Source organism: Xanthobacter sp. SG618 (genome assembly GCF_012932745.1).
GTDB lineage: Bacteria > Pseudomonadota > Alphaproteobacteria > Rhizobiales > Xanthobacteraceae > Xanthobacter > Xanthobacter flavus.
The window spans coordinates 112825-536971 of sequence record NZ_JABBHL010000004.1 but is presented as its reverse complement, the minus strand read 5'-3'; the positions used below and the strand labels follow the sequence as shown (position 1 = coordinate 536971).

Here is a 424147-nt window from a genome sequence, read left to right as displayed (position 1 = left end):
GATCTTCGCCGCAATCGACACGATCGCCTGCCAGCGCGAAGGGTGTTCAGCCTCGTGATCCAGCACCATCCGCACCGCCCGGGCACGCACCTCAGCCGAGAACTTGTTCGTCGTCTTGCTCGTCATAGCCCCATCCTCTCAGGAGTTGGGGCCTCCGGAAAAGCCAGGGCGGTTCAGCCGGCCGATCGCGCCTGTTCACGATCGGGCTCCACGGAGTGTGGACACCGGAACGCGCGCGCCAGGAAGCCAAGGCGCAGTTGGGCCGGATCGCGCAAGGCGAAGGTCCGGCGGATGAGCGGCAGCTCGATCGCAAGGCCCTCACGGTTAAGAAGCTCTGCGACCTCTACCTCGCCGATCTGCAAGCGGGTCTCATCCTCGGAAAGGGTGGCCGACCCAAGAAGCCGGGCACGATCGTTTCCGATCTCGGCCGCATTCACCGTCATATCGTTCCCCTCCTCGGCTCGCGTCGCGTCAGGGACCTGACGAAAGCCGACATCACCAAGGCCATGAAGGATATCATGGCGGGGAAGACCCGCGTCACCGTCAAGACCAAAAACCTGCGCGGCAAGTCCATCGTGCGGGGCGGCGCCGGCACCGCGACGCGGACAACTGGGCTGCTCGGCGGCATCCTCATTTATGCGGTCGAGGCCGGGATCATCGAGACGAACCCCGCGCACGGTGTGCGGCGACCGAAGGACAATGTCCGAGCCCGGCGGCTGAGCGAAGCCGAATATCGCGTCCTCGGCGATCTCCTCAAGGCAGCGGCCGAGAAAGAGAGCTACCGGATGTCGGTCGAGATCATCCGCCAGATCGCGCTCACCGGATGCCGCCGCATGGAGATGATATCGCTGCAATGGGATGAAGCCGATACGGCTTGCAGTTGCCTGCGCCTGAAGGATAGCAAGGAGGGGAGCTCCGTCCGACCCATTGGGCTACCCGTAGTGGAATTTCTGGAGAAGCGTCGGAAAGAGGCGATCGGAGATTACGTCTTCCCCGGCCGAGACGGCGAGAATGCGTTCGGTGGCTTCCCCAATCATTGGAGGAAGATCTTCGCCAACTCGCCCTTAGCCGATGTCACCCCTCACATCCTGCGCCACAGCTTCGCCAGCGTTGCGAACGATCTCGGTTTCACCGAGGTCACCATCGCCGCCCTGGTCGGCCATGCGAAGGGATCGGTCACCAGCAACTACATCCATACGCTCGACACAGCTCTGATCATGGCCGCCGATACCATCTCCGGCTACATCCAGGGTCTGCTCGACGGCGTGGAGTTCAAGCAGACCGCCTATGCCCTGGATCGCGGCTCCCGGAAAGCGGCACTGGCCCGGCTTCTACAAAAGGCAGCCGGCGATGAGGGTGCGGAACGGGAACAGTGTGAGCCCCTTGCCGCATGAGTCGGACCGCCTTCCCAGAGCATCTTGCGCCCCGGGAACGAGGTGCCATACCACCATGGATTCTCCTACCCTAGTGGTCGGCTTCAATTTTCTGACAGGCTGCCTCTTGTTCCGCGGGAAGGACTGAGGTGGCCCCTGAAATCCGGACAGGGAGCTAAGCTTGGTTCGCCCTGCTGAGAGGACGAACCCGATGACGGGAAAGAGGAAGCGGCATTCGGCCGAGTTCAAGGCCAAGGTGGCGCTGGACGCGATCCGCGGCGAGCAGACGATCGCGCAGTTGGCCGCCAAGCACGGTGTCCACCAGACGATGATCAACGCCTGGAAGAAGCGAGCGATCGAGGGCATGTCCGGCGTGTTCTCGGGCAAGGCTGAAGCCGCCGAGGCGGCACGCGAGGGCGAAATCGATCAGCTTCACGCGAAGATCGGCCAGTTGGTGGTGGAACGCGATTTTTTGCGGCGGGCCTCCGGTCGATGAGCGTCGGACGGAGGCGGGAGATGATCGAGCCCAACCACCCGACGCTGCCGATCACGCGCCAGTGCGCTTTGGTCGACATCAGCCGCTCGGCGTTCTACGGCGGCCCTCGCATCGAGAGCGCCGAGACCTTGGCGCTGATGCGGGCCGTCGATGCGCAGTTCATGGAGACACCATGGTATGGCTCGCGGCAGATGGCCCGCCATCTTCGCCGCCAGGGCCATGCGGGTGGCCGCAAGCGTGTGCGCCATCTGATGGCGGGGATGTGTTTGGCGGCGATTTATGAGCGCCCGAAGACGACGGTACGCCATCCCCAGCATCGGGTCTGGCCTTACCTGCTGCGAGGTCTCGTCGTTGACCGCCCTGATCAAGTCTGGTGCGCCGATATCACCTACATCCCGATGCGGCGCGGCTTCCTCTACCTTGTCGCCATCATGGACTGGTTCAGCCGCAGGGTACTGGCCTGGCGGCTGTCGAACACCATGGACGCGGACTCCTGCTCGACGCCCTGCAGGAAGCGACAGCGTGCTTCGGGCGGTCGGCGATCTTCAACACCGACCAGGGCAGCCAGTTCACCAGCCCGCGCTTCGCCGAGGTCCTGGTGGAGGCCGGCGTCCGCATCTCCATGGACGGACGCTGGCGCTGGCTCGACGATGTGTTCATCGAACGGCTCTGGCGCTCGCTCAAATACGAGTGCATCTACCTCAACGCATTCGAGACCGGCTCGGAGGCACGGACGTTGCCCCTCCTGGCGAATCCAGATTGAAGTTCGTTCTGGCCCATTGCGAGGACCAGAACATGAGGCGCAGCCGCTTCACGGAAGAGATGGGGTATTCGGTCCTGATCTCTTGAGCCGTTTGCGGCGTTCGGCGGCGAAGAGGACGATCGGGGCCTGAACCCAGCGCCGGGAGGTCCCCATGGTGTACGTCGGCCTTGATGTCTCTTTGAACTCCGTAGCCGTCTGTGTCATCGACCGGGAAGGTCAAATCCTGAAGGAGGCGAGCGTGGCGTCGGAGGCGCCCGCCATCTCGCAGTGTCCCCAGCCCTGGCGGGATCGGATTGCGAAGATTGGGCTTGAGGCAGGGCCGATGTCGGAATGGCTGAGTGCGGGCTTGGCGGAGCTTAGGTTTCCCGCCATCAGTCTGGAGGCGCGGCAGGTGAAGGCGGCGTTGTCGGCAATGCCCGTCAAGACCGATCGGAACGACGCGCGCGGCATCGCCCAGGTGGTCAGGGCTGGCTGGTACAAGGTCGTGCACGTGAAGAGCATCGGCAGCCAGCATGCCCGAACGCTGGTGGCGGCACGCAAGCATCTGATCCGCTCCATCGCCGCGTCAGAGCAGACACTTCGCGGATTGCTCCGTGCCTTCGGCTTGAAGGTCGGCATCGTGTCGCGTGCCGGATTTGCCTCCCGTGTCCGAGATCTGGTTGGAAACAACGCCATCCTGGCTGAAGTGATGGCTCTCCTATTGGCAGCCCGGGACGCACTGATGCAGGAGTACCAGCGCCTTCACCGCCTGATCGTCCAGCCTGTCCGGAATGATCCGGTCTGCCGCCTGTTGATGACCATGCCCGGGATCGGGCCGGTTTCCGCTCTGACATTCAGAGCAACGATCGATGCGCCCGAGCGTTTCGCCCGTTCCCGGTCCGTCGGGGCTTATCTCGGGCTCACACCTCGGCGGTATCAATCGGGCGAGATCGATCGGACCGGACGGATCACCAAAGTGGGAGACGGGGAGACGCGAACTGCGCTGTTCGAGGCCGCCAACGTCATCCTGCGACCGAGCACATGCTGGTCACCGATGAAGGCCTGGGCGGTGCGCATCGCTCAGCGTCAGGGAAGCAAGCGGGCGAAGGTCGCTCTGGCTCGCAAGATGGCGGTCGTTCTTCACAGCATGTGGCGGAACGGCACGGAGTTCCGATGGACTGCGGCCGCGGCGTGATCGACCCGGCTGTGGTTCCCTGAACGCCCGTCGCGGGGCGTGGGATGATTGAGTTCGCATGATCTGTCGTCGCAGCCGCTGACGCGGCCGAGCGCGCCGAAGAGCTTGAACCGGGTCATTCCATCGAACACCATTATGTGGCGATCCTCGACCACGGACAGAAGCAAAGAACCCGCGGCGTGCCATCATCGGGGTTGACGACACCGGACCGAATACAGAAGCAGATCATCGGCATCCTGAAGGAGCACGAGGCCGGGGTGCCGGTCTCGGACCTGTGTCGCAAGCACGGGGTCAGTAACGCCAGCATCTACAAATGGAATGCCTGTTTCGGCGGGATGGACGTGCCGGAGGCCAAACGGCTGCGGGCGCTCGAGGACGAGAACGCCAAGCTGAAGCGCATGCTCGCCGATGCCATGCTGGACAACGTCGCGCTGACACCCGCAGGCCGCAGCCATAGGCGATGCTGAGCGCGGCCCGGTACTTGAGGTTCGGCGCACGGGCGAGCAGCAGCGCCACCTCCTCGGTGCTCAGCACCACCGGCAGGCGTTCGGGCGTCGGGATGCGGGCCATGCGATCACCGAAGCCGGCCCGCCCCAGCGTGATGTGGAAGAAGAAGCGCAAGGCCGTGCAGGCAAGGTTCATGCGGCATAGCTGGCACTGAAGCTCGCCAGATGAAGCTGGTAGCGCCGCAGATCCTCGGGCTCCGCCTGGTCCGGCGCCCGGCCGAGGAAGGCGGTGAACTCGGCGACCTGGCGGACATAATCGCGCTGGGTGTGCTCGCCGAACCAGCGGATGGTCATGTCCTCGATCATCCGCTGCCGCAGCGGGCTGACGGCCGGCCGTGTGCTGGTGGGGTGCTCCTGATGTTCCAATGGGGCTCTCCTGTCCCAAGAAACCCCGTGATGGTCCGCCCGCCTATGCCAGGCGCCCCATCGAAAACATCCGCACAACCCTTATGCAGGGCGGTTACCGCGGCAGCGATTTAGTCCATTGGCGGTGCGCGAGCTTCGGCTGGTTTGCCTAACATAGTTGCCGGAGCAACTAAATCGGGACTATCCAACCCGCCACGTTAAGCCAGACAGCGCCGGCTTCTGGCAGTTGTGTTGGAACAATCTCACGGACCGCATCATCGCCGCAGCCCTTCGGACCCTCTCCTTCGCATTATATTTGTCAGCCACCTCGAAACGGCCACCAACAGCCCACCCGGCCCACGCCAATACACCTGCCGGGCCTTCCGATCCGGCAGGTGCGATTCGTGACTGGCGCGTAGCCAACCGCTACGGAGAAAGCTCCTCCAGCACCCGGCCCTTCGTCTCGATGGCGAAGAGCATGGTGACGAGGGCGCCGACGATCAGGATGCCGGCGAAGGCAGCGAAGACGTACTGAATCCCTGCAGCGCCCATGATGGTGCCGACCACGATAGGGCCGGCCGAGGAGCCGAGGCGCAGCCATGCGCTGCCGAGGCCGGTGCCGATGGCCCGGAGTCGCGTCGGGTAGAGTTCCGCCGAATAGAGGTAGAGCGAGAAGGTGATGGTCTGCACGATCGCATAGGCGAGACCGGCGAGGATCAGAACCTCGGTCGGGGAGGTCGCCCCCATCCAAGCCAAGGCCAACAGCGGGATCGGCGCCGCGAGGAAGGCGAAGGTATACCAGCGCTTGCGGCCCACCTTGTCGATCAGGAGCGCGCAGGCCACCGAGGCCACCACGCCGGCCACCGAGGTCAGGAGCCCATAGAGCAGTGCCGTTTCCAGCGGCAGGTTGAAGGTCTGCCGGTAAAGGGTCGGCAGCCAGGCGATCATGCCATTTGCCACGAGGTAGGAGCAGAACCACATGGACCAGATGGTCAGCGTTCGCCGGCGATAGATGCCGGAGAACAGCTCCCGGACACCCGAGCGTTCGACCGTCTTCATGGGCACCGGCTTGGGCTCCGGCAGCACATGGCCCCGCGCCGTGGCGCTGCGCTCCAGATCCGAGACGATCCTGTCGGCCTCGGCGTAGCGCCCCTTGGCGGCGAGCCAGCGCGGCGATTCCTTCATGAAGAAGCGCAAGGGAATGAGGATGGCGGCGGGCACGAGACCGACGATGAACATGGCCTGCCAGCCATAAACAGGCACGAGCGCGCGGGCGATGAGGCCGGCCCCCACGAGGCCGAACAGGAACATCACTTCGTACAGCAGGAAGAAGCGGCCACGCCCCTTCGAACCGATGTACTCGTTGATGTAGGCGCTCGCCACCGGCACCTCGCCGCCGGTGCCGATGCCCTGGATGAAGCGGAACGCCATCATTGAGGCAGCGCCCCAGGCGAACAGGCAGGCGATGTCCATGCTGACGAACAGGAGGATGGTGAACAGCAGCACGGAGAGCCGGCCGATGCGTTCGGCCAGCCAGCCGAAGAAGACCGCGCCGATGAGCTGCCCGAGGTAGCCCATGGAGAGGATCAGGCCCGTCTGCTCAGGCTTGAGACCCCACTCCCGCACCAGCACCGGCATCGCATAGGCGATGGCGATGACGGTATAGCCGTCGAAAAAGGTGGCGGCGCCGATGATGTTCCGGGTCCAGAACACGCGTCGGGTAATCGGGAGCCGTTCCAGGCGGGCGCTGATGTCGGCTTGCCGCTCGGCATCACTGCGCAAATCGGATGTCCCGCCAGCAGCAAGGTGCGGCGGCGTCTGCATGAGCATTGGCGTTTCCTCCAGGGATGATCTTGATTTTTCTTTTTGCCGGAGGCCAGAGGCGCACCCGGAGATAGGGCGCGTCCCGGCCTGATGCCGGCACGCGCTTCTCACCCGAAAGGGCGCGGAGGCGGCAGGAGCCGCCTCCGGGAGGGTCGTGATCAGGCTGCGAGGGCGTCGGCGACCGCGGTGAGGCCGGAGGCCTTCACCGCCGCTCGGATCTCGGCGTCGGCCGCTTCGCCGAGGGGCTTCAGGGGCTCGCGAATGTTCACGTTGTCGATGAGGCCGCGGGCGCGCAGCGCATGCTTGAGGGCAACCGTGCCCTCCATGTGCGAGCCGCGGTGGTAGACGGCGCGGGTCACGGGCAGGAGCTGCTCGTGATACTTGCGGGCGAGGGTGTAGTCCTGCGCCTTGCCGGCCTTGAGGTATTCGATGAGCAGCTCAGGCGCCATGTTGCCGTAGCCGACGAGCAGGCCGTCCACGTCGAACATGGTGGGCAGCAGCCACTCGTCATGGCAGGACATGATGGCGAGGTTCGGGAAGGCCTTCTTGAGGGCGGGGATCTCGTTGTACCAGCGCTTCATGTCGCGCACGCCGTTCTTGGTGGCGGTCACGCCCGGAATGGCGGCGATCTCGAGCTGGGTGTCGAGGTCGTAATTGGCCTTGGTCACGGCCGGGTACTGGAACAGGATGCACTCAAGGCCGGACTGGGCGATGGCCTTGTAGCGGTCCTGCGGGGCGCCCTTCTGGTAGCCGAAGCGCAGCCAGCCGTGGTTGGGATATACGAGCGCGCCGCTCGCGCCGGCGTCAAACTTTTTCTTGGCCTCGATCTCGGCGACCTTGGTGCCTTCACCGGTGATGCCGGCGATGACCGGCAGGGGAGTGGCATCCTTGTAGACGCGGATCAGCTCGATCTGCTCCTCGAAGGTCAGGAAGGTGCCCTCGCCGGCATGGCCGAGGATGACAAGGCTCTTCACGCCGGGGATGGCGGCCAGCCACTTGGCGAGGCGCGCGTTGCCGTCGAAATCGACGTCGCCATTGTCCTTGAAGAGGGTGACGGGGGCGGGGTTCAGGCCCTTCCAGTCGATAGCCATGGTTCCAGTTCCTTCCTTGGGATCGTTCAGACCGAAATTCGGTCCCGCTTCCTCCGACCCGCAGTCTCTTTAGGATCGTTAGCGGGAACGTTCCCATAATTGCCCTTGTGTCTGGCGTCTGTCAATCGCTAACGTGTCGCCGGGCCCCAGATCGAAGGACACACGCCGTTGAACGATGACGAACCGCAGGAGCGGCAGGGGCGCGTGACCATCCTGGATGTCGCGGCCGCCGCGGGCGTCTCCAAGTCCACCGTCTCGCGCATCCTCGACGAGCGCCTGCCGCGTTCGGAGAATGCGACCGCCCGGCGCGTGCGACAGGTGGCGGAAAGCCTCGGCTATGTGCGCGACGTGTCTGCCGCGAGCTTGCGCCGCGGCCAGACCAATACCATCGGCGTCATTGTCCCGCGGTTGACGGACACCGTAATGGCCATGCTCTACGAGGCCCTCGCCCGGGCCTGCGCGCGAACCGGACAGTTCGCCATCGTCGCTACCACCGACGACGAACCGCGCGCCGACCGCAAGGCGGCGCAGACGCTCCTGCAGCGGGGCGTGGACGGCCTCGTGCTCTCCACTGCCCGTCAGGGAGACGACTTCGCCCAGGAACTGGCGGAGCGCGGTGTGCCCTATGTGCTCGCCCTGCGCAGTGACGGGCGCAGTCTTGCATCCGTGGGCGACGACCGGCTGGGCGGATATCTCGCCACGCGACACCTGATCGATCTCGGCCATCGCCGCATCGGCCTCATTGCCGGCCCCTCTTATGCCTCCAGCAGCCGGGGGCGGGTCGAGGGCTACCGGCAGGCGCTCATGGAGGCTCACATTGTTGAGGACCCGGCGCTCGTGGTCCAATCCACCTTCGACATCGATTCCGGAGCGGATGCAGCCGAGCGGCTGATGCGCCTTCCTCAGCCGCCCACTGCGCTCTTCGCGGTCAACGACAATACCGCCATCGGCGCCCTTTCCACGCTCGCCCGGCTCGGGCTCTCGGTCCCGGGCGACGTCTCCCTGGTGGGTTACAACGACATCCCCATCGTCAGCCGCCTACCGACCCCGCTCACCTCGGTGCGTGTGCCGTTCGACCAGATCGCCGCGGACGCGCTGGATCTCCTGACTCGGGGCGCCGCAACGCGCGCCGACCACCTGCGGATCGCAGCGCCGACCCTCATCCCCCGTCAGTCAACGGCGGTTCCGGGTCCAACGCTCGGCAGAGCTGAAAAGGCCAGACACCGAGGGCGGGAACGCCACTAATTAACAGGCCCGGTGCCGACGGTTCATTTCCAAGTCTGATGAATTGGCGCCGGTTACTGGCCAAAGCCAATCGCAATACTGAACTGATGTTGAACTTCGAGCACGCTCGGCGTGCGGCGTACCCTCCGGTCGCCGTGATCGACAGTCAGTCGGCGAAGGCACCCAATGCCGGAGCATGGGGTTACGATGCCGGCAAAAAGATCGTCGGACGCAAGCGCCATATAAGGCGGGAGAACGAATGGCTGCGGTTGCAGCGCGGCGTAAAATAGAGCTGGGCCACCTTCGGAGCGCTCACCGATGAAGGGGCTCCCATGATACGCACAGCCAAAGGGGCTATGACCGATGGGTGAACTCGTAGGGGGCGTGTGGCAGCGCGGCGGTATCGGTACCGCCATAAAAGGCGGGCAACTGCGGCGCCCTCCGTCCCTGTTTCGTAACTGGATCGTCGACAGCGATGGGCCAGCTGCGTTTCCCGCTGAACCTGGGCGATATCACCTCTACGTGTCGCTCGCTTGCCCCTGGGCGCACCGCACTCTCATCATGCGACGGCTGAAAGGCCTCGAAGGGCTGATCGGCCTTTCGGTCGTGCACTGGCTGATGGGAGAGGATGGCTGGTCATTTCAGCCGGGTGTCGGCGTCGTGCCGGACACGGTAAACAGCACGCAATGGCTTCATCAGCTTTATACCCTGAGCGAACCGCACTGCACGTCGCGGGTGACCGTGCCGGTGTTGTGGGACAAGGTGACCCGGAAAATCGTCTCCAACGAATCCGCGGACATCATTCGCATGTTCAATACCGCCTTCGATCGCGTGGGCGCGACCGAGGACGATTACTATCCGTTGGCGCTCCGCAACGATATCGACGCCATCAACACGCGGATTTATGACACTCTCAACAATGGTGTCTATCGCGCCGGCTTCGCGACCACCCAGTCCGCCTACGAGAATGCCGTGGCGGATGTCTTCGCGACGATGGACTGGCTGGACGAGCACTTGGCGCAGCGGCGGTTCCTCGTCGGCGAGCGGCTGACCGAAGCCGACATCCGGCTGTTCACCACGCTCGTGCGGTTCGATCCGGTGTATTTCGGCCACTTCAAATGCAATCGGCGGGCGCTCGTCGACTATCCAGCGCTCTGGCGCTACACGCGCGCGCTCTACCAACACCCCGCCATCCGTCCGACTGTCGATTTCGAGCACATCAAGCGGCACTACTACGCCAGCCATTCCTGGCTCAATCCGAGCGGCATCGTCCCCGTCGGACCTGACCTCGACTTCGAAACGCCGGTCACTTGACGTTGCCCTCACGTTTCGCTCAGGCCTTGTAGAAATCGAGGAACATGGCAACGCCGCTATCGATCAGCTGATTGGCATCACGGGCGCGCGGGGGTGGAAAGGCGAGCGCGCCTGCGAGTTTTGCATCTTCTGCGACGAGTGCGAGAAACTGGTGCGCAGCCAGGTCGGGATCGGGGATGCGCACGCGCGCGGTGTCGTTGAGCGCAGCCAGATAGGTTGCGATCTGGCGGATCGATGCGCCCGGGCCCTCGTCGTAAAACACTTCCGCTAGACGCGGAAACCGGGGCGCGACCGGAATCAGAATGCGGAAGATGTCCAGCCCTTCGCGCTGGGCGAAGATGCGCCGGTAATTGATTGCGACCTTTCGCAACTCCCACTCGACAGAACCGTTCTGAGGGTCCGGCACATAGAGGTTCGCATTGACCGCGCGGCATTCGACACGGATCAGCTCCTCGAAGAGGGCGGCTTTGCTGGAGAAGTGCGCATAGAGCGTTGCCTTGGAAAGCGCGCCGACGCGGGCGATCGCGTCCATCGTCGCGCCGTCGTAACCCGCTTCGAGGAACACCGCGCGGGCGGCCTTCAACGCCTCCCGAGCTTTGGGTCTCAGGCTGCTGGAGGCTTGCGGCACAAGGGTTGATGCGTTGCATTCCGACATGCCTTCAACTTAATCGAACTGTACGGTTCAGTCCATATTGACTCTCGATTTATCTGGCCCTAGTCGTTTGTCGAACTGAACGGTTCGGTTCAGATCGGCTGTATGCGGGTGCCTTTGATATGCGAGACCTGTCTGCCCTCTCCCGGCTCGCCCCCCGCCTCAAGGGGGGCGTCGTCGCCGCTTCCCTGCTGCTCGTGAGCGGCTGCATGGTGGGGCCGGATTTCGAGGCGCCCGATGCACCGCGCGTCAGCGGCTACCTGCCCGAAGGCACGCCCCGTCCCACGACCTCAGCGGACGTCCATGGCGGGCGCAGCCAGGTCTTTCTTCGAGGCCGTGATCTACCCGGCGAGTGGTGGCGGGTCTTCCGCAACAAGCAGATCGACGCCTTCGTGGCGGAGGCGATCCGCAATCATCCGGACATCGCCGCCGCCCAGGCTGCGCTTCGGGCGGCGCGCGAAAACGCGCTGGCGGGAGAGGGCAGCCTGTTTCCGCAGGTGTCGGCAAACGGCAGCGCCACGAGGCAGGTCACCTCGCTGGCGAGCCAGGGCGAGAGCGGCAACACCAGCCCCTACAATCTCTACAATGCCTCGGTCAGCGTCAGCTATGTGCTCGACGTGTGGGGCGGCACCCGCCGGAATGTCGAGGCGCTGGAGGCGCAGGCGGACTACCAGCGCTTTCAGCTGGAAGCGACCTATCTCAGCCTCACCGCGAATGTGGTGACGGCGGCCATCACCGATGCCTCCCTGCGCGCGCAGATCGAGGCGACCAACGACATCATCAAGTCGGAGCAGGAGCAGCTCAAGCTTGTCCAGCGTCAGTTCGAGCTGGGCGCGGTGGCCCAATCCGACGTGCTCTCGCAGCAGTCGAACCTCGCCCAGACCCAGGCCACGCTTCCGCCGCTGCAGAAGCAGCTCGCCCAGCAGCGCAACCAGCTGATGGCCTATCTCGGCCGGCTGCCGAGCGAGGATCGCGGCGAGCACGTGACCCTCGCCAGCCTCACCTTGCCGCGCGATCTTCCCGTCAGCGTGCCGTCCGCCCTCGTGCGGCAGCGGCCCGATATCGGCGCGGCGGAGGCGAGCCTGCACAAGGCGACCGCCACGGTGGGCGTCAACGTGGCCAACATGCTGCCGCAGGTTCAGCTCACCGGCAGCTACGGCAGGGCCGGCCTCACCCCCGACAGCCTGTTCTCGCCGGGCACCGCCGCCTGGAGCATCGCGGGCAGCGTCGCACAGACGGTGTTCGACGGCGGGACGCTCTACCATGACAAGGAATCCGCCATCGCGAGCAACGAGCAGGCGTTGGCGCAATACAAAAGCACGGTCATCACCGCCTTCCGCGACGTGGCGGATTCGCTGCGCGCCATCGAGGCCGATGCCAGCACGCTGAAGGCCCAACTCGCCTACGAGAAGGCAGCGCAGGAGAGCGTGAAGATCTCCCGCACCCAGTATCTCGCCGGGGCGGTGACCTATCCCTCCGTGCTCACCGCCGAGCAGAACTTCCAGCAGGCGGTGGTGGCGCGGGTGAAGGCGCAGGCCGCCCGCTTCACCGATACCGCGGCGCTGTTCCAGGCCCTGGGGGGCGGCTGGTGGAACCGGGTGGACCAGACGGCGCAGGCCGAGCCCCGCACCAACGCCGGCTATTTCCAGGACCACTGAGAGGGCTGCAACGCCCCTCGCGAGCGCGCCCTCAAAACGACCCCTGCGCCGCAGCCGCAAGAAGAGACGTCAGATGAAGAAACGAATGATCATCATGCTGGCCGCCGTCGCCCTGGTTTTCGGGGCGCTGTACGGCTTCCAGCTCTTCAAGGCGAGCATGATCAAGCAGGCGCTGGCCTCGCTGCGCGACCCGCCACAGACCGTCGCCACCACGGTAGCTGCCCTCTCGCCCTGGCAGTCCACCGTCAAGGCGGTGGGCAGCGTGCGCGCCGAGGCGGGCGCAGATCTGGCGCTTGAGAGCTCCGGCACGGTCGCGAAGATCAATTTCAAGTCCGGTGACGAAGTGCGCGAGGGGCAGGTCCTGCTCCAACTACGCGACGAGCAGGAGGTGGCCAATCTCGCCGCCCTGAAGGCGACTGCGGATGTCAGCGCCATCATCCTCAATCGCGACCAGGAGCAGTTGAAGATCCACGCGGTCAGCCAGGCGACCATCGACAGCGACACCGCCAACCTCAAGAAGGCGCTGGCCCAGGTGGCCGAGCAGCAGGCTGTGGTGGACAAGAAGACGCTGAAGGCGCCCTTTTCCGGCCGCCTCGGCATTCGCTCCGTCGATCTCGGCCAGTATGTGAGCGCGGGCACGACGGTGGTGACGCTCCAGTCCCTCAACCCCATCTTTATCGACTTCTACCTGCCGCAGCAGGCCCTCGCCGAGGTGAAGGCCGGGCAGACGGTGAAGGCCACGGTGGACACCTATCCCGGCCAGGCATTCGAGGGCACGGTGACGGCCATCAGCCCCAAGGTGGACGTCACCTCGCGCAACGTGCAACTGCGCGCCGAATTCAGGAACGACGACCACCGCCTCACCCCCGGCATGTTCGCGACCGTCGAGGTCGCTGTAGGAACACCGGACGCGTTCGTCACCGTGCCGCAGACGGCCATCATGGCAAATCCCTACGGCGACATCGTCTTCGTCGTGGAGAAGAAGGAGGGTTCAGCCACGGGCCTCGCCGCGCGTCAGGTGTTCGTGAAGACGGGCGCGACGCGTGGCGACCAGATCGCCGTCCTCTCGGGCATCAAGGCGGGCGACCAGATCGTCGCCGCGGGGCAGATGAAGCTGCACAACGGGTCCTTGGTCAGCGTGAACAATGCGGTGCTGCCGGCCAACGATGCCGCTCCCTCCATCGTCGATCGCTGAACGGAGGCGCCCGTGTCATCCTTCACCGACATCTTCATCCGCCGGCCGGTGCTGGCGATCGTGGTCAGCCTGATGATCCTGGTGCTGGGCCTGCGCGCCATGAGCTCCATGCCCATCCTGCAATATCCGCGCACGCAGAACGCCATCGTGACCGTCTCGACCACCTATCCCGGCGCCGATCCGGACGTGGTGGCGGGCTTCATCACGACGCCGCTGGAAAATGCCATCGCCCAGGCGAACGGCATCGACTACATGACCTCCACCAGCACCACCGGCACCAGTACCATCACCGCCAACCTGCGGCTCAACTACGATACCGGCAAGACGCTGACCGAGATCAACACCAAGGTCAATTCGGTACTTAACCAGCTGCCCTCCGGTACTCAGCAGCCGGTGCTGACGGTCAAAGTGGGGCAGACCATAGATGCCATGTATATCGGCTTCCGAAGCGACGCCATTGCCGGCAACCAGATCACCGATTACCTGATCCGCGTGGTGCAACCGAAGCTGCAGGCGGTGCAGGGGGTGCAGACGGCGGAACTGCTCGGCAGCAAGACTTTCGCCATGCGCGCCTGGCTCGATCCCATCCGCCTCGCGGCCTATGGCGTGACCGCCTCGGAGGTCTCCACCGCGCTCACCCGCAACGACTACATTGCGAGCCTCGGCAACACCAAGGGCCAGATGGTGCAGGTGAACCTCACTGCGTCCACCAGCCTGCACAACGTGGAGGAGTTCAGGAACCTCATCGTCAAGGAGGCGAACGGCGCCATCGTGCGTCTGAAGGACGTGGCCAACGTCACCCTCGGCGCCGACGACTATGATTCCGCCACCATGTTCGATGGGCGGGAGTCGGTCTATATCGGCATCCAGATCGCTCCCACCGCCAATCTGCTCGATGTCATCAAGGGCGTGCGCACGGTGCTGCCGGACATCGAGAGCCAACTGCCCACCGGCCTTTCCATGGGCGTGATCTACGATTCCTCCGCCTTCGTGAATTCCTCCATCGAAGAGGTGATCCACACGCTGGTGGAGGCGCTCGCTATCGTGACCCTGGTGGTGTTCGCCTTCCTCGGCTCTTGGCGCTCGGTGCTCATTCCCGTCATCGCGATTCCGCTGTCACTGATCGGCACCTTCCTGATGATGCTGGCCTTCGGCTTCAGTATCAATCTGCTCACGCTGCTGGCCCTGGTGCTCGCCATCGGCCTCGTGGTGGACGACGCCATCATCGTGGTGGAGAGCGTCAACCACCACATGGAAGAGGGGATGAGCGCGCTGCAGGCCGCCTTCGCCTCGGCCCGGCAGCTCGCCAATCCGATCATCGCCATGACCGTGGTGCTGATCGCGGTCTATGTGCCCATCGGCTTCCAGGGCGGGCTTACGGGTGCGCTGTTCACGGAATTCGCCTTCACACTGGTGGGGGCGGTAACGATCTCGGCCGTGGTGGCGCTGACGCTAACGCCGATGATGTCCGCCTACATGCTGAAGCCGGTGGACCATGCGGGCGGGGATCTGGAATCCCGCATGGTGCTGGCAGTGGACCGGGTGATGGGCGCTGTCACCGCTGCCTATTCCCGCTCGCTCGGGGGCGCGCTCAATTACATGCCTGTCACTGCCGTGTTCGCCGGCCTCGTGCTGTGCAGCGTCTACTGGCTGTATGGCACAGCGCAGAGCGAGCTGGCGCCCGAGGAGGATCAGGGCATCATCCTCGCGCAGAGCATTTCCGCCCCCAATGCGACACTGCAGCAGAAGTTGCTCTACAATCGGCAGACTTACGAGACCTTCGCCAAGCATCCCGAGACCGAGACGGTCTTCCAGGTGGAGGGCACCGGCACCAGCATCGCCGGCTGGGTGCTGAAGCCCTGGGACGAACGCAAGGCGACCACCAAGACCCTCCAGCCGATGATCCAGCAGGAGCTGAACGCCATCGCCGGCCAGAAGATCGTTGCGTTCCAGACCTCGCCTCTGCCCGGCTCCAATGGCTTGCCCATGCAGATCGTGATCGGCACATCGGATGGGTTCGACAAGCTCAACGAGGTGGCCGCGAAGTTCATGCAAGAGGCGCTGGACACCGGCCTGTTCATCTTCCTCAACAACGATCTCAAGATCGACCAGCCGCAGGCCTCCATCGTCATCGACCGGGAGAAGACCTCCCTCCTCGGTCTCTCCATGAGCGACGTGGGCGGCGCCCTCTCCTCGCTGCTGGGCGGCGGATATGTGAACTATTTCAGCCTGGACGGGCGGTCCTACAAGGTCATCCCGCAGGTGAAGCAGGAGGCCCGGCTCAATACGGACCAGGTGCTCGACTATTACATGCGCATGAGCGACGGGACCATGATCCCGCTGTCGACGGTGGCGCGCATCGAGACCAAGACCGTGCCGGAATCCCTCAACCACTTCCAGCAGGTGAACGCCGCCACCATCGCCGGCGTCGTCGCGCCCGGGGTGACCACGGGTGATGCCATCACGGTGCTGAAGGATCTCGCCACGCGCACCCTGCCCACGGGCTATACGCTCGATTTCGGCGGCGCCTCGCGGCAATATGTGCAGGAGAGCGGCGGCTTCGTCACCACGTTCGCGTTTGCGCTGATCGTGATCTTCCTGTCGCTGGCCGCACTGTTCAACAGCTTTCGGGACCCGGCGGTGATCCTGCTGTCGGTGCCTATGTCGCTCGCCGGCGCGCTGCTGTTCATCAGCGTCGGCATCGGCGGGGCGAGCATCAACATCTATACCCAGGTGGGGCTCACCACACTCATGGGGCTCATCAGCAAGCACGGCATTCTGATGCTGGAGGTGGCGAACGAGTTGCAGCTCGACGGCAAATCCAAGCGCGAAGCCATCATCGAGGCCGCCACGCTCCGCCTGCGGCCCATCCTGATGACGACGGCGGCTATGGTGCTCGGCGTCGTACCGCTGATCTTCGCGTCGGGCGCGGGCGCCGCCTCGCGCTACAATCTCGGGCTCGTCATCGCCACAGGCCTCGCCATCGGCACGCTGTTCACGCTCTATGTGGTGCCCACCGCCTATGTGCTGATGGGGCAGACCCACCGCCGCGAGGAAGGCGAAGGCGCGGCGGTTCCGGCTGCCGCCCAATAGGCCCGACGGGAGCGCTCGAGTGATATCGGCCCGGCATCCCGTCGAGCGGGTGCTGGAAAATCCTGTACGCCGGGAGCTTGGCCGGCCAATCCGCAGGCATGGGGACGCCAACAATGGTCTCGAGCCAGGGCCTGTCGTTCCAGGGGAGCGCGGTGTTGTCCGGGCTCGGGCCCTTTTCCACCCGCCGCCAGTACTGGCTGTTCGGCATGGGGATGCGGTGGAATCCGCAGACCTGGCGGAGTTGCAACTCGGAAAGGCCGAGCCGCTCCGCGGCCTCAGCACGCGGCGAACTCCAAACGAGGTCGTAAACGTCCTGGCGGGTCAGGTTGTCGGGCATAGCTTACACCTCGCTCGATTTGCCACCGCCCTACCTGCCGCTCCGCCTCCTGAGCCCATCGACCGCCCGAAGGATCGCCTTCGCCTCCGTCTTGGCGTCGAACGGCACTGCATCTCCGCCCGGCCCGTAGAGCCGCGCGTCGAGGCGCGCAGTCTCTTGCCCGCTCACTGGCAGTCCGAGTGCGCGCCACCGGCACAGGTAGCGCTCCACCGCGCGGCGGAGCGCGAATGGCTCGCCGGACCGCACCGCTCGCCGCACGGCGATGCGGGTGGGGTCCACCAGCGAGAACCTCCTGAGCGCCCTCAGCACGTCGCCCCGCCAGCGCGGCCCGTGGCCTGAGAGGACCAGTACAAATGCCGCCATCAGTCCGCCCGTGACGGCCAGCGCCGCGACCCGCATCTGCCCAGCGGGCAGATGCCCCGCACCGCCGACCCCGGCATAGATGCTGGCATACCCGAAGGGAATCGCCGGGATCTCCGCCGTGCGCATCTGTCGTGTTTCGGTGTCAAACCAGGGGATGGCGATGGCCGGAAGCACGGCGGGATCGCCGGTGCTCGGCCGCAGGTGCCATTCCCATGTCACCGTCGTCACCGGCCCGTCAGGCGTCAGGCGCTGCGTGCGCGCCTCCGGCGCCGCAAAACTGATGAGCCAGGGCGCGCGCACAATGGGGCGCGGCGGCACCAGATGCGACGGCGCTCCCTGCGCCTCGATAGTGACCCGGCGGACGAGGGTTTCTCCGTCCTTCAGCTTGCCAGGCTCGGTCGACAACGCGTCGGTGACGGTGAGGCCCTGGGCCGCCAGCGTTGACCCCTCGGCCGGGAACGGCGCCACCGCCACCGTCACGGGCTCCGCCGTGACCGGCAGTTCCTCCCGCGGCGCATCCGCGCCCACCACGGTCAGACGGTGCGTCACCGGTCCGATGACGAGCGGACCGGCGTGGCGGGGGAACACCGCGATGCGGCGCTCGAACACGCGGACGGCTCGCCCGTCCACCTGCTCCGTCCGCCACTGGTCGCGGGCAAGCTGCATCCAGTCATAGTCGGGAGAATCGGGAAAGCTCAGCTTTTCCAGCGTGATTTGCCGCTCGTATTCGCCGCGCACGGTGATGAGGATCATCTCGCCCGTCACCGGCCGCATCTCAGGGATGACCAGTCGCAGGCTCTCGGCGTGGGCGCCGTCGGCCTGGGACAGAAGGAATAGGAGGCAAAGCGCACGGCGGATCGTCATGGTGCGTCTCCATCCCGCCCGATCAGGCCCAGAGCCGAACGGCGCTCGAACTCCTTGCGCAGGCGCAGGCGCAGGTACGCGCCGGGGTCGTCAGCTATGGTGTCGAGCCAGGCATCAGAGGCGACGATGCCGCGCGCGTCGATGGGCTTCTTCAACTCCGGGGCGGGGGTGGCCATCACGCCGTCGCCCTTGTTCGCGGATGCAGTTCCCACAGAAGTCGGGATGCGGCCGCGGACTATGCTAGCGCCCACCGTCTTGGGCGCCAGCGCGTCGATGATACCGCGCAGCCGGCGCGCCTCGGCGTCCGCCGGGTCCACGAACAGCACGGCGTCGAGATAGGCGACGGACAGCGCGTAGCGGCCGGTCGCCGCGAGGGTCAGGGCGCGGTTGAATGTCTCGGTGCGGCCGGCCTCCGCGAAGGCCGCGTCCGCGGCGGGATAATCGCCCTCCCGGTAGAAGGCGATGCCCCGTGCGGCGGCATCGTCCTGCCAGCGTGCAGTCCCCGGCGCCCCGGCCCAGAAGGCGAGCCGCGCCCAGGAGGACGGCCCCGCGAGCGTGAGGCAGGCGAGGCCCGTCGCCGCCATGAGGAGGATGCGCCGCGCTGGGGTGAAGCCGCTCATGCGCGCCTCCGGAACAGGGCGAGAAACGGGACGAGCGCGAGCGCCGCGACCAGCGGGCCGAGATCCTCGAACGTAAGCCCCGCCGCCCGCCCGTCGCGCGCGAGTGCCACCGAGCCGGACAGGCGGTCGATGACCGGAAGTGGCGCGCGGGCGGGAGCGGACGCGACGCCCAGCGCCTCCAGCGAGGCCCGTCCGTCACTCCCCGCGCCCAGTGCGAGGGTGAAGAGGCGGATGCCGCCCCTCCCGAGCCCCGCCGCCTCGGTTCGCGTCGCGGCATCGATGCCGCTGCCGTCCGAGATCAGCACGAGATCGGCGTCCGGCGTCCTCTCCAGCATGCGGCGGGCGAGCCGCAGCGCGGCGGCCGGCCGCGCGCCGCTGCTCGGCATGGTGTCGGGGCCGAGCACGGCGATCAGGCTCTCCAGCACCGCGGGATCGCCGGTGGGCGCCGCCACGTCATAGGCCTCGTCGGAATAAAGGATGAGGCCCACCGGCCGGCCTGCCGCGGCAGCCATGACGCTGGCAGCGGCGGCCTGCGCATCCGCCAACGCAGCTCCGGCGACGCCGGGAGACAGGCCGATGGCCACCAGCACGGCCCCGGACCCGGCGAATTGCGGGGCGTCCGCGCGCGGGATCGCGGGTCCCGCGAGGCCGAGCCCGACCAGCGCTGCCGCCACCACAGGCATCAGGCTGGCGCCGGCATCGTCGCGGCGCAGATGGCCGAGGGCACGCATGGCCGCCAGCATGGCGGGCGTCATCACCTGCCCCCACCCCCCGGCCATAGGGCCGCGCCGCCACAGCCAGAAGGCCAGCGCGGCGAGCAGCGGCAAGGCGGCGAGCCACCAGGGGCGGAGCAAGACGAAGCCGCTCATGCACACCTCCCCATGGCCGGCAGGAGGGCAAGAAGCGCGGCGAGGATGAGTGCCGCCGCCGCGGGCCACATCCAGAGGGAGCGCCAGTACAGGGCCGGGAGGCGGCGCATGGGGTTCGGCTCCAGCCGGTCGAGGGTCGCGGCCACGTCCACCAGATCGTCGAGGGTGCGCACCCGGAAGCTCGCTCCGCCGCCGGCCGCGGCAGTGGCCCTGAGACCGGCGACATCCACCGCATCGCTGGCGTCTGGCTGGCTCTCCAGATCCTCTGGCCCGAGGGCGATGGTGTGCACGCGGATGCCGTGGCGCGCCGCAAGCTGCGCCGCGTCGCTCGCCAGCACCTTGCCCGAGGTGTCGATCCCGTCCGACAGGAGGATCACAGCCTTGGACTTGGCATCGCTGCGGGAGAGGCGGCGGACCGCTAGGCCGAGCCCGTCGGAAATCGCCGTGGAAAGGCCGGAGATGCCGATCTGCAGCGTATCTACGGCGCGGGCCGTGGAGGCCACGTCGAAGGTGGGCGGCTGCGCCACATAGGCCCGGTCGCCGAAGATGACGAGGCCGACCCTGTCGCCCTGCCGGCCGGCAATGAAGCGCGCCGCGACCGCCTTGACCGCGTCAAGCCGCGACAGGGGGCGGCCGTCGAGCACGAAATCCCTCTTCGCCATGCTCCCCGACAGGTCGAGGGCGAGAATGATTTCCCGGCCGGAAGCGGTGGCGAGGCTCATGGGAGTGGGGACGCGCGGTCCGGCTAGCGCCAGGACCAAGGCGAACCACGCGCCTGCGCGCAGCAGGGCCGAGGCGGGGTCGTGGCGCAGGCCGGACGGCGCGGCTGCGGCGAAGGCGGCGGCATCGACGGCGAGCGAGGCCATCGCCGGCGCCCGCGCAGGGAGAAAGTGCCGCACCAGCCACGGCAAGGGGAGGAGCAGCAGCACGGCGGGAAAGGCGAGGCTCATCGGCGCGCGCGCCTCGCCTTCAGCGCGATGCGCTCGATGTCCTCCGCGCCGGGCGGCGGGGCGGCGCCGTAGGCGGCGGCGCGCAGTTCGTCAGGCAGGCGGCCGAGGATGCGGGCAATGGCGAGCAGCCGCGCCTCGGGCTCAAGAGAACGCAGCGCCCGGATCCGCGCCCCAAGCGGGACGGGCCGCGCGAGGAGCGGCAGCACGAGGGCGCAGCATAACGCGCCGAGGAGCAGGCCGCCCCCGAATAGGGCGAGAAGGTCGGTCGCATGGAGCGCCATCAGGGAGGGCGGCAGGCGCCCCTCCGGCAAGGCGGCGATCAGCTCAGCCTGCGTCATCCGGGAGCACCTCGATGCTGACATTCAGGCCGGCCATGCGGGCGGCCAGCGGCGCGAAATCGAACGGGCAGAGCCGCGCCAGCCGCCTCTCTGGACCGGCATGGATCGGCAGGGGAACGGTGGGCGGTGCCATGTCAAGCGGATCGAGCGGAAGCAGCACGCGCACCCGCCGTTGCCGCGCGAGCCGCGCCAGCACCACATCGTCGCCCGGCCGGATGCCGTCCGGACCGGTGGCGATGAGCACCTCCGCGCCCGACGGGACCATGGCCACCGCCCGCGCCAGCACCTCGCGCAGGGATGCCGACCCGCTTTCGGCCATCCCTTGGCTGGTGGCCAAGGCGCGGTCGTGGCTGTCGGCCAGCATGCGGCTGATGTGGCCCATCTGCGCGACTCCAGCGCCCACGGCAGCCACGGCGACGCCCGACGCATCGAGACTGATGGCGGCGAGGACGGCGTGGCGCGCCGCCGCCTCCCAGCCGCGCCGTACAAGGGCGCGGGCGCCGCGCACCGAGCGCAGGCTGTGCCCGGTGCCCCATAGCATCGCCGGCCGGAAATCAGCGATCAGCAGCATCGTGTCGTCGCGATCCTCGTGGAAGCTGCGGATGTGCGGCGTGCCGGTGCGGGCGGTGGCGGCGGGATCGATCCGCCGGAAATCGTCGCCCTCGGCAAAGGCGCGAATCTCCCGAAGGTCCATTCCGGAGCCGGCTGGGCGCGCCTGCACGGCGCCGGGGCGCCGCGTCACCGGGCGATGGCGGGCACGGGGCAGGCGCGTGTCGCGCAGCGCCAGCAGTTCCGCGGCGACGAGCCGGATACCGGGCACATTGAGCACCGCCGTCACCATGGCTCCACCGCCTTCAGGATGTCGGCGACAAGGCTGCGGCCGGTGCGCCCCTCGCCGACGGCAGCCCAGGTCGGCACCAGCCGGTGGGCCAGCGCGTCCGGCGCGAGGGCGATGACATCCTCCGGCAGGCCGTAGTCGCGCCCCTTCAGCCAGGCTAGGGCCTGCGCCGCGGCGGCCAGCGCCAGCGTGCCGCGGGGCGAGACGGGGTGTTCCACCCATTCGGCCACCGCGCCGCCGGGCCGCGAGGCCATCACCAGCCTGACGATAAAATCCTTAAGGGCCGGGGCAAGATGGACCTGCGCTACCTCCGCAGTAGCGCTCGCCAGCGTGTCCGGCGACAGCACGGCCTCCGCCTGCGCCGGACCCGCGATCCGCTCCGCGGCGACGAGGTCGAGAATCGCCCGTTCCTGCTCGGCGTGCGGCAGCCCTAATGACAGGTGGAGCAGGAAGCGGTCCATCTGGGCTTCGGGAAGGGGAAAGGTGCCCTCGTGCTCGATGGGGTTCTGGGTCGCCACCACCATGAAGGGCTGCGGCAACGGCCGAGTGACGCCCGAGGATGTCACCTGCCCTTCTGCCATGGCTTCCAGCAGTGCCGACTGCACCTTGGGCGGCGCCCGGTTGATCTCGTCGACCAGAACGAGCGCATGGAACAGCGGGCCGGCGACGAAATCGAAGCGTCCGGTCTCCGGTCGAAACACCTGGGTGCCCGTCAGGTCCGATGGAAGCAGGTCCGGCGTGCACTGGATACGGGCATGGCTTCCCGGCAGGCGGGCGGCGAGGCGCTTGACGGCGCGGGTCTTGGCGATGCCCGGTGGCCCCTCGATGAGCACATGCCCGCCGACCAGCAGGGCAATCATCAGCCGCTCAACTAGCGCCTCGTGGCCGATCAGCCCGGCGGCGACGGCGCTGCCGAGGCGCGTGATCGGATGGCTCATGTCGTTCATGCCCGGCGTCTCCCGATGGTGGGGGAGAATGCCGGTGCCCAGCGCCGCGCCGCCAGAGAGCCCTTCCCGGCCGGCTCGGGAAGATCACCCGGATCAGCTGGGAAGTAGTGCCATCGCCCGCATGCCGCCAGCCGACGGCAGCAGCGCGAAGCTGCCGCCCAGCGCATCGACCCGCTCGCGGATGCCGAGCAAACCGTAGCCGTCGCCCGCCCGGCTGTCGGGCGGCGCGGCGCCGTCGTCCTCGACGGTCAGGGTGATCGTCTCGGCGACCTCCAGCGTCAGCACCACGCTGCCGGGGCCGCCATGCCGGACCGCATTGGTGAGGCACTCCTGAGCGATGCGATAGAGGCTGAGGGCGAGGGTGTCCGGCACCGCCTCCATGTCACCCTTCAGCTCCAGCGCGAAGCGGATGGCAGGCACGCGGCTGCGCCAGTCGGCGACGAGGCGCTCCAGCGCATGGCACAGGCCGAGGTCGTCGAGGTCGGGCGGGCGCAGGCGGGACAACTCGGCGCGCAAGCTGTCCATCATCTGGCCGCTGATCTCGGCGATCCGCGCGCCGTCCTCGGCGGTGGTTTCCTTCGACTGCGCGATGGCCGTGGCGAGGGCACGGGTGGCGGTGAGGCATTGGCCGAACTCGTCATGCAACTCGCGGGCGAGCGCCCGCCGCTCGCTCTCCTGCATGGTGAACAGGCGACGCGTCAGCTCGGTGCGCATGGCCTGCGCCTCCTTGAGCGTCTCCGCCGTATGGTTCAAGGCGGTGCTCAGGCGATCGAACTCGGCGACGTGGAGCGGCGGCAGCCCGGCCGAGAAGTCGCGTCGCTGGAGGCGCTCGATGCCGCTCAGGATGATGCGGAACGGGGCGAGAAGCCGGACCATCAAAAGGCCGGTCAGGATGGAGCCTCCGAGCGCCATGCCCACCGCCACCCGCATCAGGTCGCCGGTCCGCGTCCAAGCACGGCTCATGACGACGCCGGTGTCCGCCGAAGCGGTGACATAGGCATCGGTAAGGTAGCGCGTGCGCACCGGCACGGACATGGGGTCAGGCATCAGGCCGAGGTGCCCCGCTAGCCAGACGAACCAGCCCGGCGGCGCCACATCGGCGGCGACATAGGGGCCGCAACGCCGGTGCAGCGGATTTTCCCGCGCGCCGAGTTCGACGCAGATCCCCGGTGCGATGAGGGTCCATGCGGGAAAGGCCTGCCAGTCACGGAACACCGGCACCGGCGCGACGCCGCCGAAGGCGAGCCCCTCAAAGCTCGGGCGGGCAGCGATGGCGTCGGCGACGCGGACAGCAGTGGTCGCCACATCCTGCCGCGCCGCCTCGGCGGTATCCCAGAGGACCCAGCCGGCGGCGACCACCACGGTGACGAGCCCCGCCGCCAGCACCCGCAGTACCAGCTGGGGCAGGAGCCGGCGCATCAGATGGCCGGGACGAGGCCGGACCTCTGTGCCTTCAGCACCAGGTCGGCGTCGCCGGAGGCCCCGAGCTTGGCCCGGATCAGCGAGAGGTTGTTCTGCACGGTCTTGGAGGAAAGCCCGAGGCTGCGGGCGATCGAGCGGCCGTTCATGCCGCGCACGACGAGAAGAAGTATCTCCTGTTCCCGCGGCGTAAGGTTGGCGAGGTCGTCGGTGCCGAGTGTGGTGCGTGCGAGCTCCTGCGCCATGTCCGACGATAACGCCCGCCGCCCCGCCGCCACTGCCGTGATGGCCTTGACCAACTCCTCCGGGGGGCTGCTCTTGGACACAAAGCCCCGCGCGCCCGCTGCCACCGCCTTCTGGGCGAAGATCGCCCCTTGGTGCATGGACACCACGATGATGCGCGCTCCCGGATCGCGGGCCACCATGGCCTCCACCGCCGCGAAGCCGCCGCCGCCGGGCATGGAAAGGTCCATCAGCACGATGTCCGGCGCATGGGCGGCGAAGGCGGCGAGCGCCGCGCCCCCGTCACCGGCCTCGGCCACGACCGAAAAGCCGGGCTGCCGGTCGAGCAGCCGACGGTAGCCCTCGCGCACGATCGGATGGTCGTCCACCAGCAGAATGCGGATCATGTCCATGGGGCGAGGATATCGCTCCGCGCCGCCGGCACAATGGGCGCCTGCCCAGGTCAGGATTCCGCCGGCGTCTTCGGCCGGCCGGGCCGCAGCCCCCCCGGGCCGGGCGATCTCCGCCAGGGCCACGGCGACGCGACCGAAGGCGCAGCCGAGAAACACGTTCTCCACCCGCTCCGCGGCGATGCCGCTGCCCATCCGGCGAAGGCGGCGGAAGGCGCGATGAAGAAGCAACGCGCGCCGAAGCCGATCACGTATCGCGAGAAGGCGATGAGGGTGAGCACAGCCGCGAGCACGCTGAAGGAGCTGAAGGAATAGCCGACCTCGCTCACCGGGAGCGCTAGCCCCCACGAGGAGCCCGAACGGCGCACCGACTAGCGCGTCCACGGCGCGCAGCTTCAGCTTGCCGGTAGAGGCGGAAACATCGCCCACCACCACGCTCTCGGCCTGTGGGGTTGGCAGGAATAGTACTCGCAACACTGAGCTACATGAGCCGCCTGTTGGTCCGCGCGGCGCCACCCTCAGGATAAGGAGGCTCTTGAGCGGGATTCTCAACTGCGTGGGGAACCTAAAGGTGGTGTCGGATATTTCCCCGCCCAACTGATGTCGGTGTGATCTTCGTGGCGGAGAACGGCGAACGGCCGGGGGTGAGTCTGAGGAAGGCCACTCAAGAGGATCACGCCTGACCCATGCCTTTAGAACGCTCACCGTCCTACGTCATTCGCTGAGAAGGTGGTGCCGCCTATGCCACTCCTCAAGGGTTTCGCTAGGCCAGGTGCCGCTTCGGTCATGATCGGGCCCGCTCGGCACATCCACCCAGTATGGTGCATAATCTAAGCCTGCTTCCACCACCTCGGGCGGCTTCGGCAGCGGCGTATCGATGGCCGAGGCGTGCGGGTGAATAAGTTCCGGCCATCTTGGATCCCAAAGCCACAAGGCGCTGCCACATTCCCCGCAAAAGTGACGTTCGGCTGGCGATCGCATTGCCCGCCGGCCAGGTTCGCGAAGAAGCGCATGGAATGCCTTCACATGCTTACGCCCGCGAACCTTCAGGCTCTCGACCTTCGCCCCGAGATTTATTGCGTAGCCGCCGCTCCCGGCAGTCTTTCTGCAGATGGAGCAATGGCAGTGCATGAAGGGTACCGGACAGTGCGCCTCCACGGTGAACCGGACGGCGCGGCAGTGGCACGAACCCTCAAGACGCATGGCTTTCTCCCATAAACAGCGAGAAAAACGCTCGGGACGGGATTGTGTTGCAGGGGTAGCTGATGCTGAGAGCCTCCCGCCCGACGTCGGTCCACTCAAGCGCCGATCATGTCCCGCGAGACGACAGCATCAGACTGCGCCGACTCTTCCCTGCCAGCCGCGCTGCTGGAGTTCGCCCTCGCCCCGCAGCTGCTTCAGGTGCTTGGGCGGCCCAATGTCCGTTGAGCGGGTGCTGGCCAGCAGGGTTCGTCAATGGAAATCTGAGCGTGCTGGTCTGGCCCATCTTTCCCTTGTCCTGATGCTCGTCTTCAAGGGCGACGCATTGCGCCTCATGCGCGCAGGCCATGGCGGGCGCGCTGCGCGAGCTTAAGGCGGCCTAAAGCAAGGCGGCCGGCGTCGGAGGGACGCCCGCGTCGATGATCTTAAAAAGCGCGCGGCGTGCCATCGCAGCACTGTCCGAATCCGGCACGATGACCGTGACCGCTGGCGTCGGAGTCGCACGACCAGTACGCCCGGATCCACCACCTGCCCGTTGTCCACGTCGCAAACTTAGCTCACATCGAATTTGGTGACCCCGGAACTATGTCTCGTCGGAGGCAAGGCTATCACTGTGCCGGGGCGCAGTCTCGACGCCCATGGGCGAACCTTGGTATTGATGAAAAAGCAGCGCTGCTCCGGCGCCCAGGGTCAGAATAAAGATCAGCATTATTAGGGCACTGAGGACCCGCTCATGCCGCCCCATTCGTCCGGATTCTAGCCACCGCATTTGGGCGGACGCTCCTGCTCTTGACCCGCCCATTCTTCATTTCTCTGCGTTTGGCAACCGACGCATACAACCACTTCAACCGATTGAATATGCCACCTTTCGTTATTACCCCTCGGAAGTCTTTCGGATTTTGGAAGGAAATGGGAGTGGCCGCGGTAAAAGGATGCGCTCGCCCCCATCATCGCCCTGACAGGGGCGGACGGGAGTCGGACGGTTGGCATCAGATCGTGCGGCCCTCTCTCATTTGAGGGTATCCGACTGCCAGGCTGTTGCTAAAAGCAGACGTCTGTTCTGACGTTGCGATCAGCCAGACGAAAAATCCAGGCGACCTCCCCACAAGGCGCTCGGTTGCCGCCCTCATACACCGCCGATGCACTCGCCGATCTCCGGCCTGATTGCGGTTGCGCGGCATCGTCGAAGCGATAGAAATGCGGCTCCGAGGAGCGAGCGACCGTGTCCCCTGAAGGCCACATCCTGATTGTCGACGATGACGCCGAGATCCGTCGGCTCGCCGGTAAGTTCCTGCGTGAGCACGGGCACAAGGTGACGTCGGCGCAGGATGCCCGCGAAATGCGGGAGGCGATGGCCGCCGGCCCCGTGGACCTCATCATTCTCGACATCATGCTGCCGGGCGTCAGCGGCCTCGATCTGTGCCGGGATCTGCGCCGTAGCTCCAACGTCCCCATCATCATGCTCACCGCGCGCGGGAGCGACGTGGACCGGATCGTCGGGCTGGAGCTGGGCGCCGACGACTACCTCGCGAAGCCGTTCAACCCGCGCGAGCTGCTCGCCCGGATCCACGCCGTCCTGCGGCGGACGCGGCCCTCGGACGCCGTTCCGACCGAGGGTGGTTCGAGCCTGAAGTTCTCCGGCTGGACGCTCGACACCCGCCGGCGGGAACTGACCAATCCAGAAGGCGCGGTGGTGGACCTTTCCACCGGGGAATACGACCTGCTGCTGACCTTCCTCGAGCACCCCCAGCGGGTGCTGAACCGCGATCAGCTGATGGACGCCGCCAAGAACCGCACCGCCACGGGCTTCGATCGTGCCATCGACATCCAGGTGAGCCGGCTGCGCAAGAAGCTCGAGTCCCACGGGAGCCCGGAGATGGTGAAGACGGTGCGCGGCGCGGGCTATTTCTTCGCTCCGGAGGTGGAGCGCTCGTGATCCGCGCCCTCGACAGCCTCGCCATGCGCACCGCCGTGGTCGCGGTGTTAGGCATCGTCGTGGTGCATGTGCTCAGCCTGTGGACCTACGAGCACGCCATGGAGCGCCAGCGCCACGCCGCCCACGCGGTGCGCCTCGCGGACCAACTGGTCTCCCTGCGCCGGTCGCTTGCGGCCGTGGCGCCGGAAAGCCGCGAGGATGTGGCCCACGATCTGTCCGGCGGTGCCATCGACGCGCATTGGAGCCGGGAGGCGATGGCTGCGGCTGGCGCCCGCGCGACCGAAGCCGCCCAGCGCCTCGCCGAGGAAGTTCGCGCCTTGGCGCCGGAGCTGCAGGCCGGCGACGTGCTGGTGAGTGCCTGGGCCGATCCGCATCTCAGCCTTGTGGCGGTGCGCCTGCCGGACGGCAGCTGGCTCAACGCCCGCCTGTTCGCCTCCGCCCCGCAGGCGCCGGGGGCGCATGGATCCCTGCTCTCCACCACGCTCATGGCGGCGGGCGTGCTGCTGCTCTCGCTCGCCATCGCCGCGTGGCTCACCCGCCCGCTCCGGGCCATGGCGCGCACGGTTGCGGCCCTGCCGCCCGCCGCCCCCCTCGTGCGTCTGCCCGAGACCGGCCCCAAGGAAGTTCGCGAGCTGGCCCATGCGTTCAACGGCATGCAGGCGCGCATCGCCGGGCTGGTGGAACGGCGCACGCAGGCCCTGGCCGCCGTCTCCCACGATCTGCGCACGCCCATGACGCGGCTGCGCTTCCGCCTGGAGGATGTGAACGATCCGGCGTTGCGCCACGCCATGGCCGAGGACATCGCGGAAATGGAGCAGATGGTGGATGCCACCCTCTCCTACCTGCGCGGCGAGGCCAGCGACGAGCCGGTGCGGCCGCTCGATCTGGTGGCGCTGGTAGAGACCATCGTGGACGGAGCGCGGGACCGGGGCCTTTGCGCCGATCTCTCCGCTCCGCCGCGCTTCGTGGTGGCGGGACGGCTCGTCAGCCTGAAGCGGATGGTGTCCAACCTCGTCGAGAATGCCCTCACCTATGGCGGCTCCGCCCATGTGACGCTCACGGACGAGGGCGTCGCAGCGTTGCTGGCGGTGCGCGACCACGGCCCCGGCATTCCCGAGGACCAACTGGCCGCCGTGCTAGAGCCGTTTGTCCGGCTCGAGGCCTCGCGCAGCCGCGCGACCGGCGGCGTCGGGCTCGGCCTCACCATCGCGCGCACCGTGGCCGAGGCGCACGGCGGCACGCTGACCCTCGCCAACGCTCCCGATGGCGGCCTCATCGCGACGGTGCGCCTGCCCAAGGCCCAGGCTGAAACAAACTGATACAGAAGCGATACGCGGCGTGACGCGCCGCACGCTATCGCTCACCCGTACCGGCATCACGAGCGGACGGGTTGAGGCATGGGGCGCCATTTCTTGCGGAACGTCATGTTCGGCCTGTGCGGGCTCCTCGCCTGCGCGGCGCTGTCCGGCTCCGCTGCGGCCCACGAAGGCCACGACCATGGGGGGCCACCGCCCCCTCAGGTGACGACGCTCGCCCCCCGTGTCGAGGCCGCCTCCTCCGATTTCGAACTGGTAGCGGTGCTGCGCGACGGCATCCTGACGATCTATCTCGACCGCTTCGCCGACAATGCTCCGGTGGAGGGCGTCACCGTCGAGGTGGACACGCCCCAAGGCTCGCAGCCCGCAAAGTCCTCCGGACCGGGGACCTATGTGTTGCCCGCGCCGTTCGCGACGACGCCGGGCGCGCACGATATCGCCTTCACCGTCACGGCAGGCGACACGGTGGACGTGCTTGCCGGCACCCTGACCATTGGGCCGGCAGTACCTTCATCCGATGCGAGGCCGCCCGCACCGGCGACGCTGGCGCTGATCGGCGGGGCACCGTCCGGCGCGCTCGCGGGCGTTGCGGCGGGCCTCCTCATCGGTTTCCTCGCCGGGGCGCTTGTCGTGTCGCGGCGGCGGGTGGGGGCGCTCCTGGTCCTTGGGGCGGTCGGCCTCGCGCTTGCCGGAGCACGTGACGCCCGGGCGGACGCGCCGAAGCCCGCTCCGCGCGACATGGCACAGCGCCTCCCCGACGGCTCGGTGATCGTGCCCAAACCGACCCAGCGCATTCTCGGCGTGCGAACGCTCGTCACGGCTTCTGGCGCCTTCGCCGGCACGGTGGAATTGCCCGGCCGCGTGGTGCCGGACGCCAATGCGAGCGGCCTCGTGCAGAGCGCGGTGGGCGGCCGCCTCGCGCCACCCGAGGGCGGCTTCAAGCCACTCGGAACCAAGGTCGCTGCGGGCGAAATCCTCGCCTACGTGCATCCGCCCATCGGCGCCTCCGACCTCAAGGACCTGGAGCAGCAGGGCTACGAGCTGGACCAGCAGATCGCTCTCGTGAAGCGCCGCTACGAGCGGCTTTCCGCGATTCCCAACGCCGTCACCCGCCGCGAGGTGGAGGAGGCGGAAATCGAGCTGAACGGCCTCAAGACCCGCCGGACCAAGCTGGAGCGGGTACAGCGCGAGCCGGAAGCCCTCCGCGCGCCGGTCGCCGGAGTCATCGCTGCCGCCGATGCCGTGGCGGGACAGATGGCGGACCCGAACACCGTGGTGTTCCGCATCGTCGATCCCGACCGGCTGTGGGTGGAGGCCCTCGGCTTCTCGCCGGATGCGGGCCGATCGGGCGCCACCGGCCGCCTGCCGAACGGACGCACCGTGGACCTCACCTTTCTGGGGGCGGGACTACCCGAACGCGCGCAGGCGCTCCCCATCCTGTTCTCGGTCGCCTCGGATACCGGGGAGCTGCGCCCAGGCCAGTTCCTGACGGTATTCGCCGAGGCCGGCGCCCCGCGCATTGGCATCGCGATCCCCCGCTCTGCGGTGGTGCGCGGGGCGAACGGCCAATCCATCGTCTATGCGCACGTCAGTGCCGAGCGCTTCGTCTCTCTGGAGGTGAAGACCCAGCCCCTCGATGCCACCCGCGTGCTGGTTCTGGCAGGCCTCGCCCCCGGCCAGCGCGTGGTCACCGACGGCGCCGAGCTCATCGATCAGATCCGCTGAGGCCGGCCGATGTTCACCGTCCTCGTCACCCAATCGCTGCGCAATCGACTGCTGGTGCTGGCGCTGGCTCTCGTGCTGGTGGTCTACGGCGCCTATGCGGTCACGCGGCTGCCGGTGGACGTGCTGCCAGACCTCAACCGCCCCACCGTCACCATCATGACCGAGGCCGAGGGCCTGGCGCCGGCAGAGGTGGAACAGCTCGTCACCTTCCCGCTGGAGACCACGGTGAACGGCCTACCGGGCCTCATCCGCCTGCGCTCGGTGTCCAGCGTGGGCCTTTCCGTCGTCTATGCGGAGTTCGACTTCGGCACGGATATCTTCCGCAATCGCCAGCAGATCGCGGAACGCCTCGCCCTCGTGCGCGACCGGCTTCCCGCGAACGTCGCTCCACAGATGGGGCCCATCAGCTCCATCATGGGGCAGATCCTGATGTTCGCTCTCACCAGCGACACCGCCTCGCCCATGGCGATGCGGGAGGCGGCGGATTTCGTCATCCGCCCGCGCCTTCTCGCCATTCCCGGTGTTGCGCAGGTTATCCCCATGGGCGGCGAGGTGCGGCAGTTCCGCGTCGCGCCGGACCTTGCTGCGATGCGCGCCCATGGCATCACCCTCGATGCCCTGGAAAAGGCGCTCCAGCAATTCGGCACCAATTCGGGCGGCGGCTTCACCGACCAAAACGGGCGTGAGTTCCTGATCCGGAACATCGCGCGCACGCTCGGCCTCGATGACCTGAAAAACCTCGTGCTGCCCCGCCCGGCGGGAGGCAACGTCTTCCTCCACCAGATCGCGCAGGTGGACTATGCCGCGCGGCTGAAGCGCGGCGATGCCGGCTATATGGGGCGCCCGGCAGTGATCCTCTCGGTGGAAAAACAGCCGGAGGCCGACACCCTCGCCTTGACCCGCGCGGTGGAGGAGGCGGTGGCCGATCTCAACCGCACGCTACCCGACGGCATCCGCATCTCCCCGCCCGTGTTCCGGCAGGCCGACTTCATCGCCGCCTCCATCGGCAACGTCGAGAAGGTGCTGATGGAAGCCATGGCGGTGGTTGCGGTGGTGCTGTTCGCCTTCCTTCTCAACTGGCGCACCACCGTGATCTCGCTCACCGCCATCCCGGTGTCGATCCTCGCCACGGCCATCGTGTTCCACGCCTTCGGCCTCTCCATCAACACCATGACGCTGGGCGGCCTCGCCATCGCCATCGGCGAGCTGGTGGACGATGCCGTGGTGGACGTGGAGAACATCTTCCGGCGTTTACGCGAGAATGCCGCCGCCCCGGCGCCCCGCCCCGTGTTCGACGTGGTGGTGGCGGCGAGCCGGGAGGTGCGCTCCGGCATCGTCTACGCGACGCTCATCATCGTGCTGGTGTTCGTGCCCCTTTTTGCGCTGCCTGGCATCGAGGGACGGCTGTTCGCTCCGCTGGGGCAGGCCTACATCGTCTCCATCCTCGCCAGCCTCGCCACCTCCATCACGCTAACGCCGGTGCTCGCCTTCTATCTGCTGCCGGCACTCAGCCGCCATGCGGAGCGAGACGGCGCGCTCGTCCGCATGCTGAAGCGCGGCTACGCAGCCCTCCTCTCCACAGCCTTCCGCCACCAGCGCCTGGTGATGGGCACGACGGCTCTCCTCTTCGTCGCCGCGCTGGGCGCCACCGCCGGCCTGCCGCGCGCCTTCCTGCCGCCGTTCAACGAGGGCTCGCTGACCATCTCCATGTCGTTCCGGCCCGGCCTTTCGCTGGCCGAGAGTCATCGCATGGGGCTCATGGCCGAAAAGATCATCCTTGAGGTGCCGGAGGTGAAGGCGGTGGGCCGACGCACCGGCCGGGCCGAACTGGACGAGCATGCGGAGGGCGTGCACGCCTCGGAGATCGAGGTCGACCTTCAGCCCTCCGTCCGCAGCCGCGCGGAGATCACCGCCGATATCCGCGACCGGCTGTCCGTCCTGCCAGCCTCCTTCAATGTGGGCCAGCCCATCTCCCACCGGCTGGATCACATGCTCTCCGGCGTCAGGGCCGAGATCGCCTTGAAGCTGTTCGGCGACGACCTCGACACCCTGCGCGCCACGGCCGAAACCCTGCGCCAGCGTCTGGCCGCCATTCCCGGCCTCGCGGACCTGCAGGTGGAGCGGCAGGTCCGCGTGCCTGAAGTCACGGTGCAGGTGGATTATGGCCGCGCCGCCCTTTACGGCCTCCAGCCCGCCCAGGCGACGGACGCGCTGGCGCGGCTCTCGAACGGTCGCGTGGTCTCGACCCTCGTAGACGGCAACCGCCGATTCGACCTGATCGTCCGCCTCCCCGACGCAACGCGGAGCGCCGAGGGCCTGGGCCGCCTCCTCATCGAGACCCCCTCCGGCTGGGTTCCCCTCTCGCAGGTGGCCGACGTGAAGGAGACGGACGGGCCGAACCAGATCCTCCGCGAGGGTGGGCGCCGGCGCATCGTGGTGCTGGCCAATACCTCCGGAGGCCGCGACACGGCGGCCATCATCGCCGACATGCGCCGCGTCATCGCCGCGACAGACCTGCCGCCCGGCATCTCTGCAAGTCTTGAGGGCACATTCGCGGCGCAGGAAGACTCCATGCGCACCATCGGCGGCCTCGCCGCGGTGTCGCTGCTGCTGGTCTTCGCCATCCTCTACAGCCGCTATCGTTCTGCGCTGTTCGCGCTCGTCATCATGGGCAGCGTGCCACTGGCACTCATCGGCGCTGTTACGGCGCTGTGGCTCGCCGGGCAGCCGCTCTCGGTGGCCAGCATGATCGGCTTCATCACGCTCACCGGCATCGCCGCGCGCAACGGCATCCTGAAGATCAGCCACATCATCAATCTCGCCATATCCGAGGGCCTGCCCTTCGGCCCGGCCCTCGTCATGCGCGGGAGCCTTGAGCGGCTGACCCCGGTGCTGATGACCGCCACGTCCGCCGGCATCGCCCTGCTGCCGCTCATGAGCGGGGCGGAAGTGCCGGGCAAGGAGATCCTCCACCCCGTCGCGATCACGATTTTCGGCGGCCTCGTCAGCGCCACGCTGCTCGACGCCGTGCTCACCCCCGTCCTCGTCCTCGGCTTCGGCCGCCGCCCGCTGGAGCGGCTGGTGGCCGCGGCCGGCGAGGCTTCTTCCCTTGCCGGCGCCGCCCGCGCGGACGCCTTCTGACGGAGCCTGCCATGATTTTCCGCCGCCTCGTTCCGGCCCTCCTCGCTATCACCCTCTCGGCCACGCCGTTGCTCGCGCACGAGCCCGGCACCGGCGCCAATGGCGGTGTGCGGGTGGATGCCGGCCACTATCACGCCGAGCTGGTGGCCGACGGCACGCCCGCCGTCGCGCTCTATCTCAGCGACGGATCCGACAAGCCCGTTCCGGCCGAGGGCTTCAAGGCGAATGCGATCCTCGTGGTGGAGGGCAAGGCCCAGCGATTTCCCCTGTCTCCTGCTGGAGGCAACCGGCTTGCCGGCACCGCCGCCGTGGCCATTCCCAAGGGGGTGAAGGGCGCCGTCCAGATCACGGCTCCGGATGGCTCCTCCGCCCAGGCCAAATACTGAAAACCCACATGATGCCCGCCTCGCCTCGTCTGCCCGGCGATGCCTCCGAGAGGCCCACCATGACCCGACCAATGCCAATACCCAGCCTCTCCCGCCGCGCCTTCCTCGCGGGCGGTGCCGCCGCGAGCGCGCTCGCCGTTTCCGGCGGGTGGAACCGCGCCTTCGCAGCCCCGCTCCTCACCGTCGAGAGCCTTATCCTCGATGTGAACGGCAAGGCCGCCAAGGTTTTCGCGGTGAAGGGCCCGGCGGGCGAGGGCATCTTCGCCAAAGAGGGCGACCGCCTCACCGGCGCCGTGCTCAACGCCTCCGACACCCCTGCGGTGATGCACTGGCACGGCCAGATCTTCGCCCCGCCGGACCAGGACCGGGCGCGACCCGACGGCGGCGAACTGGCGCCCGGCGGGACGGACCAGGTGGATTTCCCGCTCACCCCCGGCACCCACTGGATGCATTCCCACACCCTGAGCGAGCAGCAGTTGCTCGCCGCTCCCCTCGTCACCCGCGAGGCCGACGCCGGCGACGCGCAGGACGTGGTGGTGATGCTGCACGACTTCTCCTTCCGCAGCCCGCAGGAGATCCTCGCCGGACTCGGCGGGAGCAGCACCCACGGCAGCCACGGCATGGGCGGGACCATGCAGGGCATGCCGGGGATGGCCATGCCGGGAATGAACCATTCCGGGCATGGCATGAGCGGCATGGGCGGCGGGATGATGACCCACGCCAATGATGTGGACTACGACGCCTTCCTCGCCAACCGTCGCACCCTCGGCGATCCCGACGTGGTGCGGGTGGAGAAGGGCGGACGGGTGCGGCTGCGCATCATCAATGGCGGTACCGCCACCGCCTTCTTCATCTCGGCACCGGGCCTCTCGCCGCGCTGCATCGCGGTCGATGGCGTGCCCTGCGCGCCTCTTCTGGCGGAAGCCTTTCCGCTGGCGCAGGGCCAGCGCATAGACTTGATGGTGGAAATACCCGCCGGTGGCGGCGCCTTCCCCGTGCTGGCGCAGGTTGAGGCCTCGCCGCGCCGCACCGGCCTCGTCCTCGCGACCGCCGGCGCGTCCGTCCCGCGCATCCCCGAGGCCGCCGAGCGTCCACAGGGGCTGCTCGACCTCGACTTCGAGGCGCGTCTTTCCGCCGGCAAGCCGCTGCCGCGGCGCAGGGCCGACAAGGTCTTCCCGATCATGCTCGGGGAGGAGGCCGGCTACCGCTGGACCATCAACGGGCGGACCCATGCCGAGGCCGAGCCCTTCGTGGTGAGCCCAGGAGAGCGGGTGGAGATGACCTTCATGAACCCCACCGGCATGAGCCATCCCATGCACCTGCACGGCCATCATTTCCAGGTGGTCGGCATCGGCGGGAGACGCTTCTCCGGGGCGGTGCGCGACACGGTGATGGTGCCCCCGCACATGCCCGTCACCATCGCCTTCGACGCCGGACCGAAGGGCGAATGGTTCCTCCATTGCCACCACCTCTATCACATGGCCACCGGCATGATGGCGGTGCTGAAGGTGGCCTGATCCCGCAGAGGAGAGACCGTCATCCAGTACGATCAGATGATGAGCGGCGGCATGTGGGGAATGTGGCTCTTCGGCCTCCTCATCCTGCCCTTGTCGTGCTCGGCATCGCCGCGCTCATCAAGTATCTCAGGCGCTGAGGCGAAGCACTGCCCGGACAGGATAGGGGCGCCTCGTGAAGCTCGGTATCGTCTTTGCCCTCATCTCGGCTGGACTGTTCGGCGCGAGCACGCCGCTCGCCAAGCTGCTTCTCGGCGCCATCGACCCTTGGATGATGGCCGGCCTGCTCTATCTCGGGGCAGGCGCGGGCCTCGCCGCCATCCACCTGTCCCGGGCCGCGCTCCGGCTGCCGGCGGTGGAGGCGCCACTGCGGCGGACTGATGTATCCTGGCTCGCGCTGGTGATCCTCACAGGCGGCGTCCTCGGCCCGCTGCTGCTCATGTTCGGCCTCGCCCGAACCGATGGCGCGAGCGCATCCCTTCTGCTCAATCTGGAAGGTGTTGCGACCATGGCCATCGCCTGGGTCGCCTTCCGCGAGAATGTGGACAGGCACCTCCTTCTGGGCGCGCTCGCCATCCTCGCCGGCGCGGCGCTGCTGTCATGGCAGGGTCGGGCGACGTTCGACCTCGGCGCCGTACTAATCGCCAGCGCCTGCCTGTGCTGGGGCATCGACAACAACCTCACCCGAAAGCTCTCCTCTGCCGACCCCGTGCAGATCGCTATGCTGAAGGGCCTGATCGCCGGAACCATCAACCTGGTGATCGCGCTCGGCCACGGGGCGGCCTTCCCTTCTGCCGGGGCCGTGGCCGCGCCTGCCGTGGTCGGCTTCTTCGGCTATGGCGTCCGCCTCGTCCTGTTCGTGCTCGCACTGCGCCATCTCGGCACAGCGCGCACCGGCGCCTATTTCTCGCTCGCGCCATCCGTGGGGGCCGTGCGGCGGCCTGAAGGTGATCGTGGTATCCTCGCACGGCGGCATCTTCACCTCGGGCTCGCCTTATGCCGCCTTTGACCATCAGGAAGGCCACCTCACCGCCTTCTTCAGCTTCCTCAGCGTGAAGGATGTGCACTTCGTGCGCGCCGAGGACCTGGCGCTGGGCGGAGAGATGCAGAAGCGCGCCCTGGAAGCGGCGCAGGCGCAAATCCAGACCCTGGCCGCGTGAGCGCCGGAGGCGGAAACATGACCCTGAAGATCTCGCCCCCCATTCCGCTCGGGCGCAGGATTCACACGCCCCTGTTTTCGGTCAGCGGCATTGATCTGCTTGACGTCGCCGGAGCGGCCGGCTGCCGGTCCAGAGATGCGATGGCGTCCGCCAGCGTCACGCAGTGCGCTCCGACATCACAGCCCCCACGATGCGTAGCGAAAAGCAAGCCGCAACGCTTGCTACCGCCCCAGATCGGGCCGCACGTACCGCGTGAGGCGTAGTTGTAGAATGTGCGGACCACAAACCGCATCAGGCGCCACCCGCCGCATCGCAACGGGGCGAGCGCTCCGGGAGCACGATCCTCACCTCGCCGTAGCGCAGCTGGGTGGCGATCTCATCGCCTTCCAGCAGGAAGCGCCCGGCGCCATCGACGGGAGAGACGATGACATAGCCACGCTCCTCGTCTGCAAGGCGGCAGTGCTGAACCTCGCGTCCGTCGAGGTAGATCTTAGCGTTCCGGACCTCCCACGCGTGGAAGTCGGGAGAGGAACTGTCGGCGGAAAGGCGCATGGTCAGCCCAGCCTCGCTCGCACGAGGCAGTCCTTCGCCTCCAGCAGCTTGCGCAGGCCTGCGGACTTCTCGGCGCCGTCCGGCAGCGCCTCGTCCATCTGGCGCGCGAGTTCGCCGATGGGCTTGCTCACCTCCTGCAGGTGGGCCGGCAGGTGCTCGTAGGCGAAGTGCTTCATGATCGGGGATGCCATCGGTCTCTCCTAAAGGTTCGGTGCGGCTCGACCACGCGCTGCCCACCCCGGTTTGGATCCGTGCCTGGTGGTCCGAGCGGCGCGCCGGTAGCGCCCCCGCCCCCCCCTCCCACCGCCGTCATCTCCACACGGGCCAAAGCCTTGTCCGTCGGCCGCACCGAATTCTGATTGCCAGCCGTGCCTCCGCCCGCGTTGTCCCGTGTCTCCTGCCACCCGTAGGGGAGGATTGACCGCTCTCCCGAGCTGCCGGCGCGTCCCTGCTCTCCACGCTGGCGTGAGGAGGTCAAATAGGTTGCCACTGTTCCCGTCGAGCACACCAAACAATGCAAAGGCACGATTCCAAGATGTAATTCGAAATCGGATAAAGCGCACCAAACGTTACAGCAACATTACGACAGTGCTGGCTGCCCGAGGGCGCCGTCCTGCGGTGGGGTAAGGGGCATTCTCCGCATGATTCCGCTTGGCCTGGTGGCGCTCCCCGAGGAATTGTCGCGCTTCTAGCCCTCTGTGGAGGCGCCGTGCGCGCCGGCTTCTCGTTTCGGTCGCGTGCCCGACAGATCGGAAAACAGGCAATGACCTAGCCGGGCCTCCCCCGGCGCTGGAAATGTCGGCGCCCTACGGCACCACGACGGACCTGTTCGAGTCCAACATCGCCCGCACAGTCGCCAAGAAGGCGCTGCCTGTGTCGGAGCCACCGAGCCCGCCGACCCAGAATTCCTGCTCGCAGCCGGTTTCGTCTGGCTGTGCCGCTGTATCCGGTGCCAGTTATCCGCCGCGCTTGTCAGCGCTAAAGTCGCGCTGAGCGTTTCGCTCGCTTCCAGTCGATCGGAGCTCTGGCAGTTCCGGGCGCAGGGCCCGCTCAGCCATCAGGGAATGGAAAGGTTCGCGAGGAGGCAAGCTGCGGATCCAGGTGATCGAATGAGAACCATGGGGCCAGACGCGCGAGCAGCCATTGCATCAGGCGATTCCGATGGCGGAAGCGAATGGTTGAGGGGACCAGCCGGCTGCCGAAGCGCAGCTTGGAGGCGTAGGCGGTCTGCCCGGTCTGCAGCTCACCTATGGCACGCTCCAGGCAGAACCGCACGTTCGCCATCCAGCTGACTGCATAGACGTTGTGGTTGCGCGCCAGCGGGTAGCGCATACCCAGGAACTTGTCGATCACGCGGTCGGGTTCAACGAGCAGCAGGTTGAAGGCCGCGAGCGTATCGCCGACGAAGTAGAGGACAAAGACGGCCCGTTCCCCTAGCGCCTCGGCGACGGCCGCGAAATAGCCCGGCGGCAGGACTTCAAGTTCGCCGTAATCGAGGCCGCTACGGTCACGCGTCGCTTCGTAAAGGGCTTCGATCTGCCCCTCCAGCCCGACGACGCCGACGCGGTGCTCGATGCGCACCGCCCCGGCCTTCGCGAGCTTGCGGCGGATGTCCTTGCGCGTTGCCCCGGAGAGCGAGGCAAGGTAGCCCTCTGCATCGGCGAAGGGCAGGTCCAGCGTCGCGACCGGTAGGCTGCCGAGACTCGCGAAACCAGCACACCGGAGCATTGGCGCCAGCTCAGCATCCTCCCGAGGGGCGAGATCCTTGAATGCGACGAGATGCGCGGCACGTGCCCGCGCCTCGTCCTCCAGAGCAGTCAGTAGGACCTGCATCGCCTCGGCGCGGGCCGCCGCATCGAGGCGCGCGGCGAAGCCGAGGTGGCAGCGCTCCGCATAGGGTGAGCCGACGCACAGCACCCGGAGCGCCGCGAGGCCGGGCACCAGCCGGAAGGCCGCTTCCGCCCACCGCCGCGCACGCCCCTGCAACGGCGTATCCAACCGGTAGGTGAAGAGAAAGACCGGTGCCACGGCGACGACGCCGACCGAATCCGTGACGACCACCGCCCCGCAGCGCAAGCCGACACCGGAGGCGGCGGCCGCGCCGTCGCAGGCGCTGAAATAGGCATGGCATTCCGCCTCGCCCGGCAGGCAGGCGTCCCAGTCCGCCGCTTCGATCTCGGCGATGCTACCGACAACCCGCCCCGCGACCATCTTCATTGCGCGGCGACCACGCGCGCACGGCCGGGCCGCGCGGAGCCGCCCGCGGCCGCGAGGCGGTCCGCGAGGTCGAGCGTGCGGTCCACCACGATACCGCGCTGCTGGTCGATGGTGACGAGGTGATAGCAATCGTCGAGGATCACCGCGTCGACGAGGCCGCCGAGGCGATGCTGGATCTCGAAGGCATTGGAAAGCCCGGCGATATCGTCCTCGCGCGCATGCACGAGCAACGCCGGGCAGGTGACGGCGGGCATCCGCGCGCGCGTCGCCGCGACAAGCTGCCAGAGCTGCTGGAGCGCCCGCGCGGGCGTGCCCTCCAGTCCGGCCAAAGCAGCGTCGCCAGAGGCCATCGCCTCCATGATCGTCTGGCGGGTGCGCCTGTGCTTAATGCCGTAGGGCTCGCGCTCGGAAAAGCTGTAGCGGCGGCCCAGCGGCGTGTTGATCAGCCATTTCAGCAGGAAGGCGTAGCGTGGGATCGACCATCCGTCGTAGCGCAGGGTCGGCGCGTAGAGCGCGAGGCCATCCACCTGGGTCGGCCGTTCGGCGGCGACATGGATGGCGAGCACCGCGCCCATGGAGAGCCCGCCGACGATCACCCGGTCGCATTCGGCATGGAGCGAGGCCAGCGCATCGAGCGCGCTCTGTGCCCAGTCGCGCCAGCCGGTGGCGAGCAGGTCTCCCTCGCTGCCGCAATGGCCGACGAGCTGCGGGCAATGCACCGTGTGACCGGCCATGTTGAGCGCCCGCGCTATCAGCTTCAGCTCCACCGGCGTGCCCCCGAGGCCATGGAGCAGTAGGAAGCCGGTTCGCCCGCCGGCCAGCCTTATGCCGTGGTCGGTGCCGGCGAACCCGGGCGCGGGGCCGGCCTGTTTCCGCAACAGGTGCGCGTTCCGCGAACTCATGACAGCACCCGGTCAAAGAGGTCCATGAGTTCGGCATTCACCCGCGCATTGACGGCGAGGTCGGCGGCGTTGGGGCGCTCCAGCGGCGGATGGTCGAACCTTGCGAGGGCCGCGCGGAACGGGTCGGAGAAGCGCGACTCCGACCAGTCGCCGCAGACATCTACGCCGGCGATCCATCGCGTGCCGGAGAGGCGCTCGACGGCCGCCAGCAGATGGCCGAGGGGCAGGGCCCCCTGGTCCCAGTTGGTCAACGCCTCGCCGCGCGCGAGCACGTCCTTGTCGATGGTGATCCACACAGCACGGGTCGGAATTTCCTCGATGAGTTCGTCTAGGAAATCAGTCCAGCTTTCCTCGGCGAGATTGCGCCAGTGCAGATGGTCGCCCTCCTGCCGGTAACACCGGGTGTGGCCGTAGCGGCCCCAGACGCGCGACGGGGGATGCCGCCAGGGATAGAGCGCGATGCGCCCATCCCTCACCGCAGCCAGGTTCGCGAGCTGCAATTCCGGCCGCACCAGATCGCCGCTGCACGGGCCGATGGTGACCACTTTGTACACATGCCGGAGGCTTAGCGCCCGGTTGACCCAGGCGCCGCAATTGTGTGTGTCGGGGAACCGCACCCAGTCGGGGTGATTGTCGAAATGGACGATGGTTACAGGCTCGTCGAGCGCCGCCACCAGCCCAGTCGTGAGGTGGTGAAAGTCGCCCGAGCCGTAGAAGGTGACGGTCGCGCCCGCCATGCCCTGCGCCGGTGGCAGCCGGGCGGCGAGGCGGCGCAGCGCCCTGCGGCTCGCGACGATGCGCAGGCGGCCGGCGAGGTCGACGGCATCGATGCGGGTGGCCGTCCCCGCATCTATGCGCCGGCGCAGCGGCTCCTGCGCGGGCAGGCTGCCGTCCAGATCGATCACATGAAATCGAGCCATGGCCCCGCGCCTTTTCAAGCCGCCGCGACGCGGGCGAGCAACTGGTCGAGCAGTGCGATGGCGAGATCGATCTCGGCATAGCTCATGGTCAGCGCCGGCGCGAGGGTGATGACGTTCTTGTGGTAGCCGCCGATGTCAAGCACCAGCCCATAGCGGCGGCCGGCGACCTCGAGATCGGCCTTCATTCCCTCGTCGCACATGAGGTCCACGAGGCGCTTGGCCGGCGTATAGCTGTCGTGCGCCTCGCATATCTCCATGCGCAGCGCCATGCCGAGCCCATCCACGTCGCCGACGATCCTGTGGCGACGCTGCAAGTCCCTGAGACCCTCCAGGAAATACGCGCCCTTGGCCATGACCATGGGCTCGTACTGTTCCTCGGCCATCATCTTCATGGCCTCCAGCGCGACGGCGGTGCCGAGCGGATTGGCGTTGAAGGTGGAATGGGTGGAACCGGCCGGGAAGACAGTGGGGTTGATGAGCGCCTCCTTCGCCCAGACGCCGGACAGCGGATTGAGGCCGTTGGTGACCGCCTTGCCGAACACGATCACGTCCGGCTGCACGCCGAAATGCTCGATCGACCAGAGTCTTCCCGTCCGGTAGAAGCCCATCTGGATCTCGTCGACGACCAGCAGGATGCCGTGGTCATCGAGCACTTTCTTCAGTCCCTGGAAGAAGTTTGGCGGGGGAATGACGTATCCGCCCGTGCCCTGCAATGGCTCCACATAGAAGGCCGCGTATTCCGCCTGGCCGAGCTTGGGGTCCCAGACGCCGTTATACTCGCTCTCGAACAGTCGGGCGAACTGTGCGACGCAATGTTCGCCATACTCCTCCTTGCTCATCCCCTTCGGCCCGCGGAAATGGTAGGGAAAGGGGATGAATTGCGCGCGCTCGCCGAAATGGCCGAAGCGCCGGCGATAACGATAGGACGAGGTGATCGCGGACGCCCCGAGCGTGCGGCCGTGATAGCCGCCCTCGAAGGCGAACATCAGGCTCTTTCCGTTGCTGGCGTTGCGCACGATCTTGAGGGAATCCTCCACCGCCTGGGCACCGCCGACATTGAAATGCACCCTCCCCTTGGCCCCGAACTTGGCCTCGGCATCCTTCGCGATCATCGCCGCCAACTCGATCTTCTCGCGATGGAGATACTGGCTGGCGACCTGCGGTAGCGTGTCGATCTGGCGCTTCAGCGCAGCGTTGAGGCGTGGGTTGGCATAGCCGAAATTAACGGCCGAGTACCACATCTGCAGGTCGAGGAAGCGGTTTCCCGCCGCATCCAGCATGAAGGAACCTTCGCAGCCCGAGAAGATCTTCGGGAACTGCGTGTAATGCACCGTGTCGCCATGGGAGCAATACTCGGCTTCAAGGGCCAGGAGGCGTGCCTCCTCGGCGGCGAGGCCGGCGCGCGTCGCCGCGCTGGCGCCGGTCGAGCGGTCGTGCTGGAGAACGACGTTATCCATTGATCTTGTCCTCGCGTTGACGGGATGCGGCCGGCAGAGTCGCGCCGGCCAGAACGGCTTCGAGATGCGCGCTTGCGTCGGCGAAATCCGCGATGGGGTGATGGGGGATGCCCGCCTGCACGCAGTGTGCGACGAGGCTGGCCTTGGCGAAGACGAGGTCGGCTTCGCCCGCGATGCAGAAGTCCGAGCGCCCGTCGCCCACAAGCAGGTTCAGTGGCCGCGCCAGCTGCGCGGCGACGCGGCACTTGCAGGTGCCGCTGGCGCAGGCCCCGCCGGTCGCCGCATGCGGCGACAGCAGCCGCCAGCGGTCGCCGCCCCTCCACCGCAGCTCGTTGGCGACCACCGGGATAGGGCCGAGGCCGGCGCGCGCCATGACCGTGCGGATCGTCCTGTCGAGGCCGTCGGAAACGATGGTGAGGGGAATGGCGTGGCGCCGGCAAAGGCGGGCGAAGTCCGGGAAGCCGGGATCGATCTCCAGTGTGGCGGCGAAGGTGTCGAGCGCGTCGGGCGAAACGCGCAACAGATCGACCTGTCGGGCCATGCAGGCGCGCGAGCCGATCAGGCCGGCGTGCCATTCGGCCTCGATCTCCTCCCAGCCCGGCGCAGCGAAGCGTTCCAGGACGCGGTCGGTGGTGTCCTCCCGGGAGATCGTGCCATCGAAATCGACGATGGCCTGCCAGAGGGACGGCGGCGAGGATGGCGCAGGGGGCAAGGCGGACCTCACAGGGGCGCGAGCGGGAGCGCCTCGACGATCAGCGCGGCATTGACGCCGCCGAACGCGAAGCTGTTGCTGAGGCCGATCGCACCGGCGATGAGCTGGTTCTGGTCGCTGATGGCCAGCGGATATTCGGCCTGCGCCGCCTCGAAACCGAGGGTGCCCGGCGCGGTGCGGGACTGGAGAGCGAGGATCGTCGCGGCAAGCTCGATGGCGCCGGAGGCTCCCAGGGTGTGGCCATGGACCGGCTTGGTCGCGGAGAGTGGAATGCGCGACGCATCGGCGCCCAATACAGCCTGAAGGGCCTCGGCCTCGGCGGCGTCGTTCAGCCGTGTGCCGGTGCCGTGGGCGTTCACATGGCTGATCTCGTGCGGCGCGAGCCCGGCATCGTCCAGGGCGGCGCGGATGGCCGCCGCCGCGCCGCTGGCATCCGGGCGCACCAGATCACCCGCGTCGGAAGTCGTGCCGTAGCCGCGCAGGCGGGCGACGACCGGCGCGCCCCGGTGCGCCGCCGCCGCATCACTTTCCAGCACGAACACGGCCGCGCCCTCACCCAGCGCCATGCCGTCGCGATCCGTGCAGAAAGGCCGGCAGCGGGTCGAGGTCAAGACGCGCATCGCCTGCCAGCTCTCAAGGGCCGACGGCGTGAGCGAGGCCTCGGTTCCCCCCGCGAGTACGCGATCGGCAAGGCCCGCTCTGATGAAGCTCATGCCGAGCCCGATGGCCTGCGCGCCTGAGGCGCAAGCGCTTGATATGGCGAGGACGGTTCCGCGGCAGCCCCAGCGGCGGCTGAGCAGCGCGGGGGCCGCATGGGCCATCAGCCTGGGAATGGTGAGGGGATCGGGCCGGCGCTTCTCCACATAGAGCCCGTGGTGGCTGTCGTCGATGGAGGTTGCACCACCGATGCCGGTTCCCAGCAGCACCGAGGTCCGGTCCCCAGCCAGATCCTCCGTGTCGAGCCCGGCCGCCGCAACCGCTTCCTCCGCTGCCAGAAAGGCCAGCACGCTGAAGCGGTCATAGGCGCGCCGGTCGCCGGCCGTCTCCGCCGCGTTGCCGGGAAGATCGACGATCTGCGCGGCCCGGAAGGCACGGCGCCCGAAGGCCCGCGGCAGCACGACCGCGCCGATGGCGCTGCGCCCTTCGAACAGCGCGCGGGCGAAGGCGCGCCGGTCGGATCCTGCGGCCGACACGACACCGAACCCGGTGATCGCGACACTGCTCATGACTGCAGCGCAGGCGTCGCGCGCTTGACCGAATCCGCTAGCAAAGCCACGAGCTCGCCGAGATTGCGCGCCTCGCCCCAGCGCAGCCCGCTTCCGATCTCGATGTCGAAGGCCTGCTCGATGGCGTTGATCACCATGACCGCCTCGATCGAGTCGAAATCCAGCTCGTCGAGGGTAGCGGCGGGCTTCATCGCGGTGCGGTCCAGCATGCCTTCCTTTGCGATCAGGTCCACGAGGCGCGCGACCAGCTCGGGCTCGACGGAAGAAGGCCAGGCGTCAGAGGGCCGAGCGTCGTCGGGCAGATTGGCTGACAAAGGGGATCTCCGATCCGATTGCTTCTGACGAGATCGATGCGGCCAACGGATTACGCGGGCATTACGCGCGATTGCTGCACTTCATCTTCACGGACTGTGAAAGCGCACATAGACGCGCTGGCCGATGAGGAAGATCTCCGGCCGGTCGATTTCGAGGATGCCGTCCGCCACCCGCACGTCGGCGCGCTCGGTCGGCCCCTCGCCCGCGCGGCGGTTGTCGAGGAAGGCACCGACCCTCAGAACATGGCCGGGAGCGCTCGTGCGCTCGTCGCTCTCCGCGACAATCTCGGCAGTCATGCCCGGCTTCACCAGCCGCACGAAATTTTCCTGGATCTCGGCCCGCACGATCAGCGGCGCATCGGGGATGACGATGAACATCTCCGTCGCCGCGCTGGCGGACACGATGTCACCCGGTTTCACCGAGCGGCGCGCAACACGCCCGGCGAGCGGGGCACGTACGTCGCGGCGCTCGCGCTCATAGAGGGCGCTATCGCGGCGGGCGAGCGCGAGCGCGGACGCGGCCTCCGCGCCCTTCAGCTCGCCGGTCAGCGCAGCCATCGCCCCCTCGGCCTCGTCGAGGGCCTGCGCCGAGAGTGCCTGCTCCTTCGCCGCGCGGCGGGTGCGCTCGAGGCCGCGCTGCTGCAGGGCGCGCCGCCGCTCCAGCGCCGCCTGCCGGGCCTTCGCCTCGTCGAGCGCGGCCTCTGCGGCGGCGAGGGCGAAGGTGGCCTCGCGCGCCGCGAGCCGCGCCAGGACCGTGCCGACCTCCACGCGCTGCCCCTCGGCCACCAGCACGTCCTGAACCTCGCCGTCCCGCGTGGCCACGATGCGCGAGAGGCCACCCTCCACCTCCACGCGCCCGCGAGCCGCGGCGATCACCGACGCGCCGTCCGGCTGCGGCTCGGCATCCACCCGGCTGCTGTTGGTGACCATGACGATGCCGGCGGTGACGCAGACGGCGAGCGCCAGCACCACCGGGGCGATGGTGGCGAAACGCGAGAGCTTCATGGACAGGTCTCCGTGGCGCCGGATCTCGAAGCGCCGCGACTGTCGCGGCGGAGCCGGCCGTCCTCCATCTCGATGACGCGGTCGGCGCGGGCGATCAGGCGGGGGTCGTGGGAGACGCAGACGACGATGGTGCCGCTGCGGTGGGCGATCTCCCGCAAGAGGTCGGTAACGATGGCGCCGTTCACGCTGTCGAGGGCGCTGGTGGGCTCGTCGGCGAACAGCAGGCGGGGGCGCTTGACGATGGCCCGCGCGATCGCCACCCGCTGTTTCTCGCCGCCCGACAGCTCGGCCGGGCGCAGATGCTGCCTCCGGCCGAGCCCCACCATGTCGAGCACCCGGGCGGCCGCCCGCCGGCCCACTTCATGCGGGATGCCGCAATAGTCGAGTACGAGCTGTACCTGCTCCAGCGCGTCGAGCGCCGGAAACAGGTTGTAGCCCTGGAAGATGAAGCCGCAATGGACGAGCCGGAAAGCGTCCCGCGCGGCATCGTCGAGCGCGCAGAGATCCGTCCCGAACGCGCGCACCTCGCCGCGATCGGGACGCGACAGCCCGCTCAGCAGCGACAGCAGCGTGCTCTTGCCGCAGCCCGACGGGCCGCTGATGAGGGAAAGTTCGCCCGGATGCAGCGCGAGGGAGACCTCGCTCAGGGCCTGCGTCCGGATGGACTGGACGACGTAGGACTTCTCCAGCCCCCACGCGCGCAGCGAGACGTCCGCCGTCATCGCAGCAGCGCCGCAGGATCGGCATGGCGCAGTCGGCGCAGCGCGAGCACGCCCGCCAGTAGCGCGACCGACAGTACGAGCCCGCCGGACAGCGCCATGATGCCGGCCCCGAGCGCAAAGGGAATGCCGTTGACACAGGCCAGCGCGGCCGCGAGCAGGCTGCCGGCGAGGCCCAGCGCCAGACCGGCGGCGCCGACCCACGCCGCCTGCTCCACCACGATGCGGCGCAGCTTGGGGAACGGCACGCCGATCGCCCGCAGCGTGGCGTATTGCGGCGTCGAGGCCGCGACGGCGGCCGTCAGGGTCTGACTGGTGATGAGGGTGCCCACCAGAAGCGCGACGATGGTCGCGAAGATGAAGCCGACGCCGGCGCCCGATTCCAGCAGCCAGTAGCGCACCGAGCGGCCGGCCAGATCCTCCGCTGTCCAGACCTCGAAGCGCTTTCGCGTCTCGGGTTGGGAGAAGCGGGCCTTCACCGCCCGCGCCGCGCCGGGGGAGCGCAGCGCCGCGAGATAGTAAGTGACGTCGCCGGCCGCTGCGAGCGACCGGTCGAGCGTCCTGACGGTGGCGATGGAGGCGACCACGTTGACGCCGCCCATGGCGCGCATACCGTCCGTGGTGCCCACCACGCGCACCCGCTGCCCGTTGATCTCGGCGGCGCCACCGATGGCGGTTCCGAGCTTGTCGAGGTCCGCCACGTCCACCAGCACGGTCGCCGGCTCCGTCAGCAATGCGCGCCCGGAGCGTGGCATCGCCTTGGCGAGCCCCAACCCATCCGGCCGCGTGTCGATGCCGATGAGGGTGACGCTGACGCCGCCGCCGCCGCGCGGGCCGCGCCAGTCCCCGGAGCCCAGAAGGAGGGGCTCGACGCGCAGGACGCGCGGATCGACCAGCAGCTCGGCGGCGGCGCCGGCATCGATGCTGCGGCCGAGATCGGCGCTCTGCGTTCCGGGAAAGCCGACCCACAGATCGGCGTGCGACTGCGTGACCGGCAGCGCATTGGTGCCGACGATGCCGAGCAGCAGCGCGCCCTGCACGATGATGAGGACGCCGGAAAAGCCCACCGACATCACCGCCGGCAGGAAGCGACGCCATTCGTGAACCAGCGTCTTGCGGGCGAGCGCCACCGCCATCAGCCCCGCGCCTCCTGCGCCGAAGCAGGCGCGGCTGCGCCCAGCGCCTTGTAGAGCGCGACGGTCGCCAGCCCCTCGGCCTCCCGCGCCGCTGCCAGCCGGCGCTGCGCCTGGATCAGGCCGGCGTCTGCGTCCGCGCGACCGCCCGCATCCGCGAGCCCCTCCCGGTATAGTATGCCGAGCCGGCGGGCCTGCCGCTGCTCGGCCTCGATCACCGCCGAGAGGCGCGTCGTCGCCGCGCGCGCGGCGCGCCAGTTCGCAAGCGCCCCGTCCGCCTCCTGATAGGCGGTGAGGATGGCCTGACGATAGGCGGCCAGCGCCTCCTCCAGCAGCGCGCGTCGGGCATCGACCGCCGCTTCCCGCCGGCCATGGTCGAACAGGGGAATCTGGAGGGATGGCCCGCCGGCGAGGCCCAGCGGCGAGCCGGGAGACGGGAGGCCGACGCCGATCGTGCCGCCGAGCCGCAGCTTCGGATAGAGATCCGCCTTCGCGATCCCCACGTCGGCGGCGGCCTTCAGCACCCGCTGCTCGGCCGCCCGCACATCCGGCCGCGCCCGCAGGAGATCGGCCGGCCGCCCGGCCTCGGGACCATCGGGCGGAAGCGGCTGGCGCCCGGAGGCGCACAGCCCAGCGTCGGTCAGCGTCGTGCCGAGCAGCGTCGCGATCTGCTGGCGGAGTGCCCCCGCGCGGGCATTGAGCCGGGCGAGCTCGGACTGCGTCTCGGCGACAGCGGCGCCGTCGGCATCCGCGCCCGGCGGCGCGAGGCCGCTCCGCGCCCGGCTGCGCGCGAGGCCCCTGCGCCGCTCCTGCGTGGCGAGAAGAGCAGCCAACAGCTCCCGCTGCCGCGTCGTGGAGCACAGGGAGATGTAGGCCGCCGTGACCTCCGCGGTCACCGCGATGCGGACCGCCTCCAGCTCGTCGCCGGCGATGGCGGCCGAGGCAGCCGCAGCCTGCTGGCTGCTCTCCGACAGGCCGAACAGGCCCACGTCCCAGCTCGCGTCGAACCCCGCGACGACCGGCTGCCGCAGGGGATCCTCGAACGGCTCCTCCGAGGTGCCGGCCAGCGCCTGCCCGCTGCTGCCCACGCTCGGAAGGAACAAGGCGGATGCGGCGCCCGCCTGGCTGCGCCCGGCCGCGAGCCGCGCCCGCGCCTGCGCGATGGAGAGGTTCTGGCGGGCGGCCTGCGCCACGAGCCGGTCCAGCGCCGGATCGCGGAAGCGGCGCCACCAGCCGTCGATATCCCGCCGTGGCCCCGGCGGGACCTCCTGGGCATAACGCGACGGCAACGTCGGCGCATCGGCGGCGACGGGCTCCAGCAGCGAGCAGCCCGCCAGCAGCCAGGCACACGCGAGCGCGAATGCCACGGGCGGGCCGGACGGCCGACCGGCCGGCGCACGACCATCGCGAGGCAGGGGAGAAGGGGGCAGAGGCATCGTCCGTTATGTGGCGCGGCGGCCTCCTCGCCAGCGGCCGGGCCATCGGCGCGAGGCGGGCCGGGGACCCGGAAGCGAGGAAGCCGGCGGTGTTGCGGTCTAGTGCGTGACGGCATCTTGCGCGGCGCGATTACGCGAGCATTACGCCCCATGGACCGCGAGAGGCGCCGCCGCGGCACCGGCCACGCGCGCGCCGCCGCTTTCGGTGGCGGTCACGCGCCCGCGCGCCATGTGGACGATGCGGTCGGCCGCGTCGAAATAGCGGTCGTCATGCGACACCGCAATCACGGTCCTGCCGGCCTGCCGCAGCTCCGGCAGGAGCTTGCGGTAGAACAGGGCCCGGAAGTCCGGATCCTGGTCAGCCGCCCATTCGTCGAACATCAGAATCGGGCGATCCTCCAGCACGGCGTGGATGAAGGCCAGCCGCTTGCGCTGCCCGGTGGAGAGATCGGTGGTGGCGAGGCGCCCTGCTTCGGCCGCCACCACCCCGGCAAGATCGAGCCGCTGCAGCCAGGCATTGACCCGTAGCGCGCCGCCCGGCCCGGCCAGGATCTCGTCGAACAGGTGGTAGTCAGCGAACACGCCGGAGAACAATTGCCGGTAGCCCTCCAGCCCGGCCGCCGACACCGGCCGCCCATCCAGCAGCACGTCGCCGGAGCACGGCCGGTACAGCCCGAGCAGAATCTTGATGAGGGTCGTCTTGCCGCTGCCATTGCCGCCGACGATGAAGGTGATCTCGCCCTGCCGGATGGTTAGTTGCGGAATGTCGAGCGCGAAACCGCTCGCGCGATCCTCGCCCGCAAAGCTGTGGCGCACGCCCCTAAGGGCGAGGCTGTCGCGGAAGGGCGGCGCCGAGTGCCTGCCCACGCCATCCGGAACCTCCTCGGCAAGGCCGGCAGTCAGGGCGCTGATGCGGCGCAGGGCGATCTGCGCCTGGCTGAACACCGGCAGCGCGCTGGCCAGCTCCTCGATGGGTCCCTTGGCGAACAGCATCACGATGATGAAGCCCGTGATGACCTCGCTGTCGATGCCGAGATGGGGCCGCAGCACCAGGACGATGCAGACGAACACGAAGATCAGCGCGATGCTAATGGTGTCGACGGCCCAGAACAGGGCGTAGGCCCGGCCGTTGACGGCGGCGATGCGGTTGGTGAGGGCGCCGATGCCCTGCCGCTCTACGCGCAGCCGGCGCGGACGGTTGAGGCGCAGTTCCTTGGCGCCTTCGATGATGCCGCGATACTGCTTCTGCAACTGGTCCTCGAGACCGCGCGCCTCGTCGAACCGGACTAGCCAGGCCCGCATGGCCACTGAGTTGAGCACCCCGCCCAGCACCACCAGCCCCAACCCGAAGCACAGCATCGGCACCGACAGCACGAACAGATAGGCGAGGCAGCCCAGAACCATCGCCAGCGCGGTGGTGTAGCCCGCGAAATGGTTGCCGAACTCGGCGATCTTCTCCACGTCGCCGTTGAGCACCGCCATGAGCCGCGGGCTCTTCATCCGCTCGATCTCGGCGAGCGGCGCATCGAGGATGCGGTGGCACACCTCCTGCCGCAGCCGCGCGACGATGCGCTGCCCCAGAAGGCTGTTGCCGATGCCGGCGATGAGCTGGCCGGCGAGGCTGAGGAGGCACAGCGCGGCAAGGCCCATCAGCATCCCCGCGGAGGCGGCGGAGGCGAGCGCGCCGTTGATGAGCGAGAGCGCCCAGGCCATGGCCAGTCCGCCCGCGCCGCCCGCGAGGCTCGCCAGCAGGATGAGCTGCCAGAAGGGGCGCAGAAGGCGCAGCACCTCGCGCAGAAGGTGGGGGGGCGGTTTGGCGGGAGAGGAGGTCATCGCAGGGTCGCAATCAGGTCTGGAACGGGAGATTTCGGCGCGCGGCGGGGCGGGGCCGGATCAGTGGCCCCAGTCGCCATCGTCACCGGGCTCCTCGTCGAAATCCTCGTCCCAGCCGTCCCGATGGAAATCCGGATGGTAGATCCCGATGGGCGGGGGCTGCGGCACGGGACGGGTCCAGCCGGGATAGGGGCCGTAGACATAGACCTGAGGCGGCGGCGCGGCGAAGACCGATCCGGCCCATGCACCGGCGGCAGCGCCCGCGATGGCGCCGGCGATGAGATCGTCACTGTCCGCGGCCGCGGGATAGACGCTCAGGGCGCTCGCGACGGCAGCACCGAGAAGAAGCGTGGCGATGGTCCGCATGATGAATCCTAGAAGAATGGAATACATGTGCCATTCTCGCCCCCAGGATTACCGACGCATTACACGGCGGGCCGGCGGAACATCATTGAGGAAAGCTCAAGGTCACCGTCGTGCCACCGCCCGGCGTTTCCTCCATGGAGAGGCCGGCGCCATGCAGCGCCGCGACCTGCGCAACGATGGCGAGACCGAGGCCCGTGCCGGCGGAATCCTGCTTGCCGCGCGCGAACGGCTCCATGACCGTGCGCCCGCCATAGGCTGTGCTGATGCCGGGGCCGAAATCGATTACCGAGACCCGTCGGGACGCGGCCACCTCGACCACCACCCGGCCTCCGCTGCCGCCGTGTTGGATCGCGTTGCGTACGAGATTGGACAGGCCGATGCCGATGGCCTGCGCCGAGCCGGAGACCATCACCGGCCCCTCGCCGCGTAGCTCGATGTCCACGCCGCTCGCCAGCGCCGTCGGCACCTCGCGGGCCGTTGCCTCGCGGACCACTGAGACGAGATCTATGGGCTGCATTTCCGTGGGCTGGGAGGTGAGCCGCGCGAGCTGCAGCAGCATGGTCACCGTCGCCGACAGCGATTGCAGCTCCCCCACCAGCTCCGCCTTGATCTCGCGATCCTCGACGCGCTCAAGGCGCGTGCGCAGGCGGGTCAGCGGCGTGCGCAGCTCATGGGCGGCGTTCGACAGGAAGCGCCGCTGCTCCGCCGTGGCGGCGTCGATCCGGTCGAGCGCGCGATTGAAGGCGAGGGCCAGCGGCTTCAACTCCGCTGGCTGCTGATCGACCGGCAGCCGCACGCCCTCCCGGGCACCAATCTCCTCGGCGGCGGCCGCCGCCCGGCGGACCGGCCGGACGATCAGTGCGGGCACCACGAGGATGGTTGTGAGGATGATGATGGTCATCACCGCAGCCAGGAGCGTCGAGGGCATGTCCGGCTCCCGCAGGAGCGATACGATGACTTCCGTGCTGGTGTAGACGGCCCCGCCGAGGGCGATGAGCATGGCCGGGTCGTCCTCGGCGCGCGTCGAGCCGAGGAGCTGCATCTCGGGACCGCTGGCGTCATAAACGGACCGAGCCTGCGACGCATCCGGCAGGCCAAGGCTCCCGCGCACGCGCGGGGGCACCTCGCCAAAGGAAAGGTTGCCGTGGGGCGTGCTGACCACATACCAGAGCTGCGGAAACTGCCGCTGAAACGCGAGCAGCCTCCCCGTCGGCGTCAGCAGGGGGCGGCCCGCCTCGTCGAGCCGGACCGAGCGCTTGATCTCGGTGGCGACATCGGATTGCGCGACGTCGCCGTCATCCCCGTAGAAGGCGATGAAGCCGATGAAGAGGCAGCACAGGAGGGCCGAGATCAGGCCTCCAAGCAGCATCGCGGCTGACGAGGCGATGGATCTCTTCAGCAGTATCCTCATTCGACCATCAGGTAACCGATTCCGCGCAGAGCCTTGATTTCCGCACGGCAGCCGGCCTCCCGCAAGCGCTTGCGCAAGCGCGACAGATGGGCGTCGATGGCATTTGACTGGATCTCGTCGTCGAAGCCGTAGACCGCATTGTCCAGGGATTCGCGCAGCACCACCTGCCCCGCCCGGCGCATCAGCGCCTCCAGCAAGGCGAGCTCCCGGCGCGGCAGGATCAGCGGCTGGTCGTCTACATAGGCGGTGCGCGCGAAGGTGTCGAAGCGCAGGTTCGACACGCTGGTGACGCCCTTCTGGTCGAGCTGGTTCCGCCTCAGCACCGCCCGCGCCCGCGCGATCAGCTCCACCGGCTCGAAGGGCTTGGCGAGATAGTCGTCGGCGCCGGCATCGAGCGCCCGCGCGATCTCGTTGGGATCGTCCAACGCGGTAAGCACCAGGATGCTCGGGCGCGGGCTGAGCATCCGCATTTTCGCGATCAGCGACACCGCGTCGCCGTCCGGTAGCCGGCGGTCCATCACCACCAGATCGAAGGGGCGCACCTTCAGGGCGGTCTCTGCCTCGTCGAGCGTCGCCACGCGATCGGCCCCGCCTAGCGCGGCCTCCAGCGCATCCCGCAGCCAGGGGCCGAGATCGGTATCGTCCTCTATGACGAGTATGCGCACGGATGAATGCCCTCTTCGTGTGGCGCCGCTTTCTGGGCGCCCGCTTCTTGGCCGCCATCGTTACATGAAGATTACACGTGCGCCGAGGCGGGGCCGCGCCGGTCGTCAAGGGAGTGTAATGTCCACGCAATGCAGCCCCGATTCATGGACGGGGCGCGGCCCGCCCCGCGTACGCGATGGCTTCGGGTGTGCGGGGGATCAATCGTGTCCGCAGAGCGGACACGATGCCATCCGAAGCCATCACGCCCTCTTGCGACGCCGGCATGTTGCCGGATCCAGCAGCGGGCCGAAGGCCGGCGACCGCGCCGCATCCCCCCAAACCCTGTGCCCGGACCGGGCCTTCAGCCGGATCATGATCTTGGATCACGATATTATGACGCTCGAGCCTGTGGCCCCCGCCGACCTGCCGCGCTACCGGCAGGATCTGCGGGAGGCCTTCGCCGTTGCCGCCGTGGCGGAATTCGGCGCGCTGGCGGAGGCCGCCATTCCACCGGACGAGACCATCATGGAATCCTGCGAGGCACCGGGCGCCGAGGTTCTTCACATCGTGCGGGATGGACAGAGGGTCGGCGGCGCCGTCGTGGTCATCGACAGGCTGACCGGGAAGAACGCGCTCGACCTGTTCTTCGTGGCCGTGGGCCATGAAGGCCAGGGCATCGGCAGGAGCGCCTGGAATGCGATCGAAGCCCGCTATCCGCAAACGAGGGTGTGGACGACCCACACCCCCTATTTCGAGAGGCGGAACATCCACTTCTACGTCAACACATGCGGTTTCACGATCGTCGCCTATTATCACGCCGGCCACCCCGATCCCCACCGAGACGATCAGCCCGCTCTGCCGGGCGGCGGCGGCATGTTCAGGTTCGAGAAGGTCATGGCCGGTCGGGACTAGACCAGCCCGCCAGGCTCGGGACGCCACCACACGGAACAGGAAAAGAGTCATGCCTCAATCGCTGCACGCCGGAGAGGGCGTCGTCTACCCGCGCTCCATGCGCATCCTTCATTGGGTGCGGGCTGTGCTGATCCTCGCGCTGATCGCAGCCGGCTGGCACATGACCCGCCTCGCCGAAGACGATCCGACCGCTGGATTCTTCTACGTGAACCACAAGCAGTTCGGCATCCTGGTCTGGCTCGTCGCGCTGGTGCAGCTGACCTTGCGCTGGCGCTACAGCGCCGTGATTCCCGGCCTGCCTCCGGCGCTGCGGAGCTGGGAGAAGATGCTGTCGCACGCCATCCACCGCCTGATGATCGCGCTCACCGTGCTCATCCCCCTGCTGGGCTACGCCATGTCGAGCAGCTTCACCCAGAGCGACGGCGTGCCCTTTTTCTTCCTGCCGCACCTGCCGGAGCTCCTGCCGAAGAACGACGCGGCCTTCGCGGTGTTTCAGGCGCTCCACAAATATGCCGCCTATCTGCTCCTCGCCTGCGTCGTCCTGCATGTGGCGGGCACGCTGAAGCACCGTTTCGAGGACAGGAACGGCCCCACCGACGTTCTGCCGCGCATGTGGCGCAGCCGCGCCTGACGCCCTAACCCGGCCCGGCCGGGCCGGTCAAAGGCTCAGCCGCCGCGCCGCGCCCGACCCGCCCGGCCAGCCGCTCCGCCAGCCTCGTCACCACGACGAAGAACACCGGCACGAAGAGGACCGCGAGGATGGTGGCGCTGATCATGCCGCCGAAGACGCCCGTGCCGATGGACTGCTGGGTCTCGCTGCCCGCCCCGGAGGCGACCATCAGCGGCACGATGCCGAGCGTGAAGGCGAGGCTCGTCATCACGATCGGCCGCAGCCGCAGCCGCGCCGCCTCCACCGCCGCCTGCGCCGGATCGAGCCCCCGCGCGCGGGCGGCCCGGGCGAACTCGACGATCAGGATGGCGTTCTTGGCCGAAAGCCCGATGATGGTGACCAGCCCCACGGTGAACAGCACGTCGTTCGGCATGTCCCGCAGCATCACGGCGGCCACCGCGCCGATCAGGCCCAGCGGCACCACCAGCATGACGGCGAGCGGCACCGACCAGCTTCCATAGAGCGCGGCGAGTACCAGGAACACAACCAGCATGGAGAGGGTGAGCAGCAGCGGCGCCTGCGCGCCGGCCTCCTGCTCCTGCAGGGACTGGCCGGTCCACGTGACGGTGAAACCCGGCGGCAACTGGCGAGCCAGCATCTCCAATTCCCGCATGGCCTCTCCGCTGGAGCGGCCCGGCGCGGCGGCGCCGGTGATCCGCGCCGCCGGATAGCCGTTGTACCGCACGAGCTGGAGCGGGCCGCTCTCCCACGCCGGCGTGGCGAGTTCTGACAACTGCACGGAACGGCCGGCGGCGTTGCGCACCTCGAGCCTCAGAATATCGTCGAGCGTCATCCGCGCCGCCGCGTCGGCCTGCACGATCACCTGCTGCACGCGGCCGAGATTGGTGAAGTCGTTGACATAGGAAGAGCCCATCGCCGCGCTGAGCGTGTCCGCAATGTCGGCGAAGGAGACGCCGAGGATGTGCGCCTTCAGCCGGTCGATGTGAAGCCGGATGCGATTTCCGGGCGGCAGGCCCTCCTCATAGACGCCGGTGAGCACGGGGCTCGCGGCGGCCGCCGCCATCAGCCGGTCCTTCGCCGCAGCGAGCGCGACCGGGCCGCGGCCGGCCCGATCCTCCAGCCGCAGCGCGAGGCCGGAGGTCGTGCCGAGCCCGTCGATGGCCGGCGGCAGCATGCTGACGACACTGCCCTCGCGGATCGACCGGACGGCCGCGTTGGCCTGCGCCACTTCGTCGGCGGCGCTCACGCCGTGGCGTGCGTTCCAGTCCGTCAGCATGGTGTAGATCATGGCCGCGTTCGGGCCGGAGCCCGAGAAGCCGAACCCCATGATGCTCTCGGTGTGCCGGACGGCCGGCCGCGTGGCGTTGTGCCGTTCCATGGTCTCCACCGCCTCGCGCGTGCGGCTCGCGGTCGCGTCCGGCGGCAGCTGGATGGAGGTGAGGAAATAGCCCTGGTCCTCCTCCGGCAGGAAGGCCGAGGGTAGCCGCGTGAAGGCGAGGCCGAGCAGCGCCACGATCACCGCGAAGCCCGCCATCACCCGCCAGGGCCGCCCCACCAGCCGGGCGACGCCGCGCGCATAGCCGCGCGTCAGCCCCGCGAAGCCCCGCTCGAACCAGCCGAAGACGCCCCGCTTCTCCCCATGCTCCCGCACGGGCTTCAGCATGGTCGCGCAGAGCGCCGGCGTGAGCGTCAGGGCAAGGAAGGCCGACAGCAGGATCGACACCGCCATCGTGAGCACGAACTGCCGATAGATGACGCCGACCGAGCCCCCCGCCAGCGCCATCGGCACAAACACGGCCGAGAGCACCAGCGTGATGCCGACCACCGCCCCGCTCATCTCGCCCATCGCCCGCAGCGTCGCCTCGCGCGGGGCGAGCCCCTCCTGCGCCATCAGCCGCTCGACAGTCTCGACCACGACGATGGCATCGTCGACGATGATGCCGATGGCCAGCACCATGCCGAACATGGTCAGCACGTTGATGGAATAGCCCGCCGCCAGCATCACCGCGAAGGTGCCGAGCAGCGCGATGGGCGCCACGATCGCCGGGATCAGCGTGCAGCGGACGTTCTGTAGGAACACGAACATCACCAGGAAGACCAGCGCCATGGCCTCGAGCAGGGTGACCAGCACCTTCTCGATGGAGATGCGCACGAAGGGGGCCGTGTCGAAGGGGATCGAGAACCCCATGCCCTCGGGCATCGCCTTGGCCAGCTCCGTCATCCGCGCGGCGATGGCCGAGGAGGTCGTCACGGCGTTAGCGCCGGGGGCGAGCTGGACCGCGAGCGTCGCCACCGGCTTGCCGTTGGAGCGGGTCGCGAAGGCGTAGGATTGCGCGCCCAGCTCCACCCGCGCGACCGCGCCGAGGGTGAGGCTCGATCCGTCCGGATGGGCGCGCAGCACGATGGCGCGGAACTCCTCGGGCGTCCGCAGGCGTCCATCGACCTCCAGCGGCACGGTGACCCGCTGGCCGGCGGTGGTCGGCTCGGCCCCGAGGGCGCCCGGCGCGATCTGCACGTTCTGCTGCGCGATGGCGGTGGTGACATCGCCGAATGTGGTTCCGTGGGCCGACAGTTTGACCGGATCGATCCAGATCCGCATCGCGCGCTCCGTCGCAAAGAGCTGGACACGTCCGACACCCGGCACGCGCTTGAGCTCGTCAGCGACGTTGCGCACGGCATAGTCGCCGAGGGTCACCTCGTCATACGCCCCGCCGGGGGCGATGATATCCACCAGCAGCAGGAAGCCGGAGGCCACCGCCTCGACCGTCAGGCCAAGCTGCCGGACCGCCTGCGGCAGGCGCGCCTCCACCGTCTTCAGGCGGTTCTGCACGTCCACCTGCGCGAGTTCCGGGCTGGTGCCGGGCTTGAACGTCGCGGTGATCGTCGCAGTGCCCGACATGTCCGTCGCGCTCTCGAAATACAGGAGATTGCGCACGCTCGACAGTTCACGCTCGATTAGGCTGACGACCCCGTCGCTCATCGCCTGCGGCGAGGCGCCGGGGTAAGTCGCATAGATACTGATGCTTGGCGGCGCGATGGCCGGATAGCGCTCGGTGGGAAGCTGTGGGATCGCGATGGCCCCCGCGAGCGCGATGACGATCGCGATGACCCAGGCGAAGACCGGCCGGTCGATGAAGAAGACGGCCATCAGCGATGCGGCTCCGCATCCGCCAGGCGCTCGCGCTGCCACGGCAAGGCGGTCACCTGGGCGCCCGGCTGGACATGGTCCTGCCCCTCCACGATCACCCGCTCGCCGGCGCGCAGCCCGCGCTCGACGACGATGCGCCCGTCGATCTGGGCACCGGTCACGATCTCGCGCCGCGCCACCCGGCCGGGGTCCTCGACGATGCTGACGTGTTCCATGCCGTTGCCGTCGCGCTGCACCGCCTGCAGCGGCACCAGCAGGGCCTCGGGTCGCTTCTCCCGCAGCAGCCGCGCCCGCACGAACATGCCCGGCAGCAGCAGGCGCCCGGGATTTTCTGCCTCGACGCGTAGGATCACCTCGCCCGTGCCGGGGTCCACGCTGACCCCCGAGAAAAGGAGTTTTGCGGCGACCGGATACGTATTGCCCTCCGCCGACAGGATGTCCACCGGGCCCGCATCCGGGCCGCCGGGCCCTGCCAGCCGCCGCAAGGCGTCGAGGCTGCGGGCCGGCTGGCGGAGATCGACATAGACCCGGTCGATCTGCTGCACGATGGCGAGTGGTGCGGGGCCGCCGGGCGTCGCCAGCGCGCCCTCGCTCGCCAGCGCATGGTCGACCCGGCCAGCGATGGGAGCGCGGAGGGTGGCGAAGCCGAGATCGAGCGTCCGCCGCTCCAGCGCAGCCCGGCTGTGGGCGACATCGGCGGCGGCCTGAGCGCGCGCGGCGATGGCATCCTCATGCGCCTGCTGGGTGGCGGTGTTGGTCTTGAGAAGCGCCTCGACGCGCCTCACCTGCGCCTCGGCCCGGTCGAGCACCGCCTCGGCCCGGCGCAGGACCGCAGCCGCCATGTCGACTTCCGCGGCGAACGCGGCCGGGTCGATCTGGAACAGTGGCTGGCCCGCCGCGACCTCGCTCCCCTCCCGGAACAGCCGGTGCTGGACGATGCCGCCCACCTGCGGCCGGATTTCCGCGACGCGATAAGCCGCGACCCGGCCCGGCAGCACGTCGTGAATCGTAACGGCCTCGGGCCTCAGCTGCACGACCGAGACATTGACGGGTTCGTGGGGTGCCGCAGGCTGGCTCTCCCCGCAGGCCGCCAAGGCGAGCGCCCCTGCAACAATCATGGGGTAGCACCGGGACCACACAAGGCCTCGGCGAGGAAGATCGGTTTTCATGGGCTGGGCTATTACGCAGCGTCATTGCCTAAAGATTACGATAGACAGAGAATTGCTGAAATCAGCGCCAAGATCGGCGGCGCGGTCTAGACGCTCAACGAATGGGCCATCGCTAGCTTGCCGTACCGTTTCCTCCACTCGTAGAGCGAGTACTTGCTGATCCCCAGCCGGGCCGCCACCTCCGCAACCGGATAGCGCCGTGCGGTGATCTGAACGACCGCGTCGCCCTTGAAGTTCTCGGTGAAGTTCGCTTTGCCCATCGGGGCCTCCTTGCCTCAAAATTTAGGGAAGAAGGCGGCCAAGAATCTAGAGGCGGTTCAGGCCGACCGATACTGAAGGACGTAGCTTCGCTTTCCGGATGTGAAAACCCGGAGGCCAAAGCCAGGGAGCTCGTCGTCCCAGATCACATAATCCTTGGCGCCGGCTTCTGCTGCGTCGACGGCTCTTTTGGTGAGCTTAGCCATGGTGTTCCGCCGACCTTACCGCCCCGTCTCGCGTAAGCGCCACGTAAGCAGCTGGGCGAAAATCGTAGCGAGCAGAAGGATAGACTCGGCTAAGATGCGTCTCAAAATTTTTTTTATTCGCAGTATGATAGAGATTTATTTAGCGCTCCATCGTAAATTCGACGGAGCTACTAGTACTCCCTCCGAAGGCAAAGGCCGCACGTTCGAATCGTGCCGGGTGCGCCATTTCAGTACAGAACCGCGAACCCCAAAAGCCGCCGATTGCCCGCTCGAAGCGGCGACGAGGCTTTGAAGCAGATTCGATTTCGTCCCCATGATGCGAACCTCATCGTTTGCGACCTCAACGCGTTGGGCAAACGCGCGCAGGTGATCCCGCCGATAGCCGCATCCTTCGATCCGCGGGCTGCTGCGCGCGGCTTGCGAAAGCGCGTCGATCATCTCCGGCGTAACGGCTCGGTCGCCGGAGCCGTCGAGTGTCGCCCGTATCCGCCCGGCGTCGGCCGTGGCCTGATCGCGGATCGCCTCAAGCACGGGCGACCCAACCGCGAAAGGTCAGCGCGGCATAGAACAGCTGCGGATCGGTGAAACCGGCCTTGCGCAGAATATCGACCTCCTCCTCCGGAGACAGGATGGGCAAACGCGCACCGACAACGCGCGCGCCTCCGCTCCGAGGGTCAAAAGCCACGCCATTGCCCGCGGCGAACGCGCCGAAGCGGTCGAACCACAGGTCCCGCGCCGGCCCGTCCGGCGCGCTGTGATGCGCTAACACGAACTGCGCGCCCGGCTTCAGCCTGCGTCGGATTTCCGTCAGGGTGGAAAGCCGGTCCTCGAGCGGGACGAAATGCAAGGTCAGAAGGCAGCACGCCGCATCGAATGGTCCTGTCGGCGCTGAGGCAATATAGCCTTCGTGCAGGTCTACCCGTTCGGCGAATGGCCCAAGCGTGCGGGTCGCCAGCTTCAGCATCTCGGCGGATGGATCAATGCCGACGAAACTCCAGCCAGGTTGCGCCTCGGCGAACGCCCGCAGCTCAAGCCCCCCGCCGGCGCCGACTACGAGAATGCGACCATCGGCCGATGCAGTTTCCGCCATGAGGAGGCGCGTCATACGCTGCAGGTCGCCAAAGCCCGGCACAAGGCGCGGCGGGTTTTCGGCGTAGCGCGCGACGGCAGCCGCATCGTCGAAACCATTCATGGCCGATCCAGCCCGCCGTTCGCCGAGTCCATAACCAGAGCCCGGTGCGCGGCTACGCCGGCCATGACGCCAGCGGCCGATGCCAGGGTGGCGTTATACATTTCGGTTGCCGCATCGCCGGCGGCAAACACCCCAGGCACACTGGTCTGCTGCTGGGGATCGACCTTGATATAGGGGCCGGTCATGCCCTCTGCGAAAGCGCAACCAAGCTGCTCTGCCAGCGGACTGGCCATCTGCGTGCGGGGTGCGGTGAATACGGCCTCGGCCGGGACCTCTCGGCCGTCGGCCAAGATCAGGCAGCAAATGTTGGACCCCTCTCCGACGAGCTCAACGACCGGTGTGCGTTCGATCTCGACGCCACGCGCGCCGAGCAGCGCTGCTTCCTCCGCGGTCGGTTCGAATACCCCCTGCGTATAGAAGGTCGTCGGGCCCCAGTCGGGCAGGATCATCGCTTGGTGCACCGCGCCCGCGGCGTTGGCGATGGCGGCGAGGCGACGGCCCCGCACCTCGTAGCCGTGGCAGTAGGGACAATGCAGAACGCTCACGCCCCAGCGGCCGATCATCGATCGCAGCGGCAGCGTGTCCTGGACTCCGGTGGCCAGGATGAGCTTGCGGCTCGCGACCTGCACGCCGTCAGACAGGGCCAGTGTGAACCTGTCGTCATGGACCTCGGCGGCCAGGGCCTCGGCATGGTGGAACGCGACGGTCGTGTATCGCGCCAATTGATCGCGTCCCTGACGCATGATCTCCGCCGGTGCGACTCCGTCCTGTCCGAGGAAGCCGTGGGAGGCCGCCGCGAAGCGGTTTCTGGGGCGCCCCGCGTCCACGAGCAGTACGCGGCGCTGCGCGCGGGCCAGCTGCATCGCGGCGGAAAGGCCGGCGAAACTGCCCCCGACCACAACGACATCGTATTGATCCATGACTCGTACTCGCAACTTTTAATGTTGCGTGAAGCATATAGGGCGGATCTCGACATGCAACTTATATTGTTAAGAATGATTCTGCTCTAGGATCGCGCCATGCCTGCCGACACCCGCCTGTCCCGAATGCTGCACGTATTGATCCACATGGATCATATCGGCGGCCCCGTGACCTCCGAGGTCATCAGCAGAATGCTCGACACAAACCCGGTTGTGGTGAGGAGGACCATGGGCTGCCTGCGCGCGGCGGGGTACTTGACCTCCGTCAAAGGTCACGGCGGCGGCTGGGCGCTGGCGCGGCCGCTCGACACGGTCAGCCTGCGAGACATCCACGAGGCGCTGGGCAGCCCCAAGATGCTGGCGATCGGCCTCGCCGACGACAATCCCAAGTGTCTGATCGAACAGGCCGTCAACGAAGCGCTGAAGGACGCCATGGCAGAGGCTGAGCACCTTTTGCTCACCCGCTTTGGCGAGGTGACGATTGGCGCCTTGTCGCGCAAGATCGCTCTGCCTCTCAGCAAATGAGGGGCCGGACCCTACGGATGGTCGGCGCGTCCAACTGTCTTACCGACTGCTGCAGTCATTAGATTCGCGGTGGGCGTGCGGCGCGGCAGGATTGGCTCAGAGTCATGCCGCCGTACTTCGCCTTCCACTTGCAGAGCGTGGCGCTCAAGATCCCGTGCGTGCGGCACACATCGACGGTCTTGATCCCCGGTTCGCGCTCCTTCAACATCGAGATGATCTGCTTCTGTATTTGGACCGGTTGTCGTCAATCCCGAGCATGGAGCGTCGCGGGTTCTTTGCTTCTGTCCGTGGTCGAGGGTCGCCACATGATGGTGTTCTATGGAATGACCGGTTCAACGACCGAAGCCCCGCAGGAGATGACGGCAGGCGGGCGCCTGCGCTCAACCAAACTCCGCGAGGCAGGTGCCGCCGCTGCGCCGCGCGGGGCTCCGGAGCCCGACCATGCGGTGGCGGGCGAGCTCCGGAGGGGTAGACGGACTGGTTTGCGCTTCTTGCCTCAGCTCAGCTTGCCCGTGGCTTCCTCCAGGAGGTCCCACGCCTTGTCGCCGAACTTCGCCCGCCAGTCGGCATAGAAGCCGGACTTGCTGAGCGCGTCGCGGAAGGGCAGGGGATCCACGGTGTTGAAGATCAGCCCCTTTTCCATCAGCACGGTGCGCAGGTTTTCATTCTGCTTGGCCACTTCTTCGCGCTCGTTCATGCACCAGGTGTTGATGGTCTTGGCCACCTTCTCCTGCATGTCCGGCGGCAGCTGGCCCCAGGCGCGACGGTTGATGAGGAACCACCAGCCGTCCCACATGTGGTTGGTTATGGAGCAGTATTTCTGCACTTCGTAAAGCTTCGCGGCCGAGATGATGGCCGGCGGATTTTCCTGTCCGTCCACGACCTTGGTCTGGAGCGCCGAATAGACCTCCGAAAAGTTGATGCCGGTGGGCGAAGCACCCAGCGACTTGAACAGCGAGGTCCACAAAGCGCTCACCGGCACGCGGATCTTCATGCCCTGCAGGTCGGCGGGGACGACGATGGGCTTGGTGGAGGTGGTGATCTGGCGGAAGCCGTTGTCCCAGATCTTCTCCATCACCACGATGCCGCCCTTGTTGATCTCGCCGCGCAGGTGCGCGCCGAGCTTGCCATCCATGGCGCTCCAGAGCGTCGGATAATCCTTGAAGGCGAAGCCGATGCCGGAGATCGCCGCGGACGGGATCATCGTCGACAGCACATTCACGCCGGAATTCAGGAAGCACTCCAGCGCGCCCGAGCGCAGCTGGGAGAGCATGTCGGAATCGCCGCCAAGCTGGTTGTTGGCGAACAGCTGGAGATCGAAGCGGCCATCCGTGGTCGTCTTCAGCTCTTCTGAAGCCTTGCGGATGTTGACGTTGAGGGGGTGGGACTCGGGCACGTTGGTCCCGACTTTGAAGACGAATTCCGCCGCCCGAGCCCGGCGGATCGGTACGGCGGCGCTGACGGCGGCCCCGGCGGCGAGGGTGGCGAACTGGCGGCGTGAAAGGGTGACGGACATTGTTTCCTCCTTGATCTGCTTTTGGTTTTGATCTGTCGCGACGTGCACGGCTCAGACCGGCGGCGCCACCTTGTCGGTGCCGAACATGAGGCCGGCGGTGCGGAAGCCGCCGTCTACATTGAGGGTGTGGCCGTGCACGTAGCGGCTCTCGTCGGAGCACAGGAACACCGCCGCGTCGGCGATCTCCTCGGGCGTGCCGTAGCGCGTCATGGGGATGAGGTAATTGTAAGCGGCGCGGGTCGCGGCATCGTGGGCAAACTTGGCCATCTCAGTCTCGATGGCGCCCGGGGCAATGTTGTTCACGTTGATGCCGTAGGGGGCGAGTTCCACCGCCATCACTTTGGTGAGAAGCTCCAGGCCGGCCTTGGCGGAGCCGTAGGCGGCGCGCCCGTTTCCGCCGCGCTGGCCGGACAGCGAGGCGATGTTGACGATCTTGCCGCCGCCGCCCTTCACCATTTCCCGCGCGCAGGCCTGCGCCACCAGGAAGGCGCCGGTGAGGTTGATGGAGATGATGCGGTTCCAGTCCTCGAGCTTGGTGTCGAGGAAGGGCGTGTTGCCGCCCACGCCGGCATTGTTCACGAGGATGTCGATGCGGCCGTACGCGCCAAGGGTGGCCTCGACCATGCCGGCGACGGAGGCCGGGTCGGCGACGTCCACCGCAACTGCCATGGCGAGTCCGCCGGCGGCAACGAGCTTCCCGGTGGAGGCCCTGGCGCCATCGACATTCACGTCCGCGATCACGATGGTGGCGCCCTCGCGCGACAGGGCCTGCGAGATGGCGAAGCCGATGCCCCGCGCGCCACCGGTGACGATGGCGATCTTACCTTCCAGCCTCATAAAGCCTCCCGTTGATTTTGGTTCGTTGCGTCAGGCGCGCCCGGCCCGGGCGGCGCAGAAGAAGTCGGGGCCGCCCACCTGCCCGCCCTTGAGCGCGAGCTCCAGCCCGTCCAGCGCCGGGTCGGTGGAATGGGCCCGGCAGAGCGGCGAGCCGGGGGCGAGCGGGGCGATGGCGGTGAGCGCGTCGATGCCCAGCAGCGATGCGGCATTGCCCGAGGTATCGCCGCCGGAGATGACTGCCCGGCTGAGGCGCGCGGTACGCACCACCCGCTCCAGCACGCGGCCAAGCCCGGCGCCGATGCGGTCGTTCACGGTTTCCGCCGGCACGCCGGATGCCACCACCGCCGCGCGCAGCGCGGCAACGGCCGTGTCGTCCGGCCCGCAGGCGCTGTAGACGAGGGGATCGTGGCCTTCGCCCAGCACGGCCAGGGCCTCTTCGGCCGCCCGGCCGGTCTCGTTCGCCCAGGCGTCCTCGTCGACCGCCCTGGCCGCATCGAGGCGGATGCCCGAAAAGCCGTGCGCCAGCGCGTGGGTGATCTGCCCCGCCGTGACCGGCGAGACCGATCCGGAGACGCACGCGATCCTTGCCGCCGCGCCGGGCCCGGCGGCGACGGGCCGCGCCGGAATCAGCCCGGCATTCCGCCAATACGCCACCAGCGCGGATTCCAGCCCCTGCGATCCGGCGGTGAACTGCTGTGCGCCGCCATGCTCCCATATAAGGCGGCCCGTCTCGGCCAGCGTCTCGGCGTCCAGTACATCGAAGGACACGATCTCCGCGCCGCCCGCCAGCGCCTCGGCGAGCTGCGCGTGGGCGCGCCCGCGCTTCATGGCCACGAAGTCCACGAGGCCGATGCGCTTCTCCGTCTGCTTCGCCAGATGCAGGGCGAGGTCGGCCTCGTCCATGGGCGTCACCGGGTGGCGCGACATGGTGGGATGGCGGTCGAGGCGATGGCCCCTGCCGTCCGCCGCATTGGCGAAGAGATGGCCGAACGCCTGGAACCGGCCCATGCCAGCATCGCCCACCACCAGCGGCACCCAGCCGCCGAAGATTGCGGCGCCGATGTCGATGGCGCGGCCGATGGACCCCACGTGAGGCGCAGAATCGAAGGTGGAGCAGACCTTGTAGTGCGTCACCGGCGCGCCGAGCGATTTCAGCAGCGAGAAGACGGGCGGCAGGTTCGCGTCCATCCAGGCTGGCGCCCTGGAGCGGGCGACGCCGGCGATGCCGATGCCGCGGCAGCCGGCGAAGGCGGCGAGGCGCTCGGGCGTCGGCGTCGCGAGGAAGAGAACCGTTTCCAGCCCGGCAAACGCGAGGGCCTCCATTGAGGCGGACGAGCCGGTGAAGTCGTCGCCGTAGAAGGTGACGAGCGGTCCCTCGGGCAGGGGGCGCGGCGCGTTCACGCCGCCACCTCCAGCGCGCGGCCGAGTTCGGGATGGGCGCGCGCGTGCTCTTCCAGCGAGATGCCGGCGACGGTCGCCGCCCATGCCTCCTTGAGGGCGGTGACGCCCGCCGCAGGGCCGTCCGGATGGCCCATGATGCCGCCGCCCGCGGTGACGATGAGATCGGTGGAGCCGAGGCCCGCATAGGTCGCCGGGGCCTGGCGCGCCGATTGGCCGGAGGAGAAGACCGGCATGACGATGCAGGGCTTTTCCGGGAACAGGGGGGTGAGGCAGGTGCGGGCGGAATCCATCACGCTGGCGTCGCTCTCGAAGAACTTGTTCTGCAGTCCGTTGACATGCATGTGGTCAGCGCCGGCCAGCCGCCAAATTTTCTGCCACGCGACGTAGGACCAGCCGAGCATGGGGTGCCGGGCCAGATAGCCCCAGCCGTTGCGATGCGCGTGAATGGGCAGGGTGCTGAAGCGGGCAAGCTCGATCATGCCCACGAGGCCCACCGAATTGAGGCTGGCCATCAGGCAGGTGGCGCCGCTCTCGACGAGGTGGTCGTGGCGGCGGCGCATCTGGTCGAGGTCACCGGTGAGGTTGAAGGCGTACATGGTCTTCTTGCCAGTGCGGTCGGCCTCGGCCTCGATCACCCGCATCACCGCCTTCACCCGGTCGGCGAAGGGGCAGGCGGGGCCATCGGCCTGCAATTCGTCGTCCTTGATGAAGTCGATCCCGGCCTCGCACAGCTTGCGCACGAGGCTCGCTGTCTCCTCGGCGCTGAAGCCGACGCTGGGCTTGACGATGGTGCCGATCATCGCCCGTTTGTCGACACCGGCGAGCCGTCGTGTCCCGGCAATGCCGAACTGCGGGCCGCGATAGGCTGCCGCGAATGCGGACGGCATTCGGATATCGAGCAGGCGCAGCCCGCTGACCGCCTTCAGCTCGAACAAATTTCCCGCCACCGTGGCCACGAGGTTCGGCAGCGACGGGCCGAGGGTCTCCAGCGGCCAGGACAGGGTGACGAGGGCACGCCGGAAGCGCCCGTCGGCCGCCGGCGAAGCGCCGGGCAGCGCGGGGCTTGCGGCATCCTCGTCGAGGATGTCCAGCCGGATGACGCGGGCGGCGGAGCGGGCCTTCAGCTCGGGCGTCTCCCCGGGCACCGGCACGAAGGTGCCGCTCGACTGCTCCCCCGCGATGATCTCGGCTGCGACGCGCGGATCGATTGGGGTTTCCAGCAGGTAATCGGCTTCAATACGGTCGCCGGACATCAGCGCGCTCCGAAATAGAAAGGTGAAGGCCCGACGCGATCAGCTGGCGCGGCAGGAGAGGCCCCCATCCACCGGCAGGCTGACGCCGGTGATGTAGCCGGCCTCGTCCGAGGCGAGGAAAAGGGCTGCGTTGGCGATGTCCCAAGCGGTGCCCATCTTGCCCGTGGGGCAGGCGGCGTCGCGCGCCGCGACCATCGCATCGGCGTCGGCGTACTGGCCGGAAATCTGCTGGAATATCAGCGGGGTATTCATGAGGCCGGGCATGATCGCGTTCACGCGGATGCCGTCCTTGGCGTACTGGAGGGCGAGGCCCATGGTGAAGTTGTTCACCGCCGCCTTGGCCGCGTAGTAGGCGATATAAGGATAGCCAGTGTAGCGCACCGCCGCGATCGACGAGACGTTGACGATGGCTCCGGAGCGCCGTGCCAGCATATGCGGCAGCACGTGCTTGCAGGTGAGGAAGCAGCCGGTGACGTTGAGGTCGATGGTCCGATGCCAGGCGGCCTCGTCGAGCTCGATGGGGCCGCCCATCGTCGCGTAGCCGACGTTGTTGTGCAGCACGTCGATGCGCCCGTGGGCGGCCGCCACGCGCGCCACCACCTCGGCGACGGCATCGGAGTTGGTGACGTCGCAGGCGAAGGCGGAGGCGGCGCCGCCCTCCGCGGCGATGATCTCTACGGTGGCTTCGGCCGCCGCCGGGTGCACGTCCACGCACACCACGTGGGCGCCATTGCGGGCGAAGGTCACCGCCGTCGCCTTGCCGTTGCCCCAGCCGGGCCCGACGGACCCGGCGCCGAATACGATCGCGATCTTGCCTTCAAGGCGCTTGTTCATCTTGAAAGTCCTGGAATGATTTGCCGAGGTGCGATGCGCCGCAGCGGCGCTCGCGTCGAATGCTCTAGAGGAAACCCGTCGAGATCCACGGCACGGCGATGACCAGCGCCAGCCCGACGACAAGGGCCACCATGTAGCCAATGATGGGCTTCATGCCCGCGTCGGGATGGATGCGGCTGATGGCGCAGGCGGCGTAATACCCAACCCCGAAGGGCGGCGAGAACAGCCCGATGCCCATGGCGAGGATGACGACCATCGCATAATGCACCTCATGCACGCCCACCTGATGGGCGATGGGGAACATCAGCGGGCCGAACAGCACGATGGCGGGGATGCCCTCCAGCACCGAGCCGAGGATGATGAAGGCGATGGCCGAGACAATGAGGAACACCGGCGCACCGCCCGGCAGGCTCTTCATGGCCGCCGCCAGCGTGCTTGAGAAGCCGGACTGGGTGAGCGACCACGCCATGCCGGTCGCCGCGCCGATGATGAGCAGGATGGCCCCGGAGAGCGCGGCCGTCATGACCAGCATGGGGAACAGGCGCCGCAGCGGGAATTGGCGATAGATCAGGACGCCGGCGATGATCGAGTAGATGATGCCGATGGTGGAGACCTCCGTGGCGGTGGCGACGCCTTCCACCACCGCGGCGCGGATCACGAACGGCAGCAGCAGCGCCGGAAAGGCGATCACCAGCGCGCGCAGGATCGACTTGCCCGAGGGGCGGGGAACGGCGCTGAGATCCTCCTTGCGGTAGCGCCACCAGACCAGCCCGCATAGCGTGGCGCCCAGCACAGCCCCTGGCAGCAGGCCGCCGGTGAAGAGGGCCGAGATGGACACGCCCGTGACCGAGCCGATGGTGATGAGCACGATGGAGGGGGGAATGGTCTCGGTCTGAGCGCCGGTGGCGGAGAGCAGCGCCACGAGGTCCCCCTCCGAGGCGCCGCGTGCCTTCATCTCCGGAAACAGCACGGGCGCGACGGCAGCCATGTCGGCGGCCTTCGATCCTGAAATGCCGGAGACGAGATACATGGCTCCCACGAGCACATAGGAGAGGCCGCCGCGCACATGGCCGAGCAGGCTCGCGAGAAAGCCGACCATCGCCCGCGCCATGCCGGTCATCTCGATCAAAAGGCCGAGGAAGACGAACAGCGGCACCGCCAGGAGGATGATATGGCTCATGCCCTCGTCCATGCGCCCCACCACGACGATGGTGGGCAGGCGCGTGGTCAGCGCGAGATAGGCGAAGGTGGCGAGGCCGAAGGAGAAGGCGATGGGCACGCCGGCGAACACCATCACGCCAACGAGGCCAACGAAGAAGATCAACAAGTTGTAGTTGCCGAGCGGCTTAAGCAGCGGGCCGGCGAAATAGAGCCCCACTCCCATGGCAACCACCACGGCCACCGCCGTCGCCGCCGCCATGCGGTCTGGCAGTTCCAGGAGGCGCAGCAGCCCGAACAGGATCATCAGGCCGATGCCGATGGGCAGGGCCGAGGCGCGCCACGCATTGGAAATCTCCAGCGCAGGCGTGGTGATGATCTGTTCCTCGATGGCAAATTCCAGCGCCGGATGGAACAGGAGCAGGAGGAAGGCGAGGCATACGACGAGCGCGAGCGCATCGAACCAGTTGCGGGCCTTCGGTGGTAGCATGGCGACAAGCGCGGTCATGCGCATGTGCTCTACCTTGCGGAAGGCGATGACCGCTCCAAGCATGGCGAGCCACAGGAACAGCGCCGCCGCCAGCTCGTCCGACCAGATGAGCGGGCGATGGAAGACATAGCGCGCGAGCACGCCTGAAAAGAGGACGACGATCTCGGCCACCACCAACAGGGCCGCCGGGATCTCGATCAGCGCCCCGATGGCCTGATCGATACGCCGCAGCGACGACCCGGCCGGCGAAGCGTCCGCCGCCACTGGCGGATCGGGCGACGCATGCACGTAGTCGGACATGTCCTCTTCTCCTTTGGGCTTCTTGTTCCGATGGGCCGGACGTGCGGGCGCACGTTTCCCTTGCCCGTCGAGGGACGACGGGCTGTCGGCTGCGCGGCTACGCGAGGCGCGTCAGCGACGTGTGATGCAGGGAAAGTGTGCCGCGCGGGGAATCAGGTCCGGCCTCGGCGCGCGACGCGAGAGTGGCGATGGCCGCACGCGGCCGGCGCAAAACGAGCGATCAAGCATTTCCAACCTACCCAAGCTTCTTGCTTGTACTTGTTGCGGGGACCCTAGCCGCCTCCCACAGAACGCAACAGTGGATTTCGCCTCAGGCAGCTGTGAGAATTGCTCACAGCTGTATCGATTGACGGATCACGTGAGATGGCTCTGCCCCGCCTTCCTCTCAATGCGCTAAGGGCTTTCGAGGCCACGGCCCGCCTGCGCAGCATGTCGGCCGCCGCGAGCGAACTCGGGGTCACGCACGGCGCGATCAGCCGTCATATCCGAATGCTTGAGAGCCAGTACGGGCTCGCGCTGCTGCGGCGGCTGGCGAAATCGGTGGAGCCGACGCCCGCCGGGGCCCAGCTCGCCGCCAAGCTCGGCGAGGCGTTTGAGATGATGCACCTCGGCGTATCGCAGCTGACCCCTGGGCCGCTCACCCTGTCGTGCTCCGCGACCATCATGATGTACTGGCTCATCCCTCGTCTCGGCACCTTCAAGCGTGCCAATCCCGAGCTTGAGATCCGGCTGAACGTGAATTACGGCGAGGTCGATTTCGTGCGCGACGAGATCAGCATCGCGATCCGCAACAGTATGTTCCGCTCACCCGAGGACGTGGTCATCAAGACCCTGACGCCTGAGGAGATCGGCCCCATCTGCCATCCCGACTACGTGGCCCGCGCCGGCCTCAACACACCGGATGATCTCACTGGCGCTCACATCCTCTCCACCGCCACGCGGCCGACGGCCTGGCAGGAGTGGGCGGCGGCCGTTGGGCGCCAGGATATCTGCCTGGAGACGCACGAGAACTATGATCACTTCTACCTCGTGATCCAGGCCGCCGCCTGCGGGCTGGGCGTTGCCGTCGCGCCGCGACTTCTGGTGGAGAACGAGATTCGCAGCGGTCACCTCGCGGCGCCGTTCGGCTTCGCTGAGGGCCCCCACACGCTCAACCTGTGGATCGCCCCGCACATGCGCGCCCGTCCCGAGGTGCGCAAGGTGGCCGAATGGATCCAGAGCGAGATGGCGCTCTCGGCGCAGGGCGGTCCCGAGGTCGTCCCGGCGTGAGGCCTGCACCCCGTCGGCTGGCGTGGTCTCAGTGCTCAACGAATCGCCCATCGAGTCCTGGACGCCTTCTTCCCTGAATTTGAGGCAAGGAGGCGCCGATGGGCCAGGCGAACGTCGCCGAGGCCTGCAAGCGTGATGCCGTCATTCAGATCAGCGAGCGGGGCTATCCGGTTGCGGAAGGGGGCTGGAGGCCGTCTGGCGACGCGGGCCGACGGGCCGTGTGCTGGTGCATTCGGACCAGGGGAGCCGGTTCACGAGCATGGAGTGGCTGCGTTTCCGAAATACCACGATCTGCAGCCCTCGATGAGCTGCCGCTGACGTGCGCCCCTGAATCCGGAGAAGTGCCTGTTCCTGCTTGCGAAATCTCGGCGGGCCTGATGGCTCGGCAGTCGGTGTCTCGCCTTGACCCTACGTAATATGCTACGAACCGACATAGGCCGGTTCCATCCCGACAAACCCGGCGTGGCGAGACCGCGAGGGAGCGGCGATGATGAGAAACCTGTTGCTTCTGCTCGGGGAAAGCCCCGCCGGCACGGTTGCCAACGCGTATGCGAGAGCGCTTGCCCGGCGCGGCGAGGTTTCCCTGACTGCACTTAGCGGGATCGATCTTTCCTACATTGAAGCCCCCATGCTGGGGACCATTGGGGCCGCCGCCTATCATGCGCGCATGGAAAGCGGCCTCCAGACCGAGGCCGAGCGTGCCAGCAACACCCTGACCGAGGCGTTCGCGCGGGATTGCGCGCGCGAAGGCATCCCCGCCGCCCAGCTTGCGTTCAAGGGAGACCCCTTCGAGCAGGTCACAGCCGCAAGCGCGCTCTGCGATCTCGTCGTCACCGGCCACGACGTGACGTTCCGCGGCACCGGCAGCGAGCGCAATTCGGATACGCTGAGCCAGCTTCTCCACGCCGCGCCACGGCCCGTGCTGGTCTGCCCGGACGCGGCGCCGGCCGGAGGCGACGTGCTGGTGGCCTATGACGGCAGCCTTCCCGCCATGCGCGCGCTCCAGCTCTTCGTGCTGCTGGGGTGCTGGGCGGACCGCAGGATCACCGTCGTCTCGGTCGATACGCAGGGCGAGACGGCGGAACGCCTCGCGGCGGATGCTCAGACCTATCTCAGCCGACATGGCTACGAGGTGTCGATCAGGCCGATCACCTCAGGCGCCCATCCCTCCGAGGTCATCGATAGGCATGTGGTGGACGGGTTCGAGCTCCTGGTGATGGGCGCCTACGGGCGCCGCGGCCTCAGGGAGTTCATCTTCGGCTCCACCACGCAGACCGTGGTGGGCCTGCCGAAAACCTGTGTGTTCCTGTATCACTGAGGCGGGGGCGGTCACCTCCGCCGCGGGCACGTCCCGGCGGCTCCGCGGGGGCTTCGGCCTCTTCCACCTGACATCCCGCAGGCGAGACGAGACCTCGACCGCATGACACTCCTTCTCGTTGTTCTCGTGCCGTTTTTCGGCGCGCTGCTGCCGCCGCTGATGATCCGCTCGGGCCGCAACACCTGTGCGATGGCGACGGGGGCCGTCACGCTGCTGGCTCTCGCACTGCTGATGAGCCACGCGCCGGCCGTGTTCTCCGGCGAGGTTCCGAAAGCGGAAATACCATGGGTACCGGCCATTGGCCTGTCTTTCTCGGTGTTCGCGGACGGACTCGGCTTCTTCTTCGCCGCGATGATCCTCACCATCGGCCTCCTGGTCATCATCTATGCGCGCTACTACCTGTCGCGCGAGGATCCCATGGGCCGCTTCTTCGCCTATCTGCTCCTGTTCCAGGGGGCGATGGTGGGGGTGGTGCTGTCGGACAACGTCATCGCGCTGCTCGTCTTCTGGGAGATGACGAGCCTCACCTCCTTCCTGCTCATCGGCTTCTGGCGCAAGCGCGCCGACGCGCGGCAGGGCGCGCGCATGGCTCTGGTGGTGACAGGCGGCGGCGGCCTCGCGCTCATCGCCGGGTTGCTGCTGGTGGCGGAAGCCGCAGGCTCCTACCAGTTGTCGGAAATCCTGGTGCGGGGCGACATCGTGCGCGCCTCCCCGCTCTACCTGCCGGCGCTGCTGCTGGTGCTCCTGGGGGCCTTCACCAAGTCGGCCCAGTTCCCGTTCCATTTCTGGCTGCCCCACGCCATGGCGGCGCCGACCCCGGTCTCGGCCTATCTGCACTCCGCCACCATGGTGAAGGCAGGCGTGTTCCTGCTCGCGCGCCTTTGGCCGGTGCTCGCCGGCACGGATGCCTGGTTCCTGATCGTTGCGCCGGTGGGCCTTGCCACCATGCTGATCGGTGCGGTGATCGCCCTGTTCAAGGATGATCTGAAGGCGCTGCTGGCCTTCTCCACGGTGAGCCATCTGGGCCTCATGACCATGCTGCTCGGCTTCGGCACGCCCATGGCAGCGGTGGCGGCGGTGTTCCACATCGTCAACCACGCCACCTTCAAGGCCGCCTTGTTCATGAGCGCCGGCATCGTGGATCACGAGACGGGCACGCGCGACATCCGGCGCCTCGGTGGGCTCGTGTGGCTGATGCCCGTCACGGGCACGCTGGCGCTGCTGGCGTCCGCCTCCATGGCTGGCGTGCCGCTGTTCAACGGCTTCCTGTCCAAGGAGATGATGCTGGAGGAGGCCGCCCACACCGCCTATCTCGGCCTCGACTTCCTGTTCCCCATGCTGGCGACGGTGGCCGCGCTGTTCTCGGTGGCCTATTCGGCGCGCTTCGCCATCGGCACCTTCCTGGGCAAGGCGCGGCACGACTATCCCCACCAGCCCCACGATCCGCCGGCCGGCATGTGGCTGCCCGTGGCCGTGCTGGTGGTGCCGGTCATCGCCATCGGCATCCTGCCCGGCGCCGTCGCGGGCCCGCTGGTGGCGCTGACCGCCGGCGCGGTAATCGGCGGCCCGCTGCCGGATTATCATCTCGCTTTGTGGCACGGCATCACGCCCGCTTTGGTCATGAGCCTCGCCGCTTTCGCCGGCGCCGCCCTGCTCCTGCTCGGCTTCGGCCGCGCCGATGCGCTGCGCCTCCGCCTGCCGCGCCCGGATGCCAAGGCCATGTTCGAGACGGCCAGCGCCGGGCTGGTCGTCGCCAGCCGCCGCGCCGTGGCGGCGGTCCATGACGGATCGCTGCCGCGCTATGCCGGGGTGGTCCTCGCCACGCTGGTGGCGGTCGGCGGCTACGGCTTCTGGAGCGCGACGCATGCGTCCGGAACCCGGCCGCTGCTGCCGGTGAGCCTGCCGGCCGCGACCGCCTTCCTTGCCCTGCTCCTCGCCAGCGGAATGGTTTTGCTGCGCCATGGCGACCGGCTCACCGCGCTGATCCTCACCGGTGTTGTGGGCGTCATCGTCGCCCTCGCCTTCCTCCAGTTTTCCGCGCCAGACCTCGCTTTGACGCAGATTTCCGTGGATGTGGTGACGACCATCCTGATGCTGCTTGCCCTCAACCTGCTGCCGAAGACGACGCCGCCTGAGGAACGCCGTGCCGTGCGGTGGCGCGATGGTCTCCTGGCCGGGCTCGCGGGCCTCGGCGTCGCCGCTCTCGCCTATGGCGTGATGACCCGGGACGGCACCTCCATCTCGGACTATTACCTCGCCGAATCCAAACCCGGCGGCGGCGGCACGAACGTCGTCAACGTGATCCTGGTGGACTTCCGCGGCTACGATACCTTTGCCGAAATCATCGTGCTCGGTATCGCCGCCCTCGCCATCTATGCGCTGCTGGACCCGGCCCTGAAAGGCGCCGCCGTGCGCCGGATCAAGGCGATGCTGCCGCACGAGGAGGCGATGGACGCCCATCCCCTGCTCCTCGTCATGGCGACCCGCGTGCTGCTGCCGCTGTCGCTGGTGGTGGGCACCTACATCTTCCTGCGCGGTCACAACGAGCCGGGCGGCGGCTTCATCGCCGGCCTCGTGGTGGCCATCGCCCTGATCATGCAATACATCGCCTCCGGCTACGGCTGGGCGGCGGAGCGCATGCGGGTGGATGCGCAATCCTACATCGGCGCGGGCGTCGCCATCGCCGGCCTCACGGGCGTGGCGGCCTTCCTGTTCGGGCGGCCCTTCCTCACCTCCACCTTCGGCTATCTGACGTGGCCTGTGGTGGGCAAGTTCGAGGTCGCCTCCGCCATGGCGTTCGATCTCGGCGTGTTCCTCACCGTGGTGGGCGTGATGGTGCTGTCGCTGGCCCAGCTCTCCCGCGTCGCACGGCGGATCGATCCCGCCCCGGACAATCCGGAGCCCATGGATGTCCGGCTGGAGCCGGCCGCCTCCCGGGCGCGGGAGGGCTGAGCCATGGAGCTGCTTCTCGCCGCCGGCATCGGCATCCTCACCGCCGTCGGGCTCTATCTGGTGCTCCGGGCGCACACATTCCCGGTGATCCTCGGCCTCACCTTCCTGTCCTACGCGGTGAACCTCTTCCTGTTCGCCATGGGCCGGCTCGCCATCGATCGGCCGCCGGTGATCGTGCCCGATGCGGCCGCCTACACCGACCCGCTGCCGCAGGCGCTGGTGCTCACCGCCATCGTCATCTCCTTCGGCATGACCGCGTTGATCGTCGTCCTGGCGCTGCGCGGCTTCCTGGAGACCGGCTCCGACAGCTCCCACCTCGACGCGCCGCGCGGCGACAAGGGAGATGCGCCGTGACGCCCGCCATCTCCGCCGTCGACCACGCCATCATCCTGCCGGTGCTGCTGCCCGCGCTCACCGCCGCCTTTCTCGTGCTCGCGCTGCGCCACCACCTGCGGCGCCAGCGCATCGTCTCTCTCGCGGCGACCGGGCTGCTGCTTGCCCTCGCAATAGTCCTGTTCGCGCTCGCCTCCGATGGGACGGTCCGCGCCTATCGGCTCGGCGACTGGCCGGCGCCCTACGGGATCACCCTGGTGCTGGACCGGCTCTCGGCGACGATGCTGCTCCTCACCGTCGTTCTCGCCGCCTGCGTGCTGATCTATGCATCCGACGGGGTGGACGGGCGCGGACGGCATTTCCACCCGCTGTTCCAGTTCCAGCTCATGGGCATCAACGGCGCCTTCCTCACCGGCGACGTGTTCAACCTGTTCGTCTTCTTCGAGGTGATGCTGATCGCCTCATACGGCCTGATGCTGCACGGCGGCGGCCCGGGACGGCTGAGGGCGGGATTCCAGTATGTCGCGATCAACCTGCTCGCTTCCGCCGTCTTCCTGGTGGGCGTCGGCCTGATCTATGCCGTCACCGGCACGCTCAACATGGCCGACCTCGCAGTGAAGGTGCCGCAGGTTCCGCCGGCCGATGCCGCCTTGCTGAAGACGGGCGCGCTGCTGCTTTTCCTCGTCTTCGCCACCAAGGCCGCACTGGTGCCGCTGCACTGGTGGCTGCCGGCCACCTATGCCGGCACGTTCGCGCCAGCCGCCGCCTTGTTCATGATCATGACCAAGGTCGGAGCCTACGCCATCATCCGCGTCTATGGCCTGGTCTTCGGGGCCGGTGCCGGGCCCCTTGCGCTGGCGGCGGCCCCTTTTGTGATGCCCGCCGCGCTGGCGACGCTGGTGGTGGGGACGATCGGGCTCGTGGGGAGCCGGACGCTGCGCGATCTCAGCGCCTTCGCGGTCATCGCATCCATGGGCACGCTGCTGATCGCCGTCGGCTTGTTCGATGTCGAGGGTCTGTCGGCCGGCCTCTATTATCTCGTCCACTCGACACTGGCCGGGGCGGCGCTCTTCCTCATCGCCGGCATCGTGCAGGAGCAGCGCGGTGCCGCCAGCGACCGGCTGATCCCGGCCCCCGCCATGGGCGGGGAGACGCTGCTCGGCGGGCTCTTCTTCCTCGCCGCCATCGCCATCGTGGGCCTGCCGCCGCTGTCCGGTTTCATCGGCAAGGTGATGATCCTCCAAGCCGTGCGCACCTCCGCCATCTGGCCCTGGATCTGGGCCGCCATCCTCGGCGCAAGCCTCTTGACGACCTTCGGGTTTGCGCGGGCGGGCTCGGTGCTGTTCTGGGCCAGCGGGCCGGTCTCGGAGCGAAAGCCCCTGCCAGCGCTGCCGGGGCTTGCGGCGGTGATGCTCCTGCTCGCGGCCATCGTCGGATGGGCGCTCGCGGCAGGGCCGGCCACGCAGGCGCTCAGCCTTGCCGCCCGGCAGGCCCTCGACCGCAATTCCTACATCGAGGCCGTGCTGCCACCCGGCGCGCCCGCCGCACCGGAGAAGTGACATGCGCGCGCGGCTTCTCCCCCATCCCTTGCTGACGTTGCTCCTCATCCTCGTCTTCATCTTCCTGATGAACGAAGCGACGCCGGGCGTGGTGGTGCTCGGCATCGTCCTCGGCATCGTCATCCCGCTCCTCACCGCGCCGTTCTGGCCCGGCCGGCCCAGGCTGAAGGCGCCGCTGACGATCGCGAGCTACGTGCTGATCGTGCTGTGGGACATCGTTCGATCCAACATTGAGGTCGCCGGGATCATCCTGTTCCGGCCGGCCGACAGGCTGCGCACCCGCTATGTGACCGTGCCCCTCGACATCGTGACGCCGGAGGCCATCGCCGTCCTCGCCGGCACCATCACCATGACACCGGGCACCGTGAGCGCCGACCTCAGTGCGGACGGCAGGGCCCTTCTGGTGCACTGCCTCGACGCAGGCGACCCCGAAGGCTCCGTCGCCGCCATAAAGGCGCGCTACGAAAGCCGGCTGAAGAGGATCTTCGAATGATCACCATCGCCATCGCCATCGCGACGGGGGCCATCTGCGTCGCCCTCGGCCTCACCCTGTACCGGCTGGTGATCGGTCCCGATGCCACCGACCGGGTGCTGGCGCTGGACACGCTGGTGATCGAGGCCATCGCGCTCATCGTGCTGATCGGCATCGCCTACGGCACAGGCATGTATTTCGAGGCGGCGCTGCTTTTCGCCATGGTCGGCTTCGTCACCACCGTGGCCTTCTGCAAGTTCCTACTGCGCGGCAACGTGATCGAATAGGAGGGGCGCATGAACCCGGTCATCGAGGCTGTCGTCGCCGCGCTCATTCTGGTCGGCGCTTTCTTTCTGCTCGTGGGCGCACTCGGCCTCGCCCGCCTGCCGAACATGATGTCCCGCCTGCACGGGCCGACCAAGGCGACCACGCTGGGCATCGGCTCCCTGCTGATCGCCTCCATCGTCTATTTCACCGCGACACGGGGCAGCTTCTCCGTTCACGAGCTGCTCATCACCCTGTTTCTCTTCCTCACCGCTCCCGTCAGCGCGCAGATGCTGGCGAAGGCCCATCTCCTGCGCAGTCGCGAGGAGCAGAGCCGGCTTCCCGCAACCGGCCGGCCGGCGGATTGGGCGACGCTCGCAAAAGGTACCGACGACGCCTTGTAGGGGCGGGCTCTGTATGTCCGTCACACCGCTGCTGGGAAGTCTCCCTCCACGCTGGTCGGCATAAGGGGCGCAGCGTCTGCTTCCGGCCGTGCGCCGAACGTCCCCTTTCTGGCGCATTTCAACCTGTCGATGGCCTCGGAGCATCGCGGGCCTCACTATGCCGGCGCGCGAAGGTGGTGAATGCCTTGAACGCGGCGGTCGGATTGCGCCGGCTCGGATAGTAGAGGCTCAAGGGCGGCAGAGTGGGCGTCCAATCTTCAAGCACGGGCACAAGGCGGCCCGCCTCGATGTCGTCTCGCACGTCGGACTCCATCGCCAGGGTGAGACCGGCGGAGGCGAGGGCCGCGGTGCGTGCGAGGCTCGCCTCGTCGAGGGTGAGGGCGCCCTCGACGTCGATATGGACCGATTGTCCATCCTTCTCGAACGGCCAGCGGTAGATTGCGCCATCGGGAAGCCGGACGCGCAGACAGGAATGCCCGGCGAGATCCTGGGGGATCATGGGCGTCCCGTGCGCTTTCAAATAACTCGGTGTCCCCACGACAACATTGCGCCGCGCGCCCCCCAAGGGGAGGGCGATCATGTCGACTGGCACAAGGTCTGAGCTACGGACGCCGAGGTCGAAGCCGCCCGCGACAATGTCCACCAGGCGCCCCTCTGTGACGATGTCGATGTGGACCCGAGGGTGCACGCGCAGAAACGGCAGAATGAGCCAGGAGAAGATTTCCCGTGCCGCTGTCGGAAAGGCATTGATGCGCAGTGTTCCCGAAGGCGTGGCTTGTTGAGAGCGCGCGATTTCCATCGCCTCATGAATGTCCTGCACCGCCGGAGCGATCTGCGCGACGAACTTCTGGCCTGCCTCTGTGAGGGAGACGCTTCGGGTCGTGCGGTTGAAAAGCCGTATGCCCAGCGTGCGCTCCAGCTTTCCGACCGCATTGCTGAGCGCGGTCGTTGAAACCCCGAGCTCAAGCGCAGCCGTGCGGAACTTGCCCCGGCGGGCGACCATGAGAACGGCGTCCAATTCCGTCAGGCTGCTCTGCGCCATTATCCCGACTTTCGTGATGAAACATCCCAAACTGTCCTGATTATCGCATTGTCTGTCTATCTCTACCTTGCCTGGCAAGCGCACTTGCGGCCGCCGCGGCTGCGACCGCACAAGCAGGACACAGAACCATGACGCTCGAACTTCCATTCCCCATCGCCGCCTATGTGGCCGCGAACGCCCGCCTGGACGTTGACGGCATGCTGACGCCCTTCGCGGCCGACGCCGTCCTTCGCGATAACGGCGCCGCTTTTCGGGGACACGTCGAAATCAGGCGCTTGTTCGAAGAGGCGGTGGTCTCCGTAAAGGCGATCTTCACGCCGGATACTGCCCGGCACGAGGAGGGGCAGGTCGTCGTCGAAGGCCCCGCTTATGGCGATTTCAGGGGCAGCCCGATCCGATTCACCTACCGCTTCACGCTCGAAGACGATGCCATCAAGGCCCTGGAGATCACGGCATGACCATCAATGCTGATCCAGCCGCGTTCACGGCCAAGACCGACTGTCAGTGCTGGAACGAAGTGCGCGCGTGAAGGCTCTCTCATCCCGAATTCCGAGATGAATAACGACGGCGACGAGCGCTGCATTATAATGAATAGGTCTCATGAGTGCGTTTTGCCGAAAATAGTGCTCTTCCCAGATGGTGGTATCCGCAGTGCAGATATTTTTGAATTTCCGATAAAATCCAATGTCGAAAGGAGTGTATTTTTGGAATATTGGCATTGGACTTAAGATATAAAAGACTGTGGCAAACCATTCTGGGGCCTTCAAGGCCGAAGGGCGCAACGAAACTCCCGCTGCTCAACTCCCGCTCCACCAGGAGGCGGCTTTCGAGGCACACGCCGCGCCTGACCTGAGACCCTAATCCTCCTCCAGATTTAGGTAGAGTCCGTCGATCATGGAGACGGGCGATGCGAGCCTCACGGTTCACAGAGGAACAGATCATTGGGATGCTGAAGAAGCTGCTGGCCGAGCAGATGCTCGACAACGCCTTCTGAAGGATGTCAGCGCAAAAAAATGGTAACGCCCGATGCAAGGCGCAAAGCCGTGGCTCATGCCTGTGCCTCGCACGGGGTGAGCCAGCGTCGGGCTTGCCAGGCGCTGGGCGTCGATCGTACCAGCGTGCGCTACCGGAGTGTACGTCCCGATGACGACAACCTGCGGGAAGCCATGCGGGCCGTGGCCGGTGAGCGCGGTCGCTTCGGCTACCGGCGCATCCATACCATGCTAAGGCGCCAGGGCATCGTCATGAACCAGAAGAAGCTCCGCCGGCTGTATCGGGAAGAGAAGCTTCAGGTCCGTCGGCGCGGAGGGCGTAAGCGCGCGCTTGGCACCCGGCGTCCCATCCTGGTCCCGGATCGGGTCAACGTCCGCTGGAGCCTTGATTTCGTATCGGATGCCTTCACTGACGGTCGGCGTTTCTGGGGGCTGGCCGTCGTCGACGACTTCAGCCGGGAGTGCCTAGCGCTGGTGGCTGACACCTCACTTTCGGGCCTTCGGGTGACGCGTGAGCTCGACGCGCTCCTCGCCATCCGGGGCAGGCCCTCGGCCATCGTTTCCGACAACGGCACGGAGCTGACCTCGATGGCCGTTCTCAAATGGTGCCAGCAGAGCGGCGTCGAATGGCACTACATCGCTCCCGGCAAGCCGATGCAGAACGGCTTTGTCGAGAGCTTCAACGGTCGCTTCCGGGACGAGTGCCTAAACGAGACCCTATTCTCGAGCCTGGGCCGGGCCCGTTCCGCAATCGCCTCATGGAAGGAGGACTACAACCTGAACCGCCCTCATTCAGCTCTCGGCAATCGATCCCCCGCCGAGTTCGCCGCAACAATCCCACTGGAAACCCAGGCCGCCTGAGGCCACAATCAACCCTCGGACTCTCTTTAAAACCGGAGGAGAAAACGGTCTCAGGTCAGCCCCATCCTTTTCATTATCGCCGCCGCGACGGCCGTCGCATGGTGCCTTACGCAGTCCGGCTTCTCCCGTGCTCTTGCCCTCGCCATGGCGAGCCTTCCGGGCGGCGCGCCGGTTTTCCTGATGGTTTCGATCCTGACGTTCCTCGTCCTCGGAAGCGTGCTGGAGGGTATTCCGGCCATCGTGCTGTTTGCCCCTCTCGTTTTTCCCATCGCGAAGAGCCTAGGCCTCCACGAAGTGCACTATGCGATGGTCATCATTCTCTCCATGGGCGTCGGACTGTTCATGCCATCTTTCGGCGTCGGCTATTACGCTGCATGCGCCATCGGCAGGGTGGATCCGACCAAGGGCATCAAACCACTCTGGGGCTATATGGGCGCGCTTCTTCTGGGGCTCGCGCTGGTGGCTGCGATCCCTTGGATATCCATCGGGTTTTTGTAACCAGTTTATGAGCCCGACGAACCGGCGGCAGTGCTCACGGGAGTTGACCGGTGGCGGAGGCACGTTGAGCGCCTCACCCCGGGCCGCGAATGTCCGCTCTGTGTTGACCGGATTCCAGCTCTTTCCTGAGTTGCTGCAGCGCGCGGGACGCGGCGACCGTCAGCAAGCTGTTCGCACGGCAATAGATTGAGAAGCTACGGCTCGATTGCAGCTGCGCCTGCCTCACGTCGAGCGCGATGAACGGCGCGGCATCGCCTTCGAACAGCATCGGCGGAAGCCAGGTCAGGAAGCCGGCCCGCTCCACCAGGGCCTTCATGGCCAGCAAGGACTGCGTTTCGACGCGAACGACAGGTTCGGGCGAGCCATTTCGGGCGAATACTTCGGTCACCTGCGCGCGCACCGAGGTGCCTACGGGCGGGAGGACCCAGTTTTCCTTGCGGATGTCCTCAAGGGAGAGGTCCGCCCGGGCCGCCAGCACGTGGGCCCGGCTGGAGACGAAGCAGCAGCCATCGTGGGATGGACCGCTGACGAGGCATTGAATGTCCTGTCCCTCCGGCAGGTGAAAGGCGACCGCCAGATCGAGTTCGCCGTGGACGAGGCGCACGGCCAACTCATCCTCCAGCCCGACCGTGACGGAAAATACGGTCTCTGGAAAGGTCGCCGCCATCCGGGCGATCACCGGAGGAAGAAGAACCTCGGCCGCGCTGGACACGATGCCGAGCCGGACGCTGCCCTGGCCGATTCCGCGCAGCGCCCGGATTTCCGAGATCGTGGTCTGTGTCTCGCTTTCGAGAATGCGCGCCCGCCGCAGAAGCACCTCTCCGTACGCGGTCAGCGTCATCCCAGCGGGATGGCGCTCGAAGAGCGGCGCGCCCACCTGGGCCTCCAGGCGCTTGATCGTCCGGGTCAATGCCGGCTGGGTGAGGTTGAGCACCTGCGCGGCCCGGCTGAGAGAGCCTTGCTCGGCCACCGCGAGAAACGCCGTCACCAGTCTGGAATCCAGGGGCATGATTTTTGGTTATATCTCCGGCTCACACGGCATTGGATTTTGCGGGATGCGTGCTGCAGCTTCACCCGGCCTCAATACGGCCGGACGAGATGATAGGGAGCATCCTGCCTCATGAACAACGATAAAATGCTGCAGTCTCTGCAGCGTCGCGCGACCTTAAGGAACCGGGTCAGCGACGTGGAGTGGGCGGCGCGCGTGGAGTTGGCCGCCTGCTACCATCTGTGCGCCCACTATGGGATGACGGATATGATCTACAATCATATCTCCCTGCGCATCCCCGGAGAGAGCGAGCATTTCCTCATCAATGCCTTCGGGCTGCTTTATGAGGAGGTGAACGCCTCCAACCTGGTGAAGGTAGATATCGACGGCAACCAACTTGACGATGACCCGCTTGATGTCAGCCCCGCCGGCTTCGTCATCCATTCGGCGATCCACCGTGCACGGCCGGATGCGCGATGCATCTTTCACACCCACACGGCCGCCGGCGTCGCCGTGTCTGCGCAGAAGGAGGGGCTCCTGCCCATCTCCCAGCACGCTTTGCGCTTCTTCGAGCGGGTAGGCTACCATCCCTTCGAGGGCATCGCCCTCGATCTCGAAGAGCAGACGCGCCTTGTGCTGGATATCGGCGCGCACAATGCCCTCATTCTCGAAAATCATGGGCTCCTGACGTGCGGGAAGACTGTCCGCGATGCCTTCGAGCTCATGTATTATCTGGAGACGGCCTGCAAGATCCAGGTCGCAGCGCAGTCTGCCGGAGCATCGCTCATCTTCCCGTCCGAGGCGGTGGCCCACCGGACGGCAAAGCAATTCGAGGATATCGACCCCTTCATCGACGAGCGTGACTGGAAGGCGCTCCTCCGCCTGCTGGAGCGCCGGCAGTCCAAATACGCGGCGTGAAGGTTAAGAACGACAAGACAGGATTGGGGGAAACACCATGAGCTCCGAGACCGCCGCCACATTCAGCAGGGACCTGAGTGACGACGATAGCCGCCTGTTTGCCAGAATAAGCTGGAAGTTCATTCCATTCATAATGCTCTGCTACCTCTTCGCCTACATTGACCGGGTGAATGTGTCGTTCGCCAAAATGTCGATGGCGAAAGATCTTCAGTTCAGCGATTCAGTGTATGGGTTTGGGGCAAGCATCTTCTTCATCGGATACTTTTTTCTCGAAGTGCCGAGCAATCTCATTCTCGATCGCGTCGGCGCCCGGCTCTGGCTGTCCCGCATCATGATCAGCTGGGGGGCCATCAGCTGCGCGACCTTGTTCGTGCAGGGCGAGACCTCGTTCTACATCCTGAGATTTCTGCTCGGGGTGGCGGAAGCCGGCTTCTTCCCCGGCATCATCTACTTTCTGACCATCTGGTATCCGAGCAAGCTTCGCGGGCGTATCATGGCGGCCCTGATCTGCGCCATTCCCATCTCCGGACTGATCGGCGGCCCCGTCTCCGGGTGGCTTCTCGACGCGCTCCACCAGGTGGGGGGACTGACCGGATGGCAGTGGCTTTTCCTCGTCGAAGGCTTTCCGTCCATTCTCCTGGGGATTGCCTGCTTCTTCGTCCTGCGCGACACGCCTGAGCAAGCCGAGTGGCTGTCGCCGGCCGACCGCATGCGGCTGCGGCAAATCAAGGCGGAAGAGTTCCCGGAGGTGCCCGGACATTCCTTTCGCCACGCGCTGACATCCCCGTCCCTCTGGAAACTGACCTTCGTATATTTCTCGCTGGGAGCCGGCTTTCTTGGAATTGCGTTCTGGATGCCGACCTTGCTGAAGGAGGCCGGCGCGGGGTCGAATACGTCCATCGGTCTCCTCTCCGCCATCCCCCACCTGTTCTCCATCGTCGTCATCATGGCTGCGGGCTGGTCGTCGGATCGCTTCCGGGAGCGACGTCTTCATCTCGTCGTGCCGATCCTGATGGGAGCCCTCGGGATCGTCCTGGCGGTCAAGTCCGGCGGCGATCTTCACAGGGTGCTGGTCGGACTGACCCTGGGCGTGGCCGGAATCAGCACGGCGGTCGCGACGTTCTGGACGCTGCCGGGCCTCGTTCTCGGACCTCAGGCCCTGGCGGGCGGGCTCGCCCTCATCAATTCCGCTCTCGCCCTGGGCGGGTTCGCGGCGCCGTTCGCCATCGGGTGGCTGCGCGATCACGTCGTGGATGGTGGCAGTGTCGCCCTCTACAGCCTTGCGGGCATCCTCGTGCTCGGAGCTGCGATGGTGTTGACGTTCCGCAGCGGCGCGGTGAACCGGTAGTTCGGCAACGGCGGCTCGGTCCCGCGCTGCGGTTTCGACCCGGCGCGAGTCTGAAGCCGCCGCGCCGCGGAAGCAGTATCAAGACGTGGGAAACTGCGGAGACAGGAGGTCCGTCTTGGTGCCGAAGTGGCGTAGATGGTCCGCAGCACGGTCTTTTCAGGCCGGCTCGGCTGCGCTCCGTCCTTTGGTGCTCATGTGGGGCTAGAGCGAACGTCACACTGGATCAAGGACGACTTCGGCAATTCCCGAATTAGTCGGCTGGCCGGATTTTCCCGGCCTCGGCTGTTCGCTCGTACCAGCCCTTGGAGCGGTTCACGATCCAGACCACCGAGAGCATCACGGGCACCTCGATCAGCACGCCCACCACCGTGGCGAGCGCCGCTCCGGAGGTGAAGCCGAACAGCGAGATGGCCGCGGCCACGGCCAGCTCGAAGAAGTTCGACGCCCCGATCAGTGCAGAGGGCCCGGCGACGCAGTGCGCCTCGCCTGTGGCGCGGTTCAGCAAATAGGCGAGGCCGGCGTTGAAATAGACCTGGATCAGGATCGGCACCGCCAGCAGTGCGATGACCAGCGGCTGGGCGATGATCGCCTCGCCCTGGAAGCCGAAGAGCAGCACCAGCGTCGCCAGAAGTGCCACGAGTGAGAGCGGTCCGAGACGGGCCAGCAGGCCGTCCAGCGCCGCCTGCCCGCCGTGCGCCAGCAGCCGGCGGCGCAGCAGTTGCGCGACGATGACTGGAATGACGATGTAGAGCACCACGGACAGCACCAGCGTGCCCCATGGCACCGTGATGGCGGAGAGGCCCAGCAGCAGGGCGACGATGGGCGCGAAGGCGACCACCATGATGGCGTCGTTCAGCGCCACCTGCGACAGTGTGAAATGCGGCTCGCCCTTGGTGAGGTTCGACCACACGAAAACCATGGCGGTACAGGGCGCGGCGGCGAGGATGATGAGGCCGGCGATGTAGCTGTCGATCTGGTCTGCCGGAAGCAGAGGCCGGAACAGCCAGCCGATGAACAGCCAGCCGAGCAGGGCCATGGAGAAGGGTTTCACCGCCCAGTTGACGAACAGTGTCACGCCGATGCCGCGCCAGTGCCGGCCCACCTCGCCGAGGGCGGCGAAATCGATCTTCAGCAGCATGGGCACGATCATCAGCCAGATCAGCACGGCCACCGGCAGGTTCACCTGCGCGATCTCCACGGCCCCGATGGCGTGGAAGACCGACGGCGCCAGATGGCCGAGCAGCACGCCCGCGACGATGCACAATCCGACCCACACGGTGAGATACCGCTCAAACAGGGACATTGCTGATCTCCATACTCAGCCGGCGATGCGCCGGCCGGCCTCGTCCACCACGCGCTCGCCATCCTCCTTGGTTAAGGCGCCCTGCTGCTGCGGCAGCAGATCGAGCACCCGTTCGGACGGACGGCACAGGCGCACACCCAAAGGCGAGACCACGAAAGGACGGTTGATGAGGATGGGATGGGCCATCATGGCGTCGAGCAGGGCGTCGTCGGAAAGGGCGGGATCGCCCAGTCCGAGTTCCGCATACGGCGTGCCCTTCTCGCGCAGCGTCTCGCGAACGGAAAGACCGGCGCGACTGATGAGATCCTCGAGCCGCGCGCGGGTTGGCGGCGTCTTCAGGTACTGGATTACATGCGGCTCGATCCCGGCATTCCGGATCATCGCCAGCGTGTTGCGCGAGGTGCCGCAATCCGGGTTGTGATAGATGATGACGTCCATAGCTCAGGCCACGTCGGAGCGCGGATCGGTGCCACCTTCGAGGCGGCCGATCTCGCGCAGCTTGGTACCGAGGGCGAGGCGGTCGAGCTTGGTGATCGGCAACGCCGTGAACACCGAGATGCGGTTCTTGAGATAGCGGAAGGCGGCGTTGAAGGCCGCTTCCCGGACGATGTCGCTGCCCTCCACCGCGGCGGGGTCCTCGATGCCCCAATGGGCCGTCATCGGTTGCCCCGGCCAGATGGGGCAGGCTTCGCCGGCGGCGTTGTCACAGACGGTGAAGACGAAATCCATCACCGGCGCGTTCGGCTCGGCGAATTCGAGCCAGCTCTTGGAGCGAAAGCCATAGGTCGGGTAGCCGAAGGCATTCAGCGTCCGGATGGCGATCGGGTTCACCTCGCCCTTGGGGGCGCTCCCGGCCGAGAAGGCGCGGAACCGGCCGGCCCCGTCCTTCGAGAGGATGCTTTCCGCGAGGATCGAGCGGGCGGAATTGCCGGTGCACAGGAACAGCACGTTGAACACGTGATCGGAGCTCGTGTCAGGCATGGGTGTCCTCAGTCTTGGGTTCGCAGGCGCAGGACAAGGCAGCAACGGCGGGGGCGCAGACCTCGGGATGCCCGTTGCAGCAATCGCGCATCAGGAAGGCCACGAGATCGGAAAGGGCAGGGTAGACGGCGCTGTAGATGATGGATCGCCCTTCCCGCCGCGAGCGCACCAGTCCGGCCTGCTCCAGATGGTTCAGGTGAAAGGACATGCGGGAGGAGGAAGCGCCATCCATGGCCTCGCCGATGGCGCCAGCAGGCAGCCCCTCCGGACCGGCCTGCACCAGAAGGCGCACCACGCGGAGACGGGTTTCCTGAGACAGCGCAGCGAAGGAGGCGAGGGCACTCGATTCATCCATGAGTCAACATCTCAAGATTTATTGAGATGTTAAGTACGCCATTCCGCGGAAAACGACAAGCCCCGGGCACGGCGGATCTGGCCCGTTCAAGGGCACATTGCCGGATGGGAGCGTCAGGACTTGGTGGAACGGCCAGTGCCGGCCTATGGCGGGGTGGCGCCCATCAATCGTCCATCGATTGTGATGCCCACACGAGGTATTCACCGATGGACGTATGCGCCTCGGTGAAGGCCCGCACCTTTGCGCTTGGCGGGGGAGGGCGCGTAAGAGGCAGATGCGCGCCGCCGAGCGGCAAGCGCGCAAGCCTGCGGGCCCTCCTCACATCCGTACCCGTGACCCAGCGCGACAGACATGCGTCGCTACGGGCGGGGGCGATTGCTCCGAAAGCCAGGAATGGGCCGGAGCAGAACGGCTCCGGCCCCCTTGGTACTGTCGCCCTACATCTTCTTAACCAGCGGGCATTCGCTTTCGGCGAGGGGGCGGAAGGCCCGGTCGCCGGGAACGGTCGCCGCGAGCTTGTAATAGTCCCACGGCGCCTTGGACTCCGCTGGAGTCTTCACCTGGAACAGGTACATGTCGCGAATGACACGGCCGTCCTCGCGCACCTTGCCGTCCTTCGTCATGAAATCGTTGACGGGCGTGTCCTTCATCTTCGCCATCACCGGGCCCGCGGCATCGGTCTTCGCCGCCTTCACGGCCTTCAGATAATGGGTCACCGCGCCATAGACCCCCGCTTGATAGAAGGTGGGCATGGCCTTGCGCTTCTCGTAGAAGCGCAAGGCGAAGGCGCGGGTGCCGTCATTCATGTCCCAGTAGAAGGGGGCGGTGAGGCGGATGCCCTGCGTGGCCTTGAGGCCGAGGGCGTGCACCTCTGTATCGGCGAGGAGCAGGGCCGCAATGGTCTTGCCTGATTCCGCAAGGCCGAACTCCGCGGCCTGCTTGATGGCGTTCTGCGTATCGAGGCCGGCCGTCGCGAGGGCGACGACCTCGGCCTTCGAACTCTGGGCCTGCAGCAGGAAGGATGAGAAATCCGGCGCATTGGCCGGCATCCGTACCGAACCATAGACCTTGCCCCCCGCCGTCTGGACCACAGCTCCGGTGTCACGCTCCAGCGCATGGCCGAAGGCATAGTCGGAGGTCAGGAAGAACCAGTTCTTCAGGCCGGAGGCCACCACCGCATCGCCAGTCACGTGGGCGAGTGCGTAGGTGTCATAGGTCCAGTGGATGCCGTTCGGAGAGCAGGCCTTGCCGGTGAGGTCCGAGGAGGCGGGCGAAGAGAAGATGGCAATGCGGTCCTTCTCCCGCGTGATCTGCTGCACGGCCAGCGCCACGGCGGAGTTGGGCACGTCCATGATGGCGTCCACGCCATCCACCTCGTACCATTTGCGTGCGGTCGCGGCGCCGATGTCGGCCTTGTTCTGGTGGTCGGCGGAGATGATCTCCACCTTCGCGCCCTCGATGGGGCCGAAGTCCGCCACCGCCATTTCCGCCGCAAGGATGGACCCGGCGCCGGTGGAATCGGACAGCTGGCCGGACAGGTCGGTCAGGATGCCGATCTTCACCACCCCGTCCGAATAGGACTGGGCCCGGGCGCCGGCGAGCGGCAGGGCGATGGCCACCGCGCATGCGGCCGCCAGCATCGTCTTTTTCATTGTTGTCCTCCCTCTTATATCTGGTTCAGAGCGCCGTCTTCAGGCGCGGCGCGTATTTGGCCGCGGCGTTGAGGCCGGCGAGGCGGCCGAACACGGCGCCGCGCAGCACGGAGGTCGAGCCCGTATAGACCTGGTGATAGAGGCCCACCGTCTCGCCGGCGGCGTAAAGGCCGGGAATGACCTTGCCATCGCCGTCCAGCACCTGGGCCGAGGCATTCACCTTCACGCCGCCGAAGGTGAAGCAGGCGGTGGAGATGATCGGATAGGCGCGGAACGGCGCCGTCTCGATCCGCCGGCACCAGTGCGACTTGCGGGGCTCAAGGCCCGTGGTCGCCCGGTGGTCGATGGCGAAGGGCGTGAAGTCGCCGCTCTCGTCCGGACAGGCGGCGTTGAAGGCGGCGAGGGTGGCGAGGGTCTCGGCCGGCAGCCCCAGCTTTTCCACCAGCGCTTCCAGCGTGGGCGCCTCCACCGCCGGAACATCCGAGCGGATGGAGGTGCGCCAGCGCGGGATGTTCTCCACCTTGGCGTCGAAGATGACCCAGGAGATGCCGCCCGGCTGGTCGGCGATGGCCCGGCCGATATTGTCGTAGTGGGCATCCACCGTGCCGGGCGCCTCGTCGAGGAAGCGCCGGCCGTCGCGGTTCACGAGCACGCCGTAGGGATAGATGAACACCACCGCCTCGGCCTGGAGCGAGCGGGGATCCACCGGTTCGGCGTGGTAGGAGCCGAACTCCCCGGCGGGGGCCGCGCCGGCCTCCAGCATCATGCGAATGCCCTCGCCGCGATTGTAGTAGCCGCCCCGGGCCACGGGCCGGATGTTGGCCGCCTTCTGGCCGATATAGCGGGTCATCATCTCCGGATTGCCCTGGAAGCCGCCCGAGGCGAACACGGTTCCGCCCGCGCGGAGCTCCTCCCGCCGCCCGTCCGGACCGGTGACGGCGACACCCGCGACGCGCCCGTCGGCATCGCGCAGCAAGGCGGTCGCGGTGGTGCGGAAGCGCACCTCGGCGCCAAGCCGCTTCGCCTCGGCCATCAATCGCTCGATGAGCGCGAGGCCACCGCCCTGCGCGGCGATGCGCGTGGTGTTCTGGGTGAGGAGATAGATGGGCTGGGGGCCGAACTTCAGGCCGAAGCCCTTCAGCCAGGCGATGGTCGGCGGCACCTCGGCGGCAAAGGTGGAGATGACCTCGGGGTCCGGAAAGGGATGGGCCTTCACCACCGCCGGCCAGTCCGCATAGGGGCGGGCTACTTCGGTCAGGACGTTGGGATCGAGATTGGGGCCGGCATTGGCGGCGAAATGCTCCTCGAAATCGTCGGAGATCTCGCTGTCGTTCTTCATGCGCATATAGGCTTCGGTCCAGCGCGTGTTGCCGCCGAACTCCTCTTCCGGCGCGCGCTCGAGCAGCGTCACCGAAAGCCCGCCCTCGAGGGCGGACACGGCCGCGCTGAGCCCGGCGATGCCGCAGCCCACTACGAGCAGGTCCGGGCCTTTTGCTGTCACTGGCATGTTCTCCTCCCGGAGTTTGATTGTCTTTGTTCGGCTTCAGCGGGACGCGGCGGTGCCCATGGCGACGACGCCTTCCCGCGCCAGCGCGGCGATGGTGTCCGGCGCATAGCCGAGGGCTTCGAGGACGTCGGCCGTATCGGCTCCCACCTCCGGCGGGTCGCTGCGCAGCGAGAGGTCCGCCTCGCCCATGTGGATGGGCAGGCGTGGCAGGCGCGTTTCCACGCCGTTGGGCAGGCGCGTCGGCATCAGGCCGCCGGTGGCGGCGAGGTGGGGATCGTGGAACAGGTCCTCCGGCCGGGCGATGGGCGCGAAGGGAATGCGGGCCTTCTCGCAGAGCGCCACGGCCTCGTCCTGCGTCAGCGACCCGAACAGGCAGGCGAAGCAGGGCAGGATGCGTCCGCGCGCGGCGACGCGGCCGTTATTGGTGGCAAGGCTGGCATCGGCGAGCATGTCCTGCCAGCCGACCAGCGCGCAGAAGCGCTGCCAGTGCCCGTCGGTGGTGATGCCGACGAAGATCTGGCGCCCGTCCCTGAGCGCGAAAGGCTCGTAGACCGCCCAGGCCGAGACGCGCTCGGGCATGGGCGGAATGGGCTCGTTGGTCTGCGCCGCATAGGCGAGGTGCTGCCCCATGAGGAAGACGGTGGTCTCGAACAGCGCGGCCTCCACCACCTGTCCCTCGCCGGTCGCCTCGCGCTCGCGCAGCGCGGCGAGGATGGCGATGACGGCGAACATGCCGCCCGCAATATCCACCACCGATGTCCCCGCCCGCAGGGGCCGGCCGCTCGGCCCGGTCATGTAGGCGAGGCCGGACATCATCTGCACGACCTCGTCGAGGGCGAGGCGGTGGGCATAGGGGCCATCGAGGAACCCCTTCAGGCTGGCATAGACGAGCCGGGGATTGAGGGTGGTGGCGGTCTCCGCATCGAGCCCGAGGCGACCCATGGTGCCGGGGGCGAAGTTCTCCACCAGCACGTCGGCGCCCTTGATGAGGCGGCGGGCGATCTCGCGGCCCGCATCGCTCTTCAGATCCACCGCCAGGGAGCGCTTGTTGCGGTTGAAATAACCGAAATAGCCCATGCCAAAGCCCTGGAGCTGGCGGGTGGGGTCACCGCCCGGAGCCGGCTCGATCTTCAGCACGTCGGCGCCGAGATCGGCGAGGATCATGGCGCAGGACGGGCCCATGACCGTATGCCCGAAGTCGAGCACGCGGATGCCGGCAAGGGGCAGGTGCTTCTCACGGATCATGGCGTGGTCCCTCCCGCCTTGGTGGTCGTGCGGGGGAGGGCACGCGGCCCCGCGCCGTCGTAGGCGTAGGGCACCGCAGGCGGCATCGGCCCCTTGATGCGGCCGCCCTGCGCCTTCTGCTCCATGGCGTGGGCGAGGATGCCCACCGATCGGGAGAGGATGAACAGCCCGCGGCCCTCCTCCGGCGCGAAGCCGAGCTCGGACAGGACGACGGCGGTTGCACCGTCGATATTCATGGGCAGGCGCTTGCCCTTGGCCGTCGCGAGCGCATCTTCCACCGCGCGGCCGATGGCGGCGAAACGGCCCGTGACAGCGCCCCGCGCCACCGCTTCGTCCACCAGCGCGAGCAGCCGCCCCGCTCGCGGGTCCACCGGATGAAAGCGGTGGCCGAAACCCGGCACATGCTCGCGCCGCAGCAGGCGGGCACCGATCTCCGCACCGGCGGCGGCATCGAGGGCGATGCCGTGTCCGGCCCGGCCATCGACGGCGGCATACAGCTCCATGCATTGCTGGCCGGCGCCGCCATGGACATCGCCGAGTGCATTCACGGCCGATGCCATGGCGTTGTTCACCCCCACACCGCAGGTCATGGCCATGCGGGCGATGGCGATGGAGGGCGCCTGTGGACCGTGATCCACCGCCGCCACCAGCACCGCGCCAAGCAGCGCCGCTTGATCGGCGCTCGGCAGGTCGCCGCGCAACATCAGCCAGATCATCTCCGGAAAGGAGACAAAGCCGATGAGGTCCTCGATTGCATAGCCCCGGACGCGGATGGCGCCGGGCGCGATGTCGATGATGGCGGTGCGCCACCACTGGCCAGGATCGGGAGAGGATGTCACGGCGCCCTCTCAGCCCAGGATGAAGGGGTTGGAGCGGTTGGGCTTGGTGGTGATCCACACGCTCTTGGTCTGCAGATATTCCTTGATCGCCTCCACGCCGCCCTCGCGACCAAGGCCCGAGCGCTTGTAGCCGCCGAAGGGGGTGGCGAAGCTGGTGGAGCGATAGTTGTTCACCCAGACCGTGCCGGCCTTCAGGCGATCGACGCACCACAGGGCGCGATGCAGGTCCTTGGTCCACACGCCGGCGGCGAGGCCGAAGGGCACGTCGTTGGCGATGGCCAATGCCTCGTCCTCGTCCTTGAACTTCAGCACGCAGACCACAGGGCCGAACACTTCCTGCTGGGCGATGCGCATGTCGTTGCGCACGCCGGTGAAGATGGTGGGTGCCACGAACTGCCCCTGGCCGTAGCCCGGGCCGGACAGGGCATGGCCGCCGAGCGCGAGGGTGGCGCCGTCCTCCTTGCCCATGTCGATCATGCGCAGGATCTTCTCGAACTGGGCGCGGGTGGCGATGGGCCCCACCTGCGTCTCCATGAGCGCGGGATCGCCGATCTTCGCGTCCTTCACCACCTCGATCAGGCGGGCGAGGAAGGCATCGTGGATGCTCTCCTGCAGCAGCAGGCGGGAGCCCGCCATGCAGGTCTGGCCGGAGGCGCCGAACACGCCAGCCACCGCCCCCTTCACCGCCTGCTCAAGGTCGGCATCGTCGAACACGATGTTCGGCGACTTGCCGCCGAGTTCGAGCGTCACCTTCTTGAGGCCGGGGGCGGCCGCCTCGTTCACCTTCTGCCCGCCGATGTCGCCGCCGGTGAAGGCCACCTTGGCGGTGAGCGGGTGGCGGACCAGAGGCTCGCCGACTTCGGGGCCGAAGCCGGTCACCACGTTCACGACGCCCTTCGGAAAGCCTGCCTTTTCCGCGAGCTTGGCCAGCTCCAGCAGCGAGGCGGAGGTGTATTCCGAGGGCTTGATGACGATGGTGTTTCCGGCCGCCAGCGCGGGCGCCATCTTCCAGGTCGTAAGCGCCAGGGGCGAGTTCCACGGGGTGATGGCCACCACCACGCCCAGCGGCTCCAGCTTCGTATAGTTGAAGACGTCCGCCTTGTTGATCGGCACCACGTCGCCGCCGACCTTGTCGGCGAGCCCCGCATAATAGTGGAACCACTGTGCGACGTTGCGGACCTGGCCCGCGACCTCGGCCATGAGCTTGCCGTTGTCGCGCTGCTCGATCCTGCCGAGCAGGTCCACATTCTCCTCGATCAGGCCCGCGAGCTTGCGCAGCAGCGCGCCGCGCTGGGTGGCGGTGAGCGAGGACCATTCCGGCGAGAGGAAGGCGCGGTGGGCGGCCTCGACGGCGCGGTCGGCATCGGCGGCGGTGCCGCGCGGGATCAGCGCCCACGCCTCTCCCGAGAAGGGCTCGCTGGTCTCGAACCACGCGCCCGATGCCGGATCGCACCACGTGCCGTCGATAAAGAGCTGGTAGCGCTCCACTCTTTCCTCCCCAAAATTCTGCTAGACAGAACTAGTTTCTTTCTAGTAGAACTATCGTCGCGGGTCAGGCGTGTCAACCGCCGTGGAGGCGTGCGTCGGCATGAACGGGGGCGGGATGTCTTCAGACGTGGAGAAGGACGCGAAGTCCGCAGGCGGGGTGGAGGCGGTGGACCGCGCCTTCCGCATCCTCGGTGCATTTCGGGATGGCGACACGGCCCTCAGCCTTCACGAGCTGTCCGAGCGGACGGGCTTCTACAAGAGCACTCTCCTGCGCCTTGCGGTCTCGCTGGAGCGCGCCGGATGCCTGGTGCGAATGCCGGACAAGACCTACGCACTGGGCTTCGAGGTGATGCGGCTCGGCAGCCTCTACCAGCGCAGTTTCAGGCTCGACCGGCACGTCCGCCCCATCCTGCGCGAGCTGGTGCGGGAGACCGGGGAGAGCGCTTCGTTCTTCCATCGCGACGGGCCGGTGCGGGTCTGCCTGTTCCGGGAAGATTCCAATCAGCCCATCCGCGACCATATCCGCGAGGGCGACGTGCTTGCCCTCGACAAGGGCGCCGCCGGGCACGTGCTGACGGCCTTCTCGCGGACCCGGGACATGGCGGAGCGTCGGACGCTGCTCGCGAATCTGCCCTTGGTGTCTCAAGGGGAGCGGGACACGGAAACAGCGGCCATCTCGGTGCCGGTTTTTTCCGGCGGCATCGCCCTTGCGGGCGCGCTGACGATCTCCGGCCCGCGCACCCGCTTCACGCCCTCTCAGATCGCCATCATGTCCCCCGTGCTCGTGGCCGCCGGCCAGGAGCTCACGGCCATCCTCGGCGGGCAATGGCGTTAGGGGATTTGCTGTCGCGTTGAAGCGCGAAGGAGTTCCAACTCCGTTCATGCAGGCGGCCGTTCCGCGATCTGCCGGACGGCGGCCTCCGGCATCGGCATGGCCTTTTTCCGATCGGCACGTCCCCGGACAAAATGGTGCGGCGCAGGTCGTGGCAGCGACGGGCTCGATCAGCCGGCCACGCGCGCCCGCGCCGGCTCGTCCATCATGGCGCCGTCCACGGCGGTGGCTCTTGCCCGACAGGGACCCCCAAGGTCTGCAGTCAGCAATTAATTGCTTCTAAAGCGGGGCCGGGACGCGCTCGATGGCTGCATCCTCAGACTGCAGAAGAGAGACCGGGCCATGCAGCATTTCAAGTTCTGCAGCGTTATTGCCGCCGCGATATTCTTGACGCCCGTCTCCAGCCTGGGAGCGGTAGAACTTCTGAAAGCCCGCCTCGCGCAGAATCTGGCGCCCATCTCGGCCCTCACCATCGTCGCCAAGGCGCAGGGGCTGTTCGAGAAGGAAGGCCTCGACATCTCGGTGAGCAACTTCACCAGTGGCAAGCAGGCCCTCGACACGGTGATCGGGGGCGGCGCCGATATCGCCACCACGGCAGAAGCACCGGTCACGGCGGCCGCCATGGCCGGCCAGCCCATCGCATTCGTGACGGGCATGGAATATTCGGACATCAAGACCCTGACGGCGAAGAAGGCATCCATCAAGTCGTTCGCCGATCTCAAGGGCAAGAAGATCGCCTACACCGCCGGGACCGGCAGCGAGGTCTACACGACCGAATTGCTGAAGAAAGCGGGCCTCACCAGCAAGGACGTCACGCTGGTCAATCTGAAGCCCCAGGAGATGCTGCCCGCGCTGTCGGCCGGAAGCATCGATGCCTACGACACCTGGGAGCCGCACATCGCCAACGGCAGGAAGGCGCTCGGCGACGATGTCGCGCTGCTCGATACCAAGGGCGTCTATTCCGAGACCTTCAACATCGTGGTGATGCAGGACTACCTGAAGGCCAATCCGCAGATCGTTTCCAAATTCCTCGCAGCGCTCATTGCCGCCGAAGCCTGGGTGAAGGCGCATCCCGAAGAGGCGATCGAGGTCGTCTCGAAGGCCGTGGGCATGAAGCCGGAGGATCTGAAGCCGATTTGGAGCGACTATGTCTATCAGGTCGGGATCGGGGCGAAGCAGATCGATGCCCTCAAGGCCCATGCCCAGTGGCGTCTCGATACAAAGAACCATCCGCCCGGCGTGACCGGCGTGCCGGACTTCGCCGTGGTTCTCTTTCCCGAACCCCTGCGTGCGCTGGATGCCGCCCGCGTCACCTACAAGCTCAACTGAAGCGCCGGCATCATGGCTGACATCTCCACCCCGGTGGCGCTCTCCCCACGCGGGGCAGGCGCGCTCCCCGCCGCGGGGGCGAAGCGGCGGCGCAGTGCCCGGCTGAGCCAGCGGATCAACATGGCGGTGGGGCTCGTCTCCATCCCGCTTTTCCTGATGGTCTGGCAACTGATCGCGCAGGCGAGGATCGTCAATCCCATCCTCTTTCCCGCGCCCACCGAAGTTGCGCGCGCGGCGATGGAATGGGTCACGAGCGGCTTGTTCGTCGAGGACGCGGTGGCGAGCCTGAAGCGCGTGGCGACCGGCTATTTCGTCGGGTCCGTCGTCGGCGTGGGATGCGGCCTGCTCACGGGTCGCTCCGCCTTCTTCTCCGGGCTGCTCGGCCCGCTGTTTCAGGTGCTGCGGCCTATCCCGCCCATCGCCTTCGTCTCCATCGTCATCCTGTGGTTCGGGCTGTCGGAGGGCGGGAAGGTCTTCCTGATCGTCTGGGGCGTGTTCTTCACCGTTTGGCTGTCCACCCATCTCGGCGTCCAGAAGGTGGATCAGGGGCTGGTGCGCGCCGCCCAGATGCTGGGCACGCCACGCCGCAGACTGGTGGGCGAGGTGGTGTTGCTGAGCGCGCTGCCCTTCATCGTCGTGGGCCTGCGCACGGCGGTGGGCATTTCCTTCTACACGCTGGTGGCGGCGGAGCTGGCGGGCGCCTTCGCCGGTATCTTCTATCGCATCCAGCTGGCCCAGCAGAACATGCAGACCGGCCTCGTCTTCGCCGGCCTCGCGGCGCTGGGCCTCATCTCCTTCATCGCCGATCGCTGTTTCGCGATGCTGGCGCAGCGCCTGGTGTGGTGGCGATGAGCATCATTTCCATGATCCGCAAGCCCGTGCCTGTCCCGTTGAGGGAGGCCGGCGAGGTCGAGATCGACGTGCGCGATGTCACCATCGCGTTTGAGCGGGATGGCGGCGAACTCGTTCCCGCCGTCGACCGGGTGTCCTTTCAGGTGCGCCGCGGCGAGTTCATCTGCCTGCTGGGGCCGTCCGGCTGCGGAAAGTCCACCCTCCTCAATGCCGTTGCCGGCTTCGAGACGCCCTATGAGGGCGAGGTGGTGGTGGGCACGAAGGTCGTCACGGGGCCGGGGCCGGATCGCGGCGTCGTGTTCCAGCAGCCCCGGCTGTTCCCCTGGAAGTCGGTGCGGGCGAACGTGGCGCATGGCCCGCGCATGGCCGGAAAATCGCGCGCCGACGCCGGCGCCATCGCCGACGAGCTGATCGAGATGGTCGGCCTTTCGCGGTCCGCCAAGGCCCTTCCGCACACGCTCTCGGGCGGTATGCAGCAGCGCGTCGCCATCGCCCGCGCGCTCGCCAACCGGCCGAACATCCTGTTGATGGATGAGCCGTTCGGCGCGCTGGATGCCCAGACCCGCACGGTGATGCAGGAGGGCCTGCTCCGGCTGTGGGCGCAACTGGACACCACGATCCTCTTCGTTACGCACGATATCGACGAGGCCGTGCTGCTGGCGGACCGGGTGCTCGTCATGTCGGCGGGGCCGGGGCGTATCGTCCGCGACCTTGCCGTGGACCTTCCGCGTCCGCGCACCATTGAAACAACACTGGGTGCCCGCTTCCAGGCACTTCGCCGGGAGTGTCTCGACCTCATCCGACAGCAGAGCCAGAAGGCCTTCGAAGGGACCCACGATGCTTGACAAGGTTGCCCCCACCGTCCGCCCTCCGCGCAGCGGCTTCGCGACCGCCCGTGCCGCTCTCGCCGATGGCGCCGATCCGGTGGCGCTGGTGCTTGATGCGGCGGATCGCGCCCAGGCGGCCGCAGGGGATGGCATTTTCACCGCTTTGGTCCCCCGTGCAGAGGTGGAGAGGAATGCGGCTGCCGCCGCTGCCCGCGCGCGGGCCGGCGAGGCGCTCCCGCTGCTCGGCCTCACCTTCGCGGTGAAGGACAATCTGCACGTGGCGGGGATGGCGACGACGCTCAACTGCCCCGTGGTCGCCATGGCGCCGGAGGAAAGCGCGCTGGCCATCAGCCGCCTGGAGGCCGCCGGGGCGGTGCTCATCGGCAAGAACACCATGGACCAGTTCGCGACGGGCCTGAACGGCACGCGCAGCCCCGATCCCCTGTGCCGCAATGCGCTCGACCCCGATTTCATCCCCGGCGGGTCCAGCTCCGGCTCCGGCGTCGCCGTGGCGGCCGGCATCGTTTCCTTCTCGCTGGGCAGCGACACCGGCGGCTCGGGACGTGTTCCCGCGGCCTGCAACGGCATCGTTGGGCTGAAGCCCTCGCTCGGGCTCGTGAGCACGCGCGGCGCCGTCTACAACAGCCGCCTGCTGGACTGCATCCCCATCTTCGCGGCCAATGTGGACGACGCGAGCGAAGTCCTCGGCCTGATCGCCGGCTATGACCCGCTCGATCCCTGGAGCCGCCGCGATGCGGACACCATCGGGACCGCGCCCATGCCGGCGCCTTCCACGCGCCTCGCCATTCCGCGCCGGGACCAGATGCGCTTCTTCGGCGACGCGGCCGCCGAGGCCGCGTTCGACACCAATCTCGATCGCCTGCGCGGGCTCGGCTACGCGCTGGAGGAGATCGATTATTCCCCCTTCGAGGAGGCCGGGCGGCTGGTGTTCCAGTCGGCGCTCGTGGCTGAACGGCTCGTCGAGTATGACGAGGTCATCACGGCCCATCGCGAAGCGATCCACCCCGCGGCGCTCGCCGCCATCGAGCCGGGGCGGGACTATTCCGCCAAGCAGGCCTTCGAGACGATCTACCGGATGCGGGAGCTGAAGCGCGCCGCGGAAATCGCGCTCGCCGACTATGCCGCGTTCGTGGTGCCGACAGTGCCGACCATCTACACCATCGACGAGATGCTGGCGGACCCCATGGTGCGCAACGCAACGATGGGCACCTACACCTATTTCGTGAACCCCATGGACCTGTGCGCCGTCGCGGCGCCCGGCGTCCCGGCCCGGGCGGGGCTGCCCTCTTCGCTCAGCTTCATCTCTCTTGCGGGACGCGATGGTGTGGTGGCGGGCCTTGCCCGGCAGTTTCAGGCAGAGGACTGAGAGGGTCGAGGCTCGCAGACACCGTATAGCCCCTCCGCCGAACACCAGCGTGCGAAGGCGGGGGCTACGAGCGAGCGTGCGACGGGGCCGGGGCAATCGCATCCCGTCCCCTCAGGCGATCACGACAGCGCCGTGGCGTTCTGCTGGTGGGCGAACGCCTTCAGCGTCTCCGACCGGATATGCGCGAAACATTCCCGCTTGATGGCGAGGAACGTCTCCGAGAACTGCACCTCCGGCGTGCGAGGGCGCGGAATGTCCACGCGGATGTCGGCGACGATGCGACCGGGATTGGCGCTCATCACCACCACGCGGTCGCCGAGGAAGATGGCTTCCTCGATGTCGTGGGTGATGAACAGCACGGTGGTGCGGAACTCCGCCCAGATGTTCAGGAGCGCTTCCTGCATCATCGCCCGCGTCTGGGCATCCAGCGCGCCGAACGGCTCGTCCATGAGCAGCACGCGGGGATAGTTGGCGAGCGCCCGCGCGATGCCGACCCGCTGCTGCATGCCGCCCGACAGCTCGGACGGATAGTGCTTCTCGAAGGATGCCAGCCCCACCAGGGACAGGAAGGTCCGTGCCGTCTGCTCGGCCGTCGAGGTGCTTCCGGTGGACATGAGGGGGCCGAAGGCGACGTTCTCCAGCACGCTTTTCCAGGGGAACAGCGTCGCCTGCTGAAACACCATGCCCCGGTCTGCGCCGGGGCCCTGGATGGTCTCGCCATCCACCTCCAGAAGCCCGCGCGCGGCGGTCACGAAGCCCGCCACCGCATTGAGCACCGTGGACTTGCCGCAGCCGGACGGGCCGAGCACGCAGACGAATTCGCCCGGCTCCACGTCAAGGTTGAAGCGCTCCACCACCGTGCGCCGCGCCGCGCCGTCTCCATAGGCGATGGACACATCCTTCAGCTGCAGCCGCCCGCGCCCCGGCGTCGGGGCGAGGTGCGTGGGCACGGGAAGAGGAGGGGACATCGACATCGCATCCCGGACGGCGCTCATTTGCCGAGCGCCTTCGCGAGGAAGGACGGATCGATGAAGGCCGCGTAGCCCGCCCGGTCCATCACCGAGGGGAGCCGCCCCTGGTCCTTCAGGAAGGTCGCGGTGGCGAGCACCGTGTCGGCGAACTGGCCGATCTGGCCGGGCGTGCCGAGATAGTCCTTCGTGATCTGTTCGGGGCAGGGCACCATGGTGGTGCCCTTCATCATGCGCTCGGCGTCCTCGGGCGGCAGGGACAATTCCTTGGCGATGATGTCCACCGTCTCCTTCGGGTGCTTCAGCCAGTAGTCGATGCCCTCGCATTCCGCCTTCACATAGGCGACCACCTGCTCGGGATACTTGGCGGCGAAGTCGTTCATCACCACCCCCACGTCCCAGGTGGGGTAGCCGCGCTTCGCCATCTCGCCGCTGGTGAGGAAAATCTCGCCGCCGTTCTTCACGATCTTGTCGAGGTTGGGCTCCCAGATCCAGGCCGCGTCGATGTCCTTGCGCAGCCAGGCGGCGACGGCATCGGAGGGCGACAGGTCGATGAGCTTCACGTCGGTGGGGTTCACCCCCGCCTCCTTCAGGGCGGCGATGAACAGATAGTGGGTGGTGGAGCCGAAGGGGGCGGCCGCCGTCTTGCCGGCGAGGTCCTTCAGGGACTTGATGTTCTTGTCCGAGCGCACGGCGAGGGATTCCACCGGGCCGAGCATGTTCAGCACGAAGATGCCCTTGTAGGGCAAGGCGCGGGTGGCGCCGATGGTGAAGGGCGGATTGCCGACGCCGCCGAAATCCACCTGGTTCGCGGCCACGGCGCGATTCATGTCGCCGCCCGAGCCGAACTTGACCCACTTGATGGGCACGCCGGATTTCTCGTGCAGGCCCAGTGCCTTGGTGACGAGCTGGGCATTGACGAGGTTGAGATAGCCGATGGTGATCCCCTCCGGCTTCTGCTGCGCCTGCGCGCCCGCCGAAAGGCCGAAAGAGAAAGCGGCGGCGAGCAGAAAAGAGGCCGTGCGTCGAAGCGATTTCATCTCAGTCTCCAGTCGGCGGGATAAGGATCAGCGGAAGCGCCAGGGCGTGAGCGCCCGTTCGGCGAGGCGGATGAGGAAGTCGAGCGCCATGCCGGTGAAGGCGAGGACGAACAGGCCCATGATGACGATGTCGCCGAGCAGGAACTTGCTTGCGTCCCAGATCATCCAGCCGAGGCCGGCAGTGGCGGCGACGATCTCGGCGGCCACCAGGACCGTGTAGGTGAAGCCGAGCGAGATGCGCATGCCGGTGCAGATGCCCGGCATGCAGGCGGGCAGGAAGACGTGCCGGAACAGCTGGCGCGAGTTGGCGCCGAGGCTCTTGGCCGCCTTCACATAGCGCGGATCGACGCTCGCCGCCGCGTGCATGGAGCTGATGGTCAGCGGCGGCAAGGCGGCCAGGAACAGGATGGCGACCTTGGAGGCGTCCCCAATGCCGAGCCACATGACGATAAGGGTGTAGAGCGCCAGCGGCGGCAGCGGCCGGTAGAATTCGATCACCGGATCGAACACCGCCTTCACGTCCCGGCTGAGGCCCATGACGATGCCCAGCGGAATGCCCACGAGGCAGGCGAGCGCATAGCCCGCCAGCACGCGGTAAAGGCTGGCAATGAGATGCTCGTGCAGCAGGCTGCCCTGGTAGCCCACGGTCGCGGTGCGAACGAAGGCGTCCCACACCGCCTTCGGCGAAGGCAGGAACAGGGGGTTCACCCACGCATAATGGGCTGCGAGCCACCAGAGAGCGAAGAGCGAGCCCGCGGTGAGGGTGGTGAGGAGACGTGCGCGGGGCAGGGCGGCCCGCAGCCGCGCCGGCAGCAGCTTCGGCCGTGCCGCCCTTTGCGCGCGCTCGGAAGCGGTCTCCACGGCGGTCATTCCTCGACTCCCAGAAGGTCCATGACGGTGAGGGCGAGGATGCGGGTTGCCGCGACCGCCTTGCCGATGTGGATGCTCTCGTTCACCGGCGCCCAGCCGTCTTCACCGGGGCCGAAGGTGACCGCCTTGAAGCCGCGCTCGGAGAAGCGGATCGTGTCGTTGAAGGCGTTCTTGCGGTAGAGCTTCGGCTCGCCGGAGAGCACCTCGCCATAGGCCTTGCGCAGGGAGCGGACGGGCTCGGCATCCGCCTCCTGTTCGCCGGTGCCGTCCACGAACAGCGCGCCGGGGAAAGGCCGGGCCTCGGCCTTCAAGGTCGGGTCGGCGGCAAGCGCACCGGCGATCACGCGGTTGATGTCCGCCATCACGCTGTCCCGCGTCATGCCCGGCAGGATGCCCACGACGCCCAGCACCGCCTTGCAGCTGTCCGGCGTGAACTGCATCTCACGCGGCACGCCCCCGGCGATGCGCAGCACCGTGACCATGGGCGGCGTGCCGCCCGCGTGCGGGGCGGGGGTGTGGGCGAAGCTCATCTTTTCGAGCTGCGGCAGCAGCTCCATCATCTTGGTGATGGCGTTGATGCCGGTATCGGGCCGCCACAGATGAGTCTTGATGCCGGAGGTCTCCACCTCCACGAGGAAGTTGCCGCAATTGGCGATGGCGATGCCCATGCCCCAGCCGCCATCGGGCGCGGTCCAGGCCGTGGGCTCGCAGACGATGGTGTAGTCGGCGGCAAGTCCGCATTCGTCGAGGAGGAAGATGGAGCCGTCCGGCCCGTTCTTCTCCTCGTCCGCCGTGTAGACGCATTTCAGCGTGCCCTTGAGGCGCACGCCGGCGGCCCGGATCGCTTCCACCGCAAGCAGCGTGCAGGCGAGGTTGCCGCGGGTGTCGGATGTGCCACGGGCATAGAGCAGGTCGCCGTGGCGCGTGGGCCTGAACGGATGACCGCCGGTCATGGTCCAGGCCGCCCAGTCGCCGGCGGGATAGGTGTCGAGGTGATCGTTGAGGATGAGGGATGGCCCCTCACTCGCGCCGGGAAGGTCGGCGATGACGTTGAGCCGGTGGGGTGTGCGAGCCTTCAGGTCCACCGTGAAGCCGAGGGCTGTGAGCTTGTCGGCGAGGAGCAGCGCGATGCCCTCTTCCTTCCCGCCCGGCAGGTCCGGGTCGAGCGGATTTTCCGCCTCGGGCTGGCCGGCCGGGATCAGCTCGCAGGCGAGATCGAGCCAGGCCTTTTCGGTGATGAAGGACAAAACCGCGTCGCGCAGGGGCAGGGCGGCGGGCTGGGAAGACAGTGCGACGGTCATGGCATCCTCGAAAGCGCAACAGAGCTCAGCAAGCGGGATGCCACTTGCCGGAATGCGGGTTATCCGATTGGAAGTTCGATGGATTTCGCCATTGCAAAGGAATTGCCTTTGAACGGCGTCCGCTCATTTTCGCGGCCGGGTTCGGGGCGGACATTAGTCAGTCGGCCATATATTTATCAAATCGATAATTTTGATATAAAAGCAATTCGTTGCTTGCGAGCCCACGTGCTGCGGTCAGCGCTCGCCGGCATGTTCCAGCTGCGCGGCGAGCGCTTCGGGCTTCAGGATGACCATCAGGCCGCGGCGGTTGGTGAGGATGCCCTCCTGCTGCATCCGGCCGAGCTGCACCGTCACCCATTGCCGGGTTGCCCCGATGAGCGCTGCCAGATCGGCATGGGTGAAGGCGGCGGCGATCAGAATGCCGCGCTCGTCCTTTACGCCATAGGTCTGGGCGAGGTGCTGGAGCAGTTGCACGAGCCGCTGCGCGACGGATCGCGTCCCCAGCATCTGCGCGAAGGCGGAGTAGCAGCGCGCCTTGAAGACGAGGGCGTCGATGATCCCGATGGCGAGGTCCGGCACCTGTCGCGCGAGCTGCCGCAGGCCTGCGCCGGGCAGGAACATCAGCCGGCTCGGCCGCATGGCGGTCGCGGCCCACATATGCGTGCCGCCGCCGAAGACATCCGGCCCGCCGACGAAGTGGCCCTTGGACCAATAGGCCAGCGTGATTTCGCGTCCCGAGGGCGCCACATAGAAGCTGCGGATCTGCCCGTCCTCGATCACCACGATGCCATCGTGGCGCTCTCCCTGGCGAAACAGGGGCTCGCCGGTTGCAAGGCGCATCTCGTGCCCATGCTGCCGGACGATGGCTTGATCGACCTCCGAGAGCCGTTCGATCAGGCTGGCCTCGCGGCGCAGAGGCATCTCCCATTCCGCCAGCAGAATAGGGGCGTCGAGACCCTCTCCCTCGACGTCATCTTTCGCCATTCGCCCTCGTCAGATGCTCTTTGCGCGCGTCCAGGTGCGCGAAGGTAGCGTGAAGGGCGGGGGATGACAGCCGCATCATCCCGAAAAAGTTCGGCATCCCATGGTGGATCGACGCTGGGCATTCCGTTTCGCCGGCGGGCGGGATATGAGCGGTCCCAACCTCACTCCACCACGAAGCGCTCATGTCCGATATGTCCACCTCCTTGGAACCCCGGGTTGCTCTTGTCACGGGCGCTGCGCGCGGCATTGGCCTTGCCGTGGCGCGCAAGTTCCTCGCCGATGGCTGGCGGGTGGCGCTGCTCGATATCGAGGCCCAGCTTCTGCAGGAGGCGGTCGCCGCTCTGGCCGAGCCGGAGCGCACGCTTGCTCTGGTCTGCGACGTGGCGGATGCGGCGGCGGTGGCGGAAGCGGTGCAGGCGATCGAGGCCCGGTTCGGCCGGCTCGACGCGCTGGTCAACAATGCCGGCATTGCCGTGTTCAAACCGATTCTCGAGACCACGGACGCGGAGTGGAGCCGCGTGCTCGACGTCAATTTGTCCGGCCCGTTCCACTGCACCAAGGCCGCCGCGCCGCTGATTGCGCGGCAGGGCGGCGGGGCCGTCGTCAACATCACCTCCATCTCCGGGCTGCGGGCCTCGACCCTGCGGGCCGCCTACGGCACCAGCAAGGCTGCTCTGGCCCACCTCACCAAGCAGCTCGCGGTGGAGCTCGCGGGCATCGGCATCCGCGTCAACGCCGTGGCGCCGGGGCCTGTGGACACCGCCATGGCGAAGGAGGTGCATTCGCCCGCGATCCGCGCCGACTATCACGACGCCATCCCGCTCGCCCGCTACGGTCTGGAAGAAGAGCTTGCCGAGGCGGTGCTCTTCCTGTGCGGCGACAAGGCGAGCTACATCACCGGCCAGGAACTCGCCGTGGACGGCGGGTTCGACGCTGCGGGCATCGGACTGCCGACCCTGCGCGGTGCCGCACGCAGAGGATGACCTCTCGGTCTCGACGGACCGCTATCGGCGTCCGGTGAAAAGGGGGAGGGCGTCTGGCGAGGAGCTTCACCCCCATTCGGCCCGTTGGGCCGCCGCCTGTCTGGTCTTCAGTCGTCGCCGCGTGATTGCAGGCTGAACGACGGCCCCCGGTCCAGATAGAGCTGAATACCGGGCGCCGCGCAGTGCGTCAGGAGCCGACTCACGCCGTCAGGTGCGTCGGGTCGGCTTGCCCTTGGGCTTTCCTTTGGGCCTTCCCTCGAACGTATTCGGACGCGGGCCTTTCGGCGGGCGTTCGCCCTTGCCTTGACCCGCCGGCCGCGCCTCGCGCGGCTTCTCGTACGCGGTTTTGCCGCGCTCCGCCCTGCCATCGGCAGGTTTGCCCGGCGCGGGTCCATTGCGAAAATTCCGGCCGCGTGCGGGCTTTTCGGATGGTGGCAGGCCGCCCGAGGGCCGCCCGCGGCCGGGACGCTTCGATTGTTCTGCGGGCTGGCCGGGCATCGGCTCGATGATGACGTCGTCGCCGTCCGCCTTGCGGGCCCCCTTGATGAAGCGGTCGGCGGCGGCGAGGCTCACCTCGAAGGCGGTCTCCTCGTCGAAGATGCGGATGACGCCGATCTCCTTGCGCGTCACGTTCCCGCGCCGGCAGATCAGCGGCAGCAGCCATTTGGGATCGGCATTGTTGCGGCGCCCGACATTCAGGCGGAACCAGACACTGCCGGCGCCCGATCCGCCGTCGAAATCCCGGCCGGCCGCCCGGTCGCGCGCGGCGCGGGGCTCGCCCGGGTCGGCGACCTCCTCCGGGGCCGGCAGGCCAGCCCGGTAAAGGCGCGCCAGCGCGGCGGCGAGATGCTCGGGCGAATGGGCGGCGAGCAGCGCAAGGCCGGCGCTGGCATCCTCTTCGCTCGGCTCGTCGGTGATGAGCGCATCGCTTAGCATGCGCTCGTGGTCGAGCTTACGAATGTCCTCGGAGGTGGGCGGGCCGGACCATGACGGCCGGATGCCGATCGCCCGCATGAGATCCTCGGCCCGGCGCCGGCGAAACGGCGGCACCAGAAGCACGCTCACGCCCTTGCGCCCCGCCCGGCCCGTGCGGCCGCTGCGGTGCTGCAGGCTTTCGCCATCGTTCGGCAGATCGGCATGGATGACGAGGCCGAGGTTCGGCAGGTCAATCCCGCGCGCCGCGACGTCGGTCGCGACACAGACCCGCGCCCGCCCGTCCCGCAGTGCCTGCAAGGCGTGGTTGCGCTCGTTCTGGCTCAGTTCGCCGGACAGCGCGACGGCTGAGAACTGCCGCTCCTGAAGCATGGCGTGCAGCCGCCGCACGGTTTCGCGCGTGTTGCAGAAGACGATGGCGCTGGGGGTATCATAATAGCGCAGCACATTGACGACTGCGTGCTCGACCTCGGTCGGCGCGACGCGCATGGTGCGGTATTCGATGTCCGCGTGTCCGCCTTCGGCTCCCGCCACCTCGATGCGCAAGGCATCGCGTTGATAGCGCTTGGCGAGCGCGATGATCCCGCGCGGCATGGTCGCGGAGAACAAGAGGCTGCGCCGCTCCGGCGGGGTGGCGTCGAGAATGAATTCGAGATCCTCGCGAAAGCCGAGATCGAGCATCTCGTCGGCCTCGTCGAGCACGGCCACGCGCAGCGCCGAGAGATCGAGCCGTCCGCGTTCCAGATGATCGCGCAGGCGTCCGGGCGTGCCGACGACGATGTGGGCGCCCCGCGCCAGCAGGCGTTGCTCCTGCCGCGGGTCCATGCCGCCGACGCAGGAGACGATGCGGGCTCCGGTCGCCGCATAGAGCCAGGCGAACTCGCGCTGGACCTGCAGCGCCAGTTCCCGCGTGGGCGCCACAACAAGCGCCTGCGGCACGCTCGCGAACTCGAAGCGCTCCTCGGCGCCCAGCAGGGTCTCGGCCATGGCGAGGCCATAGGCGACGGTCTTGCCGGACCCCGTCTGGGCCGACACCAGAAGGTCGCGACCCGACGCCTCGGGCGCCAGCACGGCGAGCTGCACCGGCGTTGGGTTGTCGTAGTCCCGTTCGGCCAAAGCGTGCGCGAGCGCTGGATTCGTCGTCAGGAAGGGCACGGCTGGTTCCGCCTATCTCGCAATATCGTCAGGCGTCGAAGGGGAGCCGTCGGAAAGCATCTGGAACGCCTTCCTAATAGGCCGGGAGTTCATATGCCACCGCCGCCAGGGTGCGCTTATAAGGCGCATGGCGGCATTCTCATAAAGCTGCCGCCAAAGATCGTCGACGGCAAGAGCCGGTCGCGGGCCTCATTCCGGACGCGCCGGCGGTAGTCGGCAGGGCTATTCGGCAGCCCCCGCTTGCAATTGCGCAGATACCTCACGCGCAATGGCGGCAGCCGTGCCCTGCAACGCCTCGGAATGTGCCGAAAGGGCATCGTCCAGGGAAAGCGCCGATCGGATCCAGATCATCGATACAACCGCCTCCACGCGGTCGCCGATCATGACGGGAGCCGCAATGCTGGAGGTCTTCGGCCGGAATTCGCCGCCATCGCGCACCGCAACGGCGCGCCGGCGCGTATCCTCGACCATGCGTTTCAGCCAGGTCTCATCGAGGAAAGGGCGGTCCTCGGGATCGTCGATGCGGCGCAGGTGATCGAGGATCATCGCCCGCTCCTCCGGCCTGCAGAAGGCAAGATAGGCCCGGCCCGCCGAGGTGCGCAGCATGGGCAGGCGATAGCCGATCATGCCCCGGTCGATGGAGAGGGGGCTGCGCGTGTGGGTGGTCTCGTGGATCACCATGGCGGCGTTCTCGTAGACCGTCAGGTCGAGCGGCCAGACGAGACGGGGCCCGTGCTCGCCGAACACCGGCCCCGCCGCCTGGCACACGCGGGAATGGGCGGCGTAGCCGTCGCCGAGGCTGGCGGAGAGGCGCGTGACCCTCACCTGCGACGAGGAGGCGGAGAAGGCCACATAGCCCTCTTCCTCCAGTGTCTGCAGCAGGCGGTAAACGGTGGGGCGGGGGATATCGAGGGCGCGGGCGATGGCGGCGGCACTGGTGCTGCCCACCGCATTGATGTGGCGGAGCACGGCGAGGCCACGGCGCAATGCGCGCACGCTGTCGGTGCGGTCCTGCGTCCCCGCGCCGTCGTCAGCCGGTCGCTGTCCCATGGTCCGGCCCCATCCTCGGCGCTCCCCCTCGGCCGGACGAACCGGTCGTCCCGCCATGCTACACGCGATGGGCGGGCGCTGCCCAGCCTGCGCCGGCCCGGGTGGCCCGGGCCGGCCGGGTTTGGCCTCAGGCCTTCTCGGCGACGACGGGGTTGCGCAGCACGCCGATGCCGCTGACTTCCACCTCCACCACATCGCCGTCCTTCATGAACAGCTTGGGCGTGCGCCGCGCGCCGACCCCGCCGGGCGTGCCGGAGACGATCACGTCGCCGGGCAGCAAAGGCAGGATGGTGGAGGTGTAGGCGATCAGCGTGGGGATGGGCGTGATCATCAGGTCCACGGTGGTGCGCTGCACCTCGGCGCCGTTGAGGCGGGTGGCGAGGGTGAGGCGGGTGGGATCGCCGATCTCGTCGGCGCTCACCATCCATGGGCCGAAGCCGCCGGTGGCGGCAAAGGTCTTGCCGGGCATGAACTGCGAGGTGTGGCGCTGCCAGTCGCGCACGCTGGCGTCGTTGTAGCAGGCATAGCCCGCCACATGGGACAGTGCATCGGCCTCCGAGATGCGCCGGCCGCCCTTGCCGATGATGACGGCAAGCTCGCCCTCATAGTCGAACTCGTCGGATTCCAGCGGCTTCACCAGCGCTTCGCCGTCGCCCACCTGGCTGCCCGCATAGCGCGCGAAGAGCATGGGATTGGGGGTCACCGTGCGGCCCGTCTCCACCACGTGGTCGTGATAGTTGAGGCCGACGCACACGATCTTGTCCGGGTCGGGAATGACCGGCGCCAGCGTTACGTCGGCGAGGGCGAAGTCCGCCGGCGCGCCGACCAGAGCGGCGGCGCGGTCGAGACCGCCGGCGATGAAGGTGCGCAGCGTCGGCGCGTCGGGGAAGCGGCGGGCGAGATCGACGATCCCGCCCTCGGTCACGAGGCCGTATCCGGCCTTGCCGGCATGGGTGAAGGACGCGAACTTCATGGGGGCAAACCTTTTCCTGGAACGTTTCGGGATGTGAGAGAGGTCAGGCGGCGGAGGCCTGTGCGGGGTCGGCGGGTGCCAGCGCATCGGCCATGGCGGCAAGGTCCGCCTCGTCGGCCGCGCTTCCGGCCACGTAGCGGTCGGGGCGGACGAGCACCGCCGCCGCGCCGGCCGCGTCCAGCAGCGGGCCGAGGTCGGGACAGTCGGCGACGGCGACGACGGCGATGCCGGACGCCTCGAAGCGCTGGCGCACCCGCTCGGCGGCAGCGCGCCAGAGCTGGTCGCGGCACAGCAAGACGAAGCCGAAGCCCACGGCGTCGTCCAGCCGGCGCCCGTCGGCGAGGCGGGGCTGGGCGAAGCGGCTGCCGGCGATGTCCACGCGGCCGATGGCGACGCCCGGTCCCAGCTGGGGCACCCGGCTGCGCAGGCGCACCACGCCGTCCGCATCGCGGAAGGCGGCGTTGAGGGCCGCCTCGGTGCCGCAGGTGTTGATGAGGCCGCCGAGCCGCACCGCGGTCTCGATATAGGCATGGGCGTCGGGCGCCCGCTCGCTCTGGTAGGTGTCGAGCAGGCTGTCCTGCGCCCGCCCCTTCACCACCGCCTCGAGCTTCCAGGCGAGGTTCGCCACGTCGCGGACGCCGGAGCACATGCCCTGGCCCATGAAGGGCGGGGTCTGGTGGGCGGCGTCGCCCGCCAGCAGCAGACGGCCAGCGCGCCAGCGCTGCGCCACCGCCGAATGGAAGGTATAGACCGCCGCCCGCTCCAACTCCGCCTCGTCGGGCCTGAGCCACGGCGCCAGCAGCGACCAGACCTTCTCGGGATGCACCATGACGCGGCCGTCCTCGTCGGGCAGGACGGTGATCTCCCAGCGGCGGCGGTCGCCGGGGCCGCGCACATAGGTGGCGGGGCGCGCGGGGTCGCAATACTGGATGGTGTGATCGCCCAACTCGGGCTTCGGCCGCCTGAGCACCGCGTCCACCACCAGCCAGCGCTCGTGGAAGCCCAGGTCGTCCATGGACGAGCCGATGAAGCGGCGGACCAGCGAGCGGGCGCCGTCGCAGCCCACCACGTAGCGGGCGCGTGCCTGCTGCAGGCGGCCGGTGGCGAGGTCCTCATAGCGGACCGTCACCCCCTCGCCATCCTGCTCGAAGGCGAAGGCGTCGCAGCGCGTGCGCACCTGCACGCTGGGGAAGCGCCGGAGGCCGTCGCGCAGGGTCCGCTCGAGGTCCGGCTGGTGGAAGCGGTAGCTGGCGTGCCAGCCGAATTCGCTCACCTCCTGCGGGCGCGGCCAGTCCATCAGCAGCGCGCCTGTCGCGTCGACGAAGCGCATGCCGGGATTGACCCGCAAAGACGGGATGATCTCGTCCGCAAGGCCGATGGTCTGGAACACGCGCATCACCTCGTCGTCGAAGTGCACGGCGCGCGGCAGGTGATAGGCCTCGGTCTCGCGTTCGAGTACGAGGGTGGAGACGCCCTGAAGGCCGAGCAGGTTGGCGAGGGTCGCGCCAACGGGCCCGAGGCCGATGATGACGACGTCGAAACGATCCGGCGTGCTGCCGTTTGCCTCGGGCATGGTTTTCCCCGTGTTTGGGCCGGACTGATCCCAGAGCGGGTCTCAGCCGGCAATGAAGCCGGCCCCGGCGTCCGCCTGGCGGACATCGGTGCGGTAATGAGGGCCCGCGGGAGGGCGGAAGCGGGGTCCCGCGGGGGCTTGGATGGGAAGGGCGGCGGTCAGCCCGCCAGCCGGCTGTAGAGCCAGGGGCAGTCCACCACGTCCGGCGACCTCAGGCCGTTCGCGGCCGCCGCGAGGCGCATGTTGCGCAGGCGGGCGCGCGGCTCCTCGGGCAGATAGAGGCGCTCGTGCCCCCAGAAGCTCGGGCCGGCGAAGGTCTCGTGCGGCTCCCATGTGGCCGGATCGATCACCCGCCCGCCCCAGCCGTTCTCCACGAAGAAGCCGGAGGGCGAGTTGGCGTAGAAGGAGGTCATGAAATCGTTGGTGTGGCGCCCCAGCGTGTAGGCGAGGCGCCCCTCCTGTAGTTCGGCGAGGTCGTAGCCCTGGCCCACGTCGTCGAGATTGTTGAACTCGATCATGAAGTGGTGAAAGCCGGTCTGCCCCGAGCCCACCATGGCGAGGCTGTGGTGGCGCCCGTTCACGTGGAAGAAATAGAGCGGGTAAGGGGTGAGCCCGTAGTCGCTGATGTGGAAGTCCAGCAGGTCGCGATAGAAGGGCAGGAGCGCGTCGATGCGCACCGCGTGCAGCACGGCGTGCCCCATGCCGAAGGGGCCGGTGCGAAAGCCCGAGATGGGGCGGCCGGGCACGAAGGGATCGCTCGCCCGCATGGGGTTGAAGAACAGCTCGACACTGTTGCCGTCGGGATCGGCGAAGGTGATGAGATCCTCGACGAAGCGCCGGTCCGCCAGCGACCGCGCGCCCCGCGTCACCGCGACGCCGGCGGCCTCGAGGCGCGCGGCGAAGTGGTCGAGGTCCGCCTTCTCCTCCACCTCCCAGCCGATGGCGGCGATCACCGCGCCCGGCTCGTTCACCACGAACAGCCGCTGGCGCTGGTCGTCCATGCGGAAGGTCGTCTGGGCGCGGGTCGCGTCCACCGCCTGCATGGCGAGGAGGCCCGAGGCGAAGGCGTTCCAGTCGTCCATCCTGTCCGAGCGGATGCCGAGATAACCGAGCGCGATGACGCCCATGACGGTGGTCCTCCGGGTGGGGGTGGGTCTTGGCGGCGGGGCGCGGCGTCAGGCCGGCGGCTGCGCCGAGGCCGAACGGGCGGGGATGAGGAAGCTGCACCAGAAGGTCAGCGCCGCGGACGCCGCGATGTAGAGCGCGGGGGCCGAATTCATCCCGGTCTGGGCGATGAGCGCGGTTGCGGCCAGCGGCGCGAAGCCGGACAGCAACGTGACGCTCACGTTGTAGGACAGAGCGATGCCGGTGAAGCGCACCTGCGTCGGGAAGAGCCCGGCGAGGATGCTCGGCCAGATGCCGCTCGCCAGCGAGAACACCAGCGAAAGCAGGCTCAGCACCAGGACGATGCTGGCGCCGTGGTTCGCCATCAGCGCGAACAGCGGAACCACCACCACCACCATGCCCAGCGATCCGGCCCGCAGGATGAGGCGTCCGGGCACGAAATCCCCGGCCCAGCCGGCGAGGATGAGGCCGACGGAGCTGACCACCAGCGCCACCGTCATGGCCAGGGCCACGTCGGGGGCGGGATAATGCAGCGTCTTCACCAGGAAGGCGGGCACGAAGCCGTAGAGCATGCCGTTGAAGCCGGCGATGATGGCGGCAACGCCCGCCGCCACCAGCACCGAGCGGCCGTGATGGCGCATCAGCTCCCGCAGGGGGTGCCGCGTGGCCTTGCCGTGGAGGTTCACGAACTCCGGCGACTCTTCGAGCTTGCGGCGCAGCGCGAAGCTCACGAGACCGATGACGCCGCCGAGCAGGAAGGCGATGCGCCAGCCATAGTCCGCCACATCCTGCGGCGGCAGGGCGTACTGGATGCCGAGATTGACCAGCGTCGCGATGAGCACGCCCACATTGACGCAGAAGATGATGAAGCCGCAGGCCAGGCCCGCGCGGGCCGGTGCCGCCTCCACCGCATAGGTCACCGCGCCCGGCAGCTCGCCGCCGAGGCAGATGCCCTGCACCAGGCGGAAGGCCACCAGCAGCAGAGGTGCCGCGATGCCCCAGGACTGGTAGTTCGGCAGCAGGCCGATGGCGATGGTGGCGAGCGTGGTGAGGCCCAGCGAGCCGATGAAGACCGGCCGGCGGCCATAGCGGTCGCCCAGAATGCCCAGCACCGCGCCGCCGAACGGCCGGGCGAGGAAGCCGAGGGCCAGCACCGAGAAGGAGAGGATCAGCGAGACGTAGGGATCATTCGCCGGGAAGAACTGTGCGGAGATATACTGGACGAAGATGCCATAGATGATGAAATCATAGAATTCGAGCGAGCCGCCGAGGCTCGCGAGGAAGATGATCCGCCACTGCGCCTTGTTGAGGCTGGGCGTGGCTTGCCCGGAAAGGGGATAGGTGGCGTGCGTCATGGATCCTTGGGGCCTCCATATTATCTATGGGCTGTGTTTGTGCTACGAGACATGCGCGGCGCCGTTGGCCCTCGCCGCTTCTGTGCAGGCGAATGCCGACGCCGCCTGACCGGAGCCAGGGTGCGATCTTTGGGAAGTCTCGATAGAGGGCGCGTGCGCCCGTGGCGTCCTTAGGTTCCGAACCTGCGCTGCATTTCGGAACATGGCAGCTTGGCGCGGCCACCAGTCATGTCGTCCTCCCCGTGTTCTTTTTCTTGTCTTGGGTTAGGACGCCGGGCGATCTGGCAACAGCGTATTATCTCGAGTGTCCGCGTGGCGGACACGCCGCGTCGCGGCGACGGTGTGAGCTGCGCCCCTGACGCTACCTGAGGTGTTGCCGGTGCAATCCCGGCTTCCAGACCCAACGGGACAAGCGGCGCGAAGGCCGGCCTATCGCAGCGCGCGCATGGCGCGGACGATCCAGTCGATCTGCGGCGCGTAGTGCGAGCGCACATCCTGGCTGCGGCAGGCGAGGTGGTAGGAGAAGATGCCGGGCACCGAGAGGTCGAACAGGCGGACCAGTTCACCCGTCCGCAGATAGTCCCGCACCACGAGGGAGCGCGCCATGGCGATGCCCTGGCCGGCGAGCGCGCCGCGGATGGTGAGGGCGATGTCGTCCAGCAGCGTCGACTGGGTGGGGTAGACGATGGGCAGGTTGGCCTTTTCCAGCCACAGGTTCCACGTCACCTGCGAATGCAGCAGCAGCGGCACCTCGGGCATGCGCTCCAGCGACAGGTCCGGGTAGCGGGCGAGGAAAGCGGGGCTGCAGACCGGAAACACCTCCTCGTCCGCGATCTTCTCCACGATCATGCCGGGCACGTCGCCGGTGCCGTAGACCAGCGCGATGTCGGTGTCATCCGGGCATTTCTCGTCGAGGTCCGCGAGGCTGGTCATGCGCAGCACGACGGGGCCGAGCACCTGCTTGAACTCATTGAGGCGCGGCAGCAGGAAATGCTCGGCCAGCGCCACTTGGAGCGACAGGTTCAGCATCTGCGGCCGCGGCACCGCCTGGGCATGGGCCACCGCATAGGCCTGGCTGAGATAGTCGAGCGCGCGCCGGGTCTCGGCCGCGAGCGTCCGCCCGGCGACAGTCAGCGCCATGCGGTTGCCCTGCCGCGTGAACAGCGGTTGGCCGACGGCCTCCTCCATGGCGCGGATCTGGTGGCTCACGGCGCTGTGGGTGATGCACATCTCCTCGGCCGCCGACGTGAAGCTGCCGAGGCGCGCCGCCGCCTCGAAGCAGCGCAGCGTCTGGAGCGAGGGCAGGGAGCGATAGAGTTGAGACATTCCAGTTTCACACGCGGCCACGGACAAATGCCCTTGAGGCATGGGGCTCCGCCGCGTGCATGTCAATTCCGCTCACATCCCGCTTGAAAATTGACCAATTGCGGCCCGCTCCCGCCATTCCTATCAAGGTCCAAAGCCCTGTCCGCCAAGGCATTTCGTGGCCGAGGCGGAAAGGCCCGCGCCAGGGCGCGGCAAGCAATAATCGTGGAGGAATACCGATGAGCCTCGATGTCTCCGGCAGCCGCCCCGCGGCCGCCGGCACACGCTGGTATGTGGGCGCCACCAAGGCCCAATGGCAGTCGTTCTGGTCCGCCTATCTCGGCTGGGCCCTCGACATCATGGACCTGCTGCTGTTCGCGATGCTGATCAGCCACATCAGCGCGGACCTCGGCATGGAGCGCTCCACGGCCGGCATGATCGCCTCGGCGAGCCTCGTGGCCACAGCCTTCGGCGGCCTGGTCTTCGGCTTCCTCGCCGACCGCATTGGCCGTACCCGGTCCATGGTGCTCTCCATCCTCTGCTATTCGGTGGGTACGCTGCTGTGCGGCTTCTCCCAGAGCATCGCGCAGCTGTTGCTGTTCCGCATGGTGGTCGGCCTCGGCGTCGGCGGCGAATGGTCGGCGGGTGCCGCGCTCATCACCGAGACCTGGCCCGCCCAGCATCGCGGCAAGGTGATGGCCTGGGTGCAGAGCGCGTTCGCCTCGGGCTATGCGCTGGCGGCCATCGTCGCGGCGGTGCTGCTGCCGACGATCGGCTGGCGCGGCGTGTTCTTCTTCGGCATCGCGCCGGCACTGCTCGCTTTCTGGATCCGCCGCCACACGCCGGAGCCGGAGATCTGGAAGCAGCAGACCCGCCGCCTGACCTTCGTGGAGACGGTCAAGATGCTGAGCGGGGAGCATGGACGCAGCACGCTGGTGTGCTTCGCGTTCACGGCGGCGGCCATGTGCGGCTACTGGGGCCTGTTCACCTGGATTCCCACCTGGCTCGCGACCCCCGTGGCCAATGGCGGCCCCGGCCTCGACCTCGTGAAGTCCACCACCTGGATCGTGGTGATGCAGGTGGGCGCGGCGCTCGGCTTCATCTCCTTCGGCTATGTGGCGGATTCGCTGGGCCGCAAGGTGGCCTTCATCGTCTATTTCGTGCTGTCGGCCATCGCGGTGCCGGCCTACACGATGATTTCGAGCCCCACGGTGCTGCTGGCCTTCGGCCCGGTGGTCGCCTTCTTCGGCACCGGCTTCTATTCCGGCTTCGCCCCCACCTTCGCCGAGCTCTTCCCCACCAACGTGCGGGCCACGGCGCAGGGCTTCATCTACAACGCGGGACGCGCGGTGAGCGCCCTCGCCCCCATGATGGTGGGCTTCCTCTCGGCGGGCTACGGCCTCTCCGGTGCGCTCGCCTTCACCGCCGGCTTCTTCCTGCTCGCCGGCCTCATCGTCCTCATCTTCCTGCCCGAGACGAAGGGAGCCAAGCTCCAATGAATGCCGTTACTCCCGCGCCGTCCCGCAGCTTCGATTTCGAGGATTGGCTCAAGGCCGCGCAGGCCGCCCGCCGGATCGACCTCAGCCACCCGATGCAGAAGGGCATGCCCATTCACCCGGCGCATCCGCCCTTCCACATCACCCTCAACAACCGGCACGGCGACGTGCTGCGCTCCTGCGGACACTCCTCATCCAACGAGCTGATGGTGACGAGCACCCACTCGTCCACCCACATCGATGCCCTGTGCCACGTCTCCGAGCACGGCGCGCTCTACGGCAAGTATGATGCGGGCCGCGAGCAGCAGGGCACCGGCCTGTTCAAGGTGCACGGGGCGGAGACCATCGCCCCCATCTTCCGGCGCGGCGTGCTGCTCGATGTGGCGCGCGCGCTGGGCGTGGAAGCTCTTGATCCGGCCCATGAAATCACCGTCGCGGAACTGGAGGCGGCCGAGGCCGCGTCCGGCACGCGGGTCGGGGAGGGGGACGTGGTGCTGGTGCGCACCGGCTGGGCGGCTTACTGGCAGGATTCGCCCAAATATCTCGGCCTCGATTCCGCCGGCGCCCCCGGCCCGGGCGTCGAGGGCGGGCGATGGCTGGCGGCGCGCAAGCCGTTCTCCGTGGGCTCCGATACGTCGGCGTTCGAGGTGATGAACCACCACAACATCACGTTGGAGGTGCACATGATCCTCATCGCCCAGAACGGCATCCACATCATCGAGAATCTCACGCTCGACGAGCTGGGCGCGGCGGGGCAGGGCTCCTTTGCCTTCGTCGCCCAGCCGCTGCGGATCACCGGCGCCACGGGCTCGCCGGTCCGTCCCCTCGCCCTTCTGTGACCACGAGCCGGAACACGCATCCATGATGACCGAAGAGGAGCGCCGCCTCGGCGCTGAATCGATTCTCAAGGCCGAGCGCGAGGGCAAGCCCGTCGTCCAGCTCAGCCGCACCTTCCCCCACATGGAGATCGAGGACGCTTATCGCGTGCAGGATCTGTGGGCCGAGGCACGCATCGCCAACGGCGCCCGCGTGGCCGGCCACAAGATCGGCCTCACCTCCCGCGCCATGCAGATGGCCTCGAAGATGACCGAGCCGGACTATGGCCGCATCCTCGACGACGCGCTGTTCAATGACGGCGCCCAGATCCCCGCCGCGCGCTTCATCAAGCCGCGCCTCGAGGTGGAACTGGCCTTCGTGATGGGCGAGGACCTCGAAGGCCCGGGCGTGCGCATCTATGACGTGATGCGCGCCACCGAGTTCGTCGTGCCCGCTCTGGAGATCATCGACTATCGCACCGAGGTGCCGCGCGCCATCGTGGACACCATCGCCGACAACGCCGCCTTCGCCGCCATCGTGGTGGGCGGCCGCGTCATCCGCCCCATGGACATCGACATCCGCTGGGTGGGCGCGACGCTGAGCAAGAACGGCATCATCGAGGAGAGCGGCGTCTCGGCCGCCATCATGGGCCATCCGGCCGCCGGCATCGCCTGGCTGGTGAACAAGCTCTCCGCCGTGGGCGCGAAGCTCCAGAAGGGGCAGATCGTGCTGGCGGGGTCCTTCACCCGGCCCGTGGACATCGCCGCCGGCGACGTGATAACGGCCGATTATGGACCGGTGGGCGCCATCAGCGTCTCCTTCACCTGAGGCTTTCACCCGAGGCTTTCCCATGGACCTGCCCCGCAATGCCTTCAAGGCGGCCCTGATCGAGGGCCGCCAGCAGCTCGGCCTCTGGTGCACCCTCTCCAGCGCCTATGCCACCGAAGTGGTGGCCGGCGCCGGCTACGACTGGCTGCTGCTCGACACGGAGCATTCCCCGGCCGAGTTGACGACGGTCCTCGCCCAGCTGCAGGCCGTATCGGCCTATCCGGTCTCCCCCGTGGTGCGGCCGGCCGCCAATGACACCGTGCTCATCAAGCGCCTGCTCGACATCGGCGCCCAGAGCCTGCTCATCCCCTACGTGCAGAATGCCGAGGAGGCCCGTGCGGCCGTGGCCGCCACGCGCTATCCGCCCGATGGCATAAGGGGCGTGTCCGCGCTGACCCGCGCCACCCGCTTCGGCCGCGTGAAGAACTATGCGCGCGAGGCCGCGCGCGAACTGTGCCTGCTGGTGCAGGTGGAGACGCAGGAAGCGCTGGACCAGATCGACGCTATCGCCGCGGTAGAGGGCGTGGACGGCATCTTCATCGGCCCCGGCGATCTCGCCGCGAGCCTCGGGCATGTGGGCGACCTTAAGAACGCCCGCGTCGTGGACGCCGTGGAAAATGCCGTCGCCCGCATCCGCGCCGCCGGCAAGCCCGCGGGCATCCTCACGGGCGACCCGGCCTTCGCCAAGCGCTGCATCGAGCTGGGCACCACGTTCACCGCCATCGGCGTCGATGCCGGCATCCTCGCGCGCCAGTCGGAGCAGGCGCTCGCGGCCTTCCGCTAGACGGGGCCGAAGCCCATCGCGGCGAGCGCGCCGCGATGTCGGCGTCGGGCATAGGGACGATCAGTAGAACCGGGGAATGGGCCCGACCTGCGGCGTCTGGTCGGGCAGGTCCACCTCGACCTCGTCGATGTAGCACCAGCCCCATCCCTCCGGCGGATCATAGCCCTCGATGATGGGGTGCCCGGTGGCCCGGAAATGCGCCCGGGCGTGACGATGGGGAGAATCGTCGCAGCAGCCCACATGGCCGCAGGTCCGGCACAGCCGCAGGTGGACCCAGGCACTGCCGATCCTCAGGCATTCCTCGCACCCTTTGGCGCTGGGCGTGACCTCGTGAATGGCTTTTGCGTGCGTGCACGACATCAGGCCGTCTCCCTGCTGGCTTCCTCGGCGAACATGGCATGGATCTGGGCGACCACCGCGGCGCCCTCGCCCACGGCTGCGGCCACGCGCTTGGTGGAGCCGGCGCGCACATCGCCGATGGCGAACACGCCGGGCGTGCTCGTTTCCAGCGCGCGGGCACCCGCCCCGGTGATGATGAAGCCCTTGCCGTCGGTCTTCACGCAGGACGCCGCCCATGCGGCGTTCGGGTCGGCGCCGATGAACAGGAACATGTGCCGAAGCTCGCGCCGGTGCAGCGTGCCGTCGCGCCGGTCGCGGAACGTTGCGGCAGTGAGGCCTGTGGTCCGGTTCCCCTCCAGGCTCGCGACCTCGCTGCCCACATGCAGTTCCACATTAGGCAGCGCATCGATGCGGTCGATCAGGTAGCGCGACATGGTGTCGGCGAGCGGACGGCGCACCACCACGTGCAGCTTCTTCACCTGAGGGGCGAGGTACACGATGGCCTGCCCGGCGGAATTGCCGCCGCCGACGAGGGCCACCTCTTCGCCCGCGCACAGGCGCGCCTCCACCGCCGAGACCCAGTAGGAAATGCCGGAGCCCTCGAACGTGGCGAGGTCGGGAACGTCCGGGCGGCGATAGCGGGCGCCGGAGGCGATCACCACCGCGCGCGCCCGGATATGGCGGTCCCCGGCGCAGGCGAGTTTCAGCTCGCCGCCCGCGCAGTCCAGCCGCTCCACCGCCACCGGAATGGCGATCTCGGCGCCGAACTTCAGGGCCTGGTTGAAGGCCCGCCCGGCCAATGCCTGGCCGGAAATGCCGGTTGGAAAGCCGAGATAGTTCTCGATCCGGGCCGAGGCGCCCGCCTGACCGCCCGAGGCGCGGGCATCGAGGACGATGACGGACAGGCCTTCCGAAGCCCCGTAGACGGCGGCCGCGAGGCCCGCCGGGCCGGCGCCGACGATGGCGACATCGTAGAGCTTGGCGGGATCCAGCGCCGGAACGAGACCGAGGCAGCCGGCCATCTCCTCGACGCTGGGGCGTCGCAGGATCGGCCCGGTGGGGCAGACGATCAGCGGCAGGTCATCGGGCGGAACACCCATGCGGGCGACCAGAGCGCGCCCCTCCTCGTCGCTGCGCACATCGAGGACGAGGTTCGGCAGACCCGCGCGGTTCAGGAACACCTGCAGGTCCAGGATTTCCGGGCTGTCCGGCACGCCGATGAGGATCGTCCCCGACCCGCCCTCGGCGATCAGGTTCACGCGGCGCAGGATCAAAGCGCGCATGATGGTCTCGCCGATTTCGGCGGAGCCGATGACGAGCGCGCGCAGGTGGGTCGCGTCGAAGGGCAGGGCGGTGCAGCCGTCGGGTCCGGCCCTGCCGGCGGCAATGGCGGGGCGGCCGTCCAACTGGTTGACCTCGCCCGAGAACTGCCCCGCATGGTGGACCGTGACCGGCGCCTCGCCGGACAGTCCATCGCGCCGGACCACCTCGATGGTGCCCTCGATCACCAGCCAGGTCGGCGCGCCCACGGCGCCGATGTCATAGAGGGTCTCGCCCGGCTCGAAGCGCTGCTCGGGCCCGTCCGCAAAGCGCCGCGCGGTGGCGACCTGCTCTGCGGTGAAGGTGGGATACATCTGGTGTTCGCGCGAGTTCGACGGCGTCACGGCATCCTCCAGTCGATCGCGCAGGCACACGACAGCCTGCGGGGGTCCAATGCTTGAGGACTTATCGCCGGCCCTATCGTTGGCGTCATCTATACGCAGGTGTGTATGGTGTTCCGATCGGCTGCGCCCGTACCTTTGGCATCGAGCCGCGCAGGGTATCGCGGTTACGGGCCGGGCGCGAAAAGCCAATGCTGGCGCCAATGTCCAAGCCCGCCACCGCATCCCGCAGGCAATCTCACTCAAGGGTCACAAGGAGGCTTTGCCAATGGCACGGAAGGTAGCGGATCTGGTCGTCGACGTGCTGGCCGAGGCCGGGGTCGAGCGCATTTACGGCGTGGTGGGCGACAGCCTGAACGGCATCACCGAGTCCCTCAGGCGCCATGGCGGCATCGAATGGTTCCACGTCCGTCACGAGGAGGCGGCGGCTTTCGCGGCGGCGGGTGAAGCGCAGATCACCGGCAAGCTCGCGGTTTGCGCCGGCTCGTGCGGGCCGGGAAACCTCCACCTTATCAACGGCCTGTTCGATGCCAACCGCAGCCGGACGCCGGTGCTGGCCATCGCCGCGCAGATCCCCTCGGCGGAGATTGGCGGGGGCTATTTCCAGGAGACGCATCCGCAGTCGCTGTTCGCGGAGTGCAGCGTCTATTGCGAGCTGGTCTCCGATCCCCGCCAGATGCCCTATGTGCTGGAGAATGCCATCCGCGCGGCGGTGGGCAAGCGTGGCGTTGCGGTGGTGGTGATCCCCGGCGACGTGGCGCTGCGCCCGGCGCCCGAGCGCGGCCCGTCCGCGGCCGGCGGCCTTCTGCCCCCGGCGCCTGTCGTGACCCCCGCCGCGGCGGAACTCGACGCGCTGGCGGACCTTTTGAACGGGGCGCAGCGCGTCACGCTGTTCTGCGGCCGGGGCTGTGCCGGCGCGCATGCTGAGCTCATGGCCTTCGCCGAGGCCGTGAAGAGCCCCATCGTCCACGCCCTCGGCGGCAAGGAATGGGTCGAGTACGACAATCCCTATGACGTCGGCATGACCGGCTTCATCGGCTTCCGGTCCGGCTACGACGCCATGCATTCCTGCGATCTGCTGGTGATGCTCGGCACGGATTTTCCCTACAAGCAGTTCCTGCCCACCGACACGCGGATCGCCCAGATCGACATTCGCCCCGAACAGCTCGGCCGGCGCTGCAAGCTTGACCTCGGCGTGGTCGGCGATGTGGGCGCGACGCTCAAGGCCCTGCTGCCGCGCCTGACGGTCAAGGACGACCGCAGCCATCTCGACAAGGCGCTCGACACCTACAAGACTTCCCGCGAGGGCCTCGACAGCCTCGCCACCGGCACGCCCGGCAAGAAGCCGATCCATCCGCAATATCTGGCCAAGCTTCTCAGCGACAAGGCGGACGAGGATGCCGTGTTCACCTTCGACGTGGGCACGCCGACCATCTGGGCCGCGCGATACCTCAGGATGAACGGCCTGCGGCGGCTGGTCGGCTCTCTCGTCCACGGATCCATGGCCAATGCCTTGCCGCAGGCCATGGGTATCCAGGCGTCCCAGCCGGGACGGCAGGTGATCTCCTTCTCCGGCGACGGCGGCCTGACCATGCTGATGGGCGAGCTGGTCACGCTTGTGCAGACGAAAACCCCCGTGAAGGTGGTGGTGGTCAATAACGGCGTGCTCGGCTTCGTGGCGCTGGAGATGAAGGTCGGCGGCTATCTGGAGACAGGCGTCGATCTGGAAAATCCCGACTTCGCGGCCACCGCCCGTGCCATGGGCATCCACGCGATCCGCGTCGAGGATCCCGGCGACCTGCCGGGCGCGCTGGACGACATCCTCTCCCATGACGGTCCGGCCTTGCTCGACGTGGTGACCGCGCGGCAGGAACTCTCCATGCCGCCCACCATCGAGGCCGAAGAGGTGAAGGGGTTCAGCCTCTGGCTGATCCGCGCCGTGATGAGCGGGCGCGGCGACGAGGTGATCGACCTCGCCAAGACCAACCTGCTGCCCCGCTGAGTTCCGCCCCCGCCCGGTTTGGCCGGGCTTCAACTGGCGGGCGGTGCGCCGCCCGCTCGCCGGCGTCCCCTTCCGGGGCGCCGGCGCGTTCATTTCGACGAAAAACTTGCCCCCTCGTCTCGCTCGTCCGGCGCGAAAGACGCCCGATGCGCGCTACGATCAGAAATCCCTGGAGACCGCCCATGCCAACCTTGTTCGATCCCATCCAGCTGGGCGCCATCGCGGCGCCGAACCGCATGTTCATGGCGCCCCTGACCCGCGGTCGCGGCACGCACGAGCATGTGCCCACCGCGCTCATGGCGGAATATTACGCCCAGCGCGCCAGCGCCGGGCTCATCATCTCCGAGGCCACCGGCATCAGCCGTCAGGGCCTCGGCTGGCCCTTCGCGCCGGGCATCTGGAGCGACGAGCAGGTCGCCGCCTGGCGGCCGGTCACCGATGCGGTGAAGCGCGCGGGCGGGCGCATCGTCTGCCAGCTCTGGCACATGGGGCGCATCGTGCATCCGAGCTTCCTCGACGGCGCGAAGGGGGTGTCCGCCTCGGCCACCACGGCGCCGGCCTATGCCCACACCTATGACGGCAAGCAGCCCCACGCCGAGGCCCGCGCCCTCGACGCTGGCGAGATTCCCGGCCTGCTGCTCGACTATCGCCGGGCGGCCCGCAACGCCCTTCTCGCCGGCTTTGATGGCGTGGAGATCCACGCCGCGAACGGCTATCTCATCGACCAGTTCCTGCGGGCCTCGGCCAATCACCGCACGGATGCCTATGGCGGTTCCATCGAGAACCGCGCCCGGCTGCTGCGCGAGGTGACGGAGGCGGTGGCCGGCGAGATCGGCGCCGACCGGACCGGCGTGCGGCTGTCGCCCAACGGGGAAAGCCAAGGCGTCAACGATCCCGATCCGGTGCCCCTGTTCCGGTATGCCGCGAAGCTCCTGTCGGACATCGGCATCGCCTTCCTCGAACTGCGCGAGCCGCCCCCGGAGGGCACCCGCGGCAAGCCCGACCACCCGGCTGTTCATCCCGAGATCCGGGCCGTGTTCGACGGGCCGCTGGTGCTGAACTCGGACTTCGACGGCGCCCGCGCCATGGCCACGCTGGAGAAGGGCGAGGCGGACGCCATCGCCTTCGGTCGCGGCTTCCTCGCCAATCCCGATCTGCCCTCCCGCATCCAGCACGCGATCCCGCTCGCGCCGGACCACATGGAGACCTGGTACACACAGGGACCGGAGGGCTACACCGACTATCCCACCGCAGACGTGGCGCTGCTCGACGAGGCGCTGGAGGAGACGTTCCCGGCCTCCGACCCCATCGCCACCGGCGATTTCCGATAGCTCTGGAGAGGATCACGTTGCGGGCGGCGGGCGACATGGTGATGTCGCCCCGCCGCCCCCACGGGTTTCGCCGGCCCCGACCACCGCTCCGGCGGTGATCGCAGCCCGGCGAGGGGGTATGCCGCGCTCACTTCACCAGCGGGCAGCCGCCTTCATTGAGTGGGCGGAACGCCTGCGCTGCCGGGATGGTGGCAAGGGTCTCGTAGACGTCCCATTCCCCCTTCGACTGGGCGGGGGTCTTCACCCGGAACAGGAACATGTCGTGCACGGCGCGGCCGTCGATGCGCACCTCGCCCTTGCCGAACAGGGGATCATCGATGGGCATGGCGCGCATCTTGGCGAGCACGGTGTTGGTGTCCTTGGTGCCGGCGGCCTCCACGGCCTTCAGATAGTGCATGATGGAGGAATAGACGCCGGCATGGACCTGCGTCGGCATCTTCCCCTTGTGAACGGCGGCGAAGCGCTTGGCGAAAGCGCGGCTCGCATCGTCGCGATCCCAGTAGAACGCCTCGGTCAGCACAAGCCCCTGCGCCAGCTTCAGGCCGAGCGCGTGGATGTCGGTGATGAAGGTGAACAGGCCGGCGATGGATTGCCCGCCCTGCACGATGCCGAATTCGGATGCCTGCTTGATGGCGTTGATCATGTCTTCGCCGCCGCTGGCGAGCCCCACCACCTTCGCGCCGGAGGATTGCGCCCGGACGAGGTAGGAGGAGAAATCGCTCGTTCCCAGCGGATGCTTGACCGAGCCCAGCACCTGCCCGCCGGCGGCCTTCACCACCGCCACCGTATCGCGTTCCATGGCGTGGCCGGAGGCCTGGTCCACGGCGATGAAGAACCAGCTGTTGCCACCCTGGCGCACCATGGCGCTGCCGGTGCCGTTGGCATTGGCCCAGGTGTCGTAGGTCCAGTGAATGGTGTTGGGCGTGCACTTGGAGCCGGTCAGGTCGGCCGTCGCCGCGCCGGCATTGAGCTGGATCTTGTCCTTGTCCTTGACGATCTGGCTGACCGCCAGCGCGACCGGCGAGCCGGTGACGTCGCCGATGACGTCCACGCCTTCCTGATCGATCCATGAGCGGGCGATGACGGAGCCGATGTCCGCCTTGTTCTGGTGGTTGCCCGAGACGATCTCGACCTCGATGCCCTTGTCCTTCCCCTTGAAGTCCTCCACCGCGAGGCGGGCGGCGGCAACCGAGCCCGGACCGGCAAGGTCCGAGTATGGTCCACTCATGTCGCTCAGGATTCCAATCTTGATCCGGGTGTCGGCCATCGCCGGCACCAGGCCCATGGCGATCCCCGACAAAAGCGCGTATATGCTGATATAATGACGCATGGCGTATCCTCCCTGGCGCTTTATCGAGCTGTCTTGTTTGGCGCCTATTTATGTCAATCACATTCCATATATTGTGTAAATATATTTGCCAATTTACGCGCCTGCGCTACGGTGCTCTCCCGCGCCAGTCGCGGGATATTCCGAGCGGAAAGGGCAGGGGGATGCAGGACTTCCATGTGAAGCCGGGAGATACGGCGGTCTTCACCAAGACGGTGGGTGAGAGCGACGTGTACCTGTTTGCCGGGATCACCGGCGACTTCGCTCCGAACCACGTCAACCTGGCCTACATGCAGCGCTCGCGCTTCGGCCGGTTGCAGGCCCATGGCGCGCTGCTGGTGGGCTTCATGTCCACGGTGGCTGGGATGATCGCGGCCCGGACGCCGCCCGAGGCGAACGAGATCGCCGTCGCGCTCGGCTATGACCGCATCCGTTTCATCAAGCCGGTCTTCCTCGGCGATACGGTGACGACGCTCTATCGCGTCGCGACGGTGGATGCGGCGCGCCGGCGAGCCAGCGCCGACATCGAGGTCACGAACCAGGACGGCACGCTGGTGGCGGTCGCCTCCCACACGCTCGCCTGGCTGGCGAACCCGCCGGCTGCCGGATAGCGGCCCTCACGCCTCGCGCAGGTGCGCGAAGCGCCCCAGCAGCGCGGCGCGGATGTGCTCGGGGACTGGGATTTGCTGTAGCTCGCCCTCCCGCACGAACACCGCCACGAAGCCGGCGACGAAGCAGGTCCGCTCCTCCTGTACGCCCGTCACACGAAACATGATGGAGGTCGTGCCGAGCCGCGCCGGCTCCACATGGCAGAACAGCGGGGCGCGCGGCGTGATGGGGGCCTTGAAGTCCATCTCCATGTGGACGAAGGGGCATCCGATGCCCAGGTCCACATTCATCCGGAACCAGTTGGTGCCATCCAGCAGGTCCTCCCAGAAGGCGTCGATGGCCTCGAGGGCGAAGTCGGGAATCTTGCCGGTATAGGCGATGCGCGCGGGGTCGCAGTCGCCGAAGCCGACCCGCCGCCGCCAGATGAATGCGTCCTCGCCCATGGGCCCTCGTCACATGTTGGGATAGTTCGGCCCGTCGCCGCCCTGCGGCATCGTCCAGGTGATGTTCTGCAAGGGATCCTTGATATCGCACGTCTTGCAGTGGACGCAGTTCTGGAAGTTGACCACGAAGCGCAGATCGCTGCCGTCCGCCTCCACCACCTCGTAGACACCGGCAGGGCAATAACGCTGGGCGGGTTCGGCGAACCTCGGCAGATTGACCGCCACGGGCAAAGCGGGATCGGCGAGCTTCAGGTGGGGTGGCTGGCTTTCCTCGTGGTTGGTGAAGCTGAACGCCACGTTGGTCAGCCGGTCGAAGGAGAGAATGCCGTCAGGCCTGGGATAGGCGATGGGCGCGAAATCCCTGGCCTCTCCGGTTGATGCGGCATCGCTCTTGCCGTGCTTCAGGGTGCCGAGCAGGCTCCGCCCGAAAAGGTCGTTGGTCCACATGTCGAGGCCGCCGAGCATCAGGGATGCGGCGAGGCCGTATCGCGACCAGAGCGGCTTCACGTTGCGCACCTTCTTGAGATCCTTGCCGATGGCGCCGTTGCGGACCTCCGCCTCATAGGCGGTGAGCGTATCGCCGGCGCGGCCGGCGGCGATGGCGGCGTGGGCCGCCTCGGCCGCCGCCTTGCCCGAGAGCATGGCATTGTGATTGCCCTTGATGCGCGGCACGTTCACGAGGCCGGCCGCGCAGCCAAGCAGCGCCACGCCGGGCGCCACCAGCGTGGGGATGGATTGCCACCCGCCTTCCGAAATGGCCCGGGCGCCGTAGGCCACGCGCTTTCCCCCCGCCAGCAGCTCCGCGACCATCGGGTGATGCTTGAAGCGCTGGAACTCCATGTAGGGCGACAGATACGGATTGGCATAGTTCAGGTGGACGACGAAGCCGACATAGACCTGATTGTTGTCAATGTGATAGATGAACGATCCGCCGCCCGCGCTGGAGCCGAGCGGCCAGCCCATGGTGTGGGTGACCGTGCCTTCGCGGTGCTTGGCGGGGTCGATCTCCCAGATCTCCTTCATGCCGATGCCGAACTTCTGCGGGCAGTGCCCCCGGCCGAGGTCGAACCGGGAGATGACCTCCTTCGTCAGCGATCCGCGCACGCCCTCGCCAAGCAGGACGTACTTGCCGTGGAGTTCCATGCCCGGTTCGTAGGAGGGCCCAGGCGTGCCGTCGGCGAGGCGGCCGAACTCGCCCGCCACCACGCCCTTCACCTCGCCTTGATCGCCGTAGACGAGCGATGAGCAGGCCATGCCGGGGAAGATTTCGACGCCCAGTTCCTCGGCCTGCCCGGCCATCCAGCGGCACACATTGCCCATGGAGACGATGTAGGCGCCATGGTTCGACATGAGCCGCGGCATGGGCCAGTTGGGGATGCGGACGCTGCCGGCTTCGGTGAGGAAGTGGAAGTTGTCCTCGCGCACCGGCACGGTGATGGGCGCACCGCGCTCCCGCCAGTCGGGGATGAGCGCATCGAGGCCGCAAGGGTCGAGCACGGCACCGGAGAGAATGTGGGCGCCCACCTCGGAGCCTTTCTCCAGCACCACCACCGACAGGTCAGGATCGAGCTGCTTCAGCCGGATCGCGGCGGAAAGTCCGGCGGGGCCTGCGCCGACGATGACCACGTCATAGGCCATGGCCTCCCTTTGAATGTCGGTCATGTCGTCCTCTCAGGCAGGGTCGTTCGGCCGGCGGCGGGTTCCGGTCTTTGGCCGGCGGGTGATGGGTTCCACGGGACGCCAAGCCTGCGTCACGCGCGCTTCAGATCCTCCGGGCCGAGCCCGTCACGCACCGCGCGGCGCAGGAGGTCAGGCACGCCCCAGGACAGCTTGTCCTGCGCCTCGAATGTCTCGATCCGGCGCAGGATCTCCGGGAAGCCGAGACGGCCGGCATAGTGCATGGGGCCGCCGCGCCAGCGCGGGAACGCGTAGCCATGGATCATCACGAGGTCGATGTCGGCCGGATTTGCCGCGATGCCTTCCTCAAGAATGCGGAAGCCTTCCTCGACCATGGCGGTCACGGCACGGGCGACAATCTCCTCATCCGGGAAGCTCCTGCGGGTGATGCCGGCGCGCTCGGATTCCTCCGCGACGATGGCGTCGATCTGCGCGGAGGGGGACGCCTTGCCGCCCTCGTAGTCGTACCAGCCCGCCGACGTCTTGCGGCCGAGCCGGCCGGTCTCCTCGACGATCCGGTCGGCGATGGGGATGTAGCGGAAGCCGTCCTTCGTGCGCCAGCCGAGCCTCTTGCGGTTGGCGTAGGCGATGTCGAGGCCGGAGAGGTCCTGCACCTCGTAGGGCCCCATGGCCATGCCGAAGCCGCGCAGCGCCTGGTCCACCTGGGCCGGCAGGGCGCCTTCCAACAGCATGATGTCGCAGGTCTGGCGATAGCGGGTGAGGATGCGGTTGCCGATGAAGCCGTCGCACACGCCGGCCAGCACCGGGATCTTCCTGAGCCGCGCGGCGAGGCGCAGGGCCGTTGCCAGTGTTTCCGCGGAGGTGGTGCGCGCCCGGATCACCTCCAGAAGCTTCATCACATGGGCGGGGCTGAAGAAATGGAGGCCGAGGAACCGCCCGGGATGGCGCAGGCCCTCCGCAATCCGGTTCACATCGAGATAGGAGGTGTTGGTGGCGAGGATGGTTGTCTCCGGAAGCGCCTGATCAAGCGCGGAGAAGACCTGCCGCTTGACCTCCATGTCCTCGAACACTGCCTCTATGGCGAAGTCCGCCGGTGGCAGCGCGCCATAGCCTTCGTGGAACGAGAGGCGCGTCGCCTGCTCGGCGGCGGCAGCCTCGGCCGTGGTCTTGCCCCGCTTGACCGCATCCGCATAAAGCCGCTCCACATTGGCCCGCGCCCGCTCGACGCCGGCCGGGTCGTTTTCCACCAGCGTCACGGAAATGCCGAGCCCGGCCAGCGCATAGGCGATGCCCGCGCCCATGTTGCCGCCACCCACGACGACGGCAGAGGCGATGTCCCGCCCACCCGCTTTGCCCTGCGCCATGGCGGTCCGTTCGGCGAAGAAGACATGGCGCAGGGCCGCCGCCTGATCGGAGGTCTTCAGGTCGAGAAAGGTTTCGCGCTCCAGCACCAGCCCTTCGTCGAGGGGCAGGCGGGTGGCGGCCTCGATGAGATCGATGGCCTTCAGCGGCGCGATCTGGCCGGGGCTGCGCTTGGTCGCCTGCTGCCGCGCCGCCTTGATCGCATCCGCATCGGGCTGGGGCGCGGGGAGCGCGCCGGTCGCCGGCCGCGCCGGGATCGGGATGGTGCGGGCCGACGCCACCGGATCCGTGGCGATGGCGTCCACCAGCCCGATCGCCTCCGCTTCCTGCGCCTGGATGATCCGGCCCTCGCCGATTAACGAGAGCGCAGGCCCAAGGCCGACGAGCCGGGGCAGATGCTGCGTGCCACCGGCACCGGGGACGATGCCGAGCGTCACCTCCGGCAGGCCGAGCGTCGCGCCTGGTGCAGCGATGCGCGCCCGGCAGGCGAGCGCGATCTCCAGCCCCCCGCCGAGGGCCGCGCCATTGATGGCCGCGACCACCGGAACCGGGAAGGTCTCGATCCGGCGGATGATATCCGGCAAATGCGGTTCCACGGGCGCGGCGGCGAACTCCCTGGCGTCGGCACCGGCGATGAAGGTCTTGCCGGCGCCCGTCAGCACCACCCGGCTCACCCCCGCGGCCTCGGCAGCATCGAGCGCGGCGGCGAGGCCCTGCCGCACCGCGTGGGACGTCACGTTCACCGGCGGATTGTCGATGGTGACGCGCGCGACGCCGTCGGCGACGGCGAAATGAACAGGTCCGCTCATGTCGGTCTCACCTGATGCCGAACGGCGATGACGAGCAGTCACGGCCGTGACTGCTCGTATTCCTCGCGCAGCAGGGTGCGCAGGGCGAACTTCTGGATCTTGCCGGAGGCGGTGGAGGGCAGTTGCTCGCGCACTTCCATCCGCTCGGGAAAGTACTGCTTGGCGAGGTGCTGGCTTTCGAGGAAGGCGATCATCTCGTCGAAGCTGAAGGTCTTGCCTGCCTTCGGCACGACGAAGGCGCAGGCCCGCTCGCCCAGGCGCTCGTCGGGATAGGCGACGATGGCCACCTGCTGGATGCTCGGATGCTTGTAGAGCACCGACTCGATCTCGACCACGGGCAGGTTCTCGGCGCCGCGGATGATGACGTCCTTGGTGCGCCCGCAGATGCGGATGTAGCCCTTCTCGTCGATGCGGGCGATGTCGCCGGTGTCGAACCAGCCCTCGGCATCGGTGGCGTTCCACTGCGGCCGCTTGAGGTAGCCGCCGAAATTGGAGCAGCCCCGCACGAACAGCGCGCCTTCCTGACCGACCGGGAGCGCCGCGCCGTCGGCACCCCGGATCTGCAATTCCATGCCCGGCAGCACGAAGCCATCGGTATTGATGGAGCGCTCGTCGGGGTCCGAGGGGGAGACGACCGTCACCGCCCCGTTTTCCGTCATGCCCCAGGCGGAGATGATCTTGGTGCCCAGAACCTTCCGCGCCCGCTCCACCAGCACGCCGGGAATGGCGGTGCCGGCGCACAGGAAGATGCGGAGCGAGGAGGAATCGGTGCCCAGTTCCTCGACCGTGTTGGTGATGTCCATGAGGAAGGGCGTCGAGGCCATGGTGAAGGTGACGCCCTCCTGCGCGATGAGCCGCGCCGCCAGCGCCTTGTCCCAGCTGTCCATCAGCACCATGCGGGCCTTGAGCATGAACGGCATCAGCAGGCCGTACATGAAGCCGGTCTGGTGGGCCATGGGAGACGCCATCAGCACCACGTCCGCATCGCCCAGCCCGAGCCGTCCCGCATAGGCGATCAGGTTGGAATACATGGTGTTGGCGGTGTGCATCACCCCCTTGGGCTCGCCGGTGGTGCCGGAGGTGTAGATGAGCTGGCACACCGCGTTGGCGTCGCTGCGGTCCCGGGCGCTGATCTCCCGGATGGCGGGCACCTCCGCATCCAGTGCGGGGTCGAGGAGGGAGGCTTCGAAAGCGTCCGGTCCCACGCCGCCCGCCACGACGAGGTGGCGCAGGTCGGGCAGGTCCGCCTGCAGCCGGTGTGCCATCGCCTCATGGTCGAAGCCGCGGAAGATGCGGGGCACGGCGAACACCTTGGTCTCGCCGTGGCGGAGCATGAAGGACAGCTCATGCTCGCGGAAGATGGGCATCACCGGGTTGAAGACGATGCCCAGCCGGAGGCAGGCGATGTAGAGCACCACGAATTCCCAGCCGTTCGGCAGCTGGCAGGACAGCACATCGTCCTTGCCGAGGCCGAGGCGGCGCAGTCCTGCGGCGGCGCGCCAGGCGAGGCGGTCGAGCTCGGCATAGGTCAGTTCGCGCCGCGCGCCCGTGCCGGTCAGCACGGTGAGCACGGCCACGGCGTCCGGCTTCTCGGCGAGGCAGATCTCGAAATAGTCGAGCAGGGTCTTGCCCTGCCAGAAGCCTTCGGCCTCCATCCGGGCGCGGCGGGGCGCGATGAGCACGGCGTCGAATTGCATGGTTTCCTCCCCTGTCTCCGGATCAGCCGTTGACCGCGACCCGACCCGCCCGTTCGCGGGCGATGATGTTCTTCATGATGTGCGCGGTGCCGTCGCCGATCTGGAGGCCCAGCACGTCGCGCAGCCGCTGCTCGAATGGCAGCTCGGTGGAATAGGCGGCATGGCCGTGGATCAGCAGGCAGGCATGGATCGCCTCATAGGCGAGCAGCGGCGGCCACCACTTGGCCATCGCCGCCTCCGCCACATGCGGCAGGCCGTTGTCCTTCAGCCACAGCGCGTTGTAGCTCAGCAGCCGGGCACCCTCGACGCGGGTGTCGAAGTCGGCGAGCTGGTGGGTGATGCCCTGGAAGGACGCCAGCGGCTTGCCGAAGGCGCGCCGCTCGCCAATGTAGGCCCATGCCTCGGCAAGGGACTGGCGGGCCGTTCCAAGGCATTGCAGGCCGATGAGCGAGCGGGAGAAGTCGAAGCCCTGCATCACCTGCACGAAGCCCTTGTTCTCCGCCCCGAGCAGGTGATCGGCAGGCACCCGCACATTGTCGAAGAAGATCGAGCCGCGGCCGATGGCGTGCTGGCCGAGGTCGGTGAAGCGGGTCGTCGAGATGCCGGGAGTGTCCATGGGCACGAAGATGGCGGACACGCCGTGCGCCTTGTCCTCGGGCCGTCCGGTGCGGGCGAAGACGACGGCGGCGGCGGCCTGGTCGGCGGCCGATATGGAGGTCTTCTCGCCGTTGATGACGTAATGCTCGCCGTCGCGCTCCATCCGCAGGCCGAGATTGGCCGCGTCCGAGCCGCCGCGCGGCTCGGTCAGGGCGATGGCCAGCAGGATCTCGCCGGCGGTCAGCTTCGGCAGCCAGTGGCGCTTGATCTCCGGATTGGCGAAGTTCGCGAGGATCTGGCCGTTGAGCGATGCGAGGACGTTCACATAGCCGAAGTTGAAGTCACCCCGCGCGATCTCCTCGATGATGACGCCGGAATAGATGGAGCCGGCGCCGCTGCCGCCGAATTCCTCGGGCAGCTCGGGCGCGATCAGGCCGAGGCTGCCCATCTCGCGCACCAGATCCTTGCCGAACGAGCCGGTGTGCTCGCGCGCCTTGTAGCCGGGCGCGAGCTTGTCGGCGGCAAATTTTGCGGCGAGATCGCGCAGGGCGACGAGGTCTTCGGTGTCGAAAACCGTTGGATAGGCCGTGGGAGTCATGGCTTGCCTGCCTTGGTTTCCTGGGTGCTTTTTCTTGCTGCCTGAGGGCTTCCGCGCCGGGCTCGGCCTGGCGTGCCGTGCGTCCGCCATGCCGCCGCCCTGACGGACGACATGGCGGCGCCGTCCTGTCCCTTGCGCCCCCTTGGCGGGACAGGACCGGACGACGGAGACGGCGCCCTACTTGCCGAACTTGCGGAAGTCGGGCTTGCGCTTCTCGCGGAATGCGACGCCGCCTTCCTTGCTCTCGTCGGTGTCGTAATAGAGGCTCAGCGCCCGCATCCCGAGGGCGGAGATGCCGCGGATGCTCTCGCTGTCGGCATTGAAAGACACCTTGGCGAGGGCGAGCGCCGTGGGCGAGCGCTCCATCAGCTCGGCGACCCAGCGGTCCACCTCGGCGTCGAGGTCTTCGTGCGGAACGACCGTGTTGACGAGGCCCATGGCCAGCGCCTCGGCGGCGCTGTAGCGCTTGTTGAGGTACCAAATCTCGCGCGCCTTCTTCTCCCCCACCACGCGGGCGAGATAGGCGGTGCCGAAGCCCGGATCCACCGAGCCCACCTTGGGGCCGACCTGCCCGAACTGGGCCTTGTCGGACGCAATGGTAAGGTCGCAGATGGTGGCGAGCACGTTGCCGCCGCCGATGGCGAAGCCGTTGACGCGGGCGATGACCGGCTTCGGCACGTCGCGGATGAGGCTCTGCAGTTCGTCGATGGGCAGGCCGATGACGCCGCGCCCGTCATACTGCCCGTCATGGGCCGACTGGTCGCCGCCGGTGCAGAACGCCTTGTCGCCGGCTCCGGTGAGCACGATCACGCCCACCTTGCGATCCCAGCCGGCGGTCTGGAAGGCGTGGATCAGCTCGTCCACGGTGTGGCCGCGGAAGGCGTTGTACTTGTCCGGCCGGTTGATGGTGATCCAGGCGGCGCCGCCGCGGATTTCGTAGAGGATATCCGTATAGCTCATGATTGATCCTCAGCCGTGCATGGTCAGGCCGCCGGAGACCGAAATCACCTGGCCGGTGATGAAGGCGGCGTCGTCGCTGGACAGGAACAGGATGGCGCCGGGCAGGTCCTCCGGATTGCCGAGGCGGCCGAGCGGCACGGCGCGGGTGAAGGCAGTGCGCAGCTTTTCCTTGTCGCCGGCCGCTTCCATGAAGCTTTCCAGCATCGCCGTCTCGGTCACCCCGGGGCAGACGGTGTTGAAGGTGATGCCGTGGCGGGCGTTTTCCCGCGCCAGCGTCTTCATGAAGGCGATCACGCCGGCCTTGCAGGCGGCATAGACCGCCTCGCCGGACGAACCGACCCGCCCGGCGTCCGAGCCGATGGACACGATGCGCCCGCCCTGTCCGCGTGCGACCATGGAGGCCAGCACCGGCTTGGTGATGTTCAGCACGGCGCGCAGGTTGATATCGATGATCTTCGACCAGAAGTCGGGCTCCGACTTCAGGAAGGGGACGAACAGGTCCCAGCCCGCATTGTTCACCAGGACGTCGATGGGGCCGAAGTCGGCTTCCACCGTGGCGATCGCCTTGGCCACGGCGGCGTAGTCGGTGAGATCGACCACCAGGGCAATGGCCTCGCCCCCGCCGGCCTTGATCTCCTCCACCACCGTCTCGGCCGCGGCAGCGCTGATATCCGCCACGATGACGCGCGCGCCATCCTCGGCAAAGCGCCGGCAGGTCGCCGACCCGATGCCGCCGCCACCGCCAGTTACAACAACGACTTTCCCTTTCAAACCCCGCACGACGGCATTCCTTCCCAAATCGCGATCCGGGGATGAAGTGTCCATAACCGCCACATTGCGTCATATCGTGGGATTACGGCGTCCCGGAACGGCAACCAACTCCGTGACATGAAACTACGGCCATCGCGGATTTTATGTCAATATATTTCCATTACTGCACCGCACGCGCGTCCCTTGACCGCGCGGTGCGGCGCGGTCAGAGTGCAGGAATGACAAAGGATGGCGGCGGTTCGCGGGGCATTTCGCCGGGCTTGAGCAACAGGCTCTTCTTCCGGCTCTATCAATGCGCCAACATGTTGCACAAAACAGGGACCCGGGCCCTGGATGACTACGAGATCACCACCCAGCAATGGGCGGTGCTCGGCGCGCTGACCCGCCCGGCCTTCGCGGAGGGCGTGGCGGTGGGCGACCTTGCCGCCTTCCTGCTGGTCACGCGGCAGAATCTGGCCGGCGTGCTGCAGCGGCTGGAGGCCATGGACTATGTGGAGCGCACGGTCGATGCCAATGACAACCGCTCGCGACTCATCCGCCTGACGCCCAAGGGGCGCAGCCTGTGGGACGCCAACATGCGTCCCGTGATCGCGGACTATTACGACGCGGCGCTCGCCGGCTTCTCCACTGAGGACCGGATCCACATGATCCATTACCTCGACAAGATGCTGACGAACTTCAAGGCTCTCGACCCGGAAGCCTCCGCCCGCCACGAGGAGGAGGTGCGGGCAGCCGCGCCCGCACCGGCGCCTAGAGTCCGGCGCGTGCCTTCGCCTCGGCGGTGAGGGCCTTGGCGATGATGATCTGCTGGATCTGGGTCGTGCCTTCGTAGATCCGGAACAGGCGCGCGTCGCGATAGAGCTGCTCGGCCCGATATTCGCGGATATAGCCGTTGCCGCCGTGGACCTGCACGTTGCGGTCGGCGATGCGTCCCACCGCCTCGGAGGCGAACATCTTGGCGCAGGAGGCTTCCACGCTCACATCCTCGCCCGCATCCCGCTTTCGGGCCGCATCCAGAACCATGCAGCGCGCCGCGTAGGCGTCCGCCTTTGAATCGGCGAACATGGCCTGAAGCAGCTGGAAGTCCGCCAGCGGCCGGCCGAACTGCCGCCGCCCGACCGCATAGGCGAGCATGTCGTCGAGGATGCGCTCGGACAGGCCGACGCAGGCGGCCGCGATATGCAGGCGGCCCTTGTCGAGCACCTTCATGGCGGTCTTGAAGCCCTGCCCCTCGACCCCGCCGATCAGCGCGGAGGCCGGCACCCGGCAATCCTCGAAGATCACGTCGCATACATGGGCGCCCTGCTGGCCCATCTTCTTCTCCACCTTGCCGGTGGAAAGCCCCGGCGTGCCGCGCTCCACGGCGAAGGCCGAAACGCCGGCCGCGCCCTTCTGGGCCGGATCGGTGCGCGCCATGACGGTGAACAGGCTGGCGTGCGGGGCATTGGTGATGAAGCGCTTGGTGCCGTTCAGCACATAGGTGTCGCCCTCGCGCCGCGCCGTGGTCCTCACCGATCCCGCGTCAGACCCCACCTCCGGTTCGGTGAGGGCGAATGAGCCGATGATGTCGCCGGAGGCGAGGCCGGGCAGATATTTCGCCTTCTGTTCGGGCGTGCCGTCGATGGCGATGCCCTGCATGCCGATGCCGACATTGGTGGCGAACATGGAGCGGAAGGCGGGGGCGGCGCGGCCCAGCTCGAACACCGCGAGCACCTCCTCCTCCATGGTGAGGCCGAGGCCGCCATAGTCCTCGGGCGCGGTGAGGCCGAACAGGCCGAGGTCGCGCATTCCGGCAACGATCTCGTCCGGAATGGCATCGCTCTCGGCCACCTCTGTCTCGGCGGGGATCAGCCGCTCATCGACGAAGCGGCGGATCGTGCCGATGAGCTGGGACAGGGTCCCGGGATCCAGAGCCATGACGTCCTCCCCATTATATGGAAATATATTTGCATATATAATCGACAACGGGGACCGTGCAAGCGTGGAGTTGGATGTCAATTGATAGCCCGGTGGCTGACATCGCGGCGTCTTGCCTGATGCGCAAGTATGACAATATATTTTCTGAAATTCGGGAGGAAAAGCCGTGAAGGCCATTGTTCTGACGAAACGCGGCGTCGATGGCGTCGTGCTGCAAGACATGCCTGAGCCTGCCGTGCCGAGCGGATGGGCGAAGGTGCGCATGCGTGCGGCCTCCATCAATCGCGTGGATCTCTACATGCGCGACTCCGGCGCGGGCATCACCCATGAGCTGCCCCTCATCATGGGGGTGGATGGGGCGGGCGAGGTGGTGGAAGTCCCGGACGGGTCGGGCTTCTCTCCGGGCGACAAGGTGGTTCTCTACCCCTATGAGTTTTGCGGCACCTGCCGGCCCTGCCTTGCGGGCGACCAGCCGCTCTGCCATTCCGCCCGCATCCTCGGTGAGCATCGCCACGGAACCTTCGCGGAATATGTCGCGCTGCCGACGCGCGCCCTGGTCAAGCTTCCCGATGACGTGGACATGGACCAGGCGGCGGTGCTGGGCGTCGCCTATCTCACGGCGTGGCGGATGGTGTTCGGCAAGGCGCCCGCAGGTCCCGGCTGCGTCGTGCTGATCCAGGGCGCCGGCGGCGGCGTCTCTTATGCCGCCATGCAGCTGGCGCGCATGGCCGGCGCACGCGTCATCGTTACGACCACGGGCGAAGACAAGATCGCCCATTTCCGCGATCTCGGCATCGCCACCATCGACTATCGCACCGAGGACGTGCCCAAGGCGGTGCAGGCTCTCACACGGGGCGAGGGCGCGGACCTCGTCATCGACAATGTGGGCGAGCGCACCTGGAGCAGTTCGCTCAAGTCTCTCGCCCGGGGCGGTCATCTCGTCACCTGCGGCGCGACCACCGGGGGCCATCCCTCGGCCGACATCCAGCGCCTGTTCGTGCGGCAGCTGTCCGTGCACGGCTCCACCATGGGCTCCATGGAGGAGTTCCGGCGGCTCATGCTCGCCTTTGTCGGCGGCGGTCTCGCGCCGCCCATTGACAGCGTGTTCCCGCTGGCCGAGGTGCCCGCGGCCTTTGCACGGCTTGAGGAGCCGGCGCGGCTCGGCAAGATCCTGATCCATATTTCGTGAGCGACTTATGACCTACGAAAGCATCCTCACTGCCACGGACGGCGCCGTCGGCATCATCACCCTCAACCGCCCGGAGGCGCTGAACGCACTGAACAGCCGGATCACCGCCGAGCTGTCGCAGGCCGCAGCCGCCTTCGATGCCGACCCGGCCATCGGCGCCATCGTCGTCACCGGCTCGGAGAGGGCGTTCGCGGCCGGTGCGGACATCAAGGAGATCAAGGACAAGACCTTTGCCGAGGTCTACGAGGAGCAGCTCATCACCGCCACCTGGGAAGGGCTCTCGCGGGTTCGCAAGCCCACCATCGCAGCGGTCTCGGGCCACGCTATCGGCGGAGGCTGCGAGGTCGCCCTGATGTGCGACATCATCATCGCATCGGAGACGGCGCGGTTCGCTCTGCCGGAAACCACCATCGGCATCATCCCCGGCGCGGGCGGCACCCAGCGGCTCACCCGCATCGTCGGCAAGGCCGTGGCGATGGACATGATCCTCACTGGTCGGGCACTTTCCGCCCAGGAGGCGCTTGCCATGGGCCTCGTCAGCCGCGTCGTGCCCGCGGGCACCCACGTCGCCGAGGCTGTCGCGATCGCGGCCCGGATTTCCGCCTCGTCCGGTCCGGTGGTGCGCCTCGCCAAGGAGGCCGTGAACCAGGCCTACGAGACGCATCTTCAGGAGGGGCTCTATGTGGAGCGCCGGCTCCTTTACGCGACCTTCGCCCTGGAGGACCGGCGCGAGGGCATGAATGCCTTCGCCGAGAAGCGCAAGCCGATCTTCCGCGGCCTCTAGCGGGGCCGGCCCCATCGGGTTGCGCCGCGCAATATCCCTGCATCGAAAGCGGCCCTGCGTCGTTCATACTCCGTGCTTCGAGGAGTCGGCAGATGGACAGGCGAAGGCTATTCGAGGTCGGCGGCGGTTCGCGTGCCGTCGACGCAGCACCGGGAACCGCCGCAGCCATGGCGCCCACTGGTGCCCGGCCGTGAAGATCGCGACCTTCAACGTCAATGGCATCAACGGTCGGCTGCCGGTTCTCCTGCGCTGGCTCGCCGAGGCCGCGCCGGATGTGGTCTGCCTTCAGGAGCTCAAGGCACCCGACGAACGGTTTCCCATCGGGGCCATCGAGAAGGCCGGCTATGGCGCCATCTGGCACGGCCAGAAGAGCTGGAACGGCGTGGCGATCCTCTGCCGTGAGGCGGCCCCCATCGAGACCCGCCGGGGCCTGCCGGGCGACCTGGACGATGCCCAGAGCCGCTACATCGAGGCGGCGGTGAACGGCATCCTTGTCGGCTGCCTCTACCTGCCCAACGGCAATCCGGCGCCGGGCCCGAAATTCGACTACAAGCTCGCCTGGTTCCGGCGCCTGACCGCCTACGCTGCGGGGCTCCTCGACCTCAAGGTGCCCGTGCTCCTCGCCGGCGATTTCAACGTCATGCCGACCGACCTCGACGTCTACAATCCCACGCGGTGGCAGGAGGATGCGCTGTTTCGGCCGGAGGTGCGGAGCGCGTTCCACGCGCTCGTCGGCCAGGGCTGGACGGATGCGCTGCGGGCGCTGCATCCGGACGAGCGCATCTACACCTTCTGGGACTATTTCAGGAATGCCTGGGGGCGCGACGCCGGGCTGCGGATCGACCACTTCCTTTTGAGCCCGGAACTCGCGCCGCGGCTCGCCGCAGCGGACGTGGACCGGGCGGTCCGTGGGTGGGAGAAAGCGAGCGACCATGCGCCGGAGTGGATCGAGCTTGCCGAGCCGGGGCCCAAGGCTGGCCGGCGATAGGGGCGGGGGCTGCCTTCCCCCTCAGCCCATCCCGTATTGCCTGATCTTGGCGTAGAGGCTGCTGCGCGACAGGCCGAGGCGCGCGGCGGCCTCGCGCTTGTTGCCGCCCGCCTGCGCCAGCGCATCGGCCATCATGGTGCGCTCCAGCCGAGCTACGGCGGACGCGAGGTCGAGGTTCGGTGTGGCTTCCAGCGCGGCTTCGGGCGGGGCGGGGAGGACGTCCGCGACGTGGCTCGCCTCGATCCGCGCGCCGTCGCTGCGCACATAGATTTGCTCGATGACATTGGCGAGCTCGCGCACATTGCCCGGCCAGTCATGGCGCTCCAGCCGCGCCACGGCGGCCGCCGTCAGCGGACGCACGGCGACGCCGAAGGCGGCGGCGGTCTGCTCGCTGAAGCGGGTGGCCAGCAGCTCCACGTCTCCCGCCCGCTCGCGCAAGGGCGGCAGGTGGATGGGCAGCACGTTGAGCCGGTAATAGAGATCCTGCCGGAACGTGCCCGCGCGCACCATGTCGGCGAGGGGGCGGCTGGTGGCGGCGATGATCCGCACGTCCACCCGCGACGGCTGGTTGGAGCCCACGGGCTCCACCTCCCCATCCTGCAGGGTGCGCAGCAGCTTCGCCTGCAGGGCCAGCGGCATGTCGCCGATCTCATCGAGGAACAACGTGCCCTCGTGGGCGATCTGGAATTTGCCGGGGCGCGGCTGGCGGGCCGCGCCGGTGAAGGCGCCCGGCGCCACGCCGAAAAACTCCGCCTCCAGCAGGTTTTCCGGCACCGCCGCGACATTGATGGCCACGAACGGCCGGCTCATGCGCTTGGAGGCGGCATGGATGGCATGCGCGGCCATTTCCTTGCCCGTGCCGGTCTCGCCGAGGAGCAGCACGGCAGACCCGACCTCGCCGGCCCGGCGCAGCAGGCGCGCCAGCTGCCGCATGGTGGGGCTCGCGCCGAGGATGTGCTCGGCGGTGAAACGCACGGCCCGCTTGGCGGAGAAAGCCTGCTCCATCCGGCTGAGGCGCGACTGCATCTGGTGGAGCCGCTCGGCAATGGGGCGCAGGTAGGGAATGCTGTCCTTGAGGGCGAAGGCGATGGCGCCGATGATCGCGCCGGTCTCGTCCCGCAGCGGAAGCCGCGTCACCAGCAGCCAGCGATCGCCATACTGGATGATGTCGAGGGGATGGGGATGGCCGGTCTCCACCACCTCGCGCATCCGGCTATGGGGGATGACGCGCTCGATCTCCTGCCCCACGAGCTCGGCAAGGTCCGTCTTGCCGAGCAGTGCCAGCTGGCCCTCGCTGAACCAGACGACCCGGGACTCCCGATCGACGAGGGTCGCCCCGTCGATCATGCCCTCCACCATGCCCAGAAGCGCCCTGGCGGCGGCGAAGCGTTCGTCGGCGATGGTGGTCATAGGGCCAATCCGGATGGATGGGTGTCCAAATTCTAGACAAGTGTGTCGGTGACCTGGACAGCAGGCGCGCCGGCCGTTGTCAATGCACAAATCGAGCCCTTCGCGGACAGGTCTCGGTAAGGTCGAGGCGCCTCAGTCCGGAATGCTGGACACATCCGCCACCGAGCTTGGCCGGACCTTCCGCGCAATCCCTTGATTCTGCTGGTTCGGCACGGCGCCTCCGCCGCTGGCACGCGCCTTGCGCAGGGAAAAGGCAAAACAGGTCGCCCCTGACGGCGGGCGCGCAAGACATCGGGACGAAATGCAGCCGAAGAGGATCGCCGTCATTGGCGCCGGCCTGATGGGCCATGGCATTGCGCAGGCTTTCGCCGGCGCCGGACTTGCTGTTTCTATTCACGACGCGGACCCGGCGCGCCGCACCGGCGTTCCCGGCCGCATCCGCGAGAGCCTCGAGCAGCTGGGTGCCGATCCGGCCGCCGCAGACCGGGTGACGCCCGTCGACACGCTCGCCGCAGCGGTTGCCGGCGCCGACGTGGTGATCGAGGCGGTGCCAGAAGATCTTGAGCTGAAGAAAAGGGTGTTCGCGGAGATCGAGGCCGCCGCCCCACCGTCCGCGCTGCTCGCCAGCAACACCTCGGTCATTCCCATCACGCAGATCATGGCCGGCCTTGCCCACCGGCGGCGGGCCATGGGCACGCACTGGTGGAACCCGCCGCACCAGATCCCCCTCGTGGAGGTGGTGCAGGCCGAGGGCACCGGCGACGCCGAAATCGAGGCCATGATGGCGCTTCTCGCCGGCATCGGAAAGAAACCGGTGCATGTGCGCCGGGACGTGCCGGGCTTCATCGGCAACCGGCTGCAGCATGCCATGTGGCGCGAGGCCATCGCGCTGGTTCAGGCCGGCGTCTGCGATGCCGCGACCGTGGACGAGGTGGTGAAGGAGAGCTTCGGCCGGCGCCTCGCGGTGCTGGGGCCGCTGGAGAATGCCGACCTTGTCGGCACGGACCTGACGCTGATGGTCCACCGCTATGTCCTGCACGACCTCGACCGCACGCCCGGCCCCCTGCCGCTGCTGGAAGATCTGGTCGCCGCCGGCCGCCTCGGCATGAAGACCGGCGGGGGTTTCCGGGACTGGACCGAGGCGGAGGCGCAGGCGGTGCGCGCGCGCCTCGCGGACCATCTGCGCCGGTTCGACGTTCACGACACATGAGAGAGACCAAGACATGAAAGGCCGCAACGCCATCGTCACCGGCTCCACCTCGGGCATCGGCCTCGCCATCGCGCGAGCGCTGGCGAGGGAGGGCTGCAACGTGATGCTCAACGGTCTCGGCGACGCGAACGAGATCGAGGCTGTCCGCGCCGATCTCGCCGCGGCCGCCGGTACGAAGATCGCCTATAACGGCGCCGACGTGAGCCGCCCGGCCGAGGTCCGCGCGCTCGTCGCGGCGGCGCGCGCGGACCTCGGTCCGGTGGACATCCTCGTGAACAATGCCGGCATCCAGCATGTCTCGGCGCTGGCGGATTTTCCGGACGAGCAGTGGGACCGCCTCGTCGCGGTGAACCTCTCTGCCGCCTTCCACGCCAGCAAGGCGGTCATCGCTTCCATGACCGAGCGGCGCTTCGGCCGCATCGTCAACATCGCCTCCGTGCTCGGGCTCGTCGGCGCGCCGCACAAGGCGGCTTATGTGGCCACAAAGCACGGCCTCGTGGGGCTCACCAAATCCATCGCCATCGAGGTGGCGGAGACCGGCGTCACCTGTAACGCCGTCTGCCCGGGCATGGTGATGACGCCGATCATCGAGATGCAGGTGGCCGACCAGGCGAAGGTCACGGGCCTGTCGCCCGAGGACGTGGTGAAGGAGGTGTTCCTCCAGAACCAGCCCATCCGCCGGCCGGTGACTGCGGAGGAGATCGCCGGGGCCGTCGTGTTCCTGTGTTCGCCGGCCGGCTCCGGTGTCACCGGTACGACGCTGGCGGTGGATGGCGGCTACGTCGCCCGCTGAGGGCGCGCAAGGCGCGTGACGCGTTCAGGTGCGGATCAGACAAGCAAAAGATCAGGCAAACATAAAGCAGGGAGGATACGCATGAAGGGTCTCATGGTTGCCGCGGCGCTCGGCACGGCTGTCGCCGGGCTCGCAGGACCGGCCTTCGCCCAGATGTCGGACGGCAAGATCAAGATCGGGCTTCTGTCCGATCTCGCCGGCGTCTATTCCGACATCAACGGCGAGGGCTCGGCCCAGGCGGCGCGGCTCGCGGCGGAAGAGTTCGGCAATGCCATAAACGGCGTGCCGGTGGAGATCATCGTCGGCGATCACCAGAACAAGGCGGACGTTGCGGCGAGCCTCGCCCGCAAGTGGATCGACACCGAGCAGGTGGACGTGATCGCGGACGTGCCCAATTCCGCCGCCGCGCTGGCTGTGCAGGCCATCACCAAGGAGCGCAAGCGCATCTTCCTCATGTCCGGCCCCGGCTCGGTGGACCTCACCGGCAAGGCGTGCAGCCCGTATGGCTTCATGTGGACGTGGGACACCCACTCGGTCTCCTCGGCCACCGCCCGCGCGCTGGTGAACAAGGGCGACAAGAGCTGGTTCTTCATCACCGCCGATTATGCCTTCGGCCATTCGCTGGAGGAGGAGGCGTCCAAGACGGTGAAGGCCATGGGCGGCACCGTGAAGGGCGGCGTGCGCGTACCCCTCGCGACGTCCGACTTCTCCTCCTTCCTGCTGCAGGCGCAGGCCTCCGGCGCCAAGGTGGTAGCCCTCGCCAATGCCGGCGGCGACACCATCAATTCGGTGAAGCAGGCGACCGAGTTCGGCCTGCCGCAGGGCGGTCAGACGCTCGCCGGCCTGCTCCTCAACATCAACGACATCCACGCGCTGACCCTGCCGGTGGCGAAGGGCCTGATCCTGTCCAACTCGTTCTACTGGGACATGAACGACGAGACCCGCGCGTGGTCGAAGAAGTTCGAGGAGAAGACCGGCCGCAAGCCCTCCATGAACCAGGCGGGCGTCTATTCCGCGGTCCGGCACTATCTCCAGGCGGTAAAGGACCTTGGCACGGATGACACCGACAAGGTGGCCGCCAAGATGCGCGCCACACCCGTGACCGACATGATGATGAAGGATGCGAAGATCGGCGAGAACGGGCGCGTGTTCAACAACATGTACCTGTTCGAGGTGAAGAAGCCGGCCGAGTCCAAGGGCCCGTGGGACTATCTCACCCTGCTCCAGACCGTGCCCGGCGCCGAGGCCTATATCCCGGTCAAGGACAGCGGCTGCCCGCTGGTGAAGTAGCAGGCGGCGCTCCGCCGCAGGAAAAGGGCCGCGCCATGCGGGCGCGGCCCTTCGCTCAGTTCGCCTTCTTCTCGCCGCGCGCGGCGATGATGGCCGGGCAGGTGCTTTCGGAGAGCGGGCGGAAGGCCTCGTCGCCGGGCAGGGTGGCGACCAGCTTGTAGAGATCCCACTCGCCCTTGGAGGCTTCGGGGGACTTGACCTCGAAGACGTAGAAATCGTGGACCATGCGTCCGTCGGGCCGGAGCTTGGCGTTGCGCACGACATCGTCCTTGATGGGCAGCTCGCCCATCTTCTTCACCACGGTCTCCGCGTCATCGCTCTTCGTCGCCGCCACCGACTTCAGATAGTGGAGGACGGAGGAATAGACGCCGGCATGGATGGCGGATGGGATCTTGCCGTTCTGCGCCTTGAACCGCTCGGAGAAGGCGCGGGTGCCGTCGTCGAGATCCCAGTAGAAGCCTTCCGAAAGCAGCGTGCCCTGCGCCACCGGCAGGCCCACGCTCTTCACGTCCAGCGCGGTGAGGAAGAAGGCGACGAGCTTCTGCTTCGAGGTGGTGATGCCGAATTCGCGGGCGGTCTTGATGCCCGTCACCGTGTCGTTGCCGGCATTGGCGAGGGCTATGATGTCCGCGCCGGAGCCCTGCGCGGTGAGCAGGGGCGAGGACAGGTCCACCGCCGGGAAGGGATGGCGCACGGAGCCGAGCACCTTGCCGCCCTTCTTGCCCACTACGGTCTTGGCGTCCGCCTCCAGCTGCTGGCCGAGGGCATAGTCCGCCGTCACGAGATACCAGGAGGTGCCGGGCTGGGTGAGGCGGTTGGCGATGCCGGCCACCTGCACGTAGGTGTCCCACATCCACTGCACCACATGGCCGGGCTGGCAGGCATCGCCGGTGAGGCGCGCGGTGCCGCCCGGGAAGAGCGCGACGCGGTTCTTCTCCTTCACCAGCGGCGCGATGGCGAGCTGGATGGAGGCGTTGGACATGTCGGCGAGAACGTCCACGCCGTCCTGATCGATCCACTTGCGGGCGGTGGCGGAGGCGATGTCCGCCTTGTTCTGGTGGTCGGCGGAGATCATCTCGATCTTCATGCCGGCGCATTCCGCCTTCAGGCAGTCGTCGATGGCCATCTGGGCGGCGATCACCGAGCCCTTGCCGGTGATGTCGGAGTAGACGCCGGACATGTCGGTGAGCACGCCCACCTTCACCGTGCCGCCGGAGATTTCCGCCGCTGCCGGGGCTGCGGCAAGTCCCGCTGCCAGGGCCAAGGCGAGGGGGCCGAGTTTCGCTGTCATGGATGTCCTCCCGTTCGTTCTTTTCATTGGTCGGCCGTCACCAGTGGACCATGGGCAGGCCCGCCACCGGTGAACGGAAGAAGGGAATGCGGGTGCCGCGGAGGCTGCCCACATAGACGGTCCGAAGGTCCGGCCCGCCGAAGGTGACGCTGGCGAACCAGGGGGCGATGGTGCCGCCGCAGGCGAGCATCAGCTCCGGCGTCACGGCGTCGTTCTCCAGCGCCGCCATCAGCGCCTTGCCGGCGGCGCTGCCGCGGTCGTCGTCGAGGATGATGCGCAGGTCGCCGTCCGGGGTGATGGCGAAGATGCGGTCCGTCATCACATGGGTGCCCCAGAGGTTGCCATGGGCGTCGAAGGCGATGCCATCGATGAAGGCGCCGTGGTCGGAGGGGCCGAACGTCTCGCGGTCCACCAGATCGCCATTGGCCAGGGCCCGCAGGCGCGTCACCCGCTTGCCGCCGGTCTCCACCACGTAGAGCCATTCCTCGTTGGCGTCGAAGCGGATCTCGTTGGTGAAGCAGAAGCCGTCCGCGACGATGCGCAGGTGGCCGTTCTCGTAGAGCGCCACGTAGCCGTCCCGCACGCTCGGGCTCATCGCCTGCATCCAGTTCTTGATGCGGGTGGAGATGGTGAGCCAGATGCGGTCGCGGCTGTCGCGCAGCACGAAATTGACCTTGCCGATGGGCGTGCCGTCGATGGTGTCGGCGAGCACGCGGGAGCGGCCATCGCGGGTCATCACCTCCAGCCGGTCGGTGCCGAAATTGGAGATGAGGATGTCGCCGTTGCGGGCGAAGGCGAGGCCGTTGGGCAGCGTGCCGGAGACGAAGCGCGTCTCCTCGTCGGTGGCGGAGGCGAAATGCGTCGCCTCGCTCTGCGCGATCAGCGTCTGCGTGCCGTCCGGGCGGATGTGGACGACACCGCCGCGCGCGTCGGCGCTCCACAGGGAGCCGTCGCGCTCGGCGAGGATGCATTCGGGACGCTGCAGGCCCTCGCCCACATAGGCGATGGCGGCGGGGTCTACCGTAAAGCCGTCGATGGGGTTGGGCGATGCCATGGCGTTCCTCAGGTTTTCAGAAGCTCACCTTGTCGGCGCCCTTGAGGCCGAGGGTGGCGCGGGCCTCGTCCGGGGTGGCGATTTCGTGGCCGAGTTCTTCCAGGATCCGGCGGATCTTCGCGACCTGCTCGGCATTCGAGGTCGCGAGCTTGCCGCGGCCGATGAACAGGCTGTCCTCCAGCCCCACCCGCACATTGCCGCCCATCATGGCCGCCTGCGTCGCGAACGGCATCTGGTGTCGGCCGGCGGCGAGCACGGACCAGTGATAGTCCTTGCCGAACAGCTTGTCCGCCGTGCGCTTCATGAACATCAGATTGTCCATGTCCGGCCCGATGCCGCCGAGAATGCCGAAGATCAGCTGCAGGAACACCGGCGGACGGAACCAGCCCTGGTCGAGGCAATGGGCGAGATTGTAGAGGTGGCCCACATCGTAGCACTCATGCTCGAACTTGGTGCCGTGCTCCTCGCCGAGCATCTTGTAGATGCGCTCGATGTCGCCGAACGTGTTGCGGAAGATGAAGTCCTTCGTGCCGGTGAGGTAGGGCTCCTCCCACTCGTATTTCCAGTTGGAATAGCGCTTCGCGAGGGGATGCAGCGCGAAGTTCATGGAGCCCATGTTCAGCGAGCACATTTCCGGCGCGGCCTTCAACGGCGCGGCGAGGCGATCCTCCACCGTCATGTTCAGGCCGCCGCCGGTGGTGATGTTGATCACCGCATCGGTCGCCTGCTTGATGCGCGGCAGGAATTCCATGAACACGGCGGGATCGGGCGTGGGCCGCCCGTCCTTGGGATCGCGGGCGTGCAGGTGCAGGATGGCGGCGCCGGCTTCCGCCGCGGCGATGGCCTGCTCGGCGATCTCGTTGGGCGTGATGGGCAGTGCGTCGGACATTGTGGGCGTGTGAATGCCGCCCGTCACCGCGCAGGTGATGATGACCTTGCTCAAGACATGTCTCCGCGAAAATGCGTTCAATCGGGAAGGATGGCGACGGCCCGCGTCCAGCCGGCGGAGGCGGCGCGCACCTTCACCGGGAAGCAGCTGATGGTGAAGCCGGTGGCGGGCAGCGCCTCGAGATTGTGGAGCTTCTCGATCTGGCAGTAGCCCTTCTCGCGCCCGGCCTTGTGGCCCTCCCAGATGAGCGAGGCATCGCCCGTCTCGGCGAAGCGGCGGGCGGTGAAGGAGAAGGGTGCATCCCAGCTCCAGCCGTCCGTTCCCACCACGCGCACGCCCTGGTTCACGAGGTGGAGCGTGGCATCGCGGCCGAAGCCGCAGCCTTTGTCGATATAGTCTGCCCGGCCATAGGCGGTGCCGGCGGCGGTGTTCGCCACCACGATGTCGAGGGGGCTCAGCGTGTGGCCGATGCGGGCGAGTTCCGCGTCGATCTCGGCGGGCGTCACCACATGGCCGTCGGGCAGGTGGCGGAAGTCCAGCTTCACGCCGGGGCGGAAGCACCAGTCGAGGGGAATCTCGTCGATGGTGATCGCGCGGGCACCGCCGTCCATGGTGGGGTGATAGTGCCAGGGGGCGTCCACATGGGTGCCGTTGTGGGTGGAGATATGCGCCGTCTCCACGGCCCAGCCCATGCCGTCCGGGAGCTGCTCGGGCTTCAATCCGGGGAAGGCGGCGCAGAGAGTGGCGGCGGTTTCCGTGTGGACGGAATAGTCGATGCGAACCCGCTGGAAGGGCGGGTCGGCGGGCACGTCGTTTTCCAGCGGAATGGAGATGTCGACGAATCTTGGCACGGCGTCTCGTCCTCCCGGCCCGTAGCGCGGGCATTGATATTGTGGTCTTCGTTTTGTACAGTCGTACAGGTTATTGTACGTATGTACAAGATGGTGCGCGCAGCTCCCCGCAGGCCATTGTCGCCGAGCGTGACACCGCGGCTGGTGCGGATGCAACAGCGACGCTAGAAAAGGCTCATGGAGACGACAAAGAAGACATCTTCCGCCAGGCGCTCCCCCTCGCCGTCCGGACGCGGGAAGGGCGCGCGCCGCTCGGCGGTGGCGCCCGGCGACCCGCAGCGGCCCGACCGCCGGCAGGACATTCTCGCCAGCGCGGAATTTCTCTTTGCCGAACGGGGCTATGCCGCGGTCTCGGTGCGCGACATCGCCGCCCGCGCCGGCGTGCCGGTGGCGCTGGTGGGCTATTATTTCGGCCGTAAGCAGGAATTGCTCGCCACGGTCTTCGCCCACCGCCAGGCCAATCTCGACGAGCGTATCTCCCGCATCCGCGAGATCGGGGCACGCGGCCCCGGGGAAGGGCGGGTCGCGGAGATCGTCACCGCCTGGGCGGAGCCGGTGGTGCGGCTGTACGGCTCGGCGAGCGGCGACAGCTTCTCCCTGCTGGTCGCCCGCACGGCCTGGGACCCCGGCCCGGAAGCCACCGAGACCATCGAGCGCTTCTATGATCCGCTGGTCCGCGCCTTCCTGGAGGCCATGGCCGTCGCGCTTCCCGGTTGCCCGGACGACCGGCTGCTCTGGGCCTATGAATATGCCGTGGGCGCCCTGCTGATGTACGTGGCCGACAAGCGCATTGAACGACTGTCCGGAGGCCGGGCGACGGCGGGCGATCCGGCGCTGTTCGAGGATTTCGTGCGGTTCGTCACCGCCGGCCTCAATGCCATGTGCGGCTGCACGCCACCGCGATAGAGGCGCGGCCGGGTGGCGGGAGCAGCAGCAACGTGCCTGCCCCTTCGCGCTGCGCCGGACGCATCAACGTCACCGCGCCTGCATCCTCAGGCCGGCATCCAGCCGGAGGACGGAGCCGTTGATCATGGGGTTGGCGATGATGCTGAGGACCATGCGGGCGAATTCGTCCGGCCGGCCGGGACGCTTTGGAAACGGGATGACCTCGAAGACGCGGTCCTGCACCTCCTGCGTCATCGCCTCCACCATGGGGGTGCCGAACAGGCCGGGCGCGATGGCGGCGACGCGGATGCCGTGGCGCGCCAGTTCGCGGGCGGCCGGCAGGGTCAGGGACGCCACGCCGCCCTTTGCCGCCGCATAGGCCGTCTGGCCGATCTGGCCCTCATAGGCGGCGACGGATGCCGTGTTGATGATGACGCCGCGCTGGCCCTCGTCATCCGGCGCGTTCTCCACCATGGCGGCAGCGGCGAGACGGAGCCAGTTGTAGGTGCCCGTGAGATTGACGCGGACGATGCGCTCGAACTCGCTGAGGGAGCCCGGCCCCTCCTTCTCCACGATCCGGGCCCCGGGGGCGATGCCGGCGCAGTTCACCAGCAGGTGGGGACGACCGCGTTCCGAAAGGATCCGGGCGAAGGCGGCCTCGGACGCCGCGCCGTCGGCCACATCGCAGGCGAGGGCGAGCGCCCCGGTCTCTTGCGCGAGGGCAGACATGCCTGCCGCCTGCAAGTCCACCAAGGCAAGGCGGGCGCCGAGGCCGGCGAGGCGGCGCGCGGTGGCATTGCCGAGGCCGGAGGCGGCGCCGGTGACGATGGCAACCTTGTCCTTCAGATCCATGATGACCCCATTCATGTGACGGGCGCAGGTGACACGCGCAGGCGATCGCCCCGCGGCAGCGGGACGGACGAAACGATCGGGGATGAAATTGCGCGTGCGGCTCAGGCGATGGCGTCGACGAAACGCACGAAGCGCTCCAAGGGCTCACGTACCGTGGTGAAGGTATTCTCCGGGGCCTCGGGATCGGCGAAGCCAAGCGCCATGCTGCAGACGATCATCTGCGTGTCGGGAATGGCGAGGCGCTGCGCGATGACCGCGCCATAGGCGTTGAAGGCCGCCTGCGGGCAGGTGTGGAGGCCGAAGGCCCGCGCGGCGATCATGATGTTCTGGAGGAACATGCCGTAGTCGAGCCAGGAGCCCCGCTCCATGTCCCGGTCCATGGTGAAGATCAGGCCCACCGGGGCATCGAAGAAGAGGAAGTTGCGGGCGAGCTGCTGGCGCATCCGCTCGGTGTCACCCTTGGCGATGCCGAGCGTTCCATAGAGATCCCACCCCACCTTGCGGCGGCGGGAGAGATAGGGCTCGCGCCATTGCCGCGGGTAATAGGCAAATTCCTCCGTGCCGGGATCGCCGGCGAGGGAGAGGGCGTGGAGTTCGCCCGTCAGCGCCGCGAGCGGTTCACCCCTGAGCACCAGCACCTGCCACGGTTGGATGTTGGTGCCGGAGGGCGCGCGGGCCGCAAGCTCCAGTATGGCCCCAACGGTCTCGTCGCCGACCGGCGTCGGCAGGAAGGCTCGGATGGAGCGGCGCGAGCGGATGGCCTCCTCGGCGGAGATGGCGTCGGAGGTGACAGCAGCGGGGGAGGGAGCGGGCGCACTCATTTTTCGGGCATATCCACGGGCGTGGCCATGTCGAGATTGGCAAGTTCGTAGCCGCGCTTGAAGTCCAGGATGTGCTTCTCCATCCAGTCCCGCGCGCGCTTCTCATCGTGATCGCGGACCGCCGCGAAGATCGCTTCATGGGCCACCAGCAGGCGCTCGCCGGCATTGAGGCGCGACATCACCTTCAGGAAGGGCGGATAGAACAGCTCGGAAATGGGCAACCGCGCCATCTGGATGGCCCGGTTGCGGGTGGCGCGGGCGACCAAATCGTGGAACTCGATGTCGAGGGCGGTGAGGCTGGTGGAATCCTTCAACGCCTTGCGCGTCTCCTCGAGATTGCGCTCCAGGTCCTCGAGGTCGGCCGCATCGCTGCGCTGGGCGGCGGAGGCTGCGGCGGCAGGCTCGATGGCGTACATCGCCTCCCACAATTCCTCGAACGTCACCTGGTGCAGCACCATCGCCGCCGTGAGCCGGCGGGAAATGTCGCCGGACTGGGGGATGGAGGCATAGAGCTTCTTCCGGCCCGCCTCGCGCCTGACAAAGCCGTTCTGCTCCAGCACGCGGATGGCTTCGCGGATGGTGGAGCGGTTCACGCCCAGCTTCTCGGCCAGCCCCGCCTCTGAGGGCAATAGATCCCCCGGCGCGATTTCGCCGGCCAGGATCTTGTCCTCGATGGTGCGGGCGACGAGACGGAAGGCAGGCTCCACCTGCACCGGATCAAGCGCGAGCGACATCAGGGACCATCCTCTCGGCGGCGCGGGCCTTCTCCAGGTCGCGCAGCACCTTGCGTTGCACTTTCCCGGTCATGGTCTTCGGCAGCTCGCCGAGAAACTCGATGGCGCGGGGATATTTATAGGGAGCGGTGACACGCTTCACGTGATCCTGCAAGGCGCTGGCGAGGGCGTCGTCGCCGGTGAGCCCCGCGCGCAGCACCACGAAGGCCTTCACGATCTCGCCGCGCTCGGGATGGGGCGCCGCCACCGCCGCGCATTCCTGCACCGCAGGATGGTCGAGCAGGGCGTTCTCCACCTCGGAGGGGCCGATGCGGTAGCCGGCGGAATTGATGACGTCGTCATTGCGACCACGATGGTAGAAATAGCCGTCCGCATCCACCATTCCGAGGTCGCCGGTGACGAACCACCGCCCCTCCGGCCCTTCCACATGGGCGCTGGCGGTGCGCTCGGGCTCGTCGAGATAGCCGAGCATCATCTGCGGGTTGGGGGTGAGAAGGGCGATGTCGCCCTCCACGCCGGGCGGCAGGCGGTTGCCCGCGCCGTCGATGACGGCGAGATCGAGGCCCGGCAGGGGCTTGCCCATGGAGCCCTCGCGCGGGGCGACGCAGGGATAATTGAGCAGCGTCATCAGCGTCTCGGTCTGGCCGTAGGCTTCGAGGATGGGAACGCCGGTCGCCGTCTGCCAGCGTGCCGCGACCGCGGGGTTCAGCGTCTCGCCGGAGGAGACAGTGTGGCGCAGGCGCGAGAGGTCGTGCTCGGCGACGCCGGCATCCACCACCCGGAACAGCTCGGTGCCCGGCGCGCAATAGACGGTGATGCCGTAGCGCTCCAGCAGCCGCAGGCGCTCCTTGGGGTCGAACGGGCCGTCGTAGAAGAAGCTCGCGGCCCCGCAGCTCCACGGGCCGAAGAGGATGGAGGTGCCGGCCTTGCTCCAGCCGGTGTCGGCCGTGCACCAGATGGTGTCGCCGGGACGAAGATCCAGCCAGCAGATGGCCGAACCACGCCACGCATAGAGCCCGCGGGAGGCGTGGAGCACGCCCTTCGGCTGGCCGGTGGAGCCGGAGGTGTAATAGAGCACGGCCGGGTCGTCGGCCCTGACGGTCACCGGCGCAAAGGCCTCGTCACCGGAGGCCAGCGCCTCTTCCAGCGGCTCGAAGCCGGGGGCGCCGCCAAGGGGGCCTGTCAGCGCGAGGCGCACCGGCACCTCCCCCATCACGTTGGCGAACTTCGGTGCGTGTTCGGCCCGGGCCACCACGGCCCGCACGCCGGCATGGCGCACACGATATTCGATGTCCTTGGGGGTGAGCATCTCGATGGACGGGATGGGCACGGCGCCGAGCTTCAGGCAGCCCACCATGGCCACCTGCCATTCCGGGATGCGCGGCAGCATGACCAGCACCCGGTCCCCCTTCCGGATGCCGCGCGCTGCCAGCGCCGAGGCGAAGCGGCTGGTCAGGCGGGCCATGTCCGAGAAGGAGAAGCGCCGCTCCTCGCCCGCCGCATTGGCCCAGATGAGGGCCGGCCCGTCCGCGGTGCGGGCGAAATGATCCACCACGTCGGCGCCGAAATTGAACGTCTCCGGCACCTGCCATCGGAAGGTGCGGACCATCTCGGCATAGTCGGTCATGTTGGGCGCCATTTTGGTCGGCGCCATCTGGCTGCGGGCCATGGTTTCCTCCCGGAGCATTGTGCTCTCTTGGTGCTCTCTTGCGCGTATTGCCTCAGATGGCCCGGCTGGCCTTGAGCACGGCGATCTCCTCGGGCGCATAGCCGAGGCCCGCCAGCACCTCGCCATTGTGCTCGCCGAGCAGGGGCGGCGGCGAACGCAGCGTGCAGGGCGTCCCGGAATATTTCACCGGAAAGCCGAGCTGGGGAATGGTGCCCTCCACCGGATGCTCCATGGACATCAGCATCTGCCGGTGGCGGGCATGGGGATCGGCGAACGCCTCCTCCATGGAGAAGACGGGGCCGAAGGGAATGTCGGCGGCTTCAAGCTCGGCCACCCATTCATCGCGCGTCTTGCGGGCGAACAGCTCGGCGAGGGTGGCCTTCTGCGCCACTTCCCGCTCGCCCTCCGGCCACTGCTCGTCCTTCAGCGCGGGAAGGCCCACGGCGTCGCAGAAGCGGTGCCAGAAATGCGTCTCGATAAGGCCCAGCGCGACGTGCTTCCCGTCGGCGCAGGCATAGACGTTGTAGCAGGGCGCCTGCCCGATGAAGGGCCGCTCGCCGCCCTTCGGCTCGATACCGGCGAAGAGATGATCGGCGCCGTGCAGGGACAGCCAGGACATGGCACCGTCATGCATGGAAACATCCACGAACTGCCCGCGCCCGGTGGTCGCCCGCGCCAGCAGCGCGGCGAGGATTCCCGTGGAGGCCATGAGCGAGCCGCCGCCCACATCGGCGATGGAGAGCCCCGGCACGATGGGGCCTTCGCCCGCCTTGCCGAACAGCTGCAGCGCGCCGGCTTCGGCGAGGTAATTGAGGTCGTGCCCCGGCTTGAGCCGACTCGGCCCGTCCTGCCCATAACCGGAGATGGCGCAATAGACGAGGCGCGGATTGATCTCGGCGAGGGCGTCGTAGCCGAGGCCGAGGCGGTCCATGACGCCGGGGCGGAAGCCCTCCAGCAGCACGTCCGCATCCTTCACCAGCTTGAGGAGGATGGCCCGGCCGTCTTCCGACTTGAGGTTCAGCGTCAGGCTCTTCTTGTTGCGGTTGAGCAGCAGGAAGGAGCCGGATTCCGCCCGGTTCAGCGGCGGGAAGGTGCGGTTGTAGTCGCCGCCCTCCGGCTGCTCGATCTTGAGCACGTCGGCGCCGAGGTCGGCCAGCATCAGCGAGCAGAAGGCGCCCGGCAGCAAGCGGGTGAGGTCCAGCACCTTGAGGCCGGCGAGGGCCAAGGGTGTGGAGCGCGGCGTGGATGTGGGCGTGAGGGCGTTCATCTCTGGTCTTTCGGATCAGGCGGCGGTCCAGCCGCCGTCCACCGCCAGCGAGGCGCCGGTGATGTAGGAGGCCGCGGGCGAGGCGAGGAACAGGCAGGCGCCGACCAGCTCCTGCGGATGGCCGAAGCGGCCCATGGGGGTGCGTCCCGTGACACGCTCGGCGAGCTTGGGGTTCTGGCGCATGCCCTCGGTCAGCTCGGTTTCGAAATAGCCGGGGCCGACGGCATTCACCCGCACGCCCTTCTTGGCCCATTCGAGCGCGAGCTGGCGGGTCATCAGCTCCACTCCGCCCTTGGCGGCGCAATAGGCGGTGGTGCGCGCCAGCCCCACCCGGCCGGCGACGGAGGTGATGTTGACGATGGCGCCTTCGCCTTGGGCCAGCATCACCCGGCCCGCCGCGCGGGCGGCGAGGAATACGCCGGTGAGGTTGGTGTCCACCACCTGCCGCCACTCGGCGAGGCTCGTGTCCTCGGCGGTCTTGTACCAGGGGTTGATGCCGGCATTGTTGACGAGCACGTCGATGCGGCCATGACGCTCCGCCACCGTGCGGGCCAGCGCCTCGACATCCGTCTCGCTGGCCACGTCGGCGGCGATGCCTTCGGCCGATCCGCCCTGCGCGGCGATCGCTGCGGCGGCCTCGGCCAGCGTCTCGGCGCTGCGGCCGGTGAGCACCACATGGGCGCCGGCGGCGGCAAAGCCCTCCGCTACGGCGCGGCCGAGGCCCCGCCCGCCGCCGGTGACGATGACGACCTTGCCGGCAAGGCCGGGCATGGGCGCAGGCTGGGGCAGGGGAAGGGAGAGGCCCATCACGCCGCCCTCCCTTCGGGCAGGGCCTTCACGGCAGCGCCACGGACGAGCCGGCGCGCGATGTTCCAGCGGTGGACCTCGGACGGGCCGTCATAGATGCGGAAACCGCGCACATCGCGGAAGATGCGCTCCACCTCCGTGTCGCGCGTCATGCCGAGGCCGCCCAGCACCTGGAGCGATCGGTCCACGATGCGGAAGATGGCTTCGGAGGCGAACACCTTCACCATGGAGCTTTCCACGTTCGCCTTTTCGCCCTTGTCCAGCAGCCACGCGGCGTGGCGGATGGCGAGGCGGGTGGTGTGGAGATCGATCTCGTTGTCGGCCAGCATGAAGCCGACGCCCTCATGGGACAGGAGCGTGCCGCCGAACGCCTCGCGCCGGCTCGCATATTCGGTGGCGATGTCGTGGGCGCGGCGCGCGGCGCCGAGCCAGCGCATGCAGTGGGTGAGCCGCGCCGGCACGAGTCGCGCCTGCGCGTAGCGGAAGCCCTCGCCCACGGCGCCGAGCACGTCGGACGCGGGAACGCGCAGATTCTCCAGCGCCACTTCCGCATGGCCCCCGGTGAAGGAGCTGTCCAGCGTGTCGAGCGCCCGCACGATGCGCACGCCTTCCGCCGGCAGATCGGCGAGGAACATGGTGGCGCCTACGTCCCGTCCGTCCACGAGGGTCCGTGCCATGATGATGGCGAAGGCAGCTCCTTCTGCCCCGGTGATGAGCCATTTGAGGCCGTTGATGACGAAGTGGTCGCCGTCCTTCACCGCCGTTGTCTTGAGCAAGGACGGGTCCGCTCCGGCGCCGGGATGCGGCTCGGTCATCAGGAAGCAGGAGCGCGTCTCGCCCGCCGCCATGGGGGCGAGGTAGCGGGCCTTCTGCGCTTCGCTCGCCACTTCGGCGAGGAGATGCATGTTGCCCTCGTCCGGCGCGGCGATGGCGAGCGCGATGGGGCCGAGCATGGAATAGCCCGCCGCCTCGAACACCACGGCCTTGCCGAGGTGGGAGAGGCCGAGCCCGCCCCACGCCTTCGGCACGTGCGGGCTCAGCAGCCCGGCCGCGCGGGCCTTCGCCACCAGATCACGGCGCAAATCGTCGGTGGGGCCGTGGGCGGTGCGGCGCGGGTCGGTCTCGAAGGGCAGAACCTCGTCGCGCACGAAGGCCGCGGTGCGGGCCTCCAGCGCGGCGAGATCGGGGGGGAGCGCGAAATCCATGGGCCTCGCCTTCAGAAGGTCTTGTCGTTGATGATGTCGAGGGTGAAATCGAACAGCGCTTCGGCGAGCGTGCCGAAGCCGGCATAGCGCGGGTCCGCCGTCTCGCCGGCGAGGTGCCGCGCGTGGAGCTGGTGGAACACCACGCCGAGCTTCAGCATGGTGAGCACGCGGTAGACCTTGAGCTGGGACAGGTCCCGGCCGGTGGCGCGGGCATAGGCGCCCGCCGCTTCGGCTCGCGTCAGGAAGCCGGGGCGGGCCGTGGGCATCTGCGCCAGCTCGTGCATGCACGGCGGGTCGCCGGCCTCGGTCCAGTAGCTGAGCAGCGTCGCGAGGTCGAACAGCGGGTCGCCACGGGTGCCCATGTCCCAGTCCACCACGGCGACGGGGGCGCGGGTGGCGGGATCCAGCAGCACGTTGTCGAGCTTGAAATCGTTATGGAGAAGGGTCGGCTCCGATGCGTCCTGCACCTCTGCTGCGGCGAGCCAGCCGGCGACGGCGCGGGCGGCCGGGGAGAGCGCGCCCTGCGCCACCCGCTCGGCGCGGCCGATCCAGCCCGCGGCGGTGCGGGCGAAGAAGCCGGCGGGGCGGCCGAGATCGGACAGGCCGATCCGGGTCGGGTCCACCGCGTGGATGGCAGCCAACGTCTCTACCAGCTTGTGCGAGAGGTCCGCGCCGGTGGCGGCGGTTGCCGGGAAGGGCGTCAGGCTGTCGCCGCGCAGGGCGATGCCGGCGCGAAACTCCATCAGCTGGAACGGCGCGCCGGCGACGCTGGCGTCGGCACACAGATGCAGGCTGCGGGGGGCGAGCGGCAGCTCCCGCCCGAGATTTGAAAGGATGCGGTGCTCGCGCGCCATGTCGTGCGCGCCCGGGGGCAGGGGGCCGTCGGGCGGCCGCCGCAGCACCGCCCAGCCGTCCGACACGCGCAGGAGAAAGTTCAGGTTGGCGAGGCCGCCCGTGAACTGACGGGGCACGAAGGCGGGATCGAGGCTGATGCCGTGGCCAGCCAGATGACGACCGATCGCCGGCCAGTCGAGCGCCCGGCTCTCGGCCACGCTGCGCAGGGCGACACCGGCCGGCGGCGCCGGGCCCAGCACGGACGCGCCGACTTCCCCCTCTGCGGTGCCTCCGCCTTCCAGCACGTGAACAGCCTCGACCATGGACGCGTTGCCCCGTTTTTGTCGGACTAAAATTGTCCGACTGAAATCATGGGGTCAAGCGGAAATTTTCCGTCAGGCACCCATCGTGAGCGGCGGATGTGACGGAATTTCGTATGATATTCAGTGAATTGCCTGGAGAATTCGTCGTCTCCATCCGGAGATTGACGGCACGGCGATTTTGGATTTATGGTCCGATCATCAGATAAAGATGCCGGACCAGAATTCCGGCCTGGAGGATGACGCCATGCCTCAATGCTTCAGCCCGCGGCGCCGGAAGTCCGTCGCGCCCGCCTGTCTCCTTGCCTTCGTCGCGACGCTCGGTTGCGCTGCGCCGGCCGCCGCCCAGACGGCGGCACCCGCCGCTACGGGCGGTGCCGCGATGGAGCAGTTCGTGCCCATCGCCATCTATCGCACCGGCCCCTACGCACCGGGCGGCTCGGGCATCTACGGTGCCTATGCGGACTATCTCGCGCTGGTGAACGCCCGCGACGGCGGCGTGAACGGCGTGAAGCTCGTCTATGAGGAGTGCGAGACCGGCTACCAGCCCGACCGCATGATCGAATGCTACGAGCGCCAGAAGGCGAAGGGGCCGACCGGCGCCGCAGCCTTCACGCCCTCCGGCACGGGCGGCGTCTATGCCCTCATCGACCGCATGACGGCAGACAAGATCCCCTCCGTCACCATCGGCTACGGGCGGACCGATTCCTCCGATGGCCGGGTCTTCCCCTATTTCTTCCCGCTCATCTCCAATTACTGGAGCGAGAACACCGCCACCATCCGCTACATCGCAGAGCGCGAGGGCGGGCTGGAGAAGCTGAAGGGCAAGAAGATCGCCAATGTGGTGATGGACTTCGCCGCCGGCCGTGAGACCCAGGCCATCCTCGACGCCCAGGCCAAGCGCTACGGCTTCGAGGTGACGACCTTCCCCATCACGCCGCCCGGCCTCGACCAGCGCGCCGTGTGGCTTCAGGTGCGCCAGTATCGGCCGGACTGGGTGCTGTTCCGCGGCTGGGGCGCTGCCACCCCCACCGGCATCAAGGAAGCCGCCCGCGCCGGCATCGCCCGCGACCGCATCATCGGCTGGTGGTGGTCCGGCTCGGAGGAAGATGTAACGCCGGCGGGCGATGCGGCCAAGGGCTTCATCACCGCCCAGTTCCACGCCACGGGGCCCAACTATCCGGTGTTCGAGGACATCAAGAAGTACGTCTACGCCAAGGGCCAGGGTAATGTGGAGGAGAACCGCATCGGCTCGGTCTACTATGTCCGCGGCGTGCTCCACGGCGTGGCGGTGACGGAAGCCATGCGCACCGCCATGAAGAAGTTCGGCAATCGTCCCCTCACCGGTGACGAGGTGCGCTGGGGGCTCGAGCATCTGGTGATGACCAGCGAGCGCATCAAGCAGCTCGGCCTCGAGGGCCTGATGCCGGAAATCAAGGTCACCTGCGCCGACCACGAGGGCGATGGTGCCATCCGCTTCCAGCAATGGGACGGCGCCAAGTGGGTGATGATCTCCGACTGGATCAAGTCCGACCAGTCCATGGTCCGGCCGCTCATCGAGGCGTCCGCCGCCCAGTTCGCCAAGGAAAAGGGCATCACGCCCCGCGACTGTGCCGGCGAGACGAACTGACCTCGCAGGCCCCGTTCAGCCCTGATCCGTGACCTGCTGCGCGCCGGGGCGTTCTGCCCCCGGTGCCGGAGCCACCCCTTGGGAGAAGCACGCCATGAGCGCGCAAGGCCCCTTGCTGTCCGTCGCCGGCATCGAGGTGATGTATTCCCGTCTGGCCCTCGTGCTGCGCGGCCTCACGCTCAGCGTGCCCCGGGGCGGCATCGTCGCCCTGCTGGGCGCCAACGGGGCGGGCAAGACCACCACCATGAAGGCCATCGCCAATCTGCTGCGATCCGAGCGCGGCGAGGTGACGAAGGGCGCCATCCACTATGACGGCGCGCGCATCGACGGGCTCGACCCGTCCGACCTCGCCCGCCGTGGCCTCTCTCTGGTGATGGAGGGCCGCCATGCCTTCCCCACCCTGTCGGTCGAGGACAATCTGAAGGTCGGCGCCTATTCCCGCAGCGACGGCGCGGTCGCCGAGAGTCTCGAACGCGTCTACAGCACCTTTCCCCGCCTGAAGGAGCGGCGGCATCAGCCGGCCGGCCTCCTCTCCGGCGGCGAGCAGCAGATGTGCGTCATCGGCCGCGCCCTCATGGCCCGGCCGCGCATGATCCTGCTCGACGAGCCCTCCATGGGCCTCGCACCGCTTCTGGTGGAGGAGATCTTCTCCATCATGCAGCGGCTGAATGCCGAAGCCGGGGTGACCTTCCTCCTCGCCGAGCAGAACGCCGCCGTGGCGCTGCGCTACGCCACATACGGCTATCTCGTGGAGGGAGGCCGGGTGGTGCGCGAGGGGCCGGCGCGCGCCCTCGCCGCCGATCCCGAAATCCGCGCCTCCTATCTCGGGCTCGATGCCTCCGCCGAGGCGGACGGGGCGAGCCTTGCCGCCCGCCGTCGCCCGCGCTGGCTCTCCTGACCTCCATGGACGAAGGGATTCCTCCTGCCATGAACCGCGCCTTCGACCATGCCTCCGGCGCCGCGGAACGGGCCGATCCTTGCCCCGCAAACACGCTGCCCGGTGCCCTGATCGCCGCCGCCCGGCGCCATGCCGCGCGCCCGGCCTTGCGCCACAAGGTCGGCGGCATCTGGCGCACCTGGACGTTCGCCGATTATCTCGCCCGCACCGCCGCCATGACCCGGCTTCTTGATGGCGCAGGCTTCACCGGCGAAGGCCTGCTCGTGACTGTCGGCGAGAACCGGCCGGAGCTCTACGCCGCAGCCCTCGCCGCGCAAGGCCTCGGCGCTGCGGTGATGCCGGTGGGCCCGGAATTCCTGCGCCGCTTCGGTGCGCTGGCGGCCGATCCCGCCCTCGTCCTCTGCGAGAATGAGGAGGCCGCCCGCGCGTGGCGGGCTGCCAGTCGCTCGCCCGCCATCGTGCTGCGTCTCGACGAATGCGCGCCATCGCCGGAGGCCGCCCAGGACGAGGCCGTGGCCTGGTACGCCTGGCGGGCCGCCACGGCTGAGGGAAGCCGAACCGCCCTCATTCTCCACACCGCCGGTGTGGACGGGCCGCCCCGCCCGGTGGCGCTTACTCACCGGCGCCTCTTCGACGCCGGCACGGCGGTCATCTCCCGGCTGCAGCTGTCTCCCTCCGACCGGCTCATGGCATTTCTGCCCGTCTCGGGCATTGCCGACGCCGCCGGCAGCCTGGTGCAACCGCTTCTCTCGGGCTGTTCTGTCCATTGCGTGGAGGGGCCGGCGAGTTTCCCCAACGATCTGAAGGAGGTGGCGCCCACCGTGCTGGCCGCGCCGGCGCGCGTGTTCGAGCTTCTGGTGAGGGACGCCGGCGTTCGCTTGTCCGCCGGCGGGCCACTGGTGCGTGCCCTCGCGCGGGCGAGCGAGAAGAGGCTGCCGGGCACGGGTCTCGCCTTCGGGGCGCCGCTGCGCAACACCCTTGGCCTCGGCGCCTGCCGTCTGGCCTTTGTCACCTCCGGCATCCTGGATCCGACCACCGCCCGCCGCCTCGCGTCCTACGGGGTGCCGCTCGACGCGGATCTTGCCCTCGCCGATGACGGCAGCCTCCGTTCCCACGCCGTCGCCGCGGCCGACGACCCCCATCTGCTCCGGTCCGTCGAAGCCGCGCTCCGGAGCGAGGCCGTCATTGATCGCGCCCGCGTCACGCGCGTCCCCGGCGGCCTCAGTGCCCGGATCGCGCTCGCGCCGTCCGCCGCGGACGCGGAGGACACCGCGACGGCCCAGAGCCATGCATCGGCGGCGGTGGAGCGGGTGAATGCACGGCTGGCCGGGGAATTCCCCGGAACGTCTCTAGCCATTCGGACCTTCGACCTCGCCGCCGACGGCTTCGGTCCGCAGGAGCTGACGCTGGACGGCGAGGTGCGCGACGCTCCGTTCGCCCCGGCCGGCCGCGAGACGCAGGCACGGCCGACCGAGCGCTCAGCCCGCTCGCGCGGATCCGTGCTCATGCAGGTCAGCGGCGTCGCCGTCGCCTTCGGCGGGGTGAAGGCGCTCACCGACGTGTCCCTCGCCATCCATGAGGGGGAGATCCTCTCCATCATCGGGCCGAACGGGGCGGGGAAGACCTCGCTGCTGAACGTCATCAACGGCGTCTACCACCCGCGCTCGGGAACCATCACCTTCGCTGGCAAGGCGCGGGCCCGCATGCGCCCGGCCTTTGCCGCACGCTCGGGCATCGGCCGCACCTTCCAGCACGTCTCCCTGTTCAAGGGCATGAACGTGATCGACAACGTTCTGGTGGGCCGCGCCGCGCGCTTCGAGGGCTCGCTACTTGGCAAGCTACTGCGCCTGCCTTCCACGTCGGCGGAAGAGCGGCGCGAGCGGGAGGCGGCGGAGCGCATTCTCGCCTTCCTGGAGCTGGAGCATCTGCGCAAGGCGCCGGTGGCCAGCCTGCCCTACGGCATCCAGAAGCGGGTGGAACTGGCCCGCGCGCTCGCCACCGAGCCGAGGCTGCTGCTGCTGGACGAGCCCATGGCCGGCATGACCCACGAGGAGAAGCGCGACATGTGCGGCTTCATCCGTCGGGTCAATGAGAGCTTCGGCACCACCATCCTCATCATCGAGCATGACATCGGCGTGGTGATGGGTCTGTCCGATCGCGTCGCGGTCCTCAATTACGGCCGCAAGATCGCCGATGGCACGCCCGATGTGGTTCGTGCCGATCCCCAAGTCATCGCCGCCTATCTCGGCTCCGCCGCCCTCGGCGAAGCCGCCTGAGGGAGAACACCATGGGCGACTTTTCCTTCTTTCTCGAAGTGGTGGTGGGCGGCCTCCTGTCCGGCGTGATGTACACGCTGGTGGCCTTGGGCTTCGTGCTCATCTTCAAGGCCTCGGGCGTGTTCAACTTCGCCCAGGGCGCCATGGTGCTGTTCGCCGCGCTCACCTTCGTCGGCTTCCTGGAATTCGGCCTGCCCATGTGGGCCGCCTTCCTCCTCGCGCTCGCCGCCATGCTGGTGCTGGCGGTGGCCATCGAGCGCACGGTGCTGCGCCCCCTCGTCGGGCAGGACCACATGATCCTGTTCATGGCCACCATCGGCCTCTCCATCTTCCTCGAAGGCTTCGCCCAGCTCATCTGGGGCACCAAGGTGCGCGGGCTCGACCTCGGCATCTCCGACGAGCCGATCGAGATCGGCGGCATCCTCATCTCGCAGTTCGACCTTTCCGCGGCGGCCATGGCCGCGGTGCTGGTGGCGGTGCTTTCCGCATTCTTCTCCTACACCAAGGTGGGGCGCGCGCTGCGGGCAGTGGCCGACGACACCCAGGCGGCGCAGGTGGCGGGCGTGCCGCTCGGCTTCATCTGGGCCGTGGTGTGGGGCGCCGCGGGCTTCATTGCGCTTGTCGCGGGTCTGGTCTGGGGCGCGCGGCTCGGCGTGCAGTTCGCGCTGACGCTGGTGGCGCTCAAGGCGCTGCCGGTGATGATCCTCGGCGGGTTCAACTCCATCGCCGGCGCCATCGTGGCAGGGCTCGTGATCGGGGTCAGCGAGAAGCTCGCCGAGATCTATCTCGGGCCTTTCGTCGGAGGCGGCATCGAGAACTGGTTTCCGTACGCACTCGCCATCGCCGTCCTGCTCATCCGCCCCGCCGGCCTGTTCGGCGCGGCGCGCATCGCGAGGGTCTGACCCATGTTCCACCGTGACGCCGGCGCGCTGAAGACGTCCTATGGCGAGGAGCAGGCCATCTTCCCCGTGGCCCTCGACCGCTGGGCGGTGGTGGCCCTCGTGGCCGTGGGCGCGCTCGTGGTGCCGTTCGTGGCCGGGCCGTACTGGCTCGGCTCCATCCTCCTGCCATGCCTCATCCTGTCGCTCGCGGCGATCGGGCTCAACATTCTCACCGGCTATGCGGGCCAGCTCTCGCTTGGCTCGGGCGCGTTCATGGCGGTGGGGGCCTATGCGGCGGTGAACCTCGTCATCCGCCTGCCTTGGCTGCCGTTCCCGGTCTCCTTCGTGCTGGCGGGGATGGTGGCGGGCGCCGTGGGGCTCGCCTTCGGTCTCTTGAGCCTGCGCATCCGCGGCTTCTACGTGGCGGTGGCGACGCTCGCCGCCCAGTTCTTCATCGAATGGATCTGCACCCACATTCCGTGGCTGGTGCTGAACACCCCCTCCGGCGTCGTCTCCACCCCGACGCTCTTTTTATTCGGTTTCGGCTTCTCGTCCGTGCCGTCCCGCTACCTCGTCGCCTTCGTGACGGTCGTCGCCCTGGCCTTCGTGGCGAAGAACCTCATTCGCTCCTCCGCCGGCCGCGCTCTGATGGCGGTGCGGGACCACGAGACGGCCGCGGAACTGACGGGGGTCGACACCACCCGGGCCAAGCTCACCGCCTTCGCGGTCTCCGGCTTCTATTGCGGGGTGGCCGGTGCGCTGTGGGCGTTCCTCTATCTCGGGAACGTGGAGATCGAGGCCTTCTCGTTGCATCGATCGTTCCAGATCCTATTCATGGTCATCATCGGCGGCCTCGGCTCCATCCTCGGCTCCTTCCTCGGGGCTGCCTTCATCGTGCTCTTGCCGGTGGCCATCGCCAACGCCGCGACCCTGTTCGGCGAGGCCCTGAAGCCCGACGTCCTGGCCAATCTGGAGCTGATGATCTTCGGCGCGCTCATCGTCGCCTTCCTCATCATCGAGCCGAGCGGCCTCGCCCGTCTCGCCGTGAAGGCGAAGGATCGCCTGCGCCGCTGGCCGCTGCCCTACTGAAATCCGCCCCGCGGATGAACGACGCGCACCAACGCGCGCAAAGACTGGAGGAATACGCCCATGACCAAGACTGTCGGCCGCCTTCTCGGGGCGGCGATGATGACGCTCGCCCCCCTCGCCGCGCTTCCCGCCGTCGCCACGGCGGACGAGATGAGGCTCGTGTTCGACATCCCGACCAATCATCCGCGCGTGCCCTACTTCACGGCCATGGCGGAGGAGGTGGCCAAGACGACCTCGGGCCGGCTGACGATCGCCGCCAATCCAGGCGGCACCATCTATCCAGGGTTCGCCTCCATCGAGGCGTTGAAGGCCGGGAAGGCGGAACTCACCTTCGTCAATGCGGCCAATCTGGAGCGCCTCGATCCGTGCTTCGGCTTCATCAATCTGCCCTTCGCGCTCGACGACGCCGCCATGGCCCAGCCGGCCGCGCGTCGTGGCGTGGTGGACCTCCTCGATACGCTCGCGCAGAAGCAGGACCTGCGGGTGATCGGCCTGATGCGCGGCGCCGACCAGCTCTTCGTCTTCCGCGACAAGCGCGTCGCGACCCCGGCGGACCTCAAGGGGCTGAAGATCCGCGTGGCCGGGTCCGGCACCTACGAGGACATCATGCGCCGCCTCTCGGCGGACCCGGTGGTGCTGCCCATCCCCGAGATGAAGCCCGCCTTCGAGCGCGGCGCCCTCGACGGGGTTTTCACCTCTCCCGGTGCCTGGACCTCGCAGCTCGGCATGGCCGCCCCCAAGGCCACCCACGCGCCGGGGCTGATGATGATCACCTATGTGCTGGTGGCGCGGAAGGACGCGATCGATCGCCTCTCCACCGCCGATCGCGATGCGCTGCTCGCGGCCGCCCGCACCAACATCACCGAAGGCTGGGGGCGCATGGAGGCGGACGACGCGGCGATCCTCAAGGACATGGCCGCCAAAGGCGCCGCCATCGTCACCGTGACCGATCTCAAGCCCTGGCGCGAAGCCGTCTCGCCAGTAGCCGCCAGCTTCTCCGAGCGCTTCCCCGACACCTGGCGGGACTTCCGCGCGCAGATCGGGGCGGAGCGCAAGTGATGGAAAAACCGATGGGATACGACTTCATTCAGACCCGTGTCGCCGGCCGGGTGGGCTGGATCACGCTGGACCGGCCGGAGGCGCTCAATGCCCTGAATGCGGCGATGGTGGGCGAGATCGTGCGCGCCCTCGCCGGGTTCGGCGCCGATCCCGACATCGGCTGCGTGGTCCTCACCGGGTCGGACCGCGCGTTCGCCGCCGGAGCGGATATCAAGGAGGCGGCGGGGCGCAGCTACCCGGAGACGTTTCTCGAGGACTTCCTCGCCTCCTGGGATGCCATCGCGCACCTGCGCAAGCCTCTCGTCGCCGCGGTGGCGGGCTATGCCCTCGGCGGGGGCTGCGAGATCATGATGATGTGCGATGTCATCATCGCCGCTGAAACGGCGCGGTTCGCCCTGCCGGAGGTGAAGATCGGCGTGATGCCCGGCGCGGGCGGCACCCAGCGCCTCGCGCGGGCCATCGGCAAGGCAAAGACCATGGATCTCTGCCTGACCGGCCGGATGATGGATGCCGCGGAGGCGGAACGTCTGGGCCTTGTTTCACGGGTCGTCCCGGCATCGGAACTGCTCGCTGAGACACAGGCCGTAGCGGAGGGGATCGCCACCAAGTCCCGCATCAGCACGATGGCGATCAAGGAGGCCGTCAACCGTGCCTTCGAGATTTCGCTGTCCGAGGGGCTCCTGTTCGAGCGTCGGACCTTTCACGCCCTCTTCGCGACGCAGGACCAGAAGGAGGGCATGGCCGCCTTCGTGGAGAAGCGCGCGCCGCAGTTTCGCGACATGTGAACCGGCAGGACCGGCTTGAGGATGGACATCGGGTGATGATCCTCCCGCCCCGATCCCGTGGGGCGGGAGGAGATGATCGTGCCCGGCGACGACCCCGCGTCTCCCTCACATGCGAGGCGTGGGCAAATCGAGTTCCTGCGTGATCCAGGTGGCGAACATGCGCACCGCCCGCCGCGCCTTTGCAGCACGGGGGAAGACGAGGTAGTGCCCTACATAGGTCACGTCGTTGGCCCTGCCGGCCAGCGGCGCCACCAATTGGCCGCGGGCGATCTCGCGTTCGGCGAGGCGGGTGGATTCCAGCGCGATCCCGAGCCCGTCCACCGCCGCGGCGATGGCCATGAAGGAGCGGTCGAAGCGCGAGCCGCGCGGGCCGGGCGGGGCGACGCCGTTGGATTCGAACCAGTGGTTCCAGCGCACCCGCTTGTTGTCGCTCTCGATCAGATCGTGGTCGAGCAGGTCGAGGGGGCCTGAAATGCGCGCGGCCATTTCCGGCGCGCACAGGGGCGTCACCGTCTCCTCGCCGAGGGGAACGACGATCAGCCCCTCCTGCCGCGGCGGGCCGTAGCAGATGTCGGCGTCGAACTCGTCGTGCTCGAAGCGCGGGTAGTCGACGCCGGCCGCGAGCCGCACCTCCAGCCCCGGCTGCTTGGCGAGCAGCGTGCGCAGCCGTGGCAGCAGCCATTGGGCGGCCAGTGAAGGCGCGCAGTGGAGCCGCAGGAGGTTCACCGAGCGGGCGCCCACCATCTCGATGCCCTGCCGCATCTCATCGAACCCCGCCGCCACATGGCGCATCAGCGCCTCGCCCGCCGGGTTGAGCCGCACCGCGCGGCCCTCCCGCTCGAACAGCGCCGCGCCCATCAGGTCCTCCAGCTTGCGCACGGCGTGGCTGATGGCGCTCGGCGAGATGCCCAGCTCCTCGCCGGCGACGCGGAAGGAGCCACGGCGCGCGGCGGACTCGAAGGCCTGGAGGGCGGAGAGGGGAAGGCGCTTCATGTGAGCTCTCATGAAGGGGGCCGCAAGGGAACGGCGGGCAATTCAGGGCTTTAGATGAACATGATTCATCCATTAGCGCAATTTTTGCGTTTTTCAGCCGGGAAAAGGGGAGCCAGTATCACCCTTACAAAAAGAGGCCCCTCGTGGAGGAAACCATGTTGCTTCAGAACAAGACCGCCGCCATCTCGGGGGCGGCCAGCGCCCGCGGCATTGGTCTTGCCACGGCGAAGCTGTTCGCCGCCCATGGCGCGCGCATCGCCATTCTCGACATCGACGAGGCCGCCGCCAAGGCCGCTGCCGCCGAGCTCGGCCCGCAGCACATCGGCGTCGGCTGCGACGTCGCCAACAAGGCCTCGTGCCAGGCTGCCGCGGATGAAGTGATCAAGGCGTTCGGACACGTCGACATCCTCGTCAACAATGCCGGCGTGACCCAGCCGGTGAAGACCCTCGACATCGACGAGGCGAGCTGGGACCGCATCCAGGACATCAACTGCAAGGGCGTCCTGTTCCTCAGCCAAGTGTTCATCCCGCACATGCGCGAGCGCAAGTCCGGCTCCATCGCCTGCATGTCGTCGGTGTCCGCACAGCGCGGCGGCGGCATCTTCGGCGGCCCGCATTATTCCTCCGCCAAGGCCGGCGTGCTCGGCCTCGCAAAGGCGATGGCCCGCGAGTTCGGCGTGGACGGCATCCGCGTGAACTGCGTCACCCCCGGCCTGATCCAGACCGACATCACCGGCGGCAAGCTGACCGACGAGATGCGCAAGGACATCCTGAAGGGCATTCCGCTCAACCGCCTCGGCGATGCGAGCGACGTGGCCGGCATCTATCTGTTCCTCGCCAGCGACCTGTCCGCCTACGTCACCGGCGCTGTCATCGACGTCAATGGCGGCATGCTGATTCACTAATCCCGGTCCGCCACGGTGCGCGCGGGATGGCTGGTCGCATGGCGGCCGGACCCGTCCCGGCGCGGGCGCTCCTCGACAGGAACAGGGACATGACCATTTCACCTTCCAACGTCTCGCTGGAGCGGCGCGCCTGGAACATCCGCCGGCATGCGATCCGCATGGGCGAGGTTCAGGGGCAGGGCTATATCGCCCAGGCGCTCGACATCGCCGATGTGCTGGCGACCGCCTATTTCCATGCCATGCGCTATGAGCCCCAGAACCCCGAATGGGAGGGGCGCGACCGCTTCCTGCTTTCCAACGGCCATTATGCGATCGCGCTCTATGCGGCGCTGATCGAGGCCGGCATCGTCCCCGAGGACGAGCTGGAGACCTACGGCTTTGACGACAGCCGCCTGCCCATGTCGGGCATGGCCAGCTACACCCCGGGCATGGAGATGTCCGGCGGTTCGCTCGGCCTCGGCCTGTCCATCGCGGTGGGCAAGTGCCTCGGCCTCAAGCGCAAGGGCTCGGACAGCCGGGTCTACACCCTGTTCTCCGATGGCGAGCTGGACGAGGGCTCGGTCTGGGAGGCCATCATGTCGGCCGCTCACTACAAGCTCGACAACCTCATCGCCATCGTCGACGTGAACAACCAGCAGGCGGACGGCCCCTCCACCTCCATGCTCGGCTTCGAGCCGCTGGCGGAGAAGCTCGCGGCGTTCAACTGGTTCGTGCAGCGGGTGGACGGCAACGACCTCGACGCCGTGCGCAAGGCCTTCGACGCGGCCAAGGACGCCAATGGCGGCCGGCCCAGCATGATCATCGCCGACACGCTCATGGGCAAAGGCATCCCCTTCCTCGAGGCGCGCGACAAGAACCATTTCATCCGTGTGGATGCCCATGAGTGGCAGCTGGCCCTGGCCGCCCTCGACGAGAGGAAGCCCGCATGAAACCCGCCACGGCTCATCCCGCTCCCGCAGCCAAGGGCGCCGACGCCCCCGCCAAACCGCGCCTGACCACCTCCGCCATGATCGCGTCCATCGCGGGTGAGGGCCAGCGCACCAAGCCGGCTCCCTTCGGCCACGCCCTGGTGGAATGCGCGAAGACCGATCCCTCCATCGTCGGCATGACGGCGGACCTCGGCAAATATACGGACCTGCACATCTTCCAGCAGGCGTTCCCGGATCGCTACTACCAGATGGGCATGGCCGAGCAGCTGCTGTTCGGCGCCGCCTCGGGCCTCGCGGCCGAGGGCTTCACGCCCTTCGCCACCACCTATGCGGTGTTCGCCTCGCGCCGGGCCTATGACTTCATCCACCAGACGATCGCGGAAGAAGACCGCAACGTGAAGATCGTCTGCGCCCTGCCGGGCCTCACCTCCGGCTACGGCCCCTCGCACCAGGCGGCCGAGGATCTGGCGCTCATGCGCGCCATCCCGAACATGACGGTGATCGATCCGTGCGACGCGCACGAGATCGAGCAGGCGGTGCCGGCCATCGTCGCCCACAAGGGCCCGGTCTATATGCGCCTGCTGCGCGGCCAGGTGCCGCTCGTGCTCGACGAGTACGGCTACACCTTCGAGCTGGGCAAGGCGAAGATGCTGCGCGACGGCTATGAGGTGCTGCTCATCTCGTCCGGCATCATGACCATGCGCGCGCTGGAGGCCGCCAAGGCCCTCGAGGCGGATCGCGTGGACGTGGGCGTGCTGCATGTGCCCACCATCAAGCCGCTCGACACCGCGACCCTTCTGGAGGCCTGTGCCAAGCCCGGCCGCCTCGTCGTGGTGGTGGAGAATCACACCGTCATCGGCGGCCTCGGCGAGGCGGTGGCGGGGCTGCTGATGCGCGAGGGCGTCCACCCCGCCTTCCGCATGATCGGCCTGCCCGACGAATTCCTTGCGGCGGGCGCGCTGCCGACCTTGCACGATCGCTACGGCATCTCCACCGACGCGCTCTGCGCGCAGGTGAAGGGCTGGCTGAAATAGATCCATACGGCCCCAGCCTCCGGCAAGAGAGGCGGGCCGAGCGGGAGGACAAGATGAAGAAGATCGGCTTTGTGGGGCTCGGCTCCATGGGCCTGCCCATGGCCGGCAACCTCGCCCGCGCGGGGTTCGCCGTGACGGGCTTCGACCTGCGCCCCGAGGCCGGGGCGAAGCTCGCCGCCGCCGGGGGCGTGGCCGCAGCCAGCCTTACGGACGCCTTCGCCGGCCAGGATGCCGCGGTGCTGATGGTGGTGAACGCCACCCAGGCCGAGGACATCCTGTTCGGCGCGGGCGCATTGGCGCATCTGCCCGAAGGCGGCGCGGTGATCCTGATGGCCACCTGCCCGCCGGCCGCCGTCGCAGCCCTTGCCAGACGTGTGGAGGCCGAAGGCCGCCGCCTCGTGGACGCCCCGGTCTCCGGCGGTGTGGTCGGGGCCGAGGCGGGCAGCCTCACCATCATGGTGGCGGCCCCGTCCGACCTGTTCGCGCAGGTGAAACCGGTGCTGGACGCCATGGGCTCCAAGGTGGTGCTGCTGGGCGAGAAGGCCGGGCAGGGCGCTACTGCCAAGGCGGTGAACCAGCTTCTGTGCGGCGTCCATCTGGCGGTCGCCGGCGAGGCGCTGTCGCTGGCCGAGACGCTCGGCCTCGACATGGACGCCATGCTCGACATCGTCTCCGGCTCGGCGGCGTCCAGCTGGATGCTGAGGGACCGCGGCCCGCGCATGCTGGAGAGCAAGCCGCGCGTGACCAGCGCGGTGGACATCTTCGTGAAGGACCTCGGCATCGTGCTGGAAGCCGGCGCCGGCGCGAAGACCGCGCTGCCCCTCGCCGCAACCGCCCACCAGATGTTCCTCGCCGTCTCCGGACAGGGCAAGGGCGCAAAGGACGACAGCAAGGTCATCGACGCATACCGAGCCCTACAGGGCCGGGCCTAGTCCCCTCTTTCCAAACGACCAAGCCGCCTAAAGCGGCACACTAGGGAGAAGACACCATGAAACCGACCAAGACCGGCCTGACCCGCCGTCATGTGCTGGCCGCCGGCGCCGCGCTGCCCCTGTTCAGCATCCTCACCCGCCGGGGCGAGGCCGCCGAGTTCACCTACAAGTATGCCACCGGGCAGGATCCCACCCACCCGGTGAACAAGCGCGCGCAGGAAGCCCTCGACCGCATCCGCGAGGCCACCTCCGGCCGCGTCGAGATCAAGCTGTTCCCGGCCAACCAGCTCGGCTCGGACACCGACCTTCTCGCCCAGGTGCGCTCGGGCGGCGTCGAGTTCTTCAACCTCTCCACCTCGATCCTCGCGACGCTGGTTCCGGTGTCCGGCATCGTCAACACCGGCTTCGCCTTCCCCGATTATGCGACGGTGTGGAAGGCGGTCGACGGCGACCTCGGCAAGTACATCCGCACGCAGATCGAGAAGACCGGCCTCGTCGCTCCCGCCAAGTTCTGGGACAACGGCTTCCGCCAGATCACCTCGTCCACCCGCGAGATCCGCACGCCGCAGGACCTGAACGGCTTCAAGATCCGTGTCCCGCCCGCGCCCATGCTGACCTCGGTGTTCAAGTCGCTGAACGCCGGCGCCACGCCCATCAACTTCAATGAGCTTTACTCCGCGCTCCAGACCAAGGTGGTCGAGGGCCAGGAGAACCCGCTCGCCATCATCGCCTCCACCCGCCTTTACGAGGTGCAGAAGTCCTGCTCCATGACCGGCCACGTGTGGGACGGCTACGTCATCCTCGGTAACCGCCGCGCCTGGGGCACGCTGCCGGAGGACGTCCGCGCCGTCGTCACCCGCGAGCTGGACAAGTCGGCCGTGGACCAGCGCGCCGACATCGCCTCGCTCAACCAGAGCCTGCGCGCCGACCTCACCGCCAAGGGCATCACCTTCATCGACGTGGACCGCGAGCTGTTCCGCAAGGCGCTGGCCTCGACCCCCTTCTACGGCGAGTGGAAGGCGAAGTACGGCGATGAGGCGTGGGGCCTGCTCGAAGCCGCCGTCGGCAAGCTGGGGGGGTGAGCATGTCGCAGCACGTATCGCATTCCATGCCGCCGCCCGGGCACGCGCTGGATGAAACCCACGCGCTGCACGAAGCCTACGCCACCGAGGAGGCGCCGACCCAGGCGCTTCCCACCGGCTGGCGCCGCGCCGTCTTCGGTGTGGAGACGGCCCTCTGCCGGGTGGTGGAATATCTCGCCGCCGCCCTCGTGCTGGCCGAGATCACCGTGCTCTTCGTCGGCGTGGTGAAGCGCTATGCGCTGCACAGTCCCATCGTGTGGTCGGACGAACTCGCCTCGGTCCTGTTCATCTGGCTCGCCATGTTCGGCGCGGTGCTGGCCCTCCAGCGCGACAGCCACATGCGCATGACGGCCCTCGTCAGCATGGCCTCGCCGCGCGTGAGGTCGGTGCTGGAGACGCTGGCCCTCGCCGCGCCCCTCGTCTTCCTCATGGCGGTGCTGCACCCGGCCATCGAGTATGCCGAGGACGAAATGTTCGTCACGCTGCCGGCCCTCGACGTGCCCAACACGTGGAAGGCGGCCGCGCTGCCCATCGGCATCGGCCTCATGGCCCTCGTGAGCTTCCTGAAGCTGCTGCGCGCGGCCAATCCGAAGCAGGTGGCCGTGGTGTGCGTCTGCCTCGTCCTGGCGGTCGCCCTCGGCCATGTGGCCTCGCCCTGGCTGAAGACGCTGGGCAACTACAACCTGCTCATCTTCCTCGTCGGCCTCGTGGCGGCGTCGGTGTTCGCCGGGGTGCCCATCGCCTTCTCCTTCGGCCTCGCGACGGTGGGCTATCTCACCTTCACGACCACGACCCCCCTCGCGGTGGTGGTGGGGCGCATGGATGAGGGCATGAGCCACCTCATCCTTCTGTCGGTGCCGCTGTTCGTGTTCCTCGGCCTTCTCATCGAGATGACCGGCATGGCGCGGGCGCTGGTGGGCTTCCTCGCCAGCCTTCTCGGGCATGTGCGCGGCGGCCTCTCCTACGTGCTGATCGGCGCCATGTATCTCGTCTCGGGCATCTCCGGCTCGAAGGCGGCGGACATGGCGGCGGTGACGCCGGTGCTGTTCCCGGAAATGGTGAAGCGCGGCGCCAAGAAGGGCGATCTTGTGGCCCTGCTCGCCGCCACCGGCGCGCAGACGGAGACGATCCCGCCCTCCCTCGTGCTGCTCACCATAGGTTCGGTCACGGGCGTGTCCATCGCGGCGTTGTTCACCGGCGGACTTCTGCCCGCCCTGGTGCTCGGCCTCGCCCTGTGCCTCCTCGTGCGCTACCGCTACCGCAACGACGACCTCTCCAACGTCAAGCGCGTCTCGGCGCGGGACATCCTGTGGTCGGCGGGCATCGCGCTTCCGGCCATCGCCCTGCCGTTCGTCATCCGCGGCGCGGTGATGGAGGGCATCGCCACGGCGACGGAAGTCTCCACCATCGGCATCATCTACTCGGTGGTGGTGGGTCTTCTCGTCTACCGGCAGTTCGAGTGGAGCCGCGTGGTGCCAATGATGATCAGCACGGCCGCGCTCTCCGGTGCGATCCTGCTCATCATCGGTGCGGCGACGGGCATGGCCTGGGCGCTCACCCAGTCCGGCTTCTCGCAGAACCTCGCCAACGTGATGTCCGGCCTGCCGGGCGGCGCGGCGACGTTCATGGTGGTTTCCATCCTCGCCTTCATCATCCTTGGCTCGGTGCTGGAGGGCATCCCGTCCATCGTGCTGTTCGGGCCGCTCCTGTTCCCGATCGCGCGGCAGATGGGCATCCACGAGGTCCACTATGCGATGGTGGTGATCCTCGCCATGGGCATCGGCCTCTTCGCGCCGCCCTTCGGCGTCGGCTATTACTGCGCGACGGCCATCGGCGACGTGAACCCGGACGAGGGCATGAAACCCATCGTCGGCTACATGCTGGTGCTGCTGATCGCGCTGGCGGTGGTGGCCGCGGTTCCGTGGATCTCTATCGGCTTCCTGCCCTGAGGAGGGCGCCCGGCGCAGACCGGGCCCCGCTTCCCGTCTAAAAAGCTCCCTAGCCTGAAGGCCCGCCGGTTCGCCGGTGGGCCTTTTTTTGTGCCGGAGGGCGCCAGGGGCAAACGAAAACGCCGGCCGGAAGGGGATCCGGCCGGCGTTCTGCCAACACTGAAATGGTGCGAGCCGCCTCAGTCGGGCGAGACCACGTTCGTGGGGCTACCGGCGACGAAGTTCTCGACATTGTCGATGAGCTGGTCGGCCAGCGCCTGCTGGGCCTCCAGCGAGGCCCAGGCGATGTGCGGCGTGCAGATGACATTGCGCCGCCGTGCGAGCCGCATGAAGGCGCTGTCGGGCGCGGGCGGCTCCGGGAGGGTCACGTCGAGGCCGGCGGCGCTCACCAGCCCTTCGTCGAGGGCGACCTCCAGGTCTTCCTCCACGATCAGCCCACCGCGGGCGGTGTTGATGAGGATGGGCCGGTTCTTCATGCGCCGGAAGGCGGTCATGTCGAACATGCCGCGCGTCTCGTCGGTCAGCGGGCAGTGCAGGGTGATGGCGTGGGAGGTCTCGATCAGTTCGTCGAGGCTGACGACGCCCGCCGTGCCCGGCTTCGCCATGGGATCGTAGAACACCACGTCCATGCCGAAGGCCCGCGCGATGCCCGCCACCTGCGAGCCCAGCACGCCGGCGCCGACGATGCCGAGCCGGCGGCCGGCGAGGTCCACGATGGGGTTCGTGAAGAAGCAGAACTGCTGCGCCGCCTGCCACGCGCCCTCCAGCACCTCCTGCCGGTAGGGCACGATGGAGCGGGCGAGGGAGAGCAGCAGCGCGAAGGTGTGCTCCGGCACGGTGGCCTTGGCATAGCCGCGGATGTTCACCGTCGGCACGCCCTGCGCGGCCGCTGCCGTCTTGTTCACGCAATCGGTGCCGGTGGCGGCGATGGCGATGAGCTTCAGCTGCGGCAGCTGGGCCAGCGTGTCGGCGCGCAGGTCCACCTTGTTGTTGATGATGATGGTGGCGTCCTTGGCCCGGGCGACCACCTCGCTCGGGCTGGTGCGCGCATATTCCACCCATTCATGGGCAAAGGAGGGGCGGCGGACCTGGACCGCCGGCGCGATGGTGTCGCGGTCGAGAACGACGATCTTGTGCATGGTCTTGTTCTTTCCGATTGTCGCGACAGGCTCAGAGCCGCACGCGCGCGGCCTCGGCCACGGCCTCGGCGGTGATGCCGAAGTGCCGGTACAACGCATCGGCCGGGCCGGAGGCTCCAAAGCCCGTCATGCCGACGAAGCCGCCATCCTCGCCGATCCAGCGCTCCCAGCCGAACTTCACCGCTGCTTCCACCGCGACGCGCACGGTGCCCGTGCCCAGCACCGCCTTGCGGTAGGCGGCATCCTGCGCCTCGAACAGGCTCCAGCACGGCATGGAGACGACGGCAGTGGGAATGCCGGCCGCCTGGAGCTGCGCGCGGGCCTCCACGGCGATCTGCACTTCCGAGCCGGTGGAAATGAGGGTGACGCGGCGCGGGCCGCCCTCGGCCTCCTGGAGCACATAGGCGCCGCGCGCCGAGCGGTTCTCCGCGCCGCCATCGCGCCGCAAGGCCGGCAGGGACTGGCGCGCGAAGATCATCGCCACCGGGCCGGTGCGATGCTCCAGCGCGATCTCCCAGGCCTCCGCCGCCTCGATGGCATCGCACGGGCGCAGCACCATCATGTTCGGCATGGCGCGGAGCGAGGCGATGATCTCCACCGGCTGGTGGGTGGGGCCATTCTTGCCGATGCCGATGGAATCGTGACTGAACACGAACTTCACCGGCAGCCCCATGAGCGCCGCCATGCGCAGGGCAGGGCGCTCGTAATCCGAGAAGGGCAGGTAAGTGACGGCGAGCGGGATGACGCCGCCATGGGCGGCCATACCGTTGGCCAGCGAGCCCATGGCATGCTCGCGCACGCCGCAATGGATGTAGCGGCCGGCCCGGTCCTTGGCTGTGAAGGCGGAGAGCTGGCGCTTGTGGTTGGTGGGCGCTTCAAGGTCCGCGCAGGCGGTCATGATGTCGGGCAGCACCTCGTAGAGCGCCGCCGCGATGTCGCCGGAGGTGGCGATGGAGAAGTCCGCCTTCTCCTCGGCCGCCATCTTCGCCTTGTAGGCGTGGATGGCCTCGCGCCAGCCGGCGGCAAGCGTGCCGGAGACGGTGCGGTGAAATTCGTCCTGCACCGCATTGCCGGTGGCCGCCAGACGGTTGCGCCAGGCCGCGCGGGTTTCCGCACCCACCGCACCGGTGGCGCGCCAGGCGGCGCCGATGTCGGCGGGGATGTCGAAGCTGCCGGCTGACCAGCCGAAGCGCGCGGCCATCTGGCTGCGATCCTCGGGGAACAGCTTGCCGGAATGGCCGCCGCGCTGGCCTTCGAGGCGGGGGATGCCGCGGGCGATGGTCGTCTTGCAGGCGATCATGGAGGGGCGGGGATCCGCCTTGGCGGCGGTGATGGCCGCGTCCACGGCCTCGATGTCGTGGCCGTCGATCTCCACCACGTGCCAGCCGGCCACGCGGAAGCGATCGGCCACGTTCTCGGAGATGGACAGCTCGGTGGAGCCATCGTCGGTGATGGCGTTGTCATCCCAGAAGAAGGTGAGCTTGCCGAGCTTGAGGTGGCCGGCGAGCTGGATCACCTCCTGCCCCACGCCCTCCTGCAGGCAGCCGTCGCCGACGAAGGCCCAGGTGCGGTGATCGATGAGGTCGTCGCCGAAGCGCGCGTTGAGGTGGGCTTCGGCGATGGCCATGCCCAGCGCGTTGGCGATGCCCTGCCCGAGCGGGCCGGTGGTGGTCTCGATGCCGGCGGCGGGCTCGTATTCCGGATGGCCGGCGCAAGGTGAGGCGAGTTCACGGAAGCTCTTCACCGCGTCCAGCGAGATGTGGTGATAGCCGGTGAGGTGCAGCAGCGAATAGAGCAGGGTGGAGCCGTGCCCATTGGAGAGCACCACCCGGTCGCGGTCCGGCCAGGTCGGGTCGGCGGGATCGAACTTGAGGTGACGGCTGTAGAGCACCGTTGCGATCTCGGCCATGCCGAGGGGAACGCCCTGATGGCCTTCGCCGGCGGCGAGAATGGCGTCCACCGCCAGGAAGCGGATGGCGTGCGCCAAAGGCTGGAGCGCCTCGGCGAGGGGCGCGCCGGACGTGGTGGAAATAACAGGATTGCCAGTCTTGGCAGCGGCTTGGCCGGTCAAGGGTCGTCTCCTCATCGTGCCTTGGTCTTTTAGGGGCGCGATGATGCCGAAAGCCGCCGAAGGCCGGTAACGCGAAAAACACACCGATTGGTGAAGCTGGTTCATGGATGCGCCCGGCCCGCCGCGGATTTGCCGAGCCTTGTGTTCATCGCGGATGAATTTGGGGCCACTTAAGCGGGTGCGCGAAGGTCACTCCTGATCTCGCGAAGGCTCGCCTCGTGGGCGGGAAGGACGGCATCGAGGCGCTCGGCGCCTACCATCACCTCGCGAAGGGTCGCGGCGCATTCTTCCCGCGCGTGGTCGGCCGCAACGGCCACCCAATCCCGGATCTCCCGCTCCAAAGCGGCGTGGAGGCGTGTGGCGTCCGTCCCGGCGGACTGGAGGCCACCGTCCACCTCGATCATGATCTCCTCGAAGCCGATGTCCGTGGCGGGCTCGAACGGAGCAGGTTGCGCATCGCGGCCGAGGCGAAAGTCGCGGAAGTGTGCGTCCCGTGCCTCGCCCCACGCCGATTGCAGGGCGCGCGATACGTTGCGGCGGACGCCCTCCGCATCCCGCTCAGGGGCGTGGGCATCGAGCAGGTCCGGGAGACGGGGGACGACGGCGCGCCACACATCCTCCTGGACCTGCGCGCTCCGATGTTCGAGCTGGCCCGCCACGTCGTTCAGCGCGGCCTTCAGCTGCTCCAGCGCGGGCCGCAGCAGAGCTTGCAGGCCGCCGAGGACGGTTTCGTCCAGATGGCGCAGCCGCACCTCGGCCGGTTTGCGGCGCCGATAGGCCAGCGCCGGCGAAACGAGGGACTGCAGGGCGGCATAGAGACGATCCATGCCCGCCGCCGCCATGGCAGCGGGGCTCTCTCCCTCCGCCCGGGCCATATGGACGGAGACCGATACGGGCGGCCGCAGTTGCGCCACGTCCAGCCCTAGCGCAGCGAGCTTTTCGCGCGCACGCTCCGCCACATCAGCCTCCTGCCCGCTGCGGTCGGCCATCGGCTTGTTGCGCATGAGCTTCACCAGCGCGCCGTCGATCTCGTCTTCTTCATAGCGGTCGCTGCGGGTGATGACCGGCAGCAGGGGCTTGGCGCGGCGCAATTCGCTGGCAAGCTCGTCCAATTCCTGCACCTGCCCCGGCGTCGAGGAACTGGTGAGCCACAGCACCGCATCGGCGCAGTCGGCGAAGCGGCGGGTGAGCGCCGCGTGCTCGCCGGTGGCGGAATGGAGGCCGGGCGTGTCGAGCAGCACCAGCCGTTGGCCCAGCCGGATGCCCTGAATGCGCGATGTGGTCTCCGTCGCACCTTCCGTAAAGCGGTTGCAGGGCTCCAGGCGCCCGTCGGCATCGAGTTGAAAAAACGCGACTTCCGCGCCGTGCGCGGCGAAGCGGTCGGCCATGAGATTGCAGAGCGAACTCTTGCCCGCATTGAACTTGCCGAACACCAGCAGGACAACGGCCTGGTCCAGGCTCCGCGCCAGCGCCTCGACTGGGCGCAACGCGTCGCGTTGCCGGGGCTCATCCGAGACGCAAGCATCAACAGCGGCATTCGTCGCCGCGATGCGCCGGGCGATCTCGCTGTCCTCCCGCGATGCTGCGATGGAGAGGCGGGCGCTGGCAAGGCCCGTGCCCAGACCTGAAAGCCACCCGTCCAGACGGGCGAGCACGGGTCCAAGGTCTTCCGAGCCGAGCGCGGCCGCCTCGGCCTCGGCCTCGGCCATGAAAAGCTGTTCCTCGGACAGAGCCGCGCGTGTTGACGGCTCATTGCGTGCCGGCGAGGGGCCACCGCGGTCCATCGTCTCCGCCCTCATGGCGCGGCGTCCGGCGGCAGGGCGGCGAGGGCACGGTCGGCCGCATCCAGCGCGGCGGCGGTCTCGGTGATCCTGTCCCGCAGCACCGCTTGCGACCGCGACAGCTCGAAATAGTGCGCGAAGGCCGCCTGCAGCCGCGCCCGCCCCGACGCCTCGCAGAACATCCGGCGCAGGTCCGCCCGGAATTTTACCGAGACGCCCATGACCGCCACCATGACCGTGTTGAGGCTCCCGGCAGCGGTCTGCTGCTCCTGCGGCAAGCTGGAGACACCGTGACCCGCGAGGAACCCATCGAGGCGGATGCACGCCCTCGAATAGGCCACCTGGATGCGCGCGCGCTCCAGCTTCGCGGCGGTCGTGGCATAGCGATCGCGGCCCGTGTCGGCCACCAGCGCGAGGTCGGGGCCGGGGAGTGCCACGACCTCCTCCATGTCCTGGCCGATTGCCGCAAGCAGGGCCTTGAGCCCGTCGTCGAAGGCGTGCCGCTGGGCTTCCTGCTGCTGCCGAAGGGACGCGAGCGTCTCAGCCGCGGCACGCCGAACACTTCCAAGTTCCGCGCGCATCTCGCCCAGCAACAGGCGCGTCTCGTGAGCCCGCGCGGCCGGCACCCGCGCGAGCGCGTCCGCCAGAGCGCGCTCCAGCTCGGGAATCCCGCTGCGCTGGATCAGCAGGGTTTTGCCGTCCTCCAGTCCCCGGCGATGCCGGGTGGAGGAGACGACGTGAAGGCCTGCGCCCGGTACCTGATCCGCGATGGCCGACACCACGCGGCCGAGGGCGTCGTCGTCTTCCATCTGGTCCGCTTGCGTGACCACGATCAGCGTCTCGCGACCGGTGCGCTGGCTGTCGGCGCGCAGCGTCTCGATAAGCGCCCGTTCCGCCGCGTCCAGCTCGCCTTCGCGCGCGGCATGGACGAACAGGCGAATGTCGGATGACAGCCAGACGGCCCGGAGCGCATGCCGGTCGTCCTCCCCGGCCACGTCCGCATCCAGCCCGGGCGCATCGAGCCAGCGCACGCCGGCGTGCCGGCACTCGGCCAGCTGGACGGTCTGGCGCCGGTCGGCCACGGCGAAGGCGTCCCGCCGCATCAGCTCGTTGAGGAGCCGGCTCTTGCCGTGATTGTACTTGCCGATGACGGTGACGACGGGGGCATCCGCCGCCGCCAGTTCATCGAGGCGCGCGAGGTCGCCTTCCCGATGCGACAGGACGCAGAGCACGTCGCGCCACCGCGCCGGGTGGGCGCGTGTGGCGGGCTGTCTAAGAGAGCCGTCGGGCATCGTGGCTTCCCGTGCGTGTCCGGCGGCAGCATTCGCGCTGCCGCCGGTTTTCGCTCAGGCCGCGGCGCGGGCGCGCTCGACGATCTGGTTGTCCTTGCCGGCGACCTTCGGGGTCAGTTCGATGTTGAACTCGATATCCCGATAGCCGTCCTCCTCGAAGCCGACCGCCTGGCCGCCGGTGCGCTCCACCACGTGGGGGATGAGACCCTCGCGGGTGGCGAAGGCGAAGTCGTCCCAGATCAGCGGATCGCCCTCGATGTTGAACTGCGTCGTCAGCTTGCGGAAGCTGTCCGTGGTGACGAAGAAGTGCACGTGGGCCGGGCGGTTGCCGTGGCGGTTGAGCTGGTTCAGCAGGGTCTGCGTGGCGCCGGAGGGCGGGCAGCCATAGGAGGCCGGCATCCGGGTGAGCACCTCATAGCGCCCGTCGGCGCCGGTGCGGATCGCGCCGCGCAGGTTGAACTCGCTCTGCCGGCCCGTGGGGTCGAAATGCGAGTAGAAGCCCTTGGAATCCGAATGCCAGACTTCCACCAGGGCATCCGCCACCGGAGCGCCGTCCGGACCGGTGACGCGGCCGTGGATGCGCAGGGGGCCGGCGTCGGGATCGGGATTCTTGTCGAGGCGCGCCTTGCCCTTCTGCTCGGGGGCGCCGGCCACGTAGAGAGGTCCCTCGATGGTGCGCGGCGTGCCGCCGGTGATGCCGAGCTCGGCATCCTCGGCATCGAGGCGCATGTCGATGTAGTGTTCAAGGCCGATACCGGCCGCCAGCAGCGCCGCCTCGCCCTCCGAGCCGAGCTTGTTGAGATAGTTGATGCCGAGCCAGACCTCATCCGGGGTCAGGTCGAAATCCTCGATGGTCTTGAACAGATCGGAGACGATGCGGTGCACCACCTGCTTGGCCCGCTCGTTGCCGCCGGCACCGTCCAGATTAGCGATGATCCGCAGGAAGTCCTGCACGTCCTTGCCGTTGAAAATCTTCACGCCCATCCTCGTGTCCTCCATTTCGCTTTCTGGTGGCGCGGGCTTCAATTCGCCCATTGCGCCGGTGATCTTGTTCAGGTGTCCTCGTGCCCGATCGAGGCGGGGCCACTCCCTAGGCCGTCGCGACTGCGGTGACTGTCGCGGTGCGGCGCGCGGCGTTCACCGCGAACACCAGCATGGCGAGGGCCGAGAGCGCCGCGGGCACCGCGAAGATCAGGAAGTTCTGCTGCAGCGGCAGCTCCTGGGCCAGCAGCACGCCCCCCAGCGTCGGCCCGACGATGGCGCCGATGCGGCCCACGCCCGAGGCCCAGCCCAGGCCGGTGGACCGGATCGACAGGTTGTAGAGCTGCGCCACGCTGGCATAGAGCAGGATCTGCGTGCCGATGGTGGTGGCGCCCGCGATGAAGACCATCACGAACAGCAGGGGCGCCGGAAGGCCGAAGCCGATGAGCGCGATGGACACGGCGGCGGCGGTGAAGAAGCCGACCACCACCCGCGGCAGGCCGAAGCGGTCGCCGAGCCGTCCGCCGAGGATGGCCCCCAGCATGCCGCCGAAATTGAGCGAGAAGAGGCTCAGGAGGCTGGCGGTCTCGGCATAGCCGACTTCCTGCAGGACCTTGGGCAGCCAGGACGACAGCAGGTAAACCAGCAGCAGGCAGCAGAAGAAGGCGGCCCACAGCATCACGGTGCTCACCGCCCGCTGGTCGCGGAACAGCTCGATGACCGAGGCGGACGCGCTCTTGCTCTCGGTGAACACCAGCCTGTCGGAGGCCTCGAGCCGGGCGGAGGGGGCGACCTTCGCCCAGATCGCGCGGGCCTCGGCCTCCTTGCCCTGGCGGAGGAGGAAGCCGAGGGATTCCGGCAGCTTCCACAGCACCAGCGGCAGCAGGAGCAGGGGTACGGCGGCGATGAAGAACATGGGCTTCCAGCCGAATTGCGGGATGAGCCCGATGCCGAAACCGGCCGCCACCATGCCGCCCACCGAATAGCCGGAGAACATGACGGCCACCATGGTGCTGCGCAGGCGCTTCGGCGCATATTCGTTCATCAGCGCGACCGCATTCGGCATCAGGCCGCCGCAGCCGAGACCGGCGATGAACCGGAAGATGCCGAACTGGGTCGGCGAATTGGCAAAGCCGGCAAGCAGGGTGGATGTGGTGAAAAGGAGGAAGCAGATGGCGATGCCCTTCTTGCGGCCGATCCTGTCCGCGAGGGGACCGAAGACGAGCGCGCCGAACATCATGCCGAACAGCGCCCAGGCCTGAAGCGTGCCGGCCTGCGGCTTGCTGAGGCCCCACTCTTTCATCAGGGCGGGCAGCACCGTGCCGGCGACGAAGACGTCATAGCCATCCACCACCAGGAGCAGCCCGCAGAGCGCGGCCACCATCCATTGGAAGCGCCCGAACGGCGCCTTGTCGATGGCATCCGTGATATCGATGTTTCGCATGTGTTTCCTCCCCGGAGTGCTTTTGCACGTTGATCTTGTTCGCTGGCGCGAGCCCTAGGCGCTCTCCTTTAGCGGCGCGTTGGGCGTGAATTTCTCGTAGTGGAAGCAGTTGGGTGTCACGCCCGTCGCCTCGAAATGACGGCGCACCGCGTCGACCATGGGCGGGGGGCCGCACAGATAGACGCCCGGCGCCGCGCGGAGCATGTCGTCGGGCATATGCTGGGTGACCCATCCCTTGCGCGGATGGGCCGAAGCCTCGTCGGCCACCACGGTGGTGAAGCTGAAGCCCGGCAGGCGCGGTGTGTAGGCTTCGAGCGCGTCCACCAGCACGAGATCAAGATCGCGGGTCACGCCGTAGACGAGATGGATCTGCTGCTGCGAGCCGGCGCGGGCGAGCACTTCCAGCATGGAGAGGAAGGGCGCGAGGCCCGTGCCCCCGGCGAGGAAGAGCAGCGGCGCGCTTGTGTCGCGCAGATAGAAGCTGCCCAGCGGGCCGCTGAGCGTGAGCCTCTCGCCCGGCTTTGCCCGTGCCAGCCAGGAGCTCATGAGCCCGCCGGGAATCCTCTTGATGAGGAAGGAGATGCGCGTCTCGCCTGGTGCGGAGGAGAAGGAGTAGGCGCGGGTGAGGCACGTGCCGGGCACGTCGATGTTGACGTACTGGCCCGGCAGGAAGGCGGGCGCCGGGCCGTCCACGTCCAGTTCCAGGATGACCGCTGCGTCGTTGTGAAGGCTCACCTGCGCCACCGTCGCGGCGAACTTCTGTAGCCCTGTCTTGCAGGAGAGCGAGCTGACGGGCACGGCGATGATGCAGTCGCTGGACGGCACCATCTGGCAGGTCAGCACCAGCCCCTGCGCCGCCTCGTCGGCGGTCAGGGCGTCCTCGATATAGTCTTCGCCTAAATCATACGCGCCGCTTTCGGCGCGGCACTTGCAGGTTCCGCAAACCCCGTCGGAGCAGTCCATGGGCAGGTTGATCTTGTTGCGGAACGCCGCGTCGAGCAGCTTTTCGCCGGCCTTGCAATCGATGATGCGCGTGACGCCATCCTCGAAATTGAGCGCAATGGTATGGCTGGACATGGAACCCTCCCTGGGCCGGCTATCGATGCCTGTCAGACGTGATAGACGTCAATGACCTGGCGGATGTAGTCGTTCTTCAGAACGATCTTCTTGGCCGAGATGATGATCTGCCCCTGATCCTCGCGCAGGGTGACGAACATCGTTCCGAAGAACTGGTCCGTGACCTTGTAGCGGTGGCTGAGGGTGTGGAAATTGTACCGGAGGTCGACCTCGCTTGGCCGCGTGGCCAGGAGTTCGACATTGGTCACGTTGTGGCTGGTGCGCGGCTCCGGCGTGGAGGCGCCGGAGCGTTCGGTCTTGATGCGGAAGACGCGGTCTTCCAGCCCGTCGCGATCGGCATAGTAGATCAGCGAGATCTGCGACTGCGGATCTTCGGTGAGCCGGTCGTCGTCATCCCAGGCGGGCATCCAGTAGGTGACATCGGGCGCATAGCAGGTGAGCCATTCGTCCCACGCGCGGTCGTCCAAGAGGCGCGCCTCGCGATAGAGGAAGGCGCGGGCGGCTTCGAGGGAGATGCTCATGCCGCAACTCCCGTCTCGCGGGGCGACACGGCCTCGCGCATCACCTTCGCCCAGTATTCGTGCTGGCGCACGAACAGGCCTTCGTCCTCGCTGCGCTCGCCGGACAAGAGCGGGCGAATGCCCAGGCGCCTGGCGTTCTCGTCGGGACCTTCGATCCACAGGGGCGCGCCACGGGACAGGTCGTTCCACAGGGCGGAGATGCCGGCATAGCCCACCTGACAGGCGCGGAATTCTTCGAGGTCGTCCGACGTTCCCATGCCGGAGACGTTGAAGAAGTCCTCATACTGGCGGATGCGCAGCGCCCGGTCCTCCGCGCTTTCGCCCTTGGGGGCGAAGCAGAAGATGCTGATCTCCGTCTTGTCCACGCTGATGGGCCGCGCAACGCGGATCTGCGTGCTGAACTGGTCCATCAGGAACACGTTGGGATAGAGGCACAGATTGCGGGTCTGGTTGACGATGAGGTCCGCACGCTCCTGGCCGACACGGGCGGCGATCTCCTCGCGGTGGCCGTAGACCGGGCGCACCTCGGGGTTCATCGTGTTGGTCCACAGCAGGATGTGGCCGTTGTCGAAGCCGTAGACGCCGGCGACGGAACGGCTCCAGCCGTTGGCGTCGACCGCTTTGGTGCCTTCCACCTTGCGGCGGCCCATGGTCGCCGCATAGTTCCAGTGAACGGAGCTGACGTGATAGCCGTCGCAGCCGTTCTCCATCTGCAGCTTCCAGTTCCCGTCATAGATGTAGGACGAGTTCCCCCGCAGCACTTCGAGGCCGTTGGGCGCCTGATCGACGATCAGGTCGATGATAGCCCTGGTCTCGCCGAGATAGTCGGCGAGTGGCGCCACGTCCTCGTTCAGGCTGCCGAACAGGAAGCCGCGATAGCTCTCGAAGCGCGGCACGCGCTTCAAATCGTGGGAGCCGTTCTTGGCGAACTGGGGCGGGTACTGGGTGGTCTTCTCGTCCTTCACCTTGAGCAGCTTGCCGGTGTTGGAGAAGGTCCAGCCGTGGAAGGGGCAGGTGAAGCTGCCCTTGTTGCCGTGCTTGCGCCGGCACAGGAGCGCGCCGCGATGGGCGCAGGCATTGATGACGGCGTGAAGCTCGCCCGCCTTGTCCCGCGTCACCACCACCGGCTGGCGGCCGATGGAGGTGGTGTAATAGTCGTTGTTCTCCGGTATCTGGCTCTCATGGGCCAGATACACCCAGTTGCTCTCGAAGATATGCTTCATCTCCAGCTCGAAGAGATCTTCGTTGGTGAAGATGTCGCGGCGGCAGCGGAAGACGCCGGCCTCCTTGTCGTCCACCACGGCAGTGGCGAGCAGGCGGTCGAGATCGCGGGTCCTTTCGGCGGTCGCTGACATGGCTATCCTCCCTCGAGATGCTGCGCTTCGCCGGCGTCGGGGCGGAGATCGCCCGGGGCCGGCTGCGCGTTCGTGCAAATTGTTGAACCTATCCGGCGCGCCCTACACGGCGACGCTCGTAGTCTTGCGGGGCCGGCCCCGGGTGAAGAAGTCCACGCGATCCTCGTCGAGCGCGATGCCGAGGCCCGGTCCCGCAGGCACGGTCAGCTCGAAGTCCGCGTAGGTGAGGGGCGTGGCGAGAATTTCTTCGGTCAGCAGCAGCGGTCCGAACAGCTCGGTGCCCCACTGGAGATTGACGAACGTGGAGAACAGCTGGGCCGAGGCGATGGTGCCCACCGCGCCCTCCAGCATGGTGCCGCCATAGAGGCCGATTCCGGCCGCATCGGCGATGGCGGCGACACGCTGGGCCTGGAACAGGCCGCCGCTCTGCTCGATCTTGATGGCGAACACGTCGGCGCCGGCATGTCTCGCGATCTCGAAGGCGCTCTCCGGCCCCTGTAGCGACTCGTCCGCCATCAGCGCCACCGGGAAGCGGCGCACCAGCCGCGCCAGTCCGGCGGCGGTGGCGACGGGCTGCTCGACCAGCTCGCAGCCGGCATCGGCGAGTGCGGCCATGCCGTAGGCCGCCTCGGTCTCGCTCCAGGCCATGTTGACGTCCACCCGCACCGCGCCGCGGTCTCCGAGCGCGCGCTTGATGGCCGCGACATGGGCGACGTCGGCGGCCGGCGTCCGCGCGCCGATCTTCAGCTTGAAGATGCGGTGGCGCCGCAGTTCCAGCATCTTCTCCGCCTCGGCGATGTCCTTTGCGGTGTCGCCCGATGCGAGGGTCCACGCCACCGGCAGGCGGGAGCGCAGGCGACCGCCCAGGAGTTCGCTCACCGGCTGTCCCAGCCGCTTGCCCTGCGCGTCGAGAAGGGCGGTCTCGACGGCGCTCTTCGCGAAGCGGTTGTCCTTCACCATCTTGCCGATGCGCAGCATCATCGCGCGCACGGCGGTGGCGTCCTGGCCCACCATCAGGGGCGCGAAATAGGTATCGACCGCGAGCTTCATGCTCTCCGGGCTCTCGCCGCCATAGGCGAGGCCGCCGATGGTGGTTCCCTCGCCGATGCCCACCACCCCGTCGCTACACAGAACGCGCACCAGCATCAGCGTCTGGCCGTTCATGGTCGCGACCGAAAGCTTGTGCGGCCGGATGGTCGGAAGGTCGATCAGCGCCGTCTCCACCCGCTCGATGACGGCGCGGGCAGGAGCTGAGGTCGGGACGGGATGTGCAAAGGTCGCGTTCATGGCGACACCTTGCGGATGACGGGCCCCGCCGTCCAAAACCTTTTGTGTTTACAATTATACTCAGTGGGTATTATGTCGGAAAAAATGTAATGGAACGGCAGCTTGCCGCACCGCAGCATACCGTAAACGACCATAAAAATTGTGCCCGCGGAGGGGGCGTGGGATGGATCTTCGCCAGCTTCGGTATTTCGTTGGGGTTGCGCGGGAGCGCAATTTCACCCGTGCCGCCCAGCAGCTCAACATCGCCCAGCCCCCTCTGAGTCGCCAAATCCAGGCGCTGGAGGACGAACTGGGCGTCGCGCTCCTCATCCGCAACAGCCGTCCGGTGCGGCTGACGGAGGCGGGCCGGCTGTTCTACGAGCAGGCCTTGCAGGTGCTGGGACGGGTCGACCAGATGCGCGCGGCGACGCGGCGCGTGGGCCTGAACCAGAACAGCGTGCTGTCCATCGGCTTCGTGGCGTCCACCCTCTATGGCGGGCTGCCCTCGCTGGTGCGCAAGCTGCGGCACCGGGCGCCGGATATCGAGATTCAGGTGCTGGAGATGATGTCCATTCAGCAGATTCCGGCGCTGAAGGAGGGGCGCATCGACATCGGCTTCGGGCGCCTGCACCACAGCGATTCCGGCGTGGTGGAAATCGTGCTGCGCGAGGAGCGCCTGACCGTCGCCATTCCCCGGGACACGCCGCTGGCGCAGGACAGCGCGCCCCTGCCCATCGGCGCGCTGACCGGCCAGAAGCTCATCGTCTATCCCAAGGAGCCGCGCCCCGGCTATGCGGACCAGGTGCTGAATCTGCTGCACGGGCATGATGTCCGGCCGGCGGAGGTGCATGAGGTGCGCGAAATCCAGACCGCGCTCGGCCTCGTCGCCGCCGAAACCGGTCTGTGCGTCATTCCCTCATCGGCGCGGCAGATGCGCAGCGATGTGCACTACCGGCTGCTCGAAGGGGAACGCGCCACCTCTCCCGTCATCCTCTATCACCGGGTGGGCGATACGTCGCCCTACATCGATCTGGTGAAGGAGGTGATCAAGGAGATGTATGCGGAGAACCCCTCCTGGCTCAGCGCCGAGCACAATCTGCCGACGCGGCCGTCCTTCGCCGAATAGGCCCGGCCCTGCCGCCTGTCAGCCCTGGTCGCCGCCGCCCGCGGGCAGCACGGTTCCCGTGATGTAGGACGCATCATCGGAGGCCAGGAAGAGGATCGCGGCGGCGATCTCCGCAAGCTCGCCATAACGGCCGAGATGGGTCGCGCGCAGGGTCTGGTCGACCACCTCCTGCATCCACGCCTTGTCCTGCTCGGAGATGGGATCCGTGCCGCGCGGCACGCGGCGGGGGGGCGCCGAAACCCCGCCTGGCGCGACGGCATTCACCCGGATGCCCGTGCTGGCGAGCTCAAAGGAGAGGGAGGCGGTGAGGGCGTTCACGCCGCCTTTCGCAGCCGAATAGGGGATGCGGTTGATGCCCTTGGTGGCGATGGACGACACGTTCACGATCGCCCCGCGCCCCTCGCGCAGCATGTAGGGCAAAGCGGTGCGGCAGCCCCACAGGGTGGGAAACAGGGAGCGGCTGATCTCCGCCGTGATCTGGCGTTCGTCGAACTCCTGGAAGGGCCGCATCCAGATGGCGCCGCCCACATTGGTCACCAGAACGTCGATCTTGCCGAAGGCGGCGTCGGCCTGCGCCATCACCCGATCGTTGCCGGCGTAGGTCTCGAGATCCTCCACCATCGCCACGGCGCGCCCCGCGCCATGGGCCGCCTCGATCTCGGCGGCGACCTCTGCGACGATGGGCGAGCGGTCCACCACCAGCACGCGGCCTCCCTCGGCGGCGGCGTCCAGCGCAACCTGCTTGCCGACGCCCTGGGCTGCGCCGGTGACGACAAGGCTCTTGCCTGCGAAGCGTTGAGGGCGGGCGGTCTGGTCCGACACGGGTTTTCCCCTTCTGTGCGGCTGGATCTAAGACGGGCTTTGGCCTGCGGGGCCGCTGGAGGCCCCGCAGGCGCGCACTCAATGCGAGGCAACCGGCACGGCGGCGCCGTCGCTGGACGTCCTGCGCACCGTGAGAGTGGCGAACGCGGCCAGCGCGAGGGGGATCGCCAGCGCCATGAAATATCCCGAAGGACCGGCGCCGGACAGGAGCTGACCGCCGACCGCCGAGCCGACGATGGCGCCCGAACGGCCGATGCCGATGCCCCAGCCGGTGGCCGTGGCCCGCAGCTGCGTGGGATAGGCGTTGGCGATCAGGTAGTTCAGCACGAGCTGCTGGCCGCCGATGCCGAAGCCGGCAAGGGCAATCAGCGTGAAGACCACCGGCCACCGGTCGCCCGCAAGGCCGAGGCCGATCGCCACGGCAATGCCGACCATGAACATCAGCGTCAGGAGCTTGCGCGGATCAACCTTGGGGAGGAGCGCCGACAGCGGCAAAGCCATGGCGATGAACGCGGCATTGACCGTGACCGTGCCATACGCCGCCTGCGCCTTCTCGAGGCCCAGCGTGGTCAGTGCGGTGGGCAGCCACTGCAGCAGCAGGAACCAGGCGATCCAGTTAAACAGGTAGATCGCGGAAATCGCCAGCGTGACACCGCGATAGCGCGCCTCGAACAGTCCGGCGATGGACGCGCCCTTCTCCACCTGGACGGGGCTGATGATCTGCACATCGGCGGGCACGATCTGGCCGGTCATGCGGCCGAGGAGGCGCCGCGCCAGATCCTGGTCGCCGGCCTTGTTGCGGGACACGAGAAAGGCGGGAGATTCCGGCAGGAGGGCGTAGATGACAACCAGCAAGGCGAGCGGAAGCGCGCCGCCGAGCAGGAAGATGCCCCGCCAGCCGAGCACGGGCAGCCAGCTGGCCGCGATGAGGCCGCCCAGCATGGCGCCGGCGGGCAGGCCGAGCAGCACGGCGGTAATCATCAACCCGCGCTTGGGCGCCGTGCTGTACTCGCCGGTCAGCGCGAGCACGGAGGGCGTGGCGCCGCCCATGCCGAGGCCGATCAGGAAGCGCAGCACGATGATCTGCGTGGGCGAGGTCGCGTAGGCGCCCGCCAGCGAGAAGGCGCCGAACAAAGCGATCGCGATCATGATGGCCTTGCGGCGCCCGAAGCGGTCGCCGAAGCTGCCGAGCCCGATGGCGCCGATCGCCATGCCGATGATGCTTGCCGTGATGACCCAGGTCATGTCGGCAGGATTCATCTTGAAGTCCTGCGCGATGGCCGGCCCGATGAAGGCAATCGACTGGGTGTCGAATCCGTCGAGCAGGGCGATGACGAAACACAGTCCGACCACGGCCCACCGGCCAGCGGTCATCGATCCGGCGTCGATGATCTCCTTGACATCCCGCGTGAGCGGAAGGCGGTTTGGCATCGGGCTTTCCTCAATGGTTTTGCTTGTTGCTGATCGCTGCGACCTCGTCCGAGGGACGCCGTCAGCGACAGGTTGACCCCCGATGCCCACCTGTCGGTTGCCCTGCCGAGGCGGGAACAGACATGCGGGCCGGGTTCAGGCGAGGTGCCGCCATGGTGTTCCGGTTTGGAGGGGAGCGCTTCCAGTCCGGGTATGGCCGCAGCGTGAAGCTATACGCGCCGGCGCGCATTCTCTAAGATCAACTGGGTATTTTTCGATACTTATTGAGTATACAGCGGGCGCGACACCGCATGGTTGTCTTGCCTGTAACACTCAATATTGCGCTGCAATATTTTGGCTTAGGTGCCGGTTGTTCGGTGCTTTCCGCCGAAGCAATCTCACGCGATTTGTGCTGCGGCATCAGCCGCGCCTCAGCCTGCCCTACTTGGCGCACGAAGGGCATGGCGTGGTCCTGCGCGGTGGTGGTGGTGGGTTGGCTGAAGTCGGTCGCGGCGCGCGGGAAAGGCTTCGTCCGGGCGCACGCACTTGACCAATCCCCCGCCCCATACGGGCGGGGGCACCATTCTCATGTCGGACGGATTCGCGGCCTAATGGGTCTCGGCGATATCGTCGAGCGCGCTCCACTGGGGCACGTCGCCGAAGCCGGTGGGGATGCGCAGGGCCTTCACATAGGTGAATTCGTTCAGCGTCATCGCTGCCCGCTCGCGCCCGTAGCCGCTGGACTTGGTGCCGCCAAAAGGGGTGCCGTTGCCGCCGCGGTTGTAATTGTTGATGAAGACGATCCCCGCCTCCACCCCCCGGGCCACCCGGTTCGCCCGGGCCTGATCGCGTGAATAGATGCCGGCCACCAGCGCGAAGTCGGTGGAATTGGCGATGGCGATGGCCTCCTCCTCGGTGCGGAAGGCCATCAGCGCGGTGACGGGGCCGAAGATCTCCTCCTGCGCGATCCGCATGTGGGGCGCGACGCCGGTGAAGACGGTGGGCTGGACGAAATAGCCGTTCCGCAGCCGCTCCTCCTGCGGCATCGGAGCCTGCGCGAGGATGGTAGCGCCTTCCTCCAGGCCGATCCGGATATAGTCCAGGACTTTCTGCTGCTGGGGTTTGGAGATCAGCGGGCCGACATGGACCTTCGGGTCCGTTCCCTCGCCCAGCCGGAGCCGGCGGACGAATGCGGCAAAGCGCTCGGCGAAGGCGTCGTGGATGTCGGCGTGGACGAGGATGCGCGAGCCGGCAGTGCAGGCCTCGCCCTTGTTGAAGAAGGCCGCATCGACCGCATCGCGCACGGCGCGGTCGAGATCGGCATCCTCGAACACGATGAAGGGGTTCTTGCCCCCGAGTTCCAACAGCACCGGCACGTGCCGCTCCGCCGCCGCCTTCAGCACCGCCGTGCCGGTGGAGGGAGCCCCTGTGAAGGAGATCTTGCGGATCAGCGGATGCGCCGTGAGCGCCCGGCCGGTGGCGCCGGGGCCGGGCACCACGTGCACGAGATCGGGCGGCAGCACCGCGTTGATGATCTCGACGATGCGCATGATGGTGAGCGGCGCCTGCTCGCCCGGCTTCAGGACGATGGTGTTTCCGGCGGCGAGCGCCGGCGCGATCTTCGCGCCGGTGTGGATGGGCGGCCAGTTGAAGGGGATGATGCCGGCCACGACGCCATAGGGCTCGCGCACCGTGACCGAATAGACGTTGCCCATGTCCAGCGTCTCGCCGCTCATCTTGTCGGCGAGGCTGCCGAAATAGGCGAAGGCGTGGATCAGGGCGGAGACGTCGAAGGCCTTGGCGTCACGAACGGGTTTGCCGTTCTCGCGGCAGAGCAGCTCGGAAAGTTCGTCGGCATGTTCGGCGAGCTTGCGGCTGGCCTGGAGAAGGGCAAGCCCGCGCTCGCGCGCAGGCACCCGCCGCCAGCCGAGAAAGGCCGCGTGGGCCGACCTCACCGCCGCGTCCACTTCCGTCGCCCCCCCGCCCTGCACCATGGCGAAGACGTCGCCGGTGGCCGGATTGTCGACGGGAAAGCGGTCCTCGGCGTTCGTCGAGGACCAGCGGGTGGTGACGAGATCGAGCGATGCTGTTCCCATGGCGGGCCTTCCTCATCGGTGGCCATGCCCGAAGGAAGCCGGACACGGCAGTGCACCGGCCAGCCCCATCACGGGCTGGCCGGCGCCGGTTTCAGCGGGAGATGTCTTCGAGCGACCGGTTGGTGGTCTCGATGGCCAGCGCCGAGACCACGATGCCTGCGATGATCGCGGCTGCCGCGAAGACGAGAAACACCATGCCGATGCCATCGGCCACGAAGAAGCCCACGATCAGCGGGCCAACCATGGAGGCCAGCCGCAGCCAGGCGGTGCCGAGGGCGGTGCCGATGGCCCGGGCGCGGGTGGGGTAGATCTCCGGCGTGTAGAGATAGATGCCGAGCACCGACAGGCCCGCGAAGTAATAGGCGATGCCGCTGAGCACCACGAACTGGGGCACCGACGTGAGGCCCACGAACCAGATGGAGAGGAGCGCCGCCGCGGCCCCGAACAGGGCGACCATGAACAGCCTGCGCCGGCCGATCCGGTCGATAACGAAGCCCGCCGTCAGTCCGCCGGCCAGCTGCATCAGGCTGCCGATGGTGCCGAAGCGCAGCGCGGTGTCGAGCGGCAGGTTGAACACGCTGCGGTACAGGGTCGGCAGCCAGGTGCCGAGACCGTAGGTGATGAGGAAGGTGGAGAACCAGATCACCCACACGACCACGGTGCGCCTGATGTAGTCGGGACCGACCAGGTCACGCCAGGACGATCGACGCGGGTCCGCGGGCACCCATTCGGTGGGCGGCGCGAGCTTCTGGCCGGTGGAGGCCTCGATCTCGCTCTCGATGCGCGCCATGGCGGCCTGTGCATCCGCCACACGGTTGCGGCTCGCGAGCCAGCGGGGCGATTCCGGCAGCAGGAAGCCGAGGCTCACGCCGATGATGATCGGCAGGACGCCGATGAAGAACATGGCCTGCCAACCGAGGTGCGGCACCACGAAGGAGCCGATCAGGCCGGAGGCGAACAGCCCGAAGGTGAAGACGCATTCGTAGAGGATGAAGAAGCGTCCGCGCTTGTGCGCCTTGGCGATCTCGCTGATGTACACCGCCGCGATCGGCACCTGTGCGCCGAGGCCCAGGCCCTGGATGGTGCGGAAGACGAGCAGCGTCTCGTAGTCGGAGGCGAACGCGCAGGCGAGGCTCATCACCGACATGATGCAGATGGCGCCGATCATGGTCGGCAGGCGGCCGAAGCGCTCGGCGCACATGCCGGCCACCAGCGCGCCGACAAGCTGGCCGAGATAGCCGGTCGAGATCAGGAAGCCGACCTGCGGCCCGCTGAGCTTCCAGAGCGGCCGCAGCACCGGCAGCACCTGGGCGATGGTGAGCGCGTCGAACGCGTCAAAAAAGGTGGCCGTCCCGATCAGGATGCGGGCCTTCAGGTGCCAGCGCGAGAACGGCAGGCGCTCGATGCGCGCGGCGACGTCGCGGATCACCTCCGCATGCGCGCTGTCGGCCTTGCCCATACTGATGTTCTTCATCCAATCACCTCCCCGGCATTGCTTTGATCTGTGTTCTTGATGAGGGAGCGCGCCGATCGCCGGCACGCGTCCTCGCTGCGGCCGGTCTTCACGCCAGCTTCAGCAGCCTCTTGGCGTTGCCGCCGAAAATCTTCGCCTTGTCGGCGTCGCCCAGCTCGAACTTCCGCAGCCAGTCCACGCCCGGCGCGTTCTCCACGAAGGGCCAGTCGATGGAGAACAGGATGCGCTCCACGCCCATCTCCGCGATGCAGCAGGCAAGCGCGGGGTCGGAGAAGAAGCCGCTCGTCGTCACGTGGAAATGGTCGGTGAACAGCTTGCGGAAGGCCTTCGTCGGCGTGTCGCGGCTCAGGGCCTCGTCGATGCGGGCCATGAGGAACGGGATCCCCTCGCCGAGGTGCCCGAGAATGAGCTGGAGACGGGGAAACGCCTCCAGCGCGCCCGACAGGACGAGGCGCATGGCATGGGTGCCGGTCTCGATGGTGAAGCCCCACGCGGCCGTGGCGAAGGTCGGGTGGGTCTCGGCATATTTCCCCATGTAGGCCTGCCGCACCGCAGCCATCGGCAGGGCCGGATGGATGTAGAGCGGCACATCCAGCGCCTCGGCCCGCTCGAGGATCGGCCAGAAGCGCGCGTCGTCCAGAAAGAGCCCGTCCGTCGTCCCGTGAATCATGGCGCCCTTGAAGCCCAGCTCCCGCACCGTGCGTTCCAGTTCCTGCGCCGCCTGATCGGGCACGGACGTGGGCAGCGAGGCGAAGGCCGCGAAGCGGGACGGGTGCGCGGCCACCACCTCGGCGAGCCGGTCGTTGGCGCGTCGGGCGACGTCCGCCGCCGAAGCCGCCGGAACCCGTTGAAGCCCGGGCGGCGCATGGGAGAGCACCTGGATGTCGACGCCCGCCTCGTCCATCTCACGCAGGCGCCGAGCACCGAGATCGCGCATGCGGGTGGCGAGGCTGCCGCCGGCGCCGCCAGCGATGGCATACACCTCCGCATCGAGATAATGCTCCTCGATGGCAACGACCGGCCCTGGCGCAGCCATGGCGCGCCTCCTGCTGCTCGGATGCGTGTCGAAAGCTCTGGCCCGCCATCCCCCGCGCCAGCGGTGCCGGCGCGGGGGCGTGACTCAGGCACACAGAGCGGCGAGTTCGGCGTGGGTGGTCAGACGCGCCAGCGCCTCGTAGCGGCGGGCGAGGCGCAGCGACTCGATCAGCTCGATGATCCCGTAGGGGCGGCCGAACACGTGCGCGTGCACGGTGATGTCCAGGCAGCAGGGGCGCTTGGGGGCATCCGGCCACTGCGAGAGCAGGCGCTCCAGGATCTGGGTGAAGGCGCGCGGCTCGTTGCCGTAGCGGATGTAGAGCGGCATGTCGTTCACCTCCATGGTGAACGGGACGCCGACGACGCTGCCGCGCAGGGTTTCCAGCTTGTAGGGCACGTCCGTGTCGAAGATGTCGGAATGCCAGGCGAAACCCTGCTCCGCCAGCAAAGCGGAGGTGACGGCGCTGGGGGTGCAGCGCGGGCTGATCCAGCCCGCCGGGCGGCGGCCCGAGGTCGCCTCGAGGGTGGAGATGCAGCGCAGGAGGTCGGCGCGCTCCTCGGCCTCGGTCTGGTAGGCCGGCACGATGTTCTGCGCCCAGGCATGGGCGGCGATGTCATGCCCGGCCGCGACGATGGCCTTCATCAGGTCCGGGTAGCGCTCGGCGAGGATGCCGCTGACGTAGAACACCGCCTTCACGTCGGCAGCGGCGAGCGCGTCGAGGATGCGCCAGGTGCCAACCTTGGGGCCATAGTCCGCCCAGGAGCGGCCCTGCAGGTCGAGCACGCCAGCCTTGAGCGGGTTGCCCATGGGGCCGATGCCCGGCGCGGAATCGTCGCTCCAGGCTTCGAGCATCACGCTGACCGAAAGGGCGAGCGGACGATCCAGGGGCCAGGCGACGGGGGTGGAGGTTGCTGCGGTCATGCGGCGCGCCCTTTCAAGTGTCGCGGTTCGTTCAGCCGATACGATTCTGGAGCGTGCCGATGCCCTCGATATGGCAGGTCACGAGGTCACCCCGCTGAAGCGGGTGGGGCGGCGTCATGGCATAGCCGACGCCGGAGGGCGTGCCGGTGGCGATGATGTCGCCGGCTTCCAGCGTCATTCCGCGGGACAGATCCTCGACGATGCGCGGCAGGTCGAAGATCATCTGGGAGGTGTTGGCGGACTGGCGGCGCTCGCCGTTCACTTCCAGCCACAGGTCCAGCTTCTGCGGATCGGCGATGGCGTCGTCGGTTACGATGCAGGGGCCGATGGGGCAGCTGCCGTCGAGGCCCTTGCCCTTGAACCACTGGTCGTGGCGCCGCTGCAGGTCGCGGCCGGTGATGTCGTTGAGCACGGTGTAGCCGAACACGTATTTCCGCCAGTCGGCAGCCGAAATATCGCGGCCGTCGCGGCCGATCACGATGGCGAGCTCGATCTCGTAGTCGAGCAGGTTGGTGATGCCCTCGTGCAGCGGGATGGTGTCGCCGGTGGCGATGACGGTCGTCGGCGGCTTGGAGAAGAACTGGGGAAACTCCGGCAGCTTCAGGTCCAGCCCGCGCGCCTTGTAGCCCTCGGTGACGTGATCGATGTAGTTGCGGCCGACGCAGAAGATGTTCTTGGCCGGGCGCGGGATCGGCGCCAGCAGCGTGACGTCTTCCAGCGGGACGAGGCCCGGCGCCCCGCGGGCCGCCTCAGCCAGAGCCTTCGCGGCATCGACGGCGCCGGCACGGATCAGCGAGAGCATGCTCTCAAATTCAGGCTTGCCGGTCGCCGTGAGGTCGAACACGGCGTCATCGAGCACCACACCCAGGTGCTGATCGGCGGACGGCTTGCGAACAAAAGTGACCAGTTTCATCGGCAGTTCTCCTGGCCGCCAAAAAATATCGATTTTCTGAGTCCGTCAATAAAAATATCGATTTTTTGATTGTGCATCGCAATATTATCGATCATTTAGGCTTTACGAAGCGGCTGTGATCATCCAAGCTTCGCAGGCGAAGAACGGAGCGCGGCACTGTTGATGACGAAGAGCGCAACCCTGGCCAGCGAGGCCTATGGACGGCTGCGGAGCGATATCATCAACGGGGCGATCAAGCCGGGCGCCAAGCTCAAGATCCGCACCATCTGCGATCAATATGGCATCGGCGCCAGCCCGGTCCGCGAGGCGCTCAACCGGCTCGCCAGCGAGGGGCTGCTGGATCATCGCGACCAGCGCGGGTTCCGGGTCCACTCGGTCACCCTCCAGGACCTCGACGAACTGATCCTGGCGCGGTGCTGGGCCAACGAGGTCGGGCTGCGCAATTCGATCCGCAGCGGGGGCCTCGCCTGGGAAGAGGGGGTGACCGCGGCCCTTCAGCGGCTGGAAGCCATCCCGCGCTATCTCTCCGACGACACGACCGAGCGCAATCCCGCCTGGGAGCAGGCCCACGGCGCCTTCCATGCGGCGCTGGTGGCGGCGTCGGGATCGTCCTGGATCAATGATTTCTGTACGCAGCTGTATGTCGCGGCGGAACGCTACCGCCATGCGGCGCGAACCGTCCCGCGTGCCGGCCGCAACGAGCAGGACGAGCACCGGGCCATCGCGCAGGCCGCCATCGCGCGGCGCGAGAACGAGGCCGTGGAGCTGCTCATGGAGCATTTCCGGCTGACCGCGCGGCTGGTCCGCGCGGCCCTGCGCCAGGACGGCATGTGACGTGTGAAGTCGGGCCCTAGCGGGCGGGCCCGGTCCACACCGTCTTGGTGTTGGTGAACTCGCGGATGCCGTAGGACCCGAGTTCCCGGCCGTATCCCGAACGCTTGATACCGCCGAACGGCAGGCGCGGGTCCGAGGCCACCATGCCGTTGATGAAGACCGCGCCGGCATCGAGCTGGCGTGCGTAAACCGCGGCCTTCGCCACATCCCGCGTCCAGATCGCCGCGCCGAGGCCGAACTCGGTGTCGTTGGCGTACGCGATCGCATCCTCGGCAGACTTCACGCGGATGATTGCCGCGACGGGGCCGAACGTTTCCTCGTTGAAGGCCGGCATCTCGGGCGTGACGTGGTCGAGGATGGTCGGCTCATAGGTGAAGCCGGGACCTTCCACCGCCTTGCCCCCCGCGCGCAGCACGGCACCGGCAGCAACCGAACGCTCGACCTGATCGTGCAGCGTCGCGCGAAGGTCGGCGCGGGCCATGGGGCCGATATTGGTGTCGGCGGCCATGGGATCGCCGATCTTCAGGCGGGCGACGGCCGCGCAGAACGCCTCGACGAAGGCGTCCGCGATGCTCTCCTCGACGATGAAGCGCTTCGCGTTCACACAGCTTTGGCCGACATTGATGAAACGCGCCTTCACCGCGACTTCGGCTGCGGCTGACACATCGGCGTCGGCGAGGACGATGAAGGGATCGGACCCTCCGAGTTCGAGTACCTGCTTCTTCAGCGCCTTGCCGGCCTGCGCCGCGACGATGGCGCCGACGCCGGTGGAGCCGGTGAGCGTGACCGCCGCGATGCGATCATCCGCGATCAGGCGCTCGACCTTGGACGGGGGAATGAGCAGGGTCTGGTGCAGTCCGGCCGGGGCGCCGGCTTCCGCGACGATTTCGGCGATGGCCTTGGCGCACTGGGGCACATTGTTCGCGTGCTTTAGGACCGCTCCGTTACCGGCCATGAAGGCGGGCGCCGCAAAGCGGAAATACTGCCAGAAGGGATAGTTCCACGGCATGATGGCGAACACGACGCCGAGCGGATCGAACACCACGCGGCTGTCCGAGGCATTGGTCGCGATGACCTCGTCTTCCAGGAACCGGGGGGCATTCTCTGCGTAGAAGTCGCAGTTCAGCGCGCACTTCTCCACTTCCGCCACGGCCTCGGCGATGGGCTTGCCCATCTCCAGCGATATCATCTTTCCGTACTCGGACTTGTTCGCCCGCAGCACTTTCGCCATCGACACCAGCAGCTTGGAACGCTCGGCGAACGACGTCTTGCGCCAGGCGCGCTGGGCCGCCACCGCCTCGGCGAGCGCCTGCTCGATCTGCGCATCCGAGTGCTCCTCGAAACGGGCGATTTCCTGAGCGGTATAGGGATTGACGGAAACGATCATGGTTATGGCTTCATCGCAGGAGAAGGACGAGGTGGCGGGGACGCCCCGCCACCTGTAGAGGCGTGGTCTCGCTCAGGTGTGCGAGTACATCTTCTTGCCCGCGACCGGCATTTCGACCTTGAGGATCGTTCCGGTATCGGCCTCGGTGATGAACAGCGTCTTGTTGTCCTTGCCGCCATAGGCGACGTTGGTCAGATGATGTCCCACGCGGCCGGTGATGAGGTGCGTCGGCATGCCGTCGGAATCGAAGCGCCACACGCCGACACCGAGCTGGCACACGATCAGCGCGTCTTCCTCGTCGAGCGCCATGCCGTCCGGGCCGCCGTGGCCGCCGGAAAGCTGGATGTAGGTGCCGACCTTGGACATGGTGCCATCCGTCATGATGGGGCAACGCCACACGGCGTTCTGACGGGTGACGGCGAGGTAGAGGCGGTTTTCCTTCATGTTGAGCACGAGGCCGTTGGGGCTCGGCACGTTGCCCAGCAGCATGTCGAGCTTGCCATTGGGGTCGAGCCGGTAGACGCGCCCGGTCGGGTCGTGCATGCCGGTCTGGCCCTGGTCGGTGAAGTAGAGCGTGCCGTCGGCGGCGAACACCAGATCGTTCAGGCCCTTCCAGGCCTCGCTGTTGCGCGACGCCAGGAACGGCTCGATGACGCCGGTCTTGGGATCGAGGAGCAGCAGGCCCGCCTTGTAGTCGCAGATGAAGATGCGGCCGTCCTTGTGGATCTTCAGGCCATTCGGCCAGCCGTCATACTGGCAGACCAGATCGCAGTCGCCGCCGGGCGTCAGCCGGAAGACGCGGCCATAGGGGATGTCCACGAAGAAGAGGTTTCCGTCGCGGTCGAACGAAGGGCCTTCGAGGAAGCTGTCCACTTCGGCATTGGCCCGGTTCGGATCAGACCAGGCGGTGCGGCTCTTCTTCCGCCACTTCTCGGGAAGCTGGTAGTGAACTTCGGCGACAAGACGCTCAACTGGATTGGGGAACAGCATCGAAAGACTCCATTCGAAAGACCGTCGGTGGACGGGCCTCGAAGAAAGACCTATTCCTGATGGGGGCGCGCTGTTAAATACAATTTCGGCATGGCTCGCCATGCCGCTCCAGGAGGGGACCGCCTTGGACTTCAGGGCCTTGAACTATTTCGCGAAAATCGCCGAGCTCGGGAGCATTACGCGGGCCGCGCAGCATCTCAACGTGGCGCAGCCGGCGCTCAGCCGTCAGGTCCGGCAGCTCGAAGATGAACTCGGCGCGCAACTTCTGATCCGGGAAAGCCGCGGTATTCATCTCACCGATCAGGGGCGCGAACTGTTCGAGCACGCCAAGACGATTCTGCGCGAGGTTCAGCGGGCCAAGGACGAGGTGCGCGGCTCGGCCGGAAGCCCCGGCGGCACCTGCGCGCTCGGGCTCGTGCCGACCATCTGTCCGCGTGTGGCGCCGGACCTCGTCTCGATCATCCGGTCGGACTATTCGCGCATCGACCTCACCATCAGCGAGGCCTACAGCCAGCCTTTGATGGATTGGCTGGACGAGGGGCGTCTCGATCTGGCGGTGCTCACCGAGCCCGCCCCCACGCGGCGGATGATCATCGAGCATCTGGTCTCGGAGGAGATGATGTTCGTCGCCGTGCGCGGATCGCGGAAGGCGGGGCCGATTTCGCTCGACGAGCTGGCCACCACGCCTCTGGTCATGTCCCAGGGCATCCGGACCATCATCGACAACCTGCTCGGCCACAAGGGGCCGCTGGTGACGGTGATGCTCGAACTCAATTCTATCGAGACGATCCGCCTGATGGTGCGCCAGGGAATCGCGACGACGATCCTGCCGCGCTCGATCCTCTACGAGGAAGCCCGGAGCGGGGAGGTCACGCTCCATCCCATTGGCCCGAAAGGGATCTTCCGTCGCCTCGCGCTCGGCTATTCGCGCACGCGACGGCTGTCGCGCTCCTCGCAGATCATCAAGGATTCGGTGATGAAGATCGTCGCCGACCTCGATGCGAAGCACACGTTCCGCAGCGAGGCCGACGTCTGAGGCGGGGGGCACCCCCTCAGGTGCCCCTATCGCGGGACAGGCACCTGATAGGTGCGCAGCGCATCCTCGTCGATGGTCACGCCCAGGCCCGGCCCTTGCGGCACGGCGACCGTGCCATCCGCCAGACGCAGGGGATCCAGCACCGGGTCGTGCTCCAGATAGACGTGGGTGAGGCTCAAGCCCCATCCGAAATCCCTGATCCCGGCGGCCACATGCGACGCCGCTGCGGAGGCAAGGCTCGATTCCGCTACCTTCGCGGCGACGTTGATGGAGAGGTTGAGGTCGGTTGCCCGCGCTGCGCAGTCGAGGGTCGCGATCATGCCGCCCAGCTTGATTAGCTTCAGCGAGATGCCGGCCGCGGCGCCCCGCTGGGCGTGGGTCTCGATATCCGCTCGCGAATGGATGCCCTCGTCGATGCCGATGGGCACTGTGCCGAGGCGATTGAGCTCTGCCAGCTCGTCGATGCATTCGGCAGGCAGCGGCTGTTCCAGGTAGAGCAGTCGGGCGGGACCGGCTTCCGCGATCAGGCGGCGTGCGGCGTCGAGCGAAAGGCCGCCATTGGCGTCCGCGCACAGTTTCGCGTCGGGGCCGATGGCCTCGCGGACCCGGGCCGCAGAGATGATGTCGTTCTCGATGGTCTTGGTGCCGACCTTCAGCTTGAAGAAGCTGTAGCCCATCGCAGACTTGGCGCGCGCCTCGTCCACATCCTCCTTCGGCGTCGCGTTGCCCAGCATCCACATGGGTTCGAGCCGGTCGCGGAAGCGGCTTCCCAGAATGTCGCCGGCGCCGATGCCGAGCTTGCGGCCGAGAAGGTCCAGCAGCGCCATCTCGATGGCGGATTTCACGCTGGTATTGCCATAGACAGCGCTCTGGATGCGGCGCGCGATTTCCATGTGCGGACGCGCATCCCGGCCCTTGAGGGCGTCCCATACGAGGCGCGCCGCGGCCGTCATGCCCCACAGGGTTTCGCCGGTCATGGTCGGGGCGGAGGCCGCCTCGCCCCAGCCGACGCTTCCGTCCACGGCTTCGAGGCGAACGAACAGGTTCTCGGCATGGCGGATGGTCACGCCCGACATCTTCATCGGCCGCGTCAGCGGGATGGCGACGGGAAACAGATCCATCCGCACCAGGCGAATGGTGCCGTCCGCTTCTGCGATGGGCGACCGTGACGAAAGGTGAGGGTCATAGTTCACGGGCGGAATCCTCGGTTGCTGACTCCTCCTAATCCGTTTCCGCGAGTGCCTGAAATATCGATCCTTTATGGCGTCGCAGACAGAAACGGCATGGCCGGGCGACGCCGGCCCGCTCATGCCGGACCGGTATGATGACGAATCGTAATTTGATATTGGCGGTATCGATGGCCGAGTGATGGATTGGGCAGCGAGCCGCCGGGCAGACGGCGGATTCGCCATTCCAAATCAGGGACCCTTTCCATGACCGCCGTCAATGCGATCCCAGACCTCAAGCCCGCGCTCATGCGACCGGACCAGATGCCCAGTGTCGATCGGGGCGGCGGCAACCGGACCATTCCGCTGGTCGGGCGCGGGACGGGGTCGCAGCAGATGCTCACCGGCATGACGATCATCGGCGCCGGCTCCGCCATTCCGTGGCACTTCCACAATTGCGAGGAAACAGTGCTCGTCCTCGAAGGCGAGGGTTTCGCCGAGGTCGGCGATGAGGTGCATCCGGTGAAGCCGATGGATGCGACGTGGATTCCCTGCAACCTGCCTCACCGCTTCCGCAATGGGTCCAGTGAGAAGCCGCTGAAGATCTTCTGGGTCTATGCGTCGATCGATGCAACGCGGACGATGCTCGAAACGGGTGAGACCCGGCCGGTCTCGGCGGAGCATGCGAAGAAGAGTGCGTGAGCCAATACACCAAGAACAAGAAGAACAGCACAGGACAATATGGGGAGATTTAGATGGCCGCTGTTATTAACGCCGTCGAGGACGATACCCTCGATCAGGGAGGCGTAACCTATCCGCTGGCGACCAGGCGATATCGCTGGTTCCAGCTCATCGTGGGAATCGCGGCCATCACTATGGTCGCCAATCTTCAGTATGGCTGGACGCTCTTCGTCCTGCCCATGGATCAGAAGTATCACTGGGGGCGTCCGGCCATCCAGCTTGCGTTCACGATCTTCATCCTCGCGGAATCCTGGCTTCTTCCGGTCTGCGGCTGGCTCGTGGACCGCAGGGGACCGGCGCAACTCACCTTCGTGGCCGGCCTGATGACCGGCGGATCGTGGGTGCTGAACTCGATCGCGTCCGAGCTTTGGATCCTCTACGTCTCGTCCGCCATCGGCGGCCTGGGGGTCGGTATCGTCGTGGCGGCCGCCATCGGCAATGCGCTGAAATGGTTTCCGAACAATCGCGGGCTCGCGGCAGGCCTGACCTCCGGCGCCTTCGGCGTGGCGTCCGCGCTCACGATTATTCCGCTGCAGACGATGATCGGCAACTCGGGATACCAGAACACGTTCCTCTGGTTCGGCCTGGCGCAGGGCACCGGTCTGCTGGTGCTGTCGCTGGTGTTCCGCGCGCCGCAGCGGGGTCAGGTCGAAAAGGCCACCAATACGGTGGTCAGCCACGCCAAGGTCGAGCGTGCGCCGCAGGAAGTCGTCCGCACCGGAATGTTCTGGGTGATGTACGCGGTGTTCGTGCTGGTCTGCACCGGCGGCCTCATGGCAACGGCGCAGCTCGCCCCCATCGCCCATGACCTCGGCCTTGAAAAGTCGCCGGTCACGCTGCTTTGGGTGACGCTGCCTGCGCTCACGTTCGCCCTGTCTCTCGACCGGATGCTGAACGGCGTGACGCGTCCGTTCTTCGGCTGGGTGTCCGACAAGTTCGGCCGCGAGAACACCATGTTCTTCGCCTTCCTTCTGGAAGGGGTGGGCATCTTCGCCCTGAGCCACTTCGGCACCAATCCCGTCGCGTTCGTGCTGTTGACCGGGCTGGTCTTCTTCGCCTGGGGCGAGATCTTCAGCCTGTTCCCCGCACTGACCACCGACGTTTTCGGTGCGAAGAATGCCGCAGGCAACTATGGCCTGATCTTCACGGCGAAGGGCGTCGCCTCGCTCCTGGTGCCGCTGGGCAATGTGGTCGCGGAATATTCGGGCGGCTGGCACACGGTGTTCTGGCTCTCCTGCGCCATGGATGTGGCGGCGGCCTTCATCATCCTGTTCGTGATGAAGCCCATGCGGATCCGGGCGACGTCGGGGGCCTGATCCCGGAAGCGACGCAACCTGAGATCATCCGGCAGCGGCAACGCCCTGCCGGATGGTCCGTTTTGGAAGCCTCACGGCATCCGCCTGTTGACGTTTTCACACTTTCTCCCGCGCTCGCATCGCGCAGGCTTCAGGCCAGTCGCAGATAGCCGTGCTGGAACGTCTGGCCCCGCCGGAGACTTCCTTCGGATAACCGACGAACCGGAGGAGCTAGCCATGGCCGAAGACGGATCCGACGCCGAGAGGACCCGCCACGCAACCGACACCGGCCAGAACCGCGACAAGGTGCGCGGGCCGGACTTTGCCGCCGCGCCCTTGGGGACGGATGACGAGGCGAGTGGCCACACCCCGCAGCAGGATTGGCGACCCCCGGAGCAGGGCGACCGCATCGCCGATGGCGATCCCAGTATCGGAGCGCTCTATGAGCCGCAGAGCGAGGAGGACAATCGCGCCCACGCCACCGCACCGCCGAACTGGGGCACCTGGGCACTGGTGGCGGCGGGCCTTCTGGTGCTGGGGCTGGCGGCCGCGAGCCTCGCGAGCTGAACCACGAAGGACAGGGCGGCCCCCCCGACGGCGGCCTCCGCCGGCGCAGCGCCGATCAGGGGCTAAGGCTGGATCTGTGAGTTTGCCCCAGCGTCAGGCAGGCAGCACCACAACCTTGGTCTTGACCGGGGTCTTCTCGTAGAGGTCGATCATGTCCTGGCTGAGCAGGCCGACGCAGCCGCTGGTGACGCCGGTGCCGATCGACTCGGGGTCGCTGCTCGCATAGATTGTGTACAGCGTGTATTGGCCGTTCTGGTAGAGGTAGAGCGTGCGCGCCCCGAGGGGGTTTTCCAGGCCGCCGGGCATGCCGTTGGCCCATTTGGCGGCCTCGGGCTGGCGCTTGATCATCTCCTTGGGCGGGGTCCAGGTCGCCCACTCGCCCTTGCGTCCCACATAGGCGTCGCCGCTCCACAGGAAGCCGGAGCGGCCGACATTGGCGCCGTAGCGGGTCGCCTTGCCCTCGCCCTCGATGCGATAGACGTAATAATTGCTGGGATCGACGATGATCGTGCCGGGCGCCTCATTGCTCTCGTAGGCGACGGTCCGGCGGTAATATTTGGGGTTGACCTTGCTGATGTCCGGCGCGGGGATCGGGAATTTCTCATTGGGCATCGGCCCATAGAGCTTCTGCGCCTCGGCGAGGCTCATGACATCAGACGAGCAGCCGGCCAGCCCGAGGGCACCAAGTCCGAGGGCGGAGCCGAACAGGAAAGAGCGGCGGCTGAGAGCGCCGGACCCGAGCCCGGACATGGCGACGTCGTCCGTCATGGTGATCTCGCAGTTTCCCTTTTGTCCCGTCGCCCGGCAGCGTGATGCGCCCAGCGAAGCTGAAACACAATTTTCGGCGCGGACTTTGCCGCCAAGCGGCGCGGCTGGCAAGCGCCGGCCTCAGCCGCGCAGGGCAGCCATGCGCCCTATGCGCCAGCAACGGCGCTGTTTCGCACGGTTGCCGCAGTGTCGAGCAGGGCTATTTCTGAGGGGGATGTGGCAATTCTGCCCGTCGCCACGCGGCTCCGTCATGCGGAGTCCCGGCATGCAACGCAGGCATTTGGACTTCAGGCCTTGCGGCGGGCCTTGGGGCGCGGCGCGGGAACGGGTTCGCTTTCGGTGGCCTCGCGCAGAGCCCGGAGACGCGCGCTCTTCTGGCGAACCGCTTCGAGCTCGCCCCTGTTGCGCTCCATGGCGCGCTCAATGGATTCATCCAATTGGCGGCGGCTCTCGGCGCTGGAGAGCGAGTTCTGATGTGTCGTTATTGGGGTCATTTCGAATGATAACACGACCCGGGGAGAAGCCCGAGAACTAAGATTCGAAACGGGAATAATAAAAAAGAAAAAGGCCCCGCCCGTGTGGGCAGAGCCTTTCGAAATGCATTGTGCATCAGTCAGCGGCCAGTACATCCGTGGTCCGCTGGCGCGATGTCACGCGGCCTGGAGATTTCCAGCCGAATTCTTGCCGGACTTGTTGTCACGGACGATGTCGAACTGGAGCTTCTGACCTTCGGCCAGGCCCTGCATTCCGGCGCGCTCGACGGCCGAGATATGCACGAACACATCCGCGCCGCCATTGTCGGGCTGGATGAAGCCGAAGCCCTTGGTGGCGTTGAACCACTTCACGGTACCGATATTCATGACGATTTCCTTTCAATCGCGCGTGGGTGCTCAGCCCGAGAAGATCGAGCTGCGCAAGAGTTAGAAATTGAAGGGAGGTATCGTCAGGCGCGGGCTATGGCGCCAGAAAATCAGCCGTCAAATTCAGACCAAATGAACATAAGAGGCTATTGTGGTGATAGCAAGGCCTGGATTTTTTGTATCCCGCCTAAACTATTCGCCGCCTATATTTCGCCGGGGCGCCGCAGTTCGGATTCCCGCGCGATGCGCTCGAATGCCTCGTGCTCGCCTTTTACGCGATAGCTCGGCTCGCCCTTGTCCTCAGGCATGATGCGGACGATCCGGAAGCGCCCTTGAGGCGATCGGAATCCTGCGACGAACTCGACCAGGCCATTGGCGTCAAATTTCGTATTCATTGGGTCCCTGTATCACGATTTTCGCGCGAGCGGGATCAATTCTCGTCGAGACGAGCGAATTTCTCCGGCAGTTTTCGGGCCGGGATGGTGCCGACTTATGCTAGGATCATCGCAGCTTCGATGCGGAAGCTGAAGGAGCTGACATGAAAAAAGCGTTCGTCCTGGCCTGCCTTATTTCGGCAAGCGTGCCGTCTGCCTGGGCAAGCGCCGCCGACATGACGCTCGATTTCACGTGGCTCGGAACCACCCTGTGCGCGCCGCGGCCGAGCAGCCCGGAATTCCAGGTGGACAACGTGCCGGCGGGCACCACCAAATTGCGGTTTGCGCTGATGGGCCCCACGGGCCGCGAGCTTGGCGGTGCCGATGTTCAGCTTCCCGCGCGCGGAGCCATCCCGAAAGGCGCGGTTACCTACAGGTCGCCCTGCGTCGGCGGCATCTACACATGGACGGTTGAAGCCATCGATGCGGATGGAAAGCGCCTCGGCTCCGCGAGCCTCGCGCGTCCGTTCTACTGACGGCGGGTGAGGGCCGGGGCGGGAAGCCCCAAACCCTCTCTTGGCCGCAGGTTCAGCGGGAGAATCAGCGGGTCGTGAAAGACGGCGCGGAGCCGGCGGCCGGGCCGCGGGCGTTGGTGGGCTTCACGCGGCGCTTGGGGGCGGCGATCAGGCCTTCCCACTGAGCCTTCTTGCGCGCTGCCTTGCGATGCCGGCGGATGGCCTCATCATGCTCGCGGGCCTTGCGCTCGGAAGGCTTCTCATAGGCCCGGCGCTGCTTCATCTCGCGGAAAACGCCCTCGCGCTGCATGCGCTTCTTGAGAACCTTGAGGGCCTGCTCAACATTGTTGTCTCTGACGAGAACCTGCAAAAGATATCCAATCTGAAGGTCGTCCCGGTTCCCCGGCCAGAAGTCTGGCCGCTCGCCCGGATGCCGGCCGAGGCCGGAATGGGGTTAGTGTAGAGGGGACAGGCCGCCAAAGCGATGGGGCAGCGTCCCCGATCATTTTACGTGGCTGCGGGAGCCTCGTCCGTTATCACCTTGAACGAGGTGAGGGTCGACGGACCAAAGGATGTCACGAGCGCCACGTCGGTCGCATCCCGTCCCCGTGCCATAAGAATGCGGCCGATGCGCGGCTTGTTGTGGCGAGCGTCGAATGTGTACCACCGCCCGCCCAGATAGACCTCGAACCAGGCGCTGAAGTCCATGGGCGCCGGATCGGCGGGAACGCCGAAGTCACCGAGATAGCCGGTGCAATAGCGGGCCGGGATGTTCATGCACCGGCACAAAGTGACAGCGAGGTGGGCAAAGTCGCGGCACACGCCCTGCCGGCTGGTGTAGGCATCGAACGCTGTCTTCAGCGGGCTGGCGTGTGCATAGTTGAAGACGATGTGACCGTGGACGAAATCGCAGATCGCCTGCACCAGTGGCCAGCCCTTGGGCAGATGGCCGAACTGCGACCAGGCGAACGCGCTCAGGCGATCGGTCTCGCAATAGCGGCTGCCCAGAAGGAAGAGGAGCACGTCCACCGGCAGGTCGCCGAGGGCATGCTGGGGCGCGTCGGGCGCTACGGCGTCGGGAAGGCCGCTGTCGCGGATCACGAATTCCGTGCGCATGGTGAGCCCGCCGGCGGGCGCGGAGATGACGTGGCAGAAATTGCCGAAGCTGTCGTGATAGGTGTTGGCGGGAATCGGCGGATCGAACATCACCCGGTCCGGATTCACCAGATCGTTGATCCGCGAGGGATGGACGCTCAGGGTCAGAATCATCGGTGTCGGCTGCGGGCAGCCATAGGAAATCTCGTAGCCGGCGTGAATTAGCATCTGGGCCTCAGCTCTGTGCGGACATGGCCCGCAGATCGGTTATGGTGCGCGCAGCTTCGGGGCTGTCGCGTCAGGTGCGTGGCCCGAGCCGGAAAGGTCCTGACGTGAGCGCGCCTGTTTCACTGTTGACGGCGGACGACATCCCGCCCGTCACTGTACTAAATCCCGAAGGGCGTTCCGCGTTCCTCATCGTCGCGGATCACGCGGGAAACCGGCTTCCCCGGTCAGTGGGAACGCTTGGCCTGGGGGCTGTGGATCGCGAGCGTCACATCGCGTGGGACATCGGCATCGCTGGCGTCTGCCGCGCACTTTCCGATTTACTCGATGCCACGCTCATTCAACAGAACTATTCTCGCCTGCTGATCGACTGCAACCGGCCGCTTGGCGCCGCGCAGTCCATCCCGGCGGAGAGCGATGCGACGCCCGTTCCCGGCAATCAGGGGATCGGTGCGGAAGATCGCCGGGCGCGCGAGACGGAAATTTTCCTGCCGTATCATGCGCGCATCGCGGCCGAACTCGATCGGCGGCTGGCGGAGGGCGCGCCGGCCATCCTTCTCGCCATGCACAGTTTCACGCCAGTCTTCGCCGGCTTCGTGCGGCCGTGGCACGCCGGCCTGCTCTATCATCGCGACGCCCGGTTCGCGCAGGCTTTGATGCCTCTGCTGCGCGCCGATGCCGCGCTGAACGTGGGCGACAACGAGCCCTATGCCGTCAGCGAGGAGACGGACTGGACCATTCCGGAGCATGGCGAGGGGCGCGGCATTCCCCATGTCGGCATCGAGATCCGGCAGGATCTCGTCGGCCGGCCGGACGGCCAGCAGCAATGGGCCGAGCGGCTCGCGCCGCTGTTTGCCGCTGCCGCCGCGCGGCTCGAGGAGACAGGCGCGTTGGGCGCGCACCGCACGGCGCTGCTTCAAGATTAGTCTCCAGCGCCCCCGCCGCGGCGCGATCCTTGCTTGCCCAAGAGGTCTGACTCTCGAGATCGAGGCTGATTTCCTCCGCTCGGCACTTCAGATGGCCGTCGCTCTCCTGCGCAGGCCATAGGCGCGAACGGGAAGTGTGAGCATGGCCACCTCGGTGCGGCAGCGCAGCGTCTGCGAATGGGACGATCTCGCGCCAGAAGATATCGCCATCGGCGCAATCCTCGCGGGCGAGGGCGATCATCTGCTGCCACCTTTCCATCTCCTGTCGACGCCCGGCGTGAGCGCGAAGCAGCAGCGGGCGTGCTCGGAATTGTGGACCCACGCGCGGCGGACCGCGGCCGGAGTGGCGGATCCCGGCCCTCGCTATGCCTTCGATGACGGGCGCGGCCGCAAGATGCGGCTCGGCTATCTCTCCAACGATTTCCAGGAGCACGCCACCGCCCACCTGCTGATCGAGGTGCTGGAGGCCCATGCCGGCGCGGATTTCGAGGTGCTTGCCTATTCCTTCGGCGCGGATGACGGCCAATCCATGCGCAGGCGGACCATGGCCGCCTGCGACCACTTCATCGACATCTCGGACATGGACGACCAGGCTGCGGCCGCGCGCATCCATGCCGACGGCGTGGACATTCTCATTGACCTGAAGGGGTTCACCTCCGGGGCGCGGAGCGGCATCGTCCTCCTGCGGCCGGCACCGATCATCGTGAACTATCTCGGCTATCCCGGCACCATGGGGGCGGGGATGTGCGACTACCTCATCACCGACCGCTTTCTCACGCCCGCCGCCAGCGCCCCGGATTATGCCGAGGCCCTGGCCTACATGCCGCACACCTATCACCCCCACGGCCGGCGGACGCCGCCCGGCACCAGGCCGGGGCGGCGGGAGGTCGGGTTGCCGGAGGAGGGGTTCGTCTTCTGCTGCTTCAACCAGCCCTACAAGATCTCCCCGGACATCTTCGCCATCTGGTGCCGGCTGCTGGCACTGGTGCCCGACAGCGTGCTGTGGCTGCTCGACCATCCGCATGCCGCCGGCAACCTCCGTTCGGAGGCAATCCGCCATGGTGTCGATGCGCGGCGGCTGGTTTTTGGCGCAAACCTGCCACAGGCGGCCCATCTCGCCCGGCTCCAGCTCGCCGACCTGATGCTCGATACCGCGCCGTTCAACGCGCACACCACGGCGAGCGACGCGCTCTGGGCCGGCGTGCCGATCGTGACCTGTCCGGGGGAAACCTTTCCGTCGCGGGTGGCGGGCTCCATCCTGCACGCGGTCGGCCTCGGCGAGCTGGTCGCCGAAGACCACGCAAGCTATTTCGAGCTGGCGTACGACATCGCCACGGATCCCGACCGCCTCGCGGCGCTCAAGGCACGGCTCAACGCCAACCGGCTGGAGACGCCTCTGTTCGACGTGTCGGCCTACACCCTGGCGCTCGAAAGCCTCTACCGGGCGATGATCGTCCGCCACCGCGACCGGCTGCAACCCGCCACCATCGGCGCGCCCGCGCCCTGAGCGCGGCCACCTTCGTCGCTCGCCGCGTTCGGACGCGCCCGGCGGGGCGGGATGCCGGCGTCAGCTTCCCAGATACGCCGCCCGGACGTGGGGATCGTCGATGAGGTCCGCACCCTTGCCGGACATGACGATGCGCCCGGCTTCCAGAAGATAGGCGTAGTCGCACAGTTCCAGCGCGGCGAAGGCGTTCTGCTCCACCAGGAGCACGGTGGTGCCGGCGTCGCGGATGGAGCCGATGATGGCGAACATCTGCTCCACGATGTTGGGCGCGAGCCCGAGGGAGGGCTCGTCGAACAGCACGAGGCGGGGCCTCGACATCAGCGCGCGGCCGATGGCCAGCATCTGCTGCTCGCCGCCGGAAAGGGTACCGGCCATCTGGTGGCGGCGCTCGGCGAGGCGGGGAAAGCTCGTATAGATGCGCTCGTAATCCGCCTTCAGCCCGGCATCGCTGGCGCGCAGATAGGCGCCCATGGCGAGGTTTTCCGAAACGCTCATGTGCGGGAACACCCGCCGGCCTTCCGGGCAGTGGGCGACGCCGAGCTTCAGCATCTTCTGCGGCCCGGCGCGGGTCACGTCGTCGCCCTGGAGGCGGATGGAGCCGGCGCGCGCTGGCACGAGGCCCGAGATGGTGCGAAGCGTCGTGGACTTGCCCGCGCCGTTGGCGCCCACCAGCGCCACCAGCTGACCTTCGCCGACGGTCAGCGAGATGCCCCTGAGCGCGGCGACCTGCCCATAGCCGCAGACGAGATCGGAAATCTCAAGCATGGGCCACCTCCCGCTGCTCCAGCTTCGCGGCGCTCTTGCCGAGATAGGCCTCGATGACCTTGGGATCGGTGCGGATGGCCTCGGGTGGGCCTTCCGCGATCAGGCGGCCATAGTTGAGGCAGACGATGCGGTCGGAGACCTCCATCACCATGGGCATGTCGTGCTCCACGAGGAGGATGGTGACGCCCTCGCCCCGCACCTTGCGGATGAGGCGCACGAAGCCCTGCGTTTCCGAGGCGTTCATGCCGGAGACCGGCTCGTCCAGCAGCAGCATCTTGGGTTCCACCGCCAGCGCCAGCGCGAAGCCCACGAGGCGCTGCTCGCCATAGGAGAGGGAGCCGGCCTTGTCGCCGGCGCGGGCGGAAAGGCCCACCATGTCGATGATGGCCTCCGCCCGCTCCCGCACCGCATTCTCCGCCCGCCGCGCAGCGGGGGTGGGGAAAAGGCGGTCGAGGAGAGCCGACGCGCGCGAGTCGTCGCCGAAGCGGTGGAGGCCGATGAGCACGTTGTCGCGCACGCTGTCGTCGGCGAACACGCTGGTGCGCTGGAAGGTGCGGGCAAGGCCCAGGCGGGCGATCTCGTTCGGCCGGGTCTGCGAGAGGTCGCGGCCACGGAACAGCACCCGGCCCTGCGTGGGCTTGAGGAAGCCGGTCATGATGTTGAAGGCGGTGGTCTTGCCGGCACCGTTGGGGCCGATGAGGCTCAGGATCTCGCCCTCATGCACGTCGAAATGCAGGTCGGCGATGGCCGTGAGGCCGCCGAACTTCATGCCCACGTGCTCCACGTTCAGGATGGCGCTGCTGCTCGTCGTGCTCATGGGTTCGCTCCCATCTTGGCAGGCATCGCGTCCGTCGGCTTGTCGCCGGCCTTGCGGCGTGCGGCGATGCGTTCGCCGAGGCCTTCCAGTGCCGGCACGATGCCGCGCGGCATCAGGAACAGGATGGCGATGAGGATGGCGCCGTAGACGATCCACTGCGCTTCCGGCGCCATCACCGGGCGCAACGCCACCGGCAGAAGGCCGAAGATGATGCCGCCCACCAGCGGCCCCGCCAGCGTGCCCTTGCCGCCGGAGACCACCATGATGACCATGGTGACGGTGTAGGAGAACAGGAACACGTCGGGATCGATGATGCGGATGTAGTGGGCATAAAGGCTGCCCGCTGCCCCCGCCATCGCGGCCGAGACGGTGGCGGCGACGGTGAGCGTGCGGGTGGCGTTGATGCCGAGAGAGAGGGCGAGGGATTCGTTCTCCTTCAGCCCCCGCATGGCGCGGCCGAAGCGCGAGGCGACGAGCCGGGCGATGAGCAGATAGCTCGCCACCCCCACTGCCAGCACCAGATAATAGTTCTGCATCTTGGAGCGCATCGCCACGTCGCCGAGGCTCGGCACCGGCAGCACCATGTTGGGAATGGCGGTGAGGGCGAGGGGGCCCTGCGTCAGCTCCACCCAGTTCAGCGCGACGAGCCGCACCACCTCGGCGAACGAGATGGTGACGATGACGAAGTAGGCGCCGCGCACCCGGAACGACAGCCGCCCGATGAGATAGCCGCACAGCCCGGTGAGCACGATGGCGAGCACGAAGCCGAGGAGTGGCGACCCGCCCTCGTGGGTCACGCGCAGGCCGAACGGCAGGCTCACGTCGAAGCCCAGCGCGGTGAGGGCGCTCACATAGGCGCCGATACCGAAGAACGCCACATGCCCGAGGCTGAGCTGCCCGGTGAAGCCGAGCAGCAGGTTGAGGCTCATGGCGCAGATGGTGAGGATGCCCGTGATGATGAGGGCATTCAGCAGATAGGGGTCGGTCAGGCCCAGCGGCAGCAGGGCGAAGACGACGAGGAAGAGGGGGGCGATGAAGCGCGTCATCCGATCCGCTCCGCACGCGCGAACAGGCCGGTGGGCTTCACCAGCAGAACCGCGATGATGATGAGAAAGCCCATGGCGTCGCGATATCCCGAGGAGATGTAGCCGGCGCCCAGCTCCTCCGCGAAGGCGAGGATGAAGCCGCCGATGGTGGCGCCCGAGATGGAGCCGAGGCCGCCGAGAATGACGATGGCGAAGGCTTTCACCGCCGCGAGGTCGCCCATCTGCGGCGTCACCACATAGACCGGCCCGAGCAGCGCGCCCGCCGCCGAGGCCAGCGCCGAGCCGATGGCGAAGGTGGCGGTGTAGATGAGGGAGACGTTGACACCCATCAGCGCGGCGGTGTCGTGGTCCTGGAAGGTGGCGCGCATGGCGCGGCCGAGCTTCGTGCCGTTGATGGTGAAATAGGTGATGGCGATGAGCGCCACCGCCGCGCACAGCACGAACAGGTTCACATAGGAGAGCGACACAGGCCCGAAGGTGAGCGGCTGCGCCGGGAAGGGCGTGGGCACGGCCTTGGCGACGCCGCCGAAGATCCAGAGCGTGCCGGACTGCATGATGATGCCGGCGCCGATCATCACCAGCATGGTGGTGTCGATGTCGGAGCGCCGCAGCGGCCGCAGCAGGGTGAATTCGATGATCGCGCCGAGCACGAGGCCGGCCACGAGGGCCACCGGGAGCGCGACGAAGAAGTTCAGCCCCAGCGCCACCGCCGCCAGATACATGGCGTAGCCACCGAAGGTGTAGAGGGCACCATGGGTGAAGTTCACCACGTTCATGATGCCGAAGATCAAGGTGAGGCCGATGCCCAGGAGCGCATAGGTGCCGCCGAGCACCAGCGCGTTGAAGATGTGTTGCAGCAATTGGTCCATCTGGCCTGTCCGGTCTGGCGTTCGGGGCAGGGTGAGGGACGGCTTTCGCCGTCCCTCACCTGAAGCGCCGCCCGAGGGCGGGGATTTGAGAAGTGCCGGCTCAGCCGCCGAGCTGAACCTGGTTCACCTTCCCGCCGGAGATTTCGATGATGTAGACGTTGGGCTTGGACTGGCCGCTCTCCTTGCCCGCCGGGCCGCTCTTGTTGAACTTGATGGGGCCGTTGAGGCCCATGAAGTCCACCTTCCAGAAGCCCTTCTGGATGGAGGCCGGGTCGGTGCCGCCGCCCGCCGCGATGGCGGCCGCGACCGTGCGGATGCCGTCATAGCCACGGAAGCTCTCGGTGGCGCCGGCGAAGTCGAAGCCGCGCTTCTTCCACTCGCCGAGGAAGTAGGCGGTGGCTTCGGGGTTCGGGGTCTTCTCCGGCCACCAGGGCAGGAAGGTGGTGAGGTGCATGGTGCCGTCCGCCGCAGCGCCGGCCTGGGCAATGATCTGGTCCGGGTTCTGCGAGCCGCCGGTGGTGATGATGCGCTTCTTCAGGCCGAGGGCCGCCATCTGCTTGAACAGCAGGGTCAGCTGGTCCACGGCGCTGGTCACCATGATGGTGTCGGCGTCGGATGCCTTCAACTTGGCGAGTTGGGCGCTCATGTCCTGGGCCGACTGGTCCATGGTCTCCACGAGGCCGACCTCGACGCCGTTGGCCTTCAGCATCTTGGAGAAGTCGGCGGCGGCGCCGCGGCCCCAGTCGTTGTTGATGACGAGGAAGTCCACCTTCTTCAGGCCGAGCTTCTTGACGCTGGGCTCGAACGCCTCGGCCTCGACGGAGGAGGGCGGCGAGATGCGGAAGATGAAGGGGTTGCCGGAGGTGGTGATCTTGCCGGAGGAGGAGGTCTCCACCAGCATCGGCACGGAATATTCTTCCAGCTTCGGCATGGTGGCCAGCGTCAGCGAGGAGCCCCAGGCGCCCATCAGCACCGGCACCTTGTCGGAGGTGATGAGCTTCTCGGCCACCGAGGCGGCCTCGGTCGGGTTGCTCTTGTTGTCCTCGATGACCAGCTCGACCTTCTTGCCGAGAATGCCGCCCTTGGCGTTGATCTCGTCGGCGGCGATCTTGGCGCCGTTCACCACATAGGTGCCGGACGCCGCGAAGGCGCCGGTGAGGGGCTCGTTCACGCCGATCTTGATGGTGTCGGCGGCGAAGGCCGTGCCGGCGAGAAGGCTGAAGGCGAGAGCGGCGAGTGTCGTCCGGCGTGACATCAACATGGTTGGTCTCCAGTCTCGAAAAGGGCAGTCAGGGTCAAGAAGTGGGGCCGCCGCGGCGCCACAGGCGGCCAAGGCGGTCGGAAACGAGCGAGATGAGAAGCTTGAGCGGGTCGAGGCCGCGCGCCTCGGCGGGCGGGGCCTCGCTACCGGAAAGGCGGGCCTCGAGGTTCGCGGCGAACTCGGCGATGAGACGTCCCGCCACCTCGCGCACGAGGCCGGGGCGGCCGAATTGGGCGAGCGGCCCCTTCAGCGTGTAGCCCACGTCGAGCGCCACGCGGGCGGTGCCGGGCGCAGCGCCGTCCGTGACGCGATAGCGGATGAGGCCTTCCGTGCGCGAGCGCCCGTCCGCCCCCGCGCCATGGATGGTGCCGCTCGTAGTCGCGTCATCGCGGCCGATGCGGGCGCTGCCGCGGAAGGTGGTGGCGATGGGGCCGAGCTTCACCCGCATCCCGCCCTGCACGTTTTCCGGCGAGGGCATGGCATCAATGACGGCGCCGGGCAGGCAGGCAGCGACCTCCTCAATGCGGCCGAAGAAGGCGAACACCTCGGCCGGCGGGAAGGGCACCTCGAAGCTCTGCTCGAAGCTGTGGGCAGGCGTGAAATCCTCGGCGAGGGAGGTGGTGACGGAGGATGGCAGCGCCGTGATGGCAACGCTCGCCGGCTGAGCCGCGGAAACCGCTCCCCCCGCCCGCGCGCCCACCGGGCCGAGCGGGCGTTCGGCGGTCATCGGGCCGATGCCCTGTGCGCGCCGCGCGGCGATGACGGAGGCCACCGCCTTCACGATGCCCGCATAGCCGGTGCAGCGGCAGAGATTGCCAGCGAGGCCGAGGCGGATGCGGGTCTCGTCCGCCTCGGGCAGGCGCAGCACGAGGTCGCGGGCCGAGACGAGCATCCCGGGCGTGCAGAAGCCACACTGGAGCGCGTGCTCGCGATTGAAGGCGGCGCGCAACTCGGTGGTGACGGGATCGTCGTCCAGCCCCTCAATGGTGACGACATCCGCCCCCTGGCAGGCGCCGGCGAAGGAAAGGCACGCGCGCGCCGGCTCGCCATCCACGAGGATGGTGCAGGCGCCGCACACGCCGTGCTCGCAGCCCAGATGAGTGCCGGTGAGGTTCAGCGTGTCGCGCACGAAATCGGCGAGGTTGGTGCGCCCCTCGGTCTCGGCCGTCACGGGACGACCATTGAGGGTCAGCGAAATCATGCGGGACGCGCCCATGGCGATGGTCTCGGGCCTTGGCGAAGCGGTCATGCCGCGCTCCGCGTGTCGGTGAAGAGGCTGGCGGCCTGCGTGGCGGCGCGGCGCAGCACCTCCACATGGACATGGCGGTCCACCGTGTCGGCCATGCCGGCTGCGATGAGCGCGGCATCGGCGGCGGAGGCATCGAACCGCATGGCGAAGCCGGCATCGATCTGGCCGCCGAAGAGCGGCGCGGCGTCGGCGAATACGAGGGGCGGCGCGTCGATGGCGCCCATCAGCGCGCGGCCGGTTCCGGTGGTGGGATCGATCAGCACGGCGCCGATGGCGTGGGCGAACTCGCCCACCTTGCGGCAGTGCTTCACATAGCCGAAGCGCGCGGTGGCGGGCACCTTGGGCACCCAAACGGAAACCAGGATCTCGCCCGGCTCCAGGGCCGTGGCCAGCGCACCGGCGAGGAAGGCGCTTATGGCGAGGCGGCGCGTGCCCGCCGGTCCGGCGATCTCCACCTCGGCACCGAGCACGGACAAAGCGTTCACCCAGTCGGCGGCGGGATCGGCATGGGAGAGGCTGCCGCCCATGGTGCCGCGGTTGCGCACGGCGCGATAGGCGATGCCGCCGGCCACCCGCCGGAGGATGTTCGCCCCCACGTCCGGGGCGCGGCCGTCCTCCACATCGGCGTGGGTGACGAGGGCGCCATAGACCATGTGCCCGGCCTCTTCGCGCATGGAGCGCAGCGTGTCGATGCCGGAGAGATCGACGATCAGGTCGGGTGTCGCGAGGCGCAGATTGAGCATGGGGCCGAGGGACTGGCCGCCGGCCATCACCTTGGCGCCGTCTCCGCCCGAGGCGAGGAGCGCGACAGCGTCGGCGATGGTGCGCGGGCGCTCGATGCGGAAGGGTGCGGGCTTCATGCCGCGCTCCTTTCACCGGCGCGCACCGCCAGCACCTGCTCCACGATGCGCCGGGGCGTCACGGGGGAGCGCAGCATCTCCGCGCCCAGCGGGCGCAGCGCGTCGTTGATGGCGTTGGCGATGGCGGCGGGCGGCGCGATGGCCCCGCCCTCGCCGATGCCCTTCACGCCGAACTTGGTATAGGGCGAGGGCGTTTCCATGTGGCCGATGAAGGGCATGGGCACTTCCGGCGCGCCGGGCAGCAGATAGTCCGCCAGCGTCGAGGCGAGCGGCTGGCCGGAGGCATCGAACGCCATCTCTTCATAGAGTGCGGTGCCGATGCCCTGGGCGAGGCCGCCGATGATCTGGCCGTCCACCACCATGGGGTTCACCAGCGTGCCGCCGTCTTCCACGATGGCGTAATCGAGGATCTCCACCTCGCCGAGCTCGGGGTCCACCGCAACGACCACCGCGTGGGCGGCGTAGCTGAAGGTGCCGCTGTCGCGCACCGGCTTGTAGCCGGCGGTGACTTCGAGGCCGTGGGGGTCCACGTCCGCCGGCAGGTCCTGCGGGCGGCGATACCAGGTGTGGGCCACCTGCTGGATGGTCACGTCGCCCGACGGGCCGATGACGCGCCCGGCTTCCAATCGCACATCCTCGGGCCGCGCCTGGAGCATGTGCGCGCCGATGCGGCGGATGCGCTCGGACAGCTCGGTGCAGGCGGTCGCCACGGCGCCGCCGGCCATCACCATCACCCGCGAGCCCCAGCTGCCGGTGGAATAGGGCGTCATGGCCGTGTCGCCATGTACGAGGCGGGTGCGGGCGACGGGCATGCCGAGGATTTCGTGGGCCACCTGCGCCAGCGTCGTCTCCAGCCCCTGGCCGTGGGAATGGGCGCCGATGCGCAGTTCCAGCCCGCCGTCTGGGGTCAGGCGCGCGCCGGCCTGCTCGTGGCCGGGCACCATGGGAATCCCCCAGCCGGAATAGACCGAGGTGCCGTGGGCGGCCTGCTCGCAATAGATGGAGAGGCCAAGGCCGATGCGGCGGCCGTCCGGCTCCCCCGCGAGCTGGCGCGTGCGCACCGCATCGGCCTTGATGGCGTCCAGCGCCTGCCGGAGAGCTTCCGGATAGTTGCCGCTGTCGAAATGCTTGTTGGTGATGTTGTCGAACGGCATCTGCTCGGGCCGCACGAGGTTCTTCAGGCGCACCATTTCCGGGGCGAGGCCGAGCTCGGCCGCCAGCGCATCCAGCGCCACTTCCAGCGCGAAGCACACGCCGGTGCGCGCCACGCCGCGATAGGGCAGGATCGGGCACTTGTTGGTGGCCACCGACCAGGTGCGGCAGCGATAGGCCGGGAAGTCGTAGGGGCCGGGCAGGATGCTCGCCACCTGCGCGGCTTCAAGGCACGCGGAGAAGGGATAGGCGGAATAGGCGCCGCTATCCACGCTCGCCTCGCAATCGATGCCGCGCAGCGTGCCGTCGCGCTCGGCATAGAGCGTGATTTCGTAATGGTGCTCGCGGCAGTTGGCGCTGGCGGTCAGGTGCTCGCGGCGATCTTCCAGCCAGCGCACCGGCCGGCCGATCTTCCGCGTGAGCCAGCCGAGGCAGACGTCCTCGCAGAGCAGGATGGCCTTGTAGCCGAAGCCGCCGCCCACGTCCGGGGAGATGATGCGGATCTGCCCCTCTTCCAGCCCCAGGCATTCGGAGAGGCCGGAGCGGACGATGTGAGGCATCTGGCTGGCGGTGTGGACCACCAATTGGTCGGAGCGGTGATCGAAATGCACCACCGTGCCGCGCCCTTCGATGGGCGCCATGCACTGGCGGGCGGTGGAGATGGTGCGCGAAATCTTCACCGGCGCGTCGAAGGCGGCCTCGATGTTGATGTTCACGAGGCTTTCGAGAAAGACATTGTCGCCCCAGTGCTCATGCACCAGCGCCGCGCCGGGCTTGCGGGCGTCCAGCATGTCGTGCAGGGCGGGCAGCTCCTCGAGGTCGAGTTCCACGCGGGCGGCCATGTCCTCGGCCTCGGCGCGGGTATCGGCGACGCACATGGCGATGAGCTCGCCCACCTGCCGCACCTTGCCGGTGGCGAGCACCGGCTGCTCCGACACCTTGAAGCCGGGCAGGCCGGAGACGGCGCGGATGGGCTTCACCCCGTCGAGGTCGGCGGCGGTGAAGACGCGGCCCTTCAGATCTTCCGGCACGTGGATGGCGCGGATGCGCGCATGCGCCAGCGGGCTGCGGACGAAGGCCACTTCCTGCATCCCGGCCATGCGGATGTCGGCGATGAACTGGCCGCGCCCGCGCATCAGCCGGTCGTCTTCCTTGCGGGGAAGACGGGCGCCGACGCCCTCGTGGGACCGGGGTTCGGTCATGCGTGGGCTCCCGGCATCAGGTCGAGCGCCGCGCGCACCAGAAGACCGTCGGGCCGGCGCAGCTCGTCGAGGATGGAGAAGTGGTTGGCGCCGAGGATGGGCAGTAAGGCACCCGGCGCATGGGCGGCCACGCGCTTTGCCGCCAGCGCGCGGGAATCATGCACCAGCGCCGGCACTTCAGCCGTGCCGTAGGCGATGGCCAGCGGCTTCGGCGACGGGTCGTGACGGAGCGGCGAGCAGGCGGCGATCTCCGCGTCCGAGAGATCGAGCGCGGTGTTGAGGAAGGTGTCGCGCAGCGGCGCCAGCTCATAGACGCCGGAGATGGCGAGGCCGGCCGCTACGGCGGGATGGTCCAGCTGCATCACCGCCAGCTGTGCGCCCGCCGACCAGCCGGAGATCACCACCGGGCCGGTGAGGCCATATTGCGCGCCGTCCTTGCCGATGAGGTCGAGCGCGGCGCCGATCTCATCGACGATCGCGCCGAGGCGCGCCTGCGGCGCCAGCGTGTAGCTGGGCATGGCCACCGACCAGCCCTGGGCGAGGAGGCCTTCCGCATAATGGGCGAAGACCTCGCGGGTGTTGCGCTGCCAGTAGCCGCCATGGATGAAGACGAGGCACGGCGCCCCCGGCTTGCCGGGATAGATGTCCAGCTTCTGCCGGGCGCCGGAGCCATAGGGAATGTCCAGATGGGCGGGCGTGGCAGCGCGGAAGAGCGGGGCGGCCTTGTCGCGCGCCTCGACCCATGCCGCGCTGTCCTTCACCGCGGCATTGTTGTTGTAGGCCGCATCCCGCTCGGCCTGGGACAGGGTGTCCCAGACCTCCTGCGGGGCCGGCCGAACGGCTGCGGATGCCGGGTTCACGCCGCCACCGCCTGGGGCAGGATGACGGCGTCGGCGCCGAACTTCTTGCCGGCGCGCAGGCAGAAGGCGGGGGTGAGCAGGCGCTCGGCCACCACTTTCGTGTCCTCGTTGTCGCGCAGCAGGAAGCGACCGCGATTGTCGTCCAGCACCGAGATGTCGGCCGCATAGCCCACGGTGAGCGAGCCGACGCGGTCGGTGAGGCCGATCATCTTCGCGGGATTGATGGTGACCATGGGCACCACCTGTTCCAGCGAGAGGCCGAGCGCCATCATGGAGCTCATCGCCTGCGTGAGGCTGAAGCGCGCCTGGCCCTTGAAGGGGTGGTTCTCGTCGTCATAGTGCTCCTCCGGCGTGCCGGCGGGGGCGGGGACGTGCGTATTGTAGCCGTGCATGTCGGCGCCCAGCGTATGGGGCACGACGCCGGCGGCGATGGCCTTCTTCGCGAGGCGGTAGGAGAAGTGGCTGCCGTGACCCACATCCACCTTCAGCCCGCGGTCGAGGGCCGCCTGGATGACGTGGTGGACCTCGCCCTTCTGGTTCACGAAGCCGCCGGGATGGCGGGTGAAGGGGTGGGCGAGCACGTCGCCTTCCTTCAGGAGCGGGATGACGCGCTCGAGGATGGTGTCGGCGTCCTCGCCGTTGGCGCCGCTCTCCGGCAGGCCCCACAGGGTACCGAAATGCACGTAGAGCGGAATTTCCGCGCGGCGGGCGATCTCGGCCGCCATCTCCATCACCCGGATGCCCCAGCGGGCGAAGCCACCGATCTCCGCATGGCCCTTGATGCCGCGCACGAGATCCCGATTGGCGATGGCGGAGCGCACGGTGGCGTCGATGTCCACGCAGTCCGGGCTGTAGAGGTTGGGGTAGTAATGGCCTTCGAGGCCGCCCACGAGATAGGCGGAGAGGAAGGCGTAGATGCGGGTGTCGGACGGCTCGGCGATGAACTTGCGGAAGCCCGGCAGGGTCATGCAGGAGGGGCCGCCCTGGTCGATCACGGTGGTGACACCGGAATGCACGCCCACCATATCCGGGTTGAGGCCGAAGCGGCCGGTCACGTACTGGTAGATATGGCCGTGGGTGTCGATCATGCCGGGCAGCACCAGCTTGCCGGAGACGTCGATGGTCTCCGTGGCGCTGGAGGGGAGGATCGTCTCCTCCACCGCAGCGATGCGGCCATCGCGGACGGCGACGTCGCGTATGCCGTTGATGCCGGTGGCGGGGCAGATGACATGTCCGCCCTTGAGGAGGATATCGTAGCCGGCGGGTTCAGCCATCATGGGTCTCCGTCCATGCATGTGCGGTCTCGGGACCGCCTTGGAAAAGCGAAGCATACGTCGCATTTTCCAAATGCAGGGCGCGTGCCAGTTTTGATTTAGATCAATTTTCCGAGAGCGGCGCCACGCGCCGGAGGGGATGGACGTGACGAAAACGCGTAAAAATTCAAAGGCATCCAAGGTGGAGCCCGAGGCCGTGGTCCATGAGGATTGGCCGCTCGCGGACCGCCCCGGCTTCCTCGCGCGGCGGGTGCACCAGATCCATGTCAGCCTGTTTTCTGAGCTGTGTGCCCCGTTCGGGGTGACGCCGGTGCAATACAGCCTGCTGTCCGCGCTCGCGGACCACGCCGAGGCGGACCAGACCACCCTGTCGCGCATTGTCGCGCTGGATCGCACCACCACCACCGGGGCCTTGAAACGCCTTGAGGCGCGGGGCCTCGTGCGGCGCGGCACGTCGGCCACTGACCGTCGCTCTCAAAGCTGCTCGCTCACCGAGGAGGGGCGCCGCCTGCTGGAGGAGATGGAGGCTGCCGCCCGCCGCGCCCATGCGGTGACGGTGGAGATGCTGACGCCCGAGGAGCGGCAGCAATTCATTGAAGCCATGAAGAAAATCGTCGCGGCCCATGGCGGACGGCAGGCCTCGTCCGATCTGCTCTGATTTCGGCAGCAGGCGCCTAAGAAATAGGCGCCCGGAAAACCGGCAGCGGCTACAGCACCGGGCCGAGCATGGCGATGGTGTTGTTCCACAGCCGGCGGGGCGCGCTGTAGGCGTCCGCATCGTCCTGCGTCACCGGCGTCGCGGCATCGAGGAACACCTGCTGGCGTTGCCGCAGCGTGCGGGTGAAGGCGGGGTCGTAGAGGAGGATGTTGTTCTCCGCATTCAGCTCGAAGCTGCGGCGGTCGATGTTGGCGGAGCCGATCAAGGTCACTTCGCCGTCGAGGGTCAGCGTCTTGGCGTGGAGCAGGCCGCCGACATATTCCCGGATCTCGACGCCCGCCTCCAACAGCTCGTGGTAATAGCTGCGGCTGGCGGCGGCGACGATCCAGCTGTCATTGCGCCTGGGGAACACGATGGTGGTCGCCACACCGCGCCGGGCGGCGGAGCAGAGGGCCGCCTGCAGGGGTTCGTCCGGCACGTAATAGGGCGTCGTGATGACCAGCTCGCGCCGGGCCGCATTCATCAGCGCGACGAACATCTCCGGCATGGCCGAGTAGCGCACGCCCGCCCCCGAGCCGATCACCTGCGCCACGAAGCCGGGTTGCGGCGGCGGCAGGGGCTCGGCGAAGAGGGGGGCGAGGTCTTCCTGAACCTGCGCCATCCAGTTGCTGGCGAACAGATGCTGGTTCTGGCGCACCACCGGCCCCTCGAACCGCGCCATCACGTCGACCCAGGGGGCGAACTTCGCCTTCACCGCGAAGGCGGCGTCGGCGCAGTTCTGGCTGCCGCAATAGGTGATGGTATTGTCGATCACCACGATCTTGCGGTGGTTGCGCATGTCGATGCGCCCCTTGAACGGACGCAGCAGCGGGTTGCCGATGGGCAGGGCCGTGGCGAGCCGCACCCCCGCCGCTGCCATGTCGCGCCACAAGGCGGAACGGATGAGGGCGCGGGAGCCCAGATCATCCGCCATGGCCCGGCAGGCGACGCCGCGCGCCGCCGCGCGCTTCAGCGCCTCCATCACCGATCGTCCGCTCGCATCATCGAGCCAGATGTAGAACAGCACATGCACGCTCTGCCGCGCGCCATCGATGTCCCGCACCATGGCGGCGATGGCGGAGGTGGAATCCGGGAGCAATTCGGCACGGTTGCCCGCGACCGGCAGGAAATGGTTCACCGACTGGCCGACCCGAAACAGCGGCACATGGCGCTCTGGGATGTCCGCCTCCGCCGAAGGTCCGGCGACACCCTCCGCCGGCGGCAGGGCGCGCACCGCCGCACGCAGGCTCTCCACGGCCTTGCGCCCCAGATTGACCTCGCCGAACAGGACGTAGGCGAGCATGCCCACCACGGGCGCCAGCAGGATCACCAGCACCCAGGCCATGCGCGAGGCGGGCTCGCGATGGGGGCGCAGCAGGGCGCGGATGACGAAGATGATCTGCAGGCTGAGGTGGGCGGCGTAAAACACCCAGGCGATGACGGCGGAGTCTTGCATGTCGGCGGCACGCCCGGTGAGAGGAGCGCTGCCGTTCTAGATCATCTTCGCCGTCCGCGCGAACGCCGTCAGGCGGCGTAGAGTCCCCGCACCCCATCGGCCGTGGCGAGCGGCCGGTTCAGCAGCCGCGCGCCCTCCGCCGCGCGCCGCACCTGCGCGGCATTGGCGTCCGCCAGGGTGCCGTCGGGCGCGAACAGGTTGTTCTCGAACCCGACCCGCACATGGCCGCCGAGGCCGGAGGCCGTGAGAGCGCAGGCATTCTCCTTCGGCCCGAAGGCGCACATGGCCCAAAGCCGCGGCGGCGTGCCGGCGGCGGCGAGGAAGGGCACGAGGTCGGCGGGCGTGGAGACCTGTCCGCTGGTGTAGCGGCCGAGAACGAAGAGCGGGAAATCCTCGCCGTCTCCCAGCACGCCGCGCCCCTTCAGCGCGGAATAGCGATGCACCTCCTCCGGCGAATAGAGGATGATCTGCACCATGATGCGCTCGCGCCGCAGCCAGGCGAAGAAGTCGGCGGCGGCCGCCTCGTGCGCCTCGTCCGGGATGATCTCGCGCAGAGCGAGGGAGACCGCCTCCGGCCGCAGGGCGCGCACCACGGCGATCTGCTCCGGCGCCTTGTAGCGTCCCGCCGCCTCGGATGTCGCCTGCACCACCAGCCTGTCCCCCACCTCGCGCCGGATGGCGGCGGTGGCCTCGCGATAGGCGTCCGCATCCAGGAGATGCCGCCCCTCGGCGTCGCGCACATGGATGTGGATGAGGGCGGCGCCCGCCTCGACGATTTCGGCCGCGTTCCGCGCCAGCTCCGCCGCGGTCATGGGCAGAGCCGGGTGGTCCGCCTTGGTGCGGGTGGCGCCGTTGGGGGCATTGGCGATGACGAGGGGCGGCCAGAGGAGGGCCTCGGCGGGGGCGGTAGCGGTCATGACGGTCCGGATGTGTCAGTCGGTGGTGGTGAGGCCCAGCCGCTTCATGCGGTCGTGCAGGGTCTTGCGGGGAATATTGAGGGCGAGCGCGGCGGCGGAGACGCGGTTGCCGGAGGCTTTCAGCGCATCCTCGATGACGAGGCGCTCCACCCGGTCCAGCAATTCGTTGAGGCTCGGCGCGGCGGCGGCGCCGCCGGTGAAATCGGGTGCGAGGAAGCCGAGCATGTGGCGCTCGGCGGCGTTCTTCAGCTCGCGCACATTGCCCGGCCAGTCCGCCAGCATCAGCGCGCGCCTGAGGGAGGGTGGAACCTCCACCACCGGCCGCTGATACTTCACCGCCGCCTGCACCAGGAACAGCTCGAACAGGAGCGGGATGTCCTCCCGCCGCTCACGCAGGGGCGGGAGGGAGAGCTTCACCACGTCGAGGCGGAAGAACAGGTCTTTCCGGAAGCGTCCGGCATCGGCGAGCGCGCCGAGGTCTTCCTTGGTGGCGGCGATGACGCGCAGGTCCACCGGCACCGGCGTGTTGGAGCCCAGGCGCTCGATGCGCCGGTCCTGCAGCACGCGCAGCAGCTTCACCTGCATGGCGAGGGGCATGCTCTCCACCTCGTCGAGGAAGAGGGTGCCGCCGGAGGCGTGCTCGATCTTGCCGATGCGCCGCTTGCCGGCGCCGGTGAAGGCGCCGGCCTCGTGGCCGAACATCTCGCTCTCGAACATGCTCTCGGGGATGGCGCCGCAATTGACCGCCACGAACGGCTTGTCGCGCCGGACGCCGCCCTCGTGCAGGGCGCGGGCGACCTGCTCCTTGCCGGCGCCGGTCTCGCCCAGCACCAGCACGTCGGCGCTGGTGGAGGCGAGTTGCGCCACGTCGTCCCGCAGCCGCCGGATGGCCGCCGACTGGCCGACGAGATGCCGCTCGATGGCATCGCCCCGGTCGAGGGCGGTGCGCAGGCGCCGGTTCTCCAGCACGAGGGCGCGCTTCTCCAGCGCGCGCTTCACCACCTCCACGAAGGCGTCGCTCACGAACGGCTTCTCGATGAAGTCGTAGGCGCCCTCGCGCATGGCGCTGACCGCCATGGCCACGTCGCCATGGCCGGTGATGAGCACCACCGGCAGCTCCGGATCGCGGCGGCGGATATCCGCCAGCAGCTCCAGCCCGTCGCGTGCGGGCAGGCGCACGTCGGTGACGACGATGCCGGGATAGTCCCGGCCGATGGCGGGCAAGGCGGCCTCTGCGCTGGCGAATGAGGCCACGTCGATGCCGGCGAGGTCCAGCGTCTGCTCGATGGAGAGGCGGATCATCTCCTCGTCGTCCACCAGCAGAACCCGGGGGCGGCTGGCGTGGCGAGGGGCTTCGGCCTCGGCGGAGAAGGCGCGTTCAGGAAACATGGCGCAGCGGCTCCGCGGGAAGGGGCAGGTGTGCTTCGGCCTCGGCCGCATCCATTGCGAGATCGAAGGCGGTGCCACCTTCTGCGCGGGTACGGGCGGTGAGGGTGGCGCCGAAGTCGCGGGCGATGGCGAGGGAGATGGGCAGGCCGAGGCCCAGCCCCTCGCCCGCCGGCTTGGTGGTGAAGAAGGGATCGAAGATGCGCTCCGCCGCGCCATCCGACAGCCCCGGTCCATTGTCCTCCACCGTGAGCACGATGCGGCCGCCTTCCCGGTAGGAGACGATGCGGACCCAAGCTTCCGGCCGCCCCTTCACCGCGTCGAGGGCATTGCCCACGAGGTTCACCAGCACCTGGCTGAGGCGGATGGGCTCGAACATCACCTGCGCGGCGTCGGGGTCCAGTGCGCTGACGACGCGAGCGCCGGATGCGCGCAAGCGCGGGGCGAGGATGGCGAGGCTTTCCGCCAGCACCGCCGCGGCATCCACCGGCCCCTTCTCGCTGGAGGTGCGGCGGGCGAAGGCGCGCAACTGGCCGGTGATCTTGCCGAGGCGGTCCACCAGCGCGGCGATGCGGGCAAGGTTCGCCTCCGCATCCTCCTCGCGGCCGTGCTGGAGCAGCTTGGCGGTGTTGTCGGCCAGCGCCCGAAGCGCGGTCAGCGGCTGGTTCAGCTCGTGGGTCACGCCCGCCGCCATCTGGCCGAGGGTCGCCATCTTGGCGGCCTGCACCAGCTCGTCCTGTGCGGCGCGCAGCTCGCTTTCGGCGCGGCGCCGCTCCTCGATCTCGGCGGCGAGCCGGGTGTTGGCGGCTGAGAGGTCGGCGGTGCGCTCCACCACCTTGCCTTCCAGCTCCCGATGGGCGGCGGCGAGGGCCGCCTGCGCGGCAAGGGTTTCGCGGGCGCGCTTGAGATGCTGGCGCCAATAGAGGCCGACGAGGCCGAGAATGACCAGCGCCAGTGTCATGCCGATGCGGGCGGAGCGCCCGGCCAGCACCACCGGCGCGGCATCGGTGAAGAGCTGCAGCTGCCAGTCGTAGGTGGGCAGGTCCTTCTCATCGCGGAGGACGAGGCCGGCGGGGCTGATGTCCGAGCCCGACAGCACCTTAAGGCCACCTTCGTCCTCGCCCCGCCCCATGCGCAGCAGGGGATAGGACTTGTGGCCATACTGGCGGGTGCGGGCCATTTCGGCGGCGGCGGTGGCGTCGATGGGCCGAAGCGCGCGGAACTTGAACTTCGGGTCCGAGGCAAGGAAGACGATGCCGTGCTCGTCCGCCACCAGCACGGTATCGGCGGCCTCATGCCAGACCGCTTCCAGCGGGTCGAGATTGACCTTGGTCGCCACCACGCCGGCCACCTTGCCGTCCACCATCACCGGCGCGCTGATGAAATAGCCGGGCACGCCGGTGAGGGTGCCCACCGCATAGAAACGGCCGGTGCCGCCCGCCATGGCCTCGGTGTAATAGGGGCGATAGCTGAAATCCGTCCCCACATAGGTTTCCGGCGTGTTCCAGTTGGAGGCGGCGATGGTCATGCCGCCCGGCGCCAGCAGATAGAGCACGGTGCCGCCGGCGGCGCGGTTCAGCGTTTCGAGATAGGCATTCACCTGCGCCACTTGTTCGCCATCCGAGGGGGTGGCAAGCAGGCGCTTCACGTTTTCATCGAGAGCGGCGGCGGCGGGCAGATAGCCGAACCGCTCGATGGCGCCTTCGAGGCTCTGGGCATAGATTTCCGCCCGGTGGCGCGCATCCGAGGCGAGGCGCTCGCCCACCCGCGCCTCGGCCATCTCTCCGGCTTCCAGAACGGCGAAAACCGCAGCCGCCGCCAGCAGGGCGGACAGCACGGCGCCGAGGGCCGTGATGCGGTTCGGTCGCATGGAAATTCCGCGTCCTCAAGGTCGTGCGGCCAGGCCTCGCGCGGCCCGGCCTGCAAGCATTTTCGAGCGAAGGGGATACCGGTTCGCGTGAAGAAAATGCGCGAACCCGGTAACCTGCCCGGTAACCTGGGGCGTTTCCCGATCCCCTGAAAAGACGGAAACGCTCCAGGCGGGGGATGCTGGTCCGCCCTCAGTCGGTGGTCAAGCCTTTGACCTCGACCTCCTCGAAGCGGTGCTGCTCGGCGGTGACGAGGGCGGACAATTCCCGCTTCAGCTCGTTGAAGGCGGTCGAAGCCGAATCCCGCGGGCGCGGCAGCTCCACCCTGATGTCCCGCTTGATGGTGCCCGGCCGGTAGGTGAGCACGACGATGCGGTCCGCCAGATAGATGGACTCCTCGATGGAGTGGGTGACGAACACGATGGTCTTGCCCGTCGCCGACCAGATGCGGATGAGTTCGTCCTGCAGCGAGCGGCGGGTGAGGGCGTCGAGCGCGCCGAACGGCTCGTCCATCAGCATCACCGGGCTGTCGAGCGCCAGCACGCGGGCGATGGCGACGCGCTGGCGCATGCCACCGGACAGGTCCTTGGGGAAGCGGTCGCGGAATTCCGCGAGCTTCAACATGGCGAGCAGCTCGTTCACCTTGGGCTCGATCTGGGCGCGGCCCATGCCCTTGATCTCAAGGCCGAAGGCGATGTTCTGCGCCACCGTCATCCACGGGAACAGGGCGTATTCCTGAAACACCATGCCCCGGTCCGGCCCGGGATCCTTCACCGCGCGGCCGTCCACCGTGATGGTGCCGGTCGTGGGTGCCGAGAAGCCGGCGATGGCGTTCAGCAGGGTGGACTTGCCGCAGCCCGAGGGGCCGAGCAGGCACACGAACTCGCCCTCATTGATGGTGAGGTCGATGTCCTTCAGGGCGACGATCTCGCCGCCGGGGATGACGAAGCGCTTGTCGACGTCCGACACCACGATGTGCGGCCGGGCGGCGTTCGCCAGCACGGCGGGGGAGGGGGCGGGCATGGTTGCGAGGGGCGTTGCGGTGGGCATGGCGTTCCCTACGATTCCAGGCCGCGATGCCAGCGCAGCAGATGATTGTTCAGGCGGCTGACGGCGAGATCGATGGCAAGGCCGATCAGGCCGATGGTCAGCATTCCCGCGATGATCTTGTCCGACCAGAAGTATTCCCGGGCCTCCAGGATGCGGAAGCCGAGGCCGTTATTGACCGCGATCATCTCGGCCACGATCACCACGATGAAGGCGGTGCCGATGCCGATGCGCGCGCCCGACAGGATGTAGGGCGTGGCCGCCGGCAGGATCACCCGCCGGAAGATGGTGAGGCGGCTCGCCCCGAGGCTGCGGGCGGCGCGGATATAGATGCTGTCCACGTGCCGCACGCCGGCGATGGTGTTCATCAGCACCGGGAAGAAGGCGCCGATGGCGATGAGGAACACCGCCGGCGCATTGCCGAGGCCAAACCACAGGATCGAGAGCGGGATATAGGCGATGGGCGGAATGGGCCGCAGCACCTGCATCAGCGGATTGACATAGCGATAGATGGAATCGCTCGTGCCCATGAATAGGCCGAGCGGTAGCGCGAGGCCCGCGCCCACCACGAAGCCCATGACCACCCGCGAGAGGCTGGCGAGGGAATCATGGATCAGCTCTCCGGAGAAGATCCACGCGATCTTCGATTCCGTTGCCGGGTCGAAGGGTTCGAGGGGGGCGAGGTAGCTCCACCAGCGCGCCGCGACGGCGGCGGGGGAGGGGAGCACCATGGGGTTCACCCAGCCGGCCGAGCAGGCGATCTGCCAGAGCAGCACCACGGCGACGGGCACAAGCAGCCCCTCGCCGAGCGCCTTGAAGCGCGAGATGTTCATGGGGCCGCCCTCACTTCACGCCGTTGGCCGACTTGGCAGCGTTGAGCAAATCGAGCTTCACCCAGTCCTCGGCCTTGGCGGGGGCGGACATCTTGCCGACGCCGTACTTGGCCATCACGTCCGTGGTCTTCTGGATGTGGTCGGCGCTCATGTCGAGGGAGTAGGGCGAGTTGGCGAGGGCTTCCTGGAATTCCTCGCCGGTGAGCTGGCCCTTGAATACGTCCTGCGTCACGAACTTCTCGGCGGCCTTGGGGTCGTTCATGAAGGTCTTCTGCGCCTTCACGAAGCAGTCCATCAGCTTCTTGGCCGTCTCGGGGTGTTCCTTGTAGAACTTCTCGCTCATCACCAACGTGCGGATGGGCGAGCCGATGGGCGTGTCGTAGGGCTTCAGCACTTCCACGCCGAAGCCGCGGGCGATGGCCTGCGCGGACTGCGGCTCGGTCTGCATGATGGCGTCCACCTGCTTCTGCAGCAGCGCCTGGTTCAGGTCGGGATAGCCGAGATAGACGATGGTGATGTCCTTGGCGGACATGCCGTTCTTGCCCAGTTCCGCGGCCAGCAGCACTTCCTGGATGGAGCCGCGGGTGACGCCCACGCGCTTGCCCTTCATGTCGGGCACCGACTTGATGCCGCTGTCGGGGGTCGCCAGAAGGCGCGCGCCCCCGCTGGCGAAGCCGCCGACGATGTAGATGGGCGCGCCGTTGCCACGGCCGGAAATCGCCGCCTCGGAGGCGGTGGCGCCTACGTCCAGCTCGCCGGCGAGGATCGCCTGCATCACGTCCGGACCCTTGGGGAAGAGCTTGAGGTCGATGGTGATCCCGCAGCTCGGCGCGATCTCCTTCATGTAGGAGACGCCGGCGAAATGGGCGAGCTTGAGGTTGCCCACCCGCACCGTCTCCTGGGCCGAGACCGCGCCGGCCGCCGCGGCGGACATCAGGACGGCGGACACAAGGGTGGCGGTGATGCGAAGTCGTTTCAGCACGGCGTTTCTCCCAGGGAGCCCGGCATTGGTGCCGGTTCGGATGATGCGCCAGCCTTTGCACCGCGCATGCCACCCTTGCGGAAGGCGCGGGGCTTTCATGAGTCCTTGAAATGAAACAACGTTTTCCCGGGCTGCCCGCATGGGGATGGCGGAAATCCGCCACGCGGGGTGCGGGCGCGGCGGAAGTTCGCCGCGTGGCGCGCGCCCGTTCCCGTGCCCGAAACCACCTCAAATTCTCCCCGCCCTGACCGTTCGCCTGTAGGCGCGGCGTAAGCTGAGCCTTGCAACGTCCGTGACAGAGCATCAACGGACGAGCGGACATGGGATCTGCACTCGTGAGCAGCGCACGAATCTGGCGCCGGTCTTTTCCGTTGGGGAATGGATGGCCGCATCCGCAGCGGCCATCGATGGTCCTCATCAGCCCCGGGCGGGCGCAGCTTCGAGCCCGCGGCGGCCGCGCCGCAGCAGCAGGGTGAAGGCGAGGCCCGCGAGGGCCGTGCCCGCGCCGGCGAGGGAGACGGCGGGATAGCCGAGGCCGGCATCGATCACCGCCCCGCCCAGCGCCGCGCCCAGCGCATTGCCGAGGTTGAAGGCGCCGATATTCATCGCCGAGGCGAGGTGCGGCGCCTCGGACGCCTCGTGCACCACCCGCATCTGCAGCGGCGGCACGAGGGCGAAGCTGGCGATGCCCCAGAGGAAGACCAGCGGCACCGTGGCGAGGTGCGAGCGCATGCCCGGCACGAACAGCACCAGCAGCACCGCCACCGCCGTCAGCGAGCCGATGAGCGTGCCGTCCAGCGAGCGATCGGCGAAGCGCCCGCCCAGCCAGTTGCCCAGCGCGAGCCCCAGCCCGTAGACCACCAGCATGGCGGTGACGAAGCCGGAGGCGGCGCCGGTCTCCACCTGCAGGATCGGCGCGATATAGGTGAAGACGGTGAACATGGCGCTGGAGCTGACCACGGTCAGCAGCAGCGCGGCGAGCACCGGGCCGCGCATGAGCACCTTCAGTTCGGCGCGCATGTCGCTCTCGCCCTGAACCTCCAGCGGCGGAAGGGAGAGGCGCACCGCCACCATGGCGATGGCACCGATGACGGCGATGCCGAAGAACGCCATGCGCCAGCCGACCACCTCGCCCACCCACGCCGCGAGCGGCACGCCGCCGATGGTGGCGATGGTGAGGCCCGAGAACATGGCGGCGACCGCCCCGGCGCGCTTGTCCGCCGGCACCACGCTCGCCGCAACCACCGCGCCGACGCCGAAGAAGGCGCCGTGGTTGAAGGAGGTGACGATGCGGCCGGCGAGCAGCATCCAGTAGCCGTCGGCGAAGGCGGAGATGAGGTTGCCCACGGTGAAGATGCCCATGGACAGCACCAGCAGCCGGCGACGGGGCATGCTGGCGAAGGCGAGCGTCATGATGGGCGCGGTCACCAGCACGCCGAAGGCATAGGCGCTCACCAGCAGGCCGGCGGCGGGAATGGAGACGCCGAGGTCCGAGGCGATGATCGGCAGCATCCCCATGGGCGAGAATTCGGTGACGCCGATGCCGAAGGCGCCGATGGCGAGCGCCACCAGCGGCAGGTTGATCTTCATGGGAGGGAACTCCGGGGCAAATCGTGTTGCCACGGAATATGGTTGACATTGCAGTGCAGCAATAGAGACGATCCGGGTCCAGCATCTGTGCGCCGGAGTCACGAATGGACCGCCCCGACCGGACCGGAGAGATGGCCGCCTTCCTCAAGGTCGCGTGTGCCGGCAGCCTCTCCGGGGCGGCCCGCGAGCTGGGCCTCACCCCCTCGGCGGTGAGCCGCATCCTGGCCCGCATCGAGGCGCGGCTGGGCGTGCGCCTGATGGTGCGGACCACCCGCCAGTTGCGTCTCACGGAAGAAGGCGAGGCCTATGCCCGCGCCGCCCGTCGCATCCTCGCCGACATCGATGAGACGGAGGCGGCGCTGGCCGACCGCGCCAATCCGCGCGGGCGCATCCGGGTCAGCGCCTCCATGGCCCATGGCCGCCTCGTCATCGTGCCGCTGCTCGGCGAATTCGTGGCGCGCTATCCGGACATCGAGGTGGAGATGGAGCTGAGCGACGAGATCGCCGACGTGCTTGGCGGGCGGGTGGACGTGGCCATCCGCTTCGGCCCCCTCGCCGACAGCCCGCTGACCGCCCGCCGCCTCGGTGAGACCGGGCGCACCGTCATCGCCGCGCCGTCCTATCTCGCCCGCCACGGCACGCCCCGCGTGCCGGCGGACCTTGCCCGGCACAATTGCCTCGATTTCAGCTTCCGCCGCATCGAGCCCGGCTGGCCGTTCCGCGAGGACGGGCGCGACTACATGCTGGAGGTGAAGGGCAACATCACCGCGAACAATGGCGAGACGCTGGTGCAACTCGCCGCGCAGGGCGTGGGCATCACCCGCGTAGGCAATTTCCACATCGATGAGGCCAATGCGCGCGGCGAATTTGCCAGCGGCGCGCTGGTGCCGCTGCTCGAAGCGTTCAACCCGCAGGACCGGGAAAGCATCCACGCGGTGTTCGTGGGCGGCGCCAACACGCCGGCCCGCGTGCGCGTCTTCGTGGATTTCCTCGCCGAGAAGCTCCGCCGCGCGCCGCCGGCCTGAGCGTCGCGATCGGGCGGGGCGGATCAGCCCTCGGCCAGTTGCACGCGGTTGCGGCCTTCGGCCTTGGCCCGGTAGAGCGCCATGTCGGCGCGGCGCAGCGCTGTCGCCAGCGGCTCGCCCTGCGCGGCCAGGGCGGCGCCGAGGCTTGTGGTGACGCGATGCCCGGGGGGCAGGCCGGGCCAGCTCAAGTGCTCCGTCGCTTCCCTCAGCCGCTGGGCGACGCGCAGCAGGCTCGCCGCGTCGGCCGCAGGCATCAGCAGGCAGAATTCCTCGCCGCCGATCCTCCCGCACAGATCCGCGGGACCGGCGCACGACGCCAGCACCGCCCCGAATCGCCGGATCACCTCGTCGCCGGCCGAATGGCCGAACCTGTCGTTGATCGCCTTGAAATGATCGAGGTCGCAGATGAGCAGGCCGATGCCGGAGCCCGGCGGCGCGGCGTCCGCGAGGCGCTCCGCGCGTTCGAAAAAGGCGGTGCGGGTGAGGACGCCGGAAAGGCCGTCCCGCTCCAGCCGCCCGGTGGCCTCGGCGATAACCTCCGTTACCACGAGCGCGAGCAGCGCCACGCCGAGCATCAGCGAGAGGATGCTGCCGGCCGTCTGCGAATAGCGGGCATAGGCGCTCGTCAGATAATCGCGGACGCCGTTGTCGGCCCCGTCGAGCGGAATGAGAACCGCCTTCGCCGCGAACTGCAGCGCGCAGAGCCCCAGCACGCCGGCAAGCACAAGGTCCACCGCGCGCCCGGGCGAATGCCGCAGCACCGTGCCGGCGGCGAAGGCGAGCATGGCCGCGAAGGGCAGTTGATAGGTTAGCGCCTGCGCCCATCCTCCGCGCGGGAGATCGACGCCGGCGAGCGCCGTGAAGGCCACCGCGAGGAGCGCCGCCGCACCGGGCCAGCCAAGGCGCGAAGCGGGCCGGTAGTGGCGCAGCATTCCGGCCGCGATGAAGAAGACCGCCGCCATGAGCGATCCGAACGAGAGTGTGGACGCGAGCCTGACGGAGGGGATGCCGGGCGCCAGCGCCTCGATGAGGACGGTGGCGGCGGCGCAGGCGAAGGCGGCGGCACACCATCGCCCCAGCCGGACCGAAGAGCGCCTGGAGACGGCGAGAAACGCCGCAGCGAAGGTCAGGCCGATCGCGCAATTGATGAGCAGCAGAAATGTGGCGTCGGTCATGGGGAGTCGGTCATGGTGCGCCCGGGTGCCGTCCTTGGCTTCCTGTCGCCGGCGAGGCGCGTTGCATAGTTACCACAATCCCGGACGATCGATCATGCCCCTCGGTGACGCCGAGGGGGCGAGCGAGGTCGGCGGTAACGGATTGATGTCAGGCAAGCCCAAAGGATATCGAGCTTTTTCCGACGTAGGCCGAAATTGCGCCCGCATTTCGATACCGCCAGTTTAGAGATATTCTATATCAATAAGGGGGCTCCGCCGATTGACAAAGCGGGGCCGCTCACCCCCAATCCGGGCTCATTAGCGGCGATTTGCGGGCCCTTCGTGGGCCGGGCGGGTGCCGTTCAGGCTTTCGGCAGTCGCGCGACCCTGATCGGGGCTTCGCCGCTGGCTGTGATCTGGGGGATTTAGAGATGCTGGATACCGTGTTTCGGACCGCCGCCCGCGGCAGAAGCGGGGACCTTCCGGGCACGCGGACCCTTCTCGGCCGCTATCTTCTTGCCGGCGTCGCCGCCGGTGCGCTGCTGGGCGCGCCCATGCTCGGCACCGCGCACGCGGCCGACATGGCCACCAAGGCGCCGGCCGCTGCCCCTGCGGAAGAGGAGGCGGAGCCCTCCATCGCCCCGCAGCTCGGCTGGCTCGGCGACTGGGGCGGCTACCGTCCCAAGCTGGCGGAAGCCGGCATCAAGGTCGGCGTGAACTATATTGGCGAGCTCTGGCGCAACACCGAGGGCGGCCTCGGCACCGGCACCGCCTATAACGGCCGCTTCCAGTTCTCGCTCGATGCCGATCTGGACAAGCTGTTCAACTGGAAGGGCGCGACCTTCCACGCCAGCGTGCTGCAGATTCAGGGCTCGGGCTTCTCCGGCCAGTATCTCGGCAACATCATGGGCGTCAGCAATGTGGACGCCCTCTCCACGACCCGCCTGTTCGAGCTCTACATCGAGCAGGCGTTCGGTGACGGCAAGTCCTCCATCCGCTTCGGCCAGCTTTCCGCCGATTCGGAATTCGCCATCTCGGACAATGGTTCGCTGTTCCTGAACTCCACCTTCGGCTGGCCGGCTCTGTTCGCCGCCGACCTGCCGAGCGGCGGTCCCGCCTATCCCCTCGCCACCCCCGGCGTGCGTGTGAAGTGGGTGCCGAACGACGAGTGGACGGTGCTCGTCGGCCTGTTCAACGGCAATCCCGCGCCCTGCTGCGGCGACCCCCAGGAAGAGAACAAGTATGGCCTGAACTTCATCGTCGATCAGGGCGTGTTCGTGATCGGCGAAGTGGCCTACAGCTACAACAAGGCGGAGAACGCCGCCTGGCTGCCCGGCACCGTCAAGGTCGGTGGCTGGTACAATTCCAACTCGTTCAACAGCCAGGTCTACGACATCTTCGGCGTGCCGCTGGCGAGCCCCGCTTCCATCGGTCTCGCCAAGCAGATCCAGGGTGACTACGCCTTCTACGCCATCATCGACCAGATGATCTGGCGCAAGCCCGGCACCAAGGACAAGGGCATCAGCGTCTTCGGGCGTGTGACGGCGGCGCCCAGCGAGCAGAACCAGCTCGGCTTCTACTGGGATGGCGGCATCACCTTCAAGGGCCTCGTCCCGGGCCGCGAGGACGACGCGTTCGGCGTCGCCTTCGGCAATGCGCGGGTGACCAACGCCGCCCAGCAGGCCGACCTCTACACCGCGCTCTACAACGGGTCCTACTATCCCATCCGCAGCAGCGAGACGGTGCTGGAAGTGACCTATTCGGCGCAGGTGATGCCCGGTTGGACCATCCAGCCCGACTTCCAGTACATCTGGAATCCCGGCGGCGGCGTGCTCAACCCGAACGATCCCCTCGGCATCTCGCTGGTGAAGAATGCCGCCGTGTTCGGCGTGCGCACCACCATCAACTACTGAGCATTCCAAGAAAAAGCCGGGCGGCCGCGAGGTCGCCCGGCTTTTTTGCGTCTGGCGTAATGGCTTGCGCTCAGCCCGCGGTGGGAGCCACCTCGAACAGGCAGTGGTCGAAGCCCTCAGCGGCGCATTGCACCTCGCGGGCCTGAAGCCGGCGCGGCGCGCCCGCCTGCTCGCACACGAATTCCAGCGCCCCGGCAAGCCACGGCGCGAACATGTAGCAGAGCTTGCGGTCCGCCCCCTTCGTCGCGTCCGTGACGAAGGAGGAGTGATCGAGCCGGATCGTCGCCGTCCCCGCCGCCGGGTCGAGCGCGAGGATGGAAAAGCGCCCCCAGCCGCGCTGCGACAGCCGTTTCATGTAGTGCGCGAATACGTCGGCGCCGGAAAGGCCATAGACCTCGGCCTGCCGTTCGCACCACACGAAGGCCGAGAGCCGGCCTGCCGGCGCCAGCGCCGCGTCGAACGCCTCCGCCCCCAGTGCCGCCTCGATGGCGAGGTGATTGTTGTTGTAGAAGTGCTGCGGCACCAGGATCATGGGCATCTTGTCCACGAACCAGCGGCCTGTCTCGGGGTCCACGTCGATCTCGACTTCGGGCTTCGCCATGGGTTCCTCGCTCCGGCTTGATGCACTGTCATGCCCCGGCGTGTCCCGGGGGGCCACTTTCCCGCTCGCCCGGTTCACGAATGGATGCGCCGTTTTGTCGGCCCGGTGGATCCCCCGGACAAGCCGGGGGATGACGACCGTTCAAAGCACCACAGCGGGCAACCTCAAAGAGTCTTCCTCACTTCCCCCACACATCCTTGAGCAACTGCAGCCAGTTGCCACCCATCACCTTCTCGATGCGCCCGGTGGACCAGCCGCGCTCTTCCATCGCCGCAGTGAGGTTGGGGAAGTCGCCGATCACGCGGAAGCCCTCGGGATTGATGACCTCGCCGAAGTCGGTGAGCTTGCGGCCGGTGCCCTTGTCGTGGGTGATCCAGTCGAAGAAGGGCTTGCCATAGCCCTGGGTGAAGTCGGTGCCGACGCCCACCATGTCCTCGCCGGCGATGTCGATGACATATTCCATCGCCTCCACATAGTCGGCGACGGTGGAGGCCGGCCCCTTCTTCAGGAAGGGCGGGAACATGGTGACGCCGATGAAGCCGCCCTGGTCGGCGATGAAGCGCAGCTGCTCGTCGGTCTTGTTGCGCGGATGCGCCTTGAGGCCGGCCGGCAGGCAGTGGGAATAGGCGACGCGCTGCTTCGAGGCGAGGATGGTGTCTTCCGAGGTCTTCGGCCCCACATGGGAGAGATCGCACAGGATGCCGAGGCGGTTCATCTCCGCCACCACGTCACGGCCGAAGTCGGAGAGGCCGCTGTCGCGGCTCTCATAGCAGCCGGAGCCCACCCAGTTCTGGGTGTTGTAGGTCATCTGGATGATGCGCACGCCGAGCTCGTGGAACAGCTCGAGATATTCGAGGTGGTCCTCGATGGCGGTGGTGTTCTGCCAGCCGAGGATGATGCCGGTCTTGCCCTCCTGCTTCGCCCTGAGGATGTCGGCGGTGGAGTAGACCTGCGAGATGAGGTCCGCGTTGGCGGCGAAATCCTTCTTCCACCGAGCGATGTTGCGCATCGTATCGGTGAAGTTGTCCCAGATGGAGCAGGTGCAGTTGGCGGCGGTGAGGCCGCCCTTGCGCATGTCCTCGAACACCGGGCGGGAGAAGTCGGAGATGATGAGCCCGTCGATGACGATGAGCTTGTCGTGGAGGTCGGACACCGGGTTTCCCCCTTTATTGGACGCGAGAATGCAGGAAAGGCTCAGGCCGGCACCAGCGTGCCGGCGTCGGGATGCCAGGAGACGCGCACCGGCTGGCCGGGCTTGAGCGGCGCGGGGCCGCCCACCGCGGGCGAGGGGCGGCGCGCGATGAGGACGAGGCCGGAGGCCGTCGCCACGCGATAGTCGATGACGAGGCCGCGATAGGTGGCGAGGTCCACCACCGCCGAAAGGGCGTTGTGGTCGGGCTCGTCTGCGTCGAGTGCCAGCCGCTCCGGCCGCAGCGCGAGGGAGAGATCGCCACCGACGCCCACCGGATGCACGCGCACCTCCTCGCCGCTGGCGAGGCGGAAGCGGCCGACGCCGGCCAACTCTCCGGGCAGCAGGTTCGTCACGCCCATGAACTCGGCGGCGAAGCGCGAGGCGGGGCGGCCGAAGAGATCGTCCGGCGAACCCTGCTGCTCGATCTTGCCGGCGCGCATGAGCACCACCCGGTCGGCCACTGACAGCGCCTCGTCCTGATCGTGGGTGACGAAGATGGTGGTGATGCCGAGCTGCTGCTGCAGGGTACGGATCTCGGTCTTCATCTCGTGGCGCAGCTGCGCGTCGAGGTTGGAGAGCGGCTCGTCCAGGAGCAGCACGTCCGGCTCGATGACGAGGGCGCGGGCCAGCGCCACGCGCTGCTGCTGGCCGCCGGAGAGCTGCTTGGGCAGGCGCTCGGCGAGGTGGGAAAGCTTCACCCGGTCGAGGGCGGTCTTCACCTTTGCCATTATCTCGGCCTTGGGGAGCTTGCGCATCTCCAGCCCGAACGCGACGTTCTCCGCCACGCTCATATGCGGGAACAGCGCGTAGTTCTGGAAGCCGAAGCCCATGTTGCGTTTGTTCGGCGGCAGGTGGGTGAGGTCGCGCCCGCCCACAAGGATGCGCCCCTCGGTGACGGGGATGAAGCCGCCCACCATGCGCAACGTCGTGGTCTTGCCGCAGCCGGAGGGGCCGAGCAGCGCCACCAGTTCCCCCTCGCCGATGGTAAGGGACACATGGTCCACGGCGGTCATGGCGTCGTAGCGCTTGACGATGGATTGCAGCACGACATCGGACATGGAGCTCGCTCCTCAGAAGGCGCGGGAGAGGCGGGCGTAGCGATCCGAGACGAGGAGCAGCACGCCGATGATGAGGATCTGCACGGTGGCCACCGCCGCCACCGTCGAATCCAGATTCCATTCGAGATAGGAGACGAGCGCGATCTGCAGCGTGGTGCGCCCCGGCCCCACGAGGAAGATCGACTTCTCCAGATCGATGAAGGAGATGACGAAGGAGAAGAGCGCCGCCGCCACGATGCCCGGCTTGATGATGGGCAGCGTCACCCGGAAGAAGGTGGTGAGCCGGCCCGCCCCCAGCGATTGCGCCGCCTCCTCGTAGGAGGGGCTCATGCCCACCAGCGAGGCGGTGACGAGGCGCACGGTCCACGGCAAGGCGATGAGGCCGTGGGCGACGAACAGGCCCGGCAGGGTGCCGGAAATGTCCACGTCCAGCAGGATCTCCAGCTCGATGAAGGCCATGAACAGCGCGGCGCCGCCGACGATGCCCGGCACCACCATGGGCGACAGCAGCAGGGTCTGGATGGCGTCGCGTCCGGGGAAGCGGTAGCGCACCAGAGCAAGGCTCGCCGGCACGCCGAGCGCCAGCGAGAGGGCCACCGCCACCAGCGCCGTCTCGACGCTGGTGATGAAGCCGTTGCGGAAGGAGTCGAGCTGCCAGGCGCGCACATACCAGTCCAGCGTGTAGCCGGTGGCCGGGAAGGAGAGGATGCGGTTGGCGAAGAAGCTGACCCAGATCACCGCGCCCAGCGGCAGCACCACGAAGGCGAGCACGAGGGCGGTGATGGCGGCATAGATGCGGTTGACGGCGAGAAGTCCCATCGGTTCCTCACTCGCTCCAGCGCCGGTAGCGGCGCTGCACCAGGACGTTGGCGGTGGTGGTGAGCACCAGGGTCACCGCCATCAGCACGAAGGCGAGCGCCGCGCCGAAGGGCCAGTTCATGGCCTTGGCCACCTGCTGGTAGACGGTGGGCGCCATCATGTGGAAGCTCGGCCCGCCGATGAGCACCGGCGTCGCATAGGCGTTCATGGAGAGGATGAAGCAGAGCATCGTCCCCGCGAGGATGCCGGGCAGAGCCAGAGGCAGCACCACGCGGCGGAGAACCGTGAGGTGGGAGGCGCCGAGCGACTGGGCGGCGGACTCAAGGTTCGCGTCGATGCCCTCGATGACGCTTTGCAGCGTCACGATCATGAAGGGCAGCAGCACCGAGACGAGGCCGATGACCACGGCGGTGGGCGTGTACATCAGCTTCACCGGCGAGATGCCGATGGCGCCGATGACGGCGTTGAACAGGCCCTTGTCGCCGAGGATGACCATCCACGCGGCCGTCCGCACCGCATTACCCATGAGGAGGGGCAGCACGATGAGCAGGAGCAGCCGCCCCTTCCATTTGTCGCTTGCCTGCCGCACCAGGAAATAGGCGACCGGGAAGCCCGCCACGAGGCAGAGGAGGGTGGAGAGGGCGGAGATCCACAGCGTGGTGCCCAGCACCTCCTGATAGAAGCTGTCGGCGAAGAAGCGCGCGTAATTGTCGAGCGTCAGCGCCTCCACCATCATCTGCCCCGGCACGAAGCGGTTCAGCGAATAGCGGAACATGAGCGCGAGCGGCCCCATCAGCGCCAGCAGCACGAAGATCGTGGCCGGCGCCGTGAGGCCGTAGGCGGGGGCGAGCCGCCGCCCCTCCCGCCCGCGCAATGCGGGCGGGGAAGCTGTCGCCACCGGCGCAGTGGCGCCGGAGCTTGCGGAGGAGGTCATGTCGGCCTCGCTCAGCGGGCGATGTTCTTGTTCCACCACTCCAGCCATTCCGCCGTATTCTTGGCCACGTGCGCGTAATCGGGGAACTTCAGTGCGGCGGCTTCGGCGGCGGTGAAATCCACCTTCGCCTTGAGCTCGGGCGAAAGCTCCGCCTTGCTGTTGGCCGGGGCGTAGAAGCTGGCGCCGGCAAGGCCGGCCATGGCCTTGGGGTCCAGCATGGCGTTGAAATAGATCAAGGACAAATCCGGGCTCGGCGCCTTCTTGGGCAAAGCCGCGCCGAACATCACCGCGATGGCGCCCTCGGACGGGTAGCCGATGGCGAGGGGGGCGCCGTCATTGGCCCATTGCAGGCCGCGCGCCTTGTAGTTCACGGCGATGTCCACCTCGCCATTGACGAGGCCCGCGCCGAGCTGCTGGTGCGCGGCGTAGATGCGCGGCTGGGTGAGTTCCTTCAGCTCGATGAGGCGGGCCTTGCCTTCTTCGGTATTGGTGACGTTGCCGCCTTTGATGAGGCCGGCCATCATGATGTAGTTGAAATAGAGCTGGTTGGTAAGGCCGATCTTGCCGGCCCATTTCTTGTCCCACAGCTCGGCATAGGACTTGGGCGGGTTCGGCACCTTGTCCTTGTTGTAGATGATGGTCACGCCGCTATAGAGCCACGGGACGAAGAAGGGCTTGGACTTCAGCGCCGGCACCACGTCCGCATAATTGGGCACCTTGGAGAAGTCGATATTGTCGATCACTTCCTGCGCGTAAAGCTCGACGCTGTCGCCCTCGTTGATGTGGATGACGTCGATGGTGCCGCGCCGCAGCCGCTTCTCGGCGATCAGCTTCGCCTTGCGCTCGGGCTCCATGCCGAGGTCGCGGACGATCTTGATGCCCTGGCTCTCCACGAGCGGGGCTTCCACGAACTTGATGGTGCGCTCGTTCCAGTCGCCGCCCCAGTTGGAGACGACGAGGGTCTTGTCCTGCGCGCGGGCAAGGCCCGGCAGGGAGACGGCGGCCGCGCCCGCGCCGAGGCCGGCAAGGACGGCGCGGCGGGAGGGGGCGCCGGTGAGCTGGTCGATGAGCTTGGTCATGTTCGCCTCTGGATTATGATTTGAAGTCGAACGCAGAAGCCGGCGGCGCGGGAAGCGCCACCGGGAAGTCACTCGTGTGCGAACGCCCTTTCCCCACTTCGACCGACCGTCATCCCCCGGCTTGTCCGGGGGATCCACGGGTGGGCCGGGGCGGCTCCCGTCCTGCGGTGGTGGCTTGGGCGGCCGGGTGGATGCCCCGGACAAGCCGGGGCATGACGGCGGTTCGAGAAGGTCACGCGGCCGCCTTGGACTTGCCGCCCACCTCGTCGAGATAGGCGATGCAGCGCTCAAGCGGTTCCACGTCGGCGAACTTGGCGTCGATGTCGAACAGGTTCCACGCCACTGCGCCGGGCACGCGGTCACCGATGCATTCCTTCACCGCGATGGTGCGGAAGCCCTCGGCGAGGCCGTCGCACAGCGTAGTGCGCACGCAGGCCGAGGCGGTGACGCCGGTGACCAGGATGGTGTCCACATTGTTGGCGCGCAGGAAGCCGGCGAGATAGGTGCCGTGGAAGGCCGAGGCCCGCTTCTTGATGAGCACCTGCTCGCCCGCCACCGGTTCGATGCGGCTGTCGATGGCCCACAGCTCGGGCTTGGCCTGATCCACCACGTCGATCGGAATCTTGTGGTGCCACAGGCCCATGTCGGTGGCGGCCTTGGTTTCGTCGGTCACCTGGTAGCAGGTGGTGACGTGGACCACCGGATGGCCGTTGCGACGGCAGGCGGCGAGCAGCGCCTGCACGCCGGGGATGATCTCGTCATCGATCTTGTCGCAGGTGAACGGGTTGCCCGGCCGGGTCCACGCATTGGCAAGGTCCACATTGATGAGTGCCGGCCGCCGGCCGAAGCCGACCCGCCGCTGGAAACCGTTGCGCTGATAGAGCTGGGTTGCCTGCTCGAAGGCGCGCGTCAGCGCTGCGTCGAGGTCTTCCTCGAAGGCCATGTCCTTGATCCCTGATGATTTTCCGCCCGTTGCCACCGGGCTCGCAGGGCAAAGAGTGAGCGAGGTCGCGTGGCTTGGGAAATTCTAATTTCGGCGTTATTGATGATTTTTCCGGTATGAATTCTCATGCGCTTCGATCTTCGCCACGTCCGCTGCTTCGTGCTCCTCGCCGAGGAGCTGCATTTCGGCCGCGCCGCCCAGCGCGCCCACATGACCCAGCCGGGCATGAGCCGCCTCATCCGCGATCTGGAGCAGGACGTGGGCGTGCCCCTGTTTGCCCGCACCACCCGCACCGTGGTGCTCACCGAGGCCGGGAAGGCCTTTCTCGCGGAAAGCCGGGAGGCGCTGGCGCGGCTGGAGCGGGCGGTGAGCCGCGCGCGGCGTACGGCGGGCGGCGAGGTGGGCGTGCTGCGCATCGGCTACATGGACTTCGCCATCAACGGCCGGCTGCCGGAATTCCTCAACAGCTTCAGCCGCTACCGGCCGGAGATCCGGCTGGAACTGTCCTTCACCCCGACGCTGCAGCAGCAGGAGGCGCTGCTGGCGGAGCGCATCGATATCGGCTTCATGATCGGCCCGTTCGAGGAGGCGGGCATGGAGAGCTACGCCTTCGACGACAACCGCTACGTGGCGCTGCTCCCCATCACCCATCCCCTCTCCAACGTGCGGGTGCTGCGCCTCGCCGACCTCGCCGACCAGCCGTTCGTGCTGGGCTCCGGCGAGAACTGGGGCGCCTTCCGCACCGCCTTCTTCGCCGTCTGCCACCGCGCGGGCTTCACCCCGCGCATCGTGCAGGAGGCGTCGTCCTCCGAAGGCATCTTCGGGCTGGTGGCGGCGGGGGCGGGGGTCTCGGTCTATGCGAGCTGCGTGCGCAACCTGCAGCGGCGCGGCATCGTCATCCGCGATCTCGACGACGTGGCAGACAAGCTCGTCACCTGCGCCGCCTGGGCGACCCCAATTCGCGCGCCGGCCGTGACGGTCTTCACCGAATACATGCGGCGGGTGTGGGGCGGGACGTAGGGCGGGAGTTCGCGCCACGAGCATTCAGGCGACGCGGGTGTGCGTCGTTGCTTCCGCTCAATCGCCGCGCGGGCTTTTGGGGGCGGCGCAGCCCCCTCAGCGCGCCTTGGGATAGAGCGGGGCGAGACCCCGGGCGGTGCGCGCCTTGGCCGGCTTCAGGGCTGCCTTGCGCTCGGCGGCGAAGGCGGAGCGGAAGCCGTGGCCGTCCCACGTGTCCCCATCCCCCGCATACAGATGGCGGCTGATCTCGTGCAGCGCGGCCGCCATGGCCGGCGTGCGGGCCGAGGCGGTGCCCGCATGGCCCGGCCCTGAGGCACGGTTCCATTCGAGATAGGCGCGATAGGCGGCCGTGGCGTGGCCGGCCTTGCAGGCGGCCTCCACCGCGCCGGCGGCGGTCTTCTCGTCCGGCACTGCGAGCCGCGGCCGGCGCACGGCGGGGCGCGCCGGTGCCGGGCGGCCAGGGCGCGCGGGGCGGGCGGCAACCGGCCCGGGCGGCGGCTCGGCCATGGCGCGGGCATTGCGCCCGGCGCGCCGGCCGGAGAACAGGAGGAATCCGCCGATCATCACCACCACCAGCGCGATGGCTGCGATATCACGCAGAGGCAGGGGGCCGGCGTCGTCGGCCGGTGTCGCCTGCGGCTTGGGTGCGTCTTTCGCCGGCGCGGGGGGCGGGGTGATGCCGGCGGGATCGGCCGCTCCCGCCACCTGCAGCGTCACGGGCGGCAACTGGGCCGTCTCGGCGCGGTTGGTGGTGATGTTCCACCAGGGCACGGTGATGGCGGGCAGCGTGATCGATCCGGCACGGGTGGGCACAACGCTGATGTGGACTTCCGCGATGGCACCGGGCGCGCCGCCCACCTGCGCCGCCTCGGGATGCTCCTCGTCGGCATACTGGCGCACGCCGTCCGTCTCCGCCGGCTTCAGCGGCGGCAATTGGGCGGGGCTGGCGCCCTGCACCTCCAGCCGCAGCGTGCGGGTGAGGGCGACACCCACCTTCGCCTTGGCCGGCGGGCTGCTCCAGGTCTCCTTGAGGCCCACCGCGCGTGCCGGCAGGAACCAGCCGGTGACGCCGGCCGGGCGGGGCAGGATCGTCACCTCCACCGGATTGGCGAATACCGTGACCTTGCGGCCCGCATCGAAGCCGCCGCCGAGCCACGGCATGGCGGGGCGTCCCATAGCCCGCGCCTGCTCCTGCGCCCCGGGCGGGGACACGGGGATGGAGGCGCGCAGGGCCACCGAGGAGATCTGGATCGTGCCAGTGCGCTGCGGCCGCATGATGTAGCGCAGCTCCACCACACGGTAGCGCTGGCGGCCATAGATGCGGGAAAAGCGCTTCAGCGTCCCGTCGGGGGTGAAGGTGGCGCCCTCCGCCGCCGGCTGGTCGGCCGAGGCCTCCAGGGCGCCCACGCGGTCATACATGCGCACGACCACGGGAATTTCGCTCTGGAGGTAGAAGGGCGGCGTGCCCAGCACATCCACGGAGAGGGCGATGGGGCCGTCGTCAGGCGGCTCGGCGGTGGAGCCGGGCGCCACGTCCATCTCGATGGGCGCGCTCGTCTCGCTGCCGAGGGTGAGGGCCGGGATGACGAGATGGCCGGCCCGCTTGGGCGCCAGCGTCAGCACCCACTCGTTCACCTCCACCATGCGGCCGTTGACGCTCTCCATGCGGCTGCGCTTGCCGCGGTCGAGAATCTCGAAGTCCCTGTTGAGGGGGCTGATGTTGGGCGGCTCCAGGCTGTCCCGCCCGATCACGCTGAGCACCAGCTCGAAGGTGTCGCCCTGGTCCGCCGGCGGCTTTTCCACCGTAGCCTTGAACGATGCGGCGGGGGCGGCCGTCGCCCACAGCGCGAGGGCGAGCGCGAATAGGCAGGTGCGGAGCGCCGTGCGGATCATTGCGCATCCCCCTCGGAGAGGAATACGGGTCCGCCGGTATATTGGGCACGGATGCGCGCGCGCAGCAGTCCGCCGGGATCGTCCGGCACCTGCCGCAGCGCCTGCTCGCGGCTCTGGTCGTCGTCGCTGAAGGCCACGGCTGGCGGCGCCTGGGGCGTGGGCTGGGGCGGCTTCGGCTGCGCGACCTGGGAGGGCGCGGTCGGGGGCGCGGAAAAAGCGGCGTTGGGGTCCTGCTTCGCCGCGTCCTGCCCGTTCTCCTTGTCGTCCGGCATGGGCGGGGGCGGCGCCTTCGGCGTCACCGGCGCGGCGGGAACGTCGCCGGCCATCACCTCCGGCTCCTGCGGCGGCTGCGATGGGTCCTGCGGCGCCAGCGGGGGCGGAGGGGAATCGGGCGGCGGCGCCTGCTTGGCCTGTTCCTGGGGCGGCGGCGACTGGGGTTGCTGCTGGGGAGGCTGTTGCTGTGCCAGCTCGGACGGACGGCGCGGCGGCAGCGGCGCAGGCGGGGGGAGCGGACCCGGCTGCGGGCTGTTCTGCGCGTCCTGCGGCTTGTCCCCGCCGGGCTTCTGGTCCTGCTTCTGCTTCTGGTCGGACTTGGGGTCGGGCTTCTGGTCCTTGTTTTGGTCCTGCCCACCGCCGCCGCCGGCCTGGTTCTGCTTTTGGTCCTGTTTCTGCTTGTCTTCCTCTTGCTTCTTCTTCGCGTCGATCAGTTTCTGCACCAGATCGCGGTTGAACTTGGCGTCGGCATTGTCGGGGTTGGCGGCCAGCGCCTTGTCGTAGGCGGCCACCGCCTGCTCCAGCTGCCCAGCGCGCGCCAAAGCGTTGCCGCGGTTGTAATCACCGCCCGGCAGGCGGGAGAGCGCGGCGGCGGCGCCGGAATAGTCGCCGGCCTTGTAGAGCGCATTGGCCTTCCAGGTGGGGTCTTCGAACTTCTGCGCGGCGGCGGCGTAGTCACCCCGGGCGTAGTCCGCCGCGCCCTGCTGGTCGGGGCGCCACCACATGTCGGCCCAGCTCTGCGGCAGGGATTGCGTCAGGTTCTGTGGCAGCGTCTGCGCCTGCGCCCGCTGCGGCGCCGCGAGGCCGCCGAGGGCGGCAAACGCGAGGACGGCGATCCAGCCGCGGCGGAAGGCGAGGGGGGCGAGCAGCACGGCGAGGAGCAGCACGTAAGGCCCCATGTCCGCCCACACGTCGGCGGTGAAGCCCTCGCTGTCGGTGACGGCGCCGTTCGAGCTGGCTGCGGGGGGCAGGGCATAGGCGATGTCGCGGTCGTCGGCGGTGAGCGGCGTATAGGCACCCTGTCCGGCCGTGGCGATGGCCGTCAGCGCCGCCGTGTCCAAAGCCGGCGCGCCATTGGCGCCCTCCGCGCCGACGCCGATCACGTTCACTTTGTAGCCTTCAGCCGCGGCCGCCTTCGCCGCCGCCTGCGTCTTGGCCGGTTCGTCGCCCGGCCCGTCGGTGACGAGCAGGATGCGTCCGCTCATGGCGCCGGCGCCCTTGAGCAGGTCCACGGCCATGGCGATGGCGGCCTGCGGGCGGTTGGCATTGCCGCGCATGAGGCTGGTGGAAAGGTCCGGCAGCATCTGCGCCACCACGTGCGCGTCCTCGGTCAGCGGCGCGGCGGCGAACGGGATGTCGGAATAGAGCACCAGCGCCACCTCGCTGCCGCGCATGCGCTGCAGCACGTCGGCGATCTTGTAGCGGGCGGCGACGAGGCGCGAGGGGCTGGCGTCGGGGGCGTTCATGGTCGGCGCCAGATTGACCGCGATCACCAGCGGATCGAGCCGGCCCGTCACCGGCTGCGGCAGCTTCTGCCAGGTGGGGCCGGCCATGGCGAAGACGGCGGTGACCCAGCCGGCGAAGAGCAGCACGGCCGGCCATTGGCCCGAGGCACGCCGCCCCGGCAGAGCGAGGTGGGCGAGGAGGTGCGGGTCCACCTCGCGCGCCCAGTCATTGCTGCCCTCGCGCAGCCGGCGATGGAGCAGGGCGGCGAGGATCGCCGCCGGCAGCAGCGCCAGGAGCCATTCCGGCCGCAGGAAGTGGAAGCTCGCCATCAGCGCGCCTCCGCAACCGGCAGGGACGGGGCATCGGTCGCCGGCGCATCCTGCGGCGCGGGCGCCTCTGCCGCGCGGCGGGTCGGCATCCGCAGCAGCAAGGCGGCGGCGAACAGGAAGCTTGCGACCAGCGCGGCGCCGAGCGGCCAGAAGAACAGGGTGAGGGCCGGCCGCACATATTGCGGATCGCCGGCCACCGGCTCCAGCTTGTCGATCTCGGCATAGATGCCGGCGAGGCCCTGCTGGTCGCGGGCGCGGAAATACTTGCCGCCGGTGAGGCCGGAAATGGCCTTGAGCGCGCCCTCGTCGAGGTCCGAGGACGGGTTCATGGGCGCGCCGGGGACGAACTCCCCGGCATCGGAGCCGACGCCGATGGTGTGGATGCGCAGATGCTCCTTGGCGGCGATGGCCGCGGCCTGCAGCGGATCGAGCACGCCGGAGGTGTTGGCGCCGTCGGTGAGCAGCACCACCACCCGCTCTTTGGCCGGGCCGTCGCGCAGGGTCTTCACCGCGAGGCCGATGGCGTCGCCGATGGAGGTGTTGCGCCCGGTCATGCCGATGGTGGCTTGGGCGAGCAGATCGCGCACCACCCGGCGGTCGAGGGTGAGGGGCGCCTGCACATAAGCGCGGGTGCTGAACAGGATGAGGCCCACCCGGTCGCCGGCACGGCGGGCGATGAAGTCGTCCGCCACCTGCTTCACCACCTGCAGGCGGTCCATGGGCTTGGTGAGGGCGAGGTCGCGCTGCGCCATGGAGGCGGAGAGATCGATGACCAGCATGATCTCGCGCCCCTCCACCGGAACCTCTACCGGTCGGCCCACATAGATGGGCTGGGCGGCGGCGACCACGAGCAGCGTCCAGATGAAGGCGAGCGCGGCGAGGCGCGTCTTGCTCCAGGCCGGCCGGGCGGGCGTCACCAGCCCGGCCCGGGCGAGGGCGGCGAAGAAGGGCAGGCGCAGCGCGCCGGCCTTCTGCTCGCGGGCGCGCGGCACCACGAAACGGGCGAGGAGGGGGGCCGGCAGCAGCGCCAGCATCCAGGGCCAGGCGAGCGTAATCATCGGCGCGCCCGGATGTGGCGCCGCACCGCGTCGGCGAGGGCGGAGGGGGTGATGCTGCCGGCGGCCACCTGCTCCGCCGTCTGCGGGGGCATGTAGGGCGCCCGCGCGAGGAAGGCGGCCTCCCGCGGGGCGAAGGGCGCGCGGCCGGTGACGAGCTGGCGGGCCCAGGCCTCGCCGGTGAGCGTCGCCTTCGCCTCTCCGGATTCCGCGCGCACCAGACGGCGCAGCACGTCCGAGGCGGCGACCGCGACGGCGTGGGTGTCGTCCGGTCCGGCGCGGCCGACCTCGGCGTCGAACATCTTCAGGGCCTTGTAGGCGAGCGTCTGCCGCCAGCGCCATTCGCGCACGGCGAGGATGAGGAGCACCAGCACCACCAGCCCGGCCAGCACGTACCAGCCCGGCGCCAGCGGAAAGAGCGGCACGTCGGCGGGCAGATGGATGTCGCGCAGCGCCGCCAGCGGGTCCTCGGCCGAGCCCGGCACCGGCGGGGTGGGCGGCGCTCCGTTGAGGAAATTCGGCGTCTGGAAATTGGGCGGTGTCGCCGCCGGGGCGCCTCCGGGCGCGATGAGCGGGGTGGGGCCGGCGGCGGCCCCCGGCGCGGTGGGTGCGGGGGGAATGGCGGGGGTGGTCATCGCGCCACCGTCCGTCCTGCGCCGGGCGCAATGGCCCCGGCTGCGCCCGCCCGGGCCGAGGCCGCCGCCTGCCGCATCCGCTCGGGATTGAGAACTTCCGCCGGGTCGCAGCCGGTCTCGAGGTCCATCAGGGTGAGGCCGCGCTCGCGGCAGAGCCGCTCCAGCGCGCCGCGGCGTTCGGCAAAGCGGCGGGCATAGCCCTCCCGCTGCGCCGCGCGGCTGTCGTCGAGCCGGGCGACCGATACGCCGTCGGTGACGGGGAAGACGCCGCCGGAGGGCATCTGCGTCTCCAGCCGGTCATAGACGAACAGGCAGGTGACATGTCCGTCCAGCGCGATGCGGCCGAGTTCGCGGGCGGCGTGCTCATCGAGATCGGCGAAATCGGAGACGAGGAAGATGAGCGTGCCGGGCTTCACCAGCGGCCGCAGCCGCGCCAGCGCCTCCGCCAAAGTGGGTTCGGAGCCGGGCGGGCCGAGGCGCTCGGCGGTGGCGTCGGCGATGGAGCGCACGAAGGCGAGGATGCGCCGGCGGGTGCGCTCGGCCCGCAGTGCGATGATGCCGGACGGGGAGAGGACCAGCCCGCCCACCCGGTCGCCGCCGCCGATGCCGATCCACGCCAGCACGGCGGCCGCCTTGGCCGCCAGCACCGACTTGAAGCAATCGCGGGTGCCGAAGCGCATGGAGGCGCGGGCATCCACCAGCACCAGCACCGGGCGCTCGCGCTCTTCCTGAAACAGCTTGGTGTGCGTCCTTCCGGTGCGGGCCGTGACCCGCCAGTCGATGGTGCGCACGTCGTCGCCGGGATGGTAGACGCGCACCTCGTCGAACTCCATGCCGCGGCCGCGGAAGGAGGAGCTGTGGCCCCCGTAGAGCTGGCTGCTGACGCGCTTGCCGCCCGAGAAGCCGCCCTGGACGCGCGGACGCGCCGCCACCAGGTCAGCGAGGCGGGCAACGACGCCCCGGAGCGGATCGCGCTCGGCCATGGAGTGTGTCGCCTCAGCCCACCGGCACGCGGGCGAGCAGCAGGTCGATGAAGTCGTCGCTGGTCACGCCGTCGGCCTCGGCCTCGAAGGTCATCAGCACGCGATGGCGCAGCACGGGCTTGGCGATGGCCTGCACGTCCTCGGGGATCACATAATCGCGCTTGCGCCGCCAGGCGTGGGCGCGGGCGCAGCGGTCGAGGGCGATGGTGCCGCGCGGGCTGGCGCCGAAGCCGACGAGACCCTGGAGATCCGCGCCGTAAAGCTCGGGACGGCGCGTCGCCTGCACCAGCTGGAGCAGATATTCCTCCACCTGCTCCGCCATGTGCACGGCCAGCACCTCCCGCCGGGCGGCGAACACCACTTCCTGCGGCAAAGGCGCGCCGAAATCCGGCGATTCGCCCCGGGCCTCGCCACGCACGAGGCGCAGAATCTGGCGCTCGGCGTCGAGATCGGGGAAGTCGATGCGCACATGCAGGAGGAAGCGGTCGAGCTGCGCTTCGGGCAGGGGATAGGTGCCCTCCTGCTCGATGGGGTTCTGGGTCGCCATCACCATGAAGAGCGGCGGCAGGCGGCGGGTGGTGCGCCCCACCGTGACCTGACGCTCCGCCATGGCTTCCAGCAGTGCCGACTGCACCTTGGCGGGCGCGCGGTTGATCTCGTCCGCCAGGATGAAATTGTGGAACACCGGCCCTTCCTGAAACTGGAAGCTGCCGTCCTCGGGCCTGTAGATGTCGGTGCCGGTGAGGTCGGAGGGCAGAAGGTCCGGCGTGAACTGGATGCGCTGGTCGGTGAGGTCGATGGCGTGGGCCAGCGCCTTGATGGCCTTGGTCTTGGCAAGGCCCGGCGCGCCTTCCACCAGAAGGTGGCCGTCGGCGAGCACGGCGATCAGCAGCAGCTCCACGAAGGCCGGCTGACCGAGGATGCAGGCATTCATATAGACCGAGAGGTCGTCGAAGGCGCGGGCGAGGCTGGTGCGGTCGATGACCGGCGGGCGCGGACGGGCAGACGAGGCGGCCGGCGGCTCCCGGCGTGCGGCATCGAGGAAGGACGCGTCTCGGCTCGTGCTCATCTCTTGCTCGCGCTCGACTCTCGGGTTCGGCCACGGGGCCCGTCGGCGCCATGGCGGGGCGGCTGCTCCCCCTGGACCACCGCCGGGAGAGCGCCTCATCGGCTCCTTATAGCGTCGCGGCTTCCGCGTCACACCTTATCTTGCGTTCATTTTTGAGGGATGGCGCCATTTTCTGCCCGGCCGCGCCGGTGCCGGAGCGGCAGACGGCGCAGCGGTAGACGCAGCGGCAGACGGGCGTCTGTGTCGCCTCCATTCCAGTTTGCCGTCGCATTTCCACGAGAGCGGGGCAGCGGGCGGGCGCATTGTCACGGTCGAACAGGGGACACCCCCGGTTTCTCCATTCAGAGACCCAAATGCGCCGCTTCTCCCTTCCCACCCTCCTTTCCGAGGCGCTGAACGCCCATCAGGGCTGGAGCCGCCAGTGGCGCAACCCGACGCCCAAGCCGGCCTACGATGTCATCATCATCGGCGGCGGCAGCCATGGGCTCGGTGCCGCCTACTACCTCGCGAAGGAGCATGGCCTCCGCAACATCGCGGTGCTGGAGAAGGGCTGGATCGGCGGCGGCAATTCCGGCCGCAACACCACCATCATCCGCTCCAACTACCTCTATGACGAAAGCGCCGCCCTCTACGAGCACGCGGTGAAGCTGTGGGAAGGGCTCTCGCAGGAGCTGAACTACAACGTCATGTTCTCCCAGCGCGGCGTGCTGATGCTGGCCCACAACCAGCACGACGTGCAGAGCTTCAAGCGCCACGTCTATTCCAACCGCCTCAACGGCATCGACAATGAATGGCTGACGCGGGAACAGACCAAGGAGTTCTGCCCGCAGCTGAACATCTCGCCGGACATCCGCTATCCCGTGCTCGGCGGCGCCCTCCAGCGGCGGGGCGGTACGGCGCGGCACGACGCGGTGGTGTGGGGCTATGCCCGCGGCGCCGACGCGCTCGGTGTCGACATCATCCAGAATTGCGAGGTCACGGCCATCCATCGCGGGCCGGACGGGGCCGTGACCGGGGTGGAGACCACGCGCGGGCCGATCGGTGCGAAGAAGATCGGCGTCTCGGCGGCGGGGCATACCTCCATGGTCATGGCCATGGCCGGGGTGCGGATGCCGCTGGAGAGCTTCCCCCTTCAAGCGCTGGTCTCCGAGCCGGTGAAGCCGTGCTTCCCCTGCGTGCTCATGTCGAACGCGGTGCACGCTTACATCTCCCAGTCCGACAAGGGCGAGCTGGTGATCGGGGCGGGCACGGACCAGTACGTCTCCTACAGCCAGCAGGGCGGCCTCCACATCACCACCCACACGCTGGATGCCATCTGCGAGCTGTTCCCCCAGTTCACGCGCATGAAGATGCTGCGCAACTGGGGCGGCATCGTCGACGTGACGCCGGACCGCTCGCCCATCATCGGCAAGACGCCGGTGAAGGGCCTCTATGTGAATTGCGGCTGGGGCACGGGCGGCTTCAAGGCGACGCCGGGCTCGGCCCATGTGTTCGCCCACACCATCGCCCGCGACGAGCCCCACCCCGTCAACGCCCCCTTCACCCTCGACCGCTTCCGCACCGGCCGCCTCATCGACGAGGCGGCGGCGGCGGCGGTGGCGCATTGAGGTCCAAGATGCTGCTCGTTCCCTGTCCCTATTGCGGGCCGCGCCCCGAGGTGGAATTCCGCTGCGGCGGCGAGGCGCACATCGCCCGCCCGGCCGATCCCGATGCCCTCGATGACGCCGCCTGGGCCGAATATCTCTTCGCCCGCACCAGCCCGAAGGGCGTCCATGCCGAGCGCTGGCTGCATGCCCACGGCTGCGGCCGCTGGTTCAACGCGCTGCGCAACACGGTGAGCGACGCCTTCATCACCACCTACGAGATGGGCGAGCCCCGTCCCGACATCACGGGAGGCCGCTGATGGCGCAGGATTTCCGCATTCCCGGCCGTGGCCGCGTCGACCGGACGAAGCCCATCGCCTTCACCTTCAACGGCCGTACCGTCGAGGGCTATGAAGGCGATACGCTCGCCTCGGCGCTGCTCGCCAGCGGCATCAGGCTGATGGGCCGCTCCTTCAAGTATCACCGCCCGCGCGGTGTGCTGACCCATGGCGCGGACGAGCCCAACGCCCTGTTCCAGGTGGATCGCGGCCCCGGCCGGTCCGCCCCCAACAACCGCGCCACGGTGGTGGAGGCGGTGTCCGGCCTGAAGGTCTCCTCGCAGAACCACTGGCCGTCGCTGGAGCACGACATCGGGCAGGTGAACGACCTCGTCGCCCCCGTGCTGACGGCGGGCTTCTACTACAAGACCTTCATGTGGCCGCGGTCCTTCTGGGACAAGCTCTATGAACCCGCCATCCGCGCCGCCGCCGGCCTCGGCGTGGCGCCGGACGCGCCGGACGCGGACCGTTACGTCCATCGCAACACCCATTGCGACGTGCTGGTGGTGGGCGCGGGCCCGGCCGGCCTCGCGGCGGCGCTGGCGGCGTCGGAGGCGGGCAAGCGCGTGATCCTCGCCGACGAGCAGGCGGAGATGGGCGGCAGCCTCCTCGCCGATCTCACCGCCACCATCGATGGGAAGACAGCCTCGGCCTTCGTGGAGGAGGCGCTGAAGACGCTGGCCGCGCGGGCGAACGTGACCCTGCTCAACCGCACCACGGCGTTCGGCTATTACAACCACAACCACGTCGTCCTCACCGAGCGTGTCACCGACCACCTCGCCACGCCGGACGCCAAGCTGCCGCGCGAGCGGCTGTGGCAGGTGCGGGCGAAAGAGGTGGTGCTCGCCAGCGGAGCCCATGAGCGTCCGCTCGGCTTCGCCGACAACGACCGGCCGGGCATCATGCTGGCCGAGAGCGTGCGCACCTATGTGAACCGCTACGGCGTGGCGCCGGGCCGCCGCATCGTCTTCGCCACCAACGGCGCTTCCGCCTATCGCGCGGCGGCGGATGCCAAGGCGGCGGGGCTGGACGTGACCCTCGTGGACCTGCGCCCCGAGGCGGAGATCGGCCCCGAGCGCGCCCTCCTCTCCGGCATCGAGCTTCTCGCCGGCCACACCGTGGTGGGCTCCACCGGCGGCAAGGTGGTGACGGGGCTGATCGTGGCGCCGCTTGCGGCCGGACGCGTCGGCGCGCGGCGGACGCTGGCCTGCGATTGCGTCGGTATGTCCGGCGGCTGGACGCCGGCGGTGCATCTCTTCTCCCAGTCGCGCGGCAAGCTCACATTCCGCACCGAGATCGACGCCTTCGTGCCGGGCACGTCCGTGCAGGCGGAGCGCTCGGCCGGCGCATGCAAGGGCACCTATGACCTCGCCGCCGTCCTCGCCGAGGGCTGGGCGGCCGGCGCGGAAGCGGCCGGCGTGCCGTCAACCCGCGCCTTCGCGGCGGCGCCCGCCACCCCCACCGGCTTCAGGGCGGCGCGGGTGCTGCCCACCGATGCCGATCCAAAGAAGGTGCGCGCCTTCCTAGACTTCCAGAACGACGTGACTGCCAAGGACATCGGCCTTGCGGTGCGCGAGGGGTTCGAGAGCGTCGAGCATGTGAAGCGCTACACCACCAACGGCATGGCCACCGACCAGGGCAAGACCTCCAACATGGCCGCCCTCGGCCTCGTCTCGGAGATCCTGGCCAAGGACATCCCGCAGGTGGGCACCACCACCTTCCGCCCGCCTTATACGCCCGTCACCTTCGGTGCCATCGTCGGCACGGCGCGTGGCGAGACCTTTGATCCCATCCGCACCGCGCCGGTGCATGAGTGGGCGGTGAAGCAGGGCGCGAAGTTCGAGAATGTCGCCCTGTGGCGCCGCGCCTGGTACTTCCCCAAGCCGGGCGAGGACATGCACGCGGCGGTGGCCCGCGAATGCCGGGCGGTGCGCGAAAGCGTCGGCCTGCTCGATGCCTCCACCCTCGGCAAGATCGAGGTGGTGGGGCCGGATGCGGCCGAGTTCATGAACCGCATGTATCCCAACGGCTGGACCAAGCTCGAGCCGGGCAAGTGCCGCTACGGCCTGATGCTGAAGGAAGACGGCTTCATCCTCGACGACGGCATCGTCGCCCGCATGGCGCCGGACCGCTTCCACGTCACCACCTCCACCGGCGGCGCGCCGCGGGTGATGGCGCACATGGAAGACTATCTCCAGACGGAGTGGCCGGACCTCGACGTCTTCCTCACCTCCATCACCGAGCAATGGGGCGTCATCGCCGTGCAGGGGCCGCGGGCGCGCGAGGTGATTGCCCCCTTCGTTTCCGGCATCGACCTCTCGCCCCAGGCCTTCCCCCAGATGGCGGTGCGCGAGGGGGAAATCCTCGGCGTGCCGACGCGGCTCATGCGCGTGTCCTTCACCGGCGAGCTCGGTTTCGAGATCAACGTGCCGGCGGATTTCACTCAAGCCGTGTGGGAGGCGCTGTTCGCCTACGGCCAGCGCTTTGGCATCACGCCCTACGGCACCGAGGCCATGCACGTGCTGCGCGCAGAACGCGGCTTCATCATCGTCGGGCAGGAGACGGACGGCACGGTGACGCCGGATGATGTCGGCCTCTCCGGCATGATCTCCAAGGCGAAGAAGGATTTTGTCGGCAAGCGTTCGCTCGCCCGGCCGGACATGGCGCGGGCGGATCGCAAGCAACTGGTCGGGCTGCTCTCGGCGGATGGGCGCACGGTGCTGGAGGAGGGGGCGCAGATCGTCGCCGACACCAAACAGGCGCTGCCCATGAAGATGCTGGGGCATGTCACCTCCTCCTATCTCAGCCCCACCCTCAACCATCCCATCGCGCTGGCGGTGGTCTCCGGCGGGCGGGCGCGGATGGGCGAGACGCTCTTTGTGACGACGCCGGCCGGTTTCACGGCGGTGAAGGTGGTGGCCCCGGTGTTCCTCGATCCCGAGGGCAAAAGGGTGGAAGGTTTTGTGGAAGGAGGCGTTCATGCCTGAGCCGGTTGCCATCCAAGCGCGGCGCGCGCCCATCCTCGCCCCCTCGGCATCCGGTGCCGTGCGGGTGCTGCCGGCCGCCGACCGCTTCGTGCTGCAGATGAAGGCGCCGCGCGGCGCCGTGCTGCCGGCAGGCGCCGGGGGCTTCGATCTCTCCGGCTCCCTCAACAGCGTGCGCGGCACGCCGGAGCGCTTCGCCGCCCGCCTCGGGCCGGGGGAGTGGCTGCTGGTCTGTCCCGAGGGGGAGGGGACTGCCGCCGAGCCGGCGATCGCCGCCGATCTCGCCGGCCGCTTCTTTTCGCTGGTGGCGGTGGGGCACCGCAATGCGGCGTTCCTCTTGAGCGGTCCGCACGCGGCGGACATCCTCAATGCCGGGATCGCCCTCGACCTGTCCGACACTGCCTTCCCGCCCGGCTCGGCCACGCGCACGTTGCTGGGCAAGACGGAGGTGGTGCTGGTGCGGGTGGGGGAGGCCTTCCGGCTGGAGTGCTGGCGCTCCTTCGCGCCCTATGTCCACGCCTTCCTTCAGGATGCGGCGCGGGAATTCGCCTGAGGCTTCACTTCTTCAGCTGCCGCACCTCGGCGGGGCGCTGGTTGATGGTGGTGCCGGTGGCGTCGGGGATGAATTCCATCGGCACCGCCAGCATCTTCCCGCAGGCGGCGACCGTCCATGTCTCGCGCCATGGGCCGGTCTCCGGCGCCGACTTGTCGCCGGCGGAAAGGCCGAAGCCGTCGAAGGCGGTGTCCGCCACCTCCATGTCCTTGCAGTCGGCCACCTTGGTGCCGGCGCCGATGAAGGCATAGGTGAGCGCATCGCGCTGGAGCACGATGTTGGCGCGTGTACGGCCCGGCAGCGTCACCAGGAAGCGCACGCCCGAGGGCTCGGCCCGGAACAGGATGTTGATGATGCGCTCCGTGCCGCAGCCCTTGATGGGATAATGCCCCCACCACGCGCCGGACCTGGGCAGGCCCTTGGCATCGAAGGACACCTCCTGCTGCAGCGTCACCGAGACATCGCCATCGGTGAGGTTGGCGCAGGTGGGCAGCGAGGCCGGCGGCACCTTCTTCCACGCGTGCGCCAGCGCGACCCTGTAGGCGTCGGAATAGAGATAGCTCTGGAATTTCTGCGAATCGGTCGTCCCGGACGCCGGTGCCGCCAGGGTGGCGCTCGCCGGGACGAGGAGCCCCAAAGCAAGGGTGAGGCAGGCCCCGACAGTACGCATGCCCGCCATCGTCGTGCCCCCAAACATCCTGCGACCAACCGCACTACGCATACCACCGGCAGTTGAGGCCCGCCATCGGCGGTCGCCTACTGGTCCACCTCGCAGCGCAGTTCCTGCCGCCCGTCCGGCAGCGTGCGGCGGTGGGTGCGGTCGGCGAGGCGCTGGATGAGGTGGAAGGTGATGCCGTTGAGCATGGCGTCCTCGTCCACGCCGGTGTCGAAGCTCGGCGCCGGCCCCGGCTGGAGCGCACCGCCGGCCCAGGCGAAGGACACGTCCAGCACGAATTCATCGAACCGCGTCGTCACCTCCACCGGCCCCTCGGCGAGAGAGGGGGCGGCGGTGGCGAATTCCTCGGCGATCTGGGCGATGCGCCCCACCTCCTCGGTGCGGGCGCCATCGGCGGCGGCGGCGTCCATGAGGAACTGGTGCAGGGCGGCATGGCCCTCGGCCGGCGACCAGACCAGACGATGGCTCTTCACCGCGCCGATGCGGAACAAAGCGTTCAGCGCAAGCGCGGTGAACAGGCCGAGCACCAGCGAGGACGTGACCAGCTCCCGCGCCGATTCGGAGAGCACCCGGGCGTAGAAATCCGGAATCTCGTCGAAGGAGATGCCAATGAGGAAGCCGAGGCCCACCACGATCGTGCGCCGCGCATCCAGCATCCGTTGGCCGAGGATGGAAATGCCGGAGAGCACGATGAAGGCGGAGGCAAACAGCAAGGCCGCGCCGAGCACCGGCCGGGGAATGGCCATCACCACCACCGACGAGCCGGGAATGAAGGCAAGCGCGATCCAGCCGATGCCGACGCCCAGCCCCACCCGCCGGGCCTTGACCTCGGTGGCGACCGAAAGGCCCACGCTGGCGGAATAGGTGTTGAGGCCCATGGTGCCGATGAGCCCGGCAAACAGGGTGCCGAGGCCATCCGCCAGCACGCCGGCCTCGATATTGGCATAGTCCGGCCGGCGCCATTGCGGATCGTTGGCGCGCTGGCTCGCCACCATGTCGCCGAAGCTGCGCAGGATGCAGGCGAGGGCCCCGGCGAGGAAGCCGGGCAGCAGCCCGACGCTGAAGCTCGGCACCACCAGCGGCCAGCGGATCAGCTCCAGCAGGGGCTTTACCGACACCTCTGGCCGCGGCGCGCCGAAGCCGAGGGCGAGGTGCACCGCCGAGCCGGCGGCCAGCCCGGCCAGCACCGCCATGGCGCGCAGCGGCGGGCTGCCCCAGGCTGCGAGGGCGATCATGACCGCGAGGCCGGCCACCGCGCCGCCGGTGCCGGTGAGGGTCACCTGCGCCATCGACTGGCTGTAGCCCACCATCAGCTTGATGGCGACGACGCCCAGGATGATGCCGATGAGCATCACCACCAGCCCGACGATCTCGATGGGCAGGAAGGGGCGCACGCGATGCATGACGCGGCTGAACAGCACCTCGGCAAGGCCGGCCGCGATGGTCATGCCTGCCACCGCCTCCAGCCCGCCGGCGCGGGCGGCATAGAGGGCGGCGGGCAGATAGGCGGCGGTGAACACGGCGGGCAGCAGATAGCCGCAGCCGGTGCGCGGCAGAAACAGGATGGGCCGGCCCCAGCACTGGAAGAGGGTCGCCACCCCCATGGCCAACATGGCCAGATCGAGATAGCGCCGCTGCATCTCGGCATCAACGCCGGCCGCCTGCGCCACCAGCAGTGGGAACACCAGCGTCACCGCCATCAGGCCCATATGCTGGGCCACCGAGCCGATGAGCACCGGGAGCGGCGGATGAGACTCGAGATCGTAACGCAGCCTGCCGCTTCCCACGCGACTCTCCCCAACCCGGCCGCTTGGCGGCTCTTTGTCTGCCCTGCCGAGACCCCGCTCAGGGCGGCCCGCGCAACTCATCTCGAATGGCGCGTGACCGCATGAGGCGATCCGGCGGAAACCGGCCGGGCCAGCCTAAAGGGTTTGGGAAAAAGGGGAAAGCGCTCTGGAGGCCCTGTCCCGCGCGCCGTGCGCGGGACCCTTGCCAGCGGGGCAGGCCGCGCGGCTACAGCGCCACGTAGATGAACTTGTCGGCCTTGAGGGTGGGATAGTTGGCGCGCAGAGCGGTGGCGATCTTGCCGATCAGGTCCTTGTCGCCCGCGGCCGAGGGGCCGACGAAATCGGTTCCGGCCATCCAGGTCTCGAAGAAGCCGTGCAGGCCCTCGTCATAATCCGCGCCCGTGGGATTGGCGGATTTGTCGGCGAGGGAGGCGATGCCGTCCTTGCTCACTTCCAGACGCCAGTCACGGTCATCCACCACGGAGCCGATGAGGGCAGAAAGCTCCGCGTTCGTCCAGTCTGTGTTGAGGTCGAGGGCCATTGTCGCAAGTCCTACCCGAAGAGGTCTCGGGGAGGACGTCACGCAAGAAGCGGTCCATCGCGGATGCGGGATGGCCGGCGCTGAGCGCGCCGACACCGGACCCGATCGTTCAGCGGCGGTTGGGGAGATCGGCGGCCTTCACCGCTTCTTCGTGATACCAGCTGCTTCCGATCACGGCCTGCGCGGCTCCCACGGCGGCGATCTCGGCAGCCCATTTCGCCTCTTTGGCGAGCATGCCGTTCTTCGCGCCATTCTTCACTGGGAAGACATAGATTTTCGCCGTCTCGCGCTCGTGGTTCGCAGTCATCACTCCGCTCTCCTGTCCGATGAGCCTCCTGGGCGCCATCACTTGCAGATTTCATAACATGATTTGCACCCTACATATACATCAATGCGGGCATATTTTAGTTTAGTGCCTAAATTTTAGGCAAATATAAATTGGCGTCACTTGGCTCTTTTATTTCCGCGTTTGCTGCATGGCCCACGCGCGTCTTTCGCAGTGCAGCGGCGTGCTCACATCCAAGCGTGGCTGCCGCCCTTTTGTTCCCTCGCGGGGGGCGGATTTCGCTCGCGACCGGGCGCGTACCGAGCGGCTGCACACGCGGTGTGCGTTCCGCCCAAGAGAGTGGCCGATTCCTGATGCAGCAATGGGCAGCTGACGCTGCGGCCGGTCGGGAAAAGCCCTTGTCCGGCTATGGGCCCGCGGCTGGCACGCGGATTGCTAGATATGACCCGGCCCCCGCGGCCAGTGGATCCTTCACGGCCGGACGCTTCCTGAATCAAGAGTTCGAGAAACAAGGTCCCGAATTTCACGTCATCGGCTCAGAGAGACTGCAATGCCAAAGTTTAAGCTCGAGTATATCTGGCTCGACGGCTACACCCCGGTTCCCAATCTCCGGGGCAAGACCCAGATCAAGGAATATGACGTGTTCCCGAGCCTCGAGGAGCTGCCGCTGTGGGGCTTCGACGGTTCGTCGACCCAGCAGGCCGAAGGCCGCAGCTCGGATTGCGTGCTGAAGCCGGTCGCTGTCTATCCCGACCCGGCCCGCACCAACGGCGCCCTGGTGATGTGCGAAGTGATGATGCCGGACGGCGTCACCCCGCACCCGTCCAACAAGCGCGCCACCATCCTCGATGATGCCGGCGCCTGGTTCGGCTTCGAGCAGGAATACTTCTTCTACAAGAACGGCCGCCCGCTCGGCTTCCCCGAGGCCGGCTATCCCGCGCCGCAGGGCCCCTATTACACGGGCGTCGGCTTCAAGAACGTGGGCGACGTCGCCCGCCAGATCGTCGAGGAGCACCTCGACCTCTGCCTCGCCGCCGGCATCAACCACGAGGGCATCAACGCGGAAGTCGCGAAGGGCCAGTGGGAATTCCAGGTGTTCGGCAAGGGCTCCAAGAAGGCCGCCGACGAAGTGTGGATGGCCCGCTACCTGCTCCTGCGTCTCACCGAGAAGTATGGCGTGGACATCGAGTTCCACTGCAAGCCGCTCGGCGACACCGACTGGAACGGCTCGGGCATGCACGCCAACTTCTCCACCTCCTACATGCGTGAAGTGGGTGGCAAGGAGTATTTCGAGAAGCTGATGGCGGCGTTCGAGGCCAACCTCGATGACCACATCGCCGTCTATGGCCCGGACAACCACATGCGCCTCACCGGCAAGCATGAGACCGCGCCGTGGAACAAGTTCTCCTACGGCGTTGCGGACCGTGGCGCGTCCATCCGCGTCCCGCACTCCTTCATCCGCAACGATTACAAGGGCTATCTCGAGGATCGCCGCCCGAACTCCATGGGCGACCCCTACCAGATCGCCTCCCAGATCCTGAAGACCATTTCGTCGGTCTCCACCGACGTCTCGGCTGCGGCCTGACGACTTCGCCACGGCGCACCTCCGCGCGCGCCGTGGCGTTTTTTTGGACGGGTCGGCCTGTTCGTCCTGCCGACTGTCTCGCGCGTTTCCTCTCGCGCTCTCCCTCCGGCCTTCGCCGTCGAGCCCCGCGCATTTCGCGCCCCATCTTCCTTCCGATCTCCGGCAAGCCCATCCCCTAGGGATGAGAACCTGCGCCGTGCCGGTCGCCTCTGCGGTCAAGCTGGTATAAGCAGGGATATCCCTTGCGGCGCCGCGCCGTGGCGCTGCCTGGTCCCTCGCGCCCGGAGCCGCCGATGCCCGCCGACTGGAACGCCAGCCAATATCTGAAGTTCGAGGACCAGCGCACCCGCCCGGCGCGCGATCTTCTCGCGGCGGTGCCGCTTCAGAGCGCGGCGTTCGTGGTGGATCTCGGCTGCGGCCCCGGCAATTCCACCGACATCCTGGCGCAGCGCTTCCCCGGCGCCGAACTCCTCGGCCTCGACACCTCACCGGCCATGCTGGAGGCGGCCCGCGCCCGCCTGCCGGGCGTTACCTTCGCGCTCGGCGACGCCTCCACCTTCACCTTGCCGAAGCCGGCGGACCTCATCTACGCCAACGCCGTGCTGCAATGGGTGCCGGATCACGCCACCCTGCTGCCGCGCCTCATGTCGCTGCTGGCACCCGGAGGGGTGCTGGCGGTGCAGATGCCGGACAATCTGGAAGAGCCGTCCCACGTCGCCATGCGTGAGACCGCCATGGCCGGCCCGTGGGCGGATACGCTCCACACCGCCACCCGCGCCCGCACCGTGCTGCCGGAGCCGGGCGCCTATTACGACATGCTGAAGCCCCACGCGGGGGCGGTGGACGTGTGGCACACCATCTACAACCACCCGCTGGATGGCATCCCGGCCATCGTGGAGTGGGTGAAGGGCACGGGCCTGCGCCCCTTCATCGATCCGCTGGAAGGCGACGAGCGCACGCAGTTCCTGGAGGAATACGCCGCCCGCCTCTCCGATGCCTATCTACCGAGGGTGGATGGCAAGGTGCTCCTCGCCTTCCCCCGCTTCTTCATCGTGGCGGTGAAGTAGAACTTCACCCCCCACACATCACCAGCTCGGCAGAACCGCGCCCTTGAAGGTCTCGAGAATGAAGGTGCGCGTCTCCGGCGAGTGGTAGGTCTCGACGAAGGTCTTCACCCATGGCTTGTCCTTGTCCTGCGCGCGCACGGCGATGACGTTCACGTAGGGGCCCTTGGGCTCCTCGCGCAGGATGGGGTCCTTCACCGGGTCGAGGCCGGCCTCCTTGGCATAATTGGTATTGATGCCCGCCGCCGCGAGGTCGGGGAGGGAGCGGGGCAGCTGCGCCGCGTCGATCTCCACGAACTTCAGCTTCTTCGGGTTTTCCACCACATCGACCACGGAGGCCTTCACGCCCACGCCGTCCTTGAGCTTGATGATGCCCTTGTCGGCGAGCAGCAGCAGCACGCGGCCGCCATTGGTGGGATCGTTGGGAATGCCGATGGAGGAGCCCGCCGGGATGTCCTCGAATTTCTTGTACTTGGTGGAATAGACGCCGATGGGGAAGTTCACCGTGGTGCCCACGGGAACGATCTTGTAGCCGCGATCGGCGATCTGGTTGTCGAGATACGGCTGGTGCTGGAAGGAATTGGCCTCGATGTCGCCGGACGACAAAGCGGCATTGGGCACCACGTAGTCGGAGAACTCGATCACCTTGATGTCGAGCCCCTTCTTGGCCGCCTCTTCCTTCACCTTCTCCAGGATCTGGGCGTGCGGACCGGGAGTGACGCCGACCTTGATGGTCTCGGCGGCGGCGGAAAACGCGACGAGGGAAATGCCGGCGGCAAGCGCCAGCGCCAGGGCCTTCATGGAAACCTCCATCTGAATTTGAAAGGGTCGGTGCGCGCCGGGGCTCAGCCGCGGCTGCGCTTGTCGAGGCGGCGGGCGAGGAGATCGCCGAGCGTCTGTACCGCCTGCACGAGGAGAATGAGCACGATCACCACCGCCGCCATCACTTCGGGCATGAAGCGCTGGTAGCCGAAGCGGATGCCGAGGTCGCCGAGACCGCCGCCGCCCACCGCGCCCACCATGGCCGAGTAGCCGAGCAGCGACACCGCCGCGAGGGTGAGGGCCAGCGTGATGGCGGGCAGCGCCTCCGGCAGCAGCACCTTGGCGACGATCTGGACGGGGCTCGCGCCCATGGCCCGCGCGGCCTCCACCAGCCCTTGGTCCACCTCGCGGATGGCGGCCTCGATGAGCCGGGCGATGAAGGGCGCCGCCGCCACGGTCAGCGGCACGATGGCCGCGCTGGTGCCGATGGAGGTGCCCGCCACGAGGCGGGTGAAGGGGATGATGGCGACCACCAGGATGATGAAGGGCGTGGAACGCGCCGCATTCACCACGAGGCCGAGGGTCTGGTTGAGCCACGGCGCGGCGAACAGCTCGCCCGCCCGGCTGGTGGCGAGGAACACGCCCAGCGGCAGGCCGATGAGGGTGCCGAGCGCGCCGGAGACGGCCACCATGTAGAGCGTCTGCTGGGTGGCGTCGATGATGAGATCGACGATGGTGGGCGGCAGCAGGCCGAAGGTGATGTCAAACATAGCCGAGGACCTCCGCCGTCAGGTTGAGCCGCTCCACGGCATTGATGACGGCGCTCACGGTGGGGGCGTCGCCGGGCACCGAGACCACGATGACGCCGAAGGGCGTGCCGGCGATCTCGTCCACCTGGGCCTGGATGATGTTCACGTCCACCGAGAGCAGGCGCGACACCCGCGACAGAACCGGGTCCTGCGCGTGGTCGCCGGTGAAGACGATGCGCAGCACCGCCTGGTCGCGGCCGTCCCGCGGCTCGGCGGACAGGCGCTCGGCGACGCGGCGGGGCAGGCTTTTCGCCGTCAGCGCGGCGAGGAAGGAGCGGGTGGTGGGGTGGCGCGGGCGGGCGAACACCTCATAGGTGGCGCCGTCTTCCACGATGCGGCCGCCATCGATCACCGCCACCTTGTCGGCCACCGCCTTGATGACCGCCATCTCGTGGGTGATGAGCAGCACCGTGAGGTTCAGTTCCGCATTCACCCGGCGCAGCAGAGCGAGGATCTGCTCGGTGGTCTCGGGATCGAGGGCCGAGGTCGCTTCATCCGAGAGCAGCACGCGGGGCTTGGTGGCGAGCGCGCGGGCGATGCCGACGCGCTGCTTCTGGCCGCCGGAGAGTTCGGCGGGGTAGCGGTCGCGCTTGTCGGACAGGCCGACAAGATCGAGCAGGGGCTCCACCCGCGCCTTGATTTCAGAGCTCGGGACGCCGGCAATCTCCAGCGGCAGGGCCACATTGTCGAAGGCGGTGCGGCGCGCCAGCAGGTTGAAGTGCTGGAAGATCATGCCGATGGAGCGGCGCTCCTTGCGCAGCGCGGTCTCGTCGAGGGCGCCGATGTCCACGTCGTCCACCAGCACGCGTCCGCCGGAGGGCTTCTCCAGCCCGTTGACGAGGCGGATGAGGGTGGACTTGCCCGCCCCCGACCGGCCGATGACGCCGAGGATCGCGCCCTCGGGCACGTCCAGCGTGATGTCGGAGAGGGCATGCACCGCCGCATGGCCGCGGCGCGCCGGAAAGGTCTTCGCCACCCGTTCGAAGCGGATGATGGAGCGCGCGGGCACCGTGATGGCGGCGGCGGAAACGGACGGTTCGGGGAGGGTAGGCACGGCGGCCGCCAAAGTCAGGGGGGCATTCATGAAAGGCTCCGGCATCACCGGCTGTTCGTCAATCCGGTCCTGCGCCCGGCGCATTCAAGCGGCGGTAGGGGCGGAGGCGGGAACAGCCGGCTTGGGAAAGGATGGGTGTCGGCGCAACCGGGACAGGGCCGCGCTTGGCGCGGCATTCGGCGGTTTCACGCCGCTCCAGCGGCTGTCAGCGACACATCATCATGGCAGGGCCCATCCGTTCCGGGGCGAACATGGCGGCAATATCGTTCGGTTTATCGAACGCGTCAAGTCTGAATTAAGTTGATTATATTGGTGGTCTTATAGCCCGTCCAGCAGCCGCCGGCCCAGCCGCTCCAGCGCCCGGCCGAACACGGCGGGATCATTCAGCGCACGGGCCAGCACCAGCGCGCCCTGGATGGCGAGCACCGCTTCCTCCGCCCGGTCGTCCGCTTCAGCGGAAGGCAGGCCCGCGCGGCCGAGGGCGGCGGCGAGGGCCTCGCGCCAGCGGGCGAAGTAGGAGGCGACCTGTTCGCCGAACCGGTCGCGCACCTCGCCGAGGGCGAACACGCCCACGAGGCACACCCGCCGGCCGGAGCGGAAATAGGCATCGGTGCGGGCCAGCATGTCCCGTATCGCGGCGGCCGGGTCTTCGTCCGCGCGCAGCGGGGCGTAGACATTGGCCTCGAACCAGCCGTCGATCTCCTTGAGCACGGCGGCTGCCATCTCCTCCTTCCCGCCGGGGAAGAAGTGATAGAGGCTGCCCTTGCCGAGCCCGGTGCGGGCGGTGATGTGGGCGAGGCTCGCCCCCTCGTATCCGTGCTCGCGGAACACCTCGCCCAGGAGGGGCAGGATGTCCGCGCGCTCGGCCACCGTTCGTGCCATCACATCCCCAGTTCGGTGAGGCCCGGACGGTCCGCCGGACGCGGGCCGAGGGGCCACAGGAAGCGGCGGTCGCTTTCGGCGATCGCCACGTCGTTGATGGAGGCTTCGCGCCGGCGCATCAGGCCTTCGGCGTCGAACTCCCACTGCTCGTTGCCATAGGAGCGGTACCACGCGCCATCGACATCGTGCCACTCATACTGGAAGCGCACCGCGATGCGGTTGTCGTTCAGCCCCCACAGCTCCTTGATGAGGCGATAGTCCAGCTCCCGCCGCCACTTGGCGGTGAGGAAGGTGACGATCTCGGCGCGGCCGGTGAGGAAGTCCGAGCGGTTCCGCCAGCGGCTGTCGGGCGTGTAGGCGAGGGAGACGCGCTCCGGGTCGCGGGTGTTCCAGGCATCCTCCGCCATGCGCACCTTCTGCGCGGCGGTCTCGACGGTGAAGGGCGGCAGCGGCGGGCGGGCCATGGGTCTCTCCTGTACTGATCAGTCAATAATGTACTGAATGGTACAGATAGCGGCACGAGTCAAGCGGCCCTCCCGTCCGGATGGAGGGGAGGGCCGCTGGATGGAGGATGAAAGGAGCGCTACTCGCCGGCCGGATGGTGCAGGGCCGGAGGCATGTCGTGGCCGTCCGGCTCGTCCTTGCCGCCGATGAAGCGGCCGAAGATGCGGCCGAGGAAGTGGCTCAGATCGTCCATCACCGTGAACACCGCCGGCACGAACACCAGCGACAGGACCGTGGAGGTGATGAGGCCGCCGATGACCGCGATGGCCATGGGCGCGCGGAAGGCGCCGCCTTCGCCCAGCGCCAGCGCCGAGGGCACCATGCCCGCCACCATGGCGATGGTGGTCATGACGATGGGCTGCGCCCGCTTGCGGCCGGCCTCGATGAGGGCGGTGAAGCGGTCGACGCCCTGGTGCATGGACTCGATGGCGAAATCCACCAGCAGGATGGCGTTCTTCGTCACGATGCCCATCAGCATCAGGAAGCCGATGACCACCGGCATGGACACCGAATTGCCGGTGATGAGCAGCGCGATGAAGGCGCCGCCCACGCTCAGCGGCAGCGAAACCAGGATGGTGATGGGCTGCAGGATGTCGTGGAACAGCAGCACCAGCACCGCCAGCACCAGCATCAGGCCCGCCGCCATGGCCATGGCGAAGCCGGAGAACACCTCTGCCATGATCTCCGCGTCGCCGGCCTCCTTCAGGGTGACGCCGGCGGGCAGGTTCTGCGCCGCGGGCAGGGCCTTCACCTTGGCGAGGGCGTCGCCCAAAGGCGTGTCGCCCACGAGGTCCGCCTCCACCGCCACGCGGCGGGCGCGGTCGTAGCGGTCGAGCGCCGTCGGGCCCTTGCCGAACTGGACGTCCGCCACGGCGGAGAGCGGCACCGCGCCGCCGGAGGCGGTGGGCACCTTCAGCGCATCGAAGGTGGACAGCCGGGTCCGCGCGTTCTCGGCGAGCTGCACGCGGATGTCGATCTGCCGGTCCTTGGCGGAGAACTTGGCGAGGTTGGCGGAGATGTCGCCGATGGTGGCGATGCGCACCGTCTCGGCGATGGTGTCCACCGAGACGCCCAGCTCGGCCGCCTCGTCGAGCTTGGGCACGATGCGGATCTCCGGCCGGTCGAGGGCGGCGGAGGAAACCACGTTGGCGAGTTCCGGCACGTCGGCGCGCACCGCCTTCTCCACCGCAACCGCGGCCTCGGCCACCGCCGCGCCGTCGCTGCCGGAGAGGATGACCTGGAATCCGCGCTGGGTGTTCTGCCCGTTCTGGCTCCAAGAGACGCGCAGGTCCGGCATGGCCGCCAGCGTCTTCGAGAACTGGGTCTCGAAGGTCTTCTGGTCGATGGTGCGCTCGCTGCGCGGCTTCAGGTTGATGACCACCTGTGCCTTGCGCACCTCGCCGGAGGAAAGCGCGAGGCCGCCAGCCCCGCCGGTGCCGGCGGTGGCATAGACGCTCTTCACCTCGGGCAGGCTGAGGGCCGCGCGGGCGATGTCATCCGCCACCTTCTGCGTCTCGGCGATGGTGCTGCCGGGCGGCAGCTCCACCGAGAGGAGGGCGCGGGAGATGTCGTTGGTGGGCAGGAAGCCGGACGGCAGCAGGGTGGACAGCCAGATGGAGCCGGCGAAGATGGCGATGCCCATGCCGATGGTGGCGAAGCGGTGCCGCACCGACCACGCCAGCAGGCGCACATAGCCGCGCATGACCAGGCTGTCCCGGCCCTCGCGGTGGCCGGTGTCCTTCATGAAATAGGCTGCCACCAATGGCGTGATGAGCCGCGCCACGGCCAGCGAGAACAGCACGGCGATGGCGACCGTGAGGCCGAACTGCTTGAAGTACTGCCCCGCAATGCCGCCCATGAAGGACACGGGCGCGAACACCGCGGCGATGGTGAGGGTGGTCGCCACCACCGCAAGGCCGATCTCGTCCGCCGCCTCGATGGCCGCGCGATAGGGGGATTTCCCCATGCGCATGTGACGAACGATGTTCTCGATCTCCACGATGGCGTCGTCCACCAGGATGCCGGTGACGAGCGTGATGGCCAAGAGGCTCACCGCGTTCAGCGAGAAGCCCAGCATGTCCATGACCCAGAAGGTGGGCAGGATGGATAGCGGGATGGCGAGGGCAGTGATGAGCGTCGCGCGGATGTCGCGCAGGAACAGGAACACCACGATGACCGCGAGGATGGCACCCTCGATCAGCGTGTGCATGGCGCTTTCATAGTCCGACTTGGTGAAGCGGACCGTGGTGTCGATCTCGGTGATGGTGACGTCCGGATGCGCCGCGCGCAGCTTGGCGAGTTCCTCGGTCACGCGGTCATAGACCGTCACGTCCGAGAAGCCCTTGGCGCGGTAGACGCCGAAGGCCACCACGCTCTTGCCGTCGAGCCGCGCGAACACGCGCTGCTCCGCCGCGCCGTCCACCACGCTGCCGAGCTCGCCGAGCCGCACCGAGCGGCCGTTGGAGAGCACGATGCGGGTGTCCGCCAGCGCCTCCACCGAGGAGGCGCCGGCGAGCGTGCGGATGGGCTGCTCCTGCGTGCCCACCTCGCCGCGACCGCCGGAGACGTCGAGATTGGTGGCGCGCAGCTGCCGGCTCACCTCGGCGGCGGTGATGCCGAGCGACATCAGCCGGTCGGGATTGAGGGAGATGCGGATCTCGCGGTCCACGCCGCCCTGTCGCTTCACCTGCGCCACGCCGCGCACGCCCTGCAGGGCGCGGGCGAGGGTGTCGTCGATGAACCAGCTCACCTGCTCCGTCGTCATGTTGGGCGCGGAGACCGCGTAGGTGACGATGGGCAGGCCTTCGATGTCGATGCGCTGGATCTGCGGCTCGTCGATGGAGCGGGGCAGGTCCATGCGGATCTTGGTGATGGCGTCGCGCGTGTCGTTCACGGCGCGGTCCACCAGCGTCTCCAGGTGGAATTCCACCAGCGTGACGCTCGCCCCCTCGCTGATGGAGGAGGTGATGTGCTTGACGCCGGAGATGCCGGCGATGGCGTTCTCCACCTTCTTGGTCACCTGCGTCTCCAGCTCGCTCGGCGCGGCGCCGGACTGGGTGACGGTGACCATGACGATGGGCAGGTCGATGTTCGGCATCTGCGTCACCGGGAGTTCCCGGAAATGCACGATGCCGAGCGCCGTGAGGATGAAGAAGAAGACGAGCGCGGGGACGGGCTTGCGGATCGCCCAGGCGGAGACGTTGAGGGCCATCAGCGCGCCTCGCCCACGGAGAGCGGCGTGCGCACCGGGGTCACCCGGTCGCCGTCACGCAGGAAGCTGCCGGCCCGCGCCACCACGTCCGCATCGGCGGAGAGCCCCTCGGTGACGAGGATGCGGCCGTCCTTCTTCAGGCCGGGCGTGATGCGCTGGATGCCGACGATGCCGTCGGTGACGGTGAGCACATAGGCGCCCTCTGCATCGAACATGACGGCGGACTGGGGCAGGCTGAGGCCCTTCACCTCGCCGAGCGCGATCACCGCGCGGCCATACGCGCCGGACTTCAGGCGCGGGTCGTCGGGCAAAGCGATCTTCACCTTGCCGAGGCGCGAGGCGCGGTCCACCTCGGCGGAGACGAGGCGGACCTTGCCGCCAATGGGCTCGTCGAAGCCGGCCGGCACCACCTGCACGGAAAGCCCGTCTTTCATGCGCGGCATGGCACCTTCCGGCACGTCGGCGTCGAGGTCCATGGCGCCGTCCTCGGCGATGCGGAACAGCGGCGCGGCGCGGGTGGAAAGCGCGATGGCGCCGAGCTTCGCCTCACGCGAGAGCACGAGGCCGGAGGCGGGGGCGCGCACGTCGGTGCGCTTCAGCTTCACCTCGATCTCGTCGCGCTGCGCCTTCACGAACACCGCTTCCGCCTGGGCGGCGATCAGCGTCTCGCGGGCGGCGGCGACCTGGGCGGTGGCGACCTTGGCCGCGCGCTCGCGCTGCTCCAGCTGCTCCTGGGAGGAGGTGCCGGTCTTGCTGAGCTGGCGGGTGCGCTCCACTGCAGCGGTGGCCTCGGTTTCCTGCGCGATGGCCTGGTCGAGGGCCGCCTGCTGCTGGGCGATGGCGGCGCGGGCCTTGGCGGCGGAGGCGGTGTTCTGGGCGAGCTGGGTCTCCAGCACGTCGCGCGAGAGCCGCGCCAGCACCTGGCCCTTCTGGACCCGGTCGCCGGCCTCCACCAGGATTTCCATGAGGCGATAGCCCTCGATCTCCGGCCCCACCTCGATCTCCTCGCGCGGCTTGATGGAGCCGGTGACGAGGAGCGTGTCGGTCAGGGTATCGGGCCGGGGCTTCACCACCGTCACCGAGAGCGCGGCCGCGCGGGCCGCCTCGGCCGCCTTCGCGGGCTCGGCCGCAGCCGCAGGGGGCGCGGCAAGGGCGCCGGCGGCGAGGACGGCGAAGGCCGAGACGGCAAGGCGGGACGCCGCAAAGCGGGCGGGACGGAGCGCCGGACGGACGGACGCGGACATGGTGGACAGAACCTCGTTCCGGATGGGCGCGGGAAAGTGCGGTTGAACCGCGGCATTCCCGTGACGCAAGGCAAGGGCGATGCAGTTCTTGATTGTGCGTGTCATTCCGGCACCGCTTTCGGTTGGGCCGGGGCCAGCATCCGGCGCACCATCGCCTCGATGGCCGGCATCCGCGCGTCCAGCTTCCATTCGGGATGGAGCTGATGATGCAGCAGTACGCCGTCGCCGATGAGCTGGATCAGGATGCAGACGGTGTCGAGGTCGAGGGCGGGATCGATCTCGCCTTGCTTCACCGCGGTGGCGAGGGCCTGGGCGAGGAGGGTGCTGGTCTCCGCCTCGCAGGGCTCGACCGCCTCGCGCAGGTCGGCGTTGCGGATCGCCTCGGCCATGATCTCCGGTCCCAGCCGCGCCGAGGCGATATTGTCCTCGGTCAGGAGGGCGCCGAGGCAGGAGGCCAGCGCGCCGAGCACGGACGGCGCCTTGGTGATCATGTCGAACATGCCGAGCCGTTCGGCCCGCTCGCCTTCGACGATGGCGGCGATGAGCGATTCCTTGGAGGGAAAATAGCGGTAGAGCGCCCCCGGGCTCATGCCCGCCTCGGCGCAGATCTTCTGCATGGACGCGCCATGGAAGCCGTCGCGGCCGAAGCAGACCATGGCGGCATCAAGGATGCGCTTGCGCTGCTCCTGCTTGTGGTCGGGGCGCGGGGCGGCGGCTTCGCGCAGCGCGGTCTCTGGCATGGGGCGTGACATCTGCGCGGTCGGCACCTTGAGACAGGAGTGAGAGCGAATGTTCGTTCGCATACTGCGGGCACGATTGCGGCGCAAGAGTGAACGTTCGTTCGCGGCTTGGGGCGGCGGCCGGTCCCGTGCTCCCGGCGGCGGGTGCTTGCGGCCGGGCGAAGGGCCGCCAATGCTCAGGCTTCCTTAGCGGAGCCCTGATTCCCGATGCCGCTTCCGACGCCCTTTTCCGCCCGAGGACGCGAAGCGTGGCGATGCGCCGCGCTTCTGCTCGCCTGCCTCCTTCTGCCCACCGGCGCCCGCGCGGAGGAGGCCGCGCCCGCGACGCTCAAGCCGGGCATCAGCGTGGTGATGATCGAGACCAAGCTGCTCTTCGGCCTCGCCAGCGCCGACGGCAGCGGGGTGAGCGACCAGGAATGGGAAAGCTTCCTCGCCACCGAGGTGACACCCCGCTTCCCGGATGGCCTCACCGTGGTCGCCGCCTACGGGCAGGTGAAGGGCGAGGCCCACGGCACCGCACAGGTGGTGCGCGAGGGCATGCGCCTCGTGCTCATCTATCACCCGGACACGCCGGAGGCGGCGGCCAAGCTCGCCGAAATCCGCAAGGTCTATTCCGAACGCTTCCACCAGTGGGGCGTTCTGCAGGTGACCAACGCGGTGCGCGTCACGCTGTGACCACTTGAGGGGAAGGGCCGCACACCCTACCTCTCACCCGCGCCCCATCAGGAACGACCATGCTCGCCGCCGCCATCCTCGCCTTGCGCCAGACCTTCTCGCCGCTGCTGCGCGGCGTGCTGCTGAAATCCATGGGGCTGGCGCTGGCGCTGCTCATCGCCCTCGCCGTGGGGCTGGAGGCGGCGCTCACCCACTTCGTGGAGATCTCGTCCTATCCGTGGATCGAGACCACTTTGGCCGTGATCGCGGGACTGGGGCTGGTGTTCGGCATCGTCTATCTGATGCCGGCGGTGTCCTCGCTGGTGGCGGGCCTCTTTCTCGACGAGGTGGCCGAGCGGGTGGAGACGACGACCTATCCCAACGATCCGCCCGGCCAGCCGCAGCCTTTCCTGCGCGCGCTGTTCTATTCCGTGCGCTTCTTCGGGCTGGTGCTGCTGGTGAACCTCGCGGCGCTGCTTCTGCTGCTGGTGCCGGGGGTGAATGTCATCATCTTCTACGTGGCCAACGCCTATCTCATCAGCCGGGAATATTTCGAGCTGGCCGCCATGCGCTATCGCACGCCCGAGGAGGCGCGGGCGCTGCGGCGGGCGAACGGGGTGACGGTGTTCGTCGCCGGCCTGCTCATCGCGCCGATCCTGTTCGTGCCGATCCTCAACCTGATCCTGCCGGTGTTCGGAACGGCCTTCATGGTGCACCTCCACCGCCGCCTCGCCCCGCTGCCGGCCGCGCGCGGCGCCGACGGAGCGCTGGTGATCGAGGGGCGGGCGGGATAGCCAGCCACAGCGCGGTCATGCCCCGGCTTGTCTGGGGCATCCACCCATACGCTGGTGGGCTGATCCAGAAGGAAAACCGATCTCGCGGCCCGGTGGATCCCCCGGACAAGCCGGGGGATGACGGTGACAGCGAAAGCCGCGCGCCTTATTGCAGCCCCGCGACCTTCATCGCCTCCGCCTGCCGCGCGGCGACGCCCTCGGCGGAGAAGTCGGCGATGGCATCCTCGAACAGGCGATGGAAGTTCAGCTCCGCCTTGAGGTGCAGGAAGACGCCGCCGAGGCCGATGGCGGCGCGGTCCATGAACACGAATTCGCGCGGCACCGTCACCGGCCCGAGTTGCTTCAGCGCGGTGTGGACGGTGAAGGCCTCCTTGCGGCCATAGGCTGAGGGAGACACCCCGTCGGCGATGGTGCGCACCCGGTCGTCCATGAGCGGGCCGTAGATGAAGCGCGCCCAGATGTTCAGGACATCGATCAATTCGCGCTTCAGCCCTTTGAAGCCCCACGTCTCATAGGCATGGACCACCCGCGCGTCGTCGCCGGCCATCAGCCCGCGATAGAGGTCCACCACGCCCGCCACGAAGGCCGGCGGGAAGATGCGGATGCAGCCATAGTCGAGCAGGTTGATGCCCGCAGGCCGCCCTTCCACCGAGAAGACCGTGTAATTGCCGAGGTGGGGATCGCCATGGATCACGCCGAAGCGCGAGAAAGGCTGCCACCAGGCGGCGAACATGGCTTCGGCGAGGGCATTGCGCTCGGCCAGGGGATGCTCGGTGAAGCCGAGGATCTTCTCGCCGTCCAGCCAGTCCATGGTGAGGAGCCGGCCGGTGGAGAGATCGGCGTGGGTACCGGGCACGCGGACCTTGGGCTCGTCCTTCAGGATGTGGGCATAGAGCGCGGCGTGCTTGGCCTCGCGGCGATAGTCCAGCTCCTCGCGCACCCGCTCACCAATCTCGCGGGCGATCTCGCGGGTGTCGATGGCGCCATCCATGCGGCGGTGGATGGAGAAGAGCACGTCGAGCTGGGAGAGGTCCGCCTCCACCGCGGCCTGCATGTCCGGATACTGGAGCTTGCAGGCGACGCGCGCGCCCTCCAGCGTCACCGCCTTGTGCACCTGCCCGAGGGAGGCGGCGGCCGAGGGGGCGTGCTCGAAGCTCGCGAACTTCCGCTCCCAGTCGCGGCCCAGTTCCGCCATCATGCGGCGGCGCACGAAGGCCCAGCCCATGGGCGGGGCATCGCTCTGCAGCTTCTGCAGCTCGGCGGCATATTCGGGGGGCAGCACGTCCGGAATGGTGGCCATGAGCTGGGCCACCTTCATCAGCGGCCCCTTCAGGCCGCCGAGGGCGGAGGCGAGGGCGGCTGCATTGTTGCCGTCGCGGTCGAGCCCCATGAGGCGGGCACCGGCGATGCGCGCGGCGACCCCGCCCACATTGGCGCCCACCCGGGCATAGCGCGCGGCCCGCGCGGAGAAGCGGTTGCGTTCCTCGTCCACCATGCCCGTCTAGGCGCTCCAGCTATCTCCCGTCCTACGGGCGCGCGGCCCGGTCGGATCGGTAGGTCAGGACGAGGAGGATGACGAGCAAAAGCGGCGTGAGCAGGTCCGTATAGAGAATGGGGCCGGCATTGCCTGCGGCCAAATTGCCGGTCTTGGCGATCTCGACCATGTGGTTGATGCCCGCCCCGCCGAGGAAGCCGGCCATCATCACCGCCACGGCGGCGCGGAAGCCCCAGTCGCGCCAGAAGGCGGCGATGACACCCGCGAGCCCCATGCCGAGATTGGCGAGGCCCACCTCGGTCTGGAACGGGCTGGTCGCCCAGCCGATGGCGGCGGCGGCCTGGGCCGGGAAAACGATATGCCCCAGCGCGCCCCACAGCCCCATGAGGCCCACGGGGAAGAGATTGATGTAGCGCAGCAGCGCCCGCGCGAGATCGATCAGCCGGCGCGGTGCCGGCTGGCGGGCGAAGGACAGCGCCGTCAGCAGGATGACCGCCGCATAGGCGATGAGCGGAACCCAGAAGACCATGGCGCTCTCCCTGTCAGCCCGTCACTTGTGGGCGCACTCACTTGCGGGCAAAGGTGCCGAGCCCGTTGTCGTTGAAGATCTCCACCGTCATCCGCCCGTCGGCGAACTTCACCTGCGAGACCGTGCCCGGCGGGAACGTCTCCTCGCCCTCGGGGTGGAAGGTGAAGCTGTCGCCGCTCCAGTGGGCGAGGGTGTAGCGGCGGGGCAGGGGGCCGATGATGAGCACGAGGCCGCCGGCCTCCTCCGCCACCGTGGCATCGCCGAAATAGGCGTTGGCATAGGTGCCGGTATAGTTCGCCAGCGGCTTGGCCGGCTCCGGCTTCTGCGGCGGGGCCTTGCCAGCCAGCGCGCCGGCCGGCTTGTACATGGGCATGATGAGCGGCTGATAGGCCGCGTACCAGTCGCGCGTCAGCCCGCCGAACTGCACGATGTCCATGAAGCTCATGGCCAGCGCCTCGGGGGCGCCGGTGGGCTGGGCATTGGTGAGGACAACGATGCCGAGCTTCTCCGAGGGCAGCAGCACGAAATTCGTCGCAGCGCCGAGGATGAACGCGCCCGAATGGTCCAGCGTCACCCGTCCGGCCGGCGAGACGCCGACGCCGAAGCCATAGCCATAGGTGCCGGGGCGGGCATCCACCGCATAAGCGGGGGAGGAGATGGTCTCGCCCCGCATGGCCGGCAGCAGCGCGGCGGCGGGCACGATCTCGTTGCCCTCGAAGGTGCCGTTGCCGAGCACGAAGGCGAGCCACTTCCCCATGTCCCGCGCGGAGGAGGACACCCCGCCCGCCGGCGCCTGGGCATCCGGGTCGCGCTGGAATTTGGAGACGAAGCCGCCGTCGGTCTTCACATGGGGGAAGGCGCGGTTGGGCCGGGCCATGAAATCGGCGAAGCGCGAGGAAGTGGCCGCCATGCCGAGGGGCTTGTAGAGCACCTCCTGCGAGAGGTCCGCCCACTCCTTGCCGGCGGCGGTGGCGACGGCCTCAGCGGCGGCGGTGAGGCCGAAATTGGTATAGAAATAGCTCGCGCGGAACGGCGCCAGCGGCAGCAGCCTGATGCGCTCCAGCACCTGCCGGCGGTCGAAGCCGATGCTCTCCAGCTCGTCGCCCGCATGGTCCGGCAGGCCGGAGCGGTGGCTGTAGAGATCGGCGAGGGTGACGTGCTCCGACACCCATGGGTCGCTGAGGGCGAACCAGGGCAGCAGGGTCCGCACCGGCGTGTCCCACTTCACCTTGCCACTGCCCGCTTGGCCCGTCCCCTTTAGGCCCTTGCCCACCTCATGCGCCACCACGCCCGCGCCCACCGCCTTGGAGAGGGAGGCGAGCTGGAACACGGTGTCGGCATCCACGGTCGCGGGCTCGCCCGCCTTGCGCACGCCGTAGCCCTTGAGCGCGAGCACCTTGCCGTCCTGCACCACCACCACGGCGAGGCCGGGCACGCCGGAGCGCTCCATCATCTCCTTCGCCAGAGAGTCGATCTCCTTCACCGCCCGCGCGATCTGGCCGGGCGGGATGGACACGCCCGATGTCTGCGGCGGCGGCCGCGAGCCGTCGATGGGGTCGTGGGCGAAAGCGGGGAGGGGGGAGATGGCGAGGAGGGTGGCGAGGGCGAGGAGGGGGCGGGCGAGGCGGTGCGGGTTCATCGTGGGCGGCCTCCGGTGGCGGGCATCGTGCCGTGCGCCCGCACACGACAGGCTTAATAGCTGGGCGCGGTCGCACGCAAGGGCAGGTGCCGTTGTGGCGCTACGGGACGGGGGCTAGCCACAAATCCGCGTACCTCTCTGGCCCCGAAGTGGATCGCCCGCACGAGGCGGGCGATGACGGCTGAGGGGGCGGATGCAACGGTGTCGGGCGCGGTAAGGCGGGGAGGGACGGCGTGGGCAGGGGCGGTCTACCCCTCACATCACCGCCGCGAGCCTCGGCGTCTCGTTGGAGTTCGCGGCGCGTCCATCCACCGGCAGGCGGACGAAGACGGTGGTGCCGGAGCCTTCGATGGAGCGGATGCGCATGGCGCCGCCGTGCAGCTCCACCAGCGACTTGGCGATGGCGAGGCCGAGGCCGGAGCCCTTGTGGGTCTTGGTGAACTGGCTTTCCACCTGCTCGAACGGCCGGCCGATGCGGGCGAGCGCGCCCTTGGCGATGCCGATGCCGGTGTCCTCGATGGCGATCACCGCCGCCGCCCCGTTCACCCGCGCCTTCACCGCGATGCGGCCGCCCTCGGGGGTGAACTTCACGGCGTTGGAGAGGAGGTTGAGCAGGATCTGCTTCAGCGCGCGGCGGTCGCCCTTGATGACGAGGTTGTCGGCGGCCTCCATGGTCATGGCCACGCCCTTCTCGTCGCCGTTTACCGCGGTGACGCGCATGGCGTCCGCGATGATCTCGCCGAGGGCCACGTCCTCCACCTCGAGCTGCATGCGGCCCGCCTCGATCTTCGACATGTCGAGGATGTCGTTGATGACGTCGAGGAGGTAGGTGCCCGAGCCCTTGATGTCGGAGCAGTATTCCGCGTACTTCGCCGAGCCGAGCGGGCCGAACATGCCGCTCTCCATGATCTCAGAGAAGCCGATGATGGCGTTGAGCGGCGTGCGCAGCTCGTGGGACATGTTGGCGAGGAATTCGCTCTTGGCGCGGTTGGCGTCCTCGGCCTTGTTGCGCTCTTCCGAATACTTCTCGGCGAGTTCCGCGAGCTGCTGGGCCTGATGCTCCAGCGTCTGCTGGGATTTCCTGAGGTCGGCGACCAGCGCCATCAGGCGCTTCTCATTGTCCATGAGGCGCTCTTCGTGGCGCTTCATGGTGGTGATGTCGGTACCCACCGAGACGTAGCCGCCATCCTTGGTGCGGCGCTCGGCGATCTTGAGCCAGCGGCCGTTGGAGAGCTGCGCCTCGAATGCGCGGGAGCCCTCCTCCGGCTTGTCTTCCGGCTTCAGCGGGGTGCGCGTCACCGGGTGGCGGCCGACCGAGGCGATGGTGTCGAAGGGCGTGCCGGCGACGATGGTCTCGTCCGGCAGCTCATGCAGCGACTGGAACTTGGAATTGCAGAGCACGAGGCGGTTCTGGCTGTCCCACAGCACGAAGGCCTCGGAAATGCTCTCGATGGCGTCGCGCAGGCGCATGTCGGCGGTGACGGTGCGTTCCGCCATGCGCTGCGCCTCGGTGACGTCCATGGCGATGCCGATGAGGTGGGGGCCGTCCTCGCCCGCCTGCTGCACCACTTCGGCGCGCATGCGCAGCCACACGAAGTCGCCCTTGGCGGTGCGCATGCGGAACACCCGGTCCACCGGCGTGCCGGGCCGCTCGGCGAGTTCCTGCGCCAGCTCGTAGAGGTCGCCGTCGTCGGGATGCACGAGGCGGGAGATTTCGCCGAAGGAGACCAGCTCGTCCCGATGCTCCAGCCCGAGAATCTCGAACATGGTGTCGGACCAGTACATGCGCCCGCGGGCCATGTCCCAGTCCCACATGCCGCAGCGGCCGCGGTTGAGGGCGGTGTCGATGCGGCGGCGCACCGTCTCGTAGATGACGTCCGCCTCACGCGCCCGGCTCGCCTGCCAGTGGAAGGAGAAGCCGAGGATGAGCAGCACCGCGCCGGTGGTGGTGAACAGCGTCACCGTGAGGGTGGTGGTGTCCGACCACGCGGCGAGCGCCTTCTCGGTGGGCTGGAGATAGACGATCTGGCCCAGCGGTGCCTGGAGGTTGCGCACGGTGGCGAGCGCCGTGCCGGTGCCGTAGGGCACTTCGAGCACGCCCGCCCGCTCGGCGAAGATGACGAGGGGCTGGGAGGGATCGAGGATGTCGGAGAGATTGGCCGGCGCCTCCCCCGGAGGCGCGGCGGCGACGACGTGGCCCTGCCCGTCGGTGACGAACACCCGCCGTCCGCCCTCGGTGGCGCGGGGCGGCAGGCTCTCGGCGAGGGCGCCGGGCACCTTGGCGAGCGAATTGCCCGCGCGCAGCGTCAGCGCATCGGCGGTGGCGAGGGCGAGAAGGGCGATGTCGTCCTTGGCGTTGTTCAGCTCGGCCACGCGGTGGGCGTGCACCTGCACGACCGCGCCGACGCCGATGACGCCGAGGAAGGTCACGATGAGGGCCGGGACGATCCGGCGCAGGACCGGCTCCGCATCCAGCAGGCGCTGGTAGGCAGGGCGCGCGATCGACCTTGCCAGGCCCCGCATGGCTTGGTCGCGCGCGCCTACGCTCGCAGCGTTGGCGCGTGCCATCGCCGGTCTCCTCCGGGTCTCCGGGGGCACCGGACGGCCTAAGTCCCACGCCCCCACGTCCTCGATCTGGAGGGACGTGCCGCATCTCTCCGAATCAAGGCCATTGGAATCGAATCGGAGGGCTGTTGTCTAGAGTCCGCGTGAGTCAAGAGGCATAAAACTGCGGCCACGCCTTGGTTTGTGAAGCGCGCAAAGCCTTGCGGCGGTAGGCCGGGAGGGCGATTCGGGCGCAGCCCCTCGCGCGCCCGTCGGCTGGGGACGGAGGGGGCCTCCGGGCGCCTGGGCTGGGGACAGCCCTGATTGCCCGCTCGCGCGGCGGATGCTAGAGCCGCAGGCTCGGCAAGGGTGGAATTCCCTGAGGTCCGATCCCCCATCCGCCCAGAGAGCGCCCCTGAACGAGGACCCCCCGGTGCACACGCAGAAGTTCCCCGAGCCCCGCACCGGCGAGACCGAGACGGCGGGGTCGATCTCCTCCCCCGAGCTTCTGCGACGGCTCGGGCGGCGCTCCATCGTGCTGGTGGGGATGCCGGGCGCCGGCAAGTCCTCGGTGGGGCGGCGCCTCGCCAAGCGGCTGGGGCTCACCTTCGTCGATGCCGACGAGGAGATCGAGCGCGCTGCCTGCATGAGCATTCCGGAAATCTTCGCCCGCCACGGCGAGGCCGAGTTCCGCGAGGGCGAGAAGCGCGTGGTCGCGCGTCTGCTGCAATCCGGCCCGTGCGTGCTCGCCACCGGCGGCGGCGCCTTCATGAATGCCGACACCCGCGCGGCGGTGGGCCGCCACGGCGTCTCCGTCTGGCTGCGCGCTGATCTCAACACCCTGCTGCGGCGCGTGAAGAAGCGCACCGACCGCCCCCTCCTCGCTCAGGGCGACCCGGCGCAGAAGCTCGCCGCGCTGCACGCCCAGCGGGCCGACACCTACGCCCTCGCCGATGTGACCGTGGACAGCCGCGACGTGGTCCACGAACTGGTGGTGGAAGAGGTGATCAGCGCCGTCCACGCCCACCTCCTCGCTTTTCCCGAAGGCAGCACCATGGCGCCCCTCTCCTCCGCCACCGCCATCTCCGCCGAGGCCGAGGGCCTCCCCATGGGGGAGATTACCCGCAGCACCGTGCGCGTGGACGTGGCCGGCAAGCCTTATGACATCTATATCGGCCCCGGTTTGCTGGCCGAGGCCGGCACCCATGTGACCGCCCTGCGCAAGGGCGCGCGCGTCGCCATCGTCACCGACGAGAACGTGGTGGCCGCCGGCCATCTCGCCACCGTCGCCGCCTCGCTCGATGCCGCGGGCATCACCCACACCGCCATCGTCGTGCCGCCCGGCGAGAAGACCAAGGGCTGGCCGGGGCTGGAGCAGGTGGTGGAGGGGCTGATCGCCGCCCGCATCGAGCGCCGCGACCTCGTGCTCGCGCTGGGCGGTGGCGTGGTGGGCGACCTCGCGGGCTTCGCCGCCGCCGTGCTGCGCCGGGGCGTGGACGTGGTGCAGGCGCCGACGACGCTGCTTTCCCAGGTCGATTCCTCCGTGGGCGGCAAGACCGGCATCAACTCGCCCCAAGGCAAGAACCTCATCGGCGCCTTCCACCAGCCGGTTCTGGTCCTGGCCGACACGGCGGCGCTCAACACCTTGCCCGTGCGCGAGGTGAAGGCCGGCTATGCCGAGGTGGTGAAATACGGCCTGCTCGGCGACTACGCGCTGTTCGAGACCCTCGAGCGGGACTGGCCGGGCGTCATCGGCGGCGGGCAGGAGCGGATCACCGCCGTGGCCGCGAGCTGCATGGCCAAGGCCGCTATCGTCGCCCGCGACGAGAAGGAGACCGGCGACCGCGCGCTGCTCAATCTCGGCCACACCTTCGGCCACGCGCTGGAGGCCGGCGCCGGCTATTCCCAGCGCCTGCTCCATGGCGAGGGCGTCGCCATCGGCATGGCGCTGGCGTTCGCCTTCTCCGCGAAGCTCGGCCTGTGCTCCGGGCAGGACGTGACGCGGGTGGTGCGGCATCTGGAGGCCGTGGGCCTGCCGACCAAGATCTCCGACGTGCCCGGCGAACTGCCCGACACGGACGGGCTGATGACCCTCATCGCTCAGGACAAGAAGGTGAGCCGCGGCGCGCTGACCTTCATCCTCGTGCGCGGCATCGGCGAAGCCTTCATCGCCAAGGACGTGAACCCCGAAGAGGTCCGCGCCTTCCTCGCCGAGATGCGGTGAGGCCGATCCCCGGACAAGCGACGGCGACCGCCGGAGCGCTGATCCGGGGGCCAGCGCAAGACTCCCGCGCAGCGGGCAACTCCTGAGGGCGCTGGGGTTCGGCAGCGCCTTCGGCGGTCCCTTGCGCTGGGCCCCGGCTCGCATTCCGCTGCGCTGCATGCGTCCGGGGCGCGAGATCCCTCACCGCGTCGCGGGCGGCGCCTGCAGCACCGGCGCGGCGGCGGCGAACAGGGCGTCTTTCGTGGGCGGCACAGGCGGGTAGATGCGGCTGCAATTGATGGTCTGCTTCACCGTCTTGGCGGCGGCGCCGGAGGCGACCAGCGTGCCGCGGTCCCAGCCGGAGGTGTAGACCGCGCCTTCCGGGCCGAGGTCCATCACCGTCACATAATCCGGCGCGGAGAAGGCGACGCGGTCCTCCGGCCGGCCGGCGAGGTCGCACACCGCATTGTGACCGGCGAGGCGGCCCATGGGGCGGGCGTGCTGGCACGACATGACGGTGACGTGGCCGAGATCATCCGCCGCCGCCACCGCGCAATCCCCGGCGGCGTAGATATCCGCGACGCCTTCCACTTTCAAAAAGGCGTCCACGGCCACCCGCCCCAGCCGGTCGAGCGGCACGCCCAACTGGGCAGCAAGGGGGCTCGCATGGGCGCCGGTGGTGAAGACGACCGTGCGGGCGGGGATGATCGTGCCGTCGGAAAGGGTCACTCCATCCGCCTCGACAGAGGCGACGCCCGCATGGTCGCGTGCCTCCACTCCCGCCGCCGCGAGGGCGCTGCGGACTGTGTCCGCCCCCGCGCCCATGGCGGCACCGATCTCGCCGTGGTCCACCAGCACGACGCGCACGGGCGCGCCGACGCCTAGCAAGGTGCGCAGCCGGCGCGGCAGCTCGCAGGCGATCTCCACCCCCGCCAGTCCCCCGCCGATGACCACGGCGGCATGGGCCGCTGCGTCGAGCGGGCCGGAGGCGAGGGCGCGGAGATGGGCGGCGAGGCGCTCGGCGCCCGCATAGCTGTCCACGTCGAAGGTCGGCTGGGCGCGGGGAATGTCCGGCATCCTCAGCGCGCTGCCGGCGGCGAGGATCAGCCGGTCATAGGCCAGCGGCCCGGCCCCGGTGGCGAGGCTGCGCGCGGCGGGGTCGATGGCGGCCACGGCCGTCTCGATGCGCGTCACCCCCATGGGAGCGAGCAGGTCGTCCAGCGGCAGGCGGATGGCGGCGAGGTCGTCCTCGTAGCAGCGCACGCGAATGGTGTGGAACGGGTCCGGCGCCACGAGGGCGATGTCCAGCGCGCCGGCATCGAGGCCGAACAGCTCCCGCGCCCGCGCCGCAGCGGCGGCGGCCCACAGGCCGGCGAAGCCGCCTCCGATCACGACGATGCGCTGTGTCCCCGAGTCTTGTGTCATTGCCGGAGCCTCCCGGCCCCAGCATAGGACAGGCGCGAAGAGCCGGCGACGGGGATCAGGCGGGGATCAGGCGGGGGCGCGGGCGGGCTTCACCGGGCCGACATCCACCTGGATCTCGTCGCCCTCCACCTTCACCTCATAGGGGTGCAGCGCATTGCGCACGAGGTGGGTGGAGCATTTTCCGGTGGCGCAGTCGAAGCCCCACATATGGTGCGTGCACATGAGGGTCTTGCCGTCGAAGGTGGCCTCCGTCAGCGGCATGTCGGCATGGGGGCAGCGGCCGCGATAGGCCTTGATCTCCCCGCCCGCCGGCCACACCAGCAGCACGCTCTTCTTGCCGACCTGGAAAAGGCCCATCGCGCCCTCGGCGAGGGCATCCTTGTTGCAGATGACAGTGAAGGCCATGGCGCTCGGGTCCTGTCCTTTGAAGCTTCGGCAGGGCGCATCGCAAGATCAGGGCCAGCCCGGAATCCTTCCAATTGTCGGAAATCCGACGCTCCTATTTCGCCTCGTCGGCGCGGGAGAGGGCGTCATAGAGCCAGCGCCTGAGGTCGCCCGCGAACATGGCGCCGGCCACCCGCGCCACCTCGTTGCGGTTGGCGATGAAGCTCAGCGTGGGGATGGAGCTGATGCGGAAATAGTCGGCGAGCTCCCGCTCCTTGTCCGTGTCCACCTTGGCGAAGCGCACATGGGGCTCGAACTCCGCCGCCAGCGCCTCGAACACCGGCGCCATGGTCTTGCAGGGGCCGCACCAGTCCGCCCAGAAGTCGATGACGAGGGGCAGGTCGCTCTCGGATGTATGGGCGGTGAAGCTCTCGGCGGTGAGCGTCATGGGCTTGCCGGTGAAGAGCGGCCCGCCGCAGGCCGGGCAGGAGAGCGCGCGGGCATCCGCGCCGGCCGGCACGGGCGTCACCGTGTGACAGGCGGGGCAGGCGATGGCGCGCAGGCGGGCGGAGGTGTTGGCTTCGGTCATCACGGCTCCTCGGGGCGCGGGCGTGTGGGACTGGCCGAGCAAGAACGGGGCCGCCGAAAGGGATGCGTCCCGCGGGGCTTGCGCTATGGTGGCGCCGGCCGCGCCGGGCGGCCGAGATCGAGACCGCGTTTCCTGTCCGCGAACCGGTACCCACTTCGCGGGGAAACGCTTTAGGGATTTGAGACATGAGCGCAGCGCCCCTCACCGTCATCGCCATCATCACCGCGCAGGAGGGGCAGGAGAGCGCCCTGCGCACGCTTCAGGAAAAGCTGGTGGCGGAGACGCGCACGGAAGACGGCTGCCTGCGCTACGAGCTGAACCAGTCGCTGGACGACGGGCGCATCCTCATCTTCGTCGAGACCTGGGAGACGGAAGCCAAGTGGCGCGCCCATATCGATGGTGCCGCGCTGGCCAATTTCGCCGCTGCGGGTGGCGGCGCGCTGATCGCCGACAAGGTGATCCACCGCATGGCGCAGGTGGCGTGACGAGAGAGGCGCGTAACAAAAAGCGCCCGCCGTGTGGGGCGGGCGCCGTTTCTCTCCGGGCGACGATCAGTGGTCGAGATCGCCCTGGGCGAAGAAGTGCTTGCGGATCTCCTGCGTGTAGCGGACGAACCGGGGCTCGCCCATCACGGTGAGGTCGCGCGGGCGGGGCAAATCGATGTCGTAGACCGCCTCGATGCTGCCCGGCCGGCTGGACATGACCACCACCCGGTCGGCCAGGAACACCGCCTCCGGGATGGAGTGGGTGATGAGCAGAACGGTCTTGCGCGTCTCGTACCAGATGCGCTGCAACTCGGCGTTCATCTTTTCCCGCGTCATGGCGTCGAGCGCGCCGAAGGGCTCGTCCATGAGCAGCACTTCGGGGTCATGCACCAGCGCCCGGCAGATGGCGGCGCGCTGCTGCATGCCGCCGGAGAGCTCCCACGGAAAGCGCTCCTCGAAGCCGTCGAGGCCGGCGGTGTGGAGGAGGCGCGCGGCCGCCTCGCGATAGGCGCTCACGGGCCGGCCGCGCATCTCCACCTGCAGCAGCACGTTGTCGCGCACCGTGCGCCAGGGCAGCAGCACCGGGCTCTGGAACACCATGCCCACCCCGTCCGGCGGCTGCGTGACGCGCACGCCGCCGATGGTGATGCTGCCGCTGGTGGCCGGCAAAAGGCCGGCGACCAGCTTGAGCAGGGTGCTCTTGCCGCAGCCCGAGGGGCCGACGATGGCCACGAACTCGCCCTTCGAGATGTTGAGATCGATGGGCTTGAGGGAGGGCACCGAGCCGCCGCGCGTCTTGTACGTCTTGGTGAGGCCGGCGATGGCGATATGGGTGCCGGAGGCCTCGGCGCGCGGGGCGGGGGTGCGGGTGTCGATCCTGTGCAAAGCAGCGCTCACGGAAGGAACTCCAGCGTGAAGTAATCCTGCGCCTTGCTGCGCGCGGAGGGGTCGAGGCCGCCATACTGGGTGAGGATTTCGAGGCTCTCGTCCATCAGCGCCGGGTTCATGCGGAAGGGGCGGGTGCTCTTGTCGTCGGAGGCGCGGTAGAGCGCCTGCGAATATTGCAGGCTGCGCAGTTGCGCGTCCGGCAGGCCGATCTTGGGATAGGCCTCCATGAGGATGTCGATGGCCGCCTTGGGGTTCTTCTCCGCCTCTTCCACCGCCCGGGTGGTGGCGCGCATGAAGCGCTTCACCATGTCGGCGCGCTTGGTGAGCGTGTCGGTGTTGGCGACGATGCCGAGGGACACGAGGTTCACCCCCGCATCGGTGTAGCGCAGCATGGTCACCGGCTTGTTCATGATGTCCGGCAGGCGCGCGCCCTGCTCGGTGGTGAAGCCGATGAGGCCGTCGGCCTGGTTGTTCACCACCGCGTTGAGTTTGGCCTGCGCATCCGCCGCCACCATCTTCACCGCGCCCTCGGGGATGCCGAGCTTCTTCAGATAGAGCGGCCAGATGGGCGTCACGGCGTCGCCGGGCGTGAACATGATGGTCTTGCCGGGCAGGTCCTTGGGGCCGTTGATCTTGCCCTCGGGGGCGACCACCGCGCCGGGGGTGCGCTGGAGCAGCACGCCGATGGTCTTCACCGGCGCGCCCTTGGCCACCGCCTTGATCATCACGCCGATGTCGGCGAGGCCGAAGGTCGCCGTGCCGGCGCCCACCGCCTGGATGGTCACCGCCGAGCCGCGGCCCTCCTGGATGTCGAGGTCGATGCCCTCTTCCGCGTAATAGCCCTTCTTGAGGCCGAGGATGAAGGGCGCGTGCTCGCCATAGACGTACCAGTTGAGCATCAGCACCGCCTTGTCGGGCGTCTTGCCGGCCTGCGCGGCAGCGGGCAGCGTGGATGCCGTGGCAAGGCCGAGGGCGAACGCGCCGGATAACAGGTGCGTGGCGAATGTCCTTCGAGAGATCTTGCGCGAGATCATGGTTTCCTCCACCGGTTTTTCTGGTTTTGCTTGGGTCGTCGTGTTGCGTCTTTGCTTGGGGCGTCTCTCGCTTTCGTCATGCCCGGGCTTGTCCCGGGCATCCACGTCGGGCCGATGGGACCGAAGCCGGGCGGGTGCTCCCGGCCTCGCCACGTGGATGGCCGGGATAAGCCCGGCCATGACGGCCGCCTATTTCCCGACCAACGGCGGGAGGGGGCGCTCCTTACGCCCCGCCGTTGATGTCCGGCCGGCGCGAGGCGTGCCAGGGGATGAGGAAGTGCTCGATGGCATCGAGCGCCATGAAGAGGATCACCCCCATCATGGAGAGCACGAACAGAGCGGCGAACATGAGCGGCAGGTCGAAATTGCCGTTCGCCACCTGCAGCACGTAGCCGATGCCCGAGTTGGAGCCGACGAACTCGCCCACCACCGCGCCCACCACGGCAAGCGTGATGGCCACCTTCAGCCCCGAGAAGATGCCGGGCAAGGCATGGGGCAGGCGGATGCGGATGAAGGTGCGCAGGCCCCCGGCGCGCATGGAGCGGGCGAGGTCGATCATCTCCTTGTCCACGCTCTTGAAGGCGAGCACGGTGGAAACCACCACCGGGAACACCCCGAGCAGGAAGGCGGAGATGATCTTCGGCAGCACGCCGAAGCCGAACCACACCACGAACAGCGGCGCCACCGCGATCTTCGGCACCGACTGGGAGAAGACGAGGAGGGGATAGAGATAGCTCTCCACCGTCTTCGAGGAGGCGATGAGCATGGCCAGCGGAATGCCCACCAGCGCACTCAAGGCGAAGCCGCCCAGCGTGGCGTAGAGGGTGGGCATGGTCTCGCGCAGCAGCATCGGCCACTGGGCGATGACCTGCTCGATCACCAGGGTCGGCGCGGGGATGAGATAGGGCGGGATGCGCAGCAGGCGCACCGCCAGATCCCACCCCACCAGGATCACCGCCACGAGGATGAGCGGGCGGATGGCATCCATGCTCATGAGCTTGGACAGCACGTTGGCGCGCGTGGACTGGACGAGAAGGGTGTCGGTCATGGCATGCCTCCTCAGACCACGGATTGTCGCTGCTCGCCGAGGCGGGCGATGCCGAGGCGCACCTCCTGCCCGCGGGCGAGATAGACCTGCGGCTTCAGGCCCAGCCCCACCCCCGCCGGCGTGCCGGTGATGATGAGGTCGCCGGGCTCCAGCGTCATGAAGCGGCTGACATAGGAGACGATCTCCGCCACCTTGAAGATCATGTCGCCGGTGGAGCTGTTCTGGCGCATCTCGCCATCCACCGAGCACCACAGATCGAGGGCCTGCGGGTCGCCCACCTCGTCCGCCGTCACCAGCCAGGGGCCGATGGGGCAGAAGGTGTCGTGGCTCTTGCCCTTGGTCCATTGGCCGCCGTGTTCCAACTGGTGGGCGCGCTCGGACACGTCATGGGCGATGCAATAGCCGAAGACATGAGCCAGCGCGTCCGCCTCGGACACCTTGCGGGCGGTGGTGCCGATGACGACGCCCAGCTCCACCTCCCAGTCGGTCTTTTCCGAGCCCTCCGGCAGGCGGATGGCATCAAAGGGGCCGCAGAGCGAGGTTGTGGCCTTCATGAAGAGGATGGGCTCTTCGGGAATGGGCAGGCCGCATTCGCGGGCGTGGTCGTGATAGTTGAGGCCCACCCCCACGATCTTGCCGATGCCGGTGAAGGGCGGCGCGAGGCGCACCTCCCCCTCCACCACGGGCAAGGAAAGCGGGTCCACCGCCTTCAGCGCATCGAGGCGGGCAGGATCGGCGATGAAGGCGGCGTCGATGTCAGCAACGACACCGGAGAGGTCGCGGACCGTGCCGTCGGCGGCGAGGAGGCCGGGCCGCTCGGCGCCGGCCGCGCCATGGCGCAGGAGCTTCATGGGGTGAGCCTTTCGGGAATGCGGGTGTCCGCAGCTGCCGCCACTGGTGCGGCGACGGGCCGGCGCAGTTCGGCGGACTGGATGCGGTTCTCCAGCCAGTAGAGGCCGGGATTGATCTCGCTGGCGCCCTCGGCCATCAGGGCGTCCAGACGGCGCCCGGCCGCCTCCGCCTGGTCGCGGTCGAGGGCTTCGATGGTGAAGAGATATTGCTGGCGCCCGGGCCCGCCGGAATAGATGCGGCGCTCGGCCGTCATGATGCCGGAAATGGCCTCGTCCACCTCATAGAGCCCGCCGGACAGCGTGCCGGAGGTGTCCTCCGCCACGACCGCGCGAACCATCCCCGCCAGCGTCGCGGCATCGGCCTTATGGTCGAACCGGCGCTGGAGGATGTAGGGGGCATAGCCCCCCGCACGGCCCACCCGGCAATGGTTGCGGTACAGCGAGCGCACCGGATTGCGAAAGTGGGTGAGGGCTTCGCTGGTCCAGGGGGTGGGGCGGTTCAGCGCGGCGAGATAGGCCGGGCTGCCCAGCACCTCGGGACCATCCGTGACATAGCACATGAAGAAGCGCGGGCTGCCGAGGAGGGCGCGATAGCGCCGCCCCTCGATGAAGCCGGGAATCCCCACCCGCTCCGGCATGTGCTCGCAATTGTGCCATTCCTGATAACGGAGCTCGTAGTCCGCATCGATGTCGGCCCAGAAGCCCATAAAACCAAGGGCTTCGGCTGGTGCTTGGCCAGTGGCCGGAGCGGCGTGGGGATCTTCGCTTGTCATGGCGCCGGCCCCTCAGAAGAGGCCGTCGCGGACTTCGTACCGCGTGGGCTTGCCATAGATGGCGCCGCCCTTCTCCACCCAGTGGGCCACCCAGTCGATCATCCGGGCCAGCGGCACGTTGGGATAGCCGAACAGGCGCTGGGCCTGGTAGGTGCTGTTAGCCCAGCCGGTGGGCTCCTCCTCGCCCTCGAAGATCGGCGCCTTGCCGAACTTTTCGCCGAAGGCGTGGGCGATGGCCCGCACGCTCGCCTGCTCCGGCCCGCCGATATTGATGGGGCTGGTGGGCACGGTGCAGTGCTTCAGGCAGCGCAGGATCTGCGCGTTGGAATCCCCCTGCCAGATCACGCTGGCATGGCCGGTGCGGATGGGGATGGGCTCGCCGCGATGGACCCAGCTGGCGATGTCGTGCAGCACGCCGTAGCGCAGGTCGATGGCATAGTTCAGCCGGGCCAGACGGCCGGGCGTGCCATGCACGTGGGAACCGTACTCAAACGCCCGCTCGCGACCGACGCAGGAATTGGCATAGTCGCCAACCGGGCGCGGCTGCACCCGCTCGTCCCAGCCATTGTGGGCGACGACGCCGAACGGATAGACGCACAGGGTGGAGAAGGCGACAATCCGGCTGTCGCGGAAGTGGGAGGCGACGGTCGCGGGCACCATGGTGTTCATGGCCCAGGCGAAGGAGGGATCGTCATTGGTGCCGAACTTCTTGCCGGCCATGTAGACGACGTTCTTCACCTTGGGCAGTTGCGCCACCGCCTCCGCGTCCAGGAGGTCGCAGCGGATGGTCTCGATGCCGAAGCCCTCCAGCTCCTCCTTGGACCCCGCCTCCGAGAAGCGCGCCACCCCGATTACCCGCTTGTCCGGCGCGGCGCGCTTGGCCATGCGGGCGAGGGAGGGGCCGACCTTGCCGGCGACACCCAGAACGATGATGTCCCCGTCCAGGGTGGCGAAGTCGTCCACCAGCCCCTGGGTGGGACGGGAGACCAGCTCCTCGAGCTGCTCCTCGGTCTCGATCAGGTCCGGCACGGTGTCGAAGGTCAGGCGTTCACTCACGAATCCACTCCCATTTTCGCTGACAGGCCTCGAATGGCACCTGAACGGTGGGGTGAACCGCACCGAACCGGGGCCTGAACCGCCCCGAACATGGAGGGGTTCGGGTGCCGGCCTGCTCATCTATTGGGTAACGCCGTTACCCATATCTATAGGGCTAGATTCGTCCAAAGTCGGAGTCAAGCGGGTATTTTCAGAGGAAGGCCACTGTTTCGGCGCCGATCTGGCCTTGCCACGCTCGAAATCATGGATAACATCGTTATCAGTGAAAGCGTGGCGCGTCGAAGGGTAGATGAGATGGCGAAAGTTGCGGCCGGGGCCCGTCCCGAAAAGATCGACGAGACCATCGTCTCCGTGGAGCGCGCCTTCGACATCATCGGGATGCTGGCCGATTCTGTGGATGGCTTTCCCCTGGCGGAGATCGCGCGGCGCCTGGACCTCAACAAGGCCATCGTCTCCAAGCTGTTGAACACGCTGGAGTCGCAGATGCTGGTGTGGCGCGATGAGCGGGCTCAGCGCTATTATCTCACCTACCGCATCAGCAATCTGGGCCTGCGCCACCTGCAGACCAGCCGGCTGCTGGACCAGTGCTCCGCCGCGCTCCGCCAGCTGGCGGAGGAGACCGGCGAGCTGGTGCGCCTCGCCATCGTCGAGCCCGGCGGGCAGAGAATCGTGTGGGTGCAATCCTTTGCGGGCAGCAAGAGGTCGCTGCGCATCGATCCCAACTACACGCTGGAGATCGGTCTCCACACCCACGCCACCGGCAAGGCGTGGCTCTCGACACTGCCCTTTGCCGATGCGCTCAAGTTGTTGATGCATCAGGGAATCGAGGCGTCCACCGCCTATTCCAAGACCTCCATTTCCGACATAAGGGAGGAGCTGGAGGAGGTGGCGCGGCGCGGCTTCGCGCTGAGCTATGAGGAAAACGAGCTGGGCGTGGGCGCCGTCGCGGCCCCCATCCTCGCTTCCACGCTGGGCGGCGCACCGGAATGCGTAGGCGTGGTGAGCCTTGCCGCTCCCACCAACCGCATGAGCCGGGCGGATCTCGAAAGCTGCGGTTCCTTCGTGATGGCGACCACACGGCGCCTGGGCGAGACCTGGCCGCTGGAGGCCCGCGCCCGCAGCGGCGCCTTCCCGCGCATGGTGGAATAACCGGCTCACTTCAAAGGATAAAATCATGGGAGCGAACGCGGCGCCGCGTGTGCGGCTGGCCGAGGCGAACCTGCGCGAGCGCGCGGCGAAGCTGCGGATGCCGTTCCGCTTCGGCGTCGCCACGCTGCGAGAGGTCCGGCAGGCCGAACTCACCGTCCGGATCGAGGCGGCGGACGGGCGCGGCGCGGTCGGCATCGCCGCCGAATGCCTTCTGCCCAAATGGTTCGACAAGAATCCCGCGCTCTCCGACGACGACAATGTGGAGCAGCTGCGCACGGCGCTGAACGTGGCGCTGGAGCTTTATGCCGGCCTGCCCGCCGACACCCCGTTCGGCCTTTCCGCGGCGGTCTATCGGGAGCAGCAGGCGCGCTGCGCCGCGCTGGGCCTCAATCCGCTGGTCGCCTCCTACGGTCCCGCTTTGGTGGACCGGGCCATCCTCGACGCCACCGGGCGGATGCTGGGGATGTCGTTTTCGCAGATGATCCGGGGCAATGTAGCGGGTATCACCGTTAGCTCCGGCTTGACGGAAGATCTCCAAGGCTTCGACCTCGCCCAATTCCTGGGCAATCTGCGGCCTCAGGATACCATCGGCGTACGCCACACGGTGGGCATGGTGGACGCCCTCACGGCCAACGACCCGCTCGAAGGCCCTGCCGATGGGCTGCCACAAACCCTTGAGGATGTTGTCAAAACCTACGGCTGCCGCTTCTACAAGCTGAAGGCGGGCGGCGACATCGCCGCCGATCTCGACCGCCTCACCCGCATCGCCGCCGTGCTGGATGCCGGCCCTGCCGACTATCGCGCTACCTTGGACGGCAACGAGCAGTATTCGGATGTGGATGGTATCGTCGAACTGTGGCGGCGCATGTTGGAAAAGCCAGCGCTTTCAAGTCTTTGTGCCTCTACCCTCTATATCGAGCAACCCATCCGCCGCGCCGTCGCACTGGAGCGGGAGGTGGGGGCTTTGGCCGTCCTCAAGCCCGTGATGATCGACGAATCGGACGCCACCCTGGATGCCTTTCCCCAGGCTATCTCATTGGGATATCACGGCGTTTCCAGCAAGACCTGCAAGGGCTTCTACAAATCCATCCTCAACGCCGCCCGCATCGCCAAGCGCAACGCGGCACTGGGCGAAAGCCGATTTTTCCTTTCCGCAGAAGACCTTTGCACCTGGGCGGGCATCAGCACCCAGCAGGACCTGGCCCTCGTCTCCCTGCTGGGCCTGACCCACGTCGAACGCAACGGCCACCATTATCTGGACGGCATGTCCTTCGCCCCGGAGGACGAGCAGTGCGCCTTCCTCGCCGCCCATGGCGATCTCTATCACCGGCCTCCTGGCGGCCCGGTGCGCCTCGCCGTCGCCAATGGGAGCGTGCGGCTGAAGTCGCTGGATTGCCAAGGCTTTGCGGTGGGCGTTCCGCCCGTCATGGGTGGATGACCAGCCCCCACCACATCCATGCCGTGAGCAGGGAGAGGGGCACCCCGACGCCGATGACGAGCGCCACGAGGTCCGGCTCCAGATCGTGATCCAGCGCGATGATGCTGGCCCCCAGCATCGGCGGCATGGCCATTTCCAGCATGGCGACTTGCGCCACCGGATCGCCGCTTCGTCCGAGCGCCGCATACATCAGGAAGATGGCCAGCGGCGCCAGCAGCAGCCGATAGCCGAGCCCCACCGCCAGCGCCCCCACCCGGCCGGAAATGCGATCAAGTCGAAGGGCATAGCCCACGGCCGCAAGGGCGATGGGGGTGAGCGTCCGGGCCAGCGCCTCGACCAATTGGTCGAGCCATTCCGGGCGCGGCACATCGTTCGTGGAAAAGGCGATCAGGATGGCCCAGAACGGAGGGAAGGTCGCGATCCGCTTCGCCACCGCCCGCCCGTCGAAATGCCCCGCGCTCGCCACGGCGGCAATGGCGAGGCCCAGCGTCGACAAAGCGAGGTAGGAGCCGAAGAGGTCGATGACGATGCCCAGCCCCAGCCATTGGCTTCCGGCGAAGGCCGCGATCATGGGCAGGCCGACGAAGGAGGTGTTGCCCCAGCCGCCCACCAGCAGCAGTGCGCCGGCCCTACTGTGCGACCAGCCGAAGGCGCGGCAAAGCGGCACGATGACGAGGATGGCGAGGATCGCGCCGATCCAGGGGGTGGCCGCAGCCAACCACCAGCCGTCGTCCATCTTCAGCTGATGGACGCTGCGCAGCGCGGTCGCCGGCAAAGCGACGTTGATGACCCAGCCGCCGAAGGCCTTCGTGGCGGTGTCGGGCAGTCTCCCGGACCAGCGCAGCAGGACGCCGATCACGAGGCAGGTGACGATCAGAGAAATCTCGTGCATCCCGATGCCCATACGGACCGCGCCGCCGATCCCGCGGACAATGGCGTGAGCCTCGCCGCAAGGGAATAGGTTGGGCGCAGTGTCATCCGCCGAGGAAGGCGCCGCTCGAACCGATCATCGAGGATGAGCGACGGCGGTGGCCAGGGCGAGCAGCATCTCGTCCTTGCCGCGCGGGGCCATGGCGGAGAGCCCGAGCGGGCAGCCCTCCAGTGTCGCCAGCGGCAACGAGATCTGCGGCGTCCCGGCATGGCCGGAGAGGCACAGAAGCTCGATTGCGCGGGCGCGGAAGGCTTCAAGATCGGCCAGAGGCGTGCCGCGCCGGGGCGCGATGCCGGGGGCGGTGGGCAGCAGGAGAATGCCGTCGTCGCCCAGCAGGGCATCGATCCGCGCCCGCACCTGCGCCCGCAAGGCCCGCGCCTCGGCGACCTCAGCCGGATCGAGCGTCGCGGCGGCGGCAAAGCGCTCCTTCACGCCGGGGCCGAATTCCGGCTGCGCGGCACGCACCCAGTCGGCGTGCTCCGCCCAGGCATCGGCCGACTGGAGAATGCGGAAGGCGTTGCGCCAATGGGGCAGGGCACCATGGGCCACGTCCACTTCTTCCGCCGCGCCATACAGCGCCGTGATCCGCGCCAGGGCCGGTGCCAGTGCCGCCGTCACCTTGGGTCCGGCGGCCTCGAACAGATCGCGGGCCAGCAGCAGCCGCGGCGCGGGCATCGCCGCAAGGCCCCCCAGCAACACGGCACCGACTTTCTCGAAGGTCTGCGCATCGCGCGCGAACCAGCCCACCGTGTCGTAGGAAGGCGCCAGCGGGACAGCACCCGCGATGGAGATGCGGCCATGCGTCGGCCGCAGCCCGAACAGGCCGCAATAGCTGGCGGGCAGCCGCACCGAGCCGCCGGTGTCGGAGCCGATGGCAAAATCCACCAGCCCGCCCGCCGTCGCCGCCGCCGAGCCGGAGGAGGAGCCGCCGGGAATGCGCCCCGGCGCGGCGGGGTTGATGGGTGTGCCGTAATGGTGGTTCTCGCCGTTGAGGCTCCAGGCCATCTCGTCCGTGTGGGTCTTGCCCACGAGGCGCGCGCCGGCACGGAGCAGCAGGTCCACCACCGGCGCGTTCGCGTCCGGCACGCCATGGCTCGCCAGCCACGCCGGGCTCCCGGCCGCGGTGGGCACGCCGGCGACATGGAACAGGTCCTTCAGCGCGAAGGTGAGGCCGTCGAGCGGCCCCGCGCCCGTGGGGGCAAGCTCGAAGTGGCCATGGGAGACGAAGGCGTCGAGCGTGTCATTCACCGGCATGAGCGATCCGTGGGCGGCGGGTGGCGAGAGGGCAGGGTGAGGCGACAAGGATTATCCGATCCGCGCGCCCGTGTCTTCGCGTGCCGACACCTGCAACCGGGACGGGGTTGGGCGGGGCGCCTCGTGCTGCTATCACCGGGCGGGCGCTCGAGGATCTTCAGCCATGTTCAACTGGAACGACCTGATCTTCTTCCTCGAACTGGCGCGGCAGGGCCGGCTGATGCCCGCCGCGCGGCGGCTGAAGGTGGACCACACGACGGTGTCCCGCCGCATCAGCGAGCTGGAGAAGGACCTTTCCCTCAAGCTGTTCGACCGCAAGCCTGACGGCTTCGTACTGACCGAGCCGGGCCATCGCCTGTTTGCCGTGGCCGAGCGCATCGAGCAGGAGGCGGTGGGCGTCGAGGAAACGCTGCAGGCGGCCCCCAGCGCGCCGCGTGGGCATGTGCGCGTCGCCTCCATGGAGGGCATCGGCGCCTTCTATCTCGCCGAACGGTTCGCCGAGCTGGCGGAGAAGGAGCCGGGGCTGGTGGTGGAGTTGGTCACCGAACGCCATCTCATCAACCTCACGAAGCGCGAGGCGGACATCTCCATCTCCTTCGTGCCGCCGCAGGGCCAGCGCCTCGCCGTGCGCCGGCTCGGGGCCTTCCGCCTCGCGCTCTATGCGGCGCCGGACTATGTGCGGCGCTTCGGCATGCCGAGGACGCGGGCGGAACTGCCCTCTCACACCTTCGTGGACTATGTGGAGGATCTCGTCGCCATCCAGCCGGTGCACTGGCTGCTGGATGTGCTGGAGCCGCTGAAGGTGTCGTTCCGCTCCACCTCCATGCACGCCCAGCAGAATGCGGTGGCGCGCGGTGCCGGCATCGGCCTCCTGCCGTTGTTCTCGGCCAAGAGCAATCCCCGCCTCATTCCCATCCTCACCGACGAGGTGGTGGTGATGCGGGACATCTATGTGAGCGTCCATGAGGATCTGGAATTCATGGGCCGCTTCCGCGCCGTGCTTCAGCACCTCGCCGAGGTGGTGCAGCGGGACGCGGCCTATCTGACGGAATTCTGAGGGGGGCGCGTGAGCGCCCCTAGACCCGCTCCCCCGGCAGGAAGCCGAGCAGGCCCGTTCCGGGCGCGCAGTTCACATATTCGAACTGGTGCTTGTCGCCCTCGGGCAGCACGAACACCTCGTGCCAGGTGCGCAGCTGGTTGGCCTTGCCGTATTTGCGATAGCGGGCGATGGCGGCGGAGAAGATGGCCTCGTGGGTGGGGTGGTGCTCTGCCCAATTCTCCAGATGGCCCAGGGAGAGGAAATAGCCCAGCGCATGGGTTTCCAGCACCGGCGTGCCGGCCGCGTCGCAGGTCTGCTGGAAGCGCAGGGAGGCGCAGCCGGAGGCTTCGCCATTCTCTTTGAGGAAGTCCATGCCCTTCATCAGCGGCGTGCGCAGCTCGCGCATGTAGTTCTCCGCCTGCTCGGGATCGCACCGGCCCCAGAAGGCGGCGGAGCGGATGACCGCGAAATTGTGGGGAATGGCGAGCCGCCAGCGCGCCCCCTTCGTCTCCCGCTCCACCGGCACGAGCGCGGCAAAAGAGCTTTCCAGCGTGTCTGCGGCGGCGAGCGGGATGCGGTCGCGCATGGCGCCGTAATAGCCGCACCACGGGGTGGGATAGAGCGCCACGTCCGGCGCGGCGGAAAGGCCGCCGGCATAGTCCTGCCAGTAGATGCTCTCCTGCCGCTCCACCGGCACGGTCATGCTCTCGCGGAAATAGCCGGTGGGTTCGCTGAGGCGGGCGGCGTCCTCCCACCAGCCGGCGACGACCGGGTCGGCGAGGAAGCGGTCGCGCTTGGCCTCATCCAGCCAGTAGGCGGCAAGGATGTGGGTATAGAGCCCGTTCTGGTCCACGAAGGCGGCATGGTCGCTGACGGTCGGGCCATCCGGCAGGGCAAGCGCCTGTTCGATCCAGCCGAAGAAGGGCGAGGCGTGGACCTCCTCCGCGCTCTTGCCCTGCACGCCATGGAAGGCGACGCAGAGCGCGCGGCAGTTGTTGGCGAAGGCGGTGGACCAGCGCTGCACCACCGGCTCGAAGCCCTTCGGCTTGCGCAGGGGGTGGACGCGGTCATAGACGGGCATGGCCATGGGTGTCGTTTTCCTCTTTTGCCATCGGCCTCGGTCTTCGACCGATGCCAAGTGGGCCCGCTCATGCGCCGCGCGGGCTGTTCGTGATCTTGGTCAGTGAACGCCGAAATAGGCCTTGTGCAGCTCGCCATCGGCGGCGAGGGCGGCGCTGGTGCCGGAGGCGACGACGCGGCCCTGGGCCAGCACATAGCCGTCATCCGCCACATCCAGCGTCTGCCGCACGTTCTGCTCCACAAGGAGGACGGTGTAGCCCTCCTCCTTCAGCTGCCGCACGATGCGGAACACCTCCGAAACGAACAAGGGCGACAGGCCGAGGGACGGCTCGTCGAACACGATCAGTTCCGGGTCGGTCATCAGCCCGCGGGCGATGGAGAGCATGGAGCGTTCGCCGCCCGAGAGGGTGCCGGCCAGCTGGTTGCGCCGTTCCTTCAGCCGCGGGAAGGTCTCGAACATGCGCTCCATGCGCGCAGCGAGACGGTGGCGGTCCTTTTCGAGGAGGCCGCCGACCTTGAGGTTTTCCAGCACGCTCATGCGCGGCAGCACGCGGTTGCCCTCCGGCACGGTAGCGATGCCCAGCGCAGCGATGCGATGGGTGGCGAGATTGGTGATGGTGTCGCCCCCGAACGCCACCGATCCGCGCCGCACCGGCGTCAGCCCCAGGATGGAGCGGATGAGGGTGGACTTGCCCGCCCCATTGGCGCCGAGGATGCAGGTGATGCGGCCGGGCTTCGCCTCGATGGAGACGTCGTGCAGCACGTCCGCCCGGTCATAGCCGGTGGTGACGCCGGAGACGGAGAGCCGGCGGGAGGCTTCGGGACGGGGACCCTGGGTCCGGCTCATTGGGCGCCTCCGAGATAGGCGGTCTGCACTTCGCGATCGGCGATGAGGGCGTCGAACGGCCCTTCGAAGATCTTCTTGCCGAAGTTCAGCACGATGCAGCGGTCCGAGATGCGGCGGATGACGTCCATCTCATGCTCCACGAGGACGATGGCGAGGTCCGGCATCTCCTCCCGGAAGGCGAGCAGGTCGTCCATCAGCGCCCGCGTCTCCTCATGGGTCATGCCGGCGGAGGGCTCGTCCAGCAGCAGCAGGCGCGGGCCGCCGACGAGCGCGCGGCAGATCTCGATGCGCCGCTGGTCGATCATGGTGAAGCTGCCGGCCGGCTTGAACAGGTTCGCCGCGATCTGCGGGTTGAAGCGGCGGGTGAGGGCCGTCGCCCGTTCCACCAGCTCGGAAAGCTGGCGGCGGAAGCGGCCGCGCAGGACGAGGGCGGAGAGGAGGCTGAGGTCCAATCTGTTCAGCGCCCCGAGGGCGATGTTGTCGAACACGGTCTGGTCCAGCATCAGCCGCGAGCGCTGGAAGGTGCGGGCGACACCGGCCCGGCCGATCTCCTGCGCCGAGCGGGCGAACAGGTCCTGCTCCGCGAGTTGCACCGCCCCGGCGGAAGGCTTGTAGAGGCCGGTGAGCACGTTGAAGAAGGTGGTCTTGCCCGAGCCGTTCGGCCCGACGAGGCCGATGGTCTCGCCCTTGCCGACGCTGATGTCGAGGGCGTCCAGCGCCGTCAGGCCGCCGAAGCGCATGGTGAGGCCGGAGCAGGCGAGCAGCGGGCTCATCGGGAGCCTCCCTTCACGAGCGCGGAGAAGTCGCGGACCGCGCGCGGCATGAGGCCGGAGGGGCGGAAGCGCAGGATGGCGATGACCAGCAGGGCGAAGATGACGAGGCGGAATTCCTGGATCGCCTGCAGTTTCTCGGGGATGACTAGGATGACCACCGCCGCCACCACCGCGCCCCAGAGATTGCCGAGCCCGCCCAGCACAAGGATGGACAGCATGATGAGGCTGTCGCCGAAATTGGCGCTGTTGGGGTTCACGAAGCCGTTCATCATGCCGTAGAGCGCACCGGCGACCCCGATCATGGCGTTGCCGAGCAGGAAGGCGGTGGCCTTCCAGCGGGCGATGGAGAGGCCGAACACGCTGGCTGCCACCTCGTCCGAGCGCACCGCATCGAGCGCCACGCCGACGAACGAGGTCTCCAGACGCCGCACCAGGAAGAAGGCGAGGGCGAACAGGGCGCAGGAGGCGAGCGCGTAGGGCAGATAGAAGGAAACGTCGTAGGGCCCGATCTCGGTCACCCGGCTGAAGTCGAGGCCGAACAGGGAGAAGGATTTCACCTTCATGCCCTGGGGGCCGCCCAGCACGTCGTTCACCTCCAGGAAGGCACGCAGCAGCAGGCCGAAGGCGATGGTGACGAGGGCGGCATAATGGCCCCGCGTGCGCAGCACCGGTAGCAGCAGGACGAGCCCCAGCACCGCCGCCGCGAGGCCGGCGATGAGCAGGACGAGGAGGTGCGGGATGCCCGTATGCCCCAGCAGCGCCGCCACATAGGCGCCCACGGCGAAGAAGGCGGCGCCGGCGAAATTGGGCACGCCGGCAAACGCCATCTGCAATGTGAGGCCCGCGGCGGCGGTGGCGAACAAGGCGACGGTGGCCATCATCAGCAGCGTGTAGTGCTCCTCGCGCAGCGCGGCGGCGATGGCGAGGGTGCTGAGGGCGGCGGTGAGGTTCACCGTGCCGGGATGGGCGCGGCAGAGGCCGACGATACGCCGGCCCACGGGCACCTTCTCCGCCAGCGCGAACACCCCGACGAAGGCGGCGAGCAGCGCGATCACCTGGCCCTGCTGTTCGGCATGGAGCAGGAAGCCGCCGCCGGCGAACAGGAGGGCCACAGTGGCGGCCACGGCGAGGCGCGCGAGACCGCCGGTGCGGGCCGTATCAGCGGGAAGGGAGGGGGCAAGGTCCGCCATGCTCATCTCACACCCGCTCGCTGGATTTCTCGGCGATGAGGCCGGTGGGGAAGAGGCCGATGAGGGCGATGATGACGGCGAAGGCCACCACGTCCTTATAGGCGCTGGTGAAGGGCAGCACGACGGTGACGAGGGTCTGCACGCCCGCGAACAGGAAGCCGCCGATGATCGGCCCGATGAGGCTTCCGAGGCCGCCCACCACCGCGCAGGCAAAGCCGATGATGCCGAGCATGACGCCCATGTTGAAATTGATCTCCCGGTAGTAGAGCCCGAGCATCAGCCCCGCGAGGCCGGCGAGCATCGATCCCAGCGCAAAGGTGCCGAGCACGGTGCGGTTGAAGCTCACGCCCGCGAGCTGCGCCACCTCCTCGTCCTGCGCCACCGCGCGGATGGAGAGGCCGAGGCGGGTGCGGGTGATGACGAGATGGGTCGCCAGCACCACCGCGAGGCCGGCGAGGAGGATGATGACGCTGTCCACGCCGACGCTGAAGGAGCCGGCCTTCAAGACGCCGTCCGGCAGCAGGGCCGGGAAGGGCTTGGGATTGCCGCCATTGGGTACACCGAGGCGGATGGCCTCGCGCAGCACGGTGCCGGCCATGAGGGTGGCGAGCAGCACGTTGACACCCGGCGCGTTCTTCAGGGGCAGCACCAGCAGCCGGCCGATGATGACGCCGGAGAGCGCGCCCGCGCCCAGCGCCGCGATGAGGCCCACCGCCAGCGCCAAGGGGCCGGAGAGGGTGACGAGCGCGGCCATGAGCCCCGCCGCCCCGAAGGCGGAGAAGGCGCCCACCGTCACCACGTCGCCGTGGGAGAACTTGATCACGTCCAGCACGCCGAAGAACAGCGAGAAGCCGACCGCGACGATGGCGTAGATGGTGCCGAGCATCAGCCCGTTGAACAGGTACTGGGCGAGAAGTCCGGGGTCCATGGCGGGTCTCTCAAGGGGAAGCGGGAACCGGCGCGCTGCAAGAAGGGCGCCGGGGAAGGGGAGTGTCTGCCATCGGCGCCACCCTCGCGCCTCGGCGGACTGAAACGGAGCGCAGCGCAGGGGAAGGAGAGCCGTGGCCCAGCGCAACCGTTCGCCGAAGGCGGCTCCATTCCTCCGGCCGTGCGAGGCGGTTGCCGGCTTCGCCGACCTTTCCCCTGGACCCCGGATCGGCGCTCCACCTGCGGTGTCGCGGATCCGGGGAACAGGGAGGGCGTCAGTTGCTCGCTGCCTTGCCCGGCAGCTTCTTGGTGCCCGTCGCATAGGCACTGTCCGGCCAGTAGACCCACTTGCCGTCCTGCGAGACATAGACGTTGGCGGAGACGATGTTCTGCCGGTGGTCGTCGAAGTTGATCTCGCCGACCAGCGCCTTGTAGCCCTTGGTGGTGTTGAGCACGTCGCGCACCTTCTTGCGGTCCGGTCCGGCCTTCTCGATGGCGTCCATGATGAGGTTGGCGGCGGAGAAGGCGAACGGGCCGTAGGCGTCCGGGTCCTCGCGGTAGCCGGCCTTGGCGTAGGCGTCCATGAAGGCCTTGCCGTCGGCATACTTGGTCAGCGGCGCGCCGTTGTGGAAGGAGACAGTGCCCTCCGCAGCGGGGCCGGCGCCCTCGATGAAGCCGGCGCTCATGATGCCGGAGACGCCGGCGAGCTGGGCGGGGATGCCGAGCCGGTCCATCTGCGAGCGCACGCGCACGCCGAGCGGGGTGAGCCCGCCGATGAACACCACGTCCGGCTTCAGCTCCTTCACCTTGGTCAGTTCGGCGGTGAAGTCCTGCTGGTCCGGCGGCACCGGGAAGGTGGCGAGGATTTCGCCGCCCTGGGGCTTCAAATTCTCGGCGAAATACTTGTTCTGGCCCTTGCCGTAGTCGGTGGTGTCGTGGATGACGACGAAGGTCTTGAAGCCCTGCTTGGTCAGGAACTCCGCGGCCATCTTGCCTTCATTGATCATCGTGCCGTTGACGCGGTGGATTTCCTTGTAGTCGTTGCCGTAGGTGATTTCCGGCAGCACCGCGCCCCACACCACCACCGGCAGGCCGAAGCGGTTGTAGGTGTCCACCGTGGCGATGGCGACCGCAGAGCAGTAGTGGGTAATGCCGGCGATGATGGACTTGTCGGAGGCCGCCTTGGTGGCCACCTGGACGCCCACGTTCGGCTTGCACTCGTCGTCGAAGGGCACGAGCTCGTAGGTGTATTTGGCGTCCGGCTTGGCATTGTGCAGGTCCACGGCGAGCGCCGCGGAATTGCGGCCGCCGAGGCCGGTGGCGGAATTGCCGCCGGTGAGCGGGCCGATGAAGGCGATCTTCACCGTGTCGCGCGCCAGCGCCGGAGACGCGGCGAGCGACACCGCGGCGAGGGCCGCGCCGGCGAGGGTGAACAGTTTTCGGCGGGCCAGCTTTTGATCCGTTGCCATCTGATGATCCTCTGGAAGGGTTTGTTTGTTCAGGCCGTACGGCGCCGGTCGTTGCCGGCTCCGGTGGATGGGGAGGGAAACTCAGGCCGCCCCGTCGGCGAAGAGCACGTCCGCCGCGGGGTCGAGCGCCCCATCCTCGGCGGCATGGGCGATGGCGGCGCCCTCGGAGAAATAGGCCGGCTCGCGGGCGGAGCGGTCCACCTCCAGGTGGAACACGTCGAAGCGGTTGTAGTAGCCCACCACGTCGTGGAACTGCTTGGGCTCAACGCAGCGGGCGGTGTCGATCTCGGCGTAGAGGATGCCCTCATGCTCGCCCAGCACTTCACCCAGCACCTGCGAGGTGGGATCGAGCACCATGGAGATGCCGCGCGGGGAATTGTCCATCACCTCGAGGCTGGCCTTGCCCAGGCTCGCGTGGCCCATTGAGCCCATGGCCTCGCGCATGGCCGCATCGACGAAGCCGGACACGACGATGTTGAACACCTTCGCCTCGAAGGCATGAGCACCGGCGCGGATCTCGATGGCGCGCTTCAGGTCGTAGGCGCCCTCTTCCTCGGGCGGACGGGTCGGCCAGATCGGCGGATAGGAGGAGATATGCACCTGCTCCCCCTGCGCCATCAGGGCATAGCGCGCGAGGGGATTGGTGTTCTCTCCGCAGATCAGCATGCCGACCCGGCCGATCTCGGTGGCGGTGACGCGCAGGCCGCGCGCGTCTCCGTTCGCCCATACCAGCTTCTCGTAGAAGGTGGGGACGAGCTTCCTGTGGTGGTTGAGGATCGCGCCGTCCGGCCCGATCAGCACGTTGGAATTCCAGATGCAGCCGACGCTCGCGTCGGTGCCCTCGGTGAAGCCGAGGGAGACGTGGACGCCGTGCCGGCGCGCCGCCATGCGGATGGTGCGGATGGCGCCGTTCGAGAGCTTCTGGGCCTGCGCCACCAGCGCGCAGAAGAAGCCGTGATTATAGATGGGCGCCTGCAGCGCCGCCCACACCGGGAAGCCGGGCAGGAAGGATTCCGGGAACACCACCAGCGCGGCGCCGTTCGCGGCGGCCTCGGCGATGAGGTCGCAGGCCTTCTCGGCGGTCTTGTCCGCATCGAGGAACACGGACGAGGCGTGGCAGGCGGCGGCCTTGAAGCGGGGATATTGGACGGTCATCGGGCTCTTCTGCCAGTGGGGCGGCGGTGATTACGCCGGCTCATGATGGCGCGGTGTCCCGTGCGCGGAAGGGCGCAAATGTGCAGGGGCACTTGCGCATATTCCCATGCGGCAGGTTTGAGCGGGGTGCCCGGGCCGGTGATGGAGCCGCTCTGCCTCGAGAGGGCGCAATTGCCCGGCTTCGCGCCGCCTCTCGATGAGGCGCGGTGCGCAAAGGGTGGCCTTCGAGCCGACCGCCGCCCGCTTTGTGCACCGCGCCTTGCACGATTTCCGATGGTGCGGCGACGTTCGGGAGCGGCCCATGTCCCCATGGCGCGGCCAAGCGCCCCGCCTGCGCCCATTGCCTTGCGGGAAGCGGCGAAGAATGATCCTTGCGAAAAGTGCGTGCGTCGCCCGTCCGGGGTGTAACGTTCGGGTGGGCGCCTGCGAACTGACCTTCGGGAACGTATAGATGGACGACCGCGAACTGCGGTGGGCGCAATTGATGCGGAGCGCGCTTGCCGGCGACGGCGCGGCCTATGAGCAATTGCTGCGGGAGCTCGCGCCCGCGCTGCGCACTGTGGTGCAGCGCCGCCTTGTCCGCCTTGGCGCGCCCACGGCGGAGACGGAGGACGTGGTGCAGGAGACGCTGCTGGCGGTGCATCTGAAGCGTCACACCTGGCGCACCGAGGACCCCCTCGGGCCCTGGCTGTGGACCATCGCCCGCAACAAGATGGTGGACCATCTGCGCCGGCGCGGGCGGCGGGTGGAGGTGCCGGTGGAGGATTTCGCCGAATTTCTCCCGGCACCGGAGGAGCGGCCCGACACCGGGGCCATGGAGGTGGAGCAGCACCTTGCCCTGCTGCCGCAGAAGCAGCAGGCGGTGCTGCGCTCGGTGGCGGTGGAGGGCGCCTCCGTCGCCGAGACGGCGGAGCGGATGCGCATGACGCCCGGCGCGGTGCGCGTGGCGCTGCATCGCGCCTTTGCGAGCCTTTCGGCCCGCCTGAGGGAGGAGTGAAGGAACGACGTGAAGACGGATGACCTCATACGCGCCCTCGCCGCCGATGCGCGGCCGGTGCGCAGCTTCAGGAGCACGCTCGCGCTCGCGCTCGTCGTTGGCGTCGTGGCGGCCGCGTGCGTGTTCGCCCTGCGTCTTTCGCCGCGGCCCCACCTTCTCGCTCTGCTGGTGGAATGGCGCCTCGCCTTCAAGTTCGCGGTGACGCTCTCGCTCGCCGCAGTCGCTTTGGTGTTGGCGCTGCGCCTGTCGCAGCCCGGCGCGCGGGTGGGGCGTGCGGCGCGGGCCCTGCTGGTGCCGGCTCTGCTGCTCGCGGCGGGTGTTGCGGCCGAACTGGTGACGACGCCCGCAAGCCAGTGGCGGCACGAACTCGTCGGACGCTACGCCATCTATTGCACGACGCTCATTCCCATGATCGCCGCTCCGGCGCTGGGCGCGCTCCTGCTCGCCCTGCGGCGTGGCGCCCCGACCCATCCGACGCTGGCCGGCGCCGCCGCGGGCCTCGCGGCGGGCGGCATCGCCGCCGCCCTCTACGCCCTCCATTGCGTGGACGATTCCCCGCTCTTCTTCCTCACCTGGTACAGCATCGCGGTAGCGGCGGTGACGGCAGTGGGCGCGCTCGTGGGTAGCCGATTGCTGCGCTGGTAGGGCCGGAGCTTGGGTTCCCGCGCAGCAATTGCAGCGGGGTGCGAGCGGGCGGCCCCTTGGCGGCCGGGGCTGCCGCTCCGCACTGTTGCCCTTTGGTCGCTTGCCGGCTCTGTCTTCCGCCTGCCGTTCCGTCACCGCCTAGACCGCGCCCCGACGCTTCGCTACCCCTAATTGCAACTCTGGTCAGGGAGAGTTGCGGTCATGGCGGCAAAGGCGAAAACCGGCTTCAGCGGGCTCGATAGGAGCAAGACGCTGGCCGAGAACACGGTGAATGCGGGTCCGGTGGTGCTGGATTCGAATGTGACGTTTGTGGCGACATCGCCTGATATTTTCACCCAAGGATACTTTCTTGTCGATGTTGCCAATTTTGGTGGGAATGACCATTTCTACCTTAAAGATGGTGGGGGGATAAAGGTCGTTTACGGACAAGATTTTGGATCTGTTTATTATAATGATGTGCTGGTCGGAACAGTCATGTCAGGCGGTCCGTACATATCGGTCACTCTTGAGCCGAACGTAACAGCAGAATCTATGACCGCTATGGCGAGAGCGGTCTCATATTACTACGATGGCGACACGCCCTCAGCGTTCGGTCGCGTTGTCACTTATAGAGTTTTAAACTCGTCCGGTGCAGATACCTCAGCCACCATGCTGCTCAAGCTGAAGCCCGAGAACGACGCGCCCGTCTTCTCCGGCCTCGATGCCCAGTCGGTCCATTCCGCCTCGCAGGCCGCAGTGGGCGTCGTCATCGACGCCGACGTCCATGTCGCCAATCCCGATCTGACCGGCTTCAAGGGCGGCAAGCTCGCGGTCCATCTCGCCGGCGCGACTGCGACCGATCAGCTTTATCTGTCGGACGGGCATTTCAGCATCACCGGCAAGAAGCTCTATCTTGATGGCAAGCAGGTCGGCACGGTCTCGGCCGATGGACACAACGGGCACGACCTCGCCTTCACTTTCTCGTCCGCCATTTCCGATGCGCAGGCGAGCCAACTCGCCGAGCAGGTCTCCTATCGCTCCACCGCCGCGTCCGCCCCGAGCGGCGCGCGGGATGTGACTTTCACCGTCACCGACACCGAGAAGAGTTCGACGAGCGCGCACACGACGCTGGCTTTCGAAGCGGAAGCGCCGACCCTCCTGTCCGCCAATGCCATGGTCTCCGACCCCTTCGCGACCCTGAAGGCGGCCGTCTCCGGCGCGCCGGACGATCTCTCCGCCGTGTTCGCCACGCTGGAAGCGCGGGCGGCGGGGTTGTTGGAGGCGGCGTCGCACGCCCATGGGGCGCTGGGCACGGATCACCTGCCGGACCTCCATCTCTCAGCGGCGGTCGTCGACTATCTCGATGCCATCGGTTCATCCCTCCTCGACCATGCGCAGTCGGCGCACCCCGTGCTGGTGCACGAGCTGTCCGACCGGGCGCAGGCCCTGGCGTCGCATGTACATGAGGTGCTTCATCCCGTGCACGGGAGCGCGGATGCGCTGATCTGATCTGCGGCCGTCATCGGTCGGTGCCCTTGCCAGAACGGCGCGCGCCGTGCCCATCTAGGGCGCGGCTGTTCCGGGCGGGAGGCAGGCGATGACGCAAGGCGAGGGCCGGGCTGGAGCGAGGGAGGCAGGCGGCCTTGATCGCCGCAGCCTGCTGAAAGGCGCGGCGGCGCTGGCGGTTGCCGGCGGCATCGGTTCGGGCGCACGGGCTGCGCCCGGCGGGCTCATCGATGCCCACAGCCACAGCTGGGGCGGCGACCCCGCCCGCTATCCCATGGTCAACGGCCAGACCGCGCGCGACCGCGATCCGCCGGACTACGATATCGACACCGTGCTGGCGCGGGAGATGGCCATCGGCGTCGCGCGGGTCGTGCTGGTGCAGCACATCGGCTATTTCGGCTTCGACAGCTCCTATCTGACGGATGCCGCGCGGGTGCACCCCGGCACCTTCGCCGTGGTCGGTGCGGTGGACGACCGGCGCGCCGACGCGGCCGAGGCCATGCGGGCGGCGAAAGCGACCGGGGTGAAGGGCTTTCGCCTGAGGGGCGTCGATACCCGATCCTGGCTCGCCTCTCCGGTGATGGCGACCATCTGGGCGACGGCGGCGGAGGAAGACCTCGTTTTGTGCCCGCTTCTGCGGGACAGCCCTGATATGAGCGACGATGCGCTCCTCCACATGGCCGAGATGTGCCGGCGCTATCCGGCAACGAGCGTCTGCCTCGATCACATGGCCCATGTGATGCCGGGCGACACGCGCCAGCTGGACCGGCTTCTGGCGCTCTCCGCCTTTCCGGGCGTGACGGTGAAGGTGTCCGGCCTCAACAAGTTCGACACGCCCCCTTACGACCGGGTGATCCCGCAACTCGTCGCCCTCATTGCCGCCTTCGGCGCGGGCCGGCTGATGTGGGGCAGCGACATGCCGGTGCTGGAGCGCGAACCACCCAACACCCTGCAGGCCGCCTTCGATTTCATCGCCCGCCGGGCGCCCCTCGACGACGGGCAACGGGACTTTCTGCTGCGGGGAACGGCCGAGCGGGTGTTCTTCGGCGGATAGGGACTGCGCGCGCTCAGGTTGTGTGGGGGAGGGGTGACGTAGTTTTACCCAGCGTCATTTCCTGTTTTTCTCTGTAATTCGACGAATGCCGCAAGACGAACCGGGCCATTGGTTGCGTCAACCTCATCTTGGCTGGTATTCTCGCGGCCTTCGGGACACGAACACACGCAGGGTGGGATGGGAGGCGGGGCAGGCAGTGAGGCGCGACACCGCGCGGCCGGATGGGCCGGACGCGCGCACGCGGCTTTGCGCCTTCCGGTCGTGCTGCGTCTTGCCGTGGTCCTGCGCCTGCTTTTCGTCGTCCTGCTTCTCGCCAACGGTGTCGCGGCCTTCGTTCAGGCGGGCAATGCCGCCGGCCTCAGATGGAATGCGGTCCAGGTCGAAGGGCTCGTCGCCGCCGGCCTCCTGTGCGAGCACGAAAACGGGCAGGCCGGCCCCCCCGCGCCGGATCAATCCCCGGCCCATCCCTGCTGCGCGGATTGCATCGCCTGTCCCTGCGCAGACGGGATGCTGGCGCCGCCGCCTGCCCCCGTCGCGCTCGGCGCCGTGGCCGGATTCCACATGGTGCGCGCCGATCTTCCGGCCGCCCAGCTCACCACGCAGCTTCCCTTCAAGCGCGGCCCGCCGCCGCGCGCACCTCCCCACCTCGTGACCGCCATCAAGGCCGCCTGAACCGGCGCGCTCGCCCGCGCCTTGGGTTTCTCACGAGGATTTTTTTCATGACCAGGCTTCCCAAGGCCGTCAGCCTTTGCGCGCTGACAGGCCTTCTTCTCGCTGCGCATCCCCCCTCCGCGCACGCCCATGGAATCGCGGGCGACCGCGTGTTCCCGGCGACCCTCACCTTCGACGATCCGGCCGTGGCGGACGAACTCGCCTTGCCCACCGTGCAATATCTGAAGGATGGCGACGGGGTCGGCGGCACCTCCTATTCATTCGAATATGCCAAGACCATCACCCCGTGGCTGGGCATCTCCGTCGAGAGCGGCTGGCTGCAGAATACGCCCGGCCATTCGGGCTTCGACAATATCGAGACGACGCTCAAGTGGATGCTCCTCAACAATGCGGAGCACGAATTCATCTTCTCGGTGGGCCTCAGCATCGAATGGGGCGGCACCGGCAATTCCAAGGTGGTGGACAGCTACACCACGGTGTCGCCCAACCTCTATTTCGGCAAAGGCTTCGGTGACCTGCCGGACAGCCTCGCCCTGCTGCGGCCCTTCGCCCTCACCGGCCAATTGGGCTACGGCCTCCCCACCCAGCTCACCGACCCGCTGACCTTCGAATCCAACCCGCGCGTGCTCACCTGGGGCCTGTCGCTGCAATACAGCCTGCCCTACCTCAACCAGAACGTGCGCGAGATGACCGGGCAGCCGGACTTCATCAAGCAGCTCACGCCCATCGTGGAAGCAAGCTTCCAGTCCCCGGTCTCCAACATCGGCGACGGCGCGCGCATCACCACGGGCACCATCAATCCCGGCGTCATCTGGTCCAACGGCGCGGTGCAGGTGGGCCTTGAGGCCCTCATCCCCATCAATGCCCAGAGCGGCAGCCATGTGGGCGTGATCGGCCAGTTGCATTTCTTCCTGGACGATATCTTCCCTAACGGCATCGGAAGGCCTCTCTTTCCCTGAGACGCCGTTCCCTTCCCCGTCCCCTTTCGCGAGATCCATCATGAAGCGCATCGCAACCCTCGTCGCCGCGGCCGCCCTCGGCCTCCTGTCCGCCACGGCGGCCTTCGCTCATGCCCATCTGGAAAAGGCGGTGCCGGGCGTCGGCACCACCGTTTCGGCCGGTCCCAGCGAAATCCGCCTCGTCTTCAGCGAGGCGGTGGAGCCCCGTTTTTCCTCCATCGTCGTCACCCGCGCGGACGGTTCCGCCGTGGCCTCGGGCGCGGCGGCCGATGGCGCCGATCCCAAGGCGCTGGTGCTGAAGCTGGGGGCCGCGCTGCCGGCCGGCGCCTACAAGGTGCAGTGGAAGATCGTGTCCGTGGACACCCACAAGACCGAGGGCAGCTTCGGCTTCCAGGTCGGCAAATAGGGTGGACGTGTTTCCCCTCATCCTCGCCGCACGGTGCACGCATTTCGCGGCGGGGCTGGTGCTGTTCGGTGCGCCGCTGTTCGTGTTCACCGCCGTGCCGGCATGGGCCGGGGCAGCGGGCGCCTCGGCCGCGCGGGCGGCGGAGCGGATGGTCTTGCTCGCGCTGCCGGTCGCGCTCGTCTCGGCTCTCGTCTGGGCGGGGGCGGCGCTGGTGGACATTACCGGCACGCCGGCAAGCCTGGCCGACCCGAGCCTCGTCTCCGGATTCCTGCTGGAAACCGGCTTCGGAAAGGCCATGGCGTTCCGGCTGGCCGTGCTCGTTGTGGCTGCGTTCGCCGCGCTTGCCCTGCGCGGACGGCGGAGGCTGGCGGCAATCGCGGCGGCGGGGGGCGTGCTGATGGCGAGCGAAAGCCTGCTCGGTCATCCCGGCGCCGCCGAGGGGGCGCGGGCGGTGATGCTGGTGGCGGTCCATGCCGTCCATGGGCTGGGCGCGGCGGTGTGGATCGGCGGGCTGCTGCCGCTCATCGTGCTGCTGGACGGGTGGGCGAAAGCGCCGGAGGAAGCCGGAAAGGCACCGGGCGCCGTGCTCCGGCGCTTCTCCCGCATCGGCATCGGAGCGGTGCTGATGGTGGGCGTCGGCGGCGGGCTGGCCGCCATCCTGCACATCGAGACGCCCGCCGCACTGCCGGGGACGATCTATGGCCGCATCGTCGTCCTGAAGGCCTCGGTCTTCGCCGGCCTTGTCTGCCTCGCCCTGCGCAACCGCCACATCGCTTTGCGCCTCGCCCGCTCGCCGGCGCGGGGGGCAGACCTCGCGCGCATCGCGGTGAACAGCAGGATGGAGGTGGCGCTGGCCCTTGTCGCCGTCTTCCTCGCGGCGCTGCTGGGCATGAGCGATCCGCAGCTCTAGAGCACGCGCCGATCTGATTGCATCGCAATCAGATCGGATAACGCGTTCTCTGTCTAAGCGTTAGAGGGCGATTCACCGATCAAGTTGTTTCAACTTGATCGGATCGCGCTCTAGCCGGCGGCGCTCATTCCGGCTCCGCGAGGCGATAGCCGACACCGGTCTCGGTGCGGATGTAACGGGGCTTTTCGGGATTGTCCTCCAGCTTCTGCCGGAGCTGGCGGACATAGACGCGCAGATATTGCAGATCGTGCATCTCGCCCCACACCTGCGAGAGCAGGTAATGGTGGGTCAAAACCTTGCCTGCATGCTGCACCAGCACCCGCAGGATGGCGTACTCCTTGGGCGAGAGCTTCACCTCCCTGTCCTTCACCTTCACGATCCGCCGCACCAGATCCACCGAGAGATCGCCCACCACGAACAGCGGCTTCTCACCCTGCTGCTGGAGGCGGTGGCGCAGGGCGACGCGGATGCGGGCGACCAGCTCGTTCATGCCGAACGGCTTGGTGACATAGTCGTCCGCCCCCGCCTCCAGCGCCTCCACGATGCCCGGCTCGTCGGTGCGGCTGGAGAGGATGATGATGGGGCAGGTCTGCCCCTCCTCGCGCCAGCGGCGCAGCAGGTCGCGGCCGGGAATGTCGGGCAGGCCGAGGTCGAGGATGACGAGATCCGGCGCGCCCGCGGCCATGAGCGCCAGTGCCTCGGCGCCGGTGGCGGCGCTCTCCACCCCGTAGCCCTGTGTCGGCAGGCCGGTGGCGAGCAGGCGGCGGATGGCGGGTTCGTCGTCCACCACGAGGAGCTTCACGGCCGCGCTCACGGGGTGGTCTCCAGCATGGGGGCGAGCGCCCGCGCGGGCAGGTCGATGGTGAAGACGGCGCCGGAGCGGTCGGCCCTGTTGGCCACGGAGATGGTGCCGCCCAAAGCCTCGATGAAGCCGCGGCAGATGGCGAGGCCGAGCCCGGTGCCAGCGCGCACCTGATCCTGCTTGCGGGCGCGGAAGAACTTGTCGAACACTTGGTCGACGTCATCCGCCGGAATGCCCGGCCCCTCGTCCAGCACCTGCAGCGTCACATGTCCGCCCTCCGGACCGTTCTCGGCCCAGCCGTGAAGCGAGACGAGGGAGCCGGCGGGCGCATATTTGGCGGCATTGTCGAGGAGGTTGAACAGCGCCTGCTCGAACAGCACGGGATCGACGTTCAGCATGGGCAGGTCCGGCGCAAGGTCGATCTCCACCCGGTGGTCCTTGAGGATGGCGGCCGCCCGCCGCATGGCGCTGCCGACGATCTCGGCGAGGTCGTTGGGCGAGGTGTTGGGCACGATGGCGCCGGATTCCAGCCGCGTCATGTCCAGCAGGTTGGCGATGAAGCGGTTCAGCCGCTGGGCCTCCTCCTCGATGGTCGCGAGCATCTCGCCGCGCTGGTCCTCGGTGAGCGAGGCGGCGAAGCTCCTCAGCGTGCCCGCCGCCCCGAGGATGGAGGCGAGCGGGGTCTTCAGGTCGTGGGAGATGGAGGTGAGAAGGGCCGAGCGCAGCCGGTCGGTCTCGGCGTCGAGCCGCGCCTTCTCCACGTCGGAGACGAGGTTCGCCCGCTCCACGGCGAGGGCCGCCTGGTCGGCGAGGGCATCGAGCAGTCGGCGTTCCTCGGGCGAGAGGGGCGGGCCCTCCTTGTCCTTGTCGATGCCCACCACGCCCACCGCCCCGCGCCCCGTGTGCATGGGCAGGAACAGGCGGCGCGCGCCGGGCAGCGTGTCGGCGCCGCGGCCGGCGGGGCGGTTGTTCTCATAGGTCCAGTTGGCGGCGGCGAGATCCGCCGCGTCGATGGCATCTTCCGGCGGGTAGCCGGCCTTCACGGTGAGCGCGCCATCCTCCGGCAGCAGCATCACCACGCGCACCTTCAGCATGGAGGCGATCTGGAAGGCGGTGGCCCAGAGCAGATCGTCCAGGCTCACCGCGCTCGCGAGCTTCTTGGAGAAGAGATAGAGGTCTTCCGTCGTCTTCGCCCGCGCCCGTGCGGCCAGCGCCTGCCCGCGCACCCGCGCCGTGAGATTGCTGGCGATGGCCGCCACCACCAGGAAGAAGAACAGCGCGATCACGTTTTCCGGATCGGCGATGGTGAAGGTGTAGAGCGGCGGGATGAAGAAGAAATTGAACGCCAGCATGGCGGCGACCGAGGTCGCCAGCGCCGGCCACAGGCCGGAACGCACTGCGCTCACCAGCACGGCGGTGAGGAAGACAAGGGCGACGTTCTGCAGCCCCAGCAGCCGTTGCAGGGCGACGCCGACGAGGGTCGCGGCGGCGACGAGGAACGCGCCCTCCGCATAGGCCCGCACCTCCCGTCGCACCGGCAGCGGGGCCACCGTGCGCGCCTCCTCGGAGGCCGGCTGGCCGGCATCGCCGGCGATCACATGCACGGAGATGTTGCCGGAGCGCCGCACGAGGTCGTGCACCACCGAGCCGTGCAGGATCTCGAACCAGCGCGAGCGGTCGGACTTGCCGATGACGATCTGGGTGACGTTGGCGGCGCGGGCGTAGGAGAGCACGTCGTCGGCGATATGCGCGCCGCCGGGCACGGTGACGGCCTCAGCCCCCAGCCGCTCGGCGAGGCGCAGCACCTCGGCGATGCGGTCGCGGTCGGCGTCGCCGAGCTGGAAGCTGCGCTGGGTCTCCACATAGAGCGCCACCCACGGCGCCCGCAGCCGGTCGGCGAGGCGCTTGGCATAGCGCACCAAAGCGGCGCAGCGCTTGTCCTCGCTGATGCAGACCAGCACCCGCTCGCCCGCCGCCCACGGGCCGGATATGGCGTGGGCGCGCATGTGGCTCCGCAACTGCTCGTCCACCCGCTGGGCGGTGCGGCGAAGGGCCAGCTCGCGCAAAGCGGTGAGGTTGCCGGGGGAGAAATAGTTGTCCACCGCGCGCCGGGCGGTGTCGGGCACGTAGACCTTGCCGTCGTGCAGCCGCTGGATGAGATCGGAGGGGGTGATGTCGATCACCTCGATCTCGTCGGCGCGGTCGATGATGGCGTCGGGCACCGTCTCGCGCACGCGGATGCGGGTGATCTGCGCCACAACGTCGTTCAGGCTCTCCACATGCTGGATGTTCAGCGTGGAATAGACGTCGATGCCGGCGGCGAGCAACTCCTCCACGTCCATGTAGCGCTTGGCGTGGCGGCTGTCGGGGGCGTTGGTGTGGGCGAGCTCGTCCACCAGCACGAGGTCGGGCTTGCGGGCGAGGATGGCGTCGAGGTCCATCTCCTGCAACTGCCGGCCCTTGTAGGCGACGGTGCGGCGGGGGACGATCTCGAAGCCCTCCACCAGAGCCTGCGTCTCGCGGCGGCCGTGGGTCTCCACCACGCCGATCACCACGTCGGCGCCTTCCTTCAGGCGGGTGCGGCCGGAGGCGAGCATCTCGTAGGTCTTCCCGACGCCGGGGGCGGCGCCGAGGAAGATCTTCAACTGGCCACGGCTCTCCCGCTGCGCCTCCTTCAGGAGGGCGTCCGGCGAGGGGCGGTGGTCGCTCTCGCGCTCTTCGGGCATTGCCGTCTCCCGGCCGGGCCGCTGCGGTCCCGCCTGTTCTATTTGGCGCCGGCGAAGCGGTCCAGCGCGAGATTGATGGCGACCACGTTCACGCGGGGCTCGCCGAGGAGGCCGAAGGTGCGCTCGCTCGTCTCGTGCGCCACCAGCCGGCGCAGCACGTCCTCATTGAGGCCGCGCGCCTTGGCGATGCGCGGCACCTGGAACAAGGCGGCCTCCGGGGAGATGTCCGGGTCGAGCCCCGAGGCGGAGGTGGTGACGAGATCGGTCGGCACCGCCGCGCCGGGGTTCTCGGCCTTCAGGGCCGCCATGTCGGCCTTCACCCGGTCCATGAGGGCGGGGTTGGTGGGTCCGAGGTTGGAGCCCATGGAATTGGCGGCGTTGTAGGGCTGCGGCACGGTCTTCGAGGCATCCGCAGGATCGGCGCCGGTGGTGGCGGAGGGACGGCCGTGGAAGTAGCGGTCGGAGGTGAAGGCCTGCCCGATGAGGGCGGAGCCGACCACGGTGCCGTTCTTCTCGATGAGGCTGCCATTGGCCTGCGCCGGGAACAGCACCTGCGCGGCGCCGGTCATGGCGAGGGGGTAGGCGAGGCCCGTCAGCGCCGTCAGAAGGACGACGATGACGAAGGCGGGACGGAGGCTGTTGAGCATGATGGCTCTCCTCAGACGAGGTGAAGGGCGGTCACGGCGACGTCGATCAGCTTGATGCCGGCGAACGGCACCACGATCCCGCCGAGGCCATAGATGAGCAGGTTCCGCTGGAGCAGCGCCGCCGCCCCGATGGGCCGGAACTTGACGCCCTTCAGCGCCAGCGGAATGAGGGCGATGATGATGAGGGCGTTGAAGATGATGGCCGAGAGGATGGCGCTCTGCGGCGAGGCGAGGCCCATCACGTTCAGCGCGCCAAGCTGCGGGTAGAAGGCCACGAACATGGCCGGGATGATGGCGAAATACTTCGCCACGTCGTTGGCGATGGAGAAGGTGGTGAGCGAGCCGCGCGTCATCAGCAGCGCCTTGCCGATCTCCACGATCTCGATGAGCTTGGTCGGGTCGCTGTCGAGGTCCACCATGTTGCCGGCCTCGCGGGCGGCCACCGTGCCGGTGTTCATGGCGACGCCGACATCCGCCTGGGCGAGCGCCGGGGCGTCGTTGGTGCCGTCGCCGCACATGGCGACGAGCTTGCCCTTGGCCTGCTCGTCGCGGATGAGCTTCAGCTTCGCCTCCGGGGTGGCCTCGGCGAGGAAGTCGTCGACGCCCGCCTCGGCGGCGATGGCGGCGGCGGTCAGCGGGTTGTCGCCGGTGATCATCACCGTGCGGATGCCCATGCGGCGCAGCTCGGCGAAGCGCTCGCGGATGCCGCCCTTCACGATGTCCTTGAGGTAGATGACGCCCAGCACCTTGCCGTCGCGCGCGACGGCGAGGGGAGTGCCGCCGGCCTTGCCGATCTCCTCGGCGATGGCCTGCACCTCGCGCAGCGTCTCCGGCGAAACGGGACGCACGGCCGAGCCGGGGGACTGGAGATCCTTGAGGATGGCGTCCACCGCGCCCTTGCGGATCACGGCGCCGTCCACGTCCACGCCACTCATGCGGGTCTGGGCGGTGAAGGGCACGAAATGGGCGTTGAGGGTCGCCATGTCGCGGCCGCGGATGCCGTATTTCTCCTTCGCCAGCACCACGATGGAGCGGCCCTCCGGCGTCTCGTCGGCCAGCGAGGCGAGCTGTGCCGCGTCCGCCAGCTCCTGCGGGCTCACGCCGCGCACGGGGCGGAACTCGGCCGCCTGCCGGTTGCCCAGCGTGATGGTGCCGGTCTTGTCGAGGAGCAGGGTGTCCACGTCGCCCGCCGCTTCCACCGCACGGCCGGACATGGCGAGCACGTTGAAGCGCACCAGGCGGTCCATGCCGGCGATGCCGATGGCGGAGAGCAGCGCGCCGATGGTGGTGGGGATCAACGTCACGAACAGCGCCACCAGCACGACCACGGAGATGGTGCCCCCCGCATAGGCGGCGAAGCTCGGGATGGAGGCGGTGGCGAAGACGAAGATCAGCGTCATGCCCGCGAGCAGGATGTTGAGGGCGATCTCGTTCGGCGTCTTCTGCCGCTCGGCACCCTCCACCAGGTGGATCATGCGGTCGAGGAAGGTGGAGCCCGCCGCCGCCGTGATGCGCACCTTGATGTGGTCGGAGATGACCGTGGTGCCGCCGGTGACGGCGGAACGGTCGCCACCGCTCTCGCGGATCACCGGGGCGCTCTCGCCGGTGATGGCGGCCTCGTTGACCGAGGCGACGCCCTGCACCACCTCGCCGTCGGAGGGGATGACGTCGCCCGCCTCCACCAGCACCACGTCGCCGACCTTGAGCGAGGTGCCGGGCACCTCCCGCCAGTCATCGCCGGAGCCGGTGAGGAGCTTCGCCTGCGTCTCCGTGCGGGTGCGGCGGAGCGAATCCGCCTGCGCCTTGCCGCGCCCTTCCGCCACCGCCTCGGCGAAATTGGCGAACAGCACGGTGAACCACAGCCACAGGATGATCTGGAAGGAGAAGCCGAGGCCGCTCCCGCCGGTGGCGAGGTCGCGGATGAACAGGACGGTGGTGAGGAGGGCGACCACCTCCACCACGAACATCACGGGGTTCTTCACCATCGCGCGCGGATCGAGCTTCTTGAACGACGCGCCGATGGCCGGCACCAGGATGGCCGGGTCGAGAATGCTGCTGGAACGGGGCTTGGCCATGGATGGCTCCCGGAAAGGATCAGGGTTTCGCGACATCGCCGGCCACGAGCACCACCATCTGGATGGCAGCGACGAGGACGAAGGCGGCGAGGGTCGCGAGGAGGATGAGTTCGGAGGTGCGCAGGGCCTGGACCCGCGCGGAGAGGAAGCGGCGTGCCATCTCAGCCCCCGAAGGTCTGGCCGGCCACGGCCGCGAGGTGCTCCACGATCGGCCCGAGCGCGAGCGCCGGGAAGAAGGTGAGGCCGCCGACGATGAGGATGACGCCCACCAGCAGGCCGACGAACAGTCCGCCATGGGTGGGGAAGGTGCCCGCCGAGGCCGGCACGGTCTTCTTCGCCGCGAGCGACCCCGCCAGGGCCATGGCCGGCACGATCATCATGAAGCGGCCGATGAACATGGAGACGGCGAGCGTCACGTTGTAGAAGGGCGTGTTGCCGGAGAGGCCCGCGAAGGCCGAGCCGTTGTTCGCCGTCGCCGAGGTGAAGGCGTAGAGGATCTCGGAGAAGCCGTGCGGGCCGGGATTGCTGATGGCCGCCACCGTTCCCGGCAGCACCGTCGCGACCGCAGTCCAGCCGAGCATCATCAGGGGCAGGACGAGGATGGCGAGCATGGCCATCTTCACTTCCTTGGCCTCGATCTTCTTGCCGGCATATTCGGGCGTGCGGCCCACCATGAGGCCGGCCACGAACATGGCGACAACCACGAACAGCAGCATGCCGTACATGCCCGCGCCCACGCCGCCGACGATGATCTCGCCCAGCTCCATGTTGATGAGCGGGATCATGCCGCCCAGCGCCGTGAAGCTGTCATGCATCGCATTCACCGCGCCGCAGGAGGCGGCGGTGGTGATTACGGCGAACAGGGCCGAGGCGACGATGCCGAAGCGCAGCTCCTTGCCTTCCATGTTGCCGCCGGTGAGGCCCAGCGCGTTCAGCCCCGGCGTGCCGGCGGCTTCCGCCCAGTAGGTGACGGCGACGCCCGCGACGAAGATGACGCCCATGGCGGCGAGGATGGCCCAGCCCTTGCGCTCGTCGCCCACCATGCGGCCGAACACGTTGGTGAGGCCGGCGCCCAGCGCGAAGATGGAGATCATCTGCACGAAGTTGGCCAGCGCGGTGGGGTTCTCGAACGGGTGGGCGGCATTGGCGTTGAAGAAGCCGCCGCCATTGGTGCCGAGCATCTTGATGGCCACCTGCGAGGCCACGGGGCCGACCGCGATGGTCTGCTTCGCGCCTTCCAGCGTCGTCGCATCCACATAGGGGCCGAGCGTCTGCGGGATGCCCTGCCACACCAGGAACAGGGTGTAGGGAATGCACAGCGGCAGCAGCACGTAGAGAGTGCAGCGGGTGACATCCACCCAGAAATTGCCCACCGTCTGCGCCGAGGCGCGGGAGAAGCCGCGGATCAGCGCCAGCGCCAGCGCGATGCCGGTGGCGGCGGAGAGGAAGTTCTGGTGGGTCAGCCCCAGCATCTGGGCGAGATAGCTGAGCGTGCTCTCGCCGCCGTAATTCTGCCAGTTGGTGTTGGTGAGGAAGCTGATGGCCGTGTTCAGCGAAAGGTCCGGCGGCATCGCCGCCATCTCCTGCGGGTTCAGCGGCATCAGGTCCTGCAGGCGCAGCACGGCGTAGAGGATGAGGAAGCCGACCACGTGGAACAGCAGCATGGCGAGGGTGTATCCGAGCCACGTCTGCTCGCGCTTCGGGTCCACGCCGCCGAGGGCGAAGATGGCGCCCTCGATGGGCCTGAGGACGGGCGAGAGAAAGGTGCGCTCGCCGGCGAACACGCGGGTCATGTAGCCGCCGAGGAGCGGCGTCAGCGCAAGGATGATCGCGCAGAAGAGGGCGATCTGGATCCAGCCGTTGGGGGTCATCGGGGCCTCCTCAGAACCGCTCGGGCTTCAGCAGCGCGAGGGTGAGGTAGAAGAGGAGGCCCACGGTGATGAGGCCTCCCAGTGCGAAATCGAGGGTCATGGAGTTTTCCTTTGAATCCGGCCGCGTAGACGGAAGGTCTTCGGTGCACCTAGAGCCGCTCGCAAGCGTAACCGTAGCCGATGGCCAAGGCGAACAGCCCCGCCGCCAAAGCGAGCATCAGAATGTCGAGCATGGGACGTCAGTCTCCAGAGCGCGCGCCGATCGGATTGCATCGCAATCAGATCGGATCACGCGTTCTCTTTCTTCGAGTCAGAGGTCGATTCACCGATAAAGTTGATTCAACTTGATCGGATCGCGCTCTGAGGGTTTCGGGCCGCGAATACGCGGGAAGACCTGCGTTGCGGTCGGCCGCAGCGCCGGGGACCTTTCTCCCGGCCGCTGGTCAGCGATGGAAAGGTGTCACCTTGCGCATAAAGATTCGAGACGGGCCGCGATGGCCCGAAATAAAAATCCCATAAAGAAAAGTGCGCCAGCGAAGGCCCCGCAAAAACAAAAAGGGCGCCCGTCGGGGCGCCCTTCGCATGGAGTTCAGGCGGCGGCCCTCAGTGGGCGTGGCCGAGATAGGCGGCGCGCACGGCGGCGTCGTTGCGCAGCGCCTCGGCCGGGCCTTTCGCCGCGACGCGGCCGTTTTCCAGCACATAGCCGAAGTCCGCCACCTCGAGCGCAGCGGCGGCGAATTGTTCCACCAGCAGCATGGTGATCTTCTGCTCCTTGAGCCGCGCGATGGTGGCGAACACCTCCGCCACCAGGCGCGGGGCGAGGCCCATGGAGGGCTCGTCCAGCAACAGCACGCGCGGGTTCAGCATCAGCGCGCGGGCCATGGCGAGCATCTGCTGCTCGCCGCCGGAGAGGGTGCCGGCAAGCTGTGCGCGGCGCTCGGCAAGGCGCGGGAAGAGGGTGAACATGCGGTCGAGGTCGCCCTCCACATCGCCGCGCTCCCGCGCCCCGGTGAGGCGGGGGAAGGCGCCGAGCAGCAGGTTGTCCTTCACGCTCTGGGTGGGGAACACGCGCCGTCCCTCGGGCGAGTGGGCGAGGCCCTTCTTGGTGATCTTGAAGGAGGGCAGGCCGGTGAGGTCCTCCCCGCCGAGGTGCACGGTGCCGCTCTCCGGCGGGATCATGCCGGAGATGGCGCGTAGCGTGGTGGTCTTGCCGGCGCCGTTGGAGCCGATGAGGGTGACGAGCTGCCCTTCCTCCACCTTGAGGGAGAGGCCATGCAGCACCTTCACCTTGCCATAGCCGGCGACGAGATCGTTCACTTCGAGCATGGCGATCTCCTCATTCCGCCGCAGCGGCGGCGCCGCCGAGATAGGCCTCGATGACGCGCTCGTTGGCCTGCACCTCGGCCGGCTTGCCCTCGGCGATCTTTTGGCCGAAATCCAGCACCGTCACGGTGTCGCACAGGCCCATGACCACATCCATGTGGTGCTCGATGAGCACGATGGTGAGCCCCGCGTGGCGCACCTTCCGGATGATCTCCACCAGGTGCTTGATGTCCGGCGCGGTGAGGCCGGCGGCGGGCTCGTCGAGCAGCAGCAGGGCGGGGTCGAGCGCCAGGGCGCGGGCGATCTCCAGCAGGCGCTGCTTGCCGTATGGCAGGTTGCGCGCCTCCTCGTTGGCGAGGTCGGCGAGGCCGACGAAGTGGAGGAGGCTCATGGCCCGTTCGCGTGCCGCCTTCTCCTCCCGCCGGATGCGCGGCAGGCCCAGCGCCACCTCGGCGAAGGTCGCCTGATAGGTGTGGTGGAGGCCCACCAGCACGTTCTCGATGAGCGTCAGCTCGGCGAAGAGCTGCACGTTCTGGAAGGTGCGGGCGATGCCGTCCCCGGCGATGTCGGAGGAGGTCTTGCCCGCCATCTCCTGCCCCTTGAACCGGACGGCGCCGGCGGTGGGCACGTAGATGCCGGTGAGCACGTTCATCATCGTGCTCTTGCCGGAGCCGTTCGGCCCGATGAGGCCGTGGATGGTGCCGGGCTTCACCTCGATGGACACCTGATCCAGAGCCCGGAGGCCGCCGAACTGCATCACCACATTGTCCACGTGGAGCAGCACGCCCGAATGGCCTTCGTGGGAGGCGGTGACCGCCTTGCCGTGGGTGTCGGCATGGATGACGGCGTGGGTCTGCACGAGGCTGGGCCACAGCTGGGCCACGGCCCGCTTCAGGAAGCCGACGATGCCGTCCGGCAGGTAATAGACCACGAACAGGATCATCACGCCGAAGACGGCGAGCTTGTAGTCCGTGATCTTCTGCAGCAGCATCGAGAAGACGAAGAAGGCGAGGCACAGCACCACGGGAATGGCGTTGCGCACCCGGTTCTCCGGATCCTTCACGAAGGCTCGCGCGCCGGCGATGACGGCGACGAGCGCGATGCCGCCGGCGATGTAGCGGAACAATTCGATGTCCGAGAGCAGGTTCGGCAGGAACACGATGATCACCGCGCCGAGGATGGGCCCCAGCCGTGACTTGCGCCCGCCCACCGTGACCGCCAGCAGGAACTGCACCGAAAGCTCAAAGCCGAAATTGTTCGGCGCGATATATTGCTCGGAATAGGCGAACAGCGCCCCCGCAAGGCCCGCGAGGCCGGCGGAGACCACGAAGGCCAGCACCTTGTGCTTGTAGACCGACACGCCCATGCAGTCGGAGGCGATCGGGCTGTCGCGCAGCGCCTCGAACGCCCGGCCGAGATGGGAGGCGAGGATGCGGTTGATGATGATGAGCGTCAGCACCAGCGCGATGGCGGCGATATAGTAATATTCCACTTCCTTCATGCGCTTCAGCGACATGTCGAACAGCGGGATGCTGTCGCCGAGCCAGCGCAGATCGATGAAGAGGGGCGTCGTCAGCTTGATGCCGAGCGGGCCGTTGGTGAGGTCCGTCATCTCGTTGATGAGGATCTGCACGATGGTGCCGAAGGCCAAAGTCACCATGGCGAGATAGGGGCCGGTGACGCGCAGCGCCGGCAGCGCCAGCACCACGCCGAACACCGACGCGACGATGATCGCCAGCGGCAGCGCCGGCCAGAAGCCGATGCCGAAATGCATGGCGAGGCAGCCGGCCGTGTAGGCGCCGATGCCGAACAGCGCGGCATGGCCGATGGACACCTCGCCCGTATAGCCGAACACCACGTCGAGCCCGAGCAGCAGGATCGAGAAGATGGCGATGGTCACCAGCAGGTGGAGATAATAGGGGCTCGTCACCACGAACGGCAGAACGACGAGCACCGCGAGGCCGATGAGCGACCCCGTGGAGGAGAGGAGGCGGCGCGCGAGCATGGGGCTCAGACCTTCTTGATGGTGGCGCGGCCGAACAGGCCCGAGGGCTTGAGGGAGAGGACCAGCAGCAGGAGGACGAGCCCGGGCACGTCCTTGTAGCCGGTGGAGATGTAGTAGCCGGTGAGCGTCTCGGTGATGCCGAGGATGAGGCCGCCGACGATGACGCCCATGCCGCTCGACAGCCCGCCGATGATCGCCACCGCGAACGCCTTCAGCCCCAGCACCGCGCCCATGGTGGCGCCGGTGAGGGTCACGGGGGCGATGAGCACGCCAGCGAAGGCGGCGGTCATCGAGGAGAGGGCATAGGAGAAGGTGATGACGCGCCGCGTGTCGATGCCCATCAGGCCCGCCGCGTCGCGGTCATTGGCGGTGGCCACCACGGCCTTGCCGAAGATGGACCGCCGGTTGAAGATTTCCACCGCCAGCATGATGGCGAGCGCGCCGATGACGATGGCGATCTCCATGGGCTGGATGCGCACCGGCCCGATGGTGAGGGCGGCCTCCGGCAGCGGGGAGGGGAAGCGCAGGGCGTCGCGGCCCCAGATGTTCTCGGCGAGATTGCGGAAGATGATGCCGAGGGCGATGGTCGCCATGATCCAGCCGGCTTCCGACTTCGCCTTCACCGCCTGCCGCACGCCGAGCCATTCCACCACCGCGCCCTGCGCGAGGCCGAAGGCGAAGACGATGGGCAGCATGAGCAGATAGGCCCACAGCGTGCCGATGGCCTGGCCGATGAGGAAATTGATGGTGGTGAGGCCCACCAGAGCCCCCAGCATCAGGGCTTCGCCCTGGCCGAAGTTCAGGGTTTTCGAGGTAGCGAAGGTGAGCTGGTAGCTGAAGGCGATAACGCCGTAGATCATGCCCACGGCGATGCCGCTCACGATGAGCTGCGACAGGACGTTCATGACGGTCTCCGGAAGGGGGCGCGGCCCCCGCGTCGGGGCAGGGTTCCGGGCGAACCGGCCGCCGCGCTCGATGGCGCGGCGGTCCGAATGGTGTGGGGCGATGAGGTGGATGGATGCTCAAACGGGGCCGGGAGCCGCGCCTCAATCATCCGTCATGCCCCGGCTTGTCCGGGGCATCCACGTCGCCGCCGGACCGGCTCCATCCGGTCAAGCAGAGCGCCCGGCCGGCCCGTGGATCCCCCGGACGAGCCGGGGGACGACGGCGGACGCATGTCGGGGCGGTTGCCCCGGACGCGGCCCGGTCAGCCTCAGTTCTTGGGCTTCACACGCACCGCCTTGTCGCCGGCGATGTCTTCCGGATGGGCGGCGACGACGCGGCCGTCCTTGACGAGGCCGAACACCGGGATGTTGGCGGTGATGGCCTCGTGGTCGGTGGCGGAGAAGGGCTTGTCGTAGACGGTGACGACGCCCTCGACCTTGGTGTTGAGGTTTTCCAGCGCGTCGCGGACCTTGCGGCCGTCGGTGGAGCCCGCCTGCTTGATGGCGGCGGCGAGCAGCAGCACCGAGTCATAGCCCTGCGCGGCCGAAACCGGAGAGGGCATGCGATCGATCTTGTACGCGGCCTGATAGGCCTCGATGAACGCCTTGCGCTTGGGGGTGTCGGGCAGCTGGATGAAGGTCTGCGGCATCATCGCGCCGTTGCCGTTGGCACCGGCGGTGTCGATGAAGTTGGCCATGGAGAGCGTCCACGAGCCGATCATGGGCACCTTCCAGCCGAGCTTGGCCATGCCGTTGGCGATCTGCGCCAGCTCGGGGCCGATGGCGTAGGTGAGGATCACGTCGGCGCCGGCTTCCTTGGCGCGCAGCAGCTGCGCGGTCATGTCGGTGTCGCCGATGTTGAACTTCTCTTCGGCAACCGGCTTCACGCCCATGGTGGCGAGGGCCTTCACCAGATCGGCGCGGCCAAGCTGGCCGTAATTGGTGGAGTCGGCGAGGATGGCCGGCTTCTTGAAACCCTGCCGCTTCACCGCTTCGTCGGCGATCATGGCGCTCTGGATGGCGTCATTGGCCGAGGTGCGGAAGATGTAGTTGTTCTTGTTGTCCGGCGGCACGAACTGCTTGGAGATCAGGGTGCCGGTGGCCACGTTGTTGATCACCGGAATCTCGGCTTCCTGATAGAAGCGCTGGGAGGCGAGGGCGACGCCCGTGTTGATGTAGCCGAGGGTGGCGACGACGCCTTCCTTGTTGATGAGCTCCTGGGCGATCTGCACGCCCACCTCGTTCTTCGCCTCGTCATCGCGCTCGATGAGCTGCAGCGGACGGCCCAGCACGCCGCCGGCCTTGTTGACCTCGTCCACGGCGAGCTTCACGCCGTCGCGCATGCTGACGCCCATGGAGGACGAGCCGCCGGTGAAGGGGCCAGTCAGGCCGATTTTGATGGGGTCGGCGGCGTAAGCTGCGCCGGAAAAGGCAAGCCCGAAAACGGCAACGCCTGCGGCCAAAGCCGCAACCATGCTCCTCAGTCGCATCTTCTACTCCCTGTGTTCCCGATTATTCGGTTATTATACTTTTGTAGTACCCGCTCTCCCGCAGGGCGGGGCGGCTCTCAATCGTTTAAGCGAATTGAGACGGGTGCGCCACCATAACCTAGCGGAATGTCGGGTGCGGCCTTTGCTGCTGCCGTTTTTGCAGGCAGTCGCACGCCTCAAATACGCGCGCACGGCGATTCCGGACCACGCACTTTTGAAGCAATGAGCAAGATGTGATCGGTCGATCCCGCACCGCGTGCGGTCATTCCGCAGTTGCGCGCAGTCTTTCGCATTTGCGAACGTGCCGTTGACGCAGGGGGCGGGCGCCGCCTATGGTCTGCGGGACGGTTCCCGAAAGGGATCAAAAGGGAACGCGGTGCTTCGGCTTGGCCGGAAATGCCGTGGCTGCCCCCGCAGCTGTAAGCGGCGAGTCCTCTGCCATCAGCCACTGGGTCGCAAGGCCTGGGAAGGCGGCAGACGGGCGGTGACCCGCGAGCCAGGAGACCTGCCGTCAGCCGTGGTCACGCGCGAACACGTCGGGCGGGGTTCTCCCGATGCTGGTTTTGACTTCGGCCGCTCGCGGCCGGGCAAGCCTCGTTCGCGGTGACGGACCACCCGTGCCGTCGAGTTTCCCATGTCGTCCCTTGCCCCGTCCCGATCCCGCCGCGCGCTGCCGGCCGCGGCTTTGCTCGCCTTTGCCTGTGTGCCGCCCGCTTTCGCCCAGACCGCAGACGATCAGAATGCCGGCGACCTGCCCACCATCGTCGTCAGCGCCACCGGCATTCCCACGCCCGAGGACGAGGTGGCGAGCTCCGTCAGCATCGTCACGGAGCAGGACATCGCCCGCAACCAGCAGCGCACCCTGCCGGACGTGCTGCAATCGCTGCCCGGCCTCAACGTGGTGCAGACCGGCGGACCGGGCGGGACCACCTCGGTGTTCATCCGCGGCACCAATTCCAATCATGTGAAGGTGCTGATCGACGGCATCGACGCCGGCAATCCGGCCGCCACCAACGGCGCCTTCGACTTCGGCAAGCTGCTCGCCTCGGACCTGGAGCGGGTGGAGGTGCTGCGCGGCCCGCAGTCCGGCCTCTATGGCTCGGACGCCATCGGCGGCGTCATCTCCGTCACCACCAAGAAGGGCGAGGGGCCACCCAAGGTCACCGCCTATGCGGAGGGCGGCGCGCTCGGCACCTTCAACCAGTATGCGAGCCTGACCGGCGCCACCGAGAAGCTGGCCTATTCGTTCAACGTCACCCACTTCTCGTCCACCGATACGCCGGTGACGCCGCAGAACATCGTGCCGCCCGGCTGGCCCATCAATCCCAACGCCTACGACAACTGGACCTACTCCAGCCGGCTCGACTGGCAGGCCACCGAGACCTTCGCGGTGAATTTCGTCGCGCGCTACATCGACACCAGCCTCGCCTTCACGCCGGACACCTATCCCCCGCCCACCTATGCCGGCATCCCGGCGGCGCTGCGCTCCACCGCTTATGCCAGCATGTTCTTCACCAAGGGGGAGGGCGTGTGGACAGCGCTGGACGGAAGCCTCGTCACCACCTTCGGCGTGAGCGATATGTCCAGCTCCAACCCGACGGTGGGGCCGAACCCGGACGTGAACGGCACCTATGACGGCGACCGGCAGGTCTATTATGTCCGCTCCAACTATCTGGTGGCGCCGGGCCAGAACCTGCTGGTGGGCGCCGAGCGGCGGAACGAGTCCATGACCTCTTCCACCGCCTATGCCAGCGTGGACGCCTCCACCGGCGACACGGGCGTCTATGCCGAGTACCAGGGCAACCTCTGGAACCGGCTCTTCTTCGCCGCCAATGTGCGCTACGACGCCGACGACAGCTTCGGCGACCACACCACGTTCCGCCTCGCCCCGGCGCTGCTCTTCGACGAGACGGGCACCAAGCTGAAGGCGAGCTACGGCACCGGCTTCAAGGCGCCCACGCTCTACCAGCTCTACGCGCCCTATTACGGCAATCTGAACCTTGAGCCGGAGGAGAGCGAAGGCTGGGATGCCGGCTTCGAGCAGAAGGCGTTCGGCGAGCGGGTGCTGTTTGGGGTGACGTATTTCCACAACAACATCACCAACCTCATCAGCTACGATCCGGCGACGTACCAGAACGTCAACATCCCCAGCGCCGTGTCCCAGGGCGTGGAGGCGTTCGTGGCGGTGAAGGTGACGGACCGCATCGATGCGCGGGTGGACTATACCTACACCGACGTGGTGGGCTACGTGCCGCCCGGCCAGCCCTTCGGCGCCGCCTGCGCGCCCATCAATGCCACCTCCTGCTATCCCCTGCGGCGGCCCAACAACAAGGTGAGCCTGACGCTCGGCTGGCGGCCCACCGACGAGCTCGATCTGTCGGCGAGCCTCGTCTATGCGTCCTCGTGGTGGGACATCGTGCGTCTCACGTCGAATTACATCGACCAGCCCGGCTATACGGTGGTCAATCTGGCCGCGAACTACCGGCTGAATGCCGTCACCACCGTGTTCGGGCGCATCGACAATCTGTTCAACCAGACCTACGAGAACCCCAACGGCTTCCTCGCCCCCGGCTTCGGTGCCTATGGCGGGGTGAAGCTCACATGGTGAGGCCCGAGCGGTGAAGCGCCCATGGTGAGGCAGTGAGGGTCGCGGCGGCCGGGCTGATGCTCGCGGCCCTTCTCGCCTCCGCTCCGGCGGGGGCGCAGGAGACGCGTGTTCCGCCGCATGCCCGGCCCCGCATCGTCTCCCTCAATCTGTGCACGGACGAGCTGGCCCTGCGGCTGGCCGATCCGGGGCAGGTGCTCTCCGTCACCCATCTCGCGCTCGACCCGCTCGCCTCCAACGTGGCGGACCGCGCGCGCGACGTGCCGGTCAATCGCGGGCTGGCGGAAGAGGTGGTGCCGCTGAAGCCGGACCTCGTGCTCGCCGGCGCCTACACCACCCGCACCGCCACCGCCGTGCTGCGCCGCCTCGGCTTCGAGGTGCTGGAACTCGGCGATCCGCAGACCCTTGAGGAGGCCTATGCCCAGATCCGCATGGTGGCGGAGCGGCTCGGCGTGCCGGAGCGGGGCGCGGCCATGGTGCGGCAGATGGAGGAGGCCTTCGCCCGCCTGCCGCCGGTCGCGGGACCGCGCCCCACCGCCGTCGTGCTGCGCCCCAACGGCTTCACCACCGGCCGCGGCTCGCTGGCCGATGAGTTGATGGAGAAGGCCGGTCTTTCCAACCTCGCGGCGCGCCTGCCCACGGACAAGATGGGCCAGCTCGCGCTGGAGGAGATCGTGCGCGCCGCGCCCGACCTCGTGGTGGTGAATGCCGAGGCGGAGGCGCCGCCCTCCCTCGCCGACGCTTTGCTGCATCACCCCGCCCTGGCTCCCTTCAAGGACCGCACGCTGGCCCTGCCGCTCAGGCTGTGGACCTGCGCCGGGCCGGACCTTGCCGAGGCGGCGGCCCTGCTGGCGGCGGCAAGGGCCCGTCTGTCCGCCCCGGAAGCCGGGCGGCCTGTCGGGGGCGTCCATCACGCCGCCGCCGAGGGGGGGCGCTGATGCCCTCGCGCATCGTCCTCGGTCTCGGTCTTCTCGTGCTGGTGCTGTTCTGCGCCTCGGTGGCGGTGGGCTATGCGCCGCTCGACCTTGGTGCCGCCTTCGGCGATCTTCTCGCCGGCCGGCAGAGCCTCGCGGCGCTGGTGCTGTCCGAGCTGCGCCTGCCGCGCGCCATCCTCGGCGCGGCGGTGGGCTTCAGCCTCGGCCTCACCGGAGCGGCCTTGCAGGGGCTGATGCGCAATCCCCTCGCCGATCCCGGCGTGGTGGGCGTGTCCGGCGCGGCGGCGCTGGGGGCGGTCATCGCCTTCTATTTCGGCTTCTCCGCCTCCTTCGCGCTGGCGCTGCCCCTGGGCGGGCTGACGGGCGCGGCGGCGGCGACCGCCGTGCTGCTCGCGCTTGCGGCACGGGGGGCGGGAACGGTGATGCTGATCCTCGCCGGCGTCGCCCTCTCCAGCCTCGCCGGCGCGCTCACGGCGCTCGCGCTGAATCTGGCGCCCAGCCCCTATGCGGCGCTGGAGCTGGTGTTCTGGCTCATGGGCTCGCTGGCCGACCGCAGCCTGGTGCATGTGGCGCTGGCGCTGCCTTTCATGGCGGTGGGCTGGGTCTTGGTACTCGCCACCGGCCCGGCGCTCGATGCGCTCACATTGGGCGAGGATGCCGCCGAAAGCCTCGGCTTCCCGCTGCGCCGGGTGCGGCTGCTGGTCATCGGCGGCACGGCGGCGGCGGTGGGGGCGAGCGTGGCGGTGGCGGGGGCCATCGGATTCGTGGGGCTGGTGGTGCCGCATCTGGTGCGCCCGCTGGTGGGCCACCGGCCGGGCCGGCTTCTGGCGGCGAGCGGGCTGGCCGGCGCGGCGCTCACCCTCGGCGCGGACATCGTGGTGCGGCTCGTGCCCACCCGGCCGGAGCTTCAGCTCGGCGTGGTGACGGCGCTCATCGGTGCGCCCTTCTTTCTGTTCCTCCTCGCCCGGCTGAGGGGGGTGGACTCATGAATCTCGCCGCCCGTTCCGTCACCGTGACCCGGGGTGCCGCGACCCTCGTGCGCAACCTCAGCCTTGAGGTCGAAGGTGGCACCTTCCTCGGCCTGCTCGGCCCAAACGGCGCCGGCAAGACCAGCCTGATGCGCGTGCTCGCCGGCCTCGAAGCGCCCGCCTCCGGCCATGTGCTCTATGACGGCCGCGACGCCGCCGAGATCGGCCGGCGCGGGCTCGGCCGGACCATTGCCTACCTGCCCCAGGACGGGCGCATCCACTGGCCGCTGCCGGTGGAGGAGGTGGTGGCGCTGGGGCGCCTGCCCCATGGCACGGCAGTGGTGGATGAGGCCGCGCGGCGGGCCATGGCGGCGGCCGGGGTGGAGGCGCTCGCCCGGCGCTCCGCCGATACCCTCTCCGGCGGCGAGCGGGCGCGGGTGCTGCTGGCCCGCGCGCTGGCGGTGGAGGCGCCCATCCTCCTCGCCGACGAGCCCTCCGCCGCGCTCGATCCGCTGCATCAGCTGGAAGTGATGGCCCTGCTGCGCGACACCGCCCGGCGCGGCGCCGTGGTGGTCGCGGTGCTGCACGACCTCACCCTCGCCGGACGCTTCTGCGACCGCCTCGCTCTGATGAAGGACGGCCGGCTCCTCGCCGAGGGGACCGCGGCGCAGGTGCTGGACGACGCCCATCTGGCGGACGCCTTCGGCGTGGATGCCGTTCGGCTCACTCATGCCGGCGAGACGGTGGTGCTGCCCTGGTCCCGACGGGGATAACGCGGCGGGACCAGGGCCGCGCTTCAGCCGACCCCGTGGGCCATGATGAGCACGCTGATCATCACCACGGCGATAAGGCAGAAGAGCCCGATCAGCCCGTAGATCATCACCTTGTCCGAATAATCGGGCGCCGGCGGCAGGTTCTGGGCGGGCCGCCGCACCGGCGCGGCGGGACGGGGGCGGGGGGCGTCCGCCGCGATTTCCGCGCGGGCGGCGATGGGTGCGGCCGGGATGGCCGGCTCGGCCGTGCGTACGGGTTCGGGCACGGGGACCGCAACGGCCATGGCCATCGCGGCCGGCACGGGGGCGGCCATCGCCACGGTGGCGGGCGTCGGCTGCACCGGCAGGAGGCGCGCGCGCTTCGGCGGCGCCGGCTCCCTCTTCCCTTCGCCGGACAGGCGCGCATCCGCCGTGAAGCGGGCATTGGCGAGCACGAAGATGGCGGCGGCCGGCGGCACCAGCACGAACAGCGCTTCCGCATTTGCCGCCACCCAGCCGGACCACAGGGGATCGGTGACGATGAGGCTGCCGGCGATCCAGCCGAGGAACGCCGTGCCGATGAAGGTGAGGGCGGGAATGTGCTTCATCGCCTCGGCCATCACGAAGCTGCCGAAGAAGATGAGCGGCACCGACAGGAGCACGCCGCCCACCAGAAGGCTGAGGTGGCCTTCCGAAACGGCGGCGAGGGCCACCACATTGTCGAGGCTCATGATGGCGTCGGCGATGAGGATCACCAGCGCCGCCCCCAGCAGCCCGCCCCCCTGGCCGAGGGAGGGGTCGAGCTCGACCGGCCGGTCGCCTTCCCGCCGCCGCCGGTATTCCCCCGCCAGCAGGTTGATGGAGATGACGGCCAAAAGCAGCCCGCCGCCGATCTTCAAGAGCGGGATCGCCATCAGCGTGCCGGCGAGCGCCGCGATGACCAGCCGGAAGAAGACCGCTCCCGCCGCCCCGAGCACCACCGCCTTGCGCACCTGCTCTGCCGGCAGGCTGCGGCAGGCCAGTGCGATGAGCAAGGCGTTGTCGCCGCTCAGCAGGATGTCGATCAGGAAGATCTTCAGGCTCGTGCCGAACCAGGAGAGGTCAGCGCCGAGATCCATCGCCGGGTGTCCTTCTCAAATGCGTCGGGGTGCGGCCGGTCAGGGCTTAGCCGGGTTCTTCGCGGGCTGGCCGGGGGCAGGCGCGGTGGCGGCGCCCGCACCATCGGCGAGGGTCGGCCCGCGCGTCAGGGCGCCGAGGAAGTCGGCGTCGGGCGACAGCAGCAGCATGGGCGAGGCGCCCGCCAGCGTCTGCCGGTAGGTCTGCTGGGTGCGCAGGAAGGTGTAGAAAGCGGGGCTGTGGTCGTAGGCCTCGCCGAGGATCTGCGAGGCCTTGGCGTCTGCCTCGCCGCGCGTGATCTTGGACTTCTGCTGCGCTTCCGCGAGGATGACGGTGCGCTGGCGGTCGGCGCGGGCCTGGATCTCCTGTGCCCATTCGAAGCCCTGGGCGCGCAGCTCCTTGGCCTCGCGCTGGCGCTCGGACTTCATGCGGTCGTAGATGGCCTGGCTGGTCTCGGCCGGCAGGTCGGCGCGCAGCAGGCGCACGTCCACCACGTCCACGCCGAGGGACCGGCTGCGCTCGATGACCTCGTTGCGGATCTTGTCGATGATGCGGTCGCGCTCGGTAGAGAGGAGATCCACGAGCTTGGCCTGTCCCAGCTCGCGCCGCACCGCCGAATTGACGATCTGCGCGATCCGCGACTGGCCCTGCTCGATGCCGCCCACCGCCTGGTAGAAGGCGAGCGGATCGTTGATGCGGAAGCGCGTGTAGGTGCTCGCCTCGATGCGCTTCTGGTCGCCCAGGATGATCTGCTCGGCGGGGGGCTCCAGCGAGATCAGGCGGCGTTCGAAATAGATCACCGTGTCGATGAGCGGTGCCTTGAAATAGAGCCCCGGCTGGTCATGCACCGCGATGGGCATGCCGAGCCGCACCACCAGCGCGCGCTGGGTCTGCTGCACGGTGAAGGCGAAGGAGGAGGCGAAGGCGACGAGGAGGATGCCCGCCGCGAGCGCGATGAAACCGGCGCGCTTCACTTGGCGCCTCCCGCGCTGGCCTGATCCGCGACGGGCGGGGCGGGGAGGGGGACGGCGCGCTTCTCCGCCTCGGTGAGCGGCAGGTAGGGCACGATGCTGCTGCCGTGGGCGGAGAGGTCCACGATGACCCGCCCGGAATGCTTCAGCACCTCGTCCACGCCTTCCAGATAGAGGCGGCGCAGGGTTACGTCCTTGTGCCGCTCATAGGCGGCCTCGACGGCGAGGAAGCTCTGCGCCTCGCCCTTGGCGAGGTCCACCGCCTGCTCGCCATAGGCCTGCGCCTCCTGCACGATGCGCTCGGCCTCGCCGCGGGCGCGGGGCAGGATGTCGTTGCGGTAGGCCTCGGCCTCGTTGCGCGCCCGCTCCTGATCGGCCCGCGCGCGCTGCACGTCGTTGAAGGCGTCGATGACGGCCGCGGGCGGATCGATGCGCAGTAACTGCACCTGAGTGATGACAATGCCGGCCTGATACTTGTCGAGCAGGCGCTGGAGCACGATTTCGGTTTGCTGGGCGATCTGCTGGCGCTTGTCGGAGAGGGCCGCCTGAATGGGGTTCTGGCCGATGACTTCGCGCAGGGCGCTCTCGGCGGTGACGCGCAGCGTGCCTTCCGCGTCGGCAACGTTGAACAGGAACTGGCCGGCATCGCGGATGCGCCAGAACACCACGCAGTCCACCTCGACGATGTTCTCGTCGCCGGTCAGCATCTGGCTGCGCTCGCGCCGTCCGTCGCGGGAGCCGAGGACCATCTGGTTGATCTGCGTGGTCTTGGGCAGGAGGATGGTCTCGACGGGATAGGGCCAGTGGTAGTGCACGCCCGAGGGCTCCGTCGCCACCCACCTGCCGAAGCGCAGCACGATGCCCTGCTCGTCCGGCTGCACCCGGTAGAAACCGCTCGCCGCCCAGAGCACCGCGACCAGCCCCACCGCCACCAGCGCGCCGCGCCGCCCGAAATGGGGCAGCCGCAGCATCTCCGACACCTGCTCCCGCGCCAGCCCCTCGAACGGCTGCTGCTGAACCGGTTCCGGAACGCGCGCGGACGGCGGGGGTGTGTCCTCGGTGGGCGTCTCTTGGGTGGGCGTCTCTTGGGTGGGCGGCGCGGCTTCAATATTCGCCATTCAGGCTGACCTCAGGTCAGGTAATTTTTGATATTACCTAAAGTAATGGGCGGTGCAGGCCCAATGGATGGCGACGGACCATAGAAGATTTCAATCTGCATTCGCAATTGCTTCCGTCTCGCGCGGGTGCGGCATCTCGCGGCTGCTGGGATGGGCCGGCGCGGGCATATATTTTCTTTTCCTTACAATGACTTGTTTCAGGTGCGGCGGGCGTCGCGGGCGGTGGGGCGCACGGCTTCCGTTCCGCGAGGTGGCGCGGCGAGAGCAGCCGGCAACCGCCGGTGCGCAAGTCTTCCGCAGCGGCACTGCGGTGACAACGCGCACCTCGCCCGGTTTCGTCGCGCGGGCGAAGCAGATAGCAAGGGGCGCCTGTCGTCGCGCGCGTCCGCGTGCATCGTTCCGCAGGCGTCACGCCGTCCTCACAGCAAGCGGAATTCGACACCATGGCCAGCGTCTGCACCAGCGGGGTGGACACCGGGTTCGTTGCCCTCGGCACCGGCAAGGTCGCCGTCCTCGGCGTCGTCCAGGGCATCACCGAGCTTCTGCCCATCTCCTCCACGGCGCACATGCGTCTCGTGCCGGCGCTGCTCGGCTGGCCCGATCCCGGCTCCGCCTTCTCGGCGGCCATGCAGCTCGCCGCTCTGTTCGCGGTGGTCACCTATTTCTGGAGCGATCTGCGCGCGCTCGCCTGCGGCTCCATCTCGGCGGTGCGCGCCGGCGATTTCAGCGCCCATGCGCCGAAGACCGTGCTGGGCATCATCCTCGGCACCATCCCCATCGTCATTGCCGGCGTGCTCTTGAAGAGCAAGCTGAACGCCTGCGGCTCGTCCTTCCGCGACTTGTGGGTCATCGGCGCGGCGAGCCTCGTCATGGGCCTGCTGCTGGGCATCGCGGAAATGACCAGCCGCCACACCCGCACCTTCGCGCAGATCAAGCTGCCGGACGCTCTGGTGGTGGGCCTCGCCCAGGTCGGCGCGCTGATCCCCGGCGTGTCGCGCTCGGGCTCGACGCTGACGGCGGCCATGTTCCTCGGCCTGCGCCGCGAGGATGCCGCCCGCTTCTCCTTCCTGCTCGGCCTGCCGGCCATCTTCGCGGCGGGCGTGAAGGAACTGCTGGAGCTGCACCATGCCGGCCTCGACATGCAGGGCTGGGAAGTGCTCGGCGTCGGCCTCGTCGCCGCCTCGCTCTCCGCCTTCGTCGCCATTTGGACGCTGATGCGGGTGATGGAGCGCCTCTCCTCCTGGCCCTTCGTGTTCTACCGCATCGGCATGGGCGTGTTCCTGCTGGTCGCGGTGTGGCGGGGCGTGCTCTCCTGAGCGCTCGACACGGCTCACGCCTCGGGTAACCCTGCGGCACGACCGCAGGGCATGATGACCGAGGGGCGCGATGACGGGCGTTGATGTTGCGGCCCATGCCGGGCTGCGCCGGACCGTGCTGGTGGTGGCGCTGGCGAACCTCGCTTATTTCGGCGTGGAGTTCGCGGTGGCGCTGGCCATCGGCTCGGTCTCGCTGTTCGCGGACAGCGTGGATTTCCTGGAAGACGCCAGCGTCAACCTCTTGATCTTCGTCGCCCTCGCCTGGTCGGCGCGGGCGCGGGCGAAGGTGGGCATGGCGCTGGCGCTGATCCTGCTCATTCCCGGCCTCGCCACGCTCTGGACCGCCTGGGACAAGTTCCTCGATCCCGTGGCGCCGCAGCCCCTCGCTCTGTCGCTCACCGGCCTCGGCGCGCTGGTGGTGAACCTCACCTGCGCCTTCCTCCTCGCCCGCTACCGGGACCATCGCGGCAGCCTGACAAAGGCCGCCTTCCTCTCCGCCCGCAACGACGCCTTCGCCAACGTGGCGATCATCGCGGCGGGCGCCGTCACCGCCTTCCTGTGGCGCTCGGCCTGGCCCGACCTCATCGTCGGCCTCGCCATCGCCGCCTTGAACCTCGATGCCGCCCGCGAAGTCTGGGAAGCCGCCCGCGAGGAGCACCGCGCCGAGCCGTGAGGGGCGGGCATCGCAATCTTGAGCAGGGGCGGGATCTGGACAGTGGCCCGCGGCGTTGTCACGCTGCCGCTGCTTCCCGCCGTGATGGCGGGTTGCTTCGGCCGCTTTTTCCGCGTTGGGGAACGACGAATTCGGGGGGCTGCCGATGGTCGCGGGTGAGGTTCAGGGGGTGGGGCAGGGCGGCGTTGCGGCGGATGTGCCGGCACAGGGGCCGTCGCGCCGCGCGATGCTGGGGCTGGATGCGCTCAATTTCTTCCTGGCGGATGTGCGCGACGGGCTTGGGCCCTATCTCGCCATCTATCTGCTCGCCGTGCGCGGGCCGGAGCAGGGCTGGACGGAAGCCACCGTCGGCTTCGTGATGACCATTGCCGGCCTCACCGGCCTCCTCGCCCAGACCCCGGCCGGCGCGCTCATCGACAGCAGCCGCAACAAGCCGGCCATCGTCATCGCTGGCGCGCTGGCCGTGACAGTCGCCTGCCTCTCGCTGCCCTTCCTGTCCAATTTCTATCTGGTGGCGGGAAGCCAATCGCTGGCGGCGATGGCGGGGGCGATCTTCCCGCCGGCGCTCTCCGGCATCACCCTCGGCCTCGTGGGGCCGAAGGCGTTCGCGCGGCGCATCGGGCGAAACGAGGCGTTCAACCATCTCGGCAATGCGGTCTCCGCCGCCATCGCCGCCGGCACGGCGGTGCTGTTCGGGCCCATCGTGGTGTTCTGGCTCATGGCGGTGCTGGCCGCGCTCAGCATCGGCGCCATGCTGGTGGTGCCGCGTCGCGAGATCGACGACACGCTGGCGCGCGGCCTCGCCCATGATGCCGCCCACCATGAGCATCCCTCGGGCCTGAAGACGCTCCTGTCGAGCCGGCCGCTGCTGATCTTCGCGCTCACCTGCTTCCTCTTCCACCTCTCCAACGCCGCCATGCTGCCCACCACCGGGCAGTTGCTGACCTATGTGGTGGGCAAGGAGCAGGCGACCTCACTGATCGCCTTGTGCATCGTGGCGGCGCAGTGCGTGATGGTGCCCATGGCGATCATGGTCGGCGCGAAGGCGGATGCGTGGGGCCGAAAGCCCATCTTCCTCGTGGCCTTCGCGGTGCTGGCGCTGCGCGGCGCGCTCTACACCCTCTCCAACGATCCGTTCTGGCTGTTCGCCGTGCAATGCCTCGACGGCGTGGGCGCCGGCATCTTCGGCGCGCTCTTCCCGGTGGTGGTGGCCGATCTCACGCGCGGCACCGGGCGGTTCAATGTCAGCCAGGGCGCGGTGGCGACGGCGCAGGGGCTGGGGGCGGCCTTCTCGGCGTCCATCGCCGGCGTGACCATCGTGGCGGCCGGCTACAGCGCCGCCTTCCTCACCCTCTCCGCCATCGCGGCGGCGGGCTTCCTGCTCTATCTCTTCGCCATGCCGGAGACCGGCGCGGCGGCCGCCGAGGCGCCCGCTCAGCCTCCCGCCGGCAGCGCGGCCGTGTCGCCATAGAGCGCTTCGGCCTCGATCTTCAGCCCGCCGCGAAAGACGAAGATCTCGCACGCGCGGCGGGTGGTGTCGCCCAGCGTCGCCTCGTAATGCACCACCATGCGCTGGCCCGGCTCGTCGCAGATGGCGGCGAGGAGGCGGAACTCCAGCCGCTCGATCCGCGCCAGCGCCTGCCGCCAATAGGCCTCGATGGCCGGGCGGCCCTCCAGCGCGGCGCGCCCCGTCACCTGCAGGGCGAAGGGGCTGCGGAACCGCGCATTGTCGGCGAAGGCGGACAGGACCGCCTCCACGTCGCGCCGGTTCCAGGCGGCGATCCAGGCTTCGGCATGGCGGAGCATCTGCTCGCGCGTGAGCGTCACGTCTGTGCCCTCGGAATGAGTCATGGCGCCGCCGTCTCTTCCGGCTCGTGGCAGCAGACGCAGATCTTGTTGCGGTCGAGATCGCGGAAATAGGCGCCGTAATAGTTGGGGTGATAATGGGGCCGCAGGCCCGGGCCGCCTTCGTCCGTGCCGCCGGCGGCCAGCGCCATGCGGTGGATGTCGTCCACGCTCGCCCGGTCCGGCGCGAGCAGGGCGACCATGGCGCCGTTGCCGGGAACGGCCGGGCCGCCGTCAAAGGGAAGGCGCAGCAGGAACAGGGGAAACCTGCCCGTCGCCGGCTGCCATCCCGCCTGCCCTGCGGGCGCATCGAAGAAGCGCAGGCGCCAGCCGAGGCGCACCATCAGCGGATCGTAGAAGGCCTGCGCGGCAACGATGTCGTTGGTGCCGACATTCACGTGGGAAATCATGCGGGCCTCACCATGGGGTTCCGTCCTTGCGGGTGAAGGACCAGCCCGTGGCGGAGAAATGCGCCACGAGATCGTCCTCGGGATATTCGCCCGCATCCTGAGGGTCGCGGTCGCCGATTTCCAGATAGCGGACCTCCTCCTCGCTGCGGTTGACGAGATGATGGGCGAGGCCTTCAGCGGGAAAGCCGACGCACATGCCGGGGGCGAGCAGGAACTCGCCCTCGTCCGTGCGCAACGTGGGCGTGCCGGCGAGGATATAGACGAACTCCTCCTGCCTCGAGTGCCGGTGCAGCAGCGCGGACTGGGCGCCCGGCGCCAGCGTCGTGAGGTTCACGCCGAAGCGGGAGAGGCCGAACGCATCGCCGAGCTGCCGCTTCTCCCGGCCCGCCATGCGCGCGGCGAATGGGGCGGGATAGTTGGAAGGCTTGCGCCGGGGCGGCACGTCCTCGGCGGCAAGCGGCGTGCGGGCGGGGCCGGTCATGGCACACTCTTCATGGAGACGTCCTCATCAAGATCCTGCTGGAAGCTAGCGGATGTTTGGTCTCAAATGGGTGAGAAATTCTCACCTGTCCGGTTCGTGCGGGGAAGCGTCCATGGCATCCAGCAGGTCGTCCAACCTGCCCTCCCTGCGGGGCCTCGCGGCCCTTGATGCGCTGGCGCGGCACAAAAGGCAGGGGGCGGCCGCCGAGGCGCTGGGCATCTCGCGCTCCGCTCTGTCCCACCGCATCGCGGATCTGGAGGCGGAGCTGGGCGCGCGGCTCGTCACCCGCTCCGGCCGCGTCTCCATGCTGACCGACGAAGGCACCGCGCTCCTCGCCGCCATGGGCGATGCCATCGGCAGGATCGAGGCGGCGGTGGCGCCGTTGCAGCGGCGGCTGCGGCAGATCCGGCTCTCCACCGTGAACACGCTGGCCGCCAACTGGCTGCTGCCCCGCCTGCCGCGCTTCCAGCGCGCCCATCCGGACATGGAGATCGCGGTTCTGACCACGCAGCGCGTGGTGGACCTCGACGGAGAGGATGTGGACTGCGCCATCCGCAACGGCATGGGGGACTGGCCCGGCACAGAGGCGCGGCTGCTGTTTCGCGAGACGCTGGTGCCCGCCGCCGCGCCGGGTCTGGCGCTGGGCCGGCCCTCCGGCTGGCCAGTGATCCGCGCCCGTGCCCGCTTCCGCGACTGGCCGCTTTGGTGGCAGCAGGCGGGGCAGAAGGGCGAAGCGCCGGCCGGCGGCATGGTGGTGGAAAACCGGGCGCAGGCGCTGGAGGCGGCGCTGGCCGGCGCCGGCGTCGTGCTCACCGACGCGCGTTATCTGGACACGCACCTCGCCGCCGGCCGCCTGCGGGTGCTGGGGCCGGTGATCGGGCTGGACACCGGCTTCCACTTCGTCCGCAGCCGGGCGCCGCGCAATCCGCGCAATGTGGAGGCCCTCGTGCGCTGGCTGGAAGAGGAGGGCCAAGCGCCTCCGCAGGCCGGGTGGCCGCCGGGCGCTTCGGACTGAGGGAGCGGCGCGGCACCGGGCGATGCCGCGCCGCCCGTCACCCGGCAAAGCCGGTGCCGGCTAGCAGGGGATCGAAGCGCACGAGCCGGCTGTCGGCGACGCCCGCCTGCCGGTGCGCCATGGCCTCGCGATAGCGCGGATCGCGCAGCATCTGCACGAAGGCACCGGGGCTCGGATATTCGGCGATGAAGGCGATGTCCCAACGGGTCTCCGGCGGCCCGACGAGGGACAGCTCGAACGCCCCGCGCCACACGATGCGCCCGCCGATCTCCGCCAGCACCGGCGCGCTGAGGCGGCTGTAGGCCTCATAGGCCTCCGCGCCGGTGGTGATGCGCCCGTCCGCATAGGCCACTTCATGGCGCAGGCGGATGAGGTTCAGCAGGTGCACCGGGCCGGGGCGGTCGTTGGCGGCGAAGGCGGCGAACGTCTCGCGGGTGAAGCTGGTGTGTCCCTCCATGGCTCAGCCCTCTGCCACCGCCGTCCACAGGCCGGGATAGGCCGGCGCGCGGCGGGCGATCCAGGCGTCGAGCCCCTCGCGCAGATCGGCGGTGGGGGCCATGCGGGCGAACTGCTCGGCCTCCACCAGCAGGCCCTCGGCGATGGGCAGATTGATGCCGCGCGTCACCGCCGTGAGGATGGTCGAGACGGCGAGCGGGGAGTGGACGAGGATGCGCTCCAAGAGGTCGCGGGCGCGCGGCAGCAGTTCGTCGTGGGGCACCACGGCATTCACCAGCCCCAGCTCCAGCGCGCGCTCAGGCGTGAAGGTCTCGCCGGTGAGCAGCAGCTCCATGGCCCGCTTGCGGCCGGCGAGGCGCGGCAGGCGCTGGGTGCCGCCGAAGGTGGGCGGCATGCCGAGCAAGATCTCTGGCTTGGCGAACACCGCGCGGTCGCTGGCGATGGCGAGCGGCGCCGCCTCGGTCACCTCGCACCCGCCGCCATAGGCGAGGCCGTTGACGGCGACCACGAGCGGCTTGCGGAACGCCTCCACCCGCGCCGTCAGCCTTTGGCCGCGCGCCACGAAATCCCGGAGCGCCGCCTCGGGGCTCTCAGCCACCGAGCGGGAGAATTCGGGAATGTCGCCGCCCGCCGAGAAGGCGCGGCCGGTGCCCGTGAGGATGACGCCGCGGATGCCGTCGTCGCCCTCGATGGCGTCGAGGTGGCGCAGCAGCGTCTCGATGGTCTCGTAGCTCAGGGCGTTGAGCTTTTCCGGGCGGTTGAGGGTGAGGGTGGCGATGGCGCCGTCGACCGTCTTCAGCACAAGCGCCGTCTCGTTCGCGTTCATGGATGGCTCCTCGTTCAGCGAGGCGCCGACCATGCCCGCAGCGGCCGGTTGAGTATACTCACTGTACGGTATACCTTGCGGCCATGCAGAAGCCCCCGAATGCCCGCGTTCAAGACAAGCGCGCCCAGGAAAAGCGCGCCCACGATGCCCGCTCCCAAGACAGGCGCGCCCAGGACGGACGCGCCCAGGACATCCGCGCCAAGGACACGCGGGCGAACATCGTCCAGGCCGCCTCCAAGCTGTTCTATGGGGAGGGGATCGGCCGCGTGAGCATGGATGCGGTGGCCGAGAACGCGGGCGTCACCAAGCGCACGCTCTATTATCATTTCGACAGCAAGGACGACCTCGTCGCCGCCTATCTCGATGCCCGCGACCAGCCCAACCTGACGCAGATGGCCGGGTGGTTCGCCGCCGCCGAGGGCGGGGTGGACGAGAAGGTCGCGGCCATCTTCACGGCCCTCGCCAAGAGCGCGCGGCATCCCAAATGGAAGGGCTGCGGCTTCCTGCGCACCACGGCGGAACTCGCAGCGCTCCCGGGACATCCGGCGGTGAAGATCGGCGCGCGCCACAAGGCGGCGTTCGCCACGTGGCTGGCGGGCGAACTCGAAGGCGCGGGCCTTGCCACCCCCGCCGCTCTGGCGCGGCAGATCCTGCTGCTGCTCGACGGCGCCTTCTCCGCCTCGCTGGTGCATCGGGATGCGAGCTGGTTCGAGGAGGCGGGCGCCGCCGCGCGTGCGCTAGTGCGCGCCCATCCCCGGCAGGAGCGTGCGAGCGCGGTATCGTGATACATTGAGTGCTTGCAAGTCCGCGCCCGGCGGCCATGGTGGGCGCCTCTATCGCGGGAGACAGGCAGTGGACTACGTGAAATTCGGCGCGACGGGCCTCGAAGTCTCGAAACTGTGCCTGGGATGCATGACGTTCGGCGAGCCGAACCGTGGCTCCCACGCCTGGACCCTCAAGGAGGAGGAGAGCCGCCCGCTCATCCGCCAGGCCCTCGATCTCGGCATCAATTTCCTCGACACCGCCAACGTCTATTCGGACGGCACGTCGGAAGAGATCGTCGGCCGCGCGCTGAAGGATTTCGTGCGGCGCGAGGAAGTGGTGCTCGCCACCAAGGTGTTCAACCGCATGCGCCCCGGCCCCAACGGCGCCGGCCTCTCGCGCAAGGCCATCATGGCCGAGATCGACGCCAGCCTGCGCCGCCTCGGCACGGACTATGTGGACCTCTATCAGATCCATCGCTTCGACCACGCGACCCCCATCGAGGAGACGCTGGAAGCGCTTCACGACGTGGTGAAGGCGGGCAAGGCGCGCTACATCGGCGCCTCCTCCATGCCGGCTTGGCGCTTCGCCAAGGCGATCTACATCTCCCGCCTCAATGGTTGGACCCGCTTCGTGAGCATGCAGAATCACCTCAACCTCCTCTATCGCGAGGAGGAGCGCGAGATGCTGCCCCTTTGCATCGAGGAGGGTGTGGCGGTGATCCCGTGGAGCCCGCTGGCGCGCGGCCGGCTGGCGCGGGCGTGGGACGAGGCGACCTACCGGCTGGAGAGCGACGAATTCGGCAAGACGCTCTATGTGGCCGGCGATCGCGAGGTGGTGGACGCGGTGGGCGCCATCGCCGCCAACAGGGGCGTGCCGCGCGCGCAGGTGGCCCTCGCCTGGCTGCTGCAGAAGAAGGGCGTCACCGCGCCCATCATCGGCGCATCCAAGCCCGGCCATCTCACCGATGCCGTGGCCGCCCTCTCGCTGACCCTGACGGCGGACGAGATCGCTGCGCTGGAAGCACCCTACGTGCCGCACGGCGTCGCCGGTTTTACTGACTAGGTTCGCAGCAAAGCCGCCGCTTTCCCGTCGAAATTCCGCCGGGCGTCAGGAGCATCACAGCGTGGCGGGCATCTTGGCCCGTCAGCACCGTGTTTCTGGACAAGACCCATGAAGGGCATCGCCTTCGGAATTCTCCTCACCGCCGTCGCCGCGCTCATGAGCGTCTGCCTCACCTTGATGTTCGGCGGCAGCGGCGGCTTGAACTTCCTGTTGGCGCTCGGCGGCACGCTGATGGCTCTCGCCCTCGACGTCCCCGGCGTGGCCTGACTCCCCGCTCCGGCGAGGCCTTCAACCCGCCCGCGAGGCGGCGAGCGGCGCAGAAGAGGCATCGAGCGTGCGGGCGAACCCCGTAAGCAGCACCGCCACCTCTGCCGGCGCCTGAAGGGTCGGCACATGCGCGCAATCGGGGATTTCGTGGAAGGTGCCGTTGGGCACGAGATCGGCGAGTTCCTGCGCCATCACCGGCGGCGTCGCCGCATCCAGCGCGCCGGCGCAGGCGAACACCGGCACGGCGAGCCGCCGGGCGGCCTCCTTCAGATCGAGCGTCGCGAGAATCCCGCAAGCTTCGCGGAAGACATCCGGATCGGTGGCGACGAAGGCGGCGCGCCGCTCCGCCAGTGTCTGCGGCACCCGCGCCGCCATGGCGGCCGGAAACAGGCGCAGCATGGCGGTCTGGGCAATGGATTCCAGCCCCTCTTCGCCGGCCTTCGCGGCCATGAAGCGGAAGGCGCCGCGCCCTTCCTCGGTGAAGCCGGCGCCGCATCCGGCCAGGAACAGGCCGCTCGACAGCTGCGGATGGCGCAGGGCCGTGGCGAGGGCGAGGAACGAGCCGTAGCCGTTGCCGAACAGGATCGGCGTCTCGCCCGGGCAGGCCTCCGCCACCGCCGCCGCCACCGCATCCGCCTGACCGTCCAGTCCCCCCTCGACGCGCGGCGAGCCGCCGAAGCCCGGCAGATCGAGCAGCACCAGCCGGAAGCTGTCGGATAGCAGCGGCACCATGGGCTCGAGGCTGCCGCGATCGGACAGCAGGGAATGCAGGAACACGATGCTGGGACCGGTGCCGGTGATGTGCGCGGAGAGGCCGGCGGCGCGGGTGTTGGCGGTGAGCATCAGTGCACTCCCAGATGTTGGGCCATGAGGGCGGGATCGTCGGCGAGGACCTGAGGCGGTCCGCGCCAGACCACCTCCCCCGAGGACAGGACGACACAGGTGTCGGCGAGCCGCAGCGCCAGCGGCAGATTGTGTTCCACGAGGAGGATGGAGAGACCGGCTGCCTTCAGCGCGGCGATGGATTCCGCCACCTCGGCGACGATCTGCGGCGCGAGCCCTTCCGCCGGCTCGTCCAGCAGCAGCACGCGCGGATTGGTGACCAGCGCGCGGGCGATGGCCAGCATCTGCTGCTCGCCGCCGGACATGGAGCCGGCGAGCTGCCGGCGCCGTTCCTTCAGACGGGGAAACAGCGTCTCCACCGCGGCGATGTCGAACACCCGTTCCGCCTTGTGGCGCGGTGGCCGGTAGGCGATGGCGAGATGTTCCTGCACGGTGAGGGAGGGAAAGATGCGCCGCCCCTGCGGCACCAGCCCCACGCCGAGCCTGCAGATGGCTTCGGGCTTGCGGCCCTCCAGCGCGGTGCCGAACAAATCGATGCGCCCCTGCCGGGCGTCGTTGAGGCCGGCGATGGCGGAGAGCGTCGTGGACTTGCCCGCGCCGTTGCGGCCGAGCAAAGCGGTCACCGCGCCCTCGGCGCAGGTGATGTCCAGTCCGCGCACGGCGCAGATCTCGCCGTGATAGACGTGGAGGTTGGACAGGGTCAGGGCTTCAGGCACCGAGATACACCTCCCGTGTGCGGGGATCTGCGGCGATGTCGGCGCGCGATCCGGTGGTCACCACCCGGCCGTGGTGGAGCAAAGTGATGCGCTCGGCGAAGGCGAGGGCGACATCCATGTCGTGCTCGATGAGCACCACCGTCATCTCCTCGGGCAGATTGGCGAGCAGTTCCTGCACCATCACCCGTTCGTCGCGGGAGAGGCCGGCGAGCGGCTCGTCCAGCAGCAGCACGCGCGGGGCGAGGGCCAGCGCCATGGCGATTTCCAGCCGACGGCGATCGCCATAGGCGGTCTGGGACACCGGCCGGTCCGCGAGGTCGGCGAGCTTCACCCGGTCGAGGATGGCGAGCGCCTCGGACCTCAGCGCCGCATCCGCGCCGAACGGCGCCCACGCGCGCCACTTGTCGCGGCGCAGGCCGTTCAGGGCCAGCATCACGTTCCGGCAGAGGGTCTCGTGCGGGAAGAGCGTGAGGATCTGGTAGGTGCGGGCGAGGCCATGGCCGGTGCGCTTGCGCGGCGGCAGGCCGACGAGTTCCGATCCGAACAGCCGGATGGAGCCGCCGGTGGGCGTGAGGTCGCCGCAGATCAGGTTGAACAGCGTGGTCTTGCCCGCGCCGTTGGGGCCGAGCAGCAGGTGCCGCTCGCCGGGCATGATGTCGAGGCTGACGTCCGCGACGGCCGGCAGGCCGCCGAACTGCTTGGTCAGGCCATCGATGCGCAAGGCGGGCTCAGCCATCGGCGCGCTCCCGGGGCACGAGTTTGGGGGCAGGCGTCGGGCGCAGCCGCTTCAGCCAGGCGGTGAGGCGGGAGAAGCCGGGCACGATGCCATCGGGCATCAGCAGGACGATGACGACGAAGGTGAAGCCGAGCAGCATCACCCAGCGGTCGATCCAGATGGAGGCGAGGTTCTTGAGCAGCACCACCAGCGCCGCGCCGATGAGCGGGCCGGCGAGCGTGCCGGCGCCGCCCGCCACCACCATCAGCAGCACCTCGGCGGAGGCGGTCACCGCCATCATGTGCGGGCTGACGAACTGGTGGTACCAGGCATAGAGCAGGCCGGCGGCGGCGCCCCAGGCGGCGGCCAGCATCCAGGCCACGAAGCGGATGCGCCACACGTCATAACCCACCGCGCCCATGCGGCGCGGCTGGTCGCGGGTGCCACGCAGCGCCACGCCGAGCGGGCTGTCGAAGAAGCGGCCGAGCTGGATGAGCGCCAGCGCCAGAACGGCGAGGCACAGCCACAGGAAATATTCCGGCTTTTCCAGCGGCAGCCACGCGCCGCCGGGGCGGGGCACGCCGGACAGGCCGTTGTCGCCGCCGGTCACCGAGGTCCAGCGATAGGCCGCACCCCAGACGATCTGGCAGAGCGCCATGGTGATCATCACGAAGCCGAGGCCGGTGGTGCGCAGGGCGACGAGGGCGAACAGCGCGGACACCATCATCGTCCCGCCGAGGGCGAAGAGGGCGGCCGCCACCGGGTCGATCCCGCCCACGGTGGAGAGCCACGCCACGAGATAGGCTGTGAGCCCGGGAAACACCGCGAAGCCCAGCGAGTTCAGCCCCGCATGGCCCACCAGCACGTTCAGCCCCAGCGCGCCGATGGCGGCGATGGCCACCTGGCTGGTCAGGTTCACGTAGAAGGGCGAGGTGGAGAACAGGGGCACCATGGCCATGGCGGCCAGCGCCACCGCGAAGGGGAGGACGCGCGCGCTCATCCGAGCCTCCGGCCGAACAGGCCCTGCGGCGCTACGGAGAGCACCGCGATCATGGGCAGGAACAGGATCACATAAGCAAGGTCGGGCACGAGCACCTGTCCGAACGTGTAGATGAAGCCGATGGCGTAGGCGCCGACGAACGCCCCGACGAGGCTCCCGGCGCCGCCGAGGATCACGACCAGCAAGGCCAGCGGCAGCATGTCCTGGTCGAGGCTGGGATAGACCGAGAGGATGGGGCCGCCGATGACCCCGCCGAGGCCGGCGAGCGCCGTGCCGAGGCAGAACACGGCGGTGAAGAGGGTGGAGGCGGAGACGCCGATGGCGCGGGCCATGCCCACGTCGTCCACCGCGGCGCGGATCATGGCGCCGGCGCGGGTGCGCTCCACCAGCAGCCAGAGCCCCAGCGCCACCGCCGCCGAGGCGCCGATGACGAACAGCCGGTAGCGCGGGAATACCGCATCGCCGATGCGCACGGCGCCGGAGAGTTCGGGCGGCGGAGGCAGGCGCATGGGGTCGCCACCCCAGGTCATCAGGCAGGCGTCGGCGATGATGAAGGCGAGGCCCAGCGTCAGCAGAACCTGCGGCAGGGTGCGGCCGGCAAGGCGGCGCAGCAGCGTGCGCTCGATGATGCCGCCGAGCAGCCCCACGGCCACCGCCGCCGTTGCCGCCGCCGCCCAGAAGCCGAACCCGGCCTTCACCGCGGCAAGGCCGAGATAGGCGCCCAGCATGAACAGCGCGCCATGGGCGAGGTTCGCCACCCGCATCAGCCCGAAGATCAGGCTGAAGCCCGATGCCAGCATGAACAGGAGTCCGCCGAGCGCGAGGGCGTTGAGGCTTTGGCTGACCCAGAAGGTCATGATCGGTCCTCGGAAAAGAAGGAGGGGCCAGGCGGATGGCTAATGGGCCGTCATCCCCCGGCTTGTCCGGGGGATCCACAGTGTGGCGGGGCGGGCTACAGCAACTCATGCACCGCGCGTGCGGCGGAGTGGATGCCCCGGAACTCGGCTGTTGCCGAGTTCCCACTTCACGAACGGAAGTCGGCAACAGCCGACTTCCGGACTAGCCGGGGCATGACGCCTCTTGGAAGTTCCCGAACTCACTGCCCCAGATTCTTCGCCGGCGGGTAGTCGCGGCTGTAGACGGGATCGGCGAGGAAGGCCTTGGGATCGTAGATCCAGAACTGCGTCACCTTCGGATAGGTCTTGATGACGACGTTCTGCAGCCGGCCGTCCTTCTCCTCGGTCTTGCGGATGGTGACGTTCATGATGGGGTTGCCGTATTCGTCGAGGGTCACCTCGCCATACGGTCCCTTCTCCAGCTTCACCGACCGCAGCGCCTTCATCAGCGCCTGCTTGTCCTCCACCTTGCCGTCGACGGCCTTCACGGCCGCATCGAGGAAGGCGCAGGCCGCATAGGCGCCGGCGGTGTAGTAGCCGGGATCGGCGCCGTACTTGGCGCGGATGCCGGCGGCGAATTCCTTGTTGCCGGGCACGTCCTGGGTTGCCGTGTACCAGCCGGAGGAGATGACCCCGACGGCTTCCTTGCCCATGGACTTGAGGATGCCCTCGTCCACGGTGGTCATCTGCGCGATCACCTTCACCGGCGCGCCATACTCGGCATATTGCTGGAGGAAGCGCAGGCCGTTGCCGCCGGCGAAGGCGGCGTAGACGGCGTCCACGTCGGTGCGGATCTGGCTGATGTAGCTGCCGTAATCGGCGACGTTGAGCGGCGGCCAGAGCTTCTGCACCACCTTGCCGCCATTGTCCTCGAAGGCGCGCTGGAAGCCGGCGGTGGCTTCATGGCCGAAGGCGAAGTCGTCGCCGATGGTGACGACGCGCTTCAGCTTGAGATCCTTGGCGGCATATTCGCCGAGCGCATGGTTCGCCTGGGCCGAGGTGCCCACGGCGCGCACGAACCACGGGTTCTGCTTGCGCTGGGTGAGGTCCTCAGCCGCCGCCGAGGGCGAGATCACCGGCACGCCCACCTGGCGGATGTAATCGTCGATGGCCAGCGCCTCGAAGGCGGCGAGCGGGCCGATGATGGCGTTGACGCGCTCGCGTTCCACCAGCTCCTGGGCGCGGGTCTTGGTGGTGGCGGGCTGGCCGGCGGTGTCCACCGTGATGAGCTCAACCTTGCGGCCGCCCATCATGCCGTTCCGCTCGGCAAGGCAATATTCCATGCCCTGCTCCATCTGCTTCCCGCCGGCGGCAAGCGCGCCGGAGCGCACGGTCATGAAGCCGACCTTGATGGGCGGCTGCTGCGCCGCCGCGGGCAGGGCCGCGAGCGCCGACAACGCCGTCGCGGCGAGCCACGAACAGGCGACGGTGCGCTTGGTGAGTATGGGCATTTTTGCTCTCCCTGAGATGCTCTTGACGGCTAAATTTTTTGTCGTGATATTTCACGCAGAACCCAAAACCGCCGTCAAGGGCTAATTTTCCGTTGTTTTGTCGTTATAACTCCTTCAGGATGCCGCCAGTTCGTCAGAGCATGAAATATGTTGATTGATCAAAATATCGCCTCTGATAAGGCCATGGGGGGCTCCGGCCTGCTGCGGGACGCGGTCTATGCGCGGCTGAAGGACGAGATTCTCGGCTGCCATCTCCAGCCCGGCGAGGAGCTGCGCGAGCAGGAGCTGGCCGGCCGCTTCGAGGTGAGCAAGCAGCCCGTGCGCGAGGCACTGCTGCGGCTGGAGCAGGAGCGCCTCATCACCGTGCTGCCGCGCCAGGGCTACCGGGTGAACCCGGTATCGCTGGCCGATGCGCGGGACATCTTCCGCTTTCGCGAGGTGATGGAGCCGGCCTGCGCGGCCGATGCCGCCCGCCACGCGCCGGACGCCGCGCTGGCGGCGCTGGACGCCTTCCGCACCTTCGATCCCGAGAAGTCGGATTTCATCCGCTACAACCGCGCCTTCCACGTGGCGGTGGCCATGTGCTCGCCGCACCGGCGGATGCGGGAAGAGGTGGTGGATCTGGTGGCGCAGGCCGACCGGCTGGTGCTGGTCAGCATCGGCACCATGCAGGGGCGCGACCCCGATCGGCTGATCGCCGAGCACGGCGCCATCATCGAGGCGCTGCAATCCCGCGATGGCCGCAAGGCCGCCCGCCTGTTGCGGGACCATATCGCCGATGCCGAGAAACGGGTGGTCGCGGCCCTGTCGCGCCACGCCGTCGTCCTTTGAGAAAAACCGGAGAAACGCCATGAACGCCAAAGCCGAGATCGCCATCGCGGCGCGCGGCAATTTCATCGACGGCCGCGAGGTGGAAAGCATCGGCGGCGGCTCGGTGGAGGTGAGGAATCCCGCCACCGGCGCCGTCATCGCCACCATTCCCGACAGCACCCGCGAGGACGTGGATGCGGCGGTCAAGAGCGCCCGCGCCGCCTTCAATGGCGATGCCTGGGGCGGCATGGCCATCCGCGAGCGGGTGAAGCTCATCAACCGCATCGCCGACGCCTTCGAGGCCGCGCTGCCGGAGCTGTACCAGCTCGAGACCCAGAATAACGGCCGGCCGGTGAACGAGACCCGTGCCCAGCTCGGCCGCCTGCCGGACTTCCTGCGCTATTTCGGCGGCCTCGCGCTCGCCCGCCGCGACGACGTGATCCCGGTGGAAGGCAATTATCTCAACTACACCCGCCGCACGCCCATCGGCGTGGTGGCCAATTGCACGCCCTTCAACCACCCGCTGATGATCCTGTGCAAGTCGCTGGCGGCGGTGCTCGCCTCCGGCTGCACCACGGTGGTGAAGCCCTCCGAATACACCCCCCTCACCACGCTCCGCCTCGCCAAGCTGATGAGCGACAACGGCCTGCCGCCCGGCGTGTTCAATGTGGTGAACGGCATCGGCGGCAATTCCGGCCGCTTCCTCGCCGAGCATCACGACATCAACAAGCTGGTGCTCACCGGCGGCACCGAAGCCGGCCGCATCGCCGGCTCCGCGGCGGCGAAGGTCTTCGCCCATCAGACGCTGGAGCTGGGCGGCAAGACGCCGGTGATGGTGTTCGACGATTACGATGTGGAGCAGGCGGTGAACTATGCCGCCTTCGGCGCCTTCGTGGGTGCGGGCCAGACCTGCGTCTGCGCCGCCCGGCACATCGTGCAGAAGACCATCTATGACGAGTTCGTGGAGCGCCTCGCCGTCAAGACCAAGGCCATCCGCATCGGCGATCCGCGCGATCCCGAGACCCAGCTCGGCCCGGTGGTCTCCCAGCGCCAGCTCGACCGCGTGCTCTCCTTCGTGCAGGCGGGCCATGACGATGGCGCCCGCCTCGTGGCCGGCGGCCAGCGGCGCATCGTGGCGGGCCACGAGAACGGCTTCTTCGTGGAGCCCACCGTGTTCGCCGATGTGGCCCCTCACATGCGTATCGCCCGCGAGGAGGTGTTCGGCCCCTTCACGGTGGTGATCCCCTTCGAGACGGAGGAGGAGGCGCTGGCCATCGCCAATGACAGCCCGTTCGGCCTCGCCGCCGCCATCCGCACCCGCGACGTGCACCGCGCCCATCGCGTGGCGGCGAAGGTGAAGGCCGGCATCGTTTGGATCAACGACCACCACCGCCTGGACCCCGCCTCGCCGTGGGGCGGCGTGGACGACAGCGGCATCGGCCGGGAGTTCGGCATCGAGAGCTTCAACGACCATTTCGACGTGAAGTCGGTGATGCTCTCCACCGAGGGCAAGCCATTCGACTGGTACAAGGGCACGTCGCAGCAGCCGCGCCTCAACTGATCGGGGTTGCCCTCAGGGGTTTACGGCGGCCGGGTCGTGCTTTGCGCGATCCGGCCGTCGCCGTTTCAGCCCTGCGGCGCCACCGCCGGGCACGGCTGCGCCTGCATGCGCAGCAGCAGCCTCTCGACAGGGGCCGGCGACACCTTGATGGGGCCGGTGAAGGGCTGGCCCATCTCCATCACCAGGAAGATGGCGGCGGAGATGCCCACCATGCCCAGCGCATGGCCCGTCAACACCAGCGCGTTGCGCGGCGCGAACACGCCGGAATAGAGGAAAATCAGCGCGAACCAGCAGATGACCACGAAGATGAAGGTGACCGGCGTGGCGGTGCGGGCGACGCCCGTGACCTTCCACCGATATTCCACCAATTGCCGCGACAGGCCGAGCAGGGTGCTGCGCACGTCCTGCTGGTCGGAGGTCCCGGCCTTGAGGTTCCGGATGCCCGTATCGAACTTGAGCAGCGCCGCCAGAGCCGAGACCTGCGCGGCGCCGGACGAGGCTTCGTCATCCCCGCTGGTCCAGGTCTCCGCCACCAGCTGGCGCGCATAGGCCTGAAGGTCGCCCCGGAGCGGGCAGGCCGGCGCGCCGAAGCTCAGCAAATTGAGATCGGTGATCTGCAGCACGGCCGCGTATTTCTGCACGTCGGAATAGGCGTCGCTGAAATTGTAGCGGGCCGAGTTCACCATCAGGCCCAGCAGCAAGGACGACATGGTGGCGATGATGGCGACGCTGGTGCGCAGGTTCTTGACCGAGCCATCCTCGTAGCGCGTCTCCGACAGCCGGCTCCCGATGGCCATGCCCACCGCCATCGCGACGGCCATCGTGACGAATGCAACCGCGGATGCAACCCAGGCGTTCATGTGCGACTCTTCATCCGTTCCGGGCGGGGTCTGGCCCGAGAACCGGACTCGTGCGCTAACTGCCCCGCTGACACCGACCTGAACATACCGATTCCGGTGGTGAAAGGGAGCCGAATCCGGCCGTGCCGGTTCGGTTCAGGGCACCACAGCCATCACGCGCGGACCGTCGCAGACCGGCGTGCGGGTCACGATGGAAAAATCATCGAGATTCAAAGCAGTTACGCGGTTGGCGAACCATTCGGCGACGTAGGCGCGCCCCGCCGCCGTATCCACCACCACCTCCTCCGGGGAGCCGCCCAGGCGGACTCGCTTGATGATGGTTTCTGTCGCAATATCAATGATATCGAGGGTGCCCGCCTGCTGGTCCGTCGCCAGCAGCAGCCCCCGGCCGGGCACGAACGCGACGCCATAGGGCATCTTCATCCCGCCGATGCGCCGGACATCGTGTTTGTCCTTATTTATCAGTGCGATATCCCCACTCCGCACATCCGCCACCGCCACCAGCTCCGGATGGGAGGCATCCAGCGCATAAGGTGCCCGTCCGACCGGGACGACGGCCGTGCGGATGAAGTCTAAGGTATTGATAATGCTCACTTCGTCGCTCTCCCGATCGGCGCTGTAGAGCGTGCGCCCGTCAGGATCGATGGCGAGATGGGCCGGCGACCGCCCCACGGCAAGGGTACTGGTGACGGCAAGGCTGCGGGCGTCAATGCGCAGAATTCTGTCGCCAGACCAGTCACTTACATAAATCACCCCGCCCTCCGGCGCCGCCGCGATGCCGAACGGCTGGCCCCCGATATGTGCCGTGGCTGCGACCGTCCGTGTCTTGATATCGAGGCGGGTGAGAAGCCCGATATCCGGATGGGTGATGTAAGCGGCTGTGCCGTCAGAAGAAATCGCGATCCCGGCCGGCACCTTGTCCACCTTCACCCGGGCCGAAACCACGGCGGATGCCGTGTCGATCACGTCCACCTCCGCCGCGCCCTGGCACAGTGCCAGCAGCGTGCCGGCGGTCACCGGCGCACTCCAGGCCAGGGCCAGAACCGCGAGCGCGGTGGCCCATCTCACTTGCCTTCGGCCTTCGCCTTGAGCCCGTTGACGCCGGCCTCGAAGAACGCCGTCATGGCGGCGACGGCGGCTTCATCATTGAGTTCGTCGGGTGGGAAGTTGGAGGTGTCGCCGCGATAGAAGCGGCCGGCCATCACCACCTCGCTCTTGCCGCCGCCGGCATCGTTCACGCTGAGCGTGATGGTGTAGAAGCTCACCGGCAGCGCCTCCACATTTTCGGTGTTGAGCCGCCAGGAAAGGCTGCGCTGGGCCGCGTCCACGTCGTCGAGCCCGTCGGTGATCTCGCCCTTTTCCAGCACCAGCACGCGCTCCGCGCCGGCCGCATTGCCGCCCTTGGCCCGCACCGCCTTCACCATGGGGTGCCAGCCCCCGATGCCGGCGAAGTCGCCGGCGATCTTCCACACGGCGTCGGGCGTCGCGGCAATGGTGGCCTTGGCCTCGGCTTTCTGCGGAGTCGGTCCGTGGGCCTGTGCGGGCGCAGCAAGCGCGAGGAAGACGCCGAGGGAGGACAGGAGGGCGCGACGGGATAGACAGGCAAAGATCATGAAGCGGAAATCCTTCGGTTGCGCAGGAAAAGAGGGCGCCGGTCCCATAATTGGGCGAGGTAGAGCCCGGCGAGCAGCAGCAAGGCGAGCGCGGCCGGCAGCGGCGCGGTGTCCATGGTGCCAGCGACCGGATGGGGGCGGGCCGATGCCTTGACTTCGGCGGCGAGGGTCCCGGCATCGGCCAGCGGGGCATAGGTCAGGCCCGTCGCTTCGGCGAGATCCTTGAGGTGGTCGGTGCGGACGGCGCTGAGATGTTCCTGCCCGGCCGCCTCGTCGGCGCCCCACGGGGCGTTGCGCGGGTGCCAGCCCTCCCGCTGCTCGGAGCCGGTGGGCGGCAGGCCGTGGCGGTTCTCCTGCGGCACGTCGGTCATGGCGTAGAAGCCGATTTCCCGCCCGTCCCGGTCGAACTTGGGGATGGGTGCCGGCTCGATGCCGCCGACGCCGACGACCAAGCCGCGCACCTTGCCCCGCTCGCCGGCAAAGGCAGGCGCGCCCGAGGCCGGCAGGGGCGGCGCCTCCTGTCCGTCGGTGAGGAAAATGAGGTCGGCGTCGAGCGGCCCGGCGAGGTCGACGGCCGAATAGAGGCCGGAATAGATGTAGCTGTCGCCCTCCCACGCCATCCGCCAGTTGAGCGCGCCGATGGCGCCCTCGAGCGGGGCAAAGGCGGTGCAGACCTCGACCGGCTCGAACAGCAGATAGGTGCGCCGCTCGGTGAAGATGCCCAGTCCCATGCGCGAGCCGCACGGCAGCCGGGCGGCGAGGCCGCTGAGGGTACGCTTTACGGTGTCGAGCCGCGAGGCCGGGCGGCCCTCGAAGCTGTAGTCACGCACATTCATGGAGCCGGTAATGTCCACCACTGCCAGCAGCCGGTAGGCATCGGTCGGCCGTTGGAGCTGCGGCGCGACGATGGCCGCCAGCGCCAGAAGAAATGCCGCGGCGAGGACGAGCGTGCGGGCGTCCGGTCGCCCCATCACGGCAGTCCCTTGGGCAGGCCGGGAAGGTCGGTCCAGAGGCGTTTCGGCGTCTCCTGTGCCTCGTCCTGTTGGTCCTGCTCGATCTGCGGGAAGTCGCGCACGAGGCGCATGGCGATGTCGAGATTGTACTTGGCGTCCCAGAAGTCCGGCGCGCGCACCAGCGCCGCGCGATAGCCGGCCTTGGCGAGGCGCACCTGCGGCACGGCGGGGTCGATCTCCGTGCGCTCCAGAAACGAGATGGCGGTGGCGAGGCGTGCATTGGCGAGATCGTAGAGCGCGGCCACCGCCAGCGGGCTGCGGTCCGCCGCGAGCCGGTCCACGAGCGGCTGCGCCTCGTCCAGCCGGTCGCGGATCATGAGGAAGTGTGCGCGGGCCATGAGCAGTCGATCGGGTGCGTCGAGTTCGACCGGCAGATCGCGGCCGGCAGCGAGCCCCGCGATCGTGCGGTTGGCTTTGGCGTGGAGGGCCATGCGGATGCCCGTCATGGCCAGCGCCGCCAGCGCCACGGTCAGCACCACGAGGGAGGCCAGTGCGACAATGCGGCGGAGGCTCACGCGGGGCAGGGGCAGCTTCATGCCGCCCTCCGCGTGTTGATACCCGTCAGATCGGAACCGGCGCTTCGCCGTGCGCCGAGGCCACGTTCTGCGAGGCGGGCGGCCAGCAGCAGCGCGCACGCCGCGGCTGCGACGGCGTAGCACGGGCGGGCGAGGTCGCGGCGCGGGATGCGTTCCAGATAGGGGATGGGCTGGCTCTCCTGCCGGTCGATCTCCGCGATGGCGTCGGCCACAGCCTGTGGGCTACCGGCTTCGAAGGCGCGATAGGGCACGCCGAGGCTGGCGAGGAAGAGATTGAGGTGCCGTTCCGGCATGGCCTGCGGCGTGTCCTCGCCGGGAACGCGCGGCTTGTCGAAAATGCCGGGCGAGCCAACGGTGCGCAGGAAGAGCCAGTAGAGCCGCACCGGCGAGCGCTTCAGGGAATCGCGCAGCGCGGCCTGCACTCGGGGATCGATGACGGCCGCACCGTCCGACACCAGCAGAACGGCGCGTGAGCCGCCGGAAGCCGCAGATGCGTCGAAGCTGTCGAGTGCGAGGGCAAGGCCGCGCCCCACGTCGGTCAAGGCGAGGCCCGGCCGGTCGATGGCAGCCACCGCCGCGGCCACCGCCTCGTGGTGGTCGGTCAGCGGCAGCACCGGGATGGGCGATGTGGAGAAGGCGGCGATGCCGATGCGATCCCGCGGGCGGCGGCCGAGAAACTCCGTGAGCAGGCGCTTGGCGGCGGCGGACTTCGATTCCTCCCCGGCGCCCGGCGCCCGATCGGCGAAGGTGTTGTCCATGCTGGCCGAGCGGTCGATGAGCAGCATCAGGTTGGCGCCGGAGCCGATGCGCTCGACCTCCCGCGCCTTCAGGTTCAGCCCCGCGAGGCCGAGCACCAGTGCGGCAAAGGCGAGCGCGCCGGCGAGCCTGATGCCGAGGGAAACCGCGATGGAAAACCCATCGCGCGGCACCAGCGACACCGCCGGCAGAGGCGTTCCGTGCAGGGGCGATGTCGCGAGCGGCAGAAGGGCCAGGAGAAGCAGGAAAAGGAATGCAGGGTGGTCCACATCGAGGCCGAACATCACGCGGCCTCCTTCCGGACGCCGCTCCGCCGCTCGGTCGCGGCGAGTCGGCGGGCGAGATCGATGAGCGCTTCTGGCGGCAGCAAGGCCATGGCCGTCTCGGGCGCATCACCGAAGAAGGCGAGGCGGGAGGCGGTAAAAAAGCGGTCTATGGCCTCGGCCTCGCCGGTGAGTGCGGGCCTCGCCGCGAGGAAGGCGGGCAAATCCTCGCCGAACAGCCGGTACCCCGCCGCATCGTCGAAGGCACGGTGAAGGAGCTGGAGGGCATCCTCGTAGCCGAGCTGTGCGTCGAGGTCGGGAAGCCTCCGCATGTGGCGCAGAGCGGTCGCGAAAGGGCGGTGCCTGCCGGCGAACGGCCCCCAGCCCGAAGCCGCCGCGAAGGCGAGGAGGCTCGCCGCGGCCATGGCTGCCGCCACAGCGGCGAGCCGCGCGTCTCCGGCGAGGGGGTAGGGGCGGGGGCGGATATCCGGCTGGAGCGCCATGGGGTTGCCCCGCTGGCTGGCGACCAACTCGCGCAAAGGCGAGGAAACGAAGGTCCAGGCCGGGATGGTCAGCGTCTGCCGCGCGTCGCCGTCGCGCGCGGCGAGCGGCACTGCGGGGATGTCCAGCGCACGCGGTTCCAGCGGGGAATAGAAGGTCTGGTAGGTGAGCGTGAGGCGATAGCGCGGGGCGCCGTCCGACGCGGTCTCCGGCTTTACGTCGAGGCGCTTCAGGTCGAGCCAGTAGGTAACGGGGCGGGGACGGGGCAGGGCACTTTCGTCGAGCCGCCAGCCGGCATCGAGGGTCACGACCGCTTCCAGCGTGATGGTGTCGCCGATGAGATAGCCGAAGGCGCGCGGTGCGTAGAGGTCCACTCCCGCCGCCTGGGCGGGCGCGCCTGCGAGCAGCGCGCCGACGAGCGCCAGGGTTGCCCTGCGGCAGGGCCTAACGGCTGGCAAGGAACGCGACCAGCGCATCTGCATCGAACCGGTTCACGAGGTGGAAGGGCGCGTATCCGCGCGTGACGAAGCGGGCCTCCAGGGCGGCGATCCTGTCCCGCGCCGTCGCCTGCCACCTTGCCCTCAGGCCTGGGCGCATGAACACGAGCCGGCGCCCGCCGGTCTCCGCATCGGCGATTTCCATCAGACCCCAGGCCGGAACGTCGCCTTCGGAGCGGCTGTCGCGCACCAGCACCGGCACTACATCGTGCCGCCACAGGGCGTCGAGAGCCAGGTCGAGATCGGCTTCGGGCATGAGGAAGTCGGAGACGAGAAAGACGAGGCAGCGCCGCCGCGGCAGGCGCTCGGCTGCGGTGGCGAGGCCCCGGGTGCTCGTCCCGGACGGCGCCGCGTCCGAGATGACCGCCGCCACCTGCGGGCCGAGCCCCCGGCGTCGCGTGGCGGGAATGAAGGCGTCCTCCCGCAGGTCGCCACCGGCGCCGATGAGGGTGAATTCATCCCCCGTCGCGGCGGCCGAAGCGGCGAGTGTGGCGGCGAGGCGCGCGACCTCCGCGCCTGTCCCATCAAAGCCCATGGAGCCGGATAGATCGGTGAGCACCGCGACCGTCGTGGCGCGTCGGGGGGCGAAGGTGCGCACATGCACGCCCTCGAACGGGTCGCGCAGCGAGGCGCGCAGGTCAATGCGGCGCGGATCCGGCCGCGCCACCAGCGGCACGAGGGTGCGGAAGGTGCCGTCGCCGCCGTCGCCCTGGCCCGGGTGCGCGCCGGGCCGCACCCCGCGCGGGCGCCACTTGAGGCGATAAGGCACGACATTGCCGCCGTATTCCCCTTCGGGCTCCCCGGTCATGGCGCGGGCACCGTGGCGAAGGCGGCGCGGCAGAGATCGGCTGAGATCTCCTCTCGCCGCATCTCGTAGACCGGGTCGAAGAAGATGCGATGCGCCATCACCTCCGGGAAGACGGCGCGCAGATCCTCTGGAACGATGATAGCCCGCCCCTCCAGCCAGGCGCGGACGCGCGCGGCACGGATGAGGTAGGACATGCCGCGCGGGCTACCGCCGCCCTGAACGAGGCGATCCATCCGCACGCCGGGAAGGGCAATGCCGGCCTTGTCGGGGGTGCGGATCGCATCCCACAGCGCGATCGTATAGGCGACGATGGCGTCGCTGGCGGGGATGGCGCTCTGGATCTCGCGGGAGACCTGATCGAGGCTCCGGTAGTCGATGATCGCCTCCGGAACCTCCGCGATCAGCAGGTCGGTGTCGTGGAAGCGGGGATCGAACACCAGTGCGCGGCGGGCGGCGAAGTCCTCCGGCGCTTTCACCTGCACTTCCATGAAGAAGCGGTCGCGGGCGGCGGCGGGCAGCTCAAATGTCTCCTCCCGTTCCACCCGGTTGCGGTCGGCGAACACCTGGAGGAAGGGGAAGATGTATTCGCGCCCGAAGGCGGAGACGGTGCGCTCGGCCATCAGCCTGAGCAGCATGGCGTGGACCTGCGGCCGCGCCCTGTTGATCTCGTTGAAGAAGAAGACGGAGAGCTCCGGCCCCCGGCGCAGCAAAGGGCCGGGATCGACCCTTGGGCGTCCGTCCTCGCCGACGCGGGCGTCATAGACGAGGTCGGCCGGCATGAGGTCGATGGTGCCTTCCACCCGCTCATAGGCGCCGCCGATGGCGCGAGCGAGCGCGCGCAGCAGCGTGGTCTTGCCGACGCCGACGTCGCCTTCCAGCAGCACGTGGCCGCGGGCAAACACCGCGATGGTCAGGAGGCGGATGACCCGCTCCTGACCGAGCACGATGCGCCCGACCGCCCGTTCGAAATCGAGGGCGCGGGCGCGCCACTGGGCGAGCGCGCCGTCCGGATCGGCGATGGCGTGCATCAGACGTCCCCTTGGCCTTGCGGCAAGAAAGGCGCAGCCGACGGGAGCGGGGGATTTTGGTCCCGCGCGGAGGTCCCGAGCGGCCGCGCCAGTTGCCCACCATCCATCGGAGGATTGCCCGGCTTTGCTGAAGGCTCAGCCTTGCTGGTGGGGGTCGGGAAAGGCCGTATCAATTGGACGGGATCTTGCTCACGTCGTAGACGAACTGGCCGGTCTTCTGGAAATAGTCGACGCGCTTCTTGTTGCGCTCTTCCATCTGGGTGATGGACTCGCCCTGCTTCGCCAGCTCTGCCGGGTTGTGCTTGGGGTCGTACTTGCTGCCGGCGACCTTGTCGGGGTAGCCGGGCTTCGGCTCCCAGCAATTGCCGGGCGCCCTGCAGTTGGTGCCGTCATAGGCGGCGGCACCGCCGGCAGCGAGGGCCGTGACCGCGAAAGCGGCGGCGGCGGCGAGCACGGACATGCGAACCTTATGCTTCATCTGTTGTCCTCCCTTCTCACTTGCTTCCGGCCGCGGTCGCGGCCGTCGCCTTGCACACCGGCGCCTTGTCGAGATCCGGCGTTTGATCTTCCTTTTCGTTGAAGCGCTTGAAGGCCGCGCGCTGGGCCGGGGTCAGCCACACCGCGTCGTTGGGATCGTCCTTGTAGACGTGGCGTACCCAGGCCATCACCAGCAGCATCTCGTCGAGATTTAACGCGCCATACATGGGACCCATCTGCCCCTGTGCCCCGCCGAAGATGGTCTCGAACAGGCCCTGGTCGGTCATGTTCTTCGGGTAGGTCCAGTAGCTGTCGTTGAGGCCGGGGCCGATCTTGCCCTCGCCGTAATGGCCGTGGCAGCCCGAGCACATGGAGAGGAACAGATCCTTGCCCTTTGGTAGGCAGGTGGCATTCTCCACGTAAATGTTGACGCCGGTCGCGAGGAACTTCTTCACCGCTTCCGTATCGCGCCCCTCGGTCGGCGCATCTGACAGATCGAGGGGCTGGCCGGTCACCGTATTGGTGAAGTTGAGTGTGGCCTGCGCGGCGAGCGCGAAGCCGGACACGAACGCGACGGCGAGGAGGGCCTTGACGCCCCGCGACAGAAAACGGCTTTGCATTGGACCTTCCAGAAAAATTCCGATGGAAAAGACGGCTCTGGGCCGGGTCAGGAATTGGGCTTGAGCAGGGGAATCCCCTCGTCGGCCAGGATCTCGTCGATCTGCGGCCGGGCCTTCACCAGCGCCGCGTCGATCTCGGCGAGAAGCGCCGTGTCGCCAAGCCGCACGGCGACGGACTGGTCGTAGTGGAGGGGCATCTCGGTGCCGTCGAACTTGGTGACGGAGTTGCCGGCAAGGCTCATGCGCAGCGGCACCTGCGAGGACTTCACATAGCGCGCCACTTCCGGAGCGAAGGCGAAGGCGATGTCGGCCTCGCCGTTGGCGACCTCGGAGATCACGCGCTCGCCCGGCACCTGCACATACTGGTTCCGCGGCGAGCGGAAGTTCACGAGGCTATAGAGATAGGCGGCATTGTCCTCATACTTGCCGAGGCGCTTCAGCACCGTCTCGCCGGGAGAGTAGAAGCGGACGACGAAGCGGTTGAGCGCCTTGACCTGCGGATCGTTCCAGTCGGCGGCGGTGATGTTGCGGTCGGCCTTCGTCACCAGCACATAGGACGTGCGGTAATAGGGCTTGGAGCTGAGCACCCGCGCGTCGCCCGTGTCGACGCCCATCACCACGTCGCAGAGCTTGGCGTCGAGCTGGTCGCGCACCTGGTAGATGGCGGGCTTGGAGGTCCAGACGAAGACGGCCTTGCGGCCCATGGCCTGTGCCAGCACCCCGGCAATGCGGTTCTCGAAGCCCTTGCCGTCCTTCTGCGAGAACGGGGCTTCCACCTCTGAGGCGCAGACGCGCAGGATCGAGGGATCGGGCGGCGTCGCGGCCTGCGCCGGCGCGGCCGAACCCCCGGCGGCTGTCTGCGGCGACATCTTGCCGGATTCCGCCGTCTGGGCGAGCGCCGGCACGGCGAAGAGAGCCAGCGTCCCGGCGAGAAGGGCTCCGGCGACGAAATGGCTGGTGGCGGACGTCGCGGCGTGGCGCGCGGGTGTGCTCGCAGAACAGGTCATCGGTTCGGCCTCCGTCTGGTTCGCGTCCGGTCGCGCCGCCGTGCGGCAGGCGATCAGGGGGCGATGGATGCGCTTATGGCGAAAGAAGAAACCGGCCGCCGCCGAGGTGACGGCGGCCGGCAAGGGGCGGTTGTCGGAGGTCAGCCGCCGGAAGCGTATTCACCCACCTTCGGGTCGTCGTAGGGGCCCTTGCCGTCGAGCGAGAACACCATCACGCCGCCACCCATCTGGGTGTAATTCTGCAACTGCTTGAACGCGCCCACGGAGCCGAGGCCGGCGGTGGGATCGTTGAGGTCGAACACAAGGCCCACGCCCGGCCAGCCGCCGACGCCGTAATAGATGGCGACGTACTGCACGCCCTTGTGGGTGTAGGTCATGGGATGGCCGATCACGCCGGACGGCAGCTTGAACTTCCACAGAAGCTCGCCGGTGTCGCTGTCGCGGGCCTTGATGAAGCCGTCGAGCGTTCCGTAGAACATCACGCCGCCGGCGGTGGCGAGCGTGCCGCCCCAGGCCGCAAAACGCTCCATCACTTCCCACTTGTACTTGTTGTTGATGGCGTCGTAGGCCTTGACTTGGCCGAGGCCTTCATAGGTCTGCTTGTTGCCCTTCGGGCCGGGATACATCCACAGCGTGGCGCCGACGAAGAACTGACCCGCGCGGTAGGGGAGCATGAAGGGCTCCCAGTCCATGCAGATGTGGTTGATGCCCATGAAGAAGGACTGCCGCTCCGGGTCGTAGCTGTCGTGACCCTGGTTGTGGTAGCCCATCGCCGAGGGGCAGATGTCGCGGCCCTTGTGGTCCATGCGCGTCGCGTATTCCGGATCGCGCTGGGGCAGGCCGGTCTTCAGGTCCACCTGCTTCACCCAGTTCACCGTGTCGTCGATCTTGTCGGCGGACACGAGCGAGCCGTCGGTGCGGTCGAGGGTGTAGACGATGCCGTTGCGGTCCGGATGCGTCAGGAGCTTGCGCATCTTGCCGGCTTTGTCCTTCTGCTCGGAGAGCATCATGACGTTGACGCCGGCATAGTCCCATTCGTCGTGCGGGGTCTTCTGGTAGCCGAAGTGCGCCTCGCCCGTGTCGATGTCGCGGCCCCAGATGGTCATGGTCCACTTGTTGTCGCCGGGACGCATGGTCTCGTTCCACGGCGCGGGGTTGCCGGAGCCGTAGTAGATCATGTTGGTGCCGGGATCGAAGGCGTACCAGCCCCAGTTGGTGCCGCCGCCGATCTTCCAGGCGTCGCCTTCCCAGGTGCCGGTGCCGAGGCCCTTCTGGCCGTACTGGGGGTTGGCCTTGTTGAAGTCGTTGGCGAGCTTCACCTGCTCGTCCGGGCCGGTGGCATAGGCCCGCCACTTCTGCGCGCCGGTTTTCACGTCATATGCGGTGACGTAGCCGCGCACGCCGAGCTCGGCGCCCGAGGAGCCCACCAGCACCGTGTCCTTCACCACATAGGGCGCGATGGTGAGGGTGGAGCCGACCTTGATGTCCGAATTCTCCAGCTTCCAGAACTCCGCGCCGGTCTCGGCGTTGAGCGCCACGATATGGCCGTCAAGCTGGGTCTTCAGGATGAGCGCCGGGGTCTTGCCGTCGCCGGGCCAGTAGGCGAGGCCGCGGTTCACCACGTCGCAGCAGGCGACCGCGCGGGCGGTGGGGTTCTGCTTCGGCTTGTGCTGCCACAGGATGTGGCCGGGATCATCCAGGCCCACCGCGAACGTCGTGTTCGGGTAAGGCGAGTGGATGTACATCACGTTGTTGACGACGAGCGGGGTGCCCTCGTGGCCGGACAGCACGCCGGTCGAGAAAGACCAGGCCGGGCGAAGCTGCTTCACGTTCGCCTTGTTGATCTGCTTCTGCGGGCTGTAGTTGTTTGCGTCGTAGTTCTTGCCGGTCATCGGCCAGTTGTCGTCGCTCTTGGCGAGTTCGACGAGCTTGTCGTTGGCGAGCGCCTGCGAACTAACGGCCGCCGACCCCGCCGCGAGGGCGAGGGTCACGGCACAGAGGGAGACGGAAGAAAACAATCTCGTCATTTGGCGTTTTCCTTGGGTGGTTCCTCACTCGGTTGGACTTGTCCCTCCAGCACCCGTGCATTCCCCCGCGCAGCCGGGCGGCAGCGGGAGCGGCACGGGAGCCGAAGCTTCCCCTCCGCTTGCGCACATGGCTCACCCCCGCCCCAGGGCCGGGACGCAGGAGATCGCACCTTGCGGGCAGCAGAGCTGGTGATGGCCAGGGTGGCGGTCGTCCTCCGATTGCGACCTGAGACCCGTTCTTCTTTTTCTTATTGAATTCTTATGGTTCGTTATCTTGTGTGGCATCAGTTGAAGCGGTATCGGCACCGTTGTCTGCCGATCATTCGGCAATTCATTGTGGGAACAGTTGGCAAAGACGGTTGCCGGACTTCCATAAGTGTCTGATAAGTATGTTATTTGCCGACAGATGCCGCAGCGTTCCGAGTCCCGCCCGGGTTCGTTTATTTGTGCTGTTGCCGGGGGTGTTGTGCTTTATATCGCTCGTGTTTTCGGAAAGATGGAATCTTGATCCGTCTTGTTCTGAGAAAATATTCAGAGATCGTCGCGGTCCATGCAGGCGGACGGGTGGTGAAGATGTCGGCAAATTCGTCAGAATACGCGGGGGAGACTGCTTTGCCGATGCGCCATGGCCGTGTTTCCAATCGGCTGCCTATCGCCCGGCTTTTCGCGATGTGCCTTCTGGCGGCGTTAGGCGCGCTCGCGCTGGCGTCGTGCGGTGAGGAGGAGGAGCGCCGACCGGTTGCCTCCAGCGCAGCTTCGGCTCCAGAGGCCGCGCCGCCGTCCGGGGGCGGGAGTGCCAAAGGGGTCGCTGCCCGGGGCGGTCCGGCGCGCGAATGGCTTGATGTGGGTGATGACACCCCGCCCGAAGTTTTTCTTGCCACGCGGTCTGCGCCGGCCGGAGCGCCCGCGTCGGCCGAGGCCGTGGCGGAGATCGCGACGCTTTTGAGCGAGGCCGACGCCGTGTTCGACGAGAACCGTCGCATGCTGGCCAACCGCACGCTCCAGCTGGAGCGCATGCTCGGCGAAATTTCTGTGGTCGAAAGCCCGCAGGCGCTGCTCGGGGGCTTCATCCAGGTCGGTCGCGCGATCAGGCGGATCGGCTATAGTGATTTGTGCCAGCACTATTTCAATCTGCGGGCCGCCGGGGCGAGCCGTGACGACGCCCTCGCCACGCTTGCCGCGCCGGCGGCCGAACGGAGGAACCCATGAGCGTCCACCCCGCCACGCGCGCCTCCTTGCCGCGGGGCATCGCGGGCGCGGACGATCAGGCGGGCGCAGCGGCGGCGGCGGTGCGCCGGGTGTCGCTGCGCACCCGTGTGCTTGGCGCTGTGCTCGCCATCAATCTGGTCGCCGCCGTGGTGGCGGGCGCCGTGGTGGTGGTGAATGCGCGGGTCGCGGCCGGACGCGAGATGGTGGCCTCCGTCGAAATGGCCGAGAACATGGTCCGCGAGGTGGCCGAGCGCGTGGCCAGCGAGCAGGGCACGACCCTCGCGGCGGCCTTTCCGCCGCATCTGCGTCACCTGCGCCATGTGCGTATCTCCCTCGAGGGACCGGACGGGCGCCCGGCCGTGCTACCCGCCGACGGCGCGCCCGCGAATGGCGAGGCGGCGCCCTCCTGGTTCGCTCGTCTGATCGGCGTTTCGCAGGTCACGCGCCGGATCGACGTGGTGGCCGATGGCACCCTTATCGGCCGGGTGCGGATCGAGGGCGTTCCCGACGACGAGGTGGCCGAGGTCTGGGACGACGTGTTCGATTTCGCCAGCGTCGCGCTCGCGGTGAATTTCGCCATTCTCTCGGCCCTGTTCGTCGCCCTGGGACAGGTGAGGCGGGATCTCTCGCGCTTCCGCGGTGCTCTGGACGAACTGGAGCACATTGGGTTCGCCTGCCGCGTCGAGCCGCCCCGCACCCGCGAACTCGCCGAGGTGGCGGAGCGCTTCAACGCCTTTGCCGAAACCCTCGGCGCGGCGCGAGAGGAGAATGCTCACCTCTATGCCCGTCTCGTGAGCCTGCAGGAGGACGAGCGCCGCCAGATCGCCGGCGATCTGCACGACGAGCTGGGGCCGCTCATGTTCGGCCTGAAGGCCAGCGCCGATTCGCTCGCTCGCCTCGCGGCCACGGCCCCTGCTGAAAATGCCGAGCGCATGGTGGCGCGGGCGAAGAGCCTCATCGAGATTGTCGAGCGGATGCAGGTCGCCAACCGCCGCCTGCTCACCCGCATCCGCCCCGCCGCGCTCGACCACGTGCCGCTGAAGGACGTGCTTTCCAGCCTCGTCGCCGATTTCCGCCAGCACGATCCCGAGCGGCGATTCGCACTGGAGACCGGGGTGCTTGCCGATCACTACGAGCCGTCTTTCGACGCGACCGTCTATCGCTGCGCGCAGGAGGGTGTGACCAACGCGCTCAAGCACGGCAATGCCCGTTCCGTGCGCATCATCGTCGGCGAGGAGGTGCGACGCGGCGCAGGGGGGATGCTGCGCCTTGTCGTCGCGGACGACGGGAAGGGGCCACCGGCCATCCCATCGATGGGCCACGGCCTCTCGGGCATGAAGGAGCGGGTGCGCGCGCTGGGCGGCAGTTGCCGGCTGGAGCGGGGCAACGAAGGAGGGGCGCGCCTTTTTGTGGAGCTTCCCATCCCGTTGGGGCATTCTACCTCCGCGTCCCCGTCCTCCGCCGAGGGTAGGCGCGTGCGTTCAGGGCCAGGGCATCCGGTATGACCAGCGTTCTCCTCATCGACGACCATCCCATCGTGCTGCAGGGCTGCCGGCACCTGCTGGAGGATGCGGGCGTCTCGGACCTGATGGAGGCCCAGACGGCGCTGGCCGGCTATCGCCTATTCCGGCGCAAGCGGCCGGACGTGGTGATCGTCGATCTCGCGCTCAACGGCAGCGGCCTCGCCGGGCTCGCTTTGGTGCGGCGGCTCAGGGCGCAGGCGGCGCGCATGCCGATCCTGGTCTTCAGCATGCACGCGGACCCGGTGATCGCCAGCCGCGCGCTGGAGGCCGGCGCGACCGGCTATCTCCTGAAGGACACCTCGCCCGACGATCTCCTCGAAGCCTTCGAAAAGGTGCGGCGCGGCCAGCCCTACATCAGCCACGACCTGGCGCTGGAGGTGGCCCTGCTCGGCACGCGCGGGCGGAGCGGCGTGATGGCTGACCTCACTCCGCGCGAGTTGCAGGCGCTGGCGCTCCTTGCCGAAGGCAAGGCCTACGGCCAGATCGCCGACGAACTGGGCGTGAGCTATAAGACGGTGGCCAATACCTGCTCCCAGCTCAAGGCCAAGCTCGGGGCGACAAACCTCGCCGAGCTGATTCACCGCGCCATCCAGTACGTGGCCGGAGCCCCCGTGGGGCGGATGAAGAACTAGTCTCGCCCCTCTCGGCGAGTCCGAACCTGACAGCCTTTGCCGTCGGCAGCGGACATCGCGATAGCCGCTCTCGGCCAACAGGTTGGACGCGTCACCCGAAAGCCATCCGCAGATTTGGTACCTGACCGCCGAACACATGGACGCGGCAGATCGCCCTTCGTCCACAAGCCATTGAGATTTGGTGGGCCCGGAGGGACTTGAACCCCCAACCTAACCGTTATGAGCGGTCAGCTCTAACCATTGAGCTACAGGCCCCCAAGTGCGGCATGTTCCTGCTGCTCTACCAATCCTGCCTCCCGGGAACAACAGATTCCCGCCCGGCTGCGAGACGCATGCCCTTAGGGTGGGGACGGGGGCGGGCCCGCCGCAATGGCGCCGTGTTCGCGCTGTCGTCTGCGCATCCAAGTCCCGGTGACAGAAAATCCGGGGCCGAACGAGGATACTTCCATGCGTCATTCGCCGGCCCGCATCGTTTCCCTCCCGCGCGCCGCGGCCAGCACGGCGGCCGTGTTTGCGGCGGCCTTGGCCGCAACGCTTGCCGTTGCGGGGCCTGCGGCAGCTGCGGCCACCATCACGGTGGTGGGCGAGGCGAAGCGCACCGCGCCGCCGGATATGGCGGTGCTCACCACCGGGGTCGTCACCAACGCCAAGACCGCTGATGACGCGCTCGCCGCCAATTCCAAGGCGGTGTCGGAGGTGATTGCGGCGCTGAAGGCGGCCGGCATTGCGCCGAACGACATATCCACCTCCTCCTTCTCCATCCAGCCGCAGCAGTCCTATCCGCAGCCGCCGTCGCGCGAGCAGCCCAAGCTGATCGGCTTCGAGGTGCGCAATTCGGTGCGGATCACGGTGCGCGATCTCGGCAAGCTCGGCGGGCTCCTGGACAAGGTGGTTCAGTCCGGTGCCAACCAAGCCTCAGGCCTTTCCTTTTCCCTCGCCGACACCGACCGTCTGGAAGGCGAGGCGCGCGCCGCCTCCGTGAAGGATGCCATAGAGCAGGCGAAGGGCGTCGCGGCGGCCGCGGGGCTTCGGCTCACGCGCATCATGTCGATCCAGCCCGAGGGGCAGAGCGGCGGTCCCATCATGCCGGCGCCCATGATGATGAAGGCGGATTCGGCCCGCATGGCCGTGCCGGTCGAGGCCGGGGAGATCGAGGTGCGGGCCCGCACCGTCCTGGTCTATGAGGCCGAGCCCCAGTGAGGGGCCGGCCGCTGGCCGGCGAAATTTCGTCGCTGCAACGCTTTATGATAGATCAGTCTTGATGACCGATTCTGCCGTCGGCGGGCGGAGAAAGAGGTCCTCGGTCGCTTAGGCTCCTCATTCCGCTCCCCCCGCTCCTGGATCGCCCATGGCGCCTTGGTCGGACTGGCCCCATCTTTCGGTCGCCAAGGGCGCCTCGACCGGGCGCAGGGTTCAGTATGCCGCCTTGCCGTATCGCGTCAGGCGCGACGGCGAGGTGCAGATCCGCCTCATCACCTCCCGAGAGACGCGGCGCTGGGTGATTCCCAAGGGGTGGCCCATGAAGGGCCTCACACCGCCCAAGACCGCCGCGCGCGAATGCTATGAGGAGGCTGGCCTCGTCGGCGTGGTCTCCCGCGAGCCGCTCGGCTCCTACACCTACGAGAAGCGCCTCGGCACCCGCTCGGTGCTTTGCGACGTGCTGGTGTTCCCGCTCAAGGTGAAGCGCCTGCTGCAGAAGTGGCCGGAACGGTTCCAGCGTTACGGCTTCTGGTTCTCCATCGAGACCGCTGCGGCAGCGGTTCAGGAGGAGGACCTCTCCGAGCTGATCCTGTCCTTCGGCGCCATCATGGGGCGACGCTGGGAGGAAGCGCAGGCCGAAGCCGCCAGCTCCGCTGAAGTGCCTGCGGCCAAGGAGAAGCCCGCGAAAGCGAAGGCGACCAAGGCCCGGGACGGCAAGGCCAAGGTCGCCAAGGGCAAGGACGCTGCGACCGAGGAGGCCGATCTCGAGGCGCCGAAGGGAAAGCCGCCGAAGGAGCCGAAGCCGGCAAAGACTGCCGCGAAGTCGGCAAAGGCTAAGGAGACCAAGGCGAAAGCGGGTAAGGCGAAGTCCGCGAAGGGCGGCGCGGCGCTTGCCATGGACCCGGAAAACCTATCGTTGGCTGATAGGGCGCAGGAGAACGACGCTGCGCCGGTCGCTCGGACCAAAGGCGCCAAGAGCAAGGCGACCAAGGCGCTTGCAGCAGCAAAGGCGAAAGCAGCCCCGGTCCCTGTTGCCGATGCCGGGGCGGCAAAAACGGGGGCGAGGGCCAAGGGCGCTGCCAAAACGACGGTCGCCAAGGCCTCCAGGACAGCGACGGTCGCCAAGTCGGTGAAGCCCAAGGTGGCGAAGGCCAAGGCGGCAAAGTCCAAGGCCTCCCCGAAACCGGCAAAAGTTGCGTCCGCCAAATCCGCGTCGGGCAAAGCTGCGCCGGTCAGGAAACCAGCTGTGAAGACCGCGTCGACCAAGACCACGACGGCCAAGACCACGACAGCCAAGTCCGCGAAGTCGCCGCTCGCGTCCGCTGCGGAGAGCGCTGCCGCCAGTAAGAAGGCGCGGGCGCGCAAGGCCGCCGTGCCTAAATCGGCGCCCAAATCACCCCCTAAGCCGAAGCGCTAGGCGGGGTGCGCCGACGCGCCTCCGCGCCGGCGTGGCCGTATCAGGGAAGCGGCGCCACGGCCCGGCGGTACAGGTGCCACGTGGCGTGCCCCAGAACCGGCAGCACGAAGATCAGCCCGAGGAAGGCCGGCGCCGTGCCGATGGCGATCAGCGCCACGACGCAGATGCCCCACAGGATCATCGGCCCGGGGCTGGTGAGCACCGCCTGCACGCTGGTGATCATCGCGGTCACCACGTCGAGATTCCGGTCCATGAGCAGCGGGAAAGAGATGACGGTGATGGAGAAGAGCCCCAGTGCCAGCGCCGCACCGATCACGTGGCCTACCGCCAGGAAGGCGATGCCGTCCGAGGTGGTGAACAGCACCTTCAGGAAGTCGTTGAGCGTGGCGAAGGAGGCGAAGCCGAGGAACAGCGCGAGCAGCAGCCGCACCTGATACATCCAGATGATGAAGGCGAAGATGGTGACGAACGCCATCCACCCCAGCTCGCGCTGGCGCTGGGCGAAGATGGTGGACAGGACGCCGTTCCACGTGGGCTCGCGCCCTGCCTCGAGTTCCCGGCTGACATCGTAGAGCCCGGCCGCCACGAACGGACCGATCAGCACCGATCCGGCGAAGAGCGGATAGGCGAGATAGCCCAGCTCGAAGAAGAAGACGCAGGCGACGATGGCGAGACCACCCGCCGCATAGAGCGCGCCGAACGCAAGGCCGAAGGCCGGGGCCCGAGCGAAGTCCGACAATCCCTCGATGAGCGAGGCCTTCACGTCCGCGAACGTCACCGCCCGGACCGCCGGCATCGCCTGCACGGCCTGTGGCCGGTTCTCCACCGTATCCACCATCTTCACCTCCCGAATTCTTCTCTTTGGAAGAAGACTGGGAGGGGAACGGGGGGTTGTAAAGGGCTTCGCTCAAGGCTGGCCGAAAGTGCTAGGCGGGGAGCGCGAGCGGAAGGCTTTATCCGGTCAGCATCTCGATGCGGGCGGTCGCCATGCGCATCCGCCCCGCGAGCAGGATGGCGAGGTTGCGCATGATCCGGTCGGCGGCGCGGGCGTGGGTCTCCTGGAAGGCGCGGAACTGGTCCGCCGTCACCTCCACGCACACCGCCTCCGTGTCGGCCCATACGTCCGTGCTGCGCGGCTGCTCGATGAGGGCCATTTCCCCGAACACCATGCCGGGAATCATGGTGGAGAGCCGCACGTCTCCCACCGAGCGTGCGCTAACCATGCCCCGCAGCAGGAAATAGACCCTGGCCGGCGGCTCGTTGGCGGAGATGATCCGTGTGCCGGCTGGGAATACGACGCGAGTGCCGAGCCGGGACAGATCAGCCAGCTCCTGGGGGGAAAGGCCCGCCAGCAGCGCCTGTCGGCTGAGGTCCGCCTCCACTTCGATGCGCGAGAAGCCGCCGTGGCGGTACACCACCTGATCCTCGGCCCATTCCACCGCCGCGTCATAGGTGGGGAAGATGCGCACGCGCACACCCTGCTCGCGCAGGGCCTTCAGCTGGGGCGTGAGCGGGGAGGCGGCTTCGACGCCGGCGATGACCGCGGTGGTGGCGGCCGGCAGCTGGTTCTTGATGAGGCCGGTCAGCAGCCTCAAGCCCGCATCGGTGATGGTGGCGACGCGGTGCAGGTTGAGGATAAGGAATTCCGGCACGCCCGCGGGGTCGGTGAGGCGCCGGGTCACGTAGTCCATGGAGGCGAAGGAAAGCTTTCCGGCCAGCTCGATGGCGCGGATGGCGCCGGAACGGGCGGAGAGGATGTCCTGCTCGTGCGGCTGCCGGCCCGGCTTGGACGGCACGGTGCGGAAATCATAATCGGCGACGATGCAGGTGCGCACATCGTCCCGCCGCGACAGCATGTGCAGGTCGAAGGCTTCGGAAATCGCCTCGCAGGTGCGGATGCCGCGCACGCTGTTGCCGTGCATGTCGAGCCGGGGCGAGAAGGTGCCGAGACCGAGCTGGGAGGGCAGAGCGGCGAGGATGCCGCCACCGACGCCGCTCTTCGCCGGCACGCCCACGCGGTAGATCCACTCGCCGGCGAAGTCGTACATGCCTGACGAGCTCATGACCGCTAGGGTGCGCGCCACCGCATAGTTCGATGCCACCGTTGCGCCGGTGAGCGGGTTGACGCCGTGGTTGGCGAAGGTCGCGCCCATCACCGCAAGGTCTCGGGCGGTGACCAGCACGGAGCACTGACGGAAATAGACATCGAGCAGCCGGTCCACGTCGCCCGTGACACCACCATAGGTGCGCAGGAGGTAGGCGATGGCGCGGTTGCGGTCGCCGGTGGAGCGCTCGCTCTCGAACACCGCCTCGTCCACGCCGAGGTCGCGCCCGGCGAAGCGGCCGAGGGCCTGGCGGATCAGTTCGAACGCATCCCCACCGGTGCTTTCCGCAATCAGACCCGAGCAGGCGATGGCGCCCGCATTCACCATGGCGTTGAACGGCTTGTTGTCGGCCCGAAGGCGGATGGAGTTGAACGCCTCGCCGCTCGGCTCCACGCCGATGGCCGCCTCCACCCGCTCCGCCCCCAGCAGATCGAGCGCGAGGGCGAACACCATGGCCTTCGACACCGACTGGATGGTGAAGGGCACCTGCGTGTCGCCCGCCTCATAGACATGCCCGTCCGTGGTGGCGACGGCGATGCCGAAATGGTCGGGATTGGCCTTGCCCAGCTCCGGGATATAGGAGGCGACCTCGCCCTCGTCGATGCGGGAGAAGTCCGCGTGCGTGTCCTTCAGGAACCGCAGCAACGGGGTCTCGAGGGTGGTCGAGGGATAGGGCAAGGTCAGGCTCCGCAAATCACCTCCAGTGAAACGCGACCTGAGCCATGATGCAATGCCGCAAAACCGCCGTCGCGTTGACGGAGGGAGAGCGGAGGAAGTCAGCGCGCGCCGCCCGTGCGCTGCGAAGAGGCGAGGGCGGTCGCGTATCCTCAAGCCGACTTTCCGGGCAAGATCGCAGCCTCCAGCTGCGCCTATGCCGCTTACGGCCGCCGGAGAGGCGGTCCGTCTGAGTTACGTAGCAACAGTGGGAAATGCCAGCCTCGTGGCGCTCGCCTAAGGCCGGCTCAGGCAACTACTTCTTGCTGAGGGCACCGAGGGCGGCCTGACAGGGCGGGGTTGCCTGCTCCTTCTTGCCCTGCATGCACTGGACCACGCGCCCGCCGCCGGGCTGCACGTCGCCGCACAGCTTCTTCACGTCCGCCGAGCAGGCGGTGCGCAGGGCCTGGGCCTGCTCTGCGGTGAGGGTGGCGGCGGTCTGCGCCGGAGCCGGGCCGGCGCAAAGGGCCAGAAGGGGGAGCGCGAGGAAGGAGGCGCGGAGCGAGAGGGTCATCGGCAGGATCCTCGTGTTGTTGCGTCGGGTCGACGCCTGACCCTCGCGGGGCGAGGTTGCACGGGCGTTCCCCGAGGGTAACGAATCGCGACGGAGTGTAACCTCCCTGCCGCGGCAGAAAAGCGACACCCGCGGCGCCTCAGTTCCCCTCACCGGGCAGCTTCGTGCCGGTGATTCGGGCATAGAGGCGGGCGACGGAGGCGTCGTCGTCGCGGCCCATGCCGGCGGCGGAGGTGGCGAGGAACATCTGCAAAGCGGCGGCCGAGACCGGCACCGGGAACTTCGCGCTGCGCGCCATGTCCTGGATGATGCCGAGGTCCTTCACGAAGATGTCCACCGCGCTTTTCGGCGTGTAGTCGCCATCGAGCACGTGTGGCATGCGGTTCTCGAACATCCAGCTGTTGCCGGCCGAGGCGGTGATCACCTCGTAGACCTTTTTCAGGTCCAGCCCCTGCCGCGCGGCGAAGGCCATGGCCTCGCTGGCGGCGGCGATGTGCACGCCGGCGAGGAGCTGGTTGATCATCTTGAAGGCGGCGCCCTGACCCGGCGCGTCACCCAGCGCGTAGAGCTTGGCGGCCATGGCGTCGAGGGCCGGCTTGGCTTTAGCGAAGGCGGCGGCGCTGCCGGAGGCGAGGATGGTAAGCGCCCCTTCCGCCGCCCTTCGGGCGCCGCCGGAGATGGGGGCGTCGAGATAGTGCCGCCCGGTAGCTTCCAGCCGCGCGGCAAGGCTGCGGGCGATGTCTGGGTCCATGGTGGCGGAAGAGATGAAGACCGCGCCTTCGGGCAGCGTCTCGGCGACGCCGGAAGGCCCGAACAGGATGGCCTCGGTCTGCGCGGCGTTGACCACCACACTGACCACCATGTCCGCCCCTTCGGCGGCCTCTGCCGGAGAAGTCGCACCACGCCCGCCCGCCGCGACGAAGCGCTCCACCGCGGCCGCGCCCACATCGCAGCCGGCGACATCAAGCCCCGCCCGCAGCAGCGATTGCGCCATGCCGAACCCCATGGAGCCGAGGCCGATCACGCCCGCGCGTCTGGCGCCCTGGTTGCCCGCTGTTCCTTCCGCCTGCTCGGCCATGGCCGTTTCCCCGTGTCTCGGCCGCCTGTTGGCCCGGCGGCATCCGGAGCCTTTTGTAGGAGCCTGCCGGCAGGGGATCAAATCGTTTTAGCCGCGGTGCTGTTCACGCTTGCCAAGGGGGGTCCGCTTCGCTTTTGTGCGTCGGCGGAACAAGCGGAGGCCGGCCATGGACGAGACCAGACTGCGGGAGGAGATCTGCCGCTTCGGGCGCTCATTGTTCGAGCGGGGGCTAACTCCCGGCTCTTCCGGCAATATCAGCCTGAGGCTAGACGACGGCGGATGGCTGGTGACGCCCACCAATGCGTCCCTCGGCTTCCTTGATCCCGCGCGCATCTCCCGCCTCGATGCGGCCGGACGGCTCCTGAGCGGCGATCCGCCCACCAAGGAAATCCCGCTGCATTCGGCACTCTACGAGACCCGCGGCACGGCGCGGGCCATCGTGCACCTACACTCGACCCACTCGGTGGCGCTCACCATGCTGCCGGAGATCGATCCGCGCGCGGCCTTGCCGCCCATGACGCCCTATTACCTCATGCGTGCCGGGCAGACTGCGCTTCTGCCTTATTATCGGCCGGGCGATCCCGCCGTCGCTGACGCGATCCGGGGCCTTGCCGGCCGCTACACTTCAGTGCTCTTGGCCAATCACGGTCCGGTTGTTGCGGGAGACACGCTGGAGGCTGCTGTCTTCGCCACCGAGGAGCTGGAAGAGACGGCGAAGCTCTATTTGCTGCTGCGCGGCCTCAACCCGCGGTACTTGTCGCCGGCGCAGGTGGACGATCTAGTGAAGACCTTCGGCCTCACCCTTCCGGCGCCGGATGCCCATCATGACCACGACGACGCGCACGGCGGTCATGCCCACCCGGGTGAGGACTGACCGGCCCGGAACGAAAAACGGCGCCCCAGGGACCGGAGCGCCGTTTGAGGGGATGAACCTGTTGCGTCAGTAGACGCCGGCGCTGCGAGCCGGGGCCGAGGACGCGGCCGGTTTTGGCGCGGCGGCGACCGGCTTGGGCGTGCCGGCCGGCTTGGCTGCATCGGGCTTCGCGCCATTGGGCTTCGGCTTCTTGGTGGCGGCGCCGGGGGCGGCGAGGGCCACCTTCAGCGGCTTGTCCATGGCCACCATCTGCGACAGCGTGGCGAACTTGTAGCCCTTGGCGGCCAGCTCATCGAGGATGCGCGGCATGGCATCCACGGTGGTGGCGTAGATATCGTGGGAGAGCACGATGGCGCCCGGCTTCACCTGCGCCATGATGGCGTCATGGACGGCCTGGCTGTTGCGGTTCTTCCAGTCGTTTGGGTCCACTGACCAGTTGACGATGGTCAGGCCGTATTTGTCCTCGATGTAGCTGCGCAGCGTCGGCTTCATGGAGCCGTAAGGCGGGCGCAGATAGATCGGGCGCTTGCCGGTGACCTGGAAGATGGCTTCGGAGGTGTTGCCCAGCTCCTTGTCCACCGCCGCCTGGCTGATGCGGGTGAGCTGCGGATGGCTCCAGGAATGGCTGCCGATCTCGTGGCCCTCGTCGGCGATCATCTTGAGCACTTCGGGGTGCTTGGCGACCATGTTGCCGAGCACGAAGAAGGTCACCTTGATGTTGCGCTCGCGCAGGATCTGCAGGAGCCGCGGCGTCGTCTCCGGGTTCGGGCCGTCGTCGAAGGTCATGGCGATGTAGGAGCCATCCACGTCGAACGACTTGTAGGTGTAGTTCTTGCGCGGCGTGACCGGCGGCGGGGCGGCAGGCTCCGGCGCGGGGGCCGGCACCGGCTGGGCCGCAGCGGCCGCGCTCTTCTGCGCGGCGGTCGCACCCTTGCCCTGGGCGGCCTGTCCGGAAGCCGGGTTCGCCGGCTGGGAAATGGACTGGGTGGTCGCCGGGCCGTCATCCCTGGCCGACAGAAGCGGGCTGATGGCTATGCCTGCGCCAACGGCGGCGGCGGCCACAAATCCGGTAACGATGAGGAGCGGCTTCACGGCGGCGGTATCCCGGCCTTAGGTTCCATCTGTCTCGAAGCCTCACGTGTTTTTGTGGATAAATCGTGAAGTGCGCGGGGCCCTCGTGCCTTTTTTGCCCGATTTGTCGGGTTTTCACCTGCCCCCTTACGGACTTGGGCTGCTGGATACCTCTGCGGCATCGCGGGCGTGGTGCTCAGTGAAAGTCCCGCGACTTGGGAAGCACCCTTACGTCACGTGGATGCTTGCGCGGATGCTGGGGGTGGGCGAACTCGTCGGCCCGCGCCACCTCCATCCGCGGCTGCCGCACTCTCGAGAGCAAGGCGAGGTCGGCGGTTCGGTCGGTGAGACGCTGGGCCATGAGGTGGACGACCCCCTCCGGGCTCTTCTGGATGCGTCCTTCCACCAGCAGCAGGCGCGCGCCCATCACCTCGCGGCGGAAGCGCTCCAGCGTCCGCTCCCACAGGACGATGTTGGTGATGCCGGTCTCATCCTCGATGGTGATGAAGATGGCCTTGCCGTTGCCCGGCCGCTGGCGCACCAGCACCACGCCGGCATTGCGGACGAAGGCGCCGTCCTTCAGCGCAGACGTCTCGGCGCAGGTGAGGATGCGCTCTTTCCGGAAATGGTCACGCAATTCGCCCATGGGGTGCCCCTTCAGGGAGAGGCGTACCGTCTGGTAGTCCGCGACGATGTGCTCCGAGCGCGCCATGCGCGGCAGCGTCACCTCCTCCTCGACGCCCAGTTCGCGGGCGTCCGCCGCGGCGAACAGGGGCAAAGCGTCGTCATCCGGCAGGCGGCGGGCGTGCCAGAGCGCGGCGCGGCGGTCGAGGCCCATGGAGCGGAAGGCATCGGCATCGGCGAGCAGTTTCACCGCACGGGTGGGCAGGCGCGCGCGGCGGGCGAGGTCCTCGATGCTCGCGAAAGGCCCGGATCGTGCCGCTGCGAGGCGCTCGCCCCATTCGGCGTGGAAGCCATCCACCTGCCGGAAGCCGAGGCGCAGGGCGAGCGCGCCGTCGTCCCGCCGCTCCAGCGTGTTGTCGTGATGGCTGAAATTGACGTCGATCGGGCGCACCTCCACGCCGTGCTCATAAGCATCGCGCACGATCTGCGCCGGAGCGTAGAAGCCCATGGGCTGAGCGTTGAGCAGCGCGCAGGCGAAGGCGGCCGGGTGGCGGCATTTGATGTAGGAGGAGATGTAGACGAGCTTGGCGAAGGAGGCCGCATGGCTTTCGGGAAAGCCGTAGCTGCCGAAGCCCTTGATCTGCTCGAAGCAGCGCGCAGCGAAGTCGCGCGTGTAGCCGCGCGCCACCATGCGCTCCACCATCATGCTCTCGAACTCCTGGATGGTGCCGAGATTGCGGAAGGTAGCCATGGCCCGGCGCAGGCGGTTCGCCTCCTTGTCAGAAAAGCGGGCGGCGACCATGGCGAGCTTCATGGCCTGCTCCTGGAAGAGCGGTACGCCGAGTGTCTTGTCGAGTACGCTGTGCAGTTCGTCCTTGTCGCCGAGATGCGGAGCGGGGGAGGGATAGTCCACCTTCTCCAGCCCGCTGCGCCGGCGCAGGTAGGGATGGACCATATCGCCCTGGATCGGCCCCGGCCGCACGATGGCGACCTGGATGACGAGATCGTAGAATTTTTGCGGCTTGAGGCGTGGCAGCATGTTGATCTGCGCCCGGCTCTCCACCTGGAACACGCCGATGGAATCCCCGCGCGAGAGCATGGCGTAGACGTCCGCCTGCCCGCTGGGCACGTCGGCGAGACCCCAGTCGATGCCCTCGTGGTTGCGCATCAGGTCGAGGGCTTTCCGGATGCAGGTGAGCATGCCGAGCGCCAGCACATCCACCTTCATCAGGCCGAGCACGTCGATGTCGTCCTTGTCCCATTCGATGAAGGTGCGGTCCGCCATGGCGGCGTTGCCGATGGGCACGGTGTCGTCGAGCCGGCCACGGGCCAGCACGAAGCCGCCCACGTGCTGGGAGAGGTGGCGAGGCGCGCCCATCAGTCGGCCGGCCAGCTCCACCGCACGGCGGATGAAGGGGTTTGACGGGTCGAGCCCCGCCTCGCGGATGTGCGCGTCTGAAATATCGCGGCCCCAACTACCCCACTGGGTGGAGGCGAGGCGCGCCGTGACGTCCTCGGTGAGGCCGAGGGCCTTGCCCACGTCGCGAATGGCGCTGCGCGGGCGGTAGTGGATGACGGTGGCGACGATGCCGGCGCGGTGGCGGCCGTATTTGTCGTAGATGTGCTGGATCACCTGCTCGCGCCGCTCGTGCTCGAAATCCACGTCGATGTCGGGGGGCTCGCGCCGTTCCTCGGAGATGAAGCGGGCGAACAGGAGGTTGTTGTCGGCGGGGTCCACGGCGGTGATGCCGAGCACGTAGCAAACGGCGGAATTCGCCGCCGAGCCCCGCCCCTGGCAGAGGATGCCCTGGCTCTCGGCGAAGCGCACGATGTCGTGGATGGTGAGAAAGTAAGGCGCGTACTCGAGCTTGCGGATGAGGGCCAGTTCGTCTCTCAGCAGCTTTTCCACCTTCTCCGGCACCCCTTCGGGATAGCGCACGGCGGCACAGCGCCAGGTCAGTTCCTCAAGCCACGCCTGCGGCGTCCAGCCGGGGGGCACCGGCTCCTCGGGATAGTCGTATTTCAGCTCCTTCAAGGTGAAGTCGATGCGGGCGAGAAGCGCCGCGCTCTCAGCCACCGCCTCGGGGGCGTCCCGGAACAGGCGCGTCATCTCGGCGGCAGGCTTGAGGTGGCGCTCGGCATTCGCCAGGAGCCGCCGCCCGGCTTCGGCGATGGTGGTGCCCTCGCGCACGCAGGTGAGGATGTCCTGCAGGTCGCGCTCCTTGGGCGTTGCGTAGAGCACCTCGTTCACCGCCAGCAGCGGCACGCCGGCGGTGCGGGCGATGGCTTTGAGCGCGGCGAGACGGCGGCGGTCGGCGCCGGAGAATGGCATGTCGACGCCCAGCCACACTGCCCCGGCGGCCGCCTCGTCAAGGCGGGAGAGGAGGGGCGGAAGATCGCTTCCGTCTTCGCCCGGCATCACGATGAGCATCAGATCGCGGACATCGGCGAGGAGGTCGGCGAGGGAAAGATGGCAATCGCCCTTCTTCGCCCGGCGGTTGCCGGTGGTCAGCAGGCGGCAGAGCCGGCCCCAGCCCTCCCGCGTCGAGGGATAGGCGATGATGTCCGCCGTGCCGTCGCAGAAGACGAGCCGCGCGCCTGTCACCAACCGGAAGGCGCGGGCGCGGGCGGCGACGGCGCGCTTGGCGTCCGCCTCGGGATCGTCGGCTTCCAGATCCTCGTCGAGGGCGCGCAGATCCTCCAGCGCGCTATAGGCCCGCACCACGCCGGCCACCGTATTGCGGTCGGCAATGCCGAGCCCGTCGAGGCCGAGGCCGACGGCGGTGCGCACCAGATGGGCCGGCGCGCTGGCCCCCCGCAGGAAGGAGAAATGCGAGGCCGCCGCCAGTTCCGCATAGACGGGCGCGCTCACGGGAACAGCCCGTGGAGGAACCATTGCGGCGCCGACGTCTCCCGCCCGTAGGTGCCTTCGCGATAGAGCCAGAAGCGCCGGCCCTGCGTGTCCTCCACGCGGAAATAGTCGCGCGTCAGGCCCGGCCGGTTGCCATCGAGGGCAGTCCACCATTCCGGGGCGATGCGCTCCGGCCCCTCGGCTCGCGCCACCTCGTGCAGCACGCGCCGCCAGCGGAAGCGCAAAGGCGGGCCGTCCGGCACCTGGGCCAGCGTCTCCACCGGCTCGGGCACGGGAAACAGGGCCGGCGGGCGGGCGAGGGGGGCGTCCGCAGCCGTCGGCTCGGCCCAATCGTGTGCCAGCGCCTCCCGGCTGCGCCACGCCTTCTGCGCGGGCACCCGCACGGCGGCCTGCTCGGGAATATGGCTGTTCTGCGCGGCAAGGCAGGTGACGCGGCGCGGCCCCAGCCGGGCGGAGAGGGTGTCCACCAACTGGTCGAGCCCCGCGCCGGCCGGCTCGGCACCGAAGCCGGACTGGGTGGCGGCCAGCGGTTCGGCCGCAGTGACGGACAGGCGGATCACATCATAGCCGAAGCCGGGGTCCAGCGGATCGGCCAGCGCCGCCAGCCGTTCGCGGAACAGGCCGGCGAGGCGTGCCCCGTCGCGCAGGGGCGCCGCCGTGCCCGCCGCCACACGTCGCACGGCGCCATCGCTGCGGAAGAAGGCGGCCTCGAAGCGCCGTCCGCCCTCGCCATGCCGTTCCAGCACGCCGGCGAGGTCGCGGGCGAGGTCGGCGAGCACGGCGCGGGCGGTCGCCTCGTCGCCCATGGGCTCGGCGAAGCGCCGCTCCGCCACATAGACGGGCAGGGGATTGAGCGGGGAAATGGGCGGCGAGGCGGCGCCGCACAGCTCGTCCAGCCGCTCCACCAAGGCACTGCCGAAGCGGGCGGCAAGCGCCGCGCGGGGCTTGCCGGCGATGTCGCCGATGCGCACAAGCCCGAGATAGGTGAGGCTCCGCCCCGCCTCCGCATCGAGGCCGAGGGCGTCCACCGGCAAGGGCGCGACGGCTTCCCGCTCGCCTCCCGCCGTCACCACCTGTCCCGGCCGCCAGCGGGCGAGGGCGAGAGCGGCCCGCGCAGTCCCGGCCACCGCGCCACAGGCGGCAAGCCCGGTGGCGGCGAGCCGTTCCGTCATGGCAGACAGTAGGGCCGCCTCGCCGCCGAACAGATGGGCGCAGCCGGTGATGTCGAGGACGATGCCGTCCGGCCCGGACACGGCGACGAAGGGCGTCCAGCGCTCGCACCACGAGGCGATGGCGGCGAGCAGTGCCGCATCCGCCGCCGCATCCGCCTCCACTGCCTCGGTCTGCGGCACGCGCGCCTGCGCATCTGCGAGCGTGAGGCCGGGATGAAGGCCGAGGCGGGCGGCGGCCGCGTCCACCGCGGCGAGGCGGCGGGCATTGGCTTTCACCTCCACCGTGACCAGCGGCGGATCAGCCGGTGCGGCGCCAGCCGGAAACGACATGCGACGCCCCCGCCGGCTGCGGTGCAGCCGGTCGGTCGGCAGGCGCGGCAGGTAGAGCGCGGCGAGGCGCCGGGGTGAAGCGTCGGGCATGGGCATTCCATTCCACGGTGAAGCGGCCGGTGGGTCCGAGGCGGTTGCGCTCGATTTCCAGCGCGAAGGCGGGCAGGCCGAGGCAGAAGGCCGGCACATCCCCCGCCACGCGAGAGGGGGCCGCAGCAACCCGCCAGCGGGTAGCGGCGGCGGAAGGGCCAGGGTCCGCCCCCGGCCGCAGCAGGAGGGACGGCACGCCGGAACGCTCGCTGCGCAAGGCGAGCCGGCGGGTGGCGGTGAGATCGATGAGGCGCGGGGATCCCCAGGGCTCGGCCACCACCAGCCCGAGGGCGCCATGGCCAAGGGCTTCCTCTGCGGCGCCCAGCGTGTCGGCGGCGTCTGCGGCGGCCACCAGGATCAGGCGGGAGGGATCGAGCCCGAAGGCGGCGCAGCCGGGGCCGTAGATATCGCCCCCCTCCAGCGCTGCCATGTCCTGCCGCACCCACAGCACCGGCTTGCGGGTGCCGGCCGCGAGCGCGAGGGCGAAACCGAGCACGGCAGCGGCATTGCCCTTCTCGGCCGGGAAGGCCTCGTGCAGCGCATCGCGGGCCAGCCCGCCCCCCAGCACCTCGTCCAGGCCCCCCCCAAGCGACAGGCGCGGCCGGGCGGGACCATCCGGGAGGCCGGACAGCCGTTCCATCTCGACGATGCGGCGGCGAAGAGCCGCCAGATCCTCGCGCTGGGCCTGCTGCGGGTGGGGAAAGGAGGTCATGGATGGGCGCCAAATGTTCCTATTTTGTTCTATTTTAAAAAGGACTCCAGCAGGGCTGAATGTCAACCGTACGGAGGTCCGGCAGCAGGGCCTGCGGGGGCTGGAGCGGACCCGGCGCAGGCGGGTGCAGTGGTGCGGGCTTGTCCCCATGATTCACAGATAAGGTATCATGAAACCGTTGTGGTGAGGTGCAAACCTCCCCTTAACGCCCCCCGCCCTAGTGTCCTCGAAACGGCGCCGGTGCTGCGGATTTCGGATTCCCATGTCTTCCTTCAACCGTCCTCCGAGACCTTTTGCGTATCCTTCCTACGCTCCGGACGACTCGTTCGATCCACCTCCCGCCGATTCTGGCGCAGAGCGCGGCCTGCCCTCGTTCTACGAGCGGATTCCGGAATACGATCCGGCCATCCACGACGGCGCCTTCGAGGCTGTCGAAACCAATAGTTGGATCGACCTGGAGCTGGTCCCGAGCTGGCTGCGGCCGTTCACCCTCGACGCCAACACCCGCTTCACCCGCACCCCGGACCATCTGCTGCGCCCCCGCGAGCCGGGCGCGCCCCCGCTGCCGAGCATGCCGCCCGTCCTGCCGCAGGTGCCCACCCCGGTCACGACCCAGGGGTCGAGCCGCGGCTGGCACTTCCTGTTCGAGCCGGCGGACGATGCGGTCCAGCCGGCAGCGCAGCCCGTCGCCAAGCATGCGGATATCCCCGAGGAGACCGGCTTCGCCGCGCCCGCCGCCGCGCCGGAAGAGGTGACGGCGGCCCCCGTCGTCCTGCCTCCCGTCGAGGAGGAAAACGTCGCTGCGGCCTGTGAGCCCTCCGCTTCCGAGGTCGCGCTTGCGGAGGCTGCTCCGGGCGAGGAGATTCTGACGGAAGCGGCCGCGCCTGCGCTCCTTGAGGCTGACATTGCGCCGCAGGCTGTGGCTGAGGCAGCTTCGGAGGTCGATACGGCCGATATCCCGGATCACCTGTGGAGCCTGCTGCGCCTCGTCGTCCTAGGCCGCGCCGCCACCCCGCCCGCTCCGGCCGGGGAGCAGGACCTTGATCCTGCGCCCGCAGAGACGGGCAATGCGGAAGACGACCTGGTGGAGAGCGAGGACCCGGCGTTCGAGGCGTTGTCCGACGCCGAGGAGACTGCCGACTTCGACGAAGACGAAGTTTCCGAGGAGGACGCCTCCGAAGACGACGAACTCGAGGACGAAGACTCCGAGGACGATGAGGTCGCCGAACTGGAAGGCGACACGGACGACGCCGAGGAGGAGGGCGAAGAGATCGACCTTTCCGAGGACGACGACGAACTGGACGAGGACGACGGGGCACTCTCCTCCGAGCTGGAGGACGATGAACTCGAAGACGACGAAGTCGAAGACGATGCCTTCGAGGACTCGGACCTTACGGAAGAGGAAGACGGGGAACTCGACGAGGAAGAGCCGGAAGGCGCCGCCGCGCTTGAAGACAAGGATCAGGGCGAGGCCGAAGCCGAGGAGGAATCCCTCCCCCTAGCGGCCGCGCCGAGCCTGTCGGGCGAAGTGTTTGCGTCCTGGAGGCCCTACCAGCAGAGCATCAGCGCCCAGTTCTTCGGCGCCCTGCATTCGGCTGCTACGTCCGCTCCCGCGGTCTCGGCAGCAGTGCCTGCAACGTCGGATGCCGTCGTCCCCGTTCCGGTGCAGGCCGTTGCTACCCTCCCGCCCGAGCCTGCTCCTGCAGCGGCGGAGGCCGCGGAAGGCCCCTATTTCCTTCCCCCCCTCGACCTGCTGCGCGAGCCGCCGGTGGTGGAGCCGGACTATGAGTTGTCCGAGGAATTCCTCGACCAGTCCTCCACCATGCTGCAGCAGGTGCTGCGCGATTTCGGCGTGCGGGGCGAGGTGATCGACGCCAATCCCGGCCCGGTCGTCACCCTCTACGAATTCGAGCCGGCACCGGGGGTAAAGTCCTCCCGCGTCATCGGCCTGTCGCCGGATATCGCCCGTTCCATGAGCGCGGTGTCGGCCCGCGTGGCGGTGGTCGAGGGGCGCAACGTCATCGGCATCGAGCTGCCCAACCGGCGGCGCGAGACCGTGTGGCTGCGGGAGCTTCTGGCTAGCCACGAATTCGCCGATACCCACCCCAAGCTCGGCCTGTGCCTGGGCAAGACCATCGGCGGCGTTCCGGTGATCGCCGACCTCGCGCGGATGCCGCACCTGCTGGTCGCCGGCACCACCGGCTCGGGCAAGTCGGTGGCCATCAACACCATGATCCTGAGCCTGCTCTACCGGCACACGCCGGAAGCCTGCCGGCTCATCATGATCGACCCGAAGATGCTGGAGCTCTCGGTCTACGAGGGCATCCCGCATTTGCTCACCCCCGTCGTCACCGATCCGAAGAAGGCGATCATCGCGTTGAAATGGGCGGTGAAGGAGATGGAGGAGCGCTATCGCAAGATGAGCCGCCTCGCCGTGCGGAACATCGACGGCTACAACGCCCGCGTCCGCGAAGCCGCGGCGAAGGGCGAGATCATCACCCGCAACGTGCAGGTAGGGTTCGATCGCGAGACCGGGGAGGCCCTGTTCGAGGAACAGGAGATGGACCTGACCGCGCTGCCCTACATCGTCGTCATCGTCGACGAGATGGCGGACCTGATGATGGTGGCAGGCAAGGAGATCGAGGGCGCCATCCAGCGCCTCGCGCAGATGGCCCGGGCCGCTGGCATCCATCTGGTGATGGCGACGCAGCGCCCCTCCGTGGATGTCATCACAGGCACCATCAAGGCCAATTTCCCCACCCGCATTTCCTTCCAGGTGACCAGCAAGATCGACAGCCGCACCATCCTCGGCGAGATGGGCGCGGAAACGCTGCTGGGGCAGGGCGACATGCTGTTCATGGCCGGCGGCGGCCGCATCAGCCGTGTCCACGGCCCCTTCGTCTCTGACGGCGAGGTGGAGAAGGTCGTCGCCTTCCTCAAGGCCCAGGGCGGGCCGGATTATATTGACGAGGTGGTTCTGGACGAGGATGCCGTGGCCGAGGACGATGACGAGGCGGTGTTCGACCGCTCCAGCATCGCTGATGCGGGCGGCGACCTCTACGAGCAGGCGGTGGCCATCGTCATGCGGGACCGCAAGGCCTCCACCTCCTACATCCAGCGCCGCCTGCAGGTGGGCTACAACAAGGCCGCTTCCCTCATGGAGCGCATGGAAACCGAAGGCATCGTCGGCCCCGCCAACCACGCCGGAAAGCGCGAGATCCTCACCTTCTCCCGGCCGGGGTGAGAGGACGCGCGACCGGCGATCCTCCACCTTTGCCTCCCGCGCGCCCTCGGCTACCTTGTCAGCTTGATCCGGGCCAACCGGACGCGCGGTCGGGCCGCGGGATCGGGAGACGTTCAGTGGTGCAACCCTTCAGCGTGGTCCAGGGAGGCCGCATGGCTCAGGCATGCGCGGTCGGGCTGCGCGACATCTCCATCGCCTTTCCCGGCGCCAGCCGTGCGGCTTCGCCCTTCGTCGCGGTGCAGGGCGTCAATCTCGATGTGGCGGATGGCGAGTTCGTCGCCATCGTCGGCCCCACCGGCTGCGGCAAGTCCACCCTTCTCAACGCGACGGCTGGCCTGTTGAAGCCGGCCTCCGGCACGGTGACGATCCACGGCAAGCCTCTCGCCGGCCTCAACCGCGCGGCCGGCTATCTCTTCCAGGCCGAGGCCCTGTTCCCGTGGAAGACGGCACTCGACAACGTGGCCATAGGCCTTGAGGTCGCCGGCACCGACACGGACGAGGCGCGCGCCCGTGCCCGCAAGTGGCTGGCCCGCGTGGGGCTCGCTGCCTTCGCCGATCGCTATCCCCACCAATTGTCCGGCGGGCAGAGGAAGCGCGTGGGCCTCGCCCAGGTGTTGATCCGCGATCCCAAGATCCTGCTCATGGACGAGCCCTTCGGCCCGCTCGATGCCCAGACCCGGCAGATCATGGGCAACCTCCTGCTCGATCTGTGGAGCCAGGACCGCAAGGCCGTGATGTTCGTGACCCATGATCTGGAGGAGGCGATTTCGCTGGCCGACCGGGTGGTCATCATGGGCGCGGGGCCAGCCTCGCGCATCATCGGCCAGTGGCGTGTGCCCATCCCGCGCCCGCGTGACATCGACGTGCGGCTGGAACCTGCCTTCCACCACCTTCACCGCGAGATCTGGGCGGCGCTGAAGGATGAGGTCGTGAAGGGCTATCGCCAGTCCGAGGTCGCGAGCTGAACCATGCGCAATCGTTTCACGCTGTTCACCCTGCAGGTGCTGGTGGCGGTGGTGCTGATCGCCATCTGGCATTTCGGCTCCACGGTGAAGGTCTCGATTCCGGCGCTCTCGCCGAAGCCCTTCTACCCGCTCGATCCCTTCTTCTTTTCGACGCCGCTCGCCGTTTTCGAGCGCACCTTCAAGGACTTCTACACGGGGGTGATCTGGTATCACCTCGGCATCACCCTGCTGGAAACCATGCTCGCCTTCGCCATCGGCGCGCTGGGCGGGATGCTGGTGGGCTTCTGGTTCGCGCGCAAGGCGGTGATCGCCGCAGTGTTCGACCCCTATGTGAAGATGGCCAATGCGCTGCCGCGCGTGGTGCTGGCGCCCATATTCGCCCTGTGGCTGGGACTCGGCATCTGGTCCAAGGTGGCGCTGGGCGTCACGCTGGTGTTCTTCATCGTTTTCTTCAATGTCTATCAGGGCGTTAAGGAAGTCAGCCCGACGCTGCTCGCCAACGCCCGCATGCTGGGCATGAGCGAGCGCCAGCTGATGCGGAACGTGTTCTGGCCCTCCGCGCTCACCTGGATGTTCTCCTCGCTTCACACGGCGGTGGGCTTTGCGCTGGTGGGGGCGGTGGTGGGGGAATATCTCGGTTCGGCGGCGGGGCTTGGCTATCGCATCCACCAGGCGGAAGGGGTGTTTGACGTCACCGGCGTGTTCTCGGGCATGCTGGTGCTTTCCATCTTCGTCATCATCATCGACACGCTGGTGAGCGCAATCGAGAACCGCCTGTTGGTGTGGCGCCCCGCGCCGGCCACACAGGCGTAGAGAAAAACGGGAGGAAAATCATGAGGTTGCTCAAGCTCGCGGTGGCCGCCATCGCGCTCGCCTGCGCCGTGCCCGCGGCCGCCCAGCCGGCGGCGAAGGCGGAGAAGCCGAAGCTCACGCTGGGTGTCGGCGGCAAGCCGCTGCTCTATTACCTGCCCCTCACGATCGCCGAGCGGAAGGGTTTCTTCAAGGATGAGGGGCTGGACGTCGCCATCAACGATTTCGGCGGCGGAGCCAAGTCTTTGCAAGCCCTTATCGGCGGCTCCATCGACGTGGTGACGGGCGCCTACGAGCACACCATCCGCATGCAGGCCAAGGGCCAGGACATTGTTTCCGTTATCGAATTGGGCCGTTTCCCGGGGATTGTCCTGGTGGCGCGGAAGGATCGGCCGATCAAGTCGGTGAAGGATCTCAAGGGCGCGAAGATCGGCGTCACGGCGCCGGGCTCCTCCACGAATTTCTTCGTCAATTTCCTCATGGCCAAAGAAGGCCTGAAGCCGGATGATGCCTCCTACGTAGGTGTCGGCGGCGGTGCCTCGGCCGTGGCGCAGATGAAGCGTGGCGAAATCGATGCCATGTCAAATCTCGACCCTGTCATTACAAAGCTCGAGGATGACGGTGACGTCATTATTCTGGCAGACAGCCGCACGGAAGCCGGAAACGAAAAGATCTTCGGCGGGGAAAATCCGGCCGCGGTGCTCTACATGAAGCGCGACTTCGTGGAGCAGAATCCGGTCACCACGCAGAAGCTGGTGAACGCTTTCTATAAGGCGCTTCAATGGCTTAAGACCGCTACGCCCGAGGATGTGGCGGCGGTGGTGCCGGAGGAATATCTGCTCGGGGACAAGACGCTCTACCTCAACGCGGTCAAGAACTCGCTGCCGATCTATTCGCGCACCGGTTTGATCCCCGAGCGGGGCATGAAGAATGCCCTCAACATGTTGGTAGAGTTCGATCCTGAGCTGAAAGCGGCGAAGATCGACCTCGCCAAGACGTTCGACGGCGCCTTCGTGGCGAAGGCCGCTTCGGCCAAATAATCCGGCTGCGGTTCAGGTGTGTTTCACCACCTTGCCGGGGGGCGTTCACCCCCGGTATCGGCGGGGTTCGGCGACAGGTTCGGGAGCGGCGGGCGAAAAACTTAGGTCCCCGCCCTTGAACCGCCGCGATTGACGCTTATCTCTGCATCAACCCCAGCCGACGGATGCGGCGCGCTTTGAGCGCAGACGCTTCCGGGAGACGGACGGATGTACTCCGATCCCGACCGAGCAGATCGCACCGCGGCAAGGGGCGTTCGTTCCTTCGCTTTCCATTTCATGGATGAGCGAAGGGGCGAGCCGAGCGGACAAGTTCGTCGACGGCCTCTTCTTCGTTTCCTTCGGGCCGCGACGCAAAAGCCTTCCCACAAAGCGAACCTGTCCTGAACTGCGCCCCGCTGCGCCGCGCACTGTCATGGTCGCGTGCCGCCGGGGCGATCGGCGCCTTCGGGAAGTCCCGGAGAGCGTTCCCACAGGAGGCCTCACATGGCCACGGGTACCGTCAAGTTTTTCAACGCCCAGAAGGGTTTCGGCTTCATCGTTCAGGATGAGGGCGGCCCCGACGTGTTCGTCCACATCTCCGACGTGGAGCGGTCCGGCATGTACAGCCTCAACGACGGCCAGAAGGTCTCGTTCGATGTTGTCCCGGACAACCGCGGGAAGAGCAAGGCTGCGAACCTCGCCGCCCTCTGACGCGCTTAAGCGTTGAATTAAATGGCCCGGCTGTCTCACGACGGCCGGGCCATTTTCGTTTCAAAAGGGCCTCAGCGCAGGACGTAGACGGTCGCGCCCACGCGCACGCGATTGTAGAGGTCCACCACGTCGTCATTGGTCATGCGGAAGCAGCCGGACGACACCGCCTGCCCGATGGTCTCCGGCTCGTTGGAGCCGTGGATGCGGTAGAGGCTGGAGCCGAGATACATGGCGCGGGCGCCGAGCGGGTTGTCGATGCCGCCGGGCATGTAGCGCGGCAAATCGGGACGGCGCCGCAGCATCTGCGCCGGCGGGGTCCAGGAGGGCCATTCCTTCTTGGCGCTCACCGTCTTAACGCCGGACCAGCGGAAGCCGTCGCGGCCGACGCCGACGCCGTAGCGGATGGCCTGGCCACGCGACGTTACGTAATAAAGGCGGCGCTCCGACGTGTTGATGACGATGTTGCCGGGCGCATATTTCGGATCGATGGAGACCATCTGCCGGCCGATGGGCGAGGTGCTGCCCACCACGCCGACATTTCCGCCGCCGAAGAACTTGTTGAAATTGAAGATGTCGTAGCGATCGTCGGCCTTGGCCGAGCCCGTCGCCACCAGCGCGGCGATGCCTGCAAAAACAAGCGATTTCAGCTTCATCATGGCTCTGCGTCTCGGATGGACCGGAGCGCGAACGACCATCGAGCACGCCCGGATACGTCGGCAACACCGCTTTGTCGCCACAAAACGGACAAGACTGCAACCGCTTTGTGGCGAACGGGTTCCCGTCCCACGGGAGTGTGAAGATGTTTTCTCCTAACGCGCTACCGCCCCCGAAGTTGCTGCCGCTGCGGCAGCAAAGGCCGCCAGCGCGGCGTTGAAGCGGTCCGCCGCCTCGATGAAGGGGGCGTGGCCGATGCCCCCATAGAGGTCCAGCCGGGCGCCGGGAATGGTCGCGGCGATATGCTCCGCCATGGCCGGGGCCACCACTTCGTCGAGCGCGCCCTGCACCACCAGCGTGGGCACGTCCAAGCGCTTCAGCAGGTCCTCATAGTCCGCCGTCCGCCCGAACAAAGCGGAGCGCACCTGCGGCGGCACCATCATGTTCACCGCCAGCAATTGCTCGAACAGCGGCTGGGAAATGGGGGCGGCGAAGCAGCGGCGCAGGAAGGTGCGGGTGGCCGCGATATTCTCCTCCACGTCCGTGCTGCACATGAGGCGCATGAGCTTGTTGCAGGTGCCGTAGAAGCGGCGCTCGTTGGCGGTCACGGCATCCACGAAGACGATACCGCCGATGCCGGCGGTGCCGTGGACGGCCAGATAGTCGCCGATGATGCGCCCGGCATAGGACCAGCCCACCAGAACCGGCCGCTCCAGCCCCCAGCCGCGGATCACCGCATCCAGCTCCCCCGCCCACACCTCGGCCGACTGGTAGGCGGCGGGATCGGACGGGCGGTCGGAGGCGCCATGACCCCGGAAATCGTAGGTGACGAGCCGCAGGCCGGCCAGCGCCGGGCTCGTCGTCTGCCGGTTCCAGCACAGGCCGGACTGGGAGAAGCCGTGGATGAACACCACCGGTGTCCCCTCGGGCGGGCCGAAGGCGGAGCTGGCGATGCCGATGCCGTCGGGGGTGAGGATGCGGCGGACCTCGCGGTCGGCGGGGATGGGGGCGGTCATGGTCGGGTTCCGGCGCGAGGTGTTCGGCGCCCGCTTTAGCATCGCCGGGGCGCCGGCTTAAGGGGCAGGTCAGAGCAACCGGTCATGCCCCTTCTCCGGGCCGTCATGCCCCGGCTTGTCCGGGGCATCCACACCTCAATTTGCTCGGTGCTCCAAAACCGAAAGCGGACCCAGCCAAACCGTGGATCCCCCGGACAAGCCGGGGGATGATGGTGCAAAATGGAGCAGTGCGCTCACTCGTCCTGACCGTGAGGAGCCCTCTCCGCCCCCGCCAGCCGCCTTTGGGGCGCCATGCGGCGGTGCTATAGATCGAGCCCACACAGCACCGCTCGAATCGAAGCCATCATCGCAAAGAGAGGCGACGGAATGCGCACCTCCGTGACACGCACCGCCCACCGCCGGACGGTTCTCGCCGCCCTTTCCGCCCTCGCGCTCGTGCCCGCGCTTGTTGTGGCACCCACGGCGGCCAGCGCCGCCTCGGAGCGCTTCATGGTTCTGGGGCTGCCCTTCTTCAAGCCGTACCGCGCGGCCATCGCCTCGCTCGATGTGGACGGCGCCGGCAAGGTCACCGGCACCCTCGCGCCGCCGGCGGGCGATGCGCGCGCCGCGCTGCCCGTGTCCGGCACTCTGGCCAGCGGCGCGCTGCGCCTCACCATCGGCCAGGGGGATGACAGCTATGCGCTCTCCTTCACCGAGAACCAGCGCGGCCTGCACCATATCTATGAGGAGACGGCGGCCATCCCCGGCCTCACGGCGGTGACGGTGTTCCGCCCGGAAGGCGGCTTCTCCGAGCCGGCGCTGGTGCTCCAGCATGACGAGGACAATTGGTGCGGCCTCGTCACCGGTGGCCTCACGGTGGACCTCAAGGCCGCCGAGCTCGGCCGCACGCCGGTGGCGCCCGCCGGGCTCGCCGAGATCGACCTCGTGGTCACGCCCCAGCAGGGCGGCACCGCGAAGGTGAAGATGAAGGATTACTGGAGCCGCCTGCGCCTCGCCGCCCGCGACGGCGACGACGTTTCGGTGGACGTGGCCGTGCCGTTGGGCACGGAGGCGAAGATCGCGCAGGATCTGCGCAAGGTGCCGCTGGTGGCGACCGTCACCCTGCCGTCTCTGTGTGGGGAGATGGCGCTCGCCGCCATTCCGCGCGCCAAGGTGATGGACGCCGACAAGGTGTCCGAGGCGAAGCTCAAGGCCTATGGCGACACCATGCTGGCGCGCGTCCTCTCCGGCGCCGCGCCCGAGGGCGGCACCGGCACCCGCAAGTTCAAGGTGGCCGGCGCGGTCGTGCCCGGCGAGGCGGGGCCGGCCTACAAGGCCACGGTCTCCGCCGAATCCGAGGCGAGCCGCCTCGCCAAGGGCAATTGGGACCAGTTCACCGTGCTGCTCCAGCCGGTGGTGACGCCGGCCGACACCGCCACCTCCGTCTCGCTGGTGCCCCTCGTGACCGATCTCAAGGTGGCGAAGAAGTCCGGCCCGCAGGCCCCGGCCGATGCCGCCTTCAAGCCGGCGGATGATTCCTCCCAGGTGGCGGCCATCAGCCACCGCCTCGTCTCCTACATCGCCGCCGCCGAAGGCACGCGGTGCAGCTTCCTGACCCAGACGGCGTTCGACGAGCCGGACGGCAGCCTCTCTTGCACCAACCTCGCCCTGGACGACGTGAGCCCCGCCGACGACAACTGAGGCGCGACAGGCGCGGCTTAAGCTGCGCTGATCTGTGTTTTCGCGAGATGCCCGGCCGCGTGCCGGGCATTTTGCGTTTAAGGGCTAATGTCGCGCTTAGGTTTGGCCTTGAATGGTCAAGTTTCAACGGCATAGCTTTAGCGATATCGGTCAATATTACTTATCGATATCTGATCCGGTCGGGCTCAAGCTGCGCATTTATGCCATGATTGCTTGAGTTTTGCCATGTTCCGAGCCGGAACCATCCTCCCTGCCTCCCGTTGTCTGCCGGGGGCACAAGAGAGGATACCAACCGATGAACACTCGTCAGCAGGGCGGATCCGGAAACTTCGAGAACGACCGCGAGCGCGCCGCCGAGGCGGGCCGCAAGGGCGGTGAGGCGAACGCCCAGAACCGCCAGCAGGGCGATCAGCCGGGCGGTGCCAACCGCCAGCAGAGCCAGCAGGAGCACGGTCGCGGCCAGCAGGGCGGCGGCAACTTCGCCCAGGACCGCGAGCGCGCGTCCGAGGCGGGCCGCAAGGGCGGCCAGAACATGCAGGAGGAGAAGCGCTCCTCCCAGGATCAGGACGCCGCGTCGAACCCGGACCGCAAGGGCGGCCAGCGCTGACGCTGTCCCCAACACAGGGCGCGGCCTTTCGGGGTCGCGCCCCTTTCCCTTCATATTTACGGGAGTTGCCACATGGGCCTTTTCTCCAAGGACATCCACTCCATGGACGACCTGTTCGTCCATACCCTGCGCGACATCTATTATGCCGAGAAGCGCATCCTGAAAGCGCTGCCGACCATGATCGAGAAGGCGCAGAATTCCACCCTCCGCCAGGCGTTCCAGAGCCATCTCGGCGAGACCGAGGGGCATGTGAAGCGGCTTGAGGAAGTGTTCCGCATGCACGGCGTCGAGGCCAAGACGGTGAAGTGCCAGGCCATCGACGGCATCATCGAGGAGGCCGAGGACGTCGCCTCCGAGGTCGCCGATCCCGAGGTGCTGGACGCGGCGCTCGCCGCCGCCGCGCAGGCGGTGGAGCATTACGAGATCACCCGCTACGGCACCCTCATCGCCTGGGCCAAGCAACTCGGCCGCAACGACTGCGCTTCCGTGCTCCAGCGCAACCTGGACGAGGAGAAGGCCGCCGACGCCAAGCTCACCGGCCTCGCCGAGGCCAAGCTGAACATGCGCGCCGCCGAATAGGCCGCCGCACCTCCCCACGCGAAAACCCCGCCGGTCCGCCGGCGGGGTTTTTTATTGGCCCGATCGGCCGCTCGATTGCCCACGCTCAAGCCTGGTGCATGATGCCGATCTCCCTGCGCCATGCAGGGGTCGATTCATTGGGGGAACGATGAAAATCCTGAAAGCCCTTCTCGTCGCCGCGACCCTCGCCGCGCCGATCCTGCCCACCGCCGGCTTCGCCGCGGACATTCAATGGAAGCCGGCGAACGGTGGCTCCTGCGATCAGGTCTGCAGCGCCGCCCGCCTCACGGCGCTGTACTCCGGCGTCCACGCGCCCGGCAATCAGGTGACGCAGGACAAATTCTACATCTGCGCCACCAACATGAACGGCTACCGCCCCGGCTACAATCTGAAGCCCAAATGGAGCAGCGCCTGCTGGGTGGGGTATGGCGGCAAGGAAGTGGCCGCGAAGAATTACGAGTGCGCCTGCCAGTGACGGGGAGCGGGCGCTGCGCGAAATGCGCGGCGCCGGTTCGGGTAAAAGATGTTTTGAGGATGTCTCGACGGCGCGGAATGGTGGGCGATGCAGGGATTGAACCTGCGACCCCTCCCGTGTGAAGGGAGTGCTCTCCCGCTGAGCTAATCGCCCGCGCCATTGCGAGGAGGGCCGTTTAGAGCCGCAGGGCCTCCCCTGTCAAGGGCGGGCACGAGGATGGCCGCGTCCGCCTGTGGATCATTTGGCTGGGGGACGCGCCCCGGCCGGGGCCGGAGCCCGATGGAGGCCTAGGCGGAAGCCTTGGCCAGCAAGGCGTCGACAGCCTCTTCCAGCTGGTCGAAATGGTGGATCAGACGGTCGGCGCCGAGTTCGCCGGGGGGCGTCTCCGTATAGCCGAAGGAGACGGCCACCACCGGCACGCCGGTGGCGCGGGCGGTGAGCACGTCGGTGATGCTGTCGCCCACCATGATGGAGCGCCCCACGTCCGCCCCCGCCGCCGAGATGGTGGAGAGCAGCGGCAGCGGATCGGGCTTGGAGCGGGGATAGGTGTCGGCGCCGGTAATGACGGCGAAGCGCGGCGTCAGCTCCAGCGCGTCGAGCAGCAGGCGGGCGAGGTGCTCCAGCTTGTTGGTGCACACGGCGAGCGCCACGCCCTTGGCCTCCAGCCGGTCCAGCGCCTCCATGAGGCCGGGGAAGGGGCGGGAGCCCACGGCGATGTTGTCGGCATAATGGGCGATGAAGCGCTGCGTCATGGCGGCGATCTCGTCGTCCGGCAGCTCGATGCCCTCGCTCTTCAGCGCCCGCACGATGAGGAGGCGCGCCCCGCCGCCGATCATGTTGCGCGCCTCGGCGCGGTCCACGGGGGGAATCCTGTGGCCGGAGAGCACGAGGTCGAGGGCGTCGAGCAGATCGGGCGCGGTGTCCACCAGCGTCCCGTCGAGATCGAACGCGACGAGAGGACGGGGGGCAGGCTGTGTGAGGCTGGTCATCGGGCGCGGTCCTTCCGGAAGCGGTATCGGGGCAGGCGATATCCGCGGGTTCTGGTTCGGCTGCCCCTTCCGGTGCGCTCGCGCCGGCAGCGGGGAAAGGGTCGGCCGGAGGATATCCTCGCCTTCTGCCTTAAATCCTGCCGCTTTTTCGCGCCAGCGTCGCGGGGATTCGAGGGCTGCGGCCCCGGCGCGCAGTTTAAGGCTGCGCCCGAGGTTGCGGCCCATCGTGGCCTGGACGGCTGCGGCCGGGCCACAGCCCATGGGCCATCAGGAGGCATGAATGCGGACCACTCCCTTTCGCACCGGGCGCGCGGCGCGCCGCAACCCGGCGGTGCTGCTCGCGGTGGCCGTCGCGGCCGCGGGTCTCGGCGGGATCGGAGCCGCCACCGCCCAGCCTGCGGCGGGACAGGCCGGCGCCGCCGCCGGATTCGAGTTCGCCGCGCCCCCCTCCGCCCAGGCCAACCGCGTCTACGGCATCAACCGCCAGACCGGCGAGATGAATGTGTGCCAGTTCGAGCGGCCCAACGCGGCCGGCGTGGGCGTCACCTTCTGCTTCGCCCAGGGCGAGGGCGCGGGGCCGCAGAAGGCCGGCAACTACGCGCTGATGCCCACCCATTACGAAGGGGAAACCGGCATCTTCCGGGTGAATCGCGACACCGGGGAAATGAGCATCTGCTACGTGCGCGAGACCGCGCGCGCCGCGGGCGGCACGGATTCCAGCCTCGTCTGCACCCCGGCTGCGCGCTGAGGCGTCGCGCCGGCTTGTCGGCGGCTCCGATCGGGGCTAGAGCCGGAGCAGGGCGGTTGAAGCCGTTCCGCCAGAAAAGAAGCGCCGCTGCGGCAGGACCCATCCGGGCCGGCGCGCGGCGTCGAGGCAAGGAAATCCCATGGTCCACGCCGAAGACCTGAAGCGCCGCGCCGCCGCCCACGCCTTGACCTACGTGACCGACGGCATGCGCCTCGGCCTCGGAACCGGGTCCACGGCCCGGCATTTCGTCGAGCTTCTGGCCGAGAAGGTGCACGGCGGCCTCACCGTGCTCGGCGTGCCCACCTCCGAGCAGACTTTAGCCCAGGCGGTGTCCCTCGGCGTGCCGATCGCCACGCTGGACGAGGCCGGCCCGCTCGATCTGTGCATCGACGGCGCGGACGAGATCGGCCCCGGCCTTGCCCTCATCAAGGGCGGCGGCGGCGCGCTGCTGCGCGAGAAGATCGTCGCCAGCGCCGCGCGCGAATTGATCGTCATCGCCGATGCCACCAAGAAGGTGGACGTGCTCGGCCGCTTCCCGCTGCCCATCGAGGTGGTGGATTTCGGCGTCGCCGCCATCACCCGCCAGGTGGTGGAGGCGATCCGCAGCGCCGGCTGCGCTGGTGACATTACCGTCCGTCGCGATGGCGACGGTCATCCTTTCGTCACCGATCAGGGGCACCTGATCCTCGACGCCCATCTCGGCCGCATTCCCGACCCGGCAGCGCTTGCCGCGGCGGTCGCGCAGGTGGCCGGTGTCGTCGAGCACGGCCTGTTCATCGGCCTCGCCCGGCGCGCCGTGCTCGCCGGCAAGGACGGCATCACCGAGCTGGAGCCCGGCAGCTTCTAGCTTTTTCCCTTTCCGGAGAATTCCATGCGTCATCCCATGTCCGGCCGTCTTGTCCGTCAGCTTCTTCTCGCTGCGGCCCTGTCGGTTCCGGCCGCCGCGCTCCTCGCGCCGGTGGCCGAGGCCCAGACCCGTCCGGTTCCCCCCGCCGCCGCGCCCGCAGCCAAGCCCTCGGCCGCGCAGCTCCAGCTCGCCCGCGATCTCGTGACCGCCAACGGCGAAAGCCGGGCCTTCGACGGCGTCATCCCGAACATCGTGGACGGCGCGGCGCTCTCCTTCCTCCAGACCAACCCCGACCTCGCCAAGCAGCTGCGCGAAGTCGCGGTGCTGGTGCGGCCGGAATTCGAGAAGCGTCAGGCCGAGGTCATCGACATCCTCGCCAATTCCTACGCCACCCGCTTCACCGAGGCCGAGCTGAAGGAGGCCATCGCCTTCTATCGCAGCTCCACCGGCATCAAGCTGGTGCAGGACCGCCCGGTGATCGTGCAGGAAGCGGTGCAGGGCATCCAGGCATGGGGCGCCCAGATCAACGCCCAGGCCATGGAGCGCGTGCGCGCCGAGATGAAGAAGCGCGGCGTCGATCTCTGATCGATCCGGGGCGGTTTCAAAGTAAGGAAAAGGCCGGTCCCCATGGGGCCGGCCTTTTGCATTTGTCCCACCGTCATGTCTTTGCGCCGTCATGCCCCGGCTTGTCCGGGGCATCCACCCGGCCGTTCGTGCGGTGCCAATAACGGAAAGCCGGCCCGGCCACCCCGTGGATCCCCCGGACAAGCCGGGGCATGACGGCCCGCTCCCCGGTCACTCGCTCTCCGGCCCTTCGCTGCGGCCCCCTAGACCCCGCTTGTGCGCGGCCCGCGCGGGCCCTCGGGCGCCTCGGCCTGGGCGGCGAACAGGCTCTTGCGGTCGAGGTTTGAGCTGTAATGGGGGTCCACCAGCGTGGAGGTGTGCCAGATGGCCTCCATGCGCGCCCGCTGCGCCTTCAGCCGCGCCCGGTGCTCGCGCGAGCGCTTCTTGCCGCGTGAGGCGGATTCGTAGTGGAGCAGCGTGGCGAAGGGCGTCCACACCACGTCGTAGCCGGCCCGCCGTGCCCTCAGGCACAAATCGATGTCGTTGCAATCCTCGGCGAAGCGCACGGCGTCCAGCGGGCCGATGGCGTCCCACACGTCGCGGCGGATGAGGAGGCAGGCGGCGGTGACGGCCGAGAGGTTCTGCCGCACGCGCAGGCGATCCTCATAGCCCGGCGCATCGGCGGCGCTGTGGGCGAACCAGTGGTCCGCATAGCGGAACAGCCCGGCGATCACGCCGGCATGCTGCACCGTGCGATCGGGAAACAGCAGCTTCGCGCCCACGATGCCGGCGCCGGGGAGGGATGCGAGGGCGACCATCTCGTCCAGCCAGCCCGGCTCGATCACCTCCACGTCGTTGTTGAGCAGGAGGATCATGTCGCCGCGCGCCGCATCGACGCCGAGGTTGCAGATGCGGGGGAAGTTGAAGTCCCCGTCGTCGCGCACCACCTCGGTGGCCGGCCATAGGGCCTTGATCTCCTCGAACAGCGCGAAGGTCGCCGGCTCCACCGAGCCGTTGTCGACGATGATGATCTCGAAGGCGCGATAGGCGGTCCGCGCGATGAGCGAGCGCAGCGCCACCGAGAGCAGCGCCGCGCGGTCGCGGGTGGGCACGACGATGGAGACGAGCGGGCCCGGCGCGGGGGTGGGATAGAGCGGGCGCAGGTGGCGGCCGATGATGTCCACCCCGACGCCGCGCAGCCGCGAGAGCGCGGCGGCCGCCGCGTCGATCTCCTCCGGCGCGAAGCCGGGCGGATGGCCCTTCAGCCCTACCGCCACGCGGGGCACATGGCGGATGTGCGCCTCGGGCAATGCGGAGACATGGCGCAGCAGCAGGTCGAACACCGCGGCCGCCCCGGCTGCGGGATCGAGGCCGAGGCGCAGGGCATCCGCGCGGGGCAGGGCGGCGAAGCGCCTGACATAGCCCGAGGACTCCATCAGGTGCCGGTTGAAGGCAGGGTGATAGACGCCGTGGAGCGGCGCACCGGCCGCATCCAGCCGCTCCTCATCCGCATAGACGAGGGCGCAGTCGGGATGCCCGGCGAAGGCGTCGCGGATCAGCGCCACCGCGTCCCGCGTGGGCTGCGCGGCAGCATCGAGGAACAGCACCAGCCCGCCCTCGGCCGCGTCCAGCGCGGCGGCGAGGCGCGCGGCGGAACCGCCCTCGGCCGCCACCACGCGCGCACCGGCGGCGGCTTGGGCGAGCGCGGGCGGCGCATCGGGCGGGAGGGCCACCACCCACTCGAAATTCCGGTCGGTCTGGGCGGCGAGGGCAGTGGCGCAGGCGGAAAGGTCCGCTGCGCTGGCGCTGCCGCCATCGGTGAGCAGGCTCAGCCGGGGCGCCGCGTTGGGAGCGGGCACCTCGGCGAAGTCGCCGACGAAGCGAGCGCGGAAGGCGCGGTAGCGCGCGGCCTCGGCCCGGCGGCGGGCGGGGGCGGCGGAGACGAGGGCATGGAGCGCCCCGCGCAGGGTGCGGGCGGCGACGCCCGCCGCCTTCCAGCGGCGCGGCAGGCCGAGGCCGTCAAACCGGCCATTGGCGAAGGCGTGCAGCTTCAGCGCCACCTTGTGAACGGGGTAATAGCCGAGCCGGAAGCCGGGCGGCGCGCCCGCGACCTCGATCCGCGTGGCCCCCGCCGGCACCAGCGCCACCGTGGGCACGCCGGGCAGCAGCGTCTCGCCCTCCGCCGCGCCTCGAGCCGCGCCCGTCGCGGTGGCGAAGGTGAAGGGCAGGGGGGCGTCCGCGCCCTCGCCCGCCAGCACGATGGCAAGGGCACCCCGCCGCGCACGCAGCCGCAGAACGGCGGGCAGGGCGAAGCCCGCGCGGCCCGTGGCGGCCGGCGCGCTCTTCAGCCAGAGCGGGGGAATCTCGGTGTCGTGCATGCCTTACGTATCGATGGCTTTCCGTATCGCCCGCCGCCTTGAAGCACCGAAGCGCGCGAGCGGCAAGCCGCCACCCCACGGTGACTTGGCTTGACGCCCCGGCGAGGCTCCTTCAAGTCACCCGCCACGCATCGGGATCTGGCGGGAGCCAAACATGACACAGCGCGAGGTGGACCTGTTCGTGATCGGCGGCGGCTCGGGTGGCGTGCGCGCCGGCCGCATCGCCGCCCAGCATGGCGCCAAGGTGATGATGGCGGAGGAATACCGCATGGGCGGCACCTGCGTCATCCGCGGCTGCGTGCCCAAGAAGCTGTTCGTCTATGCCGGCCGCTTCGCCCATGACATCGACGACATGGCCGGCTTCGGCTGGCGGGTCAGCGCCCCCGAATTCGACTGGCCGACCCTCGTTGCCAACAAGGACAAGGAGATCGCCCGGCTCGAAGGCATCTACAAGCGCAATGCCGAGGCCGCGGGGGTGGAGATCGTCGCCTCCCGCGCGGTGGTGGCGGGGCCGAACCGCGTGCGCATCCTGGAGACGGGCGAGGAGGTGGCGGCGCGCCACATCCTCCTCGCCACCGGCGCCCATCCGGCGCTCGGGCCGCAGATTCCCGGCTGCGAACTGGCCATCACCTCCAACGAGGCGTTCAACCTGCCCCGCTTCCCCGACCGCATCCTGATCCAGGGCGCGGGCTATATCGCGGTGGAATTCGCCGGCCTGTTCCGTGCACTGGGCGCCGAGGTGACGCTGGTCTATCGCGGCGACAAGGTGCTGCGCGGCTTCGACATGGAAGTGCGCGAGCATCTGGAAACCGAGATGACCCGCGCCGGCATCAAGCTCGTCAGCGGCAAGACGCTGGCTTCCATCGAGGCCATCTCCGGCGGCAAGCGCGTGGTTCTCTCGGATGGCTCGGAGCTGGAGGTGGATGAGGTGATGCTCGCCATCGGCCGCATTCCCAGCACCCGCAATCTCGGCCTCGAGGCGGTGGGCGTCGCCCTGGACGAGCTCGGCGCCGTGGTGGTGGATGCGCACAGCCGCACCAGCGTGCCCTCCATCTATGCGGTGGGCGACATCACCAACCGCATCAACCTCACCCCCGTCGCCATCCGCGAGGGCCACGCCTTCGCCGACACGGTGTTCGGCAACAAGCCGTGGACCGTGGACCACTCCCTCGTCGCCACCGCCGTCTTCTCCGAGCCGGAGATCGGCACCGTGGGCTGCACGGAGGAGGCGGCCCGCGCCGCCGGGCGGCCGGTGGACATCTACAAGACCAGCTTCCGCCCGCTGAAGGCGACGCTCTCCGGCCGCGAGACGCGCAGCTTCATGAAGCTGATCGTGGATGGCGAGACCGACCAGGTGCTCGGCGTCCACATCATGGGGGAGGCCGCCGGCGAGATGATCCAGCTCGCCGCGGTGGCCATGGGGCTGAAGGCGACAAAGGCCGATTTCGACCGCACCATCGCCGTCCACCCCACCGCCGCCGAAGAGCTGGTGACGCTGCGCACCAAGGCGTCGTGATCAACCACCGTCATGCCGGGATATGATGGTGAGATCGTCGGCCATCGCCGTCGTCCTCCGGCTCGACCGGAGGACCCATCCCTCCGCCGGCACCAGCCTGCGAAGTCCAGGGACAAAAGGCGCCATGGGCCCTCCGGTCGAGCCGGAGGGCGACGGCGGTTCGGGCGACGGCGGTTCGGGCGACGGCGGTTCGGGTGACGGCGGAGCGGAGGGCCCCGCCCCCTCACAGCCGGCTGAGCAGCTCGGCCTTCTTGGTGCTGAACTCCTGGTCGCTGAGGATGCCCTTGGCGTGGAGATCGGCCAGCTTCTCGATGGCGGAGATGATCTCGCTCTGGCCCAGCGGCTGGGCGCCGCCATAGGTCTGCGGCTGCGGCGCGAAGGACTGCGGCTGCGGCGCGGGCTCGTAGACGGGCGCCTGCGGGGCGTAGGAGGGTGCGGGTGGCGCATAGGCCGGGGCCTGCGGCGCGCCGCTCACGACGGGCAGGCTGGAGACGAACACCGTGCCGTACTGGCTGGTGAAGGTCAGGCTTCCCGATCCGCCCTGCTGCTGGGAGAAGCCGCCGATCTGGTGATCGAGGCTGTCATAGACGGTCACCTGCCCGTTGAGATCGATGGCGAGGCGGAGCGTGCCGGGGAAATAGGCGTAGCGCACGCCGTTCTGCGCGCCGGTGCTGGCCGGCTGGCCGAGATCGGCCGGCCACCAGTTGAAGCTGCCGGAGGCATCCGGCACGAACAGGCTGGGCTGGCTGCCGCCGAAGCTGCTTCCCATCGCGCCCCCGAACCCGCCGCCACCGCTCGTCTGCCACTGGCCGCCGCCGGAATAGCCGCCGCCCTGGTTCTGGGACTGGAAGCTGCCGGTCTGGGTGAGGCCGGGCTGGCTGGCGACGAGGCTCGACAGCTCGCTGCACAGGCCGTCCACCCGGCCCTTGAGGTAGCTGTTGAACATGTCGGAGACCATGGTCATCCCGCCGGCCATCCACTGGCCGGAGCCGCCGAATTCGGGATGGTTGAACTGGGCCATGGAGCCGTTGCCGGCGATGACCGAGTACAGCATGGAGGTGACGGCATCCGGGCTGAAGCCGGTGCGCTGGGAAATGGCGTTGATGGCCGCCTGGCCTTCGGGCGAGAGCTGGGGCATGGGGGCTCCTGAGGTCGTGCGATCGGCAGGCGCGGAAGGGCGCAGGCGTGTCGTCTTTGGCGCGTGTTCTACCACGGCTTGCGGACAGTTCCCCGACACACTTGAGCGTAGCCGGCGCAGGGCAGCCATGCCGCCTAAGCGCCCGCCCGCCTTCGGCCGCCTAGGGCTAGTGGCCGAACAATTTGCCCTTCTCCGCCCACAGCACGAACAAGAGCGCGATGGCGCCGAGCACCAGATAGCCCAGAGCCAGCGGCAGCACGGTGCCGTCGAAATTGCTGCCGACCACGAAGCCGAGCACGGCGGCCAGCAGCGTGGTGAAGCCGCCGATGAAGGAGGAGGCGGTGCCCGCCACCGCGCCCAGCGGCTCCATGGCCATGGAATTGAAGTTCGGCACGGTGAGCGCGAACAGGAACTGCCCCGCCGCCACGAGGCCGCAGAACAGCACGAGCGGCGGCTTGCCGTCCCAGATCACGCTCGATGCCACCATGAGCCCGCCCGCGGCGATGAAGCCGAGGATGCCGGCATGGGACAGCCGCCGCATGCCCAGGCGATGCACGAGGCTGGCATTGAGGAAGGACGCCACCGCCATGATGCCGGCCACCGCCGCGAACGCGATGGGGAAGAGGTTGCCGAGCCGGTAGACGTCGGTCTGGAACACCTGCGAGGCGGAGCCCACATAGGCCATCAGCGAGCCCATCATCAGCCCGATGGCCACCGCATAGCCCACCGAGCGGCGCGTGGTGAGCGTGAGCATGGCCGCCTTGCCGATGGAGCGCATCGAGAAGGGGATGCGGTATTCGGGATGCAGCGTCTCCGGCATCCGCAGCCCGAACCAGGCGAACAGCGCGAGCGCCAGCAGCAGCATGGCCACGAAGATGAGGTGCCACGAGCCGAAGACGAGGATGAGGCTGCCCAGCGCCGGCGCGATGATCGGCACGGTGAGGAACACCATCATGCTCAGCGACATGATCCGCGCCATGTCGCGCCCCTCGAAGCGGTCGCGCACGATGGCGATGGCCAGCACCCGACCCGCCGCCGCGCCCATGCCCTGGATGAGGCGGGCGACGATGAGCACGTTGAAGTCGCGGGTGAACAAGGCGATCAGGCTGCCCAGCGCATAGACCGCAAGGCCGGCGAACAGGATGGGCCGGCGCCCCAGCACATCGGAAATGGGGCCGTAGAAGAATTGCGCGCCGCCGATGCCGATGAGATAGGCGTAGACCATCACCTGAACGTGATTGGCATTTTCCAGCGCGAAATCGGCCCGGATGGCGCCGAAGGCGGGCAGAAGATTGTCGATGGAGAAGGCGGTCATGCCCATGAGCAGGGCGATGAGCGCGACGAACTCCACGAAGCCGGGACCGACCGCGCCGGGCTGTCCGGGCGCGGGGCCGCGCGGACGCGAGGCAGAAGCGGAGGCCGGCGCCGGCGCGCGATGGGGCTGTGACATGACAGGCTCGGGCGTTGGCGTGTCCCGCAACAGACACGGACATTCAGGGGGTGCCGGAGGTGGACGGCGGGAGCGCGCTGGCGCGTTCCCCCTCATAGGCGAAGGGCGTGGCCAAGAGAAGGCCCGGGTGGAAGGCCCGGGTGGAAGGCCCGGGTGGAAGGCCTGCACGGAAGGACGTGCGCCCGTCGGGCTTCAGCCCTGCTTCGGGGTCATGCCGCAGAGCGGCATACCACCCTTGCGCCGCATCCTTTCGGTACGCACTTGCTTCGTGTATAAGCCCGCCTTCCGATCCCGCGAACACAAGAGGAACGCCGGAGGCGCACCAGCGGGACGGACCGACCGGAGGACCCGGCCGGCCTTATGCAAATGGAGAGTCAAATGGTGACCCGCCCGCAGTCCGCTCCCGTCCCTGGCGCCGAGGCTTCCCGCCGCGCCGAAGGCTGGCGTCCGGATAGCTGGCGATTTTATCCCGGCCTCCAGATGCCCTCTTATCCAGACCAGGCGCAGCTTGAGGAGGTCGAGAAGAAGCTCGCCTCCTACCCGCCGCTGGTTTTTGCAGGTGAGGCGCGCCGCCTGAAGGCCGAGATCGCCAAGGTCGCCCGCGGCGAAGCCTTCCTGCTGCAGGGCGGCGACTGCGCCGAGAGCTTCGACGAGCATTCGGCCGACAACATCCGCGATTTCTTCCGCGTCTTCCTGCAGATGGCGGTGGTGCTGACGTTCGCCGGCGGCTCGCCCGTGGTGAAGGTGGGCCGCATCGCAGGCCAGTTCGCCAAGCCCCGCTCCGCCGACACGGAGACGGTGGACGGCGTGACGCTGCCCAGCTACCGCGGCGACATCATCAACGACATCGCCTTCACGGAAGCGGCCCGCGTGCCGGATCCGCGCCGGCAGCTCGACGCCTACCGCCAGTCGGCGGCGACGCTCAACCTGCTGCGCGCCTTCGCCAACGGCGGCTATGCCAACCTCGCCAACGCCCATGCTTGGATGCTGGGGTTCGTGAAGGATTCGCCCCAGTCCTCCCGCTACCAGGAGCTGGCGAACCGGATCACGGAGGCGCTGGACTTCATGCGCGCCTGCGGGATCGATCCCAAGAGCCATCCCGAGATGAGCTCGACGGATTTCTTCACGAGCCACGAGGCGCTCCTGCTTGGCTATGAACAGGCCCTAACCCGCGTCGATTCCACGTCGGGCGACTGGTACGCGACCTCCGGCCACCTCTTGTGGATCGGCGATCGTACCCGCCAGCCGGACCATGCGCATGTCGAGTACTTCCGCGGCATCCGCAACCCGATCGGCATCAAGTGCGGCCCGTCCATCTCCCCGGAGGGCCTCATCCGCCTTCTGGACATCCTCCAGCCGGACAATGAGGCGGGCCGCATCACGCTGATCTGCCGCTTCGGCGCCGACAAGGTGGGCGACTATCTGCCGGGCCTCATCCGCGCGGTGGAGAAGGAAGGCCGCACCGTGGCGTGGTCGTGCGATCCCATGCACGGCAACACCATCAAGGCCGCCTCCGGCTACAAGACCCGCCCGTTCGAGCGGGTGCAGTCGGAGATCCGCTCCTTCTTCGACATCCATGCGGCCGAGGGCACCTTCGCCGGCGGCGTGCATCTGGAGATGACGGGCAAGAACGTCACCGAATGCACCGGCGGCGCCCGCGCCATCTCGGACGAGGACCTGCGCGACCGCTACCACACCTATTGCGATCCGCGCCTCAACGCCGAGCAGGCCATCGAGACCGCCTTCCTGGTGGCCGAACTGCTCAAGCGCGAGCGCCTCGCCCGCGGCCGGCCGCAGGTGGAAGCGGCGGAGTGATCCGCCGCGTACACAGACGCCACGAGGTGGAAGCGGCGGAGTGATCCGCGGGTTCGACACGCGAAGAGAATGAACGGACGGCGGGCCTCGGCCCGCCGTTCTTCGTTTTGGACTGCGATGCCAACGTCGCGGGCGTGTTTTTCAGCGCTCTCGACCCCCCATCGCCGTCATGGCCCGGCTCGTCCGGGCCATCCACTTCGCCGTTTGCCGGCGCTTCGATGCCTTGGAGCCGGGCCAGCCCCACGGTGGATCCCCCGCACGCGGCGGGGGATGACGCAGCAAATCAGGTCAGCGTTCGCTAATGTGGAGGGGAACGCCATCTGGCAGCCTGTCGGCTGACAGGCGCCGCCGGAGCCATCCCCCATGTATCTCGCCGCCATCCTCGTGCTGATGCTGATCGCCCCGCTCGCGAGTATCCTCGTCGAGGCGCTGGTGGCGGGTGGGCCGCTGGCGGGACTGGTGTTGAAGTGGTTCGTGTTCTGGGGCGTCGGCGCGCGGCTCGGCCTCGCCGGGCTGAAGCAGGTGACGCAGCCGGCCTTTACGGCGCAGACCATCTTCGAGATCGCCGATCCCAAGGCGCAGGTGATCGTTCAGGAACTGGGCTTCGCCAACCTCGCCTTCGGCCTCCTGGGCCTCCTCTCCCTCGCCTTTCCGGCCTTCCTGCTGCCGGCGGCGGTGGGCGGCGGGCTGTTCTATCTCCTCGCCGGCGTGAAGCACGCGCTGCGGGCGGGCAAGACCCGCACCGAGACCATCGCCATGGTCTCCGACCTCGGCATCGTCGCGGTGCTCGCAGTGGCGGCGGTGCTGTAGGGGTGAGGGGGCTTAGGGGCCGTCTAGCTCGAACAGCTGCCGAGCCGCCTCGAAGACCGGTCGCGGCAGCATCCTGAGGTCGTCGGCCACATACGGCAGGTGGGTCAGATATCGCCCGACGATGCGCCCGACGGCGGCCGCCTGGGCGGCGTCGCGGCGTCGCTTGAGCGGGTCGCGGTCGGGTTGTGCCGAGAGCCAGAGCTTATGGGCTGCGAAGACGCGGGGGTCGGCGGCGACGATTCTCAACGGCGCCCCCCTTTCGTCTATGGCCACCGCCTCGAAGGCCGGCGCGCTTTCGAGCCAGGCGAGCCCGTTGATGGGGATGGCGGTGAGTTCGTCTTCGGCCGTGCCGATGCGCACCTCGCCCGCGCGCCATGGCGGCTCGGCCTGCGGGGTGATGAGGTCCACAAGATAGCCGTCGCGGTTGGCCGCGCGGAAATTCTGGCGTGTCCGCTCGAACGAGCGATCAATCTTGCGCAGCAGCGAGATCAGAGCGCCACCGGCGATATCGGCGGAGGCAGCGAGGCGTAGCGCGCGGCGTGCATCGACGAGCAGGTCCATGTCCTCGGTCGTAGTGACGCTCGCATCCACCATCACTCCGGCAGCGGCCTCGTAAGCATAGACCGCGTTGGTGCCGACGATGCGGATGCCGTGCCCGAGCAGGCCCGCCGCATCCAGCGCCCGGATGATGCGCGCCCCCAGCAGGGGAACACGGCCAAGCAGAAGCGCGCGGTTGATGGCCGTCTGACGGTCGAGGACGGTCTGGAGCGATTTTTCCCGTTCGGTGGCGGCTTCGCGCTGGGCATCCCATTGCGCCTTGAGACGTTCTGTCTCGGGCGAGCGCGGGCCTTCCGTCTTCTGGCGGCGAACGCCGGAACCGTCGTAATAGCTGCGCAGCAGATATTCGCTGCTGCCGCTGTAGTGCCAGACCAGCGAGCCGCGAAATCCGGCCCTCTGGTCGCGCGCTTCCCGCCACGCCTGATAGCGTTGCGCGGTGTTCACCCGCTCGCGCAGCTGATCCTTATTTAATTCATTTATTTCAATTACTTCAACAGGCATAGCGAATTTCCGGCGGAAGTGTTGCAATCAGGATCGGGCAAAAAAGCCCCTGTTGCAACACTCGCGTCTAAAACGCATGTCGTATGTTGATGTAATTGAAAAGAAATAAAAAGGCCGGCGCAACCCCGTTCGGAGGCGGCGCCGGCCCGGCTGTATCGGTGCTTACTTCACCAGCGGGCAGTTGCCGTCCTTGAGGGGGCGGAAGGCCTCGTTGGCGGGGATGGTGGAGACCACTTCGAACAGGTCCCACTCGCCCTTGCTGTCGGCGGGCTTCTTCACCTTCAGCAGGTACATGGGGTGGATGGCGCGGCCGTCGATGCGGATCTCGCCCTTGCCGAACAGCGGGTCATTGATGGGCGTGGCGCGCATCTGCTCCATCACCTTGGGCGCGTCCTTGGTCTTGGCGTCCTTGATGGCGTTCAGATAGTGCATGGCGCTGGAATAGACGCCGGCCTGGGCGCTGGTGGGCATCTTGCCGTTGAACTTGGCCCCGAAGCGCTTGGAGAAGGCGCGGGTGTCGTCGTTCAGGTCCCAGTAGAAAGCGTCGGTGAGCACGAGGCCCTGCGCCGCCTGCAGGCCGAGGGCCTTCACGTCGGACGAGAAGATGAGCAGGCCGGCGAGCTGTTGGCCGCCCTGGGTGATACCGAACTCGGACGCCTGCTTCACCGCGGTGATGAGGTCGTTGCCGGCATTGGCGAGGCCGATGACCTTGGCGCCGGAGGACTGCGCCTGCAGCAGGAAGGAGGAGAAGTCGGTGTTCGAGAGCGGGTGCTTCACGCTGCCCGCCACCTTGCCGCCGGCCGCCTTCACCGCCGCGGAGGCGTCGCGCTCCAGCGCCGCGCCGAACGCGTAGTCGGCGGTGATGAAGAACCACGGCGAGCCGCCCTGCTTGGTGAGGGCCGATCCGGTGCCGTTGGCGAGCGCCCAGGTGTCGTAGGTCCAGTGCACGGTGTTGGGCGAGCACTTGGCGCCGGTGAGGTCGGACGTGCCGCCGCCGGAGACGAGGAAGATCTTGTTCTTCTCTTTGGTGATGTCGCTCACCGCCAGCGCCACCGAGGAGGTGGTCACGTCGAGAATGGCGTCCACATTCTCCTGATCGTACCACTTGCGGGCGATGGAGGCGCCCACGTCCGGCTTGTTCTGGTGGTCGGCACCCACGACCTCGATCTTGAAGCCCTTGTTCTTGGCCATGAAGTCGTCAGCCGCCATCTGCGCCGCGACCACCGAGCCGGGCCCGGAGATGTCGGCGTAGACGCCGGACATGTCGTTGAGCACGCCGAGCTTCACCGTGGTGTCTTCGGCCTTGGCCGCGCCCGTCAACAAGGCGCCGATCGCCGCCGCCGCCAACAGGGCGCGCGAGTGCCGCATGATCCCAGACGTCATCGTCCTTCCTCCCTCTTTCATCGCGGATGCGGTGCGCGGGAACGCCTTTGGCGACACCGTGGCGGTGCCGTCCTTCCCGTCGTCCGGTCGGCCTGAGGCCAAACCGTTTCGCATCTCGCTACCACGCTAACGGAGCGCGAGCCGCCCCGCCAGTTGTGCCTTAGACCAAGGGCGTAACCGTCGCGTGTCAGCGGCTGCCGCTGACCATGCCGGACACGCCGGCGAAGGCGCCCTCGACCAGCTCGGCCACGAGCAGGCGGCCGGGGTCCACCGGGCCGGGCAGCGTCACCTGGCCGAAGGGCACGCGGCGGAAGCCGAAGCGGGCGTAATAGGGCTCGTCCCCCACCAGCACGACCAGCCGGTGGCCCTGCTGGCGTGCCACGTCGAGCGCATGCTCCATCAGCCGCGCGCCGATGCCCACGGACTGGAACGGCGGCTCCACCGTGAGCGGGCCGAGCAGAAGGGCGGGCGTCGTGCCGATGCTGATCCGCGTGAGCCGGACCGATCCCACCAGCATGGTGCCGACCCGCGCGGTGAAGGAGAGGGCGCGCTCGTGGCCGGTCTGCTCCCGGATGCGGAAGGCGGTGCGGGCGAACCGGCCGGGGCCGAAGGTGCGCTCATGCAGCCGGTCGATGGCCGCGTCGTCGGCGGCCGTCTCCACGGCGATGGACAAGGGAAGCTCGGTCATGGGGAAAACTCGCGAGGCAGGGCAGAAGGCCCGCGAGTTCGGCGGGCCGGCTTCAGGCGGGCGTGACGGCGCGGGCGCGGATGCGCAGCGTGTCCTGTCGTCGTCGCTGAAGCCGAAGGCCCATGGTCCCCTCACGAGAATGGGGCGGGCGGATAGCATGGCACGGGCGGAAGGTCCAGCGGGGGGAGAATGCCTCCCCTCTCCCCTCGCGGGAGAGGGGGCGGGGGTGAGGGGGCTGCCTGGGCTGGGGGAAGCGCGGGACAAAGGGCGCCACACCCCTCACCCCAGCCCTCTCCCGCAAGGGGAGAGGGGGCTCATTCCCCCTCAGGCCCGGTAGATCCACCCGTAGCGGTCCAGCAGCGCCGGGCCTTGCCGGCGCAGCACCAGATCGCGGGCGAGGCGGGGGGCGCCGGAGAGGTGGTAGACCATGCCGTTGCGCCGCGCTTCCGACTGGATGCGCGCGGTGCGGCCCAGCCGCTCGGCCTCGTAGGCCTTGAGGGCGGTGGCGGCGTCGGTTTCCTTCTGGAGCGCGCGGGCGAGGGCCGCCGCATCCTCGATGCCCTGCGCCGCGCCCTGGGCGAGGAAGGGCAGCATGGCGTGGGCGGCATCGCCCAGCAGCGTCACGCGCCCGGTGCTCCAGCGGGGCAGGGGATCGATGTCGTAGAGGCCCCAGCACAGGAAATGCGGCGCCGCCTTCAAAAGCTCGCGCACCTCCGGCGCCCAGTCGGCGAAGGCGGCGTGGACGGCGGCGCCGTCACCGGGCGCGCTCCAGCGAGCCACCGGCTCGGTGTGCTTGACGATGGCGACGAGGTTCAACGTCGCCCCGCCCTTCACCGGATAGACCACGAGATGGGCGTCGCGCCCCATATAGAGCCGCACGTCCGGCGGATGGCGGGCCGGCACGGGAATGGTGGCGCGGTAGGCGAGGCGCTGGGCGAACACCGGCGGCTTGGCGACGCCCAGATGCGCCCGCACCGCCGAGCGCACGCCATCGGCGCCGACAAGGATGTCCGCCCCGTGGGCGATGAGATTCTCGCCCTGCTTCACCACCGCCCGGACGCCGCCGAAGGCCGGCTCCACGGCGGTGAGCTCGGACCCGAGCGCGATCAGCACGCCCTCGGCCTGCGCCGCCTCGGCGAGGAGGTTCTGCAGGTCCGCCCGGTGCACCACGAGGAAGGGCGCACCATAGCGCGAGGCGGCCGGGCCGTAATGGGCGCGGGTGATGGTGGCGCCGCTGGCGCCGCTGCGCACGTCGAGGGAGCGCGGCGTGACCGCCACCTGTTCGAGGCGCGGCAGCAGGCCGAATTCGCGGATGATGCGGGTGGCGTTGGGGGTCAGCTGGAGGCCGGCGCCCACCTCGCGCAGCTTGCGCGCCTGTTCCACCACCTGGACGGTGAGGCCGGCGCGGCGCAGGGCGATGGCGCAGGCGAGCCCGCCGATACCCGCGCCGACCACCACGGCGCTGCGCGCGGCGGTGCGGGGTTTCGCCCGGAAGGGGATGGGATCGGCCATGGCAGGACCCGGCTCCGTGAAGGAGCCGGCCGAATAGTCTTTCTTTGCGGCGGCGATCAGGCCGCCTCGAACAGGCCCAAGATGCGGCTAAAGGCGCATCAGGCCGGGGAGGTGTTCTGCGGCGGTCAGGCCGCGTGTCTTGTCAGCTTGCCCGTTACCGGGCCGGTGCGTCACGCGGCGGACTTGGCCACGGGCTCGCCGTGCCACACGGCCGCTTCCGGCTTCGCTTCGCCGGCGGCGAGCGCCGGGTTGTAGCGATAGAGCGTGGAGCAGTAGGGGCACACGTGCTCGTCATCGTCGCCGAGGTCGATGAAGATGTGCGGATGGTCGAAGGGCGGCTTCGCACCGATGCACATGAATTCCTTGCTGCCCACCTCGATGACGGTGACGCCGAGGTCGTTGCAGAAGTGGGGAATGCCGGTGTCCGCCATGGTTCCGCCCATGCTTGTCCAAAAAAGCGCCGCGACCTTAGCGTCTGATGGCCGCCTGCGGAAGGGCAGGAACGCGGCAAAGGCCGCGGCAGATCGGCCGTCCCTCCCGCAAGCGCTGCCCCTATTGGGGCCGCGCGGGATCAACATTCCGGCAGGGAGGGGTTATGTCCATGAGCAACACCATGTCCTCAGCCCCATCCGTGCCACGCGGCATTCTGCGCCGCGCCCACTGCACGGATGTGATTCCCCGCCAGCCCGGCTCCCGCCGCTAGCTTTCCGGACATCCAGGGGCCCGCGGTCCGCCACTCGCCTGCGCTGATGCGCGGGGCGGGGGGCCGCTGACGCGCCCCGTCCTCTTCCCTTCGCGGCGTCGCGCGCCGCGCGTTCCCGTTCCAATCAGGGACCGGCCTTTCGCGCCCCATATGGCGCGGCCGGATCGTGTCATGTCGTTGTTCCAGACCCACAAGCGCGGGGTGTCGTTCCGCGCCATCTTCGCCTTCCTCTTCACCCATTGGGCGAAGCGGAAGGGAATCATCGCGGCCACTTTGGCCGCCGTCCTCGTCTCCACCCTCGCCGAGGTGCTGGTGCCGCTGTTCGCCGGCCGGCTGATCGACGCCTTGTCGCTCGCCGACCGGGAGACGGCCTGGCACCTCGCGACCATGGCCTTCCTCGCCATCGTCGGCCTCGGCGTGACGATGGTGAGCGCGCGGCATGCCACCTACTTCATCATCGTGCGGCTCACTTTGCGCATGATGTCGGACGTGGCGGCGGACGCTTTCGCGCGGGTGCAGCGCTTCTCGTCGGACTGGCACGCCTCGTCCTTCGCCGGTTCCACCGTGCGCAAGATCTCGCGCGGCATGTGGTCCCTCGACGTGCTGCACGACACCCTGCTGGTGGCGCTGTTCCCGTCCGTGGTGGCGCTGGGCGGCACGGCGCTGCTGCTCGGCTGGAACTGGCCGGTGCTGGGCGCCGTGGTGGCGGTGGGGGCGGTGGCCTTCATCGGGCTCACGCTCGCTTTGTCGGTCCACTACGTCGCCCCGGCGGCGCGCCTCTCCAATGCGTGGGACACCCGCGTGGGCGGTGTGCTGGCGGACGCGGTGGGCTGCAACGCCGTGGTGAAGGGCTATGGCGCGGAGGCCCGCGAGGAGGAGCGGCTGGAGCGGGTGCTCGGCAAGTGGAACGCCCGCACCTACCGCACCTGGATGGCGGCCACCTGGGCCGGCACGGCACAGCTTCTGGCCCTGGTGGCGCTTCAGGCGTCCATCATCGGCACGGCGCTGGTGTTGTGGCACCAGGGGCAGGCGAGCGCGGGCGACGTGGCCTATGTGCTCACCTCCTACCTCGTCATCCATTCCTACCTGCGTGACATCGGCATGCACGTCCACAATCTCCAGCGCTCCATGAACGAGCTGGAGGAGCTGGTGGAGATCCACCACCAGAAGGTGGGCGTGTCCGATGCCCCCAACGCGGTGCCGGCCAAGGTGGAGGAGGGGACGATCGCGTTCGAGAACGTGACCTTCCACTATGGCGGCCACGCCAAGCCGCTCTACGAGACCCTCTCCGTCACCATTCCGGCGGGGGAGCGGGTGGGCCTCGTGGGGCATTCGGGCTCGGGCAAGACCACGTTCGTCAAGCTCATCCAGCGCATGCATGACGTCTCTTCGGGGCGTGTCATCGTGGACGGGCAGGACGTGCGGGACGTGACGCAGGGTTCCCTGCGCCGCGCCATCGCGGTGGTCCAGCAGGAGCCGGTGCTGTTCCACCGCTCGCTGATGGAGAACATCGCCTATGGCCGGCCGGACGCCTCCTTCGAGGAGATCCGGCGGGCCGCGGAGCTGGCCAATGCGGCCGACTTCATCGCCCGCCTGCCGCGCGGCTACGGCACGCTGGTGGGCGAGCGGGGCGTGAAGCTCTCCGGCGGCGAGCGCCAGCGCATCGCCATCGCCCGGGCCTTCCTCGCGGATGCGCCCATCCTGATCCTGGACGAGGCCACCTCCAGCCTCGATTCAGAATCGGAAGCGGCGATCCAGGATGCGATGGAGCGGCTGATGGTGGGGCGCACCACCCTCGTCATCGCCCACCGCCTGTCCACCGTGCGCTCGCTCGACCGCCTGATGGTGTTCGACAAGGGCCGCATCGTGGAGGAGGGCGACCACGACAAGCTGGTCCGCCGCGAGGGCGGCCTCTACCGCCGCCTGTTCGAGCGGCAGGCGATGGAGCTGGCCAAGGGATTGGCGGCGTGATGAGAAAGGCCTTCCCGCCTTCGGGCGGGGAGGCCGCCAAAGGCTGGCGCCCCGGGCGCATGCAGCGACAGCGGAATGCGAGCCGGGGCCCAGCGCAGGAGTCCGCCGAAGGCGGCTCAAGCGGAAAAGGTGTCGGGCATTGCCGGCTGCGCCGGACTGTCCCCTGGGCCCCGGCTCGGCGCTCCGGCTGCGCTGTCGCTTGTCCGGGGCATCCACCGGGCCGCATGTGGGGTGCAGGATGTGGGGTGCGGGAAACCTGAGACCCACCCCGGCGGAGGGGTGGATCCCCCGGACGAGCCGGGGGATGACGCGGGGATAGAAGTCCCCGGACATGCACCAGAGGCGGCGCGCCTCAGAAGTTCTTGTCCGGCCAGCGGCACAAATCGGTGATGAGGCAGCGGCTGCATGCGGGCTTCGTCGCCTTGCAGATGTAGCGGCCGTGCAGGATGAGCCAGTGGTGGGCGTGCAGTTTGAAGCGGTCGGGGATGCGCGCCTCCAGCCCCAGCTCCACCGCCAGCGGCGTCGCGCCGGGGGCAAGGCCGGTGCGGTTGGCGACGCGGAAGAGGTGGGTGTCCACCGCGATGGTGGGCACGCCGAAGGCGATGTTGAGCACCACGTTCGCCGTCTTGCGCCCGACTCCGGGCAGCGCCTCCAGCGCCTCCCGATCCTGCGGCACCACGCCGGCATGGCGCTCCAGCAGCAGACGGGACAGCTCCACGACATTCTTCGCCTTGCCCCGGAACAGGCCGAGGGTGCGGATGTGGTGCGCCACCTCGTCCTCCCCCAGCGCCACCATGGCGGCAGGGGTGGAGGCGGCGGCGAACAGGCCCTTGGTCGCTTTGTTCACGCCCGTGTCGGTGGCCTGGGCGGAGAGCACCACCGCGACGAGCAGGGTAAAGGCGTCGGTGTGGTCCAGCTCGCCCTTGGGTTCGGGGTCCTGCGCCTCGAAGCGGGTGAAGGCCTCGGTGATCTCGGCGTCAGACCAGGGCGAGACCGTCTTGCCGTGCACCGCCGCCGCCGCATTGGCCACCGCCTTGTTGCGGCGGGGGATGGGAGCGGGCAGGGGGGTAGCGGCTTTGGCGGCGGGCTTCTTGCCGGCTGGCGCCTTCGCCGCCTTGCCCTTGGCTTGGGCGATGGGCGGCGCCCTGGAGGGCTTTCCAGCGGATGCTGTTGCGTCACCGGCCGCGGGCTTCGCCCCCTTTGCCGTGCGCGGGCGGCGCGGCGGCGTGGCGGCTTCAGCCTCTGGGTTGGCGACGGGCTTGATGGCCGAGGTCTTGGGCGGGGTGATCCTGCGCGGCATTTTTCGGGTATACTGCTCAGCAATGCCCCAGACCAGCGACCGAGACAGCGCACCCGAGACGCACGCGCAGGCTCAAGACGAGCCCGTGGTCTATGCGGTCACGCTCGCGCCGCACCGCTCCCTCTCCAAGCGCGGCTTCTTCTGGGTGATGGCGGGCATCGGCGCGGTGAGCTTCGTGTCCGGCGCGGCCTTCCTCGCCATGGGGGCGTGGCCGATCTTCGGCTTCTTCGGCCTCGACGTGCTGCTGATCTACATCGCCTTCCGCGCCAGCTTCCGCTCGGCCCGGGCGCGCGAGCACATCCTGGTCACGCCGAGCCTCGTGGAAATCCGCCGCGAGCCGGCGGCGGGGCGGCCTTCCACCACACGGCTCAATCCCTTCTGGACCCGCCTGTGGCGCAAGGACGACGAGGAGCTGGGGACGCTGGATGTCGCCCTCATCAGCGGCAAGCGCACCGTGCCGGTGGGCCGCTTCCTCGGTCCCGTCCAGAAGGCGGAGCTGGCGAGCGACCTGACCGAGGCGCTGGCGGTGGTGAAGAGGGGCGTGACGCGCACGCAGTTCTGAGGGTTCCCCATAAAGCCCGCGCGGCGCCTGAGCGAAGCAACGATCAACCGCTCAGAGGAACGGCCGCGTCACCATGCCGAGCAGGCCGCGGAAGCGGATGCGGCCGTCGAAGGCGGCGAGGCAGATGCATTCGCCGTCATCATCCACGCGGGGGGAGTGGTCCACCTCTGCGTCGCACTCCACGAGATCGCCGGGGCCGTAATGGCCGTCCGGGTCGCTGAAGCCGCCGCAGATCACATGGGTGAATTCGAGCCCCGCATGGGTATGCTGGGGAATGGCCCGTCCCGGCGCGATGCGGAACAGCAGCACCTGCGCGTCCGGGTCTTCCTCCAGATGCACGAGGCCGAGCCGAACACCCGGTGCCACCGGCACCAGGCGGCCGATGCGGCGGGAGGCGATGGCCGGCGGCAGCACCACGCCGGGGGGCAGCTTCAGCCCCTCGGGCAGCGGCCAGCGCTTCGGCGGCGTTGCTCCCGCGGCTTCCGCATGATGGAGCGCGGCGGGATTGCGACGTGTGGACGGGCGATCAAGCCGCGCCAGCGCGCGGTCGAGGGCGTCGGGAGCGAGGGCGAGGGGCTCGCAGGCCTCGAGCAGAGCGCCGCCGACGGACATCAGCCGGGCCACCGTCGCCCGGCATTCGGGACATCCTTCGAGATGCACATCCACCAGCAGGCGGGGACCGGCCGGCAGCGTGCCCGCCGCGTAGCGCAGCAGGGTCTCGGTGCCGGGATGGGTCGAAGCACTCATTTCAGGTCTTCCAGCAAAGCGCGCAGACGGTTGAGCGCGAGGCGCACGCGCGACTTGGCGGTGCCCAGCGGAATGCCCAGCTCCTGCGCGATCTGCGAATGGGGTTTCTCCTGAAAGAAGGAGAGGCGGACGATGGTGGCCTGTTCCTCCGACAGCTTGGCGAGGGCGGCGCGCACGCGCGCTTCCCGCTCGGCGGTCATGAGGATGGTCTCGCCCGAGGTCTCGTCAACCTCGTCCTCGTGGGCCTCGGCCTGATAGGTATCACCATAGCGCTCGCGGCGCTTGAGGTCGATGGAGAGGTTGCGGGCGATGGTGAAGATCCAGGTGGAGGCGGCGGCGCGGGTGGGGTCGAAATAGGCCGCCTTGCGCCACACCGTCAGCAGGGTTTCCTGCGCCAGCTCCTCGGCGGCATTGGCGGAGAGGCCGTTGCGCACGAGATAGGATTTCACCCGCGGCGCGAAATGGCGGAACAGCCGGCCGAACGCCTCGCGATCGGCGCGAGTGGCGATGGCGACGATGAGTGCGCTCAGCTCGGCGCCGGAGGCGGCGACCCGTGGCTCGGCGGGCTGGACGCTCATGGCCGAGGCTCCGCCCGGACGAACGCCGCCGTTCGGCAGCGTTCGGGTGCGACGCGGCTTCGGCAGTTCGACGATGAGACTGGGCTCGGCGACATTCATGCTCTCGATACGCGGAACGCGGCCGGGCGGATGATGGGGCCGGCCCGGAAAAAATTCGGCCGGACCCGCCCCCTGACCACCGGCGCAAGCCGGACCCTAGCCGAGCGGCGGGTCCGGCTCCACCAACGTCACCGTGACCGGGGAACGTCCCCGCCGTTATCCCCGGCCGTCATCCCCCGCCTTGTGCGGGGGATCCACGGTTTGGCCAGGTCTGCCCTGCGTATCGCTTTGCAGAGCAAAAGCTGAAGTGGATGCCCCGGACGAGCCGGGGCATGACGGCGTCGATGATGACGACGGCTTCAGCGAACGGCGACCTCGCGCGTCACCGTGACCGGGCTCAGTACTCGATGACGCCCTCGAGCGCGTAGTGCTTGACGCTCTTGCGGTTGGCGATCAGCTCGTCGATGGACGGCTCGCTCTTCAGCGCGCGGGAGATGGCGAGCTTGGTCGCCTCGTAATTGGTGCGGTAGAGGTCGGCCTTGTCGAGGTTGGGGTCCTCGGGGCAGCGCGGGTCCAGCCACACCATGATGATCATGGCCAGCTCGTCCACCTGATCCTTGGGGATGATGCCCTCGCTGACGCAATCGACGATGGCGTCGCCCATGGCCGCCTGCACGACGCCGCCGAGCAGTTCCACATATTCGGCGGTGTGGATGGTGGCCTTGGTGGTCATCATCGTCGCCGGGCGCACCATCTGGTTGAGGTCGCGCACCACGAACATGCGGGTGTGGCCCTGCACCTGCCCCATCATGGAGGCGAAGGCCTGACCCACCGGGCCGCGCACCGAGCCGATCAGCACTTCCGGCATGGCGTCCGTCACCTGCCCGTCCGCCGCCAGCACCGTCGCCTCGCCCGCCTTGAACCAGATGTCGCTCATCATTTCCTCCTCGTTGGGAGGCGGCAGCAAAGCACCCGCCACCCCGCCCGTCCAAGGCGACCCTGCGTCGCTGGTGCCAAAGGGCACTGGTGCGGCGCCTCGGGTTGAATGGCGGCGCGGGCCGTGGCACCTCTGGCGCGAGAGGGGTGCCCGCGGGCGATTCGCGCCCGCACCTGAAGGAGCCGGCGATGCCCACGCTCTTCCGCATTCTGGTGGTGCTGGCCGTGCTCGGCGGCCTCGGCTATGCCGCCTTGTGGGCGCTCGCCACGCGGGTCGAGCCGCAGGAGCGGGAACTCTCCTTCACCGTCGCCCCCGAAAAGATCGGCAAATGACGACGCCCGGCGCGACGGCCCAAGGTCCGGTCGCGCTGTTCCTCGACATGCAGGCGGTGGAGCGCGGCGCGGGCGCCAATACGCTGGACGCCTACCGGCGCGACCTGACCGACCTCGCGGACTTCCTCGCCCCCCGCGCCATCGCCGCGGCCGATACGCAGGCCATCCGCGACTGGCTCGCCGATCTCTCCACCCGGGGCTTCAAGGCCACCACCGTGGCGCGGCGCCTCTCCGCCGTGCGCCAGTTCTTCCGCTTTCTCTATGCCGAGGGGCACCGGGGGGATGATCCCGCCGCCGTGCTGGAAGGCCCGAGGCGCGGGCGGCCTTTGCCCAAGGTGCTCACGGTGGAGGAGGTCTCCACCCTGATCGAAACCGCCCACGCCCGCGCGGCCGAGGTCCCGGCGGGGGAGGGCGAGGCCGCCGGCAAAGTGCGCGCGGAGATGCTGAAGCGCCGGCGCACCGCTGCCGTGGTCGAGCTGCTCTATGCCAGCGGCCTGCGCATTTCCGAACTCGTTTCGCTGCCGGCCGCCGCCGCGCGGGCGCGGGGCGATGCCATTCTCGTCACCGGCAAGGGCCGCAAGGAACGGCTCGTGCCGCTCTCCGATCCCGCGCGGGCGGCCATGGCGGCCTATCTCGATGCGCGCAAGGCGGCGGGGCTGGAGGCGTCGCGCTGGCTGTTCCCGTCCTCGGGCGAGAGCGGCTACGTGACCCGCCAGCAGGCGGCGCGGGATCTGAAAGAGCTGGCGCTCGCTGCTGGGCTCGATCCCGCCAAGCTCTCCCCTCACGTCCTGCGCCACGCCTTCGCCAGCCATCTTCTGGCCCACGGCGCGGACCTTCGGGTGGTGCAGACCCTGCTCGGCCATGCCGATGTCTCCACCACCCAGATCTATACCCATGTTCTGGACGAACGCCTCAAGAGCATGGTGCGCGACCTTCACCCGCTTTCGGACGAGTGAGGCGGCAGGGGACTGAGCCCCGGTTCCCCGGACAAGCGACGGCGCAGCCGGAGCGCTGATCCGGGGCCCAGCGCAAAACTCCCGCGCAGTGGGCAATACCCATGAGCGGGGATCAGGAAGCGCCTGCCGCGGCGTCTCGCGCTGGACCCCGGCCCGCATTCCGCTGGCGCTTCATGCGCCCGCGTGCGCTCAGAACCGCGTCACCACAGCCGCGAGGGGCGGGCGGGGGCGGTCTTCCAGCTTCTGGGTGGCGGTTCCGATATAGATGAAGCCGACGAAGCGCTCGAACTCGTCGAGGCCCAGCGCCGCGCGGGCATTGGCGTCGTAGGTCGTCCATTCGGTGAGCCAGGTGGCGCCGTAGCCCAGCGCCGCGCAGGCGACGAGGATGTTCTGGCAGGCGGCGGCGGCCGACAGCAACTGCTCGTATTCCGGGATCTTCACGTGCGGTGCCGCCCGCGAGACCACCGCCACCACGAGGGGGGCGCGCAGGAAACGGGCGCGCTCATCCTCCAGCCGCTTCTCCCCGACGCCCGGATCGGACTGCGCCAGCGCCTCCGCCAGCAGCGCGCCGGCCCGGTCGCGGCCGTCCCCCTCCAGCACGATGAAGCGCCAGGGGGCGAGCTTGCCATGGTCCGGCACGCGGGCGGCGATGGTGAGGATGGTGTCCAGCTCCTCCGGCGACGGGCCGGGGGCGGTGAGATCGAGCACGCGCGACGAGCGGCGGGTGGCGAGCAGGGCGATGGTCTCGGGGCTTGTATCGGTCATGGGGGCAATGGCATCCGATGAAAGGGTCCGGGGCAATCTACAGAGCGGCCGCCCGGTAAGGAACCGCGCGGGCGCGGCGGCAACCGGCCGCAGGCTGACGCGGCGGGTGACTTGAATCCGCCCCGAATTTTGTGCACGTCAGGGGCATGATCCGCTTCGCTCGTGCTTTCCCCCGGTTCCGCGACCCCCGGCCGTCCGCCCCGGCGTCGCGGATGTGGGCGGTCGGGCGCGCGATGCGGGTGGCTGCATTGGGGATCTGGGCCGCGCTGGCGCCCCTGGGTCTCGTTGCGGGAGCAGGGCCCGCCGCCGCGCAATCCATGCAGTTTCTCGGCCCGCCCACCACGCCCCCACCGCCCGGCCCGTTCGGCACCCCGCCCGCCGCGCGGCCCACCGGGCTGCCGCCGGGCCTGCCTCCGCCCCCCGGCCAGCCCGGTCCCTCGGCGCAGGCCGGCCAACCCGGCCGCGAGCCGCATTCCGTGCTGCCGCCGGCACCTCCCGGCAAGGCGGCGCTCGGCGTCTATGCGCGCTTCGGTGCGGAAGGCGGCTCCATCCCACGCGGCCTCGTCTGGCGCGTCTTCGCCGACCAGCCGGAGGCCTCCACCGGTGCCTTCCCGCTGGTGGCGGAGAGTTCGGAGCCGGCGCCCGTCTTCTTCCTCAATCCGGGCGGCTACATCGTCCACGTCACCTACGGCTTCGCCACCGCGGCGCAGCGGGTGCAGATGGGGCCGGTCTCGCGCCGGCAGGCGTTCGAGGTGCCGGCCGGCGCCCTGCGCCTCGCCGCCGACGTGGACGACAAGCCCATCCCCGCCCAGAAGCTCACCTTCGACATCTTCGAGGGCTCCTTCCTGCAGGGCCGCACCTCCAGCCAGCCTTATTATCGCGGCGCCGCCGCGGGCGACGTGGTGCTGCTGCCGGAGGGCACCTATCACGTGGTTTCCACCTATGGCGACGCCAACGCCGTGGTGCGCGCGGACGTGATCGTCCAGCCCGGCAAGCTCACCGATGCGACGGTCCATCACCGGGCGGCGCAGATCAGCCTGAAGCTGGTGAAGGTGGCCCACGGCGAGGCGCAGGCCGACACCCAGTGGACGGTCATCACCCCCGGCGGCGACACCATCAAGGAATCCATCGGCGCCTTCCCGACCCTCGTGCTCTCGGAAGGCGACTATTCCGTCATCGCCCGCAAGGACGGCAAGAATTTCAGCCGCGACATCAAGGTCGAGGCCGGCAAGAACCAGGAGGTGGAGGTTCTGGCGAAGTGACGCCCGTCCGCCGCCTCGTCCGGAGGGTCCCCATGGTGCGTCTTTTCCTGCGTGCGACCGGCGTCGTCGCGCTCCTCGGCCTCGCCACGCCGTTTCTTGCCGCCGCACCCGCCAGCGCCGCCGACGCCGCGGCCGGGCAGGCGATCGCCCAGCGCTGGTGCGCCAGCTGCCATGTGGTCGGGACCGCGCCCCAGAGCGCCGCCAGCGACGCCCCCACCTTCGCCAGCATCGCCGCGCGCGACGGCGACCTTTCCGGCCCCTGGCTGGCCTTCCGCCTGCTGAAGCCGCACCCCCAGATGCCCCAGGTCTCCCTCACCCGCGCCGAGGCGGCGGACCTCGCCGCCTATTTCGCGACGCTGAAGAAGTAGGCGGCAAAAGGAACGGGGCGCCGAAGCGCCCCGTCCGTCAGATCATTGAGCCTCACGCGACGAAAGCTCACGCCGCCTTGGCGGCCAGCACCTTGCGCTTGAGGTCCGGCGGCACGGCCTCGTCCACCAGCGCCGCCACCACCTCGTCCAGAGACCCCGAGGTCTGGGCGTTGGAGCCGAGGCGGCGGATGGAGAGGGTGCGTTCGGCCGCCTCCTTCTTGCCCGCCACCAGCAGCACCGGCACCTTGGCCAGCGAGTGCTCGCGCACCTTGAGGTTGATCTTCTCGTTGCGCAGGTCGAGTTCCGCGCGAAGGCCGGCCGCCTTCAGCTCGCGCACCACCTCGGCGGCGTAATCATCCGCATCCGAGGTGATGGTGGCCACCACCACTTGGGTCGGCGCGAGCCACAGCGGGAAGTGCCCGGCGAAGTGCTCGATGAGGATGCCGGTGAAGCGCTCCATGGAGCCGCAGATGGCGCGGTGGATCATCACCGGCGTCTTCTTCTGGCCGTCCGCATCCACATAGAAGGCGCCGAACCGCTCCGGCAGGTTGAAGTCCACCTGCGTGGTGCCACACTGCCATTCACGGCCGATGGCATCCTTCAGCGTGTATTCGAACTTGGGACCGTAGAAGGCGCCTTCGCCCGGCAGGATGCCGGTCTTGATGCGCCCGCCCGACTGGGCCTCGATCTCGGCCAGCACGCGGGTCATCACCTCCTCGGCGTGATCCCACACGGCATCCGAGCCGACGCGCTTCTCCGGCCGGGTGGAGAGCTTCACCACGATCTCCTCGAAGCCGAAATCGGCGTAGGTGGAGAGGATGAGATCGTTGATCTTCAGGCACTCCGCCGCCATCTGCTCCTCGGTGCAGAAGATGTGGGCGTCGTCCTGGGTGAATCCGCGCACGCGCATCAGCCCGTGCAGCGCGCCGGAGGGCTCGTAGCGGTGCACCGCGCCGAACTCGGCGAGGCGCATGGGCAGGTCGCGATAGCTCTTCAGGCCGTGCTTGAAGATCTGCACATGGCCGGGGCAGTTCATCGGCTTCAGCGCGAACACGCGCTCGTCCTTGGTCTCGTCGCCGGCCGACTGGACCTTGAACATGTTCTCCTTGTACCAGCCCCAGTGGCCGGAGGTCTCCCACAGGGAGTGGTCGAGCACCTGCGGGGCGTTGACCTCGCTGTAGTCGGCCTTCAGCCGCCGGCGCATGTAGGCGACCAGTTCCTGGAACAGGGTCCAGCCCTTGGGATGCCAGAAGACCGTGCCGGGGCCTTCCTCCTGGAAGTGGAACAGGTCCATCTCCCGGCCGAGGCGGCGGTGGTCGCGCTTCTCGGCCTCCTCCAGCCGGTGGAGATAGGCGCCCAGCTCCTTCTCGTCCTGCCAGGCGGTGCCGTAGATGCGGGTGAGCATCGGGTTGTTCGAATCACCGCGCCAATAGGCGCCCGCCACCTTCATCAGCTTGAAGGCGTTGCCGATCTTGCCCGTGGAGGGCATGTGCGGGCCGCGGCAGAGGTCGAACCACTCGCCCTGCTTGTAGATCTTCACGTCCTGGTCTTCCGGGATCGCGTCGACCAGCTC

380 protein-coding genes, 2 tRNA genes, 12 pseudogenes and 1 riboswitch (1 of these 395 cut by a window edge) are annotated in these 424147 nt (G+C 68.3%); of the genes and pseudogenes, 143 read left to right on the top strand and 251 right to left on the bottom strand.

The window, feature by feature from the left end; translation table 11 throughout:
- Positions 1-126, bottom strand: a pseudogene (locus FHT36_RS14495) (IS3 family transposase); the annotation flags it as partial.
- A gap of 47 nt (positions 127-173) precedes the next feature.
- On the opposite strand from FHT36_RS14495, the pseudogene FHT36_RS14490 reads away from it, so the two are divergent.
- From FHT36_RS14490 to FHT36_RS14475, 4 genes and pseudogenes are all read left to right on the top strand, one after another.
- A pseudogene (locus FHT36_RS14490) lies at positions 174-1394 on the top strand (tyrosine-type recombinase/integrase); the annotation flags it as partial.
- A gap of 190 nt (positions 1395-1584) precedes the next feature.
- Positions 1585-2602 (top strand): annotated as a pseudogene (locus FHT36_RS14485) (IS3 family transposase); the annotation flags it as partial.
- 181 nt (positions 2603-2783) lie between these two features.
- Complete coding sequence (locus FHT36_RS14480) at positions 2784-3806, top strand: IS110 family transposase (RefSeq protein WP_169123187.1); 1023 nt, start codon at positions 2784-2786, stop codon at positions 3804-3806.
- Positions 3807-4000: 194 nt separating this feature from the next.
- A pseudogene (locus FHT36_RS14475) lies at positions 4001-4240 on the top strand (transposase); the annotation flags it as partial.
- Between the two features lie 204 nt (positions 4241-4444).
- Here the strand turns inward: FHT36_RS14475 and FHT36_RS14470 are convergent.
- The 3 genes from FHT36_RS14470 to FHT36_RS14460 all read right to left on the bottom strand — a co-directional run bounded on the left by FHT36_RS14470 (position 4445) and on the right by FHT36_RS14460 (position 7572).
- Positions 4445-4678 (bottom strand): phage integrase N-terminal SAM-like domain-containing protein, encoded by a 234-nt coding sequence (locus FHT36_RS14470; RefSeq protein WP_210257751.1) that lies wholly within the window; start codon positions 4676-4678, stop codon positions 4445-4447.
- 405 nt (positions 4679-5083) lie between these two features.
- Positions 5084-6481, bottom strand: a complete 1398-nt coding sequence (locus FHT36_RS14465) for an MFS transporter (protein WP_169123226.1) — start codon at positions 6479-6481, stop codon at positions 5084-5086.
- A gap of 158 nt (positions 6482-6639) precedes the next feature.
- Positions 6640-7572 carry a dihydrodipicolinate synthase family protein gene (locus FHT36_RS14460; protein WP_169123186.1) on the bottom strand — a complete coding sequence of 311 codons (933 nt, stop codon included), beginning with the start codon at positions 7570-7572 and terminating at the stop codon, positions 6640-6642.
- Positions 7573-7740: 168 nt separating this feature from the next.
- On the opposite strand from FHT36_RS14460, the gene FHT36_RS14455 reads away from it, so the two are divergent.
- The 3 genes and pseudogenes from FHT36_RS14455 (at position 7741) to FHT36_RS14445 (ending at position 10110) form a co-directional block, all read left to right on the top strand.
- Positions 7741-8817, top strand: a complete 1077-nt coding sequence (locus FHT36_RS14455; RefSeq protein ID WP_169123185.1) for a LacI family DNA-binding transcriptional regulator — start codon at positions 7741-7743, stop codon at positions 8815-8817.
- A 110-nt stretch (positions 8818-8927) separates the two neighbouring features.
- Positions 8928-9041 (top strand): annotated as a pseudogene (locus FHT36_RS14450) (transposase); the annotation flags it as partial.
- 118 nt (positions 9042-9159) lie between these two features.
- Complete coding sequence (locus FHT36_RS14445) at positions 9160-10110, top strand: glutathione S-transferase family protein (RefSeq protein WP_169123184.1); 951 nt, start codon at positions 9160-9162, stop codon at positions 10108-10110.
- 19 nt (positions 10111-10129) lie between these two features.
- Here the strand turns inward: FHT36_RS14445 and FHT36_RS14440 are convergent, their stop codons facing one another.
- The gene (locus FHT36_RS14440) at positions 10130-10693 is read right to left on the bottom strand and encodes a TetR/AcrR family transcriptional regulator (protein ID WP_169123183.1); all 564 of its coding nucleotides are present in this window, start codon (positions 10691-10693) and stop codon (positions 10130-10132) included.
- A 191-nt stretch (positions 10694-10884) separates the two neighbouring features.
- Here FHT36_RS14440 and FHT36_RS14435 point away from each other — a divergent pair, with 191 nt between their 5' ends.
- The 3 genes from FHT36_RS14435 to FHT36_RS14425 all read left to right on the top strand — a co-directional run bounded on the left by FHT36_RS14435 (position 10885) and on the right by FHT36_RS14425 (position 16708).
- Positions 10885-12420 carry an efflux transporter outer membrane subunit gene (locus FHT36_RS14435; RefSeq protein ID WP_169123182.1) on the top strand — a complete coding sequence of 512 codons (1536 nt, stop codon included), beginning with the start codon at positions 10885-10887 and terminating at the stop codon, positions 12418-12420.
- A 73-nt stretch (positions 12421-12493) separates the two neighbouring features.
- The gene (locus FHT36_RS14430) at positions 12494-13615 is read left to right on the top strand and encodes an efflux RND transporter periplasmic adaptor subunit (protein WP_169123181.1); all 1122 of its coding nucleotides are present in this window, start codon (positions 12494-12496) and stop codon (positions 13613-13615) included.
- A 72-nt stretch (positions 13616-13687) separates the two neighbouring features.
- Positions 13688-16708: an efflux RND transporter permease subunit gene (locus tag FHT36_RS14425; RefSeq protein ID WP_246702243.1), complete on the top strand. Its 3021-nt coding sequence runs from the start codon at positions 13688-13690 to the stop codon at positions 16706-16708.
- A gap of 367 nt (positions 16709-17075) precedes the next feature.
- Here FHT36_RS14425 and FHT36_RS14420 read toward each other — a convergent pair whose 3' ends face one another.
- From FHT36_RS14420 to FHT36_RS14375, 10 genes are all read right to left on the bottom strand, one after another.
- Entirely contained in the window at positions 17076-18272 is a 1197-nt protein-coding gene (locus FHT36_RS14420; protein ID WP_169123179.1) for a BatD family protein, read from the bottom strand.
- Entirely contained in the window at positions 18269-18892 is a 624-nt protein-coding gene (locus FHT36_RS14415; RefSeq protein WP_169123178.1) for a hypothetical protein, read from the bottom strand. The genes FHT36_RS14420 and FHT36_RS14415 overlap by 4 nt, the downstream gene beginning before the upstream one ends.
- Complete coding sequence (locus tag FHT36_RS14410; RefSeq protein ID WP_169123177.1) at positions 18889-19761, bottom strand: VWA domain-containing protein; 873 nt, start codon at positions 19759-19761, stop codon at positions 18889-18891. Before FHT36_RS14410 ends, FHT36_RS14415 begins: the two co-directional genes overlap by 4 nt.
- Positions 19758-20711, bottom strand: a complete 954-nt coding sequence (locus FHT36_RS14405; protein ID WP_169123176.1) for a VWA domain-containing protein — start codon at positions 20709-20711, stop codon at positions 19758-19760. The genes FHT36_RS14410 and FHT36_RS14405 overlap by 4 nt, the downstream gene beginning before the upstream one ends.
- Complete coding sequence (locus tag FHT36_RS14400) at positions 20708-21049, bottom strand: hypothetical protein (RefSeq protein WP_169123175.1); 342 nt, start codon at positions 21047-21049, stop codon at positions 20708-20710. The genes FHT36_RS14405 and FHT36_RS14400 overlap by 4 nt, the downstream gene beginning before the upstream one ends.
- Positions 21036-21890: a DUF58 domain-containing protein gene (locus FHT36_RS14395; RefSeq protein WP_169123174.1), complete on the bottom strand. Its 855-nt coding sequence runs from the start codon at positions 21888-21890 to the stop codon at positions 21036-21038. The genes FHT36_RS14400 and FHT36_RS14395 overlap by 14 nt, the downstream gene beginning before the upstream one ends.
- Positions 21884-22834 (bottom strand): MoxR family ATPase, encoded by a 951-nt coding sequence (locus FHT36_RS14390; protein WP_169123173.1) that lies wholly within the window; start codon positions 22832-22834, stop codon positions 21884-21886. Before FHT36_RS14390 ends, FHT36_RS14395 begins: the two co-directional genes overlap by 7 nt.
- A gap of 93 nt (positions 22835-22927) precedes the next feature.
- Positions 22928-24253: a histidine kinase gene (locus FHT36_RS14385; protein WP_169123172.1), complete on the bottom strand. Its 1326-nt coding sequence runs from the start codon at positions 24251-24253 to the stop codon at positions 22928-22930.
- On the bottom strand, positions 24253-24888 hold the full coding sequence (locus FHT36_RS14380) for a response regulator transcription factor (protein ID WP_169123171.1): 636 nt from the start codon (positions 24886-24888) through the stop codon (positions 24253-24255). Before FHT36_RS14380 ends, FHT36_RS14385 begins: the two co-directional genes overlap by 1 nt.
- A gap of 711 nt (positions 24889-25599) precedes the next feature.
- Positions 25600-26088: a GFA family protein gene (locus tag FHT36_RS14375; RefSeq protein WP_169123170.1), complete on the bottom strand. Its 489-nt coding sequence runs from the start codon at positions 26086-26088 to the stop codon at positions 25600-25602.
- A 1219-nt stretch (positions 26089-27307) separates the two neighbouring features.
- On the opposite strand from FHT36_RS14375, the gene FHT36_RS14370 reads away from it, so the two are divergent.
- The 8 genes and pseudogenes from FHT36_RS14370 (at position 27308) to FHT36_RS24890 (ending at position 37263) form a co-directional block, all read left to right on the top strand.
- The gene (locus tag FHT36_RS14370; protein WP_169123169.1) at positions 27308-28021 is read left to right on the top strand and encodes a response regulator; all 714 of its coding nucleotides are present in this window, start codon (positions 27308-27310) and stop codon (positions 28019-28021) included.
- Positions 28018-29340, top strand: coding sequence for an ATP-binding protein (locus FHT36_RS24895; protein ID WP_169123168.1), 1323 nt, complete (start codon positions 28018-28020; stop codon positions 29338-29340). Before FHT36_RS14370 ends, FHT36_RS24895 begins: the two co-directional genes overlap by 4 nt.
- Positions 29341-29418: 78 nt before the next feature.
- Entirely contained in the window at positions 29419-31062 is a 1644-nt protein-coding gene (locus FHT36_RS14360) for an efflux RND transporter periplasmic adaptor subunit (protein ID WP_169123167.1), read from the top strand.
- Positions 31063-31071: 9 nt separating this feature from the next.
- The gene (locus FHT36_RS14355) at positions 31072-34203 is read left to right on the top strand and encodes an efflux RND transporter permease subunit (RefSeq protein ID WP_169123166.1); all 3132 of its coding nucleotides are present in this window, start codon (positions 31072-31074) and stop codon (positions 34201-34203) included.
- A gap of 11 nt (positions 34204-34214) precedes the next feature.
- Entirely contained in the window at positions 34215-34589 is a 375-nt protein-coding gene (locus FHT36_RS14350; protein WP_169123165.1) for a hypothetical protein, read from the top strand.
- Positions 34590-34660: 71 nt separating this feature from the next.
- Positions 34661-36106 (top strand): multicopper oxidase family protein, encoded by a 1446-nt coding sequence (locus tag FHT36_RS14345; RefSeq protein WP_169123164.1) that lies wholly within the window; start codon positions 34661-34663, stop codon positions 36104-36106.
- Between the two features lie 172 nt (positions 36107-36278).
- A pseudogene (locus FHT36_RS14340) lies at positions 36279-37037 on the top strand (DMT family transporter); the annotation flags it as partial.
- 19 nt (positions 37038-37056) lie between these two features.
- Positions 37057-37263 (top strand): NAD(P)H-dependent oxidoreductase, encoded by a 207-nt coding sequence (locus FHT36_RS24890; RefSeq protein WP_169123162.1) that lies wholly within the window; start codon positions 37057-37059, stop codon positions 37261-37263.
- Between the two features lie 291 nt (positions 37264-37554).
- Here FHT36_RS24890 and FHT36_RS14330 read toward each other — a convergent pair whose 3' ends face one another.
- The 17 genes from FHT36_RS14330 to FHT36_RS14250 all read right to left on the bottom strand — a co-directional run bounded on the left by FHT36_RS14330 (position 37555) and on the right by FHT36_RS14250 (position 54131).
- Positions 37555-37815 (bottom strand): hypothetical protein, encoded by a 261-nt coding sequence (locus tag FHT36_RS14330; protein ID WP_169123161.1) that lies wholly within the window; start codon positions 37813-37815, stop codon positions 37555-37557.
- A gap of 2 nt (positions 37816-37817) precedes the next feature.
- A complete protein-coding gene (locus FHT36_RS14325) occupies positions 37818-38006 on the bottom strand; it encodes a hypothetical protein (protein ID WP_169123160.1) in 189 nt (62 codons plus the stop codon).
- An 859-nt stretch (positions 38007-38865) separates the two neighbouring features.
- A complete protein-coding gene (locus tag FHT36_RS14320; RefSeq protein ID WP_169123159.1) occupies positions 38866-40032 on the bottom strand; it encodes a GNAT family N-acetyltransferase in 1167 nt (388 codons plus the stop codon).
- Positions 40029-40934 (bottom strand): carboxylesterase, encoded by a 906-nt coding sequence (locus tag FHT36_RS14315; RefSeq protein WP_169123158.1) that lies wholly within the window; start codon positions 40932-40934, stop codon positions 40029-40031. Before FHT36_RS14315 ends, FHT36_RS14320 begins: the two co-directional genes overlap by 4 nt.
- Positions 40931-41854: an arginase family protein gene (locus tag FHT36_RS14310; protein WP_169123157.1), complete on the bottom strand. Its 924-nt coding sequence runs from the start codon at positions 41852-41854 to the stop codon at positions 40931-40933. Before FHT36_RS14310 ends, FHT36_RS14315 begins: the two co-directional genes overlap by 4 nt.
- Before the next feature lie 14 nt (positions 41855-41868).
- The gene (locus FHT36_RS14305) at positions 41869-43311 is read right to left on the bottom strand and encodes an aspartate aminotransferase family protein (protein WP_169123156.1); all 1443 of its coding nucleotides are present in this window, start codon (positions 43309-43311) and stop codon (positions 41869-41871) included.
- Positions 43304-44023 carry an MtnX-like HAD-IB family phosphatase gene (locus tag FHT36_RS14300; RefSeq protein ID WP_210257750.1) on the bottom strand — a complete coding sequence of 240 codons (720 nt, stop codon included), beginning with the start codon at positions 44021-44023 and terminating at the stop codon, positions 43304-43306. The genes FHT36_RS14305 and FHT36_RS14300 overlap by 8 nt, the downstream gene beginning before the upstream one ends.
- 8 nt (positions 44024-44031) lie before the next feature.
- Positions 44032-45249: a beta-ketoacyl synthase gene (locus FHT36_RS14295; protein WP_169123155.1), complete on the bottom strand. Its 1218-nt coding sequence runs from the start codon at positions 45247-45249 to the stop codon at positions 44032-44034.
- Positions 45246-45563, bottom strand: coding sequence for an acyl carrier protein (locus tag FHT36_RS14290; RefSeq protein WP_169123154.1), 318 nt, complete (start codon positions 45561-45563; stop codon positions 45246-45248). Before FHT36_RS14290 ends, FHT36_RS14295 begins: the two co-directional genes overlap by 4 nt.
- An 87-nt stretch (positions 45564-45650) precedes the next feature.
- Entirely contained in the window at positions 45651-46568 is a 918-nt protein-coding gene (locus FHT36_RS14285; RefSeq protein WP_169123153.1) for an HlyD family secretion protein, read from the bottom strand.
- A complete protein-coding gene (locus tag FHT36_RS14280) occupies positions 46565-47290 on the bottom strand; it encodes an ABC transporter ATP-binding protein (protein WP_169123152.1) in 726 nt (241 codons plus the stop codon). The genes FHT36_RS14285 and FHT36_RS14280 overlap by 4 nt, the downstream gene beginning before the upstream one ends.
- Positions 47287-48423, bottom strand: a complete 1137-nt coding sequence (locus FHT36_RS14275) for an FtsX-like permease family protein (RefSeq protein ID WP_169123151.1) — start codon at positions 48421-48423, stop codon at positions 47287-47289. The genes FHT36_RS14280 and FHT36_RS14275 overlap by 4 nt, the downstream gene beginning before the upstream one ends.
- A complete protein-coding gene (locus tag FHT36_RS14270; protein ID WP_169123150.1) occupies positions 48423-49787 on the bottom strand; it encodes an efflux transporter outer membrane subunit in 1365 nt (454 codons plus the stop codon). Before FHT36_RS14270 ends, FHT36_RS14275 begins: the two co-directional genes overlap by 1 nt.
- Before the next feature lie 210 nt (positions 49788-49997).
- A complete protein-coding gene (locus tag FHT36_RS14265) occupies positions 49998-51689 on the bottom strand; it encodes a cyclic peptide export ABC transporter (protein WP_169123149.1) in 1692 nt (563 codons plus the stop codon).
- Positions 51690-51749: 60 nt separating this feature from the next.
- Positions 51750-52082: a hypothetical protein gene (locus FHT36_RS14260; protein ID WP_169123148.1), complete on the bottom strand. Its 333-nt coding sequence runs from the start codon at positions 52080-52082 to the stop codon at positions 51750-51752.
- A gap of 55 nt (positions 52083-52137) precedes the next feature.
- Positions 52138-53466: a HAMP domain-containing sensor histidine kinase gene (locus FHT36_RS14255; RefSeq protein WP_169123147.1), complete on the bottom strand. Its 1329-nt coding sequence runs from the start codon at positions 53464-53466 to the stop codon at positions 52138-52140.
- Positions 53463-54131 carry a response regulator transcription factor gene (locus tag FHT36_RS14250; RefSeq protein WP_169123146.1) on the bottom strand — a complete coding sequence of 223 codons (669 nt, stop codon included), beginning with the start codon at positions 54129-54131 and terminating at the stop codon, positions 53463-53465. Before FHT36_RS14250 ends, FHT36_RS14255 begins: the two co-directional genes overlap by 4 nt.
- A gap of 352 nt (positions 54132-54483) precedes the next feature.
- Here FHT36_RS14250 and FHT36_RS14245 point away from each other — a divergent pair, with 352 nt between their 5' ends.
- Both FHT36_RS14245 and FHT36_RS14240 read left to right on the top strand, forming a co-directional pair.
- Positions 54484-55023, top strand: coding sequence for a GNAT family N-acetyltransferase (locus FHT36_RS14245; protein WP_169123145.1), 540 nt, complete (start codon positions 54484-54486; stop codon positions 55021-55023).
- A 49-nt stretch (positions 55024-55072) separates the two neighbouring features.
- Positions 55073-55654: a cytochrome b gene (locus FHT36_RS14240; protein ID WP_169123144.1), complete on the top strand. Its 582-nt coding sequence runs from the start codon at positions 55073-55075 to the stop codon at positions 55652-55654.
- Positions 55655-55658: 4 nt separating this feature from the next.
- Here the strand turns inward: FHT36_RS14240 and FHT36_RS14235 are convergent, their stop codons facing one another.
- From FHT36_RS14235 to FHT36_RS14205, 7 genes and pseudogenes are all read right to left on the bottom strand, one after another.
- Positions 55659-58802, bottom strand: a complete 3144-nt coding sequence (locus FHT36_RS14235; RefSeq protein WP_169123143.1) for a multidrug efflux RND transporter permease subunit — start codon at positions 58800-58802, stop codon at positions 55659-55661.
- Positions 58802-59920, bottom strand: coding sequence for an efflux RND transporter periplasmic adaptor subunit (locus FHT36_RS14230; RefSeq protein ID WP_210257749.1), 1119 nt, complete (start codon positions 59918-59920; stop codon positions 58802-58804). Before FHT36_RS14230 ends, FHT36_RS14235 begins: the two co-directional genes overlap by 1 nt.
- Positions 59921-60081: 161 nt before the next feature.
- Positions 60082-60231 (bottom strand): annotated as a pseudogene (locus FHT36_RS14225) (transposase); the annotation flags it as partial.
- Between the two features lie 60 nt (positions 60232-60291).
- Positions 60292-60435, bottom strand: a pseudogene (locus FHT36_RS24520) (Arm DNA-binding domain-containing protein); the annotation flags it as partial.
- A gap of 135 nt (positions 60436-60570) precedes the next feature.
- On the bottom strand, positions 60571-60966 hold the full coding sequence (locus tag FHT36_RS14215; RefSeq protein ID WP_210257748.1) for a hypothetical protein: 396 nt from the start codon (positions 60964-60966) through the stop codon (positions 60571-60573).
- Positions 60959-61627 carry a class I SAM-dependent methyltransferase gene (locus tag FHT36_RS14210; RefSeq protein ID WP_169123141.1) on the bottom strand — a complete coding sequence of 223 codons (669 nt, stop codon included), beginning with the start codon at positions 61625-61627 and terminating at the stop codon, positions 60959-60961. The genes FHT36_RS14215 and FHT36_RS14210 overlap by 8 nt, the downstream gene beginning before the upstream one ends.
- Positions 61624-62547 carry an NAD(P)/FAD-dependent oxidoreductase gene (locus FHT36_RS14205; protein WP_169123140.1) on the bottom strand — a complete coding sequence of 308 codons (924 nt, stop codon included), beginning with the start codon at positions 62545-62547 and terminating at the stop codon, positions 61624-61626. The genes FHT36_RS14210 and FHT36_RS14205 overlap by 4 nt, the downstream gene beginning before the upstream one ends.
- Before the next feature lie 99 nt (positions 62548-62646).
- Between FHT36_RS14205 and FHT36_RS14200 the strand changes: the two genes are divergently transcribed.
- The gene (locus tag FHT36_RS14200) at positions 62647-63072 is read left to right on the top strand and encodes an Rrf2 family transcriptional regulator (protein ID WP_169123139.1); all 426 of its coding nucleotides are present in this window, start codon (positions 62647-62649) and stop codon (positions 63070-63072) included.
- A gap of 58 nt (positions 63073-63130) precedes the next feature.
- Here FHT36_RS14200 and FHT36_RS14195 read toward each other — a convergent pair whose 3' ends face one another.
- From FHT36_RS14195 to FHT36_RS14165, 7 genes are all read right to left on the bottom strand, one after another.
- Positions 63131-63286 carry a transposase gene (locus FHT36_RS14195; protein ID WP_407077077.1) on the bottom strand — a complete coding sequence of 52 codons (156 nt, stop codon included), beginning with the start codon at positions 63284-63286 and terminating at the stop codon, positions 63131-63133.
- A gap of 282 nt (positions 63287-63568) precedes the next feature.
- On the bottom strand, positions 63569-64588 hold the full coding sequence (locus FHT36_RS14190; RefSeq protein WP_169123137.1) for a TRAP transporter substrate-binding protein: 1020 nt from the start codon (positions 64586-64588) through the stop codon (positions 63569-63571).
- 51 nt (positions 64589-64639) lie between these two features.
- The gene (locus FHT36_RS14185; protein ID WP_169123136.1) at positions 64640-65425 is read right to left on the bottom strand and encodes an SDR family NAD(P)-dependent oxidoreductase; all 786 of its coding nucleotides are present in this window, start codon (positions 65423-65425) and stop codon (positions 64640-64642) included.
- Between the two features lie 30 nt (positions 65426-65455).
- A complete protein-coding gene (locus tag FHT36_RS14180; RefSeq protein WP_348644460.1) occupies positions 65456-66826 on the bottom strand; it encodes a four-carbon acid sugar kinase family protein in 1371 nt (456 codons plus the stop codon).
- Entirely contained in the window at positions 66823-68079 is a 1257-nt protein-coding gene (locus FHT36_RS14175; protein WP_169123134.1) for a ribulose-bisphosphate carboxylase large subunit family protein, read from the bottom strand. Before FHT36_RS14175 ends, FHT36_RS14180 begins: the two co-directional genes overlap by 4 nt.
- A gap of 39 nt (positions 68080-68118) precedes the next feature.
- Positions 68119-68913: an SDR family NAD(P)-dependent oxidoreductase gene (locus FHT36_RS14170; RefSeq protein WP_169123133.1), complete on the bottom strand. Its 795-nt coding sequence runs from the start codon at positions 68911-68913 to the stop codon at positions 68119-68121.
- A 64-nt stretch (positions 68914-68977) separates the two neighbouring features.
- The gene (locus FHT36_RS14165) at positions 68978-70861 is read right to left on the bottom strand and encodes a TRAP transporter large permease subunit (RefSeq protein WP_169123132.1); all 1884 of its coding nucleotides are present in this window, start codon (positions 70859-70861) and stop codon (positions 68978-68980) included.
- Between the two features lie 363 nt (positions 70862-71224).
- On the opposite strand from FHT36_RS14165, the gene FHT36_RS14160 reads away from it, so the two are divergent.
- The 9 genes and pseudogenes from FHT36_RS14160 to FHT36_RS14120 all read left to right on the top strand — a co-directional run bounded on the left by FHT36_RS14160 (position 71225) and on the right by FHT36_RS14120 (position 79432).
- Positions 71225-72130, top strand: a complete 906-nt coding sequence (locus FHT36_RS14160; protein WP_169123131.1) for a LysR substrate-binding domain-containing protein — start codon at positions 71225-71227, stop codon at positions 72128-72130.
- 184 nt (positions 72131-72314) lie between these two features.
- A pseudogene (locus tag FHT36_RS14155) lies at positions 72315-72445 on the top strand (IS3 family transposase); the annotation flags it as partial.
- 313 nt (positions 72446-72758) lie between these two features.
- Positions 72759-73448, top strand: coding sequence for a universal stress protein (locus tag FHT36_RS14150; RefSeq protein WP_169123130.1), 690 nt, complete (start codon positions 72759-72761; stop codon positions 73446-73448).
- 102 nt (positions 73449-73550) lie between these two features.
- Positions 73551-76400 carry a monovalent cation/H+ antiporter subunit A gene (locus tag FHT36_RS14145; protein ID WP_169123129.1) on the top strand — a complete coding sequence of 950 codons (2850 nt, stop codon included), beginning with the start codon at positions 73551-73553 and terminating at the stop codon, positions 76398-76400.
- 3 nt (positions 76401-76403) lie between these two features.
- Positions 76404-76754 carry a Na+/H+ antiporter subunit C gene (locus FHT36_RS14140; protein WP_169123128.1) on the top strand — a complete coding sequence of 117 codons (351 nt, stop codon included), beginning with the start codon at positions 76404-76406 and terminating at the stop codon, positions 76752-76754.
- Positions 76751-78292 (top strand): monovalent cation/H+ antiporter subunit D, encoded by a 1542-nt coding sequence (locus tag FHT36_RS14135; RefSeq protein ID WP_348644459.1) that lies wholly within the window; start codon positions 76751-76753, stop codon positions 78290-78292. Before FHT36_RS14140 ends, FHT36_RS14135 begins: the two co-directional genes overlap by 4 nt.
- 1 nt (position 78293) lies before the next feature.
- The gene (locus FHT36_RS14130) at positions 78294-78785 is read left to right on the top strand and encodes a Na+/H+ antiporter subunit E (RefSeq protein WP_169123127.1); all 492 of its coding nucleotides are present in this window, start codon (positions 78294-78296) and stop codon (positions 78783-78785) included.
- Positions 78782-79051 carry a K+/H+ antiporter subunit F gene (locus FHT36_RS14125; RefSeq protein WP_169123126.1) on the top strand — a complete coding sequence of 90 codons (270 nt, stop codon included), beginning with the start codon at positions 78782-78784 and terminating at the stop codon, positions 79049-79051. The genes FHT36_RS14130 and FHT36_RS14125 overlap by 4 nt, the downstream gene beginning before the upstream one ends.
- Before the next feature lie 9 nt (positions 79052-79060).
- A complete protein-coding gene (locus FHT36_RS14120; protein ID WP_169123125.1) occupies positions 79061-79432 on the top strand; it encodes a Na+/H+ antiporter subunit G in 372 nt (123 codons plus the stop codon).
- A gap of 118 nt (positions 79433-79550) precedes the next feature.
- On the opposite strand, the gene FHT36_RS14115 is transcribed toward FHT36_RS14120, so the two are convergent.
- Positions 79551-80474, bottom strand: a complete 924-nt coding sequence (locus FHT36_RS14115) for a LysR family transcriptional regulator (RefSeq protein ID WP_169123124.1) — start codon at positions 80472-80474, stop codon at positions 79551-79553.
- 128 nt (positions 80475-80602) lie between these two features.
- Here FHT36_RS14115 and FHT36_RS14110 point away from each other — a divergent pair, with 128 nt between their 5' ends.
- From FHT36_RS14110 to FHT36_RS14100, 3 genes and pseudogenes are all read left to right on the top strand, one after another.
- Complete coding sequence (locus FHT36_RS14110; protein ID WP_169123123.1) at positions 80603-80932, top strand: nuclear transport factor 2 family protein; 330 nt, start codon at positions 80603-80605, stop codon at positions 80930-80932.
- 491 nt (positions 80933-81423) lie between these two features.
- Positions 81424-82327: pseudogene (locus FHT36_RS14105) on the top strand (IS3 family transposase); the annotation flags it as partial.
- A 63-nt stretch (positions 82328-82390) separates the two neighbouring features.
- Positions 82391-82825: pseudogene (locus FHT36_RS14100) on the top strand (TRAP transporter large permease subunit); the annotation flags it as partial.
- A 73-nt stretch (positions 82826-82898) separates the two neighbouring features.
- Here the strand turns inward: FHT36_RS14100 and FHT36_RS14095 are convergent.
- Positions 82899-83834: a LysR family transcriptional regulator gene (locus tag FHT36_RS14095; protein WP_169123121.1), complete on the bottom strand. Its 936-nt coding sequence runs from the start codon at positions 83832-83834 to the stop codon at positions 82899-82901.
- A 111-nt stretch (positions 83835-83945) separates the two neighbouring features.
- On the opposite strand from FHT36_RS14095, the gene FHT36_RS14090 reads away from it, so the two are divergent.
- Both FHT36_RS14090 and FHT36_RS14085 read left to right on the top strand, forming a co-directional pair.
- Positions 83946-84731: a class II aldolase/adducin family protein gene (locus tag FHT36_RS14090; protein ID WP_169123120.1), complete on the top strand. Its 786-nt coding sequence runs from the start codon at positions 83946-83948 to the stop codon at positions 84729-84731.
- Between the two features lie 37 nt (positions 84732-84768).
- Positions 84769-86079 carry an MFS transporter gene (locus FHT36_RS14085; protein WP_210257747.1) on the top strand — a complete coding sequence of 437 codons (1311 nt, stop codon included), beginning with the start codon at positions 84769-84771 and terminating at the stop codon, positions 86077-86079.
- A gap of 250 nt (positions 86080-86329) precedes the next feature.
- Here FHT36_RS14085 and arsB read toward each other — a convergent pair whose 3' ends face one another.
- The 9 genes from arsB to FHT36_RS14040 all read right to left on the bottom strand — a co-directional run bounded on the left by arsB (position 86330) and on the right by FHT36_RS14040 (position 95449).
- Complete coding sequence (arsB, locus tag FHT36_RS14080; protein ID WP_169123119.1) at positions 86330-87382, bottom strand: ACR3 family arsenite efflux transporter; 1053 nt, start codon at positions 87380-87382, stop codon at positions 86330-86332.
- Between the two features lie 15 nt (positions 87383-87397).
- Positions 87398-87820 carry an arsenate reductase (glutaredoxin) gene (gene arsC / locus FHT36_RS14075; RefSeq protein WP_169123118.1) on the bottom strand — a complete coding sequence of 141 codons (423 nt, stop codon included), beginning with the start codon at positions 87818-87820 and terminating at the stop codon, positions 87398-87400.
- Positions 87821-87823: 3 nt separating this feature from the next.
- A complete protein-coding gene (locus FHT36_RS14070) occupies positions 87824-88363 on the bottom strand; it encodes an arsenate reductase ArsC (RefSeq protein WP_169123117.1) in 540 nt (179 codons plus the stop codon).
- Complete coding sequence (locus tag FHT36_RS14065) at positions 88356-88718, bottom strand: helix-turn-helix transcriptional regulator (RefSeq protein WP_169123116.1); 363 nt, start codon at positions 88716-88718, stop codon at positions 88356-88358. The genes FHT36_RS14070 and FHT36_RS14065 overlap by 8 nt, the downstream gene beginning before the upstream one ends.
- A gap of 437 nt (positions 88719-89155) precedes the next feature.
- Positions 89156-90370: an ABC transporter substrate-binding protein gene (locus tag FHT36_RS14060; RefSeq protein WP_169123115.1), complete on the bottom strand. Its 1215-nt coding sequence runs from the start codon at positions 90368-90370 to the stop codon at positions 89156-89158.
- A gap of 25 nt (positions 90371-90395) precedes the next feature.
- Entirely contained in the window at positions 90396-91871 is a 1476-nt protein-coding gene (locus tag FHT36_RS14055) for an FAD-dependent oxidoreductase (protein WP_210257746.1), read from the bottom strand.
- A gap of 42 nt (positions 91872-91913) precedes the next feature.
- Positions 91914-93122 (bottom strand): CaiB/BaiF CoA-transferase family protein, encoded by a 1209-nt coding sequence (locus FHT36_RS14050; protein WP_169123113.1) that lies wholly within the window; start codon positions 93120-93122, stop codon positions 91914-91916.
- Complete coding sequence (locus FHT36_RS14045; protein ID WP_169123112.1) at positions 93119-93961, bottom strand: citryl-CoA lyase; 843 nt, start codon at positions 93959-93961, stop codon at positions 93119-93121. The genes FHT36_RS14050 and FHT36_RS14045 overlap by 4 nt, the downstream gene beginning before the upstream one ends.
- Before the next feature lie 9 nt (positions 93962-93970).
- Positions 93971-95449, bottom strand: a complete 1479-nt coding sequence (locus FHT36_RS14040; protein ID WP_169123111.1) for an aldehyde dehydrogenase — start codon at positions 95447-95449, stop codon at positions 93971-93973.
- A 115-nt stretch (positions 95450-95564) separates the two neighbouring features.
- Here FHT36_RS14040 and FHT36_RS14035 point away from each other — a divergent pair, with 115 nt between their 5' ends.
- The 5 genes from FHT36_RS14035 to FHT36_RS14015 all read left to right on the top strand — a co-directional run bounded on the left by FHT36_RS14035 (position 95565) and on the right by FHT36_RS14015 (position 100676).
- Entirely contained in the window at positions 95565-96284 is a 720-nt protein-coding gene (locus FHT36_RS14035; RefSeq protein WP_210257745.1) for an IclR family transcriptional regulator, read from the top strand.
- A gap of 339 nt (positions 96285-96623) precedes the next feature.
- The gene (locus tag FHT36_RS14030; RefSeq protein ID WP_169123109.1) at positions 96624-97610 is read left to right on the top strand and encodes an ABC transporter substrate-binding protein; all 987 of its coding nucleotides are present in this window, start codon (positions 96624-96626) and stop codon (positions 97608-97610) included.
- Between the two features lie 12 nt (positions 97611-97622).
- Positions 97623-98462 (top strand): ABC transporter permease, encoded by an 840-nt coding sequence (locus FHT36_RS14025; protein ID WP_169123108.1) that lies wholly within the window; start codon positions 97623-97625, stop codon positions 98460-98462.
- Positions 98459-99307 carry an ABC transporter ATP-binding protein gene (locus FHT36_RS14020; RefSeq protein ID WP_169123107.1) on the top strand — a complete coding sequence of 283 codons (849 nt, stop codon included), beginning with the start codon at positions 98459-98461 and terminating at the stop codon, positions 99305-99307. Before FHT36_RS14025 ends, FHT36_RS14020 begins: the two co-directional genes overlap by 4 nt.
- Positions 99300-100676: an amidase family protein gene (locus FHT36_RS14015; RefSeq protein WP_169123106.1), complete on the top strand. Its 1377-nt coding sequence runs from the start codon at positions 99300-99302 to the stop codon at positions 100674-100676. Before FHT36_RS14020 ends, FHT36_RS14015 begins: the two co-directional genes overlap by 8 nt.
- Positions 100677-100795: 119 nt before the next feature.
- On the opposite strand, the gene FHT36_RS14010 is transcribed toward FHT36_RS14015, so the two are convergent.
- The 5 genes from FHT36_RS14010 to FHT36_RS13990 form a co-directional block, all read right to left on the bottom strand.
- Positions 100796-101644, bottom strand: a complete 849-nt coding sequence (locus tag FHT36_RS14010) for an ABC transporter ATP-binding protein (protein WP_210257744.1) — start codon at positions 101642-101644, stop codon at positions 100796-100798.
- A 23-nt stretch (positions 101645-101667) separates the two neighbouring features.
- A complete protein-coding gene (locus FHT36_RS14005; RefSeq protein ID WP_169123104.1) occupies positions 101668-102684 on the bottom strand; it encodes an aliphatic sulfonate ABC transporter substrate-binding protein in 1017 nt (338 codons plus the stop codon).
- A 27-nt stretch (positions 102685-102711) separates the two neighbouring features.
- Entirely contained in the window at positions 102712-103554 is an 843-nt protein-coding gene (locus FHT36_RS14000; RefSeq protein ID WP_169123103.1) for an ABC transporter permease, read from the bottom strand.
- Entirely contained in the window at positions 103551-104855 is a 1305-nt protein-coding gene (locus tag FHT36_RS13995) for a M20 family metallopeptidase (protein WP_169123102.1), read from the bottom strand. Before FHT36_RS13995 ends, FHT36_RS14000 begins: the two co-directional genes overlap by 4 nt.
- 234 nt (positions 104856-105089) lie before the next feature.
- Positions 105090-105839: a Crp/Fnr family transcriptional regulator gene (locus tag FHT36_RS13990; RefSeq protein WP_169123101.1), complete on the bottom strand. Its 750-nt coding sequence runs from the start codon at positions 105837-105839 to the stop codon at positions 105090-105092.
- 182 nt (positions 105840-106021) lie between these two features.
- Here FHT36_RS13990 and FHT36_RS13985 point away from each other — a divergent pair, with 182 nt between their 5' ends.
- Positions 106022-106822: an SDR family NAD(P)-dependent oxidoreductase gene (locus FHT36_RS13985; RefSeq protein WP_246702212.1), complete on the top strand. Its 801-nt coding sequence runs from the start codon at positions 106022-106024 to the stop codon at positions 106820-106822.
- A gap of 207 nt (positions 106823-107029) precedes the next feature.
- Here the strand turns inward: FHT36_RS13985 and FHT36_RS13980 are convergent, their stop codons facing one another.
- The 7 genes from FHT36_RS13980 to FHT36_RS13950 all read right to left on the bottom strand — a co-directional run bounded on the left by FHT36_RS13980 (position 107030) and on the right by FHT36_RS13950 (position 116312).
- Positions 107030-108910 carry a DEAD/DEAH box helicase gene (locus FHT36_RS13980; protein ID WP_169123100.1) on the bottom strand — a complete coding sequence of 627 codons (1881 nt, stop codon included), beginning with the start codon at positions 108908-108910 and terminating at the stop codon, positions 107030-107032.
- A gap of 222 nt (positions 108911-109132) precedes the next feature.
- The gene (locus FHT36_RS13975; RefSeq protein ID WP_169123099.1) at positions 109133-109960 is read right to left on the bottom strand and encodes a DNA-binding transcriptional regulator; all 828 of its coding nucleotides are present in this window, start codon (positions 109958-109960) and stop codon (positions 109133-109135) included.
- A gap of 127 nt (positions 109961-110087) precedes the next feature.
- Complete coding sequence (locus FHT36_RS13970) at positions 110088-110933, bottom strand: fumarylacetoacetate hydrolase family protein (RefSeq protein WP_169123098.1); 846 nt, start codon at positions 110931-110933, stop codon at positions 110088-110090.
- A gap of 43 nt (positions 110934-110976) precedes the next feature.
- A complete protein-coding gene (locus tag FHT36_RS13965) occupies positions 110977-112506 on the bottom strand; it encodes a bifunctional 3-(3-hydroxy-phenyl)propionate/3-hydroxycinnamic acid hydroxylase (protein WP_169123097.1) in 1530 nt (509 codons plus the stop codon).
- Between the two features lie 158 nt (positions 112507-112664).
- Entirely contained in the window at positions 112665-113633 is a 969-nt protein-coding gene (locus FHT36_RS13960; protein ID WP_169123096.1) for a VOC family protein, read from the bottom strand.
- A 48-nt stretch (positions 113634-113681) separates the two neighbouring features.
- A complete protein-coding gene (locus tag FHT36_RS13955) occupies positions 113682-114986 on the bottom strand; it encodes an MFS transporter (protein WP_169123095.1) in 1305 nt (434 codons plus the stop codon).
- Positions 114987-115415: 429 nt separating this feature from the next.
- Positions 115416-116312, bottom strand: coding sequence for a LysR family transcriptional regulator (locus tag FHT36_RS13950; protein ID WP_169123094.1), 897 nt, complete (start codon positions 116310-116312; stop codon positions 115416-115418).
- Between the two features lie 218 nt (positions 116313-116530).
- Between FHT36_RS13950 and FHT36_RS13945 the strand changes: the two genes are divergently transcribed.
- The 4 genes from FHT36_RS13945 to hpaI are packed head-to-tail and all read left to right on the top strand — an operon-like array spanning position 116531 to position 120215.
- Positions 116531-117790, top strand: a complete 1260-nt coding sequence (locus tag FHT36_RS13945; protein WP_169123093.1) for an MFS transporter — start codon at positions 116531-116533, stop codon at positions 117788-117790.
- Positions 117787-118626: a cyclase family protein gene (locus FHT36_RS13940; protein WP_169123092.1), complete on the top strand. Its 840-nt coding sequence runs from the start codon at positions 117787-117789 to the stop codon at positions 118624-118626. The genes FHT36_RS13945 and FHT36_RS13940 overlap by 4 nt, the downstream gene beginning before the upstream one ends.
- 22 nt (positions 118627-118648) lie before the next feature.
- Positions 118649-119431 (top strand): 2-oxo-hept-4-ene-1,7-dioate hydratase, encoded by a 783-nt coding sequence (hpaH, locus tag FHT36_RS13935; RefSeq protein WP_169123091.1) that lies wholly within the window; start codon positions 118649-118651, stop codon positions 119429-119431.
- A 22-nt stretch (positions 119432-119453) separates the two neighbouring features.
- Positions 119454-120215 (top strand): 4-hydroxy-2-oxoheptanedioate aldolase, encoded by a 762-nt coding sequence (hpaI, locus tag FHT36_RS13930; RefSeq protein WP_169123090.1) that lies wholly within the window; start codon positions 119454-119456, stop codon positions 120213-120215.
- A 60-nt stretch (positions 120216-120275) separates the two neighbouring features.
- Here hpaI and FHT36_RS13925 read toward each other — a convergent pair whose 3' ends face one another.
- Both FHT36_RS13925 and FHT36_RS13920 read right to left on the bottom strand, forming a co-directional pair.
- A complete protein-coding gene (locus FHT36_RS13925) occupies positions 120276-120575 on the bottom strand; it encodes a UBP-type zinc finger domain-containing protein (protein ID WP_169123089.1) in 300 nt (99 codons plus the stop codon).
- Positions 120575-122218 (bottom strand): FAD-dependent oxidoreductase, encoded by a 1644-nt coding sequence (locus FHT36_RS13920; RefSeq protein WP_169123088.1) that lies wholly within the window; start codon positions 122216-122218, stop codon positions 120575-120577. The genes FHT36_RS13925 and FHT36_RS13920 overlap by 1 nt, the downstream gene beginning before the upstream one ends.
- Before the next feature lie 265 nt (positions 122219-122483).
- Between FHT36_RS13920 and poxB the strand changes: the two genes are divergently transcribed.
- Both poxB and FHT36_RS13910 read left to right on the top strand, forming a co-directional pair.
- Entirely contained in the window at positions 122484-124217 is a 1734-nt protein-coding gene (gene poxB, locus FHT36_RS13915; protein WP_169123087.1) for a ubiquinone-dependent pyruvate dehydrogenase, read from the top strand.
- Positions 124218-124399: 182 nt separating this feature from the next.
- Positions 124400-125548 (top strand): alkene reductase, encoded by a 1149-nt coding sequence (locus tag FHT36_RS13910; RefSeq protein ID WP_169123086.1) that lies wholly within the window; start codon positions 124400-124402, stop codon positions 125546-125548.
- A gap of 127 nt (positions 125549-125675) precedes the next feature.
- On the opposite strand, the gene FHT36_RS13905 is transcribed toward FHT36_RS13910, so the two are convergent.
- On the bottom strand, positions 125676-126878 hold the full coding sequence (locus tag FHT36_RS13905; RefSeq protein ID WP_169123085.1) for an ABC transporter substrate-binding protein: 1203 nt from the start codon (positions 126876-126878) through the stop codon (positions 125676-125678).
- A gap of 161 nt (positions 126879-127039) precedes the next feature.
- Here FHT36_RS13905 and FHT36_RS13900 point away from each other — a divergent pair, with 161 nt between their 5' ends.
- The gene (locus FHT36_RS13900) at positions 127040-127486 is read left to right on the top strand and encodes a MaoC/PaaZ C-terminal domain-containing protein (RefSeq protein ID WP_169123084.1); all 447 of its coding nucleotides are present in this window, start codon (positions 127040-127042) and stop codon (positions 127484-127486) included.
- 6 nt (positions 127487-127492) lie between these two features.
- Here the strand turns inward: FHT36_RS13900 and FHT36_RS13895 are convergent, their stop codons facing one another.
- The 7 genes from FHT36_RS13895 to FHT36_RS13865 all read right to left on the bottom strand — a co-directional run bounded on the left by FHT36_RS13895 (position 127493) and on the right by FHT36_RS13865 (position 136368).
- Positions 127493-127927: a thioesterase family protein gene (locus tag FHT36_RS13895; protein ID WP_169123083.1), complete on the bottom strand. Its 435-nt coding sequence runs from the start codon at positions 127925-127927 to the stop codon at positions 127493-127495.
- Positions 127928-127936: 9 nt separating this feature from the next.
- A complete protein-coding gene (locus FHT36_RS13890; RefSeq protein ID WP_169123082.1) occupies positions 127937-129589 on the bottom strand; it encodes an electron transfer flavoprotein-ubiquinone oxidoreductase in 1653 nt (550 codons plus the stop codon).
- An 89-nt stretch (positions 129590-129678) separates the two neighbouring features.
- Positions 129679-131736, bottom strand: a complete 2058-nt coding sequence (locus FHT36_RS13885; RefSeq protein WP_169123081.1) for a 3-hydroxyacyl-CoA dehydrogenase NAD-binding domain-containing protein — start codon at positions 131734-131736, stop codon at positions 129679-129681.
- A 38-nt stretch (positions 131737-131774) separates the two neighbouring features.
- The gene (gene aliA / locus FHT36_RS13880; RefSeq protein WP_169123080.1) at positions 131775-133433 is read right to left on the bottom strand and encodes a cyclohexanecarboxylate-CoA ligase; all 1659 of its coding nucleotides are present in this window, start codon (positions 133431-133433) and stop codon (positions 131775-131777) included.
- A gap of 22 nt (positions 133434-133455) precedes the next feature.
- Positions 133456-134628: a cyclohexanecarboxyl-CoA dehydrogenase gene (aliB, locus tag FHT36_RS13875; RefSeq protein WP_169123079.1), complete on the bottom strand. Its 1173-nt coding sequence runs from the start codon at positions 134626-134628 to the stop codon at positions 133456-133458.
- Positions 134629-134805: 177 nt separating this feature from the next.
- A complete protein-coding gene (gene badI, locus FHT36_RS13870; protein WP_169123078.1) occupies positions 134806-135588 on the bottom strand; it encodes a 2-ketocyclohexanecarboxyl-CoA hydrolase in 783 nt (260 codons plus the stop codon).
- 9 nt (positions 135589-135597) lie between these two features.
- Positions 135598-136368, bottom strand: a complete 771-nt coding sequence (locus tag FHT36_RS13865; RefSeq protein WP_348644457.1) for an SDR family NAD(P)-dependent oxidoreductase — start codon at positions 136366-136368, stop codon at positions 135598-135600.
- Positions 136369-136577: 209 nt separating this feature from the next.
- Here FHT36_RS13865 and FHT36_RS13860 point away from each other — a divergent pair, with 209 nt between their 5' ends.
- Positions 136578-137144, top strand: a complete 567-nt coding sequence (locus tag FHT36_RS13860) for a MarR family transcriptional regulator (protein ID WP_168462569.1) — start codon at positions 136578-136580, stop codon at positions 137142-137144.
- Here the strand turns inward: FHT36_RS13860 and FHT36_RS13855 are convergent.
- Positions 137110-138276 carry an acyl-CoA dehydrogenase family protein gene (locus tag FHT36_RS13855; RefSeq protein WP_169123077.1) on the bottom strand — a complete coding sequence of 389 codons (1167 nt, stop codon included), beginning with the start codon at positions 138274-138276 and terminating at the stop codon, positions 137110-137112. The genes FHT36_RS13860 and FHT36_RS13855 overlap by 35 nt on opposite strands.
- A gap of 166 nt (positions 138277-138442) precedes the next feature.
- On the opposite strand from FHT36_RS13855, the gene FHT36_RS13850 reads away from it, so the two are divergent.
- The 3 genes from FHT36_RS13850 to xth all read left to right on the top strand — a co-directional run bounded on the left by FHT36_RS13850 (position 138443) and on the right by xth (position 141237).
- The gene (locus tag FHT36_RS13850) at positions 138443-139465 is read left to right on the top strand and encodes a zinc-binding dehydrogenase (RefSeq protein ID WP_169123076.1); all 1023 of its coding nucleotides are present in this window, start codon (positions 138443-138445) and stop codon (positions 139463-139465) included.
- A gap of 7 nt (positions 139466-139472) precedes the next feature.
- Positions 139473-140249, top strand: a complete 777-nt coding sequence (locus FHT36_RS13845) for an enoyl-CoA hydratase-related protein (protein WP_169123075.1) — start codon at positions 139473-139475, stop codon at positions 140247-140249.
- A 190-nt stretch (positions 140250-140439) separates the two neighbouring features.
- The gene (gene xth, locus FHT36_RS13840) at positions 140440-141237 is read left to right on the top strand and encodes an exodeoxyribonuclease III (RefSeq protein WP_348644456.1); all 798 of its coding nucleotides are present in this window, start codon (positions 140440-140442) and stop codon (positions 141235-141237) included.
- A gap of 21 nt (positions 141238-141258) precedes the next feature.
- On the opposite strand, the gene FHT36_RS13835 is transcribed toward xth, so the two are convergent.
- A complete protein-coding gene (locus tag FHT36_RS13835; protein ID WP_169123073.1) occupies positions 141259-142647 on the bottom strand; it encodes a sigma-54-dependent Fis family transcriptional regulator in 1389 nt (462 codons plus the stop codon).
- A gap of 301 nt (positions 142648-142948) precedes the next feature.
- Between FHT36_RS13835 and FHT36_RS13830 the strand changes: the two genes are divergently transcribed.
- From FHT36_RS13830 to FHT36_RS13820, 3 genes are all read left to right on the top strand, one after another.
- Positions 142949-143857, top strand: a complete 909-nt coding sequence (locus tag FHT36_RS13830) for a 3-hydroxyacyl-CoA dehydrogenase family protein (RefSeq protein ID WP_169123072.1) — start codon at positions 142949-142951, stop codon at positions 143855-143857.
- Positions 143858-143870: 13 nt separating this feature from the next.
- Positions 143871-144650: a 3-hydroxybutyrate dehydrogenase gene (locus FHT36_RS13825; RefSeq protein ID WP_169123071.1), complete on the top strand. Its 780-nt coding sequence runs from the start codon at positions 143871-143873 to the stop codon at positions 144648-144650.
- Positions 144651-144743: 93 nt separating this feature from the next.
- On the top strand, positions 144744-145940 hold the full coding sequence (locus tag FHT36_RS13820) for an ABC transporter substrate-binding protein (RefSeq protein WP_210257771.1): 1197 nt from the start codon (positions 144744-144746) through the stop codon (positions 145938-145940).
- A gap of 55 nt (positions 145941-145995) precedes the next feature.
- Here FHT36_RS13820 and FHT36_RS13815 read toward each other — a convergent pair whose 3' ends face one another.
- The 4 genes from FHT36_RS13815 to FHT36_RS13800 are packed head-to-tail and all read right to left on the bottom strand — an operon-like array spanning position 145996 to position 150025.
- Positions 145996-147231 carry an ABC transporter substrate-binding protein gene (locus tag FHT36_RS13815; RefSeq protein ID WP_169123069.1) on the bottom strand — a complete coding sequence of 412 codons (1236 nt, stop codon included), beginning with the start codon at positions 147229-147231 and terminating at the stop codon, positions 145996-145998.
- 37 nt (positions 147232-147268) lie between these two features.
- Positions 147269-148285, bottom strand: a complete 1017-nt coding sequence (locus tag FHT36_RS13810) for an SMP-30/gluconolactonase/LRE family protein (RefSeq protein ID WP_169123068.1) — start codon at positions 148283-148285, stop codon at positions 147269-147271.
- A gap of 16 nt (positions 148286-148301) precedes the next feature.
- Positions 148302-149228 (bottom strand): 3-keto-5-aminohexanoate cleavage protein, encoded by a 927-nt coding sequence (locus FHT36_RS13805; RefSeq protein ID WP_169123067.1) that lies wholly within the window; start codon positions 149226-149228, stop codon positions 148302-148304.
- 23 nt (positions 149229-149251) lie between these two features.
- Entirely contained in the window at positions 149252-150025 is a 774-nt protein-coding gene (locus tag FHT36_RS13800; protein WP_169123066.1) for a cyclase family protein, read from the bottom strand.
- A 177-nt stretch (positions 150026-150202) separates the two neighbouring features.
- Here FHT36_RS13800 and FHT36_RS13795 point away from each other — a divergent pair, with 177 nt between their 5' ends.
- Positions 150203-150931, top strand: coding sequence for a TetR/AcrR family transcriptional regulator (locus tag FHT36_RS13795; RefSeq protein ID WP_169123065.1), 729 nt, complete (start codon positions 150203-150205; stop codon positions 150929-150931).
- Between the two features lie 69 nt (positions 150932-151000).
- Here FHT36_RS13795 and FHT36_RS13790 read toward each other — a convergent pair whose 3' ends face one another.
- The 8 genes from FHT36_RS13790 to FHT36_RS13755 all read right to left on the bottom strand — a co-directional run bounded on the left by FHT36_RS13790 (position 151001) and on the right by FHT36_RS13755 (position 159422).
- Entirely contained in the window at positions 151001-151762 is a 762-nt protein-coding gene (locus tag FHT36_RS13790; protein WP_169123064.1) for an SDR family NAD(P)-dependent oxidoreductase, read from the bottom strand.
- A 101-nt stretch (positions 151763-151863) separates the two neighbouring features.
- Positions 151864-152583, bottom strand: a complete 720-nt coding sequence (locus FHT36_RS13785) for a nitroreductase (RefSeq protein ID WP_169123063.1) — start codon at positions 152581-152583, stop codon at positions 151864-151866.
- Positions 152580-153317, bottom strand: coding sequence for a FadR/GntR family transcriptional regulator (locus tag FHT36_RS13780; RefSeq protein WP_169123062.1), 738 nt, complete (start codon positions 153315-153317; stop codon positions 152580-152582). The genes FHT36_RS13785 and FHT36_RS13780 overlap by 4 nt, the downstream gene beginning before the upstream one ends.
- Complete coding sequence (locus tag FHT36_RS13775; protein ID WP_246702210.1) at positions 153301-154986, bottom strand: acyl-CoA synthetase; 1686 nt, start codon at positions 154984-154986, stop codon at positions 153301-153303. Before FHT36_RS13775 ends, FHT36_RS13780 begins: the two co-directional genes overlap by 17 nt.
- Positions 154987-155038: 52 nt before the next feature.
- Positions 155039-156253, bottom strand: coding sequence for a CaiB/BaiF CoA-transferase family protein (locus tag FHT36_RS13770; RefSeq protein WP_169123061.1), 1215 nt, complete (start codon positions 156251-156253; stop codon positions 155039-155041).
- A 15-nt stretch (positions 156254-156268) separates the two neighbouring features.
- On the bottom strand, positions 156269-157060 hold the full coding sequence (locus tag FHT36_RS13765; protein WP_169123060.1) for an SDR family NAD(P)-dependent oxidoreductase: 792 nt from the start codon (positions 157058-157060) through the stop codon (positions 156269-156271).
- Positions 157060-158265 carry an acyl-CoA dehydrogenase family protein gene (locus tag FHT36_RS13760; RefSeq protein WP_169123059.1) on the bottom strand — a complete coding sequence of 402 codons (1206 nt, stop codon included), beginning with the start codon at positions 158263-158265 and terminating at the stop codon, positions 157060-157062. The genes FHT36_RS13765 and FHT36_RS13760 overlap by 1 nt, the downstream gene beginning before the upstream one ends.
- A gap of 11 nt (positions 158266-158276) precedes the next feature.
- Positions 158277-159422: a phosphotransferase family protein gene (locus FHT36_RS13755; protein WP_169123058.1), complete on the bottom strand. Its 1146-nt coding sequence runs from the start codon at positions 159420-159422 to the stop codon at positions 158277-158279.
- A gap of 244 nt (positions 159423-159666) precedes the next feature.
- Here FHT36_RS13755 and FHT36_RS13750 point away from each other — a divergent pair, with 244 nt between their 5' ends.
- The 7 genes from FHT36_RS13750 to FHT36_RS13720 all read left to right on the top strand — a co-directional run bounded on the left by FHT36_RS13750 (position 159667) and on the right by FHT36_RS13720 (position 168037).
- Complete coding sequence (locus tag FHT36_RS13750) at positions 159667-161049, top strand: ABC transporter substrate-binding protein (protein WP_169123057.1); 1383 nt, start codon at positions 159667-159669, stop codon at positions 161047-161049.
- 94 nt (positions 161050-161143) lie between these two features.
- Positions 161144-161947: an ABC transporter ATP-binding protein gene (locus FHT36_RS13745; RefSeq protein WP_169123056.1), complete on the top strand. Its 804-nt coding sequence runs from the start codon at positions 161144-161146 to the stop codon at positions 161945-161947.
- 29 nt (positions 161948-161976) lie between these two features.
- Positions 161977-164223 carry an ATP-binding cassette domain-containing protein gene (locus FHT36_RS24885; protein WP_169123055.1) on the top strand — a complete coding sequence of 749 codons (2247 nt, stop codon included), beginning with the start codon at positions 161977-161979 and terminating at the stop codon, positions 164221-164223.
- A gap of 11 nt (positions 164224-164234) precedes the next feature.
- A complete protein-coding gene (locus FHT36_RS13735) occupies positions 164235-165125 on the top strand; it encodes a branched-chain amino acid ABC transporter permease (RefSeq protein ID WP_169123054.1) in 891 nt (296 codons plus the stop codon).
- Between the two features lie 3 nt (positions 165126-165128).
- Positions 165129-166193 (top strand): branched-chain amino acid ABC transporter permease, encoded by a 1065-nt coding sequence (locus FHT36_RS13730; RefSeq protein WP_169123053.1) that lies wholly within the window; start codon positions 165129-165131, stop codon positions 166191-166193.
- A 60-nt stretch (positions 166194-166253) separates the two neighbouring features.
- Positions 166254-167252: a TRAP transporter substrate-binding protein gene (locus FHT36_RS13725; protein WP_169123052.1), complete on the top strand. Its 999-nt coding sequence runs from the start codon at positions 166254-166256 to the stop codon at positions 167250-167252.
- A gap of 11 nt (positions 167253-167263) precedes the next feature.
- Entirely contained in the window at positions 167264-168037 is a 774-nt protein-coding gene (locus FHT36_RS13720; protein WP_169123219.1) for an enoyl-CoA hydratase, read from the top strand.
- Positions 168038-168142: 105 nt separating this feature from the next.
- Here the strand turns inward: FHT36_RS13720 and FHT36_RS13715 are convergent, their stop codons facing one another.
- Complete coding sequence (locus FHT36_RS13715; protein WP_246702209.1) at positions 168143-169030, bottom strand: LysR substrate-binding domain-containing protein; 888 nt, start codon at positions 169028-169030, stop codon at positions 168143-168145.
- A 155-nt stretch (positions 169031-169185) separates the two neighbouring features.
- On the opposite strand from FHT36_RS13715, the gene FHT36_RS13710 reads away from it, so the two are divergent.
- The 6 genes from FHT36_RS13710 to FHT36_RS13685 all read left to right on the top strand — a co-directional run bounded on the left by FHT36_RS13710 (position 169186) and on the right by FHT36_RS13685 (position 175861).
- Complete coding sequence (locus tag FHT36_RS13710) at positions 169186-169935, top strand: SDR family NAD(P)-dependent oxidoreductase (protein WP_169123050.1); 750 nt, start codon at positions 169186-169188, stop codon at positions 169933-169935.
- Between the two features lie 89 nt (positions 169936-170024).
- On the top strand, positions 170025-170864 hold the full coding sequence (locus FHT36_RS13705; RefSeq protein ID WP_169123049.1) for a transketolase: 840 nt from the start codon (positions 170025-170027) through the stop codon (positions 170862-170864).
- Positions 170861-171898 carry a transketolase family protein gene (locus FHT36_RS13700; RefSeq protein WP_169123048.1) on the top strand — a complete coding sequence of 346 codons (1038 nt, stop codon included), beginning with the start codon at positions 170861-170863 and terminating at the stop codon, positions 171896-171898. Before FHT36_RS13705 ends, FHT36_RS13700 begins: the two co-directional genes overlap by 4 nt.
- Positions 171895-172830 (top strand): NAD(P)-dependent oxidoreductase, encoded by a 936-nt coding sequence (locus FHT36_RS13695; RefSeq protein ID WP_348644467.1) that lies wholly within the window; start codon positions 171895-171897, stop codon positions 172828-172830. Before FHT36_RS13700 ends, FHT36_RS13695 begins: the two co-directional genes overlap by 4 nt.
- 56 nt (positions 172831-172886) lie before the next feature.
- Entirely contained in the window at positions 172887-173912 is a 1026-nt protein-coding gene (locus FHT36_RS13690; protein WP_169123046.1) for a TRAP transporter substrate-binding protein, read from the top strand.
- Between the two features lie 26 nt (positions 173913-173938).
- Positions 173939-175861, top strand: coding sequence for a TRAP transporter large permease subunit (locus tag FHT36_RS13685; RefSeq protein ID WP_169123218.1), 1923 nt, complete (start codon positions 173939-173941; stop codon positions 175859-175861).
- Between the two features lie 179 nt (positions 175862-176040).
- Here the strand turns inward: FHT36_RS13685 and FHT36_RS13680 are convergent, their stop codons facing one another.
- From FHT36_RS13680 to FHT36_RS13635, 10 genes are all read right to left on the bottom strand, one after another.
- The gene (locus tag FHT36_RS13680; RefSeq protein WP_169123045.1) at positions 176041-177000 is read right to left on the bottom strand and encodes a D-2-hydroxyacid dehydrogenase; all 960 of its coding nucleotides are present in this window, start codon (positions 176998-177000) and stop codon (positions 176041-176043) included.
- A 31-nt stretch (positions 177001-177031) separates the two neighbouring features.
- Entirely contained in the window at positions 177032-179086 is a 2055-nt protein-coding gene (gene tkt, locus FHT36_RS13675) for a transketolase (RefSeq protein ID WP_169123044.1), read from the bottom strand.
- Positions 179087-179241: 155 nt separating this feature from the next.
- Positions 179242-180780 carry a dynamin family protein gene (locus FHT36_RS13670; protein WP_169123043.1) on the bottom strand — a complete coding sequence of 513 codons (1539 nt, stop codon included), beginning with the start codon at positions 180778-180780 and terminating at the stop codon, positions 179242-179244.
- Between the two features lie 86 nt (positions 180781-180866).
- The gene (locus tag FHT36_RS13665) at positions 180867-182144 is read right to left on the bottom strand and encodes a GTPase (RefSeq protein WP_169123042.1); all 1278 of its coding nucleotides are present in this window, start codon (positions 182142-182144) and stop codon (positions 180867-180869) included.
- A 54-nt stretch (positions 182145-182198) separates the two neighbouring features.
- A complete protein-coding gene (catA, locus tag FHT36_RS13660) occupies positions 182199-183128 on the bottom strand; it encodes a catechol 1,2-dioxygenase (RefSeq protein ID WP_169123041.1) in 930 nt (309 codons plus the stop codon).
- 106 nt (positions 183129-183234) lie between these two features.
- Positions 183235-184569, bottom strand: a complete 1335-nt coding sequence (locus FHT36_RS13655) for an MFS transporter (protein ID WP_169123040.1) — start codon at positions 184567-184569, stop codon at positions 183235-183237.
- Positions 184570-184623: 54 nt separating this feature from the next.
- Positions 184624-185646 (bottom strand): benzoate 1,2-dioxygenase electron transfer component BenC, encoded by a 1023-nt coding sequence (gene benC, locus FHT36_RS13650; RefSeq protein ID WP_169123039.1) that lies wholly within the window; start codon positions 185644-185646, stop codon positions 184624-184626.
- Positions 185647-185678: 32 nt separating this feature from the next.
- Positions 185679-186167 carry a benzoate 1,2-dioxygenase small subunit gene (gene benB, locus FHT36_RS13645; RefSeq protein WP_169123038.1) on the bottom strand — a complete coding sequence of 163 codons (489 nt, stop codon included), beginning with the start codon at positions 186165-186167 and terminating at the stop codon, positions 185679-185681.
- A complete protein-coding gene (locus tag FHT36_RS13640) occupies positions 186164-187522 on the bottom strand; it encodes a Rieske 2Fe-2S domain-containing protein (protein WP_169123037.1) in 1359 nt (452 codons plus the stop codon). The genes benB and FHT36_RS13640 overlap by 4 nt, the downstream gene beginning before the upstream one ends.
- A 102-nt stretch (positions 187523-187624) precedes the next feature.
- Entirely contained in the window at positions 187625-188809 is a 1185-nt protein-coding gene (locus tag FHT36_RS13635) for a muconate/chloromuconate family cycloisomerase (protein ID WP_169123036.1), read from the bottom strand.
- A 163-nt stretch (positions 188810-188972) separates the two neighbouring features.
- Between FHT36_RS13635 and FHT36_RS13630 the strand changes: the two genes are divergently transcribed.
- Complete coding sequence (locus FHT36_RS13630; protein WP_169123035.1) at positions 188973-189914, top strand: LysR family transcriptional regulator; 942 nt, start codon at positions 188973-188975, stop codon at positions 189912-189914.
- A gap of 18 nt (positions 189915-189932) precedes the next feature.
- Here the strand turns inward: FHT36_RS13630 and FHT36_RS13625 are convergent, their stop codons facing one another.
- The 7 genes from FHT36_RS13625 to FHT36_RS13595 all read right to left on the bottom strand — a co-directional run bounded on the left by FHT36_RS13625 (position 189933) and on the right by FHT36_RS13595 (position 198586).
- Complete coding sequence (locus FHT36_RS13625; RefSeq protein WP_169123034.1) at positions 189933-190736, bottom strand: 1,6-dihydroxycyclohexa-2,4-diene-1-carboxylate dehydrogenase; 804 nt, start codon at positions 190734-190736, stop codon at positions 189933-189935.
- A 78-nt stretch (positions 190737-190814) separates the two neighbouring features.
- The gene (locus tag FHT36_RS13620; protein ID WP_348644454.1) at positions 190815-192257 is read right to left on the bottom strand and encodes an MFS transporter; all 1443 of its coding nucleotides are present in this window, start codon (positions 192255-192257) and stop codon (positions 190815-190817) included.
- A gap of 497 nt (positions 192258-192754) precedes the next feature.
- Positions 192755-194242: an aldehyde dehydrogenase gene (locus FHT36_RS13615; protein ID WP_169123033.1), complete on the bottom strand. Its 1488-nt coding sequence runs from the start codon at positions 194240-194242 to the stop codon at positions 192755-192757.
- A 91-nt stretch (positions 194243-194333) separates the two neighbouring features.
- Positions 194334-195716: an MFS transporter gene (locus FHT36_RS13610; RefSeq protein WP_169123032.1), complete on the bottom strand. Its 1383-nt coding sequence runs from the start codon at positions 195714-195716 to the stop codon at positions 194334-194336.
- Positions 195717-195804: 88 nt separating this feature from the next.
- Entirely contained in the window at positions 195805-196752 is a 948-nt protein-coding gene (locus FHT36_RS13605) for an amidohydrolase family protein (protein ID WP_169123031.1), read from the bottom strand.
- 84 nt (positions 196753-196836) lie between these two features.
- Positions 196837-197673, bottom strand: a complete 837-nt coding sequence (locus FHT36_RS13600) for a polysaccharide deacetylase family protein (protein ID WP_169123030.1) — start codon at positions 197671-197673, stop codon at positions 196837-196839.
- Between the two features lie 31 nt (positions 197674-197704).
- Positions 197705-198586: a fumarylacetoacetate hydrolase family protein gene (locus tag FHT36_RS13595; RefSeq protein ID WP_169123029.1), complete on the bottom strand. Its 882-nt coding sequence runs from the start codon at positions 198584-198586 to the stop codon at positions 197705-197707.
- 162 nt (positions 198587-198748) lie between these two features.
- Between FHT36_RS13595 and FHT36_RS13590 the strand changes: the two genes are divergently transcribed.
- Positions 198749-199420, top strand: a complete 672-nt coding sequence (locus FHT36_RS13590; protein WP_169123028.1) for a GntR family transcriptional regulator — start codon at positions 198749-198751, stop codon at positions 199418-199420.
- 16 nt (positions 199421-199436) lie between these two features.
- Here FHT36_RS13590 and FHT36_RS13585 read toward each other — a convergent pair whose 3' ends face one another.
- Positions 199437-200807 (bottom strand): NAD-dependent succinate-semialdehyde dehydrogenase, encoded by a 1371-nt coding sequence (locus FHT36_RS13585; RefSeq protein ID WP_169123027.1) that lies wholly within the window; start codon positions 200805-200807, stop codon positions 199437-199439.
- Between the two features lie 72 nt (positions 200808-200879).
- Positions 200880-201797, bottom strand: coding sequence for an SMP-30/gluconolactonase/LRE family protein (locus FHT36_RS13580; protein WP_169123026.1), 918 nt, complete (start codon positions 201795-201797; stop codon positions 200880-200882).
- Between the two features lie 124 nt (positions 201798-201921).
- On the opposite strand from FHT36_RS13580, the gene FHT36_RS13575 reads away from it, so the two are divergent.
- Positions 201922-202833, top strand: coding sequence for a LysR family transcriptional regulator (locus tag FHT36_RS13575; protein WP_169123025.1), 912 nt, complete (start codon positions 201922-201924; stop codon positions 202831-202833).
- A 26-nt stretch (positions 202834-202859) separates the two neighbouring features.
- Here the strand turns inward: FHT36_RS13575 and FHT36_RS13570 are convergent, their stop codons facing one another.
- Positions 202860-204026 (bottom strand): enolase C-terminal domain-like protein, encoded by a 1167-nt coding sequence (locus FHT36_RS13570; protein WP_169123024.1) that lies wholly within the window; start codon positions 204024-204026, stop codon positions 202860-202862.
- A 240-nt stretch (positions 204027-204266) separates the two neighbouring features.
- Here FHT36_RS13570 and FHT36_RS13565 point away from each other — a divergent pair, with 240 nt between their 5' ends.
- The 3 genes from FHT36_RS13565 (at position 204267) to FHT36_RS13555 (ending at position 206602) form a co-directional block, all read left to right on the top strand.
- Positions 204267-204701: a cupin domain-containing protein gene (locus tag FHT36_RS13565; RefSeq protein ID WP_169123023.1), complete on the top strand. Its 435-nt coding sequence runs from the start codon at positions 204267-204269 to the stop codon at positions 204699-204701.
- Positions 204702-204754: 53 nt separating this feature from the next.
- The gene (gene oxlT, locus FHT36_RS13560) at positions 204755-206056 is read left to right on the top strand and encodes an oxalate/formate MFS antiporter (RefSeq protein WP_169123022.1); all 1302 of its coding nucleotides are present in this window, start codon (positions 204755-204757) and stop codon (positions 206054-206056) included.
- A 216-nt stretch (positions 206057-206272) separates the two neighbouring features.
- Positions 206273-206602 carry a hypothetical protein gene (locus FHT36_RS13555; RefSeq protein ID WP_169123021.1) on the top strand — a complete coding sequence of 110 codons (330 nt, stop codon included), beginning with the start codon at positions 206273-206275 and terminating at the stop codon, positions 206600-206602.
- 93 nt (positions 206603-206695) lie between these two features.
- Here FHT36_RS13555 and FHT36_RS13550 read toward each other — a convergent pair whose 3' ends face one another.
- The 3 genes from FHT36_RS13550 to FHT36_RS13540 form a co-directional block, all read right to left on the bottom strand.
- On the bottom strand, positions 206696-207370 hold the full coding sequence (locus FHT36_RS13550; RefSeq protein WP_169123020.1) for a L,D-transpeptidase: 675 nt from the start codon (positions 207368-207370) through the stop codon (positions 206696-206698).
- A gap of 650 nt (positions 207371-208020) precedes the next feature.
- On the bottom strand, positions 208021-208230 hold the full coding sequence (locus FHT36_RS13545) for a cold-shock protein (protein WP_024278120.1): 210 nt from the start codon (positions 208228-208230) through the stop codon (positions 208021-208023).
- 203 nt (positions 208231-208433) lie between these two features.
- Positions 208434-208625, bottom strand: coding sequence for a hypothetical protein (locus tag FHT36_RS13540; protein ID WP_169123019.1), 192 nt, complete (start codon positions 208623-208625; stop codon positions 208434-208436).
- A 143-nt stretch (positions 208626-208768) separates the two neighbouring features.
- On the opposite strand from FHT36_RS13540, the gene FHT36_RS13535 reads away from it, so the two are divergent.
- Entirely contained in the window at positions 208769-209140 is a 372-nt protein-coding gene (locus FHT36_RS13535) for a hypothetical protein (RefSeq protein ID WP_169123018.1), read from the top strand.
- A 64-nt stretch (positions 209141-209204) separates the two neighbouring features.
- On the opposite strand, the gene rpsU is transcribed toward FHT36_RS13535, so the two are convergent.
- Together rpsU and FHT36_RS13525 are read right to left on the bottom strand one after the other, a co-directional pair.
- A complete protein-coding gene (gene rpsU, locus FHT36_RS13530; RefSeq protein WP_169123017.1) occupies positions 209205-209489 on the bottom strand; it encodes a 30S ribosomal protein S21 in 285 nt (94 codons plus the stop codon).
- Positions 209490-209626: 137 nt separating this feature from the next.
- Positions 209627-210442: a transglutaminase family protein gene (locus FHT36_RS13525; RefSeq protein ID WP_169123016.1), complete on the bottom strand. Its 816-nt coding sequence runs from the start codon at positions 210440-210442 to the stop codon at positions 209627-209629.
- A gap of 104 nt (positions 210443-210546) precedes the next feature.
- Between FHT36_RS13525 and FHT36_RS13520 the strand changes: the two genes are divergently transcribed.
- Together FHT36_RS13520 and FHT36_RS13515 are read left to right on the top strand one after the other, a co-directional pair.
- Positions 210547-211365 (top strand): N-formylglutamate amidohydrolase, encoded by an 819-nt coding sequence (locus tag FHT36_RS13520; protein ID WP_348644453.1) that lies wholly within the window; start codon positions 210547-210549, stop codon positions 211363-211365.
- Positions 211366-211507: 142 nt separating this feature from the next.
- A complete protein-coding gene (locus FHT36_RS13515) occupies positions 211508-212872 on the top strand; it encodes a UDP-N-acetylglucosamine-peptide N-acetylglucosaminyltransferase (RefSeq protein WP_169123014.1) in 1365 nt (454 codons plus the stop codon).
- A 60-nt stretch (positions 212873-212932) separates the two neighbouring features.
- Here the strand turns inward: FHT36_RS13515 and FHT36_RS13510 are convergent, their stop codons facing one another.
- From FHT36_RS13510 to FHT36_RS13465, 10 genes are all read right to left on the bottom strand, one after another.
- Entirely contained in the window at positions 212933-213637 is a 705-nt protein-coding gene (locus FHT36_RS13510) for an ABC transporter ATP-binding protein (RefSeq protein WP_169123013.1), read from the bottom strand.
- On the bottom strand, positions 213630-214454 hold the full coding sequence (locus tag FHT36_RS13505; RefSeq protein WP_169123012.1) for an ABC transporter ATP-binding protein: 825 nt from the start codon (positions 214452-214454) through the stop codon (positions 213630-213632). Before FHT36_RS13505 ends, FHT36_RS13510 begins: the two co-directional genes overlap by 8 nt.
- Entirely contained in the window at positions 214451-215500 is a 1050-nt protein-coding gene (locus tag FHT36_RS13500) for a branched-chain amino acid ABC transporter permease (protein ID WP_169123011.1), read from the bottom strand. Before FHT36_RS13500 ends, FHT36_RS13505 begins: the two co-directional genes overlap by 4 nt.
- Positions 215497-216369: a branched-chain amino acid ABC transporter permease gene (locus FHT36_RS13495; RefSeq protein WP_169123010.1), complete on the bottom strand. Its 873-nt coding sequence runs from the start codon at positions 216367-216369 to the stop codon at positions 215497-215499. The genes FHT36_RS13500 and FHT36_RS13495 overlap by 4 nt, the downstream gene beginning before the upstream one ends.
- Before the next feature lie 100 nt (positions 216370-216469).
- On the bottom strand, positions 216470-217624 hold the full coding sequence (locus FHT36_RS13490) for an ABC transporter substrate-binding protein (RefSeq protein ID WP_371745121.1): 1155 nt from the start codon (positions 217622-217624) through the stop codon (positions 216470-216472).
- A gap of 40 nt (positions 217625-217664) precedes the next feature.
- Positions 217665-218879 (bottom strand): 2Fe-2S iron-sulfur cluster-binding protein, encoded by a 1215-nt coding sequence (locus FHT36_RS13485; RefSeq protein WP_169123008.1) that lies wholly within the window; start codon positions 218877-218879, stop codon positions 217665-217667.
- Positions 218876-219739 (bottom strand): xanthine dehydrogenase family protein subunit M, encoded by an 864-nt coding sequence (locus tag FHT36_RS13480; protein ID WP_169123007.1) that lies wholly within the window; start codon positions 219737-219739, stop codon positions 218876-218878. Before FHT36_RS13480 ends, FHT36_RS13485 begins: the two co-directional genes overlap by 4 nt.
- Entirely contained in the window at positions 219736-222093 is a 2358-nt protein-coding gene (locus FHT36_RS13475) for a xanthine dehydrogenase family protein molybdopterin-binding subunit (protein WP_169123006.1), read from the bottom strand. The genes FHT36_RS13480 and FHT36_RS13475 overlap by 4 nt, the downstream gene beginning before the upstream one ends.
- Complete coding sequence (locus tag FHT36_RS13470; RefSeq protein WP_169123005.1) at positions 222090-222953, bottom strand: alpha/beta hydrolase; 864 nt, start codon at positions 222951-222953, stop codon at positions 222090-222092. The genes FHT36_RS13475 and FHT36_RS13470 overlap by 4 nt, the downstream gene beginning before the upstream one ends.
- Positions 222950-224227: an amidohydrolase/deacetylase family metallohydrolase gene (locus FHT36_RS13465; RefSeq protein WP_169123004.1), complete on the bottom strand. Its 1278-nt coding sequence runs from the start codon at positions 224225-224227 to the stop codon at positions 222950-222952. Before FHT36_RS13465 ends, FHT36_RS13470 begins: the two co-directional genes overlap by 4 nt.
- Positions 224228-224366: 139 nt before the next feature.
- Between FHT36_RS13465 and FHT36_RS13460 the strand changes: the two genes are divergently transcribed.
- Positions 224367-224885 (top strand): MarR family winged helix-turn-helix transcriptional regulator, encoded by a 519-nt coding sequence (locus tag FHT36_RS13460; RefSeq protein ID WP_169123003.1) that lies wholly within the window; start codon positions 224367-224369, stop codon positions 224883-224885.
- 49 nt (positions 224886-224934) lie between these two features.
- On the opposite strand, the gene cls is transcribed toward FHT36_RS13460, so the two are convergent.
- The 8 genes from cls to FHT36_RS13420 form a co-directional block, all read right to left on the bottom strand.
- Positions 224935-226380 (bottom strand): cardiolipin synthase, encoded by a 1446-nt coding sequence (gene cls / locus FHT36_RS13455; protein ID WP_169123002.1) that lies wholly within the window; start codon positions 226378-226380, stop codon positions 224935-224937.
- A 68-nt stretch (positions 226381-226448) separates the two neighbouring features.
- Positions 226449-227297: a 3-keto-5-aminohexanoate cleavage protein gene (locus FHT36_RS13450; RefSeq protein ID WP_169123001.1), complete on the bottom strand. Its 849-nt coding sequence runs from the start codon at positions 227295-227297 to the stop codon at positions 226449-226451.
- 15 nt (positions 227298-227312) lie between these two features.
- Positions 227313-228686 carry a sigma-54 dependent transcriptional regulator gene (locus tag FHT36_RS13445; protein ID WP_169123000.1) on the bottom strand — a complete coding sequence of 458 codons (1374 nt, stop codon included), beginning with the start codon at positions 228684-228686 and terminating at the stop codon, positions 227313-227315.
- Entirely contained in the window at positions 228676-230553 is a 1878-nt protein-coding gene (locus FHT36_RS13440) for an ATP-binding protein (RefSeq protein ID WP_169122999.1), read from the bottom strand. The genes FHT36_RS13445 and FHT36_RS13440 overlap by 11 nt, the downstream gene beginning before the upstream one ends.
- Positions 230554-230743: 190 nt before the next feature.
- Positions 230744-231574, bottom strand: a complete 831-nt coding sequence (locus FHT36_RS13435) for an ABC transporter ATP-binding protein (protein ID WP_246702230.1) — start codon at positions 231572-231574, stop codon at positions 230744-230746.
- A 35-nt stretch (positions 231575-231609) separates the two neighbouring features.
- Positions 231610-232431, bottom strand: coding sequence for an ABC transporter permease (locus FHT36_RS13430; RefSeq protein ID WP_169122997.1), 822 nt, complete (start codon positions 232429-232431; stop codon positions 231610-231612).
- 10 nt (positions 232432-232441) lie between these two features.
- Positions 232442-233413, bottom strand: a complete 972-nt coding sequence (locus FHT36_RS13425; protein ID WP_169122996.1) for an ABC transporter substrate-binding protein — start codon at positions 233411-233413, stop codon at positions 232442-232444.
- Positions 233414-233830: 417 nt separating this feature from the next.
- Positions 233831-235003, bottom strand: a complete 1173-nt coding sequence (locus FHT36_RS13420) for an MFS transporter (protein WP_169122995.1) — start codon at positions 235001-235003, stop codon at positions 233831-233833.
- Positions 235004-235107: 104 nt separating this feature from the next.
- On the opposite strand from FHT36_RS13420, the gene FHT36_RS13415 reads away from it, so the two are divergent.
- Positions 235108-236028 (top strand): LysR family transcriptional regulator, encoded by a 921-nt coding sequence (locus FHT36_RS13415; RefSeq protein WP_210257740.1) that lies wholly within the window; start codon positions 235108-235110, stop codon positions 236026-236028.
- 23 nt (positions 236029-236051) lie between these two features.
- Here the strand turns inward: FHT36_RS13415 and FHT36_RS13410 are convergent, their stop codons facing one another.
- Positions 236052-237203, bottom strand: coding sequence for a diguanylate cyclase (locus FHT36_RS13410; RefSeq protein WP_169122994.1), 1152 nt, complete (start codon positions 237201-237203; stop codon positions 236052-236054).
- Positions 237204-237613: 410 nt separating this feature from the next.
- On the opposite strand from FHT36_RS13410, the gene FHT36_RS13405 reads away from it, so the two are divergent.
- Positions 237614-239095, top strand: a complete 1482-nt coding sequence (locus FHT36_RS13405; RefSeq protein ID WP_169122993.1) for a carbohydrate porin — start codon at positions 237614-237616, stop codon at positions 239093-239095.
- A 70-nt stretch (positions 239096-239165) separates the two neighbouring features.
- On the opposite strand, the gene FHT36_RS13400 is transcribed toward FHT36_RS13405, so the two are convergent.
- From FHT36_RS13400 to FHT36_RS13370, 7 genes are all read right to left on the bottom strand, one after another.
- Entirely contained in the window at positions 239166-239696 is a 531-nt protein-coding gene (locus tag FHT36_RS13400) for a 4-vinyl reductase (protein ID WP_169122992.1), read from the bottom strand.
- A 178-nt stretch (positions 239697-239874) separates the two neighbouring features.
- On the bottom strand, positions 239875-240849 hold the full coding sequence (locus FHT36_RS13395) for a dipeptidase (RefSeq protein WP_169122991.1): 975 nt from the start codon (positions 240847-240849) through the stop codon (positions 239875-239877).
- Between the two features lie 41 nt (positions 240850-240890).
- Positions 240891-241946, bottom strand: coding sequence for an ABC transporter ATP-binding protein (locus FHT36_RS13390; protein WP_169122990.1), 1056 nt, complete (start codon positions 241944-241946; stop codon positions 240891-240893).
- A 12-nt stretch (positions 241947-241958) separates the two neighbouring features.
- Positions 241959-242765, bottom strand: a complete 807-nt coding sequence (locus tag FHT36_RS13385) for an ABC transporter permease (protein WP_169122989.1) — start codon at positions 242763-242765, stop codon at positions 241959-241961.
- A 7-nt stretch (positions 242766-242772) separates the two neighbouring features.
- Positions 242773-243699 carry an ABC transporter permease gene (locus FHT36_RS13380; RefSeq protein ID WP_246702207.1) on the bottom strand — a complete coding sequence of 309 codons (927 nt, stop codon included), beginning with the start codon at positions 243697-243699 and terminating at the stop codon, positions 242773-242775.
- Between the two features lie 11 nt (positions 243700-243710).
- Positions 243711-244778 carry a PotD/PotF family extracellular solute-binding protein gene (locus tag FHT36_RS13375; RefSeq protein ID WP_169122988.1) on the bottom strand — a complete coding sequence of 356 codons (1068 nt, stop codon included), beginning with the start codon at positions 244776-244778 and terminating at the stop codon, positions 243711-243713.
- A 232-nt stretch (positions 244779-245010) separates the two neighbouring features.
- On the bottom strand, positions 245011-245721 hold the full coding sequence (locus FHT36_RS13370; protein ID WP_169122987.1) for an isochorismatase family protein: 711 nt from the start codon (positions 245719-245721) through the stop codon (positions 245011-245013).
- 126 nt (positions 245722-245847) lie between these two features.
- Here FHT36_RS13370 and FHT36_RS13365 point away from each other — a divergent pair, with 126 nt between their 5' ends.
- Positions 245848-246741, top strand: a complete 894-nt coding sequence (locus tag FHT36_RS13365) for a LysR substrate-binding domain-containing protein (RefSeq protein WP_169122986.1) — start codon at positions 245848-245850, stop codon at positions 246739-246741.
- A gap of 96 nt (positions 246742-246837) precedes the next feature.
- On the opposite strand, the gene FHT36_RS13360 is transcribed toward FHT36_RS13365, so the two are convergent.
- The 6 genes from FHT36_RS13360 to FHT36_RS13335 are packed head-to-tail and all read right to left on the bottom strand — an operon-like array spanning position 246838 to position 254289.
- Complete coding sequence (locus FHT36_RS13360) at positions 246838-248634, bottom strand: BatD family protein (protein WP_169122985.1); 1797 nt, start codon at positions 248632-248634, stop codon at positions 246838-246840.
- The gene (locus FHT36_RS13355) at positions 248631-250682 is read right to left on the bottom strand and encodes a VWA domain-containing protein (protein WP_169122984.1); all 2052 of its coding nucleotides are present in this window, start codon (positions 250680-250682) and stop codon (positions 248631-248633) included. Before FHT36_RS13355 ends, FHT36_RS13360 begins: the two co-directional genes overlap by 4 nt.
- Positions 250682-251740 (bottom strand): VWA domain-containing protein, encoded by a 1059-nt coding sequence (locus FHT36_RS13350; protein ID WP_169122983.1) that lies wholly within the window; start codon positions 251738-251740, stop codon positions 250682-250684. Before FHT36_RS13350 ends, FHT36_RS13355 begins: the two co-directional genes overlap by 1 nt.
- Entirely contained in the window at positions 251737-252372 is a 636-nt protein-coding gene (locus FHT36_RS13345) for a DUF4381 domain-containing protein (RefSeq protein ID WP_169122982.1), read from the bottom strand. Before FHT36_RS13345 ends, FHT36_RS13350 begins: the two co-directional genes overlap by 4 nt.
- Positions 252369-253355, bottom strand: coding sequence for a DUF58 domain-containing protein (locus FHT36_RS13340; protein ID WP_169122981.1), 987 nt, complete (start codon positions 253353-253355; stop codon positions 252369-252371). The genes FHT36_RS13345 and FHT36_RS13340 overlap by 4 nt, the downstream gene beginning before the upstream one ends.
- Positions 253356-253368: 13 nt before the next feature.
- Positions 253369-254289, bottom strand: a complete 921-nt coding sequence (locus tag FHT36_RS13335; RefSeq protein WP_051460815.1) for a MoxR family ATPase — start codon at positions 254287-254289, stop codon at positions 253369-253371.
- Between the two features lie 488 nt (positions 254290-254777).
- Here FHT36_RS13335 and FHT36_RS13330 point away from each other — a divergent pair, with 488 nt between their 5' ends.
- From FHT36_RS13330 to FHT36_RS13315, 4 genes are read left to right on the top strand one after another with little or no spacing between them, the layout of a single operon-like run.
- Positions 254778-256031: a sarcosine oxidase subunit beta family protein gene (locus FHT36_RS13330; protein WP_169122980.1), complete on the top strand. Its 1254-nt coding sequence runs from the start codon at positions 254778-254780 to the stop codon at positions 256029-256031.
- An 8-nt stretch (positions 256032-256039) separates the two neighbouring features.
- On the top strand, positions 256040-256327 hold the full coding sequence (locus FHT36_RS13325) for a sarcosine oxidase subunit delta (protein WP_169122979.1): 288 nt from the start codon (positions 256040-256042) through the stop codon (positions 256325-256327).
- Complete coding sequence (locus FHT36_RS13320; protein ID WP_169122978.1) at positions 256327-259332, top strand: sarcosine oxidase subunit alpha family protein; 3006 nt, start codon at positions 256327-256329, stop codon at positions 259330-259332. Before FHT36_RS13325 ends, FHT36_RS13320 begins: the two co-directional genes overlap by 1 nt.
- The gene (locus FHT36_RS13315; protein WP_169122977.1) at positions 259325-259882 is read left to right on the top strand and encodes a sarcosine oxidase subunit gamma; all 558 of its coding nucleotides are present in this window, start codon (positions 259325-259327) and stop codon (positions 259880-259882) included. Before FHT36_RS13320 ends, FHT36_RS13315 begins: the two co-directional genes overlap by 8 nt.
- Positions 259883-259886: 4 nt before the next feature.
- Here the strand turns inward: FHT36_RS13315 and FHT36_RS13310 are convergent, their stop codons facing one another.
- The 4 genes from FHT36_RS13310 to FHT36_RS13295 all read right to left on the bottom strand — a co-directional run bounded on the left by FHT36_RS13310 (position 259887) and on the right by FHT36_RS13295 (position 263193).
- Positions 259887-260552, bottom strand: a complete 666-nt coding sequence (locus FHT36_RS13310) for a hypothetical protein (protein ID WP_169122976.1) — start codon at positions 260550-260552, stop codon at positions 259887-259889.
- An 86-nt stretch (positions 260553-260638) separates the two neighbouring features.
- The gene (locus FHT36_RS13305) at positions 260639-262345 is read right to left on the bottom strand and encodes a solute carrier family 23 protein (RefSeq protein ID WP_348644452.1); all 1707 of its coding nucleotides are present in this window, start codon (positions 262343-262345) and stop codon (positions 260639-260641) included.
- 226 nt (positions 262346-262571) lie between these two features.
- Positions 262572-262886, bottom strand: coding sequence for a hypothetical protein (locus FHT36_RS13300; protein WP_169122974.1), 315 nt, complete (start codon positions 262884-262886; stop codon positions 262572-262574).
- Between the two features lie 109 nt (positions 262887-262995).
- Positions 262996-263193, bottom strand: a complete 198-nt coding sequence (locus FHT36_RS13295; RefSeq protein WP_169122973.1) for a DUF2735 domain-containing protein — start codon at positions 263191-263193, stop codon at positions 262996-262998.
- A gap of 529 nt (positions 263194-263722) precedes the next feature.
- Here FHT36_RS13295 and FHT36_RS13290 point away from each other — a divergent pair.
- Both FHT36_RS13290 and tam read left to right on the top strand, forming a co-directional pair.
- Positions 263723-264757, top strand: a complete 1035-nt coding sequence (locus FHT36_RS13290; protein WP_169122972.1) for a glutamine synthetase beta-grasp domain-containing protein — start codon at positions 263723-263725, stop codon at positions 264755-264757.
- A gap of 293 nt (positions 264758-265050) precedes the next feature.
- The gene (gene tam / locus FHT36_RS13285; RefSeq protein WP_169122971.1) at positions 265051-265824 is read left to right on the top strand and encodes a trans-aconitate 2-methyltransferase; all 774 of its coding nucleotides are present in this window, start codon (positions 265051-265053) and stop codon (positions 265822-265824) included.
- An 18-nt stretch (positions 265825-265842) separates the two neighbouring features.
- Here tam and FHT36_RS13280 read toward each other — a convergent pair whose 3' ends face one another.
- From FHT36_RS13280 to FHT36_RS13245, 8 genes are all read right to left on the bottom strand, one after another.
- Positions 265843-266634 carry a MetQ/NlpA family ABC transporter substrate-binding protein gene (locus FHT36_RS13280; RefSeq protein WP_169122970.1) on the bottom strand — a complete coding sequence of 264 codons (792 nt, stop codon included), beginning with the start codon at positions 266632-266634 and terminating at the stop codon, positions 265843-265845.
- 32 nt (positions 266635-266666) lie between these two features.
- Positions 266667-267353, bottom strand: coding sequence for a methionine ABC transporter permease (locus tag FHT36_RS13275; protein WP_407077074.1), 687 nt, complete (start codon positions 267351-267353; stop codon positions 266667-266669).
- Complete coding sequence (locus FHT36_RS13270; protein ID WP_169122969.1) at positions 267346-268476, bottom strand: methionine ABC transporter ATP-binding protein; 1131 nt, start codon at positions 268474-268476, stop codon at positions 267346-267348. The genes FHT36_RS13275 and FHT36_RS13270 overlap by 8 nt, the downstream gene beginning before the upstream one ends.
- A gap of 288 nt (positions 268477-268764) precedes the next feature.
- Positions 268765-269328 carry a TetR/AcrR family transcriptional regulator gene (locus FHT36_RS13265; RefSeq protein WP_169122968.1) on the bottom strand — a complete coding sequence of 188 codons (564 nt, stop codon included), beginning with the start codon at positions 269326-269328 and terminating at the stop codon, positions 268765-268767.
- Positions 269328-269792, bottom strand: coding sequence for a nuclear transport factor 2 family protein (locus tag FHT36_RS13260; RefSeq protein WP_169122967.1), 465 nt, complete (start codon positions 269790-269792; stop codon positions 269328-269330). Before FHT36_RS13260 ends, FHT36_RS13265 begins: the two co-directional genes overlap by 1 nt.
- A gap of 119 nt (positions 269793-269911) precedes the next feature.
- Positions 269912-273043, bottom strand: coding sequence for an efflux RND transporter permease subunit (locus tag FHT36_RS13255; protein ID WP_169122966.1), 3132 nt, complete (start codon positions 273041-273043; stop codon positions 269912-269914).
- On the bottom strand, positions 273043-274287 hold the full coding sequence (locus FHT36_RS13250; RefSeq protein WP_246702206.1) for an efflux RND transporter periplasmic adaptor subunit: 1245 nt from the start codon (positions 274285-274287) through the stop codon (positions 273043-273045). The genes FHT36_RS13255 and FHT36_RS13250 overlap by 1 nt, the downstream gene beginning before the upstream one ends.
- A 101-nt stretch (positions 274288-274388) precedes the next feature.
- Positions 274389-275027 carry a TetR/AcrR family transcriptional regulator gene (locus tag FHT36_RS13245; RefSeq protein WP_169122964.1) on the bottom strand — a complete coding sequence of 213 codons (639 nt, stop codon included), beginning with the start codon at positions 275025-275027 and terminating at the stop codon, positions 274389-274391.
- Between the two features lie 207 nt (positions 275028-275234).
- Between FHT36_RS13245 and FHT36_RS13240 the strand changes: the two genes are divergently transcribed.
- Together FHT36_RS13240 and FHT36_RS13235 are read left to right on the top strand one after the other, a co-directional pair.
- Entirely contained in the window at positions 275235-275702 is a 468-nt protein-coding gene (locus FHT36_RS13240) for a DUF3574 domain-containing protein (RefSeq protein ID WP_169122963.1), read from the top strand.
- 59 nt (positions 275703-275761) lie between these two features.
- Entirely contained in the window at positions 275762-276475 is a 714-nt protein-coding gene (locus FHT36_RS13235) for a sulfate transporter family protein (protein WP_169122962.1), read from the top strand.
- Positions 276476-276620: 145 nt separating this feature from the next.
- Here the strand turns inward: FHT36_RS13235 and FHT36_RS13230 are convergent, their stop codons facing one another.
- The 4 genes from FHT36_RS13230 to FHT36_RS13215 form a co-directional block, all read right to left on the bottom strand.
- Positions 276621-277970 carry an AarF/ABC1/UbiB kinase family protein gene (locus tag FHT36_RS13230; protein WP_169122961.1) on the bottom strand — a complete coding sequence of 450 codons (1350 nt, stop codon included), beginning with the start codon at positions 277968-277970 and terminating at the stop codon, positions 276621-276623.
- A 31-nt stretch (positions 277971-278001) separates the two neighbouring features.
- Positions 278002-278499 carry a DUF6790 family protein gene (locus FHT36_RS13225; RefSeq protein ID WP_169122960.1) on the bottom strand — a complete coding sequence of 166 codons (498 nt, stop codon included), beginning with the start codon at positions 278497-278499 and terminating at the stop codon, positions 278002-278004.
- Positions 278500-278536: 37 nt separating this feature from the next.
- On the bottom strand, positions 278537-280138 hold the full coding sequence (locus tag FHT36_RS13220) for a serine hydrolase (RefSeq protein ID WP_169122959.1): 1602 nt from the start codon (positions 280136-280138) through the stop codon (positions 278537-278539).
- A gap of 255 nt (positions 280139-280393) precedes the next feature.
- Positions 280394-282706 carry a PAS domain-containing sensor histidine kinase gene (locus FHT36_RS13215; protein ID WP_210257738.1) on the bottom strand — a complete coding sequence of 771 codons (2313 nt, stop codon included), beginning with the start codon at positions 282704-282706 and terminating at the stop codon, positions 280394-280396.
- A gap of 409 nt (positions 282707-283115) precedes the next feature.
- Here FHT36_RS13215 and aroB point away from each other — a divergent pair, with 409 nt between their 5' ends.
- Positions 283116-284906 carry a 3-dehydroquinate synthase gene (gene aroB / locus FHT36_RS13210; RefSeq protein ID WP_407077073.1) on the top strand — a complete coding sequence of 597 codons (1791 nt, stop codon included), beginning with the start codon at positions 283116-283118 and terminating at the stop codon, positions 284904-284906.
- A 180-nt stretch (positions 284907-285086) separates the two neighbouring features.
- Here the strand turns inward: aroB and FHT36_RS13205 are convergent, their stop codons facing one another.
- From FHT36_RS13205 to trxA, 3 genes are all read right to left on the bottom strand, one after another.
- On the bottom strand, positions 285087-286310 hold the full coding sequence (locus FHT36_RS13205) for an NAD(P)/FAD-dependent oxidoreductase (RefSeq protein WP_169122957.1): 1224 nt from the start codon (positions 286308-286310) through the stop codon (positions 285087-285089).
- A gap of 66 nt (positions 286311-286376) precedes the next feature.
- Positions 286377-286715 (bottom strand): Rieske 2Fe-2S domain-containing protein, encoded by a 339-nt coding sequence (locus FHT36_RS13200; protein WP_169122956.1) that lies wholly within the window; start codon positions 286713-286715, stop codon positions 286377-286379.
- Between the two features lie 94 nt (positions 286716-286809).
- Entirely contained in the window at positions 286810-287283 is a 474-nt protein-coding gene (trxA, locus tag FHT36_RS13195) for a thioredoxin (protein WP_169122955.1), read from the bottom strand.
- Positions 287284-287468: 185 nt separating this feature from the next.
- On the opposite strand from trxA, the gene FHT36_RS13190 reads away from it, so the two are divergent.
- A complete protein-coding gene (locus tag FHT36_RS13190; RefSeq protein ID WP_169122954.1) occupies positions 287469-287768 on the top strand; it encodes a putative quinol monooxygenase in 300 nt (99 codons plus the stop codon).
- 66 nt (positions 287769-287834) lie between these two features.
- Here FHT36_RS13190 and FHT36_RS13185 read toward each other — a convergent pair whose 3' ends face one another.
- From FHT36_RS13185 to FHT36_RS13160, 6 genes are all read right to left on the bottom strand, one after another.
- Complete coding sequence (locus tag FHT36_RS13185; protein ID WP_407077072.1) at positions 287835-288665, bottom strand: ABC transporter ATP-binding protein; 831 nt, start codon at positions 288663-288665, stop codon at positions 287835-287837.
- Positions 288662-289690 (bottom strand): ABC transporter substrate-binding protein, encoded by a 1029-nt coding sequence (locus FHT36_RS13180; protein ID WP_169122953.1) that lies wholly within the window; start codon positions 289688-289690, stop codon positions 288662-288664. The genes FHT36_RS13185 and FHT36_RS13180 overlap by 4 nt, the downstream gene beginning before the upstream one ends.
- 223 nt (positions 289691-289913) lie before the next feature.
- Entirely contained in the window at positions 289914-290738 is an 825-nt protein-coding gene (locus FHT36_RS13175; protein ID WP_169122952.1) for an ABC transporter permease, read from the bottom strand.
- An 11-nt stretch (positions 290739-290749) separates the two neighbouring features.
- Positions 290750-291589, bottom strand: coding sequence for a fumarylacetoacetate hydrolase family protein (locus FHT36_RS13170; protein ID WP_169122951.1), 840 nt, complete (start codon positions 291587-291589; stop codon positions 290750-290752).
- Positions 291586-292296: a DUF4286 family protein gene (locus tag FHT36_RS13165; protein ID WP_169122950.1), complete on the bottom strand. Its 711-nt coding sequence runs from the start codon at positions 292294-292296 to the stop codon at positions 291586-291588. Before FHT36_RS13165 ends, FHT36_RS13170 begins: the two co-directional genes overlap by 4 nt.
- Positions 292297-292374: 78 nt before the next feature.
- Positions 292375-293418 (bottom strand): NAD(P)-dependent oxidoreductase, encoded by a 1044-nt coding sequence (locus tag FHT36_RS13160; RefSeq protein WP_348644451.1) that lies wholly within the window; start codon positions 293416-293418, stop codon positions 292375-292377.
- Positions 293419-293712: 294 nt separating this feature from the next.
- On the opposite strand from FHT36_RS13160, the gene FHT36_RS13155 reads away from it, so the two are divergent.
- Both FHT36_RS13155 and FHT36_RS13150 read left to right on the top strand, forming a co-directional pair.
- Positions 293713-294567 (top strand): IclR family transcriptional regulator, encoded by an 855-nt coding sequence (locus tag FHT36_RS13155; RefSeq protein ID WP_169122948.1) that lies wholly within the window; start codon positions 293713-293715, stop codon positions 294565-294567.
- A 25-nt stretch (positions 294568-294592) separates the two neighbouring features.
- Positions 294593-296005, top strand: a complete 1413-nt coding sequence (locus FHT36_RS13150) for a mandelate racemase (protein ID WP_169122947.1) — start codon at positions 294593-294595, stop codon at positions 296003-296005.
- Here the strand turns inward: FHT36_RS13150 and FHT36_RS13145 are convergent.
- Positions 295992-296897 carry an AEC family transporter gene (locus FHT36_RS13145; RefSeq protein ID WP_169122946.1) on the bottom strand — a complete coding sequence of 302 codons (906 nt, stop codon included), beginning with the start codon at positions 296895-296897 and terminating at the stop codon, positions 295992-295994. The two genes, FHT36_RS13150 and FHT36_RS13145, sit on opposite strands and share 14 nt — an antisense overlap.
- A gap of 114 nt (positions 296898-297011) precedes the next feature.
- On the bottom strand, positions 297012-298190 hold the full coding sequence (locus FHT36_RS13140) for an amidase (RefSeq protein WP_169122945.1): 1179 nt from the start codon (positions 298188-298190) through the stop codon (positions 297012-297014).
- Positions 298191-298353: 163 nt separating this feature from the next.
- On the opposite strand from FHT36_RS13140, the gene FHT36_RS13135 reads away from it, so the two are divergent.
- Complete coding sequence (locus FHT36_RS13135; RefSeq protein ID WP_169122944.1) at positions 298354-299247, top strand: LysR family transcriptional regulator; 894 nt, start codon at positions 298354-298356, stop codon at positions 299245-299247.
- Positions 299248-299266: 19 nt separating this feature from the next.
- On the opposite strand, the gene FHT36_RS13130 is transcribed toward FHT36_RS13135, so the two are convergent.
- The 7 genes from FHT36_RS13130 to FHT36_RS13100 all read right to left on the bottom strand — a co-directional run bounded on the left by FHT36_RS13130 (position 299267) and on the right by FHT36_RS13100 (position 306670).
- The gene (locus FHT36_RS13130; protein ID WP_169122943.1) at positions 299267-300316 is read right to left on the bottom strand and encodes a phenylacetaldoxime dehydratase family protein; all 1050 of its coding nucleotides are present in this window, start codon (positions 300314-300316) and stop codon (positions 299267-299269) included.
- 93 nt (positions 300317-300409) lie between these two features.
- A complete protein-coding gene (locus FHT36_RS13125; protein ID WP_169122942.1) occupies positions 300410-301156 on the bottom strand; it encodes an ABC transporter ATP-binding protein in 747 nt (248 codons plus the stop codon).
- On the bottom strand, positions 301153-301929 hold the full coding sequence (locus FHT36_RS13120) for an ABC transporter ATP-binding protein (protein WP_169122941.1): 777 nt from the start codon (positions 301927-301929) through the stop codon (positions 301153-301155). Before FHT36_RS13120 ends, FHT36_RS13125 begins: the two co-directional genes overlap by 4 nt.
- Positions 301926-303119, bottom strand: a complete 1194-nt coding sequence (locus tag FHT36_RS13115; protein ID WP_210257737.1) for a branched-chain amino acid ABC transporter permease — start codon at positions 303117-303119, stop codon at positions 301926-301928. The genes FHT36_RS13120 and FHT36_RS13115 overlap by 4 nt, the downstream gene beginning before the upstream one ends.
- Before the next feature lie 7 nt (positions 303120-303126).
- Positions 303127-304047, bottom strand: coding sequence for a branched-chain amino acid ABC transporter permease (locus FHT36_RS13110; RefSeq protein ID WP_169122939.1), 921 nt, complete (start codon positions 304045-304047; stop codon positions 303127-303129).
- 274 nt (positions 304048-304321) lie between these two features.
- Complete coding sequence (locus tag FHT36_RS13105) at positions 304322-305515, bottom strand: branched-chain amino acid ABC transporter substrate-binding protein (protein WP_169122938.1); 1194 nt, start codon at positions 305513-305515, stop codon at positions 304322-304324.
- A gap of 81 nt (positions 305516-305596) precedes the next feature.
- Positions 305597-306670: a carbon-nitrogen hydrolase family protein gene (locus FHT36_RS13100; RefSeq protein ID WP_169122937.1), complete on the bottom strand. Its 1074-nt coding sequence runs from the start codon at positions 306668-306670 to the stop codon at positions 305597-305599.
- A 451-nt stretch (positions 306671-307121) separates the two neighbouring features.
- Here FHT36_RS13100 and FHT36_RS13095 point away from each other — a divergent pair, with 451 nt between their 5' ends.
- The 4 genes from FHT36_RS13095 (at position 307122) to FHT36_RS13080 (ending at position 310851) form a co-directional block, all read left to right on the top strand.
- The gene (locus FHT36_RS13095; protein WP_169122936.1) at positions 307122-307667 is read left to right on the top strand and encodes a sigma-70 family RNA polymerase sigma factor; all 546 of its coding nucleotides are present in this window, start codon (positions 307122-307124) and stop codon (positions 307665-307667) included.
- Positions 307668-307676: 9 nt separating this feature from the next.
- Entirely contained in the window at positions 307677-308312 is a 636-nt protein-coding gene (locus tag FHT36_RS13090; protein ID WP_169122935.1) for an NrsF family protein, read from the top strand.
- Between the two features lie 201 nt (positions 308313-308513).
- Positions 308514-309800 carry a hypothetical protein gene (locus FHT36_RS13085; RefSeq protein ID WP_169122934.1) on the top strand — a complete coding sequence of 429 codons (1287 nt, stop codon included), beginning with the start codon at positions 308514-308516 and terminating at the stop codon, positions 309798-309800.
- A gap of 88 nt (positions 309801-309888) precedes the next feature.
- A complete protein-coding gene (locus tag FHT36_RS13080; RefSeq protein WP_169122933.1) occupies positions 309889-310851 on the top strand; it encodes an amidohydrolase in 963 nt (320 codons plus the stop codon).
- A gap of 123 nt (positions 310852-310974) precedes the next feature.
- Here FHT36_RS13080 and FHT36_RS13075 read toward each other — a convergent pair whose 3' ends face one another.
- Entirely contained in the window at positions 310975-311304 is a 330-nt protein-coding gene (locus FHT36_RS13075) for a hypothetical protein (protein ID WP_169122932.1), read from the bottom strand.
- 54 nt (positions 311305-311358) lie between these two features.
- Between FHT36_RS13075 and FHT36_RS13070 the strand changes: the two genes are divergently transcribed.
- Genes FHT36_RS13070 through FHT36_RS24880 form a run of 4 tightly spaced genes read left to right on the top strand, consistent with a single transcriptional unit; the run spans position 311359 to position 313798 of the window.
- The gene (locus FHT36_RS13070) at positions 311359-311523 is read left to right on the top strand and encodes a hypothetical protein (RefSeq protein ID WP_169122931.1); all 165 of its coding nucleotides are present in this window, start codon (positions 311359-311361) and stop codon (positions 311521-311523) included.
- Between the two features lie 47 nt (positions 311524-311570).
- Positions 311571-312482 (top strand): hypothetical protein, encoded by a 912-nt coding sequence (locus tag FHT36_RS13065; protein ID WP_169122930.1) that lies wholly within the window; start codon positions 311571-311573, stop codon positions 312480-312482.
- 40 nt (positions 312483-312522) lie between these two features.
- Entirely contained in the window at positions 312523-312888 is a 366-nt protein-coding gene (copC, locus tag FHT36_RS13060; protein ID WP_210257736.1) for a copper homeostasis periplasmic binding protein CopC, read from the top strand.
- A 1-nt stretch (position 312889) separates the two neighbouring features.
- A complete protein-coding gene (locus FHT36_RS24880) occupies positions 312890-313798 on the top strand; it encodes a CopD family protein (RefSeq protein WP_169122929.1) in 909 nt (302 codons plus the stop codon).
- Between the two features lie 124 nt (positions 313799-313922).
- On the opposite strand, the gene FHT36_RS13050 is transcribed toward FHT36_RS24880, so the two are convergent.
- From FHT36_RS13050 to FHT36_RS13000, 11 genes are all read right to left on the bottom strand, one after another.
- Complete coding sequence (locus FHT36_RS13050; RefSeq protein ID WP_169122928.1) at positions 313923-314612, bottom strand: response regulator transcription factor; 690 nt, start codon at positions 314610-314612, stop codon at positions 313923-313925.
- On the bottom strand, positions 314609-317326 hold the full coding sequence (locus FHT36_RS13045; protein WP_169122927.1) for a sensor histidine kinase KdpD: 2718 nt from the start codon (positions 317324-317326) through the stop codon (positions 314609-314611). Before FHT36_RS13045 ends, FHT36_RS13050 begins: the two co-directional genes overlap by 4 nt.
- 38 nt (positions 317327-317364) lie before the next feature.
- Positions 317365-317973, bottom strand: a complete 609-nt coding sequence (locus tag FHT36_RS13040) for a K(+)-transporting ATPase subunit C (RefSeq protein WP_169122926.1) — start codon at positions 317971-317973, stop codon at positions 317365-317367.
- A gap of 11 nt (positions 317974-317984) precedes the next feature.
- Positions 317985-320048, bottom strand: a complete 2064-nt coding sequence (gene kdpB / locus FHT36_RS13035) for a potassium-transporting ATPase subunit KdpB (protein WP_169122925.1) — start codon at positions 320046-320048, stop codon at positions 317985-317987.
- 19 nt (positions 320049-320067) lie between these two features.
- Positions 320068-320208, bottom strand: a complete 141-nt coding sequence (locus FHT36_RS13030) for a hypothetical protein (protein WP_169122924.1) — start codon at positions 320206-320208, stop codon at positions 320068-320070.
- A gap of 1 nt (position 320209) precedes the next feature.
- Positions 320210-321919 carry a potassium-transporting ATPase subunit KdpA gene (kdpA, locus tag FHT36_RS13025; RefSeq protein ID WP_169122923.1) on the bottom strand — a complete coding sequence of 570 codons (1710 nt, stop codon included), beginning with the start codon at positions 321917-321919 and terminating at the stop codon, positions 320210-320212.
- 10 nt (positions 321920-321929) lie between these two features.
- Positions 321930-322019: a K(+)-transporting ATPase subunit F gene (locus FHT36_RS13020; protein WP_081762578.1), complete on the bottom strand. Its 90-nt coding sequence runs from the start codon at positions 322017-322019 to the stop codon at positions 321930-321932.
- 503 nt (positions 322020-322522) lie between these two features.
- On the bottom strand, positions 322523-323245 hold the full coding sequence (locus FHT36_RS13015; RefSeq protein WP_169122922.1) for an ABC transporter ATP-binding protein: 723 nt from the start codon (positions 323243-323245) through the stop codon (positions 322523-322525).
- A 10-nt stretch (positions 323246-323255) separates the two neighbouring features.
- Entirely contained in the window at positions 323256-325247 is a 1992-nt protein-coding gene (locus FHT36_RS13010) for an ABC transporter permease subunit (RefSeq protein ID WP_169122921.1), read from the bottom strand.
- 5 nt (positions 325248-325252) lie between these two features.
- The gene (locus FHT36_RS13005) at positions 325253-326152 is read right to left on the bottom strand and encodes a branched-chain amino acid ABC transporter permease (RefSeq protein WP_169122920.1); all 900 of its coding nucleotides are present in this window, start codon (positions 326150-326152) and stop codon (positions 325253-325255) included.
- A 308-nt stretch (positions 326153-326460) separates the two neighbouring features.
- Complete coding sequence (locus FHT36_RS13000; protein ID WP_169122919.1) at positions 326461-327681, bottom strand: ABC transporter substrate-binding protein; 1221 nt, start codon at positions 327679-327681, stop codon at positions 326461-326463.
- A gap of 328 nt (positions 327682-328009) precedes the next feature.
- Positions 328010-328209: riboswitch (cobalamin riboswitch) on the top strand.
- A 106-nt stretch (positions 328210-328315) separates the two neighbouring features.
- Between FHT36_RS13000 and FHT36_RS12995 the strand changes: the two genes are divergently transcribed.
- From FHT36_RS12995 to FHT36_RS12980, 4 genes are read left to right on the top strand one after another with little or no spacing between them, the layout of a single operon-like run.
- Positions 328316-330289, top strand: coding sequence for a TonB-dependent siderophore receptor (locus FHT36_RS12995; protein ID WP_169122918.1), 1974 nt, complete (start codon positions 328316-328318; stop codon positions 330287-330289).
- A 56-nt stretch (positions 330290-330345) separates the two neighbouring features.
- On the top strand, positions 330346-331224 hold the full coding sequence (locus FHT36_RS12990) for an ABC transporter substrate-binding protein (RefSeq protein WP_169122917.1): 879 nt from the start codon (positions 330346-330348) through the stop codon (positions 331222-331224).
- Positions 331224-332210: an iron ABC transporter permease gene (locus FHT36_RS12985; RefSeq protein WP_169122916.1), complete on the top strand. Its 987-nt coding sequence runs from the start codon at positions 331224-331226 to the stop codon at positions 332208-332210. Before FHT36_RS12990 ends, FHT36_RS12985 begins: the two co-directional genes overlap by 1 nt.
- Complete coding sequence (locus FHT36_RS12980) at positions 332207-332962, top strand: ABC transporter ATP-binding protein (RefSeq protein WP_169122915.1); 756 nt, start codon at positions 332207-332209, stop codon at positions 332960-332962. The genes FHT36_RS12985 and FHT36_RS12980 overlap by 4 nt, the downstream gene beginning before the upstream one ends.
- A gap of 23 nt (positions 332963-332985) precedes the next feature.
- Here FHT36_RS12980 and FHT36_RS12975 read toward each other — a convergent pair whose 3' ends face one another.
- From FHT36_RS12975 to hflK, 3 genes are read right to left on the bottom strand one after another with little or no spacing between them, the layout of a single operon-like run.
- On the bottom strand, positions 332986-334059 hold the full coding sequence (locus FHT36_RS12975) for a YjbE family putative metal transport protein (RefSeq protein ID WP_169122914.1): 1074 nt from the start codon (positions 334057-334059) through the stop codon (positions 332986-332988).
- Between the two features lie 39 nt (positions 334060-334098).
- A complete protein-coding gene (hflC, locus tag FHT36_RS12970) occupies positions 334099-335031 on the bottom strand; it encodes a protease modulator HflC (protein WP_169122913.1) in 933 nt (310 codons plus the stop codon).
- Positions 335028-336146: an FtsH protease activity modulator HflK gene (gene hflK, locus FHT36_RS12965; protein WP_210257735.1), complete on the bottom strand. Its 1119-nt coding sequence runs from the start codon at positions 336144-336146 to the stop codon at positions 335028-335030. The genes hflC and hflK overlap by 4 nt, the downstream gene beginning before the upstream one ends.
- Before the next feature lie 443 nt (positions 336147-336589).
- Between hflK and uppP the strand changes: the two genes are divergently transcribed.
- The 3 genes from uppP (at position 336590) to FHT36_RS12950 (ending at position 339606) form a co-directional block, all read left to right on the top strand.
- Positions 336590-337462, top strand: a complete 873-nt coding sequence (gene uppP / locus FHT36_RS12960) for an undecaprenyl-diphosphatase UppP (RefSeq protein WP_169122912.1) — start codon at positions 336590-336592, stop codon at positions 337460-337462.
- Between the two features lie 70 nt (positions 337463-337532).
- Positions 337533-338135 (top strand): cation transporter, encoded by a 603-nt coding sequence (locus FHT36_RS12955; protein WP_169122911.1) that lies wholly within the window; start codon positions 337533-337535, stop codon positions 338133-338135.
- Positions 338136-338361: 226 nt separating this feature from the next.
- Positions 338362-339606 (top strand): MFS transporter, encoded by a 1245-nt coding sequence (locus FHT36_RS12950; protein ID WP_229646927.1) that lies wholly within the window; start codon positions 338362-338364, stop codon positions 339604-339606.
- Here FHT36_RS12950 and FHT36_RS12945 read toward each other — a convergent pair.
- The 3 genes from FHT36_RS12945 to FHT36_RS12935 are packed head-to-tail and all read right to left on the bottom strand — an operon-like array spanning position 339570 to position 340871.
- Positions 339570-339986, bottom strand: a complete 417-nt coding sequence (locus FHT36_RS12945) for a nuclear transport factor 2 family protein (RefSeq protein WP_210257734.1) — start codon at positions 339984-339986, stop codon at positions 339570-339572. The two genes, FHT36_RS12950 and FHT36_RS12945, sit on opposite strands and share 37 nt — an antisense overlap.
- The gene (locus FHT36_RS12940) at positions 339983-340390 is read right to left on the bottom strand and encodes a VOC family protein (protein ID WP_169122909.1); all 408 of its coding nucleotides are present in this window, start codon (positions 340388-340390) and stop codon (positions 339983-339985) included. Before FHT36_RS12940 ends, FHT36_RS12945 begins: the two co-directional genes overlap by 4 nt.
- 7 nt (positions 340391-340397) lie before the next feature.
- Entirely contained in the window at positions 340398-340871 is a 474-nt protein-coding gene (locus FHT36_RS12935; protein WP_169122908.1) for a cupin domain-containing protein, read from the bottom strand.
- 112 nt (positions 340872-340983) lie between these two features.
- Between FHT36_RS12935 and FHT36_RS12930 the strand changes: the two genes are divergently transcribed.
- The gene (locus FHT36_RS12930) at positions 340984-341886 is read left to right on the top strand and encodes a LysR substrate-binding domain-containing protein (RefSeq protein ID WP_169122907.1); all 903 of its coding nucleotides are present in this window, start codon (positions 340984-340986) and stop codon (positions 341884-341886) included.
- Positions 341887-341923: 37 nt separating this feature from the next.
- Here the strand turns inward: FHT36_RS12930 and FHT36_RS12925 are convergent, their stop codons facing one another.
- Positions 341924-342343 carry a DUF1330 domain-containing protein gene (locus tag FHT36_RS12925; RefSeq protein ID WP_169122906.1) on the bottom strand — a complete coding sequence of 140 codons (420 nt, stop codon included), beginning with the start codon at positions 342341-342343 and terminating at the stop codon, positions 341924-341926.
- Between the two features lie 3 nt (positions 342344-342346).
- Positions 342347-343168: a crotonase/enoyl-CoA hydratase family protein gene (locus FHT36_RS12920; protein WP_169122905.1), complete on the bottom strand. Its 822-nt coding sequence runs from the start codon at positions 343166-343168 to the stop codon at positions 342347-342349.
- Positions 343169-343251: 83 nt separating this feature from the next.
- On the opposite strand from FHT36_RS12920, the gene FHT36_RS12915 reads away from it, so the two are divergent.
- The 3 genes from FHT36_RS12915 (at position 343252) to FHT36_RS12905 (ending at position 345262) form a co-directional block, all read left to right on the top strand.
- Positions 343252-343953, top strand: coding sequence for a TetR/AcrR family transcriptional regulator (locus FHT36_RS12915; RefSeq protein ID WP_169122904.1), 702 nt, complete (start codon positions 343252-343254; stop codon positions 343951-343953).
- Between the two features lie 67 nt (positions 343954-344020).
- On the top strand, positions 344021-344995 hold the full coding sequence (locus FHT36_RS12910) for an aldo/keto reductase (RefSeq protein ID WP_169122903.1): 975 nt from the start codon (positions 344021-344023) through the stop codon (positions 344993-344995).
- 108 nt (positions 344996-345103) lie between these two features.
- Positions 345104-345262 (top strand): hypothetical protein, encoded by a 159-nt coding sequence (locus FHT36_RS12905; RefSeq protein ID WP_169122902.1) that lies wholly within the window; start codon positions 345104-345106, stop codon positions 345260-345262.
- Positions 345263-345283: 21 nt separating this feature from the next.
- Here FHT36_RS12905 and FHT36_RS12900 read toward each other — a convergent pair whose 3' ends face one another.
- From FHT36_RS12900 to FHT36_RS12875, 6 genes and pseudogenes are all read right to left on the bottom strand, one after another.
- Complete coding sequence (locus FHT36_RS12900; protein ID WP_169122901.1) at positions 345284-346105, bottom strand: alpha/beta fold hydrolase; 822 nt, start codon at positions 346103-346105, stop codon at positions 345284-345286.
- Complete coding sequence (locus FHT36_RS12895; RefSeq protein ID WP_348644448.1) at positions 346105-346821, bottom strand: ABC transporter ATP-binding protein; 717 nt, start codon at positions 346819-346821, stop codon at positions 346105-346107. The genes FHT36_RS12900 and FHT36_RS12895 overlap by 1 nt, the downstream gene beginning before the upstream one ends.
- Positions 346814-347485: pseudogene (locus FHT36_RS12890) on the bottom strand (ABC transporter ATP-binding protein); the annotation flags it as partial. The gene FHT36_RS12895 and the pseudogene FHT36_RS12890, both read right to left, overlap by 8 nt.
- 64 nt (positions 347486-347549) lie before the next feature.
- A complete protein-coding gene (locus tag FHT36_RS12885; protein ID WP_169122899.1) occupies positions 347550-348536 on the bottom strand; it encodes a branched-chain amino acid ABC transporter permease in 987 nt (328 codons plus the stop codon).
- On the bottom strand, positions 348533-349393 hold the full coding sequence (locus FHT36_RS12880) for a branched-chain amino acid ABC transporter permease (protein ID WP_169122898.1): 861 nt from the start codon (positions 349391-349393) through the stop codon (positions 348533-348535). Before FHT36_RS12880 ends, FHT36_RS12885 begins: the two co-directional genes overlap by 4 nt.
- 239 nt (positions 349394-349632) lie before the next feature.
- Entirely contained in the window at positions 349633-350883 is a 1251-nt protein-coding gene (locus tag FHT36_RS12875) for an ABC transporter substrate-binding protein (RefSeq protein WP_169122897.1), read from the bottom strand.
- Between the two features lie 183 nt (positions 350884-351066).
- Here FHT36_RS12875 and FHT36_RS12870 point away from each other — a divergent pair, with 183 nt between their 5' ends.
- Both FHT36_RS12870 and FHT36_RS12865 read left to right on the top strand, forming a co-directional pair.
- Positions 351067-351714: a GntR family transcriptional regulator gene (locus tag FHT36_RS12870; RefSeq protein ID WP_169122896.1), complete on the top strand. Its 648-nt coding sequence runs from the start codon at positions 351067-351069 to the stop codon at positions 351712-351714.
- 19 nt (positions 351715-351733) lie between these two features.
- Entirely contained in the window at positions 351734-353254 is a 1521-nt protein-coding gene (locus FHT36_RS12865; RefSeq protein ID WP_169122895.1) for an aldehyde dehydrogenase, read from the top strand.
- 65 nt (positions 353255-353319) lie between these two features.
- On the opposite strand, the gene FHT36_RS12860 is transcribed toward FHT36_RS12865, so the two are convergent.
- The 13 genes from FHT36_RS12860 to FHT36_RS12800 all read right to left on the bottom strand — a co-directional run bounded on the left by FHT36_RS12860 (position 353320) and on the right by FHT36_RS12800 (position 365260).
- Positions 353320-354114, bottom strand: a complete 795-nt coding sequence (locus tag FHT36_RS12860; protein ID WP_169122894.1) for a DUF4239 domain-containing protein — start codon at positions 354112-354114, stop codon at positions 353320-353322.
- Between the two features lie 135 nt (positions 354115-354249).
- Positions 354250-355131, bottom strand: coding sequence for a YncE family protein (locus tag FHT36_RS12855; protein ID WP_169122893.1), 882 nt, complete (start codon positions 355129-355131; stop codon positions 354250-354252).
- A 47-nt stretch (positions 355132-355178) separates the two neighbouring features.
- A complete protein-coding gene (locus FHT36_RS12850) occupies positions 355179-355727 on the bottom strand; it encodes an SRPBCC family protein (protein WP_169122892.1) in 549 nt (182 codons plus the stop codon).
- Positions 355724-356698: a vWA domain-containing protein gene (locus FHT36_RS12845; RefSeq protein WP_169122891.1), complete on the bottom strand. Its 975-nt coding sequence runs from the start codon at positions 356696-356698 to the stop codon at positions 355724-355726. Before FHT36_RS12845 ends, FHT36_RS12850 begins: the two co-directional genes overlap by 4 nt.
- On the bottom strand, positions 356698-357276 hold the full coding sequence (locus FHT36_RS12840; RefSeq protein WP_210257733.1) for a hypothetical protein: 579 nt from the start codon (positions 357274-357276) through the stop codon (positions 356698-356700). The genes FHT36_RS12845 and FHT36_RS12840 overlap by 1 nt, the downstream gene beginning before the upstream one ends.
- On the bottom strand, positions 357273-358316 hold the full coding sequence (locus FHT36_RS12835) for a vWA domain-containing protein (RefSeq protein WP_169122890.1): 1044 nt from the start codon (positions 358314-358316) through the stop codon (positions 357273-357275). Before FHT36_RS12835 ends, FHT36_RS12840 begins: the two co-directional genes overlap by 4 nt.
- Entirely contained in the window at positions 358316-359170 is an 855-nt protein-coding gene (locus FHT36_RS12830) for a nonribosomal peptide synthetase MxaA (RefSeq protein WP_169122889.1), read from the bottom strand. The genes FHT36_RS12835 and FHT36_RS12830 overlap by 1 nt, the downstream gene beginning before the upstream one ends.
- Positions 359171-359240: 70 nt before the next feature.
- Positions 359241-360101 carry a DUF58 domain-containing protein gene (locus FHT36_RS12825; RefSeq protein WP_169122888.1) on the bottom strand — a complete coding sequence of 287 codons (861 nt, stop codon included), beginning with the start codon at positions 360099-360101 and terminating at the stop codon, positions 359241-359243.
- Positions 360098-361129 (bottom strand): MoxR family ATPase, encoded by a 1032-nt coding sequence (locus FHT36_RS12820; RefSeq protein ID WP_169122887.1) that lies wholly within the window; start codon positions 361127-361129, stop codon positions 360098-360100. The genes FHT36_RS12825 and FHT36_RS12820 overlap by 4 nt, the downstream gene beginning before the upstream one ends.
- Before the next feature lie 169 nt (positions 361130-361298).
- A complete protein-coding gene (locus FHT36_RS12815) occupies positions 361299-361589 on the bottom strand; it encodes a methanol dehydrogenase [cytochrome c] subunit (RefSeq protein WP_169123206.1) in 291 nt (96 codons plus the stop codon).
- A gap of 34 nt (positions 361590-361623) precedes the next feature.
- Positions 361624-362226, bottom strand: coding sequence for a cytochrome c(L), periplasmic (gene moxG / locus FHT36_RS12810; protein ID WP_169122886.1), 603 nt, complete (start codon positions 362224-362226; stop codon positions 361624-361626).
- 47 nt (positions 362227-362273) lie between these two features.
- Entirely contained in the window at positions 362274-363233 is a 960-nt protein-coding gene (gene moxJ, locus FHT36_RS12805; RefSeq protein WP_169122885.1) for a methanol oxidation system protein MoxJ, read from the bottom strand.
- Between the two features lie 140 nt (positions 363234-363373).
- Positions 363374-365260, bottom strand: a complete 1887-nt coding sequence (locus FHT36_RS12800; protein ID WP_169122884.1) for a methanol/ethanol family PQQ-dependent dehydrogenase — start codon at positions 365258-365260, stop codon at positions 363374-363376.
- Between the two features lie 504 nt (positions 365261-365764).
- On the opposite strand from FHT36_RS12800, the gene FHT36_RS12795 reads away from it, so the two are divergent.
- Genes FHT36_RS12795 through FHT36_RS12785 form a run of 3 tightly spaced genes read left to right on the top strand, consistent with a single transcriptional unit; the run spans position 365765 to position 368624 of the window.
- The gene (locus tag FHT36_RS12795; RefSeq protein ID WP_169122883.1) at positions 365765-366469 is read left to right on the top strand and encodes a hypothetical protein; all 705 of its coding nucleotides are present in this window, start codon (positions 365765-365767) and stop codon (positions 366467-366469) included.
- A complete protein-coding gene (locus FHT36_RS12790; protein WP_169122882.1) occupies positions 366466-367974 on the top strand; it encodes an ATP-binding protein in 1509 nt (502 codons plus the stop codon). Before FHT36_RS12795 ends, FHT36_RS12790 begins: the two co-directional genes overlap by 4 nt.
- Entirely contained in the window at positions 367971-368624 is a 654-nt protein-coding gene (locus FHT36_RS12785) for a response regulator transcription factor (RefSeq protein ID WP_169122881.1), read from the top strand. The genes FHT36_RS12790 and FHT36_RS12785 overlap by 4 nt, the downstream gene beginning before the upstream one ends.
- A 179-nt stretch (positions 368625-368803) precedes the next feature.
- Here FHT36_RS12785 and FHT36_RS12780 read toward each other — a convergent pair.
- A tRNA-Ile gene (locus FHT36_RS12780) sits at positions 368804-368879 on the bottom strand.
- Between the two features lie 192 nt (positions 368880-369071).
- Between FHT36_RS12780 and FHT36_RS12775 the strand changes: the two genes are divergently transcribed.
- Positions 369072-369824, top strand: coding sequence for an SIMPL domain-containing protein (locus FHT36_RS12775; RefSeq protein WP_169122880.1), 753 nt, complete (start codon positions 369072-369074; stop codon positions 369822-369824).
- Positions 369825-369972: 148 nt separating this feature from the next.
- On the top strand, positions 369973-371241 hold the full coding sequence (locus FHT36_RS24875) for an NUDIX hydrolase (RefSeq protein ID WP_169122879.1): 1269 nt from the start codon (positions 369973-369975) through the stop codon (positions 371239-371241).
- A 40-nt stretch (positions 371242-371281) separates the two neighbouring features.
- Here FHT36_RS24875 and FHT36_RS12765 read toward each other — a convergent pair whose 3' ends face one another.
- From FHT36_RS12765 to ltnD, 4 genes are all read right to left on the bottom strand, one after another.
- The gene (locus FHT36_RS12765) at positions 371282-372079 is read right to left on the bottom strand and encodes a DUF2189 domain-containing protein (protein ID WP_229643773.1); all 798 of its coding nucleotides are present in this window, start codon (positions 372077-372079) and stop codon (positions 371282-371284) included.
- Positions 372080-372194: 115 nt separating this feature from the next.
- Positions 372195-374030, bottom strand: a complete 1836-nt coding sequence (gene glsA / locus FHT36_RS12760) for a glutaminase A (protein ID WP_210257759.1) — start codon at positions 374028-374030, stop codon at positions 372195-372197.
- A gap of 286 nt (positions 374031-374316) precedes the next feature.
- On the bottom strand, positions 374317-374574 hold the full coding sequence (locus FHT36_RS12755; protein ID WP_169122877.1) for a cysteine rich repeat-containing protein: 258 nt from the start codon (positions 374572-374574) through the stop codon (positions 374317-374319).
- Between the two features lie 139 nt (positions 374575-374713).
- Positions 374714-375652: an L-threonate dehydrogenase gene (ltnD, locus tag FHT36_RS12750; protein ID WP_169122876.1), complete on the bottom strand. Its 939-nt coding sequence runs from the start codon at positions 375650-375652 to the stop codon at positions 374714-374716.
- A 166-nt stretch (positions 375653-375818) separates the two neighbouring features.
- Here ltnD and FHT36_RS12745 point away from each other — a divergent pair, with 166 nt between their 5' ends.
- Positions 375819-376526, top strand: a complete 708-nt coding sequence (locus FHT36_RS12745) for an aldolase (RefSeq protein ID WP_169122875.1) — start codon at positions 375819-375821, stop codon at positions 376524-376526.
- A 66-nt stretch (positions 376527-376592) separates the two neighbouring features.
- Here the strand turns inward: FHT36_RS12745 and FHT36_RS12740 are convergent, their stop codons facing one another.
- The 4 genes from FHT36_RS12740 to FHT36_RS12725 all read right to left on the bottom strand — a co-directional run bounded on the left by FHT36_RS12740 (position 376593) and on the right by FHT36_RS12725 (position 383397).
- On the bottom strand, positions 376593-377618 hold the full coding sequence (locus tag FHT36_RS12740) for a polysaccharide deacetylase family protein (RefSeq protein WP_169122874.1): 1026 nt from the start codon (positions 377616-377618) through the stop codon (positions 376593-376595).
- A gap of 175 nt (positions 377619-377793) precedes the next feature.
- Positions 377794-381117 (bottom strand): error-prone DNA polymerase, encoded by a 3324-nt coding sequence (locus tag FHT36_RS12735; RefSeq protein WP_169122873.1) that lies wholly within the window; start codon positions 381115-381117, stop codon positions 377794-377796.
- Positions 381090-382595 (bottom strand): DNA polymerase Y family protein, encoded by a 1506-nt coding sequence (locus tag FHT36_RS12730; RefSeq protein ID WP_169123204.1) that lies wholly within the window; start codon positions 382593-382595, stop codon positions 381090-381092. The genes FHT36_RS12735 and FHT36_RS12730 overlap by 28 nt, the downstream gene beginning before the upstream one ends.
- Positions 382564-383397: an ImuA family protein gene (locus FHT36_RS12725; protein WP_169122872.1), complete on the bottom strand. Its 834-nt coding sequence runs from the start codon at positions 383395-383397 to the stop codon at positions 382564-382566. The genes FHT36_RS12730 and FHT36_RS12725 overlap by 32 nt, the downstream gene beginning before the upstream one ends.
- Before the next feature lie 262 nt (positions 383398-383659).
- On the opposite strand from FHT36_RS12725, the gene FHT36_RS24495 reads away from it, so the two are divergent.
- From FHT36_RS24495 to FHT36_RS12700, 5 genes are all read left to right on the top strand, one after another.
- Positions 383660-386641, top strand: a complete 2982-nt coding sequence (locus tag FHT36_RS24495) for a DNA translocase FtsK (RefSeq protein ID WP_246702204.1) — start codon at positions 383660-383662, stop codon at positions 386639-386641.
- Positions 386642-386793: 152 nt separating this feature from the next.
- Complete coding sequence (locus FHT36_RS12715; RefSeq protein ID WP_169122871.1) at positions 386794-387606, top strand: ABC transporter ATP-binding protein; 813 nt, start codon at positions 386794-386796, stop codon at positions 387604-387606.
- 3 nt (positions 387607-387609) lie between these two features.
- Positions 387610-388419 (top strand): ABC transporter permease, encoded by an 810-nt coding sequence (locus tag FHT36_RS12710; RefSeq protein ID WP_169122870.1) that lies wholly within the window; start codon positions 387610-387612, stop codon positions 388417-388419.
- Between the two features lie 20 nt (positions 388420-388439).
- On the top strand, positions 388440-389456 hold the full coding sequence (locus FHT36_RS12705; RefSeq protein ID WP_169123203.1) for an ABC transporter substrate-binding protein: 1017 nt from the start codon (positions 388440-388442) through the stop codon (positions 389454-389456).
- Between the two features lie 483 nt (positions 389457-389939).
- A complete protein-coding gene (locus FHT36_RS12700; RefSeq protein WP_024278308.1) occupies positions 389940-390146 on the top strand; it encodes a cold-shock protein in 207 nt (68 codons plus the stop codon).
- Positions 390147-390217: 71 nt separating this feature from the next.
- Here the strand turns inward: FHT36_RS12700 and FHT36_RS12695 are convergent, their stop codons facing one another.
- Positions 390218-390802, bottom strand: coding sequence for a L,D-transpeptidase (locus FHT36_RS12695; protein ID WP_169122869.1), 585 nt, complete (start codon positions 390800-390802; stop codon positions 390218-390220).
- 153 nt (positions 390803-390955) lie between these two features.
- Positions 390956-391816 carry an alpha/beta fold hydrolase gene (locus FHT36_RS12690; protein ID WP_169122868.1) on the bottom strand — a complete coding sequence of 287 codons (861 nt, stop codon included), beginning with the start codon at positions 391814-391816 and terminating at the stop codon, positions 390956-390958.
- A 366-nt stretch (positions 391817-392182) separates the two neighbouring features.
- Here FHT36_RS12690 and FHT36_RS12685 point away from each other — a divergent pair, with 366 nt between their 5' ends.
- From FHT36_RS12685 to FHT36_RS12670, 4 genes are all read left to right on the top strand, one after another.
- Positions 392183-393496, top strand: coding sequence for a hypothetical protein (locus tag FHT36_RS12685; protein WP_169122867.1), 1314 nt, complete (start codon positions 392183-392185; stop codon positions 393494-393496).
- A gap of 295 nt (positions 393497-393791) precedes the next feature.
- Positions 393792-394103 (top strand): general stress protein, encoded by a 312-nt coding sequence (locus tag FHT36_RS24870; protein WP_169122866.1) that lies wholly within the window; start codon positions 393792-393794, stop codon positions 394101-394103.
- 72 nt (positions 394104-394175) lie between these two features.
- Complete coding sequence (locus FHT36_RS12675; RefSeq protein ID WP_169122865.1) at positions 394176-394682, top strand: ferritin-like domain-containing protein; 507 nt, start codon at positions 394176-394178, stop codon at positions 394680-394682.
- 148 nt (positions 394683-394830) lie between these two features.
- Positions 394831-395157, top strand: a complete 327-nt coding sequence (locus FHT36_RS12670) for a hypothetical protein (protein WP_169122864.1) — start codon at positions 394831-394833, stop codon at positions 395155-395157.
- A gap of 78 nt (positions 395158-395235) precedes the next feature.
- On the opposite strand, the gene FHT36_RS12665 is transcribed toward FHT36_RS12670, so the two are convergent.
- A tRNA-Val gene (locus FHT36_RS12665) sits at positions 395236-395310 on the bottom strand.
- Between the two features lie 134 nt (positions 395311-395444).
- Positions 395445-396146, bottom strand: coding sequence for a phosphoglycolate phosphatase (gene gph, locus FHT36_RS12660; RefSeq protein WP_169122863.1), 702 nt, complete (start codon positions 396144-396146; stop codon positions 395445-395447).
- 280 nt (positions 396147-396426) lie between these two features.
- On the opposite strand from gph, the gene FHT36_RS12655 reads away from it, so the two are divergent.
- The 3 genes from FHT36_RS12655 to FHT36_RS12645 all read left to right on the top strand — a co-directional run bounded on the left by FHT36_RS12655 (position 396427) and on the right by FHT36_RS12645 (position 398326).
- On the top strand, positions 396427-396894 hold the full coding sequence (locus FHT36_RS12655; RefSeq protein ID WP_169122862.1) for a hypothetical protein: 468 nt from the start codon (positions 396427-396429) through the stop codon (positions 396892-396894).
- A gap of 139 nt (positions 396895-397033) precedes the next feature.
- The gene (rpiA, locus tag FHT36_RS12650; RefSeq protein ID WP_169122861.1) at positions 397034-397741 is read left to right on the top strand and encodes a ribose-5-phosphate isomerase RpiA; all 708 of its coding nucleotides are present in this window, start codon (positions 397034-397036) and stop codon (positions 397739-397741) included.
- Between the two features lie 24 nt (positions 397742-397765).
- Positions 397766-398326 carry a DUF2059 domain-containing protein gene (locus FHT36_RS12645; protein ID WP_169122860.1) on the top strand — a complete coding sequence of 187 codons (561 nt, stop codon included), beginning with the start codon at positions 397766-397768 and terminating at the stop codon, positions 398324-398326.
- A gap of 242 nt (positions 398327-398568) precedes the next feature.
- Here the strand turns inward: FHT36_RS12645 and FHT36_RS12640 are convergent, their stop codons facing one another.
- The gene (locus FHT36_RS12640) at positions 398569-400683 is read right to left on the bottom strand and encodes a glycosyltransferase family 2 protein (protein ID WP_169122859.1); all 2115 of its coding nucleotides are present in this window, start codon (positions 400681-400683) and stop codon (positions 398569-398571) included.
- A 154-nt stretch (positions 400684-400837) separates the two neighbouring features.
- On the opposite strand from FHT36_RS12640, the gene gor reads away from it, so the two are divergent.
- Positions 400838-402199 carry a glutathione-disulfide reductase gene (gor, locus tag FHT36_RS12635; protein ID WP_169122858.1) on the top strand — a complete coding sequence of 454 codons (1362 nt, stop codon included), beginning with the start codon at positions 400838-400840 and terminating at the stop codon, positions 402197-402199.
- Positions 402200-402422: 223 nt separating this feature from the next.
- Here the strand turns inward: gor and FHT36_RS12630 are convergent, their stop codons facing one another.
- Positions 402423-403337 carry an SHOCT domain-containing protein gene (locus tag FHT36_RS12630; protein WP_169122857.1) on the bottom strand — a complete coding sequence of 305 codons (915 nt, stop codon included), beginning with the start codon at positions 403335-403337 and terminating at the stop codon, positions 402423-402425.
- Between the two features lie 166 nt (positions 403338-403503).
- Complete coding sequence (locus FHT36_RS12625; RefSeq protein WP_169122856.1) at positions 403504-404787, bottom strand: multidrug effflux MFS transporter; 1284 nt, start codon at positions 404785-404787, stop codon at positions 403504-403506.
- A gap of 378 nt (positions 404788-405165) precedes the next feature.
- Between FHT36_RS12625 and FHT36_RS12620 the strand changes: the two genes are divergently transcribed.
- Together FHT36_RS12620 and FHT36_RS12615 are read left to right on the top strand one after the other, a co-directional pair.
- Positions 405166-406602, top strand: a complete 1437-nt coding sequence (locus FHT36_RS12620) for a class II 3-deoxy-7-phosphoheptulonate synthase (protein WP_169122855.1) — start codon at positions 405166-405168, stop codon at positions 406600-406602.
- A 363-nt stretch (positions 406603-406965) separates the two neighbouring features.
- Positions 406966-407412, top strand: coding sequence for a DUF6790 family protein (locus FHT36_RS12615; protein WP_169122854.1), 447 nt, complete (start codon positions 406966-406968; stop codon positions 407410-407412).
- Positions 407413-407424: 12 nt separating this feature from the next.
- Here the strand turns inward: FHT36_RS12615 and FHT36_RS12610 are convergent, their stop codons facing one another.
- The 5 genes from FHT36_RS12610 to FHT36_RS12590 form a co-directional block, all read right to left on the bottom strand.
- On the bottom strand, positions 407425-408498 hold the full coding sequence (locus FHT36_RS12610; RefSeq protein WP_246702203.1) for a nucleotidyltransferase domain-containing protein: 1074 nt from the start codon (positions 408496-408498) through the stop codon (positions 407425-407427).
- Between the two features lie 135 nt (positions 408499-408633).
- Positions 408634-409854, bottom strand: coding sequence for an ABC transporter substrate-binding protein (locus tag FHT36_RS12605; RefSeq protein ID WP_237353713.1), 1221 nt, complete (start codon positions 409852-409854; stop codon positions 408634-408636).
- A 187-nt stretch (positions 409855-410041) separates the two neighbouring features.
- Complete coding sequence (locus FHT36_RS12600) at positions 410042-410542, bottom strand: GNAT family N-acetyltransferase (RefSeq protein WP_169122853.1); 501 nt, start codon at positions 410540-410542, stop codon at positions 410042-410044.
- 324 nt (positions 410543-410866) lie between these two features.
- Positions 410867-412054 (bottom strand): FAD-dependent monooxygenase, encoded by a 1188-nt coding sequence (locus FHT36_RS12595; RefSeq protein ID WP_169122852.1) that lies wholly within the window; start codon positions 412052-412054, stop codon positions 410867-410869.
- Between the two features lie 170 nt (positions 412055-412224).
- Positions 412225-412485, bottom strand: coding sequence for a zinc-finger domain-containing protein (locus FHT36_RS12590; RefSeq protein ID WP_169123200.1), 261 nt, complete (start codon positions 412483-412485; stop codon positions 412225-412227).
- A gap of 443 nt (positions 412486-412928) precedes the next feature.
- Between FHT36_RS12590 and FHT36_RS12585 the strand changes: the two genes are divergently transcribed.
- Positions 412929-414728 carry an ABC transporter ATP-binding protein gene (locus tag FHT36_RS12585; RefSeq protein ID WP_169122851.1) on the top strand — a complete coding sequence of 600 codons (1800 nt, stop codon included), beginning with the start codon at positions 412929-412931 and terminating at the stop codon, positions 414726-414728.
- 352 nt (positions 414729-415080) lie between these two features.
- On the opposite strand, the gene nth is transcribed toward FHT36_RS12585, so the two are convergent.
- Positions 415081-415863: an endonuclease III gene (nth, locus tag FHT36_RS12580; RefSeq protein ID WP_407077076.1), complete on the bottom strand. Its 783-nt coding sequence runs from the start codon at positions 415861-415863 to the stop codon at positions 415081-415083.
- Between the two features lie 250 nt (positions 415864-416113).
- Between nth and FHT36_RS12575 the strand changes: the two genes are divergently transcribed.
- The gene (locus FHT36_RS12575; RefSeq protein WP_348644447.1) at positions 416114-416590 is read left to right on the top strand and encodes a DUF2244 domain-containing protein; all 477 of its coding nucleotides are present in this window, start codon (positions 416114-416116) and stop codon (positions 416588-416590) included.
- A 51-nt stretch (positions 416591-416641) separates the two neighbouring features.
- Here the strand turns inward: FHT36_RS12575 and FHT36_RS12570 are convergent, their stop codons facing one another.
- The 3 genes from FHT36_RS12570 to fae form a co-directional block, all read right to left on the bottom strand.
- On the bottom strand, positions 416642-417337 hold the full coding sequence (locus tag FHT36_RS12570) for a ChrR family anti-sigma-E factor (RefSeq protein ID WP_169122848.1): 696 nt from the start codon (positions 417335-417337) through the stop codon (positions 416642-416644).
- Positions 417334-417915, bottom strand: coding sequence for a sigma-70 family RNA polymerase sigma factor (locus tag FHT36_RS12565; RefSeq protein WP_169122847.1), 582 nt, complete (start codon positions 417913-417915; stop codon positions 417334-417336). The genes FHT36_RS12570 and FHT36_RS12565 overlap by 4 nt, the downstream gene beginning before the upstream one ends.
- 436 nt (positions 417916-418351) lie before the next feature.
- On the bottom strand, positions 418352-418891 hold the full coding sequence (gene fae, locus FHT36_RS12560) for a formaldehyde-activating enzyme (protein ID WP_169122846.1): 540 nt from the start codon (positions 418889-418891) through the stop codon (positions 418352-418354).
- 188 nt (positions 418892-419079) lie between these two features.
- On the opposite strand from fae, the gene FHT36_RS12555 reads away from it, so the two are divergent.
- Together FHT36_RS12555 and FHT36_RS12550 are read left to right on the top strand one after the other, a co-directional pair.
- Positions 419080-419223, top strand: a complete 144-nt coding sequence (locus FHT36_RS12555) for a hypothetical protein (protein WP_024278335.1) — start codon at positions 419080-419082, stop codon at positions 419221-419223.
- A complete protein-coding gene (locus tag FHT36_RS12550) occupies positions 419220-420179 on the top strand; it encodes a site-specific tyrosine recombinase XerD (RefSeq protein ID WP_169122845.1) in 960 nt (319 codons plus the stop codon). The genes FHT36_RS12555 and FHT36_RS12550 overlap by 4 nt, the downstream gene beginning before the upstream one ends.
- Positions 420180-420368: 189 nt before the next feature.
- Here the strand turns inward: FHT36_RS12550 and FHT36_RS12545 are convergent, their stop codons facing one another.
- Positions 420369-420944, bottom strand: coding sequence for a nitroreductase (locus FHT36_RS12545; RefSeq protein WP_169122844.1), 576 nt, complete (start codon positions 420942-420944; stop codon positions 420369-420371).
- Positions 420945-421261: 317 nt separating this feature from the next.
- Between FHT36_RS12545 and FHT36_RS12540 the strand changes: the two genes are divergently transcribed.
- Positions 421262-422206, top strand: coding sequence for a hypothetical protein (locus FHT36_RS12540; RefSeq protein ID WP_246702202.1), 945 nt, complete (start codon positions 421262-421264; stop codon positions 422204-422206).
- Between the two features lie 32 nt (positions 422207-422238).
- The gene (locus tag FHT36_RS12535) at positions 422239-422574 is read left to right on the top strand and encodes a cytochrome c (RefSeq protein ID WP_169122842.1); all 336 of its coding nucleotides are present in this window, start codon (positions 422239-422241) and stop codon (positions 422572-422574) included.
- A 67-nt stretch (positions 422575-422641) separates the two neighbouring features.
- Here FHT36_RS12535 and thrS read toward each other — a convergent pair whose 3' ends face one another.
- Positions 422642-424147, bottom strand: partial view of a threonine--tRNA ligase gene (gene thrS / locus FHT36_RS12530; RefSeq protein WP_169122841.1) — the 3' portion only. 471 nt of this gene lie beyond the right edge of the window; only the last 1506 of its 1977 coding nucleotides appear in the window; its start codon lies beyond the right edge, outside the window; its stop codon occupies positions 422642-422644.

Excerpts from the sequence above, each read along its gene's own strand:
- FHT36_RS12800 (WP_169122884.1), bottom strand. The coding sequence starts at position 365,260 with ATGACGAGATTGTTTTCTTCCGTCTCCCTCTGTGCCGTGACCCTCGCC.
- FHT36_RS13715 (WP_246702209.1), bottom strand. The coding sequence starts at position 169,030 with ATGAAGCGCCTTCCCCTCTCCGCCCTCCAGGCCTTCGAGTCCGCCGCG.
- FHT36_RS12870 (WP_169122896.1), top strand. The coding sequence starts at position 351,067 with ATGGGGGGCTCCGGCCTGCTGCGGGACGCGGTCTATGCGCGGCTGAAG.
- FHT36_RS13670 (WP_169123043.1), bottom strand. The coding sequence starts at position 180,780 with ATGGCCGAGGCCGAGGCCGAGGCGGCCGCGCTCGGCTCGGAAGACCTT.
- FHT36_RS14390 (WP_169123173.1), bottom strand. The coding sequence starts at position 22,834 with ATGAACGACATGAGCCATCCGATCACGCGCCTCGGCAGCGCCGTCGCC.
- FHT36_RS12565 (WP_169122847.1), bottom strand. The coding sequence starts at position 417,915 with ATGAGCGTCCAGCCCGCCGAGCCACGGGTCGCCGCCTCCGGCGCCGAG.
- FHT36_RS14380 (WP_169123171.1), bottom strand. The coding sequence starts at position 24,888 with ATGGACATGATCCGCATTCTGCTGGTGGACGACCATCCGATCGTGCGC.
- FHT36_RS13100 (WP_169122937.1), bottom strand. The coding sequence starts at position 306,670 with ATGACCGTCCAATATCCCCGCTTCAAGGCCGCCGCCTGCCACGCCTCG.
- FHT36_RS14260 (WP_169123148.1), bottom strand. The coding sequence starts at position 52,082 with ATGTATTCCATTCTTCTAGGATTCATCATGCGGACCATCGCCACGCTT.
- FHT36_RS14160 (WP_169123131.1), top strand. The coding sequence starts at position 71,225 with ATGGCTCTGCCCCGCCTTCCTCTCAATGCGCTAAGGGCTTTCGAGGCC.
- FHT36_RS13760 (WP_169123059.1), bottom strand. The coding sequence starts at position 158,265 with ATGGATTTCGCGCTCCCCCCCGATCTCGCCGCGCTGGAGGCCCGCACC.
- FHT36_RS13580 (WP_169123026.1), bottom strand. The coding sequence starts at position 201,797 with ATGCTGTTCCCCAATCCAGTTGAGCGTCTTGTCGCCGAAGTTCACTAC.
- arsC (WP_169123118.1), bottom strand. The coding sequence starts at position 87,820 with ATGGACGTCATCATCTATCACAACCCGGATTGCGGCACCTCGCGCAAC.
- FHT36_RS14255 (WP_169123147.1), bottom strand. The coding sequence starts at position 53,466 with ATGAGGATACTGCTGAAGAGATCCATCGCCTCGTCAGCCGCGATGCTG.
- FHT36_RS12685 (WP_169122867.1), top strand. The coding sequence starts at position 392,183 with ATGCGCACCTCCGTGACACGCACCGCCCACCGCCGGACGGTTCTCGCC.
- FHT36_RS13990 (WP_169123101.1), bottom strand. The coding sequence starts at position 105,839 with ATGGCGAAAGATGACGTCGAGGGAGAGGGTCTCGACGCCCCTATTCTG.
- FHT36_RS13975 (WP_169123099.1), bottom strand. The coding sequence starts at position 109,960 with ATGGGACAGCGACCGGCTGACGACGGCGCGGGGACGCAGGACCGCACC.
- trxA (WP_169122955.1), bottom strand. The coding sequence starts at position 287,283 with ATGACCGAAGCCAACACCTCCGCCCGCCTGCGCGCCATCGCCTGCCCC.
- FHT36_RS13845 (WP_169123075.1), top strand. The coding sequence starts at position 139,473 with ATGACCTACGAAAGCATCCTCACTGCCACGGACGGCGCCGTCGGCATC.
- FHT36_RS13595 (WP_169123029.1), bottom strand. The coding sequence starts at position 198,586 with ATGAAACTGGTCACTTTTGTTCGCAAGCCGTCCGCCGATCAGCACCTG.
- FHT36_RS13300 (WP_169122974.1), bottom strand. The coding sequence starts at position 262,886 with ATGGCCCTCGACCTCAACACAGACTGGACGAACGCGGAGCTTTCTGCC.
- FHT36_RS14375 (WP_169123170.1), bottom strand. The coding sequence starts at position 26,088 with ATGCGTCTTGAGGGTTCGTGCCACTGCCGCGCCGTCCGGTTCACCGTG.
- FHT36_RS13515 (WP_169123014.1), top strand. The coding sequence starts at position 211,508 with ATGGCCACCTCGGTGCGGCAGCGCAGCGTCTGCGAATGGGACGATCTC.
- FHT36_RS24885 (WP_169123055.1), top strand. The coding sequence starts at position 161,977 with ATGAACCGCGCCTTCGACCATGCCTCCGGCGCCGCGGAACGGGCCGAT.
- FHT36_RS12980 (WP_169122915.1), top strand. The coding sequence starts at position 332,207 with ATGAATCTCGCCGCCCGTTCCGTCACCGTGACCCGGGGTGCCGCGACC.
- FHT36_RS13450 (WP_169123001.1), bottom strand. The coding sequence starts at position 227,297 with ATGACCGCTACCGCCCCCGCCGAGGCCCTCCTCTGGCCGCCCCTCGTC.
- FHT36_RS13150 (WP_169122947.1), top strand. The coding sequence starts at position 294,593 with ATGGGAGCGAACGCGGCGCCGCGTGTGCGGCTGGCCGAGGCGAACCTG.
- FHT36_RS13795 (WP_169123065.1), top strand. The coding sequence starts at position 150,203 with ATGGAGACGACAAAGAAGACATCTTCCGCCAGGCGCTCCCCCTCGCCG.
- FHT36_RS14175 (WP_169123134.1), bottom strand. The coding sequence starts at position 68,079 with ATGTCCGGCGACCGTATTGAAGCCGATTACCTGCTGGAAACCCCAATC.
- badI (WP_169123078.1), bottom strand. The coding sequence starts at position 135,588 with ATGAGCTATACGGATATCCTCTACGAAATCCGCGGCGGCGCCGCCTGG.
- FHT36_RS12985 (WP_169122916.1), top strand. The coding sequence starts at position 331,224 with ATGCCCTCGCGCATCGTCCTCGGTCTCGGTCTTCTCGTGCTGGTGCTG.
- FHT36_RS13765 (WP_169123060.1), bottom strand. The coding sequence starts at position 157,060 with ATGGGCCTCTCCCTTCCCCTGCCCCAGCCTGCGCCCATGCCCGGCCTT.
- FHT36_RS13315 (WP_169122977.1), top strand. The coding sequence starts at position 259,325 with ATGCCTGAGCCGGTTGCCATCCAAGCGCGGCGCGCGCCCATCCTCGCC.
- FHT36_RS13165 (WP_169122950.1), bottom strand. The coding sequence starts at position 292,296 with ATGGGCTTCTGGGCCGACATCGATGCGGACTACGAGCTCCGTTATCAG.
- FHT36_RS13950 (WP_169123094.1), bottom strand. The coding sequence starts at position 116,312 with ATGTCTCAACTCTATCGCTCCCTGCCCTCGCTCCAGACGCTGCGCTGC.
- FHT36_RS12700 (WP_024278308.1), top strand. The coding sequence starts at position 389,940 with ATGGCCACGGGTACCGTCAAGTTTTTCAACGCCCAGAAGGGTTTCGGC.
- FHT36_RS13410 (WP_169122994.1), bottom strand. The coding sequence starts at position 237,203 with ATGACCGACGCCACATTTCTGCTGCTCATCAATTGCGCGATCGGCCTG.
- FHT36_RS13380 (WP_246702207.1), bottom strand. The coding sequence starts at position 243,699 with ATGACCTCCTCCGCAAGCTCCGGCGCCACTGCGCCGGTGGCGACAGCT.
- cls (WP_169123002.1), bottom strand. The coding sequence starts at position 226,380 with ATGCAAGACTCCGCCGTCATCGCCTGGGTGTTTTACGCCGCCCACCTC.
- FHT36_RS13940 (WP_169123092.1), top strand. The coding sequence starts at position 117,787 with ATGAATGCCGTTACTCCCGCGCCGTCCCGCAGCTTCGATTTCGAGGAT.
- FHT36_RS12850 (WP_169122892.1), bottom strand. The coding sequence starts at position 355,727 with ATGATCTTTGCCTGTCTATCCCGTCGCGCCCTCCTGTCCTCCCTCGGC.
- FHT36_RS12550 (WP_169122845.1), top strand. The coding sequence starts at position 419,220 with ATGACGACGCCCGGCGCGACGGCCCAAGGTCCGGTCGCGCTGTTCCTC.
- rpiA (WP_169122861.1), top strand. The coding sequence starts at position 397,034 with ATGGTCCACGCCGAAGACCTGAAGCGCCGCGCCGCCGCCCACGCCTTG.
- FHT36_RS14435 (WP_169123182.1), top strand. The coding sequence starts at position 10,885 with ATGCGAGACCTGTCTGCCCTCTCCCGGCTCGCCCCCCGCCTCAAGGGG.
- FHT36_RS12840 (WP_210257733.1), bottom strand. The coding sequence starts at position 357,276 with ATGAAGCTGCCCCTGCCCCGCGTGAGCCTCCGCCGCATTGTCGCACTG.
- FHT36_RS14425 (WP_246702243.1), top strand. The coding sequence starts at position 13,688 with ATGATCCTGGTGCTGGGCCTGCGCGCCATGAGCTCCATGCCCATCCTG.
- FHT36_RS14120 (WP_169123125.1), top strand. The coding sequence starts at position 79,061 with ATGAACCCGGTCATCGAGGCTGTCGTCGCCGCGCTCATTCTGGTCGGC.
- FHT36_RS12675 (WP_169122865.1), top strand. The coding sequence starts at position 394,176 with ATGGGCCTTTTCTCCAAGGACATCCACTCCATGGACGACCTGTTCGTC.
- FHT36_RS13465 (WP_169123004.1), bottom strand. The coding sequence starts at position 224,227 with ATGGCTGAACCCGCCGGCTACGATATCCTCCTCAAGGGCGGACATGTC.
- FHT36_RS14085 (WP_210257747.1), top strand. The coding sequence starts at position 84,769 with ATGAGCTCCGAGACCGCCGCCACATTCAGCAGGGACCTGAGTGACGAC.
- FHT36_RS13445 (WP_169123000.1), bottom strand. The coding sequence starts at position 228,686 with ATGTTTCCTGAACGCGCCTTCTCCGCCGAGGCCGAAGCCCCTCGCCAC.
- FHT36_RS13730 (WP_169123053.1), top strand. The coding sequence starts at position 165,129 with ATGTTCCACCGTGACGCCGGCGCGCTGAAGACGTCCTATGGCGAGGAG.
- hpaH (WP_169123091.1), top strand. The coding sequence starts at position 118,649 with ATGATGACCGAAGAGGAGCGCCGCCTCGGCGCTGAATCGATTCTCAAG.
- FHT36_RS13320 (WP_169122978.1), top strand. The coding sequence starts at position 256,327 with ATGGCGCAGGATTTCCGCATTCCCGGCCGTGGCCGCGTCGACCGGACG.
- FHT36_RS14020 (WP_169123107.1), top strand. The coding sequence starts at position 98,459 with ATGAGCATCATTTCCATGATCCGCAAGCCCGTGCCTGTCCCGTTGAGG.
- aliA (WP_169123080.1), bottom strand. The coding sequence starts at position 133,433 with ATGCAATTCGACGCCGTGCTCATCGCGCCCCGCCGCGCCCGGATGGAG.
- FHT36_RS12600 (WP_169122853.1), bottom strand. The coding sequence starts at position 410,542 with ATGACCGAGCTTCCCTTGTCCATCGCCGTGGAGACGGCCGCCGACGAC.
- benB (WP_169123038.1), bottom strand. The coding sequence starts at position 186,167 with ATGAGCATCTCCCTCGAAGCCGCCCGCGCCTTCCTCTATCGCGAGGCG.
- FHT36_RS14280 (WP_169123152.1), bottom strand. The coding sequence starts at position 47,290 with ATGACGGCGGACGTCTCGCTGCGCGCGTGGGGGCTGGAGAAGTCCTAC.
- poxB (WP_169123087.1), top strand. The coding sequence starts at position 122,484 with ATGGCACGGAAGGTAGCGGATCTGGTCGTCGACGTGCTGGCCGAGGCC.
- FHT36_RS13955 (WP_169123095.1), bottom strand. The coding sequence starts at position 114,986 with ATGACGCACGCCACCTATCCCCTTTCCGGGCAAGCCACGCCCAGCCTC.
- FHT36_RS14445 (WP_169123184.1), top strand. The coding sequence starts at position 9,160 with ATGGGTGAACTCGTAGGGGGCGTGTGGCAGCGCGGCGGTATCGGTACC.
- FHT36_RS13680 (WP_169123045.1), bottom strand. The coding sequence starts at position 177,000 with ATGCACAAGATCGTCGTTCTCGACCGCGACACCATCGCGCCGGCGGTC.
- moxJ (WP_169122885.1), bottom strand. The coding sequence starts at position 363,233 with ATGACCTGTTCTGCGAGCACACCCGCGCGCCACGCCGCGACGTCCGCC.
- FHT36_RS14465 (WP_169123226.1), bottom strand. The coding sequence starts at position 6,481 with ATGCAGACGCCGCCGCACCTTGCTGCTGGCGGGACATCCGATTTGCGC.
- FHT36_RS13010 (WP_169122921.1), bottom strand. The coding sequence starts at position 325,247 with ATGCTCGCGCGCCGCCTCCTCTCCTCCACGGGGTCGCTCATCGGCCTC.
- FHT36_RS14205 (WP_169123140.1), bottom strand. The coding sequence starts at position 62,547 with ATGGATCAATACGATGTCGTTGTGGTCGGGGGCAGTTTCGCCGGCCTT.
- FHT36_RS13265 (WP_169122968.1), bottom strand. The coding sequence starts at position 269,328 with ATGGCACGAACGGTGGCCGAGCGCGCGGACATCCTGCCCCTCCTGGGC.
- FHT36_RS14235 (WP_169123143.1), bottom strand. The coding sequence starts at position 58,802 with ATGGCCGTCTTCTTCATCGACCGGCCGGTCTTCGCCTGGGTCATCGCG.
- FHT36_RS13205 (WP_169122957.1), bottom strand. The coding sequence starts at position 286,310 with ATGACACAAGACTCGGGGACACAGCGCATCGTCGTGATCGGAGGCGGC.
- FHT36_RS13725 (WP_169123052.1), top strand. The coding sequence starts at position 166,254 with ATGACCAAGACTGTCGGCCGCCTTCTCGGGGCGGCGATGATGACGCTC.
- FHT36_RS13225 (WP_169122960.1), bottom strand. The coding sequence starts at position 278,499 with ATGGTCTTCTGGGTTCCGCTCATCGCCTATGCGGCGGTCATCCTGCTG.
- FHT36_RS13420 (WP_169122995.1), bottom strand. The coding sequence starts at position 235,003 with ATGAAGATCAACCTGCCGCTGGTGGCGCTCGCCATCGGCGCCTTCGGC.
- FHT36_RS13020 (WP_081762578.1), bottom strand. The coding sequence starts at position 322,019 with ATGACCCTCGATTTCGCACTGGGAGGCCTCATCACCGTGGGCCTCCTC.
- FHT36_RS13155 (WP_169122948.1), top strand. The coding sequence starts at position 293,713 with ATGGCGAAAGTTGCGGCCGGGGCCCGTCCCGAAAAGATCGACGAGACC.
- FHT36_RS12725 (WP_169122872.1), bottom strand. The coding sequence starts at position 383,397 with ATGACCTCCTTTCCCCACCCGCAGCAGGCCCAGCGCGAGGATCTGGCG.
- FHT36_RS13945 (WP_169123093.1), top strand. The coding sequence starts at position 116,531 with ATGAGCCTCGATGTCTCCGGCAGCCGCCCCGCGGCCGCCGGCACACGC.
- FHT36_RS13485 (WP_169123008.1), bottom strand. The coding sequence starts at position 218,879 with ATGACCGCTTCGCCAAGGCCCGAGACCATCGCCATGGGCGCGTCCCGC.
- FHT36_RS12715 (WP_169122871.1), top strand. The coding sequence starts at position 386,794 with ATGGCTCAGGCATGCGCGGTCGGGCTGCGCGACATCTCCATCGCCTTT.
- FHT36_RS14350 (WP_169123165.1), top strand. The coding sequence starts at position 34,215 with ATGATTTTCCGCCGCCTCGTTCCGGCCCTCCTCGCTATCACCCTCTCG.
- FHT36_RS12670 (WP_169122864.1), top strand. The coding sequence starts at position 394,831 with ATGAAAATCCTGAAAGCCCTTCTCGTCGCCGCGACCCTCGCCGCGCCG.
- FHT36_RS13135 (WP_169122944.1), top strand. The coding sequence starts at position 298,354 with ATGTTCAACTGGAACGACCTGATCTTCTTCCTCGAACTGGCGCGGCAG.
- FHT36_RS13170 (WP_169122951.1), bottom strand. The coding sequence starts at position 291,589 with ATGAAGCTCCTGCGCCATGGCGCGGCCGGCGCCGAGCGGCCCGGCCTC.
- FHT36_RS13605 (WP_169123031.1), bottom strand. The coding sequence starts at position 196,752 with ATGGCTGCGCCAGGGCCGGTCGTTGCCATCGAGGAGCATTATCTCGAT.
- FHT36_RS14395 (WP_169123174.1), bottom strand. The coding sequence starts at position 21,890 with ATGGTGACGGCGGTGCTCAATGTGCCCGGTATCCGGCTCGTCGCCGCG.
- FHT36_RS14035 (WP_210257745.1), top strand. The coding sequence starts at position 95,565 with ATGTCTTCAGACGTGGAGAAGGACGCGAAGTCCGCAGGCGGGGTGGAG.
- FHT36_RS13355 (WP_169122984.1), bottom strand. The coding sequence starts at position 250,682 with ATGGCGAGCTTCCACTTCCTGCGGCCGGAATGGCTCCTGGCGCTGCTG.
- FHT36_RS12930 (WP_169122907.1), top strand. The coding sequence starts at position 340,984 with ATGGCATCCAGCAGGTCGTCCAACCTGCCCTCCCTGCGGGGCCTCGCG.
- FHT36_RS13555 (WP_169123021.1), top strand. The coding sequence starts at position 206,273 with ATGGCCGAAGACGGATCCGACGCCGAGAGGACCCGCCACGCAACCGAC.
- FHT36_RS12975 (WP_169122914.1), bottom strand. The coding sequence starts at position 334,059 with ATGGATCTCGGCGCTGACCTCTCCTGGTTCGGCACGAGCCTGAAGATC.
- FHT36_RS13230 (WP_169122961.1), bottom strand. The coding sequence starts at position 277,970 with ATGGTGGACGAGGAACGCAACCGCTTCTCCGCGCGGGCCGCGCGCTAT.
- FHT36_RS14325 (WP_169123160.1), bottom strand. The coding sequence starts at position 38,006 with ATGGCATCCCCGATCATGAAGCACTTCGCCTACGAGCACCTGCCGGCC.
- FHT36_RS14200 (WP_169123139.1), top strand. The coding sequence starts at position 62,647 with ATGCCTGCCGACACCCGCCTGTCCCGAATGCTGCACGTATTGATCCAC.
- FHT36_RS12745 (WP_169122875.1), top strand. The coding sequence starts at position 375,819 with ATGGACGAGACCAGACTGCGGGAGGAGATCTGCCGCTTCGGGCGCTCA.
- FHT36_RS13565 (WP_169123023.1), top strand. The coding sequence starts at position 204,267 with ATGACCGCCGTCAATGCGATCCCAGACCTCAAGCCCGCGCTCATGCGA.
- FHT36_RS12845 (WP_169122891.1), bottom strand. The coding sequence starts at position 356,698 with ATGGGGCGACCGGACGCCCGCACGCTCGTCCTCGCCGCGGCATTTCTT.
- FHT36_RS12645 (WP_169122860.1), top strand. The coding sequence starts at position 397,766 with ATGCGTCATCCCATGTCCGGCCGTCTTGTCCGTCAGCTTCTTCTCGCT.
- FHT36_RS12535 (WP_169122842.1), top strand. The coding sequence starts at position 422,239 with ATGGTGCGTCTTTTCCTGCGTGCGACCGGCGTCGTCGCGCTCCTCGGC.
- FHT36_RS13030 (WP_169122924.1), bottom strand. The coding sequence starts at position 320,208 with ATGGCACGCCGCTTCCTCTCCGCGCGGGTCCAGGCCCTGCGCACCTCC.
- FHT36_RS14420 (WP_169123179.1), bottom strand. The coding sequence starts at position 18,272 with ATGACGATCCGCCGTGCGCTTTGCCTCCTATTCCTTCTGTCCCAGGCC.
- FHT36_RS12585 (WP_169122851.1), top strand. The coding sequence starts at position 412,929 with ATGTCGTTGTTCCAGACCCACAAGCGCGGGGTGTCGTTCCGCGCCATC.
- FHT36_RS14385 (WP_169123172.1), bottom strand. The coding sequence starts at position 24,253 with ATGCGCCGGCTCCTGCCCCAGCTGGTACTGCGGGTGCTGGCGGCGGGG.
- FHT36_RS13710 (WP_169123050.1), top strand. The coding sequence starts at position 169,186 with ATGTTGCTTCAGAACAAGACCGCCGCCATCTCGGGGGCGGCCAGCGCC.
- FHT36_RS13240 (WP_169122963.1), top strand. The coding sequence starts at position 275,235 with ATGCCGCTTCCGACGCCCTTTTCCGCCCGAGGACGCGAAGCGTGGCGA.
- FHT36_RS13780 (WP_169123062.1), bottom strand. The coding sequence starts at position 153,317 with ATGTCGCTCGCGCTTGATCCGGTGCAGGTGGAGCCTGCCTTCCGTCTC.
- FHT36_RS13175 (WP_169122952.1), bottom strand. The coding sequence starts at position 290,738 with ATGACCGACACCCTTCTCGTCCAGTCCACGCGCGCCAACGTGCTGTCC.
- kdpA (WP_169122923.1), bottom strand. The coding sequence starts at position 321,919 with ATGACCCCCAACGGCTGGATCCAGATCGCCCTCTTCTGCGCGATCATC.
- FHT36_RS13585 (WP_169123027.1), bottom strand. The coding sequence starts at position 200,807 with ATGATCGTTTCCGTCAATCCCTATACCGCTCAGGAAATCGCCCGTTTC.
- FHT36_RS12590 (WP_169123200.1), bottom strand. The coding sequence starts at position 412,485 with ATGGCGGACACCGGCATTCCCCACTTCTGCAACGACCTCGGCGTCACC.
- FHT36_RS14190 (WP_169123137.1), bottom strand. The coding sequence starts at position 64,588 with ATGTCCGTCACCCTTTCACGCCGCCAGTTCGCCACCCTCGCCGCCGGG.
- FHT36_RS14210 (WP_169123141.1), bottom strand. The coding sequence starts at position 61,627 with ATGAATGGTTTCGACGATGCGGCTGCCGTCGCGCGCTACGCCGAAAAC.
- FHT36_RS13070 (WP_169122931.1), top strand. The coding sequence starts at position 311,359 with ATGCTGGCGCCGCCGCCTGCCCCCGTCGCGCTCGGCGCCGTGGCCGGA.
- FHT36_RS13310 (WP_169122976.1), bottom strand. The coding sequence starts at position 260,552 with ATGCGTACTGTCGGGGCCTGCCTCACCCTTGCTTTGGGGCTCCTCGTC.
- FHT36_RS13260 (WP_169122967.1), bottom strand. The coding sequence starts at position 269,792 with ATGGCCCGCCCGCCGCTGCCGCCCTTCACCGTCGAGACCGCCGCGCAG.
- FHT36_RS13275 (WP_407077074.1), bottom strand. The coding sequence starts at position 267,353 with ATGTTTGACATCACCTTCGGCCTGCTGCCGCCCACCATCGTCGATCTC.
- FHT36_RS12935 (WP_169122908.1), bottom strand. The coding sequence starts at position 340,871 with ATGACCGGCCCCGCCCGCACGCCGCTTGCCGCCGAGGACGTGCCGCCC.
- FHT36_RS12920 (WP_169122905.1), bottom strand. The coding sequence starts at position 343,168 with ATGAACGCGAACGAGACGGCGCTTGTGCTGAAGACGGTCGACGGCGCC.
- FHT36_RS12785 (WP_169122881.1), top strand. The coding sequence starts at position 367,971 with ATGACCAGCGTTCTCCTCATCGACGACCATCCCATCGTGCTGCAGGGC.
- FHT36_RS13280 (WP_169122970.1), bottom strand. The coding sequence starts at position 266,634 with ATGGAGGTTTCCATGAAGGCCCTGGCGCTGGCGCTTGCCGCCGGCATT.
- FHT36_RS12710 (WP_169122870.1), top strand. The coding sequence starts at position 387,610 with ATGCGCAATCGTTTCACGCTGTTCACCCTGCAGGTGCTGGTGGCGGTG.
- FHT36_RS12625 (WP_169122856.1), bottom strand. The coding sequence starts at position 404,787 with ATGTCACAGCCCCATCGCGCGCCGGCGCCGGCCTCCGCTTCTGCCTCG.
- FHT36_RS13790 (WP_169123064.1), bottom strand. The coding sequence starts at position 151,762 with ATGGATCTGAAGGACAAGGTTGCCATCGTCACCGGCGCCGCCTCCGGC.
- FHT36_RS13435 (WP_246702230.1), bottom strand. The coding sequence starts at position 231,574 with ATGCCCGCCCCCTCCCCCGCCGTGCTGGCGAACGCCGCCCGGCCGCAC.
- FHT36_RS14265 (WP_169123149.1), bottom strand. The coding sequence starts at position 51,689 with ATGACCTCCTCTCCCGCCAAACCGCCCCCCCACCTTCTGCGCGAGGTG.
- FHT36_RS13220 (WP_169122959.1), bottom strand. The coding sequence starts at position 280,138 with ATGAACCCGCACCGCCTCGCCCGCCCCCTCCTCGCCCTCGCCACCCTC.
- FHT36_RS13830 (WP_169123072.1), top strand. The coding sequence starts at position 142,949 with ATGCAGCCGAAGAGGATCGCCGTCATTGGCGCCGGCCTGATGGGCCAT.
- FHT36_RS12765 (WP_229643773.1), bottom strand. The coding sequence starts at position 372,079 with ATGGTGGATACGGTGGAGAACCGGCCACAGGCCGTGCAGGCGATGCCG.
- FHT36_RS13040 (WP_169122926.1), bottom strand. The coding sequence starts at position 317,973 with ATGCTCAACAGCCTCCGTCCCGCCTTCGTCATCGTCGTCCTTCTGACG.
- FHT36_RS12690 (WP_169122868.1), bottom strand. The coding sequence starts at position 391,816 with ATGACCGCCCCCATCCCCGCCGACCGCGAGGTCCGCCGCATCCTCACC.
- FHT36_RS14090 (WP_169123120.1), top strand. The coding sequence starts at position 83,946 with ATGAACAACGATAAAATGCTGCAGTCTCTGCAGCGTCGCGCGACCTTA.
- FHT36_RS13295 (WP_169122973.1), bottom strand. The coding sequence starts at position 263,193 with ATGACTGCGAACCACGAGCGCGAGACGGCGAAAATCTATGTCTTCCCA.
- FHT36_RS14070 (WP_169123117.1), bottom strand. The coding sequence starts at position 88,363 with ATGCCTGACACGAGCTCCGATCACGTGTTCAACGTGCTGTTCCTGTGC.
- FHT36_RS13630 (WP_169123035.1), top strand. The coding sequence starts at position 188,973 with ATGGATCTTCGCCAGCTTCGGTATTTCGTTGGGGTTGCGCGGGAGCGC.
- FHT36_RS13400 (WP_169122992.1), bottom strand. The coding sequence starts at position 239,696 with ATGGCGAAGCCCGAAGTCGAGATCGACGTGGACCCCGAGACAGGCCGC.
- FHT36_RS13130 (WP_169122943.1), bottom strand. The coding sequence starts at position 300,316 with ATGGCCATGCCCGTCTATGACCGCGTCCACCCCCTGCGCAAGCCGAAG.
- FHT36_RS12775 (WP_169122880.1), top strand. The coding sequence starts at position 369,072 with ATGCGTCATTCGCCGGCCCGCATCGTTTCCCTCCCGCGCGCCGCGGCC.
- FHT36_RS13015 (WP_169122922.1), bottom strand. The coding sequence starts at position 323,245 with ATGCTCGAAGTGAACGATCTCGTCGCCGGCTATGGCAAGGTGAAGGTG.
- FHT36_RS12865 (WP_169122895.1), top strand. The coding sequence starts at position 351,734 with ATGAACGCCAAAGCCGAGATCGCCATCGCGGCGCGCGGCAATTTCATC.
- FHT36_RS12630 (WP_169122857.1), bottom strand. The coding sequence starts at position 403,337 with ATGCCCCAGCTCTCGCCCGAAGGCCAGGCGGCCATCAACGCCATTTCC.
- hflK (WP_210257735.1), bottom strand. The coding sequence starts at position 336,146 with ATGGCGAATATTGAAGCCGCGCCGCCCACCCAAGAGACGCCCACCCAA.
- FHT36_RS13905 (WP_169123085.1), bottom strand. The coding sequence starts at position 126,878 with ATGCGTCATTATATCAGCATATACGCGCTTTTGTCGGGGATCGCCATG.
- FHT36_RS14315 (WP_169123158.1), bottom strand. The coding sequence starts at position 40,934 with ATGAGTTCGCGGAACGCGCACCTGTTGCGGAAACAGGCCGGCCCCGCG.
- FHT36_RS13110 (WP_169122939.1), bottom strand. The coding sequence starts at position 304,047 with ATGGACCCCGGACTTCTCGCCCAGTACCTGTTCAACGGGCTGATGCTC.
- FHT36_RS14030 (WP_169123109.1), top strand. The coding sequence starts at position 96,624 with ATGCAGCATTTCAAGTTCTGCAGCGTTATTGCCGCCGCGATATTCTTG.
- FHT36_RS14025 (WP_169123108.1), top strand. The coding sequence starts at position 97,623 with ATGGCTGACATCTCCACCCCGGTGGCGCTCTCCCCACGCGGGGCAGGC.
- FHT36_RS14430 (WP_169123181.1), top strand. The coding sequence starts at position 12,494 with ATGAAGAAACGAATGATCATCATGCTGGCCGCCGTCGCCCTGGTTTTC.
- FHT36_RS13385 (WP_169122989.1), bottom strand. The coding sequence starts at position 242,765 with ATGGGACTTCTCGCCGTCAACCGCATCTATGCCGCCATCACCGCCCTC.
- FHT36_RS13430 (WP_169122997.1), bottom strand. The coding sequence starts at position 232,431 with ATGAACATCTCGCGCTTCAAGGCGCTCGGCGAGGGGCTGCTTGTGCCC.
- FHT36_RS12905 (WP_169122902.1), top strand. The coding sequence starts at position 345,104 with ATGAAGGGCATCGCCTTCGGAATTCTCCTCACCGCCGTCGCCGCGCTC.
- FHT36_RS13705 (WP_169123049.1), top strand. The coding sequence starts at position 170,025 with ATGACCATTTCACCTTCCAACGTCTCGCTGGAGCGGCGCGCCTGGAAC.
- FHT36_RS13900 (WP_169123084.1), top strand. The coding sequence starts at position 127,040 with ATGCAGGACTTCCATGTGAAGCCGGGAGATACGGCGGTCTTCACCAAG.
- FHT36_RS12815 (WP_169123206.1), bottom strand. The coding sequence starts at position 361,589 with ATGTCCGTGCTCGCCGCCGCCGCCGCTTTCGCGGTCACGGCCCTCGCT.
- FHT36_RS14165 (WP_169123132.1), bottom strand. The coding sequence starts at position 70,861 with ATGTCCGACTACGTGCATGCGTCGCCCGATCCGCCAGTGGCGGCGGAC.
- FHT36_RS13690 (WP_169123046.1), top strand. The coding sequence starts at position 172,887 with ATGAAACCGACCAAGACCGGCCTGACCCGCCGTCATGTGCTGGCCGCC.
- FHT36_RS14360 (WP_169123167.1), top strand. The coding sequence starts at position 29,419 with ATGGGGCGCCATTTCTTGCGGAACGTCATGTTCGGCCTGTGCGGGCTC.
- FHT36_RS14285 (WP_169123153.1), bottom strand. The coding sequence starts at position 46,568 with ATGAAGCTCTCGCGTTTCGCCACCATCGCCCCGGTGGTGCTGGCGCTC.
- FHT36_RS12595 (WP_169122852.1), bottom strand. The coding sequence starts at position 412,054 with ATGGCCGATCCCATCCCCTTCCGGGCGAAACCCCGCACCGCCGCGCGC.
- FHT36_RS13080 (WP_169122933.1), top strand. The coding sequence starts at position 309,889 with ATGACGCAAGGCGAGGGCCGGGCTGGAGCGAGGGAGGCAGGCGGCCTT.
- FHT36_RS14305 (WP_169123156.1), bottom strand. The coding sequence starts at position 43,311 with ATGGATAACGTCGTTCTCCAGCACGACCGCTCGACCGGCGCCAGCGCG.
- gph (WP_169122863.1), bottom strand. The coding sequence starts at position 396,146 with ATGACCAGCCTCACACAGCCTGCCCCCCGTCCTCTCGTCGCGTTCGAT.
- FHT36_RS13095 (WP_169122936.1), top strand. The coding sequence starts at position 307,122 with ATGGACGACCGCGAACTGCGGTGGGCGCAATTGATGCGGAGCGCGCTT.
- FHT36_RS13365 (WP_169122986.1), top strand. The coding sequence starts at position 245,848 with ATGCGCTTCGATCTTCGCCACGTCCGCTGCTTCGTGCTCCTCGCCGAG.
- FHT36_RS14460 (WP_169123186.1), bottom strand. The coding sequence starts at position 7,572 with ATGGCTATCGACTGGAAGGGCCTGAACCCCGCCCCCGTCACCCTCTTC.
- FHT36_RS14330 (WP_169123161.1), bottom strand. The coding sequence starts at position 37,815 with ATGCGCCTTTCCGCCGACAGTTCCTCTCCCGACTTCCACGCGTGGGAG.
- FHT36_RS13140 (WP_169122945.1), bottom strand. The coding sequence starts at position 298,190 with ATGCCGGTGAATGACACGCTCGACGCCTTCGTCTCCCATGGCCACTTC.
- FHT36_RS12835 (WP_169122890.1), bottom strand. The coding sequence starts at position 358,316 with ATGTTCGGCCTCGATGTGGACCACCCTGCATTCCTTTTCCTGCTTCTC.
- FHT36_RS13820 (WP_210257771.1), top strand. The coding sequence starts at position 144,744 with ATGGTTGCCGCGGCGCTCGGCACGGCTGTCGCCGGGCTCGCAGGACCG.
- FHT36_RS12995 (WP_169122918.1), top strand. The coding sequence starts at position 328,316 with ATGTCGTCCCTTGCCCCGTCCCGATCCCGCCGCGCGCTGCCGGCCGCG.
- FHT36_RS13755 (WP_169123058.1), bottom strand. The coding sequence starts at position 159,422 with ATGGTCGAGGCTGTTCACGTGCTGGAAGGCGGAGGCACCGCAGAGGGG.
- FHT36_RS13115 (WP_210257737.1), bottom strand. The coding sequence starts at position 303,119 with ATGGCGGACCTTGCCCCCTCCCTTCCCGCTGATACGGCCCGCACCGGC.
- FHT36_RS14170 (WP_169123133.1), bottom strand. The coding sequence starts at position 68,913 with ATGAACAAGCGCCTTGAAGGCAAGATCGCGATCGTATTCGGCGCCGGG.
- FHT36_RS14015 (WP_169123106.1), top strand. The coding sequence starts at position 99,300 with ATGCTTGACAAGGTTGCCCCCACCGTCCGCCCTCCGCGCAGCGGCTTC.
- FHT36_RS13965 (WP_169123097.1), bottom strand. The coding sequence starts at position 112,506 with ATGCCCGAGGCAAACGGCAGCACGCCGGATCGTTTCGACGTCGTCATC.
- FHT36_RS12570 (WP_169122848.1), bottom strand. The coding sequence starts at position 417,337 with ATGAGTGCTTCGACCCATCCCGGCACCGAGACCCTGCTGCGCTACGCG.
- FHT36_RS12615 (WP_169122854.1), top strand. The coding sequence starts at position 406,966 with ATGTATCTCGCCGCCATCCTCGTGCTGATGCTGATCGCCCCGCTCGCG.
- fae (WP_169122846.1), bottom strand. The coding sequence starts at position 418,891 with ATGAGCGACATCTGGTTCAAGGCGGGCGAGGCGACGGTGCTGGCGGCG.
- moxG (WP_169122886.1), bottom strand. The coding sequence starts at position 362,226 with ATGCAAAGCCGTTTTCTGTCGCGGGGCGTCAAGGCCCTCCTCGCCGTC.
- FHT36_RS14245 (WP_169123145.1), top strand. The coding sequence starts at position 54,484 with ATGATCTTGGATCACGATATTATGACGCTCGAGCCTGTGGCCCCCGCC.
- FHT36_RS13505 (WP_169123012.1), bottom strand. The coding sequence starts at position 214,454 with ATGAGCACGACGAGCAGCAGCGCCATCCTGAACGTGGAGCACGTGGGC.
- FHT36_RS13835 (WP_169123073.1), bottom strand. The coding sequence starts at position 142,647 with ATGACCACCATCGCCGACGAACGCTTCGCCGCCGCCAGGGCGCTTCTG.
- FHT36_RS13375 (WP_169122988.1), bottom strand. The coding sequence starts at position 244,778 with ATGACCAAGCTCATCGACCAGCTCACCGGCGCCCCCTCCCGCCGCGCC.
- FHT36_RS12880 (WP_169122898.1), bottom strand. The coding sequence starts at position 349,393 with ATGACCTTCTGGGTCAGCCAAAGCCTCAACGCCCTCGCGCTCGGCGGA.
- copC (WP_210257736.1), top strand. The coding sequence starts at position 312,523 with ATGAAGCGCATCGCAACCCTCGTCGCCGCGGCCGCCCTCGGCCTCCTG.
- FHT36_RS13360 (WP_169122985.1), bottom strand. The coding sequence starts at position 248,634 with ATGATCCGCACGGCGCTCCGCACCTGCCTATTCGCGCTCGCCCTCGCG.
- FHT36_RS13665 (WP_169123042.1), bottom strand. The coding sequence starts at position 182,144 with ATGCCCGACGGCTCTCTTAGACAGCCCGCCACACGCGCCCACCCGGCG.
- kdpB (WP_169122925.1), bottom strand. The coding sequence starts at position 320,048 with ATGGCCAAGCCCCGTTCCAGCAGCATTCTCGACCCGGCCATCCTGGTG.
- FHT36_RS13145 (WP_169122946.1), bottom strand. The coding sequence starts at position 296,897 with ATGCACGAGATTTCTCTGATCGTCACCTGCCTCGTGATCGGCGTCCTG.
- FHT36_RS13190 (WP_169122954.1), top strand. The coding sequence starts at position 287,469 with ATGAGCGCAGCGCCCCTCACCGTCATCGCCATCATCACCGCGCAGGAG.
- FHT36_RS13810 (WP_169123068.1), bottom strand. The coding sequence starts at position 148,285 with ATGGCATCGCCCAACCCCATCGACGGCTTTACGGTAGACCCCGCCGCC.
- FHT36_RS12945 (WP_210257734.1), bottom strand. The coding sequence starts at position 339,986 with ATGACTCATTCCGAGGGCACAGACGTGACGCTCACGCGCGAGCAGATG.
- FHT36_RS14115 (WP_169123124.1), bottom strand. The coding sequence starts at position 80,474 with ATGGCGCAGAGCAGCCTGACGGAATTGGACGCCGTTCTCATGGTCGCC.
- FHT36_RS13235 (WP_169122962.1), top strand. The coding sequence starts at position 275,762 with ATGCTCGCCGCCGCCATCCTCGCCTTGCGCCAGACCTTCTCGCCGCTG.
- FHT36_RS13535 (WP_169123018.1), top strand. The coding sequence starts at position 208,769 with ATGAAAAAAGCGTTCGTCCTGGCCTGCCTTATTTCGGCAAGCGTGCCG.
- catA (WP_169123041.1), bottom strand. The coding sequence starts at position 183,128 with ATGGGCGTGAAGATTTTCAACGGCAAGGACGTGCAGGACTTCCTGCGG.
- FHT36_RS14125 (WP_169123126.1), top strand. The coding sequence starts at position 78,782 with ATGATCACCATCGCCATCGCCATCGCGACGGGGGCCATCTGCGTCGCC.
- FHT36_RS13325 (WP_169122979.1), top strand. The coding sequence starts at position 256,040 with ATGCTGCTCGTTCCCTGTCCCTATTGCGGGCCGCGCCCCGAGGTGGAA.
- FHT36_RS12705 (WP_169123203.1), top strand. The coding sequence starts at position 388,440 with ATGAGGTTGCTCAAGCTCGCGGTGGCCGCCATCGCGCTCGCCTGCGCC.
- FHT36_RS14065 (WP_169123116.1), bottom strand. The coding sequence starts at position 88,718 with ATGGATGAATCGAGTGCCCTCGCCTCCTTCGCTGCGCTGTCTCAGGAA.
- FHT36_RS13745 (WP_169123056.1), top strand. The coding sequence starts at position 161,144 with ATGAGCGCGCAAGGCCCCTTGCTGTCCGTCGCCGGCATCGAGGTGATG.
- FHT36_RS14480 (WP_169123187.1), top strand. The coding sequence starts at position 2,784 with ATGGTGTACGTCGGCCTTGATGTCTCTTTGAACTCCGTAGCCGTCTGT.
- FHT36_RS13825 (WP_169123071.1), top strand. The coding sequence starts at position 143,871 with ATGAAAGGCCGCAACGCCATCGTCACCGGCTCCACCTCGGGCATCGGC.
- FHT36_RS13065 (WP_169122930.1), top strand. The coding sequence starts at position 311,571 with ATGACCAGGCTTCCCAAGGCCGTCAGCCTTTGCGCGCTGACAGGCCTT.
- FHT36_RS13180 (WP_169122953.1), bottom strand. The coding sequence starts at position 289,690 with ATGATCTCGCGCAAGATCTCTCGAAGGACATTCGCCACGCACCTGTTA.
- FHT36_RS12860 (WP_169122894.1), bottom strand. The coding sequence starts at position 354,114 with ATGAACGCCTGGGTTGCATCCGCGGTTGCATTCGTCACGATGGCCGTC.
- FHT36_RS14150 (WP_169123130.1), top strand. The coding sequence starts at position 72,759 with ATGCTGGGGACCATTGGGGCCGCCGCCTATCATGCGCGCATGGAAAGC.
- FHT36_RS13475 (WP_169123006.1), bottom strand. The coding sequence starts at position 222,093 with ATGACCGAACCCCGGTCCCACGAGGGCGTCGGCGCCCGTCTTCCCCGC.
- FHT36_RS14185 (WP_169123136.1), bottom strand. The coding sequence starts at position 65,425 with ATGAGGCTGGAAGGTAAGATCGCCATCGTCACCGGTGGCGCGCGGGGC.
- FHT36_RS12820 (WP_169122887.1), bottom strand. The coding sequence starts at position 361,129 with ATGCACGCCATCGCCGATCCGGACGGCGCGCTCGCCCAGTGGCGCGCC.
- FHT36_RS14140 (WP_169123128.1), top strand. The coding sequence starts at position 76,404 with ATGGAGCTGCTTCTCGCCGCCGGCATCGGCATCCTCACCGCCGTCGGG.
- FHT36_RS12955 (WP_169122911.1), top strand. The coding sequence starts at position 337,533 with ATGACGGGCGTTGATGTTGCGGCCCATGCCGGGCTGCGCCGGACCGTG.
- FHT36_RS13550 (WP_169123020.1), bottom strand. The coding sequence starts at position 207,370 with ATGACGGACGACGTCGCCATGTCCGGGCTCGGGTCCGGCGCTCTCAGC.
- FHT36_RS13330 (WP_169122980.1), top strand. The coding sequence starts at position 254,778 with ATGCGCCGCTTCTCCCTTCCCACCCTCCTTTCCGAGGCGCTGAACGCC.
- FHT36_RS13885 (WP_169123081.1), bottom strand. The coding sequence starts at position 131,736 with ATGAGCGGACCTGTTCATTTCGCCGTCGCCGACGGCGTCGCGCGCGTC.
- tam (WP_169122971.1), top strand. The coding sequence starts at position 265,051 with ATGCCCGCCGACTGGAACGCCAGCCAATATCTGAAGTTCGAGGACCAG.
- FHT36_RS14405 (WP_169123176.1), bottom strand. The coding sequence starts at position 20,711 with ATGAGCCTCGCCTTTCCCGCCGTGCTGCTGCTCCTCCCCTTGCCGTGG.
- FHT36_RS13700 (WP_169123048.1), top strand. The coding sequence starts at position 170,861 with ATGAAACCCGCCACGGCTCATCCCGCTCCCGCAGCCAAGGGCGCCGAC.
- FHT36_RS13085 (WP_169122934.1), top strand. The coding sequence starts at position 308,514 with ATGGCGGCAAAGGCGAAAACCGGCTTCAGCGGGCTCGATAGGAGCAAG.
- FHT36_RS13525 (WP_169123016.1), bottom strand. The coding sequence starts at position 210,442 with ATGCTAATTCACGCCGGCTACGAGATTTCCTATGGCTGCCCGCAGCCG.
- FHT36_RS13480 (WP_169123007.1), bottom strand. The coding sequence starts at position 219,739 with ATGAAGCCCGCACCCTTCCGCATCGAGCGCCCGCGCACCATCGCCGAC.
- FHT36_RS12540 (WP_246702202.1), top strand. The coding sequence starts at position 421,262 with ATGCAGTTTCTCGGCCCGCCCACCACGCCCCCACCGCCCGGCCCGTTC.
- FHT36_RS13640 (WP_169123037.1), bottom strand. The coding sequence starts at position 187,522 with ATGTCAGCGACCGCCGAAAGGACCCGCGATCTCGACCGCCTGCTCGCC.
- FHT36_RS14320 (WP_169123159.1), bottom strand. The coding sequence starts at position 40,032 with ATGAAGATGGTCGCGGGGCGGGTTGTCGGTAGCATCGCCGAGATCGAA.
- FHT36_RS12640 (WP_169122859.1), bottom strand. The coding sequence starts at position 400,683 with ATGCACGACACCGAGATTCCCCCGCTCTGGCTGAAGAGCGCGCCGGCC.
- gor (WP_169122858.1), top strand. The coding sequence starts at position 400,838 with ATGACACAGCGCGAGGTGGACCTGTTCGTGATCGGCGGCGGCTCGGGT.
- uppP (WP_169122912.1), top strand. The coding sequence starts at position 336,590 with ATGGCCAGCGTCTGCACCAGCGGGGTGGACACCGGGTTCGTTGCCCTC.
- FHT36_RS13785 (WP_169123063.1), bottom strand. The coding sequence starts at position 152,583 with ATGAGTGCGCCCGCTCCCTCCCCCGCTGCTGTCACCTCCGACGCCATC.
- FHT36_RS14295 (WP_169123155.1), bottom strand. The coding sequence starts at position 45,249 with ATGAGCAGTGTCGCGATCACCGGGTTCGGTGTCGTGTCGGCCGCAGGA.
- FHT36_RS13540 (WP_169123019.1), bottom strand. The coding sequence starts at position 208,625 with ATGAATACGAAATTTGACGCCAATGGCCTGGTCGAGTTCGTCGCAGGA.
- tkt (WP_169123044.1), bottom strand. The coding sequence starts at position 179,086 with ATGAGGAGACGACCCTTGACCGGCCAAGCCGCTGCCAAGACTGGCAAT.
- hpaI (WP_169123090.1), top strand. The coding sequence starts at position 119,454 with ATGGACCTGCCCCGCAATGCCTTCAAGGCGGCCCTGATCGAGGGCCGC.
- FHT36_RS14400 (WP_169123175.1), bottom strand. The coding sequence starts at position 21,049 with ATGACGCAGGCTGAGCTGATCGCCGCCTTGCCGGAGGGGCGCCTGCCG.
- FHT36_RS13895 (WP_169123083.1), bottom strand. The coding sequence starts at position 127,927 with ATGGGCGAGGACGCATTCATCTGGCGGCGGCGGGTCGGCTTCGGCGAC.
- FHT36_RS13290 (WP_169122972.1), top strand. The coding sequence starts at position 263,723 with ATGCCAAAGTTTAAGCTCGAGTATATCTGGCTCGACGGCTACACCCCG.
- FHT36_RS12755 (WP_169122877.1), bottom strand. The coding sequence starts at position 374,574 with ATGACCCTCTCGCTCCGCGCCTCCTTCCTCGCGCTCCCCCTTCTGGCC.
- FHT36_RS13005 (WP_169122920.1), bottom strand. The coding sequence starts at position 326,152 with ATGAACGTCCTGTCGCAGCTCATCGTGAGCGGCATCGCCGTGGGCATG.
- FHT36_RS13460 (WP_169123003.1), top strand. The coding sequence starts at position 224,367 with ATGGACGTGACGAAAACGCGTAAAAATTCAAAGGCATCCAAGGTGGAG.
- FHT36_RS13350 (WP_169122983.1), bottom strand. The coding sequence starts at position 251,740 with ATGATTACGCTCGCCTGGCCCTGGATGCTGGCGCTGCTGCCGGCCCCC.
- FHT36_RS13610 (WP_169123032.1), bottom strand. The coding sequence starts at position 195,716 with ATGAAGAACATCAGTATGGGCAAGGCCGACAGCGCGCATGCGGAGGTG.
- FHT36_RS12555 (WP_024278335.1), top strand. The coding sequence starts at position 419,080 with ATGCCCACGCTCTTCCGCATTCTGGTGGTGCTGGCCGTGCTCGGCGGC.
- FHT36_RS24870 (WP_169122866.1), top strand. The coding sequence starts at position 393,792 with ATGAACACTCGTCAGCAGGGCGGATCCGGAAACTTCGAGAACGACCGC.
- FHT36_RS13720 (WP_169123219.1), top strand. The coding sequence starts at position 167,264 with ATGGGATACGACTTCATTCAGACCCGTGTCGCCGGCCGGGTGGGCTGG.
- FHT36_RS13995 (WP_169123102.1), bottom strand. The coding sequence starts at position 104,855 with ATGACCGTCGCACTGTCTTCCCAGCCCGCCGCCCTGCCCCTGCGCGAC.
- FHT36_RS12655 (WP_169122862.1), top strand. The coding sequence starts at position 396,427 with ATGCGGACCACTCCCTTTCGCACCGGGCGCGCGGCGCGCCGCAACCCG.
- FHT36_RS12620 (WP_169122855.1), top strand. The coding sequence starts at position 405,166 with ATGGTGACCCGCCCGCAGTCCGCTCCCGTCCCTGGCGCCGAGGCTTCC.
- arsB (WP_169123119.1), bottom strand. The coding sequence starts at position 87,382 with ATGTCCCTGTTTGAGCGGTATCTCACCGTGTGGGTCGGATTGTGCATC.
- FHT36_RS12875 (WP_169122897.1), bottom strand. The coding sequence starts at position 350,883 with ATGCCCATACTCACCAAGCGCACCGTCGCCTGTTCGTGGCTCGCCGCG.
- FHT36_RS13340 (WP_169122981.1), bottom strand. The coding sequence starts at position 253,355 with ATGGCCGAGCGCGATCCGCTCCGGGGCGTCGTTGCCCGCCTCGCTGAC.
- FHT36_RS13970 (WP_169123098.1), bottom strand. The coding sequence starts at position 110,933 with ATGAAGTTCGCGTCCTTCACCCATGCCGGCAAGGCCGGATACGGCCTC.
- FHT36_RS13985 (WP_246702212.1), top strand. The coding sequence starts at position 106,022 with ATGTCCGATATGTCCACCTCCTTGGAACCCCGGGTTGCTCTTGTCACG.
- FHT36_RS13510 (WP_169123013.1), bottom strand. The coding sequence starts at position 213,637 with ATGCTTGAGATTTCCGATCTCGTCTGCGGCTATGGGCAGGTCGCCGCG.
- FHT36_RS12545 (WP_169122844.1), bottom strand. The coding sequence starts at position 420,944 with ATGACCGATACAAGCCCCGAGACCATCGCCCTGCTCGCCACCCGCCGC.
- FHT36_RS14095 (WP_169123121.1), bottom strand. The coding sequence starts at position 83,834 with ATGCCCCTGGATTCCAGACTGGTGACGGCGTTTCTCGCGGTGGCCGAG.
- FHT36_RS14345 (WP_169123164.1), top strand. The coding sequence starts at position 34,661 with ATGCCAATACCCAGCCTCTCCCGCCGCGCCTTCCTCGCGGGCGGTGCC.
- FHT36_RS13925 (WP_169123089.1), bottom strand. The coding sequence starts at position 120,575 with ATGTCGTGCACGCACGCAAAAGCCATTCACGAGGTCACGCCCAGCGCC.
- FHT36_RS13855 (WP_169123077.1), bottom strand. The coding sequence starts at position 138,276 with ATGGCTCTGGATCCCGGGACCCTGTCCCAGCTCATCGGCACGATCCGC.
- FHT36_RS13490 (WP_371745121.1), bottom strand. The coding sequence starts at position 217,624 with ATGTCACGCCGGACGACACTCGCCGCTCTCGCCTTCAGCCTTCTCGCC.
- FHT36_RS13270 (WP_169122969.1), bottom strand. The coding sequence starts at position 268,476 with ATGAATGCCCCCCTGACTTTGGCGGCCGCCGTGCCTACCCTCCCCGAA.
- FHT36_RS24875 (WP_169122879.1), top strand. The coding sequence starts at position 369,973 with ATGGCGCCTTGGTCGGACTGGCCCCATCTTTCGGTCGCCAAGGGCGCC.
- FHT36_RS13770 (WP_169123061.1), bottom strand. The coding sequence starts at position 156,253 with ATGAACGCCCTCACGCCCACATCCACGCCGCGCTCCACACCCTTGGCC.
- FHT36_RS12990 (WP_169122917.1), top strand. The coding sequence starts at position 330,346 with ATGCTCGCGGCCCTTCTCGCCTCCGCTCCGGCGGGGGCGCAGGAGACG.
- FHT36_RS12900 (WP_169122901.1), bottom strand. The coding sequence starts at position 346,105 with ATGCTCACCGCCAACACCCGCGCCGCCGGCCTCTCCGCGCACATCACC.
- FHT36_RS14130 (WP_169123127.1), top strand. The coding sequence starts at position 78,294 with ATGCGCGCGCGGCTTCTCCCCCATCCCTTGCTGACGTTGCTCCTCATC.
- FHT36_RS14050 (WP_169123113.1), bottom strand. The coding sequence starts at position 93,122 with ATGATCCGTGAGAAGCACCTGCCCCTTGCCGGCATCCGCGTGCTCGAC.
- FHT36_RS12925 (WP_169122906.1), bottom strand. The coding sequence starts at position 342,343 with ATGGAGGGACACACCAGCTTCACCCGCGAGACGTTCGCCGCCTTCGCC.
- FHT36_RS13250 (WP_246702206.1), bottom strand. The coding sequence starts at position 274,287 with ATGTCCGCGTCCGTCCGTCCGGCGCTCCGTCCCGCCCGCTTTGCGGCG.
- FHT36_RS12790 (WP_169122882.1), top strand. The coding sequence starts at position 366,466 with ATGAGCGTCCACCCCGCCACGCGCGCCTCCTTGCCGCGGGGCATCGCG.
- FHT36_RS13215 (WP_210257738.1), bottom strand. The coding sequence starts at position 282,706 with ATGGCACGCGCCAACGCTGCGAGCGTAGGCGCGCGCGACCAAGCCATG.
- FHT36_RS12735 (WP_169122873.1), bottom strand. The coding sequence starts at position 381,117 with ATGGTTCCTCCACGGGCTGTTCCCGTGAGCGCGCCCGTCTATGCGGAA.
- FHT36_RS14275 (WP_169123151.1), bottom strand. The coding sequence starts at position 48,423 with ATGGCGGTGGCGCTCGCCCGCAAGACGCTGGTTCACGAATGGCGTCGC.
- FHT36_RS13635 (WP_169123036.1), bottom strand. The coding sequence starts at position 188,809 with ATGAACGCGACCTTTGCACATCCCGTCCCGACCTCAGCTCCTGCCCGC.
- FHT36_RS13500 (WP_169123011.1), bottom strand. The coding sequence starts at position 215,500 with ATGACGCGCTTCATCGCCCCCCTCTTCCTCGTCGTCTTCGCCCTGCTG.
- FHT36_RS14010 (WP_210257744.1), bottom strand. The coding sequence starts at position 101,644 with ATGTCCCCTCCTCTTCCCGTGCCCACGCACCTCGCCCCGACGCCGGGG.
- FHT36_RS13125 (WP_169122942.1), bottom strand. The coding sequence starts at position 301,156 with ATGAGCCGGACCCAGGGTCCCCGTCCCGAAGCCTCCCGCCGGCTCTCC.
- FHT36_RS12605 (WP_237353713.1), bottom strand. The coding sequence starts at position 409,854 with ATGACGTCTGGGATCATGCGGCACTCGCGCGCCCTGTTGGCGGCGGCG.
- FHT36_RS13495 (WP_169123010.1), bottom strand. The coding sequence starts at position 216,369 with ATGGACCAATTGCTGCAACACATCTTCAACGCGCTGGTGCTCGGCGGC.
- oxlT (WP_169123022.1), top strand. The coding sequence starts at position 204,755 with ATGGCCGCTGTTATTAACGCCGTCGAGGACGATACCCTCGATCAGGGA.
- FHT36_RS13775 (WP_246702210.1), bottom strand. The coding sequence starts at position 154,986 with ATGGCCCGCAGCCAGATGGCGCCGACCAAAATGGCGCCCAACATGACC.
- FHT36_RS13000 (WP_169122919.1), bottom strand. The coding sequence starts at position 327,681 with ATGCGACTGAGGAGCATGGTTGCGGCTTTGGCCGCAGGCGTTGCCGTT.
- FHT36_RS24495 (WP_246702204.1), top strand. The coding sequence starts at position 383,660 with ATGTCTTCCTTCAACCGTCCTCCGAGACCTTTTGCGTATCCTTCCTAC.
- FHT36_RS14410 (WP_169123177.1), bottom strand. The coding sequence starts at position 19,761 with ATGAGCGGCTTCGTCTTGCTCCGCCCCTGGTGGCTCGCCGCCTTGCCG.
- FHT36_RS13045 (WP_169122927.1), bottom strand. The coding sequence starts at position 317,326 with ATGCCCGAAGAGCGCGAGAGCGACCACCGCCCCTCGCCGGACGCCCTC.
- aliB (WP_169123079.1), bottom strand. The coding sequence starts at position 134,628 with ATGACTCCCACGGCCTATCCAACGGTTTTCGACACCGAAGACCTCGTC.
- FHT36_RS13815 (WP_169123069.1), bottom strand. The coding sequence starts at position 147,231 with ATGACAGCGAAACTCGGCCCCCTCGCCTTGGCCCTGGCAGCGGGACTT.
- FHT36_RS13750 (WP_169123057.1), top strand. The coding sequence starts at position 159,667 with ATGCCTCAATGCTTCAGCCCGCGGCGCCGGAAGTCCGTCGCGCCCGCC.
- FHT36_RS13335 (WP_051460815.1), bottom strand. The coding sequence starts at position 254,289 with ATGAATGCCTGCATCCTCGGTCAGCCGGCCTTCGTGGAGCTGCTGCTG.
- FHT36_RS13890 (WP_169123082.1), bottom strand. The coding sequence starts at position 129,589 with ATGACCGACATTCAAAGGGAGGCCATGGCCTATGACGTGGTCATCGTC.
- ltnD (WP_169122876.1), bottom strand. The coding sequence starts at position 375,652 with ATGGCCGAGCAGGCGGAAGGAACAGCGGGCAACCAGGGCGCCAGACGC.
- FHT36_RS13600 (WP_169123030.1), bottom strand. The coding sequence starts at position 197,673 with ATGACCGCAGCAACCTCCACCCCCGTCGCCTGGCCCCTGGATCGTCCG.
- FHT36_RS13120 (WP_169122941.1), bottom strand. The coding sequence starts at position 301,929 with ATGAGCCCGCTGCTCGCCTGCTCCGGCCTCACCATGCGCTTCGGCGGC.
- FHT36_RS13255 (WP_169122966.1), bottom strand. The coding sequence starts at position 273,043 with ATGGCCCTCAACGTCTCCGCCTGGGCGATCCGCAAGCCCGTCCCCGCG.
- benC (WP_169123039.1), bottom strand. The coding sequence starts at position 185,646 with ATGTCCAGCCATACCATTGCGCTCAATTTCGAGGATGGCGTCACGCGC.
- FHT36_RS12695 (WP_169122869.1), bottom strand. The coding sequence starts at position 390,802 with ATGATGAAGCTGAAATCGCTTGTTTTTGCAGGCATCGCCGCGCTGGTG.
- FHT36_RS13655 (WP_169123040.1), bottom strand. The coding sequence starts at position 184,569 with ATGCGAAACATCGATATCACGGATGCCATCGACAAGGCGCCGTTCGGG.
- FHT36_RS13685 (WP_169123218.1), top strand. The coding sequence starts at position 173,939 with ATGCCGCCGCCCGGGCACGCGCTGGATGAAACCCACGCGCTGCACGAA.
- FHT36_RS13390 (WP_169122990.1), bottom strand. The coding sequence starts at position 241,946 with ATGTCCGATGTCGTGCTGCAATCCATCGTCAAGCGCTACGACGCCATG.
- FHT36_RS13370 (WP_169122987.1), bottom strand. The coding sequence starts at position 245,721 with ATGGCCTTCGAGGAAGACCTCGACGCAGCGCTGACGCGCGCCTTCGAG.
- FHT36_RS13405 (WP_169122993.1), top strand. The coding sequence starts at position 237,614 with ATGCTGGATACCGTGTTTCGGACCGCCGCCCGCGGCAGAAGCGGGGAC.
- FHT36_RS14145 (WP_169123129.1), top strand. The coding sequence starts at position 73,551 with ATGACACTCCTTCTCGTTGTTCTCGTGCCGTTTTTCGGCGCGCTGCTG.
- FHT36_RS13105 (WP_169122938.1), bottom strand. The coding sequence starts at position 305,515 with ATGGCAACGGATCAAAAGCTGGCCCGCCGAAAACTGTTCACCCTCGCC.
- FHT36_RS14230 (WP_210257749.1), bottom strand. The coding sequence starts at position 59,920 with ATGATTGTTGCAGGGGCGCTCGCCTTGGCGGCCTGCGGGGAGAGCCAG.
- FHT36_RS13245 (WP_169122964.1), bottom strand. The coding sequence starts at position 275,027 with ATGCCAGAGACCGCGCTGCGCGAAGCCGCCGCCCCGCGCCCCGACCAC.
- FHT36_RS14000 (WP_169123103.1), bottom strand. The coding sequence starts at position 103,554 with ATGACCGCCGTGGAGACCGCTTCCGAGCGCGCGCAAAGGGCGGCACGG.
- FHT36_RS14415 (WP_169123178.1), bottom strand. The coding sequence starts at position 18,892 with ATGAGCGGCTTCACCCCAGCGCGGCGCATCCTCCTCATGGCGGCGACG.
- FHT36_RS13440 (WP_169122999.1), bottom strand. The coding sequence starts at position 230,553 with ATGCGACCGAACCGCATCACGGCCCTCGGCGCCGTGCTGTCCGCCCTG.
- FHT36_RS13345 (WP_169122982.1), bottom strand. The coding sequence starts at position 252,372 with ATGACCACCCCCGCCATTCCCCCCGCACCCACCGCGCCGGGGGCCGCC.
- FHT36_RS13860 (WP_168462569.1), top strand. The coding sequence starts at position 136,578 with ATGACAAAGGATGGCGGCGGTTCGCGGGGCATTTCGCCGGGCTTGAGC.
- FHT36_RS12730 (WP_169123204.1), bottom strand. The coding sequence starts at position 382,595 with ATGTCGTTTCCGGCTGGCGCCGCACCGGCTGATCCGCCGCTGGTCACG.
- FHT36_RS14310 (WP_169123157.1), bottom strand. The coding sequence starts at position 41,854 with ATGGCTCGATTTCATGTGATCGATCTGGACGGCAGCCTGCCCGCGCAG.
- FHT36_RS14005 (WP_169123104.1), bottom strand. The coding sequence starts at position 102,684 with ATGAAATCGCTTCGACGCACGGCCTCTTTTCTGCTCGCCGCCGCTTTC.
- FHT36_RS12825 (WP_169122888.1), bottom strand. The coding sequence starts at position 360,101 with ATGACCGGGGAGCCCGAAGGGGAATACGGCGGCAATGTCGTGCCTTAT.
- FHT36_RS12940 (WP_169122909.1), bottom strand. The coding sequence starts at position 340,390 with ATGATTTCCCACGTGAATGTCGGCACCAACGACATCGTTGCCGCGCAG.
- FHT36_RS13545 (WP_024278120.1), bottom strand. The coding sequence starts at position 208,230 with ATGAATATCGGTACCGTGAAGTGGTTCAACGCCACCAAGGGCTTCGGC.
- FHT36_RS14110 (WP_169123123.1), top strand. The coding sequence starts at position 80,603 with ATGACGCTCGAACTTCCATTCCCCATCGCCGCCTATGTGGCCGCGAAC.
- FHT36_RS13590 (WP_169123028.1), top strand. The coding sequence starts at position 198,749 with ATGACGAAGAGCGCAACCCTGGCCAGCGAGGCCTATGGACGGCTGCGG.
- FHT36_RS13960 (WP_169123096.1), bottom strand. The coding sequence starts at position 113,633 with ATGGGCGTCATCGCGCTCGGTTATCTCGGCATCCGCTCGGACAGGATG.
- FHT36_RS13910 (WP_169123086.1), top strand. The coding sequence starts at position 124,400 with ATGCCAACCTTGTTCGATCCCATCCAGCTGGGCGCCATCGCGGCGCCG.
- FHT36_RS12950 (WP_229646927.1), top strand. The coding sequence starts at position 338,362 with ATGCTGGGGCTGGATGCGCTCAATTTCTTCCTGGCGGATGTGCGCGAC.
- FHT36_RS14355 (WP_169123166.1), top strand. The coding sequence starts at position 31,072 with ATGTTCACCGTCCTCGTCACCCAATCGCTGCGCAATCGACTGCTGGTG.
- FHT36_RS14060 (WP_169123115.1), bottom strand. The coding sequence starts at position 90,370 with ATGAAAAAGACGATGCTGGCGGCCGCATGCGCGGTGGCCATCGCCCTG.
- FHT36_RS13735 (WP_169123054.1), top strand. The coding sequence starts at position 164,235 with ATGGGCGACTTTTCCTTCTTTCTCGAAGTGGTGGTGGGCGGCCTCCTG.
- FHT36_RS13615 (WP_169123033.1), bottom strand. The coding sequence starts at position 194,242 with ATGGGAACAGCATCGCTCGATCTCGTCACCACCCGCTGGTCCTCGACG.
- FHT36_RS13200 (WP_169122956.1), bottom strand. The coding sequence starts at position 286,715 with ATGGCCTTCACTGTCATCTGCAACAAGGATGCCCTCGCCGAGGGCGCG.
- FHT36_RS13415 (WP_210257740.1), top strand. The coding sequence starts at position 235,108 with ATGGACCGCCCCGACCGGACCGGAGAGATGGCCGCCTTCCTCAAGGTC.
- FHT36_RS12885 (WP_169122899.1), bottom strand. The coding sequence starts at position 348,536 with ATGAGCGCGCGCGTCCTCCCCTTCGCGGTGGCGCTGGCCGCCATGGCC.
- FHT36_RS12915 (WP_169122904.1), top strand. The coding sequence starts at position 343,252 with ATGCAGAAGCCCCCGAATGCCCGCGTTCAAGACAAGCGCGCCCAGGAA.
- FHT36_RS14240 (WP_169123144.1), top strand. The coding sequence starts at position 55,073 with ATGCCTCAATCGCTGCACGCCGGAGAGGGCGTCGTCTACCCGCGCTCC.